Below are 459,398 nucleotides of genomic sequence, written 5' to 3'. Positions count from 1 at the left end.
AGTTGTCGTCGGCCGACCCGGTGCAGATCGCCATGCTCAAAGGGCTCGTCGCGGGCGCGGTCAATCTGATCCTGGCATTCACCAGTGGCGGGAAACTTCCGGCGGCGGACATCGTCTTGGCTGCAGGGATCGTCGGCTTCCTCGGGTACGGCGTGAGCCTCACGCTCTTCGTTCTAGGCCTGCGTCATCTTGGCGCCGCGCGGACGGGAGCCTACTTCTCGCTCGCGCCGTTCGTTGGCGCGGTGCTGGCCGTCACAATGTTGGGGGAGCCGCTCTCGGCAAAGCTGTTGATCGCGGGTTGCTTGATGGCTTTGGGGCTTTGGCTTCATCTGTCCGAGCGGCACGACCACGAGCACACCCACGAGGCGATGGATCACGAGCACCGACATCGGCACGACGAGCACCATCACCACGAGCACGGGTCCGACGTGCCGCCTGGAGAACCCCACACGCACTGGCACCGGCATACGCCTCTCGTGCATCGACACCCCCACTACCCCGACCTACACCATCGGCATGGCCATGGGCATGGACACTGAGATCTGAAGGAAGGTCCGGAATCCGCCGATTCTGTTGAAAAGTCGGAGCGCCATTTCCGCGCGCAACAAAGAGACTAAAAGTAGGCGGCCGGAGCACAAAAAGATGCTAGATGGCGGCCGGATCTGCAGCAAACTCGCTCGATTTTGCACTCCAAGTAGTCGTTCGGGACTTTTTCAACGATATCCGCCCATTCCTGCCGGCGCGACCAGGCTGAGATGCGCCATTACCAGCCGTCCTGCCCAGTCCCCAACAACGGGCATCGACTGAATTGGAGGATCCCTCCCACTTCGGTTGAGGGTGACGAATAACGGCGTCCCAAAAAACAGACGCAGCTGGCGCTGCCGCATTGCGGACAGTTGGGCCGCAAAAGGCAGTGTTTCCCGTATCGCACTTTCGGTGAGGATCGATCGGCTCTTCGTCGTGTTGATCCGGTCGGATGTGTTTACTCAGTTCGGAGGGCCAGAGATGAACGACCACCCGGAGACCGCCCGGGTGTCCACGGGCAGCAAGGGGCTGGACGACATTCTCTGTGGGGGGCTCGACCCCGACCGGCTCTATCTCTACGAAGGCCAGCCCGGCACCGGGAAGACGACGATCGCGCTGCAGTTCCTGCTCGAAGGAGTCCGGAACGGCGAGCGCGTGCTGTTCGTGACGCTGTCCGAGACGGAACGCGAGCTCACGCTGGTGGCGCAGCGTCATGGCTGGTCACTCAAAGGCATCGACATCTTCGAGCTGGTGCCCCCGGAGACCACCCTCGACCCGGCGCTGCAGGTCACCGTGTTCCATCCGGCCGAGATGGAGCTGAGCGAGACGATCAACCTGATCTTCGACCGCGTGCAGCAGTTCGATCCGACCCGGGTGGTGATCGACAGCCTGTCCGAGCTGCGGCTGCTGGCGCAGAACCCGCTGCGTTATCGACGCCAGGTGCTGGCCCTGAAGCACTTCTTCGCCAAGCGCCGCTGCACCGTGATCGTGCTCGATGACCTGACATCGGCGCAGAACGACCTGCAGCTGCATTCGATCTCGCACGGCGTCGTGCTGCTGGAGCAGTTGGCGGTCGACTACGGCAGCGGACGGCGCCGCCTGCGCGTGGTCAAGATGCGCGGCATTCAATTCCGGGGCGGCTTTCACGATTTCACCATCACCTCCGGCGGCCTGCGGGTCTTCCCGCGGCTCGTCGCGTCCGAGCACCACGCGGAGTTTCCCGCGAGCGTGGCGCCCAGCGGGAACGCCGATCTGGACGCGCTGCTCGGCGGCGGGCTTGACCGCGGCACCAACGCGCTGCTGATCGGCGCCGCCGGCGTCGGCAAATCATCGCTGGCCCTCACCTTCGCCATCGCCGCGGCACAGCGCGGCGAACACGCGGTGATCTTCGCCTTCGACGAAGGGCGCGGCACGGTCGAGGCGCGTGCCCGCACGCTCGGCCTGCCGCTCGACGAAGCCCTGGCCTCGGGGCGGATCCAGTTCCGCCAGGTCGACCCGGCCGAGCTGTCGCCCGGCGAGTTCGCTAGGCTGGTGCGCGACGCCGTCGAACACGACGGTGCCAGGCTGATCGTCATCGACAGCCTAAACGGCTATCTCAACGCGATGCCGGACGAACGCTTCCTCGTGTTGCAGATGCACGAGCTGCTGAGCTATCTCAACCAGCAGGGCGTGCTGACGCTGCTGCTGCTGGCACAGCACGGCATGGTCGGGCCGCAGGAGACGCCGATCGACATCAGCTATCTCAGCGACGCGGTGATCATGGTCCGGTACTTCGAGGCGATGGGGGAGGTCCGCCGCGCTCTCTCGGTCGTCAAGAAGCGGACCGGAAACCACGAGCACACGATCCGGGAGTTTCGCCTCACCAGCACGGGCATCCATATCGGGCCGCCGCTCTCGGACTTCCGGGGCGTCCTGACCGGGACGCCGGAATATGTCGGAAACGCCGAGCCGCTGCTGCAGCCCAGTGGGCAGAATGGAGCCTGATCCGCACAGCCTGCGCGTCCTGGTGTTCGCGCCCATCGGGCGGGACGGCCCGGCCTCCGCGGAGATCCTGACGCGGGAGGGCCTGACCGCAGCGATCTGCAGCAATCTCGACCAGCTGCTGGCGGAGCTGGAGGCCGGGGCCGGCGCGGCCTTCGTCGCCGAGGAAGCCATCGTGGGCCGGGACATCACCGGCCTGCTCCGATGGGTGGACGCCCAGCCGCCCTGGTCCGACCTGCCCTTCGTCCTCCTCACCAGCCACCGCGAGCCGGAGGCGGTCGCCGCTTGGCGCCTGGACATCGTCCAGCGCCTGCGCAACGTCACCCTGGTCGAGCGGCCGGTGCAGCCGATCAGCCTGTCCAGCACGCTGCAGGCGGCGCTGCGCGGCCGCCAGCGGCAATACGATGTGCGCGGCTTCATCGAGGCCCGGGAGCGCACGGCCCAGGAGCTCGAGGCCCAGGTCGCCGCCCGGACGGCGGAGCTGAACGCCAGCAACGCCCAGCTGCGCGAGGAGATGGCGGAGCGCGCGCGCGGCGAGGAGCAGTTCCGGCTGCTGATCCAGAGCGTGACCGACTACGCCATCTACATGCTGGACCCCCGGGGCCGGATCAGCAGTTGGAACGCCGGGGCCGAGCGCATCAAGGGCTACACTCCATCGGAGATCATCGGCGAGCACTTTTCCCGCTTCTACACGGATGAGGACCGCGCCGCCGGCCTGCCGGCGATCGGCCTCGCAACAGCAACACGGGAAGGGCGGTTCGAGAGGGAAGGATGGCGGGTCCGCAAGGATGGGACTCGGTTCTGGGCGCATGTGGTCATCGATGCGATCCGTGATGATGCCGGAACCCTGACCGGCTTCGCCAAGGTGACCCGCGACATCACCGAGCGCCTGAAGTCGCAGAAGCAGCTGGAGGAGGCCAGGGAGGCCCTGTTCCAGTCGCAGAAGCTGGAGGCGATCGGGCAGTTGACCGGCGGCATCGCCCATGACTTCAACAACCTGCTGATGGTCATCCTCGGCAGCCTTGCGCTGATGCGCAAGCGCCTGCCGCCGGAGACGGGCGCCGCCCTGTCGCTGCTCGACAATGCCGTCCAAGCGGCCCAGCGCGGCGCGACTCTGACCAAGCGGATGCTGGCCTTCGCCCGCCGCCAGGAGCTGAAGATCATGGCCGTCGACATTCCCGACCTGGTGCGCGGCATGGCCGACCTGCTGCAGCGCTCGCTGGGGCCGTCCATCACCATCGAAACCCGGTTCCCGCTCGGACTGCCGAAGGCGTCGACCGATCCCAACCAGTTGGAATCCGCCCTGCTGAACATCGCGGTCAATGCCCGGGACGCTATGCCGGAGGGCGGATCGATCACCATCGCCGCCAAGGCCGCGACCGCCGACGAACCGGCTCCCGGCCGCTATGTCTGCCTGTCGGTGACCGACACCGGGCAGGGCATGGACCCGGAGACGCTCGCCCGGGCGACGGAACCGTTCTTCACCACCAAGGGCATCGGCAAGGGAACCGGGCTCGGCCTGTCGACGGTGCATGGGCTGATGGAGCAGTCGCATGGCCGGATGGTGCTGGCCAGCCGGAAGGGGACCGGCACCACGATCGAGCTGTGGCTGCCCGTGGCGTCCGCCGAGGCCGATCTGTCGCCGCCGGCGGACGAAGCCTCGGTTCCGAAGGCATTGGCTGGCCCAACCGGACTGCACATCATGGCTGTGGACGACGACGGCTTGGTGCTGATGAACACGATCGCGATGCTGGAGGAGTTGGGCCATGTCGTCGTCGGGGCGATCACGGGGGCCCGGGCACTTGAGTCGCTCCGCCGCAAGGCTGCGGATCTCGTAATCACTGACCATGCCATGCCGGGGATGACCGGAGCCGAGCTGGCCGAGCGGATCGCGGCGGAATGGCCTGGGCTTCCGGTGATCCTGGCTACCGGCTATGCCGAGTTGCCGATGGGGATTGCGGCCAATCTGCCGAAGCTCGCCAAGCCCTTCTCGCTGGACGAGTTGGAGTCGGCGATCCGCTCCGCTGCCTCTGCCCAAACGTAGATTGTACCGCTCAGCGCGAGCGGTCGACCTGCTGGGCCAATCGTAATCGGCTGTGGTGCGCCACAAGCGGCCGCTGCGGTGACATCTCGAGACCGGACATTGTTTCAGCCCGGTAGAATCCGGCGCTCTCGTCAACTTATTCTCAGAGTGCGGCCAGAAGGATCTCTGCCGCGGTCCCTGGTGACCGGCGGCACCCCTGCTCGATCCGGGGGATCGCAGCGGATAGAATGCGGGGATGCCGCCGGCGGCGAGATCATGATGGTCTCCTCGTGATCGGGGTTGGGTTTCCCGGCGCTCACGCCCACGCGGCAATTCCGGTCGCGAAGTCGCGATAGGAGTGCAGCGGCCGACCTAAGATCCTGGTCAGGCGCTCGACGTCGCCGGCCTCCGGGATCATGCCGTCGCTGACGTAACGCTCGGCCATCAGGCGCATCTCATAGGCCATCCACTTCGGCATGAAGGTCGCCAGGTTCCGCTCGAACCCGGTGGGATCGTCGCCGGCATAGAGGACCGGGCGGCCCAGGATCTTCGACCAGATCGCGGCCACGTCCGGGCCCGTCAGCGTGTCAGGACCGACCAGGTTGATGGTTTCGATCGGTAGCTTGCCCGGCGCCTGGTCACGGCGGATCAGCTCGATCGCCGCCACCTCCGCGATGTCGCGGGCGTCGACCATGGCGACACCCTTGCCGCCGATCGGCATCGGATAGACGCCGTGGTTGAGGATGACGTCCTTGATCATCAGCTCGTTGTCGATGAAGTAGGACGGACGCAGGATCGTGGCGCTGAAGCCCATCTGTTCGATCATCCGCTCAGCGCCGGATTTCACCGCGAAGTGCGGCACGTTCACGAAGCGGTCCGCGTGGATCACCGACAGGTAGACGACGCGATCGACGCCCGACTCGCGGGCGATGTTCAGGGTAACGAGCGCCTGGGTGAATTCGTCGCCCGTGACCGCGTTGAGCAGGAACAGCGTGCTGACGCCGGCGAATGCGGAGCGCAGCGCGTCGATATCGAGCAGGTCGCCCTGTGCGACCTCCACGCCGGCCGGGAAACCGGCCTTCGCGGGATCGCGGGTCAGCACGCGCACCGCGGCGCCGCGCTTGACGAGCTGGTTAACGACATGGCGGCCGACACGACCGGTGGCGCCGGTAACAAGGATGGTCATGGGGATGACTCCGGTTTGGGGCGAAAGACATCCTGTAAATGACCGATCCATTTCCGAGCCGGGAGATGCTATATTTGGACACACCGTCTCATTGGTGGAACATCGATGGATCTGCTTGCTCTCGCTGATTTCAATCTCGTCGCCCGCCACGGCGGGTTCGGTCGAGCCGCACGCGCTGCGGGGCGTCCCAAGGCGACCCTGTCCAGGCGGGTTGCCGAGCTGGAAGCCGCCCTCGGCCTGCGCCTGTTCGAGCGCGGCTCGCGCGCGCTGAAGCTCACTGAGGAAGGACGCGCGCTGTTCGTGCGGGCGGGTCCATTGCTGACCGAGCTCGAAGAGACGGCGGCGGCGATCGCCTCCGGCGGTGAAAGGCCGCGAGGCCGGTTGCGGATCAGCGCCCCGTTGCTGTTCTCCCAGACCGCGATGGGCAAGATCGCCGCCGGGTTCGCCCTGACATACCCGGAGGTGAGGCTCGAGGTCTCGACCGAGGACCGTGCCGTCGACCTGATCGAGGAGGGATTCGATCTGGTGATCCGGGTCAACCCGGATCCCGATGACAGCCTGGTTGGACGGGCCTTCCTGCACGACCGGCTGGTGGTCGTGGCAAGCCCCGGGCTCGACCGGCCAGCCGGAGATCTCGCGGCTCCTGCCGTCGTCCGCTCGGCAGCCGATCGAGTGGCCTGGACCGTGAAGACGCCCGCTGGCCGGGCCATGATCGCGATCGAGCCGGTCCTCGCCCTGTCATCGCTCATCATGGTCCGGGATGCCGTGCGGGCGGGCGTCGGTGCCGGCCGCCTCCCCGTGTCGCTCGTGAGCCATGATCTGGCCGACGGCTCGCTGGTGCACTGGGGCAATGTCGAGGGACCCGACATCGCCTTGTGGGCTCTCTACCCGTCCAGGCGGCTGCTCAGCGCTCGGGTATCTGCCTTTCTCGACTATCTGAAACAGGCATTTCCGATGGGTACGCCCGACGAGCTGGCGGCCTACATCGGCAAGTGACGGCCGCTGGATTGATAATCGAACAGGCCGCGAACGCCTCGATGCCGGAGGTCTCCACGGGTGGCGTCGCCGCCCTCGAGGCGCACCGCGATGCGACAGGCGAGGCTGCTACGGCGCCTCCCGAGGTTCGGCGCACCGTGCCGCTGAACGTCGTCGGCGACGCTGCCGAGAGGTCGGCGTCCGTCCCTACCTGCCAGCATTGCTTGGCTCGACCGCGCCAATAGGAGACATAGCGACCACGCCTCAGAAGCGGACGCGGTAGTCGCCTGTGGTAGGATTGGCTCGCCCACATCGGCGGGCGTTGGCGCGGGAGGGAGGCCTTGGAGTGATAGGCCATGCCGATCACCAGTGATCCAAACTCCTCAACGAGTCGACGAGTCCCATGGAACAAGGGCTGGCTAGTTGGACAGAAGCGGCCGCTGAGGCCGAAGGACGTCTGGTCCATACGCGCACGGCTCGAAATCGATGGCCGCGAGCGAGATCTAACCCTGTTCAATCTCGCCATCGACAGCAAGCTCCGGGCCGGCGACCTGGTCAGCTTGAAGGTTGAAGACGTTCAGGTCGGTGGCCGCACCCGCGAGCGAGCAACCATCATTCAACAGAAAACTGCCCGGCCGGTCCAATTCGAGCTGACCGACAGCACTCGCAAGTCGATACAGGCTTGGTTGGCGCGCCTCGGCTCAGATGCAGGCTTCCTGTTCCCCAGCCCACTCAGGAGCCAAACCCATCTTTCGACACGCCAGTACGCGCGCATCGTCCACGGCTGGGTGTCAGATGCCGGCCCGGACAGCCCAGCCTACGGAACACACTCGATGCGTCGTACAAAGGCGGCCCAGATCTACCGCAAGACTGGCAGTCTGAGAGCGGTCCAGCTCCTGCTCAGAGAGTACCGTCCGATACCTCGGCATCGAGGTTGACGACGCCCTCAGCATTTCTGAACAGCTCGACCTGTGAGGTTGTTTGGAGGGGGGCTCGCCGCCCCGACGCATCTCGCCGGTCGGGAGCGGAAGTCCTCTGCCCCGGCCGGCCCGCGCCATGTGGGACCTTCGCAATCGGACGCAATGCGGACATTCGGCTGACTTGCCGGCCGGTGATGCCTGAGCGGAATTCATCGTCCTTCACACTGCCGGCGGTGCCTTGACGAGCGCCATCCCCTGTTGCGCGACGGCGGCGGCCGAGGGCTCGCCGCCGGCGACCTGCACGGTCGGAAACGCGAATTTAATGCCGTTGGCGTCGAACGCCTTCTTGATCAGTGCAAAGGCCCGCCGGCGGATGACGAACTGCTCGCCCGGCTTGGCCATGAGTTTCAGACGGATCTGGATCGCGTAGTCGCCGAACTGCTCCACGCCCTGCATCTTCAGCGTGTCGATGATGTGCGGCGCCAGCTCGGGATCCTGCGCCAGCTCTTTGCCGATCTCCTTCACCAGCTTCTTCACCTGGTCGAGATCCGTGTCGTAGGTGACGCCGATGCTGAGCTTGTCGATCACCCAGTCGCGACTCATGTTCTGGATCGCACCCAGCTCGCCGAACGGCACGGTGAAGAGCGGGCCGCGTTGGTGCCGCAGCTTGACCGAGCGCAGGCTGAATGATTCGACGGTGCCCTTGTATGCGCCGCTCTGCACGTATTCGCCGACGCGGAAGGCGTCGTCGAGCAGGAAGAACATGCCGCTGATGATGTCCTTGACGACCGTCTGGGCGCCGAAGCCGATGGCGACGCCGACCACGCCGGCGCCGGCGATCAATGGTGCGATCTCGACGCCGAGCGACGACAGCGCCATCAGCGCCGCCATGACGAGAAGGATGATGAACAGGACGTTGCGGAGGATCGGCAGCAGGGTCCGGAGCCGCGCCTGCCGCCGCACCTCTTCGCTGTTGGCATGGCCGCCGGGGACCTGCGTCGATGCGAGGGCGCGGTCGATCAGCGCCCGCGCGATGTGCCAGGCGACGTCGGCGAGGAGGAGGATGATCACCGCGTTGATCGCGCCCCGGACCAGCCGGGTGAGCACGGTGTCGCCGACCGTGAGCGCACCCAGATCGACACGGAAGCCGCGGGCGAGCAGCAGCGCCGCACCGATGATCAGCACCGCCCGCACCCCGCGCTCCAGGCCCACGGCGAGCGCACCCGGCGCCCCGCCGGCGCCGGACTCGCCGGCCGGCCGGAGCACGTGGTTCACCGAACGCTGCGTCGCCCGGATCAGCACGGGCAGAGCGACGACCACGACCCCCAGCCAGAACAATCCGATGGCGCTGACCACCCAGAACAGCCACAGCGCCAGGAAATAGGTCGAGAGCAGCCAGGCGCTCGCAGAACCGACGCGCCGGCGCCGGCGCCGGCCGAGCTCGGGAGCTTCCTCGACCGCGGCGCGCGGCCGGCGCCACGCGATCTCGATGCCGAGAGCCAGGAGGCCGAGGCCGAGCACGTAGGCGACGAGCTGGCGCATATCCATGGTGAAGCCGAGCGTGCTCAGCAGCCCGAGCGTGGCCGAGCCGAAGGCGAACCAGCCGACGAACAACCCGAGCCGGAGGTGCCAGAACCGGGCGGCGCCGTTGTCCATCGGCACGATCCGGAACCGCTCCTCGTCGCCGGATCGCCGGCCGCCCGGCGCCAGCAGGACGCGGCCGATGACCAGCGCGAGGCGAAGGGCGACGAAGGCCACGAGATAGCCCAGCACGATCTCCCGCAGCAGCATCGGCCATTCAAGCGCCAGGAAGGCGCCGATGCTGCCCAGGGCGAACACCGTCACCAGCCCCAGCCCGTCGGCGAGTCGCAGGCCGATCAGGCGCAGGCGCTCGCCGACCGTGCCGGGCTGCGCCACGCCGATCCGCTCGCGCACCCGGGCGGTCGCCCGCCGGAACAGCCATTCGGCGCCGAAGCCCAGGGCCGCGAAACCGAGCGCGAGCAGCAGCACCTTGAGCGGCCCGCGCTCCTCGACCTCGAGGTAGAGGGTGGCGCCGGCCCGGCGGAATTCATCGGGCAGCGCCGGCAGGGCGGCGGCCAGCGCCGCCGTGTGGTGACGGATGGCTTCCAGCCGCGTCGCGAGATCGTGGGAGGGCGAGGCGGCGGCATCGACGGCGTCGGCAGCTGCCGGACCGGGCGTCGTCGCGGTCTTGCCGGCGATGTTCTGCTGCGCAAGCCAGTCTCGCACGGCAGGGTCTGCCAGAAGGTCGAGGAACCTCTGCACCGCCGGCTGCGTCACTTCGGCCGGGGCCGGCGCCGCGTCCTCGGCCGCCGCGGCCGAGGCGCCGGTAAACAGGCCCGCGACGGCAAGCGCGGCGAGCAGGCGAGCGACGGCGTGGAGCATCATCGGCACGGCCGTCATGGCCGGATGCCTCGTCATCCGGGCCTCTCTCGTTGAGTCGAGGGTGCGGGCCACAGCAGAGCTGTCAGGCAAAAGGTGCAGACGATGGCGAACAGCACCAGGCCGATGCGGGTGGCGAAGCTGTCCGGCGTGCTGGCGGGCAGCGGCGATACGCCCAGGCCGAACAGGATCAGGAAGGTGGTGAGCGCGCCGGCATAGACCTCGCCGGCCTTGGGATCCGCCGCCGCCCGGCCGCCGAACAGCAGCCCGACGACGAGGACTATCAGGAAAAGGAAGGGCAGGGTCGGGCGCAGCTCGACGAAGGCGAAGGCCAGCGAAGCGACGATGCCGCCGAGGAGATTGACGATCATCAGCCCGAAGGCGGCGCGGCCGCTGACGGCCAGATCGAGCTGGATCAGAAGCGAGGCCACGGTGATCGGCACGACCATGGCGGTGGAAAAGCGGCTGTCGACCAAGCACAGGACGACCATGGCCAGCAGGATCGCGGTGTTGGCCAAGGCCCGGCGGACCGCCCGGTCGACGCCGGACGCGACGGTGGGCGCAGGGGCATCGCCGCCGGGATCGGGAAAGACCGCATGGGCGAGCCAGGTGAGGACGACACCCCCCAGCACCCCCTTGAACAGGATGAGGACGATGCTCTCGTCCAGATCCTTCTGCAGGATGCCGAGCATCGGCACCATCACGGCGATGACGATGATGAGGAAGGCCGCCGCCCCGCCCTTGCCCTGCGCCTGCAGGAGGAAGCAGGCGAAATAGATCAGACCGAGCAGGATGAGCAGCACCGCCGGCCGGTCGCCGAAGAGCCCGGTCAGCCAGACCAGGGCCTCGCCGGCGACCAGGATCAGCACGATCATGCCGACTGCCTGCTTCGCCCCGAGCGGGCGCGGGCTGGCGACGAGGAATTGCGCCGCGAACATCGGCGCCAGGAAAGGCAGGATCTCACCCTTCGCGACCCCCACGGTGAAGCCGACGGCCACTGCGGCGGCGATCCGCAGGCCCTGCCGCCGCGCCCGCAGGACGGGCCTGAAGGGCGGGGCCTGGGCGGCCTCAACTGACATAGGTCAGCACCGAGATCAGCCGGATCCAGACATGGCCGACGGTGTTCACCACCGGATTCTCGCCGGTATAGATCACCACATTGACCTGCGAGCCGTAGCGGATGCCGCGCGGCGGCGGGTCCTTGAAGACGAGCCGCACCGGGAAGCGTTGCGGCTCGCGCACCCAGCCGCTCTGGTTGCGGATGGTCGGCAGGCCGGTGGAGGGGTCCACGCTGCCCTGGGATACGCCCCAGCCGACGCTCTCGACGCGCATGGCGAAGACCGTGCCGGGCAGGGAATCCAGCACCACCTCCGCCTCGTCGCCGGGCGCCATGTATTCCAGGCTGTTCTCCTTGTAGGCGGCCGCGACCCAGATCGTGCCGGCGTCGATGAAGGTCAGCGCCGCCTGGCCGGTGCCGACCACCTGGCCCACGCCGAGCTGGAGATTGGTGACGACACCGTCGGACGGGGCGAGGACGGTCGTGTGCAGCAGGTTCAGGCGGGCACGCTCGAGAGCGGCCAGGGCTTCCTTGAACTGCGGATTGTCATTGCCCTGCGGTCCGAGCTCCTCGCGCGCCTTGGCGAGATCGGCTTCCGCGCCGGTGACCGTCGCTTCCGAAACGCCCAGGGCCGAATTGGCCTCGTCGAGCCTGGAGCGGGCATAGACGCCGCGTTCGACCAGGGTCCTGGCGCGCTCCGCCTGCGCCCGCACATTCTCGCGATCGGCCTGCGCCTGCACCAGCTTGGCCTGGGCGGATTCCACCGCCTGGGTCGAGGCGCCGATGGTCTGGCCGATGCGTTCGAGGCGCGCCTGCGCTTCGGACACGGCGATCTCGTAGGGTTGCGGATCGATGCGGAACAGCACCTGCCCGGCCGCCACCCGGGCATTGTCGGTGACGCCGACCTCAAGCACCCGGCCGGCGACCTCGGACGCCATCCGCACCACATAGGCCTGAATGACAGCCTGCGAGGATGAGGGCGTCAGCCGCTCCATCACGACCGACAGCGCGAACAGCACGATGGTGACCGCGACGACGATGAGCGCCGTCCGCCGCAGGGGATTTTTCGGCGGTCTTTGCGCTGGCGTCGGCGGCGGCGCGACGGGACCTGGGGTGTCCGGGGAGGCTCTGTCGTCGGTCATCGTCCGGGCTACCTCGCTGGATGCGGATGTGTCGGTGGCCTTTCCGGCGCACGCAGTGGCTGCGCCACCCCGTGCCTAAGCGGGCCTGCCGTCAGTATCCCGGCGGCCGGGTCTGCCACGGATATCCCTGGGCCCCCAGTTTGAGACCGAGATCGAACAGCGCCCGCATGTAGGTCTGGTCGAAGGGTGTCTCGAGCTTCACGTCGAAGCTGGACGGGATATAGGCGAGATGGAAGCCGACCCCGTCCCGCTGGCTGACCGTATAGATCCGGTAGAGATCGCCGACGCCCTGGGTCTGGATCAGCGAGGAGATGGCGCGGCCCGCGATGCTCAGGGTGCTGCGCCTGACGTCGGCCCAATCGGCATCGAGGCGGGCGTTGCGGATGACGTAGACGTCGCGCCGGCGCACAATGCCCGCCTTCTTGGCGAGTTCTCCGATCTTCAGCGATGGCGGGTAGATGAAGACCTGAGCGGTCGCGCCGCCGTCGACATGCATTTCTTGATAGGGCTGCCCGTCCGCCGTGACATCGATCATGACCGGCGGGAAAGCCCCGGGGATGGCGGTGGAGGCGACGAGGATGCTGCGGACCAGCTCCAACGCCCCAGGGTCGCCGCTTGCCGCGATCTTGCCGATGTTCCAGATCACGCCGCGCTGCGCGTCCAGGTCCGTGGTTCCGATCAGCAGGATGCGGCCCTTTTCGTGTTCGCGGGCGATCGCGGCGAGCAGGTCGGGGGTCACATATTTGGCGATCGTTCGGCGCAGCGGGGCCGTGTCGGCCATGGCATCGTCGGTCAGCGCGGCGAGGAAGCCGCGCGATTCGAGCACTTCGGCCGCGGTGATCGAGGTGTAGATCCCGGCCAGCCTGTCGTCATACGCCGGGCCGAGAAAGGCGAAGGGCGCGGTCAGCGCCCCGGTGCTGACCCCGGTTACCACCTTGAATTCCGGGCGCGTTCCGGTCTTGGTCCAGCCGACCAGAAGGCCGGCGCCGAATGCGCCATTCTCGCCACCGCCCGACACGGCGAGATAGCTTGCTGGCGGCAGCGGGCCCTTGTGGCCGGCGGCCGCAAGGACGGCGCGTTCACGGTCGACCGAGGCCCGCGCGTCGGCCTCGATCGTGCCGAGGTGATCCGGCGGATAGTAGCGGACGCCCTGCATCGAGCCGATGGTCGCGTTGAACTCGTGACGTTCGGGCACCGCCGCCAACCGGGTCGGAGGGGAGCAGCCGGAGGCAATAAGAGCGACGGCCAGGATGACGAGCCGCGGAAGATCGCGTCGCGCCGACGGGCGGATCGCGCGGCATCGAGACCAGACGCGCGCGATGACAGCGGATGAGATCATAGTCAGCCTCCATTGGGCATTGGGGGCGAGCGGTCTCTACCGGTCCGTCGCGACCAACGGTGAACCTCCGCCGGAATCAGACGCGCGCCTGTCAAAGGAAACCGGCCAAGGGAACCGCACACCTGCGCTCCCGTCCGTTGACGGCGACGTCGCTCGACGCCTCAAGCTGCCTCATGCCGGCAGCGCGGCCAAGTTGCCTACGGGTGGTCGGGGGGTAATTTACCCCTTCCAACATGCCGGAAACGGGCCGCCTGCCGCGAGATAAGCTTTTGCCAATGGCCTCGCGTGATGTACCGTGGTGTCGTTGGGATCGATACCTCGGCGGTCCGAATATTTGCGTATTTGTCATCTCATTTTGTTCAGGGCCGACGCGATATCCATTTCCAGATCCTCTACGAGCGTGCGGTATTCATGAACGATCTTGTCGTCCATCGAACGTCTGGCGGTGAGGCCGTCCAGGGTCTCCACCGCCAATTGGTGGTCTTCGCAGAGCGAGCGGAACGTCTCACTCTGCCCGACCAGGCGGCCGATCAGGTCTGCCTGATCCGGAAATCGCTCGATGGCCTTCTTCATGCATCGGCAGCCCTCACAAACGGCCGCCACCGCGGTCTGCGGTCGCTTCGAGCCGGACGCCTGCTGCCTTGACCAGGATCAAATAGGAACCGAACGAGCGGGAGTAATTTACGGTATCAATCGAGGCGTCGCCGCAGGGAGGCGGCCACAGAATGGACGCGTCAATCCACCGACGGTCCGGCGCGGGAATTGAAAATCGGCCCAACGAAGCCGAGCGGAGCGACGAAACCGGACCTCCGAGACGATCGCAATTCCGGAAGAACAGGTGCGCGCCCGCCGCCCGCCCTGGCGACATGGCCTCCACCTCCCGGAGGGCGCCGTGATGCCGGATGCAACCTCACCTGTCCTGCCGGTCGGGGCGATCCGCGAGGCGCTCGAACACATTCTCGCCAGCACGGATTTCGATGCCTCCGAACGGAACCGCCGCTTTCTCCGGCACGTCGTCGAAGAGACGCTCGCGGGGCGGGCTGACCGCATCAAGGGCTACAGCGTCGCCATGGCGGTCTTCGATCGCGAGGCGAGCTTCGACCCGCAGATCGATCCGATCGTCCGGATCGAGGCCAGCCGGCTGCGTCGTTCGCTGGACCACTACTACCTCACCGGCGGCCAGGACGACGCGGTCCGCGTCAGCATCTCGAAGGGCGGCTATGTCCCGACCTTCACCGTCAAGGAGGCCGCGGATCCGACGATCGATTTGCCCGGTGCGGCACTTCCCGCATCGCCGCCGCGTCCGGCCGATCCGGTTTCAATCGGCCCGCCCGAAGCCCACCCGGTGCGGGAGAACCTCGGCCGGCTGCCCCGGTGGCTTCCGTGGCACGTCATCCTGGTCGCGATCGTCGCGCTGGTCGCCGTCTGGCGCCTGGGGGCGCTGCCTTGGCCGCCCCATGCGCAGACCGAGGCGACCAGGCGTCAGGGCCCGGCCGTGGTGGTGGCGCCGCTGGAGGAAGGCGATGCCGAAGCCGCACGGCTGCATCTCGGGCCGGGCCTGACCCGCGAAGTCATCGCCGCGCTGAGCCGTTACAGGAATCTCTTCGTGTTCGGCAACGACACCAGCCTCCAGCCCGCTCCGGGGAACAGCGCCGATGCCCTCGCGCGGCAACTGTCGGCTGATTATGTGCTGTCGGGGACCGTCAGCACGACGCCGGACCGCATCCGGCTGCTGGTCTCGCTGGTCGACGCCAGGTCGGGTCGCCATCTCTGGTCGCAATCCTACGAGAGCCCGCTCGTTCCCGCCCGGATCGTGGATACGGAAGCGGATATCGCGCGACGGGTCGTCGACAGCGTGGCGCAGCCCTATGGCGCCATCTATGTCGACAAGATCAGCGGGTTGACCGGCAAGGCGCCGGAGCAGTTCAGCTCCTACGAGTGCGTCCTGCTCTTCCATGCCTACTGGCGTCGAACGGACATCGCTCTCTATCCGTCTGCGCGAGACTGTCTGGAACGAACCATCATCGACGACCCGGACTATGCCGACGCTTGGGCTGCGCTGGCCCTGACCTATGCCGATCAGGTCCGTTTCGGCATACAGGCAGGCTCTGGTGTCGCCGATCCACTCGAGCGCGCGCTGCCCTTGGCGCAGCGCGCCGTCAGTCTCGCGCCCAACGCGCCGCTCGGCTATCAGGCAGAGCATCTCGTGTTCTGGCTGCGGCATGATGTCGAGCAGAGCTTTGCGGCCGCCCGCGCCGGCCTGGCACGCAGCCCGAACAATGCCGAACTCCTGGCCGATCTCGGCGGACGTCTGTGCCTGAGAGGACAGTTCGACGAAGGCCTGCCGCTCCTGACCGCAGCCTTCGACCGCAACCCGGGCCAGTCGACGATCTATCGGCTCGGTTTCTTCCTGGCGCATTACATGGCCGGACGGTTCGAGGACGCATTGACCGAGGCGTCGAGGATCGACCAGCGCGAAAATCGGTTCACGCACATCGCCCAGGCGATCGCCTATGCCCAGCTCGGCCGGAAGAACGAGGCGGCCGCGGAGCTCGACCTGCTGCTGAAGCTCAGCCCCGACTACGGCGACCGGGTCGTGTCCGACCTGCAGGACCGGAACGTGGCACCGGCGATCATCCGCGCGGTCGTCGAGGGGCTGCGCAAGGCCGGGCTCAGCGTTCCGAACGCGGGAATCTAGCGGCTTCCCACCGGCATATCGGCATGCGGTCGACACCGATGGTCGGGATCGGCCACTGCAACAGTAAATTACCCGTGGATACCTGTCGGGGCACTGCCGTCACCCGCATCCTCGCGGCGGAAATCGATGAATGTGGCCAGGACTGGTCATGGTCGATGCCGATCAATGTCGTCGTCACGGTCACGCCCGGCCTGCTTCTCTGCCGATTTTGCATGGAGTGATTGCTGTGGATCGCTTGGCATTTCAACACCATCGTCCCCTCAAGGCCGGCCGTCCGCCGGCGAATTGGCTCGGCGCATGTCTGGTCGGGGGATTGCTGGCGCTCGCCGCCTGCTCCCAAGCGCCCTCTGACTCCGGCGCTTCGTCGACCGAGGCCGCACGGCCACCGGATGGCACTGTCGAGATGAGCCAGGTTCAGGCCGCCTTCATCGGCAGCGGCAACACCGGCAGCGGCACTCTGACCTATCGCGGTCGGACCTATCCCTTCACCGTCGCCGGCCTCGGCATCGGCGGCATCGGTGTCTCCAAGATCGAGGCCCGCGGCGAGGTCTACGACCTGTCGAGCCTCGAGCAGTTCCCGGGAACCTACGCCCAGGGCCGCTACGGCTTTGCCCTCGGCACCAAAAGCGCCGGGGATCTCTGGATGAAGAACGGGAACGGCGTCGTGATGCACCTGGTCGCCAAACGGACCGGCCTGATGCTGAGCCTCGGGGGCGATGCCGTCGTGATCAGGATGGGACAGTGATGCGGGCGCGAGCCGGAATGGACCTGAAACAAGGCTCACCTCATCTCCGCCGATCCAGAGGTGGCCAATAGCGGGGCGGCAAAGCCGGATTCGGCGACGGCAGCGAAGGTGATCGGCAGGCGGCGCCGGGCGAAATCGGCCCGCCATGCGGCGCGGAACCATTAGACCAGCGGGAAAGCGGACCCTCCAATGGATCTTTCGATCATCGATGCCAACGTCGCGCTGACGCTGCTGCTGCTCCTGCTCATCGGGATGGGGCCTAAGATCGCATTGGTGCCGTTCCTCGAGAAGACCAGGCACTTCGATGCGGAGACGCAGCGGGCGGTGGGCCGGCGAATGGTGATAACGGCGGTCGTCACGGCCATCGTCCTGTTCGCCACCGGCGCGCTCCTCATGCGTCTCCTCCACATCACGGGCGGCGCCGTCGCGGTTGGTGGCGCGATCATCCTTGCGATCCTCGCCATCAACATGGTGTCCGGGCCGGGCAAGAAGGTCGAAGTCGAAACCGGGGTGCAAGAGGATCCGAAACACATCGCGGTCTACCCGCTCGCGGTGCCGTATCTGCTGAACCCGGTGGGCATGACGATCCTCATCGTGGCGTCCGGCGAGGTCGTCTCGATCGCGAGCGCCGCACTCGTCCTTGGGCTCATCCTGCTGGTCGGTGCGTTCGACTACCTGGTCTTTGCCAACATCGACAAGGTTTCGAAGCGCCTGAATCCCACCGGCCTGGTCATCTCTGAAGTCGTGTTCGGGATCCTGCTGACCGCGGTTGCCGTCCAACTGATGGTTTTCGGATTGGGCCTGCTCGGGATCATTGCCGTGGCCAAACACTAGGCATGAAGCCTCGGCTCTCATGCCGTCATGCATCGCAAGGGGACCGCCATGTGCACTGCGCCCCGCCTTCGAGCAGCCCTCGTCACCGCCCTCCTCGCGCTGGGGCCGGCATGCTTCGGTTCGCCGGCCTGGCCGCAGGCCGTGACGCCGACAGCGACCGCGGCTGAGGCGGCGCCGGGCCTGCGCGAGGTGGTGGCGCGGATCGCGCTCTATCCCGACGACGTGCTGAGCCTGGTGCTCCCGGCCTCGACCGCGGCGCTCGACGTGGTCGAGGCGGCCCGCTACCTCGACAAGCGGGCCAAGGACCCGTCGCTCGGCCCCGATGCTGGTTGGGATCCGTCGGTGATCGCCCTCCTGAACTACCCCGAGGCGCTGCGGCTGATGGACTCCGACCTGGATTGGACCAACCGGCTCGGCCAAGCCGTGACCGACGACCTCGACGGCGTCTTCGCCTCGATCCAGACGATCCGGTCGGAGGCGGCGGATGCAGGCTACCTCGCCTCGAATGACCAGGTCGTCGTCACGCGCCAGCTGGCCCCAGGAGCCGACGGCGCCGGTCAGCCCATCCTCATCAAGAGCACCGATCCCGACATCGCCTATGTCCCGAGCTATGACCCGGCGACGGTGGTGAACCAGACCTATGTCTCCGCGCCGCCTGTCGCGTACGCCAACCCGTATCTGAGCTACCAGTCGCCGGCCGCGCCCTTCTTCACCGGGCTCCTGTTCGGCACCGCCATCGGCTATGGCCTCAACTGGGACGACGACGACATCGACTTCAACGTCCACGATGTCGACTTCGACGACATCGACTGGGACCGGGTCGACTGGGACAAGGCCGGCCGGTTGCGAGGCGACCTGACCGTCAACGGCGACGTCAACATCAACAACATCGTCAACAACGGCATCCTGAAGAACGTCGACCGCGGCACGTTCAAGTCGCGGATCGACGCCAATCGCGGCACCTTCCAGGCCGCGCATGAGCGGATCGGCAACGGCGAGCGCCGGGCATGGCGACCCGAAACCCGCCCCGCGGGCCCGCGGAACGTGGCCGGAGACCGCGCCCGGCAGCGGGTCCAGGGCCTGGCCCCGACCCGCGGTCCGGCTGCGGCGGACCGGCCGCGCCGCGCCGACCCCGCGGGAGCCGGCCAGCGGCGACCGCAGCAGAGGGTCGGCGACGGCCAGCGCCGCCAGGACAGTGCCTTCGGCGGCGTCCAGCCGCGGCGCGAGACCGGCCGCGCCTCGGCGCGGGGCCGCGAGAGCCTGGACCTGCCGCGCCGCTCGGCGGCCACCCCGCAGCGCGACCGGCCGGCACAGCGCCAGTTGAACGCCCGCCCGCCCCGACAGGCACAGTCCGTCCGGCAGGGCGGCGGCGGTTCCCGTCCCTTCGGCAATGTCTCGAACGGCAATCGCAGCCGCGCCGAAAGCGCCCGCGGCAATCGTGGCGGCCAGGGTGGCGGCGGTCGTCAGCGCAGCCGGTGAGTCCGAGCCCAGGAGCACAGCCATGCTGAAATCGATGAACCACCCCTTCGGGCCGCGCCTTCGCCTGGCGGCTCTTTTCATCGCGGTGGCGCCGGCGGCGATCGCGCAGGAGGCCGACGGGCCGCAGCGCTTCGACACGCCCGACGCGGCGAGTGCGGCGCTGGTCCAGGCGCTGGAGGCCAAGAACGTCGATGGAGTGGTGCAGATCCTGGGGCCGCGCTACCGCGACGATCTGATCCCCGACGACACCGCCGATTTCGAGCAGGGGCTGAGCGACGTGATCGACGCCGCCAAGGCCGGGGTGAGGCTCGATGGGGACGGCGACCACCGCACCATCGTCATGGGCACCGCCGGATGGACCTTCCCGGTCCCGCTCGTGCAGGCCGAGGGCGCCTGGCGGTTCGACACCGAGGCCGGGCTGGACGAAATCGCGGCCCGCCGCATCGGCGGCAACGAATTGTCGGCGATCGAGGTCGCCCAGGCCTATGGCCCGGCGCAGATGGCCTATGCCTTGAAGGACCGTGACGGCGACGGCGTGCTCGAATACGCCCGGCGGCTGCTCAGCACTCCGGGCAAGCATGACGGGCTGTACTGGCCCGACGAGGCCGGCGAGGACCCCAGCCCGTTCGGCCCGCTGGTGGCCGACGACAAGACCTATTTCGGCAGCTATCAGCCGGGTGCGCCGTATCACGGCTACACCTTCCGGATCCTGACGCGGCAGGAGGACGGCGTGCCGGGCGGCCGCTACGACTACGTCATCAACGGCAACATGATCGCAGGCTTCGCCCTGGTCGCGGTGCCTGCCGTCTATGGCGAGACCGGCCGCACCACGTTCCTGGTCAGCCACCACGGCCAGATCTGGCAGAAGGACCTCGGCGACCGCACCGAGGTGCTGGCTGCCGCGATCCAGTCCTTCGCGGTCGACGACAGCTGGGACGAGGTCGAGCCCTGAAGCTCTCCGGGCGCCTAAAGGGGTAAATGGCCCCCCAGGCTACCGGTAGACACCTTCGCTGCGCTGCGGGCATGGGGCAGCCTGAACGGAAGCCCTCGATGGACCGTCGCGCCGAGCCTGGCAGGCTGATCGGAGAAGGTCAGTGTATCCATCGTTCGATTCGACCATGGCAGCGAAGAGCGAGGACGGCGCCCCGCCTGGCCGCATGATGGAGTGCCACGAATGCGGGCTGCGGCACACCGTGCGGGTGCTGCCGGATGGCACCACCGCCCGCTGTGTGCGCTGCGGCGCGACCCTGCACCGGTTCCGCGCCAGTTCACTCGACCACGCCTTCGCCTACGCCTGTGCCGGGCTTGTGTTCTTCCTGATGGCGACCTTCCTGCCGTTCATCTCGCTGGAAATCTCCGGACGGGTGCAAACGGCAAGCCTGGTCACCGGCGCGGTCGTCCTCTACGGCCAGGGCTTGTGGGAGCTGGCGGCGGTGGTGGCGCTGACCATGTTCGTCGCCCCGGCGCTCCGGCTCGGTACCTTGGTCCTGGTGCTGGGCGGCCTGCGCCTGAGGCGTCGGCCACGCTGGCTGCCGGCGCTCTATCGCTGGGCCGTGATGCTCGGACCCTGGGCGATGATCGAGGTCTATCTGCTCGGCGTCTTCGTCGCGTATGTGAAGCTGATCGACCTCGCCACCGTCGTGGTCGGTCCAGGCCTCTATTCGGTCGGCGCCCTGATGCTGGCGATCATCGCCGCCGGCACCGCGCTCGACACCGAGACGGTGTGGCGGGAGTTCGAGCGGCGCGGCCTCGTCCCGCCGGTACCGCCGGTCGATCCGTACCGCCCGGCCTGCCTCTGCCACATCTGCGGCCTCGTCTCCAACCTCCCGGCCGGCGGGCAGGGCGGCTGCCCGCGCTGCGGCGCGGCGCTGCACCGGCGGCGCCCGGACAGCCTGACCCGAACCTGGGCGTTGGTGATCACCGCGATCATCCTTTACATCCCGGCCAACCTGTTCCCGGTGATGACGGTGATCTCGCTCGGCAGCGGGGCGCCGGACACGATCATGAGCGGGGTGATCGAGCTGGCCGATTCCGGGATGTGGCCGCTGGCGGCGCTGGTGTTCTTCGCCTCGATCACCGTGCCGGTGCTGAAGTTGATCGGCCTGATCCTCCTCCTGGTCTCGACCCAGCGCGGCGCCACGCGGCGCCTGAGGGACCGCACGGTGCTGTACCGCATCGTCGAGGCGGTGGGCCGCTGGTCGATGATCGACATCTTCATGATCTCGATCCTGGTCGCGCTGGTGCAGCTCGGCGAGCTGGCCACGATCGAGCCGGGAATCGGGGCCGTGTCCTTCGCCGCCGTGGTGGTCATCACCATGATCGCGGCCATGACGTTCGATCCGCGCCTGATGTGGGATGCCGCGGGAGAGAACCATGACTGATGCCCAGACCCTTCGCGACACGGCCGCACCGGTGCCGCCGGCGCCGCGGGTCGACCGCAAGCGCCGGTTGCCGGCGATCTGGCTGATCCCGATCGTGGCGGCGCTGGCGGCCCTCTATCTCGGCTGGGTCACCCTGTCCGAGAAGGGGCCGACCATCACCATCAGCTTCCAGACCGCGGACGGGCTGGAGGCCGGCAAGACCCTGATCAAGCACAAGGAGGTGGTGTTCGGCACGGTCACGAGCCTGGCCCTGTCGGAGGATCTGAGCCATGTCGAGGTCACCGCCGAAATGACCAAGGAGGCGGCGGCGCATCTCCGCCAGACCACCCGGTTCTGGGTGGTGCGGCCGCGGCTGTCGGCCAGCGGCGGCCTGTCCGGCCTGGGCACGATCGTCTCGGGAGCGTTCATCGAGCTCGATCCGGGGCAGGGCGACAGCGCCCGCAGCTTCACTGGCCTCGAAGACCCGCCGGTGGTGCGGGCCGGTGTGGCGGGCACGGCCTTCATCCTGAAGGCGGACCGGATCGGCTCGGTCGGGCCCGGCTCGCCGATCTATTTCCGCGACCTGCAGGTCGGCCAGGTGATGGGCTTCGATTCCGCCAACCTCGAGACCGGCGTCACCATCCACGCCTTCGTCCGGGCGCCCTATGATCGCTACGTCCATGACGGCACCCGCTTCTGGAACGCCTCGGGCATCTCCATCGGCACCGGGCCCGAAGGCTTTAAGATCCAGCTGGAATCGCTGGCGGCGGTGCTGGCCGGCGGCATCGCCTTCGACACTCCGGCAACAGCCCGGATCGGGGAGCCGAGCAAAGCTGGCGCCGTCTTCACCCTCTTTAAGGACGCGACCAGCAGCCAGGAGTCGGACTACACGATTCGGCTGCCCTACCTAGTGTATTTCGACGGCTCGGTGGATGGGCTCGCACCAAACGCGCCTGTGGAGTGGCGCGGCATCAAGGTCGGCCGGGTCCTCGATCTCAAGCTGGAGTACGACGCCGCGGCGGACAAGCTGCGCATCCCGGTGGTGATCGAGATCGAGCCGCAGCGCGTCGCGCTGGTCGGCGAGAAACAGGGCTTCGGCACGGGCGAATACATGCCCGAGCTGGTGCGCAGAGGCCTGCGGGCCCAACTGAAGACCGCCAGCCTCCTGACCGGGCAGCTGATGGTTTCGCTCGACTTCATGCCGGATGCACCGCCGGCGACGATGGGCACGGGCGAGCGCTACCCGGTGATCCCAAGCGTCCCGGGCGACCTCGCCGCCGCGATGCGGTCGGTCAACGGCATTCTCGAGAAGATCTCCGCCCTGCCGCTCGACAAGGTGGTGCAGCAGGCCGATGCGACGCTCAAATCCTTCGAGACGCTGGCCGCCTCGCCCGAGATCACGGAGTCGCTGCGCTCGCTGGCCGGGGTCCTGTCCTCGACTCAGCAGCTGCTGGGCCGGGCCAACACCGATCTCGGGCCGGCGCTGCAGCAGCTGCCGCCGCTACTGGCCACGGCGCAGCAGGCGGTCCGGCGGCTCAGCGGCACCCTCGGTTCGGACGGCTATGGCGCGGGGTCTGGCTTCAAGCGCGACCTCACCCGGCTGCTGGGCCAGGTCGAGGACACGCTGCGCTCCATCCGCGTGCTCACGGACTATCTCGAGCAGCATCCCGAGGCGCTGATCCGAGGCAAGACCGAATGACCGAACCGATGATCCTGTCCCGCCGCGCCGTCCTTGCCGTGTTCCTGGCCGGGTCGGTGCTCGCCGCCTGCTCCTCATCTCCGCCCAAGGTCTACACCCTGGCGGCGGTGCCCGGCGCGGCCGTCGGCGGCCGGCCGCTGACCCCGTCTGTGGCCGCGGTCGAGGTCCCGAAATATCTCGACCGGCCGCAGATCGTTACCCGCTCGGGCACGGTCGAGCTCGGCGTCGCCGAATTCGAGCGTTGGGGCGAACCGCTGGCGAACATGGTGCAGCGGGTGCTGGCGGAGGATCTGACCCGGCGCCTGCCCGCGGGCTCCGTCGTCACCACCAGCCGGACTCTGTCGGGCGACGAGGCCGTGATCGTCGAGCTGGCGCTCAGCCGGTTCGATCCGGAATCCGACGGCACCATCGTGCTCGAGGCGCAATGGCGCCTGCGGCCCAGGACCGGCGGCAGGGCCAAGACCGAATCCACCCGGATCACCAGGCGACCGACGGACCAGAGCACCGCGGCCGAGGTGCAGGCGATGAGCGACGCCCTCGGCGAGCTCGCCGACCGCATTGCCGGCGGGCTGCCGGCCACCTCCAAGCGGCGTTGACATCGGTGTGAGCCGGCACATGGTCAACGTGGGGGTCGGTCGCCGCCGATGCGTCCCGGTTAATCCTCAAGATCGACACGGCCACATCCGGACCTGGGAACCTGCCGATTTTCGGGTGAATCGTGTCGCTAATCTTGAGGGCCGCAACAGATCGATCTCGCAGTCGGTTTGCAGAGCCACGAGGCGCCACGATGGCGGCAGCTTTCTTCCAGGTAATCTGCGGCGGCCGCTGATCGAGCTGCGGCGCGGGTCACATCAACTCCGACCGATCGCGCGTATCTCCACTCTGAATTGGCCGAGAATATCATTCAGGCCGACTGAGAGTTGCAAAGGGCGACCGGACCAATGTCCGCCTTCCGGCACGGATCGGTCGCCGGGACTGTCCGGTCCGGAGGAGTTGGGAACACCGGTGAAGGTCTGCAAAGGGGACGAACCGGAAATGGACCCGATTGCATGCCCGCACGTTCGGATAATCCAACGGTAAGGCGTGACCTGCATGAAAGCCGGGGCTGCTGAGCGGCCCCGGCCACTGGTCCTACTCGGCAGCATCGGCAAACGTCTCGCTCTCAACGTGCTGATGCTCGCCGCCAACTCCTCGATCCCGCTCTCGCGCCCGGTCCGGCGTGCATTGTGCGCCGAGGGGACCAGCTTCGACAGCGGGATATCGCGAATGATCGTCGTCATGGTCGCTCTCCATTGGCAATACCACCGCGCCTTTCCCCGGCAAGCGGGGTGGGCCGCGGAGAGCGGCCGGCAGGCCCGCCGAGGGAGGCGGTCCGCATCCGGTCGGGGCAGTCGCGACTGTGTGCGGCATGGCCCAGGGCTTGAACGAAGTGGAGGACGCGCGGCGCGCGCGCTGCGGACCGGCGCGGCGGGCCTACAGGCAAGCGACGCCCACCCCGTGCCATCGGGGAAAGACCAGAGCGGGACGGTGCGCACCGCTGCGGCGATCGAGGCGATGCTGTCCCGGTCGTCACATGTCCTGAAAACCGGAGAGTCGGACAATGAAGCAGCGCTCTGCCAAAAGGCAGGGCGCTGGTGATGCGTCAGGCCCGGATGCTCTCGAGACGCTGCGCTTGGTCTGCGCAGCGGCTCAACGGGCGGTCGGCCTTGAAAAACAGGTTGCGTTCGACCGGGAGACCGAGCGCACCGCGGACGGATGCGTTTTCCGAGAGCCGGACATAGCCGAGTTCGGGCCGCATGGACTTACCCATGCCTCGCCGCGAATGGAGAACCTCCATCCCGGGCAACAAGACGAACGCGGCTCGTCGCCACCGAACGGGTAAGATGGCGGCTCGCAAAGTGAGGGCTGACGCATGAGATTTGCGACGGAAATTGCGAGTCGGGCGCCGCGGCAGCGCCGGCCGGAGCCCCGCCATTGCGCGCTGCAACATGCATCCAGTTGCTTCCCCGCGCCGTGAAGCGGGGCCGGGGAAGCAGAGAACGCCCCTGAGGGCGCTTTCTTAGTCTCTGATTTTATTGAGAGAAAATGGGGCAGGCGAAGCGATTCCAACCCTCGACCCCAACCTTGGCAAGGTTGTCGTTCAAAGAAACTGAGCGTGCGATCCAGACGGCGCCCTGCGGTGCGAAGAACACAGGTCTTTGCGCGACGCTACACCAGTCGGTCACCCGCCATCGGCGCCGATCATGCGCGAGCGCCCTTCGGCACAGGACCTCAACGACGGCCGCACGGGACCGTCTCACTTCGCGACCTATCGCCCACCGGGCATGCTCTGCTCATGCCCAAACATTCCCCTTCCTCGACCGGCCGCCGCCCCGATGATCTCTTCGACTATGTGGGAACAGCCCAATCCAGACGAGATCGTAGAGATCGCCGTTCCGCCGATTGTGACTGAAGGGGAATTCGACGCGGTCCGCACGATTCTCCGATCCCGCAGCCCGCAATGGACGGCGGTGCGCGCAGTCAGTGGGCCGACCTTGCTGACCGGCATCTGCTTCTGCGCGACTTGCGGCGGGCCAATGACCCTGCGCACCGGCAAGAGTGGCCGCTATCGCTATTACACCTGCTCGACGGCGGCCCGCCAAGGTGTTCGAGGCTGTCCTGGCCAGAGTGTACGGATGGACAAGCTCGATCGCACTGTGGTCGATCATCATCTGGAATGGCGGCTGCTCGATCCGCGACGCCTCCAGGAGATCCTGAAGCAACTCTTGGAGCGGCGCGATGAATGGGTCGAACGCCGCCGCAGCCATATTGCCGAACTGCGCAAACGAACGACGGAGGCTGAGGCGAAGCTGAAGCGCCTCTACCAGGCGATCGAGGACGGAGCGGAGCTCGCTGGAATCCGCGACCAAGCTCGGGCCGACGCCGAACGGGTGGCATCTCTCGTTGAGGGGGCTGGCTCGACCGTCACGCCGGACGCAATCCGGAGATTCGCCCGGGCAGCGCGGCGCAAGCTTCGGAACGAAGATGGAACATACCGGCGTGACCATCTCCGCGCGCTAGCGCAACGCGTCGAAGTCGTCGACGGTCGGGAGATTCGCATCACGGGCTCAAAAGCGGAATTGCTGCGGGCACTTACCACCACTGCCAGCGTGGCAACGGCGGCGTTGGGAGTGCCCAGTTTTATACCGAAGTGGCGACCCCTACGGGATTCGAACCCGTGTTACCGCCGTGAAAGGGCGGTGTCCTAGGCCTCTAGACGAAGGGGTCGGCGCGGCGCAGAGACCTAGCCGTAGCAGCGCCGGAAATCAAGCGCTTTCCGCCCAGACCGGCGCCACATCCTCGATGAACAGCTGCACCCGCAGGTTGCCGTTCCAGCGGTCGAGCCGGAGCGTGCCGGCGACATGCACCAGCGCGTCGCGGCGCAGCAGCGCCTGGCCCAGCGGCTGGTCGGCGCAGCGGAAGGCGATCGCCCGCAGCCGGCCATTGTCCGGCCCGACCAGGGTGCAGGCGACATGGCCGCCGCTGCCGACCACCGAGGCCGCCACCACCCGCACCCGCGGCAGGGCGAAGCGCGGCTCCGGGTTGCCGGCGCCGTAGGGCCCCAGCTTGGCCAGGGTCTCGGCCAGGCCGACCGTCGCCGCCTCGACCACCAGCGTGCCGTCGAGCTCGACCACCGGCACCATCGGCGCGTTGCTTTGGCCGTGGATGTGGCTGGAGAGGAAGTCGTGCAGCTCGGCGATCAGATCCTGCCGCACGGTGAAGCCCGCCGCCATGCGGTGGCCGCCGCCGGAGAGCAGGAGGCCGGCCTGGCGCGCCGCGATCACCGCGGCGCCGAGGTCGACCCCCGGCACCGAACGGCCCGAAGCCTTGCCGATGCCGCCCTCGAAACCCACCACGCAGGCGGGCCGGCCGTAGCGTTCGCGCAGCCGCCCGGCGACGATGCCGACCACGCCGGGATGCCACCCCTCCCCCGCGACCAGGATCATCGGGCCGGCGCCGGCCGCCTCAGCTTGCGCGATCGCCCGGGCCATCACGTCGGCCTCGACCGTCTTGCGGTCGACATTGTGCTCGTCGAGCAGCGCCGCGATCCGGGTCGCCTCCTCCCGGTCCTCGGTGGCCAGCAGCCGGGCGCCGAGATCGGCCCGGCCGATGCGGCCGCCGGCATTGATCCGCGGCCCCAGCAGGTAGCCGGCGTGATAGGCGTCGACCGTCTCGGTCACCCGCGCCACATCGGCCAGGGCGGCGAGGCCGATGTTGCGGCGCTGGGCCATCACCTTCAGCCCCTGCCCCACCAAAGCCCGGTTCAGCCCGGTCAGCGGGACCACGTCGCAGATGGTGCCGAGCGCGACCAGGTCGAGCAGCGCCATCAAATCCGGCTCCGCCCGGTTCGCGAACAGGCCGGCGCGGCGCAGCACGCGGTTCAGCGCCACCAGCGCCAGGAAGACCACACCGCAGGCGGCGAGCTGGCCGAGGCCGGGATCCTGGTCGAGGCGGTTGGGGTTGACCACCGCCGCCACCCTGGGCAGCCGCGGCTCGGCGGTGTGGTGGTCGATGACCACGACGTCGAGCCCGCTGCCCATGGCGCCTTCCAGCGCCTCGAAGGCGGTGGTGCCGCAATCGACGGTCACCACCAGCCCGGCGCCGCCGGCGCGCAGCTTCTCCAACGCCTGGGCGTTGGGGCCGTAGCCTTCGGCGATGCGGTCGGGAATGTGGATCTGCGGCTCGACCCCGACCGCGCGGAGATAGCGGGTCAGGAGGGCGGTGGAGGTGGCGCCGTCGACGTCGTAGTCGCCGAAGATGGCGATGCCCTCGCCCGAAGTCACCGCCCGGGCGATGCGGTCGGCGGCGCGGTCCATGTCGCGCAGCACCAAGGGATCGGGCAGCAGCGCCCGCAGGGTCGGATTGAGGAAATCCTTCGCGTCGTCCAGGCCGATGCCGCGTGCCGCCAGCACCCGGGCCACGATCTCGGGCAGGGCATGGCGCTGGGCCAGCGCCAGCGCCAGCCGGTCATCCGCGGCACGGCCGATCCAGCGCGCGCCCTTGGCCGAACTCTCGACGCCGAACAGCGCCGGCGCCGGGAATTCGGGAGAGGGCGCGGCCACGGCCGCCCCGGTCATGGCTTCGACGTCACCCGCCGATGAACTCGAAGCCGGTCTTGCGGCGGAAATTGTGCGTCGCCTCGATCGTCCGCACCGTGCCGCTCTTCGACCGCATGATGATCGAATGGGTGATGGCCCCGCCCGGGATGAGGCGGACGCCGCGCAGCATCGGGCCCGAGGTCACGCCGGTGGCCGCGAACATCACGTCGCCGCCGGCCAGGTCCATCAGCCCGTAGACGCGGCTGAAATCCTCGATGCCCTGGCGCTTCGCCCGCTCCCGCTCGTCGTCGTTGCGGAACAGCAGGCGGCCCTGCATCTGGCCGCCGATGCAGCGCAGCGCCGCGGCCGCCAGCACGCCCTCGGGCGCGCCGCCGGTGCCGAGATAGAGGTCGACGCCCGTGCCGGCCTCGGCCGTCGCGATCACGCCGGAGACGTCGCCGTCGGAGATCAGCATGATCCGGGCCCCGGCCTCGCGGATCCGGGTGATCAGCTCCTGGTGGCGCGGCCGGTCGAGCACGCAGACCACGAGGTCGGAGACGTCGACCCGCTTGGCCAGGGCCAGCGCCTTGAGGTTCTGCGCCGGGGTGGCGTCGATGTCGATCAGGTCCTTCGGCAGGTCGCCGCCGACCGCGATCTTGTCCATGTAGACGTCGGGCGCCTTGAGGAAGCCGCCCTTGTTCGCCATGGCGATGACCGCCAGCGCGTTGGGGCCGCCCTTGGCGGTGATGGTGGTGCCTTCCAGCGGGTCGAGCGCGATGTCGATCTCCGGGCCCTCGCCGGTGCCGACCTTCTCACCGATGTAGAGCATCGGCGCCTCGTCGCGCTCACCTTCGCCGATCACCACCTCGCCGTCGATGGCGAGGCTGTTCAGCGCCTGGCGCATCGCGTCGACCGCGGCCTGGTCGGCCTGGCGCTCGTCGCCGCGGCCCATCAGGCGCGAGGCGGAGAGGGCTGCGGCTTCCGTCACCCGCACCACCTCGAGCGCGAGGTTGCGGTCCATCACCTGGGTCTTGGCTTCCGGCCGTTTCATCGTCTCTCGGATCCTCTTGCCTCGTCCGCGTCATCGCCACCATCCGAGGCCCTTGGGGCTGCGGCTTGGTTCGGCGAGGACCGGCACCGTTCTATTCTAGTCAGCGACGGGTGTACCAAGCTTCCGTGACGCTCGGCACGCGGGATGATCACAGGTCTTCAATGCGGATGACATGCGGCGGTTCCAGCACCGCGTCGAGCGAACCGATGGTGGCCAGCAGGCGGTTCATCGCCGCCTCGTCAGTCTCATGGGTGATGATCACCAGCGGCACCGCGTCGCCCGGCGACCGGCCGCGCTGCAGCAGGCTTTCCACCGAGATCTGCTGGTCGCGCATGGCGGCGGCGACGTCGGCGATCACGCCGGGCCGGTCCACCACCATCAGGCGGAGGTAGTAGGCGCCGCGGCGATGGTCCATCGCCACGATGGGTGCGGCCTCAAGCCGCGCCGCCGGGATGCCCAGCGCCGGTACCCGCAGGCCGCGGGCGAGATCGACCAGGTCGGCCACCACCGCCGACGCGGTCGGGCCGGCGCCGGCGCCGCGGCCGGTCATCATCACCTGGCCGACGAAGTCGCCCTGCGCCACCACGGCGTTGAACACGCCCTCGACATGGGCGATCGGCGAGGCCGCGGCCACCATGCAGGGATGCACCCGCAGCGACAGCCCCTCGGTCGTGCGCCGGGCAATGCCGAGCAGCTTGATGCGGTAGCCCAGCTCCTCGGCATAGGCGATGTCGAGCGCCGAGACGTGGCGGATGCCCTCGATGTGCAGGTCGTCGAACTCGACCCGGGCGTTGAAGGCCAGGGCCGCCAGCACCGCCAGCTTGTGCGCCGCGTCGACGCCGTCGACGTCGAAGCTGGGGTCGGCCTCGGCGTAGCCCAGCTTCTGCGCCTCGGCCAGGACCTCCGCGAACTCCCGGCCGGTCGTCCGCATCTCGGTCAGGATGTAGTTGCAGGTGCCGTTGAGGATGCCGAAGACGCCGTCGATGCGGTTGGCGGCCAGGCCCTCGCGCAGCCCCTTGATCGCCGGGATGCCGCCGGCCACCGCCGCCTCGAAGGCCAGGCCGACGCCGGCCTCCTCGGCCTGGGCGGCCAGCGCCGGGCCGCGCAGGGCCAGCAGCGCCTTGTTGGCGGTGACCACCGACTTGCCATGGGCGATCGCGGTCTCGCACACCACCCGGGCGACGCCGTCGGCCCCGCCGATCAGCTCGACCACCACATCGATTTCGGGGTCGGCGGCCAGGGCCACCGCGTCGTCGTACCAGCGCACCCCGTCGAGCGGGATGCCGCGGTCGCGGTGGCGGTCACGGGCCGAGACCGCGGCGACGACGATGCGCCGGCCGCTGCGCTGGGCCAGCAGGTCCGCATTGGCCTGCAGCAGGCGCAGCACGCCGCCGCCGACCGTGCCGAGGCCGGCGATGCCGATGCGAAGCACGGGGGTCACGACACCGCCTTAAGGCCGGGCTTCAGGCTGGCCGGCTCCGGGTCGTTGCGGCGCCGGCTGAGGAAGGTCTTGATGTTCTTGCAGGCCTGCCGGATGCGCTGGTGGTTCTCGACCAGGGCGATGCGGACATGGCCGTCGCCGTATTCGCCGAAGCCGACGCCCGGCGCGACCGCGACCCCGGCCTCCTCCAGCAGCAGCTTGGAGAAGGCGAGCGAGCCGATCTTGGCGAAGGGCTCCGGAATCTGCGCCCAGACGAACATGCTGGCCTCGGGCTTCTCCACCGCCCAGCCGGCGGCGCGCAGGCCGTCGACCAGGGTGTCGCGGCGCAGGCGGTAGCGCGCCCGCATCTCGTCGACGAAATCCTGCGGCCCGTTTATCGCCGCCGTCGCCGCCACCTGCAGCGGGGTGAAGGCGCCGTAGTCGACATAGGACTTCACCCGCGCCAGGGCGGCGATCAGGCGCTTGTTGCCGGCGGCGAAGCCGATGCGCCAGCCGGCCATCGAGTACGTCTTGCTCAGCGAGGTGAACTCGACCGCGATGTCGCGCGCCTCGGGGATCGCCAGGATCGAGGGCGGCGGCGCGGTGTCGAAATAGATCTCGGCATAGGCCAGGTCAGACAGGATCCAGATGCCGTGCTGGCGGCAGAACTCGACGATCGGCCGGTAGAAGTCGAGGTCGACCACCTCGGCGGTCGGGTTCGACGGGTAGTTCAGCACCAGCGCGGTCGGCTTCGGCACGCTGTGCCGCACCGCACGCTCCAGCACCTCGAGGAAGCTGCCCCCGGGCGCGATCGGCGGCAGCGACCGCACCGAGGCGCCGGCGATGATGAAGCCGAACATGTGGATCGGGTAGCTGGGGTTCGGCACCAGGATGATGTCGCCCGGGCTGGTGATGGCCTGGGCCAGGTTGGCCAGCCCTTCCTTCGACCCGATGGTGACGACGATCTCGCTCTCGGGGTCGAGGTCGACGCCGAAGCGGCGCTGGTAGTAGGCGGCCTGGGCGCGGCGCAGCCCAGGAATGCCGCGCGAGGTCGAATAGCCGTGGCTGCGCGGGTTCTGCGCCGCCTCGGCCAGCTTCTCGATGACATGCTTCGGCGGCGGCCCGTCCGGATTGCCCATGCCGAGATCGATGATGTCCTCGCCCCGAGCTCGCGCCGCCGCCTTCATCGCGTTCACCTCGGCGAACACATAGGGCGGCAGGCGCTTGATTCGGTGGAAGTCCTGGTCGGTCATCGACGTATCCCCCCGACGCCCGTCGGGGCGCCGGCGTTGAGCTTACTGGGCGAGGTAGATTTCGACGCGGGCGGCCTGCTCGTCGGTGATGTTCGCCCGGGTGTCGGCCGAACCGCCGGTGATGATGCGGGCCGGGTCGACGCCGGCGGCGCGCAGGGCTGCGGCCACCGCTTCGGCCCGCGCCTTGGCCTGGGCCGCGCCGTCACCCGCGCCGTAGCCGACGACGCGCAGCTTCGGGCTCTGCGCCGTCTTGGCGACGGTCTCGACGGTGCTGTTGCCGGCGGCCGGCATGGTCGTGCTGCCGCTGTCGAACTTGACCATGCCGACCACCCGGTTGTTGAAGCTGAAGGCCGGCTTCGATTCCGCCGGGGCCGGGGCGGTGCCCGCCGCCTTGTTGCCGAAGCTCAAGGCACCCGGCGCGCCGGAGGCGGCACGGTCGGCCTCGAGCTGGTTGCGCACCGCCGCCCGCTCTTCCGGCGTCGGCAGGTTCTCGGGCTTCTCGGGCACGCTGCCGAGATTGGGATAGGTCTGCGGCGAGGCCGGGCGCGGCATCGCCTCCATCGCCGACGGGGCGGCGGTGGCGCGGCGCTGGCCGAAGGTCAGGGGCGCCACGGTGCCGGTGGGCTGCTGGGCCGGCTGCTGCGCGGCCTGCTGCTGCGCCGCGGCCTGGCGCTGCTGGGCCTCGAAGGCGGCCTGGCGCTGGGCGTTCAGCTGCGCCTGGCGCTGCTGCTGTTGCGCCCGCTGCTGGCCCTGGGCCTGCTGCAGCGCCGCGCGGTCGGCATCGGTCTGGGCCAGCAGCGGCACCTGGTAGGTCTTGGTGTTCGCCGTCTGCTCGGTGCCGAGCGGCCCGCCGACGCTGGGCACCGGCGGCGCCTCGGCCGGCCCGAGCGGCGTGACCTCGGCGGTCTCGGCTTTCGGGACGGAGGATTGCACATCGCCCGCATAGGGCGTGCCGTCGAACAGGCGACCGCCGCAGCCTGCCAGAGCGAGGCCGAGGACAGTGGCGGCGACGACGCCCCGGGCCGGAAGCCGGGGGCGGGCGGAGACGATCGAGAGAGGGGCGGTGCGACGCATGGGCACGTGCCTAGCACACTTCGTTGAAAGGGTGGACTGGAAAGAGGATGGCCGTGCAAAGTGGCGGATAAGCGGCGTTCGACCCTTTGAAACGGTCGCATCGGGCAGCGCCGTAGATCCGCAGGGGAGACCGCCGTCCATGACCGACCGCGTCCGCGCCGGCTCCGGCCCGGCCAAGCCCGGCCCGGCCGCAGCGCCGGCCCCCACCGCCGATCCGGCCGAACTCGGCCGCCGCATGATGGAGATCGCCGACCGCAGCTCGCGCCTGGTGACCGCCTTCCTGGAGAAGCAGCGCCACGGCGAGACGCCGGAGATCGACCCGCTGAACATCGGCTCGGCCTTCCTGGCGATGACCAAGCAGATGATGAGCGACCCGACCCGGCTGCTGCAGACCCAGATGTCGCTGTGGCAGGACTACGCCACGCTGTGGAGCCGCACCACCCAGCGGCTGATGGGCCAGGAGGCCGAGCCGCTGGTGACGGCGGAGAAGGGTGACAAGCGCTTCAAGGACCCGGCCTGGAACGAGGTCGCGGTGTTCGACTTCATCAAGCAGTCCTACCTCCTGACCGCGCGCTGGCTGCAGGGGTCGGTGCGCGAGGTCGAGGGGCTGGACGCCAAGACCGCCAAGAAGGTCGATTTCTACACCCGCCAGTTCATCGACGCGATGGCGCCCTCCAACTTCGTCGCCACCAACCCCGAGGTGCTGCGCAGCACCCTGGAGTCGCGCGGCGAGAACCTGGTCAAGGGGCTGGAGAACATGCTGGCCGACCTGGAGCGCGGCCGCGGCGAGCTGGCGATCAGCATGACCGACCGCGACGCTTTCGAGATCGGCCGCAACATCGCCCTGACCCCGGGCAAGGTGGTGTTCGAGACCGAGCTGATGCAGCTGATCCAGTACGACCCGGCCACCGAGACGGTGGCGCGCCGGCCGCTGCTGGTGATCCCCCCCTGGATCAACAAATTCTACATCCTGGACCTCAAGCCGCAGAACAGCCTGATCCGCTGGGCGGTCGAGCAGGGCCACACCGTCTTCGTCATCTCCTGGGTCAACCCCGACGGCCGGCTGGCGGGCAAGAGCTTCGCCGACTACATGCTCGAGGGGCCGCTGGCGGCGCTGGGCGCGATCGAGCAGGCGACCGGCGAGCGCGAGGTCAACGCCGTCGGCTACTGCCTGGGCGGCACGCTCTTGGCCAGCACCCTGGCCTGGATGACCGCCAAGGGCGACGACCGCATCAAGAGCGCCACCTACCTGACCACCCTGACCGACTTCACCGATCCCGGGGAGCTCGGCATCTTCGTCGACGAGGAGCAGCTGCAGGCGATCGAGGCGCGGATGGCCGGCAAGGGCTATCTCGAGGGCGGGGCGATGGCGTCGACCTTCAACCTGCTGCGCGCCAACGACCTGATCTGGTCCTTCGTGGTCAACAACTACCTCCTGGGCAAGGACCCCTTCCCCTTCGACCTCCTGTACTGGAACAGCGACACCACCCGCATGCCGGCGGCGATGCACAGCTTCTACCTGCGCAACATGTACCAGGAGAACCGGCTGGCGCAGCCGGGCGGGATCAGCCTGGCCGGGGTGCCGATCGACCTCGGCACGATCAAGACCCCGACCTTCATGCTGTCGACGCGCGAGGACCACATCGCGCCCTGGGCCTCGACCTATGCCGCGACCCAGCTGTTCGGCGGGCCGGTGCGGTTCTGCCTCAGCGCCTCCGGCCACATCGCCGGGGTGGTCAACCCGCCGGCGGCGAAGAAGTACAGCCATTGGGTCAACACCCGCACGCCGAAGAGCCCCGAGGCCTGGCTGAAGGCGGCCACGGCGGTGGAGGGGTCGTGGTGGCCGGAATGGCAGAAATGGGTGGCCCGCCACGCCGGCGGCCAGGTCCCGGCCCGCCAGCCCGGCGACGGCAAACTGACCCCGATCGAAGACGCCCCCGGCCGCTACGTCCGCGCGGCGTGAGCCGTCGCGATCCGCGCGGCGTAATTTGGGAGAGGCCGGGGCCACCCCCTCACCATCCCTAAGCTGTCATGCCACGGCTTGCCCCCGGATCAAGTCCGAGGGGTGGCATCCAGGGGCGGCCAGAGCGGCTCTCGGTGGCCCCTGGATTGCCCGGTCAAGCCGGGCAATGACAGCATAAGGTGCGATACCGTTCCGGGATCCCAAAGACCGTTCTGTTACGCGGCCAGCTCCGCCGCCACACCATAGGCCCGCCGCAGGTCGCCCAGGCGGTCGCCCGGCAGCACGCGGTCGAGATGGATTTCTGGGCGCACCGCGGCGCGGGCGATGACGACGCGGTAGAGATGGGTCCACAGCCCGGCGCCGCGATGGACCACGCCGTAGAGGATCTCGCGCCGGTCGGGGTCGTGGCGGCCGGGACAGGGGCGCTCGTCGAGCCGTTCGACGGTGTCTTCGGGGCCGGCGAGCGGGATCTCGGCGGGGCTGATCTCGGACATTTAAAAACCCTCCATCGCGGTTGCGAGGAGGGCTGACGCGCGGCTTTCGACCCGTTTGTTTGCCGGTCTGGCCGCATCGCCCCTCTTGCGAGGAGCCACCACCTTGCCCGGGAGGCAGGTTGGCGTGGGCGTCAGCCCAGCTCTGGATGCGGGATCGGGTTTAACGCGGCGCCCGGCGATGCGCAAGAGGGATCGGCGACGCACTGTCCCGACCTGCAAACACATGCTCCCGGAGATCGATCCGGTGCTGGACCCTGATGTGCTGGACCGCCCGCTGGGCGAGGCCGCGGCCCGGCTGTGCCGGCAGCTGGGCATCGAACCCGACTGGAGCCCCTGGGCGGAGGAGGACTGGGCGGAGGCCGAGGCCCGGGACAAGCCGCCGGGGTCACCCTATGCCGGACAGCGACGCGCAGGGCCGGAGACGGGGTAAAGGGCGGATTTTTCGAGGCCTTCCCCTCTTTCGTCATTGCGAGGAGGCGCAGCCGACGAAGCAATCCATGCCAGGCGGCGCCATGGATTGCTTCGCTGCGCTCGCAATGACGACGGTGGGGATGGTGAGGCCGTGCCACCCCCTCAGGCCGCCTTCTTTCCCTCCAGGCGCTTGATCGCGCCGTCCAGCGGGCGGGCGGCGGCGTCGTAGCCGTCCCACGCCTTGCTCTTGGCCAGCAGCGCCGGCACGGTGCGGAGGGTGTAGCGCTTGGGGTCCAGGTCGTGGCGCACCTGGTCCCAGGTCAGGGGCATCGACACCGTGGCGCCGGGCCTGGCCCGCGGCGACAGCGGCGCCACCGCGGTCGACATCCGGTCGTTGCGGAGATAGTCGAGGAAGATGCGGCCCTCGCGCTTGGCCTTGGCCATGGTAACGAGATAGCGGTCCGGCTGGTCCTCGGCCATGCGGCGGCAGACCTCGCGGGCGAAGGCCTTCGCCGCCGGCCAGTCGACGCCCCGCGCCTTGGCCAGCGGCGTCACCACATGCAGCCCCTTGCCGCCGGTGGTCTTGCAGAACGGGACCAGGCCCAACGCCTCCAGCCGGTCCTTCATCTCGCGCGCGGCCTCGACCACCGCGGCGAACTCGACCCCGGGGCCCGGATCCAGGTCGAACACCAGCCGGCCGGGCCGGTCGGGTTCGCCCGGCCAATTGTTCCAGGGGTGCAGCTCCAGCCCGCCCGACTGCGCCACCGCGGCCAGCCCCTCGATGCGGTCGATCTGCAGATAGGGCTTGCGGTCGCCCGCCACCTTGACCAGCGAGATCAGGCTGGAGGTGCCGGGCATGGCGTGGCGCTGGAAGAAGATCTGGCCGCCGATCCCGTCCGGCGCCCGCAGGATCGAGCACGGACGGCCCTGGATGTGCGGCAGCATCCAGGGCCCGACCGCCTCCAGATACAGCGCCAGATCCTGCTTGGTCACCGGCTTGCGGTCGCCGGCATCCGGCCACAGCGCCTTGTCGGCATGGGACAGGGCGACGCCCATCACCACCGGCTTGCCGCCGCTGGTGGCGCGGCCGCGCGCCGGAGCGGCGGATTTGGCCGCCACCGGCTCCGCCAGCTCCGCCCGCGGCGCCGGGGCGTCGGCCTCGACCTCCGCCGCCGGCTTGTCCTCGCGCAGGCCCTTGAACGCGGCTTGGCGGACCATGCCCGACCCGGTCCAGCCGGCGAATTCGATCTCGGCCACCAGCTCGGGCTTCACCCAATGGATGGTCTTGTCGCCGCGGGGCGCGCGAGGGCCGGTGAAGGGCGAGGTTTCGGCCTCCACCGCCTGCAGCTTCGGCAGCAGCCGGGCGACCTTGGCGGCGCCATAGCCGGTGCCGACCCGGCCGATATGGACGAGATGGCCGCCGCGATGGACCCCGACCAGCAGCGAGCGGAAGCGGTTGCCGGTGGTCGACCAGCCGCCGATCACCACCTCGTGCCCGCCGCGGCACTTGGCCTTGGTCCAGCGGTCGGTGCGGCCGGATTGGTAGGCGGCGTCGAGGCGCTTCGAGATGATGCCTTCGAGCGACAGCCGGCAGGCCGAGCGCAGCACCGCGTCGCCGGCCTCCTCGAAATGCTCGACATAGCGGATGGCGGAGGTGGCGTCGGCCCCCTGCCCCGCCAGCAGCTCCTGCAGCCGGCCCTTGCGCGCCGACAGCGGATCGGCCCGCCAGTCGCGGCCGCCCTCGAACAGCAGGTCGAAGGCGAAGAAGACCAGATCCTCGGTCTTGCCCTCCGACAGCGCCACCTGCAGCGCAGCGAAATCCGGATGGCCGTTCTCGTCCAGCGCCACCACCTCGCCGTCGATGATGGCGTCCGGCCAGCCCTTCGCCGCCGCGGCGATGGCGCCGAACTTCTGGGTCCAGTCCAGCCCCTTGCGGGTCTTCAGCGTGGCGGTGCCGTCCTCGATCCGCAGTTGCGTCCGGTAGCCGTCGAATTTGATCTCATGCGCCCAGCCGCCGCCGGTCGGCGGCCGGTCGACCGACTGGGCCAGCTGCGGCGGGATGAAATCGGGCATATCCGCGGCCGGCGCCTTGCGGGTCCGCGCCGCCTTGGGCTTCGCGGCCCCGGACTTCGCCGCGCCGAATTTTGGCGTCGACTGCCACACCGCATCGGCCTCGCCCGCCGCCTTGCCTTCCAGCATGAACGGCTTCGGCCCGCGTCCCCGCCCGGCGGCGATGTCGGCCATGGCGCGGCCGGAGGCGACCGAGCGGTCCTCGGCCAGCACGGCGTCGCCATTGTCTTCGACCGCATGCTCGTCGCGATGCTTGATCAGCAGCCAGTTGGTGCGCTTGCCGCCGGTGCGGTCGCGCTTCATCCGCACCAGCACCCAGCTGCCGTGCAGCCGCTCGCCGTGCAGGGTGAACTTCAGGTCGCCCTTGGCCAGCGCCCGCTGCGGCGACAGCTTGCCCTCCGGCTCCCAGGTGCCGCGATCCCACAGCTGGACGGTGCCGCCGCCATACTGGCCCTTGGGAATGGTGCCCTCGAAGTCGCCATAGTCGAGGGGGTGGTCCTCGACCTCGACCGCCAGGCGCTTGTCATGCGGGTCGAGCGACGGCCCCTTGGTCACCGCCCAGGATTTGAACACGCCGTCGAGCTCGAGCCTGAGGTCGTAGTGCAGCCGCGTCGCCGCATGCTTCTGGATGACGAAGCGGCCGTGTTCGGACGGCGCCACGGCGTCGGCGCCGCTCGGCTCCGCGGTCTTGGTGAAGTCGCGCTTGGTCCTGTAGGTCGACAGGCTGCTCTTGGCCACCGGCGCCTCCGCATTCCCTGCCGGGACAACGACGCCGGGCCGGTGAACGTTCCGGCGGCTGCGCCCCGCGCGGGAACGATAAAGTCGCTTCGGCCGTTGCGGGAAGAGGCTGGTCGATCCCGGGGTGACGCCATGGCGCCGCGCGCGAACTGGAAGGGCACGTTGAAGCTGGGCTTCCTGTCCTGCCCGGTCGCCCTGTATTCGGCCGTCAGCGACGGCGACGAGATCCATCTCAACATGGTCAACCGCCGCACCGGCAACCGGCTGCGGCGCCTGTTCGTCGACGACGAGACCGGCAAGCCGGTCGAGCGCGACCAGCAGGTCAAGGGCTACGCGCTGGACAACGACCAGTATGTCGTCCTGACCGAGGAGGAGATCGAGGCCGCGATCCCCGACAGCACCAAGACCATCGAGATCGAGGCCTTCGTGCCGCGTGCCCAGGTCGACCGGCTGGCGATCGACCGGCCCTACTACCTCGCACCCACCGACAAGGTGGCGGAGGAGGCGTTCGGCGTCATCCGCGCCGCCACCGAGAAGGCCGGCGTGGTCGGCATCGCCCGCACCGTGCTGTTCCGGCGCGACCGGGTGGTGCTGCTGTGCCCCGAGGGCCCCGGCTTCCTGGCCAACCTGCTGCACTTCGAATACGAGATGCGCGACGAGGCCGACGCCTTCGCCGACATCCCGAAGCTGAAGATCGGCGGCGAGATGCTGGAGCTGGCCGAGCACATCATCGGCAAGAAGAAGGGCAAGTTCGAGCCGGAGAAGTTCGAGGACCGCTACGAGGCGGCGCTGACCGAGCTGATCAGGGCGAAGCAGCGCGGCGAGACCATCAAGCGCCCGCCGGCCCCGAAGCGCGGCCAGGTCATCGACCTGATGGCGGCTTTGCGCGAGAGCGCGGGGGTGAAGGCGGCCAAAGCCAAGGCGGCCGGCAAGACGAAGCGGAAGACGGCCTCGCCCAAGCGCAAGGCCGGGTAGTCGGTAGAGCGCCCCCCTTCGTCATTGCGAGCGCAGCGAAGCAATCCATGCCAGGCGGCGCCATGGATTGCTTCGTCGGCTTCGCCTCCTCGCAATGACGAAGAGAGCCCCTCACCGCTTCTTCTTGTCCGCCTCCAAACTCTTCCGCAACGCCGCCATCAGGTCGATCACCTTGCCCGTCTCGGCCGGCGCCGGCTTCGATGCGACCACCTTCTGGCCCTTCTTCTTGCGCGCGATGATCTTCTTCAGCGACGCCTGCACCCGGTCGCCCAGCAGCTCCTCGCTCCAGTCGGTCTGCCGCTCCTTGATCACCGACAGGGCCAGGGTCATCGCCTGCTTCGACGGCGCGACCGGCTTGATGCCGCGGAAATAGGTGCCCTCGTCGCGCACCTCGTCGGCCTGGCGCAGGGTCCACACCACCATGCCCACGCCGCGCGGCTCGATCATGATCGGCCGCTCGCGGCGGTACAGCACCAGCTTGGACAGGCCGACCGTCCTGGTCGCCACCATCGCCTCGCGGATGACGCTGAACGCCTCCTCGCCGACAGGCTCGCTCGGCGCCAGGTAGTGCGGCCGGTCGCGCCACAGCAGCCCGACCGAATCGCGCGGCACGAAGGTCTCGATGTCGATGGTGCGAGTGGTCTCGAGGGCGACGGCGTCGAGCTCGTCATCCTCCAGCATCACGAACTCGTCCTCGCCGACGGGATAGCCGCGGATCTGGTCGTTTTCCGCCACCGCCTTGCCCGAGACGCCGTCGACATAGCGGCTGACCACGCGGTTGCCGGTCGCCGCATTCAGGGTGTGGAACCGCACCCGCTCGGCCTGGGTCACCGCCGGGGTCATCTGCACCGGGCAGGTGACCAAGGTGAGCTTGAGGTAGCCGGACCAGAAACTGCGACCCGCCATCGCCTGCCTCCGCTGCGCATGCCTGCCGTAGAAAGCCATGGGTGGGCCCCGGGGTTCCATCGGCCTTGCCCTCAGGGGCCGGATCGTCGGACCCTGCCGGCCTGTCCACGGCGAGTGCCCGATGTCGAATCCGCCACCAGCCCCCTCCCCCCGGATTTCCACCAATCGGTCGTCACGGGTGCCCGACCTGTTCGCGGCCCGGCCCGCCGCCTATGACCGCTTCACCCGGGCCGAATGGGCGGCGCTGCGGGCGGCGACGCCGCTGGCGCTGTCGGATGCCGAGCTGGCGGAGCTGCGCGGGCTGAACGACCCGGTGTCGCTGGCCGACGTCACCGAGATCCACCTGCCGCTGTCGCGCCTGCTGAACCTGCATGTCGCCGCCGCCCGGGCGCTGGGCGGGGTGGAGGACGCGTTCCTCGGCCGGCCCGGCGCGCCGCCGCCCTACATCATCGGCGTCGCCGGCAGCGTCGCCGTGGGCAAGAGCAGCTTCGCCCGGCTGCTGCGCCTGCTGCTGTCGCGCTGGCCCGACCATCCCCGGGTCGAGCTGGTGACCACCGACGGCTTCCTGCTGCCCGGCAAGGAGCTGGAGGAGCGCGGGCTGATGCGGCGCAAGGGCTTCCCGGAAAGCTACGACCTGCGCCGGATGATCGGCTTCCTCTCGGCGGTGAAGGCCGGCCGGCCGGAGGTCGAGGCGCCGGTCTATTCGCATCTGGCCTACGACATCGTGCCGGGCGAGAAGCAGGTGGTGCGGCGCCCCGACATCCTGATCTTCGAAGGGCTGAACGTGCTACAGGCCCCGTCCGGCGCGTCGGTCGTGACCTCGGACTTCTTCGACTTCTCGGTCTATGTCGACGCGGATGAGGAGGACATCGCCGGCTGGTTCGTCGAGCGCCGGCTGCTGCTGCAGCGCACCGCGTTCCAGCAGCCCACCTCCTACTTCCACCACCACCGCGACCTGCCGGAGGCCGAGGCCCGCCGCGTCGCCCGCGGCATCTGGGACGAGATCAACCGGGTCAACCTGCGCGAGAACATCCTGCCCACCCGCCAACGCGCCCGGCTGGTGCTGCACAAGGCGGCCGACCATTCGGTCGACGGCATCGCCCTGCGCCGGATGTGATCGGTGGGGCCGGCTCTGCAGAGGCCCCAGTCGCCTCAGGCGGCCGCCTGAACCGCCGAGAGCTTCCAATCGGCGCGATTCCGGCGGGCGAAGGTCCAGATCTCGGCGGTCTCGGTCGGCTTCTCCGCGTCGCCCTCGACGATCCGGCCGGTCTCCCGGTCGCGCGTGGCATCGACGCTCGAATACCGCATGGCGACGGTCGCGTAGTCCGTGTCGCCCTCGCGCCACGACTCCGCCAGGTCACCCTGCAGCAGGCGAACGTCCGAAACCTCGTTCTTCACGCCCTGGGTCGCGTTCTGGCCCAGTTCCTCGGCGAAATAGGACATGACCTCCGGCGTGGTGCGAGCGCGCAGGCGCGCGAAATCCTCGGCGCCATAGGCGGCCTGGATCTCGCCGAGCAGCCGTTCGAAGGCGTCGAGGTCCGAACGGCCGATGCCGATCTCGTCTCCCGATGACCGGGGCGTCGACGCCCCTGGCTGCGGCGCAGGCCTGAAATTCGCCAGCCCCGCAGCGAGGCCGCCGGACGCCGGGCGCTGCATGGACGGCGCTGCCGCACCGGCATAGGCCGTCCCACGCCCGAAGAAGCGCCTGAACGCCATCACCGCAAGGACGACGAGGCCGATCTGCAGAACCAGCCCGACCAGCCCGGCGGCGCCGCCGATGCCGTTGCCGAGCAGCATGCCGACGAGACCACCCAGCATCAGGCCGCCGAAGATGCCGCCGAAGCCACCGAACCTGCCGCGCGCAGGGGCCTGCATGCCGGGCGCCGGCTGGGCCTGAGCCGGCTGGGCCGCCTGGCTGCGCGGCGTCATGGACCGATCGATCGGCGCCGCCGTGCCGGGCGCGGTGGGGGTGGCGGGCGGGGACTGGTACGTCCGCTCGCCGCGGCTGCCGAAGCCCCCACCAGGAGATATGCGCCGCGCATCGGCATGGTCGACGGCGACCAGCAGGACACCCAGCCCGAGGGCGAGGGTCGCGAAGATCCTGCCCGATCGGCTGAAGAAGGTGCTCATCACTCTTTCCGGTCGCGTTCTGTTTTCATGGCCCGCCACATATGGTGAATCTCGGCGGCAATGGGAGGGGGGCTCTCGCCTCAGCCCAGCCAGGCGGCGCTGATCTTGCGGTACCCGCCGTCGTGCAGGCGCAAATGCAGCCACTGGTCGACGAAGGCCTTGAACACCTCGTCGCCCTGCGGCAGCAGATAGGCCTTCTCGGCGAAGGTGAAGGGCTGGTCCGGATGCACCGCGCACAGGCCGGGCCGCAGCTTCTGCTGCAGCCGGGTTTCGCTGGCATCGGTGATCATCAGGTCGGCGCGGCCGGCCAGGATCTCGTCGAAGATCTTGGTGTTGTCGGGGAAGAGATCGATCTTCGCCGCCTTCATCGTCTCGCGCGCGAAGCTCTCATTGGTGCCGCCGGGATTGACCACCAGCGTGACGTCGGGCCGGTCGATCTGGGTGATGGTCTCGAACTTGTCGACATTCTCGCAGCGGGTGATCGGGGTCTTGCCGTCGACCATGACCGGAACGCTGAAGAAGGCCTGCTTCTGCCGCGGCAGGGTGATGCTGATGCCGCCCATGGCGACGTCGCAGGCGCCGCCGGTGAAGTCGGCCATCATCGTCTTCCAGCTGGTCTTGACGAATTCGGCCTTCACCCCGATCGCGGCGGCGAGATCCTTGGCCATGTCGATGTCGATGCCCTCGAACGCGTTCTTGGCCGGATCGAGATAGGTGAAGGGCTTGTAGTCGCCGGTGGTGCAGATTTTCAGCACCCCGGCCTGGGTCACGGCGGCGAGCCGGTCCGCGGGCTCGGCCCGGGCGGCGGCGATGGGCAGGGCGATCAGCAGGGCGGCAGCGAGAAGCGGGCGCATGAGACCTCCGGAGCGAGTCGGCTAGGATCTTAATCGGACCCATGCGCGGCCACCAACAGGGTCGTCGCGGACGGCCGCCGTCGTTAGAGTCGCAGGATGAAGCTGATCGCCCACACCATCGGCGGCGCGCCGCCCGTCATCCGCCCGGCCCCGGCCACCCGCGACTGGATGTCGGCGACGCCGGAGGGCTTCGCCTATCGCTGCCTGCCGCTGAACATCGCCAACGCCCATGGCTGGGAGATCCTGTGCCCCACCGCGATCCGCGCCTGGTGGGACGGCGGGACCTCCCCCGGATCGGTGCGCGTCGAGGTCGACGGCGACGACCCGGCCCCGGCGCTGGGCCATTTCGGCTCCGGCATCCTGACCTTCCACGTGCCACTGCTGCTGCGCACCGAGCCGGGGGCCAACCTCTGGGTCTCCGGCCCGACCAACGCGCCGAAGGACGGCATCGCCGCCCTGACCGGCGTGGTCGAGACCGACTGGTCGCCCTACGGCTTCACCATGAACTGGCGCTTCACCCGGCCCAACCACCTGGTGGAGTTCGCGGCCGGAGAGCCGTTCTGCCTGTTCTTCCCCCTGGCCCGCGACATGGTCGAGGCGGTGGAGCCGGAGGTGCGGCCGCTGAGCGACGATCCGGAGCTTGAGGCCCGCTACTGGGCCTTCCACCAGGGCCGCAGCAGCTTCCTGGCCGACCTGCCCGTGCCCGGCACCGACGCCAACGAGGCGAAGTGGCAGAAGGGCTACTACCGCGGCCTCGACACCGACGGCAAGGCGGCGCCGCAGCACCAGACCAAGCTGCGGCTGAAGCCGTTCGAGGAGGGCTGAACGGATTGCCTCTCCCGCCTGGCGGGAGAGGTCGGGCTCGCGCAGCGAGACCGGGTGAGGGCTGGTCCCGGCCTCGACGCCCTCTCCTCACCCGGAGCCGCTTCGCGTCTCCGACCTCTCCCGTAAACGGGAGAGGCAACGCGTTACTCCCTTAGGCGTTGGCGCGGGCCTCCGCAGCCACCGCACCGGCCTCATCTCCCGCCAGCCGCAAAGCCCTGGCCGTAAGGCGCCAGTTGAACGGGCTGCCGGGCTTGGCCTCGGTCCGCTCCGCCGCCAGGGTCCTGGCCAGATCGGCCTGGCCGCCGCGCAGCGCCGCCTCGACCAAGGTGAGGTTCAGCACGTCGCGCTGGGCGTGGCTGCCGCCGAAGCGGTGCGCCACCGCCCGCACCGGGGCGAGCAGGTCGACCGCCGTCGCATAGTCGCCGGCACCGAAGGCCCGCAGGGCGCGGCAGACCGGCAGCCCGACCTCGGCCGTCATCGCCGCGTTGGTGCCGCCCGCCCCCCGCTGGACCTGGGCCGCCCGCCGGGCCTGGGCCGCCAGCAGGCGGTCGGCATCGGCGCCGCGGCCGGTGGCGACGAAGGCCATCATCGCGTGCATGTCGTTGAAGGCGTAGTAGCCGTCCTCCGCCATCGGCGCCCAGCTGTCGGCCAGCTCGGCCCAGCGGCCGCCGCCATCCACGCCGCGCAGATGCAGCCGCCACAGCAGCGCCGTCGCGTCCAGCGTCTCCAGCGCCACCGGCGACGGAAGCGGCCGGATCGCCTCGTCATAGAGCCGCAGCACCGTCGCGGTATCGCCGAGGTCGAGATGGTACAGCGCCAGATGCCACCAGTTGTGGAAGGCGAACATGTTGTCCGGCGCCCAGTCGCCGCTGCGGCCGTTCAGCCAGGCGACGCCCTCCGGCAGGCGGCCCTGCATCTCCATGACATGGGCGACGGCGTGGATCGCCCAGGGGTCGCGCGGCTGCAGCGCCACGGCGCGGCGGCCGGTCGCCTCGGCGGCGCGGTAGTCGCCGGTCTCCTCCAGCCCGAAGGCGTGCATGCCGAGGACATAGCCATAGCCCGGCACCGACTCGTCCCAGCCCGGCAGCGCCCGGGCGATGCGGTCGCGCAGCAATTGGGTGTGGCCGAGATAGAAGTCGCCGATATGCGCCGCCTGCAGCGCCAGCCCGTCGCGCGGATGCGCCTCGGCCACCCGGCCCCAGGTGTCGACCGCCCCGGCGAAATCACCGTCCAGCCAGGCGCGCAGCGCCGCGATGTGGCCGCGCTCGCGCTCATTGGCGTCCGTGCGCAGCGCCTCGGCCGCCTCGACGCTCTGGCGCAGCGGCGCCTCGGCCGCCTTCTCGGTCGCCAGCGCCATCAGCGTGCCGCGCAGGCAATGGCCCATGACGAAGCCGGGATCCTCGGCCAGCGCCGCCTCGATCTCGGCCAGCGGGTCGCGGAAATAGCTGTGCAGCCGGTCGGCCGCGATCTCGTAGCGGTCGAGCGCGGCGCGGCTGGTGGTCGAGACCGGAACGCCGCGGCTGTCGTGAAGGCCCATCACCATCCTCCTGTGGTCCGGACCAGGATAGCCTAAGCCGCGCGTCCGACGCAGCTCGTGACCTGCGTCACCCCGAAAACAGCGAAGCCCCCGTCGGGTGAGCGGGGGCTTCGGTGCTTGTCCTTGCGGCTGTAGACCTTGTCGGACCGGACGATCCGGTGGCCGAGCCGGCGGGCGACCAGCGCGAAGGGATCGCGCCGCTTCGGCCCCGCCATCGGGGGCTTGGGCTTCTTCATCTGCCTTTCCTTTCAGGGGCTGGACGGTCGCTGATATGGCATCGGCGGGCCCGGATGCAAGCGCCGCGTGCCGACCGGATTCCTGTCGAATGTCGGAAACATCTGGCGACGGACAGGGGTTCATGCCACGAGTAGGATCGAATGAACCCCATCGGGACCCGCTTGGCGGGCGGTGTCCTGTGCATGGCGAGGTAGCCAAATCACCGGTACAATGGACACCCCGGACCCGGCCAGAGCCGGTTGGTCGAAGCGCATGCACCGGCTGAGGAAACAGCTGCGGAAGCACGGCCGCCGCCATGCCACGACCCTGGTGCAGGCGATGCCGATCTATGCGCTCTACGGGGTGATGCGGGCCCTGCCGATCGGCAGCGCCTCGGCCCTGGGCGGCTGGGTCGGCCGGACCTTCGGGCCGCGCATCGGCGCCTCGCGCCGGGCCGACGCCAATCTCAGCCTGGTGATGCCGGAGCTGTCGGCCGCCGACCGCCAGCGCGTCATCCGCGGCATGTGGGACAATCTCGGCCGGGTGATCGCGGAGTTCCCGCATCTCGGCCGGCTGCGCCGCAGCGAGGCCAGGCGCCCCAAGCGGGTCCAGGTCGAGGGCATCGAGCATTTCCTGGCGGCCCGCGGCGAAGGCCGGCCGGTGGTGATGGCGATCGGCCATTTCGGCAATTGGGAGGTCGGCGCCGCCGTCGCCGCCAACCACGGCGTGCCCTTCACCGCCATCGCCAAGCCGCCGAAGAACCCGATGGTCGGCTGGCTGCTGCACCGCATCCGCAGCTCGGTCGGCACCATCATGCTGGAAAAGCGGATGGAGGGGGCGGACGCCAAGAAGGCGCTGTCGATCCTGCGCGCCGGCGGCGTGCTGGGGATGATGGTCGACCAGCGCTACAATGGCGGGCTGAAGGTCCCGTTCATGGGCCATGACGCCATGACCTCGCCCGGCGCCGTGGCCATGGCCTACCATCTCGGCTGCGCCGTGATCCCGGTGCGGATCGAGCGCACCGCCGGCGCCAACTACCGCGCGGTGTTCGAGCCGCCGCTGGCGATCGAGCGCACCGGCGACCGCAAGGCCGATGTCGAGGCCGCGACCATCGCCATGAACGAGGCGATCGAACGCTGGGTCCGCGGCCGGCCGGAACAGTGGCTGTGGCTGCACAAGCGCTGGATGATGCCGCGCCCGCGCAAGCTGCGGCAACGCGTGCTGGCCTACAAGGCCAGCCTGGCCGCAGGCGGCGACGAAGGCTAAAGCGCCGACCCGGCGTCCAGCAGGACGTTGGCGCGGTATTCGACGCCGAGCGACACATAGCCCTCGCAGAGCTTGCGGTGATGCTCGTGCTCGTCGTCGGTCAGGGTCCGCACGAAGCGCGCCGGGCTGCCGGCCCAGAGCTGGCCGGCCGGCACACGCTTGCCGGGGGTCAGCAGCGCCCCGGCCGCGACCATCGCGTCGCTTTCCACCACCGCCCGGTCCATGACGCAGGCCTTCATGCCGACGAAGCTGCGGTCGGCCAGGGTGCAGGCGTGGATCAGCGCCATGTGGCCGATGGTGACGTCGTCGCCGATATGGCTCGGGCCGTCGGCCGTGGCGACATGGACCACGGTGCCGTCCTGGATGTTGGTGCGGGCGCCGATGCGGATCGGGCTGACATCGCCGCGGATGACGCAGCCGAACCAGACGCTGGTGCCCGGCCCGATCTCGACATCGCCGATCACCACCGCGCCCGGCGCGATGAAGGCGTCGGCCGCGATCCGCGGCAGCCGGTCGCGATAGGGCAGGATGATCGCGCCGGTGGACATGCCGCGGCCTCAGGCCGCCTGCGACCGCGCCGGCAGCAGCCCCGCCGTCGGGTCCAGCCCCAGCGCCAGGTTGAGGTTCTGCACCGCCGCCCCCGACGCGCCCTTGCCGAGATTGTCGAGCTGGGCGACCAGCAGCGCCTGCTGCTCCGCCGCGTTCTCGAACACGAACAGGCGCAGCGCGTTGGTGCCGTTCAGCGCCTCGGGCTCCAGCTCGGCCGCCGCCGCGGCCTCGGCCAGCGGCGCCACGGTGACAAAGGGCTGGCCCTGGTAATGCTCTGCCAGCGCCGCATGCAGATCGGCGGCCGAGGGCCGCTTCGGCAGCGACCACAGCGGCAGCGGCACCGACACCAGCATGCCCTGGGCGTAGCGCCCGACCGACGGCACGAAGATCGGCGCATGGTCGAGGCCGGCCCAGCGCTTCAGCTCCGGCACATGCTTGTGGGCCAGCTTCAGGCCGTAGAGGAAGAACGGCACCTTCCCCGCGGCCGGCGCATCGGCGGCCTCGTAACGGGCGATCAGGCTCTTGCCGCCGCCGGTGTAGCCGCTGACCGCATTGATGGTAACGGGATGCGACGCCGGCACCAGGCCGCGGTCGATCAGCGGCCGCAGCAGGGCGATGCCGCCGGTGGGGTAGCAGCCGGGGTTGGAGATGCGCTTCGACCCGGCGATCGCCTCGGCCTGGCCGGGCGCCAGCTCGGGGAAGCCATAGGTCCAGCCCTCGGCGGTGCGATAGGCGGTCGAGGCGTCGATCACCCGCACATCGGGGTTCTCGACCATCGCCACCGCCTCGCGCGCCGCATCGTCCGGCAGGCACAGGATCGCGGCGTCGACCTCGTTCAGCAGCCGGCGGCGCGCCGCCGGGTCCTTGCGCTCGGAATCGGCCAGGCTGACGACCTCGATGTCGGCGCGCTTGGCCAGGCGGTCGCGGATCTGCAGCCCCGTGGTTCCAGCCTCGCCATCGATGAACACGGTTGCCGGCATCGCCCTGCCCTCGGAAAGGGATATAAGTGTGTGAGTACTTACCATAGGTGAGGGCGCCGCCGAACCGGCATCGCGGTCATGGCGGATATCTGCGGGACGCCGGTTGCAGGCGAAGAGGTCCCGTTTCACCCAGCCACTCTCTCAACTGTCAAGCCGGGCAATGACAGAAAAGGAAGAGTGCGTCAGCGCCCGGTCTTCAGGTCCCGCAGCACGGTGGAGATGCGGTCCAGCGCCGCCGGGGCGTGCTCGTAGCCATGAGTGATGCGCAGATGGTGCTCGGCGCCGAGATAGACGCCCGGCGCCACCAGCACCGAGGTCCGGCGCCGGATGGCATCGGCGACCGCGACCGAATCCAGGTCGAGGTGATAGCGCACGAAGCCGAGCGCCGTGGCCGCCGGCGGCACCGCCGAGACCAGGTCGGCATGGGCCGACAGCCAGCGTTCCAGCCCGGCCCAGCCGCTGCGCGACAGCTCCCGCTGCCGTCCGACCAGCCGGGCGCGGGTGGCCGGCTCCAGCGCCATCTCGGCCAGCAGCATCGACGGGCCGGCGGCGGCGATGACGACGTATTCGTGCCGACGCCACGCATCCTCGACCAGGTCCTTCGGCCCGACCAGCCAGCCGATGCGCAGGCCGGCCAGGCCATAGGCCTTGGACAGGCTGCCGACCACCACCACCCGCTCGTAGCCGCCCCAGAAGCTCGGCGTCTCCACATCGGTCAGGCGTTCGGTGCCGCGATAGACCTCGTCGACATGCAGCCAGGCGCCGGCCTTGGCGGCGATGGCGGTGATCCGCGCCGCCTCTTCCACCGTCAGGATGCTGCCGGTCGGGTTGTTCGGGTTGACGATGGCGATCATCCGGGTGCGCGGCCCGACCGCCGCCTCCAGCGCATCGAGATCCGGCCGCCAACCCTGGTCGGGCAGCAGCGGGAAGCTTTTCACCGTGCAGCCGAGGTTGCGGGCGATGCCCCAGACCTGGCGGTAGCCCGGCTCCATCACCACGATCTCGTCGCCCGGCGACAGCAGCGCCTGGCACAGGATCTGGTTGGCCTCGGACGCCCCCGTGGTCACCAGCACCTGATCGGCCTGGGCGCCGGCATAGAGGCTGGCGATCCGGGTCCGCAGCGCGTCGGTTCCGTTGACCTGCGGGTAGAACAGCACCTGGTCCAGCAGCCGGTCGACCGCGCCGGCGCCCAGCACCTCGCGCAGCGTGGCGCAGCGCACCGAGCTGTCGGCGAGGTTGATCTCGACCGTGTGTTCCCACTCCGACTGCCACTGCTCGAGCGCAAAAGGCTGGAAGGTCATCGCCGCATCCCCGGAAATCGATCGCAATTCCATATGCAATATATTACATCTTGATCGGCAACAAGATGTGAAAGCGAGGCCCGGCGATGACATCGTCGCGAGAGGTGCTGGACCGGATCGCGCAGCGGCTGCGCCAGGAGCGCCAGGCGCGGGGCTTCAGCCAGGCGGCGCTGGCCGAGCGCAGCGGCGTGTCGCTGCGCATGCTGGCGCTGATCGAGAAGGCGGAGACCAACCCGAGCATCGCCACGCTGGCCGAGATCGCGGCCGGCCTGGGCATCAGCCTCGGCGCGCTGGTCGGCAGCGGCGATGAGGCGGCGGCCCGGGTGATCCCGCCGCAGGATTTCGCCACGGTGTGGCAGTCGCCGGCCGGCAGCGCCCGGCTATTGGCCTCCGGCGGCAAGGCCGAGCTGTGGGACTGGCGGATCGAGACCGGCGGCCGCTACGACGCCTCGCCGGACCCGGCCGGGACGATGGAGCTGATCCAGGTGCAGGAGGGCGTGCTGGTGCTGGAGGTCGACGGCGCCACGCATGCCGTTCCCGCCGGCCACGCCCTGCGCCTGGCCAGCGACCGCGCTTACGCCTACCGCGCCGAGGGCGGGCCGGTGCGGTTCGTCAAGGTGGTGAGCTGAGTCGGGCCGACGTTCCGGCTCAATCTGCATCGGGTCCTGAGCTCGGCCGAGGCGGCGCGGGCATTGGCGATGCAGGCTTGCCCCGGACGGCCCCGGCCGGCACAGTGCGGCCCACGGATCCACCAGAGCGGCGATCGGATGACACCATCGCGACGCAACGCTGTGTTGGCGATTCTGGCCGGCAGCCTGCTGCTGACGGCCCCATCGGCGCGTGTTCCGACCGCGCCGGGCCTTGCCGTGTCCTTCCCGCCCCTCGGCCCCGACATCCGGTCGCCGCATGCCAGCGACCCGGTCTTCGCCGCCCTGCTGGCCACGGCCGAGAGCAGCCGGGACCCGCTGCAGATGAACAAGGGCGGCTATGCCGGGCTGTTCCAGTTGGGCGAGGCCGCGGCGGCGGTCGCCGGCCTGTACGACCCGGGGGCCCCGGTGACAGCGGACGACACCCGCAACCGCTGGCGCGGCACCTTCCACATCCCCGGCTATCCCGAGGTCAGGACCATCGGCGATTTCCTGGACACGCCGGCGGCGCAGCAGGCGGCCTTCCGCATGCACCTTGCCTATCTCGACAGCGAGATCCAGCGCCGCGGCCTGGACCGGCAGATCGGCCTCTACGTCGCCGGGGTGCCGATCACCTGGGACGGGCTGCGCGCCATGATGCATCTGGGCGGCCCGGATGGGACCGAGCGCTTCATCGCCACCGGCGGCGCCTATGACCCGGCCGACGACAACGGCATGCGGATCAGCGACTACGGCCGCCGCTTCGCCGGCTTCCTCGCGATCGAGCCGACCCGGCCGGCGATCATGCCGACACTGGTGGTCCCCACCTCGGCGACGCAAGGTCCGGTTGCCCCCGCCACGGCTGACCCGGCCATGGTGGTCCCGACCCTGGTCGCCACCACGCCGCACCCGAGGCCTCTGAGACGGCACCTCCAGGAACGACAAAGGGGCGCCCGAGGGCGCCCCTTGCCGAACCGAAGGTCCCGTCCGCGGGTTGCCCCGCGAGCGGTCTGAACGATCAGCGCTTCGAGAACTGGAAGCTGCGGCGGGCGCCGGACTTGCCGTACTTCTTACGCTCGACCACACGCGAGTCGCGCGTCAGGAAGCCATGGGCCTTCAGCGTCGGGCGCAGGGTCGGCTCGTAGTGCTCCAGCGCGCGGCTGAGGCCGTGACGGACCGCGCCGGCCTGGCCGGAGAGGCCACCGCCCTTGACGGTGCAGATGATGTCGAACTGCTTGACCCGGTCGCACACCTCGAACGGCTGCAGCAGAAGCATGCGCAGCACCGGGCGGGCGAAATAGACTTCCTGGTCGCGGCCGTTGACGGTGACCTTGCCGGAACCCGGCTTGATCCAGACGCGGGCGACCGCGTTCTTGCGGCGGCCGGTGCCGTAGGAGCGGCCCTGGGCGTCGCGCTTCGGCTGGACCGGAGCGACTTCGACCGCGACGCTGTCCAGGGCGGGCTTCAGATCGGAGAGGGACTGCAGATCGGCCACGGCCTTACCTCTTATTCTTCGGATTCATCGCAGCGACGTCCAGCACTTCGGGCTGCTGAGCCTCGTGCGGATGCGATGCGCCGGCATAGACCTTGAGGTTGCCCATGACCTTGCGGCCGAGCGGACCGCGGGTGATCATGCGCTCCACGGCCTTCTCGATCACGCGCTCGGGATGGGCGCTGTCGAGGATCTGGCCCTTCGAACGGCCCTTGATGCCGCCGGGGAAGCCGGTGTGCCAGTAGAAGACACTGTCCTGGCGCTTGTTGCCGGTCAGATGAACCTTCTCGGCATTGACGACGATGACGTTGTCGCCGGTGTCGACATGCGGGGTGAAGATGGTCTTGTGCTTGCCGCGAAGGCGCATCGCGATGATGCTGGCGAGCCGGCCGAGGACGACGCCTTCGGCGTCGACCACGATCCACTTCTTCTCCACCTCGGCAGGCTTGGCGGAATATGTCTTCATGACGGGCCCTTGATCGGGGTCGGGAACGGATGCCGCCGGCCACCCCTGGCAGGGGCACCGGCGAGAGGCGGCTGTTTACGCGGGGCGTTCCCCGACGTCAACGGAAAAAGCATCGAAACACCAGCATCTTAGCGCCAAGGTATTATAATACCTCTCACAAACATGGCCGCAACGCTGGGTTTCGGCGCCGCGGATTTCGGGCTGTGACGGGCGGCACCCGTCACTCGCGGCCTCACCCGTCACGCAGCATCGGCTGGTCGCAGCGCATCAGCAGCCGCACCAGCTCCGCCTGGCGGCTGGTGCCGGTCTTGTCGAAGATGCGGGTGAGATGGGTGCGGGCGGTGCTGCGCGCGATCGACAGGCGCTCGGCCACCGCCTGCAGCCCGTCGCCGCGGCCGATCTCGACGGCGAAGGCGGCCTCCGCCGCGGTCAGGCCGAACCGCTCCTGCAGCGACGCCGCGGCCGGGACGTCCACCCGATCGGGATCGGTGACGAAGATCGCCACTTGCGGGGCCGGCCGGCGGCGCCCCTCGGCCACAGCGCCCCGGATCGGGATCACGGTCACCAGCAGCGGGCAGCGCCCCGAGGGGCGCGACACCTGCATCCGGGTTCCGGCCGAGGCGGCACGGCTCGCGGCGTCAAGCCCGGCGACGGCGGCGCCAACAGCAGCGGCCAAGGCGATGGCATGCTGCAGGCGGCGGGTCTCTTCCGGCAGCGCCGCGGCGAGGCCGGCCGGCCCGGAGGACAGCCCGTCGGTCTGGGCGATGATCGCTTCCGCGCGGCGGTTGAGGCAGATCGGCCGCGCCCCGGCATCGGCCAGGATCACGCCGGCGTCGAGCCGGTCGAGCACCGCCTCCGCATCGGCGGCGCGCAGGTCGGCGTCGCCGATGCGCTCGCGCAGCTGCAGGGCCCGGGTGAGATGGGGCAGCACCACCTGCAGCGCCGCGACATCCTCGTCGCCATAGTCGTCCCAGCCCCGGGCACGGCAGAGCGAGAGGACGCCGCGATGGGTCGGCGTGTCCGACACCTGCGCCACCGCGCCGTGGTAGCAGCCGTTCCGCCGCACCACCTCGTTGTAGAAATCCGATCGGGCGTAGTCGCGGTCGGTCTGCATCGCCGAGGAGCGCACCGCCCGCCCGACGCCGATGCCGGAGATCCAGGACGGCAGCATCCCGGCCTCGGCTGCGGCGGCGAAGCGCTCGACATGGACCGGGTCGTGCCGCGCCAGCAGGCACAGCTCCACCCGCTGCTGCAGCCGGTTCTCGACCACCAGGAAGCCGCGCAGGCCGCGGGCGGTATCGGTAATGGCCTCGAGCGCGCTGGGCCACGCATCCGGCGACACCGCGGCGTCGTAGGTCCGCTGCACGGCCTCGAGAATGGCATCTGCCCGGTCCATCCACCCCCCCGTCAGAAGAGCCGACCCTCCGCGTCCGGACCGAAACCTATCAAAATATCCGCATCCGGGACAGCGCGCATCCTCCGTTCGGCCGATGCCGCCGACGCCGTTCCCAGGCAGGCTGGTGACAGCCGCGGGTGCCGTTTGCAGCACGAACGGGCGAGCCGGCCGATGATCGGCCGGGCTCCCCTCGCGGCTTCGGATTTCGGGCCCTGACCGGCCCTGTTGCCCCACCAAGGGCGTTCGGATCACCGCAGCAGAGGATTCATCATGGCCATCATTCCAGGAACCCCCGGCGACGACACCCTGACCGGAACCACCACCGACGACACCATCACCGGCCTGGGCGGCAACGACTCGCTCAATGGTGGGCTCGGCAACGACACCCTGGAGGGTGGCGACGGCAATGACAGCCTGACCGGGGGCGACGGCAACGACACCCTCCGCGGCGGCAACGGCCTCGACTACCTCTATGGCGGCGCCGGCAACGACCGGCTGGAGACCGGCGGCGGCGGGGCCGGCAGTGTCAGCGGCGGCGATGGCGATGATATCGTGATCGGCTCGGGCGACGCCGAATCCCTCAGCGGCGACGCCGGCAACGACTTCATCCAGGGCCTCGCCGGGAACGACACGCTCTATGGCGGCCTGGGCAACGACTCGCTCTATGGCGGCGACGGCGACGACTATCTCAACCCCGGCACCGGGGCCGAGTTCGTCGACGGCGGCGCCGGCATCGACACGCTGTATCTCGACCGCAGCGGCACGTCCCTCGGGGTTACCTTCGCCCTCAACAGCGGCGCCGGCAGCGACGGCACCCGCGCCATCAACATCGAGCTGATGACCTATTATGGCGGCTCGGGCAACGACGTCGTCGTCGGCGGCGTCGGCGCCGATTCCATCAGCGGCTACGCCGGCGCGGACACGCTCTACGGCCAGGACGGCAACGACAGCCTCAGCGGCGGCGACGGCGACGACATCCTCCGCGGCGGCCTCGGCACCGACTACCTCTATGGCGCCGGCGGCAACGACCGGCTGGAGACCGGCGGCGGCGGGGTCGGCAGCGTCTCCGGCGGCGACGGCAACGATCTCATCATCGGCTCGGCCGACAACGAGAGCCTCAGCGGCGAGGCCGACAACGACACCATCCAGGGCCTGGCCGGCAACGACACGCTCTATGGCGGCACCGGCAACGACACCCTTTATGGCGGTGACGGCGACGACTATCTCAATCCCGGCACCGGGGCCGAGTTCGTCGATGGCGGCGCCGGCATCGACACGCTGTATCTCGACCGCAGCAACACCTCGCTCGGGGTCACCTTCGCCCTGAACAGCGGCGCCGGCAGCGACGGCACCCGCGCCATCAACATCGAGCTGATGACCTATTACGGCGGCTCGGGCAACGACGTCGTTGTCGGCGGTGTCGGCGCCGACTCGATCACCGGCTACAGCGGCAACGACACGCTCTACGGCCAGGACGGCAATGACAGCCTCAGCGGCGGCGACGGCGACGACATCCTCCGCGGCGGCCTCGGCACCGACTACCTCTATGGCGCCGGCGGCAATGATCGGCTGGAGACCGGCGGCGGCGGGGTCGGCACCGTCTCCGGCGGCGACGGCAACGATCTCATCATCGGCTCGGCCGACAACGAGAGCCTCGGCGGCGATGCCGACAACGACACCATCCAGGGCCTGGCCGGCAACGACACGCTCTATGGCGGCACCGGCAACGACACCCTTTATGGCGGTGACGGCGACGACTATCTCAACCCCGGCACCGGCGCCGAGTTCGTCGACGGCGGCGCCGGCACCGACACGCTTTATATCGACCGCAGCAACACCTCGCTCGGGGTTACCTTCGCCCTCAACAGCGGCGCCGGCAGCGACGGCACCCGCGCCATCAACATCGAGCTGATGACCTATTACGGCGGCTCGGGCAACGACGTCGTTGTCGGCGGCACCGGCGCCGATTCCATCAGCGGTTACGGCGGCGCCGACACGCTCTACGGCCAGGGCGGCAACGACAGCCTCAGCGGCGGCGACGGCGACGACATCCTCCGCGGCGGCCTCGGCACCGACTACCTCTATGGCGCCGGCGGCAACGACCGGCTGGAGACCGGTGGCGGCGGCGCCGGCAGCGTGAGCGGCGGCGATGGCGACGATCTCATCATCGGCTCGACCGATGCCGAAAGCCTGTCCGGCGATACCGGCAACGACACCCTCTACGGCATGGCCGCCAACGACACGCTCTATGGCGGCACCGGCAACGACGCGCTGGTCGGGGGCGCCGGCGCGGACTACCTGTCCGGCGGCGACGGCAGCGACACCGCCAGCTACGCCGGCAGCGCCGCCGGCGTGGCGGTCGACCTGGCCGCCGCCACCGCCTCGGGCGGCGATGCGACGGGCGACCAGCTCTCGGCCATCGAATCCCTGGCCGGCTCGTCCTTCGCAGACAATCTGGGCGGCGACGCCGGCGCCAACACGCTGCAGGGCGGCGCCGGCAATGACACGCTCCGGGGCCAGGCCGGCAACGATACGCTGCGCGGGGAAGCCGGGGCCGACCATCTCGACGGCGGCGCCGGCATCGACGTCGCGCTGTACAACGAGAACACCGTCGCGGTGCAGGTCAATCTCGCCACCGGCACCGCAACCGGCGGCACCGCCCAGGGCGATACCCTGACCGGGATCGAGATCGTCTATGGCGGCAGCGGCGGCGACACCCTCATCGGCAACGCCGTCGCCAACACCTTGTACGGTGCCGGCGGGGCCGACCGGCTGACCGGGGGCGCCGGGGGCGACCGCTTCATCTACACCGCGATCGGCGAAAGCCCGGTCGGCGCCGCCAGCGACGTGATCACCGATTTCAGCCACGCCCAGGCCGACCGCATCGACCTCGCGGCGATCGACGCCAACACCGTGCTCGGTGGCAACCAGGCCTTCGCGTTCATCGGTGCTGCGGCCTTCGGCCACCATGCCGGAGAGCTGCGGGCGGCCAGCGCCGGCGGCGTCACCACGATCTCCGGCGACGTCAATGGCGACGGGGTGGCCGATTTCGAGATCCGCGCCATCGGCACCATCGCCTTCGTCGCCGCGGATTTCACGCTCTGACCATCAGGGGCCGGATGAGACGATCGCCCGGCCCCCGCCGGCGGCATCTCCCATTTGGGTGGGATGCCGCCGGCACCGTTCACTGTTAGGGTGGATCAGCCGCCGGTGCCGTTTGCGGCGCGGAACGGTGGGGCGGCCAATGGTTCTCCCGAGATTCCCAGGCCCATATTCGATCCTGATCCCGGAGGCCGCCGACCGGGCAGACCGGCCGCGCGGGGTCCATCGTCACAGGTTTTCACAAGCAATCTTCATCGGCGTCGGCGGCACCGGGTCCTGACGGGCTTGGCTTGGCTTGGCCTGCCCCGCCACAGGCAGGCGGATTACTCCAACTGAGGATTCCATCATGGCCACCATTACAGGAACTGCCGGCGACGACATCCTGACCGGGACCGACGTCTTCGACACCATCAACGGCCTGGCCGGCAACGACATGATCTACGGCGGCGGCGGCGACGACATTCTCAATCCCGGCACCGGAGCTGATTTCATCGACGGCGGCGACGGCTTCGACTCGGTCGATCTCGACCGCAGCGGCAGCAGCGCCGGGGTCACCTTCGCCCTCAACAGCGGCCCCGGCAGCGACGGCACCCAGGCCATCAACATCGAACTCATGACCTACCGTGGCGGTTCGGGCGCCGACACCATCACCGGCGGCGTGGATACCTACAACACCATTTACGGCGGCGACGGCAATGACACCCTCTACGGCGGCGGCACCTCCAGCGTAAACCACATCGAGGGTGGCGCCGGCGACGATGCCATCCAGTCAGGCGGCGGCACGCCCGACACCATCCTGTGCGGCGGCGGCAACGACGTCTTTCAGACCTCCAGCACCGAACGCGAGACCGTCTACGGCGATGCCGGCAACGACGTCCTTCACGGCGGCCTGGGGAGTGACCTGTACTATGGCGGCGATGGCGACGATCAGCTCGACGGCGGGATCGGCAACGACTTTCTCATCGGCGATGCCGGCAATGACAGCCTCGACGGCGGTGATGGCAACGACAGCCTCCAGGCCGGCACCGGAGTCGACACCGTCGATGGCGGCGCCGGCTTCGACACGGTGAGCCTCGACCGCAGCGACGGCGGTGTCGGGATCACCTTCACCCTGAACGGTGGCCCCGCCAGCGACGGCACCAGCGTCATCAACGTCGAGAGCCTGGACTATCGCGGCGGCTCGGGCGCCGACGCCATCATCGGCGGCGCCGACAATGACTCCGTCACCGGCGGCGACGGCAACGACAGCCTCCAGGGCGGCGGCGGCTACGACGTGCTTGCCGGGGAAGCCGGCAACGACGTGCTCCGCGGCGGCGCGGGGGGTGCCGGGGGCCTCAGCGGCGACCGGCTCTCCGGCGGCGCCGGCTTCGACGCGGTGATGTACAGCGAGGGCAGCGTCGGCGTCATCGTCTACCTCGACGGCCACGGCACCACCCGCGGCGGCAATGCCGAGGGCGACATTCTGGCCGGGATCGAGGCGGTCTATGGCAGCCAGGGCAATGACATCCTGATCGGGGGTGCCGCCAACGACACCCTGGTCGGGGCCGCCGGCGCCGACCAATTGATCGGCCAGGGCGGCAGGGACGCCATGATGGGCGGCGCGGGGGCCGACCGCTTCATGCTCGTCGCGGTCACCGACAGCGAGGTCGGCACCAATGCCGACCTCATCGCCGATTTCAGCCATGCCGAAGCCGACCGCATCGACCTGCACCTGGCCGACGCCGACACCACGGCGGCCGGCGACCAGGCCTTCAGCTTCATCGGCGCGGCCGCCTTCGGCCATCACGCCGGCGAGGTGCGCGCCACCGTGGCCGGCGGCATCACCACTGTGGCCGGCGATGTCGACGGCGACGGCGCGGCCGATTTCGCCATCACCCTGACCGGCGCGCTCACCCTGGTCGCGGCGGATTTCGTGCTATAGCGGTCAGCCCCGCGGCGGGATCGAGTAGGTGCCGGTGGCATGCGCCACCGGCTCCGCCTCACCCTCGGAGAACAGCAGCACCTCGCCATAGGCCAGGCGCTTGCCGAGCTTGAGCAGCCGCGCCTCGGCGATCACCGGCACCAAGGCGGGACGCCGCAGGAAGTTGATCGCCATCGAGGTTGTCACCGCCAGCTCGACCCGGCCGATCCGGCTGAGCACCGCGGCATAGAGCGCGACATCGGCCAGGCCGAACAGGGCCGGGCCGGTGATGGTGCCGCCGGGCCGCACGAAATCGTCGCGGCACGGCATCACCAGGGTCGCGGTGCCGTCGCCCAGCGCCCGAACCGTCACCCCGAAGGCGCCGATCAGCGGCACGCCGTCGCGGATGATCGCCTCCACCGTCTCGGCCTCGATCGCCGGCGCCATGCCGCCCTCCCCGCTTTTCCCAGTGCCAGTAGGGCGAAGCGCACCGGTCGCCGCAAGACCCTGTTTCGCCCCCTGTCTTATCTGGCGATCGTCGGGGTACAGTGCGTCCGCATCGCACAGGAAGCCGCCATGTCCGCCCATCCCCTGCCTGCCGCCGCCCTGCCTGCCGCCGCCCTGGCCGAGGCCCCGCTGCTGCGCCGCGATGCCGACGGCGTGGCGACCCTGACCCTGAACCGGCCGGTGGCGCGCAACGCTTTGTCGCTGGGGCTGATGGCGGCGCTGGAGGCCGAGTTGCACGCGATCGGCCAGGACCCCGCGGTGACGGTGGTGATCCTGGCGGCGGCCGGGCCGGTGTTCTGCGCCGGCCACGACCTGAAGGAGCTGCGCGCCGACCCCAGCCGTGCGCATTACGAGCGCACCTTCGCCCAATGCTCCGCCCTGATGCTGGCGATCACCCGGCTGCCCAAGCCGGTGATCGCCCAGGTCCAGGGCATGGCGACCGCCGCCGGCTGCCAGCTGGTGGCGACCTGCGACCTGGCCGTCGCCGCGGCGGAGGCCCGCTTCGCCACGCCGGGGGTGAATATCGGCCTGTTCTGCTCCACGCCGATGGTCGCCTTGTCCCGCGCCGTCGGCCGCAAGCCGGCGATGGAGATGCTGCTGACCGGCGACGCCGTGACCGCCGACCGCGCCCGCGAGCTGGGCCTGATCAACCGGGTGGCGCCGGCCGACCGCCTGGCGGCCGAGACCGAGGCCCTGGCCCGCCAGATCGCGGCGAAATCGCCGCTGACCCTGGCCATCGGCAAGGAAGCCTTCTACGCCCAGGCCGAGATGGGGCTGCAGAGCGCCTATGACTATGCGAGCGAGACCATGACCCGGAACATGCTGGCGCGCGACGCCGAGGAGGGCATCGACGCCTTCCTGCAGAAGCGCCCACCCGTCTGGCAGGGGCGCTGACCGGTGGATCACGCCCCCCTGAATCACGACCGCTACGACGATGCTTATCTCCGCGGCATCCTGCGCACGGTGAAGACCATCGCCATGGTCGGGGCCAGCCCGAACTGGAACCGGCCGAGCTACTTCGCCATGACCTATCTGCAGGGCAAGGGCTTCCGCGTCATCCCGGTCAATCCCGGCGTGGCCGGCCAGGCCATCCTGAAGGAGACGGTCTACGCCCGGCTCCGCGATGTGCCGGTGCCGGTCGACATGGTCGACATCTTCCGCAACAGCGAGGCGGCGGCCGGGATCGTCGACGAGGCGCTGGCCCTGCCCGTCCCGCCGAAGGTGATCTGGATGCAGCTCGGCGTGCGCAATGACGCGGCCGCGGCGAAGGCGGAGGCCGCCGGCATCCAGGTGGTGATGAACCGCTGCCCCAAGATCGAATGGGCGCGGCTGAACGGCGAGCTGGGCTGGATGGGCACCTCGTCGCGCGTGATTTCGTCGAAGATGCAGAAAAAAGGGTAAGGAACAGCCTCATGTCCGAGAACAGCAGCAGCCCCGGCTTCGACACGCTGGCCATCCATGCCGGCGCCCGGCCGGACCCGGCCACCGGCGCGCGGCAGACGCCGATCTACCAGACCACCTCCTTCGTCTTCGAGGATGCCGAGCACGCGGCGTCGCTGTTCAACCTGCAGAAGCTGGGCTTCATCTACAGCCGGCTGACCAACCCGACCGTGTCGGTGCTGGAGGAGCGGATCGCCTCGCTCGAAGGCGGGGTCGGCGCCATCGCCGCCGCCTCGGGCCACGGCGCCCAACTGCTGGCGCTGTTCCCGTTCATGGAGCCGGGGGCCGAGATCGTCGCCGCCAACAAGCTGTATGGCGGGTCGATCAACCAGCTGGGCAACAGCTTCAAGCGCGCCTTCGGCTGGGTCACCCATTTCGTCGATGCCGACGACCCGGAGAACATCCGCCGCGCCGCCAACGACAAGACCCGCGCGATCTTCATCGAAAGCCTGGCCAACCCCGGCGGCGTGGTGAGCGACATCGCGGCGATCGCCAAGGTGGCGCATGACCTCGGCGTGCCGCTGATCGTCGACAACACCATGGCCACCCCGTATCTGTGCCGGCCGATCGAGCACGGCGCCGACATCGTGGTGCATTCCACCACCAAGTTCCTGTCGGGCAACGGCACCTCGATCGGCGGCGTGGTGGTCGATTCCGGCCGCTTCAACTGGGCCCAGTCCGACAAGTTCAAGGGGCTGACGGGCGAGGAGCCGGGCTATCACGGCCTGCGCTTCCACGAGACCTTCGGCGACCTAGCCTACACCTTCTACGGCCATGCCGTCGGCCTGCGCGACCTCGGCGTCAATCAGCAGCCGATGAACGCCTTCCTCACCCTGCTCGGCATCGAGACGCTGTCGCTGCGGATGGACCGGCACGTCGAGAGCGCCCAGAAGGTCGCGGAGTTCCTCTCGACCCACCCGGCGGTGGAATGGGTGAACTACGCCGGGCTGCCATCGTCGAAGTACCATGAGCTGGCGAAGCGGTACCTGCCGCGCGGCGCCGGCTCGGTCTTCACCTTCGGGGTCAAGGGCGGCTTCGACGCCGGGGTCAAGATGGTCGAGGGCGTGGAGCTGCTGAGCCACCTCGCCAATATCGGCGACGCCCGGTCGCTGATCATCCACCCGGCCTCGACCACCCACCGCCAGCTGACGCCGGAAGGGCTGAAGGCAGCCGGCGCCGGGCCCGAGGTGATCCGCCTGTCGATCGGCCTGGAATCGGTGGCCGACATCATCGCCGACCTCGACCAGGCGCTGCGGGCGGCGACAAAAGCCTAAACCCAGCCGGGGCCGTGGCGTCAGGCCTTCAGCAGGCCCTGCGCCACGGCGATGGCCACGGCCTCGGAGCGGCTCGCCGCGCCCGGCTCACGCATCGCCGCGTGCGTTCGCTTCCGCCCGCTCAACGTCCGGCCATTCCTTCCAGCAACCAGCGGTCGCGGGTGAAGATCTCGCCGATCGCGTCCATCGCCAGCCGCAGCCGGGGCGATCGCCGCAGATCCTCATGGATGGCGATCCAGATCTCGCGGCTGGCAGCGCCGTCGCGATCCGCTGCGACGTGGCGGAGCCCCGGGTCGGCGTCGCCGATGAAGCACGGCAAGGCGGCGACGCCGATGCCGGCGCGGGCCGCGTGGACCAGCGTCGCCAGGTCGTTGGTCCGCAGCACCAGCGGCCGCGCCCCCGCGACCGCCAGCAGCCAGCGCTGCTGCGGCAGCTCGCCCAGGGACTCGTCGTCGCCGAGGAAGCACCACTCCTCGGGTCGCCTTCCGTCGAGATAGGCCGGCGCGGCGTAGAGGGCGAAGGTCAGCGTGGCGACGCGCCGGGCGACCACGCCATGCTCGGCCGGGCGGGACAGGCGCAGCGCCAGGTCGGCCTCGCGCTGGCCCAGCAGCGCCGCGCGCTTTTCCCCGGCGAGCGTCAGGACGATGCCGGGATGCGCCGCCAGGAACGGGCCCAGCCGTGGCGCCAGGAAATGGCTGGCCAGCACCGGTGGTGCCGAGACCCGGACCTCGCCGGCCACACCGGAGGCGCCGGCCGCGCGCCGGGCGAAGGCCAGCGCCTCCTCCTCCAGCCGCGCCGCATCCGCGACCAGCCCCTCGCCCTCCGGCGTCAGCACCCAGCCGCGCGGCAGCCGGTCGAACAGCCGCATGCCGAGCGCGGCCTCGAGCGCGTCGACCCGACGGGCCACGGTGGTGTGCTCCACCCCCAGCCGGCGCGAGGCCGCCGACAGCGAGCCGGCCCGCGCCAGGGCGAGGAAGTATCGGACATCGCCCCATTCCATCCGTGCAGGATTGCACAGATCCGGTGCGGACTCTCCGAATTCCGAACGAAATGTGACGGCCGCATGCTGGGCTTCCCGGAACCCAGGAGCGACCATGCCCCCGATCACCACCCGCGCCATCCGCATCCACGCCCCCGGCGGCCCGGAGGCGTTGGTGCTCGACACCGTGACCCTGGCCGAGCCGGGGCCGGGCGAGATCCTGGTCCGGCAGCGCTTCGCCGGGGTCAACTTCGTCGACATCTACCACCGGACCGGACTCTATGGCGCCCCAGCCCTGCCGGCCGGGTTGGGGGTCGAGGCCGCCGGCGAGGTCGAGCGGGTCGGGCCCGATGTGACCGGGTTCCGGGAGGGCGACCGCATCGCCTATGCCGGGCTGCCCGCCGGCGGCTATGCCGAGCGCCGGATCCTGCCCGCCGCCCGCGCCATCCGCCTGCCCGACTCGGTCGGCTTCGACATCGCGGCGGCGGTGCTGGTCCGCGGCCTGACCGCCCACATGCTGTTCGAGCGGGTGCGGCCGCTGAGGCCCGGCGACATCGTGCTGATCCATGCCGCCGCCGGAGGGCTGGGCCTGATCGCGACGCAATGGGCGAAGCGGCGCGGCGCCACGGTGATCGGGACCGTCGGCGACGCCCGCAAGGCGGCGCTGGCGCGCGCACACGGCGTCGACCACACCATCCTCTACCGCGAGACCGACTTCGTCGCGGCGGCGCGCGCGGCGACCGGCGGGCGCGGCGCCGACATGGCGATCGAGGGCATCGGCGGCGACACCCTGCTGCGGACCTTCGACGCCATGGCCCCCTACGGCCTGATCGCCAGCGTCGGCCAGGTCGGCGGCAGCCTGCCGACGATCGATGTCGGCGAACTCGGCCCGGCGCGGTCGATCGCCCTGGCCCGGCCCAGCGTGCTGCGCCACTACCTGCCGGACCTGGCGATCTATCCGCGCGCCGCCGCCGAGGTGCTGGCGGAGGTGGCGGCCGGGCTGCGGCCGGTCATCGGCGCCATGTATCCGCTGGCCGAGGCGGCGGAGGCCCATCGCGCGCTGGAGTCCGGGGGGACGACGGGGTCGGTTCTTCTGGATCTCTGATGCGGGGGTTGGGTTCGCAAGGCGAACCCAACCCACTCAGAACCCGTAGAGCCGGGCCGGGTTGGCGGCCAGGACGGCGTCGCGCTGCGCCGGGTCGGGGATCCAGTCGGCCAGCAGGTCCAGGAGGTCGCCGACATTCGGCATCGGCCCGGCATGGGCGACATGCGGCCAGTCGCTGCCCCACACCATGCGGTCCGGCGCCGCCGCCAGCAGGGCGCGGGCGAAGGGGATGGTGTCGGCATAGGGCGGCCCGGCCACCGACACCCGGAAGGCGCCGGACAGCTTGACCCAGCCCTTGCCCCGGCGCAGCAGCCCGAGCAGCGCCTGGAAGCCGGGATGGTCGATCCCGGCCGAGACCGGCATGTGGCCCATATGGTCGATGACGAAGGGCACCGGCAGCTTGTCCAGCCGCGGCGCCAGCTCCGGCAGCGTGCGGGCGTCGAGCAGGAACTGCAGGTGCCAGCCGAGTTCGCGGCAGCGGTCGCCGAGGCGTTCGAGCTGGTCGAAGCCGACCCCCCCGCCGAACAGCACGTTGAGCCGCAGTCCGACCACGCCGGCCGCCTTCAGCCGCACCAGCTCGGCATCCGAGGCGTCGGCGCCGACCACGGCGATGCCGCGCAGCCGCCCCCGGTTGGCTTCCAGCGTCTCGACCATCAGCCGGTTGTCGGTGCCGTGCACGCTGACCTGGACCAGCACCCCGCGCGCCATGCCGACGGCGTCGAGCATGCCGAGATAGGCCGCCGGCGGCGCCTCGGGCGGGGTGTAGCTGCGGCTGTCGACCAGCGGATAGCCGGGCGGCCCGCCGATGACATGGGCGTGGGTGTCGCAGGCCCCCGCCGGCAACGCGATGCGGCGCGGTGGCCGCGGCGCCGGGTCCGGCGCCGGGCACATCGGGGCGGTGGGCAGCGGGTCAGCCGTCGGCATGCAGGGTCTTCCCCTTGGTTTCGGGCAGGGCCAGCGCGGCGATGAAGAGCAGGGCATAGGCCGCGACGGCGAACAGGCCGATGGCCCGGCCGAGCGGCATGGTGGCGCTGAGGGTGCCGACCAAGCTGGGGAACAGCGCGCCGACGCCGCGGCCGAAATTATAGGCGAAGCCCTGGCCGGAGCCGCGGACGCGGGTCGGGAACAGCTCGGTCAGAAAGGCGCCGACGCCGCTGAAGTAGCCGGAGCCGAAGAAGCCGAGCGGGAAGCCCAGGAACAGCATCGTGGTGTTGTCGATGTCCAGGCTGGTGTAGGCGAACACCACCGCGATGGCGCAGAGCGAGAACACGAAGAACAGCATCCGCCGGCCGATCCGGTCGGCGAGGTAGGCGCCGACGAGATAGCCGGTGAACGACCCGGCGATGATCACCGCGAGGTAGCCGCCGGTGTTCAGCACCGACAGCCCCTTCTCGGTCTTGAGGTAGGTCGGCAGCCAGGTGGTGACGGCGTAGTAGCCGCCCTGCGCCCCGGTGGCCAGGAGCGAGGTCAGGATCGTGGTCTTCAAGACCGGGCCGGAGAAGATCTCCAGCAGCCCCGGCCGGTCGCCGGTCTGAGCGATCCGCCGCTGCGTCTCGGCGAACACCGGCGGCTCGTCGACGAAGCGGCGCAGGAAGAACACCAGCCCGGCCGGCAGGATGCCGATGAAGAACAGGTAGCGCCAGGCGACCGTGGGATCGAACAGCTGGAACAGCACGGTGGCCGCGATCGCCGCCACGCCCCAGCCGATGGCCCAGCCGGACTGCACCGACCCGACCGCCTTGCCTCGGTGCTGCGGCCGGATCACCTCGCCCATCAGCACGGCGCCGGCCGCCCATTCGCCGCCGAAGCCGAAGCCCATCAGGGCGCGGGCGATGAACAGCTGCTCGTAGCTCTGGGCGAAGCCGCTGAGGAAGGTGAAGACCGAGAACCACAGGATGGTCAGCTGCAGCGTCCGCACCCGGCCGATGCGGTCGGCCAAGAGGCCCGCGGCCCAGCCGCCGACCGCCGAGCACAGCAGGGTGACGGTGGCGAGCTGCCCGGCCTGGGCATTGGTCAGCCCCCACAGCGCCAGCAGCGTCGGGATCACGAAGCTGTAGATCTGGACATCCATGGCGTCCAGGCCCCAGCCGGAGAAGCAGGCCCAAAAGGTCCGCCGCTCCGGCGGCGTCATCTCCTTGAACCAGGCGGTCGGACTGTTGCTGTCCTCGATCGACTCGGTCGTCATGCTGCCCCCTGGTGTTACCGGCCCTGAAAGTTCGAAGACCGTTTGGAAACGCGTTGGCGTGAGTCGACTGGTGGTGGTGCCGAGAACCGGAGCGCAGCGGACGTTTGGTCCGTGAGCACCGGAAGCGCAGGCACCGCCATCAGGCGGCCGCGCCGGCGTGTTTACAAATGGTCTTCAAGCCTCGGCGTCGCCCTGGCGTTCCGGCGCCGCCTCGGCGAAGGCCGGCAGCGCCACCGCCCGCTCCTCGATCCCCAGCAGGGTCGGGTACGGGTTCAGGTCGCAGTCGAAGCGGCGGGCGTTGTAGAGCTGCGGGATCAGGCAGCAATCGGCGATGGTCGGCATCCCGCCATGGCAGAAGGCGCCGGTGTCGGGCGACCGCGACAGCTGGGCCTCCAGCGCGCCGAAGCCCTCCGCCACCCAATGCCGGTACCAGGCCTCGATCGCCGCCTCGTCATGGCCCAGCGGCGTCTTGAGGTAGCGCAGCACCCGCAGGTTGTTGATCGGGTGGATCTCGCAGGCGATCGACAGCGCGATCGACCGCACCCGGGCCCGGCCGGCCGGGTCGGGCGGCAGCAGCGGCGGGATGGGATGCATGTCCTCGAGATACTCGATGATCGCCAGCGACTGGGTGATCACCGGCCCCTCGCCCTCCAGCGCCGGCACCAGCTTCTGCGGGTTCAGCGAGCGGTAGGGTTCGATCGCCTGCTCGCCGCGGCGCAGGTGGTGGAATACCGAGTCGTAGTCGAGGCCCTTCAGCGCCATCGCGATGCGGACCCGGTAGGCGGCCGATGACCGGAAATAGGTATGCAGCTTCATGGCTTGGGTTCCGCTCTCCCCGCGTGCTACCAGCGATTCCACATAGCCCGAAGCGGAGCGTCTTGCCATGCCCTCGTCACGTCCGACCATCGTCTTCGACATCGGCGCGGTGCTGATCGAGTGGAATCCGCGGCATCTCTATCGCAAGCTGTTCCCGGACGAGGCGGCGATGGAAGCCTTCCTGGCCGAAGTCTGCACCCATGACTGGAACCTGTCGATGGACGGCGGCAAGCCCTTCGCCGAGGGCATCGCCGAGAAGGTCGCCGAGTTCCCGCACCATGAGACTTTGATCCGCGCCTTCGACGAGCGCTGGGAGGAGATGGCGCCGCACGTCATCGACGGCACCGTCGAGATCCTGAAGGGGCTGAAGGACCGCGGCGACAAGGTCTACGCCATCACCAATTTCTCGGCCGAGAAGTTCGCGGTGGCTCAGGCCAAGTACCCGTTCCTCGGGTGGTTCGACGGCGTCATCGTCTCGGCCCACGAGAAGCTGCTGAAGCCGGACGCCCGGATCTACCGGCTGCTGGAGAGCCGCTTCGGCCTGACGCTGGCCGACTGCATCTTCATCGACGACAACCCCGGCAACGTCGTCGGCGCCCGCGCCGTCGGCATGCGCGCGATCCAGTTCGAGTCGCCCGACCAGCTGCGCCGCGAGCTGGTGGAGATGGGGGCGCTGTAGGCGGCTCTTCGGCCCCCGTCCCCTCTCCCGTCATTACCGCGAAAGCGGGAATCTCCCTCCGGTTCTGCCGGGACGAGATCCCCGCTTTCGCGGGGATGACACGGGAATGGGAGCAAACACATAAAGACATGTTTATGTCTCTCTGAGAGTTTGCTATCCTGCTCGCGAGCGTGGATCCGGAGCGGGAGGCGATAAGGTCGTGGAACGTCTGCTGCAGGGGCTGAGGGCTGCCGCCGAGCCAACCAGGCTGCGGATCCTGATGCTGTGCGCCCATGGCGACCTGTCGGTGACAGACCTGACCCAGATCCTGGGGCAGAGCCAGCCGCGGGTCTCGCGCCATCTCAAGCTGCTGGCCGAGGCCGGGCTGCTGGACCGCTTCCGCGAGGGCACCTTCGCCTTCTTCCGCCTGGCCGAGAGCGGCACGGTGGCCGATCTGGCGCGCAGCCTGGTCGACCTGATCCCCGACGCCGACACCACGGTGGGCCTGGACCTGGAGCGGCTGGAGGCGGTGAAGCGCCAGCGCTCCGAGGCCGCGGCCGGCTACTTCCGCGACAACGCCTCGCATTGGGACGACATCCGCACCCTGCACATCGCCGACAGCGCGGTCGAGCAGGCGATCCTCGACCTGCTGCCGCCGGGCGAGATCGGCGACCTGCTGGACCTCGGCACCGGCAGCGGCCGGATGCTGATCCTGCTGGGCGACCGGGTGCGGCGCGCGGTCGGCATCGACCTGTCGCGCGAGATGCTGTCGGTGGCCCGCGCCAACATCGAGCGCGCCGGGCTGCAGCGCCATTGCCAGGTGCGGCAGGGCGACCTGTACCAGCTGCCGGTGCCCGGCCAGTCCTTCGACGTCGCGCTGGTGCACCATGTGCTGCATCACCTCGAGGACCCGGCGGCGGCGATCACCGAGGCGGCGCGGGTGCTGCGCCCCGGCGGCCGGCTGATCGTCGCCGACTTCGCCCCGCACGACGTCGAGAGCCTGCGCGCCGACCATGCGCATCGCTGGCTGGGCTTCCCCGACGACCTGTTCGCCCGCTGGCTGCAGCGCGCCGGCTTCGATACCGAACCGCCGGTGCACCTGCCCGGCGCCCCCCTGACCGTCACCATCTGGCCCGCCAAGCGGGCGATGCAACGGAGAGCCGCGGCATGACCTCCCCTTCCGCGACCGCAACGGCCGAGTCCTCTCGCCGTGATCCCGCCGCGGCCGATATCGGCCGTCGTGACCCGATCGTCAGCTTCGAGTTCTTCCCGCCGAAATCCGACGCGGCCGAGGCGACGCTGATGGAGACGGTGACGCGCCTGGCGCCGCTGGCGCCGGACTTCGTCTCGGTCACCTACGGCGCCGGCGGCACCACCCGCGACCGCACCTTCGGCATCGTCACCAAGATCCAGGACGGCAGCGGCCTGCCCACCGCATCGCACCTGACCTGCGTCGGCGCCTCGCGCGAAGAGATCGACGATGTCGCCCGCGCCCTGTGGGCCGCCGGCATCCGCCGCATCGTGGCACTGCGCGGCGACGCGCCGGGCGGCGCGCCCTACCAGGTGCGGCCGGACGGCTACGCCTATGCCGCCGACCTGGTGGCGGGGCTACGCCGCATCGCGCCCTTCGACATCTCCGTCGCGGCCTACCCCGAGACCCATCCGTCGGCGCCGTCGGCCGATTTCGATCTCGACAACCTCAAGCGCAAGGCGGATGCCGGCGCCGACCGGGCGCTGACCCAGTTCTTCTTCGACACCGACGCCTTCCTGCGCTTCCGCGACCGCGCCGCCGCTTCCGGCATCACCCTGCCGATCGTGCCGGGCATCCTGCCGATCACCAACTTCGCCCGGACCAAGGAGTTCTCGCAGGCCTGCGGCGCCGCGGTGCCGGACTGGCTGGAGATGCTGTTCGAGGGGCTGGACGAGACGCCGGACACGCGCCAGCTGGTCGCCGCCTCGGTCGCGGTCGAGCAGTGCCGCCTGCTGCAGACCCATGGGGTGGAGGAGTTCCACTTCTACACCCTGAACCGGGCCGAGCTGACCCTGGCGATCTGCCGCTTCCTCGGCATCCGCCCGCGCCGCGCCGAGGCCGTCGCCGCCTGAAGGCCCCTATGACCGACGATCCGAAGCCGCTGTCCGACGCCGACCGGCCGGCGGCGCTGGCCCAGCGCGTGTATGTCAGGCACACCCGGGCGCTGGACGGCCTCGGTCTGGCCGACACCTTCGACTACATCTGGCGCAACAACGTTTGGGGCGCGGAGGAGTCGCGCTCGGGCCTGGGGTCCGGCCTCGACGGCACGGCGGAGCTGCGCCGCGCGATCCCAGCCCTGCTGCGCGATCTCGGCGCCGCCACGCTGCTCGACCTGCCCTGCGGCGACTATGGCTGGATGAGCCGGGTCGACCTCGACGGCATCGCCTACACCGGCGCCGACATCGTCGCCGACCTGGTCGCCAAGAACGTCGTGCTGTATGGCGAGACCGACCGGCGGCGCTTCCTGCGGCTGGACCTGACCCGAGACCCGCTGCCCCGGGCCGATGTGGTGTTGTGCCGCGACTGCCTGGTTCATCTGTCGGCCGCCAGCATCGCCGCATCCTTCGCCAATCTCCGCCGCTCCGGCTCGACATGGCTGCTGACCACCACCTTCCTGGAGCTGCAGGCCAACCGGGCCATCGCCGATGGCGATTGGCGGCCGCTGAACCTGCAGCGCCCGCCCTTCGCCCTGCCGGCGCCGCACCGCATCATCGTCGAGGGCTGCACCGAGGAAGGCGGCGCCTACCGCGACAAGGCGCTGGGCCTGTGGCGCATCACCGACCTGCCGGAGATCGCCACGGGGTGACCGCCGTGCAGGTTGGGTTCGCCTGGCGAACCCAACATCCCGAGGCCTGGAACGCGGTTGGGTTCGCTTCGCGAACCCAACCTACGACTCTCCCTTCCTTCGATCGCCCTTCATCGTCATTGCGAGGAGGCGAAACCGACGAAGCAATCCATGGCGCCGCCTGGCATGGATTGCTTTCCCCGGCTCAAGGCCGGGGTCGCAATGACGGGGTGGGAAGAATACGATTGTCCGGCGCGCTAGAAAGCTCCTGTCCGAATTCCGCTCGGAAACGAGAGAAACGGTCCTTGACGGCGGAAACCGGACAGATTAATTGCATCACGTTCAATTAATCACGAACGGTGCCGGGGGAGGATGGAAGTGCGACGCTCCGCGATCCGCCGCGGCACCAATTCCGTGCAGCTGCGCCGCTACAACGAGCGGCTGGTGCTGCAGACCCTGCGCCGCGCCGGTGAGGCGTCGAAGGCCGAGCTGGCCCGGCAGGCCGAACTGACCAACACCGCCATCGGCGGCATCATCGCCCAGCTCGAGGATGACGGGCTGATCGCCTCGGCCGGCAAGCGCCACGACGGCGGCCGCGGCCAGCCGGCGACGCTGTACCGGCTGGCCCCGAAAGGCGCCTACGGCATCGGCGTGCGGCTGGACCGACGGGCGCTGGAGACGGTGCTGATCGATTTCGACGGCGCCCTGATCGCCCGCCGCGCCCATGACCGGCTGCTGCCCGCCCCGGCCGAGGCGCTGGACATCGTGCGCCTGGATGTGGCCGAGCTGCTGGCCGCGCTGGACCCGGCCGACCGGTCCAAGCTGGCCGGCATCGGCTTGGCCCAGCCCTACAATCTCGGCGCCTGGCTGCACCAGCTGGACCTGCCGCCGGCCGATTTCGCGGCCTGGGACACGGTCGACTTCGCCGCCCTGCTGGAGGAGGCCACCGGCCTGCCGGTGTTCGGCGAGAACGACGGCACCGCCGCCGCCGTGGCCGAGCTGTTCTACGGGCTGGGCCGCGGCCTCGACGACTTCCTGTACCTGTTCATCGGCCCGGCGATCGGCGGCGGCGTGGTGCTGGGCGGCGACTGCCTGCGCGGCCCGACCGGCAATGCCGGCGACGTCGCCCTGCTGCCGGTCGGTCCCGGCCGCCTGCCCTCTGCCCCGCCAGCGCCGAAGGGCCGCGACATCCTGTTGACCCGGGCCTCGCTGAACGCCCTGACCCGCCACCTGCAGTTCCGCGGCCTGGCCGGCGGCAGCCGCGCCGAGCTGGCCGCCGCCGTCGCTGCCGGCCTGCCGGCGGTCTCCGAATGGCTCGACGACTGCGTCGACGCGCTGACCGACGCGATCTGGGCCTCGTCCGCCCTGCTGGAGGTGACCAGCGTGATCATCGACGCCGATGTCGACGACGGGTTGATCGACGCGCTGATCGCCCGGCTGGAGCGGCGCCTGGCCGCGACCGCGCCGGAGGCCAGCGGACCGCCGCGGCTGCTGCACGGGTCGTTCGGCTGCGATGCCGGCGCGATCGGCGCAGCCAGCCTGCCGATGTTCTTCAGCTTCTCGCCGCGGGCCTCGATCCTGACCCGCAGCGCCGATGAAAGGGGATGGCGCGACCATGCAGCCGCAGACTGACCACCCGCAGGCCCCGGCCCCCCATCCTGCCGACGGCCCGGTCCCGGTGCTGGAGATGCGCGGCATCTCCAAGACCTTCCCGGGCGTGAGGGCGCTGACCCGGGTCGACCTGACCGTCTATCCCGGCGAGATCCACGCGCTGATGGGCGAGAACGGGGCCGGCAAGTCGACCCTGATGAAGGTGCTGTCCGGCGCCTACCAGGCCGATGCCGGCGGCACCATCCGGGTCGACGGCCGCGACGTCGCGATCGCCGGCCCGCTGGCGGCCAAGCGCCTGGGCATCGCCGTGATCTACCAGGAGCTGAGCCTGTCGCCGAACCTGACGGTGGCGGAGAACATCTATCTCGGCCGCGAGCCGAAATCCGGCCTCTTCGTCGACCGAAAGGCGATGCTGGCGGGCTGCGCCGAGGTGCTGAAGCGCCTGGGCGCCAGCTTCCGGCCGACCACGCTGGTCGGCACCCTGTCAATCGCCGAGCGCCAGCTGGTGGAGATCGCCCGCGCCATCCATGCCGAGGCCCGCATCCTGGTGATGGACGAGCCGACCACCGCCCTGTCGGCGCGCGAGACCGACCGGCTGTTCGAACTGATCCGCCGGCTGCGCGCCGAAGGGCTGGCGATCATCTACATCAGCCACCGCATGGCCGAGATCTACGAGCTGGCCGACCGTGTCTCGGTGCTGCGCGACGGCAGCCAGGTCGGCACGCTGGACCGCGCCGGGCTGTCGGCCGAGGCGCTGGTCAGGATGATGGTCGGGCGCGACATCTCCGGCTTCTACAAGAAGGACCATGACGCGCATCAGAGCGCCGGCCGCGTGGTGCTGTCGGTGCGCGACGTCGGCGACGGGCACCGCGTGCGCGGCTGCAGCTTCGACCTGCATGAGGGCGAGGTGCTGGGCATCGCAGGCCTGGTCGGCTCCGGCCGCACCGAACTGGCCCGGCTGATCTTCGGCGCCGAGCCGAAGGCCAGCGGCGAGGTCACGCTGGAAGGCAAGGTTCTGCACATCACCGGGCCGGGCGACGCGATCGATGCCGGCATCGCCTACCTGACCGAGGACCGCAAGGGCCAGGGGCTGTTCCTCGACATGTCGGTGCAGGACAACATCAACCTGGTGGTCTGCGGCACCGACGCCGGCACCGGCGGCTGGCTCGACCTCGCCCGCGCCAAGATCCGCGCCAAGGACGCCATCGCCGCCCTGTCGATCCGGGTGGCCAGCCCCGAGGTCACGGTCGGGTCGCTGTCGGGCGGCAACCAGCAGAAGGTGCTGCTGTCCCGCCTCTTGGAGACCCAGCCGCGCATCCTGATTCTGGACGAGCCGACCCGCGGCGTCGACATCGGCGCCAAGTCCGAGATCTACCGCATCATCGACGGGCTGGCGAAGGCCGGCATCGGCATCATCGTCATCTCCTCCGAGCTGCCCGAGGTGATCGGCATCGCCGATCGCGCTTTGGTCATGCGCGAGGGCCGGATCGAGGGCGAGGTCGGCGGGTCGTCCGGCCAGCCTTTGACCCAGGAGGCGATCATGGCCCTCGCCACCGGCCTCTCCACCCCCGCGCCCGCCGCCCCCATTCAGTGAAGGATCATCACCGCATGGCCAACACCACCTCCGCCGTCAACCGCGACGCCGAACGCCGGATGATGATCCAGAGCCTGATCCGGACCGTCGGCATGCTGCCGGTGCTGATCCTGCTCTGCATCGCCTTCTACCTGATGAGCGAGAACGGCCGCTTCGCCTCCTGGCAGAACATCTCGATCGTGATGCAGCAGGCCGCGATCAACACGGTGCTGGCCGCGGGCATGACCTTCGTCATCCTGACCGGCGGCATCGACCTGTCGGTCGGCTCGATCCTCGCCGCCTCCGCCATGGCCGCGGTCATCGGGTCGCTGATCCCGGATCTGGGCCTGCTCGGCATTCCGCTGGGGCTGCTCTGCGGCCTGGTCTTCGGCCTCGCCAACGGCAGCCTGATCGCCTTCCTGCGGCTGCCGCCCTTCATCGTCACCCTGGGATCGCTGACCGCGGTGCGCGGCATCGCCCGGCTGATGGGCGGCGACACCACCGTGTTCAACTCGTCGCTGTCCTTCGACTTCATCGGCAATGCCTCCGTGCTGGGGGTGCCCTGGCTGGTGATCATCGCCTTCGTGATCATCGTGCTGTCCTGGCTGGTGCTGCGGCGCACCGTGCTGGGCGTCCACATCTATTCGGTCGGCGGCAACCCGGATGCGGCCCGGCTGTCGGGCATCAAGGTCTGGCGGGTGCTGCTGTTCGTCTACGGCGCCTCCGGCCTGCTCGCCGGGCTGGGCGGGGTGATGTCGGCCGCCCGGCTCTACGCCGCCAACGGCACCCAGCTCGGCACCAGCTACGAGCTCGACGCCATTGCCGCGGTGATCCTGGGCGGCACGTCCTTCGTCGGCGGCATCGGCTCGATCTGGGGCACGCTGGTCGGCGCGCTGATCATCGCCGTGCTGTCGAACGGGCTGATCCTCGTCGGCGTGCCCGATGTCTGGCAGTACATCATCAAGGGGCTGATCATCATCGGCGCCGTCACGCTCGACCGGCTGCGGCTGCAGGGATCGGCCCGCACCTGAGTGTCCGCATTTTCGCGACAGGCCGGCGGGATCTCTGGTCACCCGCCGGCCTCATCGAACCGACCAGGGGAGGAAATCACGTGCTGAAACATGTTCTGCTCGCCGGCGTCGCGCTGGCACTCTCGATCGGCGCCGCCGGCGTCGCCGAAGCCAAGGATCTGAAGAAGATCGGCGTCTCGCTCGGCTCGATGGGCAACCCGTTCTTCGTGGCCCTGGCCAACGGCGCCGAGTTCGAGGCGAAGAAGACCAACCCGGATGTCGTGGTCCAGGCCGTCGGCTACGACTACGATCTGGGCAAGCAGTTCACCCAGATCGACAACTTCATCGCCGCCGGCGTGGACATGATCCTGCTGAACCCGGGCGATCCGAAGGCGATCGGCCCGGCGATCAAGAAGGCGCAGGCCGCCGGCATCATCGTCGTCGCGGTCGACACCGCGGCCGAGGGCGCCGACGCCACGGTCACCACCGACAACGTCCAGGCCGGTGAGATCGCCTGCAAGTACATCGCCGACAAGCTGGGCAACAAGGGCAACGTCATCATCGTCAACGGCCCGCAGGTCTCGGCCGTGACCGACCGGGTCAAGGGCTGCCACAATGTCTGGGACAAGCTGCCGGACCTGAAGATCCTATCCGCCGACCAGGACGCCAAGGGCTCGCGCGACGGCGGCCTGCAGGTGATGCAGGGCCTGCTGACCCGGTTCGAGAAGATCGACGGCGTCTTCGCCATCAACGACCCGACCGCGATCGGCGCCGACCTGGCGGCCAAGCAGCTCGGCCGCAGCGGCATCGTCATCACCTCGGTCGACGGCGCCCCTGACATCGTCGACGCGCTGAAGGGCAACACCCTGATCGAGGCCTCCTCGGCCCAGGACCCGTTCTCCATGGCCCGCAAGGCGGTGGAGGAAGGCGTCGGCCTGCTCAACGGCCAGAAGCCGGCCCAGGACCCGACGCTGATCCCGTCGAACCTGGTCACCCGCGACAACGTCAAGGACTACAAGGGCTGGACCGGCAAGTAAGGCTGGCCTCACCGCGATTGGGCGCCGGTTCCGGCCGGCGCCCTTCTGCTGTCCGCCGCATGGCAGCCCCGGCGTCATCGGCGCTGGCCCTGCCGATTCGGCGGGCGCTAGTCTGGCGAAACGAACGAGCCGCGACGGGCCCCGCTTCCGATGACCATCTCCCAGGCCGGACCGAACGGGTCGAGCGAGTCGGCCCCGGCCTCCTACCTGCCCGCGATCGGCTACAAGCTGGCTTCGGCCGCCCTGTTCACCTGCATGTCGGCGCTGATCAAGCAGCTCGGCGACCAGTATCCGGTCGGCCAGATCGTGTTCGTGCGCAGCCTGTTCGCCATGATCCCGGTGCTGTGGCTGGTGCATCGCCTCGGCGGCTTCCGGGTGCTGCGCACCGAGCGGCTGGGCGGCCATCTCCGCCGCTCCGGCTCCGGCCTGTGCTCGATGTTCCTGGGCTTCACCGCGCTGGGCATGCTGCCGCTGGCGACCGCCACGGCGCTGGGCTACGCCGCGCCGATGTTCATCACCATCCTGGCGGTGCCGCTGCTGGGCGAGACCGTGCGGATCTACCGCTGGAGCGCGGTGGTGATCGGCTTCGTCGGCGTGCTGCTGGTGGTGCATCCCGGCACCGCCGGCATCTCCTTCGGCGCCGTGGTCGCCCTGGGCGGGGCGCTAGCCACCGCCTTCGCCATGGTCTCGATCCGCAAGATGGCGGACACCGAATCCAACGTCACCATCGTCTTCTATTTCACCCTGACCGGCACCATCGCCGGCGCCGCCACCCTGCCCTTCATCGGGGTGTGGCCCGACCTGATCGACGTGCCGATCCTGATCGCGGTGGGGCTGCTGGGCGGCGTCGCCCAGATCCTGATGACCAAGGCCTACCAGCTGGCCCCGGCCTCGGTGGTCGCGCCCTTCGACTACGCCTCGCTGGTCTTCGCCCTCGGCCTCGGCCTGGTGGTGTGGGCGGAGTTCCCGACCCCGATCGAGCTGGTCGGCACCGCCGTCATCGTCTCCTCCAGCCTGTTCATCGCCTTCCGCGAACGGCAGCGCCGGATCGTGCGGCCGGTGGCCAAGTCGCTCTGACCCGACCCGCGGCCCCCCGGTCCCAGGCCGCCCTTGCGCAGAACGGGGCGATCGGAGACTGTCCCGCCATGTCGGTCGCATCGCTCGGCCCCCGATTCGTCCGGGCCCTCCCCTTCGCCCTCGCCCTGCTGCTCGGACTGGCCGCCGCGGCCCAGGCCGGCTGTTCCGACGCCGCCGGCCCCCAGGTCAACTGGCGGCGCTGCCTGCAGGACGAACGGGTGCTCAGCAAGGTCGACCTGACCGGCGCCCAGCTGCGCGAGGTCAGCCTGACCCGGGCGGTGCTGGACGGCGCGATCCTGACCGGGGCCGAGGCCTTCGGCGCCCGGTTCAGCAACGCCAACCTGCGCGGCGCGAAGCTGGACGGCGCGAAGCTGGGCAATGCCGACTTCACCGACGCCGACCTGACCGGCGCCGACCTGACCAAGGCCGACCTGCGCAACGCCCGTTTCGTCGGCACCAAGCTGCGCGGCGCCAACCTCACCGGGGCGGAGCTGCGCGGCACCGTGTTCCGCGACGCCGACCTGTCCGGCGCCACCTGGACCGACGGCACCAAGATCTGCGCCGAAGGCTCGACCGGCCTGTGCGAATAGCCCGCAGCCCCGCTGGAAGGCGGAGGCGAGAAGACCGATGACCGCAAGCAACCTCACTCCGAAGGGATCGGGCCGGAGGGCCGGCTTCCCCCCGCTCGACCGCGTCATCGCCCTGGTCCAGATCCTGGGCGGGCTGGTCGGCCTGGGGGTGATGGCGCCGCAGATCTACCGCGACGCCCCCGCGATCATCGCCCTGACCCAGGGCCTGGTCCTGGGCGCCGCGGCCCTGCTGTTCCTGCTGTGCATCCTCGCCGGGGGGCTGCTGTGGCGCCGCCGCCCGATCGGCTATGTCCTCTCGATCCTGGTGCAGGCGCTGCAGATCCCGATCATCTACACCGGCGACCTGATCTATCACTTCCACATGGTCGCCCGGCTGGTGGTCACGCTGTCGGCCAGCACCGCGGCCGCCTCGACCACCCCCGCCTACGGCATCGGCCTGGACCCGTTCCAGGGGCTGCTGTCCCTGGGCCTCTACCTCGACACCGGCCTGCCCGGCGCGATCATCGGGGTGAACCTGCTGCCTGTGATCCTGTGCGTCATCCTGGAATATTCCCGGCGTCAGAACTGGTAGCGACCATATGTCGTCTGCAACCCGCCCGACATCATCCCGACATGCGGCCGGCCTAGCCTGGCGCCGACCGCAACCGGAGACCCGACATGCCGCAGCAGCTGACCCCCGACGAGCAGGCGGTGCTGGACCTGTTCCACGCGTTCCTGCGCGGCATGGAACAACGCCAGCCCGAACCGCTGCGGGACATGATCATGCCCGAGGGAATGGGGACCCGGATCAGCAAGGGCGAGGTCCAGCGGCTCACCCTGGCCGGGCTGCTCGACATCTTCCCGACCGAGGGCACCTCGGTGCTGGAGGAGCGGATCTACGACCCGCTGGTCCGCACCGACGGCGACATCGGCATCATCTGGTGCGCCTATGACTTCCGGGTCGACGGCCGGATCACCCACAGCGGCACCAACATCATCAACCTCGCCCACATCGACGGGCGCTGGATGATCTCCGGCGTCAGCGACAGCGCCCGGTTCCCCGAGGGCTGACGCCCGGCCCTACCGCCCCAGCCCGGTCAGCCGCAGCCCGTCCTCGCCGGCCCGCAGCCGGAGATGGTCGAAGCCGGCCAAGGTGGCATGCGGCGTCGCCATCGGCTGGTGATGCGTCGCGGTGACGACCGCCACCGTCGCGCCGGCCGCCTCCGCCGCCTGGATGCCGGCCGGGGCGTCCTCGAACACCAAGCAGTCGCGCGCGTCGCAGCCGAGCCGTTCGGCGGCCAGCAGGTAGCAGTCCGGCCGGGGCTTACCCTGCGCGACATCCTCCGCGGTCACCACCAGCGCCGGCGGCTCGATGCCGGCCGCGGCCAAGCGCGCCCGGGCCAAGTCGCGCGGCGCCGAGGTCACGATCGCCCAGCGGTCCGCCGGCAGCGCCGCCAGGAACGCCACCGCGCCCGCAATCGGCTGCACACCGTCGACATCGGCGATCTCGTCCAGGGTCAGCGCCGCGGCCTCGCGCTCGGCATCCACCCCGGGCAGGCCGAGGCGGCGGATGGTGTCGACCGCGCGCATGCCGTGGATGGTCGGCAGGAAGGCGGCGACGTCGAGCCCGTGGCGGCCCGCCCAGCGCGTCCAGATCCGCTCGGCGGCGGCGATCGAGCTGAGGATGGTGCCGTCCATGTCGAACAGGAACGCGGCGAAGGCCCTGTCGGCGATCGCTGCCATCACTTGCCCGCCGCCAGCGCGGCCAGGGCGTCGCCGGTCAGGCGGTAGCCGGTCCAGTCCGACTTGTGGTCGAAGCCGAGCCGCTTGTACACGTCCCGCGCCGGGTTCCAGGTCAGCACCGAAAGGTCCAGCCGCTTGCCACCGCGTTCGACCAGCAGCTGCGCGATCCGCACCACCAGCGCCCGGCCGACGCCGAGGCCGCGCGCGGCGTCGCGGACATAGAGGTCCTCGAGATAGATGCCCTCGCGCCCCTCCCAGGTCGAATAGCTGGAGAAGAACAGGGCGAAGCCCAGCACCTGGCCGTCGCGCTCGGCCATCAGCGCCTCGAATTTCGGATGCGGCCCCCAGCCGTCGCGCAGCAGGTCGGCCTCGGTCGCCAGCACCGCGTCGGGCTCCCTCTCGAACACCGCCAGTTCGGTGATCATCGCCAGGATCTCCCTGGCGTCGCGGGGCTCGGCGGGGCGGATCAGGAGGTCGGTCATGGCGCTCTCGTCATCGGGTCGCGTCGATCCTTGGCGGACCCGCTCGCCTGCGTCAACCGGACGCCGAGCCTTCCGGCGCAGCCCGGTCATGCTATAGACATCGGATGGTCGAACTTTCCCGGAACATCCCGGCTGGCTTCGAGCCGCCGTACCTGCAGAACCTGAACCCGGCCCAGCGCCAGGCGGTCGAGACGGTCGACGGCCCGGTGCTGGTACTGGCCGGGGCCGGCACCGGCAAGACCCGGGTGCTGACCACCCGGCTGGCGCACATCCTGTCGACCCGGCGGGCGTGGCCGAGCCAGGTGCTGACCGTCACCTTCACCAACCGCGCCGCACGAGAAATGCGGGAACGCGTGGCCCATCTGCTGGGCACCCCGACCGAGGGCTGGTGGATGGGCACCTTCCACGCCCTGGCCGCCCGCATCCTGCGCCGCCACGCCGAGCTGGTGGGCCTGCGCTCCAACTTCTCGATCCTCGACACCGACGACCAGATCCGGCTGATCAAGCAGCTGATCGAGGCCGACGGCATCGATTCGAAGCGCTGGCCGGCCAAGGTACTGCTGGGCGTGATCGAGCGCTGGAAGGACCGCGGCCTGACCCCGGCCAAGCTGAAGCCGGCCGATGCCGGCGAGGTCGCGCAGGGCCGCATGCTGCAGCTGTACGTCGCCTACCAGGAGCGGCTGCGCACGCTGAACGCCTGCGATTTCGGCGACCTGCTGCTGCACAACCTGACCATCTTCCAGGAGCATGCGGAGGTGCTGGCCGATTACCAGGACCGCTTCCGGTACATCCTGGTCGACGAGTACCAGGACACCAACGTCTCGCAGTATCTGTGGCTGCGCCTGCTGGCGCAGAAGCACCGCAACCTGTGCTGCGTCGGCGACGACGACCAGTCGATCTATTCCTGGCGCGGTGCCGAGATCGGCAACATCCTGCGCTTCGAGCAGGATTTCCCCGGCGCCGCCGTGATCCGGCTGGAGCAGAACTACCGCTCGACCAGCCACATCCTGGCGGCCGCCGGCGGGCTGATCGCGCACAACCAGGGCCGCCTGGGCAAGACCCTGTTCACCGAGGAGCAGGGTGGCGACACCGTGGTCGTCCGCACCGTGTGGGACGGCGAGGAGGAGGCGCGCTGGGTCGGCGACGAGATCGAGACGCTGCAGCGCCAGAAGGTGCCGCTGAACGAGGTGGCGGTGCTGGTCCGCGCCGGCTTCCAGATGCGCGAGTTCGAAGAGCGGTTCCTGACCCTGGGCCTGCCCTACCGCGTCATCGGCGGCCCGCGCTTCTACGAGCGGCAGGAGATCCGCGACGCCATCGCCTATTTCCGGGTGGTGGCGCAGCCGGACAACGACCTGTCCTTCGAACGCATCGTCAACACGCCGAAGCGCGGCCTGGGCGACGCCACCATCCAGCTGCTCTACCAGGCCAGCCGCGCCCTCGGCGTGCCGCTGACCGAGGCGACGCTGCGGCTGATCGAGACCGACGAGCTGAAGCCGAAGCCCCGCGGCGCCCTGCGCAGCCTGATGGGCGATTTCCAGCGCTGGCGCGCCATGCTGGAAACCGGATCGCATGTCGACATGGCGCGGACCCTGCTGGACGAGAGCGGCTACACCGCGATGTGGCAGGCCGACAAATCGCCGGAGGCGGCCGGGCGGCTGGACAACCTCAAGGAACTGATCAATGCGATGGAGGAGTTCGAGACCCTCCTCGCCTTCCTCGAGCATGTCAGCCTGGTGATGGAGAACGAATCCGGCAAGACCGGGCCGCAGGTCACGCTGATGACCCTGCACGCGGCCAAGGGGCTGGAATTCGCCCATGTCTTCCTGCCGGGCTGGGAGGAAGGGGTGTTCCCGAACCAGCGCGCGCTGGACGATGGCGGCATCGCCGCGCTGGAGGAGGAGCGCCGGCTGGCCTATGTCGGCCTGACCCGGGCCAAGCGCCGCGCCTATGTCGCCGCCGCCGCCAACCGCCGCATCCACGGCCAGTGGCAGAACGCCCTGCCCTCGCGCTTCATCGGCGAGCTGCCGGACGCGAATGTCGAGGTCACCTCCGGCACCGGCTTCGGCAATGAGCGCTTCGCCGACGCAGCACCAACCCGGCTGTGGACCGCGCCGGCCCAGAGCGGCTTCATGCGCCGGGCGCCGGTGACGATCGAGGGCAGCGGCTACGAGGTGCGCGAACGGCCGCGCCCGTCGCGCAGCTTCGGCATCGGCGACCGGGTGTTCCACCAGAAGTTCGGCTATGGCGAGGTCCGCAGCGTCGACAGCGACAAGCTGACCATCGCCTTCGACCATTCCGGCGAGAAGCGGGTGATGGACAGCTTCGTCGTCCCCGCCGCCGAAGCAGGATGAGCTTGCAGATGCGTTTGACGATGCGACGCGCGGCCCTGGCCGCGCTGGCCCTGTTCACCGTGTCCGGCGCCCACGCCGCGGGGCCCACAACCACCGTGGTCGTGCCCGGCGGCAACGGTGAGATCTTCACCATGGCCGTGCCGGCCGGCTGGACCCGCGGCGCCAGCGCGATCGAGGGCAACGACACCTCGATCTCCTGGTACCAGGGCGCCGCCAGCGACAATGTCGACAACGTGATGATGGTCGGACGGATCGGCGGCCTGGGCGGCAGCGACCCGGCCGAGTTTATCCGCCGCAACGTCGAGGCTTTGAAATCGCAATGCGACGACGTGGTCGCGGGTGACGTCCGGTCGGACAAGGCCGGCGGCACGGTGCGCACCGCCATCGGCTGCACCCGGCGCAAGAGCAACGGCGTCGGCGAGCTGCAGCTGCTGCACATCGTGGTCGGGCGCGAGGCGCTGTACGTCGCCCGCCGCTTCTGGAAGCTGCCGGCCTATGACAAGACCCATGTCCCGCTGTCGAACGAGGCCATCGCCGCCGGCGGCGCCGACATCGACGGCATCCGGGTCTGCGTGCTGTCCGGCGCCGGCACCCCCTGCCCGGCCGGCCTGGCCGCGGCGCTGAAGGACAAGGTCACCGACCTGTCGCCGCTGGAGCTGAAGGACAGCCTGCTACCGGAGAACTAGTTCGTCCGGACGCAACGTCAGCACCGACACGCCGGACGCCGTCACGGCAACGGTGTGCTCGAACTGGGCGGACAGCGACCCGTCTCTGGTCACGACGGTCCAGCCATCGGCCTCGGTCTTCACGTTCCGCCGGCCTCGGTTGAGCATCGGCTCGATGGTGAAGACCATGCCCTCGCGAAGGGCGAGGCCGGTTCTCGGCGTTCCGAAATGCAGGACCTGCGGTTCCTCATGCATCTCGCGGCCGATGCCGTGGCCGCAATATTCACGCACCACGGAATAGCCGTTTCGCTTGGCATGCCGTTCGATCGCCCAGCCGATGTCCCCGAGCCGCGCGCCCGGCCGCACCGCCCGGATGCCCTGCCACATGGCCTCGTAGGTGGTCCGGACCAGCCTCCTGGCGGCCGGGTCGACCTCGCCCACCAGATAGGTCTTGCTGGAATCCGCGATATAGCCGTTCTTCTCGAGCGTGATGTCGAAATTGACGATGTCGCCGTTCCGCAGCACGTGCGATTCCGCCGGAACGCCATGGCAGACCACCTCGTTCACCGAGGAATTCAGCACGAAGCCATAGCCGTATTGGCCTTTGCTGGCCGGTCGCGCCTGGAGGTCGTCGACGATGAAGCGCTCGACCAGCGCGTCGACCTGAAGCGTCGACATGCCGACCAGCGGGGTCCGGTCCAGCAGCCCGAACACGGACGCCAGCAGCCGGCCGGATTCGGCCAGCAGCGCCAGTTCTTCAGGCTGCTTCGTCATGCTGCACTCTCAGCCAATGGCTGAGCCGAGACGCCTGCGGAACTCAGTTCCCGCTCGATGATCTCGGTGAAGCTGAGCGTGGGATTTCTCTCGCACAGCATGCCGAGCTTGATCCAGTAGGCGGCCTGCGCGTTGATCGACCGATACGAGACCTTGCTCGCCCGGCGCAGCTGGTCGTGCAGATCGTCATCGATGTTCACAATGCCCATCGGGCTGCTCCATATACGATACGTATATGGAGCATATATATGCCATGCACGAGAAAGCCAAGCGCAGCGTCGGGCGGCCGACGATGGATCTACGGTGTCGCGACCTTCGGGCTAATCAGCAGCCACCGGCTCGGCGTGCTGTGGATGAACTCGTTCTCGATGTGGCGGATCACCGCCCGCTGCCCCGCGAAGGGCACCATCTGCAACGCGTCCGCGACGGAGACCCAGCGGAACTCGCTGTGCTCCGGGTTCAGGGTCACCGTGTCTTCGGCCCCCGCATATCCCACGAACACCGGAAGCAGGCTGATGGCATCGCGGTCGGCTTCGTAGAACTGCTCGCAGATGTCAGCGGAATAGAGGCTGGCGAGCACCAGGCCGGTTTCTTCCTGGACCTCGCGCAGCGCGGCCTGCCAGGCGGTCTCGCCGGCCTCGATGCCGCCGGCGACCTGGCACCACTCCCCGGCCAGCGACCGCGTGCGCCGCAGGAGCAGCATCTCGGTCGCCGCGCTGCTTCCCCTCAGGACCACGACGGAGACGGCAAAGCAGCGGATCGGGATGTCCGGCATGCGCTCGATTCCCCTTCGTCGCGGCCGCCGTCAGCGTCCCGGCTGCCATTCGGGATGGCGCGGCACCTCGCCGTCATCGGACAGCCACGGGGCGTCGTGCGAGGTCCAGATGTGCATCACCGGCCGCTGGCCGGGATCCTGGTCGAGCGTGGCCACCCGCAGGATGACATGCGGCTGCGCCGGCCGTTCCGCCACCAGATGCGTGCCACAGACCGAGCAGAAGCGCCGCAGCTTGCCGGCTGAGGATTCGTAGTCCCGCAGCAGGTCCTCGCCGGCGATCCAGCGGAAATGCTCGCGCAGCACGCCGGCCGTCGTGGTGAAGGCGCTGGCATGGGCCTTGCGGCAGGTGGTGCAATGGCAATGCCCGACCGGCATGTCGAGGCCGTCGATCTCATAGCGCACCGCCCCGCAGAGGCAGCTTCCCGGAAACGGCATGGCCTCCCCCCTGCATGATGGCCCGGTATCGGGTCCGGACCTTAGAGCGGGAGCCGGGACAAGGCCAAGCCCGAGCCTGCGTCAGGGTTGCCGGAATTCCCGCCGCCAGCACAGCGCGGACCCAACCGCGAGGCAGAGGGCGACGAAGGTCAGCCCGGCATTGGCGACCTGGGAATATTCCCACTGGCGCCGCAGGGTCAGCCAGGCGGCCGAGCTGCTGGTCCAATCGGCGGTCGCCCGGCTGGCGGGATCGGTCCAGAAGAAAAAGACCACCAGCGTCGCGGCCAGGCACAGCGCCGCGACCAGGGCCAGCCGGGCTGGACGGGGCTGTCGCCGCGCCCCGATCGCCAGGGCCAGATCGGCCGCCAGCGCCGCCACCGGGACAAAGCCGAGCAGCGACCAGCCGCGATAGATCGCCTGGACGGTGAGATAGGTCGTCTCGTCCAGCGCCATCTTGTTGGGCAAGGCGAGCAGATGGGCACCGGCCGGCACCAGCGCCAGGGCGGTCAGCACCACGGCCAGGAACTGCAGCGCCTTCATCGGCCGCCTCCATCGGGGTCATCCAGGGAGTTAGGGCCGCTTTGCCCGACGGACACCTGCCCGGTGCTGGAATCTCGGCCGAGCCGGGACGCCCGCCTCGCGTTTGCCATTTCCGGCCACGCCGGCGGCGGCGTCCGATGAAGGCGGGTGCATTCCGGGGCCCGGGCCGATACTGTGCGGCCAGTCCGTCCCGCCTGGAATCCCGATGAGCCGCACCGTCCCGTCCGAAGCCGCCGCCGCCTGGCGCACCAGCATCGTCGTCAACGCCGCCATCGGCGACGCGGTGCAGACCGCCTTCGACGACCATTTCGCCTCGGTCGCGGCGTTCGAGATCGAGGAGGGCGGCGACTGGATCATCGAGGGCATCGACCGCAACCCGCCGGACGAGGCGGCGCTGCGCAGCCGGCTGGCCCTGGTGGCGGCGATGATCGATGTGCCGCTGCCCGACCCGATGGTCGAGAAGGTGCCGCCGACCGACTGGCTGGCCGCGACCTACCAGGCCTTTCCGCCGCTGCGCATCGGCCGCTTCTTCATCCATGGCTCGCATATCGAGGACGGGCCGCCGGCCGGCAGCATCCCGCTGTGCATCGACGCCGCCACCGCCTTCGGTTCCGGCGAGCACCCGACCACCGAGGGCTGCCTGCGGGCGCTGGACCGGCTGTCGCGCCGCCGCCGCTTCCACCGCATCCTCGACATGGGCTGCGGCACCGGCATCCTGTCCTTCGCCGCCGCCCGGCTGTTCGGCGCCCCGGTGCTGTCCGCCGACATCGACCCGGAATCGATCCGCGTCACCCGCATCAACGCCCGGATCAACCGGCTGGCGGACCCGATCACCGCCGTGGTCTCGAACGGCTATGCCAGCCGCGTGGTGCGCGAGAACGGGCCCTACGACCTGATCATCGCCAACATCCTGGCCCGGCCGCTGATGAGCATGGCGGCCGATCTGCGCCGCAACCTGGCGCCGGGCGGCATGGCGATCCTGGCCGGGCTGCTGGAGCGCCAGGCGCCGCAGGTGCTGGCCGCGCACCGGCTGCAGCGCCTGACCCTGGCGGACAAGATCCCGATCCGCGGCTGGCCGACCCTGATCCTGCACTGAGGGGCCTCGGCCCCCGCCAACCGTCGCCAAATCTTCACAATCGGCGTCATCCAGCCGTCATTGCGCGCCACTAGCTTGGGCAGCCTCAACCTGCACCCAAGACAAAGGTCGCCCGCATGGGACGCCTCGACATCCGATCCGTTTCGCTGATCGCCATCGCCGCCGCCACGGCGGCGCTGGTCGCCGTGACCGGCAGCAGCTTCGCCGCCGGCGCCAAGCCGTTCCTGACGCTGGACGGCAAGCCGCCGCTGGTGGTGGGCCATCGCGGCCTGCCCGGGCTGATGCCCGAGGAGACGCTGCCGTCCTACGACATGGCCGCGGCGCTCGGCACCGACGCGCTGGAGGAAGACCTCCACCTGACCAAGGATTGCATCCTCGTCGCCCGCCACAACCCCTGGCTGAGCGACAACACCGATATCGCCGAGGTGGCCAAGACCAACCCCGAGATCGCGGCGCGCAAGCGCACCGTGCCGGGCGTCATGGCCAAGGTGGCCTGGGCCCAGACCCCGACCAGCGGGCCGTCGGAATACCTGACCGACCTGACCGACCCGAAGGACCCCAAATCGGTCCTGAAGTCGCTGATCGTCGACGGCGAGGACCACACCGGCGACTGGTCGATCACCGACTTCACCCTGGCCGAGCTGAAGCAGTGGCTGGGCGGCACCACCTATGACGCCGCCAGCGAGCGGCCGGCCGAGTTCAACGGCAAGTTCCCGGTGCTGAGCTTCCAGGAGATCATCGACCTGGCAAAGGCCAAGAGCCAGGCCACCGGCCGGGTGATCTCGGTCTATCCCGAGAGCAAGAACCCGACCTGGAACGACGAGCAGGCCATCGCCAATGGCTGCGGCGCGCCCGGCAGCCACCCGCTGGAGGACGCGATGATCAAGATCATCGACGCCAACGGCCTGAACGCGAAGGACGCGCCGATCTTCGTGCAGAGCTTCGAGCCCGGCAGCCTGAAATACATGCGCGCCCACGGGCTGAAGACCAAGGTGGTGCAGCTGATCGACGGCTACGACGTCGACTTCAAGACCGGCGCGGTGATCTACAACGAGGTGGTCGACAGCCGGCCCTACGACTGGACAGTGGCCGGCGACCCGCGCTGGTTCGACGCGATGCTGACCCCGGCCGGGCTGGCCGAGATCAAGACCTATGCCGACGGCATCGGGCCGTGGAAGCCGCAGATCGTGCCGGTAAAAATCGTCCCCTGGAAGGACAGGAACCCGGACGGTACGGCGTATGCGGGATCGACCCGCGAGGCCACCACCCAGCCGCCGACCAGCCTGGTCGCCGACGCGCACAAGGCCGGGCTGTTCGTGCATGTCTTCACCTTCCGCAACGAAGGCAAGTATCTGGCCGCCGACTACAATGGCGACGCGCAGGCCGAGTACCTGAAGTTCTTCCGCCTCGGCATCGACGGCGTGTTCACCGACTTCACCAACGCCGGCGTCGCCGCCCGCGCCGCCTACCTGCACGAACTGGGCCGCTGATACGGTCGCCCCTCTCCGTCATCGCGAGGACCCCGGACTTGATCCGGGGGACGTGGCGATCCATGCCAGGCGGCGCCATGGATTGCTTCGTCGGCTTCGCCTCCTCGCAATGACGATCAGAGTTCACATCGGCCGAGAACGGCAGCGCAGCGCACCGGCTGCAGCGACTGTCGCTTTCGGACAAAATCCGGGCGAAGGCCCGGCCTAGGCTGGGTCTCCGGCGGCGGAATTTTCTGCCGCCGACGCCGCCGAGGTCCATCCCATGTCCGCCGTCCTCTCCTCCGTCGCAGCACTCCTGGCCGGGGTCGGGCTGATGCTGTGCGGCAACGGGCTGCAGGCGGTGCTGGTGGCGGTGCGAGCCACCGATGCCGGCTTCGGCACGGTCGTCACCGGCCTACTCGGCTCCGGCTACTATGCCGGCTTCGTGCTGGGCTGCCTGCTGGGCCCGCATCTGATCCGCCGCGCCGGCCATATCCGGACCTTCGCGGCGGTGGCAGCGCTGGCGGCGGCGGTCGCCCTGTCCTTCCCGCAATATGTCCATCCGGCGCCCTGGATCGTGCTGCGCGGCGGCACCGGCTTCTGCTTCGCCATCGTGTTCATGGTGATCGAGAGCTGGCTGAACGAGCAGGCCACCAGCCGGACGCGCGGCACCGTGCTGTCGCTCTATACCATCGTCACCCTGGTCGCGATCACGGTCGGCCAGATGCTGCTGGGCGTCGAGACCGGCAACCCGATGACCGCCTTCACCTGGATCGCGGTGATGATCTGCCTGGCGGTGCTGCCGATCGCCATGACCCGGACGGCCGCCCCGCCGGTGCCGCAGGTAGTGCGGCTGCGGCTGGGCCGGCTGGTCGCGACATCCCCGGTCGGGGCCGCGGCCTGCCTGGTGGTCGGCATCTCCAACGCCGCCTTCTGGTCGCTGGGGCCGGTTTTCGCCCAGGCGCGCGGCTTCGACGCCGCGACGGTGGCGCTGTTCATGAGCGTGGGCGTGCTGGGCGGCGCCGTCGGGCAATGGCCGCTGGGCCGGCTGTCTGACCGGATCGACCGGCGCTGGACCATCGTGATCTCGGGCGTCGGCACCGCGGCGGCCGGCATCGCGCTGCTGGCCGTCGGCGCGCTGCCGGCGGAGGCGGTGCTCGGCCTGATCTTCTGCTACGGCGCCTTCTCGCTGCCGCTCTACGCGCTGGCCCTGGCCCACACCTTCGACCAGGTGCAGGCGGGCGAGTTCGTCGAGACCTCCAGCGGGCTGCTGCTGATCTACGCCATCGGCGCCGTCGCGGGCCCGGTGCCGGCCAGCCTGCTGATGGTGCATCTGGGCCCCCAGACGCTGTTCGCCTTCGTCGCCGTGGTGACCCTGGCGCTGGCCGCCTTCACCCTGTACCGGATGGGACGCCGCGCCCGTGCCCCGGCCGAGTCACGGCCGGGCTTCGTGCCGCTGCAGCCGGCGACCCATGGCGTGGTCGGGCTCGACCCGCGGGCGCCGGAAGCACCCGCCGTCGAGGCCCCCACGGGCAAAGGCTGATCAGGCGACGCCGGCCATCCGGTTGGTGTTGGCGGCGCGCTGCAGCGAGGCACGCACGGCGCCTTCCGGCAGCATGGCGGTCACGTCCTCGTCGCCCTGCACCAGCACCGTCTCGATCAGGTTGCGGGTCAGGCCGATATCCTCGAGCTGGCGGTCGGTCAGCTCCATCAGCTCGTGATAGGTCAGGCTGCGGTCGACGCTGCCGCGCAGGCGGAAGACACCGCGGATGAGGTAGGCGAGAAGCTGGTATCCCATGGTCATGTCCCGTTTCCGCTCCCGCTTGCGCGAGAATTATTGCATTGCACCATCGCCGGCCACATAGCGCGGCGACGCAGGCGAACGCTGCTTCAGAGGGACGTTTCCAGGATTTTGTTATCGGATGGCCGCCGGTCGGACGGGATCCGCAGCATCAGAATGCACGGCATTTTGTGCATCGCAACATCGAATTTGTGCATAACAGCATAGAGCGTCGCGACGCCGCACTGACGACGGCCGTAACCGGCCGCGCCGGCTTCCCCTCCCACGGTCGATGCGCGATAAGACTCCAAAGCCCGCCTGGCCGGGCATCCCAGCCCATGGACGCTGCCGCCGATGACCACCGATCTCCACGACGCCCTCGCCGCCGCGGCGGCCGACACCGGCGGCCGCTACGACGCCTCGGCCCTGCAGGAGCTGCTGGAAGGCGTGGTCGCCGCGCCGGCGGCGCTGGATGAGGCGGCGTGGCTGGAGCTGGTGGCGCCCGACGCGACCGAGCCGCAGGCCAAGCGCCTGCGTGCGGCCAAGGCCGCCGTCGCCGCGGCCCGCCGCCCGGCCGGCCCGCAGCCGGCGGAGCGGCTGGCCGCCCTGCGCGCCGCGCTCGGCCGACTCGGCCTCGACGGCTATGTCGTGCCGCATGCCGACGAGCACCAGGGCGAATACCTGCCGGCCCAGGCCGAGCGCCTGGCCTGGCTGACCGGCTTCACCGGCTCGGCCGGCTTGGCCGTCGTCACTGCCGACCGCGCCGCCATCTTCATCGACGGCCGCTATACCATCCAGGCCGAGCAGCAGACCGACGCCGCCCAGTGGGAACGCAGGCACCTGCACCAGGACCCGCACGAGGCGTGGCTGGCCGGGGCGCTGCCCAAGGGCGGGAAGGCCGGCTACGACCCGCGCCTGGCCACCGTCGCCTGGGTCGAGAAGACCCGCAAGGCGGTCGAGGCCGCGGGCGGCACCCTGGTCGCGGTCGAGGAGAACCCGATCGACACGCTGTGGACCGACCAGCCGCCGGCGCCGATCTCGCCGACCATCGTCCAGGAGAGCGACGTCGCCGGCCAGGAGGCGCGCGACAAGCGGGCCGAGATCGCCGAGGCGCTGCGGCGCGACCGGCTGGACGCGGTGGTGCTGACCGCGCCGGAAAGCGTCGCCTGGCTGTTGAACCTGCGCGGCGCCGACGTGCCGCACACGCCGCTGCCGCTGTCCTTCGCCGTGCTGCATGCCGACGGGCTGGTCGACCTGTTCATCGACCGGCGCAAGCTGGTGCCCGGCGTCGACCGCCATCTCGGCAACGAGGTCGCGATCCAGCCGCCGTCCAGCCTGGGCCAGGCGCTGGAAGGGCTGGGCCGCGCCGGCAAGGCGGTGCGGATCGACGCCGCCTCGGCCAGCGCCTGGGTGCAGGACCGGCTGAAGGGCGCCAAGGTCGATGTCGGCGCCGACCCCTGCGCCCTGCCCCGCGCCCGCAAGAACGCCACCGAGCTGGAGGGCACCCGCGCCGCCCATCGCCGCGACGGCGCCGCCGTCACCCGCTTCCTGGCCTGGCTGGCGCGCGAGGCGCCGTCGGGCAAACTCGACGAAGCCAGTGCCGCCGCGAAGCTGCACGACTTCCGGGTCGCCGCCGGGGGGCTGCGCGACGAGAGCTTCGACACCATCTCCGCCGCCGGGCCGAACGCCGCCCTGCCGCATTACCGCTTCAGCGCCGAGAGCAACCGGCCGATCGAGCCGGGCAACGTCTACCTTGTCGACAGCGGCGGGCAGTACCGCGACGGCACCACCGACATCACCCGCACCATCATCGTCGGCACCCCGACCGAGGAGATGCGGCGCGCCTTCACCCTGGTGCTGAAGGGCCATATCGCGATCTCGACCGCGCGCGTCCCCAAGGGCACCACGGGCTCGCAGATCGACGCCTTCGCCCGCCGGCCGCTCTGGCAGCACGGGCTGGACTACGACCACGGCACCGGCCACGGCGTCGGCAGCTATCTCAGCGTGCATGAGGGGCCGGCGCGGATCGCCAAGACGCCCAACACCATCGCGCTGGAGCCCGGGATGATCCTGTCGAACGAGCCCGGCTACTATGCCGCCGGCCGCTTCGGCATCCGCACCGAGACCCTGGTGGTGGTGCAGCCCTGCGCCGAGTTGAGCGACGACAGCAGGAGCTTCCTTGAATTCGAGACCATCACCTTCGCCCCGATCGACCTCGCCCTGGTCGACGCGGCGCTGCTGACCGCGGAGGAGCGCGCCTGGCTGGACGCCTACCACATCAAGGTGCGCGAGATCGTCGGCCCGCAGCTGGACGGCGAGGACCGCGCCTGGCTGGACCAGGCGACCCGGCCAGTCGCGTAGGACCAAGGGGAGGCTACGTCGCACGCGAAACCGAGTGCGGCCTCTCTTTTCCTGTCATTGCCCGGCTTGACCGGGCAATCCAGGGGCCACCAAGAGCCGCTCTGGCCGCCCCTGGATGCCACGGTCAAGCCGTGGCATGACAAGGGAGGGGTGGGCCTGCCCTACCCCACGCTCCCTACTCCAACTCGACTCCCCGGGTCTCCGGCAGCATCAGCGTCGCCCCGATGTCGGCGACATAGATCACCGCCAACAGCGCGATCGCCACGCTGAAGGAATACTGGTTGGCCAGCGCGCCGACCACCAGCGGGCCGAAGCCGCCGACGCCGCGGCCGAGGTTGAACAGCACGCTCTGCGCCGTCGCCCGCGCCGTGGTCGGGTACAGCTCGGAGATCAGGGCGCCGTAGCCGCCGATCATGCCGTTGACGAACATCCCCATCACCGCGCCGCCGAACAGCAGGGCCATCGGCGACACCAGCTGGGCGTAGACCACCACCATGATCGCCGCCCCGGCCTGGAACAGGATGAAGGTCGGGCGGCGGCCGATGCGGTCGGCGAGATGGCCGAAGGCGCCGATGCCGACGCACATGCCGAGGATGGTCACCACCGTCCACAGCGCCGATTTGGTCAGGGAATAGCCCATCGCCGTCGACAGGTAGGACGGCAGCCAGATCATCAGCCCGTAATAGCCGAAGTTCTGGACCGAGCAGAGGATGAAGACGGCGAAGCTGATCCGGGTGGTGCGGGCATCCTTGACCAGCAGGCGCAGCGAGTTGCCCTGGCGCGGCCGGGCCGCCCGGTCGAGGAACAGCGCCGGCTCGCCGATCGTCCGGCGCACCACGAAGGAGACGATGGCGGGCAGGAGGCCGATGGCGAACATGCCGCGCCAGCCGATGATCGGCAGCAGCAGCGGCGTGGCCAGCGCCGCGGCCAGCACGCCGGCCTGCCAGCCGAGCCCGACATAGGAGGAGGCGCGGGCGCGCAGCCGGGCCGGCCAGGTCTCGGCCACCAGGGCCATGCCGATGCCGAATTCGCCGCCCAGGCCGAGGCCGGCGATGGTGCGGTAGGCCAGCAGGTCCCAATAGCCCTGCGCCAGGGCGCAGAGGCCGGTGAAGACCGCGAACAGCAGGATGGTCCAGGTCAGCACCCGCACCCGGCCGATGCGGTCGCTGAGCATGCCGAACAGGATGCCGCCGGCCACCGCGCCGATCAGCGTCGCGGTCACCAGCGACCCCGATTCGGCCGGGGTCAGGGCCAGCCCGGCGGCGACCGCCGACAGCATGAAGCCCAGGATCAGCAGGTCGAACCCGTCCATGGCGTAGCCGACCGCCGACGCCACCAGCGCCCGCCGCGCCGTCGCGTCCGGCCGGTCCGCCGCGCCGGATCCCACTGCCATCCCGATGTCGGATGTGGTCATCGCCGTCCCCCGCCTGCCCCTCGGACTGTCCGAGCATTGTTTCAGTTCGATTGCAAGCAAGACCGGTGCCACGCGTAGGAATGCCCGCCGGTCCCGCCCCCCGCTGGCGGCCGGCGGCGGACGCGCTAGACTGCCCTGATCGGGAGCAATTCCTGCCCGCGGCGAGGACAGACGGATGCTGAGCGAGACCCAGAAGGCGCAGTTCCTGCGCGACGGCTATCTGGTGCTGGACGGCTTCAAGCCGATCGACGAGATCCGCGCCGTGCGGGCCCGGGCCGAGGCCATCGTCGACGCCTTCGACCCCGGCGACAGCGTCTCGATCTTCACCACCGACGACCAGGTGCGGAAGACCGACGAGTACTTTCTCACCTCGGGCGACAAGGTGCGCTGCTTCTTCGAGGAGGAGGCGTTCGACGAAGCCGGCCGGCTGAAGCAGGCCAAGGCGCTGTCGATCAACAAGATCGGCCACGCCCTGCATGATCTGGACCCGGTGTTCGACCGCTTCTCGCGCGATCCGAAGCTGGCCGCCCTGGCCGCGGATGTCGGGCTGGCCGAGCCGGAGATCTGGCAGTCGATGTACATCTTCAAGCAGCCCGGCATCGGCGGCGAGGTGCGCTGGCACCAGGACGCCAGCTTCTTCGAGACCACCCCGCTGAGCGTCACCACCTTCTGGTTCGCGCTGGAGGATGCCGACCGCTCCAACGGCTGCCTGTGGGTCGAGCCCGGCGGCCACCGCGGCCCCTTGCGCGAGCGCTTCGTGCTGGAGGACGGCGTCACCCGGATGGAGAAGCTGGACGCCACGCCCTGGCCGACCGACGCCACCGCGGTGCCGGTCGAGGTCAAGGCCGGCGCGCTGGTCTGCTTCCACGGCCGGCTGCCGCATTACAGCGCGCCGAACCGGTCGCCCGCCTCACGCCACGCCTACACGCTGCACGTCACCGACGGCCGCACCGCCTATTCGCCGAGGAACTGGCTGCGCCGCGGCCCGGACCTGCCGGTGCGCGGCTTCGCCTGAGGCCGCCGGCATAGAGCCACTCGTTTTCTGTCATTGCCCGGCTCGACCGGGCAATCCAGGGGCCACCGAGAACCGCTCTGGCCGCCCCTGGATGCCACGATCAAGCCGTGGCATGACACGGGAGGGGGAGCGACGTCGCTCTGGAACCACGGCCGCTTGCCCTTGCATCCTTCCACCGGATGCCGCCATCCTTGCCGCAACGGTTCCGCGAGGGAACCAGCAGCAAGCCGGGAGGCCCCATGGTCAAGACCCAGCTGACCGGGACGGACGACCAGGGCGGCGCCGTCGCGATCCCCAAGGGCGACATCGTCTTCATCCGCGAATCCTACCGGTCGGGCGAGATCCCGGACCGCACCAAGGTCGACTACGGCACCGCCGCGACCGAACAGGAAGTCTATCTGGTGGATTCGCTGACCGCGGTGCTGAAGCAGCTCGGCGCCGGTCTCGCCACCGCCAAACTGACCACGCCCTGCGGCACGGTGGTGCATGTCGCGGCCGCCCGGGTCGAGACCGTACGGGCGCCGCAGAGCTGGCACCACCCCAAGGCCCGCACCATCCTGCTGGCCCGCGGCCGCGAGATCCAGGTGCGCGAGGACCGCGACCTGGCCCTGCGCCGGATCAACGCCGCACGGCCTGACCGGGCCAAGCCGGTGGCGTAGGCGTCGTTACGAGAGGAAGGCCCCGCCGTTGACGTGCAGGGTCTGGCCGGTGATGTAGCGGGCCGACGGGCCGGCGAGGTAGCGCACCAGGCTCGCCACCTCCTCCGGCTTGCCGCGGCGGCCGACCAGCGTCGTGTGCTGGGCGTGATGCGCCGGTTCGCCGCCGCGCAGATGGGTGCGCTGGGTGCCGATCAGGCCCGGGACGACGCAGTTCACGGTGATGCCGTCCGGCCCCAGGTCGTGCGCCAGGCCATGGGTGAAGCCGACGATGCCGGCCTTGGCCGTGGTCACATGCACCCGCCCGGCCGACCCGCTATGGGCCGACATGCCGCCGAGGTTGACGATGCTGGCGCCGTCCGACCCTTTGAGATGCGGCACCGCCGCCTGGGCCATCAGGAAGGCGCCGTCCAGGATCACGGCCAGCACCTCGTGCCAATCCGCCAGGGTCATCGCCGCGAACGCCGTCTCGTGCCGGACCGCGGCGCTGTTCACCAGGATGTCGAGCCGGCCGAAGGCCTCCACCGCCGCCGCCACCGTCCCAGCCGCCCGGTCGGGCACGGTGATGTCGGCCAGATGCATCCGGGCGCGGCCGCCCCTGGCCTCGATCTCGCGCACCACCTCGGCCGCGAGGTCGGCGGAGCCGCGGGCGTGGACCAGCACCGCGGCGCCGGCATCGGCGAGGTCGAGCGCGATGGCCCGCCCGATGTTGCGGGCGGCGCCGGTGACGATGGCGACGCGGCCCTCCAGCTCCCGTCCGGCGATCCCTTGAGTCATGGCGAGGTCCTCAGCAGGGCGGCATGGGGGCGGCCATCCTCGGCCGGCGCTTCCACCGGCCGGTCGGCGCGGACGAAGAAGGCGAGCACGATGCCGAGGCCGAGCAGCCCGATCGAGATCAGGAAGGGCGGGCGGTAGCTGCCGGTCACGTCGAGGATGTAGCCGAAGGCGATCGGCGAGACCAGGGCGGCGACCCCGGCCGCGGTGCTGACGAAGCCGCTGGCGATGCCGGCGTAGCGCGGCGCGATGTCCAGCGGCACCGACCAGATCGGCGCCTCGGTCATCTCCAGGAAGAACAGGCCGAGGGCGAGGCAGATGGTGATCAGGATCTGGTCGTGGATGAACAGGACGCCGCTGAGGCAGACCAGCGAGCAGCCGAAACCGAGCAGCATGGCGTTGCGGCGGGCGCGGTTGAGGTCGCCGGTGCGGCGGTAGATCCAGTCGGTCAAGAGGCCGCCCGCGGTGTCGCCGACCATGCCGGCGACGAAGATGATGCTGGAGAGCAGGGCGGAGTCCTTGAGGTCGAAGCCGTATTCGCCGACGAAGAAGCTGGGCAGCCAGCTGAGGTACAGCCACAGCGTCCAGGCATGGCAGAAGAAGGCCAGGGTGACCGGCGCCACCCGCAGGATCAGCCGGCCCCAGGGCACCGTGGCGCGGCTGCCGACCTCGCGGTCGAGCACCGGCAGCTCCGCCAGCTCGGCCTCGGTGATGCCCTCATGCTCGCGGGGATCGTCGCGGAAGTAGTTCCGCCACACGGCGACCCAGAGGAAGCTGACCACGCCCAGCACCACGAAGGAGCCGCGCCAGCCCAGCAGCGGGATCAGCGCCACCACCAGCGGCGGCGTCACCGCGGCGGCGAGGCGGGCGGAGGTGTGGGTGAAGCCCTGGGCGAAGCCGCGCCGGACCTTCGGCACCCAGCGGCTGATCGCGCCGGTCGCGGTCGGGATCGTCCCGGCCTCGCCGATGCCGACCAGCAGGCGCGCGCCGATCAGCGTCCACAGCCCGGTGGCGAAGCCGGCCAGCACCGTGCCGCCGGTCCAGAACAGGCCGCTGATCGACAGCATACGGCGGGCGCCGATGCGGTCGCCGAGATAGCCCGAGATGATCTGGAACAGGGCGTAGCAATAGCCGAAGGCGCCGAGCGCCAGGCCGAGCTCGGTGTTCGACAGGTGCAGCTCGCCCTTGATCAGCGGGGCGGCGATCGACAGGTTCACCCGGTCGACATACATGATGAAGTACATCAGGCAGAGCAGGATGAAGACCCTGCCGGTGGCGCCCTTGAATGCCCGTAGAATCATGGTTCTTCCTCCCGTGGAGGTCGCCGGCGGTTGTTGTTCTTGAAGGCCGGTCTGGAAAGATGGGCCCGGGCCGCGGGGGTGCCGCGGCCCGGTTCGGATTCCGGGGTCAGCCGGCGCGGGCCATCCGGGCGATCTCGCCGGCATCGGCGAAGGTTTGGAGGTCCCAGCACGCCTTGAGCAGCGCGGCCGTCCCGGCCTCGCCATGCACCGGCAGCACCAGGTCGGTGAACTTGGCCTCGAGATCCCCGTCGGTCATCGGCCGGTCGACGCTGCCGATGGCGTGGTCGACGCGCAGATGCAGCACCCGCCCGTCCTTCAGCGTCACCGCGACCGACACCGCATCCGGCGGCATCGCCGGGTCGATCTCGGCGGTGACCTTGTCGCGCAGGGCGATCACCGCAGGGTCCCGCACCTTCTCGTCGCTGTATTGCGGCTCACCGGCGCGGCCGTCGATCAGCGCGACGGCGGCGGAGTGGTAGACGCTGAACTTGCCGTCCAGCCCGGTCTTCGGCGTCTTCTTGCCGGTCAACTCCAGCACCAGCGGATGGACCTTGAGCTCGACCTTGACGATGTCGGCGGCCGCCAGCCCGTGCTGGTTGCGCAGCTGGACGCAGCCGTCGATCGCCGGGTGGATGACGATGCCGCAGGCGAAGGGCTTGTAGCTGTTCAGCAGGATCTCGTTGCGCACGCCCAGCCCGCCGGTGATCTCCTCGTAGTTCCGATGGGTGCTGGTGACGTTGGCCCAGCCGCGCTTGGCCTCGATCCCCTGCTCCGAGCTGGTGTAGCCGCGCTGCGCCAGCAGGGCCGCGGTCAGGCCGTTCTGCGCCGCACGGCCGGGATGGAAGCTCTTGGTCATGGTGCCGAACATCTCGCGCAGGCCGACCGGCTGGGTCGCGGCCAGGCCCAGGGCCCAGACCATCTGCTGCTCGTCCAGCCCCAGCAGCTTGCCGACGGCGGCCGCGGCGCCGAACACGCCGGTGGTGCCGGTGATGTGCCAGCCGACATGGTAGTGGTCGGGATAGACCGCGTTGCCGATGCGGCATTCGACGTCGACGCCCAGGATCAGGGCGTGCAGGAAGTCGCGGCCGCTGACCGGCTTGTACTCCGCCAGCGCCAGGATCGCCGAGGCCACCGGGCCGGCCGGGTGGATCACGGTCTTGAGATGGGTGTCGTCGAAGTCGAAGACATGCGAGCTGATGCCGTTGATCAGCGCCGCGTGCAGCACGTCCGTCCGCTCCGAGCGGCCGAGAATGCTGGCCTGGGCCGGGCCGCTGAACGGCGCCATCGCGTCGATGGCGATCGACACCGCCTCATGCCGGGCCGAGCCGACGGCGCAGCCGAGCCAGTTGAGGAAGGTGCGCAGCCCCTCGTGGCGGACATTCGCCGGCAGCGACTCGAACTCCGCCGCGACGAGGTGGCGGGCCAGCAGGCGCGTCACCTGGGGTGCGAGGTCGGGGGGCGAAAGCTCGGTCGGCTGGCCGTGATCGGGGGCCATGGCGGTCCTCATTCCTGGGTCATTCGTGGGGGCGGAGCCCGTCGCGGGTCGCTCCGTCGCATTTCTGTGAATTACATATTGTCGACAATCATGCAATCGACAATATGTCTTTCGAACCCCGATCGCGTGCCTTAAGCTGCGGCCCATGACCTCTTCGCTTCCCAATCCGCTGGAGCTCCTGCGCTCCGTCACCCTCTCCGGCCTGGTGCAGGACGAGATCCTGCGCCGCATCAAGGCCGGCGAGATCGAAGTCGGCGCACGGCTCAACGAGCTCGAGCTGTCGCAGCACCTGCAGGTCAGCCGCGCCCCGGTGCGCGAGGCCCTGCGCGCGCTGCAGGAGGCCGGGCTGGTGCGGCTGGAGAAGAACCGCGGCATGTTCCTGCGGGAGCTGACCGATGCCGAGATCGCCGAGCACTACGCCGTCCGCGCCACCCTGGACGAGATGGCCGGCCGGCTGCTGGCCCCGAAGATCGACGACGCCCAGATCCTGGAGCTGAAGCGCATGCTGGCGGCGCTGGAGAACGCCTCGATCCGCGACGGGGTGAATGGCTATTTCCCGCTGAACATCGCCTTCCACGACCGGCTGGTGGAGATGGCCGGCAACGCGACGCTCTTGGACCTGTACCGCCAGGTGGTGAACCGGATGCACCTGGTGCGGCGCCGCAGCTTCGCCACCATCGGCAGCAGCGCCGCCTCGCATGAGGAACACCGCCAGATCCTGGAGGCGCTGGAGACCCGCGACCCCGATGCCGCCGGCGCCGCCATGCGCGGCCATGTCGATGGCGGCTATGCCCGCAACATCATCGCCCGCACCCCCGAGACCGAGGGGCCGCCGGGCACCGTGCCGCTGCGCCGGACCACCGCCAGGAAGAGACAGACCCCATGAGTGCCGATTTGCCGAAGGCCGGGCAGGCCGTTGCAGAGCGCCTGGGCGCCTGGATCGCGGGCGTCGCGGTCCGGACCCTGCCGGACGAGGCGGTGTACACCGCGCGCATGCTGCTGCTCGACGTCGCCGGCCTGTGCGTCGCCGGCCGGCGCGAGGACTACATCGCCGCCACCCTGGCCGCCGCGGACGGCACCGGGCTGTGCACCGCCCTGGGCCATGGCCGGCCGCTGACCGCCTATGATTCGGCGCTGGTCAACGGCACCGCGGCCCATGGCGAGGATTACGACGACACCTTCGAGGGCGGCCCGGTGCATTCCGGCGCGGTGATCGTGCCGGCGGTGCTGGCCGCCTGCGAACGCGAGCATCTCGGCGGCGAGGCGCTGCTGAAGGGCATCGCGGTCGGGGCCGAGCTGATGTGCCGCCTGGCCCTGGTGGCGCCCAAGGCGATCCACACCGCCGGCTTCCACCCGACCGCGGTGCTGGGCGCGCTGGCCGCCGCCGGGGCGGTCTCGGCCAGCCTCGGCCTGACCGCCGACCAGGCCACCGCCGCGCTGGGCATCGCCGGCAGCACGGCCTCCGGCATCATCGAATACCTGGCCGAGGGCACCTCGACCAAGCGCATGCATGCCGGCTGGGCGGCGCAGTCGGGCCTGCGCGCGGCGCTGATGGCCCGCGGCGGCTTCGCCGGCCCGCGCACCGTGCTGGAGGGTGTGCACGGCTTCTACAAGGCCTTCGCCCCCTCGCGCACGCCGGATTTCACGCCGCTGCTGGACGGACTCGGGCAGGACTGGGTGATGCCCAGCATCGCCTTCAAGCCCTATGCCTGCGGGACCATGACCCAGCCCTTCATCGACTGCGCCATCGGCCTGGCCAAGCGCGGCGTGCAGGCCGGCGAGATCGTCTCGATCACCTGCAATGTCGGCGAAGGCACCGTGCACCGGCTGTGGGAGGACCTGGCGGTGAAGCACCGGCCGCCCACCCCCTATGCCGCGAAGTTCAGCACCCCCTTCTGCATGGCGGTCGGATTCTTCGACGGCCGCGCCGGCTTCGGCCAGTTCACCGAGGCCCGCATCCACGACCCGGACGTCCTGGCCCTGGCGGCCAAGATCGCCTACCGCATCGACCCGGCGGACGAGTATCCGAAGAACTTCACCGGCCATCTCGCGGCCACGCTGGCCGATGGCCGCGTGATCGAGATCCGCCAGCCGCACATGCGCGGCGGCGCCCGCGAACCGCTGAGCCCGGCCGAACTGGAGGCCAAGGCGCTGGACAATTTCCGCTACGGCGGCTGGGACGATGCCCTGGCAGAGGCCGCCGGCCGCTGGTGCCGCGACGCCTTCTCGGCCCCCGACCTGGCCGCGCTGACGGCGCTCCGGCGGTAGGGTGCGGCCCTCGGACCCGGCGCGACACCGGGTCCATGCGGAGGTGCCGGCAGCGCATGCGAAGGTGTCCGTCCTTCTCAGAGTCCCGCTGCCGGAGAATGCCATGGCCGATCCCTGCGATTGGCGTGAGGTCCACAGCTTCTGGTTCCCCACGGATCTCGCCGACGCCGACCATGAGCGCCTGGTGAAGCAGCTGCAATGGTGGATGGCGGGGGGTGCGACGCCGGAACTCCCCCGCTTTCTCCCGACCGTCGAAGCCGCCCGGGCCGGGCGGCTCGGGCATTGGTGCGCGACGCCGGCCGGACGGCTGTCCCTGATCATCGTGCTCGACCAGTTCACCCGCGGCCTGTTCGCCGGAACGCCCGCCGCCTACGGTTCCGATCCGGATGCGCTGCGCCTCGCCGAGGAGGGGCTTCGCATGGGCGACTACGATGCCCTCTTCCCTTGGGAGAAGGGCTTCTTCCTGATGCCCCTGACCCATGCCGAAGGGCCGGGGCATCGGGAACGGTTGGACCGGGCGGTGGCGGAGTCCGAAAAGCGGCTGGCCGCAGCGCCGGACCATCAGAAGCGGATCTTCGACTTCGCCCTGGGCCAGGCCAGGGGCCACCGCGACGTCATCGCCCGCTTTGGGCGCTTCCCCCATCGCAACGCCGTGCTGGGGCGGCCGTCCACCGCCGAGGAGGCGGCCTATGTCGCGGCCGGCGTGTTCGTCCACCAGCGCCGTCCGGCGGCATCATGAGCCCGCGGCGGGATCGGGCCGCGAACCAGCCGGGTCCCGCCGCTAGAGGTCGCCCCCGCTAGAGGTCGCCCCCGCTAGAGGTCGACGCGCCGGATCCGGGCGCCGCAGCGGCGCAGGCGCTCGACCAGGTTGTCGTAGCCGCGGTCGACATGCTCGACCCCGTGCAGCGTGCTGGTGCCCTGCGCCGCCAGCGCCGCGATCAGCAGCGCCGCGCCGGCGCGGATGTCGGTCGCGGTCACCTCCGCCCCCCGCAGCGCCGGCACGCCCCGGATCACCGCGTGGTTGCGCACCACCCGGATGTTGGCGCCCATGCGCTGCAGCTCCGGCACATGGCGGAAGCGGTTCTCGAACAGGGTCTCGGTGATCATCGCCGCGCCCTCGGCGCAGGACAGCAGCGCCATGGCCTGGGGCTGCAGGTCGGTGGCGAAGCCAGGGAAGGGCTGGGTCATGATGTCGACGCCCTGCAGCCCCCCTGCCCCGCGCCGGGCGACGATGCCGCCCGCGGCGGATTCGATCTCGATCCCGGCGCCCGCGAACACCGGCAGCGCGGCGCTGAGCAGATCGGTCGAGGCCCCGGTCAGCCGCAGCTCCCCGCGCGTCGCCGCGGCGGCGCAGATCAGGGTGCCCAGCTCGATCCGATCGGGCAGCACGTCGTAGGTCGCGCCATGCAGCCGGTCGACGCCGGTGATGCGCAGCGTGTCGGTGCCGATGCCGGCGATGCGCGCGCCCATCGCCGAGAGGCAGCGGGCGAGGTCCGTGACCTCCGGCTCGCAGGCCGCGTTGGTGATGCTGGTCTCGCCCTTGGCCAGAACGGCGGCCAGCATCAGGTTCTGGGTGGCGCCGACCGAGGGGAAGGGCAGCACGATGGCGGCGCCGTGCAGGCCGCCGGGTGCGGACAGCACCACCTCGCCGCCCGTGATCTCGGCGGTCGCGCCCATCTGGCGGAAGCCGGCGAGGTGGAAGTCGACCGGCCGCAGGCCGATGGCGTCGCCGCCCGGCAGCGGCAGCGCGATCCGGCCCAGCCGGGCGAGCGCCGCGCCGGCGATCAGGAACGAGGCCCGCATGCGCGCGACCAGGGCGCCGTCGACCCGGCCGCTGCCGAAGCCGGCGCCGGCCATGGTGCCGGACAGGGCCGGGCCCGATTCGTCCCACGCCACCTCGACCCCGAGCTCCGCCAGGATGCCGGCGAGGATGGCGACATCGAGGATGCGCGGCAGGTTGCACAGGGTCAGCCGGTCGTCGGTCAGCGCGGCGCAGACCATCAGCGGCAGCGCCGCGTTCTTGGCCCCGGCGATGGCGATCTCGCCGGCCAGCCGCGCGCCGCCCTCGATCTCCAGCCGGCTCGCGGCGGCCGCGGTCCACCACGGCGCCGCCCGGCGGAACGACACGACATTGGCACGCGACATGGCACTCGGCTCCGAACGGTGATCAGGACAGCATCGGGACCGGGATAGCACGACGAGCCGCGCCAGGGGACGTGCAATCCGATCCTGCGCGGAAGCCTTCCGGAGCCCCCTCTCCGTCATTGCGAGGAGGCGAAGCCGACGAAGCAATCCATGGCGCCGCCTGGCATGGATTGCTTCGCTGCGCTCGCAATGACGGTGGAGGGGCCGGGACGGGAAGCCAGGCAATCGGCGTAAGCAAAACGTGCATTGTGTTAACTGGAACGACTCGTTCATGATACGTTCCATGAAAACGCCACCAGAAGGGTTCGACATCCAGGCCCACTGCCGCAGCCTCGCGCTGCAGCAGATGGAGATGCTGACCGAGATCGCCGAGCTCAGCATGCAGCTGGTCAGGGGCGAGGGCGCCCGTGCCCTCGACGCCCAGGCCCAGGTGAGGGCCGCGGCGCCCAAATCCGACGAAGCGGTGGCGGCAAGAGCCGAGGCACGGGAGGCAGGGCTGGCCTTCGCCCGCTTCACCCGCACAGTGCACCAATCCCTGGCCCAGCGCGCCCGCGCCGCCGCCAAGCTGTACGCCCAGGACCGGGCCGAGATCCCCGACCGCCTGGCCGCCCGCAAGGCCCGCCGCGACCGCCACCGCAACGAGGTCCAGGACACGCTGCAGGACATGATCTGCGAGGAGATCGAGGATGAGGGCCGCTTCAACGCCCTGAAGGACGATCTCGAGGAGCGGGTCGATGGGCTCTACGAGGACCAGGATGTCCAGGTCGAGGACCGGCCGGTGGGGTCGGTGATGGCTGGGGTGGCCTGCGGCCTCGGCCTGTCGGAGACCTGGCAGCGCTGGCGCGGCGAGGAATGGCCGGCCACGCCGCGCCCCAGGCGGCCGGCGGGCAGCCCGGCGGAGATCCAGGCGATCCGGGCCAAGCGCCGGAAGGCGGTGACCGCCGCGGTCGAGCGCGACTTTGCGGAATGCGCCGATCCCGCCTGGATTCCGGCACTCCGGGCCGGGCTGGCGGTGCGGCTGCAGGAGCCCGATGGGATCGAGATGCTCGACACCGAGACCATCGCCACCGCGGCCCAGCGCCTCTGCCGGTCGCTCGGGCTCAGCCCGATGATCTTCGGCTTCAAGCCGAAGGCGCCGGACACCGGGTGACGGGCTGGATGGGCCGGGACCGAAGCCGAAGCAAATCAAAACAAACTCCCCCTCCCCTTGCGGGAGGGGGTAGGGGGAGGGGTTTTCGCCGCCGGAGCCGGCTTTGATTTCAACGATCCGGCCGTCGATGGCGAGGCCCGTCCTTTGCGCAATCGCGCGCGGACACGCGCAGCCCCCTCCCCCTACCCCCTCCCGCAAGGGGAGGGGGGACTCTATAAAAGGTCGCGTCGATGACGACTTTGAGGCGGCTGAAGCCCCGCGCCGGCTCGGCTCAGGACGCCAGCCCAGCTGCCTCACGACCCCGCCGCGGACACCCCGAGCGAATGGCCGGTCGCCAGCGCATAGGCCCAGTCCGGCCGCCCGTTTTCGGTGGCCCGGCGCACCGCGCGGTCATGGTCGTAGGGAATCGCGATCAGCTCGGCCGCCACCCGGTCGCCGTCCAGCTCGAGCATGGCGTAGCGGGCCGAGGGCGACCCCGATTCGGAGACATGGGCCGGCGGAGTCGGGTCGTCATAGGCCGGGCCGCCGATGCTGCCGGGGTTGAGGATCCAGCGCCCGTCCGGCAGGCGAAGCAGATGCTGCAGGTGACTGTGGCCGCACAGCACCACCGGCGCCGCGATGTCGCCCAGCCGGTCGGCGATGGCGGCCGCCGGCGCCCGCACCAGCCGGCCGGCCTCGATGTCCTCGAGCAGATAGGCGTTGTCGTCGTCCGGCCTGGCGTGGAAGGCGAGGATGCCGCCCGGCAGATCCAGTCGCACCGGCAGGGCGCCGAGCCAGGCGCGGCCGGCGGCGTCGAGCGCATGGCGGGCATAGCCGTCCGAGGTCTGCGGCGACTCGTCCCGGTCTTCCCACACCCAGCGGTCGTGGTTGCCGCGCACCGTCGGCCAGCCCTTTTCCATCAGCAGGTCGAGCGTCTCGCGCGGCCACAGCGGGCTGGAGACGCAGTCGCCGAGATTGACGACGGCATCGGCGCCGCGGCGGTCGAGATCGGCCAGCACGGCTTCGAGGGCGAGGAGGTTGCCGTGGATGTCGGCGAGGATGGCGAGGCGCATGGAAACTCCTATCGCGGACTTGCCGGACCATCATGTCTTGATGGAATGGGCGGCCTCGCGTCTGATGGCGCCGCAATCACGGCACCGGGCGAGAGCTGATGGATATCCTGAACGAGACCTTCCTGTCCCCTGCCCTCGACCCGCGCCTGGCCTGGACCAACCCGCCGCCGGACTGGTCGATCGGGCAGGAGGGGCTGAAGCTGGCCACCGCCGCCGGCACCGATTTCTGGCAGGGCACGCATTACGGCTTCCGGGTCGACAACGGCCATGTCCTGGCCCTGCCGGTCGCGGGCGATTTCACGATGGAGACGGTGGTGCGCGGCAACCCTGTGCACCAGTACGACCAGGCCGGGCTGATGGTGCGGCTGGGGCCGACCAGCTGGATCAAGACCTCGGTCGAGTTCGAGACGGCGGAGCACAGCCGGCTGGGCGCGGTGGTGACCAATGCCGGCTGGTCCGACTGGTCGACCCAGGATGTCGCCACCCGGCCGGGCGGCAGCATCGGCTTCCGCATCCGCCGCGTCGGCGCCGACTACACCGTCGAGGCCGCGCCGGAGGGCGAGGACCGCTGGGTCCAGCTGCGCATCGCCCGGCTGCACGAAGATGACGGCACCGGCCCGGTCACCGCCGGCCTCTACGCCTGCAGCCCCAAGGCGGCGGGATACGAGGCGCAGTTCGCGCATCTGAGGATCACGCGCGACTAGGTCGGGGCAAAGACGGCGCCGGCATAGGGCTTCGGCCGGGGCGCGGCATAGCCGCCGGTCTTGGCGGTGCGCAGGCCCAGCCGGGCCAGCCCTTCGACCAGCGTGACCGCGGCGGCGACGCCGTCGATCACGGGCACCCCGTGCCGCGCCGACAGCCGGGCGGCGAGGTCGGCCATGCCGGCGCAGCCCAGCACGATCGCCTCGGCCCTATCCTCGGCCAGCGCCGCGGCGATCTCGGCCGAGATCCGCGCCTCGGCGTCCGAGCCCGGCCGCTCCAGCTCCAGCACCGGGATCTCCGATGCCCGCACCCGGGCGCAGCGGCCGGCGAGGCCGTAGCGCAGCAGGTTGGCCTCGATCACCGGGATCGACCGCGCCAGGGTCGTCACCACCGAGAACCGGCCGGCGAGCAGCGAGGCGACATGGAAGCCGGCCTCGCCGATGCCGACCACCGGTGCGGCGGCGAGGCTGCGGGCGGCGTCGAGCCCGGTGTCGTCGAAGCAGGCGATGACATGGCCGGCCACGCCGCGGGCCTCGCCGCGGGCGATCTCCTGCAGCAGGCCGGGCACGGCCAGGGCACCGTCGACCCAGCCCTCGATCGAGGCCGGGCCGGTCTCCGGATTGACCGCGATGATGCGGGTGCCGGGCGCCGCGACGGCCGCGGCGGCGGCCCCGATCTTGGCGGTCATGCCGGCGGTGGTGTTCGGGTTGACGACGAGGATGTCCAAGATCACACCAGCCCCTGGCCGGCATCGGTGCCGTGGCGGGTGCGGCGGCGGCGCAGCAGGGCCATCAGGCCGAGCGCGGTCAGCACCACCGCCAGCGACACCGCCGTGGTCACCGTGCCCAAAGCATAGATCTCCGGCGTCGTCACCGTGGTGGTCAGGCCCTGCAGCTCCAGCGGCAAAGTGTTCTGCTCGCCGATCGCCTGGGAGGAGCGCGCGATCTCGTCCCAGGACAGGGTGAAGCCGAACAGCCCGACCCCGACCACGCTGGCGCCGATGATCGGCAGCACGACATGGCGGAAGGTCTGCCAGGGCGAGGCGCCAAGGTCCCGCGCGGCCTCCTCGTAGCGCCGGTCGAAGCGGTTGAAGACCGCGAACATGATCAGCAGGCCGAAGGGCAGCGTCCAGGTCAGATGCGCGCCGAGGCCGGAACGGAACAGGCCCATCGCGGTGGTGAAGTCGTCGCTGATCCAGGCGATGCCCCAGCTGTCGCCGAAATCGCGGATCGCGTCGTCGAGCAGCCGGAATTCCAGGGCGATGCCGAGCGACACCACGATCGACGGCATGATCAGGCTGGCGATCGCGGTGTAGAACAAGAGGGCCTGGCCCGGAAAGCGCTTGCGGAAGGCAAGGCCGGCCAGCACCGAGAACGCCATGGTCAGCACCATGACCACGAGGCCGAGTTCGAGCGAGCGCCAGAAGGCGGCGCCGATGTCGACCACGCCCATCCCGGCCCACAGCTTCTCGAACCAGAAGGTCGAGACGCCGTTCATCGGGAAGGTCAGCCCGCCCTGCGGCCCCTGGAAGGACAGCACGAAGATGGTCAACGTCGGCCCGTACAGGAACAGCACGAACAGCGCGAACACGGCGGCCAGGATGTAGAAGGAGGCGGGGCGGCCCTCGCGCATCACAGCTCCTTCCGGATGTCGACCAGCCGGGTCAGCGCCACGATGATCATGATCACGACCGCGAGCAGGATCACCGCATTCGCCGCCGCGGCCGGGAACTGCAGGTAGCTGAGCTGGACCTGGATCACCTTGCCGACCGAGGCGATCTGCTGCCCGCCCATGACGCCGACGGTGACGAAATCGCCCATCACGATGGTGATGACGAAGATCGAGCCGATGACGATGCCGGGCTTGGACAGCGGCACGATCACGTTCCACAGCGTCTGCCAGCCGCTGGCGCCGGCATCGGTCGCGGCCTCGATCAGCGACCGGTCGATCCGCAGCATCGAGTTAAGGATCGGTACGATCATGAACACGGTGAACAGGTGGACGAAGGCCAGCACCACCGAGAATTCGGAATAGAGCAGCCCGTCGATCGGCTGGTCGATCACGCCGAGGCCCAGCAGGCTCTGGTTCACCAGCCCGTTGCGGCCGAGCAGCGGGATCCAGGAGATCATCCGGATCACGTTCGAGGTCCAGAACGGGATGGTGCACAACAGGCACAGCACCACCTGCATCGCCATGGTGCGGACGTGGAACACCAGGAAATAGGCGATGGTGAAGCCCAGGCCCAGGGTGATGCCCCACACCATCACCCCGATCTTCAGGGTTGAGAGATAGGTCTTGAAGGTGGTGCACAGATCCGGCAGCGAGGTCAGGCAGCCGTCGAACGCCTCGACATAGTTGCGGAAGGTGAAGTCCGGCACGATCGAGTATTCGGTGTAGTCCCAGAAGCTGACCACCACCACGACCGCCAGCGGCAGCACGAAGAACAGCAGGAACACCAGCATCATCGGCGCCGCCTGGAGGAAGGCGACGGCGCGGCCCCGGGCGCCGGCCTGCGGCACGGCGGCCTTGCGGGCCGGCGCGATGTCTTCGGCGGGAATGGCGGTCATCGACGGCGGCTTTCGATGACCGCGAGCGAAAGGTCGCAAAGCAGAGAGTCCCCCCTCCCCTTGCGGGAGGGGGGTAGGGGGAGGGGGTTGTCGATCACAGGACCCCGCTTCGAAGGATTTGGAACCATGTCGTTGTCCTGGCCGGGAACCCACAACAGCTCGTGCTGCCCGACCCCCCTCCCCCTATCCCCCTCCCGCAAGGGGAGGGGGGACAAGAAGGATGGGCGCACGCCTTTGCTTCAGCGCCTCACGCGGCGATGAACGCGTTCCACTTGCGGACCATGTAGTCGTTCTCGTCCATCACCGCGTTCCAGCAGGCCACCGAGCCCATGCGGGCGTCGTAGGAGCCGCCGTCGCGCACCGCGCCGGCCTTCTCCATCACCGTGCCGTCGGGCGCCTTGATGTCCTGGGCGGCCGCCTTGCCCTCCATCCAATAGGCCCATTCATAGGGCTCCATATTGGCCTTGGCCGTCTCCAGCACCGCCGAGTAGTAGCCCTGGCGGTTGAGATAGGCGCCGGCCCAGCCGGACAGGAACCAGTTGATGAAGTCGTAGGCGGCGTCGAGCTTCCGGTCCTTCAGGGTCTTGGGCAGGCCGAAGCCGGAGGCCCAGGCGCGATAGCCCTCCTTCAGCGGCTGGAAGGTGCAGGCGATGCCCATCGACCGCACCTTGGTCACGGCCGGCGACCACATCGACTGGATCACCGTCTCGCCCGAGGCCATCAGGTTCACGCTCTCGTTGAAATCCTGCCAGAAGGCGCGGAACTGGCCGGCCTGCTTGGCCTCGGTCAGCAGCTTCATGGTCAGGTCGATCTCCTCCCTGGTCATGTTGCCCTTGTCGGCATAGGTGTGCAGGCCGCTGGATTCCACCACCATCGCCGCGTCCATGATGCCGATCGACGGGATGTTCAGGATCGACGCCTTGCCCTTGAACTCCGGGTTCAGCAGCTCCTTCCAGCTCTCGACCGGCCGGCCGATCAGGTCGGGCCGGATGCCCAGCGTGTCGGCGTTGTAGGTGGTCGGGATCAGGGTGATCCACTCGGTCGGCTCGGTCGCGAAGGTCTTGGAGGTCTTGTCGGTGAGGTAGAACACCTTCTTCGGCGCGGTGCCCTGGTCGCCGATTTTCTTGCCGTTCAGCTCGCCCTTGGTGAACACAGTCGAGATCTGGTCGACATACTTGATCCGCTTGGCGTCCATGCCCTGCAGGTTGCCGGCGGGCAGCAGCTTCTTCAGGCTGAAATACTCGCTGTCCACCAGGTCGAAGGAGTTCGGCTGGGTGACGATGCGCTTGGTCACCTCGTCGGTGGTCACCGGCACGTATTCGATGATGATGCCCAGGTCCTCCTTCGCCTTCCTGGCGATGTCGGCGCTCTGGTTCACCGCGGTGCCGAGATAGCGCAGCGTCACCGGCTCGGCCGCGATGATCGCGGGGAAGCCGGTGATGGCGCGGCTGCCGACCAGCGCGCCGGCCGTCGCCGCCGTGGTCTTCAGCAGGGCGCGGCGCGAGAGGCCGCGCGGGTTTTTGGGATGCTTGGTATCCGCCATGGTGAGCCTCCTTCAGGGTTGGGGGCGAAGATCGCCGCGCCCCGCGGCATCGCTGGACAGGGGATGGATGTCGGCGTCCGCCCAGGCCACGGCGACCCGGTCGCCGGGCGCCACCGGATCGGCGAAGAAGGCGGCCTCGGGCAGCCAGGCGAGCATGTCGGGCGCCAGGTCGCAGCCGAAGGCGACGTGGACCGTGGCGCCCTGGTATTCGACCCCCTGCACCACCGCCGCGACCGCCCCCGCGGGCAGGCCGGCGCCGTTGACCTTCGACAGCCGCAGCCGGTCGGCGCGCAGGGTGGCGAGGCTGCCGCCGAGGCGCACCACGTTGTGGCCGCCGATGAAGCGGGCGACGAATTCGGTGGCCGGCCGGGCGAACAGCTCCTGCGGCGGGCCGGCCTGCTCGATCCGCCCGCCATTCATCACCACGGCGAGGTCGGCCAGGGCCATCGCCTCTTCCTGGCTGTGGGTGACGTGGATGAAGCTGATGCCGAGCTCGGCCTGCAGCCGCTTCAGCTCGGCCCGCATCTTGATCCGCAGGAACGGGTCGAGGGCCGAGAGCGGCTCGTCCAGCAGCAGGATCTGCGGCTGGGTGATCAGGGCGCGGGCCAGCGCCACGCGCTGCTGCTGCCCGCCCGAGAGCTGCCCCGGCAGCCGTTCGGCATAGGCCTCCATCGCCACCAGGGCCAGCAGCTCCGCCGCCTTGGCCCGGCGCGCGGGCTTGGCCACGCCGCGCATCTTCAGGCTGAAGGCGACGTTGTCGGTGACCGACAGATGCGGAAACAGGGCGTAGGACTGGAACATCATCGCCGTGCCGCGCTTGGCCGGCGGCCGGTCGGTGACGTTGGTCGGCCCGAGCAGGACGTCGCCGTCCGACACCGCCTCATGCCCCGCGACCATGCGCAGGGTCGAGGTCTTGCCGCAGCCGGAGGGGCCCAGCAGGCAGCAATAGGTGCCGGCCGGGATCTTCAGGTCGACACCGTCCACGGCCACGGTGCGGCCGTAGCGCTTGGTCACCTTCACCAGCTCGAGATCTGCGCCGCGCATTTGCTCTCCCTTGTCGGGAGAAGGGATTTGCAAGCGCTGTGCCAACCGGCCGGGGCCACGGAATTCCTCAGCTCCGGCCCTGGTCCCCGGATCACCTCCGCCCAAGCTTTAGGCAGCCGCATACAGGCGGCCCGAAGATTGTGCACAATCTGGAAGCCCTGAGAATACAATCTTGAGCGCCGGTGGCCGCCATGGGATGGTGGGGCCGCAAAGCCGCCGCAAGGCCGTCGCCGGAGTTGGGAATGGACACGCTCGAGACCGTCGGCACCCTGGCCGGAAGCCGCGACATCCCCGACCGCGGCGCGCGGGCGGCGGCGATCTACCGGTCGATCCTGGATGCGATCGTCGAGCACCGGCTGCCGCCGCGCACCAAGCTGTCGGAGGACGAGATCGGCGGCGCCTTCGGCGTCAGCCGCACCATCGTCCGCTCCGCCCTGCAGGCCCTGGCGCACCAGCACATGGTGGTGATCGAGAAGAACCGCGGCGCCTTCGTCGCGGCGCCGACGGTCGAGGAGGCGCGCGAGGTGTTCGAGACCCGCCGCACCCTCGAGGCGGCGATCGCCCGCCGCGCCGCCGAGCGCACGGTGCCGGCCGACATCGCGCGGCTGGAGCGGCATTTGGCCGAGGAGGCGGAGGCGCTGGGCCGGGGCGACCGGCCGCGGGCCATCCAGCTCTCCGGCCTGTTCCATCTCGGCATCGCCGAGATCGCCCGGCAGCGGGTGATGGAGCGGTTCCTGCGCGAACTGGTGTCGCGCGCCTCGCTGGTGATCGCCCTCTATGGCCGCAGCGGCGCCTCGGCCTGCGGCAACACCGAGCACCAAGCGATCCTGCAGGCCCTGGGCCGGCACGATGTGGAGCGCGCCGGCGCCGCCATGCTGGCCCACCTGGCCCATATCGAGCAGGACCTCGACCTGGAACCGGCCGAGGCCGGGCCGATCGACGTGGCCGCGGTGCTGACCGGGCAGGCCTAGGGACAAAGGCCGATTGGGACCGCGGCTGAAATCGCCGCCGTCGGGTGGGAACCGGCCGATCGCGCATCTCGGTTACATTGACCGGAGGGCGCCGATCTGTTGAAAAAGTCGGAGCACCATTTCCACGCGCAACAAAGAGACTAAAAATAGGCAGCCAGAGCACAAAAAGATGCTAGATGGCGGCCGAATCTGCAGCAAACTTGCTCGATTTTGCACTCCAAGTAGTCGTTCGGGACTTTTTCAACGATATCCGCCAATAGCGGTCATAGCGGCGGCGTTTCCCACGTCGCAACCATGAAGTCTCCGATACCATCGTCCAATCGCGGCCACGGATGCGATGCGATATCTAAGCAATGGACTGCATGCGTTCACGACAGCCGAGGCGCTTGCGGAGCGCGTCGAAGGCGAGGCGGCCAAAGCGAAGACACCAGTTGCGGTCTGCATCGTCGGCGTTCACGGCAACCTCGTCCTCCGGCACCGGATGAATGGGGCGCCGCTCTTCTCGCTCCAGATCTACGAGCGCAAAGCCCACACCTCTGCGCTGGTAGGAATGCCTGCGATTGACCTGCCGCGGAGGTGCGGTCCGGCTAGCCACTCCACCCGCTCCCCACGGTCGCCGGGGGCCGCTTTTGTCCAGCGGGCGGAGACACGCCGATAAGCGACGAGGGGCAGGCGTTCGCCGGCGTCGATGTCAGTGGCGGCAACGCCGAACAGGACGTCGCCATCGTCGAGGTGACGCTCCGATGAAGTCATTTGGGTCATGCATCATACGCAACGGGCCGCGTCTTCGCCTGACAGGTTCGTGAGTCCGGGCATGGCCACATCTTAATAGGCGGCAAAGGAGTATCTCATCGTGTCGCATCACTATTCCGGTCCCGACTTCGGCTTCCCCAAGGGAGATGCGCGTTTAGACCTTACCGACCTCTATGCCTTCCCCAAACCCGGGGATCCGGACAAGTCGATTCTGATCATGAATGTGCACCCATCCTCCACGGTGATCCATCCAGAGCCAACCACCGCCGAACCCTTTGCGCCCAACGGGCTGTACGAACTCAAGGTGGACACGAATGGCGATGCGGTGGCCGATATCGCGTTCCGCATTCAGGTCTCGTCCTCACCGGCCGGGTCGCAGATGGCAACGGTGCGTCGTGTGGAAGGATCGCTGGCCGCCGGAGCAGACGACGGCGGTCAAGTCGTCGTCGAGGAAGCTCCGGTTTCGACAGGACTGGACGCACAGATTACACACACGGGCGACTACCGCTTCTTCGCGGGCTGGCGAAGCGAACCTTTTTTCTTCGATACGCAGGGTGCGCTGAACAATCTGCAATTCACCGGTACGGATTTCTTCGCCGACAAGAATGTCTGCAGCATCGTGCTGGAAATGCCCAACTCCGCGTTGGGATCCGGCGCCGTTGGCCTATGGGCCCGTGTTCTGGTCGAGGGCGATGACGGCTGGGTACAGGTTGAGCGCGGTGCGCGGCCCCAGCAAGCGGTTTTCCTGCCCGGCCCGGAGAAGGAATCGTACCTCTCCGCGCAGCCGGCGGACGATAGCCGTTTCGTCGCGGTTTTTGCCCACGCTCTCGAGCATACCGGCGGCTACAGGCCGGATGAAGCGGAGCGTGTGGCAAGAACCTTGCTGCCGGACATCATGCCTTATGACCCGGCGCGGCCAGCCTCCTTCCCGGAAAATGGCAGGACGCTTACGGATGACGCTGCTGACGTCTTCATGGTCATCCTGACAAACGGCAAGGTGGCGGGGGACGCAGTGGGACCGCATGGCGATCTGCTCGCCGAATTCCCTTATTTGGGGCCGCCACACGGCGCTTAGCAGCCGGAGAGCATCTTTCCCTACGCCAACATTGCCCTTTTTAAGACGAGCCTGTTGGCTCCATTCTCTCGTTCAGCGAGGAACATGCGATGCGCTTGATCCTGATTTCCACGATTCTGATTGTTGCCTTCGCGATGCCGGCGGCGGCACATCCCTATTTGGGCTCCGCAGCCTCCTTTACTGCCGGTGTCGCCCATCCCTTCACTGGCCTCGATCACGTCACTGCCATGACGGCAGTCGGTTTGTGGGCCGCTCTCAAAGGCCAACGCGCTCTTTGGGTCTGGCCGGCGACCTTCATCGCCGTCGTGCTGGGTGGCGGTGCGCTGGGCATGGCGCATATCGCCTTGCCTTTGGTCGAGCCTGGCATTTTGGCTTCGGTGGTCGTGCTCGGGCTCGTGGTAGCGCTCGCCATCGATCTGCCGCTATGGGGAGGCGCGGCGATTATCGGTGTCTTCGCGCTGCTGCATGGTCATGCTCATGGATCCGAGGTGCCGAACACCGCCGATGGACTCGAGTACATGGCAGGGTTTGCGCTCGCTACTGCGTCCTTGCTCGCAGTTGGCGTCGGTTTGGGGTTCACATTGTCGCGCTCGGCGTCGGGTGCACTCAATCGCTTCGCCGGCCTCATCTGCGCTGCCGTCGGCGTTGGTTTGTGCGCGGGCGTCCTCTGAACTGGGACCTGGCTCTCGTCGGGAAAGGGGACGAACCGGCCGTTCGGGTCGGCGGCGCGAACTCCGGCACAGGGTCGACGGCCGCCCTCGATCGGATCGAGCCTCGGCCTCGGGCCGAACCACGCCCCGCGGGCCTCAATCGACCCCGTCGCACTCGACCAGTTCGAGCCGGCCTTTGCCCTTGAGCTCGAAGAAGCCCTGGCTGCGGGCGCGGCAGCGGTCGCGGATGCCGGACCACAGGGGCTCGCTGATGAACACCGCGTTGACGCCGGCGCAGGCGGTGACCCGCGCGGCCGTGTTCACCGTGTCGCCCCAGAGATCGAACAGGAACTGCCGCTTGCCGATCACGCCCGCGACCACCGGGCCGTGGTGGATGCCGACGCGGACGCCCCAGCCGGGCTTCGCCTGCCGGGCCGTCGCCACCAGGTCGAGGCCGCAGCGGATGCCCGCCAGCAGCGGATCCTCGACCTGCTGCAGCAACCCCGCCGTCGCCAGCAGCGCATCGCCGATGGTCTTGATCTTCTCCAGCCCGTGGCGGGCGACGATCTGTTCGAAGGTCTCCACCAGCGCCTGCAGCTCGGCCACCACCTGTTCCGGCGGGTTGCGGTCGCAATAGGCGGTGAAGCCGACGATGTCGCAGAACAGCACCGCCACGTCCTCGTAGCGCCGCGGCTTGACCTCGTCGGTCGCCTTCAGCTCGCTGATGGCGCCGGGCGGCAGGATGGCGCGGAGCAGCTGGTCGCTGCGCTCCCTCTCGCGCTCGATCTGCCCGAGATGGGCCGCCTCCTGGTCGCGCAGCCGCTTCTTGTCCAGCGACGCGCCGACCCGGGCCCGCAGCAGGACGGGGTTGAACGGCTTGGGCAGGTAGTCCTCCGCCCCCAGCTCGATGCAGCGCACCACGCTGTCGACGGCATCGAGCGCGGAGATCATCACCACCGGGATGTCGCGCAGCGCCGTGTCGGATTTCAGCGTCTGCAGCACCTCGTAGCCGTCCATGCCCGGCATCATCACGTCGAGCAGCACCAGGTCGAACGGCCGGGTCCGCAGCAGCGCCAGCGCCGCGGCGCCGTCCGCCGCCTCGGTCAGGTTCTCATAGCCCTGGCGCCGCAGGCGGCGGGCCAGGGTGTAGCGATTGGTCTCGTCGTCGTCGACGATGAGGATGGCGGGCGCCGGGTCAGCCATCGTCCCGCGCCTTGCCCAGCAGGGCCTCGATCTTCTGCAGCAGCCGCGCCAGGTCGACCGGCTTGGTGTCGTAGTCGTCGCAGCCCGCCGCGAGGGCCTTCTCGCGGTCGCCCGCCATGGCGTGGGCCGACAGCGCGATCACCGGGATGCTGCGGGTCTCGGGCGCGGCTTTGAGCCGGCGGGTCGCCTCCCAGCCGTCGATCACCGGCAGGCTGAGATCCATCAGGATCAGGGCCGGGGCCTCACGCCGCGCCGCCTCGATCCCCGCCTGCCCGTCGCCGGCCACGACGATCTCGAAGCCGCGTCGCTTCAGGCGGGCGGCCAGCATGTAGACATTGTCCTCATTGTCCTCGACATAGAGGATCCTGGTCATGGCAGTCGCTCCGGAGCGGCCGTCGCGGTGGCGTAGCGGCCGACGAGCTGGCGGATCTGCGCCAGCAGGTCTTCCTGCTCGAAGGCGGCCTTCTGCAGCACATGCTCGACGCCGCCGTTCAGCCGGCGCCGGTCATGGTCGGTCAGGTCGGCCGCGGTGACGATGATGACCGGGATGCCGCTATATTCCGGCACCTTGCGGCATTCGGCCAGGAATTCGAAGCCGTCCATCTCCGGCATCATCAGGTCGAGCAGGATGAGGTCCGGCCGCTCGCGGCCCAGCCGCTGCAGCGCCTCCCGGCCGTTGCCCGCCTCGGCGACCTCCCAGCCCTCGCCGACCAGCAGGCGGCGCATCATCTCGCGGGTCGCGACATCGTCCTCGACCACCAGCGCCCGGCGCGTCGACGCCGTCGACCGGAACCGGGCGAGGATCGCCGCGAGGCGGCCGCGGTCGATCGGCTTGTTGAGATAGCCGGACGCCCCGAGGGCAAAGCCCTTCTGCTTCTCGTCGAGGATCGTGACCATGATCACCGGGATCGCCGCCAGTTCCGGATCGGATTTCATCGCCTCCAGCATGCTCCACCCGTCCATTCCGGGCATCAGCACGTCGAGGGTGATGACCGAAGGGCGTAGGGTGCGGGCGGCCACAAGCCCCTCGGCCCCGCTTTCGGCGGTGATGACGTCGAAGCCCTCGCGGCTGAGGAAGCGGCGCATCAGGTCGCGCACCGTGGCGTCGTCGTCGACCACCAGGACCCGGTCGGCGCCGCGGTGCGGCAAGGCCCGTATGGCGTCGGCGACGCCGGTCGGGGCGAACACCGCCGATGCCTCGGCCGATCCGGGGCCGCCGGCGGGCAGGCGGACGGTGAAGCTGGTGCCGACGCCCGGCTCGCTCTCGACCGTGATGGCGCCGCCCATCAGCGCCGCGAGCCGCTGGCTGATCGCCAGCCCCAGCCCGGTGCCGCCGTATTTCCGGGTGGTCGAGCTGTCGGCCTGCATGAACTCCTGGAACAGCCGGCCGAGCTGCTCCGCGGTCATGCCGATGCCGGTGTCGGAGACGCGGAAGCGAATCCAGTCGCCCTCCGCCGCCGGCTCGCGCGCCACCGCCAGCGTCACCGTCCCCGCTTTGGTGAACTTGCAGGCGTTGCTGAGCAGGTTGAGGATGATCTGCCGCAGCCGGGTGGCGTCGGCCCATATGGCGCCGAGATCGGCCGGCCGCTCCACCAGCAGGCGGTTGTCGTTGCGGGCGGCCAGCGGCTGGGCCGCGCCGACCGCGTCGGCGACCAGCCCGGCGAGGTCGACCTCCTCGTCATGCAGGTCGAGCCGGCCGGCCTCGATCTTCGACAGGTCGAGGACGTCGTTGATCAGGGCCAGGAGGTGCCGCCCGGCGCGCAGGATGCGGTCGAGCGGCTCGCGGAACTCCTCCAGCGCCTGGTCGGCGGCGTCCTCGGCGAGCATCTCGGCCAGGCCGATGACGGCGTTGAGCGGGGTCCGCAGCTCATGGCTCATATTGGCCAGGAAGCTGCTCTTCGCCACCGTCGCCTGGGTGGCCTGGTCGCGGGCGTCGGCCAGCCGGTCGACCAGCTCGCCGAGCTGCGCCTCCCGCGCCTTCAGCTCGGTGATGTCGGTGAACACGCCGACGCAGCCGCCATCGGCGGTCGCGCGCTCGCTGATCTTCAGCCAGCGGCCGCCGGACCGCTTCTGCTCATAGGCGCCGCCCGGATGGTGGTGGCGGTCGAGCCGCGCCGCCAGCCAGGCGTCGAGCCGGTCGGCGGCGTCCGGGATCACCCCGGCCTGGGCCGCCGCGCGGATCACCGCCTCATAGGTCACGCCCGGCCGGATTTCGACATCGAGCCCGGTGTACATCTCGCGGTAGCGGCTGTTGCAGATCACCAGCCGGTCCTCGGCATCGTAGAGGGCGAAGCCTTCGGAGATGGTCTCGATCGCCTCGCCGAGCCGGCGCTGCGCCCGCTGCGCCTCGGCCTCGGCGTCCCGGCGTTCCCGCTCCAGCTGCTCGCGCTCGATCAGGCTCTGGCGCAGCAGGCCGAGGGTGCGGGTCATGGCGCCGATCTCGTCGCGCCCGGCCGGCGGCAGCGGCTCGTCGAGCCGGCCGCCGGTGATCGCCGCCATGGCGCCTTCGAGCCGGCGCAGCGGCCGGATGATCGAGCGCAGGATGACCGCGGTCAGCGCCGCGGCCAGGAGGAAGGCGAGGATGCCGGTGATCAGCGACAGCCGGACAGCCGCCTCGGCGTCGCGCGCCGCCGCGTCGCGCTTGGCGACCGCCTCGCCCTCCAGCCGCTCGACGGTCTGCGCCAGGGTCGCGTCGATGGCCTGGATGTGGCTGCGGGTCTGCGCCATCAGCGCGTTGCCGACCACCCGCTGTTCGTTGGTGTAGGCGTCGACGGCCTTGAGCGCCTGGTCCATCAGCGCCCCGATCTCGGCCTGGATCGCCCGCACGCCCTCGGGATCATAGGGTGCCAGGGCGGCGAGATCGGCCGTCAGCAGGTCGCGCGCGGCGTTGGCGTTCTGCTCCGACCGCACCAGCAGGCTGACGGCGAGGTCGGTGAGCCAGTATTTGAGGTCGCCGAAGTCCTTGGCCGTCTTGTTCGCGGTCTTCAGCACGGTGACCAGCCGCGCCTCCTCGGCCAGCGCCGCGGCCCCGGTCGACACCTGGCGGGTCAGATAGAGGGTCGAGACGGTGAGGATCGCCAGCAGCAGGATCGCCAGGAAGACGAGGCGCGCGCGGATCGAAAACTGCGACATGACGCTCCTGCAAAACCCGGGTCGCGTGCGACGGCGGCGTCGATCCGGTGGTTCAGATCAATCGAACAGGGTGATGCTGATGACGCCGCCGAGGTCGCCCTGGCTGGCGCCCTCCTTGGGATAGCCGGTGATGTCGATCTCGCCCTTGGGCGACCCGTGACAGGCCAGGCAGCCGGCGCCGTAGTATTCCGGCACCAGCACGCGGGTGGCCGGGCGGCCGGCCACCGTGGTCGCCTCGGAGTAGATGCTGTCCTTGACCCAGTCGGGCGACTGGAACTTGCGGCGGATGATGTCGGTCTCGAACGCGTCGGGCGAGGCCCTGCGGTTGCGCACCAGCTCCGGCGGCGCCGTCACCTTGATCTCGGCCCGGCCGCTCTGATCGCGGCGGAACTGCTCGGTCACCAGCCGGGCGAACACGGCGGGCACGAAGCCCTTGAACCCGGTGCCCTGCTGGTTGATCAGCGGCTGGTTCGCATCCATGACCTCCTTGACCGCGAGCGCCATGGCAGCCAGCAGGCGGCCCTTCTCGGACCCGGCATCGACCTGACGCGGGTCGGCGCCGGTCGCCTTGATCACGTTCTGGATCGCCTGGTCGACGACGACATCCCCGCTCAGCCCCTTGTCCCCCACAGCGGGGTCGTTGATCCGGGCCTGGCCGGCCGAGATCACGGTGCGGGCGCCGCGCAGGAATTCGGCGATGCTGAGGGCGGTGTCGACATCGTCCTGCATCGCGGCGCGCCCCAGAGGCATTCCCGCCGCAAGCGCCCCCAGCAGGACCAGCGCGGCCAACGCCCCGTTCGTCCCGGCACCCCGAAAGAGTGGGAAGGCTTTCCGATACATCGACGCCCCCGAAAGAAAACACAAATATTCCGCGTGATATTCGATCGAACCCAATATTCGCCAAAGAATACGAACCCACGAAATTTTGTTAATATCTTAGCGATCATACCGCATTGCCGCAAGGACATGTCTGGCCGGGCGAGCCGGGTTCAGCGCAGGATCCGAGGCGGATGACGCCTCGGATCCTGCATGCCGCGCGCGTAACCTCTCCCGCTTGCGGGAGAGGTTACGCAGAAGACGCCTGGCATCCTGTCATTCTACAGCCGAGCGTGCCGGGCCCGCTACGGCGACGCCAGCCGGGTCGCTTCGGCGGCGAGCGGATGGTTGGCGTAGGCCCGGGCGAAGTCGCGATAGGCCTCGGCCGTGCCGGTGCGGCGGGCGGCGTCGAACGCGGCATAGACCGCGGCGTCCGGATCGTTGGCCAGGGGGCGCGCGTCCGGCGCGGGCCGCTGCTCCAGCCGGCGCCACGCTTCATCCGCCAGGGCAGTTCTCGGATGCCGCGCGATGAAGCGGATCAGCGCCGCGTTCGAGCCGTCGCCGACCGCCCCCCGAAACTCCTGGGCGAGAACCGCCTCGTCGTCCGGCGGTCGCGCCATGCCGGCCTGTGCCACCATCCTCCCCTCCTCCCGAAGCTGCGGGGCGCCGCGGTCCCTGGGAGCGACGGCCCCCTGCGCCCACCACGGCGGCGCCGCGAACAGCACGCACAATGCAAGGCAAATGGAGGGGCAGATCCGGACGTTCATCGGTCCCGGCTCCTTCTGCAGGCGCGCAGAGACGCTGATGCACCGCAAAGACGGCAGGGCGATAGCAGCTCTTTTTCCCACAGGAATATGGCGAATCCATGGGTTCACTCGAAAGCAAATCCTAAGGGCTTAAATCATCATCCGTTCGCCATCGATCCTCGATTTGCCATACGATTTCCGATCTGGGTTTTTAAACACCATATTGACATTAAAAATAATTAATCTATAATTAATGGATAGGAAAAGTCCGTTTGTCTTAGGACACCTTATGATGAAATAGGACTGGCGGGAACAATCTTACGCACCAGGGCGGGGTTGCAGCATGTTCGCGGCATAATACTCCGATATGCCCAATCCGGACTGAAACGCGCAAGGGAACGCCGTGTTCGGGCCCTGAACGATCAGGCCTTCAACCAACCAATAACCAATCAACAAGAAGTCGCGGATTTTCACTCAAAGGTTGCGGATCTTCACCATGTAGGGGAGACCCGATATGAGTTCGTCAGGCATCGTCAAATACGGCCTGTTGTCATCCGACGATGATCTACTCGCCGATCCGATGGCGTGGTCGTCGATGCGGAAATTGTCGAACGACCTGCTGTTCCACCATTCATTTGCCGACGTGTACCGCCTGGATGCGGTCCTGGCCGGCCAGAGCGGCGCGCTGGCGGACGCCAATCGCGCAGCGATCGGCGACCGGTCCGACGGGTTCGTGGTCCACGCTCCCGCTTCGGGCACTGTTTCGGGCGCGCCGCGGCCGGAGGAGAACGGCTCGGCCGACACCACTGCGGCGGTGGCCGCGTCCGGCAACCAGAACATCGACGGCATCCTGGCCGGCGTCCGCTGGTCGGACGGCTTCATCACCTACAGCGATCCGGACGCGGTCTCGGATTACCAGGCCGGCCATCCGGAGGCGTTCAGCGGCTTCCATCAGATGACGGCGCAGCAGATGATCGCCGTCCATTTCGCGCTCAATTCCGCGATCTTCACGCAGCCGGTCGGCGCCTCCGGCTTCGGCGTCGAAGGCTTCACCAATCTCGGCATCGACTATGCCGGCAGCGGTTCGGGGGCCGGCACGATCCGCGTCGTCAACACCACCAATCCCAGCACGGCCTATGCCTATTATCCGGCCAACCAGGTCTATGGCGGCGACGCGTTCTTCGGGCCGAGCGGCGACGCGCCGACCGCCGGCAACTACGACTGGCACACCGTGATCCATGAGCTCGGCCACGCGCTGGGTCTCAAGCACGGCCAGGAGACCGGGGTCTACGGCGCCCTGCCGAGCAATGTCGACTCGATCGAATTCTCGGTGATGACGTACCGCACCTTCATCGGCGACGACACCAGCGGCTACAACTACGAGACCTGGGGGGCGCCCCAGACCTTCATGATGCTGGACATCGCCGCGCTGCAATACATGTACGGCGCGGATTTCACCACCAACAGTGGCAACACCACCTATACCTGGAGCCCGACCGACGGCACGACCTTCGTCAACGGCAACATCGCCATCGATCCGGGCGGCAACCGCATCTTCGCGACGATCTGGGATGGCGGCGGCGTCGACACCTACGACCTGTCGAACTACTCCACCAATCTGACCCTGGACCTGAATCCGGGCGGCTATTCCGTGTTCTCGTCGGCCCAGCTCGCCTATCTCGGCGGCGGACCGAACGGGGGCTATGCCCGCGGCAACATCTTCAACGCGCTGTTGTTCAACGGGGATTCCCGATCATACATCGAGAACGCCAACGGCGGCAGCGGCAACGACACCATCCAGGGCAATGCCGTCGACAATGTCCTGAACGGCAATGCCGGCGCCGACACCATCAACGGCAACAGCGGCAACGACACCATCAACGGCGGTGACGGCAACGACACCCTGTTGGGCGGGCTCGGCATCGACGTGGTCAATGGCGGGGCCGGCAACGATGTGATCGAGGGCGGCTTCTCCACCGACACCGTCAATGGCGGCGACGGTAACGACACCTTCATCGTCCGCGAGGGCGAGTTCGGCGACAACACCACCGGCGGCGCCGGGGGCGACACGCTCGACCTCAGCAACGTCACGTCGCGCGGGTCGACCGTGAACCTTGCCGCCGGGACCTACGACTTCGTGGCCACCTTCGGCGGCCCCTACACCATCACCGGGGTCGAGAACGTCAAAGGCACGCAGCTGGCCGACACGATCATCGGCGATGCCGCTGCCAACTCCCTCTACGGCAATGGCGGCAATGACACCATCCAGGGCGGCGACGGCAACGACGGCATCAGCGGCGGCGACGGCGACGACCTGATCCAGGGCGGGGCCGGCAACGACGCGCTGACCGCGGGCGGCGGCAAGGATCAGGTCTACGGCAATGACGGCAACGACCGCTTCTTCATCGAGCAAGGATGGAATGGCGGCATCGGCGAGGCCTTCTTCGGCGGCGCCGGGACCGACACCTTCGATGCCTCGACCGTGATCTTCGTCGGCTTCTCGGCCACCATCAACCTGCAGGACGGCATCTTCACCGACAGCAATTTCCCGGGATACGAGATCTGGCTGTCGAGCGTCGAGAACGCCATCGCCACCGACGAGAACGACATCGTCACCGGGTCCGGCGAGACCAACTTCCTTGACCTCGGCGCCGGCGACGACACCGGGTATGGTCTGGGTGGCAACGACGCCATCCTCGGCGGTGCCGGGGTCGACACAATCGATGGCGGCGACGGCAACGACAATATCCAGGGCGGGGCCGGCGATGATAACGTGCGCGGCAGCGCCGGGGCCGACATCCTCAACGGCGGCGCGGATATCGACACCGCGATATACACGGAAGGCGCTGCCGGGGTCACGGTGGATCTGCTGACCGGCACCGGTGTCGGCGGCAATGCCCAGGGCGACACCCTGATCGGCATCGAGAACCTCATCGGCTCGACCTTGGCGGACACGCTGACCGGCAATGCCGGGGCCAACCTGCTGCGCGGCTGGACCGGCAACGACGTGCTCCGCGGCGGGGCCGGCGCCGATACGATCAACGGCGACGCCGGCGTCGACACGGCCACTTATACCGAAAGCGCGGTCGGCGTGGCGGTGAACCTGACCACCGGCACCGGTCTCGGCGGCAACGCCCAGGGCGATGTCCTGCTCGGCATCGAGAACGTCGATGGCTCGAATCTCAACGACGTCCTCACCGGCAGCGCCGGGGCCAATGTGTTGCGCGGACTCAACGGTGACGACATCCTGCGCGGCACCGCCGGGGCCGATACCCTTGACGGCGGAGCTGGCGTCGATGCCGCCACCTATACGGAAAGCGCCGCCGGGGTGGCGGTGAATCTGACCTCTGGCATCGGAGTCGGCGGCAACGCCGCGGGCGATATCCTGCTCGGCATCGAGAACGTCAACGGCAGCCAGTTCAACGACCTGCTGATCGGCAATGCCGGAGCCAATGTGCTGATCGGGCTGAGCGGCAAGGACACGTTCGTCGGCAACGCCGGCGCGGACCGCTTCCTGTACACCGCGGTCGGCGACACCACTGTCGGCGCGAATCGGGACGTCATCACCGATTTCAGCCACAGCCAGGGCGACCGCATCGACCTGGCGGCCATCGACGCCAACACCGTCGCGGCCGGTAACCAGGCCTTCGCCTTCATCGGCTCGGCCGCGTTCACGAATGTGGCGGGCCAGCTGCGCTTCGCCGCCTCCGGCAGCGACACCATCGTCGCCGGCGACGTCAACGGCGACGGCGTCGCGGACTTCAACATCCAGCTCTCCGGCGTGATCGCGCTCGTCGCGGGTGATTTCTCGCTGTGAGCCCGGCCAGACACGACGCCTAGGAAGCATCTGTAGACTTCACGGGCCTGGGGAGATGCCTCTTCCCAGGCCCTCTCCTTGTCTCCGACCGGACAGGCGGGAAGCGCCTACCCCGCCCCGCCGATCAGGCCCAGCCATTCCTGCTCGGTCAGCGTGGTAACCCCCAGCTCGCGCGCCTTGGCCGCCTTGGAGCCGGCGTCGGCGCCGACCACGAGGTAGTCGGTCTTGCCGGAGACCGAGCCGGCGACCTTGGCGCCGAGGGATTCTGCCCGGGCCTTCGCCTCCGGCCGGGTCAGGGTCTCCAGCGTGCCGGTGAAGACCACCGTCTTGCCGGCCACCGCGCTGGCGACCGCGCGCGGCCGCACGAAATCCTCGACCTTGAGCTGCGCCATCAGGTCGTCGAGCACGACCCGGTTGTGCTCCTCGGCGAAGAAGGCCAGCAGGTCGTCGGCCACCGAGGCGCCGATCTGGTCGATCGCGATCAGGTCGCGATAGGCCTCGCTCTCACGGTCCTGCGCCGTCTCCATCCCGGCGCGCCAGGCGTCCAGGCTGCCATAGTGCCGGGCCAGCAGCTTGGCCGTGGCCTCGCCGACCTGGCGGATGCCCAGCGCGTAGATGAAGCGGTCGAGCGGGATGGTGCGCCGGGTCTCGATCGCCTCGAACAGCTTCTGCGCGCTCTTCGGCCCCCAGCCTTCGCGGTTGCGCAGCGGCGTCAGGCTCTCCTTGTCGCGCGTCTCCAGCCGGAAGATGTCGGCCGGGGTCCTGATCATGCCGTCGGCGTGGAAGGCGCGGATGTGCTTGTCGCCCAGCCCCTCGATGTCGAAGGCGTTGCGCGACACGAAGTGGCGCAGCCGCTCCACCGCCTGGGCCGGACAGATCAGCCCGCCGGTGCAGCGGCGGATCACCCCGCCCTCCTCCCGCACCGCCAGGCTGCCGCATTCCGGGCAGGTCTCGGGGAAGACGTACTCGATCGCCCCTTCGGGGCGGCGCTCCAGGATCACGCGGACGATCTGCGGGATCACGTCGCCGGCGCGCTGCACCACCACGGTGTCGCCGATGCGGACATCCTTGCGCCGGATCTCGTCCTCGTTGTGCAGCGTGGCGTTGGAGACGACGACGCCGCCGACCGTGATCGGCTCCAGCCGCGCCACCGGGGTCAGCGACCCGGTGCGGCCGACCTGGATGTCGATCGCCTTCAGGATGGTCTGTGCCTGTTCCGCCGGGAATTTGTGCGCGGTGGCCCAGCGCGGCGCCCGGCTGACGAAGCCCAGCCGCTCCTGCCAGTCGATCCGGTCGACCTTGTAGACCACGCCGTCGATGTCGAAGGGCAGTTCGGCCCTGAGCGCGCCGATCTCGTCGTAATAGGCCAGCAGCTCCTCGGCGCCGTGGCACAGCCGCGACGGCTCGTTCAGGCGGAAGCCCCAGGCGGCGACGCGCTTGCGGATCTCGACGATGGTCTTGCCCAGCGGCTCCGACACCTCACCCCAGGCATAGCCGAAGAAGCGCAGCGGCCGCGACGCGGTGATGCTGGGGTCGAGCTGGCGCAGCGATCCGGCGGCGGCGTTGCGCGGGTTGGCGAAGATCGGTTCGCCCGCCTCGGCCCGGCGGGCGTTCAGGGCGGCGAAGTCGCTGCGGTCCATATAGACCTCGCCGCGGATCTCCAGCACGTCGGGGGCGGTGCCCTTCAGCTTCTGCGGCACGTCGTCGATGGTCTTGACGTTGGCGGTGACGTCCTCGCCCTCGCTGCCGTCGCCGCGGGTGGCGGCCTGGACCAGCCGCCCCTTCTCGTAGCGCAGCGAGCAGGACAGGCCGTCGATCTTGGGCTCAGCCATGATCGCGACCGGGATCTCCGGATCATCGCGCAGCTCCTTGATGAAGGAGCGGACCGAGGCCAGGAAGTCGTGCACATCCTCCGGCGCGAAGGCGTTGCCCAGCGACAGCATCGGGATGGCGTGGCGGACCTTCTTGAAACCGGTGCCCGGCGCCGCGCCGACCTTGGCCGACGGCCCGTCCGGGCGGATCAGCTCCGGGTACTGCGCCTCGATCTCGGCATTGCGCCGGCGCAGCGCGTCGTATTCGCCGTCCGAGACGGTCGGCGCGTCGTGCTGGTGGTAGGCGATGTCGTGGCCTGCGATCTCCTGGGCCAGCGCCGCCAGCTCGGCCGCGGCCTCCTCCGGCGTCAGCGCGTCGACCGGCCGGCCGCGCAGGTTCTGATCGGTCATTCCCGCCTCCCTCGTGCGATTCCGCTGAATCGCGCGGGAATTCTAACGTTTGCCGCCCAATTCGCCATGAGGATCGATGCGCCGGCCGTCAGGACCTGGCGGCGAGCAGGCTGTCTGCCGCCGCGCGGGCTTCCGCCGTGATCTTCGCCCCGGACAGCATGCGGGCGATCTCCTCGCGCCGGTCTTCGGCCGCCAGCGGCACCACATCGGTGACCACGGCGCCGGACCGGTCGGCCTTCTGCACCCGCCAGTGATGGTCGGCGCGGGCCGCCACCTGCGGGCTGTGGGTGACGACCAGGACCTGGACCTGCTGGCCCAGCCGCTTCAGCCTTTCGCCCACCGCGTCGGCCACGGCGCCGCCGATGCCGGCATCGACCTCGTCGAAGATCATCGACGGCAGGGCGCCGGGCGTGCCGCGGTGATGCACCAGCACCACCTTGATCGCCAGCATGAAGCGGGCGAGTTCGCCGCCCGAGGCGATCTTGCCGATCGGCCCCGGCGGGCTGCCGGGGTTGGCCGCCACCAGGAAGGCGACGCGGTCGAGGCCGGCGGGTCCCCAATCGGCCTCCGGCAGCGCCTCGATCGCGGTGACGAAGCGGGCCCGCTCCATCTTCAGCGGCGGCAGTTCCTTCGCCACCGCCGCGTCCAGCCTGGACGCGGCCTTGCGCCGGGCCTTGGCCAGCGCCTCCGCCGCCCCGACATAGGCGGCGCGGGCCTCGGCCGCCGCGGTGGCCAGCCGCGCCAGCACCGCGGCGCGGTCCTCGACCAGGGCCAGCCGTTCGGCGAACTGCCGGCGCAGCTCGGGCAGGGCCTCGGCCTCCACCCCATGCTTGCGGGCCAGCGTGCGCAGCGCGTACAGCCGGTCCTCCAGCCGCTCCAGCTCGCCGGCGTCGAGGTCGATGTCGGCGGAGAAGCGTTCGATCGCGGCCGCGGCGTCCGCCGCCTCGTCGGCAGCGCGGCCGATCTGGTCCAGGATCGGGTCCAGGCGCCCGCCGGCGCGGTCGGCGATGCGCTGCAGCGACCGCTGCGCCGCCACCAGCGCCCGTTCGGCGCCGCGGTCGCCTGACAGCTCGGACAGCGCCGTGGCGACGCCCTCCATCACCTTCTCGCGGTGCTGCAGCAGGGCGCGGCGCTCGGCCAGCTGTGCCTCCTCGCCCGCTTCCGGCCCCAGCGATTCCAGCTCCTCGACCGAATGGCGCAGGAAGCCCTCCTCGGTCTGGGCGCGCTCGGCCTCGGCCAGCGCCTCCTCCTGCCGCCGCTGGGCGGCGCGCCAGAGGTCCCAGGCGGCGGCGCAGGCCGTGGCCAGCGTCTCGGCCCCGGCATAGGTGTCGAGCACCGCGCGATGGGTCTTGGGGTCGAGCAGCCCCTGGGTCTCGAACTGGCCATGCACCTCGACCAGCCCGGCGCCGATCTGGCGCAGCAGGCCGATCGAGACCGGCTGGTCGTTGACATAGGCGCGGCTGCGGCCGTCGGCGCCGACGCTGCGCCGCAGCACCAGCATGTCGTCGATCGGCAGGTCCTGCTCGGCCAGCAGCGCCTTGACCGGGTGGCCGTCATCCAGCTGGAAGTCGGCGCTGACGGTCGCGGTGTCGGCGCCGTGCCGCACCAGGCCGGCATCGCTGCGGCCGCCGAGGGCGAGGCCCAGCGCGTCGAGCAGGATCGACTTGCCCGCGCCGGTCTCGCCGGTCAGGGCCGACAGCCCCTCGGCGAAGCCAAGCGAAAGCTGTTCGATCAGAACCACATTCCTGATCGAAAGCCCGGCTAGCATGGGATCAGAATATCGAGCCGAGGGTGCGGTCGAACAGGTCCTTGTCGTCCGGCGGGCGGACGCCGTTGGACTCCAAGAGCGCGTAGGCGTCCTGGTACCAGGGGTCGCCCGGGTAGTTGTAGCCGAGCACCGCCGCGACATGCCGCGCCTCGTCGGGCAGGCCGAGCGCGACATAGGCCTCGACCAGGCGCTCCAGCGCCTCCGGCACCTGGCTGGTGGTCTGCCAGTTCTTGACCACGCTGCGGAACCGGTTGATCGCCGCGTTGTAGTCGCCGCGCTTCAGGTAGAAGCGGCCGATCGACATGTCCTTGCCGGCGAGCTGGTCGTAGGTCAGGTCCAGCTTCAGCTTCGAATCACGGGCGTAGTCGCTGTCCGGGAAGCGGGTGATGACGTCGTTCAGCGACTGGGTCGCCAGCTGGGTGATGCGCTGGTCGCGCTCGACGTCCGAGATCCGGTCGTAATAGCACAGCGCCTTGAGGTAGTAGGCGTAGGACAGCTCCTCGCTGCCCGGATGCAGGCTGATGAAGCGGTCCAGCGCCACGGTCGCGCCGTCATAGTCGCCGCGCTTGTAGCTGGAATAGGCCGACATCAGCTGGGCCTTGGTCGCCCAGCTGGAATAGGGATGCTGGCGCTCGACCTCGTCGAAGCGGGTCGACGCGGTCTTGAAGTCGCTGTCGTCGAAGGCCTGCTGCGCCTCGGAGTAGAGGGTCTCGGGCGGCTGGTCGGCGGCCGGCGCCGCCTTGTCCGACGAGCTGCCGCCGCAGGCAGCGAGAAGAACGGCCGGCAGGACGAGCCCGATCCGCACCACATGGCGAAACTGCAGACGCTTGTTCACTCGATCATCGCCTTCGGTTCTGTCCGTCCGGGCCCCTATATACCCACCCGGCACGCGGATGGCGAGACGCCTCTCCAGGGGGTGAAATGCGCATCGCCCCTCGACGCGATGCGACGGGGGGCGATGGCGACGATCAAAGGATCGGATCAGGCCGCGTTGGCGGTGTGCAGGACGGCGGCCGGCGCCGGGCGAACCCAAGGCTCCGCCGTGGTTTCAGCACCGAAGCTGGTGTCGTAGCACCAGGCGGTGTCGTCGGCGAACAGGGCCCGCAGCAGCTGGTTGTTCAGCGCGTGGCCGGCCTTGTAGCCATGGAAGTGGCCGAGGATCGGGGCGCCGGCGAGATAGAGGTCGCCGATCGAATCGAGGATCTTGTGGCGCACGAACTCGTCCTCGTAGCGCAGGCCCTCGGCGTTCATCACCCGGTCGCCATTGACCACGATCGCGTTCTCCAGCGACCCGCCGCGGGCGAGGCCGTGGCGGCGCAGCGCCTCGACCTCCTGGACGAAGCCGAAGGTGCGGGCGCGGGCGATCTCGGTCTTGAAGTTGCCGTTCGACAGCCGGACCAGGCCTTCCTGATGGGCGATCGCCCGGCTCGGGAAGTCGATCTCGAAGCTGAAGGTCGCGCTGGCCGACGGGGTCAGCCGGGCCCAGCGGTCCTCGGCGGTGACCTCGATCGGGCGCAGCACGCGGATGCTGCGGCGCAGCGCCGCCTGGCTGACCAGCCCGGCGCATTCGATCAGGAACACGAAGGGCGCGGCGCTGCCGTCCATGATCGGCACTTCCGGGCCGTTCAGCTCGACCACCGCATTGTCGACGCCGCAGCCGCGCAGCGCGGCCATCAGGTGTTCGATGGTGCCGACCGAGATGCCTTGGGCGCCGCTGATCAGGGTGCACAGCCGGGTGTCGGTGACCTTGTCCCAGCGCGCCGTGATGCTGCGGCGGCCCTGGGGCAGATCGGTGCGCACGAAGACGATGCCGGTGTTCACCTCACCGGGGCGCAGCACCATGGTCACGTCCTGCCCGCCATGCAGGCCGACGCCGGTGCACTTGATCGCGGTCTTCAGCGTCTTCTGCGTCGCCGCACCCGATTCCGCCGAGAGATGAGCCACGATGGGATGTCCTTCGCTTCGCGTACATGCACTTCGTGGGACAAAGTGCTGATTGGGCTTCCCTTTCGGGACGTTCGAACCCTAGCCCGGCGGGCACGCAAGCAAAAATCACACTTTGTTTCGGACTGTTACGCGTCGGCCTTCATGTGCGGCGGCCCAAAAGAAAGGCCGCCCGTGGGGCACGGGCGGCTTGAGGATCAAAAGCAGGGCATGACATCCCCACCGGCCGCAAGGGGAGCAAGCGACCGGTGGGGTGGTTCAGGGTCGGCCCGTCAGTTCGCCTGGCGGCGCAGGAAGGCCGGGATGTCCAACGCGTCCTCGTCGCTGCGCGGCAGCGGCGCGCGGCCGGCATCGATCGCCAGTCGCTGCTGTGCCACCGGACGCGGCGCTTCGGCCACCGGGGCCGGGGCCCGCGGCGGGTCGACGCGCGTCGCCGGCTCCTGACGCAGGGTCGGCTGGGCGTGGTGCAGTTCCGGCGCCGGCTCCTCCTCGCGCAGCAGGCCAGTCACGCGACGGAACAGGCCCAGGCGCTTGCGACCGGCATCCGGCGCGGCGACGGGCTGCGGCTCGGGCACCGGCTGCGGCGCCGCCGCCGGGCGGGCCGCCGAGGCCATGGCCGGACGGGGGGCGACAAGGCCGGCGCGCGCGCCGCCCATCATCCCCGGGGCCCGGGCCGCGACCTGCTGCGAAACCGCGACCGGCTCCGGGGCCTCGATCTCGGCTTCCGCCTCGATCTCGGCCTGGTGCTCGTATTCCTCCTCCGGCGCCGACTCGACCGGGGCGGCCGCGGCGGGCTGCTCGACCACCGGCGCCGCCGCCGGCTTCGGGGCGACGAAGCGCTGCGGCATCACCGGCGCCGGACGGGCCGGGGCGGTGGGCTGCTGCGCCGGGGCGGGCTGCTGCCGGGCCCGGTCGCCCGAGGGCAGCGAGGTGGTGCCGTAGGTCTGCGGCCGCGCCGCGCCCGCGCCCTGGCTGTTGATCGCCATGTCGATGCCGGTGGCGACGACCGACACCCGCACACGACCTTCCATGGTCTCGTCGAAGGTCGAGCCGAAGATGATGTTGGCGTCGGGGTCGACCTCGTCGCGGATCCGGTTGGTCGCCTCGTCGACCTCGTACAGGGTCATGTCGAGGCCGCCGGTGATGTTGATCAGGACGCCCTTGGCACCCTTCATCGAGATGTCGTCGAGCAGCGGGTTCGAGATCGCGGCCTCGGCGGCGCTGATCGAGCGGCGCTCGCCCTCGGCCTCGCCGGTGCCCATCATCGCCTTGCCCATCTCGGCCATGACGGTGCGGATGTCGGCGAAGTCGAGATTGATCAGGCCCGGCTGCACCATCAGGTCGGTGACGCCGCGCACGCCCGAATGCAGCACCTCGTCCGCCATCTTGAAGGCGTCCGCGAAGGTCGTCTTCTCGTTGGCGATGCGGAACAGGTTCTGGTTCGGGATGATGATCAGGGTGTCGACATACTGCTGCAGCTCCTGCAGCCCCTGCTCGGCCATGCGCATGCGGTGCGCGCCCTCGAAGTGGAAGGGCTTGGTCACCACGCCGACGGTCAGGATGCCCTGCTCGCGCGCCGCGCGGGCGATCACGGGCGCCGCACCGGTGCCGGTGCCGCCGCCCATGCCGGCGGTGATGAACACCATGTGCGCGCCTTCGAGATGGGCGACGATGAGCTCCATCGCCTCCTCGGCCGAGGCCCGGCCGATGTCGGGCCGCGACCCGGCGCCGAGGCCCTGGGTCAGCCCGGCGCCGAGCTGGATGCGCTTCTCCGACGCGGAGCCGGCAAGCGCCTGCGCATCGGTGTTGGCGACCACGAATTCGACCCCGGCCAGGTTGGCCCGGATCATGTTGTTGACGGCGTTGCCGCCGGCGCCGCCGACCCCGACCACGGTGATCCGCGGCTGGAGGCTGACGTCACCCTGCGGGATGCTGAGATTGATCATGTCGATGCTCCCCTACTCTACCCTACTCACCCTGCGACCGCTTCCATCCGCCCCGATCCGCGATCCCGGCATCGCCCCGGATGGGCAGGCGCGCCGGGTTGACTGGTCTTCGCTCAGAGGTTGTCACGGAACCATCCTCCGATCCGGCTGAAGAAACCGCCGCCGGTGGCACCGGCATCCTCCAGCCCCGGGCCCGAGCCGACCAGGTCGGCGGGCCCCGAAATGGCGTAGGCCAGCAGGCCCGTCGCCGTCGAAAAGCTCGGGCCCGCCGTGGCCTCGGCCAGGCCGTCGAGGCCGAGCGGCCGGCCCATGCGGACCTGCTTGTCCAGCACCAGCTGCGCCAGCTCGCGCGCGCCCTGCAGCTGCGAGGCGCCGCCGGTCAGCACCACGCGGCGGCCGAAGGCCTTGTCGAAGCCGCTGGCCTCGAGCCGCGAGCGCACCATCTCGAAGATCTCTTCCATGCGCGGCTGGATGATCCCGGTCAGCAGGCTCTTCGGCACATGGGTCGGCTGGCTGTCCTCTTCCTCGCCGACCTGGGGCACGTCGATGACCTCGCGGTCGTCGGCCACCGAGGGCAGGGCCGAGCCGTACAGCGTCTTCATCCGCTCGGCATGGACCACCGGGGTGGTCAGGCCGCGGGCGATGTCGTTGGTGACATGGGCGCCGCCGACCGGCAGGCAGTCGGCGAAGACCAGCCGGCCCTCGATGAACACCGCCAGGGTGGTGGTGCCGCCGCCCATGTCGATCACGGTGCAGCCCAGGTCGCGCTCGTCCGGCACCAGGCAGGCCAGGCCCGAGGCGTAGGGCGACAGCACCATGCCGTCGACCTCGAGATGGGCGCGGTTGACGCAGGCGGTCAGGTTGCGCACCGCGCCGGAATTGGCGGTGATCAGGTGCAGGTCGATGCTGAGGGATTCGCCGACCATGCCGCGCGGGTCGCGCACGCCGCGGACGTCGTCGAGGCCGTAGCTGATCGGCACGGCGTGGATCACCTCGGCATCGGTGCCGACGCTGCCGTGGAAGGCCCGCGCCGCGCGGCGCAGGTCGTTGTCGGAAACCTCGCGGCCGCCGACCGGCACCTCCAGCGACAGGCTCTGCGACGCCGGATGGCCGCCGGAGAGGTTGACGATCACCTCGTTGACGGTCTCGCCCGACATCTGCTCGGCCGCCTGCACCGCAAGCGCGATGGTCTTCTCCGCCGCGTCGAGCTCGACGATGGCGCCGGCGCGGACGCCGCGGCTGGCCTGATGGCCGATGCCGATCACCTGGGCATGCCCCTCGTCGCCGACCCGGGCGATGAAGCACACGACCTTGGTCGTGCCGAGGTCGACCGCGGCGACGATCGAGCCCCGCGCACGGGTGCGGGGGCGACGCATCGCGTTAAACCCCATGAGAGCCATCCGCCCCGCCCATCATGTCTTGTCCTTCGGCTGCGGCCGCTGCGCCGCCGCCGCGGGGGTCAGTTGGATCACCATGCGGTCGGCCATGCGCAGGTCGACCACCAGGATGTCGCGGTCCAGCACCGAATCCTTGCGCTGCGCCTCGTCCAGCCGGGCCAGCGCGGCGGTGACGTCGCCATCCGGCAGCTTCACGGTGACGTGGTTGTCGAGCATCAGGTCCCAGCGCCGGCCGCCGACCCGCATCGCCGACTTGATCCGGCGGGCGATGTCCGGCGTCTTCGACAGGCCGTCGATCAGCGTGGACGCGGTTTCGGCCGCATCGCCACCGACCACCATCGGCAGGTCGGGATAATCCGCCAGCGACTGCACCGGCAGCACATGGCCGTCGCGGTCGACCAGGCTGAACTTCTGGTTGTTCTGCCACAGCGCCAGCGGCACCCGCTCCTCGATGCGGACGAAGATGGTGTCCGGCAACCGCCGTTCGACGCTGGCCGAACGGATCCAGGGAATCTCGAGCAGCGCGGCCTGCGCCGCCGCCGGGTCGAGATCGAAGATCGGGTCGCCGCGGCCGACGCCGAGCGCCGCCATGATCACCCCGCCATCGACCGAACGCCGGCCTTCGACCAGCACCTCCTGCACCGAGAAGCCGGCCGCTGCGGTCACATTCATCACCGCGCCATGGATGCCCTGGCCGGCTGCGCTCAGCGTGCCGCTGGTCCACAGCGCCGCCACCAGGCCGAACACAGCGATGCCGCCCAGCGCGATGCCGCCCATGCGCAGCGCCGCGGCCTGGCGGCGCGCCATCGGCTTGCGCCGTACCGAGGTGCCGGTGCTGCCGCCGCTGCGCCGGCGTGCGGCGTCGGGTTCGGCGCTCAGCGATCGCATGCGGCCTCCCCCAACAGCCACTCGCAGAGGTCGGCGAAGCCGATGCCGACATGCTTGGCCTGTTCCGGCACCAGCGAGATCGGGGTGAAGCCCGGCTGGGTGTTCAGCTCGAGGAAGACCAGCCCCTCGGCGCCCGGCCTGGTGTCGTCCCAGCGGAAGTCGCTGCGGCTGATGCCGCGGCAGCCCAGGGTGCGGTGGGCCAGCAGCGCCTGGCGCATGGCCTCGGTGAAGACCAGGTCGGGCACCCGCGCCGGCAGGGTGTGGACGGCGTGGCCCTCGGTGTACTTGGCCTCGTAGTCGAAGAAGGCGTGGCTGTGCGCGATCTCGGTCACGGTCAGCGCACGGTCGCCCATCACGCCCACGGTCAGCTCACGGCCGGGGATGTACTCCTCGACCAGCGCGTCGCCGAAATGCCAGGCGCCCAGGTCGATCGCCGGGGCGTTGTCGTTGGCCCGGACGATGCGGACGCCGACGCTCGACCCCTCCTCCGCCGGCTTGACCACATAGGGCGGCTCGAACAGATGGCGCTCGACCACCTGCTGCGGCGTCGCCACCACGCCGCGGGCGGTGCGGATGCCGACGGCGGCAACCACCTGCTTGGTCGCCGGCTTGGACATGGCGATCGCCGAGGGGCGGAGCCCTGAATGGGTGTAGGGCAGGCCCAGCATGTCGAGCACGCCCTGGATGGTGCCGTCCTCGCCGCCCTTGCCGTGCAGGGCGTTGAACACGACCTCGGGCGCCGGGCGCAGCGCGCGCAGCAGCGCCTCGAGGTCGCGCGTGACGTCGATCAGGTCGACCCGGTGGCCGCGGTCGCGCAGCGCCGCAGCGACAGCCTTGCCGGAGACGAGGCTGACCTCGCGCTCCGCCGACCAGCCGCCATGCAGGACTGCGACCGTCTTCGTCATCGGCCGGCCCCCGCGACACGCTTGGCACGCAGGTCGTCGAGTTCGCCGGGCAGGGCGTTGGCCCAGGTGGTGATGCTGCCGGCGCCGAGGCAGACCACGAGGTCGCCCGGCTGGGCCAGGTCCTGCACCAACTGCGGCAGCGCCTCGGGCCCCGGCAGCGGGATGACGCGGCGGTGGCCGCTGTCGCGCAGGCCCTCGACCAGGGCCGAGCGGGTGGCGCCTTCGACCGGCGCTTCGCCGGCGGCGTAGACATCCGCCACCACGACGACATCGGCGTCGTTGAAGCAGGTGCAGAATTCCTGGAAGAGGCTGGCCAGTCGGGAATAGCGGTGCGGCTGGACCACGGCGATCACCTTGTGCTTCTGGGCTGCGGCACGGGCCGCCTTCAGCACCGCGGCGATCTCGACCGGATGGTGGCCGTAATCGTCGATCACCGTCACCCCGCCGGACTCGCCGGTCTTGGTGAAGCGGCGTTTGACTCCGCTGAAGCGCGCAAGCGATTCGATGATCTGCCCGTCGTCCATTCCCATCTCATGGGCCACGGCGATAGCGGCCAATGAGTTCTGGATATTGTGTTCGCCAAGCATTGGCAACACAATATCGCGTATCATTCGGCTTTTTCCCGACTGCCGATCCTGGAGGACGGCGGTGAAGCGGGAGCCGCGCGATTCGATCGAAAAGTCGATCGCGCGGACATCGGCCTGCGGGCTGAATCCGTAGGTGATGATGCGCCGGTCGGTGACCCGCGAGATCAGCGCCTGCACCTCCGGGTGGTCGATGCATAGGACGGCGAATCCGTAGAACGGCGTGTTGGTGACGAACTGCTCGAACGCCGCCTTCACCGAGTCGAAATCGCCGTAGAAGTCGAGATGCTCGGGATCGATGTTGGTGACCACGACGATGGTCGCCGGCAGCCGGGTGAAGGTGCCGTCGCTCTCATCCGCCTCGACCACCATCCAGTCACCCTGGCCGAGCCGGGCGTTGGTGCCATAGGCGTTGATGATGCCGCCATTGATCACGGTCGGGTCCATGCCGGCGCCGTCGATCATCGCCGCCACCAGGCTGGTGGTGGTGGTCTTGCCGTGGGTGCCGCCGATCGCGATCGACCATTTCAGCCGCATCAGCTCGGCCAGCATCTCGGCGCGCCGCACCACCGGGATGCTGGCGGCGCGGGCGGCTTTGATCTCGGGATTGTCGCTCTTCACCGCCGAGGAGGACACGACCACCGCGGCCTCGCCCAGATGCGCCGCGGCATGGCCGATCTTGACGTCGATGCCGGCCTTGCGCAGCCGCAGCACATTGGCGCTCTCGGCCACGTCGGTGCCCTGCACGGCATAGCCCAGATTGTGCAGGATCTCCGCGATCCCGCTCATGCCGATGCCACCGATGCCAACGAAGTGGATCGTGCCAATGTCGAGCGGCATCTGCCTCATCGGGCGGTACTCCTAAGCGGATCCTGCGGTGGTTCCCGCACGGCCGCCGGCCCTGCCTTCCGCGAGGGAAAGGACCAGATCGGCGAGTCGGTCGGCGGCGTCCGGGTGGGCTGCGGCGCGGGCTGCGCCGGCGGCCTCGGCCAGAACGGAGGGGCGGGTGTACAGGTCTTCGAGACGCGATGCCAGCACTTCCGGGGTGAGGTCGGATTGCGGCATCAGCCACCCCGCACCCACCCCCGCGATGGCCCGCGCATTGGCGGTCTGGTGGTCGTCCATGGCAAACGGATAGGGCACCAGGATGGCGGGGCGACCGATGGTCGCAAGCTCCGCCGCGGTCGACGCGCCGGACCGGCAGATCACCAGCTGGGCGGCGGCCAGGCGCTCCGGCACATCCTCGAAGAAGGTCGCCAGCGTGGCGTCGACCCCGATCGCGCCATAGAGGGCACGGCAGGCCTCGATGTCTTCGGGCCGGCATTGCTGGACGATCGCCAGCCGGGTGCGCAGGCCCTCGGGCAGCAGGGCGACCGCGGCCGGGATCAGCTCGCTGAACACCCGGGCGCCCTGGCTGCCGCCGAGCACCAGCAGGGTCAGCGGCCCCTGCCCTTCCGGCACCGGGAACGGGGTGTCGCGCTTGGCCGCGATCGCCGGCCGCACCGGGTTGCCGGTGACGACGATGCGGGCGTCCTGGCCCTGGGCGCCCTGCAGCGCGAAGCCGGTGGCGATGGTCGCGGCGCGGGCGGCGAGCCAGCGGTTGACCCGGCCGAGCAGCGCGTTCTGTTCGTGCAGCAGCACCGGGATGCCGGCGCGCGATGCCGCCAGCACGGTCGGCGCCGAGGGGTAGCCGCCGAAGCCCACCACCACCGCGGGCCGGTGCCGGCGCAGCACCCGCCGGGCGTCGAGATAGCCGAGGCCGAGCAGCGCCGCGGTCTTGAGCTTGCCGGTGAGCCCCGGCGCGACGGTGGCGGAGCGCACGGCGTCGACCGGAACCTGCGGCAGCCGGTCGCCGAAGGCGCGGCCGCGCGGATCGGTCGCCAGCCGCACCTCATGGCCGCGGGCGATCAGGGTCCGGGCCAGCGCCTCCGCCGGAAAGACATGGCCGCCGGTCCCGCCGGCGGCCAGGAGGATCGGCCCAGACAGTCTGGTCACCGCACGCCCCCGCTTCCGGCATGCCGCCGGGTCAGCGCCAGCACCATGCCCATGCCGTAGCCGAGCGCGATGAGGGAGGAGCCGCCGTAGCTGACGAAGGGCAGGGTCATGCCCTTGGTCGGGATCAGGTGCAGGGTCGAGGCCATGTTGATCGCGGCCTGCAGCCCGAACTGGGTGACCAGCCCGACAACCGCCAGCATGATGAACAGGTTGGTCTCGTTCATCACCCGCGACAGGCCGCGGACCACGATGAAGGCGAACAGCGCCACCAGCAGCAGGCAGAAGAACAGGCCGAACTCCTCGCCGCCGACCGCGAAGATGAAGTCGGCATGGGCGTCCGGCAGGTACAGCTTGACCGTGCCCTCGCCCGGGCCGGTGCCGAACAGCCCGCCATTGGTGAAGGCCTCGATCGCCCGGTCGACCTGGTAGTTGTCGCCCGCCGCGGGGTCGAGGAAGCGGTCGATGCGGCTGCGCACATGGTCGAACAGGAAGTAGGCCCCGACCAGGCCGCCGGTGCCCATGCCGATCAGCCCGATCACCAGGAACATTGGCAGGCCGGCGATGAAGAACTGGATGAACCACACCGCGGTGATCACCACGGTCATGCCGAGGTCGGGCTGCGACAGCAGCAGCGCGACGATCATGCAGTACAGCACGGTCGAGGCGACGTAGCCGGGGAAGCCGCGCCGCATCTTCTGCTGCGCGAACAGCCAGGCGGCGACCACGGCGAAGGCCGGCTTGACGAATTCGGATGGCTGCACCGACATGCCGGGCAGTTGGACCCAACGGGTCGCACCCTTGATCTCGACCCCGACGAACAGCGTGGCGAAGACGCCGAGCAGCGACAGCACGAACACGATCGCGGCGGTGCGGCGGATCGCCGGCGGGCTCATCAGCGAGACCAGGAACATCAGCCCCACGGCCGGCACCAGCATCATCAGATGGCGTTCGATGAAGTGGAATTCGCCGAGGTGGATGCGCTGGGCCACGGCCGGGCTGGCGGCCAGGATCAGGATCGCGCCGATGCCCATGATGATGCCGAGCAGCAGCAGCATCCAGCGGTCGACCGTCCACCACCAGCGGCCGATGACGGAACTGTCGGCGCGATCCAGGGTCACCATCTCAGAGATCCCCCCTCTCGACCCGGACCTGGAGTCCCTTGACCGAGGCGGCGAAGGCCTCGCCCCGCGCCTCGAAATTGGCGAACTGGTCGAAGGACGCGCAGGCCGGCGACAGCAGCACCACCGCCCCGGTGGCGCCGTCCGCCTTGGCGGCCCGGTAGGCGGCCTCGATCGCGGCGTCGAGGTCGGTGCAGCGCTGATAGGGCGTCCTGCCATCAAGATGCGCGGCGAATTTCGGCGCGCCCTCGCCGATCAGGAAGGCCTGCCGGACATGCGCGAGATAGGGGTCCACCGCTTCCAGCCCGCCCTCCTTCGGCCGGCCACCGGCGATCCAGTAGATCGTGTCGTAGGAGCTCAACGCCTTGGCCGCCGCGTCCGGGTTGGTGCCCTTGCTGTCGTTGACGAAGCGGATGCCGGCGATGGTGCCGACCAGCTGCTGCCGGTGGGCCAGGCCGGGGAAGGTGCGGATGGCGTGGGCCAGGATCTCTTCCGGCACGCCGGCGGCGCTGGCCGCGGCCCAGGCGCAGGCGGCGTTCTGGCCGTTATGGGCGCCCGGCAGGGCCGGCGCCTCGCGCAGGTCCAGCACCGCGCGCGGCGCGCCGTCGATCGCGTCGTACAGCACGAGGTCGCGGACGAAGACGCCGTGTTCGACCGCATTCTCGACCGAGACCGGGATCGCCCGGACCTCGGGCCGTGCCGCGGTGGCGTCGAACACCGCCCGGGAATAGGCGTCGTCGATGCCGATCACCGCGGTGCCGCCGGCGCGGATGCCGTCGACCAGCCGCTGCTTGGCCGCGACGTAGCCCGCCATGTCGGGATAGCGGTCGAGATGGTCGGGCGTGATGTTGATGAAGACGCCGATCGACCACGGCACCTCGGTGATGGTCTCGAGCTGGTAGGACGACACCTCCAGCACGTACCAGCCGCCGGGGCCGATGGAGCGCAGGCCGAGCGCCGCCGGCCCGAGATTGCCGCCGGCCTCAGAATCGATGCCCGCCGCCTGGAAGATGTGCTGCAGCAGCGCTGTGGTGGTCGACTTGCCGTTGGTGCCGGTGACGCCGAGGAAGCCGGTCTGCGGCAGCGCCTCGGCCAGCAGGTCGATGTCGCCGACCAGGCGGCAGCCGGCCTCCAGCGCCCGCGCCACCGCCGGATGCGGGTGCGGATGGGTGCGCGGGATGCCGGGGCTGAGCATCACCAGGTCGACGCCGTCCATGCCCTCGGCGCCGAAATCACGGATCGGCACGCCCTCGCGCTCGGCGAAGGACCGGCCGGCGACCTTGTCGTCCCAGGCGGCGACATCGACGCCGGCCGCCTTCAGCGCCCGGATCGCGGCGGTGCCGGATTTGCCCAAGCCCAGGACGGCGACCTTGTGTCCCCTAAGATGCGAAAGGTCGATCATCCGGTCACCGCAGCTTCAGGCTGGAGAGGCCGATCAGGGCCAGGATCACGGCGATGATCCAGAAGCGGATGACGATGGTCGGCTCCGCCCAGCCCTTCTTCTCGTAGTGGTGGTGCAAAGGCGCCATGCGGAACACCCGCTTGCCGGTCATCTTGAAGCTGGTGACCTGGACGATCACCGACACCGCCTCGAGTACGAACAGCCCGCCGATGATCGCCAGCACCAGCTCGTGCTTGGTGATCATGGCGATGGCACCCAGCGCCCCGCCCATCGACAGCGACCCGGTGTCGCCCATGAACACCATGGCCGGCGGCGCGTTGAACCAGAGGAAGCCGAGCGCCCCCCCGATCAGGGCGCCGCAGAACACCGCCAACTCGCCGGCGCCGGGGGCGTGGTGGATCTGCAGGTAGCCGGCGAACACCGCGTTGCCGGCGAGATAGGCAATCAGGCCGAAGCAGGTGGCGGCGATGATGACAGGCATGGTGGCCAGGCCGTCGAGCCCGTCGGTCAGGTTGACCGCGTTCGAGGCGCCGACCATCACCAGCATCGAGAACGGGATGAACAGGATGCCGAACTCGACCATGACATCCTTTAGGAACGGGATCGCCACCGCGGTCTCGCGCGCCTCGGGCGTCACCTGCAGGTACCAGAGCACGGCGACCAGGGCGATGCCGCCCTGCACCACCAGCTTGAGCTTGCCGGACAGGCCCTTGGGGTTGCGCTTGGTCAGCTTCAGATAGTCGTCGCCGAACCCGACCAGGCCGAAGCCGACCGTGACCAGCAGCACGATCCAGACGAAGTTGTTGCGCAGGTCGGCCCACAGCAGGGTCGACACCACGATCGCGATCAGGATCATCAGCCCGCCCATGGTCGGCGTGCCGCGCTTCTTGAAATGCCCCTCCGGCCCGTCCTCGCGGATCGGCTGCCCCGCCCCCTGCCGCGACTTCAACCACCGGATCATCGCCGGGCCGATGACGAAGGCGATGACGAGCGCCGTCATCACCGCGGCGCCGGTCCGGAAGGTCAGGTACCGGAACAGGTTGAAGACCAGCGCCTGATCGGCGAGCGGGGCAAAGAGGGCCGGAAGCACCGGGGCGGTTCCTTTTCAGATGCCGTTGGCGACACGCTTCGGTGAGGCCTGGGGTGCCCGGCTCTCACGCGCCACGTGCAAATTTTCCAGCGCCTCGACGATCACCGCCATGCGGCTGCCCAGCGACCCCTTGACCATGACGCAGTCGCCGGGGCGCACCGCCTCGGCCAGGATCGCGGCCAGGGCAGTGCTGTCGGCGGCATGGGCGCCGCGCCGCGCCTCGGGCAGGGCGTCGTGCAACTGCTTCATGTCCGGGCCGCAGGTGAAGACCAGGTCGATGTCGTTGGCCAGCACCGGCTGCTTCAGGCCCGCATGCATCGCCGGCGCGTCGGGCCCCAGCTCCAGCATGTCGCCGAGCACCGCGATGCGGCGGCCGTCCTGGCCGCTGTCGACCCCGCCCAGCACCGCCAGGGCGGCGGCGACGGAGACCGGGCTGGCGTTGTAGCTTTCGTCGATCAGCGTCAGCTTGCCGGCCTGGTTGCCGCGCTGCAGCTCGATCGTGATCCGCGCGCCGCGGCCGCGCAGCGGTGTGATCCGGCCCATGGCGCGGGCAGCGCCGGCGATGTTGGCGCCCAGCCCCTTGGCCGCCAGCAGCACCGACAGGCTGTTCAGCACCCAATGCTTGCCCGGCGCCGACAGGGTGTAGCGCACCGGCTCGCCCAGGATCATCGCGTCGACCGCGCTAGCCGCGGTGTGCAGCGAGCAGTCGAGCAGCCTGGCATCGGCCTCGGGATGCTCGCCGAAGCTCCAGATCCGCCCCACGCCCTGGGTGCGGGCGTGGGCGACCAGCCGGGCGAAATACGGGCTGTCGCGGTTCAGGATCGCGGTGCTTTCCGGGCCCATGCCGCGGAAGATCTCGGCCTTGGCATCGGCGATGCCGTCGACCGAGTCGAAATGGGCGGCGTGCACCGCCTCGACATTGGTGATGATGGCGACGTCGGGCTCGACCAGGCGCGACAGCGGCGCGATCTCGCCGGCATGGTTCATGCCCAGCTCGAACACGCCATAGGCCACCTGCTCCGGCATCCGCGACAGGCTGAGCGGCGCGCCCCACTGGTTGTTGAGGTTGCCCTGGGAGGCGTAGGACGGCGCCGTCGCCGACAGCGCCAGCTTCAGCGCCTCCTTGGTGCTGGTCTTGCCGACCGACCCGGTGACCGCGGCGATCCGCGCCTCGCTGCGCATCCGGGCGTAGCGCGCCAGGTCGGTCAGACCGTCCAGCGTGTCGTCGACCACCAGCAGCGGCGCGTCATGCGGCACGCCCTGGGGCACCCGGTCGACCATCACCGCCACGGCGCCCTTGGCCAGCGCGTCCTTGACGTAGTCGTGGCCGTCGAAGTTGGGGCCGCGCAGCGCCACGAACAGGTCGCCGGACACCACCGACCGGCTGTCGATCGAGATGCCGGTCGCCGCCCATTCCCCGGCCTGCATCCCATTGGTTGCGGCGGCGGCCTCGGCGGCCGGCCAGAGCGCGGGGGTGGTCATGGCGTTCGTCTCCATCGCGGGTCGCTCTTCACATGGGTCACGGCTTGGCGCGCCTGCTCGGCATCGTCGAACGGACGCACCTCATCGCCGATAATCTGGCCGGTCTCGTGGCCCTTTCCGGCCACGACCAGGACATCGCCGGGGCCGAGCCCCTCGACCGCCGCCCGGATCGCCTCGGCGCGGTCGCCGATCTCGGTGGCGCCGGGGCAGCCGGCCATCACCTGGCGGCGGATCTCGGCCGGCTGCTCGCTGCGCGGGTTGTCGTCGGTGACGATCACCCGGTCGGCGAAGCGCGCGGCGATCTCTCCCATCAGGGGCCGCTTGCCCTTGTCGCGGTCGCCGCCGCAGCCGAACACCACCACCAGCGCGCCCGGCGTGTGGGCCCGCAGCGCGGTCAGCACCGTCTCCAGCGCGCCCGGCTTGTGGGAATAGTCGACATAGACCGGGGCGCCGTTCGGATGGCTGGCCACCAGCTCGACCCGGCCGGGGATGCCCTTGAGCCGGGACAGCAGCCCGGCGGCGGTGGCGAGGTCGGCGCCGTCAGCCACCACCAGCGCCAAGGCGCACAGCACGTTGTAGGCCTGGAAGCCGCCGACCAGCGACAGTTCCGCCCGGAAGGACCGGCCGCCGGCGGTGAAGACGAGGTCGATGCCGTGCGGCAGCGGCTCGGCCCGGTCCATCCGGAAATCCTGCCCGGCGCGGCCGAAGGTCAGCACCTCGCGCCCGGCGCCGCGCGCCCGGGCGACCAGGCCCGGCGCTTCCGGGATGTCGGCGTTGATCACGGCGGTGCCGCCGGGCTGCAGCACCTGGTCGAACAGCCGCGCCTTGGCCGCCAGGTACTCCGCCATGGTCGGGTGGTAGTCGAGATGGTCCTGGGTGAAGTTGGTGAAGGCGGCCAGCGTCACCCTGACACCGTCGAGCCGGAACTGGTCGAGGCCGTGCGACGACGCCTCCATCGCCAGCTTGGTCACCCCGGAAGCGGCCAGGTCGGCCAGCTCGGCATGCAGCGCCACCGGGTCCGGCGTGGTCAGCGACCCGTAGCGCTCGCGCCCCGGCGCCATCACCCCGAGCGTGCCGACGCTGGCGGCCTGGTGGCCCAGCAGGGTCCACAGCTGGCGGGCGAAGTTGACGGTCGAGGTCTTGCCGCTGGTGCCGGTGACGGCGGCGATGGTGGCGGGCTGCAGGCGGTAGAACCCGGCTGCCATCAGCGCCAGCCGCCGGCGCGGATTGGCGTCGGTGACCAGGGTCGCGGTTGCACCCGGCGGTAGCACCGTGCCCTCCGGCGCCAGGATCGCGGCAGCACCCGCGGCCAGCGCATCGGCGATGAAGCCGCGGCCGTCGGCGCGCGCGCCCGGCAGGGCGGCGAACAGGTAGCCGGGCCGGACCGCACGGGAATCCGCGGTCAGCCCCTTGAGGCCGGCGGGGAGGGTCGAGGCGTCGCTCATCCCTCCTCCTCCTCGATCGCCACCGCGACCTGCGCGGGGGCGGCCCGGCCGGCCGGGTCCACCGCCAGTTCGCGCAGGATCGCCGGGTCGTTCGGGTCCTTCGGCTCGACCCCCATCATCGGCCCCATGCGGGCGATGATCCGGCCGCCCAGCGGCGCCGCGTTCCAGCCTGCGGTGTTGTAGCCGTAGGTGCCTTCGATCGCCTGGGCGTCCTCCAGCATGGTCATGACGATGTATTTCGGATCATAGGCCGGGAAGATGCCGACGAAATCGGTCACGCCGGCCTTGCGGTTGTAGCCGCCGCGCACCGCCTTGTTGGCCGATCCGGTCTTGGCGCCGACGAAATAGCCGGGCACGTCCGACTTGGTCGCGGTGCCGCTGACGGTCACGACGCGCATCAGCGCCCGCATCGTCCGCGACAGTTCCGGCGACAGCACCCGTGTTCCCCGCACCGGGTGGGCGGCGTCGTGCTTGAACAGCGTCGGCGGATATAGAATGCCGCCATTGACCACGGCGGCGACCGCGCTGACCAGCTGGACCGGGGTGACCGCCATGCCGTGGCCATAGGCGATGGTCATGCCGCTGACCTGGCTCCAGGGCCGGGGCACCATCGGCGACCCGACCTCCGGCAGCTCGAGCGGCGAGGGCTTGGTCAGGCCGAGCCGGGCCAGGAATTCCTTCTGCCGCTCCAGCCCCGCCGCCTCGAACATGTGCACCGAGCCGGTGTTCATCGACTGCCGGAAGATCTCGTAGACGCTCCACCGCCCGGATTGCGGCTCGGCCCGGAAGTTGCGGATGGTGAAGCGGCCGACCCGGATCGGGCTCTGCTCATAGGTCGTCTGCAGGGTCGAGGTGCCGCTTTCCAGCGCCAGGGCGGTGTTAAAGATCTTGAAGGTGGAGCCCATCTCGTACACGCCGAGCGTGTTCCGGTTGAACAGGGCGTCGTCCGATGCGGCGGTCGGCTCGTAGGGGTTGAAGTCCGGCAGCGAGACCATGGACAGGATCTCGCCGGTCTTGGCGTCCATGACCACGACGTTGCCGGCCGTCGCCTTGAACTTGGCAATCGCGGCCTGCAGCTCGTTCCGCACCATCTCCTGCAGCCGCAGGTCGATCGACAGCACCACCGACTCGCCGGCCTGCAGGCGGTCGTCGAGGCTCTTCTCCAGCCCGGCGATGCCCTGGGCGTCGATGTTGGTGAAGCCGACGACATGCGACGTCAGCCCGCCGGACGGATAGTAGCGGCGCTCCTCGTTCTGGAAGGCGAGGCCGGGAATGCCGAGGCGGTTGATCTCATATTGCTGGGCCGGGGTCAGGCCGCGCTTGAGCCAGACGAAGCGGCGGTCCGACGAGAGGTCGGCCAGCAGCTTGTCGGAGTCGAGCCCCGGCAGCGCCTTGGACAGGCGCAGCGACGCCTCGATCGGGTCGATCACCAGCTTCGGGTCGGCGTAGAGCGAGACCGACGGCAGGGTGGTGGCCAGGATCAGGCCATTGCGGTCGCGCAGGTCGGCCCGGTCGGCGACCGGGTCCACCATCGCGACCGCCTGGCCGTCGGGGTCGCCATCGGCGCCGAAGCCCATGTGCTTGACCAGCCCCAGCCCGATGCCGCCGAAGGCCACGCCGAACACCAGCGCGGTCATCACCACGCGCCGGCGCCCGGTTTCGACCGCCGTGGCCAGCGTGCGGTCCGGGCGGTCGGCCCGGGGTCCGGTCGGCAACAGGGCGGGATCGGGGAGGATGGCCATGGCTCAGTCCTCGCTGCCGGCCGAAGCCTGGAGGCTGGCGGCGACGGCGGAGCTGGGCGGCGACAGCGCCTGCAGGATGGCCGGGTCCTTCGGATCGGCGGGCTGGAGCCCCAGCAGCGGACCCATCCGGGCGATGATCCGGCCGCCCAGCGGCGCCGAATTCCAGCCGGCGCTGGCGAAGCCGTAGGTGCCCTTGATCGGCTGCGGGTCGTCCAGCATCGTCATGACGATGTATTTCGGAGCGTAGATCGGGAACACGCCGACGAAGTCGGTCACGCGCGCCCGGCGGTTGTAGCCGCCCTTCGCCGCCTTGTCCGCCGTGCCGGTCTTGCCGCCGACGAAATAGCCGGGCACCTCGGCCTTGGTCGCGGTGCCGCCGGTGACCACCGCGCGCATCAGCATCCGCATCGTCCGCGACAGCTCGGGCGAGATCACGCGGGTGCCGGGCACCGGCTGCGACGGGTCGCGCTTGAACAGCGTCGGCTGGTGCAGGACGCCGCCATTGACGATGGCGCTGACCGCGGTGACCAGGGACAGCGGGGAGACCGCCATGCCGTGGCCGTAGGCGATGGTCATGCCGCTGACCTTGCTCCAGGGATGCGGCACCATCGGCGCGCCGACCTCGGGCAGGTCGATCGGGGCGGGCTTGGTCAGGCCGAGCCGGGTCAGGAACTCCTTCTGCCGGTCGACGCCCGCCGCCTCCTCCATATGGACCGAGCCGGTGTTCAGCGACAGCCGGAAGATCTCGTAGACGCTGAGCATCCCCGACTGGGGATCGCCCCGGAAGTTGTGGATGGTGAAGCGCCCGACATGAATCGGGCCTTCGTCATACATCGAGGTCAGGGTCGAGGTGCCGCTTTCCAGCGCCATCGCCGTGTTGAAGATCTTGAAGGTCGATCCCGGCTCGTACACGCCGAGCGTGTTCCGGTTGAACATCGACTCCTCGGACGGGCCGCCCGGCTCATACGGGTTGAAGTCCGGCAGCGAGACCATCGCCAGGACCTCGCCGGTGTTCACGTCCATCACCAGGGCGTTGCCGCCCTGGGCATGGAAGGTGGCGATGGTCGACTGCAGCTCGTCCCGCACCATCTCCTGCAGCCGCAAGTCGAGCGACAGCTGCACCGACTCGCCGTTCTCCAGCCGGGTGTCCAGGCTCTTCTCCAGGCCGGAGATGCCCTGGGCGTCGATGTTGGTGAAGCCGATGGTGTGCGAGGTCAGGGCGCCGGCCGGGTAGTAGCGGCGGTCCTCGTTCTGGAAGGCCAGGCCAGGGATGCCGAGGCGGTTGACCTCGTATTGCTGCGACGGGGTCAGGCCGCGCTTCAGCCAGACGAAGCGGCGTTCCGACGACAGGTCGGCCAGCAGCTTGTCGGAGTCGAGCCCCGGCAGCGTCTTGGCCAGGCGCAGCGATGCCTCGATCGGGTCCAGCACCATCTTGGGGTCGGCGTAGAGCGAGACCGACGGCAGGGTGGTGGCCAGGACCAGGCCGTTGCGGTCGCGCAGGTCGGCGCGGTCGGTGACCGGGGCGGTGGCCGAGAGAGCATGGGTGGCGAGGGCGCTGTCGGCGTCGCTGCCGAAGGCCATGAGGTCGACCAGGCGGAGGCCGATGCCGGCGAAGGCGACGGTGAAGATCAGGGCGGAGATGACGACACGCTGGCGCCCCGTCTCGATCGCCGCGGAAAGGCGTTGAGCCGGCCGAGAGGCCGGCTCCACCTGCCGCGGTGTCGAGGGGTATGCGTCCAGCGCGTCTGTCGTCATCGAAGGCTCCGGGAGCCGTCGATGCCGGCGAGCAGCGCCCCGATCGGGTCATCCGACGAGGCCGCCCGGGTCGGGGTCAGGGCCTGGGCCACCGCCTCCAGCGGCGCCGGGGGCCGGCGCGGCGCCACGATCGGCCGGATCGGCACGTCGGCGACCACCCGGACCGGAAGCGGGGCGGCAGCGGCCACCGGCGCCGGAGCGGCCACCGGACGGGTCTCGAGTGCCGCGACCTGCACCGGGGCGGCGACCGGCGCTGCCGGAACAGCGGCGACGGCCGGCTGCACGGGGGCGCCGGCACCCTGGATGGGGGAGATCTGGACGGGCATCGGCTCGGCCGCGGCAAGAAGGACACCACCCTCGCCAGGCCTGTGGCCCGGCACGGGCACGGGCCCGAAGCTGGGCAGCGCGTCGATCTGGGCGACCAGCGACGCCGAGGGCGCCATCGGCTCGCCGTCGAGCGACGGCTGCGGCATCGGGAGGACCGACGCGCTGGCAATCATCTGCGCCGGCGCGATCGGGCGCAGCTTCGTATACTGGTCGGTCAGCGCCTGCAAGCGCGACGGCTGGTTCAGGAAGGCCCATTCGGCATGCATCACCCGGATCGAATCCTGCTCACGCAGGATCGAGCGGTTGAGGCCGCGCAACTCGCCTTCCAAGGACTGGACCTCGTAGCTGGTCTTGAACAGAAACGCGCTGGACGCACCGATCAGACCGAGCCAAATCATCGTGCCGACGCGGATCATGCTGCCACCCTCCCCCTGTCCCCACCGCCCTGGCCAACCGGCGGCCAGGCCGGGGCCTCGCTCCGGATCGCCGACCGCAACCGCGCCGAACGGGCGCGAGGATTGCCGCGGGTCTCCGCCTCACCCGGCGTGACCGACCGCTTGGCCCCGAGACGGAAGCTCGGGGCGCGATCCTCACCGCTGGGCGCCGCGATGTGGCGCGACACCCCGCCGCCACCGCCGCTGCGCTCCGCCAGGAAGCGCTTGACGCGGCGATCCTCCAGGCTGTGGAAAGTGACCACGGCGAGCCGTCCCCCGGGCCGAAGCAGGCGCTCGGCCCCGCTCAAGCCGTGGTCGAGTTCCGTCAGTTCGTCATTCACCCACAGGCGCAGGGCCTGGAAGGTGCGCGTGGCCGGATCGATGCCGTCCTTCGAGCGCGGCACCACGCGGCGCACGATCTCGGCCAGCTGCAGCGTCCGCTCGATCCGCGCGTCCTTGCGCGCGGCGACGATGGCGCGGGCGACGCGGCGTGACAGCCGCTCCTCGCCGAAGTCGTAGATCACGTTGGCGAGGTCGTCCTCGGCCATGCTGTTGACCAGGTCGGCGGCGGTCGCCCCATCCCGTCCCATGCGCATGTCGAGCGGACCGTCGGCGCGGAACGAGAAGCCGCGCGCCGGGTCGTCGATCTGCGGCGAGGACACGCCGAGGTCGAGCACGATGCCATCCACCGCCTCGCCGATCAGCTCGTCCATGGCGCCGAAGCGGCCCTCGACGATGCGGAACCGGCCCGGCTGCTCGGCCTCGAGACGCCGGCCCTCGGCCACCGCCTCGGGGTCGCGGTCGATGCCGACCACGCGGCAGTCGGCGGCCGCCAGCAGGCCGCGGGCATAGCCGCCGCGGCCGAAGGTGCCGTCGACGATCAGGTCGCCATCACGCGGCGCCACTGCGGCCACGATCTCGGCCAGGAGGACGGGGAGATGCGTGCCGCTCATGCCACGCCTCCATTGGTCCCGGCGCGGGCCAGGGTCAGGTCGCGCGACGCGGTCAGACGGGACTGCTGGTGCGCCTTCAGCGCCTCCGGCTCCCAGATCTGGAAGCGGCTGCCCATGCCCATGAAGGCGACGGTCTCGCCGATCCCGGCCATGTCGATCATGTGGCGCGGCAGGATGATCCGCCCTTCGGGATCCATCTGCAGCTGCTGCGTTTCGGAGAATTCGCGGATTTCCAGCGCCTCGCGCTCCGGCGAATACAGGTCCATGGCGTCGAGCCGGCGCTGGACCTCGTCCATGTAGCCTTCGGTGACCCCGTCCAGGGCCTGGCGGTCCGGCGTCGGCTTCACGTTCACCAGGGGGGCGCCCAACGCCTCCAAGGTCGCGCGGAAGGGAGCGGGCACGCTGACCCGCCCCTTCTTGTCGACCTTGTTGACGTAAGTGCCCGTGAACCGAGCCATCCATCCCCCTGACGGCGCGCCCGCCGTCTCGTCACCTCTGTCGCCCGGACCCCGAAACCCGGGAGATCGACCCCATCCGATGGGAGTTCATGGGATATCATGGGCAACGATGGAACACAATGGGATAGGCAGGTCTAGTCATGGGAAATCACTGGATTTTCTGGCTTCCGTGGCATTTCGGCCTCTTTGCCTAGACTCTGCAGAATCCTCGGAACAAAAGCCCAAGATGGAGCATGGGTCTCGACTCCGAACTCGCCGTCGTTTTTCTTTTGTTCTCCCCTTCAGGCAAAGAAAACCGGCCCGGACCCTTGCGGGCGGGACGGTGCGCAGCGGCGCCGCGAGGGCGGAAAAGCAGCAGATGGCCTGTAAGCCGGGTTCTGTCTCCGGCCCCGTATCCCGCCCGGGCCCGAGGGCCTGGGGAGACGCGGGCCGAAGGATGGCCATTCCTCTGGGACGACGGTTGCCCGTCGCCTCGCGCGACCAACCCGGACGGCAGGCGGAAACGCCTGTCGGCCCATGGTTGCCCATGGACCGCCCCGCCCCTATTCGGTCTTGCTCCCGGTGGGGTTTACCGTGCCACGACCGTTGCCGGCCGCGCGGTGCGCTCTTACCGCACCCTTTCACCCTTACCCGGCCGGAGCCGGGCGGTTTGCTTTCTGTGGCACTTTCCCTAGGGTCGCCCCCGCCGGGCGTTACCCGGCACCGTGTTTCCGTGGAGCCCGGACTTTCCTCCCCGCCGGGCCGAAGCCCGGCAGAGCGGCCATCCGGCCATCTGCTGCGGTGTGTATAGGAACCCGGGCGTCGGACCGCAAGGCGATCCCATGCCGTCCCATGACAAAGATGTGACGGCGGGTTGCGGGGTCAGCAACCCGCGCAAGCCCCGCGCCACGACAGAGGCCGGGCGAAGGGCTACGCCTGCGCCTTGGTCAGGGTCGACAGGCTTTCGCGCTGGCGGCCTTCGGCGTCGAAATTCGCAGGGCTCAGCCAGCGCTCGAAGGCGGCGCGCAGCCGCGGCCATTCGCCGTCGATGATCGAGTACCAGGTGGTGTCGCGGTTGCGGCCCTTATAGACCAGGGCCTGGCGGAACAGCCCCTCATACTGGAAGCCGAGCCGGGCCGCGGCGGCGCGCGACGGGGCGTTCCGGCTGTCGCATTTCCATTCGTAGCGGCGGTAGCCGAGCTCGTCGAACACCCGGCGCATCATCAGGAACATCGCCTCGGTCGCCATCGGCGTGCGCTGCAGCAGCGGCGAGAAATGGATGTGGCCGACCTCGATCACCCCCACCGCCGGCTCGATCCGGAGATAGGAGGCGACGCCGACCGCCCGGCCGGTGGCGCGGTCGATCACGGTGAGGAACATCGGGTCGCTGCCCGCCGCCATCTTGTCCAGCCAGGCGCGGAAGCCTTCGAACTCCGGGAAGGGTCCGATCGGAAGGTAGGTCCAGTTGCGGCCCTCCGTGTCCCGGCCCATGGCGTCGTACAGCTCCCCGGCATGGCCGGCGACGTCGAGCGGAACCAGCCGGCAGGTGCGGCCCTCCATCGGCGTCCGCGGCGGCAGCGGCCGCTTCTCCCAGCCGGGGACCGGGGCGCCGATCGGCTGGCCCAGGGCGTTGGTGCGGTCGGTCATGGTCGCTCTCTCCTCACTCGCCGGCATCGGCCGGGGCGACGGCGCCCCCGACATTGGCCCGCAGGATATCGTCGAAATGCCGGCCCGGCGCGTAGGGATCGGTCGTCGCGCCCGGGACGATGCCGGCCGGCAGCAGCGGGCAGGGCTGCAGCGCGCCGATCGCCTCAGTGATCGGGATCACCCCGGCCCAGATGCCGGCGTCGAGGTCGTCGTCGTCGTCATGCGGCGGGCCGCTGCGGATCTTGACGCTGGCCTCCTCGATCTCCATCGAGATCAGCGTGGTGGCCCGCACCTCCTTCACCGTCGGGCGCCGCATCTCCGCCACCCGGCCGGGGAACAGCCGTTCGACATAGGCGTCGAGCGCCTCCAGCTTATGGGCCTCGTCCTCGACCTTCGCCGCGGTGCCGAACACCATCACCGAGCGGTAGTTCATCGAGCAGTTGAAGCCGGAGCGGGCGAGCACCAGCCCGTCGATATGAGTGGTGGTCAGGCAGACCGGGATGCCGGCCCCCTGCCCCTGCAGCATCCGGCTGACCGAGGAGCCGTGCCAGTACAGCCGGTCGCCGTCGCGCCAATAGGCGGTCGGCGTGCAGTAGGGCTGGCCATCGAGGACATAGGCGATGTGGCAGGTCACGCTGGCGTCGAGCACGGCATGCACCGTCTCGCGGTCATAGGCGCCGCGCTTGGCCAGGCGCTTCAGCCGGGCGCGGGTGGAGGGGACGATCTGGTTCATGGCGGTCCTCGGAGCGGCATTGGCCTTCTCGATGAGGCCATTTAACCTAGTTGGAAAGGTCCAATTCCGCATGATCGGGCCGACCAATCGCCCGGACATTGATATCATTCGCTTAAAACGATATCAGTGATATCAACCAGGACGGATCGATATCAAATGGCTGCTGTCATCATTCGCAATCTGCCGGAGGAAACGCATCGGGCCTTGAAGTTGCTGGCCGCCCGGCACGGCCGCAGCACCGAAGCTGAGATCCGCCGGATCCTGGAGGATGCGGTTCGCCCGAAATCCGGGGCCGGGATTGGCTCCGAACTGGCCGCCTTCGGTCGCCGGTTCGGCGGCCTCGATCTGGACATCACGCGCGATCCGGAACCGACCGAGCCAGCCGATTTCGAATGATCATTCTCGATACGAACGTCGTTTCCGAGCCGATGCGGCCCACAGGCGACCCGCGCGTGGTCCAGTGGCTGAATCGGCAATCTCCCGACACGTTGTTCCTGACCGCCAGCAGCCTTACCGAACTGCTGGTGGGCATCGCGCGTCTTCCCCCGGGAAAGCGCCGGGCGGGGCTGGACATCGCGCTTGGCGATCTCATCGACTCCCTGTTCGGCGATCGGGTCCTGTCCTTCGATCGGACGGCAGCAACGGCCTACGCCCATCTCATCGAACGCGCCCGTGGGTCCGGCCGCGCCATATCGGTCGCCGATGGCCAGATCGCGGCCATCGCCACGGTTCACGGCTACACGGTCGCGACACGAGACACGTCGCCCTTCGTTGCAGCCGGTGTGCCGGTGATCGACCCCTGGGCCACAGGAGATGCCCCATGATCGACCACGTCACGATCAATGTCAGCGACGTTGAGACCAGCCGGCGCTTCTACGAGGCCGCCTTCGCCCCGCTGGGATACCGCGTGTCCTTCGGGAAGGAGGGGCGCTTCTGGGCCTTCGACATCGGCGACGGGTTGTTCGAGATCCAGCAGTCGGACAGTCCGCCGCCGCTGACCCCGGTGCATGTCGCCCTCCGCGTGGCATCCCGGGAACAGGTCGACGCCTTCCACCGGGCGGCCCTGGCCGCGGGCGGCGGCGACAACGGCGCGCCCGGTCCCCGCCCGGACTACGCCACGAATTACTATGCCAGCTTCGTCCTGGACCCCGACGGCCACAACATCGAGGCTATGATCAACCCGGCGGGCTGAGCGGACAGGCTCAAGCGCCGAACCGGGCCCGGTAATCCTGTGGCGTCGCCGCCAGCAGGCGCAGGAAGCTGCGGCGCATCGTTTCCTCGGAACCGAAGCCGCATTGCCGTGAGATCCGCTTGACCGGCAGGCGTGACTCCGACAGCAGGCGCCGCGCCGCTTCCACCCGCAGCCGCTCGACCGCCCGGGTCGGCGTCAGCCCGGTGGCCGCCGCATAGTGCCGGCTGAAACTGCGCTCGCTCATCCCCGCCCGGCTGGCCAGAATCGGGAGCGAAAGATCGTCGGCCAGATGCTCGCCGATCCAATTGTGGAGCGCCCCGAATTTGTCCTCGGCCGCCTGCAGGGACAGGGTGGCGCTGAACTGTGCCTGTCCGCCCGGACGCTTGAGGAAGACGACGAGGTAGCGGGCCACGGCCAACGCCACGGTGCGCCCCAGGTCCTGTTCCACGAGGGCCAGCGCCAGATCGATGCCGGCCGTCACCCCGGCCGAGGTCCAGACCGGACCATCCTGTACGAAGATCGGGTCGCCCTCGACCCGTATGGCGGGGAAGCGCCGGGCGAGATCGGCACAGAACGACCAATGGGTCACCGCCCGTCGCCCGTCCAGCACGCCGGAAGCCGCCAGCAGGAACGCCCCGGTGCAGACCGAGGCGACCCGCCGCGCCTGCCCCGCCCGTCCCCGCAGCCAATCGACCAGCGTCGGGTCGGCGGCCGCCGCTTCGACGCCCTGGCCCCCTGCGACCATCAGCGTGTCCAGTGCCGTGCCGAGGGGTGGTAGCGGTCCCGCCGCGAGTTGCAGCCCGGCCGAGGCCGTGACGCCCAGCCCGCCTTTCGCCACGAGCCGGATGGCATAGGGCGCTGTTCCGCCCGCTTCGGCGACGAGATCATTGGCGGACGCGAACACCTGAAGCGGCCCCGTGACATCGAGCAACTGCACCGACGGGAAGGCGAGCACCTCGATGACGCGGACCGCGTCTGGCGGGGAGCGAGGGGGCTTTGACATCTCCGCCAAGCATGCCCGGGCGGCACACGCGCTTCAACGGCGCCAGCCGATTTGGCGGGAAACGAGGGGCTATTGGCGCTTCCGCCGAAGCCAGCCGCCCTACATAGATTTGACGATGCGCGACACCCAGGAGATGACATGACCACGATCACCTTTACCAAGACCGCAGCGCCGGAATGGCTGCTGGCGATGTGGCGGGAGATCGACGACAAGACCTTCGGCCGGGGCTTCGACTGCTTCGCGGAGAATGCGGTGTGCAACCTCGGCGTTGCCGACTGGCACGGCCGCGAAGCGATCCGCCAGAATCTGCGCGACTTCATCGACAAGGGCTTCACCGCCCATCACGACGTTGCCGAATATTGGGACAGCCCGTTGCTCAAGATCTTCCACGGCAAGGTCACGATGACCTTCGACGATCCGGGCCTGGAGACCGTGCGGCCGACGATGACCCATTTCTTCTACATGGACGAGGCGGATCCCGCCAAAGTCCGCCGATGGGTTGGATCGGTCGGCCCCACGGGATTCTAGCGTCCCTTAGCGAAACCCACGCAGCACCGCGCCCAGAGTCCGGGCGGCCTCGTCCAGCGCCTGGGGGGAGAAGCCGGTGAAGCCGAGGATCAGGGCCGAGCGCGGCGGCGCCGCGACATGCATCGGCGACAGCGGCCGCACCACCACGCCGCGCCGCCGCGCCGCTTCGGCCACCGCGCAATCGTCCAGCCCCGGCCGCAGGTCGGCGACGAGATACATGCCGCGGTCGATCGGGGCGACCGTCAGGTGGTCGCCCGCCTCGGCCTGCAGCGCCGCGATCAGCCGCTCCCGCCGCTCGCCGTATTCCTGGCGCATGCGGCGGATGTGGCGGGTGAAGTGGCCTTCGTTGATGAAGTCGACCAGCACGTCGTCGAGCACCGAGGACGGGAAGCGGTCGGCGGCGTTGCGCACCGCGGCGAAACCGTCGACCAGCTGCGGCGGCAGCACCACGTAGCCGATGCGCAGGCCTGGGAACAGCACCTTGCTGAGGGTGCCGAGATAGACCACGCGGTCATGCCGGTCCAACCCCTGCAGCGCCGAGAGCGGCCGGCCGGAGAAGCGGAACTCGCTGTCGTAATCGTCCTCGATCACCCAGCGCCCGTCGCGCGCCCAGTCGAGCAGCTGCAGCCGCCGCGCCAGGCTCATGGCCACGCCGAGCGGATAGTGGTGCGTCGGGGTGCAGTAGACCAGCCGGGCGTCCGGCCGCAGCGCCAGGCCGGCGGCGACGTCCAGCCCCTGGTCGTCGACCGGCACCGGCAGAATGTCGAGCCGGTGCTGGCGCATCGCCGCCAGGGCCGCTGGGTAGCAGGGATCCTCGATCCAGGCGGGGTCGCCGGCCCGGGCCAGGACGCGCAGGATCAGGTCGAGCCCCTGCTGGCTGCCCGAGACCAGGGCGATGCGATCGGCGTCGCACACCACCGAGCGCGCCACCCGGAGATATTCGGCAATGGCTTCGCGCAGCGGCCGATCGCCGAGCGGGTCGCCATAGGTGCGCTGGCGGATGCCGATGCCGCGCAGGTGGCGCTGCACCAGCCGGCCCCAGGCGCGTTCGGTCACCGCATGCATGCCGCAGAAGCCGGTGGCGAAGGGCAGCGTCTCGGCCCGCCACGCCGCGGGCGCCGGCCGGTCCCGGCCCGGAGGCTCGGCCACGGCCGCGCCCGGCCGCTCGTCCCGGGCTTCGATCTCGGAAGCGACATAGGTGCCGGCGCCGACCCGGCCGGCGACCACGCCTTCGGCCTGCAGCTGGTCATAGGCGGCGACCACGGTGGTGCGCGACACGCCCAGCCGGTCGGCCAGGATCCGCGTCGCCGGCAGCCGGGTGCCGGCCGGCACCACCCGGCGCGCGATCAGGTCGCGCAGCGCCAGGTGGAGTTGCTGGAACAGCGGGCGGCGGTCGTCCGGGTCGAGCCCGAGATCGATCAGGTCGACCCAGGAGACCGGGCGGTCCCGCACCGCCGCGCCGGGAGGGCGGCCGGTCACGACGGGAACAGGATCGGGGCGAAGTCGACGGCCCCATGCAGGATATGCAGCACCGTCACGGTGTCGGCCTCAAGCCGATAGAAGATCAGATAGTTGCCGTACACGCGCCAGCGAACCCCCCGACCCTCATACCGCGGCACGAGGGGAAAGGCCCGGGGAATGTCGGCCAGCCCCAGGCACAGGCCCCGCAACTCACGGATAAAGCTGAGGGCGCGGACGGGGTTGTCCTTGGCGATGTGGTCGCCGATTGCCTCGAGATCGGCCTCGGCCGTAGCCGAGACGACGACGATCATGACGATCGCTTCGCCAGCCCCCTGTACTTGTCCTCAAGCCGGTCGAAGACATCGGCCGCGGGCTTGACCCGCCCCGCCTCGGCATCGGCCAGCCCGCGGGCCAGCGACGCATCCAGGACCGACAGGCGGGCCTCGCGCTCCTGCAGCAGCCGGACGCCTTCGCGCAGCACTTCGCTTTTGGAGTTGTAGCGGCCGGATTCGACCAGCTTCGCCACGACGCTTTCGAGCTGTGCTCCCAGATCGGCACTGATCATCGGCAATCCCTCCCGGGCGAACCGTCCAGCGAATTCATAATAGTTATCAAATTCGCTGGACTGCCGCCATCAGGACTTATTCGTCTTCGCGCAGCCGCACCACCAGGCCCGGCAGGGAGGGGATCTGGAAGCCCTTGGCCCCGGCATCGGCCACCAGGGTGGCTGTGTCGGCGCGGCCGGCCCGCACTTCGCCGGCGGCCCACAGCAGGGTCGATCGGGTGCCGGTGCGGCAATGCATCACCACCGGCTTCGGCGCGGTCGCCAGGGCCTGCTGCATCGCCTCGACATCGCCCAGGGCGATCGAGGACGCGGTGACCGGGATATGGATGTAGGTCAGGCCCAGCCGCTCGGCCTCGGCCTGCGCTTCGGCGGCCGACAGCTGCCCCGGCTCCTCGCCGTCCGGGCGGTTGTTGATCAGGGTCCGCGCGCCGGAGGCGGCGATCTCCGCGATCGCGGCACGGTCGACCTGCGCCGCCGCGAAAAGGTCCGGAGCGATCTCCGTCAGCTTGCTCATCAAGGTCCTCTCAGGATCATACAAAGTTCAACACAGACACCGGCACGAACCCCCTGCTTCCGATCTTGTCATTGTGCGGCTTCACCCGGCAATCCGGGGGCCACGGAGAGCCGCTATGGCCGCCTCCACGGTCGAGCCGTGGCATGACATAGCGGGAAATCGAGCAGAAGACACCACCGCTGCCTGTCACGTGACCTGCGCCTGGGCTTCGACCACCTTGGGCCGGCGCAGGATGATGATGCCGACACCGATCAGCGTGGCAATGCCGCCGAGCAGGAGGTTCCAGCTCGCCGGTTCCTCCAGGAAGACCACGCCCGACAGCACCCCGAACACCGGCACCAGCAGGGTATAGGGCATGGTCTGGTTGACGGAATAGGTCCGCAGCAGCCGGTACCACACCGCATAGGACAGGATGACGACGACCACCGCCTGGAACGCCACCGCGATCCAGGCCCGGGTGCTGGCCTGGGTCACCGCCTGCCACTGGCCGTCCTCGACCAGCAGCGACACGCCGAGCAGCATCGGCGCCGCGAACAGCGACATCCAGCCGTTGATGGTGGAGGGGTCGAGGTCGACCATCCGCTTCATCTGGATGTTGGCGCCGGCCCAGACCACAGCCGCCAGCATGATCAGCCCGATCGCCCACAGCGCCGAGCTTTGCCGCGGCTCGCCGGCCAGGATGCCGACGCCGCCAATCGCGATCGCCATGCCCAGCGCGCGGCGCCAGCCGATCCGGTCCTTGAAGAAGATCATGGCCAGCAGAGCCGAGGCCGGCACCTGGACCTGGATGACGATCGCCCCGACCGCGGCGTCGACATGCTTCAGCCCGGTGAACATCAGCGAGAAGTGGGTCAGGCCCAGCATCACCGCCAGGATCAGCACGTCGCGCCAGCGCCCGCGCGGCAGGCGCACGAAGGGCACCAGCAGCACCGCGACCACGCCGAAGCGCAGCGCCATGAACAGCAGCGGCGGCAGTTCCGCCAGGCCGTATTTGGCGATGACGAAGTTGTAGCCCCAGATCGCCATCACGCCGATGGTCAGCAGCAGGTCGACCGGCCGCATCATCCGCCGCCGAGCTCCTCCGCCAGCGATGCCAGCTCGAGCCAGCGCTCCTCCGCCGCTTCGCGCTCGGCCTCCGCGGCCGTCAGCCGGGCGCTCTTCCTGGCGAAGCCGTCGGGGTCGCGGGTGTAGAGGGCGGGGTCGTGCAGCGCGTCGCCGAGCTGCGCGATCTCCGCCGTCAGCGCCTCGATCCGGCCGGGCAGCAGGTCGAGCTCGCGCTGGTCCTTGAAGCTGAGCTTGGTGCGGGTTTTCGGCGCCGCCGGCCTGGCCGCCGCGGCCGATCGTGCGGCGGGGGCCGCGGCCTGGGCCGCCGGCCGCTGCCTGAGATAGTCGGTGTAGCCGCCGACATACTCCGTCACCCGCCCCTGGCCCTCGACCGCGATCACCGAGGTCACCAGCCGGTCGAGGAAGTCGCGGTCGTGGCTGACCAGGATCAGCGTGCCCTGGAAGTCGGCCAGCACCTCCTCCAGCAGATCCAGCGTCTCCAGGTCCAGGTCGTTGGTCGGCTCGTCCAGGATCAAGAGGTTGCTGGGCCGGGCGAACAGCTTGGCCAGCAGCAACCGGCCGCGCTCGCCGCCCGACAGGCTCTTCACCGGGCTGTACATCCGCGAGGAATCGAACAGGAAGTCGGCGAGGTAGGAGGCGATGTGCCGCTTCTGGTCGCCGACCTGGACATGGTCGCCGCCATGCGGCAGCAGCACGTCGCGCAGCGTGGTCTCGGGGTCGAGCGCGACGCGGGTCTGGTCGTAATAGGCGGGCTCCACCCCCGGCCCCAGCCGCACCGTCCCGGAATCGGGCCGCTCGGCCCCGGTCAGCACCTTGACCAGGGACGACTTTCCGGCACCGTTCGGGCCGATCACGCCGATGCGGTCGCCCCGCGCCACCCGGGTGGAGAAGTCGCTGACGATGACGGTGTCGCCAAAGGCCTTGGACACATGCTCGGCCTCGATCACCCGGACAGCCCCCCGGCCGGCCTCGGCGATGCCCAGCGCGGCGACGCCCTGGCGGTCGACCTGGGACCGGCGTTCGGCCCGCATCGCATACAGGCTGCGCAGCCGGCCCTGGTTGCGCTTGCGCCGGGCGCTGATGCCCTGGCGCGACCAGGTGGTCTCGGACGCGATGCGCTTGTCCAGCCGTGCCCGCTCCGCCTCCTCCTGCGCCAGGATGGTCTCGCTCCACTCGTCGAACTGGGCGAAGGGCTTGTCCATCTGCCGCAGCACGCCGCGGTCGATCCACCAGCTGCGCTGGGCCAGGGCGTTCAGGAAGGTGCGGTCGTGGCTGATGATCAGCAGCGCGCCGCGCCAGGTCTTCAGCTCGTTCTCCAGCCACTCGATGGTCGGCAGGTCGAGATGGTTGGTCGGCTCGTCCAGCAGCAGCACGTCGGGTTCGCCGATCACGGCGCGGGCGATGGCGGCGCGGCGCCCCTCCCCGCCCGACAGCGAGCCGGTCGGCCGGTTGCCGCCCAGCTTGATCGCGGACAGCGCCGCCTCGACCCGCCAATGGTCATGGGCGCGGTCGGCCGGCAGGCCGGCGATGACATAGTCCTCGACCGTGGCGTGGCCGGACAGGTCGGGCTCCTGCGCCAGATAGGCGATGCGGATGCCGGGCTGGATGAAGCGTTCGCCGGCGTCGAGGTCGATGGTCCCGGCCAGGGCCTTGAGGATGGTCGATTTGCCGCTGCCGTTGCGGCCGACCAGGCACGCCTTGTCGCCGGCCGAAAGCGCCAGGTCGACGCCGGTCCAGAGGGGAGTGCCGCCGAAGGTGACGGCCGCGTTGCGAAGGGCAAGCAGGAGGGTCATGCGCGGGAGGGTCCGAAGGAAGGCCGCCCTTGTCGCAGCAATGGCCGGACTTGACCAGCCCCGGATTGGTCACACCAGGCTGACCGGCCTGCCGCTCAGCCTGGTGTGACCACCCTCCCATGAAGGCGGCGCCGGGCAGGATGGCGGCGGAACAGGGTCACGGGTCCCCCACATCTGAGTCACCGGGCGTCGGTGGCGCCAGCGGCGTGAACGCACAGCGGTCGGGCTTGAGGTCGATCAGCGGCGTGCCGTCGAGGCAGTCGAGCCCGCGCACCAGCAGGGTCGACCCCTCGATGCCGACCAGCGCCACCATCGAGGTGCCGATCGGGTTGGGCCGCACCGGCGACCGTAGCGAGAAGGTGCCGCGGGTGGCGCCGTCGCTCTTCGGGCTCTGCAGCACCAGGTCGCGGCGCGAGCGGTGCAGCCAGTACAGCACCTCCAGCCGCTCGAATTCGGCGATGCCGGCCAGCGCCTGGTCCCAGGGCTGGAACACCTCGATGCGGCAGGTCGGCCCGTCCAGCCGCCCCTGGCGCGGGCAATCCAAGCGTGAGGTCCAGGGGGTGTGGATGCGGCCGATATAGACCAGCCCGGCATCGACGGCCTCGGGCCATTCGACGGCCCGTTCGGCCGCCCGGAGTTCATCTTCGCGGACCATGGACGCCAGCGTCTCCAGCCTTCCCAACCGTCCCGTTATATAGGCCGATATACACCCGATCGGCGAGGGGTTTGACGCGGGACGAAAGGCATAGCCACCCCGGGGCAGGCCCCGAGGCGGCTGTCGGCGGCTTAGAAGCTGAAGCGCAACCCCCCGGTCGCAGCCTGGCTGCGGTAGTCGCCGGCGAAGCTGCCGTCATAGCGCAGGAACAGGTTCACCGCCTGCGCCTGGAGGCTGATACCGACGCCGATCCTGGCCTGGTCGCGCGGCGCGCGGGCGCCGTCCACCGTGAACGCCGCATCCGAGCCCTCGAACCGGCCGTCGAAGGACCGGTCGGTGTCGCCGACATCATGGCTCCAGGCCGCCCGCAGCGACAGGCCGAGCGGCGCGTCCAGCCCGATGTCGACGCGCTGCGCCAGCTCGGCGCCCAACTGGCCCTGGGCCGAGGTCACGGTGCGGCCGCCGATCTCGAGGTCGATGGCGCCGGCCCCGCTCTCGGTGATCTTGTCCTGGCCGATGACGATGGTCTGGAACGCCGCGAAGGGCGTGAGGTCGGTGCTGTCGCCCAGCGCCAGGCGGTAGCCGGCCTCGATGTTCGACAGGAACTGGTTCGAATCCGTGTCGGCGGCGGCGAAGCGGTCGATGCCCGGGAAGGAGATCGCCCGGCTCACCGCGCCCCAGCCATGGGCGTAGCCCAGCGCGCCGTCGACATACCAGGCAGCGGGGGAATAGCTGGCGTAGAGGCCGAGGGAGACGGTGGTGAGGTCGCCGTCGCCCGACAGCCCCCGGGTGTTGAAGCTGCTGGTCGACAGGGCCAGCGCCCCGCCGACGGCCAGGGCCTCGTCCAGGCGATGGTCGAAGCCGATGGCGACGCCGGCGGTGTCGAAGTCGACATCATGCGTGTCGGCCTGGCCCGATAGCCGGCCGAAATTGCCCAGGCCGGCGATCCAGGCGTTCGGCGTCCCGGTCCCGCCCGATCCCGTGGCCACCCCGCCGGCCGGCCCGGTTCCGCCGGTGCGGGACTGGCGCATCTGCTGCTGCAGCGTGTTCAGGAAGGCCTGGGCGCCGGCGATCTCGACCGACGGCAGGTCGGCATAGACCTCGCCGTCCAGCTGCTGCAGCGCCGACCGCAGCGGGTCCTGGTCGCCGATGTTCAGCAGGTCGAGGCTGTTGTAGACGTGATCCATGTCGCCGAAGAGCTGCGGCGGCGTGGCCCGGTCCAGGGCCTGGGCGACCGCGCCGGCATTGCCGCCGCCGGCGCGCGGCGCATAGGCCAGGGCCTTGGCGCCGATCAGCTGCTGGTTGGCATAGGCGTCGGCCGGCAGGAATTGCGGGTTGGCGCAGTTCGGGTCGTCGGAGCGCCCGATCAGCAGGGATTGCGCCGTGCCGCCGCCGCCCCAGGGACCGCCGACCGGGATCGACGGCGGGTTGGCCGGGAAGTTGCCCAGGATCGGGGCGCCGGTCCCGGTCAGGATGCAGGTGCCCGCCGGCACCCGGACGATGGTGATGGAATCCGGCAGATACGGCAGGGCCAGCCGGTCCTTGATCTGTGCCGCCGTCAGCCCGCGCACGGTGTCGGAGCCGGCGATGAAGCCGCCGACCGCCCGGGTGGTGCCCTGGGTGTAGACGCGGACATACTGGGTGTCGGCGGTGGTCCGCACCACCGCCGCCTGGGCCGTGTTCACGAAGGATTCGGTCGGCGCGGTGCTGAAGATGTAGCTGTTGGCGTCGGCCCCGGTCCGGACGAAGGGCACCGTCGACCCGTCCCGGCGGAAGACCGGGCCGGTCACCACCACGCCCGGCGGCAGCGGCAGCATCTGCGCCAGCGCCGGAGCCGCATATCCCAGCGCCAGCAGGCCCGACAGGATCAGAACGCTGCGCCGTCCGGCACGTGGGGCCCGGGTCGCGCGCGAGGCGCCTCGCGCGCCTGAGAACAATGGGGTTCCGGTCAAATGCGCCTCCTGAGCCGATACGCCGGCGGCCCGCCCGACCGTCCCGACCATTCAGGCCGCCCAGGTCTTCAGGACCAACATGCTTTGATCAATTCTTCTTTGATAATCGATTTTTCTGCAGAGATGCAGGAAAAAAATCATAGCAATTTATGCTTAATTTCAGTATTTGAATAAATTAATTCTTCAGTTCGCCCGCCCCTCCCCCGTCATTGCGAGGAGGCGCAGCCGACGAAGCAATCCATGCCAGGCGGCGCCATGGATTGCTTCGCTGCGCTCGCAATGACGATGATGGGTGCGAAGAGCCCGCCCACACGGCCAGCCGGCGCGGTCAGGCCAGCTTGCGCTCGCGCCGGATGATGTCGTAGGCGGCGTTGATCCGCGCCATCTTGTCGGTGGCCACGCTGAGGAAGTCCGCCGGCACGCCGCGGGCAATCAGCCGGTCCGGATGGTGCTCGCGGATCAGCCGGCGATAGGCCGCCTTCAGGCTCTCGTCGTCGATCTGCGGCTCGACCCCCAGCACGCCGTAGGGATCGACGTCGCAGCCCGAGCATTCCTCGGCGCACAGCCGGTGGAAATCCGCCGCGGTCAGGCCGAACAACCGGGAGACGGCGCGCAGATACTCCAGCTCCGCCGGCTTCACGTCGCCATCGGCCTTGGCGATGTGGAACAGGCACTGCAGCAGTTCCTCCAGCACCTCCGGCCGGTCGTGGAACATGCCGGCCAGCTGCCGGGCATAGGGCTCGAACCCCGCGGAATCGCGGCGCGCCAGGTTGAACAGGCGCTCGACATTCGGCTCCTCGGCCTCGGGCACGCGGAAGACCTCGCGGAAGGCCGTGACCTCCTCCGCCGTCACCGTGCCGTCGGCCTTCGCCATCTTGGCGCCCAGCGCGATCACGCCGACCGTGAAGGCGATGTGCTGCGTCGCGTCGCCATCGGGCGCCGGCTGGCCGCGATACCAGTCGACGGCATGGCCGGCCACGGCCCCGATCAGGCCGCCGATCGGGCCGCCCATGGCGAGCCCCGCAGCCGCGCCGACGATCTTTCCCCAGACACTCATTCCACCGATCCGCTCGTCGAGACGCCGCCCTCGCCGCCATCATAGCAGCGTCGGGGGCCGGCGCAGAGAGGGCGCGGCGACGCGGGGGCCGGGGACCGCCGCTCAGCTCGCCTCGGCCGGGTTGCGCAGGTAGTAGCGCCGGGTCGGGAACACCGCCTTGATCTGCTCGAACTCCGCGCCCCCGCCGCCACCGCCGCCGGCCGGCTGCTTGGCGGCCGCCGCGTCCAGCAGCTCGATCCGCTCGCGCGTGTCGGGATGCGACGAGAACAGTGAGGTGGTCTTGTCCTCGCCCGGCGGCACCAGCGAATCCAGGGTCTTGAACACCGCCGAGGCCTGGCGCGGGTCGTAGCCGGTGGTGCGGAACACGGCCAGGATATAGGCGTCGGCCTGGCGCTCGTGGTCCCGGGAGTAGCCGGAGGTGATGAGATCCGTGATCGGGCCCTGGAGTTCATCCAGAGCCGCCTTGCTCAGGGGCTCGACCACCCCGCTCAGCGATCCGGCGCTGGCACTGATCTCGGTCTGGGCCACGCCCTTGCCGAACGAGAGAATCTTATCGAGCCGCCCCTTGTCGTCCAGCTCCTGGATCTGGTGGCTCAGTTCGGCATGCCCCATCTCATGCGAGATCACCGCCGCCAGCTCCGTCTCGGTGGCGACGTAGCGCAGCATGCCTTTGTTGATGCCGAGCTTGCCGCCCGGCAGCGACCAGGCGTTGGGGGTGTTGTCGTCCAGCACCGTGATCTCCCAGCGGAACTGGCGCTTGGAGGTCCGGAAGATGGGCTCGGCGAAGCGTCGCACCGCCGACTGGACCCGGGCGTTCGAATAGGACCCGCCGGACGCCGCGATCAGGCGCGGGTAGAGGCCGTCGCCCATGCCCAGTTCCTCGCCCGGCGAGATCTTCTTCGACGTGAACAGCTCATTGGCCGTGTTCATCGCCGAGAGGGGATCGTTGGCATAGTTCTGCAGGGTCTGGCAGCCGCTCAGGGCGAGCGCCGCGAGGCTGGTCCCGGCGCCGGCGAGAAAACCGCGCCGGCGCAGGATCGGATTCCATGAGTCGATCAATGATGCCCCCTCATTTCGTGGTCAGAATATAACTTCGATCCCAATCCGCCGGCGGCGGCGTCTCGGCATAGCCGGCGGCGCGGTCGCGGTAGAGCGCGGCGGCGGGATCCTTGTCCGCCAGCGCTGCGAAGAGGTCGGCCGCCTCGGCGAAGCGGCGGCGGTAGTAGAGGGCGAGCGCGGCGTGAAACCGTCGCACGCCATCGGCCCGCTCGGGGGCGACGTCCCCGGCCAGGCCGATCGCCTCATAGACCTTGACCGGCCGCGCCTTGCCCTTGACCACGAGGTGGTCCAGCCGGCGCATCAGGTAGCGGCGCGGCAGCTGGCGGTAGGTCGCCTCGCCGATCATCAGCTGGCTGCCGTAGAGCTTGTTGGCGCCCTCCAGCCGCGAGGCCAGGTTCACCGCATCGCCCAGCACGGTGTAGTTCAGGCGGGTCGGCGACCCGACATTGCCGACAACCGCGTCGCCGGAATTGATGCCGGCGCGCAGCCCGAGCGGCGGCAGCCCCTGCTCACGCATGAAGCTGTCATTGTAAGCGTCGAGCGCGGCGAAGGCGTCGAGCCCGGCGGCGACGGCGTGTTCGGCGGCATAGGGGTCGGGCAGCGGCGCGCCCCAGATCGCCATCACCGAATCGCCGATGAACTTGTCGACATAGCCGCCATGGCGTTCGACCGAATCCGCGACCCGGGCCAGCAGCCCGTTCACCACCGCGACCAGCCGCTCCGGCTCCTTCTCCAGCCGCTCGCCCAGGCTGGTGAAGCCGACGATGTCGTAGAAGGCGATGGTCACCGGCCGGGTTTCGCCGACCAGGGTCAGCCCGTCGGGGTTCTCGGCCAGCCGGTCGACCAGCGACGGCGCCAGATAGTGCCGGAAGGCGTTGACCACGCGCCGCCGGGTCCGGTCCTCGACCACGAAGCGGTAGACATAGATCGCGGTGAAGGTCAGCGCCCAGGCCAGCAGGATCGGCACCAGCGGCGGGACGATGCCGCTGCCCAGCGCGTGCAGCGACGCGAGCACGGCGACCAGCACGGCCGCGAGCAGCGCCAGCAGGCCCCGGCCTGGCGCCAGCAGGAACAGCAGCGCGCCGAGCACGGTCGACAACATCCCCACCAGCACGGCCGCGGCGGCAGGGTGCAGCATCAGCGGCGCCCGGCCGAGGGCGAAGGTCGTCGCCGCGATGGCATGCACCAGCGTGCCGGCCATGGTCGTCCGCCCCCCGGCGCCGACGCCCGGGCTCAGGGCCGGGCCGCAGCGCGCCGCCGGCTCATGGTCCGACCGTTCCGCCAGCAGCCGGCGCGCGGTGATATGCCGGTCTTCCGTGTCGAGGATCAGACCGACGATGACGATGCGGCCGGCGAATTCGCGGCGGAAGAAGTCGATCTGCTGGCTCTTGGCACAGGCGGCGATATCGGCGAATTCATAGATCGGCAGCTCGCGCGGGGCGATGGTGAAGTCGATCACCGAATCGCCGGCGGGCACGGCATAGCCGGCCCGGGTCGCCAGCTCCGCCGCGAAGCTGCGCACTGTCCCGCCCTGCGTGAGCGGTTGCGTGTCCGGATAGGTCCGCACCACGTTGTCCGGATCGGTCACCAGGTTGATCGGACTCAGATTCTTATCGCCCTCACCGCCCTCCCCGCCGAGCGCGATGACCAGGCCCTGGTCGGGACCCACGATCTGGTCGCCGTAGGGCGCATAGCCCAGCACCACCTTGCCCGCCGGCCCGATGGCGCCCAGCACCTGCCGCAACCTGCGGTCGTATCGGGGCACGAGGTCGGGGTGGTCCAGCGTGGTCGGGAAGATCTCGTCCATCCCGATCACTGCGACGCCGCCGGCGGCCAGCCCGGCCAGAACGTCGCCGAACTGGGGTGTCCACGCCACCTTGGGCCGGTCCTTGAGCGGCGCGGTGCGATAGGTCTCCTCGCGGACCGCCACCACCGCGACGGGCGGGTGAGCCGGCAGCGGCCGGTGGGTCAGGCCGAGGGGCTGGTCGATCCACAGCAGCGGATCGATCCCCAGGCGCTGAAGGAAATCGGCGTTGGGCAGCAGCATGCTGCTGCCCAGGACGGTGCCGATGCCAAGGGCCACGACCATGCGGCGGAACCTGCGCATCCCGTTGTTTCACTGAATCGGGGGCTGGGAGCCCTGCGCCTCAGCGCAGCACGACCATGCTGCCCGCGCCCTTGGCGCCCGGATCGACCGAGAACACCGCCGACAGGCCCGCCGCCTCGATCCTGTAGGGCACGCCGGTCTGCAGCTTCGGCGCGTCGCCGGGATAGCGGAAGCCGCTGCCGCCCTGGCCTTCCCACACCGTCTGCGGCGAGGGCGCGTCCAGCATCACGATGCGGACCGAGCCGCCGGCACCGGAAAACTGCGGCCGGGCGGAAGAGACGGTGGTCTCGTCCCAGAGCTTCGCACTGAACGGAGTTTCGCCCAGCCGGTTGACCCCCGCGCCGGCCTCGGCCGAACGCGCGTTGACCGCGACCCGGTTGACCCCCGCGCCGGCTTCGGACGACCCGGCGTTGAGCGCGACCTGGCTGCGGCTGCAGGACGTGTTGCTGGTCGACACCTGGCCGCCGGCCACGCGGCTGGCCCCGGCACCGATGGTGACGACGCCGCCGCGAATGGTCTCGATGCTGCAGCCCCCGGCATAGGCCAGGGTCAGGCGCCCGCTGCTGCCGAGATTGATGGTCTGGCCGGGATAGACGCTGTCGCCGGTCTCGACATCCGCCCCCGGCGCCCCGCTGATCGCCGTGACCTGCGCCGCAGCGTCACCGCTGGACGCCGGGCTGCCGGAATCGGAACTCGTGACCCCCGGCAAGATGTTGTTCAGAAGTCCCTCGAACTGCGCCGAGGCGCTGGTCGGAACCATGACGGCCGCCAGAGCGGCGGCGACAAGCCACGCTGAAATACGCCTGTTCATATGCATACCCCCCAAACAGAACGTCGACGACGGCAGGTCGCCGGATCGCTTCAATCCAAATCTTGCCCCGACTCCTTGATGGGCACGGGGCATGGCTTTTTCATGACGATTGTAACAAACCTTATGGCAGAACGCCGTTCCGGATTGGAAATGACCCTTTGAGCCCGGCAGCGCTGGCCGCTTGTCGGCTGCCGGATGCCGGCATAAGGTCGACATCCGTTATGTCTGATAATTGAGCCGGATCATGGCCGTCACGCTGTCCCCCCGCCCCGCCCTCGACGACCGTGCCGCCGCCGCCCTGCGCGCCTTGCTGGGCGACCGCTTCTCCACCGCCGCGGCGGTGCGGGAGCAGCATGGCCGGGAAGAGACCTACCACCCCACCATGCCGCCGGACGGCGTCGCCTTCCCGCAATCGACCGAGGAGGTGGCGGCGGTGATGCGGATCTGCGCGCAATATGAGATCCCGGTCATCCCCTACGGCACCGGCACCTCGCTGGAGGGCGGCATCGCGGCGCTGCGCGGCGGCGTCACCATCGACCTCCAGCAGATGAACCGGGTGGTGCGGGTCTCGGCCGAAGACCTCGACTGCACGGTCGAGGCCGGGGTGACGCGCAAGCAGTTGAACGAATATCTGCGCGACACCGGCCTGTTCTTCCCGATCGATCCCGGCGCCGATGCCAGCCTGGGCGGCATGGCCGCGACCCGCGCCTCGGGCACCAATGCGGTGCGCTACGGCACCATGCGCGACAATGTGCTGGGCCTGACCGTGGTGCTGGCCGATGGCCGCATCATCCGCACCGGCGGCCGGGCGCGGAAATCCTCGGCCGGCTACGACCTGACCCGGATGTTCGTCGGTTCGGAGGGCACGCTCGGCATCATCACCGAGGTGACGCTGAAGCTGTACGGCATCCCGGAGGCGATCTCGTCGGCGGTCTGCGCCTTCCCGACCATCGCCGATGCCGTGAACACCGTGATCGCCACCATCCAGCTCGGCGTCCCGGTCGCCCGGATCGAACTGCTTGACGAGGTCCAGATCCGCGCCTCGAACGCCTATTCCAAGCTCGACCTCGAGGTCGCTCCGACCCTGTTCTTCGAGTTCCATGGCACCGAGGCCGGGGTGGCGGAGCAGGCGGAGACGGTCAAGGCGCTGGCCCAGGACCACAATGGCGGCGAGTTCCACTGGGCCACCAAGGCCGAGGACCGCACCCGGCTGTGGGAGGCCCGGCACAAGGCCTACTACGCCGGCATCGCCCTGCGCCCGGGCTGCAGCGGCATGCCGACCGATGTCTGCGTGCCGATCAGCCGCCTCGCCGATTGCCTGGTCGAGACCAAGGCCGACATCGAGGCCAGCGGCATGGTGGCGCCGATCGTCGGCCATGTCGGCGACGGCAACTTCCACACCTGCATGATCCTGAACCCGGACGACCCGGCGGAGATCGCGACCGCCCAGGCCTTCCACGACCGGCTGGTGATGCGGGCGCTGGCGATGGGCGGCACCTGCACCGGCGAGCATGGCATCGGCTACGGCAAGATCCGCTATCTCTCGCACGAGCACGGCGACGCCGTGGCGGTGATGCGGTCGCTGAAGCAGGCCCTCGACCCGGCCGGCATCCTCAACCCCGGCAAGGTCCTGCCGGGGAACTGACTACCCGAAGACGGCCCAGAGCAGGACGAGCACCGCGGCCACGGCGATCAGCGCGATCACCGGGGTGTTGCGTCTCAGCTGGTCGGCGTCATGGTCGGGCGCGCCGCTGGTCACGGCGGCCTGGGTGGCCGGGGGGTCGCTGGCCGGGAACGATTCGTCGATGGCCTCGTCGACCTTGTCGTCCAGCGCCGGCTCGGCCGGACGCGGCTCGGCAGCAGACATCATGGCCTCCCATTGTTGTGTTCTGTCATAACGAACGCTCCGGAGCCGAGTTCCCCCCGGCCCCGTCCCGCCCCTATGATCGCACAATCATGCCCAGGCTGCGCATCCGCATCGACTTCGACCCCTCCGGCACCGACCGCCAGCTCGGCCCCGGCAAGATCGGCCTGCTCGAACATGTCGCCGAGACCGGCTCGATCTCCGCCGCCGGCCGGGCCATGGGCATGTCTTACCGCCGCGCCTGGCTGCTGATCGACAGCCTGAACCGCTGCTTCCGCGAAAAGGTGATCGAGACCCGGCACGGCGGCACCCAGGGTGGCGGGGCCGCCCTCACGCCCTTCGGCGAGGCCCTGGTCGAGGAGTTCCGCGCCATCGAGCAGGAGGCGGCGGCGTCCGTCGCCCGGCGGCTCGCGGCGCTGGAGGCGGCGACGGCGCCGCCGGGCGAGCGCGACCAGCCTGCGGACGCCCCGGGCTAGGCTGCGGCGCGGCAGTGCGCTCGATCGGGCCGCGCCGCCTGCTTTTCATGTGCTCTTTTCATGCATCGAGGCGGACCCTCTCGCCCGGCGCCTGCGGGTATGCGCCGTGCCGGGGCAGGCCGACATCCTCGGCCTCCGAATCCCATTCGTCGTCACGATGCCGCGACGCGAACGCCGCGCCCACCGCGACCCCGATCGAAGGGCCGATGGCGGCCCAGAGGATGAGGGCGGTGATCACGGCCATTGCCCCTTCGATCCGCATCGCCCGCCCGGCCGCGCCGCGGCCGGGAGAGGCTGTTCGACGGCCCGGCCGGGCGGCTGTCGCCAGGATTCGGCATAGGGATAGGCCGGAATGGGCCACCCGCATTCGGGCGGCGGCGTCTCGTCGTCATCCTGCGATCCGACAAGGATGCCCACCATGAACGCCAGAAGCGGTCCGATGGCGGCCCAGATCATCAAGGCGACCGTCACGGCCGCCCATCCTTTCTGTCCGAGGCCGGCGATCTGAAAAGCGGCCTGCCACGGCGAACGGCCGGTCCGTCGGCGGCAGGAAGACGCGACCGCAGGTAGAGTTCGAGCCACGGCAGGATGGCCAGGATCGGTTGAAGCATCGCCTCTCTCCTCAAGGAAATTGCGACAGCTGGCTGATGGGAAACTGCGACAGCAGGCGGATGACCGCGTCCATGAGCGCCAGTCCAAGGGCGGTCATGAAGGCGACCGCGATGACGGCCGCCGTGGCGCGCCGGCGCCTGTCCCTGTCGGTCACCGGCGGATCTTCGGCCGGTTTGTCGCCGACTGACGGCCCCGGCGAGGTGGCCCGTGGCTTGCGCGGGGCGATCGGTTCCGACAACGGCATGGGCCGCGCTCCTCGTTTGTGGGAATTTATCCCACAAACTTGAGTGGGTGTTTTTCCCACGTCAAATGAAAACCCGTCCATGTGGGTGTTTTTCCCACGAATCATCATGCTAGGATCGCGCCCGAACCGTCACTTGCGACCAGATGCTCCCCTCCTCCCCGCCGCCTGCCCCGGATGCCCTGCTCAAGCCGCTCGCGCGGCTGCTGCGGCCCTTGATCCGCCTGCTGATCCGCAGCGGCGTGACCTTTCCCGTGCTGGCCGACCTGTTGCGCAGCCTCTATGTCGAGGTCGCCGCCCGCGATCTCCTGACCGAACCGAAGGCACAGACCGACAGCCGCATCAGCCTCCTCACCGGCGTGCATCGAAAGGAGATCCGCCGGCTTCGGACGCAGCAGACCGCGCCGGACGACGGCACGCCGCCGGTGGTGACCCTGAGCAGCCAGATCATCGCCCGCTGGCTCGGCGGATCGCCCTATGCCGATGAGCAGGGCCGGGCGCTGCCCCTTCCGCGGATTGCCCGCTCAACCGGCGAAGCGTCCTTCGAGGGGCTGGTCGAATCGGTGACGCGGGACGTGCGTCCCAGAACCGTGCTCGACGACTGGATCGGCCAGCACATCGTCTTCCTGGACGGCGAGGGCCGCGTCTGCCTTGACGCCGCCGCCTTCATCCCGCGGCCGGGCGGGGAGGAGCAGCTCTTCTACTTCGCCCGGAATCTGCATGATCACATCGCCGCCGCGACCGAGAATGTGGCGGCGGCCGGACCGGCGCCATTCCTCGATCGCAGCATGCACTACGATCGACTGCGTCCAGAAACGGCCGCGCAGCTGGAGACCACGGCCCGCGAAGCGGCGCAGCACCTGCTGACGGATGTCAACCGCATCGCGCAGGAGATGGCCGACGCGGATGACAGGGCGATGCCGCCTGCCTCGGGGGCGCCGCTGCGCCGGATCAACCTCGGTGTCTACGTGTATGTCGAAGACGATCCCAACGACGAGGAGAAGGCGCAGTGATGCGTCGCGCGCACATCCTGGCCCTCGTCCTGCTGGCGTCCTGCACGTCGGCCGGTCCCGGCAGCCGCCCGACCGGCCCCGGGGCTGCCGGCGGACCGGCGACCAATGCGCCGGGATCGACGCAGGCCATCGCCGAACGGGGCGTGGGCGGGACCGGCATCGCGCCGCGGGATGCGGTGGCGGATCGCGGCATGGGGGGCACCGGCATCGTCGGCGTGGTCACCGGCTTCGGCAGCATCTGGGTGAACGGCATCGAGGTGGAGTTCGATCCGAACACGCCGGTGCAGGTCGACGGGCGACCGGCGCGGAGCCATGCGCTGCAGGTCGGGCAGGTCGCGGTGATCACCGCCACGGGCAGCGGTGCGCATCTGAAGGCCAGCGCCATCGCCATCCGCCACGAGGTCGCCGGCCCGGTGGAAGCCGTCGACGCGACCGGCACCGTCCTCCGTGTCTCCGGGCAGCGCGTGCGCCTGACCGACGCCGTCTGGGGCGACAGCACCCCGCAGCCGGGTGACTGGGTGGCGGTGAGCGGCTTCGCCGAGCCCGATGGCGGAATCGTCGCGACCCGGATCGACAAGCGTGATCCCGGCCGCATCGTCGTGCACGGATCGCTGTCCGGCAGCGCCGCCGCGCCGCACATCGGCACCCTCGCATTGCGGCCGACGACGCGCCTGTCCACCCATCTGGGGAAGGACGTGACGGTATCGGGACGATACGTGGATGGCATGCTCGTGGCCGACGACGTATCGCAGGATGCCCTGGCGACCGACCCCGCGGGATGGTTCGACCGGTCGGTGAGCCGGCTCGTCATCGAATCCTACGCCGATGCCGGCCGCCGCGAATTCGGCTGGGGCCAAGGCCTGGATGCCGCCGCCGCGGGAATTCTCGGATCGCTGGGCACCCAGCCGCAGCGCGTGATCATCGAATTCCAGCGACGACCCGGCGGCGGCCTGGATGCGGTCGGACTGCGCAGCACCATCGGCCGCACCGGAACGGCACCCGAACCCCCGCGCGCTATCGGCGACGAGCGGCAGCGTTTCCAAGGCTCGACCGGACCGGACGGCAGGCAGACTCCCCCGGGGAGCCGCGATCAGAGCAGCGCGGCACCGGCGGGGCCGACCGCCGGGCGGCCGCCCGGCGGTTCGGATCTGGCCTACAGGCGGTCGGATCCGATGTTCGGATCCGGTTGCGGCGGTGGAGGCATGCCGGGCGGCGGATGCGCGCCGGCCGGGTCGTTCGGCCGCGGCCGCCATGGCGGGCCCGGCGGGTGAGCGTCCAAGCCCTCCGGACCAGCCCCCTTCAGCCCCGCGCCGCCTCGCGGCCGATCAGCTTCAGCCGCAGCCATTTCGACAGGGTGTCGATCACGGCCACTGTCACCAGCACCAACACCAGGATGAAGGCGACCTGGTCCCAGGCCAGGATCTTGATGCGTTCGGAGATCTGCAGCCCGATGCCGCCGGCGCCGACGATGCCGAGGATCGTGGCCGAGCGGGTGTTGGATTCGAAGAAGTACAGCGCCTGCGACAGGAACAGCGGCATCGCCTGCGGCAGCACGCCGAAGCGCAGCACCGCCAGGTTCGACGCGCCGGTCGAGCGCACGCCGTCGATCTGCTTCTTCTCCGCCGTCTCGATCGCCTCGGCGTAGAGCTTGGACAGCGAGCCGATGTCGGAGACGCAGATGGCCAGGATGCCGGCCAGCGGGCCCAGCCCGACCGCGCGCACGAACACCAGGGCCCAGATCAGCTGGTCGACGCCGCGCAGACCGTCGAACAGCCGGCGGAAGCCGAAGCGCAGGACGCCGAGCGGCATGATGTTGCGGGCACCGAGGAAGCCGAGCGGGATGGCGATCACCGAAGCGATCAGCGTGCCGATGAAGGCCATGGCGATGGTCTGGCCCAGTGCGGCGAAGATCTCGCCGTACTCCCAATCGGCCATGCCGTGCCAGGAGACCATCTGGCCGATGATGACGAACAGCCCGTTGGGGCTGACCAGCCCGCCATAGAGCCGGGCCGGCGAGACATTGAAATACCAGAAGAGGTAGCCGAGATAGACCAGCGCCAGCAGGAGCAGCGCGGCGCGGACCAGGCGCTCGCCCATCGGCCGGCCGAAGGCCCGCGGCAGGGCGGCGCGGGCATGGTCGACATCGATCGGACGAATCCGAGCAAAGCGGGCCCCCATCAATGCGCCTCCCGCGAGATGAAGACCGAGCGCAGCCGTTCGGAGCCGAGATCGATCAGCGTCACCGCCGCCACGATCATCAGCACCAGGGCGCTCAGCTCCTCGTAATAGTTGAAGCTGACGATATAGTAGAGCTCCTGCCCGACGCCGCCGGCGCCGACGAAGCCGAGCACCGAGGCCGAGCGGATGTTGATCTCCAGCCGCAGCAGCACATAGGACAGGAAGTTCGGCAGCACCTGCGGCAGCACGCCGAAGCGCATGATCTGGACCCAGGTGCCGCCGGCGGCGCGGATGCCCTCCAGCGGCTTGTCGTCGACCGCCTCGTTGACCTCGGAGAACAGCTTGCCCAGCGCGCCGGTGGTGTGCACCGCCATGGCCAGGATGCCGGCCAGCGGCCCGACGCCATAGGCCCAGACGAAGCACAGCGCGTAGACGATGTCCGGCACGCTGCGGCAGATCTCGAGGAAGCGGCGGCTGAGATGGTAGATCCAGTGGCTGCGCACCAGGTTGCGCGAGGCCGGGAAGCTGAGCAGCAGCGCGGCCACTGCCCCCAGCACCGTGCCCATGATCGCCATCTGGGCGGTCTCGAACAGCAGCACGGCGTAGCTGCCGGCGCGGTAGTACCAATAGGCGACCGAGCCCTGGGTCTTGCTGTCGGACAGCAGGTCGGCCCAATGCAGCGTCGGCAGGGTGCGCTGGAAGTATTCGCCGATCCACGGCAGGCCGGCGGCCAGCTTGGACGGGAAGAACTGCCCGACATATCCCCCGACCAGCACGGCGGCGAGGAACAGTGCCAGCCCGACCAGGGTGGCACGGCGACGCTGGCGCGCCAGGGCCCGGCGCCCGGCCTCGAAGGCCGCGACCGGGTCGGAAGGTCGGGTTTCGGTCAAAATGGTCATCAATGATCCGTAGGTTGGGTTCGCGACCGCGAACCCAACAGTGTTCCGGCGGCGCAATGTTGGGTTCGCCCGAGGACGAACCCAACCTACGGGTTGATCAGCTGCGGCGCGCGGTCGCCTCGGTCTCGCGCATCTTGATGATGGCCGAGAAGAAGTCGTTGGTGACCGGAGCGAAGCCGGAGCCCGTGCCCTTCTCCACCGCCTGGTAGATGTCCGGATGGTCGACCGGCAGCTTGGTCAGGAACTCCAGCATGTCCTTGCGGAAGGCTTCCGGCAGGGCGGTGCGGGTGGCCCAGGGGCCGTTCGGGATCAGCGTCGACTGCCACAGGATACGGAGATCCTTCATGTCGAGCATCTTCTTGTCGACCATGCTGCGCAGCGCGCCGCGGCTGTAGCCCACCGCCGGGTCGCCCTGGCCGGAGATCCAGGTTACGCCGGCGTCGTACTGGCCCTTCATCACCGCGACCACGCCCTGCTCATGCCCGCCGGCAAAGTTGGTCGAGCCGAAGAACTTGGCCGGGTCGAAGCCCTGGTCCTTGAGCTGGAAGTTCGGGATCAGGTAGCCCGAGGTCGAGTTCGGGTCGGCGAAGGCCAGGGTCTTGCCCTTGAGGTCCTCGATCTTCTGGTAGGGGCTGTCGGACTTGACGTAGAGCACCGAGAAATAGCCGGTCGACCCGTCGTCTTCCTTGGTCACCACCAGCGGCTCGACGCACTTGCAGTCCAGCCACAGGCCGGCATAGCCCGAGGCGCCGAATTCGGCGAGGTCGAGCTGGCCCGCCGCCATGCCCTGCATGACGCCGGCATAATCGGACGCCGGGTAGAGTTCGACCTTCACGTTGAAGGTGCTCTCGAGCAGCTTCTCGAAGCCGTCGTAGCGCGCCAGCCGGTCGGCATCGGCCTCGCCGCCGAGGATGCCGACGCGGATGACCGGAACGTCCTTCTTCCAGCTCGGATCGGCCGCCGAGGCGGTGCCGGCCAGGCCGGCGAGAGCGATGGCGGCCGTGGCCGCTGCGAGGATCGTGCGCCGCATGAACATGGGTCTACCCCTTTCCAGTGCATTGTGATTGGACGCCCGGCGCCGCGCCGGGCGCCGTCCGGCTGGAGCTCAGGCCGGGACCAGCTCGCGCTCGCCGGTCCTGGGCTCGATCGCGGTCGAGGTGATGCGCTCGTCGAAGGCCTCGCGCATTCCGTCGACCCCGTAGATCTGCTCGACCACATCCATGGTCAGCGCCTCGGGGGCGCCGTCGAACACCACGCGGCCCCTGGCCATGCCGACCACCCGGTCGCAGTAATGCCGGGCGGTGTCGAGGGTGTGCAGGTTGACCAGGACGGTGATGCCGTCCTCGCGGTTGATGGCGCGCAGCGCGTCCATCACGATCTTGGCGTTGCGCGGGTCGAGCGAGGCGATCGGCTCGTCCGCCAGCAGCACCTCGGGCTCCTGCAGCAGGGCGCGGGCGATGGCGACGCGCTGCTGCTGGCCGCCCGACAGGGTGTCGGCCCGCTGCAGCGCCGCCGGCGCCATGTCCAGCCGGTCGAGCGCCTGGATGGCGAAGGCCCGCTCGCGCTCGCCGAACTGCTTCAGCAGCGACGGCAGCGTCCAGTGATAGGCGATGCGGCCGAGCAGCACGTTGGTCAGCACGTCGAGCCGGCTGACCAGGTTGAACTGCTGGAAGATCATGGCGCAGCGCGCCCGCCATTCGCGCAGCGCCCGCCCCTTCAGCCGGGTGACGTCGACGCCGTCGAACAGGATGCGCCCGCCGCTGGGGTCGGCCAGGCGGTTGACCAGCCGCAGCAGGGTCGACTTGCCGGCGCCGGAGCGGCCGATCACGCCGACCATCTGCCCCGGGGCGATCGTCAGGCTGACGTCGTCGACCGCGTTCACCGCGCGATAGCTCTTGGTCAGTCCTTCGATCACAAGCTCGGCCATATGGCACACTCCGGTCCGGTCACGGGCAGCGCCGGCCTCGGGAGGCGGACCGGCGACCGTCATCGGCGTGTGTGGCCTAGCAAGGGGAGGTTACAGTCGCGTGATCCCCCTGTGTCGATTCCGTGAATGCAGCCAAGCCTCTGCCCGGGTTGACCTTTTGTCGCAAACGGGCTTGGGTGGCCGCCAAGACGTCCAATCATCAGACGATTCGTGGGAGCCAAACGCCTTGCCCGAGTCCCGTCCGCAGACGATCGCCAAGATCACTTGGCGGCTGATGCCGTTCCTCGGCCTCCTGTACCTGATCGCCTATATCGACCGGCAGAATGTCGGCTACGCCAAGCTGCAGATGGTCGGCGACCTCGGCATCAGCGAGACCGCCTATGGCCTGGGCGCGTCGCTGTTCTTCATCGGCTACTTCCTGTTCGAGGTGCCGTCGAACGTCATCCTGGCCCGGGTCGGCGCCCGGCGCTGGCTGGCGCGGATCATCTTCACCTGGGGCCTGGTCACCCTGGCGCTGGCCTTCACCCAGAACGCCACGATGTTCTACGTCCTGCGCTTCCTGCTGGGCGTCGCCGAGGCCGGCTTCTTCCCCGGCGTGCTGTTCACCCTGACCCTGTGGTTCCCGCAACAGTTCCGCGGCCGCATGATCGGGCTGTTCATGGCCTGGAGCGCGGTCGCCAACGCGGTCGGTTCCACTGTCGGCGGCGCGCTGCTGGACCTCGACGGCATGCTCGGCCTCAAGGGCTGGGAATGGGTGTTCATCGCCACCGGCATCCCGGCCGTGGTGATGGGCGTGGTCACCTATTTCTTCCTACCCGACAGCCCGGAGAAGGCAACCTTCCTGGACAGTTCGGAGAAGACCTGGCTGCGCGACGTGCTGGCGCGCGAGAACGCGGAAGGCAAGGTGCAGCACGGCAACCCGTTCGCCGCCCTGCTCGACGGCCGGGTGCTGCTGCTGGCGGTGTTCTACGTCGCCTTCCCGCTCGGGGCCTATGGCCTGAGCTACTGGCTGCCGACCGTGGTGCAGGGCTTCGGCGTGTCGAACACCGTCAACGGCCTGCTGAACATCATCCCCTGGGTCTGCGTCGCCGCCGCGCTGTGGTGGGTGCCGCGCAACGCCGCCCGCACCGGCGACCAGACCTGGCACATCGTGATCCCGGCGCTGGTCGCCGCGGCCTGCCTGGCGCTGAGCGTGGTGGTGCCGGGCAATGCCGCCAAATTCGCCCTGCTCTGCGTCGCAGCGGCCGGCATCTTCGCGCCGCAGCCGGTGTTCTGGTCGCTGCCGCCGACCTTCCTGACCGGCGCCACCGCGGCGGCCGGCATCGCCGCGATCAATTCGGTCGGCAATCTCGGCGGCTTCATCGCCCAGAACGCGGTGCCCTGGATCGGCGACGCCACCGGCAGCAAGCTGGCGCCGATGTGGTTCCTGGCCGCCAGCCTGGTGGTCGGCGCGCTGATGACCTTCGTCGTCCAGGCCGCGCTGCGGCGGCCGAGGGCGGGGTAGCCGCTCAGGCCCCTCGGAACCGCGGCGGGCGGCGCTCCGCGAAGGCGGCCTGGCCTTCGCGGAAATCGGCGCTGCGATAGGCGGCGTCGACCAGCGCCGCCGTCTCGGCCGTGTCGGCATCGGCGCCGGCCATCATCGCCTCGACCATCCGCTTGGTGGCCCGCAGGCTCAGCGGCGCCCGCTCGGCCAGGGTGCGGGCATAGTCCAGCGCCACGGCCTCGACCGCGTCGTCGGGCAGCACCCGGTCGACCAGGCCGATGGCCAGCGCCTCGGCCGCATCGAGCAGCCGGCCGGAGAACAGCATGTCCTTGGCCCGGGCCGGCCCCACCGTGGCGACCAGCCGGCGGGTGTCGGCGAAGCTGTAGGCGAGGCCGAGCCGCGACGGGGTGATGCCGAGCCGCGCGGGGGCGCCGGCGAAGCGCAGGTCGCAGGCCAGGGCCAGGCCGCAGCCGCCGCCGACGCACAGGCCGCGAACCAGGGCGATGCTCGGCCGGTCGAGGCTTTCGACCGCGTGCAGCGCCGCCCGCACCGCCGCGTTGTAGGCCTGGGTCGAGGCCTCGTCGGCAAACACCGTGCCGAATTCATGGATGTCGGCGCCGGCGGAGAAGGCCTGGCCGCCCGCGCCTTCGACGATCACCGCCGCGACCTCGGGGTCGGCATCGATCTCGGCGCACAGCCCGGGCAGCGCGCGCCACATCGCGGCGCTGATCGCGTTGTGGCGCGCCGGCCGGTCCAGCACCAGCCGCGCCAGCCTTCCGTCGCGAAACCATCGGATCGGGGTGTCGGTCATCGGGTCCTCGCCACAGGGCCGGCGAGTGTGTCACCGCGCGACCGCGCCGGGCAATCCCGGGCGGCGCTGAAGTGACACGCCGCCCCCTCCCCCGTCATTGCGGGCGCAGCGAATCCATCCATCGGGCAGCCCATAACGGCGCCATGGATTGCTTCGTCGGCTTCGCCTCCTGGCAATGACGAAGGGGGGCCACCGCATCCGCGCCTCATCGCTTGACTCTTCGTCGCCCATAAATGAGAATGAACGTTCATTCTCACCGAGACCGACCCATGCCCGACGCCGCCCCCCTGTCCCGCCGCGAGGAGAAGCAGCAGCGCATCCTGGAGGCCGCCGCCGACTGCTTCGCCCGGCGCGGCTTCCACGGCACCGGCATGGCCGAGATCTGCGAGGCGGCGGGAATGAGCGCCGGCAACCTCTACCGCTACTTCCCGAGCAAGGAGGCGATGATCTGCGCCCTGGTCGACGTCGAGCGGGAGGAGACGGCGGCGCTGTTCCGGGCGGTGGAGGACACCGACGATCCGCTGGCCGCCATCACCACCCTGCTGGTGCGGTTCCTGACCCTGACCGCCGATGCCTCGGGCCACCGGCTGTGGCTGGAGATCCTGTCGGAGGCGGTGCGCAACCCGCGGGTCCAGGCGGTGCTGGACCGCGGCGACCGCGAGATCCGCGCCGCGCTGGCCCATCTGATCGGCCGCGCCGCCGCCTGCGGCCAGGCCGACCCGGCGCTGGACGGCGACGCCGCCGCGGTCTGGCTGCTGGCCCTGACCGACGGCTTCAGCGTCCGGATCGCCACCGACCCGGCCTATGACATCGCCGCCGGCCTCGCCGCCCTGCCCCAGCTGATCCGCCGCTGCCTTGCCCCAGGTGTGACCCCATGACTGCCCATCCTAATCGCTGGGCCATCCTGCCCGTCGTCTCCGTCGCCCTGCTGCTGGTCGCGATCGACGCCACGGTGCTGCACATCGCGGTGCCGACGCTGACCCTGGCCCTGGGGCCGAGCGCGACGCAGCTGCTGTGGATCATCGACATCTACCCGCTGCTGATGGCCGGGCTGCTGCTGGCCGCCGGCACGCTGGGCGACCGCTTCGGGCACAAGCGGATGCTGCTGCTGGGGCTGGGGCTGTTCGCCCTGGCCTCGGCCGCCTGCGCCTTCGCCCCCGGCCCGGCCTGGCTGATCGCCGGCCGCGCCTTCCTGGCCTTCGGCGGCGCGATGATGATGCCGGCGACGCTGTCGATCATCCGGCTGGTGTTCGACGACCCGCGCGAACGGGCGACGGCGATCGGGGTGTGGGGCGCCGTCGCTTCGGGCGGCGCCGCCTTCGGGCCGGTGGTCGGCGGCGCGCTGCTGGAGCATTTCTCCTGGGGCGCGGTGTTCCTGATCAACGTGCCGATCATCCTGGTCGCCCTGCCCTTCGCCGCCTGGCTGGTGCCGGGCCGGCGCGACGACCGCGGCGGCCATCCCTGGGACCTGCCCGGCCTGGCCATGGCCATGGTCGGGGTGATGGCCTTGGTCTATGCGGTGAAGCAGAGCACGCATGAAGGCGCCGACCCGTGGCTGGCGGCCGCGATCGCGGTGGTGGGCGCGGTGCTGGTGGCCGGCTTCCTGCGCCGCCAGGCCCGGGCCGCGGCGCCGATGATCGACCTCAGCCTGTTCCGCAACCCGGCCATCGCCATCGCCCTCACCTCGGCCATGGTGGCGATGATCGCGGTGGTCGGCTTCGAGCTGCTGCTGAGCCAGCAGCTGCAGCTGGTGCTGGGCCTGTCGCCGCTGCAGGCCGGGCTGCGGCTGGCGCCGGTGCCGCTGGCGTCGTTCCTGGCCTCACCCTTCGCCGGCCGGCTGGCCCACCGCTTCGGCTTCCGCGTCACCGCCACCGCCAGCTTGGGCCTGTCCGCCGCCGGCTTCGCCGCGGTCGGGCTGCTGCCGCCGGGCGAGGTCTCGGCGGCCACGGTCGCCGCCTTCATCGCCATCGGCGCCGGGCTGGGGGCGGCGATGACCGCGGCCTCGACCACGGTGATGAACAGCGCCCCGGCGCACCAGGCCGGCGCCGTCGCCTCGGTCGAGGAGGTGGCCTATGAGCTGGGCGGCGGTCTCGGCGTCGCCCTGTTCGGCAGCCTGATGACCGTGCTGTACCAGCGGCTGATGGCCCTGCCGCCGATGTTGGAGGCCGCGGTGCCGGCGGCGCGCCGGTCGATCGGCGAGGCGCTGATATCGGCGGAATCCCTGGCGGCGCCGGACTCCGGCCTGGTCGCCGCGGCGGCGCGGGGCGCCTTCTCCGCCGCCTATCAGGGCGCCGCCCTGGCCGCGGCGGCGCTGCTGGCCGCCACCGCCCTGGCCGCGCTGGTCGTCCTGGCCCGGCGGCGGGCGGCACCGCAACCGGGGTGAGCGCGCCCGGCTATGCCGGCTTGTTGGCGAAGGCCTCGGAGCAGTAGACCGTGTTGCCGCCGGCGAAGACGAAGAACACCACGTCGCGGTCGTTGGTCAGGGCCGTCACGGTGCAGGTGACCGGCACGGCTTCGGCGTCCTTCACCGTCTTGCTGTCATGGCGCTCCCAGACCAGCTTGCGCCCGCCCTCGGGCGTGGCGGTCTCGTGGTCGGGCGGCCCGAGCCCGGCGATCATCTCGGCCGAGGGGTGGTCCTGGTAGGGCGCGATCTGCTGGCCGAAGACCTCGCGGGCGGCGGAGGTCACGCCCTCCACCGTCTGCGGCTCGGCGCAGGCGGCCAGGGCCAGCATCAAGACGACGGCGGAAGCTGTTCTGAGGGACGGCACGCATATCCTCCGGCGACCATGGATCACGACGGTCGCATCGCGATGCCTGTTCCAGCGTGTACACGCTGCTGGGCCGGATGGTCCAGGGGGTCGCCGCCTGCCTACAGCCGTTCCAGCCCGAAGCCATCCAGGTCGCGGTCGGGCATGGCGGAGCGCGACAGCACGTAGATCACGTGGAACGGCCCGTCATCCGGCGCCCTGGCCACCGGCCGGCGGGTGACGGCGAAGCCGGCGGCGCGGGCGCGGTCGACGAAGCCCGGATCCTCGAAGGCCGACCACAACAGCAGGACCCCGTCCGGTTTCAGCCGGGCCGCGAAGGCCGCCAGCCCGGCGGAAGAGTACAGCGCCGAATTCCCCGCCGCCGACAGCGGCTGGGGCCCGTTGTCGACATCGAGGACGATGGCGTCCCAGGCGCCCTCCCCCGCCAAGGCGAGGACGTCGCCGTGGCGGATCCGGACATGGTCGGGCAGCGCATCGAACAGCCGCCGGCCGGTGTGGCGGTCGAACCAGCGGATCACCGCCGCCGACAGCTCGGCCACGGTCACCCGCCCGGCCCCGCCGAGGTGCCGGACCAGGCTGGCCAGGGTGAAGCCGAGGCCGAGGCCGCCGACCAGGATGTCGGGATCGGGGCTGCGCGCCAGCCGGGCGGCGAGTTCGCCCAGGATGTCCTCCGACTGATGGAACGCGCCGTTCATCAGCTCCCAGCCGTCCACCCGGATCATGTGGATGCCGTCGCGCTCATACAGGTCGAACACCGTGCCGTCCTGCGTCGCGCTGTCGAGATGAATCCAGGCCATCGCACCCTCTCCTCCGATCGGAGAGTTGTCGCCGATTCCGGCGGCCGGCGCATCCATCCAGATGCGTCAGAACCCTTCGCGGTACGGCCGCAGATCGACCTCCTGGGTCCAGGCTGAGCGGGGCTGGCGGTGGATCTGCCAATAGGTCTCGGCGATGGCGTCGAGGCCCAGCAGCCCGTCCTCGCCGCGCTCCTCCACCACCCCGGGCCGCGCCCGGCGCAGGCGGTCGCCGTCGATGCCGCCATCGATCACGACATGGGCGACATGGAGACCCAGCGACCCGTATTCCCGCGCCATGCTCTGGCCGAGCATGCGCAGGCCCGCCTTGGCCGCGGAGAAATGGGCATAGCCCGGCTTGCCGCGCAGGCTGGCCGAGCCGCCGGTGAACAGAACCGTGCCGCGGCCGAGCGGCACCATCCGCCGCGCCGCCTCGCGCCCGACCAGGAAGCCGGCGAAGCAGGCCACCCGCCAGAACTGCTCGAACTGGTCGGCCGAGATCTCGCGGAAGTCGATGCGCTGGTTGTTGCCGGCGTTGAACACCACCAAATCGGCCGGGTCGCGCCCCTCGCCCGGCGCCATGGCGCGGTCGAACAGGCGGACCACCAGATCCTCGCGGGTCAGCTCGACCAGCGCGACCTCGGCGCTGCCACCGGTCAGCCGGATCGCCTCGGCCACCCGCTCGATCCGTTCCGGCGACCGGCCGGCGACCAGCACGTGGTAGCCCTCGGCGGCGAAGCGGCGGCACAGCGCGGCGCCGAGGCCGAGTTCGGCCCCGACACCGGCGATGACGGCGGTCGGGCGGCTCATGGCTGGCCTCCCCGTCCGCGGAACCAGGCGCCGGAGCCGATCGCCGCCAGCAGCAGCACGCCATAGGCGACCAGGCCGAGCGACAGCGCCGCGAACAGCCCGTCCAGCGACCCGGTCAGGCGCAGCGCCAGCCAGCCGCCGACCAGCACGATGGCGATGCGCAGGCAGCCGCCCAGCAGCGGCCAGAACAGCCGGCCCGCGCCCTGCGAGGCGAAGTAGAGCGACAGGCCCATGCCGAAGAAGCCATAGGCCGGGCCGACGATGCGGAGATAGGCGCTGCCGGTCTCCAGCATCCGGGCGTCGGTGCTGAACAGCGACAGCCAGGCCTGCGGCCAGATCGCGGCGGCAAGTCCGATGGCCTCGGTCACCGCGAAGGCCATGGCCGCGCCGGTCAGGGCGATGCGCAGCGCCCGGTCGCGCTGGCCAGCGCCGATATTGGTGCCGACCAGCGCCAGCACCGGCGCGCCGAGGCCGAAGACCAGCGGGATCAGCAGGTACTCCAGCCGCGCCCCGGTGCCGAAGCCGGCGACGGCGTCGACCCCCGCGGTCGCCGCCACCAGCGAGGTGGCGAAGACGATGGCGATGTTGGTCTGCACCGAGGTGATGGCGCCGACCGTGCCGATCCCCAGGATGCCGCGGAACAGCGGCCAGCGCAGGCGCGACCGGCGCAGCCGCGCCAGGTTCCGCCCCGACAGGATGTACCAGCCCAGCACCGCGGTGCCGGCGAGGTAGTAGATCACCACTGCGACGCCGCCGCCGGCGATGCCCAGGGCGGGGAACGGCCCGATGCCGAAGATCAGCAGCGGCGACAGCGGCACCAGGAACACGACGCCGCCGCAGGTCACCAGGGCCGGCACCAGCATGTTGCCGGTGCCGCGGATCACGCTGGCCAGCCCGTTCATCAGCCACAGCAGGACGCAGCCGGCGAAGACGACGTTGGAGTAGAGCAGCGCGGCCTCGAGCTCGCCCCCGCCGCCGCCGAGCAGGCGATAGATCGGCCGGCCGAACACCAGCATCACCGTCGCGAACACCAGGCCGAGCACGATGTTGATCACCACCGCGTGCAGCACCAGCGCGTCGGCCTCGTCGCGGCGGCCGCCGCCGATCGCCCGGGCGATCAGCGAGGCGATGCCGCCGCCGATGGAGCCGGCCGACAGCATCTGCATCAGCATGACCGGGGGGAACACCAGGGCCATGCCGGCCAGGGCGTCGGTGCCGAGATGCGACACCCACCAGGTCTCGATCAGCCCGGTCGAGGCCTGGGCCAGCATCACCAGCACGTTCGGCCAGGCCAGCCGCAGGATGGTCGGCACGATCCGCCCCTGCAGCAGCATCAGCGTGCGGGCGCTGTGGACGACCGGGGGCGGGGGCCCAGCCGGCGCCGCGACCGCTGTCGCGGCGCCGCTGGCGGCGTCGACCGTCACGGAAGCATCAATGCGCATCGGCCGAGGGTCCTTTGGGGGGCGCAACCTTGCGCATCAGGGGCACGGTGACGGTGGCGATCGCCAGGCAGGCGAACAGCACCATGAAGGCGTCGGAATAGGTCAGGGTCTGGGCTTCGCGCATGGTCAGCGACCACAGCAGCTGCAGCGCCGCCTGGTGGCCGCGCTGGGCGTCGCCACCCAGCGCCGCGGTCTGGGCCACGGTGACCTGCTGCAGCAGTTGGGTCATCGCCGGGTTGGCCGGGGTCAGGTTTTCGGCCAGGCGCAGGAAGTGCAGGTTGGTGCGGTCGTTCAGGATGGTGGCGCAGCCGGCGATGCCGATGGCGCCGCCCAAATTGCGCATCAGGTTGAACAGGCCGGAGGCCAGCTTCAGCCGGTCCGGCGCCAGCCCGCCCAGGGTCAGCGTCACCGTCGGCGCCACCGCGAATTGCTGGGAGAAGCCGCGCAGAGCCTGGGGCAGCAGCAGCTCGCGCCAGCCCCAGTCATGGGTGATCGGGGTGAAGTTCCACATCGACACGGTGAAGCAGGCCAGGCCGAACATCAGCAGCCAGCGCAGGTCGATGCGGCGGGCGCACCAAGTGTAGACCGGGATCGCCATCACCTGGAACACGCCGGTCGAGAACACGGCCAGGCCGATCTCGAGCGCGCTGAAGCCGCGGACCCGGCCGAGGAACAAGGGCGTCAGGTAGATGGTCGAGAACAGGCCGATGCCGGTGACGAAGGAGAAGAAGCAGCCCAGCGCGAAGTTGCGGCTCTTCAATGCCCGCAGGTCGACCACCGGCCGTTCGAAGGTCAGGCTGCGCCAGATGAAGAGGATCCCGCTGATGCCTGCGATCCAGGCGGTGGCGCGGATGGTGTCGTCGCCGAACCAGTCCCAGCGCGGCCCCTCCTCCAGCGTGTATTCGAGGCAGCCGAGGAACAGCGCCATCAGCACCATGCCGGGATAGTCGGCGCCGCGCAGCAGCGACAGGTCGGGCTTGTCGATCCGCACCAGCAGCGGCACCGCCACGGTGATGAAGATGCCGGGCACCAGGTTGACGAAGAACAGCCAGTGCCAGGAGTAGTTGTCGGTGATCCAGCCGCCGATGGTCGGCCCCAGCGTGGGCGCCAGCGACGACAGCGCGCCGATGGTGGCGGCGGCCACCACCACCTTGGGGCCCTTGAAGAAGGCGAAGGCCGCGGTGAACACGGTCGGGATCATCGAGCCGCCGAGGAAGCCCTGCAGCGCCCGGAACGCGATCATGCTGTTGATGTCCCAGGCCCAGCCGCACATCAGGCTGGTGACGGTGAAGCCGGCGGCCGAGACGCTGAACAGCCAGCGCGTCGACATCACCCGCGACAGCCAGCCCGACAGCGGGATGACGATGATCTCGGCTATGAGGTAGCTGGTCTGGACCCAGGCGGTCTCGTCCGAACCGGCGGACAGGCCGCCGCCGATGTCGCGCAGCGAGGCCGAGACGATCTGGATGTCGAGCAGGGCGATGAAGAAGCCGATGCACATCACGCCGAAGGCGAAGATCTTACGGCCCGGCGACAGCTCGTCGATCGGCGTGGTGGCGGCGCTCATTGCCCGGCGCTTCCCGTGCGCTCGTCGACATCGGCCGTCACCGACAGGCCGGGGCGCAGGCGGCCGAGCACCGAGGCGTCGCCGTCCAAGAGGATGCGGACCGGCACGCGCTGGACGATCTTGGTGAAGTTGCCGGTGGCGTTCTCCGGCGGCAGCACGCTGAACTGGGCGCCCGTCGCCGGCGCCAGGCTGGCGACATGGCCGCGGAAGGTCTCGCCCGGCAGGACGTCCGCGACCACCGTCGCCGCCATGCCCGGGCGCATCGCCGCCAGCTGGTTCTCCTTGAAGTTGGCGTCGACCCACAGCCCGGTGGCCGGCACGATCGCCAGCAGCTGCGACCCGACCGTGGCATAGGCGCCGGTCTGGGTGCTGCGGTTGCCGATGGTGCCGTCGATCGGCGCCCGGATCTCGGTGTAGCCGAGGTTCAACTGCGCCGTGTCGCGGTCGGCGACGGCCGCAGCCAGCGCCGCCCGGGCCTGCTGCTTCTGGGTGTCGATGACGTCGAGCTGGCGCTGCGCCGCCTCGAGCGTCGCCTGCACCCGCAGGCCGTCGGCCACCGCCTGCTTGTAGTCGGCATCGGCCTTCTGGAAGGTCTGCACCGAAGCAAAGGACTTGGCCGACAGCAGCTGGTAGCGGGCCTGGTCGTCGCGGGTGCGGACGATCTCGGCATCGGAGGCCGCGATGCCGGCCTGGGCCTGGGCGATCACCGCCTGCTGCAGCCGGTAGGTGGCATCGAGATTGGCCAGGGTCGCGTTCTGCTGCGCCACCGCGGCATCGGCCTTGGCCAGGGCGGCGCGGTAGTCGCGGTCGTCCAGCTTGACCAGCAGGTCGCCGGCATGCACCGCCTGGTTGTCGGTGACCGCGAGCTGGGCGACGAAGCCCGCCACCTTGGGCGCGATCACCGTGACGTCGCCGCCGACATAGGCGTCGTCGGTGCTCTGGATGAAGCGGCCGACCGTCCACCAATCATAGCCATACCAGCCGCCGCCCAGCACGATCGCCACGGCCAGCGCCGACAGCGCCAGGCGCTTCTTCGTCAGCTTCGGGCGCGGCCTGGCCTGCACCTGGGCCGGCGGGGCGGTGATGTCGCGGTCGAGGACGATGGCGTTCATGACGCCGTCTCCACCCGGGGGGCGTCGACGCGGGCCAGCCGGCCCCGCGTCCGCTCATTGGCGGCGGGGCCGGCCGCGGGCTTGAAGTCGCGCGGGCCGATCGGCCGGCCGCTGATGCGGTCGACCAGGACCGGGTCGGCCACGGCGCCGGTCTCGCGGTCGACCAGCTGCACGCTGGTGCCTTCCGGGGCGAAATGCCGGTTGCCCCAGGCCACCAGCGACCACACCACCGGGCGGAAATCCCGGCCGATCGCGGTCAGCACATATTCGTCGCGCGGGGGCTTCTCACTGTAGCGGCGGCGTTCCAGCAGGCCCGATTCGACCAGCGCGTTCAGGCGCCGGGTCAGCATGCTGGGGGCGATGTCCAGGCTCTTCTGGAACTCGTCGAACCGGGTCATGCCGTAGAAGGCGTCCCGCAGGATCAGGATGCTCCACCACTCGCCGACCCGTTCCAGGCTGCGGGCGATGGGGCACTGCATGTTGCCAAAGCTCTTGTGCTGCATGGCGCTGCCGTGGCGTTATCGTTGAATGATGATCGTCATATAGACCAGTTACTATCATTATGCAAGTCACTTCCGCAGGCGGACGGAATCGAAACGGCCGGGGCTGGAGCCCCGGCCGTGCACCGGTCCGGTCGCTGGAAGGACGGCCTGCAGCCGCCGCCCTCCCTGTTGCGAGACTTTTCAGAACGGCCTTCCCCCTTCCGCTGTCATTCCCGCGAAAGCGGGAATCTCTCGCGGATCAATAGGCTGCGAGATCCCGCTTTCGCGGGGATGACGAGTCGGGGGTTTCTGAAAGGGTCTCTATTGCGCGATGGGCTTGAGGGTCCGGAGATAGGCGGTGATTGCGCCGATATCCTGGTCGCTCATCGTCGCCAGATAGGGCCAGGGCATCGGCGGCGCGAGATGCGAGCCGTCGGGCCGCACGCCCTTGGTCAGGGCGTCCGCGATCTGCCCGTCGGTCCACGCCCCGATGCCGAATTTCGGGTCGGGCGTGATGTTCGGGGTGATGATCCCCGCGTCGCCCACCGGCACGCCGCCGGCGCCCAGGAGGCTGGTGTCGATCCGGCCGTTCGCGTCGCGCGGGGTGTGGCACAGCATGCAATGCCCCATCTGCGCGAGGTAATGGCCATAGGCGACCTTGTCCGACGGATCGGGGTCGGGGATCGCCCCGACCGGGCCGCCATATCCCGGCAGCGTCGGCTGCCGGTACGACGAGGCCGGGACCTGGTTGCGCACCGGCGCGAGGGACTGGAGATAGGCGGCGATGGCATAGGCGTCGCGATCCGACATCCCGCGGTAGAACGCCACCGGCATCGGCGGCCGCAGCACCTTGCCGTCGGGGGTCACGCCCTCGCGGATGGCGGTGACGATCTGATCGGCCGTCCAGCTGCCGAGCCCGGTGTCGCGATCCGGCGTGAGGTTGGGCGGATAGGCCGTGAAGGCCGGCGAGGCTATGGCGTTGCCGCCGGAGAGCGGCGGCCCGGACACCGTGCCCTCGGGCTGCTGCGGCGAATGGCAGTTGCCGCAACTGGCGATGCCGTTGACGAGATAGCGCCCCCGCTCCACCGGGGTCTCCGCCGCGGAGGGCTGGATCAGGGCAGCGGCAGCGGCGAACAGCGCTGCGAAAACGACGGTCCTGGGCACGGTTTGTCCTCGGCTGAAGGTCGGGTCGTCAGCCGATTTCTTGGCGCCAAGCGCGTCTGTCCGAGCTTCGCGCCGGATGGGAAGGTGGTGATCCGCGAAACCGGCCCGACATTGCGAGGCGATCGGCCGTGGGCGGACGATATGGAGGGATTGTCACCGCACGATGACAATAAAGGCGCGAAGCGTTACGAATAAAATGTGGCCTTTATGCAATCGATAATGCCGATACTGTAGGTTGGGTTCGTTGTTGCGAACCCAACACCGGCCCCGGCGGCGCGATGTTGGGTTCGCGATGGCGAACCCAACCTACATCCGTGATCAGCCCCGCACCGCCGCCGAAGCCGGCCCTTCGCGGCCGGACAGGTCGCGGGCGCGGACCCGGTACCAGCCGCCGGGCGACGGCACCGCATGCAGGTACATGGTCGACAGCAGGCCGGCCGGGTTGACCACCTGGAACGGCCCGTCCTCGGCCTCGCCCCACAGCACGTCGAACAGCTGGACTTGGCCGCCCGCCGGCGCGTCCCAGAACAGCACCTGGTTGGTGCTGCCGTTCAGCCCGCGATAGGCCTGCCGCCGCAGGTTGGCTGGCGCCTCCGACGGCGGCTTCGCTTCCCGCGCCACCACCACCAGCGCCACCGAGGGCAGCAGCAGGGTCAGGTCCAGCGCCAGCCGGCCGTCGGCCCGGACCTCGACCCGGCGCACCGTCAGCGCCGGCTCCTGCGCCTGGCGCAGCGCCGCCAGCTGCTCGGCATTCGGCAGGTTCAGCGCCGCCAGCTGGTCCGCATTCGACTCGTTGGCGAGGGCCTGGGCTTCCCAGACCGAGAACGGGTCGCCCTTGTCCTGCGCGATCTCGAAGATGCCGACGCTATGCCGGCCGGGCTCGAGGCCGGCGATCTCCAGCGTCACGGCGCTGGCGCCGGAGCGCCAGATGCGGTCGACGCTGTTGTACAGCAGCACGGCGCCGCCCTCGGCCGAGGGCGTGGCGATGACGCCGAGGCCGGTGCGGTCGGGGTCCAGCGCGCCCGGCGCATCGACCCGGCTGTCGCCCAGCAGAGCCAGCAGCTCCATCACCGTCAGCCCCGGCTTCTTGACGTAATCGAAGGGTTCGGGGTTGGCGCGCCGGGCGGCCAGCGCCGCGAGGTCGGTGACCCAGTCGCGCTGGGCCGCGTCGAACTGCCGGGCGCCGAAATAGGCCAGGTGGGTGCGCTGGCCCCAGCGGCCGAGGAAGCCGTTGTCGTTGCTGAGGATGTCGTAGTCGACGCCCTCGGCCTCGACCAGCAGCCGCTGGTGCTGGTCGATCACCTTGGCGATCAGCCCGGCGAAATACGGCATGGCGTGCCAGGTGTGGTAGATCTCCCAGCCGATCTGCGGGTCGCATTCATTGTTGATGAAGGGCAGCCCGGCGAAGCGCGGATGGTGCTCGCGGACGTAATTCACCGCCTCCATCTCGTGTCGGCAGATGCCGACCGTGTCCGGCGTCAGGTCCTCGGCATGCTTGACCGCCCCCTTCTCGTGCACCGAGATGAAGTCGAGCCGCACCCCGGTCTCGCCGGTGAAGTAATTAGTGCCGGTGTCGCAATGGGCCAGGAAGCTGCGGAAGATCGGCGGCACCCGCCGCGCCACGCCAGGCCCGCCCAGGCGCAGCGCCGGATCGACCGCCTTCAGCCCTTCCGAGCAGGCGTCGTAATAGTTGTTGAACGCGACCTCGCCGCCGAGCTTCCACCAGATGTCCGGCTCGTTCCAGGTCTCGAAATACCAGGTCCGCACCTCCTCAGCGCCGTAGCGCTCGATGCAGCGCCGGGCCAGGGCCTCGACCAGGTCGCGCCAGTGGCGCACCTGCGCATCTTCGTTGAAGTCGGTGTACAGCTTGCCGGGGTTGCCCATCAGCTCGAAGAACGGCCGCAGCCGGTGTTCGACGATCGTGTCCAGCGCCTGGTCCAGCAGCGACCAGTCATAGGCGCCGAGCCGGTCGGCCTTCACCAGGTCGAGCATGTAGTGGACGCGGAGGTATTCGATGCCGCGGTTGGGCACGGCGCCGAGATGGGCCAGAGCCTGCCGCATCTCCGGCTCCAGCAGCAGCTCCGCCGGCGAGAAGCCGGTGCTGCGCCAGAAGCGCTTCCACGGGCGGGCGGGGCCGTTCAGGTCGACCCGGATCGGGGTGGCATCGGTCACAAGCGTCTCCTTGGTCTCCGCTCTCGGGAGCGGCTGAGTCACAGATCCATGGCCGCCGTCGCGTCGCCTCTCCCTACTTCGTCATTGCGAGGAGGCGAAGCCGACGAAGCAATCCATCGGCCCGTATGAGCTGCGCCATGGATTGCTTCGCTGCGCTCGCAATGACGACGGGGGGAATGCAGGGCTACACGGCGGCGAGCAGGCCGCCATCGACATAGATGATCTGGCCGTTGACGAAGTCGGAGGCGGCGGAGGCGAGGAACACCGCGGCGCCGCCCAGCTCGTCGGGATGGCCCCAGCGGGCCGCGGGGGTGCGGCGTTTGACGAAGGCGTCGAACTCCGGGTCGTCCATCAGGGCGCGGTTCAGCTCGGTGGCGAAATAGCCCGGACCGATGCCGTTGACCTGGATGTTGTGGCGGGCGAATTCGACCGCGAGGTTGCGGGTCAGCATCCTGAGCGCGCCCTTGGCCGAGGCATAGGGCGCGATGCTGGCGCGACCCAGCTCGCTCATCAGCGAGCAGATGTTGATGATCTTGCCGGCCTGGCGCTCGACCATGCCGGGCAGCACCGCCTTGGCGGCGACGACGCTGCCGATCAGGTGCACGTCCAGGATCATCCGCCAATCCTCGATCGCGAAGTCGAGGAACGGCTTGCGCAGCTGGACGCCGGCATTGTTGACCAGGATGTCGATCGCCCCGAAGGCCTGCGCCGCCGCAGCGATCGCGGCACCCGCGGCCTCGGCGTCGGTCAGGTCGAAGCGGGCGGAATGGACGTCGATGCCCTCGCCCTTCAGCTTGGCGACGGCCGCGGCCAGCCCGGCCTCGTCCCGGCCGTTCAGGATCACGGTGGCGCCGTGCCGGCCGAGCGCGGCGGCGACCGCCAGGCCGAGGCCGCGGGAGGAGCCGGTGACCAGCGCCCGCTTGCCGGTGAGGTCGAACAGAGGGGTCATCGGAACTTCTCCCGCATCGCCTGGATGCCGGGGATCCGGTCCATCAGATGGGCGTGCGCGGGATCGAAATACTGCACCAGGCCGCGCTCCGTCTTCCCCACCATCACCGTGAAGATGTAGGCGCGGTGGCCGGGCGAGGTCACGGTGGGGTGGTAGCCGCGGTCGACCGTGAAGGTGTCGCCGTCGCGGGTCAGGAAGGCCTGGGGCTCGCCGCTGTCCTCATAGATCAGCTGCGCCCCGAAGCCGGTCGGCGGGTCGTAGCGGAAATGGTACAGCTCGTCATGCGCGGTCTGCTGCACGCCGCCCGGGCCCGACACGTCGGTGTCGTGCCTGTGCGGGGGATAGCCGTTCCAGCAGCCATCGTCGGCGTAGAGCTCGCTGACCAGCAGCCGCCCGGTCCGCCCCTGCCCGTTCTGGCCGAGGATGTGGAAGATGCGGCGGTGGCTGTGGGTGCCCAGCGAGCCGACATCGACCATCGCCACCTCCTCCGGCGGGATGCGGAAGGCGGCGTGGCGCTCGGTGCTGACGCCGCCGCCGATCGCGACCTCGGCCGGGGCTGCGCCCGCCCCCGCCTTGGCGACGATGCGGATGGCGCTGCCGACCGGGGCGTAGACCGAATCCGCCGGGCCTGACCAGATGTCGGCGCGGCGGCCCACGGCGGCGAAGCTTTCGCCGTCGACCGTGATGTCGACGGTGCCGGACAGCACCGCGACAATGCTCTCATGCCGCGGCAGCGCGGTCTCGAACACCTCGCCGGGCGCCAGCCGCACCAGGTTGAAATGCACGCTGGCCATGCGCGGGTCGTGGTTCAGGATCGGCCGGTTGCCATTGTCGTGGCGGCGGATGATGTCAGGCATGTGCGACCTGTGGGTTCGGATCGGAGAGGACGCCGCGGAGATCGAGGTCGGCGGCGTAGTGGCAGGCGGCGACGTGGCCGCCGAACTCCTGCAGCGGCGGCGCGGTGGTGCGGCACAGCTCGGTGGCGAAGCGGCAGCGCGGATGGAAGGCGCAGCCCGAGGGCCGGTTGGCGGGGTCCGCCACCTCGCCCTTGAGATGGATGCGCTGGCGCTGCCGCTGGCGCCGCGGGTCGGGCACCGGCAGCGCCGACAGCAACGCCTCGGTGTAGGGGTGGCGCGGCCTGATGTAGAGCGCGTCGATCGGCGCGCTCTCGACGATCTGGCCGACATACATCACCACCACGCGGTCGCAGATGTACTGGATGACGCTGAGGTCGTGGCTGACGAACAGGTAGGTCAGCCCGAACTCCTCCTGCAGGTCCTTCAAGAGGTTCAGGGTCTGGGCCCGGACGCTGACGTCCAGCGCCGACACCGCCTCGTCCAGGATCACCAGCCGCGGCCTTGTGGCCAGCGCCCGGGCGATGCCGATGCGCTGGCGCTGGCCGCCGGAGAAGGCGTGCGGGTAGCGGCCGGCGGATTCGGGCTGGAGGCCGACCCGCTCGAGCAGGCCGGCGACGATGCCGGGAATCTCGCGCCCGGTCGCCAGGCCGTTGACCCGCAGCACCTCGCTGATGATGTCGACCACGGTCATGCGCGGGTCGAGCGAGGCCTGCGGGTCCTGGAACACGAAGCGCAGATCGGTGCAGTAGGGCCGCCGCTGCCGCTCGCTCAGGGCCGCCAGGTCGACCGCCCGGCCCTGCGGGTCGCGATAGGCGATGGTGCCGGCGCTGGGCTTGTGGGCGCCCAGGATGCAGCGGGTCACGGTCGACTTGCCGCAGCCGGATTCGCCGACCACGCCCAGGGTCTCGCCCTGGCGGATGTCGAAGGACACCCCGTCGACGGCGCGGACCGGCCGGGCCTTGCCGGACCCGAACAGCTTCGCCCGGGGCGCGAACACCATCTCGAGGTCGCGCACCTCGACCAGGTTGCCGGGGGCGAGGTCAACCATGCACGGCACTCCTGGAGGCGGCGCTCCTGGCCGGGGCGGGCTTGGCCTGTTCCAGCAGCACGCAGCTCGCGGTGCGGCCGGCCCCCAGCGCGATGTCCGGCGGCTCGCGCTGGTCGCAGACGCCCGGGATGGCGTGGTCGCAGCGCGGATGGAAGGGGCAGCCGGTGGGGCGGGCGAAGGCCGAGGGCACCATGCCGCGGATCGCCGCCAGCCGGTGCACCCGCTGCCGCGACAGGGTCGGCACCGATTTCAGCAGTGCCTGGGTGTAGGGGTGGCGCGGGTCGTGGAAGATGTCGTCGACCGGCCCGCGCTCGACCACCTTGCCGAGATACATCACCGCCACCTGGTCGGCGACATCGGCCACCACGCCGAGGTCATGGGTGATGAACAGGATCGACAGGCCGTGTTCCGCCTGCAGCTTCTTGAACAGGTCGAGGATGTTGGCCTGGGTGGTGACGTCGAGCGCCGTGGTCGGCTCGTCGGCAATGATCAGCCGGGGGCCGCAGGCCAGCGCCAGGGCGATGCAGACCCGCTGGCGCATGCCGCCGGAGAACTCGAAGGGGTAGCTGTCCAGCCGTTCCGCCGGGCGCGGGATGCCGACATCGTTCAGGCACTCCAGCGCCCGGGCCCGCGCCGCCTTGCGGTTCAGCCCGAGATGCTGGCGGATCACGATTTCGATCTGCTGGCCGATGGTGTGCACCGGCGACAGCGCCGCCATCGGCTCCTGCGACACCAGCGAGATCTCGGCCCCGCGGATGGCGCGGATCGCCGGCCCGCGCGGCGGCAGCGCGCCGATGTCGACCTGCTGCCCGGCGGCGTTGCGGTAGAGGACGCGGCCGCGGGTGATCTTCATCCGGTCGGGCAGCAGGTTCATCAGCGCCCGGCCGGTCAGGCTCTTGCCCGATCCGGATTCGCCGACGATGCACAGGGTCTTGCCGGCCGGCATCTCGAAGCTGATGCCGTCGACCGGGCGGATGATCCCGTCATCGGTGCCGATCTGCACCTGCAGGTCCTCGACCCGCAGCAGGATCCCGTCGTCCGGCGCCGCCACAGGGCGGGGATCAGTTGTAGGGGTCGGCGGCATCACGGATCCCATCACCCAGGAAGTTGAGGGCCAGCACGGCGATCACGACGGCGATGCCGGGGATGAACAGCCAGGGCGCGGTGGTGACGGCCAGCAGGTTCTGCGCGTCCTTCAGCAGCACGCCCCAGCTGATCACCGGCGGCTTGAGGCCGATGCCGAGGAAGCTGAGCGAGGTTTCGGCCAGGATCATGGCCGGGATCGCCAGCGTCACCGAGGCGATGATGTGGCTGGTGAAGGACGGCACCATGTGGCGCCAGATCACCCGCTGCTGCGAACAGCCGTCCAGCCGGGCGGCCAGCACGAAATCCTCGGTCCTGAGCGCCAGGAAGCGGCCGCGCACCACCCGCGCCAAATCGGTCCAGCCGATCAGCGACAGGATCACCGTGATCCAGAAATAGACCATCAGCGGCGCGATGTTGGTCGGGATCGCAGCGGCCAGCCCCATCCACAGCGGGATGGTCGGGATCGACTTGAGGAGGTCGATGGTCCGCTGCACCACCTCGTCGACCCAGCCGCCGCAATAGCCGGACAGGCCGCCCAGCAGGATGCCGAGGAACAGGCTGATGCCGACCCCGACCAGCCCGATCGACATCGAGATCCGGGCGCCGTGGATGGTCAGGGACAGCACGTCGCGGCCCAGCCGGTCGGCACCCCAGAGGTAGAAGGGCTGCTTCGGGTCGACCGGGCCGATCAGGTGCCGGTCCCACGGGATCAGGCCCAAGAGGTAATAGGGCTCGCCCTTCACGAACAGCCCGACCGGGATCACCGCCTTGGGGTCGCTGACATAGACACGCTGCACCGTCAGCGGGTCGACCGTGCTCTTGATGCCGTTGACATAGGCCAGCACGAAGTTGCCCTGGGCGTCGTGGCCGCCGAATTTCAACAGCTGCGGCGGCGCGTAGGTGTAGCGCGAATTGTAGGTCTCGGGCCCGGTCGGCGCGATGATCTCGGCGAAGGCCGCGACCAGGTAGATCGCGATCACCACCAGCCCGCTCCACCACGCCAGGCGGTGGCGGCGGAAGCGGCGGTAGATCAGCGCCCACTGGCCCTTCTCGGCGGTGGACCGGCGGCGCGGGACGGCGCCGGGTTCGGCGGCAATGGTCATGGCGTCCCCCTCAGCCGTGCCGCACGCGCGGGTCGAGCCACGCCAGCAGCAGGTCGGAGATGAAGCTGCCGAGCACGGTCAGCGCGCTGAGCATCAGGATGAAGGACCCGGCGAGGTACATGTCCTGGGTCAGCAGGGCGCCCAGCAGCAGCGGCCCTGCCGTCGGCAGGCTGAGCACGACCCCGACGATGACGGTGCCGGAGACCAGGTTGGGCAGGATCCAGCCGATGGTCGAGACGAAGGGGTTGAGCGCGACCCGGACGGGATAGCGCAGCAGCACCGTCATCTCCGGCAGCCCCGCCGCCCGGGCGGTGGTGACATAGGGCTTGTTCAACTCGTCCAGCAGGTTGGCCCGCATGATCCGGACCAGGGAGGCGGTGCCGTGCACCGCCAGCACCAGAACCGGCAGGTACAGGTGCAGCATCAGGTCGCCCAGCTTGCCCCAGCTCCACGGCGCGTTGATGTATTCGGCCGAGAAGAAGCCGCCGGTGTCGGCGCCGAGATAGCGCGACATCACGAACATCAGCACCAGCGCCAGCAGGAAGCTGGGGATCGCCAGGCCGAGGAAGCTGAGGAAGGTGACGATGTAGTCGAGCGCCGAGTAGCGCCGCACCGCGCTGTAGATGCCGACCGGCAGCGACAGCCCCCAGGTCACGATCAGGGTGATGAAGGACAAGAGTAGGGTCATGCCCAGCCGGTCCCACAGCAGCGAGGAGACCGGGCGGTTCCATTCGAAGGACTGGCCGAAATCGCCTGAGGTGACGATGTTCGAGATCCAGCGCCAGTACTGCACGTACCAGGGCTGGCCCAGCCCGTACTGGGCCCGCAGCGATTCCAGCATCGAGGCGTCGACCGACCCGCCCTGTTCGGAGTAACGGGCGATGTAGCTGGTCAGGAAGTCGCCCGGCGGCAGCTGGATGACGATGAAGACGATGACCGACACCGCGGCCAGTGTCACCGCCATGTAGACCAGTCGGCGCAGCAGGAAACGGAGCATCACAGCCTCGGATGTTCGCAGGCGGCCCGGGCTGTCCCGGGCCGCGCCCGCAAGACCTGTCTCACTCGTAGAAGTAGGTTTCCGGATTGGTCGGCCCCGGCGTCAGGTAGAACACGGTGTCCGGCATCTCGTCGGGCACGTTCTTCATGTTGGTCTTCACCACGCCGACATTGTCCGGCTGCATCACCGTGCCGATCACCCAGAACTGGTCGCGGGTGATGGCCAGGATCTTCTTCATCACGTCGAGCTGGCGGGCGGTGGTCGGCTGGGCCTTCAGCTCCTCATACAGCTCCTGCTGCTCGCGGGCGGGGCCGGTCGGCTCGATCGCGTTGGGGTCGTTCGGGTTCTGGAACCAGATGCCCCAGGCCGAGCCGAAGGCCGACTGGTTCTCGGCCGGGAAGTACCATTTCGGGTCGAGCAGCCCGAGGAAGTCGTAGCCGCCGCCGCCGAGCCAGACCAGGCCCTGCTGGTCGTTGGCCAGCTGGCGGGCGAAGATGAAGGACTGCTCGATCGCCTTCACCTGCATGTCGATGCCGACATCGCGCCAGTACTTGCGGATCAGCTCCAGCGCGTCGACATGGTATTTGCGCGAGGCCAGGGCATCGATGGCGAAGGAGATGCGCTTGCCGTCGGGGCCGAGGCGGAAGCCGTCCGAATCCTTCTTGTCGAAGCCGGCGGCGTCGAGCAGCTGGTTGGCCTTGGCCGGATCGTATTCGGTGTACTGGGTGGCCATGGTCTCGTCGTACAGCGCCATGTCCGGCCGCGGCGCCGCCTGGTAGGGCCGCGACAGCCCGGCATAGATCAGCTCGTTCAGCTCGTCGCGGTTGATCGCCAGCGATAGGGCGACGCGGAAGTCGCGGTTCTGGAACACCTTCTGCAGGTTCTCGTCCTTCACCGTCTGGTTCAGGCAGATCAGCATCGAGTTGGAATAGGCCGGCCGCGCCCGGAACAGGCGGTAGCCGCCCTGCTCGCGGTGCTGGGCCAGCACCGCCTGGGTCTCGATGCCGTCGAGGCCGAGCGACTGCATGTCGAGGTCGCCATTGATCGCCTTCAGCACCAGGCCCTGGGTGTCGCCGACCACGTCATAGGTGACGCGGTCGATATAGGGCAGCTGGTTGCCCTCGGGGTCGACCTCGAAGAAGTAGGGGTTGCGCTCGGCCACCACCTGGGTGGTGCCGCTGTAGGGCACCGTCAGCATCCAGGGGTCCAGCACCGGGCGCCCGAGGTCGCGCCAGCGGCTGGCGTTCTGTTGCTGCGTCTTGTTCTGGAACAGGGTCACCCAGTTCGGCACGCCGGCGGCCTTGACCAGGGCGTCGATGCCGTCCGGATTGTACTTCTTGTGGAACGTCTCGAGGTAATGGCGCGGCGAGGCCGCCAGGATGTCCGACCCCAGCTGCGCCGCCATGGTCGGCAGGAACATGCCGTTGGGCTTGCTGAAGGTGAAGCGCACGGTCTCGGCGTCGAGCTTCTCGACTGTCACCGGCTTGCCGCCGGTCTGCAGCCAGCGCGGCACCGCCGGGGTCAGCTCCTTGTTCATCAGCACGTCCTGGTACCAGAACAGGATGTCGTCGGCGGTGAACGGCGCCCCGTCCGACCACTTCATGCCGCGGCGCAGGTGGAAGGTGAAGGCGGTGCTGTCGTCGTTGGTGTCGACCGATTCGGCGACGTCGGGCACCACGGCGGTCCAGGCCGGGTTCCAGCGCACCAGCCTTGTGTAGCCGATGCCCCGCTCCAGCGCGCCGTCGGACCCACCGACCACGCCCTGCCGCCAGGTGCCGCCATATTTGCCCACCGCCTGCAGCGGCGTCACCACCAGCGGATGCTCCGGCAGCCGCTGCGCCACCGGCGGCAGCTTGCCGGCCGCGACCTGGGCCGCCAGCATCGGCGCCTCGCGGTAGTCGGCGGCCGAGGCCGCCGTGGCCAGCAGGAGCATCGAGGTCAAGGCCGCGCCCCACAGCGCGGATTTTCCGTCGCCCATCTGGAATCCTCCCATCTGCATCGGTTCTCGATCTTATGCCCGACTTGATACCGTTAACGTTAACGTACGTCAACAAGGCTTGCGACCAATAGAAATTCTACGTATTCAATTGCACAAATGAATTCCTAATCGGTTCATCCTGCCAGAGAACCCGTTAACGCTAACATGCAGCGCACACTCAAGCCCCCGCCCCCTCGCGGCGCCACCCTGTCGGATGTGGCGGCGGCGGCCGGCGTCTCGACCATGACGGCGTCGCGGGTGATGAACGGCCGCGGCGGGGCGAGCGAGGAGACCAAGGCGCGGGTGCTGGCGGCGGCGACCACGCTGAGCTACCGCCCCAACAGCTTCGCCCGCGGGCTGAAGGGCGACCGGTCCTTCACCGTCGGCATCGTGGTGCCTGATATCGGCAACCCGTTCTTCCCCGAGATCATCAAGGGCGCCGAGCTGGCGGCCCGCGCCCGCGGCTTCACCCTGCTGACCTGCAACGTGGTCGAGGACCCCGAGCGCGAGGCCGAGGTGCTGGCGACGCTGCTGGACCGCCGGGTCGACGGCGTCATCGTCTGCAGCGCCCGGCTGGAGGACAAGCGGCTGCAGGAGGCGATCGAGCCGCACCGCGCCGCGGTGCTGATCAACCGGCCGATGTCGCGGCGCATCGCCGGCACCATCGAGATCGACTTCCGCACCGGCCTGGCCGCCGCCACCCGCCTGCTGATCGACCGCGGCCGCCGCCGCTTCGCCTATATCGGCGGCCTGGCGACCTCGCACAGCGGCCGGATGCGCCGCGCCGGCATCATCGACGCGCTGACCGAGCACGGGCTGGAGCTGGCGCTGGAGGAGGCGACGACGCCCAACCTGGAGGGCGGCGTCGACGCGGCCCGCCGCCTGCTGGAGCGCGGGACGGGGATCGACACGGTGATCTGCTACAACGACCTGGTGGCGATCGGCGCGATGTCGGTGATCCACGAGCGGGGCTTCGTCATCCCGCGCGACATCGCCGTGCTGGGCTGCGACGACATCCTGCCCGCCCGGCTGGTCAACCCGCCTTTGTCGACCATGCATGTGGCCAAGCAGGACCTCGGCGACGCCGCCATGCGCATGCTGATCGACCGGATCGAGGGCCGCAACCTGCAGCAGTCGATCACCATCGAACCCGAGCTGATCGAGCGCGGGACGACCTGAGGCGCGGCGGATTGCCCCCTCCCCTCACCCCGGTTGCGCTGTCCGGCCCATCCCGTCCAGAATGCGGGGCGCCGCCGACGATAGAGACCCGCAACGCGCCCGCCTGGGCGAGAGGTGATCCTTGAGTCGTGACCGCCAGCTGCATCTCGGCGCCTTCATGCGCCCCGCCAGCATCCACACCGGCGCCTGGCGCTATCCCGGCGCCTACCCCGACGCCAACTTCAACTTCGCCCACCTGAAGCGCTTCGCCCAGACGCTGGAGCGCGGGCGGTTCGACGCCTTCTTCATGGCCGACCACCTGGCCGTGCTGAACATGCCGATCGAGGCGCTGAAGCGCAGCCACACCGTGACCTCGTTCGAGCCCTTCACCCTGCTGTCGGCCCTGGCCGGCGCCACCGAGCATATCGGCCTGGTGGCCACCGCCTCGACCACCTTCGACGCGCCCTACCACATCGCCCGGCGCTTCGCCTCGCTGGACCACATCAGCGGCGGCCGCGCCGGCTGGAACATCGTCACCACCTCGAACCCCGACGCAGCACTGAACTTCGGCCTCGACGAGCACATGGAGCATGGCGAGCGCTACGACCGCGCCCGCGAATTCTACGACGTCGTCACCGGGCTGTGGGACAGCTGGGCCGACGACGCCTTCATCCGCGACGTCGACAGCGGCCTCTACTTCGACCCCGCCAAGCTGCATGTGCTGAACCACAAGGGCCCGCATCTCTCGGTGCGCGGACCGCTGAACATCGCCCGCCCGCCCCAGGGCTGGCCGGTGATCGTGCAGGCCGGCGCCTCCGAGTCCGGGCGGCAGCTGGCGGCCGAGACGGCGGAGATGGTGTTCGCCGCCGGGTCGAATCTCGCCGCCGGCCAGCGCTTCTACGCCGATGTGAAGGGCCGGATGGAGGCCATCGGCCGCGACCGCGACCATCTGAAGATCCTGCCCGGCGCCTTCGTCGTGGTCGGCGACACGGTGGAGGAGGCCCGGGCCAAGCGGGCCAAACTGGACAGCCTGGTGCATTACGAGAGCGCCATCGCCTCGCTGTCGATCGCGCTCGGCGTCGACGCCTCCGGCTTCGACCCGGACGGCCTGCTGCCGCCGATCCCGGAAACCAATGCCAGCAAGAGCGGGCAGCAGCGGGTGCTGGAGCTGGCCGAGCGCGAGGGCCTGACCGTGCGCCAGCTGGCCCAGCGCCTGGGCGGCTATGCCGGCCTCGCCTTCGTCGGCACCCCCGCCACCATCGCCGATGAGATGGAGGAATGGCTGAGGACCGAGGGGTCGGACGGGTTCAATGTGATGTTCCCCTACCTGCCCGGCGGCCTCGACGACTTCGTCGACCGGGTGGTGCCGGAGCTGCAGCGCCGCGGCCTGTTTCGCAAGGAATACGAGGGCACCACCCTGCGCGAGAATCTCGGCCTGCCGCGGCCGGCCAACCGGTTCTTCTGAGGTCAGGAGTGCATAGGGCGGCGCTGCGACGCCGAGTTCTTTGCCTGTCATTGCCCGGCTTGACCGGGCAATCCAGGGGCCACCAAGAGCCGCTCTGGCCGCCCCTGGATGCCACGGTCAAGCCGTGGCATGACAGCAAAAGGGGGACGATGGAGCCGGTGCCGCCCCTACCCCAGCAAGGGCAGGCTGATCGTCGCGCGCAGGCCGTGCGGCAGGTTGCGCAGGATGATGTCGCCGCCATGGTGGCGGGCGATGGTGCGGGCGATCGACAGGCCGAGGCCGACGCCGCCGGTCTCGGCATTGCGCGAATCCTCGAGGCGGTAGAACGGCGCGAACACCTGTTCGCGCGCCGCATCGGGGATGCCCGGCCCGTCATCCTCGACCACGATGTCGATGCCTTCGGCGGTGCGGGCCAGGCTGACCCGCGCCCGCTCGCCGTAGCGCACCGCGTTCTCGACCAGGTTGCGCACCACCCGGCGCAGCGCATCCGCCCGGCAGCGATAACCGATCCGCGGCCCCTCGACGAAGGTGACGTCCTGGCCCAGCTCGGCCAGGTCGTCGCACAGGCTCTCGACCAGGGCGGAGAGGTCGACCGCCCGAGTGGTCTCGACCGTCGCCTCGGCCCGGGCGAAGGCCAGCGTCGCCTCGGTCATCTTCTGGACCTCGGCGATGGTCGCCAGCATCTTCTCCCGCTCCTCGGCATCGGCGACGAACTCGGCGCGCAGGCGCAGCGAGGTCAGCGGCGTGCGCAGATCGTGGCCGATGGCGGCGAGCATGCGGGTGCGGTCCTCGACGAAGCGCTGCAGCCGCTCCTGCATGCGGTTGAAGGCCTCGGCGGTGTTGCGGATGTCGTCCGGCCCGGCCTCGGGCAGCGGCGTCACCGCCTCGCCGCGGCCCAGCGCCTCGGCCGCCACGGCCAGGCGCCGCATCGGCTTGGTGATGCCGCGGGCGACGAAGACGCCGATCACCGACAGCACGATCGCGGTGATCGCCAGCGTCACCGCCGTCTGGCTGGTCCACATCGCCCCGCCCATCTGCTTGGCGTAGGCGATGTTGAGCCAGGAGCCGCCATCGAGCTGGGCGGACAGCCCCAGGCCGTTGGCATCGTCGAGATACAGCATCCGGGCCGGGCGCGGCAGCGGCCACACCCCCGCCGGCAGGTCCCACCAGGACGCGGTCGGGGCGGCGGACGCGGCCATCGGGCCGGGGTCGTGCAGCGGCTCCTCACGCGGCGCGGACGGCTTCTTGCCGGGGAAGGCCAGGCTGGGCAGCGGCGTCACCAGCTTGCTCCAGGCGGTCTGGCGCCACGCCGCCGCGTCGCCGGGGTCGTCGCCCGACACCCAGTACCGGGTGTAGGCGGTCGAGATGCCGCGCAGGATGTCGTCGCGCAGCTCCGGCGGCATCGTCTCCAAGAGCTGGGCCAGGGAAGCGGCGCGGCTCATGAAGTCGCTCTTGGCGGCGGCCTTCAGCGCCTGGCCGCGCTCGTCCCACGACACCAGGAAGCCGATGCCCTGCGACAGGGCCAGCGCCAGCAGCATGAAGCCGATGAACTGGGCCGCCAGGCTGCGGGTCCACAGCCGCATCATGCCTGCTCGACCTCCGCCGCGAAGCTGTACCCGCCGCCCCAATGGGTCTTGATCAGCGACGGGGTCCGGGGGTCGGCCTCGATCTTCTTGCGCAGCCGGCTGACCTGGTTGTCGATGCTGCGGTCGAAGCTGTCGGCGGCGCGGCCGACGGTCAGGTCCATCAGCTGGTCGCGGCTGAGCACCAGCCCGGCATGGTCGAGGAAGGCGTTCAGCAACCGGAACTCCGCGGTGCTCAGCGCCACCGCGACGCCGTCGCGGCCGACCAGCTCGCGCCGGCCGACGTCGAGCAGCCAGCGGTCGAAGCGCAGCGCCTTCGCCTGCATCCGGCCACGCTGCGGCGGCAGGCTGTTGACCCGGCGCAGCACCGCCTTGATCCGGGCCAGCAATTCGCGCGGGTTGAACGGCTTGGTCAGGTAGTCGTCGGCGCCGATCTCCAGCCCGATGATGCGGTCGGTGTCCTCCGCCATCGCGGTCAAGAGGATGATCGGCAGGTTGCTGGTGCCGCGCAGCTGCCGGCACACCGACAGCCCATCCTCGCCCGGCATCATGACGTCGAGCACGATCAGGTCCGGCGCGCTGCGCTCGAGCAGCCGGCGCAGGGCCGCGGCGCTCTCGGCAACGCTGATGCGGTAGCCGTGCTGGGAGAGGTACTTGCCGACGAGGTCGCGGATGTCGCGGTGGTCGTCGACGACGGCGATGTGAGGGACGGATTCCATGGGCGCGCTCCAACCAACCACAGAATACCGAAGCGAAAAGCGAAACCCTCGGGAAAAATTGTATCAGACTGTGCCGGATCGCCGGTTTGCGACACTCCGCGACCCGAAAGCCGGTGCGGCGACAGATCTCTGCGACAGGCACCGCGCAGGATGCCCCCATCGACGAGCGATCGGGATGGGCAAGCGATGACCGGGCCATGATGCCGCGAACCGAGGACGCCGGGCGCCCCGGACCTGCGCCGTGGGAGCACCCGCGGGAGCGGCCCCGCGCCGCTTTCGCCGCGGTGCTGTTCGCCGACATCGTCGGCTTCACCCGGCTGTGCGAGGCGATGGACCCCGCCGCCGCCTTCACCCTGCTGGACGGCTTCCACCGCCGCATGGCGGGCGCGATCGCGGCCCATGCCGCCGCCATGGACGACTATATCGGCGACGGGGTGATGGCGGCGTGGAGCGGCGCCGGCGCGGCCTCGGCCCGCGGCGCCCTGTGCTGCGGCTTCGCCATGCTGGAGGCGGTCGAGGGCTGGAACCGCGAGCGCATCCGGCGCGGCGCCCCGGCCCTGCGGGTCGGCATCGGCCTGCATGCCGGCGCGGTGATGATCGGCCGCACCGGCGGCGCGCCGCGCACCGGCGGTGAGCCCCGAGCCAAACTGGGCGTTTACGGCGACACGGTGAACGTCGCCAACCGGCTGGAGCGGATGACCCGCGCCTACCAGGCCCGGCTGATCGTCTCGGAGGATTTGTTCCAGGCGGTCGCCGCGGCCGCCCCGACCGAGGCCCGGCTGGCCCGCTTCCCCCTGGCGGTGCGGGCCCGCATCCCCGGCCGCAGCCAGCCGCTGTCGATCCGCGTCGCCGCCGCCTGACCCGGCCCGGCGCCCGGCGCGACATCTCGCGACAAACCGGCCCCCTGCCCGGCACAGTTCTGCGACAGCCGGACGCCATGCTGCAGGGGCATCAGCGAAAGGGACCATCCCATGCATGACGCACTGACACCCCCTTCGGACACCATCGAGCACAGCCACGCCGCCCCCGGCTGGCGCCCACCGGTCGAGCGCCTGGCGCTGGGCTGGGGCGAGGTGGCGACCAGCTGGCTCGGGGCCGGCGGGCTGCTGGCGATCCTGGCCGTCGCCGCCCTGATCAACCGCGCGCCGGGCGGCGATGTGGTCTATCTCTCCCTGGCCCAGGCCTCGGTCCCGCAGTTGATCGCGGACAAGGCCGGCACCACCGCCTGCTGGCCCGCAGCGACCCCAGCCGCGCCCTTCACGCCACGGCCGCAGGGGCAGGCGTGAGGCGGCACCGCCGTCACGACGCCGGCGCCGACTCCCGGAAATCGACGGCGCCGAGGCGGCCGGGCGCCAGCAGGTCCTGGATCGCGCCGGCGATCCCGCGCTGCCGCGGATCGATGAAGCGTTCGTAGAAGGCCTGGTTGGCCCGGCCGATGGCGTGCTCGGCGCTGAAGCTGCCGCCGAAGCGTTCGACCGCCTCGCCGAACACCAGGTCGCGCACCGGCGACGGGTCGAGCGCCAGGGCGGAGTCGCGCGGCACCACCAGGTTGAAGTGCACGCCGCCATCGCCGACATGGCCGAAATCGCAGACCCGGACCTCCGGATGCTCCCGGGCCAGGATCTCGGCCATGGCGCGGCGGAACGGCATCACCGCGGCCCGGGCGAAGCCGAGATCGAAGGCAATCACCCGGCCCTCGGCCGCGAGGCTCTCGGTCAGCACGTGCCGCAGCGCCCAGAAATCCGCGCCGCGCCCCGGCACGGCATCGGCCAGCGGCTCGCCCGGCAAGGTCCAGACCTCGGCCAGCACCTGCTCCATCAGGGCATCGATCGACGGCTCCTGCTGCCGCGCGGCCCAGGACCGCTCGATCTCGACCAGGATGCAGAAGGGCGGCGGCGGATGCGGCGCGAAGGGGTTGCGCAGGCGGTCGTGATGCTTGAGCGCCAGGGCGACCGCGGCGCCGGACATCCCCTCGAACGCCGCCAAATGGTCGCCGACCCGCTCCTCGAAGGCCACGAGCAGCTCCATCACCGCGGCATCGTCGCGCGGCACCAGGATGGCGGTGGCCGATTGCTGCGGCAGGCGGCGCAGCTCCAGCACCGCCCGCGTGACCAGGCCATAGGCGCCGCCGGTGCCGATGAACAGCTGCTTGAGGTCCAGCCCGGTGTTGTTCTTGCGCAGCGGCCGGGTGAGGTCGAGCACGGTGCCGGCCTCGTCCGGCAGCACGATCTCGAGCCCGAGCACGTGGCGGCGCATGTCGCCGTAACGCAGGAAGCGCGCCCCGCCGGTGTTGGTCGCGACCATGCCGCCGATCATCGGGTCGGCCCCGAGGTCGATCGGCAGGGTCAGGCCATGCGGCGCCAGGCGTTCGTTCAGGCTGGACAGGCGCGTGCCGGCGCCGACGGTGACGCTGCGGTTGGCGAGGTCGATCTCGAAGGGCGCGGCCAGCCGGTCGAGGCTGAGCACGCCCTGGCCGCCGCTGGCGTCGGGCGTCGACCCGGCGACCAGGCCGGTGTTGCCCGATTGCGGCACCAGGCCGATGCCGTGGCGGACGCAGTAGGCCATGACGGCGGAGGCCTCGGCCGTGGTGGCCGGCCGCACGACGAACGCCGCCCGGCCGCGATCGTAGCGAGCCCCGGTCTCGTAGGAGGACAGGTCGTCGGGCGCCGCGAGCAGGCCGCGCGCCCCGACCAGCGCGCGCAGGGCATCGAGATGGCTGGCCGTGTCGTTCACTTCCGCAGACTCTCCCGATACAGGCACGGGCCCGGTGCGGGCGGTGACCTGCCCCGCATGACGGATTCAGCCGGCCGTTTCACGGACCATTGGCCTTCAAATCTGCGTTGCCGCCGAGCAACATGTCAACTTATGCTTTTTTCAGAGCCGGACAGAGCTACTTTCCGATGGTGTTTCGCCTCAGTCCGGAATCAGAATCCATTTAAATATCAATCAATTATTTGAAAATCGCGACATTCGAGAACGAGCCGGAGGGAATGTGACAACCGGTGGTGCAGCCAGCATCACACGGGCCGACTTGTCATATGACCGGACATCCCGCAGCTCTCGACACCCTAGAGATGGATGCCGTCGAACACCCGCTCCTGCGCGTTGCGGATATGGGCCTGCATCGCCTCGCGCGCCTTGACCGCGTCGCCGTCGCGGATCGCCTCGTAGACCGCGGCATGCTCGCGCTGGACCATCGCCAGATGCTCGCCCGAATGCAGCATCGAGAAGCTGCGCGCAAGATCGATGACATAGTCGAGATGCGGCCGCACCGCGGCCAGCGCGGCCTGGAAGTACTGGTTCTGCGTGGCCCGCGCGACCGCGGCGTGGAAGTCGCTGTCCTGCTGCACGCCGATCTTGCCGGTCTGGATCGCCTGGTCGATGGCGTCCAGCTCCTTCTTGATCGCGGCGGTGAGCGCCTCGTTGCGGTTCAGCGCGGCGGCATAGGCGACCTCGCCCTCCAGCGCGATGCGGAATTCGTAGACGCGCCGGACATCCGAGATCGTCTGGATCTCCTGCGCGCCATTCGCCGGCCGGGCCGGCGGCGATGCCGGCGCTGCGGTGACGAAGCTGCCGGCGCCCTGGCGCGACTGGATCAGCCCGTCCTCGCGCAGGCGGCGCAGGGCATCGCGCACGATCGGCCGGGACACGCCGAAATTCTGGCTGAGCTCCTTCTCGGACGGCAGCTTGCCGTCGCCCGGGAACTGGCCGCGCTGGATGCGCCCCAGCATGTCGCCATAGAGGATGTCGCTCAGTCTTGGGCGTTGAGACACCGGAACCCTTTGCCGCCAGCGGGCCTGATTGTTTGCAGGCAAGATTACACGTTATGCCAGCAAGCTCAAAGCCCGGCAGTCCCGGAAAATGGTACAAACATGCGGCTTCCCGCCCTCTTCCCCGCCGCAGCCGGACTGCACCGCCTCGTCTACATGTTAGTTGACATGTAATTTTTAGCCAGATAGATGTCAAAACAAGCCCGGACCACATCGGGCAGAAAATCGACATCTCGGCCGCGGGCCATGCCGTCCGCGCGCCAGAAACAGGGGATGGCACCATGGTCGAGGGTAGCCGCTGCATCACCACGACGCGCCGTACGCTGCTTCGGGCGGGGCTGGCCCTGCCCTTCCTGTCGCTGCCCGCCCGGGCCCAATCGGCCGACGGCATCCTGCGGTTCGGCCTGTCGGCCTTCCCGCCCAACCTGCAGCCCTGGGTCAGCACCGGCGCCGCCGCCGGCACCGTGAAGCTGATGCTGCACCGCAGCCTGGTCACCTATGACAGCAAGGGCCAGCTGCGCGGCGAGCTGGCGGAATCCTGGTCGGTCGACGACGAGGGCGCCTGGGTGTTCAAGCTGCGCCCCGGCTGCGTGTTCCAAAATGGCGAGCCGGTCACCGCCGACGACGTGAAATGGTCGATCGAGCAGATCGCCGGCGAGAAATCCACCGCCTATATGCGCACCCAGTTCCAGGGCATCGAGCGCATCGATATCCCCGACCCGCAGACCGTCCGCCTGGTGACCAAGACCCCGACGGCGACGCTGCCGACCTGGTTCGCCAACTACAACACCTTCATTCTGTGGCGGAATTCGACGCCGAGCGAGCCGGTCGGCGCCGGCCCCTTCCGCCTGTCCGGGCAGGAGCGCGGCACCTCGCTCGACCTCGTCGCCTTCGACAAGTTCTACAAGCCGGGCCTGCCCCGGCTGAAGGGCATCAAATTCACCGTCTATGCCGACGAGAACCTGCGCGTCGCGGCGCTGCAGACCGGCGATGTCGACATGATCGAATACGTGCCCTGGCAGTCGATGGCGACGGTCGAAGCCGACCCGCGGCTGAAGCTGGACGCGGTCGAGGGGCCGTTCATGTGCGTGCTGTTCAACGCCACCAAGCCGCCCTTCGACGATCCCCGGGTGCGCCGGGCCGTGGCCCATGCGGTGAAGCGCGAGGACATCGTCAAGGCCGCCTTCTACGGCCGCGGCAAGCCGCTCGCGGGCGTGCCGATCACCGCCGGCACACCCTGGTACGATGACGAGCTGGCCAATGGCTGGGCCTATGACCCGGCCCGCGCCAAGGCGCTGCTGGCCGAGGCCGGATATCCCGACGGGTTCCAGACCACGCTGATGGCCACCGCCCAGTACGGCATGCACAAGGACACCGCCGAGGTGGTGCAGCAGCATCTCGCCGCCATCGGCATCCAGTGCGAGCTGCAGTTGCCCGACTGGTCGACCCGGGTCGCCCGCGGCACCAAGGGCCAGTACGACATCTGCATCCACGGCCTGGCCGCCGACAACAACGACCCCGACGGCCTGACCGGGGTGATCGACACCTCGCTGGCGCCGACCCATGGCCGGTCCTTCGGCCTGAAGGCGCCGAAGACCGTCGACGCGCTGGCCCGCGGCCGGGCCGAGTTCGACCCGGCCAAGCGGGTCGAGATCTACAAGGAGATGCAGCGCGCCGCGCTGGAGGAAGTGCCGCTGGCCGGCCTGGCCTGGCGGTCGCAGGGCTACGGCATGGACCGCGGCGTGACCGGCTTCACCAACCTGCCGGGCGCGCTGACCACCTCCTCCGGCGCCACGCTCGAAGAGACTTCGTTCGGATGATCGCCGCCCTGCTCCGCCGCATCGGGATATCGATCGGGCTCGCCTGGATCGTGGTCACGATCGTGTTCCTGGCGCTGCACATGGTGCCCGGGGATCCGGCGGAGCTGTTGCTGTCGTCGGGCGGCGTCGCGCCCGACCCCGCCACCGTCGCCGAGCTGCGCGAGAAGCTCGGGCTGGACCGGCCGCTGGCCGAGCAGTATGTCGACTTCCTCGCTGGCCTGACGCGCGGCGATCTCGGCGCGTCCCTGGTCGACGACTATCCGGTGGCGCAGGAGATCGCGCTGCGCCTGCCGCGCACGCTGGAGCTGATCGCGGCCGGCGCGCTGATCGCGATCGTCATCGGCATCCCGGCCGGCACCTGCGCCGCGGTCTATCGTGGCGGGGCATTCGACCGCGTCGCCTCCGGCCTCGCCGCGCTGCTGCTGGCCATTCCGGTGTTCGTGGTCGGCACGCTGCTGATCCTGCTGCTGGCCCAGACCCTGCGGCTGATGCCCGCCGGCGGTTTCGTGCCGCTGGCACAGAACCCGGCGCAGCACCTGACCTTGCTCGCCCTGCCCACCATCGCCATCGGCAAGGGGCTGACCGCGGTGGTGTTCCGGATGACCCGGTCCTCGGTGCTGGACGCCCTGTCGCGCGACTATGTCCGCACCGCCCGGGCCAAGGGGCTGTCCCCCGCCCGGGTGCTGGTCCACCACGTCGTGCGCAACGCGCTGACCCCGGTGCTGACCGTGCTGGGCCTGCAGATGGGCACCATGCTGGGCGGCACGGTGCTGGTGGAATACGTCTTCAACTGGCCCGGCCTGTCGACCCCGCTGCTGCACGCGGTCGAGGCGCGCGACTACCCCATGGTGGTCGGCATCGTCCTCACCGTCTCCGGCCTGTTCCTGCTGATCAACCTGGCGATGGACCTGCTCTACGCCGTGCTCGATCCGCGGATCCGTGCGGCATGAGGCGCCTGTGGCTCCCCGGCGCCCTGGTCGCCCTCGTCATCCTGCTCGCGCTGCTGGCGCCATGGCTGGGGCTGGCGGATCCGGTCAGGCAGGACATCGCCCAGCGCCTGGCCGGGCCGGGGCCGGGTTCGCCGCTGGGCCATGACGAATTCGGCCGCGACGTACTGTCCCGCCTGATCTGGGGCGCGCGCACCAGCCTGGGCGTCGCCTTCGCCTCGGCCCTGATCGCCGGCATCCTGGGCACCACGCTCGGCCTGATCGGCGGCTGGTTCCGCGGCCTGGGCGAGCTGCTGGCGGTGCGCAGCATGGACGTCATCCTGTGCTTCCCGCCGGTGCTGCTGGCGCTGCTGGTCGTCACCCTGCTGGGCCCCGGCGCCGGCACGCTGATCCTGGTGCTGTCGGTCTTGTACCTGCCCGGTTTCGCCCGCGTCGCCTATGCCGAGGTGCTGTCGGCCCGCAGCCACGACTATGTCGAGGCGGTGCGCGCGCTGGGCGCCCCGACCGGCCGCATCCTGCTGCGCACGCTGCTGCCCAACATCGCCGGCCCGGTGCTGGTGCAGCTGTCGCTCGCCGTCGCCGCCGCGGTGGTGCTGGAGAGCGGCCTGTCCTTCCTGGGCCTCGGCGTGGTGCCGCCCGCCCCGTCCTGGGGCCTGATGATCCGCGGCGCCCGCGCCACCATGGAGCAGTCGCCCTTGCTGCTGCTGTGGCCCTGCGCGGCGCTGAGCCTGACCATCCTGGCGATGAACCTGCTGTGCGACGCGCTGCGCGACCTGGCCGACCCGCGCACGCCGGCGGCTCGCCCCCGCCTGCGCCTGGTCGACCGGATGCTGCCCGGCCTGCTGCCGCCGGCCGGGCGCAGCGACGCGGTGCTGGACCTGCAGGGCCTGACCGTCGAGATCGCCACCCCGCGCGGAAAAATCCGGCCGGTCGAGGACGTCTCCTTCTCGGTCCGCCCCGGCGAGACCATGGCGATCGTCGGCGAAAGCGGCTCGGGCAAATCCGTCACCGCCACCGCGCTGATGGGGCTGCTGCCGCCGGCGGCGCGGCCGGTGGCCGGCGCCGCCTGGCTCGGCGACCGCGATCTGCTGCGGCTGGACGAGCCGGCGCTGCGGGCCCTGCGCGGCGGCGCCATGGCCATGGTGTTCCAGGATCCGATGAGCAGCCTGAACCCGGTGCACCGCGTCGGCGACCAGGTAGCCGAGGCGATCCGCGCCCATCGCGCCATGACGGCCAAGGCGGCGCGGGCCGAGGCGCTATCCCTGTTCCGGCGGGTCGGCATCGCCGATCCGGAGCGGCGGCTGGATGCCTGGCCGCATGAGCTGTCGGGCGGCATGCGCCAGCGCGTCATGATCGCCATGGCGCTGGCCAACCGGCCGAGCCTGCTGATCGCCGATGAGCCGACCACGGCGCTGGATGTCACCGTCCAGGCCCAGATCCTGGACCTGCTGGCCGAGCTGCAGCGCGAGACCGGCACCGCGATGATCTTCATCACCCACAGCCTGGGCGTGGTGGCCGAGATCGCCGACCGGGTCACGGTGATGTATGCCGGCCAGGTGGTCGAACAGGGCGATGCCGCCACGGTGTTCGCCGCCCCCCTGCACCCCTACACCCGCGCCCTGCTGGCGGCGACGCCGGATGGCGACGGCCAGCCCCTGGGCATCCCCGGCGTCGTGCCCCAGCCCCATGCCTTCCCGCAGGGCTGCCGCTTCGCGCCGCGCTGCGGCCATGCCATCGCCGCCTGCACGGCGGCGCCGGTGATACTCGACGAGGCTCGGGCCGGGCACCGGACCCGCTGCATCCGCTGGCCCGCCCTGGCCAATGGAACGGAGGCCGCGGCATGAGCAACGCCCCTCCCCTGGTCGAGGCCACGGCCCTGTCCAAGGTCTTCCACACCGGCGGGCTGTTCCGGCGCGGCCGGCCGGTGCAGGCGGTGCGGTCGGTCGATGCCGCCGTCGCCCGCGGCGAGGCGCTGGGCGTCGTCGGCGAATCCGGGTCGGGCAAGAGCACGCTCGGCCGGCTGATGCTCGGCCTGATGCCGGCCAGCGCCGGCACGGTCCGCTTCGATGGCCAGCCGCTCGGCCGCCCCTCCGGCCGCGACTGGCGGGCGCTGCGCCGGCGCATGCAGATCGTGTTCCAGGACCCCTATGGCAGCCTGGACCCGCGCCGCCGGGTCGGCGCCCAGATCGCCGACGGCCTGGCCATCCATCATGTCGGGGATGCCGGGGACCGGGCCGACCGCGTCGCCGCGATGCTCCACCGCGTCGGCCTCGACCCCAGCCACGCCCAGCGCTATCCGCACGAGTTCTCCGGCGGCCAGCGCCAGCGCATCGGCTTGGCCCGCGCTTTGGCCAGCGGGCCGGACTTCCTGGTGGCCGACGAACCGGTGTCGGCACTGGACGTCTCGATCCAGGCCCAGATCGTGCAGCTGCTGGGCGACCTGCGCCGCGACCTGGGCCTCGCTTTGCTGTTCATCAGCCACGACCTGCCGGTGGTGCGCCATCTGTGCGACCGGGTGGTGGTGATGTATCTCGGCCGCGTCATGGAGGAAGGCCCGGCCGAGGCCGTGTTCGCCGCCCCGTCCCACCCCTACACCCGCGCGCTGATCTCGGCGACGCCGCAGCTGCGCCAGGACCGGCGCACCGGCCGCATCCTGCTGGCCGGCGACCCGCCGAGCCCGTCCAACCCGCCCTCCGGCTGCGTCTTCCGCACGCGCTGCGCCCATGCGCGGCCCGCCTGCGCCGAGGCGGTGCCGGAGCTGCGCCCCTTCGGAGAGGGGCGCCGTGTCGCCTGCCTTCGCGCCGAGGAGATCGCCTGATGGCGCCCCGGCCGGATCACCGAATTGCCGACGAGGAGTGACGAGAGTGGCCGCAAAGACCGAACCGAACGTGCATATGGGCACGATTACCGGGGGCGAGGCGCGCGAGATCCTGGCGAAGAACCCGGTGATCCTGCTGCCGATGGGCAGCCATGAGGACCAGGGCCCGCACGCGCCGATGGGCGACTATCTGCTGGCCGAGAAGATCGCCGAGCTGGCCGCCATCCGCGCCAGCCAGCGCGGCATCCGCACCCTGGTCGCCCCGGTGCTGCCCTTTGGCGGCGCCGACTGGTTCGGCCCGATGATCGGCGGCATCGCCCTGAGCCAGGCGACGCTGACCAGCGTGATCAGCGAGATGGTCGCCAACCTGCACCGGAACGGCCTGACCCGCATCGTCGTGATCAACGGCCATGGCGGCAATGTCGGGCCGATCGCCGAGGTGGCGCGCACCCTGTATCTGCGCGACGGCACCGTGCTGCCCAGCCTGTACCTGTGGCGCATCGGCTATGGCCTGCTGCCCGGCATCGTCGGGGCCGAGGCGGCGGCCAAGGTCTCCGGCCACGGCGCCGACCCGCTGACCAGCATCGGCCTGCACCTGTTCCCCGAGCTGATGCGCCCGGCCCTGATGCCCGGGGACCGGCCGGCGAAGCGCGATCCGGTGCTGGACCTGCCCTTCACCGGGCTGGGCACCGCCAGCTTCGAGGGCGCCGAGGTCGGCGTGCCGAACCAGTATGACGAGGTCTACACGCTCGGCGTCGGCAAGGGCGACCCCAAGCTGTCCTCGGCCGAGACCGGCGCGGCGCTGACCGAGAAGCTGACCGAGATCTGCGCCCGCTTCGTCGCCCATTTCGCCGAGAAGATCCACGCCTGATACGGCCGGGCCGGCAGGGTCATGCCGGCCCGGAAACAATGCCGCCCCGGATGCGGCCAAACAGTGGGGGTGTTCCAGATGCTGACGCGTCGTCTCGTTCTCAAGGCCGGGCTCCAGGCCGGTGTCGCAACCCTCGCCATGCCGGCGATCCTGCGGGCGCAGTCGATCAGCGGCGAGATCCGGCTGATGTCCTATGCCGACGGCACCTTCCAGGACAACTACGTCAAGACCGTCATCGAGCCGTTCCAGCAGGCCTTCCCGGGCGTCAAGGTCAACTACGCGCCCGGCGGCACCTCGGCCGAGATGCTGGGCAACATCCGCGCCCAGAAGGCGGACCCGCAGATCGACGTCACCATCATGGACGTCACCGCCTCGAACATCGGCAATGCCGAGGGCCTGTTCGACAAGCTGAGCCCGGCCGAGGTGCCGTCGCTGGAGGAGCTGGTCCCCGAGGCCCGCGCCGCCGGCGGCGAGTTCGGCCCGGCCGTGACCTTCGACCATCTGGTGCTGGTCACCGACGCCGTGAACCTGCAGCCGCCGCTGGCCAGCCTGGCCGAGCTGTGGCGCCCGGACCTCAAGGGGCTGCTGGGGATCAGCGCCCCGCCCAACATCCAGGGCCTGGCCCTGACCGTGATGGTCGAGAAGATGCTGGGCGGCGACTACCGGCAGTCGATCGACCAGGCGATCAAGAAGCTGGCCGAGCTGGCGCCGTCGGTGAACACCTGGAACCCCAATCCCGACGGCTATTCCCTGATCCAGAACGGCATCGTCCGCGTCGCCACCGGCTGGAACGCGCGGTCGCAGCGCAAGATCGACGAGACCCAGGGCAAACTGGGCGCGCTGCTGCCGCCGGAGGGTTCGGTGTTCCAGATCAACACCATCAACCTGACCGCCGGGTCGAAGAACCGCGCCACGGCCGTCGCCTTCATCAACCACGCCCTGTCGCACCAGTCGCAGAAGGCCTTCACCGAGCGGGTGTTCTACGCGCCGACCAACGGCAAGGCGCAGATCGACCCCAAGGTGCTGGCCCGCACCGCCATCGCGCCGGAGAACCGCAGTCGCATGATCGACGTCGACTGGACCGAGATCGTCAAGGTGCGCGACAAGTGGAACAACCGCTGGCGCCGCGAAGTGATCTCGGCCGGCTGATCCGATGAGCTATCTCCAGCTGCAGGGCCTGGCCAAGCGCTATGGCGGCTTCGTCGCGGTCGACGACGTCTCGCTGTCGGTCGGCCGGGGCGAGGCGGTGGCGCTGCTCGGCCCGTCCGGCTGCGGCAAGACCACGACGCTGCGGATGCTGGCCGGGCTGATCGCGCCGGATGGCGGCACCATCCGGGTCGACGGCGCCGACATCACCCGCGAGCCGGCGCACCGCCGCAACATGGGCTATGTCTTCCAGTCCTACGCCCTGTTCCCGCATCTCAGCGTGGCGCGCAATGTCGGCTTCGGGCTGGAGGAGCGGCGGGTGCCGCGCGCCGAAGCCGCGGCCCGGGTCGAGGAGGCGCTTTCCATGGTGCGCCTCGGCGCGCTGGGCGGGCGCCGGCCGCGCGAGCTGTCCGGCGGCCAGCAGCAGCGCGTGGCCCTGGCGCGGGCCCTGGTGGTCCGCCCCTCGGTGCTGCTGCTCGACGAATCCCTGTCCAACCTCGACGCCAAGCTGCGCGACGCGATGCGGCACGAGATCCGCGACATCCAGCGGTCGCTCGGCATCACCACCCTGTTCGTCACCCATGACCAGGTCGAGGCGCTGACCATGTGCGACCGGATCGCGGTGATGAATCGCGGCCGGGTCGAGCAGGTCGGGTCGCCGGAGGACATCTATGAGCGGCCGGCGACCCGCTTCGTCGCCGATTTCGTCGGCCGCGCCAACATCTTGGCCGCCAGCCGCGGCGCCGATGGCCGCGTCGGCCTGTGGGGTTCGCCGCTGCCGGTCCAGGCCCCGCCGTCGGGGGAGTTCGACGTCTTCGTCCGGCCGCAGCGCATCCGCCTGGCCGCGGTCTCCGAGCCCGCGGCCGAGGGCGTGGCGCGGATCCAGGGCCAGGTCTCGCACAGCGTCTTCATCGGCGACCGGATCGAGGTGGTGGTCGAGGGCGCCGGCGGCCAGCTGAGCGTCGAGATGCCGTCGGGCCAGCGCCCGCCGGCCGAGGGCCTGGAGGTCGCGGCGATCTGGCCGGCCGAGGACACGCTGCTGTTCCCGCGTGAGGCGCCATGACCGACGCCCTGCATCCCCTGGCCGCCGAGCGCCCCGCCTTGCCGCGCGGCCGGCGCCTGCCGCTGCCGCTGCTGGTCGCGCCGGCGGCGCTGTTCGTCCTCCTCGTCTATGTCTGGCCGACGCTCGGCCTGTTCCGCACCGCCTTCAACGAGGTCGGGCCGACCGGGGCGATGGTCGAGACCTGGTCGCTGCAGACCGCCCGCGAGGTCTTCGCCGACAGCTTCACCGCCGAGCTGACCCTGAACTCGCTGTGGCTGTCGCTGGTGGCGACCGCCCTGGCGCTGGCGCTGTCCTACCCGGTGGCGCTGTTCCTGTTCCGCACCAGGTCGCGCTTTCGCGGCCTCTTGGCCGTGGTCGCGATCATGCCGATGCTGGTGTCCGGCGTGGTGCGCATCTTCGGCTGGCTGGCCATCCTCGGCGACCGCGGCCTGGTCAACGGCATCGCCCAATGGCTCGGGCTGATCAGCACGCCGATGCGGCTGGTGTTCAACTGGACCGGCGTCACCATCGGCCTGGCCGAAAGCATCATGCCCTATATGATCCTGGCGCTGCTGGCCGGGTTCGGCCGGCTGGACCGCACGCTGGAGGAGGCGGCACGCAGCCTGGGGGCGACGCCGCTGCGCTGCTTCCTGCGCGTCACCCTGCCGCTGAGCCTGCCCGCCATCGCCCTGGCCGCAGGCCTCGGCTTCGTGCTGTCGATGTCGTCCTACATCACGCCGAGGCTGATGGGCGGCGGCCGCATCTTCGTGCTGGCGACCGAGATCTACGAGCAGGCGACCACCAACACCAACTGGCCGGTGGCCGCGGTGCTGGCGATCTACACCCTGGTGCTGCTGCTGGCGCTGGCCGTCGTCGCCCGGCTGGTGGCGCGGAGGCTGCAGCGATGAACGGCGCCGGCCGCGCCCTCTCCACCCTCGCCGGCATCGTCTACGCCATGATCCTGGCGCCCATCGTCGTGGTGGTGGCGCTGGCCTTCTCGGCCGACGATTTCATCGTCTTCCCACCCTCGGGCTATTCGCTGCGCTGGTTCCAGGCGCTGGCCGGCCACGGGCCGCTGCTGGACGCGCTGCTGCTGAGCGCGCAGATCGCCTGCGTGGTCATGGCGCTGTCCCTGCTGCTGGGCGTGCCGGCGGCGCTGGCGCTGAACAAGGGCAGCTTCCCCGGGCGCGAGGCGCTGCAGGGCTTCTTCCTGGCGCCGCTGCTGCTGCCGACGCTGATCATCGGCCTGGCGCTGCTGCTGTTCTTCACGCCGCTGCACCTGACCGCCACCCTGCCCGGCCTGGTGCTGGGCCACATGATCGTGACCCTGCCCTTCGTCATCCGGATGATGACGACCGCCTTCTCGACCCTGCCCGACGACATCGAGGCGGCGGCCGCCACGCTGGGCGCCACGCCGTGGCGGGTGGTGCGCCGGGTCACCCTGCCGCTGGCCGCGCCCGGCCTGGTCGCCTGCGGGGCGCTGTCCTTCCTGCTGTCCTTCGACGAGACCGTGATCTCGCTGTTCATCGCCGGGCCGCGCGCCTCGACCCTGCCGGTCGAGATGGTGCGCTACGTCGAAGGCCGCACCGACCCGATGGTCGCGGCCCTGTCGGTCGTGCTGATCGCCGCGACCCTTCTCGTCGTCATTCTGGTCGAACGTCTCGTCGGCGTCGCGCGCGCCGTCGGCAACTAGGGAAAGCCACATGCCAGACTATCGCATCGCCGCCATGCCGCCGCAGATCCCCGCCGCCCTGGTGGAGAAGCTGCGCCGGGTCGAGACCGCGACCATCGGCCATTCCCAGCATTGGGGCTTCATGGACCGGGGCATCCAGCCGCTGCTGCGCGGCAAGCGCATCGCCGGCGCGGCCGTCACCCTCGCCATCCCGGGCCAGGATTCGACCCTGCTGCACCACGCGCTGGGCCTGCTGCGGCCGGGCGACATCCTGGTGGTCGACCGGCTGGGCGACGACAAGCACGCCTGCTGGGGCGGCGGCGTCACCATCGCGGCCAAGGCGGCCGGCGCGGTCGGCGGCATCGTCGACGGACCCTGCACCGACCTGGCTGAGATCGAGGATTCGGACTTCCCGATGTGGTGCCGCGGCATGTCGCCGATCACCACCCGGCTATACAATCTCGGCGGCACGCTGAACCTGCCGATCTCCTGCGGCAATGTGCCGGTACGGGCCGGCGACGTCATCCTGGCGGATGAATCCGGCGTGCTGGTGCTGCCGGCCGGCGAGGCGGAGGCGATCGCCGACGCCGCGCTGGTGCGGCAGGAGCGCGGCGAGCGCAGCCAGGAGCGGGTCAAGGCCGGCGAGAAGCTGGGCGACATCTCCGGCGCCACCAGGATGGTGCTGGAGGCGCTGGGGCAGAATGGCTGACACTGCGATGGCCGAGACTGAATCGCCGAGGACAGCATCGTGACCAACATCCCGCCGAGAGCCGCCCGCATCACCGACTTCTCCTGCGAGAAACGGCCGGCCACCGGGTCGCGCGGGATGGTCGTCACCAACCACCCGTTGGCCTCCGCCGCCGGGTCGGAGATGCTGCTGTCTGGCGGCAACGCCATCGATGCGGCCGTCGCCGCCCTGTTCACCCTGACCGTGGTCGAGCCGATGATGGTCGGCGTGCTCGGCGGTGGCGTCGCCCATCTCCGCCTCGCCGACGGCCGGCACCTGGTGCTCGACGGGCTGTCGACCGCGCCGGGCCGGGGCAGCGCCACCATGTACGAGGCGCTGTCCGACGAGGTCGGCAAGTCCCGCGACGTGCGTGACCGCGAGAACCAGGTCGGGCCCAAGGCGGTGGCCGTTCCCGGCGCGCTGGCCGGCTGGTGCGAGGCGCTGGCGCGCTTCGGCACCCTGGCGCTGGCCGATGTGCTGGCCCCCGCCATCCGGCTGGCCGAGCGCGGCTTCATCGTCAGCCCCTATCTGTCGGACTGCGTCACCGACTGCGCCGCCGACCTGGCCCGCGACCCCGGCCTGTCCGCCCTGTTCCTGCCGGGCGGCCAGCCGCTGCGGCCGGGCGCGCGGCTGGTCCAGGGCGACTATGCCGGCAGCCTGCGGCTGATCGCCGAGCGCGGTCCGGCCGCGCTGTATGACGGGCCGCTCGGCACCGCGCTGACCGATTTCATGGCGTCTCATGGCGGGCTGATCGACCAGGCCGATCTCGACGCCTTCCGGGTGATCGAGCGCGAACCGGTGCGCGGCACCTATCGCGGCTTTGAGATCCTGGGCCCGCCGCCGCCCTCCTCCTCCGGCGTGCACATCGTGCAGATGCTGAACATCCTGGAGGGCTACGACATCGGCGGGCTGGGCTTCGGCTCGGCCGATGCGGTGCACCTGCTGGCCGAGGCGCTGAAGATCGCCTTCGCCGACCGCGCCGTCGCCACCGCCGACCCGGCCTTCGTCGCTGTGCCGGTCGACCGCCTGATCGCCAAATCCTATGCCGAAGAGCGCCGGTCCCGCATCGACCTGCGGCGGACCCAGGCCTGGACCGCCGGGCTGGCGGGCGGGGAATCGGCCAACACCACCCATGTCACCGTGGCCGACGCGGCCGGCAACGTCGTCGCCACCACCCAGACCATCAACGGCCTGTTCGGCGCCTGCACCCAGATCCCTGGCACCGGCATGCTGACCAACAACTACATGTACAATTTCGACCCGCATCCCGGCCGCGCCCTGTCGATCGCACCGGGCAAGCGGGTGTTCACCTCGATGGCGCCGATGATGGCGCTGCGCGACGGCAAGCTCGCCTTCGCCCTGGGCCTGCCCGGGGGCTTGCGCATCTTCCCCTCGGCGCTGCAGGCCATCGTCAACCTGATCGACCACGGCATGAGCCTGCAGGAGGCGGTCGAGGCCCCGCGGGTGTGGACCGAAGGCGGCGTGCTGGAGCTGGAGCAGGCCTTCCCCGAGGCGGTGGCCGAGGACCTGGCCGCCCGCGGCCACAACATCGTGCGCATGCCACGCATCGCCGGCGGCATGAACGCGATCGGCTTCGACCCGGACGGTACCCTGACCGGCGCCGCCTGCTGGCGCGCCGACGGCACGCCGGTCGCCATCTCCGGCGGCCTGGCCCGCGCCGGCGTCCGCTTCACCATCTGACCCGTTACCCGACTGGAGTGTGCCTGCCGTGACCGAAACCGTCGTCGTCCTGGATCCGATCAGCGAAGACAGCGCCGCCAGGCTGCGGTCCCTGCTGCCGCCCGGCCTTGTCCTCACCCATGGCACCGCGCGTGGCGATGAGCATCTCAAGGAGATCATCGCCGGGGCCGAATACGCCATCGCCGGCCAGGTCGGCGTCAACGGCGACGTGCTGCGCGCCGCGCCCAAGCTGAAGCTGCTGCACAAATGGGGCGTCGGCGTCGACAACCTCGATGTCGACACCGCGCGCCAGCTCGGCATCAAGGTGGCGCGCACCACCGGCAGCAACGCCGTGCCGGTCGCCGAATTCACGCTCGGCCTGACCCTGGCAGCGCTGCGCTGCATCGCCTTCGGCCATGCCGAGCTGAAGAAGGGCCACTGGCGCACCGCCACCGCCATGCCGATGCAGACCTACATGCTGTCGGGCAAGACCGTCGGCATCATCGGCTTCGGCGCCATCGGCCAGACCGTCGCCAAGCTGCTGAAAGGCTTCGGCTGCACCATCCTCTATTCCAAGCGCACGAAGCTGCCGGCGGTTGAGGAGGCCGCGCTGGGCGCCCGCTTCGCCACGGTACCGGAGATCCTGGCCCAGTCCGACGTGATCACGCTGAACTGCCCGCTGACGCCGGAGACATCAGGGCTGATCGACCGGGCGGCGATCCGGGCGATGAAGAAAACCGCCGTGCTGGTCAATGTCGCGCGCGGCGGCGTCGTGGTGGAATCCGACCTGATCGAGGCGCTGAAGGCGCGGGAGATCCATGCCGCCGCCATGGATGTGTTCGAGATCGAGCCCCTGCCGTCGGACAGCCCGCTGCTGGGCCTGGACAATCTGGTGGTCACCCCGCATCTGGCGGCGATCGCGGCCGACAATTTCGAGAAGGCCGTCAACCAGATGTTCGGCAACATCGCCCATGTCGCGCGCGGCGAGCCGGTGCCGGAACGCGACTCCGTGGTCTGACCCCCAAGCTTCACGCGGAGACGAGCCCGGGATTCGGACCGAAGTCCGCCCGGGCGCGCCTCCACTCGATCCCCCTCGGCCCGTCCTGGCCGAGGCCGGGGGGAAGCACCTGGCCCCCGCGGATGGACGCCGGCCGGCGGGGACCAGGCGGCGTGGCGCCTCTTCAGCTCGATATCCGCGTGTCGGTCGCGATCCAGTTCTCTTCCCAGGTCTTGCCGCCATCCGCGGAGAAGGACTGCACGAAACGGTACACATCGGGCGCCTGGGGCAGGATCTCGAAGCGCACCAGCACGGCGCGACCGTCGTCGAGGAAATCCTGGCCTTGGAACAGGCCGTGGCCATTCGTGACCCGGCCGTACACCGGCGGCGTCAGCGTGCCGACCCGCGCATTGGAGAAGTGAACGCTCCATTGCCGCGCTTTCGGGTTGTACACGCGCAGGCTGAGGCCCTCGATGTGGTGTCCGGCGGCGCTGTCGGCTTCCAGCTCCAGCAGGTTCGCGCGGCCGTCCCACACCTTGCGGACCGTCGACGTGCCGTTGAATGCGAGCCACTGGTCCGGAGTCTCGCTGAGGGGCTCCGCCAGCACCTTCATCTCGGTCTTCCAGGTGCCGATCTCGAAGTCGAAATCATGCTGGCCGTCGGATGACGGCGCCGCCGTCTGCGCCACCGCCGGCGGCGGGAACAGGAACGCGCAGGCCAGCAGGCCTGCGAAAATCGGGCGATACGTCGGATCTGCCGGCATGGGGCTCTCCCGGATCTGGATGGTGAGCCAATCTAGGTGCAGGGTGGTCATGGTGAAATTACCACTTGGCGCCTGAATGCCATGACCACTCTGCACCTGCCCCTCGACCGGTCGGGCGGCCTGCCGCTGCACCGGCAGATCTATGACGGCATCCGCGGGGCGATCCTTGCCGGCGCGTTGCGGCCGGGCCAGCGCATCCCGTCCACGCGCGCCTTGGCCCTCGACCTGGCCGTGTCGCGCCTGCCGGTGCTGGCCGCCTATGAGCAGCTTCTGCACGAATGCTATCTCGAGGGGCGGGCGGGGTCCGGCACCTATGTCAGCCAGGCGCTGCCCGACGAGCTGCTGCAATCGAAGCCGGTGCCGGATGGGGCGCGGCCGGCGCCCCGGGTCCCGCCGGAAAGCGACTATGGCGGGCTTGGTCCGTTCCGCACCAGCCTGCCAGCGCTGGACCGGTTTCCGCATGTCGCCTGGGCGCGGCTGGTGGCGCGGCATGCGCAGCGGCTGCCGCCGGCGCACATGGCCTATGGCGATCCGGCGGGGCTGCCGGCGTTGCGCGCGGCGATCGCCGACCATCTGCGCGCCGCCCGCGGGGTCCGCTGCAGCGCCGAGCAGGTCCTGATCGTCTCCGGCTCGCAGGCGGCGCTGCGCATCGCCGCCGCGGCGATCCTTGCCCCCGGCGACGCCGTGGCGGTGGAGGAGCCGGGCTATCCCGGCGCCCGCGCCGCGCTGGCGGCCGGCGGGGCGCGGCTGCTGCCGATCCCGGTCGACGAGGGCGGCATCGACGTGGACGCGCTGCGGCGCGCCGGCGGGGCGCGCGCCGCCTATGTCACGCCCTCGCATCAATATCCGCTCGGCATGTCGATGACCGCAGCGCGGCGGCTGACGCTGCTGGACTGGGCGCGGCGCCAAGGCGCCTGGGTGCTGGAGGACGACTACGACAGCGAGTACCGCTACGTCAGCCGGCCGCTCGGCGCGCTGCAGGGCATGGATGCGCATGGACGGGTGATCTATGTCGGCACCTTCAGCAAGGTGATGTTTCCCGCATTGCGGGTCGGTTATCTCGTGGTGCCGCCGCCGCTGCTGCAGGATGTCTTGCGGGCGCGCCTGGCCTTCGATCTGTTCCCGCCCACGCTCTACCAGTCGGCGCTCGCCGAGTTCCTGGACGGCGGGCATTTCGTGCGGCATCTGCGCCGCATGCGTGGCGTGTACCAGGCGCGGCGCGCGGCGCTGCTCGACGGTCTGGCGCGGCATTGCGGCGACCGCCTGGTCGTCCACAATGCCGACGCCGGGCTGCATGTCGCGGTGCTGCTGCCTGATGGATTCGATGACACCGATCTCGTTCGGCGCATGGGCGATCGCGGCCTGACGGCAACCGCGCTGTCCACCTGCTACGCGAGCACGGTGCCCCGCTGCGGGCTGCTGCTCGGCTTCGGCGGTTCGGACGAGCGCAGGTTGCAGGACGCCACGCGGATGCTGGGCGAACTCCTGCGCGCGTACCCGTAGGCATGCGCCGGCCAGGGCGGGTGAGAGGAGCGATCAGGAGGCATTCCGCCCGCCTCCCCGTAAGCGGACATCCGCACACGGGTGATCCCGAGCCGCTGCGCTTCGTTGGTGTAACGGCCCAGCGGCCGGCCGGCCTCGAAGAAGGGGTCGCGTTCGACCGATAGGCCAACTGGGCCGCCAAGGGCCGTGGCACGGTTGGGGGAAAATTGGTGCGGACGGCGGGACTCGAACCCGCACTCCCGAGGGATGCAGATTTTAAGTCTGCTGTGTCTACCGGTTTCACCACGTCCGCACGGGTTCCGTCTATCGCCTGAGACCGGGCGGCGCGCAAGCGCAATGCGCCTTGCAACCGGCCCGCCGATCTCTCATCTCGGAGAGATGCACGACCTCGACTGGATCCGACTCGCCTGGCTGGCCGCCGCCATCATCCTGGTGGCCCCGGCCGCGTTCCGGCGCGGATGGGGCGGTCATGGCCTGGCCTATGCCGCCGCTTGGCTCGGCATCGCGCTGCTGATCGGGCTGGCCTATTCGGTCTTCGCCACATCCAGGCCGGCGGTGCCGCCGAGCGAGACCACCAGGGCGCGCACAGCCTCGGTCGCCACCGACAGCCGGTCGGCGTCGGTGCCGCGCAGCACCAGGCTGGTGCCGAACTTGCCGGCCCGGAAATACGGGTAGCTGCCGATCGACAGGTCCGGGTACTCGGCGGCAATGGCGCCGAGGCCGGCCGCGATCACCCCTTCGCCGAGGTCGCAGGTCACGGTGCGGCTGAGCACCCGGTCGCCGCCGGTCAAAGTGGGGGCGATGCCGTCGAACATCGCCTGCATGATCCGTGGCACCCCGGCCATGACATGGACGTTGCCGATGCGGAAGCCGGGCGCGGCGCTGACCGGGTTGTCGATCAGCGTGCCGCCCTCCGGCACATTGGTCATGCGCAGCCGGGCCTCGTTCAACTGGCCAGCCTCGTAATGCGCCTCCAGCCGCCGCACCGCCTCGGGGTGGCGCAGCAGCGGCACGCCGAAGGCGCGGGCGATGCATTCGGCGGTGATGTCGTCATGGGTCGGGCCGATGCCGCCGGTGGTGAAGACGTAGTCGTAGCGGCTGCGCAGCGCGTTGACCGCGGCCACGATCTCGTCGGGGACATCCGGCACCACCCGCGCCTCGCGCAGGCGGATGCCCAGTTCGGTCAGCCGTTCCGCCAGGAACCCCATGTTGGCGTCCTTGGTGCGGCCGGAGAGAATCTCATCGCCGATCACCAGAACGGCGGCGGTGACGATGCGCGTATCGGTCATGCGGTCCTGCCCATCGGATTCCGGTCGCTCCGCCCCATATCGGGTCGGATGACGACCGGCCGACAGCGATGCTATAGCCTAGAGGCGATGCGAGACAGGATAGAAAGCGTGACCGAGGTGGAACCCCAGACCCGCGAGGAAGGCCACATCCCCCTGCACGGCGAGGCCGGCTTCGCGGCGATGCGCCGTGCCGGCCGATTGGCCGCAGAGACCCTCGACTTCATCACCCCGCATGTGCAGCCGGGCATCACCACCGACGAGCTCGACAAGCTGTGCGACGGCTTCATGCGCGACCATGGCGCGGTGCCGGCGACGCTGGGCTATCGCGGCTATCCCAAATCGAGCTGCATTTCGCTGAACCATGTCGTCTGCCACGGCATCCCGGGCGACCGGAAGCTGGAGAACGGCGACGTCCTGAACATCGACGTCACCCCGATCCTGGACGGCTGGTACGGTGATTCCAGCCGCATGTACATTGCGGGCGACAAGGTCACGGTGAAGGCCAAGCGGCTGATCGAGGTGACCTATGAGGCGATGATGCGCGGCATCGCCGTGGTCAAGCCTGGCGCCACGCTGGGCGACATCGGCCACGCCATCCAGGCCTATGCCGAGGGCCACCGCTTCTCGGTGGTGCGCGACTTCTGCGGTCATGGCGTCGGCAAGGTGTTCCACGCCCCGCCCAGCATCCTGCATTACGGCCGCCGCGGCGACGGGCTGGCCCTGCGCGAAGGCATGATGTTCACCATCGAGCCGATGATCAACGCCGGCCACTGGGCGGTGAAGATCCTGTCGGACGGCTGGACCGCGGTGACCCGCGACCGCAGCCTGTCGGCCCAGTTCGAGCACACGGTCGGCGTGACGGCCGATGGGGTGGAGATCTTCACCCTGTCCCCCGCCGGCCTGACCCAGCCGCCCTACCTCATCCCGTGATCGGGCCGGTCTCGTGATGGGCCCCGCCTGATGATCGGACTGCTGCCGTGACCGCGCCGCCGGATGCGACGGACACCGTCCCGTCCTCCGGTGGTGAGCCCCACCACAGCGGTCATCGCGACCGGCTGCGGCAGCGCCTGCTGACCGCCGGCGCCCCGGCGCTGGCCGATTACGAGATCATCGAGCTGCTGCTGTTCGCCGCCATCCCGCGGCGCGACGTCAAGCCGCTGGCCAAGCAGCTGATCGCCACCTTCGGCAGCCTGGGCGCGGTGCTGTCCGCCACCCCGACCCAGCTGACCCAGCGCGGGGGCCTGGGCGACGGCAGCGTCGCCCTGCTCAAGGTGGTGCAGGCGGCGGCCGAGCGCATGCTGAAGGAGCAGGTGGCCGACCGTCCGGTGATCGGATCGTGGCAGTCGCTGCTGGATTATCTCGGCGTCGCCATGAAGTTCGGCGCCACCGAGCAGGTGCGGCTCTTGTTCCTGGACCGCAAGAACGCCTTGCTGGCCGACGAGATCCCGGCCCAGGGCACGGTCGACCAGGCGCCGATCTATCCGCGCGAGGTGGCCCGCCGGGCGCTGGAGCTGGGCGCCAGCGCGTTGATTCTGGTCCACAACCATCCCTCCGGCGACCCGACACCGTCGCGCGCGGACATCGAGATGACCAAGGCGGTGGCGCGGGCGGTCGAGGCGGTCGGCGTGACCCTGCACGACCACGTCATCATCGGCCGCAAGGGCCATTCCAGCTTCAAGAGCCTGGGCCTGCTCTGAGCCCTCCTGAATTGCGTCCGTAGCCCGACCCCCGCGCAACCGCAATCGGGCTGCAATGCCGTGGCCTTAGCGTTCCGCCATTGCCACGGGCACCTCGCCGGCTCCGGCACGACGGTCGCGACCAGCCGGACCGCGCGATGGGCGCCCACAAACGCGGACTGGGAAGCGCCATGCGCGAGGCTTTCGAACACATCACCGGCCTGTCATTCGGCAGCCGCGGCGGGGGTGACGGCGGCGCGCCCGCCTCACCGACAGCCGGGACGCTGCGGGCCGACCTCGTGGACCGCGCCCGGGCGCTGGTGCCGCTGCTCACGCGCAACGCGACCCGCACCGAGGCCGACCGGCGGGTCCCGGACGACAGCATCCGCGCCATCCAGGACGCCGGCCTGTTCCGGATCATGGTGCCCCGGCGCTTCGGCGGATCGGAGACCGACATCCGCACCTCGATCGCGGTGGCCCGCGAGCTGGCGATGGGCTGCGGGTCGACCGCTTGGGTGCTGTCGCTGATCAATGCCTGCGCCTGGATCACGGGGATCGGCACCGATCGGCTGCAGCAGGATGTGTGGGCGGAGAATCCCGATGCCCGCGTGGCCGGCGCCCTCGCCGGCGAGGCGCAGAGCCGCCGGGTCGATGGCGGGCTGGTGGTCAGCGGCCGATGGCCCTGGTCCAGCGGCTGCCAGCACGCGGATTGGGGCCTGGTCGGCGTGCCGATCGTCGATGCGGCCGGCACGGTCGTCGATCGCGGCCTCGCCCTGATCCCGATGCCGGAGCTGGGCATCGAGGACACCTGGTTCGTGGCCGGGATGAAGGGCACCGGCAGCAACACGCTGGTGGCCCGGGACGTGACGGTGCCCGACCACCGCATCCTGCCCCTGTCCCGCCTGCTCGCCGGCGACCACCCGACGCCGCACAAAAGCGAGGCGCTGTACCGCACCGCCTTCGTGCCCGTCGCGGCCCTGATCCTGATCGGGCCGCAGCTCGGCCTCGCCACCAGCGCCCTCGAATTCGTGATGGAGAAGGCCGGCCGGCGCGGCATCGCCTACACCAGCTACGACACCCAGGCGGCGGCCCCCACGGTGCAACTGGCCATCGCCAGGGCGGCCATGCTGATCGAGACGGCGCATCTGCATGCCGACCGCGCCGCCGCCGACATCGACGCGGCGGCCCGGGCCGGCCGGACGCTGAGCCTTGTCGAACGCGCGCGGATCCGGATGGAGACCGGCTATATCGCCGAGACCGCGCGCGAGGCCATCCGCATCCTGTGCTCGGCCCATGGCGCCTCGGCCTTTGCCGAAACCTGCCCGTTGCAGCGGATCTGGCGCGATTCCGAGGTCGCCAGCCGCCACGCCATGGTCAACCCGGAGATCAACAGCGAGATCTACGGGCGGGCGCTGCTGGGCGCCGACCCCATCACCAACCTGGTCTGAGCCGCGGGGGTTCGGCCCGTCTCAGCCCGGCACCGGAGCGTCCTCGCGGACTAGGCCTTCGCGCTTCAGCTCGACCCAGAACTCGGCCGGGATCGGGGTGGCGATCAGCGCGTGGTTGCGCTCGACCTCCTCCGGCTTCACCGCGCCCGGGATCATCGACGCCACCACCGGATGCGCCAGCGGGAACTGGATCGCCGCCGCCGGCAGGGCCACGCCATGGCGCTTGCACACTGCCTCGATCCGGGCCACGCGCTCCAGGATCTCCTTCGGCGCGTCGGCGTAGTTGTACTTGGCGCCCGGCACGGCGCCGGTGGCCAGGATGCCGGAATTGTACGGCCCGCCCAGCATGATGCCGATGTCGCGGCGCTGGCACAGCGGCAGGAACTCGTCGAGCGCGGTCTGCTCCAGCAGGGTGTAGCGCCCGGCCAGCAGGAAGCAGTCGAAGTCGCCGCCCTCGGCGAAGCGCATGCAGGATTCGACCTCGTTGACGCCGACGCCGATCGCCTTGACCACGCCCTCCTCGCGCAGCCTGAGCAGCGCCTTGTAGGCGCCGGCCAGGGCCTCCTTCAGCCGCTGCTCATAGGCGTCGCGAGAGCCGTGGGTCCAGATGTCGACGTCGTGGATCAGCAGGATGTCGACATGGGGGATGCCAAGGCGCATCAGGCTCTGCTCGAAGGCGCGCATGGCGCCGTCGTAGCTGTAGTCGTACACCGGATTGAACTCGAGCCCGCCGGCCCAGCCGCCATGGTCCACCGCCGCGCCGCGCTTCGGCGGCTCGAACACCCGGCCGACCTTGGTCGACAGCACATAGCTGTCGCGCGGCCGCTGCCGCAGCACCTGGCCGAAGCGGTGCTCGGACAGGCCGAAGCCGTAAAGCGGCGAGGTGTCGACCAGGGTGACGCCGAGCTCCAGCGCCCGGGCCATGGTCTGGGTCGCCTGCCCGTCCGGCAGCTTCTGGTAGAAGTCGCCGAGCGGCGCCCCGCCGAAGCCGAGCTGGGTGACGGGTACGCCGCTCTTGCCGAGCGGACGGGTCGCGATCGGGTCCATGGACGGGCGGTCCTCTCTCAAGCGTCTTGGGCTCAGCCGAGCCGGTAGAAGGCGGTGGCGGTGTCGCGATAGAGCTGCCGCAGCTGCGCCTCCGACGCGTCCGAGAGGATGGCGTCCAACGTGTCGACCCAGCGGCGATAGCTGGAGGCCAACTCACAGACGGGCCAGTCGCTGCCGAACATGGTGCGGTCGAAGCCGAAGCAGTCAATCGTATGACATATGTACGGCTCGATCTGGGCCCGGGTCCAGCCCCCATGATCGGCTTCGGTGACCACGCCCGAGACCTTGCACCAGACATTCCGCAGTGCCGCCAGGGCGCGCATCTGGTCGCGCCACGGCTGGTCGATCCCGTCCTTGATCCCCGGCTTGCCGATATGGTCGAGGACGAAGCGGATCTCCGGGCAGCGCCGCACCAGTTCCAGCGCGCTGTCGAATTGCGGGTGGAAGATGCACAGGTCGAAGGACAGGTCGTATTCCGACAGAAGCCGCACGCCTTCGACGAAGCCCGGGCGGATGCAGAAATCCACCGCCTCGCCCTGGATCAGCCGGCGGATGCCGCGCAGCTTCGGGGTGGCGGCCTGCAGCGCGTCGAGCTCGGTGCGCACCGCCTGGCCGTCCTCGACCGCGGCCGAGGCGACGATGGCGCCCAGGCGGGGGTCTTCCAGCGCGCCGACCCAGCGCGCCTCCTCCACCCTCTGGGCGGTGGCGATGGCGACCTCGACGAAGACATAGCGGTCGATCGCCACCCCGTCGCGCTGCCGGTCGTAGTCGGCCGGCAGGTGCGGCGACTTCAGGACCGGCACCCCGTCCATCCAGGGATACGGCATCGCTGCGGGGTCATAGATGTGCACATGGCTGTCGACGATCGGAAAACCGGGCACGTTACCCTCCTCGGCCGACTCGATTTTGCGGGACTTTAATCGAAAATCCGACCGGCGCCATCAGGCCTGTAGTGGACGCCCGCCCCGCTCGAGCAGCGCCTCGAGCCCACCGATGTCGGGCAGGCTGAGATCGGCCAGGCCGGCCAGGGTCTCGATGGTGCCGGTGCCGGTCAGCACTCCGACGCACAGGCCGACCCCGGCCGCGCGCCCCATCGCCATGTCGTGCCGGTTGTCGCCGACCATGGCGACGGCGCCGGGCGGCAGGCCGGTGGCGTCGCAGAAGCCATAGACCATGCCCGGGTTCGGCTTGTGGCCGTGGCCGCTGTCGTAGCCGGCGACGAAGTCGACGAGGTCGTCCAGCCCGAACATCGCCAGGGTGTTGCGGATCGCCACCTCGCCGTCGCTGGAGGCCACGCCGAGCTTGAGGCCGCGGTCGCGCAGCCGCCGGAACAGCCCGGCCGGATCGGCCACGGTCGGCACGATCGCGGTCGAGGTGGCGCCCTGGAAGATGCGGTCCATCTCCGGCACCAGCAGGTCGAGATCATAGGGGCTGCCGGCGGCGATCCACGCGGCCGCGATCTCCGGAGTGGCGCCGGCGGCGAACAGCGTGTCGGCGCGGACCACACCGGTATCAGGGTCGGCGCCGCCGACCGCCAGCAGCCGCCGCGCCAGCTCCGGATCGCCGGCCGCGGCGAACAGCGCCGCCTCGCGGTTCAGCGGCGTCCAAGTCGAGGCATAGTCGATCAGCGTGCCGTCCTTGTCGAACAGGATGCCCTGGATACCGGCCGTGTTCATGACGGCTCCTCTTCGAAATAGCCGCCTTCGAGGGTGATGTGGCTCAGCGTCCGGTCCTCGTGCCGCATGCGCCAGGACAGCAGTTTCTGGGCATAGGCCAGCACCTCGCCGGCATAGGCCGGGTCGCGGCTGCGGTCCTCGAACTCGCCGGGGTCGCGCTCCAGGTCGAAGAACAGCGGCGGCAGGCCGGTGCAGTGCACATATTTGCGCCTGGCGTCGCGGATCACCTGGACACCGCATTCGTTGCCCTGCAGCCGGCCGTGCTCGCTCTCGATCCGCTCGCGCACATTGCCGAAATCATAGAACCAATGCGCCGCGTCGCGCCAATCCCCCGGCGTCTCGCCGTGGCAGAACGGCAGCAGCGCCCGGCCGTCGCACTGCCGCGGCACGGGCAGGCCCAGCCAGCCGAGGATGGTCGGCAGGATGTCGACCGATTCGGTGAAGCCGTCGACCTGCCGGCCGCGCCCGGCATCGGCGGCGGCGCGGGGGTCGCGCACGATCAGGGGGATGTGCGCCGACTGGTCGAAATAGCCGAGCTTGCCGAACAGGTGGTGGTCGCCGAGCTGTTCGCCATGGTCGGAGGTGAAGACGATCAGCGTGTCGTCCCACTGGCCGCTCTGCCGCAGGAAGTCGAAGACCCGGCCGAGATGGTGGTCGACCTCCGAGGCCAGGCCGTAATAGGCGGCGCGGACCGCCGCCACCCCGGCCGCGTCGAGGGCGGAGGCCGGGCCTTCGGCATGGTTCAGGAACTTGGACAGCGGCACCGCCCGGTGCAGCCCGGCCAGCAGCGGATGCTGCTCGCCCTCCGCCGCCGCCGAGGGACCGCGCAGCGGCGCCGGCACCGCTGCCGGATCATAGGCCATGTGCCAGGGCGCCGGCGCGGCGAAGGGCGGATGAGGGCAGACATAGGTCAGATGCACGAACCAGGGCTGGCCCTGCCGCACCGCGAGGTGCCGCAGCACCTGGTCGGTGAGGAAGGCGGTCTCGCTGTCCTCGGCCCGGATCCGGGTCGGGCCGAAGCCGCCAGGCGCGGTCTCGCCGGCCGGGTCGGGATCGTAGAGCGGCTCGCGCCCCTGCCCCGGCTCGGCGATGTCGTAGCCCTTGGCCAGGAGGTCGGCAATCCAGCCACGGCTGAGCTCCGACAGGTTCATCACCGGGGTGAAGCCGGGCGCCACGCTTTCATAGGTGTCGCGCGCCGGGTCGCCAGGCGGACGGCCGCGCGGGTCCAGCGAGGTGTCGGTGTAGCCGAACAGCAGCGGTTCCCACCCGCCGCGCCGGACCTCCTGTGCCAGGTTGCCGTGGCGGGCATCGAGCGGCATGCCGTTGCGGACGCTGCGATGGGTGTGGGGGTACAGGCCGGTCAGCAGCGTGGCGCGCGACGGGCCGCAGGGATAGGCGTTGGTGTAGTGGCGCCGGAATAGCGTGGCATCGGCCGCCAGCGCGTCGAGCGCCGGGGTGCGGATGCACGGGTGCCCCACCGCCGACAGTGTGTCGCCGCGCCACTGGTCGGCGGTGATGAACAGCACATTGGCCACGCCTGCGACCTCCCGCATCCCAACGCTCCGCGACTGCTGATACAGCAAGCGCAGGCGTCGCGACACGGGAAAGCGGGCCGGCGCGGCGCAGCGTCACGCGGTGCTGCCCGGCCCGGAATTCAAGCCAATGCGATCAGGTCAGGCCGACGCTCCTAAGACAGCGGCGGCACCCGCAGCACCTGGCCGGGATAGATCTTGTCGGGGTCCTTGAGCGTCGGCTTGTTGGCTCGAAAGGTGGCTGATCCCGGAGCTTGACGGCGAGACAGAGATGATGTTCCCAATCAATCTGAGAATCCGGCACCTTTCCTACTCGCGAGGGTTGCATCGCCTCAACTCAGACTTGATTGGCATCCCAAAACACCCTATCTTCCAGTGCATTGAGGGGCTTTTCTGACTAATTGGTTGAGAGCAAGCGATGCCACGACGCATCTGGGTGCTGTCGATCGCCCTGGTCCTGGCCGCTTGCGGCGGCGGGCCCGACATCGTGCGCAACCCCGCCAGCACCGGCGTCGCCCGCTACGTCACCGCCAATGCGCCCGAGGAATGCGTGCCCTATGCCCGCTCGGTCTCCGGCATCCAGCTCAGCGGCGATGCCTGGACCTGGTGGGACCATGCCGACGGCGTCTACGCCAAGGGCAGCACGCCGAGCTCCGGCGCCGTGCTGGTGCTCGGTCAGTCCGACCGGCTGAGCAGCGGCCACATCTCGGTGGTGGTCACGGTGCGCAACTCGCGCGAGATCACGGTGTCGCACACCAACTGGGGCAACAACGGCCCGACCCGGCGGCGGATCTACCGCGAGCAGTCGGTGGTCGACGTCTCCTCCGGCAACGACTGGACCGCGGTGCGGTTCTGGAACCCCGACACCAACGCCTATGGCGGAGTCTACGAGGCCGACGGCTTCATCTATCCGGTCGGGGCCTGAGCACACCTATCGACGATCCGGGGTCGTATCGACTATAAGCCCGGCGCGATCACGGCACCGCCGCGACGCTTCGGATCCTGCGCCCCATGACCCTTCCCCTCGTCCTTCCGGATCCACGGGCGCGCCGGCGCCTGGAGATCGGCCTCGCCTTGCTGGCGGACGGGCAGCCGGCCGAGGCCGCCGAAGCCATCCGCGCCGCCATCGAGATCGACCCCGCCGACGCCGAGACCTGGCACGCGCTCGGCCAGGCGCTGGAAGCGGCGGGCGAGCCCGCTGAGGCGGCTTACCGCACAGCCCTGCAACTGGATCCGGACGACCGCATGGGCGCCGCGGTGCGGCTGGCGCTGATCGGCGCCGCGCCGGCCCCGGCGCAGCTGCCCGAGGCGCATGTCCGCACCCTGTTCGACCAGTATGCCCGGCGCTTCGACACCGCGCTGGTCGACGCCTTGGGCTATCGCGGGCCGGAACTGCTGCGCCGTGCCGTCGACCGGGTGATGTCGGAGGGGTGGCTGGACATCCTCGACCTCGGCTGCGGGACCGGCCTGGCCGGCGCCGCCTTCGCCGACCGCCGCCGCCGGCTGGACGGCATCGACCTGTCGCCCGCCATGATCCTGCAGGCGATGGCGCGCGGGATCTACGACCGGCTGGAGCCGGGCGAGATCGCGGCCGTGCTGGCGGACTGGCCGGAGCGCTACGACCTGGTGCTGGCCGCCGACGTCGCGGTCTATATCGGCGATCTCGGCCCCCTCTTCGCCGCCGCCCGCGACGTGCTGCGACCGGACGGCCTGTTCGCCCTGACCGCCGAGGCGCATGACGCGGATGGCTGGCGCCTGGGCGACCATCACCGCTACCTCCATTCCTCCGGCTATCTCGCGGCGACCGCAGCGGCGGCCGGCTTCGCCGTGGTTGAGGTCGAAGGCGCCTGGGCCCGGCGCGAGAACGGGACGCCGCTGCCCGGCTGGGTCGCGGTGCTGCGGGCGTCATGAACTACCGCCACGCCTTCCATGCCGGCAACCAGGCCGATGTCGTCAAGCATGTGGTGCTGGTCGCGCTGGTCGAGGCGCTGCGCGGCAAGGCCAAGCCGTTCTTCGCACTCGACCTGCATGCCGGGATCGGCCGCTACGCGCTGGCGGCCGAGGCGGCGAGGACCGGCGAATACATCGACGGGATCGGCCGGATCGACAGTGCGACCGACGCCCCGCCCGTGGTCGCCCGCTATCTCGACCTGGTCCGCGGCTTCAACCCGTCCGGCAGGCTGGAGATCTATCCGGGATCGCCGCGGCTGATCCGGGCCCTGATGCGGCCGGAGGACCGGCTGGCGCTGGTCGAGCTGCATCCCGAGGACCACGCCCGGCTGCAGGCCGAGTTCCGCGGCGACAGCCAGGTTGCGATCCATCACCGCGACGCCTGGGAGGCGCTGCGCGGGCTGCTGCCGCCGCAGCCCCGGCGCGGGCTGCTGCTGATCGACCCGCCCTTCGAGGTCCAGGGCGAGCAGCTGCGCATGGCGCAGGCCATCGGCGCGGCCCATCGGCGCTGGCCGGAGGGCATCATCGCCGCCTGGTACCCGATCAAGGACCGGCCGCCGGTCGACGCCATGCTGGCGGCGCTGCCGCCCCTGCCCCGCGCCTGGACCGCCGAGCTGACCCTGTTCGACAGCCTGTTCCCGGCCCGGCTGAACGGGTCCGGCCTGATCCTGGCCAACCTGCCCTGGGGGGTGGAGGAGCCGCTGCGCGAGGCCCTGGCCTGGCTGCAGCCGCGCCTGGCCCGCCAGGGCGGCAGCTGGCGATTGGATCCGCTGCCGAGCTGACGCCACGCCGGGATCGCTGGCCGCCACAGCACCGCCCCACGGTTCCATGCCGAACCCGCCATGCAGACGTCCCGATTTCGCGGATAGGAATAGGCCGCCGACAGGTTCAACGTCCTCATGGATATGACGGAGGTCGGACATGTCGACGGCAGGCAACGCGCCCAGGGGCAGCGCTGCAACCTCTTCCAGCGGCGATGATTTCGTCATCGGCAAGACCTTCCTGATCGCGCTGTCGGCGGCGATGGGCGGGTTCCTGTTCGGCTACGACACCTCGGTCATCAACGGCGCCGTCGCGGCCATCCGCACCTGGTCCGGGGCCGGCGAGGTGCTGCTCGGCTTCTCCGTGGCCAGCGCCCTGCTCGGCTCGGCGGTCGGCGCCTGGTTCGCCGGACCGGTCGCGGACCGCTACGGCCGGATCGCGGTGATGCAGATCGCGGCGGTCATCTTCCTGATCGGCTCGGTCGGGTCCGGCCTGGCCTGGAGCATCTGGTCGCTGACGGCGCTGCGGTTCCTCGGCGGGCTGGCGGTCGGCGCCGCCAGCGTCATCGCCCCGGCCTATATCGCCGAGGTCTCGCCGGCCCATATCCGCGGCCGGCTCGGCTCGCTGCAGCAGCTGGCCATCGTCGTCGGCATCTTCGTCGCCCTGCTGTGCGACTATGCCCTGGTCGCGGCGGCCGGCGGCGCCGAGAAGATCCTGTGGTTCGGGCTCGAGGCCTGGCGCTGGATGTTCATTTCGATGGCGGTGCCGTCGGTCATCTACGGGGTGCTGGCCGGGATCATCCCGGAATCGCCGCGCTTCCTGGTCAGCAAGAAGCGCCTGGCCGAGGCGGCGGACGTGCTGCGGCGCTTCGTCGGCAACAAGCCGCCGCCCCAGGTCAAGATCGCCGAGATCGAGCACAGCATCGACCGGGAGAACAAGCAGTCGCTGCGCGATCTGCTGGGCCCTGCGGCCGGCCTGCTGCCGATCGTGTGGACCGGCATCCTGCTGTCGGTGTTCCAGCAGTTCGTCGGCATCAACGTGATCTTCTACTACTCCTCGGTGCTGTGGCAGGCGGTCGGCTTCACCGAGGCCGACTCGCTGATCATCACCGTCGCCACCTCGGTCACCAACATCCTGACGACCCTGGTGGCCATCGCACTGATCGACCGCGTCGGGCGCAAGCCGCTGCTGCTGATCGGGTCCGCCGGCATGACCCTGGCGCTGGGGACGATGGCCTATATCTTCGGCACCGCCCCCACCGAGATGGTCAATGGCGCCCTGGTCCCGGTGCTGCCCGGCCAGGCCGGCGTCGTCGCGGTGGTCGCCGCCAACCTCTACGTCGTGTTCTTCGGGGTCAGCTGGGGGCCCGTCGTCTGGGTGCTGCTGGGCGAGATGTTCAGCAACCGCATCCGGGCCTATGCCCTGGCCGTGGCCGCGGCGGCGCAATGGGTGGCCAATTTCTTCGTCTCGGAGACCTTCCCGTCCCTGGCCTCCGCCGGGCTGGGCATCGCCTACGGCATCTATGCCCTGATGGCCGTGCTGTCCTTCATCTTCGTCGCCCGCGCGGTGCGCGAGACCCGCGGGCGCGAGCTGGAGGACATGGAGTAACCGGGGTCGCTCCGCACACATCCAGGGCTTCGGCGCAAAGGCCCGGCCCCGGCGAAATCCGGTTCGCGGCACGAGGCCGGTCGCGCTAGAGTTCCCGCAACGAGGGGGGACTTCATGACGCGATGGGCTGGGCTAGGCGCCCTGTTGGTGTTGCTGTCGGCCTGCGTCTCGCAGCCGCCGAAACCGCTTGTCCCGCAACCGGGCACGCCGCCCTTCCAGGCGATCGCGCCTGCCGGCTATTGCCTGTCGGATGAATCGGATCCTTTGGCGCCGAGGGTCTATAGAACGATCGGCCAAGTCGCCCAGCCGGGCTCGCAGATCCTGGCGACCTTCCGTCCCTGCGCCGAGATCGGGCCGGAGCCAGGCTCCGCCAAGCCCTGGCATAAGGTTCGGCTCGTCTTTGAGACCAGGCTGATGACTTCTGCCGGCGACCGGCAGGTCTATCTCGCAATCATGGCGAATCCGAAGCTCACCGACCTGTTGAATCAGCGGGTGGTTCCAGGACTGCGGGACCAGATCCCGGATGCCTTGAAGAAGAGCACGACCGTCAGCGACCTCCGCTACCTCGGGTCGGATCAGGATGCCGTCTACGACGGATTCGAGATGACCTCGCGCGGGCTTCCCCCCGCCATGACCGTGACGACACGCTCCGTCTCCGGCCAGACGGTGATCGGCCGCTACACGCTAGCGGTGACGGCCTTCAGCCTGACCGGCAACAACGCGCCCGAGGATTGGGACTTTCTTCAGAAGCTCGTGGTCCAGGCGGTCCACGCCACGATCATCGCGACGGAGCGTCCGGGCACGGCATTGCCGCCGGTGCCTCCCCGGGTGCTGCCGGCAGCGCCCGGAGCGTCAGGCCTGACGACCTGACCGCGTCCTGAGTCGCCTCAGACCGCGGCCTTGTTCTGGCGGTCGAGGCGCTTGCGCTCGTTCGGGTCGAGGAGGCGCTTGCGCAGGCGCACCGTCTTCGGCGTGACCTCGACCAGCTCGTCGTCGTTGATGTAGGTCAGCGCCCGCTCCAGCGTCATCTGGATCGGCGGCGTCAGGCGCACCGCCTCATCCTTGCTGGTGGTGCGGATGTTGGTCAGCTGCTTGCCCTTCAGCACATTGACCTCGAGGTCGTTGCCGCGGGTGTGCTCGCCGATGATCATGCCCTGGTAGACCCGGACCTGCGGCTCGATCAGCATCGGGCCGCGATCCTCCAGGTTCCACAGCGCGTAGGCCACGGCCTCGCCCTGGGCGTTGGAGATCAAGACGCCGGTGTGGCGCGAGGCGATGGCGCCCTTGTGCGGGGCGTAGTCGTGGAAGATCCGGTTCATCACGCCGGTGCCGCGCGTGTCGGTCATGAACTCGCCCTGGTAGCCGATCAGGCCACGGGTCGGCACCAGCATGACCAGGCGCTGCTTGTCGCCGCCCGAGGGCCGCATCTCCAGCAGCTCGCCCTTGCGCTCGGACAGCTTCTGCACGACGACGCCGGAATGCTCCTCGTCGACGTCGATCGTGACCTCTTCGATCGGCTCGAGCTGGTTGCCCGACTCGTCGGACTGGTAGACCACGCGCGGCCGGCTGATCGACAGCTCGAAGCCCTCGCGGCGCATGGTCTCGATCAGGATGCCCAGCTGCAGCTCGCCGCGGCCGGCGACCTCGAAGGCGTCCTTCTCGGCGGTCTCGGTGATCTTCAGCGCGACATTGCCCTCGGCCTCGCGCAGCAGGCGGGCGCGGATGACGCGGCTGGTGACCTTGTCGCCCTCGGTGCCGGCCAGCGGGCTGTCATTGACCGAGAAGGTCATGGCGATGGTCGGCGGGTCGATCGGCTGGGCCGCGAAGGCCTCGGTCACGTTCAGGTCGCAGATGGTGTCGGCGACGGTCGCGGTCACCAGCCCGGCGATGGCGACGATGTCGCCGGCCTCGCCGCTGTCGATCGGCTGGCGCTCGATGCCGCGGAAGGCCAGCACCCGGCTGATGCGGCCGGTCTCGATCGTCGTGCCGTCGCGCGACAGCGCCTTGACCGTCATGTTCGGGCGGACAGAGCCGGAGCGGATGCGGCCGGTCAGCACCCGGCCGAGATAGGGGTTGGCCTCGACCGTGGTGGCCAGCATGCGGAAGGACTGGTCCTCCTCGATCTTCGGCGCCGGCACGTGGCTCAGCACCAGGTCGAACAGCGGCGACATGTCGGTCCGCTCGGCCTCAAGGCTCTCCGCCGCCCAGCCCTGCTTGGCCGAGGAGAACAGCGTCGGGAAGTCGAGCTGGTCGTCATTGGCGTCGAGCGCCGCGAACAGGTCGAACACCTCGTCATGCACCTGGTGGGCGCGGGCGTCCGGCCGGTCGCATTTGTTGACCAGCACGATCGGCCGCAGGCCCAGCTTCAGCGCCTTGCCGGTGACGAACTTGGTCTGCGGCAGCGGCCCTTCGGCCGCATCCACCAGCACGACCACGCCGTCGACCATGTTCAGGATGCGCTCGACCTCGCCGCCGAAATCGGCGTGGCCCGGCGTGTCGACGATGTTGATGCGGACGTCCTTCCACACCAGCGACGTGCACTTGGCCAGGATGGTGATGCCGCGTTCCCGTTCGAGGTCGTTCGAATCCATGATTCGTTCGGCCACGACCTGATTGTCGCGGAAGGCCCCCGACTGGCGCAACAGGACGTCGATCAGGGTCGTCTTGCCATGATCGACATGGGCGATGATGGCGATGTTCCGGATTTCCATGGTCGGTCCGAGGCGAGCGCAAGGTGCGGGCAAAACGAAGGACGGCGGACAGGGCGCCTTGCGAACGCCCCAACCGCCGTCGACGCGGAATATAGGGAGATCTGCGGCAAGTGCAAGCCGACTCCAGCAACACATTGACAAGTCGAAGGAAAATTTGCGGCAACGAAACCCTTATTCCAGGTGTTGCGATAGGGGTGGCAACCGAAGCGCGGACCGTGGACGATGCCGCGGGGCGTCGGGCTAGGGGGGATGGGCTTGCGACTGAGATGGCACGGATTGACATGGCTCGGCGTCCTCGCCGCCCTGGTGCCCCCTGCGGCGGTCCTGGCGCAGAGCGATCCGGCCGAGCCCGCGGCCGACGCGGCCGCTGCGGCGACTCCGCTGCCGGACGCCATTGCCTATGTCGCCACGCTGGAGCCGGTGTCCGACGACAGCGCGACCGCGGCGCTGACCGGCGCCTCGAACCTGATCACGCTGCAGTCCAGCCCACCCGCCGGCCCGGTCGGGCTGATCCGCCGGGCGCTGGCGGACCAGGACCGGCTGTACGGCGCGCTGGGCGCCCTGTCCTATTACGGCGCCACGGTCGGCATCACCATCGACGGCAAGCCGTTGAACGATCCCGGGCTGATCGACCAGCTCACGGCGCGGCAGAGCAAGGACCCGGTCAAGGTCTCGATCAAGATCGACCTCGGCCCCGGCTACAAGTTCAAGACCGTCCGCCTGACCGACACCAAGGGGTCGGACCAGCTGCCGCTGGTGATCGACCGCACGCCGCTGGGTCTCGACCCGGGCCAGCCGGCGCTGTCGGGCACCATCCTCAGCGCCGAGGGTGCGATGGTGTCCCAGATGAACAACCAGGGCTATCCGCTGGCCAAGGTGCCGTCGCGCGACGCCGTGGTCGACCATAGTAACAACACCATGGACCTGACCGAGGTGCTGGATCCCGGCCCCAAGGCCGGATTCGGCGCGGTGTCGGTCGAGGGCGAGAAGACGGTCGACGAGAGCTTCATCCTGAGCCGGGTGCCCTTCGTGCCCGGCCAGGTCTATTCCCCGTCCCAGATCCAGGACCTGCGCAAGGACCTGGCCGACCTTGGGGTGTTCAGCAATGTGCGGGTCACCACCGCGACGGCGCTGGACCCCCAGGGCAATGTGCCGGTGGCGATCACGGTGCAGGAGCGGCCGCTGCGCTTCTTCGGCTTCGGTGCCAAATACGAGACCAATTACGGCGCCGGCATCAACGCCTATTGGGGCCATCGCAACCTGTGGGGCGGGGCCGAGCAGTTGCGGGTCGACGGTGAACTCAGCGGGGTGGGCGGCGGCCAGGGCAGCGGGACCGAACCGAACTACAAGTTCGGCGTCACCCTGACGGTGCCGGGCTTCCTGGACCGCAAGACCACGCTGGATGCCAAGGCCGAGGCGGTACACGAGGTGCTGGATGCCTACACCAGCACGCGCGGCCTGGTGCAGGGCATCGCGACCTACCACTACACCAAGCAGATCGACCTGCTGGCCGGCCTTAGCTTCGAGAAGGGCCATGTCGAGAACGACGAGGGCACCTGGGACTACACCTTCGTCGGCATCCCGCTCGGCGCCAAGATCGACACCACCGACAACCTGCTGAACCCATCCAAGGGTTACCGGGCGCAGCTGTCGCTGACCCCCTACCCGACCTTCCTCGGATCCTCGGTCGACATGGTGGTGGCCAAGGCGCTGGCGTCGACCTATCTCGACCTGTCGGATGATGGCAGCATCATCATCGCCGGGCAGCTCGGCATCAGCAGCATCGCCGGCCCCGACATCGCCGACGTGCCGCCCGACAAGCGGCTCTATGCCGGCGGCGGCGGCAGCGTGCGCGGCTACAAGTACCAGAGCATCGGCCCGCAGGATAAGGACCACAACCCGACCGGCGGCCTGAGTTCCCTGATCGGCAGCCTCGAGCTGCGCTACAAGATCACCGACAGCATCGGCATCGTGCCGTTCTTCGACGCCGGCGGCGTCTATGAGAAGAGCGTCCCCGACTTCGGCAGCGACCTGCAATACGCGGCCGGCATCGGCGCCCGCTACTACACCGGCATCGGGCCGATCCGGGCGGACATCGCGGTGCCGCTGAACAAGCGCAAGGACGACGACGCCTTCCAGCTCTACATCAGCATCGGGCAGGCCTTCTGATGCGCGCGATCCGGATCCTCCTCATCGTCCTCGCGGTGGTGATCGGCCTGCCGATCACGCTGCTGCTGATCGGCTTCGGCCTGGCCCAGACCGGCCCCGGCAAGCGCCTCATCGCCGACCAGGCCGGCGGGCTGGCCAGCACGCCCGAGATGCAGGTGTCGATCGGCGCGATCGAGGGGCTGGTGCCCTTCGACATGACGGTGCGCGACGTCGCCGTGTCCGACCCCGCGGGCCCGCTGGTCACCGTCGACCATGCCCGGCTGGCCTGGAGCCCGACGGCGCTGTTCGGCCGCGTGCTGCAGATCGATGCGGTGGAGGCTGGCACCATCACCGTCGACCGGCTGCCCGCCGGCGGCACCACCGAATCCGAGCCCAGCTCCGGCGGCTTCTCCCTGCCCCAGCTGCCGGTCGACATCCGCCTCGACCGGCTGCGGATCGACCAGATCGCGCTGGGCCCCGACGTGGCTGGGATGGCGGCGAAGCTGAGCGTGGCCGGCGACGCCAGGCTGGGCAGCCCGTCGCAGGGGCTGCGGGCCAATTTCGCCGTCCACCGCCTCGACGGCACCGCCGGCGATGTCACGGCGAAGCTGGCCTTCACCCCGTCGACCGAACAGCTCGATGTCGCGGTGTCGGTACAGGAGCCGCAGGGCGGCGTCATCGCCAGCATGGCCCAGCTGCCGGGGCAGCCACCGGTCGACCTCAAGCTCGACGGCACCGGCACCCTGTCCGACTGGCGTGCCACCCTGACCGGCCGCGCCGGCGACCTCGGCGGCATCGACGGCACCGCCCGGATCGAGCCGGGCCAGGGCAGCCGCCGCCTGACCCTGGACCTCAACGCCGATGCCGCCCGGCTGGTGCCGGCCAGCATCGCCCCGCTGCTGCAGGGCAGGACCACGCTGAAGGCCGAGGCCACGGTTGCCGATGCCGGACCGATCACGATCAGGCAGTTCGACGCCGCCACCGCGGCCGGCAGCGTCTCGGTCAACGGCAGCGCCAATCCCGTCGGCAACACGGTCGACCTGGCCTATCGCGTCCAGGCCGGCGCCGCCGCCGGCTTCACCGCCCTGCTGCCGCCCGGCACCGGCTGGGAATCGCTGACCGTCAGCGGCACCGCCAAAGGTGCGCTGGATGCACCAGTGGCCACCGCCGCGATCCAGGGCACCGGCCTGCGCCAGGGCGTCTACGGCGCCCAGACCGCCGCCTTCGACCTGACGGCGACGCCGCAGGGCAAGCTGTCCGACCCCGAAGCGCCGATCGGGCTCAGCGCCACCGGGTCGGTCGGCGGCATCGTGCTGGGCGACCCGCAGCTGGAGGCCGCCGCCGGCCGGACCGTCGACCTGCAGCTGGCCGGCAGTGCCACGCAATCGGGCAAGGTGGTGATCGACCGGCTGGAGACCAGGCTCGACGGCGCCGTGCTGACCGCCAGCGGCCAGGGCGACGCGATGGCGCCCGCCGGCGCCGGCACGCTGCACCTGAGCGCCATTGATCTCGGCCGCGTGTCCGGGCTGGTCGACCAGCAGATCTCAGGCACCCTCGACCTGACCGTCAAGCCGGCGCTGCAGGCGGATGGCTCCGGCAGCATGGAGTGGGCCGGCACCATCGGCGAACCCAATGCCGAGGCCACGCCGACCGCCGCCGTGCTGGGCAAGCAGGCGACGCTGAGCGGTCGGATCGAGCGCAGCGCCGCGGGCAAGATCACCATCTCCGATGTCAAGATCGACGGCGACAAGGCCTCGCTCGCCGCCTCCGGCACGCTGGACGGCGAGGCGATCACCGGCGCGATCAAGGCGTCGCTCGGCTCGATCGCCGCGGTGTCGCCCGGGGTCGAGGGCGCGGTGTCGGTCGACGCCATCCTGTCCGGCAGCATCGGCGCGCTGGGCGTCCGCGGCCAGGTCGTGGCCAAGGGGGTGAAGAGCGCCGGGCACACCATCGAGACCCTGACTGCCGACATCGACGCCACCGGCCTGCCCTCTGCCCCCGCCGGCACGCTGAAGCTGGCCGGCACGGTCGACGGCAAGCCGGCCACCGGCAACGCCACGCTGGGCCAACGGCCGGATGGCGGCTTCGACATCAAGGGCCTGGCGCTGGATGTCGCCGGCGTCAAGGCGGACGGCGACGCCACCATGGCGGCCAATGGCGGCCCGATCGGCGGCACCATCAAGCTCGCCGTCGCCGATCTTGGCGTCGTCGGCGCCTTCATCGGCCAGACCCTGCGCGGCCAGGTCGACGCCACCCTGGCGCTCGACCCCGCCAGCGGCGCCAGGATCGACCTGACCGCCCGGCGCGTCGCCTATGGCGCCACCGCCACGGTCGACGAAGCCCGGCTGACCGGGCTGGTGGTCGACCCGATGGCGGATGGGCGCCGCATCCAGGACGGCAAGCTGGTGATCACCGGCGCCAATGCCGGCGGCACCCCGATCAGCCGCGCCGAGTTGAATGTCGCCGGCACCATGCAGCAGCTGGCGCTGCAGCTGCAGGCCGCCACCGGATACGGCACCGCCGACATGGCCGCCGATGTCGGGCTGGGCGGGGCCGAGACGGTGGTCGGCCTGAAGCGCCTGACGGTCCGCCAGGCCGGTCAGTCGGTCACGCTGTCCAGGCCCGCCACCATCCGGGCCGGCGCCGCCGGCGTCGACCTCGGCACCATCGACCTCGCGGTCAGCGGCGGCGGCAGCGTCACCCTGTCGGGCAAGGCCGGCGACACGCTGGACCTGCGCGCCAGGATCGCCCGGCTGCCGCTCGGCCTGGCCGAGATCGCCAGCCCCGGCCTGGGCCTGCAGGGCCAGCTGAACGGCGATGCCACCATCACCGGCAGCGCCGCGGATCCCGGAGGCAAGTTCTCGCTGAAGGTCACCGGCGCCAGGATGGGCGGGTTGGACACCGCCGGGCTGCCGCCGGTGGACGCCACCGCCGACGGCACCATCGCCGGCCAGCGCGTCACCGTCACCAGCCGGGTCACCGCCGGAAAGGCGCGGCTGGACCTGCAGGGCGCGGTGCCGCTGGGCGGCGGCGCGATCTCGGCCTCGGCCAAGGGCCAGGTCGAGCTGGGGATGTTCAACGACCTCCTCGGCGCCGGTGCCGACCGTATCGGCGGGCCGCTGTCGCTCGACGTCAAGGTCGAGGGCACGGCCGACAAACCCCAGGCCTCCGGCACCATCACCCTGCGCAACGGCATCTACCAGAACTCGCAATACGGTGTGCGGCTGCAGAACATCGACGCCACCGTGACCGGCGCCGGCGACAGCTTCCGCCTGACCAGCCTGGCGGCGAAGACGCCGGGCGGCGGCACCATCAGCGGCAGCGGCAGCGTGACGCTGGGCCCCCGCGGCAGCCTGCCGGTCGACATCCGGCTGCAGACCAACAATGCCCTGCTGGTCTCCAGCGACCTCGCCACGGTCCATGCCGACAGCGATCTGACGATGTCCGGCGACCTGTCCGCCGACGCCCTGCTGAAGGGCTCGATCAAGATCCGCAATGCCATCCTGCAGATCCCGGACAGCTTCCCGGTGTCGGTGACGCCGATCCCGGTGCGCCAGATCAATGTGCCGCCGGAGATCGCCGCCCGGCTGAAGGCGAACGCGCCGGCCGCCCGGCCGGCGCCGAAGCGCACCTCAAACCAGCCGCAGCGGCCGCCGTCGCAGATCGCGTTGGACATCGCCGTCGACGCGCCGAACCAGATCTATGTCCGCGGCCAAGGCATCGATGCCGAGTTGCAGGGCCAGTTGCACATCGTCGGCACCACCTCGACCCCCGACATTCAGGGTGACTTCGAGATGAGGCGCGGCTACATCGCGAAATTCGGCCAGCGGCTGGATTTCGAGCATGGCCGCATCACCTTCGACGGCGGCGTGATGGACCCGCGGCTGGACTTCCTCGCCTCGTCCAAGGCCGGCGACGTCACCGCCCACATCCAGGTCGCCGGCTATGCCTCGAAGCCGGAGCTGACTCTGAGCTCGTCGCCCGAACTGCCGCAGGACGAGGTGCTGTCGCGGTTGCTGTTCGGCCAGGCCACCGGCCAGCTGAGCCCGACCCAGGCGATCCAGCTGGCCCAGGCGGCGGCGGAGCTGGCGGGCGTGGGCACGCCGGGCTCCGGCCTGCTCAGCGGCATCCAGAAGTCGCTCGGCCTCGACCAGCTCGACTTCAACACCAATGCCGCCGGCGCGTCCTCGGTCGGCATCGGCCGCTACTTGACCAAGGGCGTCCGCGTCGGGGTGGAGCAAGGCATCGATGCCGGCGACACCAAGGCCACCGTGACCCTCGACATCACCCCCAACATCAAGGCCCAGGCCGAGGCCGGCGGCCAGAGCGGCGGCGGCCTCGGCGTGACCATGGAGTGGGATTACTGACGGCTGGTGCGAACGGCAGCGGCCTCAGCCGGCCGCCGCCTTGCCGACCGCCAGTTCGGACAGATCCGGGGCATCCTCCCGCGCGATCGGCACGGCCCCTTCCGGCAGGTGCTGGCGCAGGAATTCGGCCAGCATCTCGATCTCGCCGCGCCGAGCGGCGCCGCGCCGCCAGACCAGGCCGATCCGCCGCGACGGCACCGGCGCGTCGAACGGCCGGACCGCGATGTCGCCGTCGGCCGTGGTCGGCGCAGTGCAGGCCAGCGCCGGCAGCAGCGTGATGCCGATCCGCCCGGCCACCATCTCGCGCAGGGTCGACAGGCTGGTGGCGCCGAAGGTGTCCGTCTCGGTTCGTGCTGCGCTGCGGCACACCTCCAGCGCCTGGTCGCGCAGGCAGTGTCCGTCCTCGAGCAGCAGCAGATGTTCGCCCGAGAGGTCGCCGGGCGTGACCCGGTTGGCCCGGGCCAGGCGGTGGCCGGTCGGCACCGCCAGCAGGAAGGGCTCGTCGAACACCGCCAGCGATTCCAGCTTGGGGTCGTCGGCCGGCAGGGCCAGCAGCGCCGCCTCCAGCTCGCCCCGGCGCAGCCTTTCGACCAGCCGGTCGGTCAGGTCCTCCCGCAGGTACAGCCGCAGGTCGGGATAGGTGCGGCGCAGCGCCTGCATCAGCCGCGGCAACAGGTAGGGGCCGAGCGTCGGGATGACGCCGAGCCGGAAATCCCCCGCCAGCGGCGCCGCCTGGTCGCGCGCGGCCAGCAGCAGGTCCTGGGTCTCGGCCAGGATGCGCCGGGCCCTGGCGACGATGGCCTCGCCCAGCGGGGTCAGGATGATGCGGCGCTTCGACCGTTCGAACAACGGCCCGCCCAGCATCTCCTCCAGCGCCTGGACCTGGGCGCTGAGCGAGGGCTGGCTGATATGGCAGGCCGTGGCGGCCCGGCCGAAATGGCGCGTGTCGGCGACGGCGACGACATAGCGGAGCTGCCTCAGGGTGATCGGCTGGTTCATAGGCTCAGCCTATCATAATTGTCAGAACAATCGATTTGATTGTCGGACTTAGGCTTGCTATTCCCTTGCTGCACTGCGGTAGCAACCCTGTTGCGCCGCACAAAAAATCCCACGAAGAACCCCACGGAGCTTCCCATGCCCATGCTCACCATTGGCGACACCTTCCCGGACTTCTCGCTCCAGGCCGTCGTCTCGACCAGCCCGAAGGACGCCTTCACGCAGATCGACCGCGCGGCCAGCAAGGGCAAGTGGAAGATCGTGTTCTTCTGGCCGAAGGACTTCACCTTCGTCTGCCCGACCGAGATCGCGGCGTTCGGCAAGCTGGCCGGCGACTTCGCCGACCGCGACGCGCTGACCTACGGCGTGTCGACCGACAGCGAGTTCGTGCACCTGGCCTGGCGCCAGAACCACGCCGACCTGAAGGACCTGCCGATCCCGATGCTGGCCGACATCCGCAAGGATCTGAGCCGCGCCCTCGGCATCCTGGAGAAGAACGAGGAAGTGTGCCTGCGCGCCACCTTCATCGTCGACCCCGAGAACATCATCCGCTTCGTCTCGGTCAACGACATGTCGGTCGGCCGCAACCCGGCCGAGGTCCTGCGCGTGCTCGACGCGCTGCAGACCGACGAGCTGTGCCCCTGCAACTGGCAGAAGGGCGAGGAGACCCTCAAGGCCGCCTGATCCAGGCCCCTTGATCTTCTTCCCACGGCCGACCCGAAAGGGTCGGCCGCCTGTCTTTTCCCTGTCCGCCGGAGCACCCGATGTCGATTGACACGCTGAAGGCCGCCCTTCCCGACTACGCCAAGGACCTGAAGCTCAACCTGTCCTCGGTCCTGACCCCGCCCGGCGTGACCGCGCAGCAGATCTGGGGCACCGCGCTGGCCAGCGCCTTCGCCTCGCGCAACGTCACGGTGATCAAGGCGATCGCCGCCGAGGCGGCGCAGCATCTGTCGCCCGAGGCGCAGACCGCCGCGAAGACCGCCGCGGCGATCATGGGCATGAACAACATCTACTACCGCTTCACCCATCTGGTGTCCGAGAAGGATTACGCGACGCTGCCGGCGCGGCTGCGCATGAACGCGATCGCCAATCCCGGCATCGATCATGTCGATTTCGAGCTGTATTCGCTGGCGGTCTCGGCGATCAACGGCTGCGGCATGTGCATGGACAGCCATGAGCAGGTCGTGGCCAAGAAGGGCGTCGGCAAAGACGTGGTCCAGGCGATCATCCGCATCGCCTCGGTGGTCCACGCCGTGGCCGCCACGCTGGATGCCGAGGAGAAGCTGGCCGCCTGACGGCCCGGCTTTTCGGCACGGCACAAGGCCCGCCCCGGCGGGCCTTTTTGCTGTCCGGGCCTCGGCTGCGGCCAAAAGATCCTGTCCCATTCGTAACTTTACCGAAGCCGGGCGCGGCGCGAAGGTCGGGCGCTCGGCTTCGGAGGTGCGGGACATGGCGATCGACACGGCATCGCAGGACGGCGGATCGGCGCGGCGCTGGCTGCGCGGCATCGGTGAGCTGGCGGCGCTGCTGCTGCTCATCACCGCCGCCAAGACGGCGATCGCGGAGCCGTTCTACGTACCCTCCGGCTCGATGGAGCCGACCCTGCAGATCGGCGACGAGCTGATCGCCACGAAATATCCCTATGGCTACGGCACGGCGTCCCTGCCCTTCGGCCTGACCCTGGCCGGCGACGGCCGTATCTTCGGCCGGGTGCCGGCGCGCGGCGACGTCGTGGTGTTCCGCTGGCCCGGCGACCCCTCGCAGACCTGGGTCAAACGGGTGGTCGGCCTGCCCGGCGACCGCATCGCCATGCATTCCGGCCGCCTGTGGATCAATGGCGAGCCGGTCGGGCTGCGGCCGGACGGCGACGGCCGGGTCGAGCGCGAGAACGGCACCACCGGCCCCGCCGCCCGCTTCGTCGAGACCCTGCCGGGCGGGGTCAGCCACCCGATCCTCAAGCTGGCCGCACACGCGCCGCTGGACGAGATGCCGGAGGTCACGGTGCCGGTCGGCGACCTGTTCGTGATGGGCGACAACCGCGACGATTCCGCCGACAGCCGGCTGTCGGTCGCATCCGGCGGCGTCGGCTTCCTGCCGGTCGGCGACCTGGTCGGCAAGGCCGAGGCGGTGGTGGCGTCCTGGGACCTGGGCCGGCGGTCGCAGCCAGTCTGGACCTGGCCGTCCGGGCTGCGCCTCGACCGCTTCCTGTCGGCCATTGATTGACCGATCGATCGGTGAATTCAGCGGGTTGGGTTCCCTGTGGGAACCCAACCTCGCCTCAGAGCAAACTCAGATCGCCGCGGTGACCTGGATTTCGACCCGGTATTCCGGGCTGGCCAGCTTGCTTTCGACCGTGGCGCGGGCCGGGGTGTTGCCGGGCGACACCCACTTGTCCCAGGCCGCGTTCATCGCCGCGAAATCGGCGATGTCGGCCAGCCAGATGTTGGCGGTCAGCAGCTTGGTCTTGTCGGTGCCGGCCTCGGCCAGCAGCGCGTCGATCGTGGCCAGGATCTGGCGGGTCTGGTCGGTCACATCAGGGGTCGGCTTGTCGGCGACCTGGCCAGCGGTGAACACGCGGCCGTCATGGATGACGGCGGCGCTCATGCGCGGGCCGACGCCGATGCGCTTGATGGTCATGTCGGTTCTTCCTTCTTCCTCAGGGTTGATCAGGACTCCAGGCGGGCCAGCAGCCGCGCCCGGGTGGGTTCGTCGACGAAGGCGGCCTGCAGCGCGGTGCGGGTGACCTGCCGCAGCGCCGCGTCGTCGAGATCGAAATGCCGTTCCGCCACCGCATATTCATGGCCGATGGTGGTGGCGAAATAGGGCGGGTCGTCGCTGTTCAGCGTCACCTTCACCCCCGCCTCCATCAGCTTGCGCAAGGGGTGGGCGCGGTAGTCGGGATAGACCTTGGTGGCGATGTTGCTGGTGGGGCAGACCTCGAGCACGATACCGCGGTCGGCCAGTTCCGTCACCAGGGCGGGATCCTCGATCGAGCGCACGCCGTGGCCGATGCGGCCGACCGGCAGGCGCAGCGCCGCCCACACGCTTTCCGGCCCCGCCGCCTCGCCGGCGTGGACGTTGCAGGCCAGCCCGGCCTCGTCATGGGCGATGCGGTAGGTCTGGGCGAACAGCTGCGGCGGGAACCCGGCCTCGTCGCCGCCCATGCCGAAGCCGGTGACCAGCGGGTGCTGGTGCCGCACCGCGGCCTTGGCCACCTCGACCGCCCGCTCCGCCCCCAGATGGCGGACGCAGGTGACGATGATGCGGGATTCGATGCCGGTCTCGGCCCGCGCATCCTCGATGCCCTGGACGATGCCGTCGAGATGGCCCTGGTAGGACAGGCCGGCCGCCGCGGCATGGTCGGGCGACGACATCAGCTCGACATAGATCGCGCCTTCGGCGGCACAGGCCTTGAGGTATTCGTAGGTGACGTCGCGGTAGTCCTGCTCGGTCCGGATCACCGTGCTGGCGGCGTCATAGACCTTCAGGAAATGCAGGAAGGTGGTCCAGGCGAAGTCGCCCGCCGGCGTGAACAGATCCGCCGGCAGGGCCATGCCGTGCCGCGCCGCCAGGCGGCGGACCAAGTCCGGGCTGGCCGCCCCTTCCAGATGCAGGTGAAGCTCCGCCTTCGGCAGCATCGCCGTCTCCTTACTCACAATCCTGGGCTCATGACGCCGGCGCCCCGCTCTCGCCCGCCGGGTCGGCCGCGGCGCCGGCTGGCGAGGCCGGTGCCTTGTGCCGGGTCTCGCGGTGGACGATGTAGAGGCCGCTGGCGATGACGATGCCCGAGCCGACCCAGATCCACAGATCGGGCATGTCGCCCCAGATCAGGAAGCCCAAGCCCACGCCCCAGATCATGCCGGTGTATTCGAACGGCACCACGATCGACGGCGTGGCCACGCGATAGGCCTGCGCCATCATGATCGCGCCGATGCCGCCGAGCAGCCCGAGCACGGCCAGCAGGCCGGCATCCGCCCAGGTCGGCGTCACCCAGACGAAGGGCATCTGCACCCCGGCGACGGCGACGATGACGAGGGTGGCGTAGAAGATCAGCGAGGCGTTGCTCTCGGTCCGGCTGTAGAGGCGCACCAGCACCATCGACAGGGCGTAGGCCGCGGTGGCGAGCAACGCGATGGCGCCGCCGCCGCCGAAGGTTCCGCCGCCGCCCGGTCGGATCATGATCAGCACCCCGGCGAAGCCGACCAGCACCGCCAGCCAGCGCCGCGTCCCGACCTTCTCGCCCAGGATCGGCACCGACATCGCGGTGATGAACATCGGCGCGGCGAAGCCGATGGCGTAGGCGTCGGCCAGCGGCATCACCGCGAAGGCCCAGAAGAAGCCGAAGGTGCCGATGACGCCGACCAGGCCGCGCAGCAGATGGGCCCCGACCCGCTGGGTGCGCAGCGCCTGCAGCCCCGGCGGGCGCAGCAGCATGACCAGGGTCGGCACCAGCCCGATCGAGGCCCGGAAGAACACGATCTGGGCGATCGGATAATCCGCCGACAGCCATTTGATCATCGCGTCCATGATGCACAGGATGAACACGCCGCCGGCATAGAGGGCGATGCCCTGCGCCGCTGACTGCCGGGCGACCGGCTGGCGTGTCGGGGCCTGTGCGTTCATGGCTTCAGGCGATCCGTTCGGCGACCAGCGGCGGCTGCGCCGGCGCAATCTCGGCCACCGCCATGGCGGCGCGGATCGCCGCCTCGGCCCGGGCCGCCGACGCCTCGTCCCGCGCATGCAGCAGGGCCAGTGGCCGGCCGCCCGGCCCCACCGCCTCGCCGATCGCGGCGATCCCGGTCAGGCCGACGGCGTGATCGACGCCGTCCTCCGGCCGGGTGCGGCCGCCGCCCAGCGCCACGATGGCGACGCCGATGGCGCGGGCGTCGACCGCGGCGACCACGCCCGCGCGGTCCGCCAGGATCGGCCGGACCAGCGGCGCCGCGGGCAAATGGCGGTCGGCCCGCTCCAGGATGTCGACCGGGCCGCCCAGCGCCGCGACCATGCAGGCGAAGCGCTCCGCCGCAGCACCACTGGCCAGGGCATGCTCGACCTTGACCCGCGCCGCCGCAGTGTCGGCAGCCAGCCCGCCGATCACCAGCAGCTCGGCGGTCAGCTGCGCCGTGACCTCCCACAGCCGCTCGTCGCGGGGCCCGCCGGTCAGCAGCTCGATCGATTCCCGGACCTCGACCGCATTGCCGGCGGTGCGGCCCAGCGGCTGGTTCATGTCGGTCAGCAGCGCCGTGGTCGGCAGCCCGCCGCCGGTGGCGACGTCGACGATCGACCGGGCCAGGGCGCGGGCGTCATCGATGTCGCTCATGAAGGCGCCGGTGCCGAACTTGACGTCCATCACCAGCCCGTCCAGCCCGGCGGCCATCTTCTTCGACAGGATCGAGGCGGTGATCAGGTCGATCGATTCGACCGTGCCGGTGACGTCGCGGATGGCGTAGATGCGGCGGTCGGCCGGGGCGATGTCGCGGGTGGCGCCGACCACGGCGCAGCCCGCCGACCGCACCACCCGCTCCAGCTGCTCGGTCTCGGGCTGGCTGATATAGCCCGGGATCGCATCCATCTTGTCGAGCGTGCCGCCGGTGTGGCCCAGGCCGCGGCCGGAGATCATCGGCACGAAGCCGCCGCAGGCGGCGACGATCGGGGCCAGGATCAGGCTGGTCTTGTCGCCGATGCCGCCGGTCGAATGCTTGTCCAGCACCGGGCCGGGCAGGTTGGCGCCGGACCAGTCCAGCACCCGGCCGGACTGGGCCATGGCGCGGGTGAAGGCCACCCGTTCCGGCATGGTCATGCCGCGGAAGAACACGGCCATGGCGAAGGCGGCGATCTGGGCGTCGGTGACGCTGGCATCGACCGCGCCGCGCACCATCGCCTCGATCTCGGCGGCGTCCAGCTCGGCCCCGTCGCGCTTGCGGCGGATGATCTCCTGCGGCAGCAGCGCCATGTCAGCGGCACCCCGTCGACGGGGCCGCGGCAGGCCGGCGCAGGCGCCCGGCAAGGATCTGGGACATGGCGACACCCCTCGGGCGAATCCGCTTGGACGCGGTTGGTTTCTTACTAGGACGGGAACGGCGGGGACGCCAGCGCGCTTCTGAAACGTCAGTCCTGCAGGTTCTCCGGCCCGAAGGAATGCGGCAGCAGGGCGTCCAGGGTGGTGGTCAGGCGCAGGCCTTCCGGGCCGCAGACATGCACCGGCGTGTCGCCGCGGGCGAATTCGCGGATGCGCTGGCGGCAGCCGCCGCAGGGGGTGCACAGCAGCGTGTCGCCGGCCTCGCCGCCGATCACCACGATCTCGGCGATCGCCCGGTCGCCGGCCGCGACCATCACGCCGATCGCCGTCGCCTCGGCGCATTGGCTCTGCGGATAGGCGGCGTTCTCGACATTGCAGCCGGCATGGATGCGGCCGTCCGGGGTGCGGATCGCGGCACCGACCGGGAAGTGCGAATAGGGCACATGGGCATGCGCCCGCGCGGCGGTCGCCGCCTGGAACAGGGCCTCGAAGCCGGGATCGGACATGGGCTCAGCGTTCCTTGACATAGGGCACGCCGCTGGCCTTCGGCGCCGTCGCCCGGCCGATGAAGCCGGCGAGCAGGACGACCGTCAGGACATAGGGCAGCGCCTGGATGAGCTGGACCGGGACCTCGCCGAAGCCGGGGATGATGGTGCCCTGCAGCCGCGCCTCCAGCGCGTCGAGCAGGCCGAACAGCAGGCAGGTCAGCATCACCGGCCAGGGCTTCCACTTCGCGAAGATCAACGCGGCCAAGGCGAGATAGCCCTTGCCCGCCGTCATGTCGCGGCCGAAGGAGGCGTTCTGCGCCACCGACAGGTAGGTCCCGGCCATGCCGCAGAGCACGCCGGTCAGGATCATCGCCTGGTAGCGCAGCCGCGCCACCGAAATGCCGGCGGTGTCGACCGCGGCCGGGCTTTCGCCCACCGCGCGCAGCCGCAGGCCGAAGCGGGTGCGATAGACCACCCAGGCGGTCAGCGGCACCGCCAGGAAGGCGATATAGACCAGGATCGAATGGCCGGAGATCAGGTCCGACCAGATCGGCCCGACCACCGGCACGTCGCGCAGGGCGTCGGCGAATGGCAGGGTGATCTGCTGGAACCGGGCATCGCCCTCCAGCGGCGGGGTTTGGCCGCCCCGCTGGTACCAGGCGATGCCGAGCGTGACCGTCAGGCCCGAAGTCAGGATGTTGATGGCGAGGCCGGAGACCACCTGGTTGCCGCGATGGGTGATCGAGGCGTAGCCGTGCAGCAGGGCGAGCACGACCGAGACGACGACGCCCATGCCCAGCCCGGCCCAGGCCGAGCCGGAATAGGCGGCCATCGCCGCCGAGGCGAAGGCGGCGGCCAGCATCTTGCCTTCCAGCCCGATATCGACCAGCCCGGCCCGTTCGGCGAACAGCCCGGCCAGCGCGGCCAGCACCAGCGGCGTCGAGGTCCGGAGGGTGGCATCGAGCAGGGCGATGACGTCGAGCAGGGTCATCCGGCGCTTCCCCCTGCCGGCTGCAGCGCCGGCGTGCGCCGCCGGAACAGTGCCTCGATCTTCGGCCGGAACAGGTTCTCCAGCGCGCCGGCGAACAGGATCACCAGGCCCTGGATCACCACCACCATGTCACGGGTGATCTCCGGCATGTCGAAGTTCAGCTCGGCGCCGCCCTGGTACAGCGCGCCGAACAGCAGCGAGGCGAAGATGATGCCGAAGGGATGGTTGCGCCCCATCAGCGACACCGCGATGCCGACGAAGCCGGCCCCGGCGACGAAGTTCAGCAGGATGCGGCGCTGCACCCCCATGATCTCGTTCAGGGCGATGAAGCCGGACAGGGCGCCGGAGATGCACATCGCCAGGATGATCACGCCGGCGACCGAGATGCCGCCATAGACCGCCGCGCGGGGGTTCAGCCCCACCGTCCGCAGCGCATAGCCCCAGCGGGTGCGCCAGATGAAGATCCAGACGAACACGCAGCAGGCCAGCGACCACAGGAAAGAGAGGTTCAGCGGCAGGCGCCGCAGCTTCACCCCGAACCAGGCCATCACCTCGGTGATGGTCGGCAGCGTCGTGTTGGCGGCGAAGGCCCGGCTTTCCGGCGATTGCTGGCCCGGCGCGATCAGCACATGCACCAGCAGATAGACCATCAGCGACGCGGCGATGAAGTTGAACATGATCGTCGTGATGACGATGTGGCTGCCCCGCTTGGCCTGCAGATAGGCCGGAATGAAGGCCCAGGCGGCGCCGAACAGTGCGGCCGCGATGATCGCCAGCGGCAGCACCAGGACGAAAGGCAGGAAATCGAGGTACAGGCAGACCAGGCCGGCCCCGAGCCCGGCGATATAGGCCTGGCCCTCGACCCCGATGTTGAACAGCCCGGCATGGAAGGCCACGGCCACGGCCAGCCCGGCGAAGATGAAGTTGGTGGTGTAGTAGAGCGTGTAGCTCCAGTTCGGGAAGTTGCCGAAGGCGCCCTTCAGCAGCAGCCCGGCCGCCCGCACCGGGGTGTAGAGAAACTCCGCCCCGCTCAGCGTCCCGGCGGAATACTGGCCCCAGTAGATCAGCAGCACCACCAGCCCGGCGGCGATGAAGGCCAGCACCAGGTTGACCGCCGGGATCAGGCCGATCGACACCCAGCGCGGCACATCGGCCGGGCGACCGAGCACGCTCATTCCGCCGCCTCTTGCTGGACCCCGGCCATCATCAGGCCAAGGGATTGTTCGGAGGCGCCTTCGGCCGCGACCTCGCCGACGATCATGCCGTCGAACATCACCAGGATGCGGTCGGCCAGCGAGCGGATCTCGTCGAGCTCGACCGACACCAGCAGGATCGCCTTGCCGCTGTCGCGCAGCGCCACCAGGCGGCGGTGGATCGCCTCGATCGCGCCGATATCGACGCCGCGGGTCGGCTGGCCGACCAGCAGCACCTTGGGGTCGCGCTCGACCTCGCGGCCGACGATGATCTTCTGCTGGTTGCCGCCGGAGAAGTTGGCGGCCTTGAGATGCGGGTTCGGCGGCCGGACGTCGTAGTCCCGCATCAGCTGGCCGCAATTCTCGACCACCTTGCGGCCGTCGGTCAGGACCGCGCCGTTGAAGGCCGGGTCGTCGTGATGGCCGAGGATCGAGCATTCCGCCGCGCTGAAGGCGGTGACCAGCCCGTCGCGGTGCCGATCCTCCGGCACATGGCCGACGCCGAGGGACCGCAGGGTCCGGGCATCGACCCGGGGCAGACTGGAGAGCGCCTTGCCGCCGACCACGATGTCGCCCTTGGCCGGCTTGACCATGCCGGCGATCGCGGCCAGCAGCTCCGACTGGCCGTTGCCGGACACGCCGGCGATGCCGACGATCTCGCCGGCGCGCAGGGTCAGCGACACGTCCTTGACCCGCCGCACGCCCTGGCCGTCGACCACGTCGAGGTCGCGCACCTCCAGCAGGGTCTCGCCCGGCCGGGCCGGGGTCTTGTCGACGCGCAGCAGCACCTTGCGGCCGACCATCATCTCGGCCAGCTGCTCGCGGCTGGTCTCCCTGGTGGCGACGTTGGCGACGACGCGGCCCTGCCGCATCACCGTCACCGCATCGGTGATCGCCATGATCTCGCGCAGCTTGTGGGTGATCAGGATCACCGTCTTGCCCTGCGCCCGCAGCGCCGCGAGGATGCGGAACAGGTGGTCGGCCTCCTGCGGCGTCAGCACGCCGGTCGGCTCGTCCAGGATCAGGGTGTCGGCGCCGCGGTACAGCGCCTTCAGGATCTCGACCCGCTGCTGCAGCCCGACCGGCAGGTCGCCGACCACGGCGTCGACCGGCACTTCGAGCGTGTATTCGCGCTCCAGCCGCTGCAGCTCGGCCCGGGCCTTGGCCTTGCCGCCTGCCAAAAGGGCGCCGCCCTCGGCGCCCAGGATCACGTTCTCCAGCACGGTGAAGGGTTCGACCAGCATGAAGTGCTGGTGGACCATGCCGATGCCGGCGGCGATGGCGTCGCTGGACGAGGTGATCCGCTTCACCGCGCCGTTGACCAGGATCTCGCCGCTGTCGGCCTCGTAGAAGCCGTAGAGGATCGACATCAGCGTCGACTTGCCGGCGCCGTTCTCGCCGATGATGCCGTGGATCGTGCCGGGCGCGATGGTCAGCGACACGTCCTGGTTGGCCTTGACCGGGCCGAAGCTCTTGCTGATGCCGCGCAACTCGATGGCCGGCGGGGCCCCGTTGGGGGCTCCGCCTACCGTCGCGGCGCGGGTCACGCCATCATTGCTCATCGCGGTCGGATACCGCCGTCACATCGGGCAGGAGTTGTCGGTGCGGTAGTCGACGACCTTGATCGAGCCGTCGATGATGCCCTTCGACACCGTGTCGACCTTGGCCTTCATCTCCGGCGTGATCAGCTTGGCGTTGTTCTCGTCGGCGGCCCAGCCCACGCCGTCCTCCTTGAGGCCGAGCACGTTGACGCCGGGCTTGAACTTGCCGTCCTGGGCCGTCTTGAAGACGTTGTAGGCGGCGACGTCGACCCGCTTGACCATCGAGGTCAGGACCGAGCCGGGATGCAGCATGTTCTGGTTGCTGTCGACGCCGATCGACAGCTTCTTGGCGTCGGCCGCGGCCTGCAGCACGCCCAGGCCGGTGGCGCCCGCGGCGGCGTAGACCACGTCGGCGCCGCGATCGAACTGGCTGCGCGCCAGCTCGCCGCCCTTGGTCGGGTCGTTCCAGGCGGCCGGCGTGGTGCCGGTCATGTTCTGCAGCACGGTGATCTTCGGGTTGATGTAATGCGCACCCTGGACATAGCCGCAGCCGAAGGCGCGGATCAGCGGGATGTCCATGCCGCCGACGAAGCCGACCGAGCCGGTCTTCGACGCCATGGCGGCGAGCACGCCGACCAGGAACGAGCCCTCCTGCTCCTTGAACACGATCGACTGCACGTTCGGCTTCTCGACCACCGCGTCGATGATCGCGAACTTCACGTCGGGGAATTCGTCGGCCACGATCTCCAGCGCCGGGGCCTGGGCGAAGCCGACGGCGATCACGACATTGGCGCCGTTCTCGGCCATGCGGCGCAGCGCCTGCTCGCGCTGGGATTCGTTGGTCACCTCGAACTCGGCGATCTTGACGCCGGATTCGTCGGACCACTTCTTCGAGCCGTTGTAGATGCCTTCGTTGAAGGAGCGGTCGAACTTGCCGCCCATGTCGAAGACCACCGCCGGCTTCACCTCGTCGGCGAAGGCGGCACCGGCGACCAGCGCCGTGGAGAGGGCGAGGGCGGAAAGAAGGTTTTTCATTGTTGAACGACGCTCCCTGTCAAACCAAGTGTCAGAACATATCTGCCATGCGCATGGGGCGCCAGCGCCGTGAGCCGGTTGCGGCCTCGGCGGCACAGGACCGAATGCACAGGATGGAATGGATATGGAGAGGCCGCCCGGGCGGGCTGGCGGTCGCGGCGCCGCGACATCGGATGCCGTCGTCATCATGTCTCCCAGGGGCTCGATCCCGACAGCGTCGGAAGACGACGAACCGCAAGCCTTAGATCCCGTGGCGCCGCACCCGGGTTTCCGCCGGATTGAGAGCAGCGCCGCCTCTCCTGGGGACGAACCGTAACGAAAACCTGACCAAACGGTCAAAGCATATTTTCGCGCTGAAAATCAGTATTATTATCGCTCGGCCGCGGAGGCCGCGGCCGACGGCACGACGTCGCTGGAAATCCCCCCGGCCTCGGCCGCGGCGGCCACCAGCCAGTCGCGGAAGGCCCGGATCGCCGGCCGGTCGACCGCATCCGGCCGGCACAGCAGGTAATAGGCGTAGTCCGCCACCTGGACGTCCGGGAACGGCCGGACCAGGCGGCCGCGCACCAGGTCGTCGGCCATGATCGAGCTGCGGCCGAGCGCGATGCCTTCGCCCGCCACTGCCGCCTCCAGCATCATGTGGCTGTCGCTGTAGCGCGGCCCCCGCCGGTGGTCGACCTCGTCGAGGCCGAAATGCACCAGCCAGTGCTGCCAGGTCACCCACGGCTCGTCGTCGCCGGTCAGCACGTCGTGGATCAGGGTGTGGCGGCGCAAATCGTCCGGCCGGCGCAGCCCGTTCGGCCCCTCCAGCAGCGCCGGGCTGCACACCGGGAAGATCTCGTCGTCGAGGAAGCGTTCGACATGCAGGCCGGGCCAGCCGCCGCGGCCGTAGCGCAAGGCGATGTCGACCCGTTCGCGCCGGAAATCCACCGGCGTGTGCTGGGCCCGGACCTCGATCTCGACGCCGGGGTTGAGCCGGCGGAACGAGGGCAGCCGCGGCAGCAGCCAGCGTACGGCGAAGGACGGCAGCACGGTGACCGAGACCACGGTCTGCAGCCCGTCGCCGCGGGTGCGCGCCACCGCCTCGGCCAACCGGTCGAAGCCGCGGGTCAGCTGCGGCGCCAGCACCTTCGCCTGTTCGGTCAGCACCAGGCCGCGCGGCAGGCGCTGGAACAAAGCGAGGCCGAGATGCGCCTCCAGCGCCTTGACCTGGTGGCTGATCGCCGCCGGGGTGACCGCGAGCTCGTCCGCCGCATCGACGAAGCTGAGGTGGCGCGCGGCCGCTTCGAAGGCGCGGAGGGCGTTGAGCGGAGGCAGGCGGCGCGCCATCGGTTCGGCTCCCTCACGCGATAGATTTTCTAAGTCTTAGCACGAGAAAGCGTCATTTGTCGAAGCCGGACCGAAAGCACACTTATGAACGTGAGGCAGGACGCAACCCACGCAGAAATGTCCCGCCTCAGAGAACTGAAGGAGACCTGTCATGTCCGTCATCGGAGTTCCGCTCACCGCTTCCCGCCGCGACCTTCCCGCCCCGGGCCTGGTCATGCGTCTGGTCGACCGGCTGCTGGACTGGCAGGACCGTGAGCGGCAGCGCCGCCACCTCTCCAGCCTCGACGACCATATCCTGGCCGATGTCGGCCTGACTCATGGCGATGTCGAGGAAGAGTCCCGCAAGCCGTTCTGGCGCGCCTGACCTTCGGGCGGCTTTCCGAACACCGTCATTGCGAGCGCAGCGAAGCAATCCATGCATCCGCTCATGCGGACCGATGGATTGCTTCGTCGGCTTCGCCTCCTCGCAATGACGGCGAGGGAACGGGCCTTCTGAAAAGATCTCGCTAGAGCTTGATGATCTGCAGGCCGCCCGTCCCTGTGAACACGAACAGCCGGCGACCCGGCATCACCCGCAGCCGGTTGGCCTGGGCCGGAAGCTGATATCGATTCAGCGAGGTCGGCTGGCGCGGATTGCGCACATCGACCTCCTCGACATTGCCGTCCGCCGCGACGAACACCGATCCAGAGCCGAGCGCGATCGCCCGGTCACCCCCGCCGGCCGCGTAGAAGCCGAGGCGGACCGGCCGGCTCGGCTGGCTTACATCCAGGATGTGCAGGCCGGTCGAGCAGCGCAGATGGACGGTCCGGGCGTCGTCGCTGAGGGCCAGGTCGCTGGCGAATTCGCAATCGTCGCTGTAGCGCCCGACCTCCCGGATCTGCGAGGGGTTGCCGACATCGAAGATGCGCAAGCCCCCCGGAGGACCTCCCGCGCTGTCCGCCGCGGTGGCCGCGAACAGGAACCGTCCGGCCAGTTGCAGCCGCTCGACCCGGGTGTCCACCGCAACCGCGTTGCGCACCACCGGGCGGGCCGGGTTCGACACGTCGACCGACGTCACCGACCCGCCATTGGTGGCCGTGCCGAGATAGACCTGCCGGCCCTTCCCCGCGATCGCCGAGGAGAATTCAGCCGGCAGGCGCCCCAGCTCGCGCGGCGCCGACGGGTTGCTGAGATCGGCGATGATCAGCCCGTAGCCCCAGGCCGCCAGATAGGCCCGCCGGCCGTCGACCGCCATGTCCTCGAAGGCGCGGGCCTGCTTGGCCTTCGGCAGGTCGGCGTCGAACCGTCCCGTCGGCGTCAGGTCGGCGTCATCGGCCGCGCTCAGCCCATAGCCGTTCTGCAGCAGGACCAGGCTGCGGTCGATCAGGGCCGCGTCCCGGACATCGGCACCGCCCGGGGTGTCGACGACGCTGGCCAGGCGCGGGGAGGCCGCTTTGCCGGTGTCGAACAGCGCCAGCTGGTCGGTGGTGGTGGCCACCCAGCCGAGCTGGCCATGCACCGTGGTGGTCTCCGCGGCGAAGGCGTTGGCGAAGTCGGCGCGACCGACCCGGCGGACCGGAACGCGCAGGCTCCAGACGCTGACGCCGGAGGCCCCGAAGCCATAGGCCTTGTCGCCGGCGACGAAGCCGTTGAACAGGGCCTCGTCCGGCCCCGCGCTGCCCCACAGCAGCGGCGGACCGCCCCAGGGCGGCAGGTAGTACAGGTTGACGCTCAGTCCGAACCCGACCGCGAGCGGCCAGGCGAATTGCAGGCGGAAATTCTCGAACCCGTCCAGATTCGCGCTGGTCACCCTCTTGGGCAGATTCTTCCGGCTGTTGTCGAACACCTGCAGCAGGGTGTCGTCGATCATCGTCCGGGCAGAGGTGAAGATGCGGCCACCGGAAATGCCGACCACATCGGCGGGGCCGCTCTCGACCACCCGGATGGCCCGGGGGTACAGCGGATCGGCCAGGGAGTGGACGACCAGCCCGCGCGCGTTGTCGAACGCGTAGAGGAAATCGCCGTCGATCGCGATCGCCGAGATGTCTTCGGCCGCCGCGTTCTTCCGCAGGGTGCCGCCATCGATCAGGCGCGGGCGCGCCGGATCGAGCAGGGAATAGATCGCCAGGCCGGAGGTGCCGTCCTGTCGTCGCCAGCCGGCGTAGAGATACCGGCCGCGCGACGCGATCGAGCTGATCACGCCGGCCAGCGGCTGCCGGCGCGTGTCGCCCGCCAGCCGCGGCGCCTCTGGGTTCCGGTAGTCCCAGGCCGTGACGGTGGATCCGGCCGAGAGATAGACGAAGTCGCCCTGCTTGAGGGGGACGCCGATCCGGCCGCCAAAGGCCGTCTGGTTGGCCCGCGTCGCCAGGTCCTGCGCCAGATCCTGCGAATGGGCGAGGCCCACGCCGGAGATCGCGAGGGCCAGCGCCAGCGCCAATTGCTTTGAATACCGAAGTGTCGTCTGCCGCACGCGCTCCGATAATCTCGTCGTTGCAGATGTTCTCACGACCGACTCCTTTTTGATTGGGTTGGCTTTCGGCACGTCTGTCGAGGACAGGGGTCGCGTCGTCGATCCGGTCTCAGGACGGAATCGGCGACGTCCCGGTCTTTCCCGGACGAAATCTCAAGGGGAGGCGGACGAACTCACGAAGGACATGCTGCACGATCGACGCAGGCATGGATGCAAGTTCGCCTCCCCTGGACTATTCGATCTCGGAAACATCGAAATCTATGGATCCTGCGGCGAAGCGCCGATCCTAAGATTCGAATCTGATCTTTACCATCACAAATGAAACGAAATCTGACAAGCGGATTTGCTGGATCAAAAAACGACATATTGAGATCTATTCAATATTGTTCGAAATTAGATTCGTTTGCTTCCGATCATCACTCTTGTTTTCCTTGTCCGGCAGCTTGCCGAAGGGCGGGGGGCTCGCCGCGGCGATCGACGCGTCTCATGGCGGATCGCGCCCCGTGGCGACGGCGGGATCCGATGCTAGATTGATGCCATGACCGAAGGGATCACTGCCCACACCGAGACCCTGGCCGAGGAGATCGCCAATGCGGTCACCCATGGCATCGGCGCCGCCCTGGCCGTGGCCGGGCTGGTGGTGCTGCTGGTCCTGGCCAGCCTCTATGGCGGCGCGCTCGAGATCGTCAGCCTCGCGATCTACGGCGCGACTTTGGTGCTGACCTATGTCGCCTCCACCCTGCTGCATGCGGCGCGCTCCCCCGGCTTCAAGCACGCCTGCAACCTGCTGGACCACGCCTCGATCTACCTGCTGATCGCCGGCACCTACACGCCGTTCCTGCTGCTCGGCGTCAGCGGCCCCTGGGGCTGGACGCTGTTCGGCGTGATCTGGGTCCTGGCGATATCGGGGGTGGCGCTGCGCCTGACCTATCGCGGCTATGGCAAGCGCATCGCGGTGCCGCTGTATCTCGCCATGGGCTGGCTGATCCTGGTCGCGATCGGCCCGGTCTGGAGCGCGCTGGGCGGCGCCGGGGTCGGCTGGATCCTGGCCGGCGGCCTGGCCTACACCGCCGGCGTGGCCTTCTATGTCTGGGAGCGGCTGCCGTTCAACCACATGATCTGGCACCTGTTCGTGCTGGCCGGCAGCGCCCTGCACTTCACCGGCATCCTGGTGACGGTTACTCCGGGGGGATGACGCCAGACAGCGGGGGGCTGGCACCAAAGCGTCGCCATCGCCATTCTGTCGCATGGGATCACCAAGCGATGAGGCGAATGTGAGTCAGAAGCCGGAGGACACGTTCCAGGAGGATCTCGCCGCATCCGGCGTCGCGCCGGCGCGGCGCGGCTGGGGCGCCCGGCTGGGTGGCCTGTTCCGGCGCCGCGCGCCTGCGGCCGCCCCGCCCCCCGTCGGTGGCGGCGGGCGCTGGCGCCGCACCATCCTGCTGGGCGTCGGCGGCCTGGTGATCCTGTTCGTGCTGTACATGGCGGTCGGCGCCTTCGTGGTGCACACGGTCGACGACGATCCGGACTTCGCCGTGGCCTCGCCCCTGGCCAATGGCAGCAAGGCGGTCGAGATCGCCGCGGCGCTGATCGAGCGCGAGACCGGCGACGCCCATCGCTGGACCGCCAACGACCCGTTCTTCCTGCCGGGATCACTGCTGGACAACATGCCGAACTACCAGCAGGGCATCATCTACGCCCTGTCGCGCTTCACCGCCGAGATGGGCGACCAGATCGGCCGGTCCCGCGGCTCGTCACAGGTGGACCCGGACCTCGACCGCGCCACCGGCCTGCTGCGCTATCCCGGCACCATCTGGCTGTTCGACCTCAGCACCTCCTGGGCGCCGACCGCGTCGTCGGAATCGCAGTACCGCGCCGCCGCCCGGGCGCTGCGCAGCTACAACGAGCGGGTCGCCGCCGGCACCGCGCCGTTCGAACGGCGGGCCGACAACCTGCTGCAGACGGTCGACCGCTTCGCCGCCGACCTCGGCTCGCAATCCTCGGTCATCGCCGACCATATCGAGGCCAGCCGCGGCTGGCTGATCGACACCCGGGCCGATGACATCTTCTATTCCACCAAGGGAAGGCTCTACGCCTATTTCCTGGTGATGCGCGCGCTGGGGCAGGATTTCGACGGCGTCCTCGCCCAGTCCGGCGCCACCAAGATCTGGGCCGAGATGGTCGACAACCTGCGCGAGGCGGCGGAGCTGCAGCCGCTGGTGGTGATGAATGGCCGCGCCGACGCCATGTTCCAGCCCAACCACCTGGCGGCCCAGGGTTTCTTCCTGCTGCGGGCCCGCACTCAGATGCGCGAGCTGTCCAACGTGCTGCGGAATTAGACGTAGCGCAGCCCGAAGGCGGATGATTTTGGGTCAGGTCCCACCGGAAGGACCAAATCACGCGTTGCCTCTCCCGCCAGGCGGGAGAGGCAATCTATGACGCTGACTGTCAGCGCGGTCCCAACGGCCCCAGCGTCGCGACACACAACCGGGCGGACAGGCCCGGTCAGCGCCCCAGAGTGATGACGACCGCGTCGCCGCCGAGGCTGAGCATCAGCCCGGTGCGCTTGGCCATCAGGTGCAGGATCACGCCCTTGTCGTTCTTCAGCCACAGCTGGCCGCCGCTCTTGTCGCCGAAGGCGAAGCCGTAGCGGCCCTGGACATAGGCGCCTGAGAGGTCCTCGACCTTCTTGAGGCCGTAGACCTCGCCATTCGCCTCGATCGTCGACACCCCGATGCCGCCGATCCCCAGCCCGCCGACCTTGAACGGGTAGCTGCGGCCCTGGTAGCGCAGGGTGCCGCTGCCGGCGTCGCCGCTGCCGATGAAGGCGGCCTGGACCTGGTGCATCTCGACCGTGCCGTCCGGCTTCTGGCCGTCGACCACCGCGTTCGGGTTGTCGGCGGTCTGCATGCGGCCGCCGCAGGCGGCGAGCAGCAGCATCAATCCGGCGGTCGCCATGCGGGCGGGCCGGCGCATCCAATGGGTGTGGTTCAAAACCCCTCCTGAAACCGATGACGATCAATGCGGCGAGCGTGTCGCCGATCGTGCCGGGACGCAATCGGGGAAACGCCCACCGGCCGTCATTCCTTGGCCGCGCCCTCCCCCGCCTGCTCGCGCAGCCGCTCCGCCAGATCGGCGAGGTTGTCGCGGATCTGGGCGAAGGTGAAGGCGATGGCGAAGGCCTGGCCGAATTCGTGCCCGTCCAGGTCGCCGCCGGCGCCGCGCAGGGCGTCGACGCTGCTCTGCAGCGCCGCGACGGCGTGGTCGAGCGCGGCGCCGTCGCCCAGCGTCGCCTTCGCCTCCACCGCCGCCGCCAGCGCCGTCATCCGCTTGGTCGCCGCCGTCACCGCCTGGTCCAGCGTCGCCCCCAGCGCCGCCTTGACCGGGGCCGAAAGCGGCGCCTCCGAGGCGCGGCCCAGGATGATCTCGCTGTGCCACAGGCGGCGGACCGACCGGATGATCGGCGCCGGGTCGGCCGGGCCGATCAGGGTGCCGACGCGTTCGCGCCGGGCCTCGCCGATCTGGGTGTCCGCCTTGGCCAGTGTCTTGCGCAGGCGCAGGTTCAGGGCCGCGGGGTCGGCGCCCGACCCGCCGAGCCGCCCGGCCAGCAGGGTCAGCAGGGCGGCGCAGTCGCCCAGCGCCTCGGCGGCGCTGTCGCGCAGATGGTCGCCGGCCCGGGCCGGCAGCACCAGCAGCGCCGCCAGCACGCCGACCACGCCGCCCAGCCCGATCTCCGACACCCGCTGGAAGGCGGCGCCCAGCGGGTCGGCATGGGTGGGGTCGGCCAGCATGACGATGGCGGCCGAGACCGGCCCCAGCCGCAGGTTGGGCTTGCGCGCGCCGATGTAGACGGTGACCAGCATGACCACCAGCAGCACCGCGCCGGTGCGGATCGGCGACGGGCCCGACAGCATCGCGCCCCCGATCCCGAGCACGGCGCCGAGCAGCGTGCCGAGCAGCCGGTCGAAGGCCGCGCCCAGCGTGGCGCCCAGGCTGGCCTGCATGACGATGACCGTGGTCAGCACCGACCAGTAGCCTTTGGACAGGCCCAGCGCATCGGCCAGGGCATAGGCCACGACGGCGGCAATGGCGGCCCGCGCCGCCTGGCGCAGATGGATCGGGTCAAGCGCGATGCGCGGCAGGCGGATCATGGCGACTCCGGTGCGACGGCGACAGCATGCCAGAGACCACATGACGGTCGCAGCCTCGGCATGCGCCTCCCGCGCGATCGCGTCAGGTGGTCGCGGCCGGTGGGGCGGACAGCACCCCCTGCCGTTTCGCGATCGAGACGATCCAGGACCGGAATTCGGGGCCGAAGGGCTTGGCCAGGGCGGCGCGGTCCCAGGCCAGGAAATAGGGGAAGGGCAGCCGGATGCGGTGGTCCACCGGGATCACCAGCCGGCCCGCCGCGACGTCGTCGGCGATCATCGCCAGCTGGCCCAGCACCACGCCACGGCCGCTGACCGCCGCGTCGATCGCCGATCCCGACAGCGAATAGGTCAGGTCGCTGCGGGCCTCGACCGCCTCCAGCCCGGCGCTGCGCGCCCAGTCCGGCCAGGCCGGCAGGGCATCGGGCGACAGGTCCCAGTCGATGCCGAGCAGCGGCAGCGCCAGGACGTCCGCCGGACTCTTGATGACCCGGCCCGCCAGCAGGGCCGGGGCGCAGGCCGGCACGATCCAGTCGGTGAACAGCTCGGCGTAGTGGTCGAAGCGCCGGACCTGGTCGCCATAGGTGATGCGGAAATCGGTCTGGTCGGCGCCGATGCGCGGCTCGACCTCGGTGCCGATCAGGTGGATCGGCGCGCCGGGATGGCGGTCTTGCCAGTCGAACAGCTGGTGGCCCAGCCATTTGCTCGCGACCGAGGGCAGGCAGCTGACCACCAGGCCGCTCCGGGTCCGCGCCCGGGTCAGGGTCTCCTGCGCGGCCCGCAGCCGATCGAAGCCCTGCACGATCTCGCCATGGTACAGCCGGCCCCAATGGGTCAGCTCGACGCCCTTGCCGCTGCGTTCGAGCAGCCGCACCCCGAGCGCATCCTCGATCCGCCGGATCTGCTGGCTGACGGCCCCGGGCGAGACCGCGAGTTCGGCCGCGGCGTCGGTGACGCTGCCGCGCCGGCCGACCGCCTCGAACGCCTGCAGGGCCCGCAAGGGCGGCAGCTTTTCCACGCGCATCCACCCGGTGATATCGCGGCGACATTTTAGTTTTCCTAAATCAGAACGCAAGCGAAGCCGGCTTGTCCCGGCCCTGCAGAGGCTCACAATCGGGCAGCTCAAAAAGCCGCCACGGGCCATGCCCGGAAGGGGAACGCCATGTATCTGCGCAACGCCTGGTACGTCGCCGCCTGGGACCACGAGGTCGGGCGCGACCTCACCCCCGTCACCCTCCTCAGCGAGGGGGTGGTGCTGTACCGCCGGCAGGACGGGGCGGTGGCGGCGCTGGAGGACGCCTGCCCGCACCGCAAGCTGCCGCTGTCGATGGGCCGCCTCAAGGGCGACGAGGTCGAATGCGGCTATCACGGGCTGACCTTCGACTGCAGCGGCGCCTGCACCCGGGTACCCGGCGCCGAGCGCATCCCGCACGTCGCCCGCGTCCGGTCCTATCCGGTCGAGGAGCGCTACGGCCTGGTCTGGATCTGGATGGGCGAGGCGGCGAAGGCCGACCCGGCGCTGATCGTTCAGGTCGAGCATTACGGCGACCCAGCCTGGGGGCTGAACCGCGGCGAGTCGATGATGCTGGAATGCCACTACCTCTATATGACCGACAACCTGCTCGATCCGTCGCACGTCGCCTGGGTGCACCAGGGTTCCTTCGCCGGCGCGGGCTGCGAGGAGACGCCGCTGCAGACCACGGTCGGCGCGGACGGGGTCACGGTGTGGCGCTGGCTGCTGGATGCCGAGCCCGCCCCGTTCTACGCGCCCTTCCTGAAGTTCCAGGGCCACTGCGACCGCAAGCAGCATTACGAGGTGCGCTATCCCGGCCATGCCATCATCCGGGCGGTGTTCACCCCGGCCGGCACCGGCGGCGAGGGCCGGCCGGCGCATCCCGACGTCTTCCTGATGGACAGCTACAACTTCATGACCCCGATCGACGAGAACCGGACCCGCTATACCTGGTTCCAGATGCGGAACTTCGCCCCCGACGACGTCGAGGTCTCGCGCCAATTCGCGGCCTCGGTGCGCGGCGCCTTCGAGGAGGACGCGGCCGTGCTGCAGGCGGTGCATCGCGGCATGGCGACCAAGCGCACGCCCAATCTCGACCTCAAGATCGATGCCGGGCCGATGCGCTTCCGCCGCCGCCTGGCCAAGCTGATCGCGGCCGAGGCGGAAGCTGCCGGCGGGCGAGCCGCGGCGGCGGAATGACCACGGGCTTCCGCCGGCTGACGATAACCTCGTTGGGCTCCGAACATCGATCGCCTCGTGCGATCGGAACAATCGAATCAATCCGTTGGACCGATGGATGGTCCGCCTGTCATCGTTCCCGACGATCACCGATGACTGTCAGACACGTCTCCGATCGGCCCAGGCGTGCCGCGCACCACCGGATGACGTGAGATGATCACCGCGGACCATGGAGGTCGACGATGCCTGCGAAGCTGGAAGACGAACCGCATTGGCACGCGATGACGCGCCGGCGCCTGCTCGGCTCCGCGGGGCTGGGCGGCCTGGCCATGATGTCCGCCCCCGCCTGGGCGCAGGCGATGGTCGATCTGCCCCTGCCCGGTGGGCCGCAGGCGCGATCGATCACGACCGGGTTTCCCCAGAAGGGACCCATGATCCTGCAGCGGACGCGACCGCCGCTGCTGGAGACCCCTTGGGAGGTCTTCGACAAGGGCGTGTTCACGCCCAATGACCAGTTCTACGTGCGCTGGCATTGGGCCGTCATCCCGACGGCGATCGATGTCGGCACGTTCACGCTCGCGGTGCGGGGCCACGTCAATCAGACGCTGTCCTTGTCGCTGAGCGACCTGCTCCATGGCCTGCCGCGGGTCGAGCTCGCCGCGGTCAACCAGTGCTCCGGCAATTCCCGCGGCTTCTACCAGCCGCGTGTGCCGGGCGCGCAATGGGCGAACGGTGCCATGGGCAACGCAGTGTGGGCCGGCGTGCGGCTGAAGGACGTGCTGGACCGGGCCGGGGTGAAGCCCGGGGCGGTGCAGGTGCGCCTGCGCGGCCTGGACGAGCCGGTGGTCGACGACGCGCCGCACTTCATGAAGTCGCTCGACATCGACCATGCGCGGGACGGCGAGGTGATGATCGCCTACGCCATGAACGGCGAGCAGCTGCCGCTGGTGAACGGATTCCCGCTGCGGCTGGTCGTGCCCGGCTGGTACGCGACCTACTGGGTCAAGATGCTGAGCGACATCGAGGTGCTGGACCAGCCCGACACCAACTACTGGACCAAGACCGCCTACACCATCCCCGACACGCCGCGCGCCGACATCAAGCCGGGCCAGACCGGCGTGCCGGTGGTCCCGATCAACCGCATGGTGCCGCGGTCCTTCGTCACCAGCATCGCCGCCGGCGCCGCCGTGCCGGCCGGCAAGCCGGTGCCGCTGCGCGGCATCGCCTTCGGCGGCGATTGCGGCGTCTCGGCCGTGGATGTCTCGATCGACGGCGGCGGCAGCTGGCGGCCGGCAAAGCTGGGCCCCGACCAGGGCCAGTACGGCTTCCGGCAATGGGAGGCGGAGATCACGCCGCCGGCGCCGGGGAAATGCACCGTGTCGGTGCGCTGCACCAACAGCCGCGGCCTGGCCCAGCCGGACACGCCCAACTGGAACCCGTCCGGCTTCATGCGCAACGTCATCGAGACGACCGACCTCGTGGCGGCCTGAGGGGGGATCGCAGCCATGCTTCGCACCCTATCCACCGCCGCCGGCCTGCTGGGCCTCGCCCTCGTTGCCTGGTCCGCCCATGCGGCGCCGCCCTTCGAGCTGAAATCGGTCTCGGTCGACCTGCCGGACAGCGACCGGATGTTTCCGGGCGGCCCGGAGGCGGACGCGATCAACAACAACTGCCTGGCCTGCCATTCCGCCGGCATGGTGCTGACCCAGCCCACCCTGTCCGAAGCCGCCTGGACGGCGGAGGTCAACAAGATGATCAACACCTACAAGGCCCCGGTGGCGCCTGAGGATGTCGCCGCGATCATCGCCTATCTGACCAAGCTGCCGGCCGCTAAGTAAGGCCGGCCGCCGGGCGGGGCGACGGCCCAGCTGACGCGCCGCGCGGCGGTTCGGGCCTACTCTTCCCAGGAGGCCAGGCCGAGCAACTTCTCGCCCAGCGGGGTCAGCTCGGCGCGGTCGTAGCGGGTCTTCTCCCATTCGCGCGGGTCGCCGGGGAAGGCGTAGCCCTGCGGCGGCTCGCGGTCGCGCCAGGATTGGATGCGCCAGTCGCGCAGCTGGGCGTTGCCCTCGTCGGCCGGGGTCATCGAGATGTACTGCGCCATCCGCACCCGGTCCTGCGACCGGTTCGGCCGGATGCCGTGCGCCAGCAGGCTGTTGAAGATCAGCAGGTCGCCGGCCTTCATCGAGATGTTCTTGATCTCGAAGCCGGCGGTGTCGGGCGCCCAGGGGTTGCGGTCGGCCGGCTGGGTCTTCCGCCACTCCTCCAGCGTCCGGAACAGCTCGGGCACACATTGGAAGCCGCCGGTGTCGGCATCGGTGTCGACCAGCGACAGCACGCCCTGGCAGTTCACCGGCAGCGGCGTCAGCGAGGTGTCGGCGTCCCAGTGGATGAAGCCGTTGAAGCCGCGCGCCTGCCGGTTGGGCGGGTTCAGATTGGCGCGGTCGATGGTGACCCACAGCCGCTCGGTGTCCCAGATGTCGACGAAGGCGTCGTAGATCCGCGGGTGCTGGCGGTTGTCCCACAGCCGCTGGTGATTGTAGATCTCGACCATGCCGCTGTTGTTCAGCTCCTTCATCGCATGGTCGCGCAGCTGCGGCTTGTGCCAGCTCTCCGGGTCGGTCCGGTCCAGCTCCTGGAACTCCCACAGCAGGTCGACCGTGCGCTCGACATTCTCGGGCGGCACCGCGTTGGGGACGACGACATAGCCCCAGGTGATCCAGTGCCGCCAATCGTCCTCGGACAGCACGCGCAGCGGCCGCGTCTTCTCGATGTCCTTGAGCTGGGTGTCGAAGGTATAGGAGACCGAGGCGTTGCCCGGCCGGTTGTCCCCGTACTGAAAGCGGTCCATCTCGGCGTCTTCCCCTTGAGTCTGGCCCGAACTTCGCCCCGACGGCCACCTGACGCGGTTTCTGCGCTTCCGGTACTCACGGACTCAAACGTCCGTTGCGCTCCGGTTCTCGAAAACCACGCCATCTGACTCGTCGGAACGAACCTCGAGCCAGACTCTTTGATCGGCGCGGCGGCGTTCGGCCGTCGATGGATGAGACTCTACCCCGGCTTTCGCCCGCCATGTTGCCGCCGGCTGCCGAAAACTGATACTAGAGTCGCGTCTGGTGGCAGAGCAGCCGCCCTTGAGCATCAGTTTCGGGCCATGCAGCCGATCTTCGAGAAGGTCACGGTGCCGGGGGACGCGTCCTGGACGCTCCTGAACCGCCGGCTGGACGACGCCATCCCGTTCGAATGGCACTACCACCCGGAATTCGAGCTGACGCTGACCCTGAACAGCCGTGGCCAGCGCCATGTCGGCGACCACCTCGGCCACTACGACGACGGCGATCTGGTGCTGGTCGGCCCCAACCTGCCCCACACCTGGTGCTCGCGCGAGCGGATCGACCCGGCCCGGCCGCATGTCGCGCTGGTGATGTGGTTCTCGCCGGACTGGGCGGCGCGGCTGGTCGAGCCCCTGGCTGAGCTGCGCCCGGTCGGCCGCCTGCTGGCCGAGTCCGGCCGTGGCGTCGCCTTCTCCGCCACCGCTGCGGCGGCGGTGCGGCCGGCAATCGAGGCGATGCCGGACCTGGACCCGGCGGCCCGGCTGCTGCGGCTGATCGGGGTGCTGTCGGCCCTGGCGCGGGACGACGGCCGGGCGCCGCTGGCCGCCCCGGCCCCCCTGCCCGCCACGCTGTCGGCGCCGGAGCAGCAGCGCATCGACCGGGTGCTGAACCATATCCACGCGCATTACCGCGACGAGATCCCGATCGCGGCGCTGACCGGCCTGGCCTGCCTTAGCGCGTCCGCCTTCCACCGCTTCTTCCGCCGGCACACGCGGCTGACGGTGTCGCGCTACGTCGCCCAGCTGCGCATCGGCCAGGCCTGTTCGCTCTTGATCAACAGCGACCGGCCGATCGCCCATGTCGCGGACGAGGTCGGCTATCCCAACATCGCCAACTTCAACCGCCAGTTCCGCGGCCTGAAGGCGATGACCCCGCGCGAGTTCCGCCGCAGTTTTCGGGGATAGGACAAGCCCCGTCAATCGAAGCGAGGCACCACGGTGGCGGAGCGGAGCGCCTCCAGCACCTCAGCTGAGGGCTGGCCCGTGACCGGCAGTCCCTGGCTCCGCTGGAAGGTGGCGATGGCGAGCTGGGTCTTGGGCCGTAGCCGGCCATCGGTTTGGCCCGGATCGAGGTTCAGGCTCGTCAGCAGTTGCTGGATCTCCCTGATCTCAGCCTCCGTCGCCGGCTGCTCGGGTATCGCTGCGGACTGCACGGCGGGCACATTCGATGGCGCTGCGGCCCTCGGCTGCGTCGCGCGGCTGGCGACACTCCGATTCGGGCTGGACGGGGCCCGGCTGGTCTGAGCGGACACCGTCGGCGCACCGGCGCCCGGGGCCGCCTGCAGTTTCGCCAGCGCCTCCTTGGCCGGTTCGTCACCGCCATTGGCAGCGATCCGGTACCAGCCGGCGGCGATGCGCGGATTGGGCGGCCCGAGCTGACCGACCTCATAGAGACGACCGACCTCATACGCGCCGTGCGGCCTGCCGGCGAGGCTCGCCTTGCGGAACCAGGTCATCGCCTCCCGCGCGTCGGCCGTCACGCCGATGCCGTCGCGGTAGGCAACGCCCAGGGCATAAAGCGCGTCGGGATTGCCCCGGTCGGCGGCGCGGCGGTACCAATACGCGGCGCGTTCCAGGCTTTGCGGCAGTTCCGTGCCGTTTGCGAAGCGGGAGCCCAGCCCATATTCGGCGAGCGCATCGCCGGCCTCAGCCCTCCGAACCAGCTCGCGCAGCTCGGCCGAGGCGCCGTCCGGCAGCGGAACCTGCGCGGCCGGATCGTCGTCCGCCGTGACGCCGGCGGTGCCGGACCCTTCCGGCGTCACGGTGGCAACCATAACGGCGGGCACCGCGACCGCGGGTCCGGGTGGCGGGGCCAGGACGGTGGAGACAGATGCGGCCGGCGCATCGGCTTGGGTCGACTTGCCCCAGCCGATGCCCAGATCGTCCAAGGTCGAGCAGCCGGCCACAGCGCATGCCAGCAGCGCCGCGGCGGCGCAACGGACGGCGCCCCGGGCATCGATCAGCCCGCCATGGCGCCACGTCACCTCGTTGGCCAGAGAGTTCACCCGACCTCCTCGCCGGCTTCCCGGATCTTTCGCGCTACGAATCCGTCTCTCCGGCGCCCGGTCCGGGTGCAACCGGCTTGATCCAATGCCGCGCGGCGGGATGCCTCCATCCGGAGCGCGCGATCGTCCGACAATGTTCGGCAGGGAATATTAGCGGCGGACCACCGGACCATGACTCATTGCCCGGATGATCGCGACTGGCCCAATGGGAGAGCCTTCGCACGGGCCGTCCGCCCGATACCCGACTCAGCCTCCCCCTTCCGGATGGCCATACGTCCTTCGAGGTATTCGCAAGCCGGAACCCCGGAATGGTCCTGGGACAGCCAACTGCGAGAGCGCTACCGCGTGCCGGGCCTCACCCGATCGCCTTCGTCATCTCCACCCAGGTCGGCCGGTCATAGCCCGGATGAGCATGCAGTGCGCCATCGGTGAAGCCGAGCGAGCGGAAGAAGCGGCGGTTGCCATCCAGCGCCAGGCGGACGCCGAGCGTCAGCCGCGCCCCGCCCAGCCGCGCCTCATCCTCGGCTGCCGCCATCAGCGCCCGGCCAACGCCGCCGCAGCAATGCGCGCCGGCCACAGCCACCCGGCCGACATAGATGTCGCCGCGCTCGCGCCGCTGCAGAAACAGGCAGCCATTACGGTGGGCCATTACGGTGACAGTGCACTTTTAGCGAGCTCTATCATTGCCCGCCATGAAGTAAGGTCTGGTCGCCAACCAATTCGTGCACTGTCACTGTAATTCACACCGCAATTCAATAAGGCGACATTGGGCCGACCCCTCGCAAGCGGACGTCGCGCAAAGCGGCGTCAATCTGGATTGACCATGATCCTGGACCATTCACCACCGCCGGTTCGACGACCGGCGGTGGTATTGTCGCGCTGCTGGCGGAGCCCGTCAGACGAGTTCGGCCATCGCGGAAGCCTCGAAGCCGTGCAGGGCGTCCGAGTTGCCCTTGCGCACCTTCGCCGCCCATTGCGGATCGCTGAGGAGCGCCCGCCCGACTGCGATCAGGTCGAACTCGTCGCGCTCCATCCGTGCGACCAGCCGGTCCAGGCCTGCCTTCGTCGCACCCTCTCCGCCAAAGGCGGCCATGAAGTCTCCAGACAGGCCGACCGAGCCCACGCTGATTGTCGCAGCCCCTGTCAGCTTCTTTGCCCATCCCGCGAAGTTGAGGCCGTGTTCGCCGTCGACCTCGGGGAATTCCGGCTCCCAGAAACGGCGCTGCGAGCAGTGCAGCGCATCGGCGCCAGCCTCGACCAGGGGCCGGAGCCAGGCCGCCATTTCATCGGGCGTTTCCGCCAGGCGGGCGGTGAAATCCTGCTGCTTCCATTGGCTGAGCCGGATGATGATCGGAAAGTCGGGCCCGACCGCGGCGCGCACCGCCGCGACGATCTCGGCGGCGAAGCGCGACCGCTCGCCTATGGTGGCACCGCCATAGCGGTCCGCGCGGCGGTTGGTGCCCGCCCAGAAGAACTGGTCGATCAGATAGCCATGGGCGCCGTGCAGTTCGATCGTGTCGAAGCCGAGCCGCTTGGCCTCGGCCGCCGCCTTCGCAAAGGCTGCAATCGTGTCGGCGATCGCCGCATCGCTCATCGCGACGCCGCGTTCCACGCCGGGCGCATCGAGGCCGGACGGGCTTTCGACCGGGGCGTCGGCCGTCCAGTCCGTGAGGAAACTCTTGACCGCGCCGGTGTGCCACAGCTGCGGGCCCATCCGGCCGCCGGCGTCATGCACTGCGTCGATCACCCCCTGCCAACCGGCAAGGGCAGCTTCGCCATGGAAGAAGGGAATGCCGGGGTCGTTTCGCGATGCCGGGCGATCGACCACCGTCCCTTCGGACAGGATGAGGCCGACGCCGCCTTCGGCGCGCCGGCGATAATAGGCAGCATTGGCTGGGCCGGGCACGCCGCCGGGGGCGAATGAGCGCGTCATCGGCGCCATGACGATCCGGTTCGGCAACGCGAGCGACCCCAGCTTGAAGGGCCGGAACAGGACATCGGGGGAGGAGGTAGACATGCAAAGCAGCTCCGTTGTCGTCGGAGCCGGATAGGTATACATCGTAAACTTAGCGTCAATTACGCACCTTGAGTCGCCTAGGTATAGTCGAGGAAACCATGTCCGGTGAGCGTCAGCGTTTTGCGGTCGACTGTCCCAGCCGCCTGCTGTTCGATCAGATCGCCGACAAATGGTCGGTGATGGTCCTGACGGTGCTCGACCCCGGGCCGATGCGCTTCAATGCGATCAAGCGCCAGCTCGAGGGGGTGACGCAAAAGGCGCTCACGCAGTGCCTGCGACGGCTCGAGCGCAACGGACTGGTATTGCGCCGCGTGATCCCCGTCTCGCCGGTGGCGGTGGAGTATGAGATCACCCCACTCGGGCGTTCGCTCCAACACCCGTTCAAAGCGCTTTACGCTTGGACGCTCGAACATCTCGGCGAGGTCGACGAGGCGCGCAGGATCTTCGATTCGCGTAGCTCGCCAAGTCCCCAGGCGGACGCTCGGATGTCAATCCCGGCGGTCGCCTGAACCTGCCGAAGGCCGCGCCGGCATCGTTTCGCCTGCTGCATCCTGTCGGCTGGATTTGCACGGACCGGGAGAATTATCTCGAGCATGGGTGTCGGGCCTGCGTCTGGCCGATCGTCTTCCAGGCAGACACGCTGTGGAGGACACCCATGACGATCACGATCACCGCCTTTGAACGCTCTCCCGATCGCGGCAATGGGCTGGCGCGTGACATGCGGGTTCGCTGGGCGCTGGAAGAAGCGGGCCTGCCCTACGAGGTTCGCCTGGTTTCGTTCAAGACGATGAAGGAACCCGCGCATCTCGCGCTGCAGCCTTTCGGGCAGATTCCGACTTACGAGGACGGCGATCTCGCCCTGTTCGAGTCGGGGGCGATCGTGTTCCACATCGCCGAGCGCCATGGGGGCCTGCTGCCGGACGATGCTGCTGCCCGGGCGCGCGCGGTCGCGTGGATGTTCGCGGCGCTCAACACGGTGGAGCCGCCGGTCTTCGACCGCGCCCTCGCCAGGATCCTCGAGCGCGACGAGCCTTGGTACGAGCAGCGCCTGCGTGGCCTCGAGGACAGCATCCGGAAACGGCTGGACGGCCTGTCCCATCGGCTTGGCGATGCCGAGTGGCTCGACGGCGAGTTCAGCGCCGGCGACCTGCTGATGGTGACGGTGCTGCGCCGGCTGCAGGGATCGGATCTGCTGGCGGAGTACCCCAACATCTCCGCCTATGTCGCCCGCGGCGAAGCGCGGCCTGCATACCGGCGCGCTTTCGCCGCCCAGCTGGCGGTTTTCAACGCATCGAACGGCTGACGAAGGCTCCCTCAGCTCGAGCCGACGACCAATCGCGCCTCACCCGAGCGGCTTCGCCATCTCGATCCAGGTCGGCCTGTCGTAGCCGGGATGGGCGTGCAGCGCGCCTTCGGTGAAGCCGAGGCTCGCGAAGAACCGGCGGTTGCCGTCGAGCGCCAGCCGCACCCCGAGCGTCAGCCGCACGCCGCCCAGCCGCCGCGCCTCGTCCTCGGCCGCCGCCATCAGCGCCCGGCCGACGCCGCTGCGGCGATGGCCGGCGGCGACCGCGACCCGGCCGACATAGACGTCGCCGCGCTCGCGCCGCTGCAGGAACAGGCAGCCGACGGCGATGCCGTCCCCGGCCTCGGCCACCAGCCCGTGCTCGCGGCCCAGCAGTTCGGCGATGCTCTCGGGCGTCTCGCCCACCGCGCTGGGCGGCGGGTCGAGCCGGCCGACATAGCCGGCGAAGGCGCCGCGGACCAGCGCCACCACCGCCGCGATCTCGGCCGCGTCACGACGCATCGGCCGGACCGTCAGCCCGCTTTTTGTGGTTTCGTCGCCGCCCTGTCCCCGCTTCGCCATCAAATTGCCCTGAGATCGCCCTCCATACTGTGGTGCCAGAACAGAGGCGGCGAAGACAGCCCGACCCGTCGATATTTCCAAGGGGGAGACCATGAACCAACGCATGACCGCGAGCGCCCTGACCGTTGCCGCCATTCTCGCGGCCACGCCGGCGCTGGCCCAGAGCACCAACCGCGGCCTGCAGACGGTGGCGGACGGGGCCAAGGTCACCGGCCATATGACCATCGACTTCAATTCGCGCAGCGTCCGCAACACCAACGGCCTCGACGTCTACACCATCGAAAATCTGACGGTGGCGGACCTGATGGCCTATTCCGGCTCGGCCCAGCGCAAGCCGGAGGACACCATCACCTACAGCCTGAGGATGGACGTCAACAACCCGCAGAACCCCAGCCAGGTGGCCAAGGAAGTGGCCATCCTGCGCGGCGAGACGCCGATCGACGAGGGCGGGCGCTACCAGCCGGAGGCCGGCAATCTGCGCCTCGACATCGTCAAGGGCCAGCAGTCCAGCGGCAAGTTCGGCGGCATCATCCAGGGCCGCGAGGTGACGCGGTGGTGGGAACTGGGCGAGCAGATCAGCCGCGCCTCGAAGGCGGCGGACAAGCTGTATTCCCGCACCGTCAACGGCAAGGTCGTGACCATCCAGGTCAAGAACCCGGACCCCCTGTCCTTCCAGGGCCTGACCCTGGCGGCGGGCCCGCTGTCCTTCCTGCCGCAGGCCCGGGTGTCGGGCAATCTCGACTATGACTACGAGCTCGGCAACTGGCTGACCGACAACAACGGCATCAGCTTCCAGTACGCCATCGGCAACCAGGCCTACACCGACAAGGTCACCGGCTCGATCCGCTATGTCGAGGAAGAGGGCAGCTTCACCGACGCCAAGGGGCAGAGCCGCACCTACACCGGCTATTACGACTACAACCTGCGCTTCAACGAGCCGGTGGTGAAGCCGGCGGAGGCGTTCTTCGGCGGCGAGAACAACGACGCCGATGTCGACGCCTTCTTCGGCACGGTCGAGCAGAACCAGGCCGGGCTGTACGGCCGGATCTACTATGCCGACAGCGAGGATGGCTGCAAACGCGAGAAGGACGAATCCGGCCAGATGAAGTGCGTCGGCCCGACCAAGTCCGAGGTCTATTGGGACCTGAAGCCGGTGAAGCTGACCTACAGCCAGCTCGGCAACTGGTTCAAGCTCGAGCCGCTGATGATCGGGCCGTTCAACGACGAGTAAGCTTGAGGATGCATCTCCCCTTTTCTGTCATTGCCCGGCTTGACCGGGCAATCCAGGGGCCATCGAGAGCCGCTCTGGCCGCCCCTGGATGCCACGGTCAAGCCGTGGCATGACAGATAGGGAGTTTGCCTCCCTATGACCCTCCCTACCCCGGCAGCGGCCCGGCGCCGTGGCCGCCGTGATCGCCATGGCCGTCATGCTGCTCGTCCCCGGCCGAGGACACCTCGACCTCGCGGAAGCGCACCCGGTTCTGCCGCGCCACGGTGGCGCGGCGCAGATCGTCCAGCTTGGCGTCGGCGCCGGCGATCGGGCCGATGATGATGTTCGGCGCCGACTGGTCGCGCGTGGTCAGCCCGACTGTCCCCAGCCCCAGCACCATCCATTGCAGCGGCCGCGACATCGAGAAGTCGCGCACCCGGAACAGCTCGACCTCCTCGCGCTTCCGCACCAGGAGGCCGGAGCGGATGATCAGCCGCTCGCTGGTCAGCTCGTAGCTGGTCAGGGCACGCCAGGCGGTCCAGGCCAGCGCCAGCACGATCGGCACCGCGGCCAGCGGCCCGGCGACCAGGCCGAGCAGCACCGCCAGCACGATGGCGAGGATCCAACCATAGGCGCTGGCCCGCAGCGCGGTGCGGATCTTCCAGATCGTGGTCTCGCCGGCGGCCCCCGCCGCGGCGTCCTGGGTGGTGTCGGCCATCGTCTCTCCCCTTGGCTGTGCCGGGGCCGAAGGGTACGGTCGAACCGCGCGCCCGTCCATGGCGACCGGTGGCGCGCCGGAGGATTCGTGGCCCGGGATTCGAGACGATGAGCTGGCAACCCACCCCCGACGCTGCTGCCGGCGAGACGCCCGGCCCCCTGATCGAGACCGTGGTGATCCCGCGCACCGCCGACATCGGCGGCTTCGAGGTACGGCGCGCCGTGCCGTCGATGCAGAAGCGGTCGGTCGGGCCCTTCGTCTTCGTCGACGAGTTCGGGCCGACCCTGTTCGGCGCCGGCGACGGCATCGACGTGCCGCCGCACCCGCATATCGGCCTGGCCACCGTGACCTACCTGTTCGCCGGCGAGCAGACCCATCGCGACAGCCTGGGCACCCGCCAGCTGATCCGCCCCGGCGACGTCAACTGGATGACCGCCGGGCGCGGCATTGCCCATTCCGAGCGCACCCCGCCGGCCGCGCGCGCCACCGGGTCGACCCTGTTCGGGGTGCAGACCTGGGTGGCCCTGCCCGCCCCCTACGAGGAGGTGGCGCCGAGCTTCGCCCATCACGGCGTCGATGCCCTGCCGGTGATCGAGGATGCCGGCAAGACCGTGCGGCTGATCGTCGGGTCGGCCTATGGCGCCCGATCGCCGGTCGCGACCTTCTCGGAGACCCTCTACCTCGACGCAGCACTTCAGGCCGGCGCGGTGCTGCCGCTGCCGCCGGAGCATGAGGAGCGGGCGGTCTATGTGATCTCCGGCCGGGTCCGGATCGGCGGCGACGATTTCGCGCCGCAGCGCCTGCTGGTGCTGCGCCCCGGCGACATGGTCGAGGTCGAGGCGCTGGAGGAGACCCGCCTGCTGGTGTTCGGCGGCGAGCCGCTGGATGGCCCGCGCCGGCTGTGGTGGAACTTCGTCGCCCGCAGCCGCGAGCGCATCGAGCAGGCCAAGCAGGACTGGCGCGAGGGCCGCTTCGGCGAGATCCCCGACGAGACCGAGAGGCTGCCGCTGCCGGAGCGGTAGAGGCACTGCCGCCGGGTGATGTCACGGCTTCGGCCAGGGCACGGTGCTGCAATCGATCTTCTCGCCCGGGGAATAGCGGGTGAAGTCGTAGGAAGTGACCGTCCCGCCCCGGTTCAGGGTGAAGACGACGCTGCACCACCACACCGCGACATGCGCCGGGATATAGTCGCCGTCGACATAGTAAGTCTCCGTCTCGGTGGACTGGTAATAGTCCTTCGCGTCCTTGACCTTGACCCTCTGGCAGGAAGACGGCCTCGGCTCGTACGAGCAATCGACAGGCCTCTGCTGCGCGACCTTTTCATAGGCACCGTCAACATGGACGGACCCACTGCTGTAGAAGGTCAGCCGCCGTGCGCCCGCGGCGTCCGTTTCTTCGGTCAGGGGCGTGCCGAACCTGGCCTCGACGGCGGCGCGCGTCGTTCCGACATAGCCCGCCAATTGCCGGTCGACCTCGCGATCGGATCCTCCGCAGGCGGTAACCAGCGCGAAGCCGGCCCAGGACAGGACGGCAGCGACCCTCCTTCGACGCACGGCATGTCCCCCGTTCCATGGACCTCATGCCGGATAGCGCCACACTGTGGCGCCAATGCCTTCGAAACCTGATGTCTTTGTGGCGGCGCAGACTCACGGCGCCGGCGGCGCGTCCTTGGCCAGGTGTTCGACCAGCCGCCTTGCGTGGGCCGGCAGCGCGTCGAGGCGGCGGACGCAGACCGTCAGCTGCCGCAGCGCCCAGGGGTCGGACAGCGGCACCGCCCGGATCGCCATCGAGCGGCGGCAGCGCCGGGCCGCGGTCTGCGGCACCACCGCCAGCCCCACCCCCTGCTCCACCATCCGGCACACCGCGTCGAACCCACCGAGCCGCACCCGCAGCTTGAGCGCCCGCCCGGCGCGGGCGGCGTGGCGGCCGAGATGCTCCTGCAGCGCGCTGCCGGGGCCGAGCCCGACGAAGTCCTCGTCCAGCACCTCGGCGAAGGCGATGCGCCGCCGCCGGGCCAGCGGATGGCCGCGCGGCACCGCCAGCACCAGCCGGTCGATCCGGAACGGAAGGGTTTCGAGCCCGCCCTGGCTGACCCCGCCGCCATCGGCGGCATCGGCGACGATGCCGAAATCGGCCAGCCCGGCGGCCACCGCCTCGACGATGGCGTGGCTCGGCCGCTCCTCCAGGTCGATATCGATGCGGGGATGGGCGGCCAGCCATTCGGCCAGCGGCTCAGGCAGGAATTCGGTCAGGGCGGCGGTGTTGCCGAGGATGCGGACATGGCCCTTGAGGCCCTGGGCGTAGTCGCCGAGTTCGCCGCGCATCCGCTGCATCTGCTGCAGCACCAGCCGGGCGTGGTGCAGCACCGCCTGGCCGGCCGGGGTCGGCGTCACGCCGCGCCGGCCGCGCTGCAGCAGCGCGGTGCCCGCCGCCTCCTCCATGCCGCGGATGCGGGCGCTGGCCGAGGCCAGGGCCAGGTTGGCCCGCGCGGCGCCGCCGGTGATGCTTTCCGCCTCGGCAACCTCCAGGAACAGGCGCAGATCGGTCAGGTCGAAGCGCATCGGGGCGGCCCTCGCCAATGCGGACCAGCCTTCGGCTCAGCCGAAGGCTGGCTCCGGGCCTTCCACATTGTCGCTGTGGCCGGGCGCGGGCAAGCTCCCGGCATGTCCGACCTCATCTTTCTGCTGCCCATCGCCCTCACCTTCCTGCTTGCCGGCTTCGTCAAGGGCGTGCTCGGGCTCGGCCTGCCGACGGTGGCGATGGGGCTGCTCGGCCTGGCCATGGCGCCGGCCCAGGCGGCGGCGCTGCTGGTGGTGCCGTCGCTGGTGACCAACCTGTGGCAGTTGTTCGCCGGGCCGCGCTTCGGCGGGCTGCTGCGCCGGCTGTGGCGATGATGGCCGGGATCTGCCTGGGCACCTGGGCCGGCGCCGGGCTGCTGACCGGGGCCCTCGCCGGCCGCGCCGCCATCGGCCTCGGCGCGGCGCTGGTGCTCTACGCCCTGATCGGCCTCGCCGGCCCGCGCTTCGCGGTGCCACCGCGGGCCGAGCGCTGGCTGTCACCGCTGGTCGGCGCCGCCACCGGCCTGGTCACCGGCGCCACCGGGGTCTTCGTCATCCCGGCGGTGCCCTATCTGCAGGCGCTGGGGCTGGAGAAGGAGGATTTGATCCAGGCGCTGGGCCTGTCCTTCACCGTGTCGACCCTGGCGCTGGCGGCCGGGCTGGCCCAGGGCGGCGCCTTCCCGCTGGCCACCGCCGGCACCTCGTTGCTGGCCCTGGCCCCCGCGCTGCTCGGCATGGCGGCCGGGCAGTGGCTGCGGCTCAGGGTGCGGCCGGAGCTGTTCCGGCGCTGGTTCTTCCTCGGGCTGCTCGCCCTCGGCCTCGACCTCGCCCTGCGGCCGCTGCTCTGATCAATCCGGCGCGACGGCGACGCAACCCTCGCCGGCATAGGCGTAGTTGGCGACCCGGCCGGCGCGGTTGAAGTAGAAGGTGGTCAGGCAGCGCCGGTCGATCGCATAGGGCGGCACATACTGCTGGTCATAGACCGTCCGCGTTTCCTTGTAGCGGTGCTTGTCGCCGTCGTCGTCGCGATAGGTGCCGCGGACAGTCTCGGTGCGGGGAATGCTGTTGACGTAGCCGCCGCCGGTCTCGACCCAGGACAGGTTGAACTGGGCATAGCGCCGCCCGTCCTCGGTGGTGCCCTCATAGATCGGCGGGCCGTAGCGCACGACCAGCTGGTCCTTCGGCTGGCCGATCAGCTGGTCGAGCCCCTTGCGGAACCCCGCCTCGGTGGCACAGCCGGCAAGCAGAAGCGCCCCGGCCAGAAGGGTCGTCAGGGCGCGAAAACGCGTCGTCATTCCAGTCTCGGTATCGGTCTCTCCCGACAAGGAGAGCACCATCCGGCCGTGGCGGAATAAAGGCGGCCTACAACGGCAGGTTGTCGTGCTTCTTCCAGGGATTCTCGAGCGTCTTGCCGGCCAGCATCGCCAGCGCCTTGCAGATCCGCCGCCGGGTGTTGTGCGGCATGATCACGTCGTCGACATAGCCGCGCGCCGCGGCGACGAAGGGGTTGGCGAATTTCTCGCGGTACTCCTCGGTCCGCGCCGCGATCTTCTCGGCGTCGCCGATGTCGGCGCGGAAGATGATCTCGACCGCGCCCTTCGGGCCCATCACCGCGATCTCCGCCGTCGGCCAGGCATAGTTGACGTCGCCGCGCAGGTGCTTCGACGCCATCACGTCATAGGCCCCGCCATAGGCCTTGCGGGTGATCAGCGTGACCTTCGGCACCGTCGCCTCGGCATAGGCGAACAGCAGCTTGGCGCCGTGCTTGATGATGCCGCCGTATTCCTGGCTGGTGCCCGGCAGGAAGCCCGGCACGTCGACGAAGGTGACGATCGGGATGTTGAAGGCGTCGCAGAAGCGGACGAAGCGCGCCGCCTTGCGGCTGGAATCGATGTCCAGGCACCCGGCCAGCACCATCGGCTGGTTGGCGACGATGCCGACGGTGCGGCCCTGCATCCGGGCCAGCCCGATCAGGATGTTGCCGGCGAAGGCGGGCTGCAGCTCGAAGAAATCGCCCTCGTCCACCACCTTCCCGATCAGCTCCTTCATGTCGTAGGGCTTGTTCGGGTTGGCCGGGATCAGGGTGTCGAGCGACATCTCCGGCCGGTCGGCCGGGTCATCGGTCGGTCGGATCGGCGCCGGCGAGCGGTTCGACGACGGCAGGAAGCCGACGAAATCGCGCAGCCGCAGCAGCGCCTCGACATCGTCCTCGAAGGCCAAATCGGCGACGCCGGATTTGGTGGTGTGGGTGATGGCGCCGCCGAGATCCTCGGCCGTCACCACCTCATGCGTCACCGTCTTCACCACGTCCGGGCCGGTGACGAACATGTAGGAGCTGTCCTTCACCATGAAGATGAAGTCGGTCATGGCCGGGGAATAGACCGCGCCGCCGGCGCAGGGGCCCATGATCAGCGAGATCTGCGGCACCACGCCGGAGGCCAGGACGTTGCGCTGGAACACCTCGGCATAGCCGCCGAGCGAGGCCACGCCCTCCTGGATCCGGGCGCCGCCCGAATCGTTCAGGCCGATCACCGGGGCGCCGACCTTCATCGCCTGGTCCATGACCTTGCAGATCTTCTCGGCATGGGCCTCGGACAGCGAGCCGCCGAACACGGTGAAGTCCTGGCTGAAGATGAAGACCAGCTTGCCGTCGACGGTGCCGAAGCCGGTGACCACGCCGTCACCCGGCACCTTCTGCTCGGCCATGCCGAAATCCGGCGAGCGGTGCTCGACGAACATGTCCCATTCCTCGAAGGAGCCGGGATCGAGGAAGACGTCGATGCGTTCGCGCGCCGACAGCTTGCCCTTGGCATGCTGGGCCGCGATGCGCTTTTCGCCACCGCCGAGACGCGCTGCCGCGCGCTTCTTCTCAAGCACCTCAAGGATCTCGCGCATTCTCTCCCCGCGGCTGTCCGCAAAGCGTCATCCGCCTGCAATAGCACGCGGCGCAAGGCTGGGCGAGATCGGGGCTTGCCAGCCCGGTGGGCATTGGGTCCTGATATCGTCCGACGTTCCCGCGAAGGACCCGCCATGAAGATCGAACCCGTGATCGCCGGTTTCGCCGACGAGCTGACCGCATGGCGGCAGGACATCCACGCCCATCCCGAGCTGGGCTTCGAGGAGCACCGGACCAGCGCCCTGGTGGCGGAGCGGCTGCGCAGCTTCGGCTGCGAGGTCGCGACCGGCATCGGCCAGACCGGCGTGGTCGGCACGCTCAGGGTCGGCAACAACCCACGCGCGATCGCGCTGCGCGCCGACATGGATGCGCTGCCGATGCAGGAGGCCAACGGCTTCGGCCACCGGTCGCAGACCGCGAACACCATGCATGCCTGCGGCCATGACGGGCACACCACCATGCTGCTGGGCGCGGCCCGCTACCTCGCGGCGACCCGCAACTTCGAAGGCACGGTGCACTTCATCTTCCAGCCGGCCGAGGAGGGCCGCGGCGGGGCGCAGGCGATGATCGCCGACGGGCTGTTCGACCAGTTCCCGTGCGAGGCGGTGTTCGGCATGCACAATTTCCACACGCTGGATGCCGGCCGCGTCATGGTCCGCCCCGGTGCGACGATGTCCGGCGGCGGCATCTTCGACATCGAGATCGCCGGCCGCGGTGCCCATGGCGCGCTGCCCGAGACCGGAATCGACCCGGTGGTGATCGCGGCCCATGTGGTGACGGCGCTGCAGAGCGTGGTGGCCCGCAACGTCGCGGCACTCGATTCGGCGGTGGTCAGCGTCACCCAGATCCATGCCGGCGACGCCTACAACATCATCCCCGACACGGCGGTGCTGCGCGGCACCTTCCGCGCGCTGCGCATGGAGGTGCTGGAGGCGCTGAAAACGCGGATCGAGGCGATCGCCCGCGATGTCGCCAGTGCCTTCGGCGGCCGGGCCGACCCGAATGTGCGGATCACCGTGATCCCGGTGATCAACAATGACGCCGAGACCGCCTGGGTCGCCGAGGCCGCGGCGGAGGCGCTGGGCGCCGATGCGGTCGACCGCAACGGCGCCATCGTCATGGCGTCGGAGGATTTCGCCTTCATGCTGGCGGAGAAGCCGGGCGCCTTCCTGTTCATCGGCAACGGCAAGGGCAGCGTGCCGGTGCACAACCCGCATTACGACTTCAACGACGAGATCCTGCCGGTCGGCGCCACGCTGTGGTCGCGGCTGGTGGAGACCCGGCTGAAGAAGGCGGGGTGATCACGCTCCGCAGGGATTCGACATGGGCACGGGACCCGCTATGATCACGTGCCATTCCATGCTGGAGAAACCTATGTCTGCAGACCGGTCGCTACGCTAGCCCCGCAATAGGGCGGGGCCGCGCCGGGACCGAGTGGCATGGGAAAGAACAAGGGGCGCGCCTATCGTCGCGTCCAGCGTCGGCGTCTGGTCGCCAAAGCCCGCAAGCTGTATCCAGGGATGAAGTGTCCGGCCGTGCTGGCCGATCACCTTGCGGCGTGCTCCTGCTGGATGTGCGGAAATCCCCGACGATGGCTGAGGGAAGTCACCCTGCAAGAGCGGCGGGCCGACTCACGAGCCGGCGACACCGATACAGCGGACTGACAATCAGCGCGCGGCGAGGTCGGCCAGCCGCGCCGCGGCCTGCAACTCGTCCCGCAGTGCCGCCCGCCGGGTGGTGGATTCGGCGTCCTCGCCCCAGCGCTCGATCTGGAAGCTGGCATCCAGCTCCGCCGCCTCGAAGGCGGCGTCGGCGTCGATCCGGCCGGCCAGCAGCGCCAGGCCGATGACCAGCGACCCGGTCAGCGCCGTGGCCTGGTGCAGCGCCGTCAGCCGCCAGTGGTCCTGCGCCGCCACCGCCGCGCGCAGCGCCGCCAGCGACGCCGCTGGCTGGGCCTTGTGGACGATGCCCGCGGTCACCACCAGGGGCGCGTCATGCGCCGTCATCGCCCAGTCGAGCAGCGGCTGCCACACCGCGTGCTGGCGCTGGACCAGCGCCGCCGGCGCCTCGGCCCGGTAGCACAGCAGGTCGGTGCCGCCATAGGGGGCGATGGTGTCGATGATCAGGTCGCGGTTCGGCGCCACCTTGTCGATCGCAGTCGCGGCCAGCTGCATCAGCGGCATGGCGGACGGCACCACCGCCTCGGCCTGCGCGTCCCACTCCGCCGCCACCGCCTCGGCCAAAGCGCGGCTGGGCAGCACGAAGGCGGCCTTGGCCGGGCTCTTGATCGGCTTGCCGTCGAGCATGACGCCGAACCCGTCCCCGGCCGGCACCGCCGTCACGATCTTGTAGAAGCGCTTCATCACCCGACCCCGTCAGCATCCGCCGCGCCGATATCGGCAAATCGCGGCCGCGGATGCAACCCGCTTGTCGAGTCTCGCTCGCAGGGAGCAACCGGCGCTTCCATTTCCGCCCGCCCGGATGCTACCGCAGGGCCTGCGTGTCCGCAGAGGCTGAGATGTTCGACCTGACCACCACCATCATCATCCTCGCCGCGGCCCTGGCGGTGGTCGCGGCCATGGTGGTGCTCGACTGGCGCAAGCCGCCGCCGGGCGAGGTGCGCCTGTTCCCGGTGATCCCGGTGATGATGGTGGCGGCGCTGGTGGTGATCCTGATGCTGGCGCACCTGGTGTCACTGGTGACGGGCCACCCGTTCCAGGGCCGCGGCTTCTGAGGACCTGCCTGATAATGCTACTGGTGCGGCCGCCTGATGGCGGTCTCGAAGCTTCCGGTGCTCACGGACTCAAACGTCCGCTGCGCGCCGGTTCTCGACACCACCGCCAGCCGACTCACACCAGCGCATTCTCAAACAGGCCCTGACCACCGCGGCCCCGGCGGCGGGACTACTGCCCGTTCCAGGGCTGCAGCGCCTCGATCTTCAGCTTGCGCTGCTCCTCCGCCGGCAACTTGTAGTCGCCCTTGTACGGCGCCGATTCGAACGAGCCATAGGTCGGATTGGCGATGGCGATCCAGTCGCGGCCCCAATGGTCCTTGGCCGCCTCGAACGCCGCCTGCCGCTCCGCCACCGTGCCCTTGTAGGCGTCGGTGAAGTCGCCGAAATTGTCGCCGAGCAGCAGCAGGATCCGGTAGTCCTTGGCGATGAAGGCGCGGCGCGTGCTCTTGGCCGAGGTCCAGTCCGGCTGCTCCTTGGCGCTGAGGAAGGTGTCGACATTGTCGCCCATCGGGAAGCCCAGCGCCTTCATGTGCTCGACCGTCGGCCCCTCCTCTTCCTTGGTGCGGTTGGTGACGTAGAACACCTTCACCCCCTTCGACGCGGCGTATTGGGTGAATTCGACCGCGCCGGGAATCGGGGTGTCGATCTTGGCCTTGACGTACTGGGTCCAGGTCTTCGGATCGAAGCCGCTGCCTTCCGCCACGTTGCGGGCCTGGTAGGGCGAGGTGTTCAGCACGGTGTCGTCGACGTCGAGCACGACGGCCGGCGGGAAGTTCTTGAAGTCGCCGGTCTGTTCGGCCGGCGCCGCGGTGCGCGACGCGTCGGCCAGCGCCTCGTCCAGCCGGATCCGGGCCAGCGCATAGGCCCCGAGCGCATTGGCCTGGAATTCGACCGAGGTCTGGTCCCACAGCACGGCGTTCAGATTGTCGTTCTGTCCCGGGCCCTGCTGCGCCTGGGCCGAGCCTGCCGCCGCCGGAAGGGCCAGCGCCAGCAGGGCGAGGGCCGAGACCGAACCATATCGCGCCATCCGAAGCCTCCAATGTTACAGTTTCTTGACGGCATTTGAGCAAGGTGGCGGGGGTGACGGCAACCCTGTTCCTGCGCACCGCTCTCGCCGATGTCGCGACCCGTCTCGCCGTGTTAGGAGTGCTGGGGCCGCGACGAAGGGATGGAACCATGTACACGCTCTACGCCACGCCGGGCACCGGCTCCGCGCTCAGCGAGATCATGCTGGCGATCGCCGGCGTGCCCTATGCGGTCAAGTCGGTCGATGTCTGGGAAAGCCCGACCGACCGCGAGCTGCTGCAGCGCCTCAATCCGCTGACCCAGGTGCCGGTCCTGGTGCTGCCCGACGGCACCGTGATGACCGAGAGCGCGGCGATCACCCTGCATCTGGCCGATGTGGCACCGGAGGCCGGGCTGGCCCCGCCGCCGGGCCATCCGGGCCGGGCCGTGTTCCTGCGCCGCCTGGTGTTCATCGTCGCCGCGCTGTACCCGACCTGGACCTTCGGCGACGATCCCGGCCGCTGGGTCTCCGGCGATGCGGCCAAGGCCGAGCTGCGGGCCTCGACCGACGAGCACCGGAAGATGCTGTGGCGGCAAATGGAGGCGGTGACCGGCACCCCCTGGTTCCTGGGCGAGACCCGGTCGGCCATCGACGTCTACATCGCGGTGATGAATAGCTGGCGCCCGCGCGCCGAATGGTTCAGCGCCGAATGCCCGAAGCTGGCCGCCATCGCCGGAACGCTGCGCGCCGACCCGGCGCTGGCCAAGGTCTGGGAACGCAACCAGGGCTGATCCACCGCTGGCCTGGTTTAGATTCGGCTGATTTCGACCCACCCGATGCCGCAAGGGGCTTTGACATGAAGAAGCTCATCAACAATCCACGCCATGTCCTCCGCGAGATGCTGGAGGGGTTCGTCGACCTGCATCCCGGCCTGGCCCTGCTGGAGGAAGAGGCCGTGGTGGTCCGCGCCGAGCTGCCGGTGCCGGCCTCGCGGCCCGTCGCCCTGCTGTCCGGCGGCGGCAGCGGGCATGAGCCGGCCCATGCCGGCTATGTCGGCCCCGGTATGCTGACCGCCGCCGTCGCCGGCGACGTCTTCACCTCGCCCAGCACCGACGCCGTGCTGGCCGGCATCCGCGCCGCCGCCGGCCCGGCCGGGGCGGTGCTGGTGGTCAAGAACTACACCGGCGACCGGCTGAACTTCGGCTTGGCGGCGGAGCTGGCGCATGACGAGGGCATCCCGGTCGAGATCGTGGTGGTGGCCGACGACGTGGCGCTGCGCGACACGGTCGAGGCGGCGCGCCGCCGCGGCATCGCCGGCACCGTGCTGATCCACAAGCTGGCCGGCGCCGCCATCGCGGCCGGCAAGCCCCTGGCGGAAGTCGCGGAGATCGCCCGCGCGGCCGCCGCGGACCTGGGCAGCATGGGCGTGGCGCTGGGCGCCTGCACCGTGCCCACCGCCGGCAAGCCCGGCTTCGCCTTGGGCGACAACGAGATCGAGCTGGGCCTGGGCATCCATGGCGAGGCCGGGGTGCGGCGCGGGCCGATGCAGCCGGCCGACACGCTGGTGGCCGAGATGCTGGACGCCATCGTGTCGGACCGCAGCCTCGGCCGCGGCGACCGGGTGGCGCTGCTGGTCAACGGCCTGGGCGCCACCCCGCCGCTGGAGCTGTCGATCGTCGCCCGCGCCGCCTTGACCGACCTCGCGGCCCGCGGCATCGTGGTGGAGCGGGCCTGGGCCGGCAACTTCCTGACCGCGCTGGACATGCCGGGCTGCTCGCTCAGCCTGCTCAGGCTCGACGATGCGCGGCTGGCCCTGCTGGACGCGGCTGCGAGCGCCCCGGCCTGGCCGGGCGGCGGCCGGATCGGGCCGAAGCGCCGGATCGCGGCGCCGGTCCCGGCACCGACCGCCGAGGTCGTGGTGATACCCTCACCCCTCGCCGACGCGCTGAAGGTCGCCGGGCTGGCGGTGGCGGGCGCGTTCGAGAAGGCCGAGCCGCATCTGACCGACCTGGATTCCCGGGCCGGCGACGGCGACCTCGGCGCCAGCATGGTCCGGGCAGCGGAGGCGATCCGCGCCCTGCCCGGCACCGCCTGGGCGACGCCGGCGGTCGCCCTGAAATCCGTCGGCGACGCGCTGCGCCGGGCGATCGGCGGCAGCTCCGGCCCGTTCTACGCCACCGCCCTGCTGCGCGCATCGCGGCGCCTGTCCGGCGTTGCGACACCCACCCCCGCCGCCTGGGGCGAAGCCTTCACCACGGCGGTGCAGGCCATTGCCGATCTCGGCGGCGCCAAGCCGGGCGACCGCACCATGCTGGATGCGCTGCACCCGGCCGCCGAGGCCTTCGCCGCCGCGGTCGCCGGCGGCAAATCCCCGGCCGAGGCCTGGGCCGCCTGCGTCGCGGCGGCGATGGCCGGCACCGACGCCACGGCGCGGATGCGGCCGCGGCTGGGCCGCGCCAGCTATCTCGGCGACCGCGCCATCGGCGTGCCGGACGCCGGCGCCGCCGCCGTCCTGGTCTGGCTGCAGGCGCTGAAGCCGATTATCCGATAGACGGTCGCTTCACCTCTCCGCCTGGCGAGGCATCCCGGAATGCCTTCCCCAAACCGTCATTGCGAGGAGGCGAAGCCGACGAAGCAATCCATGGGCCCGCACGAGCGGCCCGATGGATTGCTTCGCTGCGCTCGCAATGACGATGTTGGATTTCTGAAAAGGTCTCTCGGGTGGGAGAGGTCACGCGCTGATCCTGCTTACGCGCGCGGAACCAGCCCCCCCGCCGTCTCGATGAAGCTGGCGATGTCCGCCACCCCGTCGCCGCTGCGCACCCGGGCGAAGACGAAGGGCCGTTCGCCGCGCATCTTGCGGGAGTCCCGGTCCATCACCTCGAGCGAGGCGCCGACCAGCGGCGCCAGGTCGGTCTTGTTGATCACCAAGAGGTCGGACCGGGTGATGCCCGGGCCGCCCTTGCGCGGGATCTTGTCGCCGGCCGAGACGTCGATGACGTAGATGGTGAGGTCCGCCAGCTCCGGGCTGAAGGTGGCGGCCAGGTTGTCGCCGCCGGATTCGATCAGCACCAGGTCGAGGTCGGGGAAGCGGCGGCGCATCTCCGCCACCGCCGCCAGGTTGATCGAGGCGTCCTCGCGGATCGCGGTGTGCGGGCAGCCGCCGGTCTCGACCCCGATGATGCGGTCGGTGGACAGTGACCCCGCGCGGTTCAGGAACTCCGCATCCTCCTTGGTGTAGATGTCGTTGGTGATGGCGGCGATGTCGTAGCGGTCGCGGAACGCCTTGCAGAGGGCGTCCATCAGCGCCGTCTTGCCGGAGCCGACGGGGCCGCCGATGCCGACGCGGAGCGGGCCGTTCTGGGTGCGGGTCATGTGCGGAACAACCTCGTGTACTGGGTCTCGTGCTGCATCGATGCGATGTCGGAGGCGACAGCAAGGCCGCCGCAGTGGCGGAACGGATCGCCGTCCGGCAGGGCCAGCGCCCGCGCGCCGGCGGCCTCGACCGCCGGCATCAGCGCGGCGATGGCGCGCTGGCCGTCGGTCTGGCCCAGCGGCACCAGCCGCTGCGCCGCCGACACCAGATTGGCGGCCAGCGCGTGCAGGAAGGCGGTGAGCGACGGCGCCAGCGCGATGCCGTGGCCGGCGGCGCAGGCGGCGACCGCAACCGGATAGGCCACGGTCTCGCCGATGCGCGCGGCCAGCCGTTCCAATCCGGGCAAGGGCCAGCTGGACCGTGAGATGGTCAGGAAGGCGGTGCCCTGGGCCAGGGTCTCGACCTGGCGTTCGCGCGAGACGGCCAGCGCCGACGCGAGATCAGCGATTTCGGCCAGCCGGTCGTCGTCGCCCCGGGCCGCAGCGCGGTGGGCGTGGGCGAACAGCGCGGCGTCGTTCCAGCCGGCGCCATGCGCCAGCGCATCCTCGATCCAGGCCACGAGCCCCGCCCGGTCGACCACCCAGCCCATTTCGACCGCCCATTCCAGGCCGCTGGAATGGCTGAAAGCGCCGACCGGGTAGGACGGCGACAGCCAGGCCATCAGCCGGTACAGAGAGCCGTCAGCCATGAGAATGCCCTTGCACGGCGCCATGGCCATAGGCGCCGCCTTCCGGGTCGAACGGCGCCTCGATCGCGATGACCGTGCCGCCGAGGCCGCGCACCATCTCCTCGATCACATGGTCGGCGCGGATGCGCAGCGCGTCCGGCAGCAGCTGGGTCGGCAGGTGGCGATTGCCGAGATGCCAGGCGATGCGGATCAACTCGGCCTGGCTGTCGGCCTGGATCTCGACCAGGCGCTCCGGCGCCGCCGCGACCAGGACGATGCTGTCATCCTCGGCCACCAGGCCGTCGCCGTGGCGCAGATGGACGGCCGCGGACAGGTCGAGCAGGACCACGGTCCCGGCCTCGCCATACAGCACGATGCGGCGGCGGTGCCGGGAGTCGAAGTCGAGGACGACGCGGTCGGAGACGGCAGCCGGGTCGAAGCGCCCGGCCGGGACGACGGCGGTGAAGCGCTTCATGGTTGGCCCCTTTTTCCTTGTCCCCCCTCCCCTTGCGGGAGGGGGGTAGGGGGAGGGGTCTGCGCGCGTCCGCGCGCGAATGGCCTGGGACACCCGCGCAAACCGAGAGAACCCCCTCCCCCTACCCCCCTCCCGCAAGGGGAGGGGGGACTCAGGAGAGCGGGCTCGGCTTTCATCACGATCACAGCCATCTCAGAACAGAAAGTACCGCTGCGCCAGCGGCAGCTCGGCGGCGGGTTCGCAGGTCAGCAGCTCGCCATCGGCGCGCACCTCGTAGGTCTCCGGGTCGACCTCGATCACCGGCGTCGCGGAATTGTGCACCATGTCGGCCTTGCCGATGCCCCGCGTGCCCTCGACCGCCACCACCTGCCGGGTCAGGCCGAGCCGGTGGCCGACGCCGTCCTCCAGCGCCGCCTTCGACACGAAGGTGATGGCCGAGGCCTGCATCGCCCGGCCGAAGCTGCCGAACATCGGCCGGTAATGCACCGGCTGCGGCGTCGGGATCGAGGCGTTGGGGTCGCCCATCAGCGCCACCGAGATGGTGCCGGCCTTCAGCACCAGTTCCGGCTTCACCCCGAAGAAGGCCGGGTCCCACAGCACGAGGTCGGCCAGCTTGCCCACCGCGATCGAGCCGACATGGCGGCTGAGCCCCTGCACGATCGCCGGGTTGATGGTGTATTTGGCGACGTAGCGCTTCACACGCGTATTGTCGTTGTCGCCGGTCTCCTGCGCCAGCCTTCCGCGCTGGACCTTCATCTTGTGCGCGGTCTGCCAGGTGCGCAGGATCACCTCGCCGATCCGGCCCATCGCCTGGCTGTCCGACGAGATGATCGAGAAGGCACCGAGGTCGTGCAGGATATCCTCGGCCGCGATGGTCTCGCGCCGGATCCGGCTTTCGGCGAAGGCGACATCCTCCGGGATCCCGGCATCGAGGTGATGGCATACCATCAGCATGTCGAGATGCTCGTCGAGCGTGTTGACGGTGAAGGGCCGGGTCGGGTTGGTCGAGGACGGGATGACGTTGGCGAGGCTCGCCACCCGGATGATGTCTGGCGCATGGCCGCCGCCCGCGCCTTCGGTGTGGAAGGCGTGGATGGTGCGGCCCTTGAAGGCGGCGATGGTGTCCTCGACGAAGCCGGATTCGTTCAGCGTGTCGGTGTGGATCATCACCTGCACGTCCATCGCGTCGGCGACGCTGAGGCAGCAGTCGATCGCCGCCGGGGTGGTGCCCCAATCCTCATGCAGCTTGAGCGATGAGGCGCCGGCGCGGATCTGTTCGATCAGCGCGTCCGGCCGGCTGGCGTTGCCCTTGCCGGAGATGGCGAGGTTGACCGGCAGCCCTTCCGCCGCCTGCAGCATGCGGGCGATGTGCCAGGGGCCGGGGGTGCAGGTGGTGGCCTTGGTGCCGGTGGAGGGGCCGGTGCCGCCGCCGACCAGGGTGGTGATGCCGCTGGCGATCGCCTCCTCCACCTGCTGCGGGCAGATGAAGTGGATGTGGCAGTCGATGCCGCCGGCGGTCAGGATCTTGCCCTCGCCGGCGATCACCTCGGTCCCCGGGCCGATGACGATGTCGACGCCCGGCTGGATGTCGGGGTTGCCGGCCTTGCCGATGGCGGCGATGCGGCCGTCATGGATCGCGACATCGGCCTTGACGATGCCCCAGTGGTCCAGGATCACGGCGTTGGTGATGACGGTGTCGACGGCGCCTTCGGCCCGGGTCGCCTGGCCCTGGCCCTGGCCGTCGCGGATCACCTTGCCGCCTCCGAACTTGACCTCTTCGCCATAGACCGTGTGGTCGCGCTCGATCTCGATCACCAGGTCGGTGTCGGCCAGGCGCAGCCGGTCGCCGGTGGTCGGGCCGAACATGTCGGCATAGGCGGCGCGGGAGATGGAAACGGGCATGGATGGCCTCCCCTAGCCCTGGACCGGATCGAGCGGCCCCATGACCGCCTGGCGGAAGCCGATCGCGATGCGGGCGCCGGCCAGCGCCACCAGCCGCACCTCGCGGCTCTGCCCCGGTTCGAACCGCACCGCGGTGCCGGAGGCGATGTCGAGCCGCCGGCCCCGTGCCGCCGCCCGGTCGAACGACAGGGCCGGGTTGGTCTCGAAGAAGTGATAGTGGCTGCCGACCTGGATCGGCCGGTCGCCGGTGTTGGCCACGGTCAGCACGATGCTGTCCCGCCCGGCATTGAGCAGGATCTCGCCCGCCGCCGGCATCAGTTCGCCCGGGATCATGTGGATGTCCTCATCGGATCGGCTGGTGGACGGTCACCAGCTTGGTGCCGTCGGGGAAGGTGGCCTCGACCTGGACGTCGTGGATCATCTCCGCCACCCCGGACATCACCTGGTCGCGGGTCAGCACCGCCGCCCCTTCCGCCATCAGCGCGGCGACCGAGCGGCCGTCGCGGGCGCCTTCGGTGACGAAGTCGGAGATCAGCGCGATCGCTTCGGGATAATTCAGCTTCACGCCGCGTTCCAGCCGCCGGCGCGCCACCATCGCGGCCATGGCGATCAGCAGCTTGTCCTTCTCCCGTGGGGTCAGGTTCACGGAGACTCCTCCCAGCCTTCAACATTGCCAGACGCGCGGCAGCGGGCGCCCGGCCCGCAGGACGCCGAGCGCCGAGATCAGGTCACGCCGCAGCGCGGCGCCGTCGGGGGCGGCGAAGCGGGCGACAAGCAGGCCGTTCCAGGCGCTGGCCCCGGCAAGGCCCTGCACCTCCGCCAGCGCCGCGCGCAGCGGGTCGATCAGGGCGGCCGCGGCCGGCGCGACGAAGAGCAGGGTCGCCACCGCCCGCGCGCCGCGGCCGAGCCCCGGCCGGTCCAGCGCCGCCGCCGGATCGCCGTCGACCGCCAGCGCGTCGGCGTAGAGCAGGCGCCCATCCCGCCGGATGCGCCAGGCATCGCGCAGGACGCCCTGCCGCACCGTCTCGCCCATCGCCGTCCGACCGAACACGATCGCTTCGACCCCGAGGAACTCGGCATCGCCGTGCAGGTCGATCTGCAGGTCGCGGTCAAGCCGGGCGCGGTCGAACAGGATGGTTTCCTGCGGCAGCCATTCCGCCGTGGCGCCGGCCTCGACCGCCAGCCGGGTCGTGATGACCGCGGCTTCGCCGAGCGAGCGGTAGATGCGTTCCGCCGCCTGTCCCGCCACCGTCGCCGCGGTGCCGTCGCCCCAGCGGACGGACTGGATCAGCCGGTCGCCGCCGGTCAGCCCGCCGGCTGTGTTCAGCAGCACCGCGCCGGCCAGCGCCCCGGCCTCCTGCCGCGGGAAGCGCGCCTTGGCGCAGCCCTCCTGGAACAGGACATCGAGCACCGTCTCCGCCCCCCGCCGCTTGAAGGCAAGGTTCAGCCGGCCGCGGGCACGCGCCAAGGGGACGGCCACGGCCGCCGGCGCCGCGAGGGCTGGCGGGTCAGACCGTAAGGTGACGACGGACGCTGTCTTCATCGAGCGCTGTCTTGTCCCCGTCCACCACGACTTCGCCGCGATCCAGCACCACCAGCCGCTGCCCCAGCGCGTGGGCAAAGTCGAAATACTGTTCGACCAGCAGGATCGCCATGGTGCCGCGTTCGCGCAGCATCGCGATGACGCGCCCGATGTCCTTGATGATCGAAGGCTGGATCCCCTCGGTCGGCTCATCGAGGATCAGCAGTCGCGGCCGGGTCACCAGCGCCCGGCCGATCGCCAGCTGCTGCTGCTGCCCGCCCGAGAGGTCGCCGCCGCGCCGGCCGAGCATGGTTTTCAGCACCGGGAACAGCTCGAAGATCTCTTCCGGGATGCGGCGCTCGCGCCGCGGCAGCACGGCGAAGCCGGTCTCCAGGTTCTCCTTCACCGTCAGCAGGGGAAAGATCTCGCGGCCCTGGGGCACGAAGGCGATGCCGCGCCGCGCCCGTTCCGCCGTCGGCAGCCGGGAGATGTCCTGCCCCTCCCACAGGATCCTGCCGGAGGCGACCGGCTGCTGGCCGACGATGGCGCGCAGGCAGCTGGTCTTGCCGACGCCGTTGCGGCCGAGCAGGCAAGTCACCTGGCCGGTCTCGACCCCGAGCGAGACCCGGCGCAGCGCCTGGGCGGCGCCGTAGAACAGGTCGATGGCTTCGACGGACAGCATCGTCTAGCGCCCGAGATAGACGTCGATGACGCGCTCGTCGGCGCTGACGGCGTCGAGCGGCCCTTCGGCCAGCACCGAGCCCTCGTGCAGCACCGTCACCTTGACCCCGAGGGCGCGGACGAAATGCATGTCGTGCTCCACCACCACCACCGACCGGGTCTTGTTGATCTCGCGCAGCAGCGTCGCCGTGGCCTCGGTCTCGGCGTCGGTCATGCCGGCCACCGGCTCGTCGACCAGCAGCAGCGCCGGCTCCTGCGCCAGCAGCATGCCGATCTCCAGCCACTGCTTCTGGCCATGCGACAGTGCCCCGGCGAGGCGGTCGCGCTGGGCGCCCAGCCGGGTGACGGCCAGGATCTCGTCGATCCGCTCCGCCGCATCGGGCCGCAGGCGGCCGAACAGCAGGTTGGTCGGCGACCGCGGGCCCGCCAGGGACAGGAGGAGGTTGTCCCCGACCGTGTGGCTGTCAAACACCGTCGGCTTCTGGAACTTGCGCCCGATGCCGAGGCCCGCGATCGCCGTCTCGTCCAGCCGGGTCAGGTCGTGGGTGCCGCGGAACAGCACCTCGCCCTGGTCCGGCCGGGTCTTGCCCGTGATGACATCCATCATGGTGGTCTTGCCGGCCCCGTTCGGGCCGATGATCGCCCGCATCTCGCCGGGTTCGATCACCAGCGACAGGGCGTTGAGGGCCCGGAAGCCGCTGAAGCTGACATTGACGCCGTCGAGATACAGCAGCGCCTGGGTGGCGGCCTGCGGGTCGGGCGAGGTCATCGCGGCACCTCGGCGGCAACGGCGTCGGCCTTGCGCCGGCCGGGGCGGTCGCGCCAGGACCGCGCTGCCGACTGGACCGCGCCGACGATGCCCTTGGGCAGCACCAGCGTGACCAGGATGAACAGCGCCCCCAGGGCGAACAGCCAGAATTCGGGCAGCAGGTTGGTGAACACGGTCTTGCCGAAATTGACCGTGACCGCGCCGATGATCGGGCCGATCAGGGTGCCGCGGCCGCCGACCGCGACCCAGATCACCGCCTCGATCGAATTGGCCGGGGCGAATTCGCCGGGGTTGATGATGCCGACCTGCGGCACATAGAGGGCGCCGGCCACCCCGGCCATCATCGCCGACAGGGTGAAGACCAGCAGCTTGTAGGATTCGACGCGGTAGCCGAGGAATCGGGTGCGGCTTTCGGCGTCGCGGATGGCGATCAGCACCTTGCCGAAGCGCGACCGGGTGATGGCGCGGCACAGCAGGAAGGCGGCGGCCAGCAGCACCGCGCTGGCCAGGAACAGACCCGCCCGCGTCGCATCCGCCTGCAGGCTGAAGCCGAGCAGGTCCTTGAAGTCGGTCAGGCCGTTGTTGCCGCCGAAGCCCATGTCGTTGCGGAAGAAGGCCAGCAGCAGGGCGTAGGTCATCGCCTGGGTGATGATCGAGAGATAGACCCCGGACACCCGGCTGCGGAAGGCGAACCAGCCGAACACGAAGGCCAGCGCGCCCGGCACCAGCAGCACCATCAGCGCCGCGAACCAGAACTGGTCGAAGCCGAGCCAGTACCACGGCAGCTCCGGCCAGTTCAGGAACACCATGAAGTCGGGCAGCACCGGGTTGCCATAGGTGCCGCGCGAACCGATCTGGCGCATCAGGTACATGCCCATGGCGTAGCCGCCGAGAGCGAAGAAGGCGCCGTGGCCGAGGCTGAGGATGCCGACATAGCCCCAGACCAGGTCGATGGCGAGGGCCAGCAGCGCGTAGCACAGGTACTTGCCCATCAGGCTGACGGCATAGCCGGGCACATACAGCGCCGAGTCCGGCGGCAGCGCCACATTCGCCAGCAGGATCAGCACTGCGACCGCGACGAGGCCGAGGGCGAAGGCTGGCGCCCAACCGGCGCGGAGCAGGCGGGACGTGATCATGATTCCACCGCCCGACCCTTGAGCGGGAACAGCCCGCGCGGCTTCCGCTGGATGAACAGGATGATCCCCACCAGGATCGCGATCTTGCCCAGCACCGCCCCCGCCCACGGCTCCAGCAGCTTGTTGGCGACGCCGAGCGACAGCGCCCCGACCAGCGTGCCCCACAGGTTGCCGACGCCGCCGAACACCACCACCATGAAGCTGTCGATGATGTAGCCCTGGCCGAGATTGGGGCTGACATTGTCGATCTGGCTGAGCGCCACCCCGGCGATGCCGGCGACGCCGGAGCCGATGCCGAAGGTCAGCATGTCGACCCGGCCGGTGCGGATGCCCATGGCCGCGGCCATGCGCCGGTTCTGGGTCACCGCCCGCATCTGCAGGCCCAGCGCCGTGTAGCGCAGCACCAGCATCAGCGCGGCGAAGACCAGCAGCGCGAAGACGATGATCCAGAGGCGGTTCCAGGTCAGGGCCAAGCCGCCGAGGTCGACTGCGCCGGACATCCAGGCGGGGTTGCCGACCTCGCGGTTCGACGGCCCGAAGATCGTGCGCACCGCCTGTTGCAGCAGCAGCGACAGGCCGAAGGTGGCGAGCAGCGTCTCCAGCGGCCGGCCGTAGAGGAAGCGGATGATGGTGCGCTCGATCGCGACGCCGGCCAGGCCCGCGACCAGGAAGGCCAGCGGCAGCGCCACCGCCAGCGAATAGTCGAACAGGTTCGGCGCGTATTGCCGGAACCCTTCCTGCACCAGGTAGGTGGTGTAGGCGCCGAGCATGACGATCTCGCCATGCGCCATGTTGATCACGCCCATCACCCCGAAGGTGATGGCCAGGCCGATGGCCGCGATCAGCAGCACCGAGCCGAGGCTGAGGCCGTAATAGAGGCTCTGCACCCCGTTCCAGATCGCCAGCCTCGTGTCGATCCGCCCGATCGCGGCCTGGAGCGCGGCGGCGACGTCGGCGGAGGGCTTCGCCACGCCGGCCAGCAGGGCCCGCGCCTCCTGGTCGCCGCGGGCGGCGATGGTGTCGATCGCCGCCAGCAGCTCGTCATCCGTGCCGCCATGGGCCAGGATGATGGCGGCACGCGCCTGGGCGAAGGCCTGCTTCACCGCAGGGTCGGTCTCGCGCGCCAGCGCCGTCTCCACCGCCGCGCGCGAATTCGGATCGCGCGACTTGAACACCGAGGCGGCCGCATCCAGCCGCTTGGCCGGGTCGGGCGAGACCAGGGTCAGCGTCCCCATCGCCATCTCGATGCCGCGGCGCAGCCGGTTGTTGACCCGGACCGGCTTGCCCCCCGCCGGCTCCGCGGCCAGCGCCGCCCCGGTCGCGGCATCGACATAGCCGCCGGCCTCGGTCTTGATCGCCAGCACGCCGCCCGGCGCGGCGACCAGCCGGCCGGCGCCGAGCGCGTCCAGGATCGCCGGCGCCTGCGCGTCGCCGGACGCCGCCAGCCCATCGATGCCGGCCAGGATGTCGTCGTTGTTGGTCGAGGCGAACCGCGCCAGCACCTCGGGCGCGATCTCGGCCCGCGCGGTGACCGGCAGCAGGATCAGGAGCAGAAGCATGAGGGCGCGGACGCCGCGGCGCAGCGCAGACCTCTCCTGGAAACACTTGCCATGCGCACCGGTCATCAGCGGACCAATCATGTCAGTTCCGAACGAACCGGGAGGTGCCCCCGCACCTCCCGGCCTCCCCTCCAGGCCGAACTCAGGACCCGGACCCGCCGCACTTGCCGGTCTTGACGTTGAAGTTCCCGCACGACAGCGGCGCCCGCCAATCCGAGATCAGGTCCTTCGAACCTTCGAGGTAGTCCGACCACTCGTCGCCCGGGACCAGGCCGGTGGTCTGCCACACCGTCTGCAGCTGGCCGTCGGCCTGGATCTCGCCGATCAGCACCGGCTTGGTGATGTGGTGATTCGGCATCATGGTGGAGTAGCCGCCGGACAGGTTCGGCACGGAGACGCCGATCATCGCGTCGATCACCTTGTCGGGGTCGGTGGTGCCCGCCTTCTCGACCGCCTTCACCCACATGTTGAAACCGATGTAATGCGCCTCCATCGGGTCATTGGTGGTGCGCTTGTCGTTCTTGATGAAGGCGTGCCACTTGGCGATGAAGTCCTTGTTCTCCGGCGTGTCCACGCTCTCGAAGTAGTTCCAGGCGGCGAGATGGCCGACCAGCGGCGTGGTGTCGATGCCGGCCAGCTCCTCCTCGCCGACCGAGAAGGCGACGACCGGGATGTCGGTGGCCTTGACGCCCTGGTTCGCCAGCTCCTTGTAGAACGGCACGTTGGCATCGCCGTTGACGGTGGAGACCACGGCGGTCTTCTTGCCGGCGGAGCCGAAGCTCTTGATCTTGCCGACCTCGGTCTGCCAGTCGGAGAAGCCGAACGGCGTGTAGTTGACCGAGATGTCCTCGGGCGCCACGCCCTTGGCCTTCAGATAGGCCTCGAGGATCTTGTTGGTGGTGCGGGGATAGACGTAGTCGGTGCCTTCCAGCACCCAGCGCTGCACCCCTTCCTCGTTCATCAGGTAGTCGACCGCCGGGATCGCCTGCTGGTTCGGCGCGGCGCCGGTGTAGAAGATGTTGCGCGAGCTTTCCTCGCCCTCGTACTGCACCGGGTAGAACAGGAGGCCGTCGAGCTCCTCGAACACCGGCAGCACCGACTTGCGCGACACCGAGGTCCAGCAGCCGAAGGTGGCCGCAACCTTGTCGACCGAGATCAGCTGCCGCGCCTTCTCGGCGAAGAGCGGCCAGTCGGAAGCCGGATCGACCACCACGGCCTCGAGCTTCTTGCCGAGCAGGCCGCCCTTCTTGTTCTGCTCATCGATCAGCATCAGCATGACGTCCTTCAGCGTGGTCTCGCTGATCGCCATGGTGCCGGACAGGGAATGGAGGATGCCGACCTTGATGGTGTCCTCGGCCGCCCTGGCGCCGGACACGGCCAGCCCCATGGTCACCGCCAGCGCGGCGCCGATCACCCAATGCTTCTGCGACAATGCCATCGTGAAACCTCCAGATCGTTCTTTCTGCCTTTTTGCGCTTTCGCACCCGCATGGCAGATCGAAGCAAGATCCGGGCCAGCCGCCGGCGCCGCGGCCGGCCGGGGCCCGAGGCACCTGCGGCATCGGGCGCTGCCCAATCGCTGCGCAGTGGTCCGGAACTTGCTGAGATCCGGTCAGCCACCCCGTCACCCACGGCAGCCGATTTGGTCCTGCGCATCCTCCTGGTCGACGAAAATGCCGAGCGCTGCCGCCTGGTCGAGGCGGCGCTGACCGCGGCCGGCCACGGCGTGGTCGTGGCCGTCAGCGGCACCGAGAACCTGCTGGCAAAGGTGCGCGAGATCGAGCCGGACGTGATCATCGTCGACCTCGACGCGCCCAACCGCGACGCGCTGGAGCACATGCGCAGCGTCAGCCGCGAACGGCCGCGGCCGATCGTGATGTTCGTGGACCAGAGCGACGACGCCGCGATCGGAGAGGCGATCCGCGCCGGGGTCAGCGCCTATGTCGTCGACGGCCTCAGCCCGCACCGGGTGAAGCCGGTGCTGGAGGCCGCGATCGCCCGGTTCCAGGCCTTCCAGGCGATGCGCGACGAGCTGGACCGCACCCGCGCCTCGCTGGCCGAGCGCAAGCGGATCGAGCGCGCGAAGGGCATCCTGATGCAGCAGCGCGGCATGGCCGAGGACGAGGCCTACAAGGCGCTGCGCAAACTGGCGATGGACCGCGGCAAGCCGCTGGCCGAGATCGCCGAGCAGGTGATCAGCATCAGCGAGCTGCTGGCTAGGGATTAGCCATAGTCGTTTCCGCCGCTTTTTTGTGCATTGCACAATGGCGGAGCAGAATCCTGCCGCACCGCAACGCCTCGCCGCCAGTCTCCGTTCATCGTCCGGCCATAGGAGTCCGGCAGTGATGCTGGCTCCCAGGATCCGGCCCCGCAGAATCCCGGGATTGGCACGCGAATTGCGTATCGTCTTGGCGAAGACGGGCAATGGCGTCCGTCCGACGATATTGCGGCGGTCCATCACGGGCCGTCGCTCCGGGCAAAGGCGTCCGAGCAGGTGCGGTTTCCGCATCCTCTCGGGCGCCTTTTCGTTTTTGGAGCGGGCTATGACGGATCGGCCGGACTGCGATCGCCTCACCCTCGGTTTCGTGCCGCTGGCCGATTGCGCGCCGCTGATCGTGGCCGAGCGGAAGGGCTTCTTCCGCGAGGAGGGGCTGGCGGTCCGGCTGTCGCGCGAGAGCAGCTGGGCCAGCCTGCGCGACAAGCTGGTCTGCGGGATACTGGACGGCGCCCACATGCTGGCGCCGCTGCCGCTGGCCATCACCCTGGGCCTGAGCGGCCCGAAGACGCCGATGGTCGTCGGGCTGTCGCTGAACCTGAACGGCAATGCGGTCACGGTCTCGCGCGCTTTGGCTGCGGAGATGGCGGCGGCGGATCCGGAAGGCGCGGCGGCCGGATCGGCCACGGCGGTCGCGGCCGTGGTCGCCGCGAGGCGCCGCGCGGGGGCCCCGCCCCCGGTCTTCGCCATCGTCTTCCCGGTGTCCAGCCACCACGACCAGCTGCGTTACTGGCTGGCGGCCGGTGGGGTCGACCCGCAGCGCGACGTGCGCATCGTCGTGGTGCCGCCGCCGCAGATGGTGGCGCATCTGTCGGCCGGGCGGGTCGACGGCTTCTGCGTCGGCGCCCCCTGGGGCGACGTCGCGGTCGACCAGGGCGTCGGCGTCACCGCCACCACCGGCTGGCGGATCTGGAACAACGCGCCGGAGAAGGTCTTCGCCGTCACCCACACCTGGGCCGAGGCCCGGCCGGAGACCCATCATGCCGTGCTGCGCGCCCTGATCCGCGCCGCCGCCTGGCTGGACCGGCCGAAGCACCGGGCCGAGGCGGTGGCGATGCTGGCGGCACCGGAAGTGCTGAACGCCCCGGCGGCATCGATCGCCGCCAGCCTGGTCGGCCGGCCGGGCGATACACTGATCGACGGGTTGCCGGCCCAGGGTCCGGTCTATCACCGCCGCGCCGCCGGCCTGCCCTGGCGGTCGCACGCCGCCTGGTTCCTGGCGCAGCTGCGGCGCTGGGGCGAATTGCCCGACGGCGTCGACATCGCCGCCGCGGCGGCCGCGGTCTACCGGCCGGACCTGTACCGCGCCGCCGCCTGGGACCTCGGCTACCCGGCGCCCACGACCGACGCCAAGCAGGAGGGCGACCACGACACCGCCTGGGTGCTGGCCGACCCGGCCGGCGACATCGCGCTGGGCGCCGACCGCTTCTGCGACGGGCGGGCCTTCGACCCCGCCGACATCGACACCTATCTCGCCGGGCTCGGCGTCACCGCCGGCCCCGACGCAACCGCCGCGACGCAACGCGGCTGACCGAACCGAAGGGGGCTTCCATGACCACACGCAACCACACCACCACCCCGGGCTTCAGCCGCCGCCGCCTGCTGCAGGGCACCGCCCGGCTGGGCGGGGCCGCCGCGACCATCGCCGCGATCCGCGCTGCCTTTCCGTCCGGCGCCTTTGCCGAAGGGTCGGGGCTGGAGACGGCCAAGGTGGCGCTCGGCTTCATCGCCCTCACTGATTCCGCGCCCCTGATCATCGCCAAGGAAAAGGGCCTGTTCGACAAGGTCGGGCTGACCGAGGCCAGCGTCGCGAAGCAGGCCTCCTGGGCCACCACCCGCGACAACCTGGTGCTCGGCTCGGCCGGCGGCGGCATCGACGGCGCCCACATCCTGACGCCGATGCCCTACCTGCTGACGCTGGGCACCATCACCGCCGAGAACCGGCCGCTGCCGATGCAGATCCTGTGCCGGCTGAACACCAACGGCCAGGCGATCTCGGTGGCCAAGGAGCTGATGCCGGCCGGCGCCACGGTCGACGCCACGGGGCTGAAGGCCGCCTTTGCCGACATGAAGGCCAAGGGGCAGGAGGTGAAGTGCGCCGTCACCTTCCCCGGCGGCACCCACGACCTGTGGATGCGCTACTGGCTGGCCGCCGCCGGCATCGACCCGAACAAGGACGTCAGCACCATCGTGGTGCCGCCGCCGCAGATGGTCGCCAACATGAAGGTCGGCAACATGCAGGCCTTCTGCGTCGGCGAACCCTGGGGCGACCAGCTGGTGCACCAGGGCATCGGCTATTCCGCCTGCACCACCGGCGAGCTCTGGAAGGACCACCCGGAGAAGAGCCTGGCGCTGCGGGCCGACTGGATCGACGCCCATCCGAAGGCGGTCGCGGCCCTGCTGCAGGCGGTGCTGGAGGCCCAGCGCTGGGCGGAGAAGCCGGAGAACAAGGAGGAAATGGCCCAGATCATCGGCCGGAGGGCATGGTTCAACGTGCCCCCGGCCGACATCCTGCCGCGCTCGCTGGGCACCATCGACTACGGCGACGGCCGCAAGGTCGAGAACAGCCCGCTGCTGATGAAATACTGGCAGGACTTCGCCTCCTACCCCTTCCAGAGCCACGAGCTGTGGTTCCTGACCGAGGACCGGCGCTGGGGCTACATCGCCCCCGACACCGACCTCAAGGCCCTGATCGCCAAGGTCAACCGCGAGGACCTGTGGCGCGCAGCCGCCCAGGCCATCGGCGTGGCGGCGGCCGAGATCCCCACCAGTCCCTCGCGCGGCAAGGAGACCTTCTTCGACGGCAAGGTCTTCGACCCCGACGCGCCCGACGCGTACCTCGCCAGCCTCGCCATCAAGACCGTCGCCTGACGCCCCGACGACAGCCAGCCGGAGCCAGCCTCGTGCCTCAGTCCGCTCAGATCCTATCCGAAGCCCCTACCCCGACCGCCGCGCCGAAGCCGGCCGGACGGATCCTGTCCCTGCCGGTGGTGCGGCCGCCGCTCGGCCCCGTCCTGTCCCGCCTCGCCGTCGAGGCCGCCGCCCGGGTGATCCCGCCGCTGATCGTGCTGGCGCTGCTGCTGCTGGCCTGGCAGCTGCTGTGCTCCAGCCCGACCTCCAACCTGCCGTCGCCGCTGAAGGTGCTGGACGACACCTGGGACTTCATCATCGACCCGTTCTACGACAATGGCGGGGTCGACAAAGGCGCCTTCTGGCAGATCGCCACCAGCCTGCAGCGGGTCGCCATCGGCTTCGCCCTGGCCGCCGTGGCCGGGGTCGCGCTCGGCGTGCTGATCGGCCAGAGCGTCTGGGCGATGCGCGGCCTGGACCCGATCTTCCAGGTGCTGCGCACCATCCCGCCGCTGGCCTGGCTGCCGATCTCGCTGGCCGGCTTCCAGAAGGCCGAGCCGTCGGCGATCTTCGTGATCTTCATCACCTCGATCTGGCCGATCGTGATCAACACCGCGGTCGGGGTGCGCAACATCCCGCAGGACTACCGCAACGTCGCCAGGGTGCTGCGCCTGTCGCCCTGGGAGGTGTTCACCAAGATCACCCTGCCGGCCACCGTGCCCTACATCTTCACCGGCCTGCGCATCGGCATCGGCCTGTCCTGGCTGGCGATCATCGCGGCCGAGATGCTGATCGGCGGCGTCGGCATCGGCTTCTTCATCTGGGACGCGTGGAACAGCTCGCGCATCAGCGACATCATCGTGGCGCTGGTCTATGTCGGGCTGGTCGGCTTCGTCCTCGACCGTCTCATCGGTTTCGCCGGCGCGCTGGTCGCCCGCGGCACCTCGGCCTGAGGGAGGACGCGATGGACAGCTATCTCTCGATCGAACGGATCGGCATGCGCTTCACCCGCGGCAGCGCGGTCAGCGAGGTGCTGGTCGATGTCGACCTCGGCATCGCCAAGGGCGAGTTCGTCTCGATCATCGGCCATTCCGGCTGCGGCAAGTCGACCCTGCTGAACATCGTCGGCGGCCTGATCCGGTCCACCACCGGCGAAGTGCTGCTGGACGGGCAGGTCGTCGACAGCCCCGGCCCGGACCGGGCGATCGTGTTCCAGAACCACTCGCTGCTGCCCTGGCTGACCGTCTACGGCAATGTCCGGATCGCGGTCGACAAGGTGTTCGGGCGAACCAAGAACGCGGCCGAGCGCCACGACTGGGTGATGCACAACCTCGCCCTGGTCCACATGGCCCACGCCAAGGACAAGCGGCCGGGCGAGATCTCCGGCGGCATGAAACAGCGCGTCGGCATCGCCCGGGCGCTGGCGATGCAGCCGAAGATTCTGCTGATGGACGAGCCGTTCGGCGCGCTCGACGCCCTGACCCGGGCGCATCTCCAGGATTCGGTGATGGAGATCCACGCCGCGCTCGGCAACACCGTGCTGATGATCACCCACGATGTCGACGAGGCGGTGCTGCTATCCGACCGCATCGTGATGATGACCAACGGCCCCGCCGCCACCATCGGCGAGGTGCTGGACATCCCGCTGGCCCGGCCGCGCCGCCGCCTGGCCCTGGCCGATGACCCGGCCTACGCCGCCAGCCGGGTCCAGGTGCTGCGCTTCCTGTACGAGCGCCAGCGCTTCACCACCGCCGCCGCCTGACCAGGAGACATCCGATGCCCGAAGGAAGCTGGGGGCCGCAGGAGCGGCTGGTCGTAATCGGCAACGGCATGGCCGGGATGCGGGCGGTGGAGGAGCTGCTGGCCCGCGCCCCCGACCGCTACGCCGTCACCGTGTTCGGCGCCGAGCCGCAGGTGAACTATAACCGGATCATGCTGTCGCCGGTGCTGGCCGGGGAGAAGCGGTTCGACGAGATCGTGATCAACGACCGCGCCTGGTACGATGCCAACGGCATCGACCTCCGCGCCGGCCTGCGGGTGACGGCGATCGACCGCGAGGCGCGCGAGGTGGTGGGCGCCGACGGCAGCCGGTGCCGCTACGACCGGCTGCTGCTGGCCACCGGGTCCGACCCGATCGTCATTCCGGTGCCGGGCCACACCCTGCCCGGCGTCATCACCTTCCGCGATATCGCCGATGTCGAGGCGATGCTGGCGGCGGCGCGCGAAGGCCGCACCCGCGCCGTGGTGATCGGCGGCGGCCTGCTGGGCCTGGAGGCCGCGAACGGCCTGCGCGCCAACGGCATGGAGGTCACCGTGCTGCACCTGATGCCGGTGCTGATGGAGCGGCAGCTCGACGCCGCCGCGGCCTACCTGCTGAGGCGGGAGCTGGAGGGCCGCGGCATCACCGTGCTGACCGAGGCCGACACCGCCGCGATCGAGGGCGCCGAGCGGGTCGAGGCGGTGCGGCTGAAGGACGGCCGGACGATCCCGGCCGACCTGGTGGTGATGGCGGTCGGCATCCGCCCGGCCACGGCGCTGGCCCGCGCCGCCGGGCTGGCGGTCGAGCGCGGCATCGTGGTCGACGACCGCATGGTCACCGCCGACCCCTGCATCCTCGCGGTCGGCGAATGCGTGCAGCACCAGGGCAAGACCTACGGTCTGGTCGCGCCGCTGTGGGACATGGCGCGGGTCTGCGCCGACCAGCTGGCCGGCACCGCCGACAGCACCTATCGCGGCACGGCGCTGTCGACCAAGCTGAAGGTCACCGGCATCGACATGTTCTCGGCCGGCGACTTCCAGGGTGGCGAGGGCTGCGAGGACATCGTCTTCCGCGACGCCGCCCGCGGCATCTACAAACGGCTGGTCCTGAAGGACGACCGCATCGCCGGCGCCGTGCTGTACGGCGACACCGCCGACGGCGCCTGGTTCTTCCAGCTGCTGCGCGAGGGCCAGGACATCGCCGCGATGCGCGACGGGCTGATCTTCGGCCGCGCGCTGGCCGCCGGGGGTGCGGCGCCGGACCCTAAGCAGGCCGTTGCCGCCCTGCCGCCCGAGGCGGAGATCTGCGGCTGCAACGGCGTCTGCAAGGGCACCATCGTCCAGGCCATCACCACGAAGGGGCTGGCCAGCCTCGACCAGGTGCGGGCCCACACCAAGGCCTCGTCCTCCTGCGGCTCCTGCACCGGGCTGGTCGATAGCCTGCTGGCGGTGACGCTGGGCGACAGCTATGCCGGCGGGCCGGCGGTCAAGGCGGTCTGCGGCTGCACCGATTACGGCCATGACGAGGTCCGGCGGCTGATCCTGGCGCGCGAGCTGCGCAGCATCCCCGCGGTGATGCAGGATCTGGGCTGGCGCACCCCGAATGGCTGCGCCAAATGCCGGCCGGCGCTGAACTATTACCTGATCTGCGCCTGGCCGGGCGAATACCGCGACGACCAGCAGTCGCGCTTCATCAATGAACGCGCCCACGCCAACATCCAGAAGGACGGCACCTATTCCGTGGTGCCGCGGATGTGGGGCGGCGTCACCAGCGCCAAGGAGCTGCGCGCCATCGCCGACGTGGTCGACCGCTACCAGATCCCGAGCGTGAAGGTGACCGGCGGCCAGCGCATCGACCTCCTGGGGGTGAAGAAGGAGCAGCTGCCGGAGGTGTGGCGCGACCTGAACGCCGCCGGCATGGTCTCCGGCCACGCCTACGGCAAGGCGTTGCGCACGGTGAAGACCTGCGTCGGGTCGGAATGGTGTCGCTTCGGCACCCAGGATTCGACCGCCATGGGCATCGCGCTGGAGCGGATGAGCTGGGGCAGCTGGACGCCGCACAAGTTCAAGATGGCGGTGTCCGGCTGCCCGCGGAACTGCGCCGAGGCGACGATCAAGGATTTCGGCGTGATCGCGGTCGACAGCGGCTGGGAGCTGCATGTCGGCGGCAATGGCGGCATCAAGCTGCGCGGCACCGACTTCCTGTGCAAGGTCGAGACCGAGGCCGAGGTGCTGGAGTATTGCGGCGCCTTCATGCAGCTGCACCGCGAGGAGTCGCACTATCTCGAGCGCACGGCGCCGTGGATCGAGCGGGTCGGCCTCGACCACGTCAAGCGCCGGGTGGTCGAGGACGCGGAGTCGCGCAAGCGCCTGCACGCCCGCTTCCTGCATTCGCAGCAATTCGCGCAGACCGACCCCTGGGCCGAACGCGCCGCCGGCGCCGAGGCCCACGAGTTCCGCTCCCTGGCCGAGGTGGGATGATGATGCCGCTGTGGATCGATGTCGGCACGCTCGACGACATTCCGCCGATGGGCGCCCGGGTGGTGAAGAGCCTGGAGGGCGATATCGCCCTGTTCCGCACCGCCGACGACCGGGTCTTCGCCCTCTACGACCGCTGCCCGCACAAGGGCGGGCCGCTGTCGCAGGGCATCGTGCATGGCGCCAGCGTCACCTGCCCGCTGCACGCCTGGGTGATCAGCCTGGAGACCGGCGCGGTCGAGGGGCCGGACGAGGGCTGCGTCCACCGCATCGCGGTCGAGCTGACCGGCGGCCGGGTGCTCCTCGGCCTGCCCGCATCCCGGCTGGTCGCGAATGGCTGAGGTGCGCACCACCTGCCCCTATTGCGGCGTCGGCTGCGGCGTCGCCGTGTCGGGTGGAGCTGACGCGTTGCCTCTCCCGCTTGCGGGAGAGGTCGGAGCCGCGTTGGCGGCTCCGGGTGAGGGGAGTTTGTCGAGACCTGAGCCAGCCCTCACCCGGTCTCGCTCCGCGAGCCCGGCCTCTCCCGCGTCCGGCGGGAGAGGTGACGCGACAGAGCCCACGGTCAAAGGCGACCTCATCCACCCGGCGAATTTCGGCCGGCTGTGTTCCAAGGGCGGGGCGCTGGGCGAGACACTGGGCCTGGACGGCCGGCTGCTCGACCCGATGATCGGCGGCCGGACCGCAAGCTGGGACGAGGCGCTGGACCACGTCGCCCGCGGCTTCGCCGATACCGTCGAACGGCACGGGCCGGATGCGGTCGCGTTCTACGTGTCCGGCCAATTGCTGACCGAGGATTACTACGTCGCGAACAAGCTGATGAAAGGCTTCATCGGCTCCGGCAACATCGACACCAACTCCCGGCTGTGCATGGCCTCGTCGGTCGCCGGCCACCGCCGCGCCTTCGGCGAGGATGTGGTGCCGGGCTGCTACGAGGATTGGGAGCAGGCGGACCTCGCCGTCTATGTCGGCTCCAACGCCGCCTGGTGCCACCCGATCCTGCATCGCCGCCTGCTGGCGGCGCGCGAGACCCGCGGCACCAGGATCGTGGTGATCGACCCGCGCCGCACCGCGACCTGCGACGAGGCCGACCTGCACTTGCCCATCGCTCCCGGAACCGATGTGCTGCTGTTCAACGGCCTCCTGGCCCATCTGGTGCGGACGGGCGCGCTCGATCGCGGCTGGATCGCCGCCCATGCCGCGGATTTCGAGCAGGCGGCGATGGCTGCCGCCGACGACGCGCCCGACATCACCGCCGTCGCTGCCGGCTGCCATCTGCCGGAGGAGGCGGTGCGGCGCTTCTACGGCTGGTTCGCCGAGACCCCGGCGACGCTGACCATCTACTCCCAGGGCGTGAACCAGTCGACCCAGGGCACCGACAAGGTCAACGCCATCGTCAACTGCCACCTCGCCACCGGCCGGATCGGCCGGCCGGGCGCCGGGCCGTTCTCGGTCACCGGCCAGCCCAACGCCATGGGCGGACGCGAGGTCGGCGGCCTGGCCAACCAGCTGGCCGCGCATATGGCAATCGAGGACCCGGCGGCGCGCGACCGGGTCCGCCGCTTCTGGCAGGCGCCCCGGCTGACCGAAACCCCCGGCCTGAAGGCGGTGGACCTGTTCGAGGCGGTGGCGCAGGGCCGGATCAAGGCGCTGTGGATCATGGCCACCAACCCCGCGGTCAGCGCCCCGGATGCGGAGCGGCTGCGCCGTGGCCTGCGCGGCTGCGACCTGGTCGTCGTCTCCGACGTCACGGCGGAGACCGACACCGCCCGCCTGGCCGATGTGCTGCTGCCCGCCGCCGGCTGGGGCGAGAAGGACGGCACCGTGACCAATTCCGAACGCCGGATCTCGCGCCAGCGCGCCTTCCGCCCCCCGCCCGGCCAGGTCCGGCCGGATTGGTGGATCGTCACCCAGGTGGCACGCCGCATGGGCTTCGCCGCGGCCTTCCCCTATGAGGACCCGGCCGCGATCTTCCGCGAACACGCCGCCCTGTCCGTCTTCGAGAATGACGGCGACCGGGTGTTCGATCTCGGCGGCCTGGCGGCGCTGGACCAGGCCCGGTACGACGCGCTGGAGCCGGTGCAGTGGCCGGTCCCGGCCAGCCGGCCGCTGGGCACGGCCCGGCTGTTCGCCGATGGCCGCTTCCCGACGCCGGACGGCCGCGCCCGCTTCATCGCAGTGCGGCACCGGGCACCCGCCCACCGAACCGACCGCGACCGGCCAATGCTGCTGAACACCGGCCGGCTGCGCGATCAGTGGCACACCATGACCCGCACCGGCGCGGTCCCGCGCCTGGCCGCCAACAGCCCGGAGCCGGCGGTCGAGCTGCATCCGGACGACGCAGGCCGGCACGGCTTGGCCGAAGGCGACCTGGCGCGGCTGGACAGCGCCTGGGGACGCGCCGTCGCCCGGGTCCGGCTCACACCCGACCAGGCCCCGGGCCAGGCCTTCCTGGCGATGCATTGGAACGACCGCTTCACCGCCGACTGCGTCGCCGGCAAGCTGGCCAGCCCCGCCGTCGACCCCATCTCGGGCCAGCCGGAGCTGAAGCACATCCCGATCGCGCTGCGCCGGATCGCGCTGGGCTGGGAGGGGTTCCTGATCTCCCGCCGCCGCCAACGCCCGACCGGCCTGGTGTACTGGACCCGCCGGGCCGCCGCCGGCTGCCAGATCTACACCCTGGGTGGCCCGGAACCGCCGGCCGACGGCATCATCCTGGGCCGATCGCTGCTGGCGCCCGCCGGCGGCCGGGAGGTGATCGAGTTCGCCGATGCGAGGCGCGGCCTGTTCCGCCTCGCCACCCTCGATGCCGACGGGCTGGCCGAGTGCCTCTACGTCGCTCCGCCCGGCCACCTGCCCGACCCGGAATGGCTGCTGGCCCGCTTCGCGGCGGAGGCGCCCGAGATCGACGAGACCGATCGCCGCGCCCTGCTCAGCGGCCGCGCGCCCGCCGGGGCGGCGACTGAGGGCCGCATCGTCTGCGCCTGCCTCGGCGTCGGGCTCGACCGCATCCTGCGCGCCCTGCGCGACGGCCAGGCCATCGGGGTGAAGGATCTTGGCGCCCTGCTGGGTGCCGGGACCAATTGCGGGTCCTGCGTGCCGGAGCTGAAGGAGATCGTCGCCCATGCCGACCTTGCCGCCGCCGGCTGACGCCCTGCCCCACCTGCCCGTCTTCCTGACCGTGCGCGGCCGGGTCTGCGTGCTGATCGGCGGCAGCGAGGCGGCGTTGCCGAAGCTCGAGCTGCTGCGCCGCGCCGGCGCCACGATCCGGCTGGTCGCCGTGCGCCCCGACCCCGACCTGCTTGCTGCCGCCGCCATCGCCGAGACCGAGCTGCCGCCGGGTCCGCTGACCATCGACCACCTGCGCGGCGCCTGCCTGGTGATCGATGCGTCCGGCGACGACAGGACCAACCGGCACTGCGTCGCGCTGGCGCGGCAGGCCGGCGTCCCGGTCAATGTCGTCGACCGGCCGGAGCTGTGCGACTTCATCCTGCCGGCGATCCTCGACCGGTCGCCGCTGGTGGTGGCGTTTTCGACCGGCGGCGCGGCGCCCGCCCTGGCCGGGCTGATCCGGCAGGAGCTGGAGGCCCTGATCCCGCCCGGCCTCGGCCGCCTGGTCGCGCTGTCCGGCCGGCTGCGCCATGAGATCCGGCAGCGCATCGCCGATCCCGCCCGGCGCCTCGCCTTCTGGCGCCACCTCTACCGGCACGGCGCCCCGGACCGCGCCGCGGCGCTGGACCTGCTGGAGCGCATGGCCGAAGCTGCCCCGCCACCGGGATCGCTGACCCGGATCACGGTCGGCCCGGGCGGCGTGCAGGACCTGACGCTGCGGTCCCTCGCGGCGCTGCGCCGAGCCGACGTCCTGCTGGTCGAGGACGACGTCGACCCCGAGGTGCTGGACCATGCCCGCCGCGACGCCGCCCGCCGGCCCGATGCCGGCACCCCGGCCGCGGCCGCCGCGCTGCGCGCCGATCTCGACCGCGGGCTGCAGGTGGTCCGGCTGGAGGCCGAGGCCGCGGCGCAGACCATGCTGGCGGCGGAATAGCGCGACGGCCGCACCGTTGCCGCAATCGGGCGGCAGGAGACGGCATCCGGGCGACGCTCTTGCCGCATGGCGCCGTCCCGGTCTCCGTCCTAGCCTGTGCCCGCCGATGTCCCTGATCCGAATGCCGATGATGACCCGTACCCTGATCCTGATCGCGCTGCTGGCCGTGACCGGCGGCGCCCAGGCCGCGGCCGCCACACCGGAGTTCCACACCGCCGCCTGCAGCTTCACCGTGCCCGAGGGGCGGGCGGCGACCTGCGGCACGGTCACCCTGCCGGAGAACCGGGATCGGCCGAACGGCATGACCGTGACCCTGGCGATCGCCATCCTGTCCACCCCGGGCCAGTCCGGCGACGCGCCGCCGATCCTGTATCTCGAGGGCGGACCCGGCGGCGCCGCCGGCCTCGACCCTGACGGCATCGCCCGCTGGTGGGACCTGATCGCCCGCAACGACTGGCTGCAGAAGCGGCGGCTGGTGCTGTACGACCAGCGCGGCATGGGCCGTTCGGTGCCCAACCTCACCTGCCCGGAGATGGTCGAGGCCCAGATCCGCGCCAACAGTCCGGAGGGCGGCGACATCACCGGCACCGAGGCGGTGGCCGCGGCCGGCACCTGCCGCACCCGCTGGGAGGCGGAAGGGCGCGACCTGACCCACTACACCACGGTCGACAGCGCCCGCGACGTCGCCGATCTGCGCCTCGCCCTCGGCATCGACCGCTGGGTGCTGTTCGGATCGTCCTACGGCACCCGGCTGGCGCTCGAGACCGTGCGGCGCTTTCCCGACGGCATCGCGGCCATGATCCTGGACGGCGTCTACCCGCCCGGCACCAACCTGTTCACACCCTCCGAGGAGGACGACCCCGACGGCGACCGGTCGCTGCAGCGCGTCTTCGCCGCCTGCAACGCCGATCCGGCCTGTGCCGCCGCCTACCCCAACCTGGGCGACCGCTACCGGGTGCTGATGGAGAAGCTGGATGACGAGCCGCCGACCGTCACCGTCGACCGGCCGGATGGCGGGGGCGAGGCGGCGCTGATGTTCACCGGCGGCATGCTGGCCGAGGTGGTGTTCAACGACCTCTATTCCCGCGACGACGCGGCCACGCTGCCGGCGCTGATCGCCGGCATCGACGCCGATCGCGACGAGGCCTATGAGGACGCGGCGCGGCAATGGCTGGCCAGCCAGCTGGACCCGACCATCGCCAACGGCGCCTACGACCTCGCCGAATGCCTGGCGCCCGATGCCGGCGATGCCCGCACCGCCGTTGGCTCGACCTGCCCGGCCTGGCCCGCCGGCCCGGCCGACGACCTCGGCTCGCAGCCGGTCGACAGCGCCATCCCGGCGCTGATCCTGGTCGGCGGCATGGACCCGGTGACGCCGGTGACCTGGGCGCGCGCCGCCGCCGCCCACCTGCCGAATGGCTTCCTGGTCGAGCGCCCGGACGAGGGCCACGGGCTGATCGGCAGCGACCCCTGCGCCGAGACCCTGGCCGGCCGCTTCCTCGACGCGCCGGACCGGCAGCCGGTCGATGCCTGCCAGGCCCAGCCCGACCCGCTGCGTTTCGTCGTCAACGGGTGAGGCTCAGCCGATCACCCGGCAGGAATCGCGCACCACCAGCTGGGGCGCGAACCGGGCCCGCACCGGTTCGGCGGGCGATGTGCCGTCGAGCCGGGCCAGCAGGCATTCCACCGCCTTGAGCCCGATCTCCTTGACCGGCTGGACCACGGTGGTCAGCCGCGGCGAGAAGGCGGTGCTCCATTCGAAATCGTCGATGCCGGCGACCGAGACGTCCTTCGGGCAGCGAAAGCCCTGGTCGGCGATGGCCCGCATCACCCCGATCGTCGTCAGGTTGCTGGTCGAGAAGACCGCGGTCGGCCGCGGCCGGCGATGCAGCAGCGCCGCCGTCGCGTCGTAGGCCGCGTCGATCCGGAAGTCGCCGCAGGCGACGAGGTCCTCGCGGAAGCCGACGCCGTTCTCCGCCAGCGCCTGGCGGTAGCCCTCGAAGCGCTCGGTCGAGATCGAGATCCCCGGGCGGCCGGTGACGATGCCGATGCGGCGGTGCCCGCTGCGGATCAGGTACTCGACCGCCATGCGGCTGGCGGCGCGGTTGTCGAGCGTGACCGAATCGAAATCGAGCCCCTGCAGGGTGCGGTCGACCAGCACTGCCGGCATGGTGACGATGCGCCGGATCGCCTCGGCATTGCCGGGTTCGACCCCGCTGAGCACCAGGATCAGGCCGGCGGCGCGCTGGGTCCGCATCAGCTGCAGGTGCCGCAGCTCCTTCTCCGGATCATCCGCCGTGGAGCACAGCACCAGCATGTAGCCGGCGGCGTCGCACGCCACCTCGATCGCCGCCGCCAGCGCCGCGAACAACGGGTTGGTGATGTCGGGGATAACCAGGCCGATGGTGCGGGTGCGGCCCGTCTTGAGGCTGCGGGCCACCCCGTCGGGGGCGTAGCCCAGCTCCTCGATCGCCGCCGTCACCCGCTGCCGCAGCGTGGCGCTGACCGGGGCCGTCCGGTTGACCACGGCCGAGACCGAACCGATCGAGACGCCGGCCCGGTTCGCCACATCGCGGAGTGTCGCCATTGTGCCCGAGCGAAGTTGCCAAGCTGGAAATCGGATGATAGCCTATCTGAAACGTTTCAAACAAGAAGTGTCGGCCGAATTCAGCGTGCATGGATCGACCGATTCACAGCGATATCGCCAATTCCGCCGGATCGGCTGAAAGGTTTCGACCTTGCCGACCATGGCTGACGCAGCATCGCGTCGCGATAAGGGGAGGACCGTCATGACCACCCGTGGTTCCCGCAGCGAGAGCCTTGCGCCTCTGACCCGCCGCCGGCTGCTGGCGGCGAGCGGCAGCCTGATGGCGATGCCGTACATCTCCCGGGCGCAGGCCCAGGACGCGCCGCTGAAGTTCTGGCAGTTCTACGCCCCCGGCGGCGCCGTGCCCGGTCAGGTCCAGTGGTTCCAAGACACGGTCAAGGGCTGGAACGACAGCCAGGACGTCAAGGTCGAACTCGAATACATCCCGACCTCGCAATACATCAACGGCACCAAGCTGCAGACCGCCTTCGCCGCCGGCGAAGGGCCGGACGTCTTCCTGATCAGCCCGGGCGACTTCCTGCGCTACTACAATGGCGGGGCGCTGCTGGACCTCGCGCCCTATGTCGCGGCGGAGGCGCGCGCCGACTACTACGACAACGCCATCGCCACCCGGCTGGTCGGCCAGAGCCTGTACGGCCTGCCGATGGAGGTCGAGCCGATGGCGATCTACTACAGCGTCAAGGCCTTCAAGGAGGCCGGGATCGGCGAGGCCGACATCCCGAAGACCTGGGACCAGCTGCTCGAGGTGGCGAAGAAGCTGACCACCGACCAGCGCTTCGGCATCCTGTTCGAGACCAACCCCGGCTACTACCAGAACTTCACCTGGTACCCGTTCCTGTGGCAGGGCGGCGGCGAGATCGTCGGCCCGGACGGCAAGAGCGGCTTCAACTCCGACGCCGCCAAGGCCGCGCTGAAGCTGTGGCAGGACGCGGTCAAGCAGGGCGTCGCCCCGCGCAAGCCGCTGGGCTACGGCGCCAACGACATCGCCGCCAATCTCGGCTCCGGCTTCTGCGCCATGCAGAATGTCGGGATCTGGGGCATCAGCGCCCTGCGCAACGCCGACCCGAATTTCGAATATGGCGTGTTCAAGCTGCCGACCCCGCCCGGTGGCACCGACCGGACTGTGGCCGGCGGCTGGGCCTTCGTCGCCAATGCCAATGGCCGCAACCCGGAGGCGGCGGGCCGGTTCTGCGCCTGGGCGCTGGGGTCGATGGACTCAGGATCGGTGCAGCGCGTCGCCGATTGGTGCACCAAGGCCAAGAGCGACATGCCGCCGCGCAAATCCGCCTTCGCCCTGCCCGCCTCCACCGCGGCCTATGGCGCCGGCGCCATGAAGACCTTCGCCGAGCAGGTGTTCCCCGGCGCCCGGGGCGAACCGCGGGTGCCGCCACAGGTCTACAAGGCGATCTCGGACGCTATCCAGGCCTGCCAGCTCAACGGCGAGGATCCCGGCAAGCGGGCGGAGATGGCGGCGCAGCAGATCGACACCTTCCTCGCCGGCTACACCGGCGCGCCGATCGTATGAGCATGACCTCCGGCACGGCGATCCAGGACGGAACAGCGGCGCCCAGGCCGCGCCGCCGGCTGTCGGCCCGGCACCGGGAATGGATCGCCGGCTACCTCTTCATCCTGCCCGACGCGCTGGGCCTGCTGCTGTTCGTCGGCGCGCCGATGCTGCTGTCGCTCAGCCTCGGCTTCTTCGAGGTCAGCGGCTTCGGCGGCTACCGCTTCGTCGGCCTGGCCAACTACCGCCGCATGGCCGCCGACCCGCTGTTCCTCGAGAGCCTCCGCATCACCCTGGCCTATGTCGCGATGCTGGTGCCGGGCCTCTACGTCTCCGGCCTGGGCCTGGCCCTGCTGGTGCACCGCCGAACGCGCTTCGCCGGCCTGTTCCGCACCCTGTTCTTCATGCCGCACATGGTCAGCCTGGTGGTGGTCGGGCTGATCTGGCAGGTGCTGCTGATCGACAAGATCGGCGTGGTCAGCCGCCTGTCCGCCGCCCTCGGCCTCGGCGGTCTGTCCTGGCTGGGCGACCCCGACCTGGCGCTGTTCGCCATCGTCGGGATCAGCGTGTGGTTCCTGATGGGCTACTACATGCTGATCTTCCTGTCCGGGCTGCAGGACATCCCGCGCGAGTACCACGACGCGGCGCGGATCGACGGCGCCGGCCCGGTCGCGGCCTTCCGCTACATCACGCTGCCGCTGCTGCGGCCGACCAGCTTCTTCGTGCTGCTGGTGTCGACCGTCACCGCGGTCGCCGGCATGCAGACCTTCGACCTGATCTATGTCATGACCAAGGGCGGCCCGGCCAATTCCACCGCGCTGGCGATCTACTACATCTACGAACAGGCCTTCCAGTTCGGCGAGTACGGCTACGCCGCGGCGATGGCGTCGGTGCTGGTCGTCATCCTGCTGGCGCTCACTGGCCTGCTGTTCCTGCTGACCCGCGGCGGGCGCTTCAATTATGACTGACGCCCGCTCCGTCCGCCCGATGGGCGCGATCCTGTTCCTGTGCTCCGCCATGCTGGCGCTGATGGCCATCGTGCCACTGCTGTGGATGGTCTCGATCGCCTTCAAGGGACCGGACGAGGTGTTCAGCACCGCGCTGGTGCCCGCGCGGCCGACGCTGGAGAACTTCCTCTACGTCTTCACCGAGGTCGACTTCTTCCGCTTCCTGCTGAACACGCTGGCCGTCGCCGGCACGGTGACGCTGGTGGCCCTGCTGTTCCACTCCATGGCCGGCTACGCCTTGGCCCGGCTGCGCTTCCCCGGGCGCGAGGTGATCTTCCTCGGGATGTTCTCGACCTTCCTGATCTCGCTGCCGGTGATCATCGTGCCGCTGTTCATCCTGGTGCGGCAGCTGGGCCTGGTGAACAGCTATGCCGGGCTGATCATCCCGGCGATCTTCAACGCCTTCGGCATATTCCTGCTGCGCCAGTTCTACCTGAACGTGCCGCGCGAGCTGGAAGAGGCCGCCTTCATCGACGGCGCCGGCCACTGGCGGGTCTATTGGAGCATCGTGCTGCCGCTCTCGCGTCCGATCCTGTCGGCCCTGGCGATCTTCTTCTTCCTGGCCAATTGGAACGCCTTCCTGTGGCCGCTGACCATCACCAGCGACCCCAGATTGTGGGTGGTTCAGGTCGCGGTCGCCGGCTTCCAGGCCCAGTACTCCGCCTCCTGGAACTACATCATGGCGGCCTCCACCATCGTGGCGCTGCCGACCCTGCTGCTGTTCGCCGTGTTCCAGCGCCAGATCGTCGAATCCATCAAGACCGGCGGGCTGAAATAGCCGCCGCTGCGGAAGGAATGACCATGCAGAGCAATGCCGGGCTGTCACCCCTGCGCGGCCTCGCCAAGCTGCGCGACGCCAGGACCAGGCGCTTCTCCAGCTACGACCGCACCGGCGGCAACGACGATCGGCTGCATGTCGCGCCGGGCGAGACGGTGACGATCGCGGAGACGGCGGGGGCCGGTATCGTCACCCACATCTGGGTCACCATCAACTGCGCCAGCCGCCACGCGCTGCGCAAGATCGTGCTGCGGGCCTGGTGGGACGGCGAGGCCGAGCCCAGCATCGAATGCCCGATCGGCGATTTCTTCGGCATGGGCCACGGCCAGACCCGCAACTTCGCCAGCCTGCCGCTGCAGGCCAGCCCGCAGGATGGCCGCGCCCTGAACTGCTACTTCCCGATGCCCTTCGCCGCCGGCATGCGCTTCGCCGTGACCAACGAGGCCGAGCACGAGTTGCTGTTCTACTACTACATCGACCTCGAGCTGCACGACGCGCTGGAGGACGGGCTGGGCCGCTTCCACGCCCAGTGGCGCCGCGCCGCGCCGCAGCCCTTCAACGAGGGCGGCCTGACCAATGAGGAGGTGCTGTTCGGCGGCACCAACACCGACGGCGCGAAGAACCACACCATCCTCGACGCCGCCGGCCACGGCCACTATGTCGGCTGCCTGCTGAGCGTCTATTCGCTGCGCCGGTCGCGGGAGTGGGACTGGTACGGCGAGGGCGACGACATGATCTTCGTCGACGGCGAGCCGGGCCTGACCGTGCCCGATGCCGGCCGCAAGCGTCAGATCGCGGCGGAGCCGGACCAGCCCGTCATCGCCGACCGGCCGGAGAGCAGCCCGGGCGCCAACGACGCCTGGCCGCCGACCCTGCACGGCACCGGCACCGAGGACTACTTCAACACCGCCTGGTGCCCGAACCAGGAATATTCCGCGCCCTATCACGGCATCATCGCCGGCGGCGGCCCCAACTGGCAGGAGCCGGTGACGCTGTACCGCTTCCACATCGAGGATCCGGTGGTGTTCAAGCGGTCGATCCGGGTCACGATCGAGCGCGGCCACGCCAACCGGCGCGACGACGAGGTGTCGAGCACCGCCTTCTGGTACCAGGCCGAGCCGCACCGGCCCTTCCCGCCCCTGCCGGTCGCGGCCGACCGCCTGCCGAGCTTCCGCGCGCCCTTCGAGGAGCGCGGCTGAGGCTGCGCCCTCGGAGGAGTCCGGCTGAGGATGCCGGGGCCGTCGGGCGAGGACTCGACCGGCGAGACAGCAGCCCCATCCCTTTGCCGTCATTCCCGCGAAAGCAGGAATCTCTTTCCGGTCAAAGCGTTGCGAGATCCCCGCTTTCGCGGGGCTGATGATTTAGAGGATTCTGAAGAGCCTCGCCACGCGAGAGATGCCACGCACCAGGCCTGCCCTCCGTCCATCAATTTTTGCCGGCATTCATGCTATTTGAGATTGCGAGTCATTATTATTTTCGCTATTGAGCAGCCGAACATTTGAGACCGGGTGCGACGGTTGCCGAGGCGCAGCGTCAGCATCCGCGGATACCAGACCGGAGAAGGGGCGGGGTGGCATGAGTGCTGGACACGGCACGCGTGAGCGCGTGCGGATGCTGTTGACGACGACATTCCTGGTGGCGGTCGGTGGGTCGGCCGTGCCGCAGGCAGAAGCCCAGGAGGCGCCGGCCGCCAGCGACGGCATGGTGCTGGCCCCGATCGTCGTCACCGGCCAGGGCGAGACCGCCACCGGCCCGGTCCAGGGCTTCGTCGCCAAGCGCAGCGCCAGCGCCACCAAGACGGACACGCCGCTGATCGAGACCCCGCAGTCGATCTCGATCGTCACCAAGGACCAGATCGAGGCCACCGACGCCGAGACCCTGTCCCAGGCGCTGGCCTACACGCCCGGCATCACCTTCCAGTCCGGCGCCTACAGCCGGCTGAATGACGACTTCATGATTCGCGGCTTCAACGTGGCCGCCGGCGGATCCGGCATGCTGCGCGACGGCCTGCGGTTGCAGTCGAACGTCTATGACGGCAACCAGGAGCCCTATGGCCTGGAACGCGTGGATGTGCTGCGCGGCCCCTCCTCCGTCCTCTACGGCCAGCTCAGCCCGGGCGGCGTGGTCAACGCCATCAGCAAGCAGCCGACCGACGTGCCGTTCCATGAGCTGAACGCCGAATACGGCACCTACGGCCGCACCCAGTTCTCGGGCGACACCGGCGGCCCGATCGACGACAACGGCATGCTGTCCTACCGGCTGACCGGGCTGTGGCGTGATTCGGGGAATTCGGTCGATCACGTCCCGGACGACAAGTTCTACATCGCCCCGGCGTTCACGTTCCGGCCGTCGGACGCGACCACGATCACCTTCCTGAGCGACTATCAGGAGATCTACACCCGCTTCGCCCCGCCGATGCCCTATAATGATCTGCGCAACGACCGGGTTCCGCGCGATCTGTTCATCGGCCAGCAGGGCTACGACAAGTATTATAGCGAAAGCTACACGCTCGGTTACCAGTTCGAGCACAAATTCAACGACAGCCTGATTCTTCGCAACTCTCTGCGCTACTTCCATGCCGACGTGGCGTGGGACTATCTGAGCTACGGAAAGCTTCGGGACGACAATTCCCTGATCCGGGGCGTGGTCAATCGCAACGAGGTGTCGAACGGGTTCACCACCGACACCTCGCTGGAAGCCAAGGTCGAGACCGGGCCGGTCCAGCACACGCTCCTGGCCGGCATCGACACCTATGGCGTCAGCTACGACACCGATCGTCTCGGCGGTTCGGTCGCCCCGCTCGGCGACATCTACGACCCGGTCTATGACGCGCACGTCAACGTCAACACCAACAATACCGGTTTCAAGAACTCCGGGTCGCAGGTCGGCGTCTATGTCCAGGATCAGATGAAGATCTATGACAAGCTGATCCTGGTGCTGGGCGGCCGCTACGACTGGGCCGATTCCTACAACACCAGCTATCGCAATCAGGCGACGCTCGACTTCCTGGGCATCGACCGGAAGCAGAGCCGCTCGGACAGCGCCTTCACCGGCCGCGTCGGGCTGCTCTACCTGTTCGACAACGGCTTTGCGCCCTATGCCAGCTTCAGCCAGTCCTTCCAGCCGACGGCGCTGAATGCCGGCGTCAGCCAGGATGGGAAGCAGTTCGAGCCGACCAAGGCCGACCAGTACGAGGTCGGCCTGCGCTACCAGCCGGCCGGCGAGAACTTGACGCTCAGCGGCGCCCTGTTCCGGATCAACCAGAACCACGTCCTGACCGCCGACCCGAGCGACCCGACCGGAACCTATTCGATCCAGACCGGCGAAGTGCGCTCGCAAGGCATCGAGCTAGAGGCGAGAGCCAGCATCGGCGCTCTCAACCTCGTCGCCGCCTACTCCTACACCGACGCTCGCAACGAGAAGGGCGACCTGGAGGGCGAGCGTCTCGCCCTGGTGCCGTACCACAACGTCGCCGTGTGGGCCGATTACAAGCTGGACGATCTCGGCATCAAGGGCCTGACGGTCGGCGCCGGGCTGCAGTATCTGAGCTCGACCAACCTTCCGGGGTTCGATGCCAACGACGAGAAGATAGACAAGGATGTGCCCGGCCACCTGGTGGCCGACGCCATGATCGCCTACGACTTCGGCGCGATCGACGAGCGCCTGACCGGCACCACGCTGCAGGTCAATGCCAAGAACCTGTTCGACAACGAATACATGACCTGCGTCGACATCACCGGCTGCCGCTATGGCGAACCCTTCACGCTGTCGGCCAAGCTGGGCTACCGCTGGTGATCCCCTGATGCTGGGCCGGCGCGCGTTCCTGGGCGGGTTCGGGCTGGCGCTTGCCGGCCCGGCCCGCGCGCGCGCGCAGGGTTCCGGCGTCACCGGTCCGGCCGCGCGCCGGGTCGCGTGCCTCGACCTGCTGCTGACCGAGACGCTGCTGACGCTCGGCGTCACGCCCGCCGCGGTCGGCAACATCCCGCTCTATCAGCGGCTGGTGGCCGAGCCGGTACTGCCGGACGGCGTGCCGGATCTGGGGCCGCTGCAGGAACCCAATCTCGAACTGCTGCAGCAGCTGCGGCCGGACCTGATCCTGGCCCCGTCCTGGGCCGAGGTCGGTTCGAATGACATCGAACGCATCGCCCCGGTGGCCTGGCTGCCGACTTTCTCCACCCAGAAGCCGGCGCTGGAGCACGCCCGATCCCTGCTGGCCCAGGTGGCGGCGATGACGGGGCGCGACGCCGAAGCGCAGGCTTGGTCCGCTCGCGCCGACGCCGCCCTGGCCGAGGCCCGGCAGGCCCTGGCGCCCTTCGCCGACCGGCCGGTCTATGTCGTCCGCTTCATGGAGGACGGCCGCCACGCCGCGATCTTCGGCGGCAACGGCATGATCGGCGACGTGCTGGCCCGGCTGGGCCTGACCAATGCCTGGACCGGGCGGACCAATGTCTGGGGCACCACCTCGATCGGCATCGAGCAGCTGGCCGGGAACCCCGAGGCCCGGCTGATCCATTTCAACCGCGGCGCCGAGACCGACCGCGCCCTGCGGCAACTGGCCGGCAGCCCGCTGTGGCAGGCGCTGCCCGCGGTGCGCCAGGGGCGGGTGATCGAGACCCCGGTGGTCTATCCCAATGGCGGCCTGTCCTCGGCCGCGCGCTTCGCCGGGCAGCTGGCCCGGGCCGTGCCGGCGCATGAGGCCGCCCGTGGCTGACGCGGCGCTGTCCCGGTCGGCCGCGCCGCAGCGCCCGGCCCTGCTGGCGGGGCTGGTGCTGGCCGCCGCCCTCGCCCTGTTCCTGCACCATCTGGCCGCGCTGCTGCCCTCCGGCCAATGGTGGCAGGCCCTGACCGCCCCGGCCGACACCGACATGCCGCAGATGCTGGCGCATTACAGCCTGCTGCCGCGGCTGGCCGTCGGCCTGCTGGCCGGGGCCGCGCTGGGCCTGGCCGGCGTGCTGTTCCAGCAGGTGCTGCGCAACCCGCTGGCCGAACCCGGGACGCTGGGCGTCTTCGCCGGGTCGAAGCTGGCGCTGATCGTCGCCACCCTGTCGGCGCCGGCGCTGCTGGACGTCGGGCAGGAGGTCGTCGCCTTCGCCGGCGGAGCCGCCGCCGTGGCGCTGGTCCTGGTGCTGAGCTGGCGGCACAGGCTGGCGCCGATCGTGGTGATCCTGGCCGGGCTGGTCGTCACCCTGTACCTCGAATCCGGCAGCAAGCTGCTGGTGCTGTTCAACCACCAGGCCCTGACCGATGTGTTCGTGACCCAGGGCGGGTCGCTGAACCAGAACAACTGGGGCGTGGCGCTGACCCTGGCGCCATGGCTGGCGCTGGCGGTGCTGGCCAGCCTGCTGCTGCTGCGGCCGCTGACGCTGCTGGACCTCGACGAGGAGGGCGCGCGCAGCGTCGGCGTCTCCCTGGCCACCGCCCGGCTGCTGGGGATCGCCGTGGCCGTGCTGCTGAGCGCGGTCACCGCCGCCACCGCCGGCCCGATCGGCTTCATCGGCCTGGGCGGCCCGGTGATCGCCCGCATCCTAGGCGCCCGGCGCCTGCGCGACCGCCTGCTGTGGGGGCCGCTGCTGTCGGCCGGGCTGCTGGCCCTGACCGACCAGGCGGTGCAGCTGGTCGACGCGGCGGGCGCCATCCCGACCGGCGCCGTCACCGCCATCCTCGGCGCCCCGATCCTGCTGTGGCTGCTGCGCCGGCTGCGCCCGGCCGGCGAGGCGGTGCGGGAGCGGCCGGCCCTGTTCACCAGCCGGCAGGACCGCCCCTGGCTGTGGATCGCCGGAACCCTGCTGCTGCTCGGCCTGGTGGCCTGGGCCGCCCTGGCCTTCGGCCGCGCGCCGGACGGCTGGCACTGGAGCATGGGCGGCGAGCTGGAGGCCCTGCTGCCCTGGCGGGCGCCGCGCGTCGCAGCGGCAGTCGGCGCGGGCTTCATGCTGGCCATGGCCGGCGTGCTGCTGCAGCGCCTGACCGGCAACGCCCTGGCCAGCCCCGAGCTGCTCGGCACCTCGTCCGGCGCGACGCTGGCCCTGATTGTCGCGGCCATGGTGGTGCCGGGCCTCGACCGGCCGATGCTGATCCTGGTCGCCGGCGCCGGCGCCCTGCTGGCCCTGGTCGCCATCCTGTCCTTCGGCCGGCGTTCGGCCCTGTCGTCGGAGCACATGCTGCTGGCCGGCATGGCGCTGACCACCGTCGCGTGGTCGTTCATGGCCGTGCTGCTGTTCAGCGGCGACCCGCGCACCGCCATCCTGCTCGGCTGGTTGTCGGGGTCGACCTACGGGATCTCGGGCGGGGATGCCGCGATCACCTGCGGCCTGGCCGCCGCTGCGGCGCTGATGGTGCCGCTGGCCGCGCGCTGGCTGGCGATCCTGCCGCTCGGCGCCTCGACCAGCGTCGCGCTGGGGCTGGCGCTGACCCGCAGCCGGCTGGTCGTGCTGCTGCTGACCGCCGCGCTGACCGCCGGCGCCACGCTGACCGTCGGCCCCTTGAGCTTCGTCGGCCTGATGGCGCCGCACATCGTCCGCATGCTGGGCGTGCAGCGGCCGCTGCCGCAGATCTACGCCGCCGGGCTGCTCGGCGCCGTGCTGATGGTGCTGGCCGACTGGCTGGGCCGCAGCGTCGCCTTCCCCTGGCAAGTGCCAGCCGGCCTGGTCGCGACCGTGATCGGCGGCAGCTATTTCATCTGGCTGATGCAGCGGCGATGAGCAGGCCATCCCTCCAGCCGGGACGCGGCGCATGATCCCCGCTTTGGCCCCGATCTTCGCCGGCGAGCTCGCCCCCTTCGCCGACCGGCTGGTGCTGGCAGACGACCCGCGCGAGGCGATGCCGGGTGCGGATTTGCTCGACCCCGGCGTGCTCGACGGCATCCTGGCGCGCTTCGCCACCCGCTATGCGGCGCCGGAGCCGCGGGCGGTGGCCTCGCTGTGGGCCAAGTGGCACTTCTGGTCGCTGCTGACGCCGGTGGTGGCCGCCAGCCTGGTGCTGGACCACGGCCTGCCGACCGGCCTGGACGAGGTCGGCATCATCCAGGAGCCGGATGGCCGCACCGTCGGCTTCCGGCTGCGCCATGGCGGGCAGCCGATCGATCCTGCCGATCCGTTCGAACGCTTCGGCGCGGTGATCGATGGCCACGTCGCGCCGCTGATCCAGGCGCTGGCCGGGCGCAGCGGCATCGCGCCCAAGGTGCTGTGGAGCAATGTCGGCAACATGCTCGAAAGCCTGCTGCGCGACATCGAGGCGGCCGGCGTGCCCTGCTCCGCCCATGGCGACGCGCTGCTGGCCAGCCGCGACTGGCCGGGGCGCCCGGCCAACCCGCTGTTCCAGCCCGTCCGCTATGTCGAGAGCGGCGGCCAGACCCGGCGGCGGCGGCGCGTCTGCTGCCTGCGCTACCTGATTCCGGAGCTGGACCTCTGTTCGACCTGTCCGCTCGTCAAAGCGAGGCCCGCATGAACCACACAGCCCCCCGAGTCGAGGCGACCGAGGTGCCCCGGACGCGCCCAGAGGCTTCGCCGCCGATGTTCGAGCTGTCGCAGATCGCCTTCGCCGTGGCCGACCGCCAGTTGCTGCAGCCGCTGGACCTGACCCTGGCGCCGCGCCGCGTCACCGGGCTGATCGGCCACAACGGCTCGGGCAAGTCGACCCTGCTCAAGATCCTGGCGCGGCAGCAGCCGCCGACCGCAGGCACCGTCCACTTCGAAGGCCAGGCGCTGCGCGACTGGGGCGACCGCGCCTTCGCCCGCAAGGTGGCCTACCTGCCGCAGCAGACCCCGCCGGCCTCCGGCCTGCTGGTGAAGGAGCTGGTGGCGCTGGGCCGCTATCCCTGGCACGGGGCGCTGGGCCGCTTCGGCGCCGCCGACCGGGCCAAGGTGGCCGAGGCGATCGAGCTGACCGACATCGCCCCCTTCGCCGACCGGCTGGTCGACACCCTGTCGGGCGGCGAGCGCCAGCGCGTCTGGCTGGCCATGCTGGTGGCCCAGGACGCGGAATGCCTGCTGCTGGACGAGCCGATCTCGGCCCTCGACGTGGCTCATCAGATCGAGGTGCTGTCGCTGGTCCACCGGCTGAGCCAGAGCAAGGGGCTCGGCGTCGTGGTGGTGCTGCACGACATCAATATGGCGGCGCGGTTCTGCGACGACATCATCGCGCTGCATTCCGGCCGGCTGATCGCCCGCGGCGCACCGGAGGCGATCATGCAGCCGGACCAGCTGCAGGCGATCTACGGCATCCCGATGGGCATCCTGGCCAACCCCGCCGGCGGCCCGCCGATCAGCTACGTCCAATAAAGCAGACCGTCTGAGCGACGGGAGGGGCAGCCCCCTCCCGCTTCGCCCCTCTACTGGGCCGCGACCGCGACGGCGGCGCTGTCGGCCTGGCGCATCGCGTCCCTGACACCGGCCTGGAAGCCGGCGTCGTGGATGATGTCGAGATGCTTGGCGCCCGGCACCAGGGCCAGCTCCGCCACCGGCGCCAGCGCGCTCCAGTCGCGCAGCTGCTCCGGCCGGCCCAGCGAATCCTCCGCCTGCCAGACATGGACCGGCAGCCCGAGCGGCCGGTACCGGTAGCGCGCCGCGCGCAGCCGCTTGTCCAGCGTCGCCCACAGCTCGAACTCGCGCGACAGCAGGTCGGGCCCGTCGACCGGCAGCGCGTCGCCATGGGCCAGGACATAGTCGTCCAGCGCCGCGCGCTCGGCCTCGTCCATCAGCGCGAACAACGGGCGCCACTGCGCCGCCATCTGCGACCGGCCCAGCCACTGCTCCAGCAGGGCCGCGGCCCGCTCGCGCTCCTCCGGCGTCCGATCGCGCTCGGCGCGGAAATCGACGGATTCGAAGACGTCGACCATGCCGAGGAAATCGATCCGCACCCGCCCCGCCAGGCGATGCGCGGTCTCGAAGGCGAGGTCGCCGCCGGAGGACCAGCCGAGCAGGGCGCAGCGCCCGCCGGTGGCGGTGCGCTCGATATGGGCCGCGAACTCCTCGGCCAGCGCCGCCATGTCGTAGCCGCGCCAGCGCTGCGCGGTGTAGACGTGGCTGACGAAGCCGGTCACCGGCCGGTCGCCGCCCAGCGCCGCGACCATCGAGGCGAATTCGGTCGAGTTCACGATCAGCCCGGGGATGCAGTACAGCGGCACCCCGGCACCGTCGCGCTGGAGATGGACCACATCCGGCCCGGTCGGCTCGGCCGGCGCGATCCGCGCCGCCAAGGCGGCCAGGCTGCCCGCGTTCAGGATGTCGGCCAGGGACAGGGCCTTGCCCCCGGGCAGCCCCTGCTTGCGGATCCGCGCCAGCAGTTTGAGGCTGAGGATCGAATCCCCGCCCAGGGCGAAGAAATTGTCGTCGCGGCCGATCGCATCGGTGCCCAGCAGGGCGGCCCAGATCGCGGCCAGCGCCACCTCGGTGTCGCCCCGCGGCGGATCGCCGGCGGCCTTCGCCACCACCGGCGCCGGCAACGCCCGGCGGTCGAGCTTGCCGTTGGCGGTGACGGGCAGGGCATCCAGCCGCATGAAAGCGGCCGGCACCATGTAGTCGGGCAGCAGGGCGCCCAGCCGGGCCTTGACCGCGTCCAGGTCGAAGCCGGCCGGCGCCGCGACATAGGCCACCAGCTGCAGCCGTCCGTCCTCGGCGGCCAGGGCGACCACCGCCGCGTCGGCGATGCCGTCGAGGCCGCGCAGCGCCGTCGCCACCTCGCCCGGCTCGACCCGGTAGCCGCGGATCTTCACCTGGTCGTCGACCCGGCCGAGGAATTCGAGGCTGCCGTCGCGCAGGCGCCGGACCCGGTCGCCGGTGCGGTACAGCCGGGCGCCGGGCGCGCCGAAGGGATCGGGCACGAAGCGCTCCGCCGTCTGCGCCGCGCGGCCGAGATAGCCACGGGCCACGCCGGGACCGCCGAGATACAGCTCGCCCGCAGCACCCGCCGGCACCGGATTGAGATAGTCATCCAGCACATGGGCCGAGGCGTCCGGCAGCGGCGCGCCGATCGGCAGCGTGCCGGCGGCGCGCGAGGCCTCGGAGGCCGGCTGGCACAGGGCGCCCACCGTGGTCTCGGTCGGGCCGTAATGGTTGAGCACGCGGCAGCCCGGCGCCAGCGCCTGGATCCGGTCGAGCAGCGGCCAGCTGGTGGCCTCGCCGCCCAGCACCAGCGTGTGGGCCGGCAGCGCATCCTGCGGCCGGCGCGCCTGCAGCAGGGCCTGGAGATGGCTGGGCACGATCTTCAGCACGTCGATGCGCTGCGCCGCGACATACTCGGCGAAGCGGTCGGGGTCGAAGGTGCGCGCCGGGTCGATCAGGTGCAGCTCACCGCCGCCATACAGCGCCCCGAACAGCACGGTGTTGCCGAGATCGGCGGCGACGGTCGAGACCATCGCCATGCGGGTACCCTCGGGCAGCCCCAGGCGCCGCAGCACGCCGCGGGTGTAGTCCGCCATGGCGCCGCGGGTGACCACCACCCCCTTGGGCTTGCCGGTGGAGCCGGAGGTGTAGATCAGATAGGCCGCCTGGTCGGGCACCGCCTCGGGCAACGGGATGGTGGAAACGACCTCCTCATCCCGATCGTCCAGCGACAGGCGCAGCACCTCGCAGCCGAAGCTTTCCAGCGTGTCGGCGTCGACCAGCAGCCAGCGGGCGCCGCTGTCGGCCACCAGCTCGGCCCGGCGCTCGGCCGGCGCCGCCGGGTCCAGCGGCAGGTAGGCCGCGCCGGCCTTGAGCACGGCGAGCAGGCCCAGCACCCATTCCGGGGTGCGCCCCATCTGCAGCGCGACCCGGTCCTCAGGGCCGACGCCATGGGCGATCAGCCGCCGCGCCAGGCGGTCGGAGACCTGGTCGAGCTGTGCCCGGGAGACGCTGCGCTCCTCATGCCGGACGGCGACCGCCTCCGGCCGCGCCGCAGCGTGACTCCGCCAGGCCGCGACCAGATCCACCGGCGGCTCGGCACTCGCCGGACCGAAGGCGGTGGCCGGCACCGGCGCCAGCGGCAGGTCGGCCAGGCGTCGCTCCGGCGCCGCGGTGACGGCCTCGGCGAGGGCGGTGAAATCCGCCGCCAGCCGCGCGATCGTGCCAGCGTCGAAGACATCGGTGGTGTAGGCCAGCAGCGCGTCGATGCCGTCGGGCCGGTCGGTATAGTCGAGGCTGAGATCGAAATGCGCGGCGCCGCTGCTGAGGCCGTGCAGCGCCATGCCGAGCCCGGCGAAACCCGCACTGCCCGACTGGTCGGCCTGCTCGGTGCACTTCACCTGGAACAGCGGGTGCACCCCGGCCTGGCGCGGCGGAGCCAGCACCTCGATCACCGCGTCGAACGGCACGTCGGCATGGGCCTCGGCGGTCAGCACGCCCTCGCGCACCCGGTCCAGCAGCGCGACGAAGCTGCGGCGCTGATCCAGCACCGTGCGCAGCACCACCAGATTGGTGAAGTAGCCGATCATCGGATGGGTCTCGGCCCGCCGGCGATTGGCCAGCGGCGTGCCGATGCGGATGTCGTCGCCACCGCCATGCCGCGCCAGCAGCAGCTTGAGCACCGCCAGCATGACCATGAAGGTCGAGGCGCCGTGCCGGCGGGCCAGGCCGCGCAGGGCATCGGCCAGCGGCTTGGACAGGCGGAAGGCGTGCGCGGCGCCGGCGTCGCTGCGCTCGGCCGGTCGCGGGCGGTCGAAGGGCAGGTCGAGCGGCGGGTGGCTGTCGCCCAGCGCGGCCTTCCAGTGCCCGATCTGGCGCGCCTCCTCCCCCGCCTCCAGCCAGCCGCGCTGCCAGGCGGCGTGGTCGGGGTACTGCACCTCCAGCGCCGGCAGGCCGGACGGGGCGCCGTCGCGCCGGGCGCCGTAGAGGGCGGCGAGATCGCGGATGATCAGCCCGATCGACCAGCCATCGGCGACGATGTGGTGCAGGGCCAACACCAGCCGGTGGTCGCGGTCGCCCAGGATGTGCAACTCGAGCCGCAGCAGCGGCCCGGCCTCGAGGTCGAAGGGCTGCTGCGCCAAGGCCTGGGCGAAGGCGTCGCTCTCCCCTCGCCCGTCCGCCGAGGCACGCAGGTCGCGCAGCGTCAGCGGCGGCGGCAGCTCGGCGTGGATGCGCTGCACCGGTTGCCCCTCGGAGTCGATGCCGAAGGTGGTACGCAGCGCCTCGTGACGGGCGACCAGGTCACCGACCGCCGCCTGCAGCGCCGCAACGTCGAGGCCGCCGGTCAGCGCCAGGATGCCGGCCATGTTGTAGGCCGGGCTGGCGGGGTCGCGCTGCCAGGTCAGCCATAGCCCGCGCTGGGCATGGGACAGCGGCAGCGCCCCTTCGCGCGGCGCCGGGGGGATCGGCAGTTCGGTGAAATCCACGCCGTGCTCGGCAAGCTTGTCGAGGAAGGCGCGGCGGCGATCCGGCGCCAGCCCGGCGAAACGACGGGCGATCTGCTTGGCATCGACGGTCATGATCAGTCCTCGAGCTCGCTCATCCACTGGTCCATGTCGCTCAGCCGCTGCTGCGCGCCGGCGCCGTCGGCGGACAGGCTGGCGGCCAGCCCGGCAAGGGTGGGATGGTCGAAGAAATGGCGGATCGGCAGGGACTGGCCGAGCCGCTCCAGCAGCAGGGCCCGGACCTTCATCGCGGTCAGCGAGTGCCCGCCGAGATTGAAGAAGTCGTCATGCCGGGAGATTTGGGTGAGGCCGAGGACCTCGCGCCAGATCGCGGCGATGGCCTGTTCGGTCTCGCCCTCGGGCTCGGCATGGCCGGCACTGCTCTCCCACTCCGGATCGGGCAGGGCCTTGCGGTCCAGCTTGCCGTTCGCCGACACCGGCAGCCGCTCCAGCCACACCAGCTTCGACGGCACCATGTAGTCCGGCAGTTGGGACGAGAGCTGCTGCTTCACCGCCGCCTCGTCCGGCGCGGCGTCCGCGGCGACATAGCCGACCAGCCGCCCGTCCCGCACCACCACCACCGCATCCCGGATGCCGGGGTGAGCCCTCAAGCCCGCCTCGATCTCCCCGAGCTCGATCCGCAGGCCCCGCAGCTTCACCTGATGGTCCAGACGACCGAGATACTCGATCGCCCCGTCCGGCCGACGCCGCACCAGGTCGCCGCTGCGGTACATCCGGCTGCCGGGCTGCCCCAACGGGTTCGGCACGAACCGGTCCGCCGTGAGGTCAGGGCGGCCCAGATACCCCCGCGCCAGGTTCACACCGGCGATGTACAGCTCTCCCGACACACCCTCCGGCACCGGGTTCAGGTCCGCGTCCAGGATGTGGATCTGGGTGTTGGCGATGGCATGCCCGATCGGCACCCCGCGCTGCCCCGCCTCCGGACGGCACGCCCAGTAGGTCACGTCGATCGCCGCCTCGGTCGGACCGTACAGGTTGTGGAGCTCGGCTTCCGTCTGCTGCAGCACCTCCGTCTGCAGCTCCTGCGGCAGCGCCTCGCCGCTGCACAGGATCCGGGTCAGGCTCGCACAGCCCGGCAGCTCGCCCGACCCGGCGAAGGCCGCCAGCATCGACGGCACGAAGTGCAGCGTCGTGATCGCCTGGTCCCGGATCACTCGGCCCAGCGCCTCCGGATCGCGATGCGCCCCCGGCGCCGCCACCACCAGACAGGCGCCGGTCATCAGCGGCCAGAAGAACTCCCACACCGACACGTCGAAGCCGTAGGGCGTCTTCTGCAGCACACGGTCCGACAGGCCCAGCCCGTATTCCGCCTGCATCCATTGCAGCCGGTTCAACAGACCGGCATGGCTGTTGCCCACGCCCTTCGGCTTGCCGGTCGAGCCCGAGGTGGTGATGCAATAGGCCAGCGTCTCCGGATGGATCGCCACGCCGGGCGCCTGCTCCGGCTGCTGCGACAGGTCCCAGCGGTCCAGCGCCAGGGTCTCGACGCCATCGAGCTCCGGCAGCCGCTCCGCCAGATGGGCCTGGGTCAGCACCAGCCGCAACCCGGCATCGCCGATGGTCCCGGCCAGGCGGTCGCGCGGATGCTCCGGATCCAGCGGCAGGTAGGCACCCCCCGCCTTCAGGATCCCCAGCAACCCCACCATCAGCTCGACCGACCGCTCCGCCGCCACCCCCACCAGCATGTCCGGGCCGACGCCACGGGCGATCAGCGCATGCGCCAGGCGGTTCGCCCGACGGTCGAGTTCCGCGTAGCTCAGGCGCTCGGTGCCGAACACCAGGGCCTCCGCCCCCGGCGTCGCCCGCGCCTGACGCTCGATCAGCGTCACCACGCTCGGTACCGCCTCATAGGCATGGTCCGTCGCGTTCCACCGGGCGAGCTGCTGCTGCTCCTCCGCCGTCGGCAGGGCGATCGTGCCCAAGGATGCCGCCGCATCCGCCGCGATCCGCTGCAGCAGCGTCTCCAGCTGCCGCATCAGCCGCCCGATCCGCTCCGACCCCAGCGCGTCCCGGCGCCAGCTCCAGCCGATCTCCAGGTCCGATCCCGCCTGCACCGTCAGCGTCAGCGCGTAGTTCGTCGTCTCGATGTTGTCCACCGGGCCGAACCGCAAGGATCCCTCGTCCCGCTCCCGCAGCGCCTGGTCCACCGGGTAGTTCTCGAACACCAAGAGGCTGTCGAACAGCGACCGCCCGCCCTGTCCCGCCCAGCCCTGGATCTCGTACAAGGGCGTGTGCTCATGCTCCCGCATCGCCACATTCAGCCCCTGCAGCTGGCGCAGCCAGTCGCCCACACGCCGCGCCGGGTCGAGTTCCTGCGCCACCGGCAGCGTGTTGATGAACAGCCCCAGCAGCGTCTCCGCCTCCGCCAGCTCCGCCGGCCGCCCCGACACCGTCGCCCCGAACACCACCCGCCGCTGCCCGGTGATCCGCGACAGCAGCAGCGACCACGCCCCCTGCACCACCGTGTTCAAGGTCACCCGCTCGCGCCGGGCAAAGGCCTTCAGACCCTCCGTCGCCGCACCGTCCAGATGCAGCCGCGCCGCCCCATAACCCGCCTCCGGCACGGGATTGGGCAGCGCCGCGGCCAGCAGCGTCGGCTCCTCGAGGCCCGACAGCCGCTCGCGCCAGAACCGCTCATCCGCACGGGTGTCCCGGCCCTGCAGCCAGGCGATGTAGTCCCGATACCGGCCACCTGACGTGGACGAGGTGCCGCCGTGGTACCGGGTCAGCACCTCGCCGATCAGCCGTGACGTGCTCCATCCGTCCAGCAGCACATGGTGGCTGGTCAGGATCAGCTGGTGCCGCGCCTCCCCGAGCTGCACCAGCACCACCCGCAGCAGCGGCGGACGCGCCAGGTCGAAGCCCCGCGCCCGGTCCGACACCGCCAGATCCGACAGTGCCGCGTCCTGGTCCGGCCGGGTCCGCCAGTCCAGCTGCTCCACCGGCGACGGCGCCCGGCGATGCACCAGCTGCAGCGGCCGCTCCCCGTCCCACAGGAAGCCGCTGCGCAGGATCGCGTGGCGGTCCACCACCGCCTCCCACGCCCGGGCGAAGCGGTCGGCGTCCAGCCCGTCCACCGCCACGCTCAGCTGCGTCACGTAGAGCTCCGGCGCCTGCAGGCTGTGGAACAGCATCCCCTGCTGCATCGGCGACAGCGGGTACAGATCCTCCACCTCCGACGCCACCACCGGCAGCGCGTCCAGCGCCGCCTGCGACAGGCCGGAGAGCGGCACGTCCGACGGCGTCAGACCGCCCGGGGTCGCCGGGTCGCAGCAATGCTCCACCAGCGCCGCCAGCTCGGCCTCATAGGCCGCGGCCAGGGTCTCGATCACCGCCGCGTCGTGCCGTGCCGCGCTGTACAGCCAGCTCAAGCACAGCACGCCGCCCACGATCTGGCCGTTCACCACCAGCTCACCGCCCAAGGGTGAGCCGTCGTTCTGGTCCCGGCCGCCGCTCTCGCCGGCCTGCGCGAAGGCCCCGTCCGTCAGCCCCTCGAACCGGCCGAGATAGTTGAAGGTCACCGCCGGCCACGGCAGCGCGGCCAGCTCCGCCTGCGTCTCCGCGCTGCCGAGGTAGCGCAGCACGCCGTAGCCGATGCCCCGGTCCGGCACCGACCGCAGCTGTTCCTTCACCGCCTTCAGCGATGCCTCAAGGTCCGCCTCCGGCGTCAGGCGCACCGGGTAGACGCTGGTGAACCACCCCATCGTCCGGCTGAGGTCGACATCGTCGAACAGCCCCTCGCGGCCATGGCCTTCCAGCGCCACCAGCGCCGAACCGTCACCGCTGTGCCGGCACAGCACCCGCGCCAGCGCCGTCAGCAGCAGGTCCTCGACCCCCGTCCGCCACGCCTTCGGCGCCGTCTTCACCAGCCGTTCGGTCAGCCCGGCGTCGAAGCGCAGACGGTGCTCCGCCAGCGCCGACACCGTGTTCGCGCCCTCGGGGTGCGCCACCGGGAAGCTCGACGGGCCGGCCAGCACCTCGCGCCAGTACGGCAGCTCCGCCGCCCGCGACGGCGCATGGGTCTGCAGCCGTCCGCCCCAGCGGCCGAAGGCGCTGCTCTTCGCCGGCAGCGCGATCGGTTCTCCGGCTGCGGCCTGGGCATAGGCCGTCTGCAGGTCTTCCAAGAGGATCCGCCACGACACCCCGTCCACCACCAGGTGGTGCACCGCCAGCAGCAGCCGCTGCGTCCCGTCCCAGCGTTCGATCAGCACCGCCCGCAGCAGGGGGCCCTGCCCCAGGTCCAGGCTGCGCTGCGCCGCTTCCGACACTGCCAGCTGGGCCGCCTCGTCCGCCGCCGACCGCTGCCACAGCCAGTCCTGCTCGGACGGCTCGGCGTGGTGCTGCGACCAGACGCCGTTCGCTGCCACGAAGCGCAGACGCAGCGCGTCGTGATGGCCCACCACCGCCGACACCGCACGCTGCAGCGCCGAGGCGTCCAGCGCCTGGCGCGGCGCCAGCAGCACCGACTGGTTCCAGTGGTGCCGCTCCGCCATCGCCGTGTCGAAGAACCAGCGCTGGATCGGCGTCAGCACCGCCTCGCCCGATGCGGTCTCCTCGACCCCCGCCGCCTCGACCTTCGCCGCCGCCGCCAGGCCCCGCACCGTCTGGTGCTCGAACAGCTGGCGCGGCGTCAGCACCAGGCCGGCGCGACGCGCCCGCCCCACCACCTGCAGCGACAGGATCGAATCCCCGCCCAGCTCGAAGAAGTTGTCCGTCGCCCCCACCGAGGCCAGGCCCAGCACCTCCGCCCAGATCCCCGCCAGGGTCCGCTCCGCCTCGCCCTCCGGCTCCGCCTGCACCGTCGCCGCCACGCTCCATTCCGGCACCGGCAGCGCCAGCCGGTTCACCTTGCCGTTGCCCAGCAGCGGCAGCGCCGACAGCACCACCACCCGCGACGGCACCATGTAGTCCGGCAGCTGCGATCCCAGATGCGCCTTCAGCTCGGGCTCCAGGTCTCCGGCCCCATCGCGCGCCACGACATGCGCCACCAAGCGCTTGCCGCCGGGCGACATCATCGCCGACACCACCGCCGACCGCACCGACGGATGCGCCAGGAGCCGCGCCTCGACCTCGCCCAGTTCGATCCGGTAGCCCCGGATCTTCACCTGGTGGTCCGACCGCCCGACATAGTCGATCGACCCGTCCGCACGCCACCGCACCAGGTCCCCGGTCCGGTACATCCGCCCGCCCGGCTCGCCCTGCGGGTCCGGCACGAACCGGTCCGCCGTCAGGTCCGGGCGGCCGACATAGCCCCGCGCCAGACCGCTGCCGCCGATATACAGCTCTCCCGCCACGCCCACCGGCACCGGCTGCAGGCGCCGGTCCAGCACATAGGCCCGCCGGTCCCCCACCGGGCGCCCGATCGGCACATACGCGCCGTCGCACTCCGTCTCGACCCCCACCTTCCACACCAGCGGCGTCACCACCGCCTCCGTCGGGCCGTACCCGTTCAGCAGCACTCGCGGGCGCAGCGCTCGGCGCACACGGTCGTACCCCGCACGCGACATCGCCTCGCCGCCGAAGGAGTACAGATCCACCGGCGGACGGCGATCCGTGGCTTCCGCCCAGGCGGCCATCTCGTTGATATAGACCGGCGGGAAGCCGGCATTGGTGACGCCGTGACGGCCGATCGCCGCCAGGGTCTTTTCGGCCGGCCACAGGCTCTCATCGCGCAGCACCAGGCTAGCGCCGCAGGTCAGCGCCGTCAGCCAACGCTCATGCGCACCATCGAAGCTGAAGGCGATGAAGTGGAACTCGCGCGAGTCCTCGTCCATGTCGTAGAGCGGCGCGGTCACCCGGCAATGCATCGCCAGCGGGCCATGGGCGACGCCGACGCCCTTGGGCTTGCCGGTCGACCCCGAGGTGTAGATCACATAGGCCAGGTTCTCCGGCCGCAGCGGCACCACCGGCGCCACCGCCGACTCCCCCGCCGCATCCTCGACCAGGATCCGCTCCGCCCCGATCGGCAGCCGGCCCGCCAGCGCCCCCTGGGTCAGCACCAGCCGCAGCCCGCTATCTGCCACCATCTCCGCCAGCCGTGCCGGCGGCGCATCCGACGCCAGCGGGACATAGGCGCCCCCCGCCTTCAGCACCGCCAGCAGCGACACCAGCATCTCCGGCGACCGCTCCAGCAGCACACCCACCAGCACGTCCGGCCCCACGCCCGACCGCACCAGGCGATGCGCCAGGTGGTTCGCCCGGCGCTCCAGCTCCCCCCGGCTCACCTCATGCTCGCCGAACACCACCGACACCCGATCCGGATCCGCCGCGGCGTGGACTGCGATCCAGTCCTGGACGCAACGATAGGGCTCCGCGCGATAGGGCTCGGTCCGCCACGCGGCCAGCTGGGCGAGATCCGCCTCGGCCAGCGGCGACAGCGAGCCCAGCGCCGCCCCGGCATCCTCGGCCAGGCGGTCGAGCAGGGTGTCGAGATGCCGGCTCAGCGCCCCGATCTGCGCCGGGGCGAAGGCGTCGCGGCGATAGCCATAGGCGATGTCGAGCGTGTCGCCGGCCTGGACCGCCAGCGACAACGGGTAATGCGTCGCCTCCACCGTCTCCGCCGCGGCCACGCGCAGGTCGCCCCCGGCCCGTGCGGCCTGGTCGATCGGGTAGTTCTCGAACACCAGCAGGGTGTCGAACAGCGTCTGCCCGCCTTGGCCCGCCCAGCGCTGGATGTCGTTCAGCGGCGTGTGCTCGTGCTCGCGCAGCGCTAGGCCGATCGCCTGGACCTCGCGCAGCCAGTCGCCCACCCGCGCCTCCGGCACCGGCTGCTGGATCACCGGCAGGGTGTTGATGAACAGACCCAGCAGCGTCTCGGCGCCGGCCAGCTCGGCCGGGCGGCCGGCGACGGTGGCGCCGAACACCACGCTGTCCTGGCCGGTGTAGCGCGCCAGCAGTAGCGACCAGGCGCCCTGTACCAAGGTGTTCAGGGTGATGCGCTCGCGCCGGGCGAAAGCGGTCAGCCGCGCCGTGCGGCCGGCGTCGCGGCTGGTCTTGAACAGACCATGGCCATCGCCGGCCCCGGCGGCCGGGGCCGGCAGCGCGTCGGCCAGGCGGGTCGGTGCTTCCAGCCGGCCGAGCTGGCCGCGCCAGAACGCCTCGTCCGCCTGCGGATCGCGGACCGCCAGCCAGGCGATGTGGTCGCGGTAGCGGCCGCTGCCGGCGGCCGGCGTCTCGCCGCGATACCGCGCCAGCACCTCGCCGATCAGCCGCGCCGTGCTCCAGCCATCCATCAGGATGTGGTGGAAGGTCCAGATCAGCTGGTGCCGATCGTCTGACAGGCGCAGCAGCAGCACCCGCATCAGCGGCGGGGCCACCAAGTCGAAGCCGCGCTCGCGCTCGTCGCGGGCCAGTGCCGCGACTTGGGCCTCGTCGAGGCCGCGGCCGTCGCGGAGCTCGACCGGCACCGGCAGGCCGCACTGCACCAGCTGCAGCGGCGCCGGCAGGTCGCCGTCCCACAGGAAGCCGGTGCGCAGGATGTCGTGCTGCTCGATCGCCGCGGCCCAGGCCCGGGCGAAGCGCGGGCCGTCGAGCGGGCCGTCGAGCGCGACGTTGATCTGGTTGACGTAGAGCCCTGCCTCCGGCGCGTGCAGCGCATGGAACAGCAGCCCCTGCTGCATCGGCGACAGCGGATAGGCGTCGACGATCGCCGCGGCCGGGACCGGCAGGGCGTCGATCCCGGCCTGGTCGAGCCCCGCCAAGGGCAGGTCCGACGGTGTCAGGCCGCCAGCGTCCGGGCTCAGGCAATGCGCGACCAGCCCGGCCAGCTCGGTGCGGTAGGCCTCGGCCAGATCCTCGACCGTGGCGGCGTCGAGGCGGTCGTCGCAGAAGCGCCAGTCGAGCCGCAAGGCGCCGTCGATCACCCTTCCGTCGATCACCAGCTCATGGCCGAGCGGCGCGCCCTCGTCCGACTGCGCCCCCTGCGGCTCCGCGGCCGGCACGAACGCCGCCTCGGCTTCGAGCAGGCCGTCGAACTGGCCGAGATAGTTGAACATCACCTGGGCCCGCGGCGCCGCGGCCAGGGCGGCGCGCGCCGCAGCGTCGCCGAGATGGCGCAGCACCCCGTAGCCGATGCCGCGATGCGGCACCGCGCGCAACTGTTCCTTCACCGCCTTGATCACCGCCGCCGGCCCACCGTCGCCGGGAGCCAGCCGCACCGGATAGAGGCTGGTGAACCAGCCCACCGTCCGGCTGATGTCGAGTCCGCCGAGCGCGTCAGGCGGCAGGGCGTCACGGCCATGGCCTTCGAGATCGACCAGCACCGATGCGCCGCCGGTCCAGCGGCACAGCACCCGCGCCAGGGCCGCCAGCAGCAGGTCGTCGATGCGGGTGCGGTAGGCGGCCGGCGCCTGGCGCAGCAGTTGCCGGGTGGTGTCGGCGTCCAGCGCCAGCCGGTGCGTCCGGGCCCGGGCGACGGTGGCGTCGCCCTCCGGCCGGTCGACCGGCAGCGCGACGGCGTCGCCCGCCAGGGTGGCCATCCAGTGCGGCAGTTCCGCCTGCAGCGCCGGGCTGCCGGCATAGGCCTCGAGCCGCCGGCCCCAGGCGCCGAAATCATCGGTCCGGCCGGGCAGAGCCACCGGCGTGCCGGCCACGATCTGGCGGTAGGCGGCCTGGAGATCCTCCAGCAGGATGCGCCAGGACACGCCGTCGACCACGAGGTGATGGACCGCCAGCAGCAGGCGCTGGCTGCCGTCCGGGCGGTCGACCAGCAGTGCCCGCAGCAGCGGGCCCTGGACGAGGTCCAGGCTGCGCTGGGCCTCGTCGGCCAGGCGCTCCAGCGCGGCATCGTCCGCTGCCGCGCGCTGCCACAGCCAATCCTGATCCGCCGCATCGGCGTAATGCTGGTGCCAGGCGCCATCGGCATCGAGGGTGAAGCGCAGGCGCAGCGCATCGTGATGGCCGGCCAGCGCCGCCAGGGCCGTCCGCAGCGCCTGCGGATCCAACACCTCGCGCGGCGCCAGCAGCACCGACTGGTTCCAGTGGTGGCGGGCCGGAATCTCGGTGTCGAAGAACCAGCGCTGGATCGGGGTCAGCGGCGCCGGGCCGGAGGCGGGGCCGCGCTCGACCGCCAGCATGCTGACTTGACGCCGCGCCACGGCGGCCAGGGCCTGCACGGTCTGGTGCTGGAACATGTCGCGCGGGGTCAGCGCCAGCCCCTGCTGCCGCGCCCGGGCGATCACCTGCAGCGACTGGATGGAATCGCCACCCACGGTGAAGAAATTGTCGTCTCGGGAGACGTGCTGGAGTCCGAGGACGTCGCGCCAGATCCGGGCGATGGCCTGTTCGGTCTCGCCCTCGGGCTCGGCGTGTCCGGCGCTGCTTTCCCACTCCGGGTCGGGCAGGGCCTTGCGGTCCAGCTTGCCGTTCGCCGACACCGGCAACCGCTCCAGCCACACCAGCTTCGACGGCACCATGTAGTCCGGCAGGATCGTCGCCAGCTGGGTCTTCACCGCCACCTCGTCCGGCGCGGCGTCGGCGGCGACGTAGCCCACCAGCCGGCCGTCCCGCACCACCACCACCGCATCCCGGATCCCCGGATGCGACCTCAAGCCCGCCTCGATCTCCCCGAGCTCGATCCTGAGGCCCCGCAGCTTCACCTGGTGGTCCAGCCGGCCGAGATACTCGATCGCCCCGTCAGGACGCCGCCGCACCAGGTCGCCGCTGCGGTACATCCGGCTGCCGGGCTGCCCCAGCGGGTTCGGCACGAACCGGTCCGCCGTCAGGTCCGGACGACCGAGATACCCCCGCGCCAGGTTCACGCCGGCGATGTACAGCTCTCCCGACACCCCCTCCGGCACCGGATTCAGGTCGGCATCCAGGATGTGGATCTGGGTGTTGGCGATGGCATGGCCGATCGGCACGCCGCGCTGCCCCGCCTCCGGACGGCACGCCCAGAAGGTCACGTCGATCGCCGCCTCGGTCGGACCGTAGAGATTGTGCAGCTCCGCCTGGATCTGACCCAGCACCTCCGTCTGCAGCTCCTGCGGCAAGGCTTCGCCGCTGCACAGGATCCGGGTCAGGCTGCGGCAGCCCGGCAGCTCACCCGACCCGGCGAAGGCCGCCAGCATCGACGGCACGAAGTGCAGCGTCGTGATCGCCTGGTCCCGGATCACCCGGCCCAGCGCCTCAGGATCGCGATGCGCCCCCGGCGCCGCCACCACCAGCGTGGCGCCGGTCATCAGCGGCCAGAAGAACTCCCACACCGACACGTCGAACCCGTAGGGCGTCTTCTGCAGCACACGGTCCGACGGGCCCAATCCGTATTCCGCCTGCATCCACTGCAGCCGGTTCAGCAGACCGGCATGGCTGTTGCCCACGCCCTTCGGCTTGCCGGTCGAGCCCGAGGTAGTGATGCAGTAGGCCAGCGTCTCCGGATGGATCGCCACGCCGGGCGCGTGATCCGGCTGCTGCGACAGGTCCCAGCGGTCCAGGGCGAGGATCTCGACGCCGTCGATCCCCGGCAACCGCTCGGCCAGGTGCCCCTGGGTCAGCACCAACCGCAGTCCGGCGTCGCCGATGGTCCCGGCCAGCCGGTCGCGCGGATGCTCCGGGTCCAGCGGCAGGTAGGCTCCCCCCGCCTTCAGGATCCCCAGCAACCCCACCACCAGCTCGACCGACCGCTCCGCCGCCACCCCCACCAGCATGTCCGGGCCGACGCCCCGGGCGATCAGCGCATGCGCCAGGCGGTTGCTGCGCGCCTCAAGCTCGGCGTAGCTCAGGCGATCGGTGCCGAACACCAGGGCTTCCGCCTCCGGCGTCGCCTGCGCCTGACGCTCGATCAGCGTCACCACGCTCGGCACCGCCTCATAGCCATGCTCCGTCGCGTTCCACCGGGTAAGCCGCGCTTCCTCGACTTCAGTGAGCAGGTTCAGCTGCCCCAGCGCCCGGCCCGGCTGCGCCGTGACCTGCCGCAGCAGCAGGATGAAGCCGTCGCGCCAGCGCTCGACCGTCGCCCGGTCGAACAGGTCGGTGGCGTAGGCGAGCTGGCCGGAGAGCCGCCCGGCCGCGTCCTCGGCCGTGACCAGGGTCAGGTCGAACTGGGCGCTGCCACCGTCGCGCGCCAGCACCTCGGCCCGCACGTCGCCGAGCCGCAGCTCGACCGCATCGCGGCGCTGGCCGTGATGGTACATCACCTGGAACAGCGGATTGCGGTCCAGGCTGCGCTCGGGATTCAGAGCCTCGACCAGCTGCTCGAAGGGCAGCGCCTGATGCGCGTGGGCCTGCAGCGCGGTGCCGCGGACCGCGGTCAGCAGCGCCTCGAACGACACCCGCCCGTCGACCTGGATCGGCAGCACCTGGGTGTTGACGAAGCAGCCGATCACCGCCTCGACATCCTGGCGCTGGCGGTTGGCGACCGGCACGCCGATGCGCAGATCGTCCTGGCCGCCGAGGCGGCGCAGCAGCAGCGAGAAGCCGGCCAGCAGCACCATGAACAGGGTCGCGCCCTGGCGTTGCGCCAGCGACCGCAGCGCCGCGGCGAGATCGTCGGGAAGGTCGAAGGCGACGGTGTCGCCGCGCCCGCTGGGCTCGCTTGGGCGCGGCCGGTCGGCCGACAGTTCCAGCACCGGCTGCTCGGCGCCCAGCATTTCCGTCCAGGCGGCCAGCTGGCGCTCGCCCTCGCCGGCCTCCATCAGCTGGCGCTGCCAGACCGCGTAGTCGGCGTATTGGATCTCCGCGGCGGCCGGCGCCGGCCGGCCGAGACGGTGGCCGTCATAGAGGGCGGCGACATCCGCGACCAGCAGGTCCATCGACCAGCCATCGGCGATGATGTGGTGCAGGGTCAGCAGCAGCACCTGCTCATCGGCGGCCAGCCGGACCAGGGTGGCGCGCAGCAGTGGGCCGGCGGCAAGGTCGAAGGGCCGCCGGACCTCCTGCGCCGAGAGGTCGTCGAGCCGGGCCTGCCGCTGATCCTCCGGCAGCGCCGACAGGTCGGCCCGGTCGAGCGGCAGCGGCGCCGGCGCGAGGATATGCTGCACCGGCCCGCCCTCGGCGTCGGTGCCGAAACTGGTGCGCAGCGCCTCATGGCGGGCGACCAGCCCGTCGAGCGCCGCCTGCAGCGCAGCCTCGTCGAGCCGGCCGGTCAGGCGCAGGCCGCCGGTGATGTGATAGGCCGTGCCCTCCGGCTCCAGCTGCCACAGCAGCCACAGGCGGCGCTGGGCGTAGGACAGCGGCAGCGCGGCGTCGCGGGAGACCGGGACGATCGGCAGGCGCTGGGCGCTGATGCCCTTGGCGTCGAGCTGGGCCAGGAACAGCTTGCGCTTTTCCGCCGGCAAAGCGCTCACGCGTTCGGCGATGGCGCGCAACGGATCGGCCTGCGGCACGGTCATGTCGTTCATTCCGGCAGCTCCAGCGCGTCCAGCAGATCGGACATCGCATCCAGTTCCGCCGCGGCGTCGCCGCGGCCGTGTCGATCGATCACCGCGGCGAGGCCGGCGATGGTGCGGGTCTCGAACAGGATCGCCAGCGGCAGCTCGACGGCCAGCACCTGGCGCAGCCGCGACACCATCCGGGTGGCCAGGATCGAGTGCCCGCCGAGATTGAAGAAGTCGTCATGCCGGGAGACCTGGGTGAGGCCGAGGACGTCGCGCCAGATCCGGGCGATGGCCTGTTCGGTCTCGCCCTCGGGCTCGGCGTGTCCGGCGCCGCTCTCCCACTCCGGGTCGGGCAGGGCCTTGCGGTCCAGCTTGCCGTTCGCCGACACCGGCAACCGCTCCAGCCACACCAGCTTCGACGGCACCATGTACTCCGGCAGGATCGTGCCGAGCCCGGCCTTCACCGCCGCCTCGTCCGGCGCCGCGTCGGCGGCGACATAGCCGACCAGCCGCCCGTCCCGCACCACCACCACCGCATCCCGGATCCCCGGATGCGACCTCAACCCCGCCTCAATCTCCCCGAGCTCGATCCTGAGGCCCCGCAGCTTCACCTGGTGGTCCAGACGACCGAGATACTCGATCGCCCCGTCCGCACGCCGCCGCACCAGGTCGCCGCTGCGGTACATCCGGCTGCCGGGCTGCCCCAGCGGGTTCGGCACGAACCGGTCCGCCGTCAGGTCCGGGCGGCCGAGATAGCCCCGCGCCAGGTTGACGCCCGCAATGTACAGCTCTCCCGACACACCCTCCGGCACCGGATTCAGGTCCGCGTCCAGGATGTGGATCTGGGTGTTGGCGATGGCGTGCCCGATCGGCACCCCGCGCTGCCCCGCCTCCGGACGGCACGCCCAGAAGGTCACGTCGATCGCCGCCTCGGTCGGGCCGTACAGGTTGTGGAGCTCCGCCTGGGTCTGTTCCAGCACCTCCGTCTGCAGCTCGATGGGCAAGGCCTCGCCGCTGCACAGGATCCGGGTCAGGCTGCGGCACGCCGGCAGCTCGCCCGACGCCGCGAACGCCGCCAGCATCGACGGCACGAAGTGCAGCGTCGTGATCGCCTGATCCCGGATCACCCGGCCCAGCGCCTCCGGGTCCCGGTGCGCCCCCGGCGCCGCCACCACCAGCGTGGCGCCGGTCATCAGCGGCCAGAAGAACTCCCACACCGACACGTCGAACCCGTAGGGCGTCTTCTGCAGCACACGGTCCGACGGGCCCAATCCGTATTCCGCCTGCATCCACTGCAGCCGGTTCAGCAGACCGGCATGGCTGTTGCCCACGCCCTTCGGCTTGCCGGTCGAGCCCGAGGTATAGATGCAGTAGGCCAGCGTCTCCGGATGGATCGCCACGCCGGGCGCGTGATCCGGCTGCTGCGACAGGTCCCAGCGGTCCAGGGCGAGGATCTCGACGCCGTCGATCCCCGGCAACCGCTCGGCCAGGTGCCCCTGGGTCAGCACCAGCCGCAGTCCGGCGTCGCCGATGGTCCCGGCCAGCCGGTCGCGCGGATGCTCCGGGTCCAGCGGCAGGTAGGCTCCCCCCGCCTTCAGGATCCCCAGCAACCCCACCACCAGCTCGACCGACCGCTCCGCCGCCACCCCCACCAGCATGTCCGGGCCGACGCCCCGGGCGATCAGCGCATGCGCCAGCCGGTTGCTGCGCGCCTCCAGCTCGGCGTAGCTCAGGCGTTCGCCTTCGAACACCAGGGCCTCCGCCTCCGGCGTCGCCTGCGCCTGACGCTCGATCAGCGTCACCACGCTCGGCACCGCCTCATAGCCATGCTCCGTCGCGTTCCACTGGGCCAGTTGCCGCTGCTCCTCGGCCGTCGGCAGGGCGATCGTGCCCAGGACGGCCGTGGCATCCGCCGCGATCCGCTGCAGCAGGCTCTCCAGCTGCCGGATCAGCCGCTCGACCCGCTCCGACCCCAGCGCGTCCCGGCGCCAGCTCCAGCCGATCTCCAGGTCGCTCCCCGCCTGCACCGTCAGCGTCAGCGCGTAGTTCGTCGTCTCGATGTTGGCGACCGGGCCGAACCGCAGGCTGCTCTCGTCCCGCTCCCGCAGCGCCTGGTCCACCGGGTAGTTCTCGAACACCAAGAGGCTGTCGAACAGCGACCGCCCCCCCTGCCCCGCCCAGCCCTGGATCTCGTACAAGGGCGTGTGCTCATGCTCCCGCATCGCCACGTTCAAGCCTTGCAGCTGACGCAGCCAGTCCCCCACGCTGCGGCCGGGGTCCAACTCCTGCGCCACCGGCAGGGTGTTGATGAACAGCCCCAACAGCGTCTCCGCCTCCGCCAGCTCCGCCGGCCGTCCCGATACCGTCGCCCCGAACACCACCCGCCGCTGACCGGTCACCCGCGACAGCAGCAGCGACCATGCCCCCTGCACCACCGTGTTCAGCGTCACCCGCTCGCGCCGCGCGAAGGCCTTCAGACCCTCCGTCGCCGCACCGTCCAGATGCAGCCGTGCGGCGCCGTAGCCCGGCTCCGGCATTGGGTTGGGCAGCGCCGCGGCCAGCAGCGTCGGCTCCTCGACACCAGCCAGCCGCTCGCGCCAGAACCGCTCATCCGCACGGGTGTCCCGGCCCTGCAGCCAGGCGATGTAGTCCCGGTACCGCCCGCCCGATATGGACGGGCTTCCGCCGTGGTACCGGGTCAGCACCTCGCCGATCAGCCGCGACGTGCTCCATCCGTCCAGCAGCACATGGTGGCTGGTCAGGATCAGCTGATGCCGCGCCTCCCCCAGCCGCACCAGCACCACCCGCAGCAGCGGCGGACGCGCCAGGTCGAAGCCTCGTGCCCGGTCCGACACCGCCAGATCCGACAGCGCCTGCTCCTGGTCCGGCCGGCTGCGCCAGTCCAGCTGCTCCACCGGCGACGGCGCCCGGCGGTGCACCAGCTGCAGCGGCCGTTCGCCATCCCACAGGAAGCCGCTGCGCAGGATCGCATGGCGGTCCACCACCGCCTCCCACGCCCGGGCGAAGCGGTCGGCGTCCAGGCCGTCCACCGCCACGCTCAGCTGCGTCACATACAGCTCCGGCGCCTGCAGGCTGTGGAACAGCATGCCCTGCTGCATCGGCGACAGCGGGTACAGATCCTCCACCTCCGACGCCACCACCGGCAGCGCGTCCAGCGCCGCCTGCGACAGGCCCGACAGCGGCACGTCCGATGGCGTCAGGCCGCCCGGGGTCGCCGGGTCGCAGCAATGCTCCACCAGCGCCGCCAGCTCGGCCTCGTAGGCCGCGGCCAGGGCCTCGATCACCGCCGCGTCGTGCCGTGCCGCGCTGTACAGCCAGCTCAGTTGCAGCACGCCGCCCACGATCTGGCCATTCACCACCAGCTCGCCGCCCAAGGGCGACCCGTCGTTCTGGTCCCGGCCGCCGCTCTCGTCCGCCTGGGCGAAGGCGCCGTCGGTCAGCCCCTCGAACCGGCCGAGATAGTTGAAGGTCACCGCCGGCCAGGGCAGCGCGGCCAGTTCCGCCTGGGTCTCCTCGCTGCCGAGGTAGCGCAGCACGCCGTAGCCGATGCCACGGTCCGGCACCGACCGCAGCTGTTCCTTCACCGCCTTCAGCGATGCCTCAAGGTCCGCCTCCGGCGTCAGGCGCACCGGGTAGACGCTGGTGAACCACCCCATCGTCCGGCTGAGGTCGACGTCCTCGAACAGCCCCTCGCGGCCATGGCCTTCCAGCGCCACCAGCGCCGAGCCGTCACCGCTGTACCGGCACAGCACCCGCGCCAGCGCCGTCAGCAGCAGGTCCTCGACCCCGGTCCGCCACGCCTTCGGCGCCGTCTTCACCAGCCGTTCGGTCAGCCCGGCGTCGAAGCGCAGGCGGTGCTCCGCCAGCTGCGCCACGGTGTTCGCGCCCTCAGGGCGTGCCACCGGGAAGCCGGACGGGCCATCGAGGACGTCGCGCCAGTAGGGCAGCTCCGCCGCCCGTGCAGGCGCATGGGCTTGCAGCCGTCCGCCCCAGCGGCCGAAGGCGCTGCTCTTCGCCGGCAGCGCGACCGGCTCGCCCGCCGCGGCCTGGGCGTAGGCGGTCTGCAGATCCTCCAGCAGGATCCGCCACGACACCCCGTCCACCACCAGGTGGTGCACCGCCAGCAGCAGGCGCTGGGTCCCGTCCCAGCGATCGATCAGCACCGCCCGCAGCAGGGGCCCCTGCCCGAGGTCCAGGCTGCGCTGCGCCGCCTCTGACACCGCCAGCTGATCCGCCTCGTCCGCCGCCGACCGCTGCCACAGCCAGTCCTGCTCGGACGGCTCGGCATGGTGCTGCGACCAGACGCCGTTCTCTGCCACGAAGCGCAGACGGAGTGCGTCGTGGTGGCCCACCACCGCCGACACCGCCTGCTGCAGCGCCGAGGCGTCCAGCGCCTGGCGCGGTGCCAGCAGCACCGACTGGTTCCAGTGGTAACGCTCCGCCATCGCCGTGTCGAAGAACCAGCGCTGGATCGGCGTCAGCACCGCCTCGCCCGATGCGGTCTCCTCGACCGCCGCCGCCTCGACCTTCGCCGCCGCCGCCAGGCCCCGCACCGTCTGGTGTTCGAACAGCTGGCGCGGCGTCAGCACCAGGCCGGCGCGGCGCGCACGTCCCACCACCTGCAGCGACAGGATCGAATCCCCGCCCAGCTCGAAGAAGTTGTCCGTCGCGCCCACCGAGGCCAGGCCCAGCACCTCCGCCCAGATCCCCGCCAGGGTCCGCTCGGCCTCGCCCTCCGGCGCCGCCTGCGCCGTGGCCGCCACGCTCCATTCCGGCACCGGCAGCGCCAGGCGGTTCACCTTGCCGTTGCCCAAGAGCGGCAGCGCCTCCAGCACCACCACGCGCGACGGCACCATGTAGTCCGGCAGCTGCGATCCCAGATGCGCCTTCAGCTCAGGCTCGAGGTCTCCGGCCCCGTCGCGCGCCACGACATGCGCCACCAGCCGCTTGCCGCCCGGCGACGCCATCGCCGACACCACCGCCGACCGCACCAGCGGATGCGCCAGCAGCCGCGCCTCGACCTCGCCCAGCTCGATCCGGTAGCCCCGGATCTTCACCTGGTGGTCCGACCGCCCGACATAGTCGATCGACCCGTCGGGCCGCCACCGCACCAGGTCCCCGGTCCGGTACATCCGCCCGCCCGGCTCGCCCTGCGGGTCCGGCACGAACCGGTCCGCCGTCAGGTCCGGGCGTCCGACATAGCCTCGCGCCAGACCGCTGCCACCGATATACAGCTCTCCCGCCACCCCCACCGGCACCGGCTGCAGGCGACGGTCCAGCACATAGGCCCGGCGGTCCCCCACCGGACGCCCGATCGGCACATAGGCGCCGTCGCATTCCGTCTCCACACCCACCTTCCACACCAGCGGCGTCACCACCGCCTCCGTCGGCCCGTAGCCGTTCAGCAGCACCCGCGGCCGCAACGCTCGACGCACTCGGTCGTACCCCGCTCGCGACATCGCCTCGCCGCCGAAGGAGATCAGGTCGGTGGCCGGGGCCTCGCCCTGGGCCTCGGCCCAGGACGACAGTTCGTCGAGATAGACGGGGGTGAAGTCGGCGTTGGTGACGCCGTGACGGCGGAAGGCGTCGAGCGTCTGGTCCGCCGGCCACAAGCTCTCGTCGCGCAGCACCAGGCTGGCGCCGCAGGTCAGCGCCGTCAGCCAGCGCTCATGCGCCCCGTCGAAGGTGAAGGACAGGAAGTGGAATTCGCGTGAGTCTTCACCGAGCTCGCCGATTTCGGCCATCAGCCGGCAATGCTCCGCGATCGGCCCATGAGCCACGCCCACGCCCTTGGGCTTGCCGGTCGATCCCGAGGTGTAGATCACATAGGCCAGGTTCTCCGGGCACAGCGACACCACCGGCGCCACCGCCGACTCTCCAGCCGCATCCTCGACCAGGATCCGCGCCGCCCCCGCCGGCAGCCGGTCCGACAGCGACGTCTGCGTCAGCACCAGGCGCAGCCCGCTATCCGCCACCATCTCCGCCAGCCGCGCCGGCGGCGCGTCCGATGCCAGCGGCACATAGGCCCCGCCCGCCTTCAAGACCGCGAGCAGCGACACCAGCATCTCCGGCGACCGCTCCAGCAGCACACCCACCAGCACGTCCGGGCCCACGCCCGACCGCACCAGGCGATGAGCCAGATGGTTCGCCCGCCGCTCCAGTTCGCCCCGGCTCACCTCGCGGTCGCCGAACACCACCGACACCCGATCCGGATCCGCCGACGCATGCCCCGCGATCCAGTCCTGGACGAAGCCGGTGCCCCGCGACGGCCAGGGCGACGCCGCCCAGGCCTCCAGCCGCACCAGATCGACCTCGGCCAGCATCGTCAGCGACTCGATCGGCGCGTCCGGCTGCGCCGTCATCTGCTGCAGCAGGATGGTGAGATGCGCGCCCCAGCGTTCGGCCGTCGCCCGGTCGAACAGCCCGGCATCGTATTCCAGCTGGCAGTCGATGCCGCGTTCATCGGCGACCACATCCAGCGACAGGTCGAACTGGGCGCTGCCGGTGTCGACATCGATCGGCCCGGCGGTCACGCCCTCCAGCACCAGCGGCGTCGCATCGCGGCTGGTGCGGAAGTTGAACAGCGACTGGAACAGCGGCGTGTGCCGCAGGTCGCGGACGATGCCCAGCCCTTCCAGCAGCAGCTCGAACGGGAAATCGGCATGGTCGAGCGCGGTCATCGCCTCGGCCCTCAGGCGGCGGCACAGCGCCCGGACGCTGAGGCCGGGGTCGAGCCGGGCGCGGTAGACCTGGGTGTTGACGAAGAAACCGATCAGGTCCTGGACCTCGCCGCGATTGCGCGCGGCGTTGGGCACGCCGACGGCGAAATCCGCCTGCCCGGCGAGGCGGCCGAGCAGGATCTGCCACGCCGCCAGCAGCACCACGAAGGGGGTGCAGCCCTCCTCCTTGCACAGCGCCTGCACCGACCGGGCCAGGGCCTGCGGCAGCACGAAGTCGACGCGGCCCCCGGGCCGGTTGCCTTCGGCGTCGCGCGGCCGGTCGGTCGGCAGCGCCAGCACCGGCACCTCGTCGCCGAGATAGGTGCGCCAATGCGCCAGCGCCTGGTCGCGACGGTCCCCGGCGAAGCGGTCGCGCAGCCACAGGGCGTAGTCGGCATAGTCCAGCGCCAAGGGCGGCAGCGGCCGACCACGGCGGTCGGGGTCGCGCAGCGCGTCGCCATAGGCCTGGGCCAGGTCGCGCACCAGCAGGGCGGTCGACCAGGCATCGACGACGATGTGGTGCATCACCAGCAGCAGAACCCATTCGCCGGTGCCGTCCCGCAGATCGCCGCGCTGGGCCAGGGCGGCGCGCAGCAGAGGCGGCTGCGCCAGGTCAAACGGGCGTCGCAGCCGCGCGGTCAGCCAGGCCGACAGCGCATCCTGGGCGCCGGCCGCATCGAATGCCGGCAGCACGGCGCGTTCGAGCGCGAAATCGATCCCCGGCAGGACGACCTGCCGCGGTTCGCCGGCGCCGGCGCTGAACCGGGTGCGCAGCACGGCGTGGCGTTCGATCACCCGGCGGAACGCGGCCTCCAGCGCCGCCACGTCGAGCCGCCCGCGCAGCCGCACCGCCCGCACCGAATTGTAGGCCGGGCTGTCGGGATCGTAATGCTGCAGGAACCATAGCCGCTGCTGCGAGAAGGACAGCGGCGCATCCGTCCCGGCCGGGCGCGCGACGATCGCATCCGGGTCGGCAATGCCGTCGTCGAGCAGCAGCGCGAGCAGCGCGTCGTTGTCGATATCGTTCATGGTCCAGTCCAGCTCGGTGCCGCTTTCAGGGGGCACGGCGCCGCTGCCCGGTGCAGCGGCGCCGTGACGACGTCAGGGTGCCTTGGCCTGTGCCTGGCGCGCCTTCGCCAGCAGTGCCGCCCGCTCCTCCTCGCCCATGGCGTCGAGGCTGAGGCGCAGGCCGGCGATCTGCTCGATCCGCCCCGGCGCCGCATGGCCGCGCAGCGCCTGCGCCAGCGCCGCGATGCTGGGGTGGTCGAAGACGATGCCGGGCGGCACCTCGACCTGGAACAGCTTGCGGATGCGGGCGACCAGCTTGATCACCTGCAGCGAGTTCCCGCCCATCTCGAAGAAGTCGTCGGTGACGCCGATGGCGTCGGCCGGCCGCTCCAGCAGCTCCGCCGTCACCTGGCACAGCAGGGTCTCGACCGGGTCGCGCGGCGCCACCTTGGCGCCGGCGCCGGCCAGGGTCGCCGGGTCGGGCAGGCCGCGGCGGTCGATCTTGCCGTTGGTCAGGCGCGGCATGCGGTCGAGCGCGAAGAGCTGCGCCGGCACCATCGCGTCGGGCAGGCGCGCGGCCAGGGCCGGGCGCAGCGCCGCCATCCGGGTGGCGGTGTCGGCTTCGGCGGGGTCCAGGGTGACATAGGCGACAAGCCGCACGTCCCCGCTTTCCGACCGGTGCACGATGACCGCCGCCTGCTGCACCCCGTCGAGATCCTTGAGCGCAGCTTCGACCTCGCCCGGTTCGACCCGATAGCCGCGGATCTTGGCCTGGTGGTCGGCGCGGCCGATCAGCTGCAGCCCGCCCTCGGGCAGGATGCGGGCCAGGTCGCCGCTGCGGTACAGGCGCCGGCCGTCGCGGATGACGAAGGCGCCGTCCGGGTCGCCATGGAGGTAGCCGCGCGCGAGCTGGGCGCCGCCGATGTGGAGTTCGCCCACCGCGCCGGTCGGCACCGGCTGCCCGGCGGCATCGAGCACACGGATCTCGCTGCCGTCGAGGACGCGGCTGAGCGGCAGGGCGTCGCCGGCCCAGGCCGGCGCCGCCGGATCATGCGCATGCACCAGCACGCCGACCGTGGTCTCGGTCGGGCCGTAATGGTTGAACACCCGACATTGCGGCGCGATGGCGAGCACCCGGTCGACCAGCGCCTTCGGGGTCGCCTCACCGCCCAGCACCAGCGTGCCCGGCAGTGCCGGAGACGGCGTGTCGAGCAGCGCCGCCAGATGCGACGGCACCAGCTTGGCGCAGTCGATCGCGTGGCCCCGCAGGAAGCCGGCGAAGGCAGCGCCGTCGGCCATCTCGGCGTCGTCGGCCACCACCAGGCAGGCGCCGTGGCGCAGCGCGCCGAACAGCACGGTGTTGCCGAGATCGGCGGCGACGGTCGAGGTCAGGGCGAAGCGGCGGCAGCCGGCGAGGCCGAGGGCGTCGCTGACCGCCTCGACATAGGTCCGCAGCTGGCCGTGTTCGATCACCACGCCCTTGGGGGTGCCGGTCGAGCCGGAGGTGAACAGCACATACGCGGCATGGCCGGGATCGTCCACGGCCGGATCGGGCAAGGCCGCAGTGTCGGTCGCAGCCACCGCCGCGCCTAGGGTATGAACGGGGACGGTTTCGGACGAGACCGGATCCGGCCCTTCGGCCAGCACCAGCACCGGCCTGGCCTGATCGATCAGCTGGCGCCGCCGCGCCTGCGGCCATTGCGGATCGAGCGGCAGATAGGTGCCACCGGCCCGCCAGACGGCGAGCAGCGCCACCACCATGCCGGCCGACCGCGCCATGTCGAGCGCCACCACCGCGTCGCGGCCGACGCCCCGGCCGGCGAGCCACGCGGCCAGGCGGTCCACCCGGGCGTTCAGGGTCGCATAGTCCAGCACGGCGTCGCCGCCGGCCAGGGCCGGCGCCGCCGGCGTCTCGCGGCCCCAGCGGGCGATCAGCGCCGGCAGGGACGGGCCGGGACCGGCCGCCCGGGCGGTGCCGTCGAAGGCCAGCAGCCGCGACCGCTCCGCCGCGCCGATCGGCGACAGCGCGCCGACCGGCGTCGCCAGCTGGTCCGGCAGGGCGGCCAGGAGGGCCAGGTATTGTTCCAGCAGCGTGGCGGCCGCGGCGTCGGCGTAGCGGCCGGCATCATGATGCAGGGCGACGGTGCGGAGCGTTCCGTCATCGGCCAGCCGGGCTTCGAGCGCCAGCTCGAAGGCCTGCGGCCCCGGCAGCGAGGCCAGGCGCCAGGCGCCGCCGTCGAGCCGCGCCGGCGCCCAGGCGGACGCGCGGGCCGAGACCTGGAAGCCGGCAGCAAGATGGTCGTCGCGCCCCAGCGCATCGACCGCCCAATGCTCCTGCCAGCCAAGATGCAGGTCGAGCACCGGCCCGAGCCGGTCCAGCAGGGCGCCAAGGGTTTCGGCCGGGTCGATCGCCAGGCGCAGCGGCAGCACCTTGTCGAACGCGCCGATGGTGTCGGCGAAGGCGCCGTAGCTGCGGCGGCAATCCTGCTGCCAGCCGACCACCATCTCGGGCCGGCCGGAGATCCGGGCCAGCAACGCCCACCAGGCGGCCTGCAGCACGGTGTCGAGCGCGACGCCGCGGGCGGTGGCCAGATCCGCCAGGCGCGTTGCGACGGCGGCGTCGACCGGGGCTTCGCGGCTGGCGCGCGCCGCCGGGCCGGCGTCGCGCCGGCGATAGGGCAGATGCAGCGGCAGCGACGCCGCGGCACCGAGATGGTCCTGCCAGTAGCGACGGCCCTCGGCGGCATCCTCGTCGGTCGCCATCTCGGCCCGCCAGTCGACATACTGGGCGTAGGCGACGGCGTCCTCATTCGCCGGAACGGCCGCGCCGGCGTAGTCGTCGTGCAGCGCCCGGAACAGCAAGTCCAGCGCGCCACGGTCCGCCACCAGCGGCGAGGCCAGCAATGCCAGCCGCCACTCGGCATCGCCGAGCCGGTACAGCGCCGCGCGCAGGGTCTGGCCGATAGCCAGGTCGAAGCCGGCCGCGCGCTGCGCCGCCAGATCCTGTGCCAGCGCCGCCGCGGCGTCGGCCCGGCCGCGCAGGTCGAGCACAGCCCAGCCTGGTACGGCCGGCGCGTCGAGCGGCTGTGCCCGCAGGCCGCGATAGCCGGGGACCGCGACGAAGGCGGTGCGCAGGATCTCGTGGCGCCCGGCGACCCGCAGCAGGGCCGCGCGCAACCGCGCCTCGTCAAGGCCACCGGTGATGTCGATGGTCAACAGCAGCGCGTCGTCCGGATGCTCGGCGGCGGCGCGCTGCTCGGGGCCGAGCGGCCAGGTTTCGGCAGCCGCGGCCGAGAGGGCGAGATCGGTCATCGCGTCCCCCCCGGCGCCGAAGCGCCGTCGAGGCTGCTGCGGTCGACCATGTCGCCCATCGCCACGACGATGCGGCGCGGCCCTTCGAACGGGTCGCGGGCATGGGCGGCCAGCATGTTGTCGAGCATCACCACGTCGCCCTTGCGCCAGTCGAAGCGCACGGCGCAGGCCTCGTAGAGCTCACCGATCAGGTCCATCACGGCATCCTCGATCGGGCTGCCGTCGCCGTAGAACACCTGGCGCGGCATGCGGTCCGGCCCGACCATGCCGAGCAGGTCGTCGCGCACATCGGCGTCGAGGCAGCGGGTGTGATGCAGCTGCACCTGGTTGAAGAAGGAGCGCTCGCCGGTCAGCGGGTGGGTGATCACCGCCGGGCAGCGGGTGCGGGTCTGCAGCTCGTCCTCGCCGATCCAGGTGAAATCGACCCCGGCCTCGCGGCAACGGGCCTCGACCTCGGCACGGCTGTCGGTGCGGAAGAAGTCGCGCCAATTCACGTCCAGCTTGTCGGTGAAGGTGCGGACATACATCAGGCCGAGGCGGTCGAAGCGCTCCGCCAGCTCGGCCGGCAGGCGGCGGACCATCTCGCGGCAGTCGACGATCGGGGTGGCGCCGCCGACCGGCGAGGGCTGCTCGCAGAAGAACCATTGCATCCGCGGCCAGCGCGGCAGATGCGAGCTCTCATTGTGGAACAGGATCATCTTCCGCTCGGGATACGGGGTGGAGCGGTAGGTGTTGCGGCCGCCTTCCTTCTTCGGCAGGTCGCCATAGCCGCCGTAGAGCCCGGGCTGCAGCGCCTCGGCGAAGGCCTCGAAATCCTGCGGCGTCGCCAGGCCGAGGCCGCGGAACAGCAGGCCGGCGTGGCGCCGCAGCAGCGTCTCGACGGTGTCGCGATGCGCCGCGGCCCAGGCCACGGCGTCGAGGTCGGCGCTGGCCGGCTCGATCACCAGCGGGAAGATCGTCCCCGGCGTCAGCGACGAGGTCCGCACCAGCTCCCGGGCCGGGGCTGCCGCCGGCCGGGCGGAGGGCGTGGCGAACTTCTTCAGCTTGTCGAGCTTGGCGCCCATGCGCGCCTGGCCGGATGGCACCTGACCCGATGGCTTCGGGGACGACGGCGCAGAAGACGACATCGCTTGATCCTCCAGTGAGGGAAGGGAGAAGCCGCTCAGCGAGCGGTCGGGGGTGTCGGCGACCTGTTCCAGCAGGCCGGTCCAGGCGGCGACCAGCCGCTCGATCCGCGCCCGGCCGAACAGGGCGCTGGCGAAGACCCATTCCCCGTCGAGCCCCTGTGCGGCGCGCGGGCCGAGCGGGTCGAGGAACAGCGCCATGTCGAATTTCGAGCTGTGGGCCTGGGCCGGCCGCAGCTCCGCCACCAGCCCGTCGACGCCGAAGCGTCCGCGCGGCGCGCTCTGCAGCACGAACAGCGCCTGCACCAGCGGGTTGCGGCTGCGGTCGCGCGGCGTGCCCACCGCCTCGACGATCTGGTCGAAGGGCAGCAGCGGGTGTTCGAAGGCCAGTAGCGTCTCGTCGCGCACCTGCGCCAGCAGGGCATCGAAGGCCTGCTCCGCCGACAGCCGGGCGCGCAGCGGCAGGACATTGACGAAGAAGCCGATCAGCCCGTCCAGCTCGCGCCGCGGCCGGCCGGCGACATCGGTGCCGATGATCAGTTCGGTGGCGCCGGTCACGCGGTGCAGCAGCGTCTCGAACGCCGCCAGCAGCACCATGAACAGGGTCGCGCCCTGCGCGTGGCCGAGGGCCTCCAGCCGCGCGACCAGCGGTCCGGGCAGGCTGAAGCGCACGCTGTCCCCGGCCGCAGAAGCGATCGCCGGGCGCGGGTCGTCGGTCGGCAGGTCCAGGCTGCGCGGGGCGCCGGCCAGATGATCGCGCCAGAAGGCCTTCTGGCCCTCCAGCACCTCGCCCTGCAGTAGCTGCCGCTGCCATTGCGCGTAGTCGAGATACTGCACCGGCAGCGGCGCCAGCGCCGACGGCCCGTGCTCCAGCGCGGCGCGGTACAGCGCGCCGAGGTCGTCGATCAGCACGCCGATCGACCAGCCGTCGCCGATCAGGTGATGCAGGCCGACCAGCAGGCTGTGCTCCGTCGCCCCGAGCCGCAGCAGGGTGGTGCGCAACAGCGGCGCCCGCGCCAGGTCGAACGGCCGCCGCGCCTCTTCCGCCTCGATCTCGGCCAGCCGCGCCTCGCGCCGCGCCGGGTCGAGCGCCGACAGGTCGATCTCGGGCAGCGCCAGCGTGGCGTCGGCGGCGACCCGCGCCACCGACATGCCGTCGGCGCCGTCGGGATAGGCGGTGCGCAGGATCTCGTGCCGCGCCAGCAGGCCGGCCAGCGCCCGCTCCAGCGCCGGGCGGGACAGCGGGCCGGTCAGCCGCAGCTGGCCGGTGAGGTTGTAGGCGCTGCGCGCCCCCTCCCCGGCCAGGCGTTCGGCCAACCACAGCCGCTGCTGCGCCAGCGACAGCGGCATCTCGGCGCGGCGCGGCTGCACGGCGATGGCCGGAAGTCCTGCCCCCGGCGCCTGGCGCGGGGCGACGTCGAGCCTGGCGGCCAGATCGGCGAGGCTCTGCGGGGCGAAGATCTCGCGCAGCGGCAGGTCGACGCCGAACTCCGTCCGGACCCGGTCGACCGCCTGCAGGGCGAGCAGCGAATGGCCGCCCAGCGCCAGGAACTGGTCGTCGCGCCCGACCGGATCGGCATCCAGCAGCTCGGCCCAGATCGCGGCGAGCCGGCGCTCGGTCTCGCTCTGCGGCGGCTGGTGGTCGCGGGCGGTGGCCGCCGGGCGGCGATAGAGGTGGTAGGCCTGCAGCTCGCCCGAGGCCAGGCGCTGCCGGCAGGCGGAGCGCTGCAGCTTGCCGCTGGTGGTCTTTGGCAGCGTGCCGGGATCGAGCAGGGCGACCAGGCTGACCGGCTCCTGCTGGGTTTCGGCGATCACGCGGTCGATGGCCTCGACCAGCGCCTCGGGCGCCGTCTTGCGCTGCTCGCCGCGACCGATCTCGACCGCGACGCCGATGCTCTCGCGGCCTTCGTGCTCGACCGCGAAGGCGGAGACCCGGCCCTTGCGGATCTGCGTCACGCCGGCCTCGACCGCCTTCTCGATGTCCTGGGGGTAACGGTTCTGGCCGCGGATGATGATCACATCCTTGCGGCGGCCGGTGATGAACAGCTCGCCATCGTGCAGGAAGGCCAGGTCGCCGCTGCGCAGCCAGGTGCCGCCGTCATGGTCGAGGAAGGCCTCGCGGGTGGCCGGCGCATTGCGCCAGTAGCCGCGGGTGACGCTGTTGCCGGCCACCCAGACCTCGCCGACCCGGTCTTCGCCGAGCGTCGCGAAGCTCTCGGGATTCACGATGCGCAGCTGCGGCGGGCGGATCGGCCGGCCGCTGCTGACCAGTTCGATGCCGGTCTCGCTCGGCACCACGCGATGCGCCGCCAGGGCCTCGGCATCGACACGCAGCGTGACATAGGGCTCCGGCCGCGGGCTGCACGACATGGTCAGCGTGGCCTCGGCCAGGCCGTAGCTGGGAATCAGCGCCTCGCGGCGGAAGCCGGCCGGGGCGAAGCGGGCGGCGAAGTCCGCCATGGTGTCCGCCCGCACCGGTTCGGACCCGCAGAAGGCGACCTGCCAGGAGCTCAGATCGAGCCCCGCCAGGGTCCTGTCGCTGATCCGTTCGCAGCACAGGCGGTAGGCGAAGTCGGGGCCGCCGCTGATGGTGCCGCCGTGACGCTGCATGGCCTCCAGCCAGCGGGCGGGCCGGGCCAGGAAGTGCTGCGGCGTCATCATCACCAGGCGGATGCCGGCGAAGAACGGCAGGATCAGCCCGGCGATCAGCCCCATGTCGTGATACAGCGGCAGCCAGGTGACGAAGATGTCGTCGGCCGTCACACCGCAGCCATGGATCATCATCTGCTGGTTGTCGAGCAGGTTGGCGTGGGTGACCTCGATGCCCTTGGGGTTGGCGGTGGAACCCGAGGTGTATTGCAGGAAGGCGATGTCGTCGCCCTTCGCCGGATGCGGCCGCCAGGCTTCGGCCAGGTCCGACGACAGGGTGTCGACGGCGATCACGGCGACGCCGTCATGGGCCGCCGCCAGGGCCTCGACCGAAGCACGATGGGCGCGGTTGGTGAGCAGATGGTGGGCGCCGGCATCGGCGACCATGCCCTGCAGCCGCTCGACATGGTGCAGGCTCATCGATTCCGGCGGATAGGCCGGCACGGCGATGATCCCGGCATAGAGGCAGCCGAAGAACGAGGCGATGTAGTCCGGCCCGCTGGTCAGCAGGATCAGCGCCCGGTCGCCCGGCGCCGCCACGGTCTGCAGATGGGCCGCGATCGCCCGGGCCCGGAGATCCAGGGTCCGGTAGTCGAGGGTGTCGCTGACCGTCTCGCCGTCGGCCAGGAACCGCACCGCCACGGTGTCGGTGTCCTCGGCCGCACGGCGGCGCAGGACCTCGACCAGCGTCTCGGCGTCGGCATAGTCCAGGGCCAGCCGGCGGGAGGCGTCGCGGCGCGGGCGGATATCGAAGGCAGCGTCGCTCACGGCGAACCTCATGACACCGGCGAAAGGGATAGATCGCGCCCGGCGGCGACACGAAGTGCCGGCGGCTCGACCGGGTCGGCCACGCTGCGCTCGACGATCTGGCCGCGGTCGAGCTTGATCAGCTGGTCGGCGAGCGGGAAGTAGCGGTCGTCATGGGTGATCACGAGCAGCGTCTTCCGCTGCGCCTTCAGGTCGCCCAGGATGTCGCGGTAGAACACATCCTTGAACAGCGGGTCCTGGTCGGCCGCCCATTCGTCGAACACCATCACCGGCCGGTCCTCGAGGCAGGCCGCCACCAGCGCCAGGCGCTTGCGCTGGCCCTGCGACAGGTCGCGGGTCGAGAAGGCGCCGTCCTTGACCGTGACCTTGTGGTCGAGATGCAGCTTGCGCAGCCAGTCATTGGCACGGGCGTCGAGCGACCCGTCGGCGGTCTCGAGCAGCGTCTCGAACAGGTGGAAGTCGGAGAACACGGCCGCGAACATCTGGCGGTAGGCGCCGCGTCCCGGCTCGGCCAGCGCCTCGCCGTCGACCCGGATGGTGCCGGCCTCGGCGGCGTAGAGGCCGGTGATCAGCTTCGCCAGCGTGGTCTTGCCGCAGCCATTGCCGCCGACCAGGAAGGTGGCCTCGCCCGGCCGCAGGGTCAGGTCGATCGGGCCGAGGGTGAACACCTCGTCGTCGCGCTCGTGATAGTAGCCATGGGTGACGCCCTGCAGCGCCAGCGTCACTTCCGATCGGGCCGGCACCGGCGCGGCCGGCAGGCCGTCGCCCTCCGGCGCCAGCTCGGCCAAGGTGCGGTTGATGCGGCCGAGGGCCACGCGGGCCATGTTGAGATGGGGGATGTTGGCCAGAACCCCCTCCAACGGCCCCATGACGTAGAGAAAGGCGATGACGTAGCCGGTGACCACGCCGGCATGCTCCGGCACCACCCAGATCCGGGCGAACAGCGCCACGCCGATCACCGCCATGAACAGGAACCGCCCCCAGCCATCGGCGATCGCCAGCAGCGCCATGCCGCGGCTGCGGTTGCGGGCGACAGCATCGACCGCCCCGGCCAGCACGACATCGAGGAAGCGGCGCGCCTTGCCGCTGTTCAGCTTCAGCTCCTTGGTGCCGCCGACCAGGGCCTCGAACTGCCCGAACAGCTGGTCCTGGCTGCGCCCGGCCTGGCCGAGATGCCGCAGCACCCGGCGCTGGCTGAGATGATAGCCGGCCGAACCCAGCACCATGGTGGCCACCGCGATCAGCAGCAGCAGCGGCGACAGGGTGGCGAGATAGATCAGGGCGCCAAGGATGACCACCGAGTTGGTCACCAGGATCGGCAGGCCGAAGCAGAAGGTGGCGACGTTGGTGGCGTCGTCGGTCAGCATCGACTGGATGCGCGCCCGGCCGACCGTCTCCAGCCGCCGCGTCGGCGCCGCGACCACCGCCCGGGCGATGACCTGGCGCAGCGCCCCCAGCGCGCGCTGGCCGAGATGGGCGAACAGGGTGCGCGAGCCGACCTGCGCCAGCATCGCCACCAGGGCGGCGGCGGCGAAGGGCGCCAGCCATTGCGGCAGCGTCTCCGCCGACGCATAGAGCGCGCGGTTGATCAGCAGCACCAGGGCCGCGCCCGCGGCGCCGCAGGCCAGGCTGGCCAGCAGGGCCGCCACGAACAGCGTCCGTGACCCGCGAACCAGCATTCCGAAAAGCGACACGGCCTTCTCCAGCATCGGAGTGTCGGCGCCGGCCCCGCCGTCGGGGCCGCGCGCCTCATCTGCGGAACGGGTGCGTCAGCGCAGCCCGTGCGCTTCCGCCATGGCGACGATGACCTTGCGCGGTCCCTTGAACGGCGCCCGCGCGTGGGCGGTGAGCATGTTGTCGAGCATCACCACGTCGCCCGACCGCCAGGGGAAGGTGACCTTGTGGGCCTCGAGCACGCCGCGCACGACCTCGAGCGCTTCGTCCTCGATCGCCGAGCCGTCGCCGTAATAGACGTTGCGCGGCAGGTCCGGCTCGTCGACCAGCTCCAGCAAGGTCGCCCGCACCTCGGGCTCGAGGTTGGAGACGTGGAACAGATGCGCCTGGTTGAACCAGACCATCTCACCGGTCACCGGATGGGCCATCGCGCCCTGGCAGACCTGGCGGGTGCGCAGTTCGCCGTCTTGCTTCCACTCGCACTCGATGCCGTGCCGGCGGCAATAGGCCTCGACCACGTCGCGGGACTCGGTGTCGAACACCTGCTGCCACGACACGTCGAGGCCGTTGCCGTAGTTGCGGACATACATCAGGCCCTTGTCGGCGAAGCGGTCGCGCAGCGCCTCGGGCATGTCGCGGTAGATGGCGCGGCTGTCGGCGATCGGGGTCTCGCCGCCCTCCGGCGCCGCCTGCTGGCAGTAGAACCAGATCTTCATCGGCCAGTCGCGGGTGTAGGCCTGCTCGTTGTGCAGCGGGATGTGCTGGTGCGGCGGGTATTCGGTCGAGGTGTAGACGCCCTGGGTCACCTTGCTGCGCGGGGTCGAGCCGAACTCGTAGGTCAGCAGCGGGTGGCCGAAGCCGGCGGCGAAGCCCTGGAACGCGGCCGCCCCGTCCAGCGCGAAGCCGCGGAACAGCAGGCCGCCATGGCCGAGCAGGTGGCGGTCGGCCACCTCGCGGATCTCCGGCAGCGCTTCGATCAGCGACGGCACGGTGCCGGCGGCGGCCTCGACCAGCAGCGGCAAGGCGGCGCCGTCGCGCAGCGGACGGACGGTCAGGGTGCTCGTGTTCACAGCATCCATGGGTTCATGCTCGCAGAAGGGCCCGGCCGGCGGGCGGCGGCGATCCGCCGGCACGGGACGAGGCGGCCGGGCCGCCATGGATCCGCCGGGAGACGCTGGCGTCGACGACGCGCAGCACCTCGGCCTGGCGGGCGTGGATGAAGAAGTGGTCGCCGTCGAACAGGTCGAGGGCGAAATCGGCCGCGGTCTCCCGCCCCCAGGCCTCCAGCGCCGGGCGCGCGACGTCGTCGCGGGTGCCGCCGAGGACATGCACCGGGCACGGCAGGGCCGGGCGCGGCTGGTGGGCATAGGCGCCGCACATCAGGAAATCGGCGCGCAGCACGGGCAGCACCAGGGCCATCAGCTCGGCATCGGCCAGCGCCTCCTCCGGCGTGCCCTGATAGCCTCGCAGATCGGCGATCAGCTCGGCATCGCTGCGCGGGCATTCCCACCGGCGATCGTCGCGGACCGCCGGCGCCTCGGTGCCCGAGGCGAACAGCACCAGCGGCGCCGGGGCGCCACGGTCCAGCAGGGCATGCGCCAGCTCGAAGGCGAGCAGCGCCCCGAGGCTGTGGCCGAACAGGGCGTAGGGTCCGTCCAGCCCGTCCCGGATCTCGTCGGCCAGCGCTTCGGCCAGGCGGTGCGGGTCGGTGCCCAGCGGCTCGGCCATGCGGGTGCCGCGGCCGGGCAGTTCGACCGGCTGCACCGCCAGCCAGGACGGCAGCAGCCGCCGCCAGCGCGCATAGATCATGGCGCTGGCCCCGGAATAGGGCAGGCAGAACAGCCGGGCCGCCGCGACGCTCATGCCGTCACTGGGCCGCGTCGACGAAGGGGGCCGCTTCGGTCTTGGCGGCCGCGTCGCCATCCATGTGCCGGCGCAGGGTCAGGGGCCGCATGTCGGTCCACACCTGGGCGACATAGGCCAGGCATTCCGCCTTGGTGCCGGTCTTGCCGACGGCGGTCCAGCCCTGTGGGATCTCCTTGTAGTCGGGCCAGATCGAGAATTGCTCCTCGTGATTGACCACGACATGAAACACCGTGTCTTCCCGATCGAAAGCCATCAGGCACCCCCTGCCGATATCGCGTGAGACAAAACCAAGAACGCAGCCATGCGCCACCAGTGCAAGCGCACGAACATCCGCCCGATGTCTTTCGGAAGGATATCTGTACCTCTATGCCGTGACGCTTCCCTGCGAGTCTCAAGAAACAGGCGCCCATGACGTTGCGTCTGGACTTGCCGTCTCCTTCAAGCTATGAATGATAATGAGTTGCAGTTGCATGGGGTGTCAAGCGCCTTTTCCGCCCCCTGCCCTTCCCCGGACGCGGGGCCCGGCGGCTTCGGCGAGCTTGACATTGAGAATCAATCGCACAAAGTTGCCGGCCTGACGCACCCGCCGGATTCGATCGGAGCCCCGAGCCGCACGAGGCCGGAGCCGCATGAGGAGATGATGATGGACGCTGGACGCACCCCGTCGGCCGGCACGGCGTTTCCGTCCTTCGCGGCTGGAACCGGGGCGCCCGTCGTCACCCTGCGCCAGGGCGAGGCCCTGACCGTCCGCCAGGGGGATGCCGAGCCGCTGTCGCTGCGCCTGTCCGCGGCGGAAGGCCGGCTGATCCTGACCAGCCGCCCGGCCGGGCCGGCCGATGCGGCGATCCGCGGCCTGTCCGCCGCGATCGAGGCTGCGCTGGGCTGGCATCCCGAGCTGGAGCGGCTGGCGCTCGACCTCGGCGACAGCGCCGACCTGGCCGACGCGCTGCGCCGCCGCGGCATCGCCGTCGAGACCGCGGCCGCCCCCCTCACAATCCTGCCCGAGCTGTTCATGCAGCAGGCGGATGCCTGGCTCGGCCGGCCCGACCTGCCCGCCTTTCCGCAGCGCCTGGTGATGACCGACGGCAAGCGCCATCCGCAGCGCCCGCCGAAGCCGCAGGGCACGGTCTATGCCCGGTTCATCCCGTGGCTGGAGCAGACCATCGCCTTCCGCGCCGCGACGGTCGAGGACGACCTGCCCCATCTGCACAAATGGATGAACGACCCACGGGTGGCGGCGTTCTGGAACGAGGATGGCGACCTGGAGAAGCACCGCCGCTATCTCTCGGGGCTGATCGCCGACCCGCACATGCTGCCGCTGATCGCCAGCTTCGACGGCGTGCCCTTCGCCTATTTCGAGCTCTACTGGGCCAAGGAGAACCGGCTGGCGCCGTTCTACGACGTCCAGGACTACGACCGCGGCTGGCATGTCGTGGTCGGCGAGGACGCCTATCGCGGGCGGGCGTATATCAGCGCCTGGCTGCCCTCGCTGGTGCACTACATGCTGCTGGACGACTGCCGCACCCAGCGCATCGTCGGCGAGCCGGCGGCGGCGCACCACCAGCAGGTCCGCAACCTCGAGAAGTCCGGCTTCGCCAAGATCAAGAATTTCGACTTCCCGCACAAGCGGGCGACGCTGGTGATGCTGCTGCGCGAGCGCTTCTTCGGCGACCGGCTGTGGCTGCCCGCCGCCGCCCCCGCCGAACTCGCCGCCTGACCCACGCCCGGTGCACGCCATGACGATCCAGGACGCCCTCTACGACGTCATCGGCGTCGGCTTCGGCCCCTCCAACCTCGCCCTCGCCATCGCGCTGGATGACGCCGTGCGGCGGCGCGGGGCGATCTGCGCCCATCACTTCATCGAGAAGCAGCCCGGCTTCATCTGGCATGGCGGCATGTTGCTGCCGGACAGCGACATGCAGATCTCCTTCATCAAGGATCTGGTGTCGCTGCGCGACCCGACCAGCCCGCTGACCTTCATCAACTACCTCCACGAGAAGGGTCGGCTGGAGGCCTTCATCAACCAGAAGACCTTCTTCCCCAGCCGGGTCGAGTTCAACGACTACCTCGGCTGGGTGGCGGCGCGGTTCGAGGACCGCTGCTCCTACGGCGAGGAGGTGGTGGCGATCGAGCCGGAGACGGCGCAGGGCGTGGTCACCTGCCTGCGGGTGCGGTCGCGCACCGGCTCGGGCGGCGAAACCGTGCGCCGGGCCCACAACCTGGTGGTGGCCACCGGCGGCAGCCCGCGCGTCCCGGCGGTGTTCGCCCGGCTCGGCGGCGATGCCAGGGTGTTCCACTCCGCCCGCTACCTCGACCGCATCGGCGAACTGGGGCTGGAGCGGCAACCGGCCGGCCGGGTCGCGGTGATCGGCGGCGGCCAGAGCGCGGCGGAGATCACGCTGGACCTGCACAACCGCTTCCCGGAGCTCAAGGTCGACCTGATCTTCCGCGGCCATGCGCTGAAGCCGGCCGACGACACCCCCTTCGTCAACGAGATCTTCAACCCCGACTTCACCGACTACGTCTTCGGCCAGACCGCGGCGCGGCGCGACGCCATCATCCGCGAGTTCCGCAACACCAACTACGCCGTGGTCGACGCCGACCTGATCGAGAAGATCTACGCCATCCTGTACCAGCAGAAGGTGCGCCGCTGCACCCGGCTCGCCCTGTTCGGGCGCAGCGAGGTCACCCATGCGGCGGCCGGCGCCGACGGGCTGGAGCTGGTGGTGGTCGACGGCATCGCCGGCACCGCCGGGCCGCGCCGCTACGACGCGGTGGTGCTGGCCACCGGCTATGATCGCGAGACCGGGCACCGGCTGCTCTCGGCCCTCGCCCCCTATGTCGAGGATTTCGCGGTCGACCGTGACTACCGGCTGCGGACCCGGCCGGACTTCCGGCCGCAGATCCACCTTCAGGGCACTTCGGAAACCTCGCACGGCTTAAGCGACACCCTGCTCTCGGTGCTCGCGGTCCGCTCGCAGGAGATCGCCGACTCGCTGCTCGCGGCCAAGGGCCGGCGCGGCGCCCCGCCGGATCGCCGCGACATCGGCCCGCCGCCGCGGCGCTTCGCCGTGAACGACGACTAGCGACTGATCCGGGTCACGGCGTCGCCAGGGCGCCGTCCAGCCGGCCGATCGCCGCGACGAAGCTGGCCAGGCTGGCGCTGCGCAGCGGCAGGAAGGGCTTGTCGGTCTCGCGGCACAGGCGCTTGACCTGGCCGGCGGCGTGGTGGCTGACGCAGTCGACCGGGAAGAACGCGATGTCCGACTGGCTGAGCAGGCCGGGCAGCAGCGCGACATTGTCCTCGATGCCGCCGTCATGGCTCAGCAGCTCGCCGCCGAAGCGCCGGGCCAGCGCCCGCAGCTGTTCGACCTGCTTGGGCCGGCCGCCGACATAGAGCAGCCGCCGCCCCTGCAGGTCGGGGGCACCCTCGGCGGTCTCCGAAGCGTCCTCGTCCGGCCCGGCCAGCGCCGCCTCCAGCGAGGCGAGCTCGCTGCCCAGGGCCGCCACATCCTCCTTCAGCCGCAGCATCTTGTCGTCCTGGCGGGCGATGACCTGTTCCTGCGCGGCCAGCCGCTCCGCCAGCACGGCCGATCGCGCCTGCTCGTCGGTCAGCCGCCGCTTCAGCACCGGCGCGGGGTCCTCACCGTCCCCGACCTGGAGCGGTCGGGCCGCAGCGTTGTGCCGCGCATGCTCCAGCTCCTCGACCCGGCGGGCCAGCGCCTCGCGCTCCGCCGCCATCTGCTGCAGCCGCGCCTCCTGCCGGGCGATCTTCTCGTCGCGCCCGCCCAGCTCCTGCTCCAGATGCCGCAGCCGGGCGATGTCGGCGCGGTTGGACATGCCGACGAGGTGCGACAGCATGTGGACCTCGCCGAACACCTCCTGCACCAGCCCCTGGTCGGTGGCGGGATGGGTCAGAACCGCCCAATAGGCGCCGGGGATGTCGCCGCGCTCCAGCGCCTCGCGCCACAGGGCCCGCACCTCCGCCGTCGTCCTGGCCTTGGCGAAGCGCTTGACCGGCCCCTCGTGGCGCTTGTCCAGCAGCTTGTTCAGAAGTTTGCCGGCCACGTCCTTCTGCCCCGCCGCCCGCACCGCGCGGCCATGCAGCGTGTGGTCGGACGCCGTGCGCGCATCCGGGTCGTTCAGCTTGGCGAAGAGCTGGCGCAGCTCGGCCGTGGTCAGGCAGGTGCCGACCACCGAGCAATGCAGGTTCGGCGACAGGTCCCAGACCCGGTCGCGCCGGGCCGGCAGGCCGGCAAGCTCGCTGGAGCGGCTGCGCGCAGCCGGAGCCGGTACCGGGAACGGCAGCGGCGCCGGGCCATTCCGGAGCAAGGGCAGGTGCAGGTGGGCCGACGGGGTTGGCACGTCCGATCTCCATTCGATATATTCCATCGAATATAGCGATGGTGGCAGATCGCGGCCCGCCGGGCAACGGCCTGTTCGCCGCAGCCACCGGTGTTCCCTACGACCGCATTCCGGACGATGCCGGGCAATGACACTGAAAAAACGAACTCGGGGACGTAGGTTGGGTTCGCGCTTGCGAACCCGACCTACGCCTCCCCCTAGCGCCCGACGTTCAGTTCGTCGGCTGAGACGCCACCAGCACCGGGTCGGGGCGGTAGACGGCGGGCAGCAGGCGCTGCAGGTCGTCGATCTTCGGCAGGTCGTTGAAGACGATGTAGGGGTAGGTCGGGTTCCGGGTCAGGAAGTCCTGGTGGTAGCTCTCGGCCGGGTAGAAGGCCCGGCCCGGCTCGATCTTGGTCACGATCGCCGCGTCGAACACCTTCGCTTGGTTCAGCTGGGCGATATAGGCCTTGGCGATCCGCGCCTGGTCCGCATCCAGCGGGAAGATCGCCGAGCGGTACTGGGTGCCGCTGTCCGGGCCCTGGCGGTTCAGCTGGGTCGGGTCATGCGCGACCGAGAAGTAGATCTGCAGGATGCGGCCGTAGCTGATCTGGCGCGGGTCGTAGGTGATCTTCACCGATTCCGCATGGCCGGTGTCGCCGCCGCTGACGGTCTCGTACTGCGCCGTGCCGGCCTCGCCGCCGGCATAGCCCGAGACGGCGTTGGTGACGCCCTTGACGTGCTGGAAAACGCCCTGCACGCCCCAGAAGCAGCCGCCGGCCAGCACCGCGGTCTCGGTCGCCGTGCCCGACGCCGCGGCCTCGTCGACCGCCGGCGCCGGCACCGCCCGCGCCTCCTCGGCCGAGGACCGGTCGATCGACAGGCCGGCCGCCAGCGCCAGCAGGGCGACGGCCCCGGCCAGCGCCGGCAGGCGGCGCCAGGCCGCGGATCGGGTCTTGTGGGGAGTCCGGATCATGGTTCAGCTCCGTTGTCAGCCGAAGGTGAAGGCGTAGGCCTGGACGCCCGGCTCCAGGAAATGGATCTCGAAGGTGTGGTCGGCGATCGGGCCGGCCTGCCGGATCAGTTGGTACAGGCGCTGCCCGGTCACCGTGCCCTGGCCGTCGGCATCGGTGTCGACGCCATGGCTGGCGCCGGGCGCCGCGCCGTCGATGGTGACGCGGAACCGCACCGGCTTGCCGTCCGCCCCCGGCCCCAGCACTAGGTGCAGGTCGCGGGCGTGGAAGCGGTAGACGATGCTGCCGTCGGCCTGGTTCAGCGCGGCGCGCTCGCCGCCCACCGTCCAGTCGCCCGCCAGGCCCCATTCGTTCAGCCGCGGCGTCTCGACCGCATAGACATGGCTGGTGTTCTGCACCACCCCGCCGGTCGAGACGAAGTTCTCAGCCCGGTTGAAGCCGACATAGGTCTCCGGCGACTGGACGTCGCCGCTGTCCGACGCGGCCTCGGCCCCGGTGGCGCTGACCGAGATCAGCCCGCCGGCGACATCCTTGTGCCCGGCTTCGGCCAGCAGCTGCTGGATCACCCGCTCGGACCCGTCATAGTCGCCTTCGCCGAAATGCTCGTGCCGGATCTGGCCCTTGGCGTCGATGAAGTAATGCGCCGGCCAGTACTCGTTCTCGAAGGCGCGCCAGATGCCGTAGTTGTTGTCGATCGCGACGGGGTAGTCGATCTTGAGGTCGGCGATCGCCTTGCGCACATTGTCGACGTTGCGCTCGAAGGCGAATTCGGGCGAATGCACGCCGATCACCACCAGCCCCTGGTCCCGGTACTTGTCGGCCCAGGCGCGGACATAGGGGATGGCGCGCAGGCAGTTGATGCAGGAATAGGTCCAGAAGTCGACCAGCACCACCTTGCCCTTCAGCCCGTCCACCGTCAGCGGCGGCGAGTTCAGCCAGTCGACCGCGCCGGTCAGCGCCGGGAACGTCCCCAGCACCGGCAGGGCCTCTGCCTGGGCGGAGGCCGGCTTGGCCTTCATCATCATCGCCGGGTTGGCGCCATCCGCGGCCCCCGCCTGGTCGCTCTTCATCATCACGCCGGGGTTGCCGTTCATGACCACGGAGGAGGCCGGAGCGCCATTGGCGGCCTGGTCGGCCGGCTTGAGCTTGTCGATCAGACCCTGCTCCAGCGACGAGGTGCTGGCCAGGGACACCTGGGTCAGCAGGCCGGTGTCGAGGCCCAGCGAGATGGCCACGACCCCCGCCAGCACCGCGACGCCGAGGCCGCGGCGGATCCATTCGCCGACGCCGAGCGACCGCTTCATCGCCGCGAATACCCGGCCGCCGATCAGCAGCGCCAGGGCCAGCGAGGTGGCGGCGCCCAGGGCATAGGCCAGCAGCAGCAGCGAGGTGCCGACATTGGCGCCGTTCAGGGCGGCGCCGGTCAGGATCAGGCCCAGCACCGGGCCGGCGCAGGGGGCCCACAGCAGGCCGGTGGCGACGCCGAGCAGCAGCGACGCCAGCGCCGGGGACCGGTGGGTCTCGGCTGCGCCGTCCGCTGATTGCGACAGCCGGCTGCCCAGCGCGACCAGGGGCCGGGTCAGCCGGTCGGCCAAGGCGGGGAACAGCAGGGTCACGCCGAACACCGCCAGCAGCACGATCGCGGCGATGCGGCCCCATTCATTGGCGGCCACGGCCCAGCCCCCGGCCACCGCGGCCAGGGTGGCGACCGCGGCGAAGGTCACCGCCATGCCGATCAGCATCGGCAGCCCGCTCTTCATGAACGGCCGGTCCGCCCGGGCGAAGACGAAGGGCAGCACCGGCAGGATGCAGGGGCTGACGATGGTCAGCACGCCACCGAGATAGGCCAGCAGGATCAGGATCATGGTCGGCTCTTTGCGGTCAGGCGGCCGCGGGTTTGAACGTCATGGCGACGCCGTCCATGCAGTAGCGCAGCCCGGTCGGCGCCGGGCCGTCATCGAAGAGATGGCCGAGGTGGCCGCCGCAGCGGCGGCAATGCACGGCGGTGCGGATCATGCCGTAGGAGGTGTCCCTGGTGGTGCCGACGGCGTTGTCCAGCGGCGACCAGAAGCTGGGCCAGCCGGTGCCGCTGTCGAATTTGGTGGTCGAGGAGAACAGGTCGAGGTCGCAGCCGGCGCAGGCGAACTTGCCGGACCGCTCCTCATGCAGCAGCGGGCTGGTGTAGGGGCGTTCCGTCGCCGCCTCGCGCAGCACCGCGTATTGGTCCGCCGTCAGCATACGCCGCCATTCGGCCTCGGTGTGGGTGACCTCGAACACCTCGTCGGCAATGGACGTCCCGGGCCGCCAGGTGCCGGCCAGGGCCAGGACAAGGCCGGTGGCCCCACCGGTCAGGAGCAGACGTCTCGTGATCATGATCCAGACCTCCCGATCGGCCATGCCGATTGCGTCGCATCAACCGGTTCGCCCGACCGCGTTGTAGTGTTACGGGAATAACGCCTGCGACATTCCTTCACATACGGACCCTGACCTCACGCGGATGCTATGCTGCGGCCGGGATCACTGCCCCGCCCGCAGGCCGCCGGGGACGCCGAGCCCGGGCAGCGCACCGAGGGCGCCGTCGAGCCAGTTCGCCCGCACCTCATGCCCGCCGTCGTGCAGGCAGAGGGCGATGGCGCCGCGCAGGCAGCCCGGCGTGACCTCGCAGGCGACCCCGGCGATCGTCATCGGTTGCGTGTCCTCCGGCCCGCATTGCCCCCGCGCCGCCAGCACCGCCCGGCTCTCGAAGGTGTCGCCCTGGTGCCAGCGATCGCCGATGGCGCGGCCGGCCAGCGGAAAGGTGCGGTCGGCACGGCCGTGGAAATGGATCATCGGCGGCGGCGCGGTTTCGCAGTCCGACGGCTGCGGCAGCGGGTCCCAGAACACGCCGGAGAAGGTGACGGCGCCAGCGACGCGGTCGCCGAGATGGCAGGCCACATACCAGGCCATCGACGCGCCCTGCGAGAAGCCGCCGACCACCACCCGGTCCGGGCCGAAGCCGAAGCGGCGCTGCAGGTCGTCAAGGACCTGCCCGACGAAGCGGGTCTCATCGCGGTCCTGGGTGGGCGAATTCTCGAACGACCAGGTGCGGCCGAGCCCGTCGGCGGCGGCGAAGGCGTAGCCATGGGCGCGGGCGGTCGCGATCAGGTCGGTCGCCTGCATCTGGTCGGCGGCGGAGCCCTCATAGCCATGGAAGAACAAATAGACCCCGGCCGGCGCCCCGCCCGGAGGCAGGGCGATGCGATAGTCGCCGCCCTCGACCCGGCACGGCACGTCCCCGCCGCAGGAGGCGTCGCCGGCCGCCGCCACCGGACCCAGGGCCAGCAGCAGCGCTGCCGCGGCAATGGCGCAGACCGCCCTCATTCCGCGGCCTCCCGCTCGGCCAGCATCGCCAGCACCTCCGCCCGGTCCTGGTCGAGATGCGGCGGCGCCCGGTCGAGCCGGACCGGCGTCGCCGACAGCTTCAGCGGGTTGCCCAGCACCCGCACCGGCGGGCCGTCGTCGCGGTCGAGCGTCACCACCATCTCCCGCGCCAAAGTGTGCGGGTCGGCCAGCACCTGGTCGATGCCGGCGACCGGCCCGGCCGGTACCGCCGCCGCAGTCAGCCATTCGATCCAGGCGGCGGCCGGCTGCCTCAGCAGTTCGGGCGCGATCAGGTCATCGAGCGCATCGACATTCACCACGCGGTCGCGGTTGCGGCGGAAGCGGTCGTCCTCGGCCAGTTCCGGCCGGCCGATCACCGCGGCGAAACGGGCGAATTGCGCGTCGTTGCCAACCGCGACGACGATGTGGCCGTCGGCCGCCGCGAAGGTCTGGTAGGGCGCAATGTTCGGGTGGCGGTTGCCGAGGCGCCGCGGCACGGCGCCGGACACCAGATGGTTGGTGGCGGCATTGACCAGCCAGGACACCTGCGCATCGTACAGCGACAGATCGATATATTGCCCCTCGCCGGTGCGGTCGCGGTGGCGGAGGGCGGCGAGGATGCCGACCGTCGCGTACATCCCGCACATCACATCGGCGATGCCGACCCCGACCTTGGCCGGGGCGCCGGCGGGATCGCCGGTGATGCTCATGATCCCGCCCATGGCCTGGACCAGGAAGTCGTAGCCGATGCGGTCGGCATAGGGCCCGGTCTGGCCGAAGCCGGAGATCGCGCACCACACGATGTCCGGCTTCACGCGGCGCAGGTCTTCATAGGCCAGGCCGTACCGGGCGAGGTCGCCGGGCTTGTAGTTCTCGACCACCACATCCGAGACCGCGGCCAGCCGGCGGACCAGCGCCGCCCCCTCCGCCGTCGCCAGGTCGATGGCGATCGACCGCTTGCCGCGGTTGGCGCACAGGAAATAGGCGCTGATGTCGCTGTCACCGCCATCCGGCCCGGGCACGAAGGGCGGGCCCCAGCCGCGGGTGTCGTCGCCCTCACCCGGCCGCTCGACCTTGATCACCTCGGCGCCGAGATCGGCCAGCAGCTGGGTCGCGGTGGGGCCGGCCAGGATGCGCGACAGGTCGAGCACGCGCAGGCCGTCGAGGCTGCCGGCGGCCATCATGCCGGCACTGCCGCGGCCCTGGGCGCCGCCGATTTGAACCAGGAGACGGCATAGGCCACCGCGATCAGCACGCCGAAGCCGGCGAGGTTGGCGGCGGCGGTGGTGAATGGGTCGCGGCCGGTGTGATCCAGCGCCATGCCCAGCACCTGCGCCGTGACCATGCCGGTGACGAACACCGCCAGCGTCTGCTGCCCGACCTTGGAGATCACGGTGACCGCCCGCCCCTTCAGTCGCCGCCCGGCCGGCCCGACCAGCTGGACCGCGACATAGGCCAGCGCCAGGAAATGGGCCAGGCGAAGCACCCCGAAATGGGTCTTGTCGGTCAGCGGCATCAGGGTCTGCGCCCAGCCGCCGAAGAAGGGCGAGGCCTCGATGATGCGGTACCAGGCGAAGGGCACCGTCGCCAGGATGAAGACCACGGCGACCGCCATGAGGATGCGGCTGAAGCCCGGCGCCGGCAGGGTGCCGCGCATCAGGAAGAAGCCGAGATAGAACAGCAGCTGCCAGCCGAACGGGTCGAAGAACCAGCTGCGGTCCGACCAGGGCTCGGCCGGCAGGTCCAGCAGATGCGCCTGGGTCAGGCCCCAGATCGCCGCCATCAGCACGAAGGGCAGCGCCCGGTGCAGCCGTTCGGCCAGGATCATTGCCGGCATCAGCGCCAGGATCACCAGGTACATCGGCAGGATGTCGAAGTAGTTCGGCACATAGGCCAGGGCCATGAACCGCGGCAGCAGGGCGGCGGGATCGGCGAAGAAATGCGGCAGGTTCAGCTCGACGATGTAGCTCTCGCCGCCCGGCCGCATGCCGGCCGCCGCCACCAGCGCGGCGATGACGACGAAGACCGCGACATGGATCCAGTAGATCTGCCACACCCGGCGCGCGACCCGGCCGGTGCCGCGGGCGAAGCCCTCGCGGTCGAACACCCGGCCGAAGGCGATGGCCGAGGCCATGCCGGACAGGAACACGAACATCTCGGTGGCGTCGGAGAAGCCGAACCGCGCCGGGATCCACAGGATCCACTGGTTGTCGGGGATGTGTGCCACCAGGATGATCAGCATCCCGATGCCACGAAAGACGTCGAGCCGAGGGTCGCGCCACGGCTTGCCCTGTGGCGCGCTGGCCTGGGGGGCGCTGGACAGTCCCGCCGGCGGCAGCCGCAGCTCAGAAGGCTTGGTGATAAGCATCGGCATCGAACCTGCAGGCGATCAGGGTGAAGCGGTCGCGGCCGCGGGCGGCGGCGAGTTCGGCGCGCAGATCGGCCACGTTGCCAACGGTGCGGCCATGGCCGCCGAAGCCGATGGCGACGGTGGCGAAATCGGTCTGGCCGAGGGCGACGCCGTGGGGCGCCAGCCCGGCCGCATCCTGTTTCAGGGCGATCAGGGCCAGGCTGCGGTCCTGGAACAGCACGATGGTGACGGGCAGGCCGAGGTCGCGCAGCGTCGCCAGCTCGCCGATCCCCATCTCCAGCCCGCCATCGCCCATCACCGCGACGACGCGGCGGGCGGGGTCGGCGACCTGGGCGCCGATCGCCAGCGGCAGCGCCCCGGCCATGGTGCAGAACCCGGCGGATTGCAGCAGCGACAGCGGCCGGCGCGCCACCCATTTCTGGGACAAGAGGATGCGGTGGGCCCCGGCGTCGACGGTGACGAGGTCGCCATCCTCCACCGTCTGGTTCAGCGTCTCGACGATGGCGTGCGGCCCCCAGTCGGCCGGGGCGGCGAAGCGTTCCATCAGTTGCGCCCGTGCGACGGCCGGCTCACCTTCGGGCCAGGTCTTGCCAGGCACCACGACCTGGGCCAGGGCCGCCACGGCGGCGGCCGGATCGGCCAGCAGGCGCAGCCCGGCCTGGTGCATGGCATGGTCGGCCGGGGCGGCGGTGACCTCGATGATCCGCTCGGGATCCGAGACGGGGTCGAGCCAGCCGAGGCGCATCTCGATCGGGTCGTAGCCGACGAACAGCAGCAGGTCGGCCTGGCCGAACAGCCGCAGCAGCACGGCATCGGCCAGCGGCGACAGCCCGGCCCCGCCCAGCGCCAGGGCATGATCTTCCGGCACCAGGCCCTTGGCCTTGTAGGTGGTGACGACCGGCGCGCCCAGCGTTTCGGCCAGGCGCAGCAGCGCCGGGCCGGCGCCGCGCTGTGCCGCCTCCAGCCCCGCCAGGATCAGCGGCCGGCGGGCCTGCGACAGGCGCTGCGCCAGGGTCGCGATCGCCAGGTCCTGCGGCCCGATGCGCGGGCGCAGCACCGCCGGCGGGGCCACCACCTGCGGCGCAGGGTCGGGCATGGCGGCGACCGCCGGCGACAGGTCGAGATGCACCGGCCCCATCGGCTCGGCCAGCGCCAGGGCCAGGGCCCGGGCCATGGTCGGGCCGGCGCTTTCCGGCTCGACCTCGAAGCTGGCCTTGACCAGCGGCCGCAGCAGCGCCGCGTGGTCGATCACCTGGTGGGTGTAGCGGGCCCGGGTCGGCCGGTCGACGATGCCGGAGATCACCACCAGCGGCACATGCTCCTGCGCCGCGTCGGCGATGCCGTTGACCGCATTCGCCAGCCCCGGCCCGACAGTGACCACCAGCAGGCCGGGCGTGGCGGTCGTGACCGAGGCGCCGGCGGCCATGATCGCCGCCGCCGTCTCGTGCCGGGCCAGGTGGAAGCGGATGCCCGCCGCCTCCAGCCCGTCGATCAGGGTCACGACCTCGCCGCCCGGCATGCCGAAGGCGTGGCGGATGCCATGGGCGTGCAGGGTGGCGGCGATCGTGTCGGCAATCCGGGTCATCACATCTGGCTTTCAGCGGTCTGGGACTCGCGGAAGCGTACGACGAAGGCGACGACCAGTCCGAACAGGATGTGCCCGGCCAGCGAGGCCCAGGCCAGCGGGATGAAGTTGAGGAAGGCGGGCAGCCCGGCGATGAGATGCGCCATGATGTAGAGCGCGAAGATCCACAGCCCGATGCCGAAGCCGGTGCCGGTCAGCAGCAGCGGCAGCTTCGGCAGGATGGCGCGCTGCAGCGGCCGGGCGATGAACAGGTACCCGATCGGGTAGAACACGATGCCGGTGATGGCGTGGATCAGCTCGCCGGCCACCCAGCTCTGGAACCCGAAGACGGACTGGACCAGCGCCGCCGGTTGCAGCGGCCCGCCGACCAGGAACGGGGTGATGCCGCGGGCCCATACCTCCCAGGTGACGTCGGCGAGGATGCCGGCCAGCAGGATGGTCGGGACGAGCCGGCCGGTGATCGCCGGAAACAGCGACGGCGAGGAAGACGGGGTGGTCTGGGTCATGGTCATGATGGTCTCCGTTCAAAATCCGTATTCGACGGCCGTCAGCGCAAAGCGCGCAGGCGGGCGTTGGAGGGGGTGCGGCCATCGACGGCCTCGATCAGCCGGTCCTCGGCCTTCAGGCGGCGACGGGCGCCGCGGATCGCCTGGACGGCGCCGTGGTCGCCGCGCCGGACGGCGGCTTCGGCCAGGGCCAGCACGAACAGGTCGCGCTGGGCGTTGCTGCCGCCGAGCCGGGGCACCGACGCGGCGATGCGGTCGAGCGATCCGCGCTCGGCGCCCATGCCGGTGATGGCGCGGGCCAGGGGCAGGCCGACCTCGGCCGCCACCCGGGCCTGGTCGCCATTGCCCTGGGCGCGGACCTGCAGCGCCATCAGCAGCTCCGCCGCCGCCGGCCGGTCGCCGAGCGCGACCAGGGCGATCAGGGTGTGCAGCGAGGCGAACACCAGGCTGGTGTCGGCCCGGCGCTTGCGGGCGATCTCCGCCATCTCGGTCCAGCGGCCGCCGACATCGACGCCCAGCCGGTCCAGCCGCCACAGCAGCGACACCGCATTGGCCATGTCGCGGAAATCGTCGGTCGGCTGCGGCCGGACCTCTTCGTCATACAGGCGCAGCACATGCTCGTGGTCACCGCGCTCGAGATGCAGCAGCGCCAGGTGCCAGGCCATGTGGAAGCTGAAATTGTTGCAGCGGGACCAGCTGGCGCGGCTGCCCTCCAGCCAGGCAATGCCGGCTTCGGTGTCGCCACGCATCTCATGGACATGGGACACGGCATGGGCGCCCCAGGCGTCCTCCGGCTGCAGGCTGACCGCCAGCCGGCCATAGGCCTCGGCGGCCCCGTAGGCGCCGTGCTCCTCGACCGCGAAGGCGTGGCAGCCCAGCAGGAAGCCCGCGGCGGGCCGGTCGGCCGACCACCGCACCATCATCCGCTGCGACGCCGCCAGCATGCCCCTGGCGTCGCCCAGCATGAAGCGCAGCGCATGTGCGATCTTGAACGGCAGGAAGGTCGCCGGCCGGTCGGCGAAGCGGGCATCGAGACAGTCGGCGGCCTGGGTGAACTGGTCCTGGGCGGCGAGGCCGAGGGCCTCGACCAGCGCCCGCTCGTCGGCGGTGCCGCCATCCTTGGCCGCCAGCGCCGCCTGGGCCGCCGCCAGGGCGTCCCGCGCCGGCGCGGCCAGCTCCTCCCGCGCCAGGATCAGGTTGGCGAAGCCCTTCAGCGCCAGGGCCGGGACATGGTCCGGATCGGCGACCAGCGCCCGGCCGAGAGCGACGCCGGTCGACGGCCGGTGGGCGGCGAGGCCGTGCACCGCCTCCTCGAAGGCGGCGGTCGCGGCGGGGTTGGCGGCGCTGGTCGAGAGGTCGTAGGCGTCGATGGCCATTGCTGGATCCTTTCCTGCCCCTGCGGGCAAAGCTCGAGCGTTGCGTCGGCCAGCAGGCGACGCCGCGGTGATCCGGTTCGAATGAATGGATGGGTAGCGGAAACGTCAGCTTTCGGGGAGAAAGGCCTGAGCTTTCCCAGGGGTTGCGACGCTCGACCGCACCACCGTCGCGGTGTCCGTCCCGGCATGCTGCGCCGGGACCCGATCAATGGCCGTCGAAGGAAGCGGGAGCGAATGACGATCCATGGTGTCCGTTCCGCAGAAGACGCTGGCCGCGATGGCCTTGTGACGACTTCTTCGACAGCGTGGGGGCTGTTATTACAGGGCCGGGGAAAAAATTCTGGGATCGCCCAAATAAATATCGGGCCGCCAATCTGTAACGAATCCGGGACCGGAGCCGTATGGGGTGATGACGCGTGAATGATCCGTCGCGGGAGGAGCAGTGGGCGACATGGATGCGAGCCGCGATTGCGGGCGATGCCGGCGCCTATCGTCTGTTCCTGGAGGCCGTGACGCCTTATCTGCGCGCCCTGGCCCGACGGCGCGGCGACCGCTTCGGCGCGGCGAGCAGCGACGCCGAGGACATCGTCCAGGAAGTGCTGCTGGCCATCCATCTCAAGCGGGCCAGCTGGGACGTCACGCGGCCGATCGGCCCGTGGATCTCGACCATCGTGCGCAACAAGCTGATCGACGCGCTGCGCCGGCGCGGCCGGCAGGTCAACGTGCCGATCGAGGACGTGATCGACACGCTGGAGGCGGAAGAGCCGCCGGACAGCCTGGAGCAGCGCGACGTCGCGCGGCTGCTGGCGCAGCTGAAGGACCCGCAGCGCGACATCGTGCAGTCGATCTCGGTGGAGGGCAGCAGCGTGCGTGACACCGCCACCCGCCTGAAGATGACCGAAGGCGCCGTGCGCGTGGCCCTGCACCGCGCCCTGAAGGCGCTGGCCGTTTTGTATCGGAGTGGACCCGGGTGAAGACCGACGACCTCATCAGCGCCCTGGCGCAGGACGCGCCCGTCCGCTGGCGGCTGGGCAAGGCTGTCGCGGCTGCGATGGCCGGCGGCGCCGCCGTGGCCGGGGCCATCTTCTTCGTCGGCATCGGCGTGCGGCCGGATGTGATGCAGGCGATGGACACCGTCCGCTACCTCTTCAAGTTCGTGGTCACCCTGACCCTGGCTGTCACCGCCACCGGGCTGATCCTGCACCTGGCGCGGCCGGGCGTGCCGCTGGGCGCCTGGCGCTGGGCCCTGATCGCCGCCCCCGCTCTGCTGGTCGCCGCCGTGGTGGCCGAGATGATCGTGATGCCGACCTCGACCTGGGGCGCGCGCTGGATCGGCACCAACGCCCGGTGGTGCATGTCCCTGATCCCGCTGATGGCGCTGGGCCCCCTCACCCTGCTGCTGCTCGCCCTGCGCCTGGGCGCGCCGCGACGGCCGGGCGCCGCCGGCGCGATCGCCGGGCTGGTGGCCGCCGGCATCGCCGCGACCTTCTATGCCGCGCATTGCCCGGACGACAGCCCGCTGTTCGTCGCCACCTGGTACACGCTGGCGACCGGGATCGTGGTCCTGATCGGATACTTCGCCGGCAAGCGCGTCCTGCGCTGGTGACCCCGGCCCGCTGGGCTATCTGCATCGCCTGACATCGCTCTGATCGACACATCCGACCGGATGGCTCTTTCGCGCAAGCGCTTGCGCAAGCGCTTGCGGTCATGCATCCTCGGGCAAAAGAAGCGATGGCAGGGAGCCCCGAGTGCGATGAACCAGGTCACCGCCATGCCGTCCGACGGCCTCGTCGGCGCGCGGAAGTGCTTCGGCCTGGCCGGCGCATCGAAGTCCTTCGGCGGCACCGTGGCGCTGCACGACGTCTCCTTTTCCCTGTGGCCCGGCGAGGTCGTGGCGCTGCTCGGCGAGAACGGCGCCGGCAAGAGCACCTGCGTGAAATTGCTGGCCGGGGTGTACCGGCCCGATGCCGGCCATGTCGTGGTCGATGGCCGCCCCGCCGCCTTCGCCTCCCCGGTCGATGCCCGCCACGCCGGCATCGCCGTGATGCACCAGCACCCCGGCCTGTTCCCCGATCTCAGCGTCGCCGAGAACGTGTTCATGGGGCACACGCCGCGCACGGCGCTGGGCGCGGTCGACCACGCCGCGGTGCGCGGCCGGGCGCGGCAGCTGCTTGACATGATCGGCCTGGACTGCAGCCCGGACCTGCCGCTCGGCCGCCTGCGCACTTCGGAGCAGCAGCTGGTCGAGATCGCCCGCGCCCTGTCGCTGGGGTCGCGCGTGCTGATCATGGACGAGCCGACGGCGGCGCTGTCGCAGCGCGAGGTCCGCCGGCTGTTCGAGGTGGTGGCCCGGCTGAAGCAGCAGGGCGTCGCCATGCTGTTCGTCGGCCACCGCATGGACGAGATCTACGAGATCGCCGACCGCATCACGATCCTGCGCGACGGCCGCTTCGTCGGCACCGAGCGGACGGCAGACCTGCCGCGCGACCGTGCCGTGCAGATGATGGTCGGCCGGTCGCTGACCATGATGTATCCGGAGCTGCCGGCGGCGGCAGGCCAGCCGCTGCTGACGGTCGACGGGCTGTCGCGCGACGGGGTGTTCGAGGATATCGGCTTCGCGGTCCGCCCCGGCGAGATCCTGGGCCTGGGCGGGCTGGTCGGCAGCGGCCGCACCGAGATCGCCCGCGTGCTGTTCGGGATCGATGCGCCGGACCGCGGCACGGTCATGCTGGCCGGCACCCCGGTCGCCTTCGCCTCGCCGCGCGACGCCATGGCGGCCGGCATCGCCTATGTCTCCGAGGACCGCATCGGCCAGAGCCTGGTGATGGATTTTGACATCCTGACCAATGCCTCGCTGACGGTGATCGACCAGACGACCAGGCTGGGCCTGATCGCCCCGGCGCAGGAGCGGGCGCTGGTCACGCCTTATGTCGAACAGCTCAAGCTGCGCTATCGCAGCCTGGACCAGCCGGTGAAGACCCTGTCCGGTGGCAACCAGCAGAAGATCGTGCTGTCGAAATGGCTGGCGACGCATCCGCGCCTGCTGATCCTGGACGAACCGACCCAGGGCATCGACGTCCAGACCAAGGCCGAGGTGCACGCCATGATCGCCGAGCTGGCGCGCCAGGGCATGGCGATCATCCTGATCTCGTCCGAGCTGCCGGAGCTGCTGGGCATGTGCCACCGCGTGGTGGTGCTGCGCGAGGGCCGCGTCGCCGGGGAATTCGCCGCTGCCGAGGCGACGCAGGAGCGGGTGATGCAGGCCGCGACCGGCGCGCTGGCGGCGCCCCCGCCCCGCCCGGACACGCCGATCGCCGCCCCGACCTCGTCCAGCCCCTCGCCCCGCCGCTCCCTCGCCGGCTTCGCCAAACGGCGGGAGCTGGGCCTGGTGGCCGCGATCGCCGCCATCCTGCTGCCGATCGCGGTGATCAACCCGCGGGTGCTGAGCCTGGAGAACCTGACCGCCATCTCGATGGATGCGGCGCTGCTGATCATCGTCGCGGTGGCGCAGATGCTGATCATCGTCACCCGCAACATCGACCTGTCGATCGCCTCGGTGATCGGCCTGTCCGCCTATGCCGCCGCCAGCGTGGTGCAGGCGCATCCCGAGCTGGGGATCGCCGCCGGCCTGGGCGTGGCCTGCGCCACCGGCATCGCCTGCGGCCTGGTCAACGGCCTGGTGATCACCCGCGGCGGCGTGCCGTCGATCGTGGTGACGCTGGGCACGCTGGCGGTGTTCCGCGGGCTCAACAGCATCGTCGCCGGCGGCAAGCAGATCAGCGCCGACCAGGTGCCCCAGGCGTGGCTGGACATGACCAGCGCCAGGCTGCTGGGGGTACCCGGCGTCGTCATCATCGCCGTGACCATCCTGCTGGTCGCCGGCCTGGCGCTGCGCCATCTGCCGGCCGGGCGTGAGCTCTACGCCATCGGGTCCAACCCCGACGGCGCGACGCTGATCGGCATCAGGACCCATCGCCGCGTGCTGACCAGCTTTGCCGTCGCCGGGCTGCTGGCCGGGCTGGACGGCGCCCTGTGGGCCTCGCGCTACGCCACCGTCGATGCCCGCGTCGCCATGGGCTACGAGCTGACGGTGATCGCCGCCGTGGTGGTCGGCGGCGTCGCCATCCGCGGCGGGGCCGGCACCATCCTGGGCACGGTGCTGGGCGCCCTGCTGCTGCTGGTGATCAACAACGGCCTGACCCTGGTGCGGGTCGACCCGCTGTGGCTTCAGGGCATCTACGGGCTGGTGATCCTGGCCGCGGTGGCGATCGACGCCACCATCGCCCGCCGCGGCCTGAAGGGAGCGGTGTGATGCGCGACCGGCTTCGCCGCCTTGCCAGCTGGGAGACCTTCCTGGCGGTGCTGACCCTGGCGGTCATCCTCTACGCCGTGCTGGCGGTGCCGAACTTCGCCACCCGATTCAACCTGTCCCAGGCGGCGGCCGGCGTGTCGGAAAAGGCGCTGATCGTGTTGCCGATGGTGCTGCTGATCATCGCCCGTGAGATCGACCTGTCGGTCGCCAGCATCCTGGCGCTCAGCAGCGTCATCCTCGGCGTCATGGTCCAGGCCGGGGTGCCGATGCCCGCCGCCATCCCGCTGGTGCTGCTGGCCGGCGCGGCGCTGGGCGCCTTCAACGGCGTGCTGGTCGTCCGCTTCGGACTGCCGTCGCTGGTGGTGACGCTGGGCACCTTGGCGATGTTCCGGGGCATCGGCTACATCATCCTCGGCTCCGCCTCGGTCAACACCTTCCCGGACTCCTTCACCGATTTCGGCATCGACTCCGTCCTCGGCACGCCGATCCCCTGGACCATCGTGCCGTTCCTGGTGCTGGCCCCGATCTTCGCGGTGGTGCTGCAGCACACTCCGGCCGGGCGGCGGATCTATGTGCTGGGCGGCAACCCCGCCACCGCGCTTTATTCCGGCATCCGGGTGGCGCGGCTGCGGCTGGGGCTGTTCGTGCTGTCCGGCCTGGTCTCGTCGCTGGCCGGCATCGTGTTCACCGCCCGCCTCGCCAACGCCCGCGCCAACAACGCGGTCGGGTTCGAGCTCGACATCATCACCGTGGCCCTGCTGGGCGGGGTCAGCGTGTTCGGCGGCCGCGGCAAGCTGACCGGCGTGCTGTGGGCGCTGGTGCTGATCGCGGTGATCCGCAACGCGCTGGGCCTGAGCCAGATCGGCGGCGACGCCCAGGGCACCATCGTCGGCCTGCTGCTGATCGGCGCGCTGCTGCTCAGCAACGCGTCGAAACACCTGTTCGAACGGCTTCGCCCGCGCTCGACCCGAGAGATCGCTCGATAATGCTACTGGTACGGCCGTCTGATGGCAGTTTCTGCGCTTCCGGTGCTCACGGACGTAGATGTCCGCTGCGCTCCGGTTCTCGAAACCACCACCAGCCGACTCATACCAGCGCATTCTCAAGCGATCTCTGACGCGGGCCCCATGATCGGCGCCATGCGAAGCGCCGGGACGACCCACAACAAGCAACCCAAGGAGGCACCATCCCATGACGTCGCGTATCACCCGCCTGGCCCTGGCCGCAGCACTGCTCGGCAGCCTGGCCCCCGCCGCCGCCCTGGCGCAGGACTGCGCCACCAGCCCGGTCACCGTCGGCTTCCTGCCGAAGCTGGACACCGATCCCTATTTCCAGGTCGCCAAGACCGGCGCGGACGAGGCGCAGAAGGAGATTGGCGGCACCGTTATCCAGCAGGCCCCGTCGCAGGCCACGGCCGAGGCGCAGATCGAGTTCATCAACAACCTGGTGTCGCAGCAGGTGAAGGTGATCGCCATCTCCGGCAACGACGCCAACGCCGTGGCCCCGGCGCTGAAGCGGGCGATGGCCCAGGGCATCCGCGTGGTGTCCTATGATTCCGACGTCGCGCCGGCCGCCCGCACCCTGTTCCTGAACCAGGCCAGGGGCGACAGCCTGGCCGAGATGATGCTGGAGAGCATGGCCCAGATGATCGGCGGCGAGGGCGAGTTCGCCATCCTGTCCTCGACCCCGACCGCGACCAACCAGAACGCCTGGATCGACTTCATGAAGGCCCGGCTGGCCGGCGATCCGAAATTCGCCAAGATGAAGCTGGTCCAGGTCGCCTATGGCGAGGAGAGCGAGCAGGTCAACCAGCAGCAGGCGCTGGCCCTGGCGCAGGCCTTCCCCAACCTGAAGGGCATCATCGTCCCGGCCGGCATCGGCCTGCCGGCGGCGGCGCGGGCGCTGGAACAGGCGGGGATGACCGGCAAGATCAAGCTGACCGGGCTGGCCCCGGCCTCGCTGATCCGCAAGTACATCGAGAGCGGCGCCGCCCAGGACATCTGGTGGAACGTCAAGGACCTCGGCTACCTCACCTACTACGCCGCCCAGGCGCTGGCGCAGTGCAAGCTGGACGGCAAGCCGGGCAGCAGCTTCACCGCCGGCCGGCTGGGCGAGTACAAGGTCGGCGACGGCGGCGAGGTGGTGCTCGGGCCGGCCGAGATCGTCACCCCGGCGAATGTCGGCGAATTCGCCTTCTGACCACGGCGGGAGGGCCGGACTCGCGCCCAGCCCTCCCGCCCCACAGATCCAACCCACAGAAAGCGCCGATGGCCCGCAGCCCATCCCGGACCGCCCCCGCCTCGACCATGGCCGATGTCGCGCGCCAGGCCGGCGTGTCGGTGTCGACCGTCTCGCATGTGCTGAACGGCACCCGCAAGGTCAGCCCGGAGGCGGTGCGGGCGGTCGAGGACGCGGTGGCCCGGACCGCCTACATCCCGAACACCCTGGCCCGGTCGCTGGCCGGGGCGACCACGGAATCGATCGGCATCGCCCTGTCGGCCATCACCAACCATTATTTCAGCGAGGTGGTCGGCGGCATCGAGGTCGAGGCCAAGCGCCACGGCCTGATGATCTTCCTGTCCGACACCCATGACGATCCGGCGCAGGAGTTGCAGACCGTGCGCGCCCTGCACCAGCGCCGGGTCGACGGCATCATCCTGGCGGCCTCGGCCGACCCGGACCGCGCGGCACTGCGCTATCTCCGCACCCATGGCATCCCGACGGTGCTGATCGACCGGCTGGTCGCGCCCGATTTCGACCAGGTCGGGGTCGAGAACCGCAGATCGACGATCGAGCTGGTGGCGCATCTGGCGACCCACGGCCACCGCCGCATCGCGCTGGTGTCCGGCCAGCCCGGCCTGTCGACCACGCAGGAGAGGCTGGCCGGGTACAAGGCGGGGCTGAAGCAGGCGGGCCTGGCCTTCGACCCGGCGCTGGTCGTCATCGGCCATTCGGCGCTGGAGCCGGCGCGGCAGGCGGTGCACGGGCTGCTGGCGCGGGATCCTCGGCCGGACGCGATCGTCACCGGCAACAACCTGATGACGATCGGCGCCATGCACGCCCTGCGCGAGGCATCCTTGCGCGTGCCCGGTGACATGGCCCTGGCCGGGTTCGACGATTTCGACTGGGCCACCGCCTTCACCCCGCGGCTGACCGTGGTGGCGCAGCCTTGCGCGGAACTCGGCGAGACCGCGGTCCGGCTGCTGATGCGCCGCCTGAAGGACCCCGCCGCCAAGCCGAAAACCCTGCGCCTGACGCCGACGCTGCGCGTGCGCGATTCGTGCGGGTGCGGTCCCTGGGAGGGCCGTAGGAGCGTGACCGGTCGTGGGGGATTTCCCTGACCGCAGATCGCGCCCTTGACCCCGCCGAACCATTATGATCCTAATTGTATGATAATAATAACAATGCGCCCCAACGGGGCATTTCAATGGTCGAAAAGACCGGGAGGATACCCAATGAAGCGTTTCGTTCTGGCGGGCCTGGCGGCCGCCGTCGCGGCGGCTTTCGCCATCGGTCCGGCGCCGGCCCAGGCGGCCGACAAGACCATCGCCTTCGTCGTCAACGGCTCGTCCTCTTTCTGGACCATCGCCAACAAGGGCACCGACAAGGCGGTGTCCGAGCTGAAGGGCTACAGTGTCGAGTTCAAGATCCCCGGCCAATCCAGCGCCGCGGAGCAGCGCCAGATCGTCGAGGACATGTTGGCCCGCGGCGTCGCCGGCATCGGCATCAGCCCGGTCGATCCGGACAATTCCACCGCGCTGCTGAACAAGGCCGCCGGCCAGGTGCCGCTGTTCACCTTCGACAGCGACGCGCCGAAGAGCGACCGGCTCCTGTACATCGGCACCGACAACGTCGCCGCCGGCGTGCAGGCGGGCGAGCTGATCAAGAAGACCCTGCCGGACGGCGGCAAGATCATGCTGTTCGTCGGCACGCTGGGCAACGCCAACGCCCGCGAGCGAGTCGAGGGCATCAAGAAAGCGATCGCCGGCACCAAGATCGAGATCGTCGACATCCGCACCGACGACATCGACTTCGCCAAGGCCAAGCGCAATGTCGAGGACACGCTGACCAAGTACGACGACCTGGCGATGCTGGTCGGCCTCTACTCCTACAACACGCCGATCATCTACGACGCCATGAAGGCGGCCGGGAAGCTGGGCAAGATCAAGGTCGTCGGCTTCGACGAGGACCCGGTCACCCTGCGCGGCGTGCAGGAGGGCGTGATCGAGGGCACCGTGGTGCAGCAACCCTTCGAGTTCGGCTACCAGACGGTGAAGCTGCTGGCCCAGTACATCGAGGGCGACAAGTCCTTCATCCCGGCGGACCATCTGAAGATCATCCCCACCCGGCTGATCGACAGCAGCAACGTCGCCGATTTCCAGAAGACGATGAAGGAACTGCTGAAGAAGTGAGGCAGGGCGCGGCGGAGGCCCCGGCCTCCGCCGCCACCGTCGCCCCGAGGGAGCAGCAGATGACCGATGCCGTCCTGGCCATGGAGGGAATCTCCAAGACCTATCCCGGCGTGCAGGCGCTGAGGGATGTCAGCCTGTCCGTCGGCCGCGGCGAGGTGGTCGGGCTGATCGGCGAGAACGGGGCCGGCAAGTCGACGCTGATGAAGATCCTGGGCGGGGTCGAGGCCCCGACCACCGGCACCGTCACCGTCGGCGGCACGCCGCGTGCGGCGCTGACGGTGCAGGAGGCGATCGCCGCCGGCATCGCCTTCGTGCACCAGGAGCTGAACCTCTTCGACAATCTCGACGTCGCCGCCAACGTCTTCATCGGGCGCGAGCCGCGGCGCTTCGGCCCGCTGAAGCTGATCGACACCGCCCGGCTGCACGCCGACACGCAAAGGCTGCTCGACCGGCTGAGCGTCGATTTCGGGCCGGCCACGCCGCTGGCCGAGCTGTCGATCGCCCAGCGCCAGATGGTGGAGATCGCCAAGGCGCTGTCGCTCGATGCCCGCATCATCATCATGGACGAGCCGACCTCGAGCCTGACCCTGACCGAGACGCAGACCCTGCTGCGCGTGATCGGCGAGCTGAGGGCGGCCGGCGTCGCCATCATCTTCATCACCCACCGCCTGGGCGAGATCGAGGCCTGTGCCGACCGCGTGGTCTGCCTGCGCGACGGCCAGCTGGTCGGGGCGCTCGACCGCGACGAGATCCACCATGACCGCATGGTGCGGATGATGGTCGGGCGCGACCTGCGGGCGCTCTACATCCCGCCCGCGGTCGCGGCCCAGCCCGACGCGGTCGAGATCCGCGGCGTCCGCACCGCCACCTATCCCGACCACGAGGTGACGCTGTCGGTCGGGCGCGGCGAGATCCTGGGCTTCGCCGGCTTGGTCGGCTCCGGCCGCACCGAGCTGGCGCGGGCGATCTTCGGCATCGACCGGATGCTGGCCGGCGAGGTCCGGCTCGACGGCAAGGCGCTGGCGCTCGGCACGCCCCGCACCGCCATCGCCCAGGGCGTGTTCCTGGTGCCGGAGGATCGCAAGCGCAGCGGCCTGGTGCTCGAGATGAGCATCGCCCAGAACGTGACCCTGCCCAACCTCGACCGCCATGCCCGGCGCGGGCTGATCAGCCGCGGCGCCGAGCTGCGCGAAGCCGAGACCCAGCGGGAGAAGCTGCGCATCCGCACCCCGTCGGTCATGACCAACGCGCTGAAGCTGTCCGGCGGCAACCAGCAGAAGATCGTGCTGGCGAAATGGCTGGCGATGCAGCCGCGCTTCCTGATCTTCGACGAGCCGACCCGTGGCATCGACGTCGGCGCCAAATCCGAGATCTACCAGCTGATGCGCAATCTGGCCGACCGCGGCGTGCCGATCCTGATGATCTCCAGCGACATGGAGGAGGTGATCGGCGTCAGCGACCGCATCGCGGTGATGCATGAGGGCCGGATCAGCGGCACACTGCGCCGGGACCAGTTCAGCGAGCCGAACGTGATGCAGCTGGCCGTCGGCCGGCCGCTGGCGGCGTGAAGGGGCTTTCCCTTGTTGTCATGCCCGGGCTTGACCCGGGCATCCAGAGGTTGTCGACATCTTCTGGATTGCCGGGTCGAGCCCGGCAATGACAGGGAATAAAACGGATAGAGACGCGAACCGGGAGGACGTCGGGTAAATGAGGAAGGAACTGGGGCTCGCGATCCTGATCCTGGTGATCGGCTGCATCGTGGCGCTGCTGCAGCCGCGCTTCATCTCGACGGTGAATCTCGTGAACATGGCCAATCTGGTCGGCCTCTACGGCCTGTTCTCGATCGGCCAGGGCCTGGTGATCATCACCGGGGGGATCGAGCTGTCGGTCGGGTCGGCGTTCGCGCTGATCGGCGTCGTCTTCGTCGACATGGTGGTGAACTGGGGCTGGTCCTGGCCGCTGGCCCTGGCCGCCGCCATCGCCATGGGCGGCGTGTTCGGCGCCATCCATGGCTTCCTGGTCGCCCGGGTCGGGATCCAGCCCTTCGTCGTCACCCTGTGCGCCCTGCTGATCTACCGCGGCGCCGCGCGCTACTACACCGACGACGCCACCGTCGGCTTCGGCTATGGCGGCGATTTCGACACGCTGGCGGATTTCGCCACCGGCCGCAGCTTCGGCATCCCCAACAGCTTCCTGGCGCTGGTGGTGGTGGCGCTGGTGATGTGGGTGGTGCTGCACCGATCGGTGTTCGGCCGCTATCTGTTCGCGGTCGGCAAGAACGAGGAGGCGGCGCGCTATTCCGGCATCAGCACCCGCACCGTCATCGCCTCGGCCTATGTCATCTGTGGGCTTCTGGCCGGCCTGGCCGCCGTCTTCCTCGCGTTCTACACGAACTCGATCCAGCCCTCCGCGCACGGCAACTTTTACGAGCTCTACGCCATCGCCGCGGCGGTGCTGGGCGGCTGCTCGCTGCGCGGCGGCGAGGGCTCGATCCTCGGCATCATCCTCGGCACCGTGCTGCTGCAGGTGCTGCAGAACCTGGTCAACCTGCTGGGCATCCCCTCCTCGCTGAACTTCGCGGTGATGGGCACGGTGATCCTGATCGGCGTGCTGGCCGACCAGCACCTGCAGCGGATGCGCACGGCGCGCCTGGCCCGGGCGGTGCCGGTCGCCGCCGGGCCGACGGCGGCGGTCGCCGGATCGTCATCGAAACCGTGATAGCCTGACGGGAAGGCGGCGACCGCCGCCGCACAGGGAGACAGGCCATGCCCGACCACGGAACCTTCTGCTGGAACGAGCTGAACACGCGCGATCCCGCTGCCGCCCGCGACTTCTACGCCCAGACCCTGGGCTGGAGCTTCGAGACCATGCCGATGGCCGGCGGTGGCGAATACCTGGTCGCCAGCATCGGCGGCCGAATGGTGGGCGGCGTGTTCGACCTGCGGGGCCTGCCGGGCATGGACGCCGTGCCGCCGCACTGGTTCGCCTACATCGAGGTCGACGACGTCGACGCCCGAGTCGCGGCGGCGCAGCAGGCCGGCGCCACCCTGATGCGCGACATCTTCGACGTGCCCGGCGTCGGCCGCATCGCCATCGTCCGCGACCCGACCGGCGCCGTCGTCGGCTGGATGACCTCGGCGGCGCCGGCCGGCTGACCAGCCGCTTCTAGGCTTCGAGACCCCGCAGGAAGGCGATCAGCGCCGCATTGACCTCCGGCACCCGCTCCTGCTGGGTCCAGTGGCCGCAGCCGGGCAGCATGACCGTGCGCGTCAGCCGCGGCACCGACTGCGACAGGTTGGCGATGATCTGGTCCATGCCGGGGAAGTGCACGACCAGATCCTGGTCGCCGGCGACGTACAGCGCGGGACAGGCAATCTGCGCCCCGGCGAAGGGCGCCAGCAGCTCCCAGTTGCGGTCGATGTTGCGGTACCAGTTCAGCGGCCCGCGGAAGCCGTTGCGCTGGAATTCCGCCGTGTAGAAGGCGATGTCGTCCTCGCCGAGCCAGGGCGGCCGGCCGGGCTGCGCGGGCGCGCTGCCGATCATGCCGCGGTCGAGCGGCACCATGCCCACCTCTCCCCCCTGGGCGTTGCGTTGGAACTGGATGCCGAACAGGGTCAGCAGGCTGCGCCGGACATCCCGCCCGAGATCCGCCTCGGCGACGCCGGGGTCCTGGAAGTAGAGCTGGTAGAACACCGCGTCGTCGCGCCGTGGCATCCGGGCGGTCGGCGGCCCGCCCCCGGCCAGGCGCGGCCGGAACGGCACGCTGAGCCCGGCCACGCCGCGGAAGCGGTCGGGGCGCAGCAGCGCCGCGTGCCACGCCACCGGCGCCCCCCAGTCATGGCCGACGATGGCGGCGCGCTCCAGCCCCAGGGCATCGAGCAGCCCGACCATGTCGCCCACCAGGTGAAACATCGAATACCGGTCGATCTCCGGCGGCGCGTCGGTTTGCCCATAGCCGCGCATGTCCGGCGCGATCGCCCGGAACCCGGCCTCGGCCAGCGCCCGCAGCTGATGGCGCCAGGAGTACCAGGATTCGGGAAAGCCGTGGCACAGCAGCACGGCCGGGCCCTCCCCCTGCTCCGCGACATGCATGCTGATGCCGTTGGTCTCGATCATGCGGTGCTGCACAGCCGTCATCCCGCTCTCCTGTCCCATGTCCGTATCGCTCGTCATGCCGCCGCCATCTCGGCCATCACCCGGCGCATCACATCCGGGTCCTGGTAGGCGCTGCGGGGCTTCAGCAGATGCTGCACCTCGACCGCCAGCTTGTGGATCGCCGGGTCGCGCGCGGCCAGGCGGTTCAGCGCGGCGCCGAACCTGACCGAATTGGCGAAGTCCGCGGGCCGCTCGCCGCGGGTGTGAGGATAGATGTAGTCGTTGATGGCCGACATCACCCAGGGGCCCTCGATCAGGCCGCCGACCTCGCACAGGAAACTCTGCTGCAGCTCGGCCAGCGGGTCCGGCGACAGCGCCGCCGCCGGCAGCAGGTCGCCCAGCAGGCAGGCCTCCTGCGCCGCCAGCGTCATGCCCTGGCCGTAGATCGGGTTGAACCGGCAGAACGCGTCGCCGACTGGCAGGATGCCGCGCGGCACGGTCTCGAGCCGCTCGAAATGATGCCACACGCTTTCCTGGAAGACGTGGCGCCGGACCTCGCCCAGCGGCTGCAGGGCCTTGACCGCGTTGTAGATCGTCGGGGTCCGCAGCCCCTGCAGGTACTCCAGCACCCCGGCCCAGTCGGCGGGGGGCAGGCCGCCATCCTGGTCGCCCGTGCTCAGCATCCAGCGGTTGCCCTCCAGCGGCATCAGCATGCCGCGGCGGCTGTTCTCCTGCGGGTTGGAGAAGGTCATCACCAGCTTCCAGTCGTCCGGCGCATCGTCGGGGATCTGGAAGACGGTGGTGGCGTAGAACCGGCCGACGCCGACCGTGGAGGTCTCGGGCAGCGGCAGGCGGACCGACCGCAGCAGCGCCAGGGTCAGGGCCCCACTGGCCGACGCATCCACCACCAGATCCGCCGGCAGGGTTTCCTGCGCGCCCTCCGCCGTCACGCAGCGCACCGCCGTCACCGCCGTGCCGTCATCCGAGGTCACCAGCTCGGTGGCGCGGCAGCCGGGCCGCAGCACGATGTTGGGCCGCTGCTCGGCATACCGCCGGACCAGGAACTCGATCAGCGGCCGCGACATGGTGTAGGCGGTCCAGCCGAGATCGCGCTGGGGGAACGGGTCGTAGCCCACCTGTTCGACCCGCATGTCGCCCGCCACCCGGATCGGCACGCCGCCGGCCGCCACGAGATCCTGCTCGAACCCGGGGAAGAGCTCGGTCAGAGCGCCCTGGCCGCCGGCCAGCAGGGCGTGGAGATGCTTGTCCTGCGGCGTGCCCACCCGATGCCCGATGCCGGCGGGAAGCCTGTCCCGCTCCAACAGGGTGACCCGCTCGAAATGGTTCGCGAGCGCATGCCCGACCGTCAAGCCGCTCATTCCGGCTCCGACGACGACGGCGTGCCTGCCGATCTGCCTTGTCATCCACCCGATCTCCATCTGCCCGGGCGACCGGACGGTGACGCGCGATGGACTCGCCGGCACCGAGGCGGGCTGGAGAGCACCCGCAATCGCCGCAAAGCAATGAACTCTATGAGATTGGATATCGTCCGGCCAACTGCCGGATGATGTCGCCAGCGGCCCAATCCGGCTACGGATGAAACACGGTGGGGCTTCGAGATTCCCTGCCGGAACCTTCGCCTGCGGGCTGCTGCCGCCGGGCGACGCGATCTGCCGCTTCAACCCGGTCTACGGCCAGGGGATGCGGAGATGGCGGCGGCGTGCCCTGGACACCGGATTGACGGCTGACCGCCTGCGCCATTAGGCTGTCGCCATGGTTTGTCACCGTCCCCTCGCGACGCGCCAACAACGCCGGCTTCACCCGGCGGTGGCTGTCGCATGGGCGGACGGGACCTGGTTCCGCCGGCGGTCTTCCTGACCGTCGGCTGACAAGCCCGAAGCCCCACACCCCGCCGTCCTGCCGGCGGGGTTTTTGATTCGGATCCTCGCCGGCGCCTTTTTCCGGAGAGCCTTGATGATCGATCCGACCCTGCTTCTGGCCTTCACCGCCGCCGTCACCCTGCTGATGCTGATCCCGGGACCGAACGTGGCCCTGATCGTCGCCAACAGCGTCGCCTGGGGGCCGCGCTACGGCCTGCTGACCGTGCTCGGCACCAGTTCCGCCATGGTGGTCCAGCTCGCCCTGGCCGCGCTCGGCATGGCCCAGCTGCTCGGTGCGCTCGGCGGCTGGTTCGAGCTGCTGCGCTGGATCGGCGTCGCCTATCTGCTGTGGCTGGGCGTGGCGCAGTGGCGGGCCCCGCCGGCCGACCTGACCCGGACGGCGCCGCAGCCGAAATCCGCCCGCCGGATCTATGGCCGCGCCCTGCTGGTGTCGCTGACCAACCCGAAGACGCTGCTGTTCACCGGCGCCTTCTTCTCCCAGTTCATCGACCCGGCCCGGCCGGCGGGGCCGCAGGTCGCCCTGCTGTCGGCGGTGTTCCTGATCCTGGCGCTCGCGGTCGACGGCACTTGGGCGGTGCTGGCTGGCCGCGCCCGTTTCCTGCTGGCCCGCCACGGGAGGCTGCGCAACCGGATCTCCGGCAGCCTGTTGATCGGCGCCGGCCTCGGCTTGGCCTTGGCCCGGGGCAAGTAGCGATTGTCGACCCGATGGAACCACTGGTCGCCGAAATTGTCTCCATTGGATCGGCCGTCGCCCAGGCGGCGGCTGATCCGGCTGGGCTTGGTGGAATCGAGGTATTTATCCCTGCCCGGGAAATCCACCGAAGGCCATCACCCGTGCCCTGCCGAATGGCCATGACCAGCGAGCATTTCGCCGCTCCGCCTGGGCTGGCCAAATACCGGGCGATCACGTATAAACGTCGTGTATAGCGCCCAATATTAGGGGAGAAGCCCAAATGGCCAAGTACAATAGCGTACTGTTAGCGGGGTTCTTCATTACAGCCCTGGCAGGTTGCAGCTCGCCTCAGGCGACGACCAACACGACACCGCAGGTGACCGAAGCAGCAACGCCGGCCAAAAACGACGTCGACCAGGTGAAAGTCAATCCGAAGGACTTCACCGCCTGGTTGAATGTGATGCCGGGCTCACCCCCGTCGCTGCATGTGGAGGGGACGACGGGGGCCGTGGTCGCCCCATCGGCCGGATGGACGGCCGAGTTGGTGGACGGCCCCCCGGGCAAAGCCGCAAGGACGAAGGTCCTGGAACTGCATGCGACGGCGCCCCAGGCCGGCGCATCCGTGGTGACGCCGATCGACGTCCCGCCCTATGTCGAAGACCCCGCGCCCGCCAACTACAGCCGGGTGACGATCTGGCACGGGAAAGAGCACTTCACCATCCGGGTCAATCGGGCCCAGTGATCCGACAGGATGAACGGCGGGCCTCGCGCCCGCCCTTCACCCGCGGTCCCGTCATGATCCGGCCTTCCGGGGTTCCGCGAAGGCTCAGTCCTCCGGCCCCTCCGGCTTCGTCTTGGCGTCGAAATCGAAGTAGCGGAAGGTCGACACCATGTGCGGCGACAGCGGCGCGGTGACGTCGATGGTGCCGCGGGTCGGGTGCGGCAGCACCAGCCGGCGCGCATGCAGGTGCAGTTGGCGCGGCAGCTCGGCGCCGGTGATCTCGGACCGGGCGCCGCCATACTTCCCGTCGCCCAGGATCGGCGTGTCCAGCGCAGCCATGTGCAGGCGCAGCTGATGGGTGCGGCCGGTGACCGGCCACATCGCCACGAAGGCGGCATGCTGGGCCGCGGCCTCGACCACGGCGAAGTCGGTGACGGCGCGCTGGCCCTCCTCGTCATCCTCCTCGACCACGCGGCCGACATTGCTGGGCGACCGTGCCAGCGGCAGGTCGATGCGGCCCTGGCGCGGCTGCGGCACGCCGACCGTCACCGCCCAGTACTCCTTGCGGGTGGCGCGCTCGCGGAAGGCCTCGGTCAGCCGCCGCGTCGCCTTGGCGGTGCGGCCGATCAGCAGCACGCCCGAGGTCTCCTGGTCCAGCCGGTGGACCAGCCGCGGCCGCTCCTTGGCGTCGAACTGCAGGTGGTCGAGCAGCCCATCGACATGCGCCTTGACCTTGCCGCCGCCCTGCACCGCCAGCCCGGCCGGCTTGTTCAGCGCAATGATGTCGTCATCCATGAACAGGATGGCGCGCTTCAGCTCCGCCGCCAGGCCTTGCGCCTTCTCCGGCTTCAGCGGCAGCGGCGCGCGCGGGGTCGGCGTCTCGGTCGCGGTGTCGTCCAAGGGCGGGATGCGGATGGTCTGCCCGGCCTCCAGCCGCTGCGCCGCTTTGGCGCGCTTGCCGTCGACCCGGATCTGGCCGGTGCGCAGCAGCTTCTCCAGCCTGCCATGGGTCAGCCCGGGAAAGCGCTGGCGGAACCAGCGGTCCAGGCGCAGCTCGCCCTCATCGGTGCCGACCGCCAGGCTCTGCACCCCGCTCACGACAGGTCTCCCGATCGCGGGGTGGCGCCGGCGTGCGGCTTGGGGGCAGGATGGCGGGCGCGGATCATCGGCAGGGACTCTAGGGGGTCTGGCATTCGGCTCATCCGCGTTGTTTAGCACGGGTGAAGGGGATCGTCGCGTGGGCGCATATCTCTGGGTCGCGGCCGGCAGCGCGCTGGGCGGCATGGCACGGTACTGGTGCTCCGTCGCCGCCGTCGAGCGCTACGGCGAGACCTTCCCCTGGGGCACGCTGGGCATCAACATCCTCGGCTCCTTCGTCATCGGCCTGTTCGGCGCGCTGACCGCGGCGGGCGGGCCGCTTCCGGCCGGGCCGGATGCGCGGCTGTTCGTCATGGTCGGGCTGTGCGGCGGCTACACCACCTTCTCCGCCTTCAGCCTGCAGACGCTGACGCTGATGCAGGCCGGCGACTGGCTGCGGGCGGGGCTGTATGTGCTGCTGTCGGTGCTACTGTGCCTGGTCGCGGTGTGGCTCGGCGTCGCCGCGATCCAGACGCTGAAAGCGGCCTGAGGGGGGCGGATTTCCCGCACTCCGTGCATAAAGGCGTATTATTATCGCGCAAAAGGGCTGTGAGTCGGCCCGGGGATGGCAGGGAGTTTGGGCGATGAGGCTGGCAATCGTTGCGGGAAGCGTGGTGTTCGGGCTGCTGGCGGGCTGCGCCCCCAAGGAGCTGCCGCCCGACCCGACGGCGGATGCCCTGCGCGAACATGGCGCCAAGCTGATCCCGGGCCCCGCGATCGCCGAGCGGCTGACCGACAAGACGCTGTACGGCACCATCGCCATCGACACCAACACCGCCAAGGCTGGCGACGCCTGGACCGAGTATTTCGGCGCGGACGGCCAGCTATGGTACCGCGACACCCGCACCACCTTCCATGGCTACTGGCACGTGCCGGACGACAAGGACGAGCTGTGCCTGACCTTCCGCGAGGGCGAGGACCGCTGCGCCCAGCTGTTCGATCTCGGCGACACCATCCGCTTCGTCTCGACGGCGCAGGGACCGTATCAGGGCCGCTCCACCTCCTATGCTGACAAGGTCACCGACGGTGATGCCGAGGGCTTTGTGCCCAAGCCGCCGGAACCGCGCCAGCGCAAGAAGCGGAAGTAGGACTCACCCGAGCGGCCACATCACCCCGAAGCTGAAGGGCGCCCACAGCGCAGTCGGCTGCCCGGCCGTTGCCAGCGCCCGCTCGGTCCAGACATTGCAGGTGCGCCAGGGCCGGTAATGGCCATGCGCCGCGTAGAAGGCCTCGTGGGTGCCGAGGCCTGGCGGCGCGGCCAGGATGCCCCGCCCGGCATCGTCCAGCACCGCCGTGTCGCGGATGAAGCCGGCCAGCGCCTTCCGCCCCTGCGCGTCGAGCGACAGGCGGGTACAGGACGGGTTGCCGGCGGGGTCCATGACATAGGCGACGTGCAGCGCGCTGGGGCCGCCGCCGAGCAGCGCCGCCATGGCGGTGGAGAAGCGGAGATCGGCCCAGCGTGGCGTCTCCTGATAGAAGGTCAGGTCGCCCCAGCCGAAGGCGACATGGAGGCCGGGCACCGAAAAGGTCGGCGCCGCGTCCGGGAACACTACAGCCCAGTCGACCTCCGCGTCGCGCACCGGCAGCACGATGTCGGTGTGGGCCAGGGTGGCGCAGACATAGGCGGGCGGGTCGCCCGGCGCGACGGCCTGCGCCCGGCCGCCGATCGGCACCAACGCCAGCACGACGGCGGTCAGCACATACAGCGCGGCCAGGCCGAGCACCGTCGCGGCCAGCGCCAGCGGTGCCGCGACCAGCAGGCGCAGCGCCCTCATCCCCGCACCCCGAAGATCCAGCCTTCGGTGCGGGCGGTCGCCGCCGTCAGCCCCGGCGGCGCCCAGCTTTCCGGCTCCCCGGCCGCTCCCCGCAGGCCCGCCGCGGCGATCAGAGCGTCGGTGGCATGGTCGGTCAGCGGATCGGCCGCGACCGCGGGGCCGCTGCCCAGCCGGGCCAGCGCGGCATCGAGATCGGCGCGGTCGCGGACCTTGGCGCTGGCCGTGCGCCCGGCGCGGCGCCAGGACAGGCGCGGGAAGATCTCGACCATCACGACCGGATGAGCCTCGACCAGCTCGAACGGCCAGACCGCCAGGCGCCCGTCGAGGCGGGCGCAGAGATGGTGCAGCACCCGCATGCCGGCCAGGGCCCCCGGCCCCACCGTCTTCGGCCCGAACTGCTTGAACGGGCTGTCCGGCGCGCCGAGCCCGTCGCGGCGGCAGGCCATCTCGGTCTCGCGATGCGGCTCGACCCAGCCGGCCGGCCGCGGGCCGCGATGCCAGAAATCGGCGGTGTAGTCGGCGTGCCGGGCGAAATCCGCGCCGAGGAAATCCGGCGCCCCGGCCGCGACCCGGTCGACCAGCGCCCACAGGTCGCGGGCGCCGCCACCTTGCGGCAGATAGCCGGCGGCGGTGACGAAGGGCAGCGAGAAGGCACAGTCGATCCCGACCAGCATGCGGTCGGTGCCCTCGGCCTCGGCCGCGATCCAGTCGGCGACGGCGGTGCGGGTCCAGCGCCGGCCGGACGGTGGCGGCAACAGCGCCGGTCCGGCCGCGCCGGCCCGGCATTCCGCCACCGCGACGCCGTCATAGACGCCGCGCGCGCCGGACCAGTCGATGGCGATGAAGCGGTCGAAGGGGGCCGGGAACCCTGCCGGGTTCATGCCGCCAGCGCGGCCGGGCGCCGCCGGTCGAGGCGGGCATAGAGTGCCCGGCGCGCCGGCACCTCGACCCAGCGGAACAGCAGCGCCGCCAGCAGCACCACCGCCAGCAGCGCCGCGGCCGAGACCGCGACCAGATAGGGCAGCGACTGCAGCCGGTCGCCGGACCGCAGCAGCACCTGCATCTCGACCTTCAACACCAGGGGATGGACCATGTAGATCGAGTAGGACCACAGGCCGAGGAGATGCAGCGGCCGCCAGGACAGGGCCCGGGCGACCGTTCCCCCGTCCAGCGCCAGGGACAGCACGATCCAGGCGAAGACCGGGATCAGCAGGATGTCCGGCGCCCCGAGATGCAGCAGCAGGACGGCGAGGATCAGGGCCGCGGCCGCGCCAGCCGCGCCGCCCAGCCGCCGCAGCGCCTGGTCGCGGGTCTCGACCAGCCGGGCGATCAGGATGCCGATCCCGAAGGACGGCAGGCAGCGCAGGATCGCCAGCCCGGCGGACTGGTTCAACTGCAGCGCCGGGTCGACCATCGACAGCCACAGCAGCGCCGCCAGCCCGGCCAGCGCCGTGGCGATCGCCAGCGGCCAGGATCCCCAGCGCAGCAGGACCAGCAGCAGCGGCAGCAGCAGATAGGCCAGCAACTCCGTGCTGACCGACCAGGAGACGTAGTTGAAGCTGGTGCCCACGCCACCGGGCCAGCCCTGGATCAGCAGCAGGTGCTGCAGCAGGCCGACCGGCCCGTGCGGCCCGGTGAAGGGCGCGGAATCATAGGTCGGCACCCGGTACTTCAGCAGCTCGATACCGACGAAGACCAGCAGCATCAGCAGGTGCAGCGGATAGATCCGGGCCAGCCGTCGTCCGATGAAGTCGAGATAGTCCCGTCGGCGGAATCCAGGCCTCAGCACGGCGCCGTAGACCAAAGCCATCAGCAGGCCGCTGAGCATGAAGAAGAAGTCGACCCAGAGATACGATTTGTCGAAATACCGGGTGACGCCGCTGGGGTCGAACCCGGCCGGCACCAGCCCCTTGCCGATCAGGTTGTCGATGGTGTCGTCGAGATGCAGCCCGACCACGGACAGCGCGGCGATGCCCCGCATCGACGTCAAGGCACGGATCTCCGCGACCATTCGTTCCCCCGACGTCCCCACCGCAGCCACTATCGCATCGCCGCCGGCGTCGCCGCAACGGCGCCGGGCGAGGGGATCAGGCTAGGGCCAAAAACGCCGCCAGCAGGCCGCCGAAGAAGACGTATTTGATCGCGTAGTACAGCTTGCGGTTCTTCTTCTTGATCTTCTTGAAGAAGGTCCGGATCGGGTAGATGTAGGCGAAGGCCTTGTTCAGCCCCGACACCTTGTCGCCGTCGGCGTTGCGGGTGGCGCCGGCCTGGATCAGGTACTTGGCGAAGAAGCGGTTCACCGCCAGCGCCCAGCCGAACCGCATCGGCCGCTCGACGTCGCAGAACAGGATCACCCGATTCTCGTCCGAGAAGTTCTCGGCGTAGTGGATGTAGGTCTCGTCGAAGACCACGTCCTCGCCGTCGCGCCAGCTGTAGGACTTGCCATCGACGATGATGCGGCAGCGGTCGTCATTCGGCGTGATCAGGCCGAGATGATAGCGCAGCGAGCCGGCATAGGGGTCGCGATGCGCCACCAGCTTGCCGCCCGGCGGCAGCGAGGTGAACATCGCCGCCTTCAGGGTCGGGATGGTCTTCACCAACGCCACGGAGCGCGGGCACTGGGTCTCGGCAGAGGGCAGCGGGTCGCCGTACCACTTGAGGTAATAGCGCTTCCAGCCGCGGCGGAAGAAGGAGTTGAAGCCGACATCGTCGAGCTTGTCCGAGCCCTTGATGTCGCCGTCTTCCTGCAGCCGCAGCGCCTCGTCGCGGAAGACGTGCCAATTGTCCTTCAGCGCCTGCAGCTCCGGGAAGCTGCGCGGGTCGTGGTAGGGTTTGCTCGGCACCCGCGAGAACAGGTACATGAAGCAGTTGATCGGCGCGAAGAAGGTCGAGTGATCGGTCAGCTGCCGGGTGAAGCGGTGCCGCACCTGGCCGCGGAAATGCACCCACAGCGCCGAGGCGATGTAGGCGTAGACGATCAGGAACTTCGGCGCGAACACAGTGGCCAGCATCTGGGCCATACCTCCAACCGGAGCCGCGAGGGTGCGGGCCGGAATTGCGACCAACTCGCACGCTCTATACCACCCCTGCCGCCGGACCGATAGGACCAGGGCGCCGCAGGGTGGCGCATGGCGCTCGGAAGCGCGCGAAAGCTGGGAATGCGGGCTGTCCCGATTTCCACTACCATCGGCGGGGCGCGCACGGCCGGAATTTTCGCCGTCGCAGGCCGCAGTATTTTGATCGCATATTATTTTATGGGGAGCCGATCATGTCTTTGGACATCGACAGACGGACTTTCAGCAAGGGCGCCCTTCTCATCTCCATCTCGGGCATTGCCGCAGCGTGCCGTCCGCTGCTTCCGCCACCGCCGCCGCTGGTGGTGGCGGGGGATATCGTCGACATCCACTGCCACCTCTTCAACGGCCAGGATCTGCCCGTCGTCCGTTTCATCACGAAGGTCGTCATTCCGGAGAACGAGACCCCCGAGCCCCGCATCGCCGCGTCCCGTGCCGTGGAGGATCCCAGCGTCCTGGAGCTGGTCCTGCAGTGGTTCAAGGACCGGCTTCTGCACGAGACCCCGACGGCCGAGCAGGAGATCGCGTACCTGAAAGGCGAGGCATCGCTGCGATCGAACGCGACGGCGGCGGGGGCACCGGATTTCGCGGTGTCCACCCTCGCCGACGTCATCCAGGGCAGACCGCCCGACGGCGTCGGGCCGCGTCTTGCCCCGGATGCCCGGTCCGAGCGCTTTCGCACCCTGCTTCTCGACGCGGCCGCGCAGTCGGGGACCATGAGCCTGAACCGCGCCGCGCCGAGAGCCGAGCCCGACCCGCGGGAGGCCGCCCTTGCCGCCTATGAATCGCAGAGCACGATCGGGGTCTATCTGAGATGGTTCACCCTCTTCATGCAGTATCGCCATTCGCTGGCCGAGCAGCTGACGAGCGCCCTCACCAATGACGGGCGGAAGCCCGTCCTCCTCGTCCCCTTGATGATCGACTATTCGAAATGGCTCGGGGAATCGGTCGCATCATCCCTGCGGGATCAGGTTGAGGTCTTCGACCTGATCGCACGGGGACGGCAGGCGTCACCGGCCATTCACGGCATGGTCGCCTATGATCCGCTACGCGCCGTCTACCACCAGCGCCGCCCCGACCTGCAGGCGGAGGACCCGCTCTCGATCGTCGAGGACGCCCTGGAAAGCCACGGTTTCCTGGGGGTGAAACTGTATCCGCCCATGGGGTTCCGCGCGGCCGGCAATACCGACGGCCAGGGCTATCCCGACCTTGTCGCAGAGGAACTGCGCGGCGTTGCAGGGCTGGGGCGGGATCTCGATGACGCCCTCGACCGGTTGTACGGTCTGTGCACCCGCATCGAGGCGCCGGTGATCGCGCATGCCGCCGCGACCCAGGGCGCCGGGCGAGGTTACGCCGATCGTGCCGATCCGACCTATTGGCTGAGGGTCCTGAAGCGGTGGCCCGGCCTTCGCCTGTGCCTCGCCCATCAGGGCCGGTTCGGCTACAGATCGCTCGCCCCGGAGACCGCAGGGCAGATCTACGAGGACATCATCGGCCGGCATATCAGCGAGAACCCCGATACGCATCTCTGCATGGACATCAGCTACCTGTCCGAAGCCCTGCGGCCCGGCGCGGAGAATCGCAAATACTATGCCGACAGCCTCAAGGCCTGGATCGGGAGATACGACCGGAACGCGGAGCACATCCTGTTCGGGACGGACTGGATCATGGTCGGAATCGAAAAGGCGGGAGCGGCGTATACCCGCAACGTCATCTGGTTCCTGACGGAGGATTGCGGGTTGAGCGCCGACCAGCTGGACCGAATCCTGCGCCTGAATGCCGGCCGCTATCTCGGGCTGCGAGACGGCGATGCGACGCGCCGTAGGCTCTTGGAGGGGTTCTATTCCGTCAACCAGATGCCCGAAACGCTGCTGCCGCCTTTCGCCTGAAGCCCGGGACCGGGACAGCGCAGGTCACCCCTCCTCCCGCTGCGCCCGCAGCTTGCCCCAGTAATCCAGCCGCTTGCGGATCTCGCGCTCGAAGCCGCGCTCGACCGGCCGGTAGAACTCCTGCCGCGCCATGTCGGGCGGAAAGTAGTTCTGGCCCGAGAAGCCCTCGTCGGTGTCGTGGTCGTAGGCGTAGCCCTTGCCGTAGCCGATCTCCTTCATCAGCTTGGTCGGGGCGTTCAGGATGTGCATCGGCGGCATCAGGCTGCCGGTCTCCTTCGCCGCACGCGAACTGGCCTTATAGGCGGTGTAGGCGGCGTTCGACTTCGGCGCGGTGCCGAGGAAGATCACCGCCTGGGCGATCGCCAGTTCGCCCTCCGGGCTGCCCAGCCGCTCATAGGCGTCCCAGGCCGCCAGCGACTGGGTCAGCGCGTTCGGGTCGGCCATGCCGATATCCTCGACCGCGAAGCGCACCAGCCGGCGCACGACGTAGAGCGGGTCCTCGCCCCCCGCCAGCATCCGTGCGAACCAGTAGAGCGCGGCGTCGACATCGGAGCCGCGCAGCGATTTGTGCAGGGCCGAGATCAGGTTGTAGTGGCTCTCCTGCGCCTTGTCGTAGACCGGCGCCCGGCGCTGCACCGTCTGGGCCAGCCCGGCGGCGTCCAGCGGCGCCGCCGGCTTCAGCGCGAACAGCTCCTCCGCCAGGTTCAGGAGGTAGCGGCCGTCGCCATCGGCCATCGCCTTGACCGCGTCGCGCGCCTCCGGCAGCAGCGGCAGGGGCCGGCCCTCGGTCGCCTCGGCCCGCTGCAGCAGTTCCTCCAGCGCCGCGAAGTCGAGGCGGTTGAGGACGAAGACCTGGCTGCGCGACAGCAGCGCGGCGTTCAGCTCGAAGGACGGGTTCTCGGTGGTGGCGCCGATCAGGGTGACGGTGCCGTCCTCAACCACCGGCAGGAACGCGTCCTGCTGGCTGCGGTTGAAGCGGTGCACCTCGTCGACGAACAGCAGCGTGCCCTGCCCCGCCGCCCGGCGGCCGCGTGCCGCGTCGAAGATCTTCCGGAGGTCGGCGACGCCGGAGAAGATCGCCGACAGCGGCTCGAAATGCAGGTCGGTGTGCTCCGCCAGCAGCCGCGCCAGGGTGGTCTTGCCGCAGCCCGGCGGTCCCCACAGGATCATGCTGGCGATGCGGTGCGCCGCCACCATCCGGCCGATCGGGCCCTCCGGCTTCAGCAGGTGGTCCTGGCCGACCACCTCATCGATGCTGCGCGGCCGCAGCCGGTCGGCCAGCGGCCGCGGCGCCTGGTCGGCAAAGAGCGAAGGGGAGTCGTCGGATCTCGGGGAACGGGCCATGGCTCAGATCTAGGGCGCGCCGCCGATCTTGGCCAGCGCCGGGGAACGGATCGCGGCGGAATCTCGCCGAGGCCCCGCATCGTCGGCCACCGGCCGGCGAGGCGCAATGGCGACATGTTGGCCGGCAGCCGCACCTCCGCCACCGTTCCGCCGGACTGTGACCATGATCACTTCGCCCGTGAACCTTTGCGGTGCAAAGAGCGAACGATTGACAAGCCCTGACACCCGGATACCCTTTCGCCGGGGATCTCCTTCGGAGCATGAGACAATGATGACCGGGCGCCTGCAGATGCGGCCAGGACGGGTGTTGGGCACCCTGACGGCTTTGGGACTGGCCGCTTTCCTCGTCGCCTGCAACGAATCGGGCAGCCAGGGGCAGGCTGCGCCGCCGCCCCCGCCGGTCACGGTGGCCTCACCGCTGGTCCAGAAGATCACCGAATGGGATGAGTTCACCGGCCGCTACGAGGCCACGGCGTCGGTCGAGGTGCGAGCCCGCGTCTCCGGCTACCTCCAGTCGATCAACTTCACCGACGGCGCCATGGTCAAGCAGGGCGACCTGCTGTTCACGATCGACCCCCGCCCCTACCAGGCGGTCGTGGATTCCGCCCAGGCCGACCTGACCAACGCCCAGGCCCGGCTCGACCTGGCCAAGGTCCAGCTCGACCGCGCCCAGTCGCTGGTCGCCCAGTCCAACGTGTCGCGCTCATCCTACGACCAGGCGGTGCAGGAGCGGCGGGCATCGGAAGCCGCGGTGGCGCAGACCACGGCGGCGCTGCAGTCGGCACAGCTGAATCTCGGCTTCACCCAGGTCAAGGCGCCGATGTCCGGCCGGGTCTCGAACCGCCGGGTCGACATCGGCAACCTGGTCACCGGCGACCCGAGCTCGACCCTGCTGACCACCATCGTGGCGCTGGACCCGATCTATTTCGAGTTCGACATGAGCGAGGCCGACTACCTCGCCTATCAGCGCGCGGTGGTCGCCGGCAAGCTGCCCTCGACCCGCGACAACGCCACCATCATCCAGACCCGGCTGCCGGACGAGCAGGATTGGCCGCATGCCGGCACCATGAACTTCGTCGACAACCGGCTCGACCCCGGCTCCGGCACCATCCGCGCCCGCGCCATCCTGGACAACAAGGACCTGTTCATCACCCCCGGCCAGTTCGGCCGGCTGCGCCTGCCCGGATCGAACGAATACGACGCGATCCTGGTGCCGGAGAGCGCGATCCTGACCGACCAGTCGAACCGGGTGGTGATGACGGTGAAGGACGACAACACGGTCGTGCCCAAGATCATCCGGCCCGGCCCGACCTATCCGGGCGGCCTGCGCATCATCCGCGACGGCCTGACCGCGCAGGACAAGGTCATCATCAACGGGCTGGTCCGCGCCCGCCCCGGCGCCAAGGTGACGCCGCAGCCGGGCACCATCGCGGCCGTTCCCGAATACGACGCGAACTGAGGGCGGGGGGTATGAAGTTCTCCCATTTCTGCATCGACCGCCCGATCTTCGCGACGGTGCTGTCGATCCTGATCGTGCTGCTCGGCGCGGCAGCCTACTTCACCCTGCCGGTGGCGCAGTATCCCGAGATCGCGCCGCCCACCGTCGTCGTCCGCGCCCAGTATCCCGGCGCCTCGGCCGACGTCGTCGCCAACACCGTGGCGACACCGATCGAGCAGGAGATCAACGGCGTCGAGAACATGCTCTACATGTCCTCGCAGGCCACCGGCGACGGCCAGTTGGCGATCACCGTGACCTTCTCGCTCGGCACCGACCTCGACATCGCCCAGGTGCTGGTCCAGAACCGCGTCGCCGTGGCCGAGCCGCGGCTGCCGGAAGAGGTGCGGTCGCTCGGCGTCACCACCAACAAGTCCTCGCCGGACCTGCTGATGGTGATCCATCTCACCTCGCCGGACGGCTCGCGCGACCCGCTCTACCTCTCGAACTACGCCACCCTGCAGGTGCGCGACGTGCTGGCCCGCCTGCACGGCGTCGGCGACGTGCGCGTCATCGGCGCCCGCGACTACTCGATGCGGATCTGGCTCGACCCCGATAAGGTGCAGTCGCGCAACCTGACCGCCGGCGATGTGGTGGCGGCGCTGCGGGCGCAGAATGTCCAGGTCGCCTCCGGCGTGCTGAACCAGCCGCCGACGCCGAACCCGGGCGCCTACCAGCTGAACGTCGAGACGCTGGGCCGGCTGACCGACCCGCGCCAGTTCGGCAACATCGTGGTCAAGACCGACAGCGACGGCCGCGTCACCCGGGTGCGCGACATCGCCCGGGTCGAACTGGCCGCCCAGGACTACACCACCAACGGCTATCTCGACCAACAGCCGGCGATCCCGCTGCTGATATTCCAGCAGCCCGGGACGAACGCGCTGGACACCGCGAACTCGATGCTGGCGACGATGGCGGACCTGTCCAAGGTCTTCCCGCCGGGCGTGCATTACGACATCGTCTACAATCCGACCACCTTCATCGCGGAATCGGTGCAGGAGGTGGAGAAGACGATCTGGGAGGCGGTGGCCCTGGTGGTCATCGTCGTGATCGTGTTCCTGCAGACCTGGCGCGCCGCGATCATCCCGGTGGTGGCGATCCCGATCTCGCTGGTCGGCACCTTCATGCTGATGGCGGGGCTGGGGTATTCCCTGAACAACCTGTCGCTGTTCGGCCTGGTGCTGGCCATTGGCATCGTGGTCGACGACGCCATCGTCGTGGTCGAGAACGTCGAACGCCATCTGCGCGAGGGCAAGTCGCCGAAGGAGGCCGCGCATCTGACGATGGACGAGGTCGGCGGCGCCCTGATCGCCATCGCCCTGGTGCTGTGCGCCGTGTTCATCCCGGCGGCGCTGATCTCCGGCATCACCGGCCAGTTCTTCCGCCAGTTCGCAGTCACCATCGCCGCGGCGACGGTGATCTCGGCCTTCGTGTCGCTGACCCTGAGCCCGGCCCTGTGCGCCCTGCTGCTGAAGCCGCATGAGGAGCACCACAGCCGGCGCAAGACCTTCATCCTGTTCCGGCCGATCACCGCCTTCTTCCGCGGCTTCAACTGGTTCTTCGACCGGCTGTCGCTCGGCTATGGCGGCCTGACCCGCCAGTTCATACGCTTCTCGGTGGTGATGCTGGTGGCCTATGTCGGGCTGATCGCCCTGACCGGCGTCCAGTTCGGCCGCGCCCCGACCGGCTTCATCCCGCAGCAGGACCAGGGCTATCTGATCACCGTCATCCAGCTGCCGCCGGGCTCGTCCCTGGCGCGCACCGACGCCGTGGTCAAGCAGGTGGCCAAGATCGTCACGGAGACGCCGGGCGTCGCCCACGCCGTGGCCTTCGCCGGCTTCGACGGCGCCACCTTCACCAACGCCTCCAACGCCGGCGCCGTCTTCTCGCCGTTCCTGCCCTTCGCCGAGCGCGACCCCAAGGGGCAGACGGCCGACGCGATCCAGGCCGATCTCGGCAAACGCCTGTCCGCCATCCAGGATGCCTTCATCATCACCATCCAGCCCCCGCCCGTCCGCGGCATCGGCACGGGCGGCGGCTTCAAGCTGATGATCCAGGACAAGCTGGGCCGCGGGCTGCCCGCGCTCGACGCCGCGACGCAGGAGGTGGTGGCCGCGGCCAACCAGGTCCCGGGGCTGGCCGGCGTGTTCTCGCTGTTCAACACCCGGACGCCGAAGCTGTATGCCGACATCGACCGGGTGAAGGCCGAGATGCTGGGCGTGCCCGCCTCCCGCGTGTTCGAGGCGCTGGAGATCTATCTCGGCTCGTCCTACGTCAACGACTTCAACTATCTCGGCCGCACCTTCCGCGTCACCGCCCAGGCCGACGGCAAGTTCCGGGTGAACCTGCGCGACGTCGGCAACTACAAGACCCGCAGCGACAGCGGCGGGATGGTGCCGCTGAGCGCCGTGGCCAGCTTCCGCAACGAGACCGGCGCCTATCGCGTGCCGCGCTACAACCTGTACCCCGCTGCCGAGGTCCAGGGCGCGGCCGCGCCGGGCTATTCCACCGGCTTCGCCCTGGATGCGATGGAGAAGGTCGCCGCCGACACCCTGCCGCCGGGCTTCGGCTTCGAATGGACCGAAATCGCGCTGCAGCAGAAGCTGGCGGGCAACACCGGCATGCTGGTGTTCGTCGCCTCGGTGGTGTTCGTCTTCCTGCTGCTGGCGGCACAGTATGAAAGCTGGACCCTGCCGCTCTCGGTCATCCTGATCGTGCCGATGTGCCTGCTCGCCGCCGTCACCGGCCTGCTGATCCGGGGGTACGACGTGAACATCCTGGCCCAGATCGGCTTCGTCGTGCTGATCGGCCTGGCGGCGAAGAACGCGATCCTGATCGTGGAGTTCGCCCGCCAGGCGGAGGCCGCGGGCGACACCCGGCAGCAGGCCGCGGTCGATGCCGCGCGCACCCGGCTGCGGCCGATCCTGATGACCTCCTTCGCCTTCATCTTCGGCGTGGTGCCGCTGGTGATCGCGACGGGCGCCGGCTACGAGATGCGCCGGTCGCTGGGCACGGCGGTGTTCTCGGGCATGATCGGCGTGACCGTGTTCGGCCTGATGTTCACGCCGATGTTCTACGTGGTCTGCCGCTGGCTCGGCGCGGCGGTGTCGCGGCGCAAGCCGGCGGCGCCGAAGCCGGAGGCCACCCCGGCCGCCTGACGCGACAACCGCCCCGGATCAGTCCGGGGCGGTTCCGCGGGCCAGTTCCGGCAGCCGCAGGTCGCGGTACAGTTCCGACAGCACGCCGGCGACGAGGCTGGTCTCGAACGCCACCAGGGCCAGCGCCACCAGTTCGCCCACGATCTCGGCAACCCCGAAGCCATCGCCCTCCGGCAGGATCGCATCGAGCGCGTAGCCGACGGCCAGGGAAATCACCAGGCTCAACACCGAGGTCGCGATCAGCGCCACCAGGCCGGCGATGCGATGCCCGCGCAGCAGCCGGCGGCTTTCGCCGGCGACCAGCCCGCGATCGCCGATCGCGGTGGCCGGCAGGACCAGCCCGTAGAAGGCGAACGGCACGGTCATGACGGCGGTGACCAGGACGGTCGTCGCCAGGGCCGACCACAGCCCGCCCGCCAGGCCACCGCCGGCGGCGAAGGACTGCATCACCGACGGTCCGCCCACGGCGCCGAAGACCAGCGACAGGATGATCAGCGCGACCATCACCGTGGCGATGCCGAGGGCACCGAGCCAGATCTGGTAGAGGGCGAAGCGCAGCGTCGCCGCATCGGCCGGGAACGGGACGATCTCGCCGCGCAGCACGTAGCGGTGCCACGACACCGCGATCAAGGCGACGGCGAGCAGCAGCACCACCCCGTACAGCAGCCCGGCCAGCATGGCGGGGCCGGAGGGCTCGCCGGTCGCCATCATGGCCACGATCTCGTCGCCCCAGAGCTGGCCGATGGCCAGGCGGAGGATGGCGGCGAAGACGATGGCCGGCGCCGCCACGCGCGCCAGCGCGCCGGGATGCCCCAGGCTCCAGCCGAAGGCCCGCCGCAGCAGGTCGCCGCTCGAAAATGCCGCCACCATTCTGGTCCCCTTGCCCGAATCAGGCGCGGATCATTTCAGCGGCAGGACAACAGGGCAACCGCTAGCGTCCGACCGTGGTCTCCAGCACCTGGCCGCCGCGCTGGACGGCGATGCGCCAGGGGCCGCGGGATCCGCGCAGCGCCGCCTCCAGCGCCGCGGTGCTGTCGACCGCATCGCCGTTGAGGCGCAGCAGCACATCGCCCGGCTGCAGCCCCAGCCGCCCCGCCGGGCTGCGCGCTGCGACAGCCGCCACCACCACGCCCTTGCCGGCGCCGCTGAGCCGCATCTCCTCCACCACCGCCGGAGAGACGTTGACCACGGTGGCGCCGGCCAGCGGCGAGCCGCTGCCGAGCACGCGCTGGTCGCGCGGCGGATCCTCCGGCGGCGCCTCGACCGGCAGCGACAGTTCGACCGTGTCCTTGCCGCGCCGCACCGCCAGCTTGGCGGTGGCGCCGAGATCGAGGGTGACGAGGCGGTAGCGCAGCGATTCCGGGTCGTCGACCGCATGGCCGTCGACCGCGACGACGACGTCGCCGACCTTCAGCCCGGCGCGCTCGGCCGGGCCGCGCGGATCGACGCCGTTGACCAGCACCCCGGCCGGCCGGTCGAGGCCATAGGCCTCGGCCAGGCTGTGGTCGATCGCCTGGCCGTCGGCGCCGAGCCAGGGCCGCACCACCGGCTGCCCGGTCTCGGCCGAGCGCATCATGCCGCGCAGCATGTTGGCCGGGATGGCGAAGCCGATGCCGAGCGACCCGCCGGTCCGGCTGTAGATCGCGGTGTTGATGCCGACCAGCCGGCCCTTCATGTCGATCAGGGCGCCGCCGGAATTGCCGGGGTTCACCGCCGCGTCGGTCTGGATGAAGAAGTCGTAGTCGGAGATGCCGACGGCGGTGCGGGCGATGGCCGAGACGATGCCCATGGTCACGGTCTGGCCGACGCCGAAGGGGTTGCCGATGGCGAGCACGAGGTCGCCGACCTCGAGTGCGTCGCTGTCGCCCAGCGGCAGGAACGGCAGCGCCCGGCCGCCGATGTCCTTGAGCCGGAGGAAGGCGAGGTCGGTGCGTTCGTCCGACAGCACCACCTCGGCCTCGAATTCGGTGCGGTCCGCCAGCACCACGGTGATCTGGTCGGCGTCCTTGATCACATGGTGGTTGGTCACCACCAACCCGTCGGCAGCGACCACGACGCCGGAGCCGAGCGAGTTCTCCATCCGCTGCCGCGGCCTGCCGCCGGGGATGTCGTCGCCGAAGAAGCGCTGGAAGAACGGATCGTCGAACAGCGGGTTCTGGCGTTCGACCACCATGTGGCGGGCGTAGATGTTGACCACGGCCGGCGCCGCGGTGCGCACCAGCGGCGCGAAGGTCAGGTCGATCTCGGCCCGGTTGGCCGGCACAACATCTTCGGCCAGGGCAGGCCCGGCCAGCAGGACCAGCGCGGCCGCCGCGGCCATCCACAAGCGCGTCATCACTCCTCCATCCGCCATCATCGGTACCCCTCACCAGAGGCGACGGACCGGTCTAGCCGAGGGAGAGGCCCGACGGCAACGCGCCGGTACGTCGCGTGGAGGAAGGTCTTGGAGGAAGGGTCTCTGCGGAACGCTCAGCGCTCGACCGTCACGCCGCGCCAGAAGGCGACATGATCCTTGATCCGCGCTGCCTCGGGCTTCGGGTCGGGGTAGAACCAGGCGGCGTCCTTGTTCTCGGCGCCACCGGCCTCGACCGTGTAGTAGCTGGCCTCGCCCTTCCACGGGCAGGTGCTGTGGGTCGGGCTGGGCCGCAGCACATCCTTCCGCACCGAGTCCGGCGGGAAGTAGACATTGCCCTCGACCAGTTCATAGGTGTCGCTGTCCGCCAGCACCACCCCGTTCCAGACCGCGCGCGCCATCGGATGCTCCATTTCGTTGTCTCCGGGAGAGGTTGGAGCCCGATCTCCCTTCGGCAAGGCCCGATCATCGGAGTCAAAGACCCGGCCCGAAGTCCTGGACATTCCCAAACGGTCGTTTCGGCCGCCCGCAGGCTTGATTGCGTCGGTAGCCATCGATCTCCGATCTGACACACATCCGCAATTCGACGATTTCATCCTTCCGGTGAATCGCATTGGGATTCGAGAGTCGGAAGGGGAGAATTATTGCGGTGATCAAGACCTTGGCGCGGCGCTTCCGCGCGCTTTTGCGGTCGCTGGCGGCCGCCATCGCGGTCGCGGCGGCCGGAATACCGGCCCCGCGGCAGGCCGAGGCCGCCACGGTGCCGACCCTGGCCATCCTTCAGCATGGGCTGGCGATCGGGCAGGAAACCCAGGACTTCAAGCAATTCTTGGGGATGCGCTATGCCCGGCCGCCGGTCGGCGCCCTGCGCTGGCAGCCGCCGCAGCCGCTCGAGGCCGCGTTCGGCACCACCATCGCCAATGCCTTCGGCCCCCATTGCCCGCAGACGGCGTCAGCGTTCGGGACGCCGAGCACGACCGAGGACTGCCTGTTCCTGAACGTGTTCGCGCCCCACGGCGCCATCCCGGGACGCCCCTATCTTCCGGTCATGGTGTGGATCCATCGCGGCAGCCTGAACCAGGGCGAAAGCGACGATTTCAACCCGGCGCGGCTGGTGAACGAGGGCGTCATCGTCGTGACGTTCAACTACCGGCTGGGCGCGCTCGGGTTCCTCGCCCACCCCGCCCTGGAGGCCGAGGGCCATCCCGCCGTCAACTACGGCCTACTCGACCAGCAGGCCGCGCTGCGCTGGGTGCGGGACAACATCGCCGGCTTCGGCGGCGATCCGCGCAACGTCACCATGTTCGGGGAATCCGCCGGCGGGCAGAGCGTCCTGTCGAATCTGGTCTCGCCAGGAGCCCGGGGGCTGTTCGCGCGGGCGATCGATCAGAGCGGCGCCTATGGGCTGATCCTTCCGACCCTCGCCCAGGCCCAGGCCCTGGGAACCGCCTTCGCCACGCAGACGGGTTGCACCGATCAATCGGCCGCCTGCCTGCGCCGGCTCCCGGTCGAGACCATCCTGGCGAACCAGGCCGGTGTGGCCTTCAGGACCACCATCCTGGATGGCATGGTGCTGCCGCAATCCCTCGACGTCGCCCTGAAGACCGGCAATTTCAGCCGGGTTCCGCTCATGCTCGGCTCCAACCACGACGAAGGCAGGCTGTTCGTCGCGGGCCAGTTCGACCTGGCCGGGGCGCCGCTGACCGCAGCGGGCTTTGCCGGGTTCGTCAATGGGTCGCTTCCCAGCATCGCCACCCCGGTTCTCGCCCAGTATCCGCTGACCGGGTTCCCCAGCCCGGATCTTGCCCTCGCGACGCTCGAGACCGACGCGATCTTCTCGTGCAACACGCTTCGCGCCGGCGCGGCGGCGGCACGGTTCGCCCCGGTGTTCCAATACGAGTTCGCCGACGAGAGTGCCCCCCAGATCTTCCTGCCGCCGGTCAGCTTCCCCTACGCCGCGGCGCATGCCAGCGAGATCCCGTTCGTGTTCGATCGGTTCGTCCAGCCCGCCAATGGCAGCCAGGCCGCCCCCCTGACGCCGGTCGAGCAGGCGCTGGCCCGGTCGATGGTGCGCTACTGGACGAATTTCGCGAGACGCGGCGACCCCAACGGCCTGGGCGTTCCGTCCTGGACCCCGATCGGGTCCGGCCAGACCGCCATCCAATCGCTGGCGGAGCGGCAGAAGCCGACATTCGCCTTCGCCGCCGACCACAAATGCGGCTTCTGGACCCCGATCATCAGCGTCCAGGCCCTGCCGCTTCGATAGGCCCGGACGCCGCACCCGATCGGCAACGAAAAAGGCCCGGCTTGCGCCGGGCCTTGATCCGTCTCTTGTCGCTTCAGCGGCCGATCAGGCGTCGGCGCCCTCGGCCTCGGCGGCCGCGGCCTTCAGCTCGGCGTCGCGGGCCTTGTCGGCGGAGCCCTTGGCGGCGCGGTCGCGGTCGACCAGCTCGATCACGGCCATCGGGGCGGCATCGCCGTAGCGGAAGCCGGCCTTTAGCACGCGGGAATAGCCGCCTTCGCGGGTCTTGTAGCGCTCGGCGATGGTCGAGAACAGCTTGGACACCACCTCGTCGTCGCGCAGCTGCGCGTAGGCCAGGCGGCGGTTGGCGAGGCCACCCTTCTTGCCGAGGGTGATCAGCTTCTCGACGATCGGGCGAAGATCCTTCGCCTTCGGCAGGGTGGTCTTGATCTGCTCATGGGTGATCAGCGCCGCCGCCATGTTGGCGAACATCGCCTTGCGGTGGCTGCTGGTGCGGCTGAACTTACGTCCGGAAACGCCGTGACGCATGGCGGTCTCTCCTCAAGGCATGGCCCCCGGCGGGGGTCCGATGGCGGGACCCGCCGCCTCCCCAGCTGGGAGAGAACGGCGGGCTTAGGCACTTCTCGTCAGCCGATCAGAACGGCTCTTCGAGCTTCTTGGCGAGATCCTCGATGTTCTCCGGCGGCCAGCTCGGGATTTCCATGCCGAGATGGAGACCCATGGTCGAGAGAACTTCCTTGATCTCGTTCAGCGACTTGCGGCCGAAGTTCGGGGTGCGGAGCATTTCCGCCTCGGTCTTCTGCACGAGGTCGCCGATGTAGACGATGTTGTCGTTCTTCAGGCAGTTGGCCGAGCGCACCGACAGCTCGAGCTCGTCCACCTTCCGCAGCAGGTTGCGGTTGAACGGCATGTCCTCCGAGGTCTCCTCGCGATGGTCGCGCGACGGCTCCTCGAAGTTGATGAACAGCTGCAGCTGGTCCTGCAGGATGCGGGCGGCGAGCGCCACCGAATCCTCGGGCGTGACCGCGCCGTTGGTCTCGATCTGCATCGACAGCTTGTCGTAGTCGGTGACCTGGCCGACGCGGGTGTTCTCGACCTTGTACGAGACCTTGCGGACCGGGCTGTACAGGGCGTCGACCGGGATCAGGCCGATCGGCGCATCCTCGGGCCGGTTCATGCTGGCCGGGACGTAGCCCTTGCCGAGATTGACCGTGAATTCCATCGCCAGCTTGGCGCCCTCGTCGAGGGTGCACAGCACCAGCTCGGGGTCCATGATCTCGATGTCGGCGCCGGTGACGATGTCGCCGGCCTTGACAACCTTCGGCCCCTCGACATTGAGGCGCATCTTCTTCGGGCCCTCGGCGTGCATGCGCAGCGACAGCGCCTTCACGTTGAGGACGATGTCGGTCACGTCCTCGCGGACGCCCGGGATCGACGAGAATTCATGCAGCACGCCGTCGATGTGGATCGCGGTGACCGCCGCGCCCTGCAGCGAGGAGAGCAGCACGCGCCGGACGGCGTTGCCGAGGGTCAGGCCGAAGCCGCGCTCGAGCGGGTCGGCGACCAGGGTCGCCTTGCGCTGCGCATCGTCGCCCGGCTGGACGTCGAGAGCGTTGGGCTTGATCAGTTCCTGCCAGTTGCGCTGAAGCACTGTCATCAATCATCCTGTTCTGCCACGGACGGCCGGATACGGCCAAAACACCGGCGGGGGCCGAAACCCCCTTCCGATCCCATGCGTGGACCCTGTGGCCAGTGGTCCTATCCCGGATCGGCCGGCTGAAACCCGAAAAGACATCGGCCCGTCGGCCCCGCCCCGGAGATCCGGGACGGTGCTGACGGGCCGGATGCCCTGATTAGACGCGACGCTTCTTGCGCGGGCGGACGCCGTTGTGCGGGATCGGCGTGACGTCGCGGATCGAGGTGATCTGGAAGCCGACCGACTGCAGGGCGCGGAGCGCGCTCTCACGGCCGGAGCCGGGGCCCTTCACGTTGATCTCGAGCACGCGCATGCCGTGTTCCTGCGCCTTGCGGCCGGCATCCTCGGCGGCCATCTGGGCGGCGTAGGGCGTCGACTTGCGGCTGCCCTTGAAGCCCATGCCACCGGCCGACGACCAGGCAATGGCGTTGCCCTGCGCGTCGGTGATGGTGATCACCGTGTTGTTGAAGGACGAGTTCACGTGGGCGACGCCCGAGGTGATGTTCTTGCGCTCGCGACGACGCAGACGGGCGTTCGCGGTGGCAGCTGCTGGCTTGGCCATGGTTCGCTCGCCTTCCGATTACTTCTTCTTGCCCGCGATGGGCCGCGCCGGGCCCTTGCGGGTACGCGCATTGGTGTGGGTGCGCTGGCCGCGGACCGGCAGGCCCTTGCGGTGACGCAGGCCGCGGTAGCAGCCGAGGTCCATCAGGCGCTTGATGTTCATCGCCGTCTCGCGGCGCAGATCGCCTTCGACCGTGTAGTCGGCGTCGATCGACTCGCGGATGCGCAGGATCTCGTCTTCGGTCAGCTCGCTGACGCGACGGTCGGCCGGGATGCCGAGCTTGTCGATGATCGTCTGCGAGGCATGGCGGCCGATCCCATGGATATAGGTGAGCGCGATCAGGACGCGCTTCTGGGTCGGGATATTGACGCCGGCAATACGTGCCACGTCTCTCTCCTTGTGAGTGCCACCTTCGGCGCCGCCGCTGCCCTGCCCTTGTGAGGCGAGGCCTGCAACGCCGGGTATGCTGTTCATGGTTGCCCGCAGGCCGGAGCGGCCATGCGAACGCCTTGCGCTTCGGGCGCCTTACAGCTCCGAAGCGCGCGGAGTATAGTGATCGGCAGGACAGAGTCAACCGCCGGGATTCGCGACTGCACGCCGCGCTCGGCAGGACCGACTGCGCCCGAACCATAGCCGGGACCGATCCGGCTTGTCACCTGCACAATTGTGACGATTTGCCGGGCCGGCGGCCCCTCCCGGACCCATGACGCTGCGGCCGGGCTGTGCCACCTTGCCCGACCAGACCGCAATAGGGGACAGCGCATGACATCGGGGCTGATCGAGTATGACGAGGCGCCGCCGGAGGTGCGCGCCGTGTTCGACGACATCATGACCACCCGGAAGATCGACCGGGTCAACAACTTCTGGAAGGCCTTGGCCGTCCACCCGCCGACGCTGAAGCGGACCTGGGAGAGCCTGAAGGAGGTGATGGCCCCGGGCGCGATCGACCCGCTGGTGAAGGAGATGATCTATCTCGCCGTCAGCACCACCAATGGCTGCGGCTACTGCATCGCGTCGCACACCGTCGCCGCGCGCAAGGCCGGGATGACCGACGAGATGCTGGGCGAGCTGATGGCGGTGACCGGCATGGCGAACGAGACCAACCGCCTGGCCACCGGCCTGCAGGTGCCGATCGATCAGGCGTTCCGCCGCCCGGAGTGACGGGGCCGGGGAGCGACCCGGGGGCCGACACGGCTTGACACCCCGGCGGCGGGCAAGAACCATCGCGGCCCGTTTCCGGTCCGGAGAGAGCCATGGCCCCGCCCTATGCCGGCATCGCGACGTTCCTCGGCGCGCCGCACCGCCGCAAGCCCGAAGGGGACCGCCCCGCCGTCGCCGTGCTGGGAGCGCCGTTCGATTTCGGCACCACCTACCGCCCCGGCTCCCGCTTCGGGCCGGGCGCGATCCGCGCCGTGAGCCGGGTGCTGACTGGCGACGACCATCCCGAGCTGGGCCTGAGCCCGCAGGACCGCCTGGACCTGTACGATGCCGGCGACGCCGCGCCGATCACCGCCGACATCGCCGGAAGCCTGGCGGCGATCCGGCAGGCGACGGCGGAGCAACTGGCGGCCGGGGCTAGGGTGCTGGCCCTCGGCGGCGACCATACCATCACCCTGCCGCTGCTGCAAGCGACGGCGGCGAAGCACGGTCCGGTGGCACTGGTGCAGTTCGACGCGCATTGCGACACCTGGTCCGGCGCGCCCTCGGCGCCGGTCTATCACGGATCGCATGTCCGGCTGGCCATCGAGCGAGGCCTGATCGACCCGCGGGCCACGATCCAGGTCGGGCTGCACAGCCCGGTCGCGCGTGACACCGCCGCCTGGACCCGGGACCGGGGCGTGACCGGTCTGTCGGCCGAGAGCGTGCATCTCGACGGCATCGACCGCACCGTCGACCGCATCCGCGCCGTGGTCGGCAACCGGCCGGCCTACCTGACCTTCGACATCGACGTGATCGACCCCGGCATGGCGCCGGGCGTCGCCTGCCCCGAGGCCGGCGGCCTGTTCTCGTGGCAGGCGCTGGCCATCCTGCGCCGGCTCGGCGACCTCGACTGGGTCGGCGCCGATGTGGTCGAGACCTGCCCGCCCTACGACCATTCCGAGATCACCGCCGTGCTGGCCGCGACGGTCGGCTGGACCTGGCTCTGCCTGCTGTCGGCCCAGCAGGCACCTTAAGGCGTTAGTCCAGCACGGCGTAGCCGCGGCGCATCATGCAGTTGCGGACGACGTCGCGGGTCGAGGTCGCGCCGGAGGCCGCGCCGCCGACGCCGCCGGTCAGGCCGCCGACGCCCGCGCCGATCGCGGCGCCGCGCCCGACATTGCCGGTGAAGGCACCGATGATCGCGCCGCCGGCGGCACCGACCGCGCCGCCGACCAGCGCCCCGCCGACGGTTCGGCCGCCGGTGTCGACCTGATCCGCCAGCTGCTGGCACTGGCCGACGTCGAACTCATAGTTCCGGCCGCCCGCGACCGAGGTCGCGGGGTCGATGATCGGCCGCACCTGCCGGGCGCAGGCCGCAAGGCCGAGCACGAGGCCCAGCGCCAGGACGGCGAGACCCATTCCCCTTCTCAAGACCATGGTCCTCTCCCTCGATCGATGGGCCGCGAAACGCCCCGTATCAACGGCTGGGGCCGCACACTGTTCCGGGTTCGACGTGACCCGATGACGTCCGGAAACCACAACAATACCGTAACACACGGCTTGTAGGGTCACGGCTTCATCGATCGAAGCCGGCCGAGGCATCCCATGACCAGTTCCGTGCTCGACTCCAGGCCCACAGGGGGCCTGAGCAGACTGACCCCGCTGGCCGTCTTCGGCCTGCTCATCGCCGGCGTGATCTATGCCGGCTGGAGCCTGGTCAACGACCTGGGCGACGTCCATTCCCCCAGCCTGTTGCCCTTCCTGCTGCTCGGCATCGCACTGCTGATCGCGCTGGGCTTCGAATTCGTCAACGGCTTCCACGACACTGCCAACGCGGTGGCGACGGTGATCTACACCAACTCGCTGCCGCCCACCCTCGCGGTGGTGTGGTCCGGCGCCTGGAACTTCCTGGGCGTGCTGACGTCGACCGGCATCGTCGCCTTCGGCATCATCTCGCTGCTGCCGGTCGAGCTGATCCTGCAGGTCGGCAGCCAAGCCGGCTTCGCCATGGTGTTCGCCCTGCTGATCGCCGCGATCATCTGGAATGTCGGCACCTGGTATTTCGGCCTGCCCTCCTCCTCCTCGCACACGCTGATCGGCTCGATCATCGGCGTCGGGCTGATGAACCAGCTGATGGCCATCCCGGGCACCGGCACCAGCGGCGTGGACTGGTCCCAGGCCCTGGGCATCGGCAAGTCGCTGCTGCTGTCGCCGCTGGTCGGCTTCGTCGCCGCCGCCCTGCTGCTGCTGGCCGCCAAGCTTCTGATCAAGCGGCCGGAGCTGTACAAGGCGCCGGAAGGTGCCAAGCCGCCGCCGCTGTGGATCCGCGGCCTGCTGATCCTGACCTGCACCGGCGTCAGCTTCGCCCACGGCTCGAATGACGGGCAGAAGGGCATGGGGCTGATCATGCTGATCCTGATCGGCACGGTGCCCACCGCCTACGCCCTGAACCGGGCGATGCCGGAAACCCAGATCGCCGCCTTCGAGCAGTCGTCGCAGCAGGCGGCGGGCGTGCTCGACCGCTACACCAACGGCGTCGCCGCCCCGGCCGATGCCCGGGCAGCCGCCACCGCCTATGTCCGCGACCGCACCATCGCGCCGGAGACGATCCCGGCCCTGGCCGCGCTGACCCGCGAGATCGACCGCAGCGTCGCCGGCCGCAGCAGCCTGGCCACGGTCCCGCTGGAGCAGACCGGCAACATCCGCAACGACATGTACCTCGCCTCCGAAGCGCTGAAGCTGATGGCGAAGTCCGAGACGCCGGCCTTCACCGCCGATGACGGCAAGGTGCTGACCGCCTATCGCGGCTATCTCGACCAGGCGACCAAGTTCATCCCGACCTGGGTCAAGGTCGCGGTCGCCATTGCGCTGGGCCTCGGCACCATGGTCGGCTGGAAGCGCATCGTCGTCACCGTCGGCGAGAAGATCGGCAAGGAGCACCTGACCTACGCCCAGGGCGCCTCGGCCGAACTCGTCGCCATGGCCACGATCGGCGCCGCCGATGTCTACGGCCTGCCGGTCAGCACCACCCATGTGCTGTCCTCCGGCGTCGCCGGCACGATGGCGGCCAACCGGTCCGGGCTGCAGTGGAGCACCATCCGCAACCTGATCATGGCCTGGGTGCTGACCCTGCCGGTCTCGATCGTGCTGGCCGGCGGCCTGTACTGGCTGCTGCGCCACCTGTTCTGATCCGAGCGTGGGATTGGACGAAAAGCGGCCGCTCGTCAGCTTTCACTTCGGCGATGCGGTCGCCGCCGCCTATCACTTCGACCCCGGATCCGGCGCCTGCCGCCAGACCGGGGTCGACCCGTTGCCGGAGCCGGGCGACGGCTGGGTCTGGCTGCATCTGAAGCTGACAGACACCCGCGCCCGGCACTGGCTGGCGCATCACGCGACCGTACCCCCCGCCGTGGCCCAATGGCTGCTGGACGGGCCGGACCGGGTCCACCTGCAACGACTGGACGGCTGGGTGGTCGGCGCCGCCAACGGGCTGCACCATGATTTCGCCTTCGAGCCCGACCAGATCAGCCGGATGCGGTTCTGCGTCGGGCCGAACCTGCTGGTCACCGGCCGCCGCCATCCGCTGCGTGCGGTCGACGAGATCCGCCGCAGCCTCGATTCCGGGCGGGCGCCCGCCACCGCCCTCGGCATGCTCGCTTTGGTCGGCGAGCACCTGGCGGCGGAGGCGGAGGCGACGGTCGAGAAGCTGATGGAGCAGGTCGACGAGATCGAAGACCGGGTGCTGGACGACCGGTCGAACAGCCACACGGTCGAGGACCGCCAGGCGCTGGGCCGCATCCGCCGCAGCGCCGCCGCGCTGCGGCGCCACCTGCTGCCGGAAGGCACCACCTTCGCCGCCGGGCTTGACGATCTGCCGGACTGGGCCGACGCGGCCGGGCGGGGCAGCCTGGTCGCCGCGGCCGAACGCTTCCGCCGCGCCGCCCGCAGCCTGGACGAGGTGATCGACCGGGCCCGCCTGCTGCAGGAGGAAATTGCGGCGCAGCGGGCCGAGGCGATGAATCGCAGCCTGCTGGTGCTGGCGGTGCTGACCGCGATCTTCCTGCCGATGACGCTGATCACCGGCATCTTCGGCATGAATGTCGCCGGCATGCCCGGGCTGCAGGATCCTGGGGCGTTCCTGTGGGTGATGCTGCTGATCGTGGTCGCGGGCGTGGCGACGATCGTGCTGATGCTCTGGCGCCGGATGTTCTGAGCTGGCCCTTGGCTGGCCGCCTACACCGCCTCGCTGCGGCCGCCGATCGCCGGCAGGTTGCGCAGCAGCTGGCGCACCAACTCCGACTGCCGGTTGGTGCGGGTCTTGGCGAAGATCTTCTTGAGATGGTTGCGGATGGTCTCGTAGCTGACGTCGAGCCGGGTCGCGATCTGCTTCAGCGACAACCCGGCCGCCAGCTCGCCGGCGATGCGGGCCTCGGTCGCGGTCAGGCCGTAGAGCCGACGGAGCTCCGGCTGCGACATCTGGTTCGCCGGCGTCGGCCCGGCGATGAAGATCGCGGCCTTGGGCTGGGTCAGGCCCAGCAGCGGGCGGCCACGGCCGACCGGCGCGACCAGGACGGCGAGCCGGTCGTCGCCGCCGGTGTCCGACAGGGTCAGCCCGCCGCCCGGCTCCAGCCCGGGGTCGTCGAGGATGATCGAGGCGGAGGCGATCAGCTGGCGCAGCCGCGCGGTCTCGGACGGCTGGCTGGCGCAGATCAGCCCGCGCTGGTCGACCCGCAGCGCGGTTCCCGCCCGCAGCAGATCGTCGGCCACGCGGTTGGAGAACGAGACCCGCCCGGTCGGGTCGGTCAGGATCACCCCGATCGACAGGCGGTCCAGGCCGGTTTCCAGCGCATCGCGCTGGGTGGTCACGTCGCCGAGCCGCTGATGGACCTGTGCCGCGCGGGCGAAATGGGGCAGCAGCAAACGCATCAGCGTGGTCAGCCGCTCCGTGTCCTGCTCGGTCATCGGCGAGGCGTGCAGCACGCTGATATGGGCGGAGACGCCGCCGCGGCGCAGGAAGGTGCCGCCGATGCCGGAGAACAGCTGCTGCGGCCTCAGCCAGTCGGAGTAGAACTCCGTCCGCTCCAGCGAATTGCGGGGGACCAGCGTATCGCTGACCGTGACCTCGCCGACGCCGCGCTGCAGGACCCGGTCGCTCCAGGGGTTGGTGCGCCAGAAATGCTGGGCGTAGCTGTCGATGAAGGCCGGATCCCAGCTGCTGGTGGCCGCCAGCGCCTCGAAGGCGGCGGTGTCGACATCGTCGGATTCATGCAGCAGGTAGAGGCTGGCGTGGCCGTCGGCGAATTGCCGGGCGAGGTCGTTGAGAACAGAATCCCATAACCCCTGGTCGAGCGCCGCATCGTAGATTCTCGCGATGAGATCCGACAGACCATCCGCCATTCCGGGAACGATCCTCGACTGGGCGCCAGCGCAGGCTGCGCCGGCCTTGCGCCGCGATGCTTGCCCACTATCCCCCGGGCTTTGATAAAGATAGTCCATTTGGGTCAGGTTGCCATCCTTCAATTTGCAGATGGGACCGCGATGGGTTTTCAGTCATGCTCTCAGCGTTTCAAGAGTACAGACACCCACGCAAATTGATACGGTTTTTATCCAACGGGACACATAGCGTTTAATAAATCGTCAGCCGAGCGGCTTCGTCTGGTGGGAGGTTCACCCGAAGGCGGCGTACAAAAACCGACGGCAAAACAATGGACAGGCCACACCCAACCCGGTGTGGCCTGTCTCGCTTGTGGGCTGAGGTGGACACCTCCACGAGACAGCCGGGACGGCCGGTGGAGCCCCCTAACTGGACGGCACGGCGCTCCGACCCCACCGGCAGGATCCGCACCAGCAGACGCACCAGGTCCGCCTGCCTCATTTCGTGGCGGCCGGCGATCTCCTTCAGCGACGGCGCCGGGCCTTCTCTTTGGCCTCGGCGAAGGCCGTCCCGGGCAGCGGCTCGCGGATCAGAAGGCCGAAAGGGTGAGGCCGGCCACGCCGGCAGCCAGCATCGCGACCGTCACCGGCACGATGCGCAGCGCCATCGCCCGGCCGCCCAGAACGACGGCGAGGCCGGCCTTGACCAGGGTGTTCACCCCGGCCGCGATCAGCACCACGTTCGCGCAGACGGCGACATCGAGCCCGCCTTGGGCCAGCCGCGCCGCCGACAGGGTGATCGCATCGACATCGGCCAGGCCGGAGACGGCGCCGAGAAGGTAAAGGCCGGCGACGCCGAGCGTGGCCTCGAGCGCTTTCGACAGCACCAGCACCGCCACGATCAGCGCCACGATCTTCAGCGCCGACCACAGCTCCAGCGGGTTGCCGAGCGGCGGCGCCTCGCTGGTCCGATGGGCGGCGGCCCGCCACAGCCACAGGCCGCTTCCGGCCGCCACGATCGCGGCCCCCGCCAGGGGCGCCGCCAGGGCCAGGAACAGCGGCGGGTGCAGGACCAGGACCAGCACGCCGATGCGGAGGACCATCACCGCCCAGGCGGTCATGACGCCGGCGGCCAGCGCCGGCGCCGCCTGCGGCGCGGCCTGCGCCTGCCGGGCGAAGACCAACGTCAGCGCGGTGGAGGAGACGAGGCCGCCCAGAAGCCCGGTCAGCAGGGTCCCGACCCGGGCGCCGGCGATGCGCACCGCGGCATAGCCGGCGAAGGACAGGCCGGCGACCAGCACCACCAGCCACCAGATCTTGGCCGGGTTGATCGCCTGCCACGGGTCGAGCGTCCGGTCCGGCAGCAGCGGCGGCACCACCACCGCGATCAGCAGGAATTGCAGCGCCGCCGCAGTCTCGGCCGGGGTGAAGCGGTCGAGCCAGCCATGCAGCCGGTCCTTCTCGCGCAGCAGCAGGGCGACGACGACGGATCCGCCCGCGCCCACCAGGACATGCCCTGCCCCGGCGGCGGCGCCGAGCAGGACAGTGACCAGCATTGCGACCTCGGTGGTCAGGCCGAGGCCGCCGTCGCGGTCGCGCCAATAGGCGGCCAGCATGTAAGCCCCGATGCCCAGCAGGAACAGCAGCAGCGGGCCGGGCCCGAGATCAGGGGCCAGCAATGCGGCGACGCCGCCGCCGAAGCCGGCGATGGTGAAGGTGCGCAGGCCGGCGGCGCGGCGGCCCTCGGGCCGGCCCCGGTCGGTCCAGCCGCGCTCCAGCCCGATGATCAGGCCGACGGCCAGGGCAGCACCGAGGCGCAGGGCCGGAAGCGTCTCATCCATTCCACGGCCCCCGCCTCGTTGATCAGCGCCGAGCATAGCCGAAAGGTTGAATCCCGTGAAACCGAAGGGCGGACGCCGGGTGCATCAGTCGGGAGGACCAGCAACAGCCGAGCGACGAATTCGTACTTTGTTACAGTATGAATCCTGATGCTTTGAATTCAATGATATGCGGCGCTCCAAAGAACAATATTGATCTCGGGGGAAACGCCATGTCGAAATTGCCTGCCTTATCCTTAAGTATAGCAGTGCTCGGCGCGGTATGGGCATTCCTGGCCCTGGGGCCGCTGAGCGGCTTCGTCTTGGTCTGGGCCGGGTTCATCGCCTGGGGATGCTTCTTCCACTCGGGCGCCGACGAAAAGGCGCTGAGCAGGACGATCGCCGGCAATGTCTACGGCGCCATCGTCGCCTGGGTCGCATTGCTGATCATCGTCAAGGTCCCGGTCCCGGCGTTGGGGACGGTGTGGCCGGCCATCGTCGTCGGCGTCACCGTCTTCTTCCTGGTGATCGTCGCCTCGGTCGACCTGCTTTCGGTGGTCCCGGCCAATGTCTACGGCTATGCCGCAACCGTGGCCTATGCGCTGCACCAGGGCGCCGACGCCGGCGGCGTCGGGCCGCTGCAGCGCCTGACCACGGCGAGCATCGGCAACCCCGTGATCCTGCTGGTCGTGTCGATGGTGATCGGGGCGCTGTTCGGCTACGTCTCGGCCAAGCTCGCCGGGGTGCTGAGCAAGTCAGCCGCACCGGCCTAGCCGCTCGGCCCGCTCTGCCGGCATCGCGTGCGGCGATGCCGGCAGAGCGGATCAGCCGTTCAGCTTGGTCTTCAGCAGCTCGTTCAGCATCGCCGGGTTGGCCTTGCCGCCCGAGGCCTTCATCACCTGGCCGACGAAGAAGCCGAACAGCTTGTCCTTGCCCGAGCGGTACTCGGCCACCTTGTCGGCCTGCGCCGCCATCACCTCGTCGATCACCTTCTCGATCGCGCCGGTGTCGGTGACCTGCCTCAGCCCCTTGGCTTCGACGATGGCGCCGGCGTCGTGCCCGGTCTCCATCATCTCGGCGAAGACATCCTTGGCGATGCGGCCGGAGATGGTGTTGTCGGCGATCAGGTCGACCAGACCACCCAGCTGCTCGGCCGAGACCGGGCTGTCCTCGATCTCCTTGCCGGCCTTGGCCAGGCCGCCGAACAGCTCGTTGATCACCCAGTTCGCCGCCAGCTTCGGGTCGCGACCCTTGGCCACCCGCTCGTAGAAGAACGCCTTGGCCTGTTCGGCCACCAGCACGCCGGCGTCGTAGGCGGACAGGCCGTACTCGCTGATGAAGCGGGCCTTCTTGTCGTCCGGCAGCTCGGGCAGGGTCGCCTCGATCCGCTCGACATAGCCGTCTTCCAGCACCAGCGGCAGCAGGTCCGGGTCGGGGAAGTAGCGGTAGTCATGCGCGTCTTCCTTGGTGCGCAGCGACCGCGTCTCGCCCTTGTTCGGATCCCACAGCCGGGTTTCCTGGTTGATCGACCCGCCGCCCTCGATAATCTCGACCTGGCGCTGGGCCTCGAACTCGATCGCCGACATGACGTGGCGGATCGAGTTGACGTTCTTGACCTCGCAGCGCGTGCCGAATTCGGTGTCGCCGACCTTGCGCACCGACACGTTGACGTCGCAGCGCATGGAGCCTTCCTCCATGTTGCCGTCGCAGGTGCCGAGATAGCGCATGATCGAGCGCAGCTTGCGCAGATACGCCGAGGCATCGTCCGGACTGCGCAGATCCGGCTCGGACACGATCTCCATCAGCGCGACACCGGACCGGTTCAGGTCGACGAAGGTCTCGCGCGGCGACTGGTCGTGCAGGCTCTTGCCCGCATCCTGCTCCAGATGCAGCCGGGTGATGCCGACGGTCCGCGCCGACCCGTCCGGCAGGTCGAGCACGATCTCACCGGTGCCGACGATCGGGTCCTTGTACTGGCTGATCTGATAGCCCTGCGGCAGATCGGCGTAGAAGTAGTTCTTGCGGTCGAACACCGAGCGCCGGTTGATCTGCGCCTTCAGGCCCAGGCCGGTCTTCACCGCCTGTTCGACGCAATAATCATTGATCACCGGCAGCATTCCGGGCATGGCGGCGTCGACCAGGCTGACCTGGCTGTTCGGGGCCGCGCCGAAATCGGCGGCCGCGCCGGAGAACAGCTTGGCCTTGGACGTGACCTGGGCATGGACTTCGAGCCCGATCACCGTCTCCCAGACGCCCGTCTCACCCTCGATCGTGTACATCGAACCGCTCGCACTCAACCTGACAGAAAAGCGACGGTAGGGAGCGCGGAAGGGGCGCCGGTGTCAAGGATTGTCGCGCCCGGCGTCAGACCACGTTGAGTTCGACGATCGGCCGGTTCTCCAGGATGCGGGTGAAGGCGAAGGGCGACAGGTCGAGCGTGCGGAAGCCGCCATGGGCGATCAATTCGGCCACGCCCCGCCCGGCGGCGGGCGATTGCTGCAGACCGTGGCCGCTGAAGCCGTTGGCGAAGATCAGGTTCGGCAGGTCGGGATGCGGCCCGATGATGGCATTGTGGTCGACCGTGTTCATCTCGTAATGGCCGGCCCAGGCATTCACCACCTTCAGGCTCTCGAAGGCCGGAACGCGCTCGGCCAGGGCCGGCCACATCATCGCGTCGAACAGGCTGTGGTCGACCGTGAGGTCGTCGGTGTCGGGATCCTCCCCCGTGGGCGGGGCGCCGCAGATGAACAGGTTGCCCTCGGGCCGGAACCAGACGCCGCTGGGGTCGATCACCAAGGGGCAGCCGGCCAGGGTCTGGCGGCAGTCGAACACGAAGACGCAGCGCTTGCGCCCCTTCACCGGCAGGTCGATGCCGGCCAGCGCCGCGACCTTGCCGGCCTGCGGCCCGGCGGCGTTGACCAGCGTGCCGCAGGCGATGCGGCGACCGTCCGAGAGGGTCACGCCGGTGACCTTGCTGCCGGCCCGGTCGATGCCGGTCACCGTCTCGGTGATGTAGGTGGCGCCGAGCGACCGCGCCTTGCGCTTGAACGCCTGCAGCAGGCTGTAGCCGTCGAACCAGCCCTCGCCGGCCAGGCCGAGCGACCCGGCGGAGAGGCCGTCGACATTCAGCCAGGGGAAGCGTTCGGCCAGCCGGTCCGGCGCCATCAGGTCGACGGCGACGCCCTCGCCCACCTGCATGTCGTGGTTCGCCTGCAGCACCGGCAGGCCGGGCGGGGTGGCGAGGAACAGGTAGCCCTTCTCATGGAAGCCGAAATCCGGCACCTCGCCCTCGACCTCGAACCAGCGCTCGGGGTGCTTCAGCACCTCGAGCCCGAAGCGCGACACCGCGACGTTGAACGGGGTGGAGAATTGCTGCCGGATCGAGGAGGCGGAGAGCGCCGAGGAGGCGGTGCGATAGGTCGGGTCACGCTCGATCACCGCGACCGAGCCGCCGAAGCCCTGGTCCAGCATCAGGAAGCAGGCGATGGCGCTGCCGATGGCGCCGCCACCGATGATGACCACGTCGAAGCTGTCCGCCATTGCCCGCACCCTGCCCGGAATGTCCCCGACTCCTACGCCGCCGCCGCACGTCGCGCAATCACGATTTTTCCGATCGGAAACAGATGCGGCGACAGCCGCCGCGTGCTTAGCTCCCGGCCATGAGCATGGATGTCAACGAAGGGCTGGGTCCGCGGCTGAAGGCGCTGCGCCGGACGCGCGGCTGGACGCTGGAGGCGGCCGCCACCCGCACCGGCCTGGCCAAATCCACCCTGTCGAAAATCGAGAACGGCCGGATGTCGCCGACGGTCGAGGTGCTGCTGAAGCTGTCGCAGGGCTTCGCCGTCGACCTGGCCGGGCTGTTCGGCGACGCCCGGCCGGATCCGGCGGCGCGCAGCCTGACCCGGGCCGGCACCGGGCCGCGCCACGAGACCCGCAGCTACAGCCACGAGCTGCTGGGCGCTGACCTGGCGGAGAAGCGCATCACCCCGGTGCGGGCCCGGGTCAAGGCGCGGACCCTGGCCGAATACGGCCCGCTGGATCATCACGACGGCCAGCAATTCCTGCTGGTGTTGTCCGGCATGGTGCTGATGCAGTTTCTGGGCGAGCCGCCACTGCGTCTGGCGGCCGGCGACAGCCTGTATTTCGACACCCGCACACCCCATGCCTGCCTGTCCGAGGGCCCCGAGGAGGCAGAGATCCTGTGGGTGCACACGGGGTGAGGCTGTGGGTTGCCACGCCCGTTCCAACCCCACTTGTCATGCCACGGCTTGACCGTGGCATCCAGGGGCGGCCAGAGCGGCTCTTGGTGGCCCCTGGATTGCCCGGTCAAGCCGGGCAATGACAGGTTGAGGGGATAGGTGGGAGCCCTTACTTCGCCCGCAGCGGCTTCAGCGCTTCGGTCCAGCGCGACAGCTCGTCGAGCATGGTGGTGGCGGCCTTGTCCTGGCCTTCGGGGGCGGTGAACTTGCCGTCGGCCACGGCGTTCCAGGCAAAGGGGATCGCCACCGCCTCAGGGATCGGCATGATCTTCAGCGTGGTCAGGGTCAGCTTCTCGGCCTGCACCGCGCGCAGCCCGGACGACGCGCCGCCATAGCTGACGAAGCCGGCCGGCTTGTAGTTCCATTCGAGATACAGGTAGTTCAGCGCGTTCAGCAGTGCCGGCGGCGGGCCGTAGTTGTATTCCGGTGTGACGAAGACGAAGGCGTCGGCGGCGCTGACGCTGGCGGCCCAGCGCCTGGTCGGCTCGTTCACATAGCGCTGCAGCCGCGGATGCTCCGGCTCGTCGAACACCGGCAGGTCGAAATCCCGGAGGTCGACCAGCGACGCGTCGAATTTGCCATGCGCGGCGGCGATGTCGTGGAACCAGGTCGCGATCGCCGGCCCGATCCGGTTCGGCCGGGTGCTGCAGATGATGGTGTGGAGCTTGGACGCCAAGACACTCTCTCCTTTTGCGCGGGTCGCGCGGCTGAAATCGACATGCGTCTATGCGGCGGCCGGCCGGCGGATGCAAGCGGCCGGGCCGGGATCAGGCGTTGTCGGGACGCCGAGCGATCAGGGCGGATGAGGTGACGACCTCGGCCACCATGCCGCCGGCCACGAACTCCGACATCAGCACCTCGATCTCGGCGATCAGGGCATCGGCGTTGTCGCCGATCCGGCCCGGCGCGGTGCCCGACATCGACAGGGCGCGATGGACCAGCGTGTCGGCCGGGATGTGCCGGCGCTCGATCACCGCGATTTCCTCCAGCCGGCTGAACGGCGAATCGAGCAGCACCGCGGTGTGGCTGAGCCAGCCCGGCGACCGCACCATCGCCCGGGCCGAGTCGCCTTCGGCATAGCGCTCGATCAGGTCGCGATAGGGCTTCACCCAGCGGTTGTCCGGCACCTTGGGGTGATCGTCGTGCAGCAGCACAACGGCGCCGCCCGGATCGACCATGCCGTCGAAGCGGCGCAGCGTCTCGACCCGGTCCATCCAGTGGAAGGACCGGCCCATGGCGACGAGGTGGAACCGCCCGAAATCGGGGCCAAGGTCGTAGGAGCTGCCCTGGCGGAACTGGACCGGGACGCCGGCGCGGGATGCGGTCTCGGCGGCGATCGCCAGCATCTCCGGCTCGGGATCGACGCCGACCACCTCGCCGGCGAAGGGCGCCAGCGCCACCGCGATCTGGCCCGGCCCGCAGCCGAGATCCATCACCCGATGGCCGTGGCCGAGGCCACACAGGCGGGCGATGCGCGGGAACAGGCTGGCGGCATAGGCGGGCCGGCCCTGCAGGTAGTGGGCGGCCGCCGTCTGGAAGCGACGGGGCGTAAAGGGAATGGTATCCATGACCAGCGTCCTTCTGCTGCGTCGGCGCATCCCCTCCCCTGCGCCATCCGCTTGGCATAGCAGACTTCCATGACCGCCCGAAGACGGCGCAGCGCCGCGGATCAGAGAATCCGGATGCGCAGCTCGTCGTCATAGGACCGGTCGCCGATGCGCAGCGCCCCCGGCTCGATCCCATAGACGGTGAAGCCGTGCCGGGCGTAGAGCCGGCGCGCCGGCTCGGCCTCGGGGATCACGGCGAGCAGGACCGCGTCCAGGCCCTCGGCCCGGGCATGGTCCAGCACCGTTGTCACCAGCGCGTCGGCGACGCCGCTGCCGCGCGCCTCGGCCCGGACATACATCCGCACCAGGGTGCCGCGATGCAGGCGCTTGGCCATGGTCTCGCGCGCCAGCCCGACGATGCCGAGCAGCCTGCCGTCCCGCTCCGCCGCGAAGGTCGTCACCGCAACGGTGCGCTCGGCGAACTCGTCCAGCGACAGCGCCGCCTCGGCCTCGAAGGACGAGCCGAAGGCTTCGGGATGGCGCTGAAGCCCCTCCAGCCGGATCTCGCGGTAGGCCGCCGCATCGGCGCGGTCGAGCCGGCGGATGGCGAAGGCCGCCATGTCAGGAGCCCCAGCTCACGAGATCGTCTGGGGCAGCGCAGTGAAGCCGACCGCCTTTTCCATGACATGGGCGATGCGCAGCACCGTCTCCTCGTCGAACGGCCGGCCGAGCAGCTGGAGGCCGAGCGGCAGCCCGTCATCGCCGAGACCCGCCGGCACCGACAGGCCGGGCAGCCCGGCCATCGAGGCCGGCACGGTGAAGACGTCGTTGAGGTACATCGCGATCGGGTCGTCCTGCTTCTCGCCGATGGCGAAGGCGGTGGACGGTGCGGTTGGGGTCAGGATCGCGTCGCAGCGCTGATAGGCCTCGGTGAAGTCGCGGGCGATTAGCGTGCGCAGCTTCTGCGCCTTGGTGTAGTAGGCGTCGTAATAGCCGGCCGACAGCACATAGGTCCCGATCATCACCCTGCGCTTGACCTCGCGGCCGAAGCCGGCGGCGCGGGTGTTCTCATACATCTCGTTCAACGACCCGCCCTCGACCCGCAGGCCGTAGCGCACGCCGTCATAGCGCGCCAGGTTCGAGGACGCCTCGGCCGGGGCGACGATGTAGTAGGTCGCCAGCGCGTATTTGGTGTGCGGCAGCGAGACGTCGACGATCTCGGCCCCGGCGTCGCGCAGCCAGTCGGCACCCTGCTTCCAGATGCGCTCGATCTCGGCCGGCATGCCGTCGACCCGGTATTCCTTGGGAATGCCGATCTTCAGGCCGCGGATGTCGCCGGTCAGCGCCGCCTCGAAATCCGGCACCGCGAGGTCGACGCTGGTCGAATCCTTCGGGTCGAAGCCGGCCATCGAGCGCAGCATGATCGCCGCGTCCTGCACCGTGCGCGCCATCGGCCCGGCCTGGTCGAGCGACGAGGCGAAGGCGACCACGCCCCAGCGCGAGCAGCGGCCATAGGTCGGCTTGATGCCGACGATGCCGGTGAAGGCGGCGGGCTGGCGGATCGACCCGCCGGTGTCGGTGCCGGTCGCCGCCAGCGTCATCCGCGCCGCGACCGAGGCGGCCGAGCCGCCGGAGGACCCGCCGGGCACCAGCTTGGCGTTGCTGCCGTCCTGCCGCCGCCACGGGTTCTCGACATTGCCATAGGCCGAGGTGATGTTGGCCGAGCCCATGGCGAACTCGTCCATGTTCAGCTTGCCCAACATCACCGCGCCGTCGCGCCACAGCTGGCTGGTGACGGTCGATTCATAGGTCGGGACGAAGTTGCCCAGGATCTTGCTGCCGGCCGTGGTGCGCACGCCCTCGGTGCAGAACAGGTCTTTAATAGCGATCGGCAGGCCCTCGAGCGGACCGCCCTCCCCGCGCGCCAGCTTGGCGTCGGAGGCCTTGGCCATCTCGATCGCCTTGTCCGGCGTCTCGGTGATGAAGGCGTTGAGGCCGCGCAGGTCCTCCATCGCGGCGACATGCGCCGTGGTCAGCTCGACCGAGGAGATCTCGCGCGCCTTCAACGCGTCGCGCGCGCCGGCCAGGGTCAGGTGGGTGGACTTCGACATCACTCGACCACCTTCGGCACGGTGAAGAACCCGGCCTTGGCCGAGGGCGCATTGGCCAGCACACGGTCGGGATAGCCGCCGTCGGTGACCTCGTCCGGCCGGCGCCGCAGCCCCTGCTGGGCGACGCTGGTCATCGGCTCGACGCCATCGGTGTTCACCTCGGCCAGTTGCTCGACGAAGTCCAGGATCTTGGACAATTCGCCGGTCATGGCATCGAGTTCCGTCTCGTCGAGGCGGATACGGGCCAGATGCGCGATTTTCGCGACGGTGGCTCTGTCGAGCGACATGTCGTAGTCATCTCCGGGGATCAGTGGCCGCCCCGGGCCGGCATGGCGCCGGGACCGCGGGGGACGGCCGACGGAAAGCGGCGCGGAAGGTATCACCCGATATGGCGGTCTGCAATCTTCGCGACCTCAAGGCCCTGCTGCCCCCCAACGGGCGGCTGATCGGGCTCGATCTCGGCGAGAAGACGATCGGCATGGCGGTGTCCGACCCCGGCCTGTCGCTGGCCTCGCCGATCGGCACCATCCGCCGCACCAAGTTCACCCCGGATGCGCAGGAGCTGCTGCGGATCATCGACGACCGCAGCGTCGCCGGGCTGGTGATCGGCCTGCCGATCAACATGGACGGCAGCGAGGGGCCGCGCTGCCAGTCGGTGCGAGCCTTCGCCAAGGACCTGCTGCGGCTGCGCGACCTGCCGATCGCGTTCTGGGACGAGCGGCTGTCGACCATGGCGGTGCAGCGCCAGATGATCGAATTCGACGTCACCCGGAAGAAGCGGGCCAAGGCGGTGGACACCGCCGCCGCCGCCTGGATCCTGCAGGGCGCGCTCGACGCGCTGCAGTTCGGCGGCTAGGCCGGATCAAGCAGCCCGAAGACCGCGACCAGGGCCACCGCCGCGACGCCGAGCAGGATCTCGGCGACCGCGCCGTCGCGGATCGCCCGGACGGCGCCGCCGTTCGACCGCTTGATCCGCGGCACCAGGACATAGCGGTTGGTGATCGCCAGGCCGGTCATAGCCAGCACCGCCGCGATCTTGGCCACCAGCAGGGCCTGGTAGGGCGACGACCATTGGGTCGGCCAGCGGTCGAGCACCAGGGCGACATTGACGGCCCCGGTCGCCAGCACCGCCGCCACCGCGACATGCCCGACCGTCGAGAACCGCCGCAGCGCCCACGCAGCGTCGGGCCGCAGCCGGGGGTCGCGCAGGGCCGGCAGGCACAGCACGAAGGGCACCAGCGCGCCCAGCCAGAAGCCGCCGGACAGCACATGGACAGCCTGGTTGAGCCGGTGCGCCATGCCGGACGCCCCGCTTTGCATGGCGGCGTGGCCGACCAGGGACAGGCTGGCGAGCAGTAGTCCGGCGACCAGCGCCAGCGCGCCCATTCGGCGCTGCCACCCCGCGACCAGAAGCAGCAGCACGACCGCCAGGATGGCACGGCCGATCCAGACTTGGCCGAAGCCGGTGTCGAACAGCACGGCCGACAGCGTGCCGGGATCGCCGGCGCAGTCCCAGCCGCCGCCGATCTCCGCCGCCTGGAGCGGCAGCCACAGCCAGGTGGTGGCCGCCGCCAGCAGGATGGCGAGTTGCATCGGCCGGCGCAGGGCCCGGCCGATCGGTGCCGCCAGGGCCGGCCCGGCCAGCAGGCGCAGGAAGGCGGCGGCGCCGAAGATGAAGGTCAGGGCCGCATAGTGCCCCAGCCGGCAGGCGGCCAGGACACCGTCGAGCGATGTCACGGCGCGACCGTGAAGGCGTAGCTGCCCTTGGTGGTGTGGCCGTCGGTCGACAGCGCGTGCCAGTCGACGGTGTAGGCGCCCGGTGCCAGCGGCCCGGTCACCGGCACGACCAGGGTGGCGCCGTCCCGCCCCAAGGTGGCGTCGCCGGTCGTGACCGCGGCGCCGCCCGGGCCGGTGACCTTGATGCCGGTGAAGCGCAGCTCCAGCCCTTCGGAGAAGGTCAGCTGTAGCGCGGCCGGCGTCGCGGTCACGGTCGCATTCGCGGCCGGGGCGGACGCGGTCAGGTGGGCATGGGCGAAGGCCGGGCCGGCAAGGCCGAGGCTGAGCAGCGCGGCCAGGCCATGCAGGCGGATACGGTTCATCGGAAACCTCCTCGAGGCGGTGGCAGGGTGGGAAACAAGGCGGGCCCTACAGTTTCACGCTGTCCTGGCCGGCGCTGATCTGCCGGCGCATCTCGTCCGCCAGGGGGTGCAGCACATCCGCCGGCTTGGCCCCGACTAGGGTGTAGCCGAGCCCCTGCTCGGCCCAGGTGACGCCGGAGACCGGGCCGTGGGAGCGCTCCGACATCGGCGTGTCGCCCTCGATCTCCATCGGCCGCACCAGCATGGCGATCCGGGTGCCGCGGTCGTCGTCATACATGAACATGCCGGCCGGCCCGTGCGGCGTGGCGACCAGGCGCCCGCCCATGAAGCGGTAGCCGGCCGAGGCCAGGTCGGGCACCGCGATCGGCCGCTGCAGCCGGTTCGACACCCAGCGGACCAGCTGCTCGCGGTCGGCGGCGCCGAGTTCGACCGCACGGGTCCGGTCCGAGGCATAAACCGCGTAGGTGTCGGCGCCCTCCTGGGCCAGCGCGGCGATCCCGGCCGATGCCGGCTGGGTCAGGCCGCGCGACAGCCAGCCGCCGCCGCCGCCGATCGCCAGCAGCAACACAGCGGCCACTGCCGGGCGCCAAGGCAGACGCCGGGCGGGCGACCGCCGCGCCTCGATCATCCGGGCGAGGGACAGCTGAGGCGGCACCGGCTCCTCCGCGATCGGGCCGAAGGCATCGCGCAGCGCCTCGCGCTGGCCGGCATAGCCCGCGATCCGCCGCGCCACCTCCGGATGGCTCGCGAGATAGGCCTCGACCTCGGCCCGCCGCTCGGGCGCCAGCGCCTGGTCGACATAGCCGTGCAGGTCGTCCTCGGTGATCGGTGGATTGGGGTTCATTTCACCCTCCGCAGGATCGGCGCCCGGCCTGAGGCTGGTGCGTCCGCATCCATGGTCCGTTGCAGCCTTTCGCGGGCCCGCGACAGGCGCGACATCACCGTGCCGATCGGCACGTCCAGCACCTTCGCCGCCTCGGCGTAGGTCAGGTCCTCGACCGAGACCAGCAGCAGCACGCTGCGCTGCTCCTCCGGCAGGGTGTCCAGCGCCCGCAGCAGCTCGCCGTGCCGCAACCCGGCCTCCTGCGTCGGAGGCCGCGCGGTGGCGGCCTCGTCGGCATCGTCGATCGGCACGTGCCAGCCGCGGCGGGCGGCCTGCCGCAGCCGGCTGACCGCGAGGTTGTGCAGGATGGTGAACAGCCAGGTCCGCGCATCGCCGTCGGCGCGGCGCTGGTGCCACCGGGTGATCGCCCGCTCCAGGCAGTCCTGCACCAGGTCGTCCGCCGCCGCGGCGTCGGCCCGCAGCAGCGAACGGGCATAGCGCCGCAGGGCCGGGATCAGCGGTTCGACCAGGATCATCATGTCCTTCATGGACTGGCCGCCTCCCCCCGGCCGCTCACTGCGCCTGGATCTGCACCGCGGCGCCGGTCGGGCCCGCGGCGGTTCCCGGCGCGATCACGAGAAAGCGCGGCGCGGTCCTGGCGTCGCCCTGCACGAACTGCCGGATCGGCCCCAACGCATTGACGACGGCGGCGCCGGCCGGGTTGGTCATGAAGGCGGCCAGCGGCTGCAGCGTGCCGCCGCCATCGGCCTGGCCGGAAAGCGCCAGGACATAGGGCTGCTTCGGCTCCAGCCCGGTGGCCGAGGCCTGCAGCACCTGGGTCAGCCCCTGGTCGAACAGCGAGACGCTGGTCGGCGCGACGCCCGAGGCCGGGGACGCGGCCTTGCCGTCCTTCAGCGCCTGCAGGGTCAGATGCGCAGTCTGCCCGGCGATGCCGAGCGGCTGCAGGTTCTGGGTGCCGTCGCCCTCCGGCACCGCGTCGGGCACGTAGTTGACCGCCTGCGGCGCCTGGCCGATCGCGACCGAGCCGATGACCTTGTTGGTCAGGGTGTCGACCGCGGTGATCTGGTCGCCGTTCTCGATGCCGACATAGACCCGGGTGCCGTCGCCCGAGGGCCAGATGCCGTGCGGCAGGTTGCCGACCGGGATGGTCGCGACCTTGGAGAAGTCGTCGGTGCGGAACACCTGGATCTGGTTCAGCCCGCCGACCGTGACGTAGGCGAAGATGCCGTTCCGGTTGTGGACGATGTTGACGTGGTTGGTGATCGGGCCGGTGTCGATCGTGGTCAGCAGCTTGAACGGCGGCCTGGCGTCGAACACCTGGGTCTTGCCGGTGTCCTTCAGGGTGAACCACACCTGGGTGCCGTCCGGCGTCGCCGCGATGTTGGGGCAGAACGGGCTGGCCTGCGGGACATGGCCGACGATCTGGTGGTCCGCCACCGTGATCACCACCGTCTCCGGATTGAACGACGAGCAGACGTAGCCGTACTTGCCGTCGGGCGAGAAGATCTGCATCCCCGGACCGGCAGGGACGATGATCCGCGTCTTCTCCTCATAGGTCGTGCCGTCGAGCACCGCGATGTAGTTCTCGCCCCGCACCGTGACCCAGACCTCCTTGCCGTCGGGCGTGAAGAATGCCTCGTGCGGCGAGCGGCCGACATAGGTGGTGTGCTTCACCGCGTTGGTCGCGGTGTCGATGAAGGTGACGGAGTTCGACCCGATCGACACCACCGCGAGGGTGCGGTGGTCGGGCGAGAAGCCCATGCCGTGCACCAGCAGCTGGCCGTGGTAGAGCGGACTGAAATTGGTCGGCTGCGGCTCGCCCAGGCGGATCACGCCGAGCAGCCTGTTGTCGACCGGATCGGTCACCGAGACGGTGTTGGAGAACTGCTCGGCGGCATAGACCCGGTCCTTGTGGCTGACCGGGATGTCCGGCGCCGCGGCGGCGAAGGGCGCCTGCCCGGCCCAGGCGGCGGAGGCGAAGGCCGTAGCGGCCAGCAGCGTGGACAGCAGGAGGGGGCGTTTCACGTCAGTGCTCCATCGGCATGGTCATGGGCATGGCTGAGTCGGCGGCCGGGGCGGCAGGCGTCCCCTGGTCGGGCGCGGCGACCGAGGGCGGCAAGGGCTGGCCCAGCGCCAGCCGCATCGCCGCGATCTCCTGCTGCTGCTCGACGATGATCTCCTGGGCGATGCGGCGCAGCTGCTCGTTGCGGCCATAGCGCAGCTCGGCCTGGGCCATGTCGATGGCACCCTGGTGGTGCGGTATCATCATCGCCGTGAAGTCGGCGTCGACATCCCCGGTCGGCTTGACTGTCATGCCGTCCATCATCTTCGTCATGGCGGCGTCGTTCTCGGCCAGGAACGGGGCCTCGTCCGGAGGTCCGGCGCCCCAGGCGGTGGCGGCGCCGAGCAGCAGTGCGGCACCGACCACCGCCCCAGGGCGGGGGACGACCGTCCGGGGACGGAGAAGGAAGCGGGGGGGGCGCATGGAACCTCCGGGGCAAGGGACGGCGTCAGCGCCGCGACTGATGAGACGCCGGCCCGCCGGCTTTATTCCCGTGCCGTCACTTTTCCTGATGAATTAACCGCAAACTTCGGCGCGTCTGTCGAAAATGGATTTTGCTACAATTGTAATAATATTAATTCCGACTGGACTTGCCGGCCGTCGTTCCGATTCTTCCGTCATTCTACGCCCATTTGCCGCGGCGAGTCGCCGCATCTTTCGGCGACTGCGGACGGGACTTCCATCAGGGGGCCGGCACCGGGCAGCTCAGATCACCCTCCTCGCACTCCAGCAGCGGCTTCAGCTCGTCGACGCGCCTGGAGGTCACCTGTTCCAGGCACATCGTCTGGAGCATCCGACGGACGGTGCCCCCCGCCGCGCCCGAGGTGATGAAGTCGCATTCGGCGTCGCGATAGGCGATCCAGGCGCGCTGGGCTGCGACCAGGGACTTGGTCGTGTCCGCGTCGTCCTTCAGGCGTTCGATGATCTGCTTGTAGGTCGCGTTCAGCGCCGCGTCCGCCTGCTTGTAGGCGTCGGCGGCACACTTGTTCATTCCAGACTGGGTCTCGTCCGGGCAATCCTGGGCGGCGGCGGGCAGGGCGGCCAGCAGCCCGACGGTGATAATGAGGGTCCTGAGCATCGGTGGATCTCCTGTGTCACCGCCAGCATGCGCGACTTTGCCGGCGCCGGGCATAGGCTAATCCACCGCAGTCTGGTCCGGCTCGGTCCGCGCCAGCCGGGCCAGGGCCGACAGCGCCTCGCGCAGCACGTCGGGCGGCGGCGAGGCCAGCGCCAGTCGCACCCCGGCCGGCGCATGGCCGGGCCCGATGGCATAGGCCGGGCCGGGCGTGAGCGCGATGCCGAAGCGGGCCGCCGCCGCGGCGAAGGCCTCCGCCCGCCAGCCTTCCGGCAGGTCGAGCCACAGGTGATAGCAGCGCGCGTCGCCCTGAAGGTCCAGCCCGGCCAAGGCCTCGCGGGCGATGGCCTGGCGGTCCAGGGCGTCCTGCCGCTTGTCCAGCACCAGCGCCGCCACGGTGCCGTCGGCCATCCAGCGCGTCGCCGCCTCCAGCGCCAGGCCGCCCGGGCTCCACGGGCCGGAGCGGATGGCCGCCACCATGCGCTCGACCAGGCCGCGCGGCGCCACGGCGAAGCCCACGGTCAGCCCCGGGGCCAGCCGCTTGGACAGGCTGTCGGCCACGATCACGTGATCCGGCGCCAGGGCCGCCAGCGGCGCGTCGTCGGCCAGGAAGCTGAACACCCGGTCCTCGATCGCGACCAGGTCCAGCCGCTGCAGCATCGCCGCCAGATCCGCCCGCCGGGCCGGCGGCATCGAGATGCCGAGCGGGTTGTGCAGGGTCGGTTGCAGGTAGACCGCGCGCAGCGGCGCCGGGTGGTGCGCCGCTTCCAGCGCATCCGGCCGCAGCCCGTCCCCGTCCATCGCGATCGGCACCAGGGCGATGCCGAGCCGGGCGGCGATGCCCCGGATCACCGGATAGGTCAGGGCCTCGACCCCGACCCGGCCGCCGACCGGCGCCAGTGCCGACAGCGCCGCTGCGATCGCCTGGCGGCCGTTGCCGGTGAACAGCACCCGCGCCGGCTCGGGCACCCAGCCGGCCTGGGCCAGGAAGGCCGCAGCCACGGCCCGCGCCGCCTGGGTGCCGGCGGCCGGCACCGGCCGCAGCGCCGCGCCCAGCACATCCGGGCGCAGCAGGCTTTGCAGTCCCTGCGCCAGCAGGGCGGGCTGGCCGGGCAGGATCGGGAAGCTGGATTCGAGGTTGACCGGCGCCTGCCAGGGTTCGGCCAGCACCGATGCCGGCACCGCCACCGCGGCCCGGACGAAGGTGCCGCGCCCGACCTCCCCCGACACCAGCCCGCGCCGCGTCAGCTCGGCATAGACCCGGGAGGCGGTGGAGGCGGCGATGCCGCGGCGGTACGCGAAGTCGCGCTGCGGCGGCAACCGGTCGCCCGGCCGCAATTGCCCCGAGACAATTTCGCTGGCCACGTCGTCGGCAATGCGGCGGAAATCATCCAGCATACGATATTGCTCCGAGTGCAATACTCCAATTGCACCGATATCATGATCGGATCAATCTCGGATTGCAACCCCCGCAGATCGGATTCATCCGGGCATGAGGCCCAACGACTGCGGGGCCAACAGGAGAACTCCGATGTCGACGCGCGTTGTCGAGCGCCGCGTTTCCCACGCTGCCCTGCCCCGCCCCACCGCCCTGCGCGGCCTGCGGCAGACCTTTGGACTGTGGCTGCAGCGTGCGCGAACCCGACGCCAGCTCGATGCGCTGAGCGACCATGAGCTGCGCGACCTCGGCCTCGACCGCGGCACCGCTGCCCGAGAGGCGGTCAAGCCGTTCTGGAAGGGCTGACGGGGCAAGCGCGCCTGTGTCGGCGGCAGGTTGGGTTCGCCGCGGCGAACCCAACCCCGGCCCGCCTACTCCGACCGCGTCCGGTCCGATGCCGGCTTGAGCGCGTCCGGCGGCAGCACCAGGACGGGCGCCGCGCCCCCCTGGCCCGTGCCGGAGCCGAGCTGGACATTCGGGACCGTCCCGTTCCAGTTCTTCGCCGCCTCCGCCCGCAGGATCCCGGCATAGGCCTCGGCAGAGCCGGCCGACTGCACCTTGGTCGAAATCACCGCGGCCTCGGACGCGCCCACTTCCTTCTTGGCGGTCGCCTCGGCCTCGGCGCGCTTGGTGACGTCATAGGCCGCGGCGTCGGCAGCCAGGCGCACCGACTGCGCCTGGGCCTCGGCCTGGGCGATCGCCACGCGCTTCTGGCCGTCCGCGGTCGCAGCCGCGGCGTCGGCCTCGCCCTTGGCGACGGCGACGGCCTGCTCGGCCTCCGTCTGCCTGACCTTCAGGATGTTGACGGCGGCCAGCTGCTGGTTGCGGGTCTGGACCGTGATCTGGATGTTCTTCTCGAAATTCTCGTCGTACTTGATCTGGGTGATCTGGATATCCTCGACCTTGACGCCGAACATGTCGGCGGCCTGCGCCTGGATCGCCGTCAGGATCGAGTTCTCCAGGCCCTTCTTCTTGTCGGCGATCTCCAGCGCGTTGACCTGGCCGAACACGTCGAGCGTGCGGCTCTGCACGAAGGGGATGACCTTCTCGCTGACCGTGCCACCGCCCATGTCGCCGACCTGGAACAGCGCCTTGAGCGGGTCGGAGAAATGGTAGGTCAGGCTCATGTCGATCGACACGAACTGGTTGTCGATCGTCTTCACATGGATTTCCGGGATCGGGATCTTCTCGATCGAGGTGCGGATGGTGTGGACGCTGTCCACCACCGGAAGCTTGAAATGCAGGCCCGGCTGCACCGGTTCGTCGCTGACCAGCCGGCCGAAGCGCAGCACCGCGCCGACCTCGTTCTGGTTGACGGTGAAGTAGGACGACATCGCGAAGATGAACACGAGCACCAGCAGGACGACGAGCACGACGTTCGACCTGAGTCTCGTGAGCAGGGGATTCATGGTGGCTCCAGTGTCCAAGGCGCGGCCGCTCCGGCGGGTGGCAGGAGGATGCGACGGCCGCATCCGAGGCCGGCAGCCTAATCGCGGCACTGGGACAAAATCATGGCGTCTGATGGACCAAACACAGACGACGGAAGAAATTCAGCGCGACGCTGCACCCCTTTGTCATGCCGCGACTTGCCCCCGGCTTGCCGGCCTGCGCAGTCCTGGCCGCATCCTCTCGACAGGACGGTTCGGCCCGGCCAAGGTGCCCGCATGGACGATCTTGGCCCGACCGAACTCCGCCTGATGCAGGGCCTGGCCCAGCGGGTGACCGCATCGCGGCCGGAGCTGCTGAACGCCGACGCGACCGTTGGTGAGCTGGCCTGGGTCTGGGCCAAGGATTTCGACGCGCTCGGCCGGTTCTGGCGGCACCGGTTGTGGTTCGTCGACGGCCGGCTGGCCGCCTGGGGTTGGGTGCATCTGCCGTACCGGGTCCCGCGCGGCGACGGGACGTTCCGTGAGGCCGAGGCGGCCAACCTGATCTGGCAGGCGCATCCGGACCAGCCGAAGCTGCTGACCGGAATCCTGGACTGGTACGACGAGGTGGCGGGCGGTGCCGACCGGCTGCTGACAGTGCAGTCCGCGGATGGGCCGGCGCAGGCCGCCGTCGCCGCGCGTGGCTACGCGTTCGATGCCGAAGCCGGTGGGGATGACGGGTCCTGGGTGCAGTTCAATGCGCGGGCGCTGACCGACGTGCCGGATCCGGTGCTGCCCGAGGGGTTCCGGTTCCGGACGGCCGTGGACGTCCCGGCGGCGGACGCGGTCAAGGCACATCGCGACGCGTGGCAGTCGGCCAGCCTGACCGAGGCGGCATTCGCGCGGGTCCAGCGGACCTGGCCGTATCGGGCCGACCTGCATGTGCTGATCGCGGCGCCGGACGGCACGCTGGCCGCGACCGCGATCATCTGGCTGGACGAGGCGACGCAAACCGCCGAATTCGAGCCGGTCGGCACGCACCCGGACTTCCGGCGGCGGGGCTTGGGCACCGCGTTGCAGCTGCACGGCATGCATCTGGCCAGGGCCGCCGGCGCGAACCGCATGCTGGTCGCCTGCCTCGGCGCGCCGGCGCACCCGGCCGCCCGGACCCTGTACCACGGCGTCGGCTTTCGCGAGCTGACCCACGACCTGCCGCAGATCAAGCCCGCGCGGTAGCGTCTGGAGCGGGCCTTCGGGCCGGAGCGAGGCCATCGAGCAGGAAGCCGAGGCCTTTGCGGAAGGCGCCGTCCCAGTCGTCATCCAGCAGCAGGCGGGAGCGTTCGATTGTCGGGTAGCGTTCGCTGAGGCGTGTCAGGCGTTGCTGCCCGGCGGCCCGGTCGTCGTCCGAGACGTCGAAGCTCGCCCGGGTGATGGTGGCGCCCATCACATAGTTCCACAGCGACCAGATCGCGGCGTTCAGATCCGAATCCGCCACGCCGGCCCTGGACAAGGTCGTGCCCAGCAGTTCCAGGCGGCTGAGGATGTTCGGGCCGAGCGCCCGGCGCGGCAACAGCGATGCCGACCAAGGATGGCGCAGCATGCCGGCGCGCCAGTCTTCGAGCACATGAACCACGTCTCCACGCCAGTCTTGAGACTCCACTCCCTGCGGCGGCCCGCGATACTCGAGCACCGAGTCCAGCGCCAGATCGAAGACATCCTCTTTGCTGTCGACGTGCCAATACAGGCTCATCACGCCCGAGCCGAGCCGATCGGCCAGCCGGCGCATCGTCAACCCGTCGAGCCCCTGGGCGTCCAGCAGCTCCACCGCGGTCGCCACGATGCGGTCGCGGGAGAGAGGCGATTCACCGTGCGGTTCCTTCGCGGGCGGGATCCGCCCGCTTGTCCGTTGAGACCGCTTGCCCGGGGCGCCGCTGCGTTTGACTGCCATCCATCTTCCCTAGTGTCCAGACCGTCGATCCTGACCGGCAATGCCAGGAATGTCGATCTTGAACGGGCATCTCGTACGCTGTACCGTAGGATGACTCGTACATCGTACGGAATGGAAGGGCCAAGGTTCAATCATGTCGGCCGCGAGGGTTCGTTGCCCGCGGTCCGCAGAGCCGAGAGAACAATCATGTCACGCACAATCAAGCAGCTGCTGACCGGAGGGTTGATTATCATGACCGTGGGAATGTCCGCTGTGGCGATGGCGAATGAGAGCAGTCCCAAGCTGACCATCGTCAATCCGCAGACCCTCTACGACCCGTCGCCGAACGGCTACAGCGCGGCGGTGATCACCCCCGGCGAAGGCCGGGTGGCCTACATCTCCGGACAGGGCGGCCAGGACAGCAGAGGAGCGTTGTCACCCGACTTCGCCGTCCAGGTCGGGCAGGCCTACGCCAATCTGCGCGCCGCCCTCGATGCGGTCGGCGCCAGGCCGGATCAGGTCGCCAAGCTCACGGTCTTCGTGGTCGACCACGACATGTCCAAGCTCGGGGTGCTGACCAAGACCGTCAGGCAGGTCTTCGGCGAGGCGCTACCGGCACAGACCTTGATCCCGGTGCCCAAGCTGGCGGTCGACGGCATGCTGTTCGAAGTGGAGGCCGTGGCGGTACTAGACTAGCGGGGCGGCGCCGACCGATCCGCAATCGCATGATGAGACAGGTCGGTTGGGTTCGCTCCGGCGAACCCAACCGACAGGCCGATGGCCTACCGCTCCACCGACAGCCAGCGGCTGAGGTGATTGTCGAGCACGTTGTCCTGCCAGCCCTTCACCGCCGGCGAGAGCATCCGCTTGCTGGTGTAGTAGTAGATCGGGATGATCGGCTGGTCGGTGAAGAACAGCTGCTCCGCCTGGGCCAGAAGCTGGCCGCGCTTGGCCGGGTCGGCCTCGACCACCGCCGCATCCATCAGCTTGTCGTAGTCCGGGTTGGCGTAGGCCGGGTAGTTCTGCTCGCCGGCAGTGCTGCGGAACAGGTCGAGGAAGTTGCTGGGGTCGTCGAAATCGCCGATCCAGGAGGTCCGGCCGAAATCCTTGTACTCCTTCTTGCGCAGCGCGCTCTGCATCGTGCCCCATTCCAGATTGGTCAGGGTGGTGTCGACGCCGAGCTTCTGCTTCCACATCGCGCCGATGGCGACGGCGATCTTCTTGTGGTTCTCCGAGGTGTTGTAGGAGATCTCGACCGTCAGCGGATGGTCGGGGCCGTAGCCGGCCTTGGCGAACAGTTCCTTGGCCTCGGCGTCGCGCTGGCTTTGGGTCTCCTTGGCGTCCTTCGACTCCCAGGGGGCGAAGTTGCTCATCCCCGGCGGCACGAAGGTGTAGGCCGGCAGTTCCCCGCCCTGGGTGATCTTGGCCACCATCACGTCGCGGTCGATCGCCAGCGACAGGGCGCGGCGCAGTTCCGGATGGCTCTTCCAGGGCTCATGGGTGGTGTTGACCGTATAGTAGTAGGTGCCGATGTAGGGCACGATCCGCACCTGGTCGGCCATGGTCTGCTTCAGGTCGGGGATCTGCTGGTTCGGCAGGGTGTAGGTGTAGTCCAGCTCGCCGGCCTTGAAGCGCTGCAGCTCGGAGTCGACATCCTCGGTGACGAAGTAGCGGACGGTGTCGATCTTGACGTTGGCCGCGTCGTGGAACTCGGGGTTCTTGACCAGCTTGACATGCGACTGCGGCACCGCCTCGGCCAGCATGTAGGCGCCGTTCGACGCCATGTCGCCGGGCTTGACGTAGTCGTTGCCGAACTTGTCGACGTTGGCCTTGCTGAGCGGGAAGGTAGCGTGGTGGGTCAGCGTCGCCAGGAAGTAAGGCGTCGGCCCCAGCAGCTTGACCTCGAGCGTGTGGTCGTCGACCGCCCGGGCGCCCAGCGTGTCCGCCGGCTTGGTGCCGAGGCGGATCTCCTTGGCGTTGACCACCTGATCGATGAAATAGGCATAGGGGCTGGCGGTCTTCGGGTCCAGGAGCCGCTGCCAGGCGAACACGAAGTCGCCCGCCGTCACCGGCGTGCCGTCCGACCATTTGCCGTCGGCGCGCAGCTTGAAGACATAGGTCTTGCCGTCGTCGGAGACGGTCCAGCTCTCGGCCGCGCCCGGGATCGGCTGCGCCTTGGCGTCCTGGGTCAGCAGGCCCTCGAACAGATCGTTCTGGATGTTCGCTTCCGAGACGCCCGAGGAGCGGTGGATGTCCAGCGACTCCGGCTCCTGGCTGTTGCCGGCGTTCAGCACCATTTCCGCGGTCGCCGCCTGCGACACCCCCGCGAGCAGGGCGCCGGCGAGCAGGCCGCGCATCAGAATCCTGGAGAAGCCTTGCATTGGATTGTCCCCCCGTTTGTGGCTGGGCCGTTCTTCGGGCGCCAAGGCTATGGCCTAGACCACCGCCCCGTCCCTGCCAAAAAGGAGGATGGTCTTAACCCCAGGTCATGGCCCGCCGATCCGCTCCCGTCGGCCCGCGCATTGCGGCCCCCGCCCGCCTGGGCTAACCAGGGGGTCTGAATAGGGAGTTCCCAGGAATGACGGACAGCCCCGCCGGCGCCTTGGCCGGCCTCAAGGTGCTCGACCTGACCCGCGTGCTGGCGGGCCCGAGCGCGACCCAGATCCTGGGCGACCTCGGCGCCGACGTGGTCAAGGTGGAGCGGCCGGGCGTCGGCGACGACACGAGGAAATGGGGCCCGCCCTTCCTGCAGGATGCCGACGGTGCCGACACCAGCGAGAGCGCCTACTACCTCAGCGCCAACCGCAACAAGCGCTCGATCGCCATCGACTTCACCCAGCCTGAAGGCCGCGCCCTGCTGCGCCGCCTGGTGGCCGAGGCCGACGTGCTGGTCGAGAACTACAAGCTGGGCGACCTCGCCCGCCACGGCCTCGGCTATGACGACCTCAAGGCCGAGCTCCCCGGGCTGATCTACTGCTCGATCACCGGCTTCGGACAGACCGGGCCCTACGCCCCGCGCGCCGGCTACGACTATCTGGTCCAGGCCATGGGCGGGATCATGAGCCTGACCGGCCCGGTCGACGGCGAACCGATGAAGGTCGGCGTCGCCGTGGCCGACCTGATGACCGGCACCTATGCCACCATCGGCATCCTCGCCGCCCTCGACTACCGCCGCCGCACCGGGCGGGGCCAGCTGGTCGACCTGGCGCTGCTCGACACCCAGGTGGCGTGGCTGTCCAATGCCGGCCAGTACTATCTGACCTCGGGCGTGCCGACGCCGCGCACCGGCAACGGCCACCCGACCATCGTGCCCTACCAGGCGTTCCGGGCCTCGGACGAGTACCTGATCCTGGCGGTCGGCAACGATGCCCAGTTCGCCAAGTTCTGCGACGCCGCCGGCCGGACGGACCTGGCCGCCGACCCGCGCTTCGCCACCAACCAGGCGCGGGTGCGCAACCGTGAGGTGCTGGTGCCGATCGTGGCGGGGCTGATCGCCGAGAAGTCGCGTGGTTACTGGCTGGAGACGCTGGAGCGGCGACAGGTGCCTTGCGGCCCGATCAACACCATCGACCAGGTCTTCGCCGACCCGCAGGTCGCTGCGCGGGAGATGCGGATCGAAATGGCGCATCCGCTGGCGCCGGAACCGGTCGCCCTGATCGGCAGCCCGATCAAGCTGTCGGAGACGCCGGTCACCTACCGCCATGCCCCGCCAGCCTGCGGCGCCGATGGCGACGCGGTGCTGCGCGACTGGCTCGGTGAACTTTAAGCCGATTTCTCCCGTTAATCCGAATTGAGGCTCGCTTTGTGAGCCGGCGAGGCGCGCAGGCCCGTCATCGGGCCGCGTCGCGCCAAGGCGCCGTCACACCCTGGCGCCGAGAAGATGGGAGAACAGAGAATGGCCAAGACAATCTGGGCGGCATCCGCCGCCACCGCGGCCGCGCTGCTGATCGCATCGCCGGCCCTGGCTCAGACCGTCATTGTCCCGGCGGGCCCGCCGACCACGGTCATCGCGCCCGCCCCCGCACCGATGGTCCTCGCCCCGACGCAGACTGTCGTCGCCCCGGCGCCGACCGTCACGGTGCCGTCCTATCCGATCGATCCCTACACGCGGATGCCGCAGCCCTATCTGGTGCATGGCGGCGTGCAGCCCTACAATCCGCCGGTCACGGCAATGCCGAGCGGGCCGTCGCCCGCCGATCCGCGCGAATACGCCACGGACACGCCCATCACCGTGACCGGCCATATCGACGGCGTCGTAAGCTGGGGCGGCGTGACCTCGTTCCGCCTGCAGACCCCGACCGAGGCCTGGACCGTCGTGGTGCCGACGGGCGAGCCCGTCGCCTTCGGCCGCCGCACGGCCACCGTGACCGGCTATCCGCATGTCGAGGTCCGCAACCAGCTGCTGGCCCAGAGCGTCATGGCCGGCCGCTAAGGCGGATTCCAGATAAAAAAACCCCGGCGCCGAGGCCCGACGCCGGGGTCTACATGAACGATCGCTGGAAGGGGGAGAGAAGCGATCAGTTCACGGGCGTGGACGACGCCGCCGGCGCCGTCGAACTGGTCTTGTGGTGCGTCGTCCGAGCATGCTTGGTGTGCTTGGCCGTGTGGTGCGCCGCCCGGTGGTGGGTGGCCGAATGCTTGGTCGTCGGCGCGGCCGACGTGTCCGTGCCCGCGGTCTGGGCGAAAGCGGCGACAGGCAGGGCCAGCGTCATAATGCCGGCAAGGATGAGTTTACGCATGGTTTTGACGCTCCCGGAGGCCGTATCGATGCGGTGCAGGTCAGCACCGCGCCGACAAGAGAACGCCATGAATCGCCCCTCGAGAGCATGTTAATTCCCGTTAATCCTCCTAAACTCTTCGTAAGGTTTCGATTCGGACGGTGAAGACCTGCTGAATCCCTTGGATTGCTTTTCCCGTCGACCACGGCGCCGCGGTGATCGACAAGGCTCCGCCCGCTTCTATATCGTCCGACTTGAGGCCGCCGCGCCACCGCCCGGCGGCTCGTCCCGCGATCACGAAGAGGGCAGCCCATGACCAGCTTCGCTTCCGATATTCAAAGTCTCGTGCAATCCGCCGACCTGTCGCGGCGGGTCTTCACCATGACATCGCTGATCGCGGGCTTCGCGCTCGCGACCCAGCCGGTCTCGGCCGCCACCATCACCACCGATGCCGAGGGCCTCGATGCCGGCGAGGTCCAGATCCCGGTCAAGGACGGGCAGGTGCCGGCCTACCGCGCGAAGCCGAAGGGCGGTGCCCCGGCGCCGGTGATCCTGGTGGTGCAGGAGGTGTTCGGCGTCCATGAGCACATCAAGGACATCTGCCGCCGTCTCGCCAAGCTCGGCTACTACGCCGTCGCCACCGAGCTCTATGCCCGGCAGGGCGATGCCAGCAAGGTCAGCGACATCAACCAGCTGATCTCGACCATCGTCTCCAAGGTGCCGGACGCCCAGGTGCTGTCCGACCTCGACGCCACCGCTGCGTTCGCCGCCACCGATGGCGGCGACGCGGCCCGGCTGGGCATCACCGGCTTCTGCTGGGGCGGCCGGATCGTCTGGCTGTATGCCGAGCACAACCCGGCGCTGAAGGCCGGCGTCGTGTGGTACGGCAAGCTGGTCGGCCAGCCGACCGAACTGCAGCCGAAGAATCCGATCGACCTGGTCGCCGACCTCCACGCCCCGGTGCTGGGCCTCTACGGCGGCGCCGACCCCGGCATCCCGGCCGACACCGTCAAGCAGATGGAGACCGCAGCCAAGGCGGCCGGCAAGACCGTCGAGATGGTGATCTATCCCGACACGCCGCACGCCTTCAACGCCGACTACCGGCCGAGCTACCGCCAGGGCCCGGCACAGGATGGCTGGAAGCGCATGCAGGCCTGGTTCCACGCCCACGGACTCTGATCCGATCGCGAACCGCCGGGACGGGGCTGGGCCCAGCCAGTTCCGGCGGCATAATCCAATATGATATCGAAATTCGATAAAACCTTATTGACGATCGATAAAGAGTGACTCATAGTCATCCTTATGATTCGACAGTGATGAGTCCCCTACATGAACCGCGTCGCGCGCCTCAGCAGCGTGCTCCGTCTTACCGTTACGGTCCTGGCCTGGCTCATCCTGCTGGCGACGATCCCGTTCCTGGTCTGGGTCGCCGTCTACGGCAACGCCGATCTGGCCCAGGACGTCAATGTCCCGGTGTCCGACCTGCCGCTGCTGCCGGTGGTGCTGTTCCTCGCGCTGTACACGCTGCGCTCGCTGGCGATGGTGGTGGCGCTGTTCTCGCTGCGCCGGATCCTCAACCATTTCGGCCGTGAGCAGTTCTTCACCCGGGAATGTGTCGTCGCGTTCCGCCGCATCGGGGTCCAGCTGGTGGCGCTGGCGGCGATCGACGTGCTGACGCCGGCCTTCACCTACGCGGCCCTGGCGGCGACCGAACCGCGCTTCGACCCGACCGACGTCTGGATTCTGTTGACCGATCTTCCCTTCATGCCGTTGGTGGGAGGCCTGTTCGCCCTGATCATGGCCCATGTCCTCGGACAGGCCGCCGATCTGGCGGAAGACGCAGCCCTGACGGTGTAGACCCGGATGCCGATCATCGTGCGCCTCGATGTCCTCCTCGCACAGCGGAAGATGAGTTTGACGGATCTGTCCAATGCGGTCGGGGTCAGCATCCCCAACCTCTCGATCCTGAAGACCGGCAAGGCGCGGGCGGTGCGGTTCTCGACCCTGATCGCCCTGTGCCGCCAGCTGGAGTGCCAGCCCGGCGACCTGCTCGAATACCTCCCGGGACCGGAGGACGACGCGCCGGTTCCGCCCGACTAGAGATCGCTTAACGGTCCTGATCGCCAGGGACCGCCCGAACCGGATGCGGAGACACCAGCGAGGATCGCCATGATCGCCCGCGACAGACGCCCCATGCCCACTCGCTAGGGCCCGGCCCCACCCGTCCACCACCCTGCTCTACCCCCAGCGAGGATCTGATGATCGCCCGCAACGCCCTTGCCTTGTCCGCCGCCACCGCCCTGGCGACCCTCGCCCCGCTCGCCATGGCCCAGACCGACCAGGGCCTGGCTGGTTCCGACGTCATCGTCGGGCTCGGCGTCGCCGGCGGCTTCGCCCCGGCCTATGAGGGCGCCGATGTCTACAAATTCCAGCCGGCCCCGGCGATCAGCCTGTCCTGGGGCGACACGCTGGTGGTCGAGAACGGCACCATCCGGGTGGCGGTGATCAAGACCCCCTGGCTGCAGGCCGGCCCGCTGGCCGCCTGGCGCCCGGGCCGGCAGGAAGATGACAGCCGCCGACGGCTGAGGGGGCTGGGCGACATCGACGATTCCTTCGACCTCGGCGCCTTCGCCCGGGTCGAGTTCGGCGGCTGGTCGGCCGGGATCGCCGCCCGGCAGGACGCGGTGAACGACGGCGGCGCCCTGGTCGACCTGACCACCGGCTACGCCCTGCCGCTGTCCGACAGCTTTACCCTCTCGCTCGGCGCCGACGCGACCTGGGCCAGCGACGACTACATGGCGGCCAATTTCGGCATCAGCCGGCGCCAGGCGCAGCGCAGCGACTACAGTGAGTTCAAGGCGGGGGCCGCCTTCAAGAACATCGGCGTGTCGCTCGGCGGATCCTATGCCCTGACCGAACGCTGGGCGCTGGGCGCCACCACCGGCTACCAGCGCCTGCTGGGCGACGCCGCCGACAGCCCGATCGTCAAGCAGGGCGGCTCGGCGGACCAGTATTACGGCTTCGTCAGCGTCACCTACCGCTTCGGCCTGTAGCCGCCGGAGCGCAACCCCAAGGGGTCGGAAGCGATGATCGCTTGCCTGTCCATCCTGCGTCGTCTGATTCGTGCCGTCACCCGCCTGGCGCGGCGCCCGCGGCGCCAGGGCCGGGTCGTCCGCCTGCTGCCGCATGGCGGCGCCCGGCTGCGGCCCGCGGCGCCGCCGCGGCCGTGGAGGGACGCGCCATGACCTTCGCCATGCTCTGGCTCGGCGGCATCCTGCTCTGCGCCGTGCCGTATCTCTGGGGCTATGCGCTGTGCCGGGTCGCCCGCGACGGCGCCCGTCCGATGCCTCTGAGCCCCGAACCGCCCCGCCGCACCGGAGGCCTGCGATGCTGACCTTCCTGCACCTCGCGCTGCACCGCATCGCCGACCGCGAGATCCAGGTTCAGGCGCCCGTCCGGCCCGGCGCGGAGCCGAAGCGTCCGCCCGCCTCCAGCCTGGCCAAACCGGCCTGGCGGCCGGCGAAGCTTCGCGTCGTGGAGACGCCCCAGCCGCTGTGACGATCGTCGAAACCCGGCATTGGGGGTGGACCCCGGGCGGCATGGTCGCCATCTATGGGGTGGGCCGGACCTGCTGGACGATCGCGAAACCAGGACCCCGTGCCGTCACGGCCGGGCGATCCGCGGCGGCACCGACGCCGCCAGCAAGCAAGGACGAGATATGGTGATCCACCGTTCCCGATACGGCCGCCCACTTGGCGCGCTGCTGCTTCTGGTCGCGGCCTTCGGCCTGTCCGGCTGCGGCGTCGTGGCCGCGCCGTTCCGTGTCACCGGCGCCGTGGTCAAGGCCGTGCCGATCGTGGGCCACCCCGTCGCCGCCCCGCTGGACGCCACCGGCGACGCGATCGACTAGGCCCCCCTCAACCCGGCGGGATGGCCGGCAGCGGCGCCGCCTCGGGCCGCCCCGACCGCGTCACCCGCCAGCCCAGGACCAGGGCGAGGGCCAGGAACACCGCCGCCAGGGCATAGGGCAGGCCGGGCGCGCCCAGGCCGATCGCCGGCGCGATCCCGACCGCGAAGGCCTGGGTGAACAGCACCGGCCCGACCATGCCGGTGATGCCGCGCAGCCCGCCCAGCGCCCCCTGCAGCCGCCCCTGCTCGTCGGCCCCGACCCGACGGCTCATCAGCGCCTGCAGCGCCGGGCCGGTCAGGCCCCACAGCGAGATCAGCGGGATCGCGGCCAGGAAGGCCCAGCCCACCGGCGCCAGGGCGAACAGGGCGAAGCCGGCGGCGCCGCAGGCCAACCCGGCGGCCATCGCCCGGCGTTCGCCCAGCCGGGCCACGGCGGGGCCGACCAGCGCCACCGACACCACCATCGACCCGACCCCGATCACCGCCAGCGACAGCCCGACCGCGGCCGCATCCCAGCCATAGCGCTGCATGACGTAGAGCACATACATGCTGGGCAACGATTCATGCGCCAGGTACATCAGCACCGAGGCGGCGGCGAGGCCGAACAGTGCCGGCTGCGAGCGCAGCAGCGCCATCGACCCGAAGGCGTTGGCGCCCTTCCAGGTGAAGCGCGCCCGCCGTTCGGGCGGCAGCGATTCCGGCAGGATCAGCAGGCCATAGGCGGCGTTGGCGAGGCTGAGCGCCGCCGCGATCCAGAACGGCAGCCGGAGGTCGATGCCGCCCAGCAGCCCGCCCAGGGCCGGGCCGCCGATGAAGCCGATGCCGAAGGCGGCGCCGAGCAGGCCGAACTTGGCGGCCCGCTGCTCCGGCGGCGTGACGTCGGCGATATAGGCGCTGGCGGTCGCGAAGCTGGACGCAGTGATGCCGGAGACCAGCCGCCCGACGAACAGCCAGGCCAGGTTCGGCGCCAGCGCCATCAGCACATAGTCGAGGCCGAGGCCGAGATTGGACAACAGGATCACCGGCCGCCGCCCGAAGCGGTCGGACAGCGCGCCCAGCACCGGCGAGGCCAGGAACTGCATCGCCGCCCAGGCGAAGCCGAACAGCCCGGTGATCGCGGCCGCCCGTTCCATGTCGCCGCCCTCGAAGCCGACGATCAGCTTGGGCAGCACCGGCGCCATGACGCCGAGCGCCAGCATGTCGAGCATGACGGTGACGAAGACGAAGGCGACCGCGGCGCGGCCGGGCTGGCGCAAAGGCTGGCTGGGCATCTCTCACTCCCGAAAGGCCGCGCAGTCTTCTCCCGGATGCACCCACCCCGTCTTGGACGGATTTAACCACGGTTCGAGACGGCGCCTGCCTGTCTAAGTTCTTGCTGTCATTGCCCGGCTTGACCGGGCAATCCAGGGGCCACCAAGAGCCGCTCTGGCCGCCCCTGGATGCCACGGTCAAGCCGTGGCATGACAAGTAAGGGGGGCCTGGGACAACCCGAAAGCCCACCATCTCCCACATCAGGGCAGCCATCGCGGCGACCCGGTTTCACCGGGGGCGATCACCCGCTATGGTCGGCGGCCTCAGCAGCAGCGCCGCCCCCATGACCGACGACGACCCTTCGCCCGCCGCGTCCGGAAGCATCTTCCGCCACCGCGGCTTCGCCTATTACTGGACCTCGCGCCTGATCGCGACCTTCGCGGTGCAGTTCGTCAGCGTCGCGGTCGGCTGGCAGGTCTACGACCTGACCCGCGACCCGTTCGACCTCGGCCTGGTCGGGCTGGTGCAGTTCCTGCCCTCGCTGCTCCTGGTGCTGGTCACCGGTGCCGCCGCCGACCGCTACAACCGGCGCAAGATCATGGGGATCTGCATCGCGGCGGAGATCCTGTGCGCCCTGGCGCTGCTGGCGCTGACGCTGGCCGGCGACCACCGGGTCTGGCCGATCTTCGCCGTCCTGGCCGGCTTCGGCATCGCCCGCGCCTTCCTGGGCCCGGCGGTGCAGTCGCTGCTGCCCAACCTGGTGCCCACCGCCGAGCTGTCGACCGCGATCGCCTGGAACTCCTCCTCCTGGCAGATCGCCACCATCACCGGCCCGGTGGTCGGCGGCCTGCTCTACGGCGTGGCGCCCGAGGCGCCCTATGCCATCGCGGCGGTGCTGATGGCGGTGTCGATCGCCCTGGTCGCCCTGATCCCGAAACCGGCGCAGAAGACGGTGCCGGAGCCGGCGAGCTGGGAGACCCTGGGCGCCGGCTTCCGCTACATCTGGGGCGAGAAGATCGTGCTCGGCGCGATCTCGCTCGACCTCTTCGCCGTGCTGCTGGGCGGGGCCACCGCGCTGATGCCGGCCTATGCCCGCGACATCCTGGATGTCGGGCCCTGGGGCCTAGGCCTGCTGCGCGCCGCCCCCGGCGTCGGGGCCCTGGTCACGGCGATCTGGCTGGCCCGCCGGCCGATCACCGACGCCGCCGGCGTGATCATGTTCGTCTGCGTCGCCGGCTTCGGCCTGTTCACCAGCGTGTTCGGCGCCTCGACCCTGCCCTGGCTGTCGATCGTGGCCCTGGCCTTCATGGGCGCCTTCGACATGGTCAGCGTCTATGTCCGCGAAAGCCTGATCCAGCTGTGGACACCGGACGCGCTGCGCGGCCGGGTCAACGCCGTGAACATGGTGTTCGTCGGCGCCTCGAACGAGCTGGGCGAGTTCCGCGCCGGCATCTCGGCGTCACTGCTCGGCGTGATTCCCGCCGTGGTGATCGGCGGCGTCGGCACCATGCTGGTCGCGGGCTTATGGTCCAGCTGGTTCCCGCAGCTGCGGCGGGTCCGGCGGCTGGACCACGCCTAGGAAGGCCAGGTCGGATCAGCCGTCGAGGAAATCGGCAATCGCCGTGCCGAGCTCCGGCTTGGCCACGGCGCTCATATGGTTGCCGGGAATCGCGGCGTGCCGGCCGTTCGGCAGGGCGGCGGCCAACGCCTCGGCCGAGCCGTTGTCGTCATCCTCGGCGCCGGCCAGCACCAGGACCGGCCGGTCGATCCGGGCCAGCGCCGCGCGCGGCGTGTCGACGAAGGTGTCGAGGATGCGCAGCAGCGCCACCGGGTCGCCGCCGACGGTCTTGAGGAAGGCTTCCGCCATCCATTCCGGCGTGCCGCGCTCGAAGCTGCCGAGATGGGTCAGGATGTGGCGGAAATGGCTGCCGCGCCCGGCGGCGTCGACGATCCCTTCCAGCCCCATCCCAGCCACGATGGCGCGGCCCGGGGCGGCGCCGCGCGCCAGCATGCGCACCACCGTCCGCCCGCCCAGCGAATAGCCGCCGAGGTCGTAGTCGCCGAGGCCGAGATGGTCGACCAGGGCGAAGCCGTCATCGGCCAGCACGTCGGGCGGATAGGCGGCGGCCTCGTGCGGCCTGGCGCTGTCGCCATGGGCCCGCAGGTCCGGCATGATCACGCGGCGGCCGCGCGCTGCGATCGCCGCGGCATGGCCATAGCGCAGCCAGTTGACGAAGGCGGTCGAGAAATAGCCGTGGATCAGCACCACCGGCCGCCCCTCGCCCATCTCACGATAGGCCAGCTCGGTGCCGTCGCGGCCCCGGAAGCGGTGCACGGGAAGGTCGGTCGGGGAGCTTGCCAAGGGTCTGGTCCATCGGTTGCGGGCGGTCGGCCGCGCCATGTTGCCGATGTAGCGCGATCCGGCAAAGGCGCAATCGCCGCGTAGCCTGGACCGGCCAGCCTGGGGGTCTCGGGGTTCGCCCCGGCCGGCCCTCCACGGACAACAGGCAAGCGACCATGACGGCATCCCCCAACCCACCCGCCCGCACCACCACTTCCCAGGAGGAATGGATCGGGACGAGGCCGGGCGAGCACTGCCTGATCCGCGTCTCGGCCGAGGACACCGGCGGCGCCTATTCGGTGGTGGAGATCGTCTCCGACCCCGGCGACGGCACGCCCCTGCACGTCCACCAGAACGAGGACGAGCATTTCCTGATCCTGGAGGGCACGGCCCGCATCAACTACGGCGACCGGACCTTCAACGCCAAGGCGGGCGACACCGCGACCCTGCTGCGCGGCATCTCCCATGCCTGGCGCAACGCCGCAGACATCCCGCTGCGCATGGTGGTGACCTGCACGCCCGGCGGCGTCGAGGATGTGTTCCGCATCATCGCCCGGGGCGGCGAGATCGACCTCCCGGCCCTGGCCGCGAAGTCCAAGGTCCAGGTCCTCGGCCCGGTGCCGACCGACTGAGGCTTTCCCGGGAAGGCGGGATCCGGCCGACCGGACCCCGCCGCACAATCCCGTTCCCCTCGCCCGCGAAATCGCGATGATGGTGCCGGCGCAGGAACGGATTCGCTCATGTCCTCATTCGATCCCACCTCGATCTGGGCGCTCGGCGCCGCGGCGCTGCTCGGCTACCTCCTCGGCTCGATCCCGTTCGGGCTGGTGCTGACCAAGGCCGCCGGCCTGGGCGACATCCGCAGCATCGGGTCGGGCAACATCGGCGCCACCAACGTGCTGCGCACCGGCCACAAGGGCCTGGCCCTGGCCACCCTGCTGCTGGACGGCGGCAAGGGCGCGGTCGCGGTGCTGATCGCCGGGATCTTCGACCCGACCCTGGCGGTGCTGGCCGGCGGCGGCGCCATGCTGGGCCACATCTTCCCGGTCTGGCTGGGCTTCAAGGGCGGCAAGGGCGTGGCCACGGCGCTGGGTACCCTGCTGGCGGTGATGTGGCCGGTCGGCGTGCTGTGCTGCCTGGTCTGGCTGGTGATGGCCCTGCTGTTCCGCATGTCTTCGCTGGCCAGCCTGACCGCGGTCGCCGCGGCGCCGGTGCTGGGCTGGGCGCTGTCAGACGTGCCGATCTTCGGGATGGTCTGGACCGATTTGCTCCGCGCGGCCCTGGCCCTGTTCATCGCCGTGCTGGTGTTCATCCGCCATGACGGCAACATCCGCCGCCTGCTGCGCGGCGAGGAGCCGAAGATCGGCCAGAAGAAGCCCGCAGAGGGCTGAGGCCTGTCGGACACCCGCTCGTATTGCCTCCCCCGCCTCCCTTCCCCGTCATTGCGAGCGTAGCGAAGCAATCCATCGGGCCGTTCATGCGGCGCCATGGATTGCTTCGTCGGCTTCGCCTCCTCGCGATGACGGTCTAGGGGGCGGGAAAGCCCGGCGATCCGGGCGCAATAGTCGATTCCGGCCATCGCCTGTTTGACCGCCTCGACCTGCGTCGCGCGGGCCACCGCCATCAGGATCTCGGCCAGCCGCTCCAGCACGCGCAGATGCCGCGCTGACCGCTCCTCCGGGGGAGCGGCTGGGGCTTGCGGTGTCTGGGCGATCTGCATCTTGTCCATGGAACATATCATGAACTAGGATCGCTGGTTAAAGATAGTGCACATAATGTTTACCACCGCCCGAGGATGGCAATGACGGTCGGGAACCAGGCGTCCGGGCCGGGGATCCGCCGGCCTCGCCCGCTCTCCCCGGACGGCGGCCCGGCAAGTTGCGGGTTGACCGCGCCGCCGTCGCCCCGCGAAGCTGCAGGCATGACGACGCCACGGCGCCCCCTGAGCGAGGCCGAACGGATCGACTGGCTTCGCCTGGCCCGGACGGACGCCGTTGGCCCCATCACCTTCCATATGCTGGTCGCCCAATGCGGTTCGGCCCGCGCCGCGATCGAGGCCCTGCCGGAGCTGTCGCGCCGCGGCGGCCGTAGGTCGGGCCTGCAACCGCCCCCGGTGGCCGCGGCGGAGCGCGAGCTGGAGGCGCTGGCGCGGATCGGCGGCCGGCTGGTCGCGCGCTGCGAGCCCGACTACCCCCTGCCGCTGGCCCTGATCGAGGACGCGCCGCCGGTGCTGTCGCTGCGCGGCCGCGCCGACCTCGCCGCCCATCCCATGGTCGGCATCGTCGGGGCGCGCAACGCCTCGCTGAACGGCCGCCGCTTCGCCCGCGACATGGGGCAGCAGCTGGGCGCCGCCGGCCTGACCGTGGTCTCCGGCTTCGCCCGCGGCATCGACACCGCGGCGCATGAGGGGTCGCTGGCCGCCGGCACCCTGGCGGTGATGGCCGGCGGCCTCAACGTCATCTATCCCCCGGAGAATGCCGGCCTCTACGACCGCATCGCCGAATCCGGCCTGCTGGTGGCCGAATGCGCGCCCGGCACCCAGCCGACCGCCCGGCACTTCCCCCGCCGCAACCGCCTGATCTCCGGCCTGTCGCTCGGCATCGTGGTGATCGAGGCGGCCTTGCGCTCCGGCTCGCTGATCACCGCCCGCCTCGCCGCCGAGCAGGGCCGGCAGGTGCTGGCGGTGCCGGGATCGCCGCTCGACCCCCGGGCGCAGGGCTGCAACCGGCTGATCCGCGGCGGCGCCACCCTGGTCGAATCGGCCGAGCATGTGATCGAGGCGCTGGCGCCGCAGATGTCCCGGCCCCTGCTGCGTGAGCCGCCGGCAGCGGCGCCGCAGCCGACGTTTAGCGGCCCGGTGGCGGGGCCGCAGGAGGCCGAAGCGGCCCGCGCCCAGGTGCTCGAACGGCTGTCGCCGACGCCGACGGCGGTTGACGAACTGTTGCGCGATTGCCAATTGTCACCGCCGGTGGTGCTGACCGTGCTGCTGGAGCTCGAACTCGCCGGTCGGATCGAGCGCCAGCCCGGCAACCGGATCAGCCTGCTCTGACGCGCCGCCCTCAAGCGATGCGTGCGTTTCCAGGCATCGCCCCCCCGGCGGTGCTGTCGTTATAAGATCGAGTGTGGCGCTTTGGCAGACCAGACCCTCGTCATCGTCGAGTCGCCCGCGAAGGCTAAGACGATCAACAAATACCTCGGCAGCGACTACACGGTGCTGGCGAGCTTCGGCCATGTCCGGGATCTCCCGGCCAAGGACGGCTCGGTGCGGCCGGACGAGGATTTCGCGATGGACTGGGAGCTGGCCGACCGCGGCAAGTCCCGGATGGACGAGATCGCCCGCGCCGCCAAGGACGTCACCCGCGTGCTGCTGGCCACCGATCCGGACCGCGAGGGCGAGGCGATCTCCTGGCATGTCCGCGAGCTGCTGCGCGACCGGCGCGGCCTGAAGGATGTCGAGATCCGGCGGGTCACCTTCCACGAGATCACCAAGGCCGCCATCCTCGAG

At 70.1% G+C, this 459,398-nt stretch carries 401 protein-coding genes, 2 tRNA genes, 1 other RNA gene, 2 pseudogenes and 1 riboswitch (2 of these 407 cut by a window edge); of the genes and pseudogenes, 180 read left to right on the top strand and 226 right to left on the bottom strand.

Translation table 11 applies throughout. The annotated features are described in order from the left end of the window. The 3 genes from E9232_RS03145 to E9232_RS03135 all read left to right on the top strand — a co-directional run. Positions 1-539, top strand: the 3' portion of a protein-coding gene (locus E9232_RS03145; RefSeq protein ID WP_309792078.1) for a DMT family transporter. 517 nt of this gene lie to the left of the window's left edge; 539 of the gene's 1,056 nt are visible here — the last part of the coding sequence; the start codon falls outside the window, past its left edge; its stop codon occupies positions 537-539. Positions 540-1,005: 466 nt separating this feature from the next. Further along, positions 1,006-2,508, top strand: a complete 1,503-nt coding sequence (locus E9232_RS03140; RefSeq protein ID WP_309792077.1) for an ATPase domain-containing protein — start codon at positions 1,006-1,008, stop codon at positions 2,506-2,508. Beyond that, the gene (locus tag E9232_RS03135; protein ID WP_309792076.1) at positions 2,498-4,549 is read left to right on the top strand and encodes an ATP-binding protein; all 2,052 of its coding nucleotides are present in this window, start codon (positions 2,498-2,500) and stop codon (positions 4,547-4,549) included. The genes E9232_RS03140 and E9232_RS03135 overlap by 11 nt, the downstream gene beginning before the upstream one ends. Positions 4,550-4,844: 295 nt before the next feature. Here the strand turns inward: E9232_RS03135 and E9232_RS03130 are convergent, their stop codons facing one another. Then, on the bottom strand, positions 4,845-5,864 hold the full coding sequence (locus E9232_RS03130) for an SDR family oxidoreductase (RefSeq protein ID WP_309792075.1): 1,020 nt from the start codon (positions 5,862-5,864) through the stop codon (positions 4,845-4,847). On the opposite strand from E9232_RS03130, the gene E9232_RS03125 reads away from it, so the two are divergent. Together E9232_RS03125 and E9232_RS03120 are read left to right on the top strand one after the other, a co-directional pair. Then, positions 5,820-6,710, top strand: a complete 891-nt coding sequence (locus E9232_RS03125; RefSeq protein ID WP_309792074.1) for a LysR family transcriptional regulator — start codon at positions 5,820-5,822, stop codon at positions 6,708-6,710. The genes E9232_RS03130 and E9232_RS03125 overlap by 45 nt on opposite strands. A gap of 335 nt (positions 6,711-7,045) precedes the next feature. Continuing rightward, positions 7,046-7,627, top strand: coding sequence for a tyrosine-type recombinase/integrase (locus E9232_RS03120; protein WP_309792073.1), 582 nt, complete (start codon positions 7,046-7,048; stop codon positions 7,625-7,627). A 201-nt stretch (positions 7,628-7,828) separates the two neighbouring features. Here E9232_RS03120 and E9232_RS03115 read toward each other — a convergent pair whose 3' ends face one another. From E9232_RS03115 to E9232_RS03095, 5 genes are all read right to left on the bottom strand, one after another. Then, positions 7,829-10,030, bottom strand: coding sequence for a mechanosensitive ion channel domain-containing protein (locus tag E9232_RS03115; RefSeq protein WP_309792072.1), 2,202 nt, complete (start codon positions 10,028-10,030; stop codon positions 7,829-7,831). A gap of 14 nt (positions 10,031-10,044) precedes the next feature. Next, entirely contained in the window at positions 10,045-11,088 is a 1,044-nt protein-coding gene (locus E9232_RS03110; RefSeq protein WP_309792071.1) for a DUF2955 domain-containing protein, read from the bottom strand. Next, positions 11,078-12,208, bottom strand: coding sequence for an HlyD family secretion protein (locus E9232_RS03105; RefSeq protein WP_309792070.1), 1,131 nt, complete (start codon positions 12,206-12,208; stop codon positions 11,078-11,080). The genes E9232_RS03110 and E9232_RS03105 overlap by 11 nt, the downstream gene beginning before the upstream one ends. A gap of 91 nt (positions 12,209-12,299) precedes the next feature. After that, positions 12,300-13,403, bottom strand: a complete 1,104-nt coding sequence (locus E9232_RS03100; RefSeq protein WP_309792069.1) for a patatin-like phospholipase family protein — start codon at positions 13,401-13,403, stop codon at positions 12,300-12,302. 489 nt (positions 13,404-13,892) lie between these two features. Beyond that, positions 13,893-14,120, bottom strand: a complete 228-nt coding sequence (locus E9232_RS03095; protein WP_309792068.1) for a hypothetical protein — start codon at positions 14,118-14,120, stop codon at positions 13,893-13,895. A 322-nt stretch (positions 14,121-14,442) separates the two neighbouring features. Between E9232_RS03095 and E9232_RS03090 the strand changes: the two genes are divergently transcribed. The 8 genes from E9232_RS03090 (at position 14,443) to E9232_RS03055 (ending at position 23,958) form a co-directional block, all read left to right on the top strand. Further along, the gene (locus E9232_RS03090) at positions 14,443-16,245 is read left to right on the top strand and encodes a tetratricopeptide repeat protein (protein ID WP_309792067.1); all 1,803 of its coding nucleotides are present in this window, start codon (positions 14,443-14,445) and stop codon (positions 16,243-16,245) included. Between the two features lie 148 nt (positions 16,246-16,393). Further along, entirely contained in the window at positions 16,394-16,990 is a 597-nt protein-coding gene (locus tag E9232_RS03085; RefSeq protein WP_309792066.1) for a hypothetical protein, read from the top strand. 189 nt (positions 16,991-17,179) lie between these two features. Continuing rightward, entirely contained in the window at positions 17,180-17,824 is a 645-nt protein-coding gene (locus E9232_RS03080) for a MarC family protein (RefSeq protein ID WP_309792065.1), read from the top strand. Between the two features lie 48 nt (positions 17,825-17,872). Continuing rightward, on the top strand, positions 17,873-19,303 hold the full coding sequence (locus tag E9232_RS03075; RefSeq protein WP_309792064.1) for a DUF3300 domain-containing protein: 1,431 nt from the start codon (positions 17,873-17,875) through the stop codon (positions 19,301-19,303). A 22-nt stretch (positions 19,304-19,325) separates the two neighbouring features. Beyond that, positions 19,326-20,255 (top strand): DUF2950 domain-containing protein, encoded by a 930-nt coding sequence (locus E9232_RS03070; RefSeq protein ID WP_309792063.1) that lies wholly within the window; start codon positions 19,326-19,328, stop codon positions 20,253-20,255. Positions 20,256-20,421: 166 nt separating this feature from the next. Further along, positions 20,422-21,684 (top strand): paraquat-inducible protein A, encoded by a 1,263-nt coding sequence (locus tag E9232_RS03065; RefSeq protein WP_309792061.1) that lies wholly within the window; start codon positions 20,422-20,424, stop codon positions 21,682-21,684. Then, positions 21,677-23,362, top strand: coding sequence for a PqiB family protein (locus E9232_RS03060; protein WP_309792060.1), 1,686 nt, complete (start codon positions 21,677-21,679; stop codon positions 23,360-23,362). Before E9232_RS03065 ends, E9232_RS03060 begins: the two co-directional genes overlap by 8 nt. Further along, complete coding sequence (locus tag E9232_RS03055; protein ID WP_309792059.1) at positions 23,359-23,958, top strand: PqiC family protein; 600 nt, start codon at positions 23,359-23,361, stop codon at positions 23,956-23,958. The genes E9232_RS03060 and E9232_RS03055 overlap by 4 nt, the downstream gene beginning before the upstream one ends. 1,046 nt (positions 23,959-25,004) lie before the next feature. Here the strand turns inward: E9232_RS03055 and E9232_RS03050 are convergent. Next, on the bottom strand, positions 25,005-25,160 hold the full coding sequence (locus E9232_RS03050; RefSeq protein WP_309792058.1) for a DUF2958 domain-containing protein: 156 nt from the start codon (positions 25,158-25,160) through the stop codon (positions 25,005-25,007). 445 nt (positions 25,161-25,605) lie between these two features. Here E9232_RS03050 and E9232_RS35775 point away from each other — a divergent pair. Continuing rightward, positions 25,606-26,058, top strand: a pseudogene (locus E9232_RS35775) (recombinase zinc ribbon domain-containing protein); the annotation flags it as partial. A 495-nt stretch (positions 26,059-26,553) separates the two neighbouring features. Here E9232_RS35775 and E9232_RS03045 read toward each other — a convergent pair. The 6 genes from E9232_RS03045 to E9232_RS03020 all read right to left on the bottom strand — a co-directional run bounded on the left by E9232_RS03045 (position 26,554) and on the right by E9232_RS03020 (position 33,238). Next, a tRNA-Glu gene (locus E9232_RS03045) sits at positions 26,554-26,629 on the bottom strand. Between the two features lie 38 nt (positions 26,630-26,667). After that, on the bottom strand, positions 26,668-28,479 hold the full coding sequence (gene recJ / locus E9232_RS03040; RefSeq protein ID WP_309792057.1) for a single-stranded-DNA-specific exonuclease RecJ: 1,812 nt from the start codon (positions 28,477-28,479) through the stop codon (positions 26,668-26,670). 10 nt (positions 28,480-28,489) lie between these two features. Then, a complete protein-coding gene (glpX, locus tag E9232_RS03035) occupies positions 28,490-29,461 on the bottom strand; it encodes a class II fructose-bisphosphatase (RefSeq protein WP_309792246.1) in 972 nt (323 codons plus the stop codon). Between the two features lie 178 nt (positions 29,462-29,639). After that, complete coding sequence (locus E9232_RS03030; RefSeq protein ID WP_309792056.1) at positions 29,640-30,932, bottom strand: homoserine dehydrogenase; 1,293 nt, start codon at positions 30,930-30,932, stop codon at positions 29,640-29,642. After that, positions 30,929-32,164, bottom strand: coding sequence for an LL-diaminopimelate aminotransferase (locus tag E9232_RS03025; RefSeq protein WP_309792055.1), 1,236 nt, complete (start codon positions 32,162-32,164; stop codon positions 30,929-30,931). The genes E9232_RS03030 and E9232_RS03025 overlap by 4 nt, the downstream gene beginning before the upstream one ends. Before the next feature lie 42 nt (positions 32,165-32,206). After that, the gene (locus E9232_RS03020) at positions 32,207-33,238 is read right to left on the bottom strand and encodes an OmpA family protein (RefSeq protein WP_309792054.1); all 1,032 of its coding nucleotides are present in this window, start codon (positions 33,236-33,238) and stop codon (positions 32,207-32,209) included. 235 nt (positions 33,239-33,473) lie between these two features. Between E9232_RS03020 and phaC the strand changes: the two genes are divergently transcribed. Then, positions 33,474-35,201: a class I poly(R)-hydroxyalkanoic acid synthase gene (gene phaC, locus E9232_RS03015; protein WP_309792245.1), complete on the top strand. Its 1,728-nt coding sequence runs from the start codon at positions 33,474-33,476 to the stop codon at positions 35,199-35,201. Positions 35,202-35,416: 215 nt separating this feature from the next. On the opposite strand, the gene E9232_RS03010 is transcribed toward phaC, so the two are convergent. Continuing rightward, positions 35,417-35,695 (bottom strand): hypothetical protein, encoded by a 279-nt coding sequence (locus E9232_RS03010; protein WP_309792052.1) that lies wholly within the window; start codon positions 35,693-35,695, stop codon positions 35,417-35,419. A 45-nt stretch (positions 35,696-35,740) separates the two neighbouring features. After that, a riboswitch (SAM-I-IV-variant riboswitch) is annotated at positions 35,741-35,850 on the bottom strand. A 68-nt stretch (positions 35,851-35,918) separates the two neighbouring features. Between E9232_RS03010 and E9232_RS03005 the strand changes: the two genes are divergently transcribed. Beyond that, the gene (locus tag E9232_RS03005) at positions 35,919-36,125 is read left to right on the top strand and encodes a hypothetical protein (RefSeq protein WP_309792051.1); all 207 of its coding nucleotides are present in this window, start codon (positions 35,919-35,921) and stop codon (positions 36,123-36,125) included. A gap of 143 nt (positions 36,126-36,268) precedes the next feature. Here the strand turns inward: E9232_RS03005 and ligD are convergent, their stop codons facing one another. Beyond that, positions 36,269-38,914, bottom strand: a complete 2,646-nt coding sequence (gene ligD / locus E9232_RS03000; RefSeq protein WP_309792050.1) for a DNA ligase D — start codon at positions 38,912-38,914, stop codon at positions 36,269-36,271. Between the two features lie 132 nt (positions 38,915-39,046). On the opposite strand from ligD, the gene ku (E9232_RS02995) reads away from it, so the two are divergent. After that, complete coding sequence (gene ku / locus E9232_RS02995) at positions 39,047-39,889, top strand: non-homologous end joining protein Ku (protein ID WP_309792049.1); 843 nt, start codon at positions 39,047-39,049, stop codon at positions 39,887-39,889. Positions 39,890-40,000: 111 nt separating this feature from the next. On the opposite strand, the gene ku (E9232_RS02990) is transcribed toward ku (E9232_RS02995), so the two are convergent. After that, complete coding sequence (gene ku, locus E9232_RS02990; protein ID WP_309792047.1) at positions 40,001-40,795, bottom strand: non-homologous end joining protein Ku; 795 nt, start codon at positions 40,793-40,795, stop codon at positions 40,001-40,003. 178 nt (positions 40,796-40,973) lie between these two features. Between ku (E9232_RS02990) and coaA the strand changes: the two genes are divergently transcribed. Next, positions 40,974-41,912 carry a type I pantothenate kinase gene (gene coaA, locus E9232_RS02985; protein WP_309792046.1) on the top strand — a complete coding sequence of 313 codons (939 nt, stop codon included), beginning with the start codon at positions 40,974-40,976 and terminating at the stop codon, positions 41,910-41,912. A 35-nt stretch (positions 41,913-41,947) separates the two neighbouring features. Here coaA and E9232_RS02980 read toward each other — a convergent pair whose 3' ends face one another. Both E9232_RS02980 and E9232_RS02975 read right to left on the bottom strand, forming a co-directional pair. Then, positions 41,948-42,925 (bottom strand): Tim44 domain-containing protein, encoded by a 978-nt coding sequence (locus E9232_RS02980; protein WP_309792044.1) that lies wholly within the window; start codon positions 42,923-42,925, stop codon positions 41,948-41,950. A gap of 80 nt (positions 42,926-43,005) precedes the next feature. Then, positions 43,006-43,779, bottom strand: coding sequence for a transporter substrate-binding domain-containing protein (locus tag E9232_RS02975; protein ID WP_309792043.1), 774 nt, complete (start codon positions 43,777-43,779; stop codon positions 43,006-43,008). A gap of 96 nt (positions 43,780-43,875) precedes the next feature. Between E9232_RS02975 and E9232_RS02970 the strand changes: the two genes are divergently transcribed. Continuing rightward, positions 43,876-44,604 (top strand): DUF6065 family protein, encoded by a 729-nt coding sequence (locus E9232_RS02970; protein WP_309792041.1) that lies wholly within the window; start codon positions 43,876-43,878, stop codon positions 44,602-44,604. Between the two features lie 151 nt (positions 44,605-44,755). Here E9232_RS02970 and E9232_RS02965 read toward each other — a convergent pair whose 3' ends face one another. Both E9232_RS02965 and E9232_RS02960 read right to left on the bottom strand, forming a co-directional pair. Beyond that, positions 44,756-46,141 (bottom strand): tetratricopeptide repeat protein, encoded by a 1,386-nt coding sequence (locus E9232_RS02965; RefSeq protein WP_309792039.1) that lies wholly within the window; start codon positions 46,139-46,141, stop codon positions 44,756-44,758. 32 nt (positions 46,142-46,173) lie between these two features. After that, positions 46,174-46,377, bottom strand: coding sequence for a hypothetical protein (locus E9232_RS02960; RefSeq protein WP_309792038.1), 204 nt, complete (start codon positions 46,375-46,377; stop codon positions 46,174-46,176). A gap of 253 nt (positions 46,378-46,630) precedes the next feature. On the opposite strand from E9232_RS02960, the gene E9232_RS02955 reads away from it, so the two are divergent. Further along, complete coding sequence (locus tag E9232_RS02955; RefSeq protein ID WP_309792037.1) at positions 46,631-47,623, top strand: lysophospholipid acyltransferase family protein; 993 nt, start codon at positions 46,631-46,633, stop codon at positions 47,621-47,623. Here E9232_RS02955 and E9232_RS02950 read toward each other — a convergent pair. The 3 genes from E9232_RS02950 to E9232_RS02940 form a co-directional block, all read right to left on the bottom strand. Then, complete coding sequence (locus tag E9232_RS02950) at positions 47,620-48,171, bottom strand: gamma carbonic anhydrase family protein (protein WP_309792036.1); 552 nt, start codon at positions 48,169-48,171, stop codon at positions 47,620-47,622. The genes E9232_RS02955 and E9232_RS02950 overlap by 4 nt on opposite strands. A 9-nt stretch (positions 48,172-48,180) precedes the next feature. Continuing rightward, a complete protein-coding gene (gene argC, locus E9232_RS02945) occupies positions 48,181-49,152 on the bottom strand; it encodes an N-acetyl-gamma-glutamyl-phosphate reductase (protein ID WP_309792034.1) in 972 nt (323 codons plus the stop codon). A gap of 182 nt (positions 49,153-49,334) precedes the next feature. Beyond that, positions 49,335-50,453 carry an aminotransferase class I/II-fold pyridoxal phosphate-dependent enzyme gene (locus E9232_RS02940; RefSeq protein WP_309792032.1) on the bottom strand — a complete coding sequence of 373 codons (1,119 nt, stop codon included), beginning with the start codon at positions 50,451-50,453 and terminating at the stop codon, positions 49,335-49,337. 86 nt (positions 50,454-50,539) lie between these two features. Here E9232_RS02940 and E9232_RS02935 point away from each other — a divergent pair, with 86 nt between their 5' ends. Beyond that, positions 50,540-51,082 (top strand): helix-turn-helix domain-containing protein, encoded by a 543-nt coding sequence (locus E9232_RS02935; protein ID WP_309792031.1) that lies wholly within the window; start codon positions 50,540-50,542, stop codon positions 51,080-51,082. A 162-nt stretch (positions 51,083-51,244) separates the two neighbouring features. Next, a complete protein-coding gene (locus E9232_RS02930; protein ID WP_309792030.1) occupies positions 51,245-52,093 on the top strand; it encodes a hypothetical protein in 849 nt (282 codons plus the stop codon). A 4-nt stretch (positions 52,094-52,097) separates the two neighbouring features. On the opposite strand, the gene rpsI is transcribed toward E9232_RS02930, so the two are convergent. The 3 genes from rpsI to E9232_RS02915 all read right to left on the bottom strand — a co-directional run bounded on the left by rpsI (position 52,098) and on the right by E9232_RS02915 (position 54,433). Next, positions 52,098-52,574: a 30S ribosomal protein S9 gene (gene rpsI, locus E9232_RS02925; protein ID WP_374710592.1), complete on the bottom strand. Its 477-nt coding sequence runs from the start codon at positions 52,572-52,574 to the stop codon at positions 52,098-52,100. Positions 52,575-52,578: 4 nt separating this feature from the next. Further along, positions 52,579-53,037: a 50S ribosomal protein L13 gene (gene rplM / locus E9232_RS02920; RefSeq protein WP_309792029.1), complete on the bottom strand. Its 459-nt coding sequence runs from the start codon at positions 53,035-53,037 to the stop codon at positions 52,579-52,581. A 232-nt stretch (positions 53,038-53,269) separates the two neighbouring features. Further along, entirely contained in the window at positions 53,270-54,433 is a 1,164-nt protein-coding gene (locus E9232_RS02915) for a helix-turn-helix transcriptional regulator (protein ID WP_309792028.1), read from the bottom strand. Between the two features lie 270 nt (positions 54,434-54,703). Here E9232_RS02915 and E9232_RS02910 point away from each other — a divergent pair, with 270 nt between their 5' ends. Together E9232_RS02910 and E9232_RS02905 are read left to right on the top strand one after the other, a co-directional pair. Beyond that, positions 54,704-57,538 (top strand): beta strand repeat-containing protein, encoded by a 2,835-nt coding sequence (locus E9232_RS02910; RefSeq protein WP_309792027.1) that lies wholly within the window; start codon positions 54,704-54,706, stop codon positions 57,536-57,538. A gap of 343 nt (positions 57,539-57,881) precedes the next feature. Beyond that, a complete protein-coding gene (locus tag E9232_RS02905; RefSeq protein WP_309792026.1) occupies positions 57,882-59,456 on the top strand; it encodes a calcium-binding protein in 1,575 nt (524 codons plus the stop codon). A gap of 3 nt (positions 59,457-59,459) precedes the next feature. On the opposite strand, the gene E9232_RS02900 is transcribed toward E9232_RS02905, so the two are convergent. Beyond that, positions 59,460-59,882, bottom strand: coding sequence for a PaaI family thioesterase (locus E9232_RS02900; RefSeq protein WP_309792025.1), 423 nt, complete (start codon positions 59,880-59,882; stop codon positions 59,460-59,462). 129 nt (positions 59,883-60,011) lie between these two features. On the opposite strand from E9232_RS02900, the gene E9232_RS02895 reads away from it, so the two are divergent. Genes E9232_RS02895 through E9232_RS02885 form a run of 3 tightly spaced genes read left to right on the top strand, consistent with a single transcriptional unit; the run spans position 60,012 to position 62,656 of the window. Further along, positions 60,012-60,836, top strand: a complete 825-nt coding sequence (locus tag E9232_RS02895; RefSeq protein ID WP_309792024.1) for an enoyl-CoA hydratase — start codon at positions 60,012-60,014, stop codon at positions 60,834-60,836. Between the two features lie 3 nt (positions 60,837-60,839). After that, positions 60,840-61,343, top strand: a complete 504-nt coding sequence (locus E9232_RS02890) for a CoA-binding protein (protein WP_309792023.1) — start codon at positions 60,840-60,842, stop codon at positions 61,341-61,343. Between the two features lie 11 nt (positions 61,344-61,354). Then, positions 61,355-62,656: an O-acetylhomoserine aminocarboxypropyltransferase gene (locus E9232_RS02885; RefSeq protein ID WP_309792022.1), complete on the top strand. Its 1,302-nt coding sequence runs from the start codon at positions 61,355-61,357 to the stop codon at positions 62,654-62,656. Between the two features lie 121 nt (positions 62,657-62,777). Here the strand turns inward: E9232_RS02885 and E9232_RS02880 are convergent, their stop codons facing one another. Further along, positions 62,778-63,656: a LysR family transcriptional regulator gene (locus E9232_RS02880; RefSeq protein WP_309792021.1), complete on the bottom strand. Its 879-nt coding sequence runs from the start codon at positions 63,654-63,656 to the stop codon at positions 62,778-62,780. A gap of 94 nt (positions 63,657-63,750) precedes the next feature. Between E9232_RS02880 and E9232_RS02875 the strand changes: the two genes are divergently transcribed. Continuing rightward, positions 63,751-64,740 carry a quinone oxidoreductase family protein gene (locus tag E9232_RS02875; protein ID WP_309792020.1) on the top strand — a complete coding sequence of 330 codons (990 nt, stop codon included), beginning with the start codon at positions 63,751-63,753 and terminating at the stop codon, positions 64,738-64,740. Positions 64,741-64,776: 36 nt separating this feature from the next. On the opposite strand, the gene E9232_RS02870 is transcribed toward E9232_RS02875, so the two are convergent. The 3 genes from E9232_RS02870 to maiA form a co-directional block, all read right to left on the bottom strand. Beyond that, a complete protein-coding gene (locus E9232_RS02870) occupies positions 64,777-65,664 on the bottom strand; it encodes an amidohydrolase family protein (protein WP_309792019.1) in 888 nt (295 codons plus the stop codon). Continuing rightward, complete coding sequence (locus E9232_RS02865) at positions 65,651-66,925, bottom strand: MFS transporter (RefSeq protein WP_309792018.1); 1,275 nt, start codon at positions 66,923-66,925, stop codon at positions 65,651-65,653. The genes E9232_RS02870 and E9232_RS02865 overlap by 14 nt, the downstream gene beginning before the upstream one ends. 174 nt (positions 66,926-67,099) lie before the next feature. Beyond that, positions 67,100-67,741 carry a maleylacetoacetate isomerase gene (gene maiA / locus E9232_RS02860; protein ID WP_309792017.1) on the bottom strand — a complete coding sequence of 214 codons (642 nt, stop codon included), beginning with the start codon at positions 67,739-67,741 and terminating at the stop codon, positions 67,100-67,102. Positions 67,742-67,808: 67 nt separating this feature from the next. On the opposite strand from maiA, the gene E9232_RS02855 reads away from it, so the two are divergent. The 12 genes from E9232_RS02855 to E9232_RS02800 all read left to right on the top strand — a co-directional run bounded on the left by E9232_RS02855 (position 67,809) and on the right by E9232_RS02800 (position 79,163). After that, positions 67,809-68,420, top strand: a complete 612-nt coding sequence (locus tag E9232_RS02855) for an HAD family hydrolase (RefSeq protein ID WP_309792016.1) — start codon at positions 67,809-67,811, stop codon at positions 68,418-68,420. 199 nt (positions 68,421-68,619) lie between these two features. After that, positions 68,620-69,570: an ArsR/SmtB family transcription factor gene (locus tag E9232_RS02850; protein WP_309792014.1), complete on the top strand. Its 951-nt coding sequence runs from the start codon at positions 68,620-68,622 to the stop codon at positions 69,568-69,570. Further along, positions 69,567-70,502 (top strand): methylenetetrahydrofolate reductase [NAD(P)H], encoded by a 936-nt coding sequence (gene metF, locus E9232_RS02845; RefSeq protein WP_309792013.1) that lies wholly within the window; start codon positions 69,567-69,569, stop codon positions 70,500-70,502. Before E9232_RS02850 ends, metF begins: the two co-directional genes overlap by 4 nt. An 8-nt stretch (positions 70,503-70,510) precedes the next feature. Next, complete coding sequence (locus tag E9232_RS02840; RefSeq protein WP_309792012.1) at positions 70,511-71,236, top strand: hypothetical protein; 726 nt, start codon at positions 70,511-70,513, stop codon at positions 71,234-71,236. 357 nt (positions 71,237-71,593) lie between these two features. After that, complete coding sequence (locus E9232_RS02835; protein ID WP_309792011.1) at positions 71,594-72,847, top strand: ROK family transcriptional regulator; 1,254 nt, start codon at positions 71,594-71,596, stop codon at positions 72,845-72,847. Beyond that, positions 72,831-74,420 (top strand): sugar ABC transporter ATP-binding protein, encoded by a 1,590-nt coding sequence (locus E9232_RS02830; protein ID WP_309792010.1) that lies wholly within the window; start codon positions 72,831-72,833, stop codon positions 74,418-74,420. Before E9232_RS02835 ends, E9232_RS02830 begins: the two co-directional genes overlap by 17 nt. Before the next feature lie 14 nt (positions 74,421-74,434). Beyond that, entirely contained in the window at positions 74,435-75,430 is a 996-nt protein-coding gene (locus tag E9232_RS02825) for an ABC transporter permease subunit (protein ID WP_309792009.1), read from the top strand. An 80-nt stretch (positions 75,431-75,510) separates the two neighbouring features. Beyond that, positions 75,511-76,446, top strand: a complete 936-nt coding sequence (locus tag E9232_RS02820) for an ABC transporter substrate-binding protein (protein WP_309792008.1) — start codon at positions 75,511-75,513, stop codon at positions 76,444-76,446. Between the two features lie 150 nt (positions 76,447-76,596). Continuing rightward, positions 76,597-77,523 (top strand): DMT family transporter, encoded by a 927-nt coding sequence (locus E9232_RS02815; protein WP_309792006.1) that lies wholly within the window; start codon positions 76,597-76,599, stop codon positions 77,521-77,523. A gap of 68 nt (positions 77,524-77,591) precedes the next feature. Next, the gene (locus E9232_RS02810) at positions 77,592-78,113 is read left to right on the top strand and encodes a pentapeptide repeat-containing protein (RefSeq protein WP_309792004.1); all 522 of its coding nucleotides are present in this window, start codon (positions 77,592-77,594) and stop codon (positions 78,111-78,113) included. A 37-nt stretch (positions 78,114-78,150) separates the two neighbouring features. Further along, a complete protein-coding gene (locus tag E9232_RS02805) occupies positions 78,151-78,684 on the top strand; it encodes a hypothetical protein (RefSeq protein WP_309792002.1) in 534 nt (177 codons plus the stop codon). Between the two features lie 86 nt (positions 78,685-78,770). After that, on the top strand, positions 78,771-79,163 hold the full coding sequence (locus tag E9232_RS02800) for a hypothetical protein (RefSeq protein WP_309792000.1): 393 nt from the start codon (positions 78,771-78,773) through the stop codon (positions 79,161-79,163). A gap of 9 nt (positions 79,164-79,172) precedes the next feature. On the opposite strand, the gene E9232_RS02795 is transcribed toward E9232_RS02800, so the two are convergent. Then, positions 79,173-79,835, bottom strand: a complete 663-nt coding sequence (locus E9232_RS02795; protein ID WP_309791998.1) for an HAD-IA family hydrolase — start codon at positions 79,833-79,835, stop codon at positions 79,173-79,175. Beyond that, positions 79,835-80,317 carry a GNAT family N-acetyltransferase gene (locus E9232_RS02790; RefSeq protein ID WP_309791997.1) on the bottom strand — a complete coding sequence of 161 codons (483 nt, stop codon included), beginning with the start codon at positions 80,315-80,317 and terminating at the stop codon, positions 79,835-79,837. Before E9232_RS02790 ends, E9232_RS02795 begins: the two co-directional genes overlap by 1 nt. 104 nt (positions 80,318-80,421) lie before the next feature. On the opposite strand from E9232_RS02790, the gene E9232_RS02785 reads away from it, so the two are divergent. Both E9232_RS02785 and E9232_RS02780 read left to right on the top strand, forming a co-directional pair. Further along, a complete protein-coding gene (locus tag E9232_RS02785; protein ID WP_309791996.1) occupies positions 80,422-82,668 on the top strand; it encodes an ATP-dependent helicase in 2,247 nt (748 codons plus the stop codon). A gap of 8 nt (positions 82,669-82,676) precedes the next feature. After that, positions 82,677-83,354, top strand: coding sequence for a hypothetical protein (locus E9232_RS02780; RefSeq protein ID WP_309791993.1), 678 nt, complete (start codon positions 82,677-82,679; stop codon positions 83,352-83,354). On the opposite strand, the gene map (E9232_RS02775) is transcribed toward E9232_RS02780, so the two are convergent. The 5 genes from map (E9232_RS02775) to E9232_RS02755 form a co-directional block, all read right to left on the bottom strand. Further along, positions 83,340-84,107 (bottom strand): type I methionyl aminopeptidase, encoded by a 768-nt coding sequence (map, locus tag E9232_RS02775; RefSeq protein ID WP_309791991.1) that lies wholly within the window; start codon positions 84,105-84,107, stop codon positions 83,340-83,342. The genes E9232_RS02780 and map (E9232_RS02775) overlap by 15 nt on opposite strands. Next, positions 84,104-84,316, bottom strand: a complete 213-nt coding sequence (locus tag E9232_RS02770) for a ParD-like family protein (RefSeq protein WP_309791990.1) — start codon at positions 84,314-84,316, stop codon at positions 84,104-84,106. Before E9232_RS02770 ends, map (E9232_RS02775) begins: the two co-directional genes overlap by 4 nt. A gap of 89 nt (positions 84,317-84,405) precedes the next feature. Further along, complete coding sequence (locus E9232_RS02765) at positions 84,406-84,882, bottom strand: NUDIX hydrolase (protein ID WP_309791989.1); 477 nt, start codon at positions 84,880-84,882, stop codon at positions 84,406-84,408. 30 nt (positions 84,883-84,912) lie between these two features. Beyond that, complete coding sequence (locus E9232_RS02760; RefSeq protein WP_309791988.1) at positions 84,913-85,317, bottom strand: GFA family protein; 405 nt, start codon at positions 85,315-85,317, stop codon at positions 84,913-84,915. An 81-nt stretch (positions 85,318-85,398) separates the two neighbouring features. After that, positions 85,399-85,857: a hypothetical protein gene (locus E9232_RS02755; RefSeq protein ID WP_309791986.1), complete on the bottom strand. Its 459-nt coding sequence runs from the start codon at positions 85,855-85,857 to the stop codon at positions 85,399-85,401. A gap of 205 nt (positions 85,858-86,062) precedes the next feature. Between E9232_RS02755 and E9232_RS02750 the strand changes: the two genes are divergently transcribed. From E9232_RS02750 to E9232_RS02740, 3 genes are all read left to right on the top strand, one after another. Continuing rightward, entirely contained in the window at positions 86,063-86,953 is an 891-nt protein-coding gene (locus tag E9232_RS02750; protein WP_309791985.1) for a 50S ribosomal protein L11 methyltransferase, read from the top strand. A 116-nt stretch (positions 86,954-87,069) separates the two neighbouring features. Then, entirely contained in the window at positions 87,070-88,443 is a 1,374-nt protein-coding gene (locus E9232_RS02745) for a glycerophosphodiester phosphodiesterase family protein (RefSeq protein WP_309791984.1), read from the top strand. Between the two features lie 262 nt (positions 88,444-88,705). Further along, a complete protein-coding gene (locus E9232_RS02740; protein WP_309791982.1) occupies positions 88,706-89,965 on the top strand; it encodes an MFS transporter in 1,260 nt (419 codons plus the stop codon). Here the strand turns inward: E9232_RS02740 and E9232_RS02735 are convergent, their stop codons facing one another. Continuing rightward, positions 89,966-90,226: a YjiS-like domain-containing protein gene (locus tag E9232_RS02735; protein WP_309791981.1), complete on the bottom strand. Its 261-nt coding sequence runs from the start codon at positions 90,224-90,226 to the stop codon at positions 89,966-89,968. 330 nt (positions 90,227-90,556) lie between these two features. Here E9232_RS02735 and E9232_RS02730 point away from each other — a divergent pair, with 330 nt between their 5' ends. Next, positions 90,557-92,563 carry an aminopeptidase P family protein gene (locus tag E9232_RS02730; RefSeq protein WP_309791980.1) on the top strand — a complete coding sequence of 669 codons (2,007 nt, stop codon included), beginning with the start codon at positions 90,557-90,559 and terminating at the stop codon, positions 92,561-92,563. A gap of 175 nt (positions 92,564-92,738) precedes the next feature. Here E9232_RS02730 and E9232_RS02725 read toward each other — a convergent pair whose 3' ends face one another. Next, entirely contained in the window at positions 92,739-93,977 is a 1,239-nt protein-coding gene (locus E9232_RS02725) for an MFS transporter (RefSeq protein WP_309791979.1), read from the bottom strand. Between the two features lie 175 nt (positions 93,978-94,152). Between E9232_RS02725 and E9232_RS02720 the strand changes: the two genes are divergently transcribed. After that, positions 94,153-94,992, top strand: a complete 840-nt coding sequence (locus E9232_RS02720) for a phytanoyl-CoA dioxygenase family protein (protein WP_309791978.1) — start codon at positions 94,153-94,155, stop codon at positions 94,990-94,992. A 239-nt stretch (positions 94,993-95,231) separates the two neighbouring features. Then, positions 95,232-95,651 carry a hypothetical protein gene (locus E9232_RS02715; RefSeq protein ID WP_309791977.1) on the top strand — a complete coding sequence of 140 codons (420 nt, stop codon included), beginning with the start codon at positions 95,232-95,234 and terminating at the stop codon, positions 95,649-95,651. Between the two features lie 6 nt (positions 95,652-95,657). Here E9232_RS02715 and E9232_RS02710 read toward each other — a convergent pair whose 3' ends face one another. From E9232_RS02710 to E9232_RS02700, 3 genes are all read right to left on the bottom strand, one after another. Next, complete coding sequence (locus E9232_RS02710; protein WP_309791976.1) at positions 95,658-96,425, bottom strand: SDR family NAD(P)-dependent oxidoreductase; 768 nt, start codon at positions 96,423-96,425, stop codon at positions 95,658-95,660. Beyond that, positions 96,422-97,723, bottom strand: coding sequence for an MFS transporter (locus E9232_RS02705; RefSeq protein ID WP_309791975.1), 1,302 nt, complete (start codon positions 97,721-97,723; stop codon positions 96,422-96,424). The genes E9232_RS02710 and E9232_RS02705 overlap by 4 nt, the downstream gene beginning before the upstream one ends. 106 nt (positions 97,724-97,829) lie before the next feature. Next, positions 97,830-99,218, bottom strand: a complete 1,389-nt coding sequence (locus E9232_RS02700) for an MmgE/PrpD family protein (protein ID WP_309791974.1) — start codon at positions 99,216-99,218, stop codon at positions 97,830-97,832. Between the two features lie 145 nt (positions 99,219-99,363). Here E9232_RS02700 and E9232_RS02695 point away from each other — a divergent pair, with 145 nt between their 5' ends. The 3 genes from E9232_RS02695 (at position 99,364) to E9232_RS02685 (ending at position 102,225) form a co-directional block, all read left to right on the top strand. Beyond that, a complete protein-coding gene (locus tag E9232_RS02695; RefSeq protein ID WP_309791973.1) occupies positions 99,364-100,104 on the top strand; it encodes an FCD domain-containing protein in 741 nt (246 codons plus the stop codon). Then, a complete protein-coding gene (locus tag E9232_RS02690) occupies positions 100,101-101,486 on the top strand; it encodes an MmgE/PrpD family protein (protein ID WP_309791972.1) in 1,386 nt (461 codons plus the stop codon). Before E9232_RS02695 ends, E9232_RS02690 begins: the two co-directional genes overlap by 4 nt. Before the next feature lie 103 nt (positions 101,487-101,589). Further along, the gene (locus tag E9232_RS02685; RefSeq protein WP_309791971.1) at positions 101,590-102,225 is read left to right on the top strand and encodes a DUF924 family protein; all 636 of its coding nucleotides are present in this window, start codon (positions 101,590-101,592) and stop codon (positions 102,223-102,225) included. Between the two features lie 74 nt (positions 102,226-102,299). Here the strand turns inward: E9232_RS02685 and murA are convergent, their stop codons facing one another. Further along, entirely contained in the window at positions 102,300-103,631 is a 1,332-nt protein-coding gene (gene murA, locus E9232_RS02680; RefSeq protein ID WP_309791970.1) for a UDP-N-acetylglucosamine 1-carboxyvinyltransferase, read from the bottom strand. Positions 103,632-103,914: 283 nt separating this feature from the next. On the opposite strand from murA, the gene E9232_RS02675 reads away from it, so the two are divergent. Further along, positions 103,915-104,781: a hypothetical protein gene (locus E9232_RS02675; RefSeq protein ID WP_309791969.1), complete on the top strand. Its 867-nt coding sequence runs from the start codon at positions 103,915-103,917 to the stop codon at positions 104,779-104,781. A gap of 293 nt (positions 104,782-105,074) precedes the next feature. On the opposite strand, the gene E9232_RS02670 is transcribed toward E9232_RS02675, so the two are convergent. Next, positions 105,075-105,833, bottom strand: coding sequence for a metallophosphoesterase family protein (locus E9232_RS02670; RefSeq protein ID WP_309791968.1), 759 nt, complete (start codon positions 105,831-105,833; stop codon positions 105,075-105,077). Between the two features lie 98 nt (positions 105,834-105,931). Between E9232_RS02670 and E9232_RS02665 the strand changes: the two genes are divergently transcribed. Further along, positions 105,932-106,537, top strand: a complete 606-nt coding sequence (locus tag E9232_RS02665) for a DUF1349 domain-containing protein (protein WP_309791967.1) — start codon at positions 105,932-105,934, stop codon at positions 106,535-106,537. On the opposite strand, the gene E9232_RS02660 is transcribed toward E9232_RS02665, so the two are convergent. The 5 genes from E9232_RS02660 to E9232_RS02640 form a co-directional block, all read right to left on the bottom strand. Further along, a complete protein-coding gene (locus E9232_RS02660; protein WP_374710591.1) occupies positions 106,534-107,262 on the bottom strand; it encodes an aspartate/glutamate racemase family protein in 729 nt (242 codons plus the stop codon). The genes E9232_RS02665 and E9232_RS02660 overlap by 4 nt on opposite strands. A 2-nt stretch (positions 107,263-107,264) precedes the next feature. Continuing rightward, positions 107,265-108,167: an ABC transporter permease gene (locus E9232_RS02655; RefSeq protein WP_309791965.1), complete on the bottom strand. Its 903-nt coding sequence runs from the start codon at positions 108,165-108,167 to the stop codon at positions 107,265-107,267. After that, positions 108,167-109,102 (bottom strand): ABC transporter permease, encoded by a 936-nt coding sequence (locus tag E9232_RS02650; protein WP_309791964.1) that lies wholly within the window; start codon positions 109,100-109,102, stop codon positions 108,167-108,169. The genes E9232_RS02655 and E9232_RS02650 overlap by 1 nt, the downstream gene beginning before the upstream one ends. A 247-nt stretch (positions 109,103-109,349) precedes the next feature. Further along, positions 109,350-110,645, bottom strand: a complete 1,296-nt coding sequence (locus tag E9232_RS02645; protein ID WP_309791963.1) for an ABC transporter substrate-binding protein — start codon at positions 110,643-110,645, stop codon at positions 109,350-109,352. Positions 110,646-110,657: 12 nt separating this feature from the next. After that, positions 110,658-111,689: an ABC transporter ATP-binding protein gene (locus E9232_RS02640; RefSeq protein ID WP_309791961.1), complete on the bottom strand. Its 1,032-nt coding sequence runs from the start codon at positions 111,687-111,689 to the stop codon at positions 110,658-110,660. Between the two features lie 242 nt (positions 111,690-111,931). On the opposite strand from E9232_RS02640, the gene E9232_RS02635 reads away from it, so the two are divergent. The 5 genes and pseudogenes from E9232_RS02635 (at position 111,932) to E9232_RS02625 (ending at position 115,159) form a co-directional block, all read left to right on the top strand. Then, positions 111,932-112,660: a GntR family transcriptional regulator gene (locus E9232_RS02635; protein ID WP_309791960.1), complete on the top strand. Its 729-nt coding sequence runs from the start codon at positions 111,932-111,934 to the stop codon at positions 112,658-112,660. A gap of 337 nt (positions 112,661-112,997) precedes the next feature. After that, a complete protein-coding gene (locus tag E9232_RS35770; protein WP_374710590.1) occupies positions 112,998-113,318 on the top strand; it encodes a GlcG/HbpS family heme-binding protein in 321 nt (106 codons plus the stop codon). Then, positions 113,279-113,407 (top strand): annotated as a pseudogene (locus E9232_RS35765) (hypothetical protein); the annotation flags it as partial. The gene E9232_RS35770 and the pseudogene E9232_RS35765, both read left to right, overlap by 40 nt. A 106-nt stretch (positions 113,408-113,513) precedes the next feature. Continuing rightward, positions 113,514-114,488: a DUF4331 family protein gene (locus E9232_RS02630; RefSeq protein ID WP_309791959.1), complete on the top strand. Its 975-nt coding sequence runs from the start codon at positions 113,514-113,516 to the stop codon at positions 114,486-114,488. A gap of 89 nt (positions 114,489-114,577) precedes the next feature. Beyond that, positions 114,578-115,159, top strand: coding sequence for a HupE/UreJ family protein (locus E9232_RS02625; protein WP_309791958.1), 582 nt, complete (start codon positions 114,578-114,580; stop codon positions 115,157-115,159). Between the two features lie 135 nt (positions 115,160-115,294). On the opposite strand, the gene E9232_RS02620 is transcribed toward E9232_RS02625, so the two are convergent. From E9232_RS02620 to E9232_RS02600, 5 genes are all read right to left on the bottom strand, one after another. Next, complete coding sequence (locus E9232_RS02620) at positions 115,295-116,341, bottom strand: adenylate/guanylate cyclase domain-containing protein (RefSeq protein ID WP_309791957.1); 1,047 nt, start codon at positions 116,339-116,341, stop codon at positions 115,295-115,297. Next, entirely contained in the window at positions 116,334-116,714 is a 381-nt protein-coding gene (locus tag E9232_RS02615) for a response regulator (protein WP_309791956.1), read from the bottom strand. The genes E9232_RS02620 and E9232_RS02615 overlap by 8 nt, the downstream gene beginning before the upstream one ends. After that, on the bottom strand, positions 116,711-119,473 hold the full coding sequence (locus tag E9232_RS02610; RefSeq protein WP_309791955.1) for a response regulator: 2,763 nt from the start codon (positions 119,471-119,473) through the stop codon (positions 116,711-116,713). The genes E9232_RS02615 and E9232_RS02610 overlap by 4 nt, the downstream gene beginning before the upstream one ends. 57 nt (positions 119,474-119,530) lie before the next feature. Further along, positions 119,531-120,262, bottom strand: a complete 732-nt coding sequence (locus tag E9232_RS02605; RefSeq protein ID WP_309791954.1) for a Tll0287-like domain-containing protein — start codon at positions 120,260-120,262, stop codon at positions 119,531-119,533. A gap of 332 nt (positions 120,263-120,594) precedes the next feature. Beyond that, a complete protein-coding gene (locus E9232_RS02600; RefSeq protein ID WP_309791953.1) occupies positions 120,595-120,927 on the bottom strand; it encodes a hypothetical protein in 333 nt (110 codons plus the stop codon). Between the two features lie 622 nt (positions 120,928-121,549). Here E9232_RS02600 and E9232_RS02595 point away from each other — a divergent pair. Then, on the top strand, positions 121,550-124,852 hold the full coding sequence (locus E9232_RS02595) for a M10 family metallopeptidase C-terminal domain-containing protein (RefSeq protein ID WP_309791951.1): 3,303 nt from the start codon (positions 121,550-121,552) through the stop codon (positions 124,850-124,852). Between the two features lie 107 nt (positions 124,853-124,959). Here E9232_RS02595 and ligA read toward each other — a convergent pair whose 3' ends face one another. The 23 genes from ligA to E9232_RS02480 form a co-directional block, all read right to left on the bottom strand. Next, entirely contained in the window at positions 124,960-127,074 is a 2,115-nt protein-coding gene (gene ligA, locus E9232_RS02590; RefSeq protein ID WP_309791950.1) for an NAD-dependent DNA ligase LigA, read from the bottom strand. A gap of 88 nt (positions 127,075-127,162) precedes the next feature. Further along, entirely contained in the window at positions 127,163-128,842 is a 1,680-nt protein-coding gene (recN, locus tag E9232_RS02585) for a DNA repair protein RecN (RefSeq protein ID WP_309791949.1), read from the bottom strand. A gap of 4 nt (positions 128,843-128,846) precedes the next feature. After that, positions 128,847-129,677, bottom strand: coding sequence for an outer membrane protein assembly factor BamD (locus E9232_RS02580; RefSeq protein ID WP_309791948.1), 831 nt, complete (start codon positions 129,675-129,677; stop codon positions 128,847-128,849). A 146-nt stretch (positions 129,678-129,823) separates the two neighbouring features. Next, entirely contained in the window at positions 129,824-130,786 is a 963-nt protein-coding gene (gene lpxC, locus E9232_RS02575; protein WP_309791946.1) for a UDP-3-O-acyl-N-acetylglucosamine deacetylase, read from the bottom strand. 272 nt (positions 130,787-131,058) lie between these two features. After that, positions 131,059-132,732, bottom strand: coding sequence for a cell division protein FtsZ (gene ftsZ, locus E9232_RS02570; protein ID WP_309791945.1), 1,674 nt, complete (start codon positions 132,730-132,732; stop codon positions 131,059-131,061). Positions 132,733-132,845: 113 nt separating this feature from the next. Then, positions 132,846-134,108, bottom strand: a complete 1,263-nt coding sequence (gene ftsA / locus E9232_RS02565; RefSeq protein ID WP_309791944.1) for a cell division protein FtsA — start codon at positions 134,106-134,108, stop codon at positions 132,846-132,848. A gap of 36 nt (positions 134,109-134,144) precedes the next feature. Then, a complete protein-coding gene (locus tag E9232_RS02560; protein ID WP_309791943.1) occupies positions 134,145-135,017 on the bottom strand; it encodes a cell division protein FtsQ/DivIB in 873 nt (290 codons plus the stop codon). After that, a complete protein-coding gene (locus E9232_RS02555) occupies positions 135,005-135,922 on the bottom strand; it encodes a D-alanine--D-alanine ligase (RefSeq protein WP_309791942.1) in 918 nt (305 codons plus the stop codon). The genes E9232_RS02560 and E9232_RS02555 overlap by 13 nt, the downstream gene beginning before the upstream one ends. Continuing rightward, positions 135,919-137,355, bottom strand: coding sequence for a UDP-N-acetylmuramate--L-alanine ligase (gene murC, locus E9232_RS02550; RefSeq protein WP_309791940.1), 1,437 nt, complete (start codon positions 137,353-137,355; stop codon positions 135,919-135,921). Before murC ends, E9232_RS02555 begins: the two co-directional genes overlap by 4 nt. Before the next feature lie 12 nt (positions 137,356-137,367). Further along, positions 137,368-138,501, bottom strand: coding sequence for an undecaprenyldiphospho-muramoylpentapeptide beta-N-acetylglucosaminyltransferase (gene murG, locus E9232_RS02545; RefSeq protein ID WP_309791939.1), 1,134 nt, complete (start codon positions 138,499-138,501; stop codon positions 137,368-137,370). Further along, positions 138,498-139,622, bottom strand: coding sequence for an FtsW/RodA/SpoVE family cell cycle protein (locus E9232_RS02540; RefSeq protein ID WP_309791938.1), 1,125 nt, complete (start codon positions 139,620-139,622; stop codon positions 138,498-138,500). The genes murG and E9232_RS02540 overlap by 4 nt, the downstream gene beginning before the upstream one ends. Position 139,623: 1 nt before the next feature. Then, entirely contained in the window at positions 139,624-141,021 is a 1,398-nt protein-coding gene (murD, locus tag E9232_RS02535; RefSeq protein ID WP_309791937.1) for a UDP-N-acetylmuramoyl-L-alanine--D-glutamate ligase, read from the bottom strand. Positions 141,022-141,025: 4 nt separating this feature from the next. Then, positions 141,026-142,111, bottom strand: coding sequence for a phospho-N-acetylmuramoyl-pentapeptide-transferase (gene mraY / locus E9232_RS02530; protein WP_309791936.1), 1,086 nt, complete (start codon positions 142,109-142,111; stop codon positions 141,026-141,028). 15 nt (positions 142,112-142,126) lie between these two features. Continuing rightward, positions 142,127-143,593, bottom strand: a complete 1,467-nt coding sequence (locus tag E9232_RS02525; protein ID WP_309791935.1) for a UDP-N-acetylmuramoylalanyl-D-glutamyl-2,6-diaminopimelate--D-alanyl-D-alanine ligase — start codon at positions 143,591-143,593, stop codon at positions 142,127-142,129. Beyond that, positions 143,590-145,038: a UDP-N-acetylmuramoyl-L-alanyl-D-glutamate--2,6-diaminopimelate ligase gene (locus tag E9232_RS02520; RefSeq protein ID WP_309791934.1), complete on the bottom strand. Its 1,449-nt coding sequence runs from the start codon at positions 145,036-145,038 to the stop codon at positions 143,590-143,592. Before E9232_RS02520 ends, E9232_RS02525 begins: the two co-directional genes overlap by 4 nt. Beyond that, on the bottom strand, positions 145,035-146,780 hold the full coding sequence (locus E9232_RS02515; protein WP_309791933.1) for a peptidoglycan D,D-transpeptidase FtsI family protein: 1,746 nt from the start codon (positions 146,778-146,780) through the stop codon (positions 145,035-145,037). The genes E9232_RS02520 and E9232_RS02515 overlap by 4 nt, the downstream gene beginning before the upstream one ends. Positions 146,781-146,783: 3 nt before the next feature. Next, complete coding sequence (locus tag E9232_RS02510) at positions 146,784-148,535, bottom strand: peptidoglycan D,D-transpeptidase FtsI family protein (protein ID WP_309791932.1); 1,752 nt, start codon at positions 148,533-148,535, stop codon at positions 146,784-146,786. After that, complete coding sequence (ftsL, locus tag E9232_RS02505) at positions 148,532-149,278, bottom strand: cell division protein FtsL (protein WP_309791931.1); 747 nt, start codon at positions 149,276-149,278, stop codon at positions 148,532-148,534. The genes E9232_RS02510 and ftsL overlap by 4 nt, the downstream gene beginning before the upstream one ends. Beyond that, positions 149,275-150,249 (bottom strand): 16S rRNA (cytosine(1402)-N(4))-methyltransferase RsmH, encoded by a 975-nt coding sequence (gene rsmH, locus E9232_RS02500; RefSeq protein ID WP_309791930.1) that lies wholly within the window; start codon positions 150,247-150,249, stop codon positions 149,275-149,277. Before rsmH ends, ftsL begins: the two co-directional genes overlap by 4 nt. Beyond that, on the bottom strand, positions 150,246-150,707 hold the full coding sequence (locus tag E9232_RS02495; protein WP_309791929.1) for a division/cell wall cluster transcriptional repressor MraZ: 462 nt from the start codon (positions 150,705-150,707) through the stop codon (positions 150,246-150,248). Before E9232_RS02495 ends, rsmH begins: the two co-directional genes overlap by 4 nt. Positions 150,708-151,057: 350 nt before the next feature. Then, positions 151,058-151,483, bottom strand: an RNA gene (rnpB, locus tag E9232_RS02490) — RNase P RNA component class A. Between the two features lie 133 nt (positions 151,484-151,616). Next, positions 151,617-152,333, bottom strand: a complete 717-nt coding sequence (locus tag E9232_RS02485; protein ID WP_309791928.1) for a GNAT family N-acetyltransferase — start codon at positions 152,331-152,333, stop codon at positions 151,617-151,619. Between the two features lie 13 nt (positions 152,334-152,346). Beyond that, a complete protein-coding gene (locus E9232_RS02480; protein WP_309791927.1) occupies positions 152,347-153,066 on the bottom strand; it encodes a pyridoxamine 5'-phosphate oxidase family protein in 720 nt (239 codons plus the stop codon). A 156-nt stretch (positions 153,067-153,222) separates the two neighbouring features. On the opposite strand from E9232_RS02480, the gene E9232_RS02475 reads away from it, so the two are divergent. From E9232_RS02475 to E9232_RS02465, 3 genes are read left to right on the top strand one after another with little or no spacing between them, the layout of a single operon-like run. Continuing rightward, positions 153,223-153,462 (top strand): FitA-like ribbon-helix-helix domain-containing protein, encoded by a 240-nt coding sequence (locus tag E9232_RS02475; RefSeq protein ID WP_309791925.1) that lies wholly within the window; start codon positions 153,223-153,225, stop codon positions 153,460-153,462. Then, on the top strand, positions 153,459-153,890 hold the full coding sequence (locus E9232_RS02470; RefSeq protein ID WP_309791924.1) for a type II toxin-antitoxin system VapC family toxin: 432 nt from the start codon (positions 153,459-153,461) through the stop codon (positions 153,888-153,890). Before E9232_RS02475 ends, E9232_RS02470 begins: the two co-directional genes overlap by 4 nt. Further along, positions 153,887-154,258, top strand: coding sequence for a VOC family protein (locus E9232_RS02465; protein WP_309791923.1), 372 nt, complete (start codon positions 153,887-153,889; stop codon positions 154,256-154,258). The genes E9232_RS02470 and E9232_RS02465 overlap by 4 nt, the downstream gene beginning before the upstream one ends. A 10-nt stretch (positions 154,259-154,268) precedes the next feature. Here the strand turns inward: E9232_RS02465 and E9232_RS02460 are convergent, their stop codons facing one another. Next, positions 154,269-155,213, bottom strand: a complete 945-nt coding sequence (locus E9232_RS02460) for a GlxA family transcriptional regulator (protein WP_309791922.1) — start codon at positions 155,211-155,213, stop codon at positions 154,269-154,271. Between the two features lie 186 nt (positions 155,214-155,399). Here E9232_RS02460 and E9232_RS02455 point away from each other — a divergent pair, with 186 nt between their 5' ends. Continuing rightward, complete coding sequence (locus tag E9232_RS02455; RefSeq protein WP_309791921.1) at positions 155,400-155,789, top strand: hypothetical protein; 390 nt, start codon at positions 155,400-155,402, stop codon at positions 155,787-155,789. A gap of 6 nt (positions 155,790-155,795) precedes the next feature. On the opposite strand, the gene pdxR (E9232_RS02450) is transcribed toward E9232_RS02455, so the two are convergent. The 12 genes from pdxR (E9232_RS02450) to E9232_RS02395 form a co-directional block, all read right to left on the bottom strand. Further along, positions 155,796-157,268 carry a MocR-like pyridoxine biosynthesis transcription factor PdxR gene (gene pdxR / locus E9232_RS02450; protein WP_309791920.1) on the bottom strand — a complete coding sequence of 491 codons (1,473 nt, stop codon included), beginning with the start codon at positions 157,266-157,268 and terminating at the stop codon, positions 155,796-155,798. Next, on the bottom strand, positions 157,265-157,561 hold the full coding sequence (locus tag E9232_RS02445) for a type II toxin-antitoxin system RelE/ParE family toxin (RefSeq protein WP_309791919.1): 297 nt from the start codon (positions 157,559-157,561) through the stop codon (positions 157,265-157,267). The genes pdxR (E9232_RS02450) and E9232_RS02445 overlap by 4 nt, the downstream gene beginning before the upstream one ends. Beyond that, entirely contained in the window at positions 157,558-157,815 is a 258-nt protein-coding gene (locus E9232_RS02440) for a type II toxin-antitoxin system ParD family antitoxin (RefSeq protein WP_309791918.1), read from the bottom strand. Before E9232_RS02440 ends, E9232_RS02445 begins: the two co-directional genes overlap by 4 nt. A gap of 76 nt (positions 157,816-157,891) precedes the next feature. After that, positions 157,892-158,329 (bottom strand): protein tyrosine phosphatase family protein, encoded by a 438-nt coding sequence (locus tag E9232_RS02435; RefSeq protein WP_309791917.1) that lies wholly within the window; start codon positions 158,327-158,329, stop codon positions 157,892-157,894. Positions 158,330-158,515: 186 nt separating this feature from the next. Beyond that, entirely contained in the window at positions 158,516-159,394 is an 879-nt protein-coding gene (locus E9232_RS02430) for a DMT family transporter (protein ID WP_309791916.1), read from the bottom strand. Next, positions 159,391-161,187, bottom strand: a complete 1,797-nt coding sequence (locus E9232_RS02425) for an ABC-F family ATP-binding cassette domain-containing protein (RefSeq protein WP_309791915.1) — start codon at positions 161,185-161,187, stop codon at positions 159,391-159,393. The genes E9232_RS02430 and E9232_RS02425 overlap by 4 nt, the downstream gene beginning before the upstream one ends. A 157-nt stretch (positions 161,188-161,344) precedes the next feature. After that, positions 161,345-161,842, bottom strand: coding sequence for a tRNA (N6-threonylcarbamoyladenosine(37)-N6)-methyltransferase TrmO (gene tsaA / locus E9232_RS02420; protein WP_309791914.1), 498 nt, complete (start codon positions 161,840-161,842; stop codon positions 161,345-161,347). Positions 161,843-161,973: 131 nt separating this feature from the next. Beyond that, positions 161,974-163,794, bottom strand: a complete 1,821-nt coding sequence (locus tag E9232_RS02415; protein WP_309791913.1) for an autotransporter domain-containing protein — start codon at positions 163,792-163,794, stop codon at positions 161,974-161,976. A 328-nt stretch (positions 163,795-164,122) separates the two neighbouring features. Beyond that, positions 164,123-164,851: a TerB family tellurite resistance protein gene (locus E9232_RS02410; protein WP_309791912.1), complete on the bottom strand. Its 729-nt coding sequence runs from the start codon at positions 164,849-164,851 to the stop codon at positions 164,123-164,125. 102 nt (positions 164,852-164,953) lie between these two features. Next, entirely contained in the window at positions 164,954-165,910 is a 957-nt protein-coding gene (locus E9232_RS02405) for a M48 family metallopeptidase (protein ID WP_309791911.1), read from the bottom strand. A 10-nt stretch (positions 165,911-165,920) separates the two neighbouring features. Next, the gene (locus E9232_RS02400; RefSeq protein ID WP_309791909.1) at positions 165,921-167,999 is read right to left on the bottom strand and encodes an adenylate/guanylate cyclase domain-containing protein; all 2,079 of its coding nucleotides are present in this window, start codon (positions 167,997-167,999) and stop codon (positions 165,921-165,923) included. Between the two features lie 58 nt (positions 168,000-168,057). Continuing rightward, positions 168,058-168,777 carry a hypothetical protein gene (locus E9232_RS02395; RefSeq protein ID WP_309791908.1) on the bottom strand — a complete coding sequence of 240 codons (720 nt, stop codon included), beginning with the start codon at positions 168,775-168,777 and terminating at the stop codon, positions 168,058-168,060. Between the two features lie 295 nt (positions 168,778-169,072). On the opposite strand from E9232_RS02395, the gene E9232_RS02390 reads away from it, so the two are divergent. Next, on the top strand, positions 169,073-170,473 hold the full coding sequence (locus E9232_RS02390; RefSeq protein WP_309791907.1) for an FAD-binding oxidoreductase: 1,401 nt from the start codon (positions 169,073-169,075) through the stop codon (positions 170,471-170,473). Here the strand turns inward: E9232_RS02390 and E9232_RS02385 are convergent, their stop codons facing one another. Beyond that, a complete protein-coding gene (locus E9232_RS02385; RefSeq protein ID WP_309791906.1) occupies positions 170,474-170,695 on the bottom strand; it encodes a hypothetical protein in 222 nt (73 codons plus the stop codon). Between the two features lie 89 nt (positions 170,696-170,784). Between E9232_RS02385 and E9232_RS02380 the strand changes: the two genes are divergently transcribed. Beyond that, the gene (locus tag E9232_RS02380) at positions 170,785-171,168 is read left to right on the top strand and encodes a winged helix-turn-helix domain-containing protein (RefSeq protein WP_309791905.1); all 384 of its coding nucleotides are present in this window, start codon (positions 170,785-170,787) and stop codon (positions 171,166-171,168) included. A gap of 58 nt (positions 171,169-171,226) precedes the next feature. Here E9232_RS02380 and E9232_RS02375 read toward each other — a convergent pair whose 3' ends face one another. The 3 genes from E9232_RS02375 to E9232_RS02365 form a co-directional block, all read right to left on the bottom strand. Further along, the gene (locus E9232_RS02375) at positions 171,227-171,412 is read right to left on the bottom strand and encodes a hypothetical protein (protein WP_309791904.1); all 186 of its coding nucleotides are present in this window, start codon (positions 171,410-171,412) and stop codon (positions 171,227-171,229) included. After that, positions 171,403-171,639 carry a hypothetical protein gene (locus tag E9232_RS02370; RefSeq protein ID WP_309791903.1) on the bottom strand — a complete coding sequence of 79 codons (237 nt, stop codon included), beginning with the start codon at positions 171,637-171,639 and terminating at the stop codon, positions 171,403-171,405. The genes E9232_RS02375 and E9232_RS02370 overlap by 10 nt, the downstream gene beginning before the upstream one ends. A gap of 151 nt (positions 171,640-171,790) precedes the next feature. Continuing rightward, on the bottom strand, positions 171,791-172,024 hold the full coding sequence (locus E9232_RS02365) for a hypothetical protein (RefSeq protein WP_309791902.1): 234 nt from the start codon (positions 172,022-172,024) through the stop codon (positions 171,791-171,793). A gap of 143 nt (positions 172,025-172,167) precedes the next feature. Between E9232_RS02365 and E9232_RS02360 the strand changes: the two genes are divergently transcribed. Next, positions 172,168-173,034, top strand: coding sequence for a DUF6502 family protein (locus tag E9232_RS02360; RefSeq protein WP_309791900.1), 867 nt, complete (start codon positions 172,168-172,170; stop codon positions 173,032-173,034). After that, positions 173,034-174,305 carry a DUF5666 domain-containing protein gene (locus E9232_RS02355; RefSeq protein WP_309791899.1) on the top strand — a complete coding sequence of 424 codons (1,272 nt, stop codon included), beginning with the start codon at positions 173,034-173,036 and terminating at the stop codon, positions 174,303-174,305. The genes E9232_RS02360 and E9232_RS02355 overlap by 1 nt, the downstream gene beginning before the upstream one ends. Positions 174,306-174,333: 28 nt before the next feature. Here E9232_RS02355 and phnE (E9232_RS02350) read toward each other — a convergent pair whose 3' ends face one another. From phnE (E9232_RS02350) to phnC, 4 genes are all read right to left on the bottom strand, one after another. Then, positions 174,334-175,212, bottom strand: a complete 879-nt coding sequence (phnE, locus tag E9232_RS02350) for a phosphonate ABC transporter, permease protein PhnE (RefSeq protein ID WP_309791898.1) — start codon at positions 175,210-175,212, stop codon at positions 174,334-174,336. Next, positions 175,212-176,111: a phosphonate ABC transporter, permease protein PhnE gene (gene phnE / locus E9232_RS02345; protein ID WP_309791897.1), complete on the bottom strand. Its 900-nt coding sequence runs from the start codon at positions 176,109-176,111 to the stop codon at positions 175,212-175,214. Before phnE (E9232_RS02345) ends, phnE (E9232_RS02350) begins: the two co-directional genes overlap by 1 nt. 97 nt (positions 176,112-176,208) lie before the next feature. Then, the gene (phnD, locus tag E9232_RS02340) at positions 176,209-177,147 is read right to left on the bottom strand and encodes a phosphonate ABC transporter substrate-binding protein (protein ID WP_309791896.1); all 939 of its coding nucleotides are present in this window, start codon (positions 177,145-177,147) and stop codon (positions 176,209-176,211) included. A 69-nt stretch (positions 177,148-177,216) separates the two neighbouring features. Further along, entirely contained in the window at positions 177,217-178,038 is an 822-nt protein-coding gene (gene phnC / locus E9232_RS02335) for a phosphonate ABC transporter ATP-binding protein (protein ID WP_309791895.1), read from the bottom strand. Positions 178,039-178,264: 226 nt separating this feature from the next. Between phnC and E9232_RS02330 the strand changes: the two genes are divergently transcribed. After that, on the top strand, positions 178,265-179,542 hold the full coding sequence (locus E9232_RS02330) for an MFS transporter (protein ID WP_309791894.1): 1,278 nt from the start codon (positions 178,265-178,267) through the stop codon (positions 179,540-179,542). 4 nt (positions 179,543-179,546) lie between these two features. Here the strand turns inward: E9232_RS02330 and E9232_RS02325 are convergent, their stop codons facing one another. Further along, positions 179,547-180,332 carry an enoyl-CoA hydratase-related protein gene (locus E9232_RS02325; RefSeq protein WP_309791893.1) on the bottom strand — a complete coding sequence of 262 codons (786 nt, stop codon included), beginning with the start codon at positions 180,330-180,332 and terminating at the stop codon, positions 179,547-179,549. A 269-nt stretch (positions 180,333-180,601) separates the two neighbouring features. On the opposite strand from E9232_RS02325, the gene E9232_RS02320 reads away from it, so the two are divergent. Continuing rightward, the gene (locus E9232_RS02320; RefSeq protein WP_309791892.1) at positions 180,602-181,210 is read left to right on the top strand and encodes a TetR/AcrR family transcriptional regulator; all 609 of its coding nucleotides are present in this window, start codon (positions 180,602-180,604) and stop codon (positions 181,208-181,210) included. Continuing rightward, positions 181,207-182,715: an MFS transporter gene (locus tag E9232_RS02315; RefSeq protein WP_309791891.1), complete on the top strand. Its 1,509-nt coding sequence runs from the start codon at positions 181,207-181,209 to the stop codon at positions 182,713-182,715. Before E9232_RS02320 ends, E9232_RS02315 begins: the two co-directional genes overlap by 4 nt. A gap of 10 nt (positions 182,716-182,725) precedes the next feature. On the opposite strand, the gene E9232_RS02310 is transcribed toward E9232_RS02315, so the two are convergent. The 16 genes from E9232_RS02310 to E9232_RS02235 form a co-directional block, all read right to left on the bottom strand. Then, entirely contained in the window at positions 182,726-183,100 is a 375-nt protein-coding gene (locus tag E9232_RS02310; RefSeq protein WP_309791890.1) for a hypothetical protein, read from the bottom strand. 101 nt (positions 183,101-183,201) lie between these two features. Further along, positions 183,202-183,897 carry a polyamine aminopropyltransferase gene (locus tag E9232_RS02305; RefSeq protein WP_309791889.1) on the bottom strand — a complete coding sequence of 232 codons (696 nt, stop codon included), beginning with the start codon at positions 183,895-183,897 and terminating at the stop codon, positions 183,202-183,204. A gap of 66 nt (positions 183,898-183,963) precedes the next feature. Further along, positions 183,964-184,704 (bottom strand): SDR family NAD(P)-dependent oxidoreductase, encoded by a 741-nt coding sequence (locus E9232_RS02300; protein ID WP_309791888.1) that lies wholly within the window; start codon positions 184,702-184,704, stop codon positions 183,964-183,966. Continuing rightward, on the bottom strand, positions 184,701-186,146 hold the full coding sequence (locus E9232_RS02295) for an MATE family efflux transporter (RefSeq protein ID WP_309791887.1): 1,446 nt from the start codon (positions 186,144-186,146) through the stop codon (positions 184,701-184,703). The genes E9232_RS02300 and E9232_RS02295 overlap by 4 nt, the downstream gene beginning before the upstream one ends. Beyond that, the gene (locus E9232_RS02290; protein WP_309791886.1) at positions 186,136-187,713 is read right to left on the bottom strand and encodes a DHA2 family efflux MFS transporter permease subunit; all 1,578 of its coding nucleotides are present in this window, start codon (positions 187,711-187,713) and stop codon (positions 186,136-186,138) included. Before E9232_RS02290 ends, E9232_RS02295 begins: the two co-directional genes overlap by 11 nt. Beyond that, complete coding sequence (locus E9232_RS02285; RefSeq protein WP_309791885.1) at positions 187,710-188,825, bottom strand: HlyD family secretion protein; 1,116 nt, start codon at positions 188,823-188,825, stop codon at positions 187,710-187,712. Before E9232_RS02285 ends, E9232_RS02290 begins: the two co-directional genes overlap by 4 nt. Continuing rightward, positions 188,822-189,304 carry a winged helix-turn-helix transcriptional regulator gene (locus E9232_RS02280; RefSeq protein WP_309791884.1) on the bottom strand — a complete coding sequence of 161 codons (483 nt, stop codon included), beginning with the start codon at positions 189,302-189,304 and terminating at the stop codon, positions 188,822-188,824. The genes E9232_RS02285 and E9232_RS02280 overlap by 4 nt, the downstream gene beginning before the upstream one ends. A 324-nt stretch (positions 189,305-189,628) precedes the next feature. Next, positions 189,629-190,471: a c-type cytochrome gene (locus E9232_RS02275; protein WP_309791883.1), complete on the bottom strand. Its 843-nt coding sequence runs from the start codon at positions 190,469-190,471 to the stop codon at positions 189,629-189,631. Between the two features lie 318 nt (positions 190,472-190,789). Continuing rightward, positions 190,790-192,643 (bottom strand): GH39 family glycosyl hydrolase, encoded by a 1,854-nt coding sequence (locus tag E9232_RS02270; protein WP_309791881.1) that lies wholly within the window; start codon positions 192,641-192,643, stop codon positions 190,790-190,792. A 184-nt stretch (positions 192,644-192,827) separates the two neighbouring features. Next, the gene (locus E9232_RS02265) at positions 192,828-193,592 is read right to left on the bottom strand and encodes an SDR family oxidoreductase (protein ID WP_309791880.1); all 765 of its coding nucleotides are present in this window, start codon (positions 193,590-193,592) and stop codon (positions 192,828-192,830) included. Next, entirely contained in the window at positions 193,589-194,449 is an 861-nt protein-coding gene (locus tag E9232_RS02260) for a 5-deoxy-glucuronate isomerase (RefSeq protein ID WP_309791879.1), read from the bottom strand. The genes E9232_RS02265 and E9232_RS02260 overlap by 4 nt, the downstream gene beginning before the upstream one ends. Next, the gene (locus E9232_RS02255; protein WP_309791877.1) at positions 194,442-195,497 is read right to left on the bottom strand and encodes an ABC transporter ATP-binding protein; all 1,056 of its coding nucleotides are present in this window, start codon (positions 195,495-195,497) and stop codon (positions 194,442-194,444) included. The genes E9232_RS02260 and E9232_RS02255 overlap by 8 nt, the downstream gene beginning before the upstream one ends. Further along, positions 195,490-196,548, bottom strand: a complete 1,059-nt coding sequence (locus E9232_RS02250; RefSeq protein ID WP_309791876.1) for an ABC transporter ATP-binding protein — start codon at positions 196,546-196,548, stop codon at positions 195,490-195,492. The genes E9232_RS02255 and E9232_RS02250 overlap by 8 nt, the downstream gene beginning before the upstream one ends. A 10-nt stretch (positions 196,549-196,558) precedes the next feature. Next, positions 196,559-197,686 (bottom strand): ABC transporter permease, encoded by a 1,128-nt coding sequence (locus E9232_RS02245; protein WP_309791875.1) that lies wholly within the window; start codon positions 197,684-197,686, stop codon positions 196,559-196,561. 10 nt (positions 197,687-197,696) lie between these two features. Then, on the bottom strand, positions 197,697-198,683 hold the full coding sequence (locus E9232_RS02240) for an ABC transporter permease (protein WP_309791874.1): 987 nt from the start codon (positions 198,681-198,683) through the stop codon (positions 197,697-197,699). Positions 198,684-198,744: 61 nt separating this feature from the next. Then, a complete protein-coding gene (locus E9232_RS02235; protein ID WP_309791873.1) occupies positions 198,745-200,661 on the bottom strand; it encodes an ABC transporter substrate-binding protein in 1,917 nt (638 codons plus the stop codon). 165 nt (positions 200,662-200,826) lie between these two features. Between E9232_RS02235 and E9232_RS02230 the strand changes: the two genes are divergently transcribed. Both E9232_RS02230 and E9232_RS02225 read left to right on the top strand, forming a co-directional pair. Further along, positions 200,827-201,840 carry a LacI family DNA-binding transcriptional regulator gene (locus tag E9232_RS02230; RefSeq protein ID WP_309791872.1) on the top strand — a complete coding sequence of 338 codons (1,014 nt, stop codon included), beginning with the start codon at positions 200,827-200,829 and terminating at the stop codon, positions 201,838-201,840. A 121-nt stretch (positions 201,841-201,961) separates the two neighbouring features. Next, complete coding sequence (locus tag E9232_RS02225; RefSeq protein ID WP_309791871.1) at positions 201,962-203,284, top strand: LLM class flavin-dependent oxidoreductase; 1,323 nt, start codon at positions 201,962-201,964, stop codon at positions 203,282-203,284. A 167-nt stretch (positions 203,285-203,451) separates the two neighbouring features. Here E9232_RS02225 and E9232_RS02220 read toward each other — a convergent pair whose 3' ends face one another. Then, the gene (locus E9232_RS02220) at positions 203,452-204,870 is read right to left on the bottom strand and encodes a HAMP domain-containing sensor histidine kinase (protein WP_309791870.1); all 1,419 of its coding nucleotides are present in this window, start codon (positions 204,868-204,870) and stop codon (positions 203,452-203,454) included. Continuing rightward, complete coding sequence (locus tag E9232_RS02215) at positions 204,867-205,586, bottom strand: response regulator (protein WP_309791869.1); 720 nt, start codon at positions 205,584-205,586, stop codon at positions 204,867-204,869. The genes E9232_RS02220 and E9232_RS02215 overlap by 4 nt, the downstream gene beginning before the upstream one ends. Before the next feature lie 197 nt (positions 205,587-205,783). Here E9232_RS02215 and E9232_RS02210 point away from each other — a divergent pair, with 197 nt between their 5' ends. Both E9232_RS02210 and E9232_RS02205 read left to right on the top strand, forming a co-directional pair. Continuing rightward, complete coding sequence (locus E9232_RS02210; protein WP_309791867.1) at positions 205,784-206,446, top strand: adenylate/guanylate cyclase domain-containing protein; 663 nt, start codon at positions 205,784-205,786, stop codon at positions 206,444-206,446. Positions 206,447-206,557: 111 nt separating this feature from the next. Continuing rightward, positions 206,558-206,872 carry a hypothetical protein gene (locus E9232_RS02205; RefSeq protein ID WP_309791866.1) on the top strand — a complete coding sequence of 105 codons (315 nt, stop codon included), beginning with the start codon at positions 206,558-206,560 and terminating at the stop codon, positions 206,870-206,872. 13 nt (positions 206,873-206,885) lie between these two features. Here the strand turns inward: E9232_RS02205 and E9232_RS02200 are convergent, their stop codons facing one another. Then, the gene (locus E9232_RS02200) at positions 206,886-208,319 is read right to left on the bottom strand and encodes an FAD-binding oxidoreductase (protein ID WP_309791865.1); all 1,434 of its coding nucleotides are present in this window, start codon (positions 208,317-208,319) and stop codon (positions 206,886-206,888) included. Positions 208,320-208,654: 335 nt separating this feature from the next. After that, a complete protein-coding gene (locus tag E9232_RS02195; protein ID WP_309791864.1) occupies positions 208,655-209,359 on the bottom strand; it encodes a FadR/GntR family transcriptional regulator in 705 nt (234 codons plus the stop codon). Positions 209,360-209,637: 278 nt separating this feature from the next. On the opposite strand from E9232_RS02195, the gene E9232_RS02190 reads away from it, so the two are divergent. From E9232_RS02190 to E9232_RS02135, 12 genes are all read left to right on the top strand, one after another. Further along, entirely contained in the window at positions 209,638-211,176 is a 1,539-nt protein-coding gene (locus E9232_RS02190; RefSeq protein ID WP_309791862.1) for an ABC transporter substrate-binding protein, read from the top strand. Then, on the top strand, positions 211,173-212,126 hold the full coding sequence (locus tag E9232_RS02185) for an ABC transporter permease (RefSeq protein ID WP_309791861.1): 954 nt from the start codon (positions 211,173-211,175) through the stop codon (positions 212,124-212,126). Before E9232_RS02190 ends, E9232_RS02185 begins: the two co-directional genes overlap by 4 nt. After that, entirely contained in the window at positions 212,123-213,967 is a 1,845-nt protein-coding gene (locus E9232_RS02180) for a dipeptide/oligopeptide/nickel ABC transporter permease/ATP-binding protein (RefSeq protein ID WP_309791860.1), read from the top strand. Before E9232_RS02185 ends, E9232_RS02180 begins: the two co-directional genes overlap by 4 nt. After that, positions 213,964-214,941, top strand: coding sequence for an ABC transporter ATP-binding protein (locus E9232_RS02175; protein WP_309791859.1), 978 nt, complete (start codon positions 213,964-213,966; stop codon positions 214,939-214,941). Before E9232_RS02180 ends, E9232_RS02175 begins: the two co-directional genes overlap by 4 nt. A gap of 46 nt (positions 214,942-214,987) precedes the next feature. After that, complete coding sequence (locus tag E9232_RS02170) at positions 214,988-215,812, top strand: creatininase family protein (protein ID WP_309791857.1); 825 nt, start codon at positions 214,988-214,990, stop codon at positions 215,810-215,812. 78 nt (positions 215,813-215,890) lie between these two features. Beyond that, entirely contained in the window at positions 215,891-216,961 is a 1,071-nt protein-coding gene (locus E9232_RS02165) for an extracellular solute-binding protein (RefSeq protein WP_309791855.1), read from the top strand. Positions 216,962-216,965: 4 nt separating this feature from the next. Continuing rightward, positions 216,966-218,021 (top strand): ABC transporter ATP-binding protein, encoded by a 1,056-nt coding sequence (locus tag E9232_RS02160; protein ID WP_309791853.1) that lies wholly within the window; start codon positions 216,966-216,968, stop codon positions 218,019-218,021. Then, positions 218,018-218,908, top strand: coding sequence for an ABC transporter permease (locus tag E9232_RS02155; RefSeq protein ID WP_309791852.1), 891 nt, complete (start codon positions 218,018-218,020; stop codon positions 218,906-218,908). The genes E9232_RS02160 and E9232_RS02155 overlap by 4 nt, the downstream gene beginning before the upstream one ends. After that, entirely contained in the window at positions 218,905-219,693 is a 789-nt protein-coding gene (locus E9232_RS02150; RefSeq protein WP_309791851.1) for an ABC transporter permease, read from the top strand. The genes E9232_RS02155 and E9232_RS02150 overlap by 4 nt, the downstream gene beginning before the upstream one ends. Positions 219,694-219,703: 10 nt before the next feature. Then, positions 219,704-220,381, top strand: coding sequence for an RraA family protein (locus E9232_RS02145; protein WP_309791850.1), 678 nt, complete (start codon positions 219,704-219,706; stop codon positions 220,379-220,381). 39 nt (positions 220,382-220,420) lie between these two features. Further along, entirely contained in the window at positions 220,421-222,100 is a 1,680-nt protein-coding gene (gene ggt / locus E9232_RS02140) for a gamma-glutamyltransferase (RefSeq protein ID WP_309791849.1), read from the top strand. Between the two features lie 28 nt (positions 222,101-222,128). Then, positions 222,129-223,097 (top strand): 2-hydroxyacid dehydrogenase, encoded by a 969-nt coding sequence (locus E9232_RS02135; RefSeq protein WP_309791848.1) that lies wholly within the window; start codon positions 222,129-222,131, stop codon positions 223,095-223,097. A 163-nt stretch (positions 223,098-223,260) separates the two neighbouring features. Here the strand turns inward: E9232_RS02135 and E9232_RS02130 are convergent, their stop codons facing one another. Further along, positions 223,261-223,890 (bottom strand): hypothetical protein, encoded by a 630-nt coding sequence (locus E9232_RS02130; protein ID WP_309791847.1) that lies wholly within the window; start codon positions 223,888-223,890, stop codon positions 223,261-223,263. 30 nt (positions 223,891-223,920) lie between these two features. On the opposite strand from E9232_RS02130, the gene pdxR (E9232_RS02125) reads away from it, so the two are divergent. After that, entirely contained in the window at positions 223,921-225,342 is a 1,422-nt protein-coding gene (pdxR, locus tag E9232_RS02125) for a MocR-like pyridoxine biosynthesis transcription factor PdxR (RefSeq protein WP_309791846.1), read from the top strand. A gap of 207 nt (positions 225,343-225,549) precedes the next feature. Here pdxR (E9232_RS02125) and E9232_RS02120 read toward each other — a convergent pair. After that, positions 225,550-225,634: transfer RNA gene (locus E9232_RS02120), tRNA-Leu, on the bottom strand. 232 nt (positions 225,635-225,866) lie between these two features. Beyond that, positions 225,867-226,631 carry a competence/damage-inducible protein A gene (locus tag E9232_RS02115; protein WP_309791844.1) on the bottom strand — a complete coding sequence of 255 codons (765 nt, stop codon included), beginning with the start codon at positions 226,629-226,631 and terminating at the stop codon, positions 225,867-225,869. Positions 226,632-226,748: 117 nt separating this feature from the next. Between E9232_RS02115 and map (E9232_RS02110) the strand changes: the two genes are divergently transcribed. The 3 genes from map (E9232_RS02110) to E9232_RS02100 all read left to right on the top strand — a co-directional run bounded on the left by map (E9232_RS02110) (position 226,749) and on the right by E9232_RS02100 (position 229,755). Then, positions 226,749-227,561, top strand: a complete 813-nt coding sequence (gene map, locus E9232_RS02110) for a type I methionyl aminopeptidase (protein ID WP_309792243.1) — start codon at positions 226,749-226,751, stop codon at positions 227,559-227,561. A 47-nt stretch (positions 227,562-227,608) separates the two neighbouring features. After that, positions 227,609-228,328, top strand: a complete 720-nt coding sequence (gene radC, locus E9232_RS02105; RefSeq protein WP_309791843.1) for a RadC family protein — start codon at positions 227,609-227,611, stop codon at positions 228,326-228,328. Between the two features lie 170 nt (positions 228,329-228,498). After that, the gene (locus E9232_RS02100) at positions 228,499-229,755 is read left to right on the top strand and encodes an acyl-CoA dehydrogenase family protein (protein WP_309791842.1); all 1,257 of its coding nucleotides are present in this window, start codon (positions 228,499-228,501) and stop codon (positions 229,753-229,755) included. A 21-nt stretch (positions 229,756-229,776) separates the two neighbouring features. Here E9232_RS02100 and E9232_RS02095 read toward each other — a convergent pair whose 3' ends face one another. From E9232_RS02095 to E9232_RS02080, 4 genes are read right to left on the bottom strand one after another with little or no spacing between them, the layout of a single operon-like run. Next, the gene (locus E9232_RS02095; protein WP_309791841.1) at positions 229,777-230,802 is read right to left on the bottom strand and encodes an aldo/keto reductase; all 1,026 of its coding nucleotides are present in this window, start codon (positions 230,800-230,802) and stop codon (positions 229,777-229,779) included. A gap of 32 nt (positions 230,803-230,834) precedes the next feature. Next, entirely contained in the window at positions 230,835-231,683 is an 849-nt protein-coding gene (locus E9232_RS02090; RefSeq protein ID WP_309791840.1) for an amidohydrolase family protein, read from the bottom strand. Between the two features lie 60 nt (positions 231,684-231,743). Continuing rightward, a complete protein-coding gene (locus E9232_RS02085; protein WP_309791839.1) occupies positions 231,744-232,478 on the bottom strand; it encodes an HAD family hydrolase in 735 nt (244 codons plus the stop codon). Then, positions 232,475-234,031, bottom strand: coding sequence for an alkaline phosphatase family protein (locus tag E9232_RS02080; RefSeq protein ID WP_309791838.1), 1,557 nt, complete (start codon positions 234,029-234,031; stop codon positions 232,475-232,477). The genes E9232_RS02085 and E9232_RS02080 overlap by 4 nt, the downstream gene beginning before the upstream one ends. A 397-nt stretch (positions 234,032-234,428) precedes the next feature. On the opposite strand from E9232_RS02080, the gene E9232_RS02070 reads away from it, so the two are divergent. From E9232_RS02070 to E9232_RS02050, 5 genes are all read left to right on the top strand, one after another. Beyond that, a complete protein-coding gene (locus tag E9232_RS02070) occupies positions 234,429-234,935 on the top strand; it encodes a CHAP domain-containing protein (RefSeq protein ID WP_309791835.1) in 507 nt (168 codons plus the stop codon). An 86-nt stretch (positions 234,936-235,021) separates the two neighbouring features. Then, positions 235,022-235,921 carry a class I SAM-dependent DNA methyltransferase gene (locus E9232_RS02065; RefSeq protein WP_309791834.1) on the top strand — a complete coding sequence of 300 codons (900 nt, stop codon included), beginning with the start codon at positions 235,022-235,024 and terminating at the stop codon, positions 235,919-235,921. After that, entirely contained in the window at positions 235,918-236,742 is an 825-nt protein-coding gene (locus E9232_RS02060; RefSeq protein WP_309791833.1) for a 23S rRNA (adenine(2030)-N(6))-methyltransferase RlmJ, read from the top strand. Before E9232_RS02065 ends, E9232_RS02060 begins: the two co-directional genes overlap by 4 nt. Before the next feature lie 139 nt (positions 236,743-236,881). Continuing rightward, positions 236,882-238,330: a sugar porter family MFS transporter gene (locus E9232_RS02055; RefSeq protein ID WP_309791832.1), complete on the top strand. Its 1,449-nt coding sequence runs from the start codon at positions 236,882-236,884 to the stop codon at positions 238,328-238,330. A gap of 114 nt (positions 238,331-238,444) precedes the next feature. Then, on the top strand, positions 238,445-239,200 hold the full coding sequence (locus tag E9232_RS02050) for a hypothetical protein (protein WP_309791831.1): 756 nt from the start codon (positions 238,445-238,447) through the stop codon (positions 239,198-239,200). Between the two features lie 17 nt (positions 239,201-239,217). Here the strand turns inward: E9232_RS02050 and typA are convergent, their stop codons facing one another. Further along, complete coding sequence (typA, locus tag E9232_RS02045; RefSeq protein ID WP_309791830.1) at positions 239,218-241,041, bottom strand: translational GTPase TypA; 1,824 nt, start codon at positions 241,039-241,041, stop codon at positions 239,218-239,220. A gap of 276 nt (positions 241,042-241,317) precedes the next feature. Here typA and E9232_RS02040 point away from each other — a divergent pair, with 276 nt between their 5' ends. Continuing rightward, positions 241,318-243,210: an autotransporter assembly complex protein TamA gene (locus E9232_RS02040; RefSeq protein WP_309791829.1), complete on the top strand. Its 1,893-nt coding sequence runs from the start codon at positions 241,318-241,320 to the stop codon at positions 243,208-243,210. After that, positions 243,210-247,556 (top strand): translocation/assembly module TamB domain-containing protein, encoded by a 4,347-nt coding sequence (locus tag E9232_RS02035; protein ID WP_309791828.1) that lies wholly within the window; start codon positions 243,210-243,212, stop codon positions 247,554-247,556. The genes E9232_RS02040 and E9232_RS02035 overlap by 1 nt, the downstream gene beginning before the upstream one ends. 24 nt (positions 247,557-247,580) lie before the next feature. Here the strand turns inward: E9232_RS02035 and E9232_RS02030 are convergent, their stop codons facing one another. Further along, entirely contained in the window at positions 247,581-248,555 is a 975-nt protein-coding gene (locus tag E9232_RS02030; protein WP_309791827.1) for a LysR substrate-binding domain-containing protein, read from the bottom strand. Between the two features lie 135 nt (positions 248,556-248,690). Here E9232_RS02030 and E9232_RS02025 point away from each other — a divergent pair, with 135 nt between their 5' ends. The 3 genes from E9232_RS02025 to lepB all read left to right on the top strand — a co-directional run bounded on the left by E9232_RS02025 (position 248,691) and on the right by lepB (position 250,778). Beyond that, positions 248,691-249,236, top strand: coding sequence for a peroxiredoxin (locus tag E9232_RS02025; RefSeq protein ID WP_445351977.1), 546 nt, complete (start codon positions 248,691-248,693; stop codon positions 249,234-249,236). A gap of 80 nt (positions 249,237-249,316) precedes the next feature. Next, positions 249,317-249,850 (top strand): alkylhydroperoxidase, AhpD family, encoded by a 534-nt coding sequence (ahpD, locus tag E9232_RS02020; RefSeq protein ID WP_309791826.1) that lies wholly within the window; start codon positions 249,317-249,319, stop codon positions 249,848-249,850. A gap of 154 nt (positions 249,851-250,004) precedes the next feature. Next, positions 250,005-250,778 carry a signal peptidase I gene (lepB, locus tag E9232_RS02015; protein WP_309791824.1) on the top strand — a complete coding sequence of 258 codons (774 nt, stop codon included), beginning with the start codon at positions 250,005-250,007 and terminating at the stop codon, positions 250,776-250,778. Between the two features lie 66 nt (positions 250,779-250,844). Here the strand turns inward: lepB and E9232_RS02010 are convergent, their stop codons facing one another. From E9232_RS02010 to E9232_RS01965, 10 genes are all read right to left on the bottom strand, one after another. Then, positions 250,845-251,192 carry a RidA family protein gene (locus E9232_RS02010; RefSeq protein ID WP_309791823.1) on the bottom strand — a complete coding sequence of 116 codons (348 nt, stop codon included), beginning with the start codon at positions 251,190-251,192 and terminating at the stop codon, positions 250,845-250,847. 29 nt (positions 251,193-251,221) lie between these two features. Continuing rightward, positions 251,222-252,211: an adenosine deaminase gene (locus E9232_RS02005; RefSeq protein WP_309791822.1), complete on the bottom strand. Its 990-nt coding sequence runs from the start codon at positions 252,209-252,211 to the stop codon at positions 251,222-251,224. Positions 252,212-252,221: 10 nt separating this feature from the next. Beyond that, positions 252,222-253,178: a DMT family transporter gene (locus E9232_RS02000; RefSeq protein WP_309791821.1), complete on the bottom strand. Its 957-nt coding sequence runs from the start codon at positions 253,176-253,178 to the stop codon at positions 252,222-252,224. Between the two features lie 4 nt (positions 253,179-253,182). Further along, positions 253,183-254,508 (bottom strand): thymidine phosphorylase, encoded by a 1,326-nt coding sequence (gene deoA / locus E9232_RS01995; protein ID WP_309791820.1) that lies wholly within the window; start codon positions 254,506-254,508, stop codon positions 253,183-253,185. 155 nt (positions 254,509-254,663) lie between these two features. Next, positions 254,664-255,080, bottom strand: coding sequence for a cytidine deaminase (locus E9232_RS01990; protein ID WP_309791819.1), 417 nt, complete (start codon positions 255,078-255,080; stop codon positions 254,664-254,666). A gap of 4 nt (positions 255,081-255,084) precedes the next feature. Beyond that, positions 255,085-256,053: an ABC transporter permease gene (locus E9232_RS01985; RefSeq protein WP_309791818.1), complete on the bottom strand. Its 969-nt coding sequence runs from the start codon at positions 256,051-256,053 to the stop codon at positions 255,085-255,087. Continuing rightward, positions 256,050-257,228 carry an ABC transporter permease gene (locus E9232_RS01980; protein WP_309791817.1) on the bottom strand — a complete coding sequence of 393 codons (1,179 nt, stop codon included), beginning with the start codon at positions 257,226-257,228 and terminating at the stop codon, positions 256,050-256,052. Before E9232_RS01980 ends, E9232_RS01985 begins: the two co-directional genes overlap by 4 nt. Next, complete coding sequence (locus E9232_RS01975; protein ID WP_309791816.1) at positions 257,225-258,808, bottom strand: ABC transporter ATP-binding protein; 1,584 nt, start codon at positions 258,806-258,808, stop codon at positions 257,225-257,227. Before E9232_RS01975 ends, E9232_RS01980 begins: the two co-directional genes overlap by 4 nt. A gap of 18 nt (positions 258,809-258,826) precedes the next feature. Continuing rightward, positions 258,827-259,822 (bottom strand): BMP family lipoprotein, encoded by a 996-nt coding sequence (locus E9232_RS01970; RefSeq protein WP_309791814.1) that lies wholly within the window; start codon positions 259,820-259,822, stop codon positions 258,827-258,829. Positions 259,823-260,191: 369 nt separating this feature from the next. Beyond that, positions 260,192-261,151, bottom strand: a complete 960-nt coding sequence (locus tag E9232_RS01965; RefSeq protein WP_309791813.1) for a transcriptional regulator GcvA — start codon at positions 261,149-261,151, stop codon at positions 260,192-260,194. Between the two features lie 151 nt (positions 261,152-261,302). On the opposite strand from E9232_RS01965, the gene E9232_RS01960 reads away from it, so the two are divergent. Continuing rightward, the gene (locus E9232_RS01960; RefSeq protein ID WP_309791812.1) at positions 261,303-261,515 is read left to right on the top strand and encodes a DUF1127 domain-containing protein; all 213 of its coding nucleotides are present in this window, start codon (positions 261,303-261,305) and stop codon (positions 261,513-261,515) included. 142 nt (positions 261,516-261,657) lie between these two features. Here E9232_RS01960 and E9232_RS01955 read toward each other — a convergent pair whose 3' ends face one another. Continuing rightward, positions 261,658-263,568: an LVIVD repeat-containing protein gene (locus E9232_RS01955; protein WP_309791811.1), complete on the bottom strand. Its 1,911-nt coding sequence runs from the start codon at positions 263,566-263,568 to the stop codon at positions 261,658-261,660. Between the two features lie 571 nt (positions 263,569-264,139). Here E9232_RS01955 and trhA point away from each other — a divergent pair. Next, positions 264,140-264,796, top strand: coding sequence for a PAQR family membrane homeostasis protein TrhA (trhA, locus tag E9232_RS01950; RefSeq protein ID WP_309791810.1), 657 nt, complete (start codon positions 264,140-264,142; stop codon positions 264,794-264,796). Positions 264,797-264,875: 79 nt separating this feature from the next. Then, a complete protein-coding gene (locus tag E9232_RS01945; RefSeq protein WP_309791809.1) occupies positions 264,876-265,940 on the top strand; it encodes a DUF2333 family protein in 1,065 nt (354 codons plus the stop codon). 166 nt (positions 265,941-266,106) lie between these two features. On the opposite strand, the gene E9232_RS01940 is transcribed toward E9232_RS01945, so the two are convergent. From E9232_RS01940 to E9232_RS01930, 3 genes are all read right to left on the bottom strand, one after another. Continuing rightward, a complete protein-coding gene (locus tag E9232_RS01940; RefSeq protein ID WP_309791808.1) occupies positions 266,107-266,595 on the bottom strand; it encodes a hypothetical protein in 489 nt (162 codons plus the stop codon). An 86-nt stretch (positions 266,596-266,681) separates the two neighbouring features. Further along, positions 266,682-267,752 carry an FUSC family protein gene (locus E9232_RS01935; RefSeq protein WP_309791807.1) on the bottom strand — a complete coding sequence of 357 codons (1,071 nt, stop codon included), beginning with the start codon at positions 267,750-267,752 and terminating at the stop codon, positions 266,682-266,684. An 82-nt stretch (positions 267,753-267,834) separates the two neighbouring features. Beyond that, complete coding sequence (locus E9232_RS01930; protein ID WP_309791806.1) at positions 267,835-268,773, bottom strand: LysR family transcriptional regulator; 939 nt, start codon at positions 268,771-268,773, stop codon at positions 267,835-267,837. Between the two features lie 138 nt (positions 268,774-268,911). On the opposite strand from E9232_RS01930, the gene E9232_RS01925 reads away from it, so the two are divergent. From E9232_RS01925 to E9232_RS01915, 3 genes are all read left to right on the top strand, one after another. Next, positions 268,912-269,961, top strand: coding sequence for an aromatic ring-hydroxylating dioxygenase subunit alpha (locus tag E9232_RS01925; protein ID WP_309791805.1), 1,050 nt, complete (start codon positions 268,912-268,914; stop codon positions 269,959-269,961). A 221-nt stretch (positions 269,962-270,182) separates the two neighbouring features. Continuing rightward, on the top strand, positions 270,183-271,430 hold the full coding sequence (locus tag E9232_RS01920) for a molybdopterin-dependent oxidoreductase (protein WP_309791804.1): 1,248 nt from the start codon (positions 270,183-270,185) through the stop codon (positions 271,428-271,430). A gap of 15 nt (positions 271,431-271,445) precedes the next feature. After that, entirely contained in the window at positions 271,446-271,778 is a 333-nt protein-coding gene (locus E9232_RS01915) for a c-type cytochrome (RefSeq protein WP_309791802.1), read from the top strand. 56 nt (positions 271,779-271,834) lie between these two features. Here the strand turns inward: E9232_RS01915 and E9232_RS01910 are convergent, their stop codons facing one another. After that, on the bottom strand, positions 271,835-272,788 hold the full coding sequence (locus tag E9232_RS01910) for a phytanoyl-CoA dioxygenase family protein (RefSeq protein ID WP_309791801.1): 954 nt from the start codon (positions 272,786-272,788) through the stop codon (positions 271,835-271,837). A 303-nt stretch (positions 272,789-273,091) separates the two neighbouring features. Between E9232_RS01910 and E9232_RS01905 the strand changes: the two genes are divergently transcribed. Then, positions 273,092-273,955: a helix-turn-helix domain-containing protein gene (locus E9232_RS01905; RefSeq protein ID WP_309791800.1), complete on the top strand. Its 864-nt coding sequence runs from the start codon at positions 273,092-273,094 to the stop codon at positions 273,953-273,955. A gap of 11 nt (positions 273,956-273,966) precedes the next feature. Here the strand turns inward: E9232_RS01905 and E9232_RS01900 are convergent, their stop codons facing one another. The 3 genes from E9232_RS01900 to E9232_RS01890 form a co-directional block, all read right to left on the bottom strand. Next, a complete protein-coding gene (locus E9232_RS01900) occupies positions 273,967-275,055 on the bottom strand; it encodes an SEL1-like repeat protein (RefSeq protein ID WP_309791799.1) in 1,089 nt (362 codons plus the stop codon). A gap of 355 nt (positions 275,056-275,410) precedes the next feature. Further along, entirely contained in the window at positions 275,411-275,704 is a 294-nt protein-coding gene (locus E9232_RS01895) for a GNAT family N-acetyltransferase (RefSeq protein WP_309791798.1), read from the bottom strand. A 246-nt stretch (positions 275,705-275,950) separates the two neighbouring features. Then, positions 275,951-277,072 (bottom strand): NADH:flavin oxidoreductase, encoded by a 1,122-nt coding sequence (locus E9232_RS01890; protein ID WP_309791797.1) that lies wholly within the window; start codon positions 277,070-277,072, stop codon positions 275,951-275,953. Positions 277,073-277,170: 98 nt separating this feature from the next. On the opposite strand from E9232_RS01890, the gene E9232_RS01885 reads away from it, so the two are divergent. Together E9232_RS01885 and E9232_RS01880 are read left to right on the top strand one after the other, a co-directional pair. Continuing rightward, the gene (locus E9232_RS01885) at positions 277,171-277,581 is read left to right on the top strand and encodes a winged helix-turn-helix transcriptional regulator (RefSeq protein WP_309791796.1); all 411 of its coding nucleotides are present in this window, start codon (positions 277,171-277,173) and stop codon (positions 277,579-277,581) included. A gap of 146 nt (positions 277,582-277,727) precedes the next feature. Beyond that, a complete protein-coding gene (locus E9232_RS01880; RefSeq protein ID WP_309791795.1) occupies positions 277,728-278,375 on the top strand; it encodes a glutathione S-transferase family protein in 648 nt (215 codons plus the stop codon). Between the two features lie 39 nt (positions 278,376-278,414). On the opposite strand, the gene E9232_RS01875 is transcribed toward E9232_RS01880, so the two are convergent. Continuing rightward, the gene (locus tag E9232_RS01875) at positions 278,415-278,876 is read right to left on the bottom strand and encodes a GNAT family N-acetyltransferase (protein WP_309791794.1); all 462 of its coding nucleotides are present in this window, start codon (positions 278,874-278,876) and stop codon (positions 278,415-278,417) included. A gap of 151 nt (positions 278,877-279,027) precedes the next feature. On the opposite strand from E9232_RS01875, the gene E9232_RS01870 reads away from it, so the two are divergent. Next, a complete protein-coding gene (locus E9232_RS01870) occupies positions 279,028-280,167 on the top strand; it encodes a hypothetical protein (RefSeq protein WP_309791793.1) in 1,140 nt (379 codons plus the stop codon). A gap of 145 nt (positions 280,168-280,312) precedes the next feature. Here E9232_RS01870 and E9232_RS01865 read toward each other — a convergent pair whose 3' ends face one another. Continuing rightward, a complete protein-coding gene (locus tag E9232_RS01865) occupies positions 280,313-280,864 on the bottom strand; it encodes a PH domain-containing protein (RefSeq protein WP_309791792.1) in 552 nt (183 codons plus the stop codon). Between the two features lie 107 nt (positions 280,865-280,971). On the opposite strand from E9232_RS01865, the gene E9232_RS01860 reads away from it, so the two are divergent. Continuing rightward, positions 280,972-281,886 carry a pirin family protein gene (locus tag E9232_RS01860; RefSeq protein ID WP_309791790.1) on the top strand — a complete coding sequence of 305 codons (915 nt, stop codon included), beginning with the start codon at positions 280,972-280,974 and terminating at the stop codon, positions 281,884-281,886. A gap of 21 nt (positions 281,887-281,907) precedes the next feature. On the opposite strand, the gene E9232_RS01855 is transcribed toward E9232_RS01860, so the two are convergent. Together E9232_RS01855 and E9232_RS01850 are read right to left on the bottom strand one after the other, a co-directional pair. Beyond that, complete coding sequence (locus E9232_RS01855) at positions 281,908-282,417, bottom strand: hypothetical protein (protein WP_309791789.1); 510 nt, start codon at positions 282,415-282,417, stop codon at positions 281,908-281,910. Positions 282,418-282,510: 93 nt separating this feature from the next. Beyond that, the gene (locus tag E9232_RS01850) at positions 282,511-283,425 is read right to left on the bottom strand and encodes a LysR family transcriptional regulator (protein ID WP_309791788.1); all 915 of its coding nucleotides are present in this window, start codon (positions 283,423-283,425) and stop codon (positions 282,511-282,513) included. A gap of 102 nt (positions 283,426-283,527) precedes the next feature. Here E9232_RS01850 and E9232_RS01845 point away from each other — a divergent pair, with 102 nt between their 5' ends. Then, the gene (locus E9232_RS01845) at positions 283,528-283,758 is read left to right on the top strand and encodes a TSUP family transporter (protein ID WP_309791787.1); all 231 of its coding nucleotides are present in this window, start codon (positions 283,528-283,530) and stop codon (positions 283,756-283,758) included. Then, positions 283,755-284,270 carry a TSUP family transporter gene (locus E9232_RS01840; protein ID WP_309791785.1) on the top strand — a complete coding sequence of 172 codons (516 nt, stop codon included), beginning with the start codon at positions 283,755-283,757 and terminating at the stop codon, positions 284,268-284,270. Before E9232_RS01845 ends, E9232_RS01840 begins: the two co-directional genes overlap by 4 nt. Here the strand turns inward: E9232_RS01840 and E9232_RS01835 are convergent, their stop codons facing one another. Then, the gene (locus E9232_RS01835; RefSeq protein ID WP_309791784.1) at positions 284,271-284,717 is read right to left on the bottom strand and encodes a hypothetical protein; all 447 of its coding nucleotides are present in this window, start codon (positions 284,715-284,717) and stop codon (positions 284,271-284,273) included. Between the two features lie 67 nt (positions 284,718-284,784). Beyond that, on the bottom strand, positions 284,785-286,317 hold the full coding sequence (locus E9232_RS01830) for an acyl-CoA carboxylase subunit beta (protein WP_309791783.1): 1,533 nt from the start codon (positions 286,315-286,317) through the stop codon (positions 284,785-284,787). A gap of 135 nt (positions 286,318-286,452) precedes the next feature. Between E9232_RS01830 and E9232_RS01825 the strand changes: the two genes are divergently transcribed. Beyond that, on the top strand, positions 286,453-287,619 hold the full coding sequence (locus E9232_RS01825; protein ID WP_309791782.1) for a M20 aminoacylase family protein: 1,167 nt from the start codon (positions 286,453-286,455) through the stop codon (positions 287,617-287,619). A gap of 366 nt (positions 287,620-287,985) precedes the next feature. Here the strand turns inward: E9232_RS01825 and E9232_RS01820 are convergent, their stop codons facing one another. Then, positions 287,986-288,681, bottom strand: a complete 696-nt coding sequence (locus E9232_RS01820; RefSeq protein ID WP_309791781.1) for an ATP12 family chaperone protein — start codon at positions 288,679-288,681, stop codon at positions 287,986-287,988. A 155-nt stretch (positions 288,682-288,836) separates the two neighbouring features. Here E9232_RS01820 and E9232_RS01815 point away from each other — a divergent pair, with 155 nt between their 5' ends. Then, on the top strand, positions 288,837-289,052 hold the full coding sequence (locus E9232_RS01815; protein WP_309791780.1) for a hypothetical protein: 216 nt from the start codon (positions 288,837-288,839) through the stop codon (positions 289,050-289,052). A gap of 169 nt (positions 289,053-289,221) precedes the next feature. Here E9232_RS01815 and E9232_RS01810 read toward each other — a convergent pair whose 3' ends face one another. Next, complete coding sequence (locus tag E9232_RS01810; RefSeq protein ID WP_309791779.1) at positions 289,222-290,079, bottom strand: 5'-nucleotidase, lipoprotein e(P4) family; 858 nt, start codon at positions 290,077-290,079, stop codon at positions 289,222-289,224. A 149-nt stretch (positions 290,080-290,228) separates the two neighbouring features. On the opposite strand from E9232_RS01810, the gene E9232_RS01805 reads away from it, so the two are divergent. Both E9232_RS01805 and E9232_RS01800 read left to right on the top strand, forming a co-directional pair. Then, positions 290,229-290,849, top strand: a complete 621-nt coding sequence (locus E9232_RS01805; RefSeq protein WP_309791778.1) for a glutathione S-transferase family protein — start codon at positions 290,229-290,231, stop codon at positions 290,847-290,849. A 65-nt stretch (positions 290,850-290,914) separates the two neighbouring features. Then, positions 290,915-292,609 (top strand): dihydroxyacetone kinase family protein, encoded by a 1,695-nt coding sequence (locus tag E9232_RS01800; RefSeq protein WP_309791777.1) that lies wholly within the window; start codon positions 290,915-290,917, stop codon positions 292,607-292,609. Between the two features lie 197 nt (positions 292,610-292,806). Here E9232_RS01800 and ureG read toward each other — a convergent pair whose 3' ends face one another. The 12 genes from ureG to urtA form a co-directional block, all read right to left on the bottom strand. Further along, entirely contained in the window at positions 292,807-293,433 is a 627-nt protein-coding gene (ureG, locus tag E9232_RS01795) for an urease accessory protein UreG (RefSeq protein WP_309791776.1), read from the bottom strand. Then, complete coding sequence (locus E9232_RS01790; RefSeq protein WP_309791775.1) at positions 293,430-294,122, bottom strand: urease accessory protein UreF; 693 nt, start codon at positions 294,120-294,122, stop codon at positions 293,430-293,432. Before E9232_RS01790 ends, ureG begins: the two co-directional genes overlap by 4 nt. Further along, positions 294,115-294,576, bottom strand: coding sequence for an urease accessory protein UreE (locus E9232_RS01785; protein WP_309791773.1), 462 nt, complete (start codon positions 294,574-294,576; stop codon positions 294,115-294,117). Before E9232_RS01785 ends, E9232_RS01790 begins: the two co-directional genes overlap by 8 nt. A gap of 192 nt (positions 294,577-294,768) precedes the next feature. Beyond that, positions 294,769-296,478, bottom strand: coding sequence for an urease subunit alpha (gene ureC / locus E9232_RS01780; protein WP_309791772.1), 1,710 nt, complete (start codon positions 296,476-296,478; stop codon positions 294,769-294,771). Positions 296,479-296,490: 12 nt separating this feature from the next. Beyond that, a complete protein-coding gene (locus E9232_RS01775) occupies positions 296,491-296,811 on the bottom strand; it encodes an urease subunit beta (protein WP_309791771.1) in 321 nt (106 codons plus the stop codon). A gap of 10 nt (positions 296,812-296,821) precedes the next feature. Next, positions 296,822-297,124 (bottom strand): urease subunit gamma, encoded by a 303-nt coding sequence (locus tag E9232_RS01770; protein WP_309791770.1) that lies wholly within the window; start codon positions 297,122-297,124, stop codon positions 296,822-296,824. 18 nt (positions 297,125-297,142) lie between these two features. Next, positions 297,143-297,958, bottom strand: coding sequence for an urease accessory protein UreD (locus E9232_RS01765; RefSeq protein WP_309791769.1), 816 nt, complete (start codon positions 297,956-297,958; stop codon positions 297,143-297,145). Positions 297,959-297,986: 28 nt separating this feature from the next. Then, the gene (urtE, locus tag E9232_RS01760; RefSeq protein WP_309791768.1) at positions 297,987-298,682 is read right to left on the bottom strand and encodes an urea ABC transporter ATP-binding subunit UrtE; all 696 of its coding nucleotides are present in this window, start codon (positions 298,680-298,682) and stop codon (positions 297,987-297,989) included. A 3-nt stretch (positions 298,683-298,685) separates the two neighbouring features. Beyond that, entirely contained in the window at positions 298,686-299,450 is a 765-nt protein-coding gene (urtD, locus tag E9232_RS01755; protein ID WP_309791767.1) for an urea ABC transporter ATP-binding protein UrtD, read from the bottom strand. After that, positions 299,447-300,586, bottom strand: a complete 1,140-nt coding sequence (gene urtC / locus E9232_RS01750; protein WP_309791766.1) for an urea ABC transporter permease subunit UrtC — start codon at positions 300,584-300,586, stop codon at positions 299,447-299,449. The genes urtD and urtC overlap by 4 nt, the downstream gene beginning before the upstream one ends. Then, complete coding sequence (gene urtB, locus E9232_RS01745) at positions 300,583-302,145, bottom strand: urea ABC transporter permease subunit UrtB (protein ID WP_309791764.1); 1,563 nt, start codon at positions 302,143-302,145, stop codon at positions 300,583-300,585. The genes urtC and urtB overlap by 4 nt, the downstream gene beginning before the upstream one ends. A 142-nt stretch (positions 302,146-302,287) precedes the next feature. Continuing rightward, a complete protein-coding gene (gene urtA, locus E9232_RS01740; RefSeq protein ID WP_309792241.1) occupies positions 302,288-303,532 on the bottom strand; it encodes an urea ABC transporter substrate-binding protein in 1,245 nt (414 codons plus the stop codon). A gap of 254 nt (positions 303,533-303,786) precedes the next feature. On the opposite strand from urtA, the gene E9232_RS01735 reads away from it, so the two are divergent. From E9232_RS01735 to E9232_RS01690, 10 genes are all read left to right on the top strand, one after another. Beyond that, on the top strand, positions 303,787-304,371 hold the full coding sequence (locus E9232_RS01735) for an ANTAR domain-containing response regulator (protein WP_309791763.1): 585 nt from the start codon (positions 303,787-303,789) through the stop codon (positions 304,369-304,371). Positions 304,372-304,687: 316 nt separating this feature from the next. Next, positions 304,688-305,950: a CmpA/NrtA family ABC transporter substrate-binding protein gene (locus E9232_RS01730; RefSeq protein ID WP_309791761.1), complete on the top strand. Its 1,263-nt coding sequence runs from the start codon at positions 304,688-304,690 to the stop codon at positions 305,948-305,950. A 20-nt stretch (positions 305,951-305,970) separates the two neighbouring features. Next, entirely contained in the window at positions 305,971-307,290 is a 1,320-nt protein-coding gene (locus E9232_RS01725) for a CmpA/NrtA family ABC transporter substrate-binding protein (protein ID WP_309791760.1), read from the top strand. Between the two features lie 32 nt (positions 307,291-307,322). Then, on the top strand, positions 307,323-308,222 hold the full coding sequence (ntrB, locus tag E9232_RS01720; protein ID WP_309791759.1) for a nitrate ABC transporter permease: 900 nt from the start codon (positions 307,323-307,325) through the stop codon (positions 308,220-308,222). 11 nt (positions 308,223-308,233) lie between these two features. Continuing rightward, a complete protein-coding gene (locus E9232_RS01715; RefSeq protein WP_309791757.1) occupies positions 308,234-309,031 on the top strand; it encodes an ABC transporter ATP-binding protein in 798 nt (265 codons plus the stop codon). Positions 309,032-309,045: 14 nt separating this feature from the next. Further along, entirely contained in the window at positions 309,046-311,508 is a 2,463-nt protein-coding gene (gene nirB, locus E9232_RS01710; RefSeq protein WP_309791756.1) for a nitrite reductase large subunit NirB, read from the top strand. Continuing rightward, entirely contained in the window at positions 311,505-311,846 is a 342-nt protein-coding gene (gene nirD, locus E9232_RS01705) for a nitrite reductase small subunit NirD (protein WP_309791754.1), read from the top strand. The genes nirB and nirD overlap by 4 nt, the downstream gene beginning before the upstream one ends. Positions 311,847-311,973: 127 nt before the next feature. Next, on the top strand, positions 311,974-314,652 hold the full coding sequence (locus E9232_RS01700) for a molybdopterin-dependent oxidoreductase (RefSeq protein ID WP_374710588.1): 2,679 nt from the start codon (positions 311,974-311,976) through the stop codon (positions 314,650-314,652). Next, positions 314,627-315,547, top strand: coding sequence for a precorrin-2 dehydrogenase/sirohydrochlorin ferrochelatase family protein (locus E9232_RS01695; RefSeq protein WP_309791752.1), 921 nt, complete (start codon positions 314,627-314,629; stop codon positions 315,545-315,547). Before E9232_RS01700 ends, E9232_RS01695 begins: the two co-directional genes overlap by 26 nt. Before the next feature lie 130 nt (positions 315,548-315,677). Then, positions 315,678-317,123: an alpha/beta hydrolase gene (locus E9232_RS01690; RefSeq protein ID WP_309791751.1), complete on the top strand. Its 1,446-nt coding sequence runs from the start codon at positions 315,678-315,680 to the stop codon at positions 317,121-317,123. Between the two features lie 3 nt (positions 317,124-317,126). On the opposite strand, the gene E9232_RS01685 is transcribed toward E9232_RS01690, so the two are convergent. After that, a complete protein-coding gene (locus E9232_RS01685) occupies positions 317,127-318,134 on the bottom strand; it encodes a LacI family DNA-binding transcriptional regulator (protein WP_309791750.1) in 1,008 nt (335 codons plus the stop codon). A gap of 202 nt (positions 318,135-318,336) precedes the next feature. On the opposite strand from E9232_RS01685, the gene E9232_RS01680 reads away from it, so the two are divergent. The 9 genes from E9232_RS01680 to E9232_RS01640 all read left to right on the top strand — a co-directional run bounded on the left by E9232_RS01680 (position 318,337) and on the right by E9232_RS01640 (position 329,720). After that, complete coding sequence (locus E9232_RS01680; protein WP_309791749.1) at positions 318,337-319,680, top strand: ABC transporter substrate-binding protein; 1,344 nt, start codon at positions 318,337-318,339, stop codon at positions 319,678-319,680. A 2-nt stretch (positions 319,681-319,682) separates the two neighbouring features. Beyond that, on the top strand, positions 319,683-320,627 hold the full coding sequence (locus E9232_RS01675; protein ID WP_309791748.1) for a carbohydrate ABC transporter permease: 945 nt from the start codon (positions 319,683-319,685) through the stop codon (positions 320,625-320,627). Continuing rightward, on the top strand, positions 320,620-321,444 hold the full coding sequence (locus E9232_RS01670; RefSeq protein WP_309791747.1) for a carbohydrate ABC transporter permease: 825 nt from the start codon (positions 320,620-320,622) through the stop codon (positions 321,442-321,444). Before E9232_RS01675 ends, E9232_RS01670 begins: the two co-directional genes overlap by 8 nt. Positions 321,445-321,461: 17 nt before the next feature. Beyond that, complete coding sequence (locus E9232_RS01665; RefSeq protein ID WP_309791746.1) at positions 321,462-322,643, top strand: glycoside hydrolase family 172 protein; 1,182 nt, start codon at positions 321,462-321,464, stop codon at positions 322,641-322,643. A gap of 376 nt (positions 322,644-323,019) precedes the next feature. Beyond that, positions 323,020-325,239 (top strand): TonB-dependent siderophore receptor, encoded by a 2,220-nt coding sequence (locus tag E9232_RS01660; protein WP_309791744.1) that lies wholly within the window; start codon positions 323,020-323,022, stop codon positions 325,237-325,239. A 7-nt stretch (positions 325,240-325,246) separates the two neighbouring features. Then, entirely contained in the window at positions 325,247-326,155 is a 909-nt protein-coding gene (locus E9232_RS01655; protein ID WP_309791743.1) for an ABC transporter substrate-binding protein, read from the top strand. Continuing rightward, complete coding sequence (gene fhuB / locus E9232_RS01650) at positions 326,148-328,142, top strand: Fe(3+)-hydroxamate ABC transporter permease FhuB (protein ID WP_309791742.1); 1,995 nt, start codon at positions 326,148-326,150, stop codon at positions 328,140-328,142. The genes E9232_RS01655 and fhuB overlap by 8 nt, the downstream gene beginning before the upstream one ends. A 31-nt stretch (positions 328,143-328,173) precedes the next feature. Further along, entirely contained in the window at positions 328,174-328,887 is a 714-nt protein-coding gene (gene fhuF, locus E9232_RS01645) for a siderophore-iron reductase FhuF (RefSeq protein WP_309791741.1), read from the top strand. Further along, positions 328,884-329,720, top strand: coding sequence for an ATP-binding cassette domain-containing protein (locus E9232_RS01640; protein ID WP_309791740.1), 837 nt, complete (start codon positions 328,884-328,886; stop codon positions 329,718-329,720). The genes fhuF and E9232_RS01640 overlap by 4 nt, the downstream gene beginning before the upstream one ends. 50 nt (positions 329,721-329,770) lie before the next feature. Here E9232_RS01640 and E9232_RS01635 read toward each other — a convergent pair whose 3' ends face one another. From E9232_RS01635 to E9232_RS01595, 9 genes are all read right to left on the bottom strand, one after another. After that, the gene (locus E9232_RS01635) at positions 329,771-333,841 is read right to left on the bottom strand and encodes a non-ribosomal peptide synthetase (RefSeq protein ID WP_309791739.1); all 4,071 of its coding nucleotides are present in this window, start codon (positions 333,839-333,841) and stop codon (positions 329,771-329,773) included. 2 nt (positions 333,842-333,843) lie between these two features. Continuing rightward, positions 333,844-346,122: a non-ribosomal peptide synthase/polyketide synthase gene (locus E9232_RS01630; RefSeq protein ID WP_309791738.1), complete on the bottom strand. Its 12,279-nt coding sequence runs from the start codon at positions 346,120-346,122 to the stop codon at positions 333,844-333,846. Beyond that, entirely contained in the window at positions 346,119-353,903 is a 7,785-nt protein-coding gene (locus E9232_RS01625; RefSeq protein WP_309791737.1) for a non-ribosomal peptide synthetase, read from the bottom strand. The genes E9232_RS01630 and E9232_RS01625 overlap by 4 nt, the downstream gene beginning before the upstream one ends. A gap of 36 nt (positions 353,904-353,939) precedes the next feature. Next, positions 353,940-357,158 (bottom strand): non-ribosomal peptide synthetase, encoded by a 3,219-nt coding sequence (locus E9232_RS01620; protein WP_309791736.1) that lies wholly within the window; start codon positions 357,156-357,158, stop codon positions 353,940-353,942. Beyond that, complete coding sequence (locus tag E9232_RS01615; protein ID WP_309791734.1) at positions 357,155-361,699, bottom strand: condensation domain-containing protein; 4,545 nt, start codon at positions 361,697-361,699, stop codon at positions 357,155-357,157. The genes E9232_RS01620 and E9232_RS01615 overlap by 4 nt, the downstream gene beginning before the upstream one ends. Before the next feature lie 8 nt (positions 361,700-361,707). Then, a complete protein-coding gene (locus E9232_RS01610; protein ID WP_309791733.1) occupies positions 361,708-363,393 on the bottom strand; it encodes a cyclic peptide export ABC transporter in 1,686 nt (561 codons plus the stop codon). 75 nt (positions 363,394-363,468) lie between these two features. Next, entirely contained in the window at positions 363,469-364,452 is a 984-nt protein-coding gene (locus tag E9232_RS01605; RefSeq protein WP_309791732.1) for a TauD/TfdA family dioxygenase, read from the bottom strand. A gap of 4 nt (positions 364,453-364,456) precedes the next feature. Then, a complete protein-coding gene (locus E9232_RS01600; protein WP_309791731.1) occupies positions 364,457-365,236 on the bottom strand; it encodes a thioesterase II family protein in 780 nt (259 codons plus the stop codon). 4 nt (positions 365,237-365,240) lie between these two features. Further along, positions 365,241-365,492 carry an MbtH family protein gene (locus E9232_RS01595; protein WP_309791730.1) on the bottom strand — a complete coding sequence of 84 codons (252 nt, stop codon included), beginning with the start codon at positions 365,490-365,492 and terminating at the stop codon, positions 365,241-365,243. A gap of 390 nt (positions 365,493-365,882) precedes the next feature. Between E9232_RS01595 and E9232_RS01590 the strand changes: the two genes are divergently transcribed. Next, positions 365,883-366,956, top strand: coding sequence for a GNAT family N-acetyltransferase (locus E9232_RS01590; protein ID WP_309791729.1), 1,074 nt, complete (start codon positions 365,883-365,885; stop codon positions 366,954-366,956). 19 nt (positions 366,957-366,975) lie between these two features. Next, positions 366,976-368,325, top strand: a complete 1,350-nt coding sequence (locus E9232_RS01585) for a lysine N(6)-hydroxylase/L-ornithine N(5)-oxygenase family protein (RefSeq protein WP_309791728.1) — start codon at positions 366,976-366,978, stop codon at positions 368,323-368,325. Between the two features lie 13 nt (positions 368,326-368,338). Here E9232_RS01585 and E9232_RS01580 read toward each other — a convergent pair whose 3' ends face one another. The 10 genes from E9232_RS01580 to E9232_RS01535 form a co-directional block, all read right to left on the bottom strand. Continuing rightward, on the bottom strand, positions 368,339-369,604 hold the full coding sequence (locus E9232_RS01580) for a DUF2325 domain-containing protein (protein WP_309791727.1): 1,266 nt from the start codon (positions 369,602-369,604) through the stop codon (positions 368,339-368,341). Positions 369,605-369,815: 211 nt separating this feature from the next. Further along, positions 369,816-370,559, bottom strand: a complete 744-nt coding sequence (gene msrA / locus E9232_RS01575; protein ID WP_309791726.1) for a peptide-methionine (S)-S-oxide reductase MsrA — start codon at positions 370,557-370,559, stop codon at positions 369,816-369,818. Positions 370,560-370,574: 15 nt separating this feature from the next. After that, on the bottom strand, positions 370,575-372,422 hold the full coding sequence (locus tag E9232_RS01570) for a cytochrome c biogenesis protein DipZ (RefSeq protein WP_309791725.1): 1,848 nt from the start codon (positions 372,420-372,422) through the stop codon (positions 370,575-370,577). A gap of 16 nt (positions 372,423-372,438) precedes the next feature. Next, on the bottom strand, positions 372,439-372,930 hold the full coding sequence (gene msrB, locus E9232_RS01565) for a peptide-methionine (R)-S-oxide reductase MsrB (protein WP_374710587.1): 492 nt from the start codon (positions 372,928-372,930) through the stop codon (positions 372,439-372,441). 144 nt (positions 372,931-373,074) lie between these two features. Beyond that, positions 373,075-373,917, bottom strand: a complete 843-nt coding sequence (locus tag E9232_RS01560) for a CE1 family esterase (protein WP_309791723.1) — start codon at positions 373,915-373,917, stop codon at positions 373,075-373,077. Beyond that, positions 373,914-375,101, bottom strand: coding sequence for a CaiB/BaiF CoA transferase family protein (locus E9232_RS01555; RefSeq protein ID WP_309791722.1), 1,188 nt, complete (start codon positions 375,099-375,101; stop codon positions 373,914-373,916). The genes E9232_RS01560 and E9232_RS01555 overlap by 4 nt, the downstream gene beginning before the upstream one ends. Next, positions 375,098-376,291 (bottom strand): OpgC family protein, encoded by a 1,194-nt coding sequence (locus tag E9232_RS01550; protein ID WP_309791721.1) that lies wholly within the window; start codon positions 376,289-376,291, stop codon positions 375,098-375,100. Before E9232_RS01550 ends, E9232_RS01555 begins: the two co-directional genes overlap by 4 nt. After that, a complete protein-coding gene (locus E9232_RS01545) occupies positions 376,263-377,873 on the bottom strand; it encodes a thiamine pyrophosphate-binding protein (RefSeq protein ID WP_309791720.1) in 1,611 nt (536 codons plus the stop codon). Before E9232_RS01545 ends, E9232_RS01550 begins: the two co-directional genes overlap by 29 nt. Next, positions 377,873-378,385: a hypothetical protein gene (locus E9232_RS01540; RefSeq protein ID WP_309791719.1), complete on the bottom strand. Its 513-nt coding sequence runs from the start codon at positions 378,383-378,385 to the stop codon at positions 377,873-377,875. The genes E9232_RS01545 and E9232_RS01540 overlap by 1 nt, the downstream gene beginning before the upstream one ends. A 35-nt stretch (positions 378,386-378,420) precedes the next feature. Beyond that, a complete protein-coding gene (locus tag E9232_RS01535) occupies positions 378,421-379,755 on the bottom strand; it encodes a tetratricopeptide repeat protein (RefSeq protein ID WP_309791718.1) in 1,335 nt (444 codons plus the stop codon). Between the two features lie 416 nt (positions 379,756-380,171). Here E9232_RS01535 and E9232_RS01530 point away from each other — a divergent pair, with 416 nt between their 5' ends. From E9232_RS01530 to E9232_RS01485, 10 genes are all read left to right on the top strand, one after another. Then, positions 380,172-380,729 (top strand): sigma-70 family RNA polymerase sigma factor, encoded by a 558-nt coding sequence (locus E9232_RS01530; RefSeq protein ID WP_309791717.1) that lies wholly within the window; start codon positions 380,172-380,174, stop codon positions 380,727-380,729. Further along, positions 380,726-381,361, top strand: coding sequence for an NrsF family protein (locus tag E9232_RS01525; protein WP_309791716.1), 636 nt, complete (start codon positions 380,726-380,728; stop codon positions 381,359-381,361). Before E9232_RS01530 ends, E9232_RS01525 begins: the two co-directional genes overlap by 4 nt. A gap of 147 nt (positions 381,362-381,508) precedes the next feature. Beyond that, on the top strand, positions 381,509-384,067 hold the full coding sequence (locus E9232_RS01520; protein WP_309791714.1) for an ATP-binding cassette domain-containing protein: 2,559 nt from the start codon (positions 381,509-381,511) through the stop codon (positions 384,065-384,067). Continuing rightward, positions 384,067-385,053, top strand: coding sequence for an ABC transporter permease (locus E9232_RS01515; RefSeq protein WP_309791713.1), 987 nt, complete (start codon positions 384,067-384,069; stop codon positions 385,051-385,053). The genes E9232_RS01520 and E9232_RS01515 overlap by 1 nt, the downstream gene beginning before the upstream one ends. Before the next feature lie 205 nt (positions 385,054-385,258). Beyond that, a complete protein-coding gene (locus E9232_RS01510; RefSeq protein WP_309791712.1) occupies positions 385,259-386,266 on the top strand; it encodes a rhamnose ABC transporter substrate-binding protein in 1,008 nt (335 codons plus the stop codon). A gap of 68 nt (positions 386,267-386,334) precedes the next feature. Then, complete coding sequence (locus E9232_RS01505; RefSeq protein ID WP_309791711.1) at positions 386,335-387,408, top strand: LacI family DNA-binding transcriptional regulator; 1,074 nt, start codon at positions 386,335-386,337, stop codon at positions 387,406-387,408. Positions 387,409-387,522: 114 nt separating this feature from the next. Beyond that, positions 387,523-388,479 (top strand): sugar-binding protein, encoded by a 957-nt coding sequence (locus E9232_RS01500; protein WP_309791709.1) that lies wholly within the window; start codon positions 387,523-387,525, stop codon positions 388,477-388,479. 59 nt (positions 388,480-388,538) lie between these two features. Next, complete coding sequence (locus E9232_RS01495; protein WP_309791707.1) at positions 388,539-390,047, top strand: sugar ABC transporter ATP-binding protein; 1,509 nt, start codon at positions 388,539-388,541, stop codon at positions 390,045-390,047. A 139-nt stretch (positions 390,048-390,186) separates the two neighbouring features. Further along, on the top strand, positions 390,187-391,197 hold the full coding sequence (locus E9232_RS01490) for an ABC transporter permease (RefSeq protein ID WP_309791706.1): 1,011 nt from the start codon (positions 390,187-390,189) through the stop codon (positions 391,195-391,197). 47 nt (positions 391,198-391,244) lie between these two features. After that, complete coding sequence (locus tag E9232_RS01485; RefSeq protein WP_309791705.1) at positions 391,245-391,634, top strand: VOC family protein; 390 nt, start codon at positions 391,245-391,247, stop codon at positions 391,632-391,634. Between the two features lie 10 nt (positions 391,635-391,644). On the opposite strand, the gene E9232_RS01480 is transcribed toward E9232_RS01485, so the two are convergent. Continuing rightward, positions 391,645-392,616, bottom strand: coding sequence for an alpha/beta fold hydrolase (locus E9232_RS01480; RefSeq protein ID WP_309791704.1), 972 nt, complete (start codon positions 392,614-392,616; stop codon positions 391,645-391,647). Between the two features lie 32 nt (positions 392,617-392,648). After that, entirely contained in the window at positions 392,649-393,998 is a 1,350-nt protein-coding gene (locus E9232_RS01475) for an FAD-dependent oxidoreductase (RefSeq protein WP_309791703.1), read from the bottom strand. A gap of 550 nt (positions 393,999-394,548) precedes the next feature. Between E9232_RS01475 and E9232_RS01470 the strand changes: the two genes are divergently transcribed. Together E9232_RS01470 and E9232_RS01465 are read left to right on the top strand one after the other, a co-directional pair. After that, on the top strand, positions 394,549-395,166 hold the full coding sequence (locus E9232_RS01470) for a LysE family translocator (protein ID WP_309791701.1): 618 nt from the start codon (positions 394,549-394,551) through the stop codon (positions 395,164-395,166). Between the two features lie 262 nt (positions 395,167-395,428). Further along, positions 395,429-395,890, top strand: a complete 462-nt coding sequence (locus tag E9232_RS01465; RefSeq protein ID WP_309791700.1) for a hypothetical protein — start codon at positions 395,429-395,431, stop codon at positions 395,888-395,890. A gap of 84 nt (positions 395,891-395,974) precedes the next feature. On the opposite strand, the gene E9232_RS01460 is transcribed toward E9232_RS01465, so the two are convergent. Further along, positions 395,975-396,967, bottom strand: coding sequence for an RluA family pseudouridine synthase (locus tag E9232_RS01460; protein ID WP_309791699.1), 993 nt, complete (start codon positions 396,965-396,967; stop codon positions 395,975-395,977). A 139-nt stretch (positions 396,968-397,106) separates the two neighbouring features. On the opposite strand from E9232_RS01460, the gene crcB reads away from it, so the two are divergent. Continuing rightward, positions 397,107-397,496, top strand: a complete 390-nt coding sequence (crcB, locus tag E9232_RS01455) for a fluoride efflux transporter CrcB (RefSeq protein ID WP_309791698.1) — start codon at positions 397,107-397,109, stop codon at positions 397,494-397,496. A gap of 94 nt (positions 397,497-397,590) precedes the next feature. Next, positions 397,591-398,094 carry a hypothetical protein gene (locus E9232_RS01450; protein ID WP_309791697.1) on the top strand — a complete coding sequence of 168 codons (504 nt, stop codon included), beginning with the start codon at positions 397,591-397,593 and terminating at the stop codon, positions 398,092-398,094. A 3-nt stretch (positions 398,095-398,097) separates the two neighbouring features. On the opposite strand, the gene E9232_RS01445 is transcribed toward E9232_RS01450, so the two are convergent. The 4 genes from E9232_RS01445 to E9232_RS01430 form a co-directional block, all read right to left on the bottom strand. Beyond that, positions 398,098-398,781, bottom strand: a complete 684-nt coding sequence (locus E9232_RS01445) for a DUF2459 domain-containing protein (RefSeq protein ID WP_309791695.1) — start codon at positions 398,779-398,781, stop codon at positions 398,098-398,100. Next, positions 398,778-399,662 carry a hypothetical protein gene (locus tag E9232_RS01440; protein WP_309791693.1) on the bottom strand — a complete coding sequence of 295 codons (885 nt, stop codon included), beginning with the start codon at positions 399,660-399,662 and terminating at the stop codon, positions 398,778-398,780. Before E9232_RS01440 ends, E9232_RS01445 begins: the two co-directional genes overlap by 4 nt. Continuing rightward, a complete protein-coding gene (locus tag E9232_RS01435) occupies positions 399,659-400,762 on the bottom strand; it encodes an acyltransferase family protein (RefSeq protein WP_309792238.1) in 1,104 nt (367 codons plus the stop codon). Before E9232_RS01435 ends, E9232_RS01440 begins: the two co-directional genes overlap by 4 nt. A 106-nt stretch (positions 400,763-400,868) precedes the next feature. Beyond that, the gene (locus tag E9232_RS01430) at positions 400,869-401,792 is read right to left on the bottom strand and encodes an aspartyl/asparaginyl beta-hydroxylase domain-containing protein (RefSeq protein ID WP_309791692.1); all 924 of its coding nucleotides are present in this window, start codon (positions 401,790-401,792) and stop codon (positions 400,869-400,871) included. Positions 401,793-402,049: 257 nt separating this feature from the next. Between E9232_RS01430 and E9232_RS01425 the strand changes: the two genes are divergently transcribed. Continuing rightward, positions 402,050-403,744: an amidohydrolase family protein gene (locus E9232_RS01425; protein WP_309791691.1), complete on the top strand. Its 1,695-nt coding sequence runs from the start codon at positions 402,050-402,052 to the stop codon at positions 403,742-403,744. Positions 403,745-403,768: 24 nt separating this feature from the next. Here E9232_RS01425 and E9232_RS01420 read toward each other — a convergent pair whose 3' ends face one another. Beyond that, positions 403,769-405,088, bottom strand: a complete 1,320-nt coding sequence (locus E9232_RS01420; RefSeq protein WP_309791690.1) for a replication-associated recombination protein A — start codon at positions 405,086-405,088, stop codon at positions 403,769-403,771. A 271-nt stretch (positions 405,089-405,359) separates the two neighbouring features. Between E9232_RS01420 and E9232_RS01415 the strand changes: the two genes are divergently transcribed. Both E9232_RS01415 and E9232_RS01410 read left to right on the top strand, forming a co-directional pair. Then, positions 405,360-406,547 carry an efflux RND transporter periplasmic adaptor subunit gene (locus tag E9232_RS01415; RefSeq protein ID WP_309791689.1) on the top strand — a complete coding sequence of 396 codons (1,188 nt, stop codon included), beginning with the start codon at positions 405,360-405,362 and terminating at the stop codon, positions 406,545-406,547. 11 nt (positions 406,548-406,558) lie between these two features. After that, on the top strand, positions 406,559-409,741 hold the full coding sequence (locus E9232_RS01410; RefSeq protein ID WP_309791688.1) for an efflux RND transporter permease subunit: 3,183 nt from the start codon (positions 406,559-406,561) through the stop codon (positions 409,739-409,741). Between the two features lie 18 nt (positions 409,742-409,759). On the opposite strand, the gene E9232_RS01405 is transcribed toward E9232_RS01410, so the two are convergent. From E9232_RS01405 to E9232_RS01395, 3 genes are all read right to left on the bottom strand, one after another. Further along, on the bottom strand, positions 409,760-410,611 hold the full coding sequence (locus E9232_RS01405) for a hypothetical protein (RefSeq protein ID WP_309791687.1): 852 nt from the start codon (positions 410,609-410,611) through the stop codon (positions 409,760-409,762). A gap of 61 nt (positions 410,612-410,672) precedes the next feature. Then, entirely contained in the window at positions 410,673-412,076 is a 1,404-nt protein-coding gene (locus E9232_RS01400) for a Do family serine endopeptidase (RefSeq protein ID WP_309791686.1), read from the bottom strand. A gap of 134 nt (positions 412,077-412,210) precedes the next feature. Next, the gene (locus E9232_RS01395; RefSeq protein ID WP_309791684.1) at positions 412,211-412,495 is read right to left on the bottom strand and encodes a DUF427 domain-containing protein; all 285 of its coding nucleotides are present in this window, start codon (positions 412,493-412,495) and stop codon (positions 412,211-412,213) included. Positions 412,496-412,743: 248 nt separating this feature from the next. Between E9232_RS01395 and E9232_RS01390 the strand changes: the two genes are divergently transcribed. Then, positions 412,744-414,360: a carboxylesterase/lipase family protein gene (locus E9232_RS01390; protein ID WP_309791683.1), complete on the top strand. Its 1,617-nt coding sequence runs from the start codon at positions 412,744-412,746 to the stop codon at positions 414,358-414,360. Between the two features lie 84 nt (positions 414,361-414,444). Here E9232_RS01390 and rplQ read toward each other — a convergent pair whose 3' ends face one another. From rplQ to rpsM, 4 genes are all read right to left on the bottom strand, one after another. Beyond that, on the bottom strand, positions 414,445-414,885 hold the full coding sequence (rplQ, locus tag E9232_RS01385) for a 50S ribosomal protein L17 (protein ID WP_309791680.1): 441 nt from the start codon (positions 414,883-414,885) through the stop codon (positions 414,445-414,447). A 106-nt stretch (positions 414,886-414,991) separates the two neighbouring features. Continuing rightward, the gene (locus E9232_RS01380) at positions 414,992-416,008 is read right to left on the bottom strand and encodes a DNA-directed RNA polymerase subunit alpha (protein ID WP_441718819.1); all 1,017 of its coding nucleotides are present in this window, start codon (positions 416,006-416,008) and stop codon (positions 414,992-414,994) included. A gap of 202 nt (positions 416,009-416,210) precedes the next feature. After that, positions 416,211-416,615 carry a 30S ribosomal protein S11 gene (gene rpsK, locus E9232_RS01375; protein ID WP_309791678.1) on the bottom strand — a complete coding sequence of 135 codons (405 nt, stop codon included), beginning with the start codon at positions 416,613-416,615 and terminating at the stop codon, positions 416,211-416,213. An 18-nt stretch (positions 416,616-416,633) separates the two neighbouring features. After that, positions 416,634-417,002 (bottom strand): 30S ribosomal protein S13, encoded by a 369-nt coding sequence (gene rpsM / locus E9232_RS01370; RefSeq protein WP_309792237.1) that lies wholly within the window; start codon positions 417,000-417,002, stop codon positions 416,634-416,636. A 375-nt stretch (positions 417,003-417,377) separates the two neighbouring features. On the opposite strand from rpsM, the gene E9232_RS01365 reads away from it, so the two are divergent. Beyond that, positions 417,378-417,776 (top strand): carboxymuconolactone decarboxylase family protein, encoded by a 399-nt coding sequence (locus E9232_RS01365; protein WP_309791677.1) that lies wholly within the window; start codon positions 417,378-417,380, stop codon positions 417,774-417,776. Positions 417,777-417,868: 92 nt separating this feature from the next. Then, positions 417,869-418,789: an agmatinase gene (gene speB, locus E9232_RS01360; protein ID WP_309791675.1), complete on the top strand. Its 921-nt coding sequence runs from the start codon at positions 417,869-417,871 to the stop codon at positions 418,787-418,789. Between the two features lie 4 nt (positions 418,790-418,793). Here speB and E9232_RS01355 read toward each other — a convergent pair whose 3' ends face one another. Further along, on the bottom strand, positions 418,794-419,174 hold the full coding sequence (locus E9232_RS01355; RefSeq protein WP_309791673.1) for a YMGG-like glycine zipper-containing protein: 381 nt from the start codon (positions 419,172-419,174) through the stop codon (positions 418,794-418,796). 186 nt (positions 419,175-419,360) lie between these two features. Between E9232_RS01355 and E9232_RS01350 the strand changes: the two genes are divergently transcribed. Then, complete coding sequence (locus E9232_RS01350) at positions 419,361-420,944, top strand: inorganic phosphate transporter (RefSeq protein WP_309791672.1); 1,584 nt, start codon at positions 419,361-419,363, stop codon at positions 420,942-420,944. 7 nt (positions 420,945-420,951) lie between these two features. Next, positions 420,952-421,968, top strand: coding sequence for a CorA family divalent cation transporter (locus tag E9232_RS01345; RefSeq protein WP_309791671.1), 1,017 nt, complete (start codon positions 420,952-420,954; stop codon positions 421,966-421,968). A gap of 20 nt (positions 421,969-421,988) precedes the next feature. On the opposite strand, the gene E9232_RS01340 is transcribed toward E9232_RS01345, so the two are convergent. Beyond that, complete coding sequence (locus E9232_RS01340; protein WP_309791670.1) at positions 421,989-423,152, bottom strand: helix-turn-helix transcriptional regulator; 1,164 nt, start codon at positions 423,150-423,152, stop codon at positions 421,989-421,991. A gap of 566 nt (positions 423,153-423,718) precedes the next feature. Continuing rightward, entirely contained in the window at positions 423,719-424,969 is a 1,251-nt protein-coding gene (locus E9232_RS01335; RefSeq protein WP_309791669.1) for an MgtC/SapB family protein, read from the bottom strand. Positions 424,970-425,214: 245 nt separating this feature from the next. Between E9232_RS01335 and E9232_RS01330 the strand changes: the two genes are divergently transcribed. Beyond that, positions 425,215-425,718, top strand: coding sequence for a DUF1097 domain-containing protein (locus tag E9232_RS01330; RefSeq protein ID WP_510184258.1), 504 nt, complete (start codon positions 425,215-425,217; stop codon positions 425,716-425,718). A gap of 51 nt (positions 425,719-425,769) precedes the next feature. Here the strand turns inward: E9232_RS01330 and gatB are convergent, their stop codons facing one another. Then, positions 425,770-427,224, bottom strand: coding sequence for an Asp-tRNA(Asn)/Glu-tRNA(Gln) amidotransferase subunit GatB (gatB, locus tag E9232_RS01325; RefSeq protein ID WP_309791667.1), 1,455 nt, complete (start codon positions 427,222-427,224; stop codon positions 425,770-425,772). An 85-nt stretch (positions 427,225-427,309) separates the two neighbouring features. Then, positions 427,310-428,485, bottom strand: coding sequence for an NAD(P)/FAD-dependent oxidoreductase (locus E9232_RS01320; protein ID WP_309791665.1), 1,176 nt, complete (start codon positions 428,483-428,485; stop codon positions 427,310-427,312). Positions 428,486-428,610: 125 nt separating this feature from the next. Here E9232_RS01320 and E9232_RS01315 point away from each other — a divergent pair, with 125 nt between their 5' ends. Continuing rightward, a complete protein-coding gene (locus E9232_RS01315; RefSeq protein ID WP_309791664.1) occupies positions 428,611-429,165 on the top strand; it encodes a helix-turn-helix domain-containing protein in 555 nt (184 codons plus the stop codon). Positions 429,166-429,313: 148 nt separating this feature from the next. On the opposite strand, the gene E9232_RS01310 is transcribed toward E9232_RS01315, so the two are convergent. The 5 genes from E9232_RS01310 to gatC form a co-directional block, all read right to left on the bottom strand. After that, positions 429,314-429,880 carry an NADPH-dependent FMN reductase gene (locus E9232_RS01310; protein ID WP_309791663.1) on the bottom strand — a complete coding sequence of 189 codons (567 nt, stop codon included), beginning with the start codon at positions 429,878-429,880 and terminating at the stop codon, positions 429,314-429,316. Between the two features lie 91 nt (positions 429,881-429,971). Next, positions 429,972-430,772 carry a class I SAM-dependent methyltransferase gene (locus tag E9232_RS01305; protein WP_309791662.1) on the bottom strand — a complete coding sequence of 267 codons (801 nt, stop codon included), beginning with the start codon at positions 430,770-430,772 and terminating at the stop codon, positions 429,972-429,974. A gap of 101 nt (positions 430,773-430,873) precedes the next feature. Then, on the bottom strand, positions 430,874-431,371 hold the full coding sequence (locus tag E9232_RS01300) for a GNAT family N-acetyltransferase (RefSeq protein WP_309791660.1): 498 nt from the start codon (positions 431,369-431,371) through the stop codon (positions 430,874-430,876). Positions 431,372-431,386: 15 nt separating this feature from the next. Continuing rightward, complete coding sequence (gene gatA / locus E9232_RS01295) at positions 431,387-432,862, bottom strand: Asp-tRNA(Asn)/Glu-tRNA(Gln) amidotransferase subunit GatA (RefSeq protein WP_309791659.1); 1,476 nt, start codon at positions 432,860-432,862, stop codon at positions 431,387-431,389. Continuing rightward, complete coding sequence (gatC, locus tag E9232_RS01290; protein WP_309791658.1) at positions 432,862-433,149, bottom strand: Asp-tRNA(Asn)/Glu-tRNA(Gln) amidotransferase subunit GatC; 288 nt, start codon at positions 433,147-433,149, stop codon at positions 432,862-432,864. The genes gatA and gatC overlap by 1 nt, the downstream gene beginning before the upstream one ends. Before the next feature lie 101 nt (positions 433,150-433,250). On the opposite strand from gatC, the gene ruvX reads away from it, so the two are divergent. Beyond that, the gene (ruvX, locus tag E9232_RS01285) at positions 433,251-433,718 is read left to right on the top strand and encodes a Holliday junction resolvase RuvX (protein ID WP_309791656.1); all 468 of its coding nucleotides are present in this window, start codon (positions 433,251-433,253) and stop codon (positions 433,716-433,718) included. Here the strand turns inward: ruvX and copD are convergent. The 8 genes from copD to E9232_RS01245 all read right to left on the bottom strand — a co-directional run bounded on the left by copD (position 433,715) and on the right by E9232_RS01245 (position 440,340). Further along, on the bottom strand, positions 433,715-434,599 hold the full coding sequence (gene copD, locus E9232_RS01280; protein ID WP_309791654.1) for a copper homeostasis membrane protein CopD: 885 nt from the start codon (positions 434,597-434,599) through the stop codon (positions 433,715-433,717). The two genes, ruvX and copD, sit on opposite strands and share 4 nt — an antisense overlap. Continuing rightward, a complete protein-coding gene (gene copC / locus E9232_RS01275) occupies positions 434,596-434,961 on the bottom strand; it encodes a copper homeostasis periplasmic binding protein CopC (RefSeq protein WP_309791652.1) in 366 nt (121 codons plus the stop codon). The genes copD and copC overlap by 4 nt, the downstream gene beginning before the upstream one ends. Positions 434,962-435,007: 46 nt before the next feature. Further along, the gene (locus tag E9232_RS01270; protein WP_309791651.1) at positions 435,008-435,805 is read right to left on the bottom strand and encodes an anti-sigma factor family protein; all 798 of its coding nucleotides are present in this window, start codon (positions 435,803-435,805) and stop codon (positions 435,008-435,010) included. Beyond that, positions 435,802-436,332: a sigma-70 family RNA polymerase sigma factor gene (locus E9232_RS01265; protein WP_309791649.1), complete on the bottom strand. Its 531-nt coding sequence runs from the start codon at positions 436,330-436,332 to the stop codon at positions 435,802-435,804. The genes E9232_RS01270 and E9232_RS01265 overlap by 4 nt, the downstream gene beginning before the upstream one ends. 25 nt (positions 436,333-436,357) lie before the next feature. Continuing rightward, positions 436,358-437,830, bottom strand: a complete 1,473-nt coding sequence (locus E9232_RS01260) for a YncE family protein (protein ID WP_309791648.1) — start codon at positions 437,828-437,830, stop codon at positions 436,358-436,360. Between the two features lies 1 nt (position 437,831). Further along, entirely contained in the window at positions 437,832-438,290 is a 459-nt protein-coding gene (locus E9232_RS01255) for a DUF305 domain-containing protein (RefSeq protein ID WP_309791647.1), read from the bottom strand. Between the two features lie 259 nt (positions 438,291-438,549). Further along, positions 438,550-438,945 carry a lysozyme inhibitor LprI family protein gene (locus E9232_RS01250; protein WP_309791646.1) on the bottom strand — a complete coding sequence of 132 codons (396 nt, stop codon included), beginning with the start codon at positions 438,943-438,945 and terminating at the stop codon, positions 438,550-438,552. Positions 438,946-439,002: 57 nt separating this feature from the next. Next, positions 439,003-440,340, bottom strand: coding sequence for an aminotransferase-like domain-containing protein (locus tag E9232_RS01245; RefSeq protein ID WP_309791644.1), 1,338 nt, complete (start codon positions 440,338-440,340; stop codon positions 439,003-439,005). Between the two features lie 133 nt (positions 440,341-440,473). Between E9232_RS01245 and E9232_RS01240 the strand changes: the two genes are divergently transcribed. Then, a complete protein-coding gene (locus E9232_RS01240) occupies positions 440,474-440,686 on the top strand; it encodes a DUF1127 domain-containing protein (RefSeq protein ID WP_309791643.1) in 213 nt (70 codons plus the stop codon). A gap of 65 nt (positions 440,687-440,751) precedes the next feature. Here E9232_RS01240 and E9232_RS01235 read toward each other — a convergent pair whose 3' ends face one another. Next, a complete protein-coding gene (locus tag E9232_RS01235) occupies positions 440,752-441,789 on the bottom strand; it encodes an SPFH domain-containing protein (protein WP_309791642.1) in 1,038 nt (345 codons plus the stop codon). Between the two features lie 255 nt (positions 441,790-442,044). On the opposite strand from E9232_RS01235, the gene E9232_RS01230 reads away from it, so the two are divergent. Then, complete coding sequence (locus tag E9232_RS01230) at positions 442,045-442,983, top strand: GNAT family N-acetyltransferase (protein WP_309791640.1); 939 nt, start codon at positions 442,045-442,047, stop codon at positions 442,981-442,983. Here E9232_RS01230 and E9232_RS01225 read toward each other — a convergent pair. After that, a complete protein-coding gene (locus tag E9232_RS01225; RefSeq protein ID WP_309791638.1) occupies positions 442,967-443,695 on the bottom strand; it encodes a TetR/AcrR family transcriptional regulator in 729 nt (242 codons plus the stop codon). The two genes, E9232_RS01230 and E9232_RS01225, sit on opposite strands and share 17 nt — an antisense overlap. A 186-nt stretch (positions 443,696-443,881) precedes the next feature. Between E9232_RS01225 and E9232_RS01220 the strand changes: the two genes are divergently transcribed. After that, complete coding sequence (locus E9232_RS01220) at positions 443,882-444,370, top strand: RidA family protein (protein WP_309791637.1); 489 nt, start codon at positions 443,882-443,884, stop codon at positions 444,368-444,370. A gap of 86 nt (positions 444,371-444,456) precedes the next feature. On the opposite strand, the gene E9232_RS01215 is transcribed toward E9232_RS01220, so the two are convergent. Beyond that, positions 444,457-446,055, bottom strand: coding sequence for a peptide ABC transporter substrate-binding protein (locus E9232_RS01215; RefSeq protein ID WP_309791636.1), 1,599 nt, complete (start codon positions 446,053-446,055; stop codon positions 444,457-444,459). Positions 446,056-446,252: 197 nt separating this feature from the next. Between E9232_RS01215 and E9232_RS01210 the strand changes: the two genes are divergently transcribed. Beyond that, on the top strand, positions 446,253-447,440 hold the full coding sequence (locus E9232_RS01210) for a CaiB/BaiF CoA transferase family protein (protein ID WP_309791635.1): 1,188 nt from the start codon (positions 446,253-446,255) through the stop codon (positions 447,438-447,440). A gap of 129 nt (positions 447,441-447,569) precedes the next feature. Further along, entirely contained in the window at positions 447,570-448,106 is a 537-nt protein-coding gene (locus tag E9232_RS01205; protein ID WP_309791634.1) for a hypothetical protein, read from the top strand. An 85-nt stretch (positions 448,107-448,191) separates the two neighbouring features. On the opposite strand, the gene E9232_RS01200 is transcribed toward E9232_RS01205, so the two are convergent. After that, on the bottom strand, positions 448,192-448,413 hold the full coding sequence (locus E9232_RS01200) for a hypothetical protein (RefSeq protein WP_309791633.1): 222 nt from the start codon (positions 448,411-448,413) through the stop codon (positions 448,192-448,194). A 291-nt stretch (positions 448,414-448,704) separates the two neighbouring features. On the opposite strand from E9232_RS01200, the gene E9232_RS01195 reads away from it, so the two are divergent. From E9232_RS01195 to E9232_RS01165, 7 genes are all read left to right on the top strand, one after another. After that, positions 448,705-449,571 carry a dienelactone hydrolase family protein gene (locus E9232_RS01195; protein WP_309791632.1) on the top strand — a complete coding sequence of 289 codons (867 nt, stop codon included), beginning with the start codon at positions 448,705-448,707 and terminating at the stop codon, positions 449,569-449,571. A 150-nt stretch (positions 449,572-449,721) separates the two neighbouring features. Then, on the top strand, positions 449,722-450,249 hold the full coding sequence (locus E9232_RS01190; protein WP_309791631.1) for a DUF2975 domain-containing protein: 528 nt from the start codon (positions 449,722-449,724) through the stop codon (positions 450,247-450,249). 6 nt (positions 450,250-450,255) lie between these two features. Then, positions 450,256-450,492: a helix-turn-helix domain-containing protein gene (locus E9232_RS01185; protein ID WP_309791630.1), complete on the top strand. Its 237-nt coding sequence runs from the start codon at positions 450,256-450,258 to the stop codon at positions 450,490-450,492. 158 nt (positions 450,493-450,650) lie between these two features. Then, the gene (locus E9232_RS01180) at positions 450,651-451,445 is read left to right on the top strand and encodes a MipA/OmpV family protein (RefSeq protein ID WP_309791629.1); all 795 of its coding nucleotides are present in this window, start codon (positions 450,651-450,653) and stop codon (positions 451,443-451,445) included. Positions 451,446-451,633: 188 nt separating this feature from the next. After that, entirely contained in the window at positions 451,634-451,786 is a 153-nt protein-coding gene (locus E9232_RS01175; protein ID WP_309791628.1) for a hypothetical protein, read from the top strand. Beyond that, positions 451,780-451,950 (top strand): hypothetical protein, encoded by a 171-nt coding sequence (locus E9232_RS01170; protein WP_309791626.1) that lies wholly within the window; start codon positions 451,780-451,782, stop codon positions 451,948-451,950. The genes E9232_RS01175 and E9232_RS01170 overlap by 7 nt, the downstream gene beginning before the upstream one ends. 160 nt (positions 451,951-452,110) lie before the next feature. Next, entirely contained in the window at positions 452,111-452,302 is a 192-nt protein-coding gene (locus E9232_RS01165) for a DUF6726 family protein (RefSeq protein WP_309791625.1), read from the top strand. Positions 452,303-452,309: 7 nt separating this feature from the next. Here the strand turns inward: E9232_RS01165 and E9232_RS01160 are convergent, their stop codons facing one another. Then, complete coding sequence (locus E9232_RS01160; RefSeq protein WP_309791622.1) at positions 452,310-453,572, bottom strand: MFS transporter; 1,263 nt, start codon at positions 453,570-453,572, stop codon at positions 452,310-452,312. A gap of 323 nt (positions 453,573-453,895) precedes the next feature. Between E9232_RS01160 and E9232_RS01155 the strand changes: the two genes are divergently transcribed. Beyond that, the gene (locus E9232_RS01155) at positions 453,896-455,131 is read left to right on the top strand and encodes an MFS transporter (protein ID WP_309791621.1); all 1,236 of its coding nucleotides are present in this window, start codon (positions 453,896-453,898) and stop codon (positions 455,129-455,131) included. 15 nt (positions 455,132-455,146) lie between these two features. Here the strand turns inward: E9232_RS01155 and E9232_RS01150 are convergent, their stop codons facing one another. After that, positions 455,147-455,914, bottom strand: a complete 768-nt coding sequence (locus E9232_RS01150) for an alpha/beta fold hydrolase (protein WP_309791620.1) — start codon at positions 455,912-455,914, stop codon at positions 455,147-455,149. A 155-nt stretch (positions 455,915-456,069) separates the two neighbouring features. Between E9232_RS01150 and E9232_RS01145 the strand changes: the two genes are divergently transcribed. The 4 genes from E9232_RS01145 to topA form a co-directional block, all read left to right on the top strand. Continuing rightward, positions 456,070-456,525 (top strand): cupin domain-containing protein, encoded by a 456-nt coding sequence (locus tag E9232_RS01145; protein ID WP_309791619.1) that lies wholly within the window; start codon positions 456,070-456,072, stop codon positions 456,523-456,525. 108 nt (positions 456,526-456,633) lie between these two features. Beyond that, on the top strand, positions 456,634-457,284 hold the full coding sequence (gene plsY / locus E9232_RS01140; protein ID WP_309791617.1) for a glycerol-3-phosphate 1-O-acyltransferase PlsY: 651 nt from the start codon (positions 456,634-456,636) through the stop codon (positions 457,282-457,284). A gap of 530 nt (positions 457,285-457,814) precedes the next feature. Then, the gene (gene dprA / locus E9232_RS01135; RefSeq protein ID WP_309791615.1) at positions 457,815-458,942 is read left to right on the top strand and encodes a DNA-processing protein DprA; all 1,128 of its coding nucleotides are present in this window, start codon (positions 457,815-457,817) and stop codon (positions 458,940-458,942) included. Positions 458,943-459,023: 81 nt separating this feature from the next. Further along, positions 459,024-459,398, top strand: the 5' portion of a protein-coding gene (topA, locus tag E9232_RS01130; RefSeq protein ID WP_309791614.1) for a type I DNA topoisomerase. Its footprint extends 2,319 nt past the window's final position; the window shows 375 of its 2,694 coding nt (coding positions 1-375); its start codon is at positions 459,024-459,026; the stop codon falls past the right edge of the window.

Source organism: Inquilinus ginsengisoli (assembly GCF_031453975.1).
Lineage (GTDB): Bacteria > Pseudomonadota > Alphaproteobacteria > DSM-16000 > Inquilinaceae > Inquilinus > Inquilinus ginsengisoli_A.
The sequence above is the reverse complement of the archived record's forward strand: the minus strand, read 5'-3'. Positions and strand labels throughout refer to the sequence as shown.

Coding starts and splice junctions, on each gene's coding strand:
- E9232_RS03140 (WP_309792077.1), top strand. CDS start 1,006: ATGAACGACCACCCGGAGACCGCCCGGGTGTCCACGGGCAGCAAGGGG.
- E9232_RS03135 (WP_309792076.1), top strand. CDS start 2,498: ATGGAGCCTGATCCGCACAGCCTGCGCGTCCTGGTGTTCGCGCCCATC.
- E9232_RS03125 (WP_309792074.1), top strand. CDS start 5,820: ATGGATCTGCTTGCTCTCGCTGATTTCAATCTCGTCGCCCGCCACGGC.
- E9232_RS03120 (WP_309792073.1), top strand. CDS start 7,046: ATGCCGATCACCAGTGATCCAAACTCCTCAACGAGTCGACGAGTCCCA.
- E9232_RS03115 (WP_309792072.1), bottom strand. CDS start 10,030: ATGACGGCCGTGCCGATGATGCTCCACGCCGTCGCTCGCCTGCTCGCC.
- E9232_RS03110 (WP_309792071.1), bottom strand. CDS start 11,088: ATGTCAGTTGAGGCCGCCCAGGCCCCGCCCTTCAGGCCCGTCCTGCGG.
- E9232_RS03105 (WP_309792070.1), bottom strand. CDS start 12,208: ATGACCGACGACAGAGCCTCCCCGGACACCCCAGGTCCCGTCGCGCCG.
- E9232_RS03095 (WP_309792068.1), bottom strand. CDS start 14,120: ATGAAGAAGGCCATCGAGCGATTTCCGGATCAGGCAGACCTGATCGGC.
- E9232_RS03090 (WP_309792067.1), top strand. CDS start 14,443: ATGCCGGATGCAACCTCACCTGTCCTGCCGGTCGGGGCGATCCGCGAG.
- E9232_RS03085 (WP_309792066.1), top strand. CDS start 16,394: ATGGTCGATGCCGATCAATGTCGTCGTCACGGTCACGCCCGGCCTGCT.
- E9232_RS03080 (WP_309792065.1), top strand. CDS start 17,180: ATGGATCTTTCGATCATCGATGCCAACGTCGCGCTGACGCTGCTGCTG.
- E9232_RS03075 (WP_309792064.1), top strand. CDS start 17,873: ATGTGCACTGCGCCCCGCCTTCGAGCAGCCCTCGTCACCGCCCTCCTC.
- E9232_RS03070 (WP_309792063.1), top strand. CDS start 19,326: ATGCTGAAATCGATGAACCACCCCTTCGGGCCGCGCCTTCGCCTGGCG.
- E9232_RS03065 (WP_309792061.1), top strand. CDS start 20,422: ATGGCAGCGAAGAGCGAGGACGGCGCCCCGCCTGGCCGCATGATGGAG.
- E9232_RS03060 (WP_309792060.1), top strand. CDS start 21,677: ATGACTGATGCCCAGACCCTTCGCGACACGGCCGCACCGGTGCCGCCG.
- E9232_RS03055 (WP_309792059.1), top strand. CDS start 23,359: ATGACCGAACCGATGATCCTGTCCCGCCGCGCCGTCCTTGCCGTGTTC.
- E9232_RS03050 (WP_309792058.1), bottom strand. CDS start 25,160: ATGCGGCCCGAACTCGGCTATGTCCGGCTCTCGGAAAACGCATCCGTC.
- recJ (WP_309792057.1), bottom strand. CDS start 28,479: ATGACCGGGGCGGCCGTGGCCGCGCCCTCTCCCGAATTCCCGGCGCCG.
- glpX (WP_309792246.1), bottom strand. CDS start 29,461: ATGGACCGCAACCTCGCGCTCGAGGTGGTGCGGGTGACGGAAGCCGCA.
- E9232_RS03025 (WP_309792055.1), bottom strand. CDS start 32,164: ATGACCGACCAGGACTTCCACCGAATCAAGCGCCTGCCGCCCTATGTG.
- E9232_RS03020 (WP_309792054.1), bottom strand. CDS start 33,238: ATGCGTCGCACCGCCCCTCTCTCGATCGTCTCCGCCCGCCCCCGGCTT.
- phaC (WP_309792245.1), top strand. CDS start 33,474: ATGATGGAGATCGCCGACCGCAGCTCGCGCCTGGTGACCGCCTTCCTG.
- E9232_RS03010 (WP_309792052.1), bottom strand. CDS start 35,695: ATGTCCGAGATCAGCCCCGCCGAGATCCCGCTCGCCGGCCCCGAAGAC.
- E9232_RS03005 (WP_309792051.1), top strand. CDS start 35,919: ATGCTCCCGGAGATCGATCCGGTGCTGGACCCTGATGTGCTGGACCGC.
- ku (WP_309792049.1), top strand. CDS start 39,047: ATGGCGCCGCGCGCGAACTGGAAGGGCACGTTGAAGCTGGGCTTCCTG.
- ku (WP_309792047.1), bottom strand. CDS start 40,795: ATGGCGGGTCGCAGTTTCTGGTCCGGCTACCTCAAGCTCACCTTGGTC.
- E9232_RS02980 (WP_309792044.1), bottom strand. CDS start 42,925: ATGAGCACCTTCTTCAGCCGATCGGGCAGGATCTTCGCGACCCTCGCC.
- E9232_RS02975 (WP_309792043.1), bottom strand. CDS start 43,779: ATGCGCCCGCTTCTCGCTGCCGCCCTGCTGATCGCCCTGCCCATCGCC.
- E9232_RS02970 (WP_309792041.1), top strand. CDS start 43,876: ATGAAGCTGATCGCCCACACCATCGGCGGCGCGCCGCCCGTCATCCGC.
- E9232_RS02965 (WP_309792039.1), bottom strand. CDS start 46,141: ATGGGCCTTCACGACAGCCGCGGCGTTCCGGTCTCGACCACCAGCCGC.
- E9232_RS02960 (WP_309792038.1), bottom strand. CDS start 46,377: ATGAAGAAGCCCAAGCCCCCGATGGCGGGGCCGAAGCGGCGCGATCCC.
- E9232_RS02955 (WP_309792037.1), top strand. CDS start 46,631: ATGCACCGGCTGAGGAAACAGCTGCGGAAGCACGGCCGCCGCCATGCC.
- E9232_RS02950 (WP_309792036.1), bottom strand. CDS start 48,171: ATGTCCACCGGCGCGATCATCCTGCCCTATCGCGACCGGCTGCCGCGG.
- argC (WP_309792034.1), bottom strand. CDS start 49,152: ATGCCGGCAACCGTGTTCATCGATGGCGAGGCTGGAACCACGGGGCTG.
- E9232_RS02940 (WP_309792032.1), bottom strand. CDS start 50,453: ATGACCTTCCAGCCTTTTGCGCTCGAGCAGTGGCAGTCGGAGTGGGAA.
- E9232_RS02935 (WP_309792031.1), top strand. CDS start 50,540: ATGACATCGTCGCGAGAGGTGCTGGACCGGATCGCGCAGCGGCTGCGC.
- rplM (WP_309792029.1), bottom strand. CDS start 53,037: ATGAAGACATATTCCGCCAAGCCTGCCGAGGTGGAGAAGAAGTGGATC.
- E9232_RS02915 (WP_309792028.1), bottom strand. CDS start 54,433: ATGGACCGGGCAGATGCCATTCTCGAGGCCGTGCAGCGGACCTACGAC.
- E9232_RS02910 (WP_309792027.1), top strand. CDS start 54,704: ATGGCCATCATTCCAGGAACCCCCGGCGACGACACCCTGACCGGAACC.
- E9232_RS02905 (WP_309792026.1), top strand. CDS start 57,882: ATGGCCACCATTACAGGAACTGCCGGCGACGACATCCTGACCGGGACC.
- E9232_RS02900 (WP_309792025.1), bottom strand. CDS start 59,882: ATGGCGCCGGCGATCGAGGCCGAGACGGTGGAGGCGATCATCCGCGAC.
- E9232_RS02895 (WP_309792024.1), top strand. CDS start 60,012: ATGTCCGCCCATCCCCTGCCTGCCGCCGCCCTGCCTGCCGCCGCCCTG.
- E9232_RS02885 (WP_309792022.1), top strand. CDS start 61,355: ATGTCCGAGAACAGCAGCAGCCCCGGCTTCGACACGCTGGCCATCCAT.
- E9232_RS02880 (WP_309792021.1), bottom strand. CDS start 63,656: ATGGAATGGGGCGATGTCCGATACTTCCTCGCCCTGGCGCGGGCCGGC.
- E9232_RS02875 (WP_309792020.1), top strand. CDS start 63,751: ATGCCCCCGATCACCACCCGCGCCATCCGCATCCACGCCCCCGGCGGC.
- E9232_RS02870 (WP_309792019.1), bottom strand. CDS start 65,664: ATGCCGACGGCTGACCCGCTGCCCACCGCCCCGATGTGCCCGGCGCCG.
- E9232_RS02865 (WP_309792018.1), bottom strand. CDS start 66,925: ATGACGACCGAGTCGATCGAGGACAGCAACAGTCCGACCGCCTGGTTC.
- maiA (WP_309792017.1), bottom strand. CDS start 67,741: ATGAAGCTGCATACCTATTTCCGGTCATCGGCCGCCTACCGGGTCCGC.
- E9232_RS02855 (WP_309792016.1), top strand. CDS start 67,809: ATGCCCTCGTCACGTCCGACCATCGTCTTCGACATCGGCGCGGTGCTG.
- metF (WP_309792013.1), top strand. CDS start 69,567: ATGACCTCCCCTTCCGCGACCGCAACGGCCGAGTCCTCTCGCCGTGAT.
- E9232_RS02840 (WP_309792012.1), top strand. CDS start 70,511: ATGACCGACGATCCGAAGCCGCTGTCCGACGCCGACCGGCCGGCGGCG.
- E9232_RS02830 (WP_309792010.1), top strand. CDS start 72,831: ATGCAGCCGCAGACTGACCACCCGCAGGCCCCGGCCCCCCATCCTGCC.
- E9232_RS02825 (WP_309792009.1), top strand. CDS start 74,435: ATGGCCAACACCACCTCCGCCGTCAACCGCGACGCCGAACGCCGGATG.
- E9232_RS02815 (WP_309792006.1), top strand. CDS start 76,597: ATGACCATCTCCCAGGCCGGACCGAACGGGTCGAGCGAGTCGGCCCCG.
- E9232_RS02810 (WP_309792004.1), top strand. CDS start 77,592: ATGTCGGTCGCATCGCTCGGCCCCCGATTCGTCCGGGCCCTCCCCTTC.
- E9232_RS02805 (WP_309792002.1), top strand. CDS start 78,151: ATGACCGCAAGCAACCTCACTCCGAAGGGATCGGGCCGGAGGGCCGGC.
- E9232_RS02800 (WP_309792000.1), top strand. CDS start 78,771: ATGCCGCAGCAGCTGACCCCCGACGAGCAGGCGGTGCTGGACCTGTTC.
- E9232_RS02795 (WP_309791998.1), bottom strand. CDS start 79,835: ATGGCAGCGATCGCCGACAGGGCCTTCGCCGCGTTCCTGTTCGACATG.
- E9232_RS02790 (WP_309791997.1), bottom strand. CDS start 80,317: ATGACCGACCTCCTGATCCGCCCCGCCGAGCCCCGCGACGCCAGGGAG.
- E9232_RS02785 (WP_309791996.1), top strand. CDS start 80,422: ATGGTCGAACTTTCCCGGAACATCCCGGCTGGCTTCGAGCCGCCGTAC.
- E9232_RS02780 (WP_309791993.1), top strand. CDS start 82,677: ATGCGTTTGACGATGCGACGCGCGGCCCTGGCCGCGCTGGCCCTGTTC.
- map (WP_309791991.1), bottom strand. CDS start 84,107: ATGACGAAGCAGCCTGAAGAACTGGCGCTGCTGGCCGAATCCGGCCGG.
- E9232_RS02770 (WP_309791990.1), bottom strand. CDS start 84,316: ATGGGCATTGTGAACATCGATGACGATCTGCACGACCAGCTGCGCCGG.
- E9232_RS02765 (WP_309791989.1), bottom strand. CDS start 84,882: ATGCCGGACATCCCGATCCGCTGCTTTGCCGTCTCCGTCGTGGTCCTG.
- E9232_RS02760 (WP_309791988.1), bottom strand. CDS start 85,317: ATGCCGTTTCCGGGAAGCTGCCTCTGCGGGGCGGTGCGCTATGAGATC.
- E9232_RS02755 (WP_309791986.1), bottom strand. CDS start 85,857: ATGAAGGCGCTGCAGTTCCTGGCCGTGGTGCTGACCGCCCTGGCGCTG.
- E9232_RS02750 (WP_309791985.1), top strand. CDS start 86,063: ATGAGCCGCACCGTCCCGTCCGAAGCCGCCGCCGCCTGGCGCACCAGC.
- E9232_RS02745 (WP_309791984.1), top strand. CDS start 87,070: ATGGGACGCCTCGACATCCGATCCGTTTCGCTGATCGCCATCGCCGCC.
- E9232_RS02740 (WP_309791982.1), top strand. CDS start 88,706: ATGTCCGCCGTCCTCTCCTCCGTCGCAGCACTCCTGGCCGGGGTCGGG.
- E9232_RS02735 (WP_309791981.1), bottom strand. CDS start 90,226: ATGACCATGGGATACCAGCTTCTCGCCTACCTCATCCGCGGTGTCTTC.
- E9232_RS02730 (WP_309791980.1), top strand. CDS start 90,557: ATGACCACCGATCTCCACGACGCCCTCGCCGCCGCGGCGGCCGACACC.
- E9232_RS02725 (WP_309791979.1), bottom strand. CDS start 93,977: ATGACCACATCCGACATCGGGATGGCAGTGGGATCCGGCGCGGCGGAC.
- E9232_RS02720 (WP_309791978.1), top strand. CDS start 94,153: ATGCTGAGCGAGACCCAGAAGGCGCAGTTCCTGCGCGACGGCTATCTG.
- E9232_RS02715 (WP_309791977.1), top strand. CDS start 95,232: ATGGTCAAGACCCAGCTGACCGGGACGGACGACCAGGGCGGCGCCGTC.
- E9232_RS02710 (WP_309791976.1), bottom strand. CDS start 96,425: ATGACTCAAGGGATCGCCGGACGGGAGCTGGAGGGCCGCGTCGCCATC.
- E9232_RS02705 (WP_309791975.1), bottom strand. CDS start 97,723: ATGATTCTACGGGCATTCAAGGGCGCCACCGGCAGGGTCTTCATCCTG.
- E9232_RS02700 (WP_309791974.1), bottom strand. CDS start 99,218: ATGGCCCCCGATCACGGCCAGCCGACCGAGCTTTCGCCCCCCGACCTC.
- E9232_RS02695 (WP_309791973.1), top strand. CDS start 99,364: ATGACCTCTTCGCTTCCCAATCCGCTGGAGCTCCTGCGCTCCGTCACC.
- E9232_RS02690 (WP_309791972.1), top strand. CDS start 100,101: ATGAGTGCCGATTTGCCGAAGGCCGGGCAGGCCGTTGCAGAGCGCCTG.
- E9232_RS02685 (WP_309791971.1), top strand. CDS start 101,590: ATGGCCGATCCCTGCGATTGGCGTGAGGTCCACAGCTTCTGGTTCCCC.
- murA (WP_309791970.1), bottom strand. CDS start 103,631: ATGTCGCGTGCCAATGTCGTGTCGTTCCGCCGGGCGGCGCCGTGGTGG.
- E9232_RS02675 (WP_309791969.1), top strand. CDS start 103,915: ATGAAAACGCCACCAGAAGGGTTCGACATCCAGGCCCACTGCCGCAGC.
- E9232_RS02670 (WP_309791968.1), bottom strand. CDS start 105,833: ATGCGCCTCGCCATCCTCGCCGACATCCACGGCAACCTCCTCGCCCTC.
- E9232_RS02665 (WP_309791967.1), top strand. CDS start 105,932: ATGGATATCCTGAACGAGACCTTCCTGTCCCCTGCCCTCGACCCGCGC.
- E9232_RS02655 (WP_309791965.1), bottom strand. CDS start 108,167: ATGCGCGAGGGCCGCCCCGCCTCCTTCTACATCCTGGCCGCCGTGTTC.
- E9232_RS02650 (WP_309791964.1), bottom strand. CDS start 109,102: ATGACCGCCATTCCCGCCGAAGACATCGCGCCGGCCCGCAAGGCCGCC.
- E9232_RS02645 (WP_309791963.1), bottom strand. CDS start 110,645: ATGGCGGATACCAAGCATCCCAAAAACCCGCGCGGCCTCTCGCGCCGC.
- E9232_RS02640 (WP_309791961.1), bottom strand. CDS start 111,689: ATGCGCGGCGCAGATCTCGAGCTGGTGAAGGTGACCAAGCGCTACGGC.
- E9232_RS02635 (WP_309791960.1), top strand. CDS start 111,932: ATGGACACGCTCGAGACCGTCGGCACCCTGGCCGGAAGCCGCGACATC.
- E9232_RS35770 (WP_374710590.1), top strand. CDS start 112,998: ATGCGATATCTAAGCAATGGACTGCATGCGTTCACGACAGCCGAGGCG.
- E9232_RS02625 (WP_309791958.1), top strand. CDS start 114,578: ATGCGCTTGATCCTGATTTCCACGATTCTGATTGTTGCCTTCGCGATG.
- E9232_RS02620 (WP_309791957.1), bottom strand. CDS start 116,341: ATGGCTGACCCGGCGCCCGCCATCCTCATCGTCGACGACGACGAGACC.
- E9232_RS02615 (WP_309791956.1), bottom strand. CDS start 116,714: ATGACCAGGATCCTCTATGTCGAGGACAATGAGGACAATGTCTACATG.
- E9232_RS02610 (WP_309791955.1), bottom strand. CDS start 119,473: ATGTCGCAGTTTTCGATCCGCGCGCGCCTCGTCTTCCTGGCGATCCTG.
- E9232_RS02600 (WP_309791953.1), bottom strand. CDS start 120,927: ATGGTGGCACAGGCCGGCATGGCGCGACCGCCGGACGACGAGGCGGTT.
- E9232_RS02595 (WP_309791951.1), top strand. CDS start 121,550: ATGAGTTCGTCAGGCATCGTCAAATACGGCCTGTTGTCATCCGACGAT.
- ligA (WP_309791950.1), bottom strand. CDS start 127,074: ATGACCGATCAGAACCTGCGCGGCCGGCCGGTCGACGCGCTGACGCCG.
- recN (WP_309791949.1), bottom strand. CDS start 128,842: ATGCTAGCCGGGCTTTCGATCAGGAATGTGGTTCTGATCGAACAGCTT.
- ftsZ (WP_309791945.1), bottom strand. CDS start 132,732: ATGATCAATCTCAGCATCCCGCAGGGTGACGTCAGCCTCCAGCCGCGG.
- ftsA (WP_309791944.1), bottom strand. CDS start 134,108: ATGCGTCGCCCCCGCACCCGTGCGCGGGGCTCGATCGTCGCCGCGGTC.
- E9232_RS02560 (WP_309791943.1), bottom strand. CDS start 135,017: ATGCGATCGCTGAGCGCCGAACCCGACGCCGCACGCCGGCGCAGCGGC.
- E9232_RS02555 (WP_309791942.1), bottom strand. CDS start 135,922: ATGACGAAGACGGTCGCAGTCCTGCATGGCGGCTGGTCGGCGGAGCGC.
- murC (WP_309791940.1), bottom strand. CDS start 137,355: ATGAGGCAGATGCCGCTCGACATTGGCACGATCCACTTCGTTGGCATC.
- E9232_RS02540 (WP_309791938.1), bottom strand. CDS start 139,622: ATGGTGACCCTGGATCGCGCCGACAGTTCCGTCATCGGCCGCTGGTGG.
- murD (WP_309791937.1), bottom strand. CDS start 141,021: ATGATCGACCTTTCGCATCTTAGGGGACACAAGGTCGCCGTCCTGGGC.
- E9232_RS02525 (WP_309791935.1), bottom strand. CDS start 143,593: ATGACCACCCCCGCGCTCTGGCCGGCCGCCGAGGCCGCCGCCGCAACC.
- E9232_RS02520 (WP_309791934.1), bottom strand. CDS start 145,038: ATGAGCGACGCCTCGACCCTCCCCGCCGGCCTCAAGGGGCTGACCGCG.
- E9232_RS02515 (WP_309791933.1), bottom strand. CDS start 146,780: ATGGCCATCCTCCCCGATCCCGCCCTGTTGCCGACCGGACCCCGGGCC.
- E9232_RS02510 (WP_309791932.1), bottom strand. CDS start 148,535: ATGACGACAGACGCGCTGGACGCATACCCCTCGACACCGCGGCAGGTG.
- ftsL (WP_309791931.1), bottom strand. CDS start 149,278: ATGATCCGCGTCGGCACGATGATTTGGCTCGGTCTGATCGGTGCGTCC.
- rsmH (WP_309791930.1), bottom strand. CDS start 150,249: ATGAGCGGCACGCATCTCCCCGTCCTCCTGGCCGAGATCGTGGCCGCA.
- E9232_RS02495 (WP_309791929.1), bottom strand. CDS start 150,707: ATGGCTCGGTTCACGGGCACTTACGTCAACAAGGTCGACAAGAAGGGG.
- E9232_RS02485 (WP_309791928.1), bottom strand. CDS start 152,333: ATGACCGACCGCACCAACGCCCTGGGCCAGCCGATCGGCGCCCCGGTC.
- E9232_RS02480 (WP_309791927.1), bottom strand. CDS start 153,066: ATGAACCAGATCGTCCCCTCCACCCGCGCCCGGCTGAAGCGCCTGGCC.
- E9232_RS02475 (WP_309791925.1), top strand. CDS start 153,223: ATGGCTGCTGTCATCATTCGCAATCTGCCGGAGGAAACGCATCGGGCC.
- E9232_RS02470 (WP_309791924.1), top strand. CDS start 153,459: ATGATCATTCTCGATACGAACGTCGTTTCCGAGCCGATGCGGCCCACA.
- E9232_RS02465 (WP_309791923.1), top strand. CDS start 153,887: ATGATCGACCACGTCACGATCAATGTCAGCGACGTTGAGACCAGCCGG.
- E9232_RS02455 (WP_309791921.1), top strand. CDS start 155,400: ATGACCACGATCACCTTTACCAAGACCGCAGCGCCGGAATGGCTGCTG.
- E9232_RS02445 (WP_309791919.1), bottom strand. CDS start 157,561: ATGATCGTCGTCGTCTCGGCTACGGCCGAGGCCGATCTCGAGGCAATC.
- E9232_RS02440 (WP_309791918.1), bottom strand. CDS start 157,815: ATGATCAGTGCCGATCTGGGAGCACAGCTCGAAAGCGTCGTGGCGAAG.
- E9232_RS02435 (WP_309791917.1), bottom strand. CDS start 158,329: ATGAGCAAGCTGACGGAGATCGCTCCGGACCTTTTCGCGGCGGCGCAG.
- E9232_RS02430 (WP_309791916.1), bottom strand. CDS start 159,394: ATGATGCGGCCGGTCGACCTGCTGCTGACCATCGGCGTGATGGCGATC.
- E9232_RS02425 (WP_309791915.1), bottom strand. CDS start 161,187: ATGACCCTCCTGCTTGCCCTTCGCAACGCGGCCGTCACCTTCGGCGGC.
- tsaA (WP_309791914.1), bottom strand. CDS start 161,842: ATGGTCCGCGAAGATGAACTCCGGGCGGCCGAACGGGCCGTCGAATGG.
- E9232_RS02410 (WP_309791912.1), bottom strand. CDS start 164,851: ATGAGTGTCTGGGGAAAGATCGTCGGCGCGGCTGCGGGGCTCGCCATG.
- E9232_RS02400 (WP_309791909.1), bottom strand. CDS start 167,999: ATGGTCGTGGCCCTTGGCATCGGCACCGTCCTGGGCAGCAGCATGCTG.
- E9232_RS02395 (WP_309791908.1), bottom strand. CDS start 168,777: ATGGTTCCGACCAGCGCCTCGGCGCAGTTCGAGGGACTTCTGAACAAC.
- E9232_RS02390 (WP_309791907.1), top strand. CDS start 169,073: ATGGCCGTCACGCTGTCCCCCCGCCCCGCCCTCGACGACCGTGCCGCC.
- E9232_RS02385 (WP_309791906.1), bottom strand. CDS start 170,695: ATGTCTGCTGCCGAGCCGCGTCCGGCCGAGCCGGCGCTGGACGACAAG.
- E9232_RS02380 (WP_309791905.1), top strand. CDS start 170,785: ATGCCCAGGCTGCGCATCCGCATCGACTTCGACCCCTCCGGCACCGAC.
- E9232_RS02375 (WP_309791904.1), bottom strand. CDS start 171,412: ATGGCCGTGATCACCGCCCTCATCCTCTGGGCCGCCATCGGCCCTTCG.
- E9232_RS02365 (WP_309791902.1), bottom strand. CDS start 172,024: ATGCCGTTGTCGGAACCGATCGCCCCGCGCAAGCCACGGGCCACCTCG.
- E9232_RS02360 (WP_309791900.1), top strand. CDS start 172,168: ATGCTCCCCTCCTCCCCGCCGCCTGCCCCGGATGCCCTGCTCAAGCCG.
- E9232_RS02355 (WP_309791899.1), top strand. CDS start 173,034: ATGCGTCGCGCGCACATCCTGGCCCTCGTCCTGCTGGCGTCCTGCACG.
- phnE (WP_309791898.1), bottom strand. CDS start 175,212: ATGGGGGCCCGCTTTGCTCGGATTCGTCCGATCGATGTCGACCATGCC.
- phnE (WP_309791897.1), bottom strand. CDS start 176,111: ATGACCATTTTGACCGAAACCCGACCTTCCGACCCGGTCGCGGCCTTC.
- phnD (WP_309791896.1), bottom strand. CDS start 177,147: ATGTTCATGCGGCGCACGATCCTCGCAGCGGCCACGGCCGCCATCGCT.
- phnC (WP_309791895.1), bottom strand. CDS start 178,038: ATGGCCGAGCTTGTGATCGAAGGACTGACCAAGAGCTATCGCGCGGTG.
- E9232_RS02325 (WP_309791893.1), bottom strand. CDS start 180,332: ATGACCGACACCCCGATCCGATGGTTTCGCGACGGAAGGCTGGCGCGG.
- E9232_RS02320 (WP_309791892.1), top strand. CDS start 180,602: ATGCCCGACGCCGCCCCCCTGTCCCGCCGCGAGGAGAAGCAGCAGCGC.
- E9232_RS02315 (WP_309791891.1), top strand. CDS start 181,207: ATGACTGCCCATCCTAATCGCTGGGCCATCCTGCCCGTCGTCTCCGTC.
- E9232_RS02305 (WP_309791889.1), bottom strand. CDS start 183,897: ATGGCCTGGATTCATCTCGACAGCGCGACGCAGGACGGCACGGTGTTC.
- E9232_RS02300 (WP_309791888.1), bottom strand. CDS start 184,704: ATGAGCCGCCCGACCGCCGTCATCGCCGGTGTCGGGGCCGAACTCGGC.
- E9232_RS02295 (WP_309791887.1), bottom strand. CDS start 186,146: ATGCGCATTGATGCTTCCGTGACGGTCGACGCCGCCAGCGGCGCCGCG.
- E9232_RS02290 (WP_309791886.1), bottom strand. CDS start 187,713: ATGAGCGCCGCCACCACGCCGATCGACGAGCTGTCGCCGGGCCGTAAG.
- E9232_RS02285 (WP_309791885.1), bottom strand. CDS start 188,825: ATGAACGCCATCGTCCTCGACCGCGACATCACCGCCCCGCCGGCCCAG.
- E9232_RS02280 (WP_309791884.1), bottom strand. CDS start 189,304: ATGCAGTGCCCCATCGCCCGCAGCCTGGAACGGGTCGGCGAGTGGTGG.
- E9232_RS02265 (WP_309791880.1), bottom strand. CDS start 193,592: ATGACCCCTCTGTTCGACCTCACCGGCAAGCGGGCGCTGGTCACCGGC.
- E9232_RS02260 (WP_309791879.1), bottom strand. CDS start 194,449: ATGCCTGACATCATCCGCCGCCACGACAATGGCAACCGGCCGATCCTG.
- E9232_RS02255 (WP_309791877.1), bottom strand. CDS start 195,497: ATGGTTGACCTCGCCCCCGGCAACCTGGTCGAGGTGCGCGACCTCGAG.
- E9232_RS02245 (WP_309791875.1), bottom strand. CDS start 197,686: ATGACCATTGCCGCCGAACCCGGCGCCGTCCCGCGCCGCCGGTCCACC.
- E9232_RS02240 (WP_309791874.1), bottom strand. CDS start 198,683: ATGCTCCGTTTCCTGCTGCGCCGACTGGTCTACATGGCGGTGACACTG.
- E9232_RS02235 (WP_309791873.1), bottom strand. CDS start 200,661: ATGGGCGACGGAAAATCCGCGCTGTGGGGCGCGGCCTTGACCTCGATG.
- E9232_RS02230 (WP_309791872.1), top strand. CDS start 200,827: ATGCAGCGCACACTCAAGCCCCCGCCCCCTCGCGGCGCCACCCTGTCG.
- E9232_RS02220 (WP_309791870.1), bottom strand. CDS start 204,870: ATGATGCGGCTGTGGACCCGCAGCCTGGCGGCCCAGTTCATCGGCTTC.
- E9232_RS02215 (WP_309791869.1), bottom strand. CDS start 205,586: ATGGAATCCGTCCCTCACATCGCCGTCGTCGACGACCACCGCGACATC.
- E9232_RS02210 (WP_309791867.1), top strand. CDS start 205,784: ATGATGCCGCGAACCGAGGACGCCGGGCGCCCCGGACCTGCGCCGTGG.
- E9232_RS02205 (WP_309791866.1), top strand. CDS start 206,558: ATGCATGACGCACTGACACCCCCTTCGGACACCATCGAGCACAGCCAC.
- E9232_RS02190 (WP_309791862.1), top strand. CDS start 209,638: ATGGTCGAGGGTAGCCGCTGCATCACCACGACGCGCCGTACGCTGCTT.
- E9232_RS02185 (WP_309791861.1), top strand. CDS start 211,173: ATGATCGCCGCCCTGCTCCGCCGCATCGGGATATCGATCGGGCTCGCC.
- E9232_RS02180 (WP_309791860.1), top strand. CDS start 212,123: ATGAGGCGCCTGTGGCTCCCCGGCGCCCTGGTCGCCCTCGTCATCCTG.
- E9232_RS02175 (WP_309791859.1), top strand. CDS start 213,964: ATGAGCAACGCCCCTCCCCTGGTCGAGGCCACGGCCCTGTCCAAGGTC.
- E9232_RS02165 (WP_309791855.1), top strand. CDS start 215,891: ATGCTGACGCGTCGTCTCGTTCTCAAGGCCGGGCTCCAGGCCGGTGTC.
- E9232_RS02160 (WP_309791853.1), top strand. CDS start 216,966: ATGAGCTATCTCCAGCTGCAGGGCCTGGCCAAGCGCTATGGCGGCTTC.
- E9232_RS02155 (WP_309791852.1), top strand. CDS start 218,018: ATGACCGACGCCCTGCATCCCCTGGCCGCCGAGCGCCCCGCCTTGCCG.
- E9232_RS02150 (WP_309791851.1), top strand. CDS start 218,905: ATGAACGGCGCCGGCCGCGCCCTCTCCACCCTCGCCGGCATCGTCTAC.
- E9232_RS02145 (WP_309791850.1), top strand. CDS start 219,704: ATGCCAGACTATCGCATCGCCGCCATGCCGCCGCAGATCCCCGCCGCC.
- E9232_RS02130 (WP_309791847.1), bottom strand. CDS start 223,890: ATGACCACCCTGCACCTAGATTGGCTCACCATCCAGATCCGGGAGAGC.
- pdxR (WP_309791846.1), top strand. CDS start 223,921: ATGACCACTCTGCACCTGCCCCTCGACCGGTCGGGCGGCCTGCCGCTG.
- E9232_RS02115 (WP_309791844.1), bottom strand. CDS start 226,631: ATGACCGATACGCGCATCGTCACCGCCGCCGTTCTGGTGATCGGCGAT.
- E9232_RS02100 (WP_309791842.1), top strand. CDS start 228,499: ATGCGCGAGGCTTTCGAACACATCACCGGCCTGTCATTCGGCAGCCGC.
- E9232_RS02095 (WP_309791841.1), bottom strand. CDS start 230,802: ATGGACCCGATCGCGACCCGTCCGCTCGGCAAGAGCGGCGTACCCGTC.
- E9232_RS02085 (WP_309791839.1), bottom strand. CDS start 232,478: ATGAACACGGCCGGTATCCAGGGCATCCTGTTCGACAAGGACGGCACG.
- E9232_RS02080 (WP_309791838.1), bottom strand. CDS start 234,031: ATGCGGGAGGTCGCAGGCGTGGCCAATGTGCTGTTCATCACCGCCGAC.
- E9232_RS02070 (WP_309791835.1), top strand. CDS start 234,429: ATGCCACGACGCATCTGGGTGCTGTCGATCGCCCTGGTCCTGGCCGCT.
- E9232_RS02065 (WP_309791834.1), top strand. CDS start 235,022: ATGACCCTTCCCCTCGTCCTTCCGGATCCACGGGCGCGCCGGCGCCTG.
- E9232_RS02060 (WP_309791833.1), top strand. CDS start 235,918: ATGAACTACCGCCACGCCTTCCATGCCGGCAACCAGGCCGATGTCGTC.
- E9232_RS02055 (WP_309791832.1), top strand. CDS start 236,882: ATGTCGACGGCAGGCAACGCGCCCAGGGGCAGCGCTGCAACCTCTTCC.
- E9232_RS02050 (WP_309791831.1), top strand. CDS start 238,445: ATGACGCGATGGGCTGGGCTAGGCGCCCTGTTGGTGTTGCTGTCGGCC.
- typA (WP_309791830.1), bottom strand. CDS start 241,041: ATGGAAATCCGGAACATCGCCATCATCGCCCATGTCGATCATGGCAAG.
- E9232_RS02035 (WP_309791828.1), top strand. CDS start 243,210: ATGCGCGCGATCCGGATCCTCCTCATCGTCCTCGCGGTGGTGATCGGC.
- E9232_RS02030 (WP_309791827.1), bottom strand. CDS start 248,555: ATGAACCAGCCGATCACCCTGAGGCAGCTCCGCTATGTCGTCGCCGTC.
- E9232_RS02025 (WP_445351977.1), top strand. CDS start 248,691: ATGCCCATGCTCACCATTGGCGACACCTTCCCGGACTTCTCGCTCCAG.
- ahpD (WP_309791826.1), top strand. CDS start 249,317: ATGTCGATTGACACGCTGAAGGCCGCCCTTCCCGACTACGCCAAGGAC.
- lepB (WP_309791824.1), top strand. CDS start 250,005: ATGGCGATCGACACGGCATCGCAGGACGGCGGATCGGCGCGGCGCTGG.
- E9232_RS02010 (WP_309791823.1), bottom strand. CDS start 251,192: ATGACCATCAAGCGCATCGGCGTCGGCCCGCGCATGAGCGCCGCCGTC.
- E9232_RS02000 (WP_309791821.1), bottom strand. CDS start 253,178: ATGAACGCACAGGCCCCGACACGCCAGCCGGTCGCCCGGCAGTCAGCG.
- deoA (WP_309791820.1), bottom strand. CDS start 254,508: ATGGCGCTGCTGCCGCAGGAGATCATCCGCCGCAAGCGCGACGGGGCC.
- E9232_RS01990 (WP_309791819.1), bottom strand. CDS start 255,080: ATGTCCGATCCCGGCTTCGAGGCCCTGTTCCAGGCGGCGACCGCCGCG.
- E9232_RS01985 (WP_309791818.1), bottom strand. CDS start 256,053: ATGACCCTGCTCGACGTCATCGCCCTGCTCGATGCCACCCTCCGGACC.
- E9232_RS01980 (WP_309791817.1), bottom strand. CDS start 257,228: ATGAGCGTGCTCGGTCGCCCGGCCGATGTGCCGCGCTGGGTGTCGATC.
- E9232_RS01975 (WP_309791816.1), bottom strand. CDS start 258,808: ATGAGCAATGATGGCGTGACCCGCGCCGCGACGGTAGGCGGAGCCCCC.
- E9232_RS01970 (WP_309791814.1), bottom strand. CDS start 259,822: ATGAAAAACCTTCTTTCCGCCCTCGCCCTCTCCACGGCGCTGGTCGCC.
- E9232_RS01965 (WP_309791813.1), bottom strand. CDS start 261,151: ATGGCGCGCCGCCTGCCTCCGCTCAACGCCCTCCGCGCCTTCGAAGCG.
- E9232_RS01960 (WP_309791812.1), top strand. CDS start 261,303: ATGTCCGTCATCGGAGTTCCGCTCACCGCTTCCCGCCGCGACCTTCCC.
- trhA (WP_309791810.1), top strand. CDS start 264,140: ATGACCGAAGGGATCACTGCCCACACCGAGACCCTGGCCGAGGAGATC.
- E9232_RS01935 (WP_309791807.1), bottom strand. CDS start 267,752: ATGATCCGCCTGCCGCGCATCGCGCTTGACCCGATCCATCTGCGCCAG.
- E9232_RS01930 (WP_309791806.1), bottom strand. CDS start 268,773: ATGCGCGTGGAAAAGCTGCCGCCCTTGCGGGCCCTGCAGGCGTTCGAG.
- E9232_RS01925 (WP_309791805.1), top strand. CDS start 268,912: ATGTATCTGCGCAACGCCTGGTACGTCGCCGCCTGGGACCACGAGGTC.
- E9232_RS01920 (WP_309791804.1), top strand. CDS start 270,183: ATGCCTGCGAAGCTGGAAGACGAACCGCATTGGCACGCGATGACGCGC.
- E9232_RS01915 (WP_309791802.1), top strand. CDS start 271,446: ATGCTTCGCACCCTATCCACCGCCGCCGGCCTGCTGGGCCTCGCCCTC.
- E9232_RS01910 (WP_309791801.1), bottom strand. CDS start 272,788: ATGGACCGCTTTCAGTACGGGGACAACCGGCCGGGCAACGCCTCGGTC.
- E9232_RS01905 (WP_309791800.1), top strand. CDS start 273,092: ATGCAGCCGATCTTCGAGAAGGTCACGGTGCCGGGGGACGCGTCCTGG.
- E9232_RS01895 (WP_309791798.1), bottom strand. CDS start 275,704: ATGGCCCACCGTAATGGCTGCCTGTTTCTGCAGCGGCGCGAGCGCGGC.
- E9232_RS01890 (WP_309791797.1), bottom strand. CDS start 277,072: ATGTCTACCTCCTCCCCCGATGTCCTGTTCCGGCCCTTCAAGCTGGGG.
- E9232_RS01885 (WP_309791796.1), top strand. CDS start 277,171: ATGTCCGGTGAGCGTCAGCGTTTTGCGGTCGACTGTCCCAGCCGCCTG.
- E9232_RS01880 (WP_309791795.1), top strand. CDS start 277,728: ATGACGATCACGATCACCGCCTTTGAACGCTCTCCCGATCGCGGCAAT.
- E9232_RS01875 (WP_309791794.1), bottom strand. CDS start 278,876: ATGCGTCGTGACGCGGCCGAGATCGCGGCGGTGGTGGCGCTGGTCCGC.
- E9232_RS01870 (WP_309791793.1), top strand. CDS start 279,028: ATGAACCAACGCATGACCGCGAGCGCCCTGACCGTTGCCGCCATTCTC.
- E9232_RS01865 (WP_309791792.1), bottom strand. CDS start 280,864: ATGGCCGACACCACCCAGGACGCCGCGGCGGGGGCCGCCGGCGAGACC.
- E9232_RS01860 (WP_309791790.1), top strand. CDS start 280,972: ATGAGCTGGCAACCCACCCCCGACGCTGCTGCCGGCGAGACGCCCGGC.
- E9232_RS01850 (WP_309791788.1), bottom strand. CDS start 283,425: ATGCGCTTCGACCTGACCGATCTGCGCCTGTTCCTGGAGGTTGCCGAG.
- E9232_RS01845 (WP_309791787.1), top strand. CDS start 283,528: ATGTCCGACCTCATCTTTCTGCTGCCCATCGCCCTCACCTTCCTGCTT.
- E9232_RS01840 (WP_309791785.1), top strand. CDS start 283,755: ATGATGGCCGGGATCTGCCTGGGCACCTGGGCCGGCGCCGGGCTGCTG.
- E9232_RS01835 (WP_309791784.1), bottom strand. CDS start 284,717: ATGACGACGCGTTTTCGCGCCCTGACGACCCTTCTGGCCGGGGCGCTT.
- E9232_RS01830 (WP_309791783.1), bottom strand. CDS start 286,317: ATGCGCGAGATCCTTGAGGTGCTTGAGAAGAAGCGCGCGGCAGCGCGT.
- E9232_RS01825 (WP_309791782.1), top strand. CDS start 286,453: ATGAAGATCGAACCCGTGATCGCCGGTTTCGCCGACGAGCTGACCGCA.
- E9232_RS01820 (WP_309791781.1), bottom strand. CDS start 288,681: ATGAAGCGCTTCTACAAGATCGTGACGGCGGTGCCGGCCGGGGACGGG.
- E9232_RS01815 (WP_309791780.1), top strand. CDS start 288,837: ATGTTCGACCTGACCACCACCATCATCATCCTCGCCGCGGCCCTGGCG.
- E9232_RS01810 (WP_309791779.1), bottom strand. CDS start 290,079: ATGGCGCGATATGGTTCGGTCTCGGCCCTCGCCCTGCTGGCGCTGGCC.
- E9232_RS01805 (WP_309791778.1), top strand. CDS start 290,229: ATGTACACGCTCTACGCCACGCCGGGCACCGGCTCCGCGCTCAGCGAG.
- E9232_RS01800 (WP_309791777.1), top strand. CDS start 290,915: ATGAAGAAGCTCATCAACAATCCACGCCATGTCCTCCGCGAGATGCTG.
- ureG (WP_309791776.1), bottom strand. CDS start 293,433: ATGACCCGCACCCAGAACGGCCCGCTCCGCGTCGGCATCGGCGGCCCC.
- E9232_RS01790 (WP_309791775.1), bottom strand. CDS start 294,122: ATGGCTGACGGCTCTCTGTACCGGCTGATGGCCTGGCTGTCGCCGTCC.
- E9232_RS01785 (WP_309791773.1), bottom strand. CDS start 294,576: ATGAAGCGCTTCACCGCCGTCGTCCCGGCCGGGCGCTTCGACCCGGCT.
- ureC (WP_309791772.1), bottom strand. CDS start 296,478: ATGCCCGTTTCCATCTCCCGCGCCGCCTATGCCGACATGTTCGGCCCG.
- E9232_RS01775 (WP_309791771.1), bottom strand. CDS start 296,811: ATGATCCCGGGCGAACTGATGCCGGCGGCGGGCGAGATCCTGCTCAAT.
- urtE (WP_309791768.1), bottom strand. CDS start 298,682: ATGCTGTCCGTCGAAGCCATCGACCTGTTCTACGGCGCCGCCCAGGCG.
- urtD (WP_309791767.1), bottom strand. CDS start 299,450: ATGACCTCGCCCGACCCGCAGGCCGCCACCCAGGCGCTGCTGTATCTC.
- urtC (WP_309791766.1), bottom strand. CDS start 300,586: ATGATCACGTCCCGCCTGCTCCGCGCCGGTTGGGCGCCAGCCTTCGCC.
- urtB (WP_309791764.1), bottom strand. CDS start 302,145: ATGCTTCTGCTCCTGATCCTGCTGCCGGTCACCGCGCGGGCCGAGATC.
- urtA (WP_309792241.1), bottom strand. CDS start 303,532: ATGGGGCTGGCCGTGTCCGGCGCCAGGGCGGCCGAGGACACCATCAAG.
- E9232_RS01730 (WP_309791761.1), top strand. CDS start 304,688: ATGACGGATCGGCCGGACTGCGATCGCCTCACCCTCGGTTTCGTGCCG.
- E9232_RS01725 (WP_309791760.1), top strand. CDS start 305,971: ATGACCACACGCAACCACACCACCACCCCGGGCTTCAGCCGCCGCCGC.
- E9232_RS01715 (WP_309791757.1), top strand. CDS start 308,234: ATGGACAGCTATCTCTCGATCGAACGGATCGGCATGCGCTTCACCCGC.
- nirB (WP_309791756.1), top strand. CDS start 309,046: ATGCCCGAAGGAAGCTGGGGGCCGCAGGAGCGGCTGGTCGTAATCGGC.
- nirD (WP_309791754.1), top strand. CDS start 311,505: ATGATGATGCCGCTGTGGATCGATGTCGGCACGCTCGACGACATTCCG.
- E9232_RS01695 (WP_309791752.1), top strand. CDS start 314,627: ATGCCGACCTTGCCGCCGCCGGCTGACGCCCTGCCCCACCTGCCCGTC.
- E9232_RS01690 (WP_309791751.1), top strand. CDS start 315,678: ATGACCCGTACCCTGATCCTGATCGCGCTGCTGGCCGTGACCGGCGGC.
- E9232_RS01685 (WP_309791750.1), bottom strand. CDS start 318,134: ATGGCGACACTCCGCGATGTGGCGAACCGGGCCGGCGTCTCGATCGGT.
- E9232_RS01680 (WP_309791749.1), top strand. CDS start 318,337: ATGACCACCCGTGGTTCCCGCAGCGAGAGCCTTGCGCCTCTGACCCGC.
- E9232_RS01675 (WP_309791748.1), top strand. CDS start 319,683: ATGACCTCCGGCACGGCGATCCAGGACGGAACAGCGGCGCCCAGGCCG.
- E9232_RS01670 (WP_309791747.1), top strand. CDS start 320,620: ATGACTGACGCCCGCTCCGTCCGCCCGATGGGCGCGATCCTGTTCCTG.
- E9232_RS01665 (WP_309791746.1), top strand. CDS start 321,462: ATGACCATGCAGAGCAATGCCGGGCTGTCACCCCTGCGCGGCCTCGCC.
- E9232_RS01660 (WP_309791744.1), top strand. CDS start 323,020: ATGAGTGCTGGACACGGCACGCGTGAGCGCGTGCGGATGCTGTTGACG.
- E9232_RS01655 (WP_309791743.1), top strand. CDS start 325,247: ATGCTGGGCCGGCGCGCGTTCCTGGGCGGGTTCGGGCTGGCGCTTGCC.
- fhuF (WP_309791741.1), top strand. CDS start 328,174: ATGATCCCCGCTTTGGCCCCGATCTTCGCCGGCGAGCTCGCCCCCTTC.
- E9232_RS01640 (WP_309791740.1), top strand. CDS start 328,884: ATGAACCACACAGCCCCCCGAGTCGAGGCGACCGAGGTGCCCCGGACG.
- E9232_RS01635 (WP_309791739.1), bottom strand. CDS start 333,841: ATGACCGTCGATGCCAAGCAGATCGCCCGTCGTTTCGCCGGGCTGGCG.
- E9232_RS01630 (WP_309791738.1), bottom strand. CDS start 346,122: ATGAACGACATGACCGTGCCGCAGGCCGATCCGTTGCGCGCCATCGCC.
- E9232_RS01620 (WP_309791736.1), bottom strand. CDS start 357,158: ATGACCGATCTCGCCCTCTCGGCCGCGGCTGCCGAAACCTGGCCGCTC.
- E9232_RS01605 (WP_309791732.1), bottom strand. CDS start 364,452: ATGGATGCTGTGAACACGAGCACCCTGACCGTCCGTCCGCTGCGCGAC.
- E9232_RS01600 (WP_309791731.1), bottom strand. CDS start 365,236: ATGAGCGTCGCGGCGGCCCGGCTGTTCTGCCTGCCCTATTCCGGGGCC.
- E9232_RS01595 (WP_309791730.1), bottom strand. CDS start 365,492: ATGGCTTTCGATCGGGAAGACACGGTGTTTCATGTCGTGGTCAATCAC.
- E9232_RS01590 (WP_309791729.1), top strand. CDS start 365,883: ATGGACGCTGGACGCACCCCGTCGGCCGGCACGGCGTTTCCGTCCTTC.
- E9232_RS01585 (WP_309791728.1), top strand. CDS start 366,976: ATGACGATCCAGGACGCCCTCTACGACGTCATCGGCGTCGGCTTCGGC.
- msrA (WP_309791726.1), bottom strand. CDS start 370,559: ATGATCCGGACTCCCCACAAGACCCGATCCGCGGCCTGGCGCCGCCTG.
- E9232_RS01570 (WP_309791725.1), bottom strand. CDS start 372,422: ATGATCCTGATCCTGCTGGCCTATCTCGGTGGCGTGCTGACCATCGTC.
- msrB (WP_374710587.1), bottom strand. CDS start 372,930: ATGATCACGAGACGTCTGCTCCTGACCGGTGGGGCCACCGGCCTTGTC.
- E9232_RS01560 (WP_309791723.1), bottom strand. CDS start 373,917: ATGAGGGCGGTCTGCGCCATTGCCGCGGCAGCGCTGCTGCTGGCCCTG.
- E9232_RS01555 (WP_309791722.1), bottom strand. CDS start 375,101: ATGATGGCCGCCGGCAGCCTCGACGGCCTGCGCGTGCTCGACCTGTCG.
- E9232_RS01550 (WP_309791721.1), bottom strand. CDS start 376,291: ATGCCGATGCTTATCACCAAGCCTTCTGAGCTGCGGCTGCCGCCGGCG.
- E9232_RS01545 (WP_309791720.1), bottom strand. CDS start 377,873: ATGACCCGGATTGCCGACACGATCGCCGCCACCCTGCACGCCCATGGC.
- E9232_RS01540 (WP_309791719.1), bottom strand. CDS start 378,385: ATGACCATGACCCAGACCACCCCGTCTTCCTCGCCGTCGCTGTTTCCG.
- E9232_RS01535 (WP_309791718.1), bottom strand. CDS start 379,755: ATGGCCATCGACGCCTACGACCTCTCGACCAGCGCCGCCAACCCCGCC.
- E9232_RS01520 (WP_309791714.1), top strand. CDS start 381,509: ATGAACCAGGTCACCGCCATGCCGTCCGACGGCCTCGTCGGCGCGCGG.
- E9232_RS01515 (WP_309791713.1), top strand. CDS start 384,067: ATGCGCGACCGGCTTCGCCGCCTTGCCAGCTGGGAGACCTTCCTGGCG.
- E9232_RS01510 (WP_309791712.1), top strand. CDS start 385,259: ATGACGTCGCGTATCACCCGCCTGGCCCTGGCCGCAGCACTGCTCGGC.
- E9232_RS01505 (WP_309791711.1), top strand. CDS start 386,335: ATGGCCCGCAGCCCATCCCGGACCGCCCCCGCCTCGACCATGGCCGAT.
- E9232_RS01500 (WP_309791709.1), top strand. CDS start 387,523: ATGAAGCGTTTCGTTCTGGCGGGCCTGGCGGCCGCCGTCGCGGCGGCT.
- E9232_RS01495 (WP_309791707.1), top strand. CDS start 388,539: ATGACCGATGCCGTCCTGGCCATGGAGGGAATCTCCAAGACCTATCCC.
- E9232_RS01490 (WP_309791706.1), top strand. CDS start 390,187: ATGAGGAAGGAACTGGGGCTCGCGATCCTGATCCTGGTGATCGGCTGC.
- E9232_RS01485 (WP_309791705.1), top strand. CDS start 391,245: ATGCCCGACCACGGAACCTTCTGCTGGAACGAGCTGAACACGCGCGAT.
- E9232_RS01480 (WP_309791704.1), bottom strand. CDS start 392,616: ATGACGGCTGTGCAGCACCGCATGATCGAGACCAACGGCATCAGCATG.
- E9232_RS01475 (WP_309791703.1), bottom strand. CDS start 393,998: ATGACAAGGCAGATCGGCAGGCACGCCGTCGTCGTCGGAGCCGGAATG.
- E9232_RS01470 (WP_309791701.1), top strand. CDS start 394,549: ATGATCGATCCGACCCTGCTTCTGGCCTTCACCGCCGCCGTCACCCTG.
- E9232_RS01465 (WP_309791700.1), top strand. CDS start 395,429: ATGGCCAAGTACAATAGCGTACTGTTAGCGGGGTTCTTCATTACAGCC.
- E9232_RS01450 (WP_309791697.1), top strand. CDS start 397,591: ATGAGGCTGGCAATCGTTGCGGGAAGCGTGGTGTTCGGGCTGCTGGCG.
- E9232_RS01445 (WP_309791695.1), bottom strand. CDS start 398,781: ATGAGGGCGCTGCGCCTGCTGGTCGCGGCACCGCTGGCGCTGGCCGCG.
- E9232_RS01440 (WP_309791693.1), bottom strand. CDS start 399,662: ATGAACCCGGCAGGGTTCCCGGCCCCCTTCGACCGCTTCATCGCCATC.
- E9232_RS01435 (WP_309792238.1), bottom strand. CDS start 400,762: ATGCGGGGCATCGCCGCGCTGTCCGTGGTCGGGCTGCATCTCGACGAC.
- E9232_RS01430 (WP_309791692.1), bottom strand. CDS start 401,792: ATGCTGGCCACTGTGTTCGCGCCGAAGTTCCTGATCGTCTACGCCTAC.
- E9232_RS01425 (WP_309791691.1), top strand. CDS start 402,050: ATGTCTTTGGACATCGACAGACGGACTTTCAGCAAGGGCGCCCTTCTC.
- E9232_RS01420 (WP_309791690.1), bottom strand. CDS start 405,088: ATGGCCCGTTCCCCGAGATCCGACGACTCCCCTTCGCTCTTTGCCGAC.
- E9232_RS01415 (WP_309791689.1), top strand. CDS start 405,360: ATGACCGGGCGCCTGCAGATGCGGCCAGGACGGGTGTTGGGCACCCTG.
- E9232_RS01410 (WP_309791688.1), top strand. CDS start 406,559: ATGAAGTTCTCCCATTTCTGCATCGACCGCCCGATCTTCGCGACGGTG.
- E9232_RS01405 (WP_309791687.1), bottom strand. CDS start 410,611: ATGGTGGCGGCATTTTCGAGCGGCGACCTGCTGCGGCGGGCCTTCGGC.
- E9232_RS01400 (WP_309791686.1), bottom strand. CDS start 412,076: ATGACGCGCTTGTGGATGGCCGCGGCGGCCGCGCTGGTCCTGCTGGCC.
- E9232_RS01395 (WP_309791684.1), bottom strand. CDS start 412,495: ATGGCGCGCGCGGTCTGGAACGGGGTGGTGCTGGCGGACAGCGACACC.
- rplQ (WP_309791680.1), bottom strand. CDS start 414,885: ATGCGTCACGGCGTTTCCGGACGTAAGTTCAGCCGCACCAGCAGCCAC.
- rpsK (WP_309791678.1), bottom strand. CDS start 416,615: ATGGCCAAGCCAGCAGCTGCCACCGCGAACGCCCGTCTGCGTCGTCGC.
- E9232_RS01365 (WP_309791677.1), top strand. CDS start 417,378: ATGACATCGGGGCTGATCGAGTATGACGAGGCGCCGCCGGAGGTGCGC.
- speB (WP_309791675.1), top strand. CDS start 417,869: ATGGCCCCGCCCTATGCCGGCATCGCGACGTTCCTCGGCGCGCCGCAC.
- E9232_RS01355 (WP_309791673.1), bottom strand. CDS start 419,174: ATGGGTCTCGCCGTCCTGGCGCTGGGCCTCGTGCTCGGCCTTGCGGCC.
- E9232_RS01350 (WP_309791672.1), top strand. CDS start 419,361: ATGACCAGTTCCGTGCTCGACTCCAGGCCCACAGGGGGCCTGAGCAGA.
- E9232_RS01340 (WP_309791670.1), bottom strand. CDS start 423,152: ATGGCGGATGGTCTGTCGGATCTCATCGCGAGAATCTACGATGCGGCG.
- E9232_RS01335 (WP_309791669.1), bottom strand. CDS start 424,969: ATGGATGAGACGCTTCCGGCCCTGCGCCTCGGTGCTGCCCTGGCCGTC.
- gatB (WP_309791667.1), bottom strand. CDS start 427,224: ATGTACACGATCGAGGGTGAGACGGGCGTCTGGGAGACGGTGATCGGG.
- E9232_RS01320 (WP_309791665.1), bottom strand. CDS start 428,485: ATGGCGGACAGCTTCGACGTGGTCATCATCGGTGGCGGCGCCATCGGC.
- E9232_RS01315 (WP_309791664.1), top strand. CDS start 428,611: ATGGATGTCAACGAAGGGCTGGGTCCGCGGCTGAAGGCGCTGCGCCGG.
- E9232_RS01305 (WP_309791662.1), bottom strand. CDS start 430,772: ATGGATACCATTCCCTTTACGCCCCGTCGCTTCCAGACGGCGGCCGCC.
- E9232_RS01300 (WP_309791660.1), bottom strand. CDS start 431,371: ATGGCGGCCTTCGCCATCCGCCGGCTCGACCGCGCCGATGCGGCGGCC.
- gatA (WP_309791659.1), bottom strand. CDS start 432,862: ATGTCGAAGTCCACCCACCTGACCCTGGCCGGCGCGCGCGACGCGTTG.
- gatC (WP_309791658.1), bottom strand. CDS start 433,149: ATGTCGCTCGACAGAGCCACCGTCGCGAAAATCGCGCATCTGGCCCGT.
- ruvX (WP_309791656.1), top strand. CDS start 433,251: ATGGCGGTCTGCAATCTTCGCGACCTCAAGGCCCTGCTGCCCCCCAAC.
- copC (WP_309791652.1), bottom strand. CDS start 434,961: ATGAACCGTATCCGCCTGCATGGCCTGGCCGCGCTGCTCAGCCTCGGC.
- E9232_RS01270 (WP_309791651.1), bottom strand. CDS start 435,805: ATGAACCCCAATCCACCGATCACCGAGGACGACCTGCACGGCTATGTC.
- E9232_RS01265 (WP_309791649.1), bottom strand. CDS start 436,332: ATGAAGGACATGATGATCCTGGTCGAACCGCTGATCCCGGCCCTGCGG.
- E9232_RS01255 (WP_309791647.1), bottom strand. CDS start 438,290: ATGCGCCCCCCCCGCTTCCTTCTCCGTCCCCGGACGGTCGTCCCCCGC.
- E9232_RS01250 (WP_309791646.1), bottom strand. CDS start 438,945: ATGCTCAGGACCCTCATTATCACCGTCGGGCTGCTGGCCGCCCTGCCC.
- E9232_RS01245 (WP_309791644.1), bottom strand. CDS start 440,340: ATGCTGGATGATTTCCGCCGCATTGCCGACGACGTGGCCAGCGAAATT.
- E9232_RS01240 (WP_309791643.1), top strand. CDS start 440,474: ATGTCGACGCGCGTTGTCGAGCGCCGCGTTTCCCACGCTGCCCTGCCC.
- E9232_RS01235 (WP_309791642.1), bottom strand. CDS start 441,789: ATGAATCCCCTGCTCACGAGACTCAGGTCGAACGTCGTGCTCGTCGTC.
- E9232_RS01230 (WP_309791640.1), top strand. CDS start 442,045: ATGGACGATCTTGGCCCGACCGAACTCCGCCTGATGCAGGGCCTGGCC.
- E9232_RS01225 (WP_309791638.1), bottom strand. CDS start 443,695: ATGGCAGTCAAACGCAGCGGCGCCCCGGGCAAGCGGTCTCAACGGACA.
- E9232_RS01220 (WP_309791637.1), top strand. CDS start 443,882: ATGTCACGCACAATCAAGCAGCTGCTGACCGGAGGGTTGATTATCATG.
- E9232_RS01215 (WP_309791636.1), bottom strand. CDS start 446,055: ATGCAAGGCTTCTCCAGGATTCTGATGCGCGGCCTGCTCGCCGGCGCC.
- E9232_RS01210 (WP_309791635.1), top strand. CDS start 446,253: ATGACGGACAGCCCCGCCGGCGCCTTGGCCGGCCTCAAGGTGCTCGAC.
- E9232_RS01205 (WP_309791634.1), top strand. CDS start 447,570: ATGGCCAAGACAATCTGGGCGGCATCCGCCGCCACCGCGGCCGCGCTG.
- E9232_RS01200 (WP_309791633.1), bottom strand. CDS start 448,413: ATGCGTAAACTCATCCTTGCCGGCATTATGACGCTGGCCCTGCCTGTC.
- E9232_RS01195 (WP_309791632.1), top strand. CDS start 448,705: ATGACCAGCTTCGCTTCCGATATTCAAAGTCTCGTGCAATCCGCCGAC.
- E9232_RS01190 (WP_309791631.1), top strand. CDS start 449,722: ATGAACCGCGTCGCGCGCCTCAGCAGCGTGCTCCGTCTTACCGTTACG.
- E9232_RS01185 (WP_309791630.1), top strand. CDS start 450,256: ATGCCGATCATCGTGCGCCTCGATGTCCTCCTCGCACAGCGGAAGATG.
- E9232_RS01180 (WP_309791629.1), top strand. CDS start 450,651: ATGATCGCCCGCAACGCCCTTGCCTTGTCCGCCGCCACCGCCCTGGCG.
- E9232_RS01175 (WP_309791628.1), top strand. CDS start 451,634: ATGACCTTCGCCATGCTCTGGCTCGGCGGCATCCTGCTCTGCGCCGTG.
- E9232_RS01170 (WP_309791626.1), top strand. CDS start 451,780: ATGCTGACCTTCCTGCACCTCGCGCTGCACCGCATCGCCGACCGCGAG.
- E9232_RS01165 (WP_309791625.1), top strand. CDS start 452,111: ATGGTGATCCACCGTTCCCGATACGGCCGCCCACTTGGCGCGCTGCTG.
- E9232_RS01160 (WP_309791622.1), bottom strand. CDS start 453,572: ATGCCCAGCCAGCCTTTGCGCCAGCCCGGCCGCGCCGCGGTCGCCTTC.
- E9232_RS01155 (WP_309791621.1), top strand. CDS start 453,896: ATGACCGACGACGACCCTTCGCCCGCCGCGTCCGGAAGCATCTTCCGC.
- E9232_RS01145 (WP_309791619.1), top strand. CDS start 456,070: ATGACGGCATCCCCCAACCCACCCGCCCGCACCACCACTTCCCAGGAG.
- plsY (WP_309791617.1), top strand. CDS start 456,634: ATGTCCTCATTCGATCCCACCTCGATCTGGGCGCTCGGCGCCGCGGCG.
- dprA (WP_309791615.1), top strand. CDS start 457,815: ATGACGACGCCACGGCGCCCCCTGAGCGAGGCCGAACGGATCGACTGG.